The 451,966-nt window shown below is 63.3% G+C and carries 413 protein-coding genes and 6 pseudogenes (2 of these 419 running past the window's edge); 223 read left to right on the top strand and 196 right to left on the bottom strand.

Annotated elements, in window-relative coordinates:
- The 5 genes from PMI20_RS19795 to nudK form a co-directional block, all read left to right on the top strand.
- Positions 1 to 357: the 3' portion of an EAL domain-containing protein gene (locus PMI20_RS19795; protein WP_502945110.1), read on the top strand. Its footprint begins 2,235 nt before the window's first position; only the last 357 of its 2,592 coding nucleotides appear in the window; its start codon lies beyond the left edge, outside the window; its stop codon occupies positions 355 to 357.
- Between the two features lie 436 nt (positions 358 to 793).
- On the top strand, positions 794 to 2,383 hold the full coding sequence (locus PMI20_RS19790; RefSeq protein ID WP_007921006.1) for an amino acid permease: 1,590 nt from the start codon (positions 794 to 796) through the stop codon (positions 2,381 to 2,383).
- Positions 2,383 to 3,672, top strand: a complete 1,290-nt coding sequence (locus PMI20_RS19785) for an NAD(P)/FAD-dependent oxidoreductase (protein WP_007921005.1) — start codon at positions 2,383 to 2,385, stop codon at positions 3,670 to 3,672. Before PMI20_RS19790 ends, PMI20_RS19785 begins: the two co-directional genes overlap by 1 nt.
- 209 nt (positions 3,673 to 3,881) lie before the next feature.
- Positions 3,882 to 5,078 carry an enoyl-ACP reductase FabV gene (fabV, locus tag PMI20_RS19780; RefSeq protein WP_007921004.1) on the top strand — a complete coding sequence of 399 codons (1,197 nt, stop codon included), beginning with the start codon at positions 3,882 to 3,884 and terminating at the stop codon, positions 5,076 to 5,078.
- A gap of 170 nt (positions 5,079 to 5,248) precedes the next feature.
- Positions 5,249 to 6,154, top strand: coding sequence for a GDP-mannose pyrophosphatase NudK (gene nudK / locus PMI20_RS19775; protein ID WP_007921002.1), 906 nt, complete (start codon positions 5,249 to 5,251; stop codon positions 6,152 to 6,154).
- Positions 6,155 to 6,170: 16 nt separating this feature from the next.
- On the opposite strand, the gene PMI20_RS19770 is transcribed toward nudK, so the two are convergent.
- Both PMI20_RS19770 and PMI20_RS19765 read right to left on the bottom strand, forming a co-directional pair.
- A complete protein-coding gene (locus PMI20_RS19770) occupies positions 6,171 to 6,482 on the bottom strand; it encodes an AzlD domain-containing protein (protein WP_009043562.1) in 312 nt (103 codons plus the stop codon).
- The gene (locus PMI20_RS19765; protein WP_007920998.1) at positions 6,482 to 7,180 is read right to left on the bottom strand and encodes an AzlC family ABC transporter permease; all 699 of its coding nucleotides are present in this window, start codon (positions 7,178 to 7,180) and stop codon (positions 6,482 to 6,484) included. The genes PMI20_RS19770 and PMI20_RS19765 overlap by 1 nt, the downstream gene beginning before the upstream one ends.
- 423 nt (positions 7,181 to 7,603) lie before the next feature.
- On the opposite strand from PMI20_RS19765, the gene PMI20_RS19760 reads away from it, so the two are divergent.
- The 3 genes from PMI20_RS19760 (at position 7,604) to PMI20_RS19750 (ending at position 9,954) form a co-directional block, all read left to right on the top strand.
- Positions 7,604 to 8,260, top strand: coding sequence for a ribonuclease T2 family protein (locus PMI20_RS19760; RefSeq protein ID WP_007920996.1), 657 nt, complete (start codon positions 7,604 to 7,606; stop codon positions 8,258 to 8,260).
- Positions 8,261 to 8,346: 86 nt separating this feature from the next.
- Positions 8,347 to 9,267, top strand: a complete 921-nt coding sequence (locus tag PMI20_RS19755; RefSeq protein WP_007920994.1) for a pyridoxal-phosphate dependent enzyme — start codon at positions 8,347 to 8,349, stop codon at positions 9,265 to 9,267.
- Positions 9,268 to 9,324: 57 nt separating this feature from the next.
- On the top strand, positions 9,325 to 9,954 hold the full coding sequence (locus tag PMI20_RS19750) for a LysE family translocator (protein WP_007920992.1): 630 nt from the start codon (positions 9,325 to 9,327) through the stop codon (positions 9,952 to 9,954).
- A 179-nt stretch (positions 9,955 to 10,133) separates the two neighbouring features.
- Here the strand turns inward: PMI20_RS19750 and PMI20_RS19745 are convergent, their stop codons facing one another.
- From PMI20_RS19745 to PMI20_RS19670, 16 genes are all read right to left on the bottom strand, one after another.
- Positions 10,134 to 10,919 (bottom strand): PA4824 family protein, encoded by a 786-nt coding sequence (locus PMI20_RS19745; RefSeq protein ID WP_007920990.1) that lies wholly within the window; start codon positions 10,917 to 10,919, stop codon positions 10,134 to 10,136.
- A gap of 86 nt (positions 10,920 to 11,005) precedes the next feature.
- Complete coding sequence (locus PMI20_RS19740; RefSeq protein ID WP_007920988.1) at positions 11,006 to 11,359, bottom strand: DUF2493 domain-containing protein; 354 nt, start codon at positions 11,357 to 11,359, stop codon at positions 11,006 to 11,008.
- Entirely contained in the window at positions 11,347 to 13,056 is a 1,710-nt protein-coding gene (locus tag PMI20_RS19735) for a Na/Pi cotransporter family protein (RefSeq protein ID WP_007920986.1), read from the bottom strand. Before PMI20_RS19735 ends, PMI20_RS19740 begins: the two co-directional genes overlap by 13 nt.
- A gap of 21 nt (positions 13,057 to 13,077) precedes the next feature.
- Complete coding sequence (locus PMI20_RS19730) at positions 13,078 to 13,293, bottom strand: hypothetical protein (RefSeq protein ID WP_007920984.1); 216 nt, start codon at positions 13,291 to 13,293, stop codon at positions 13,078 to 13,080.
- A 166-nt stretch (positions 13,294 to 13,459) separates the two neighbouring features.
- Positions 13,460 to 16,177, bottom strand: a complete 2,718-nt coding sequence (gene mgtA, locus PMI20_RS19725; RefSeq protein ID WP_007920983.1) for a magnesium-translocating P-type ATPase — start codon at positions 16,175 to 16,177, stop codon at positions 13,460 to 13,462.
- A 289-nt stretch (positions 16,178 to 16,466) separates the two neighbouring features.
- A complete protein-coding gene (locus PMI20_RS19720; protein ID WP_007920982.1) occupies positions 16,467 to 16,751 on the bottom strand; it encodes a hypothetical protein in 285 nt (94 codons plus the stop codon).
- A gap of 429 nt (positions 16,752 to 17,180) precedes the next feature.
- Positions 17,181 to 18,338, bottom strand: coding sequence for a glutathionylspermidine synthase family protein (locus PMI20_RS19715; protein WP_007920980.1), 1,158 nt, complete (start codon positions 18,336 to 18,338; stop codon positions 17,181 to 17,183).
- A gap of 11 nt (positions 18,339 to 18,349) precedes the next feature.
- Positions 18,350 to 19,066: a DUF1190 domain-containing protein gene (locus PMI20_RS19710; RefSeq protein WP_007920978.1), complete on the bottom strand. Its 717-nt coding sequence runs from the start codon at positions 19,064 to 19,066 to the stop codon at positions 18,350 to 18,352.
- Between the two features lie 20 nt (positions 19,067 to 19,086).
- A complete protein-coding gene (locus PMI20_RS19705; RefSeq protein WP_007920977.1) occupies positions 19,087 to 19,515 on the bottom strand; it encodes a DUF350 domain-containing protein in 429 nt (142 codons plus the stop codon).
- Positions 19,516 to 19,530: 15 nt separating this feature from the next.
- Complete coding sequence (locus PMI20_RS19700) at positions 19,531 to 20,181, bottom strand: DUF2491 family protein (protein WP_007920976.1); 651 nt, start codon at positions 20,179 to 20,181, stop codon at positions 19,531 to 19,533.
- A complete protein-coding gene (locus PMI20_RS19695) occupies positions 20,168 to 21,202 on the bottom strand; it encodes a potassium channel family protein (protein ID WP_007920975.1) in 1,035 nt (344 codons plus the stop codon). Before PMI20_RS19695 ends, PMI20_RS19700 begins: the two co-directional genes overlap by 14 nt.
- A gap of 69 nt (positions 21,203 to 21,271) precedes the next feature.
- A complete protein-coding gene (locus PMI20_RS19690) occupies positions 21,272 to 21,838 on the bottom strand; it encodes a rhomboid family intramembrane serine protease (protein WP_037033661.1) in 567 nt (188 codons plus the stop codon).
- Between the two features lie 167 nt (positions 21,839 to 22,005).
- Positions 22,006 to 22,707 (bottom strand): PspA/IM30 family protein, encoded by a 702-nt coding sequence (locus PMI20_RS19685; protein WP_007920973.1) that lies wholly within the window; start codon positions 22,705 to 22,707, stop codon positions 22,006 to 22,008.
- Between the two features lie 26 nt (positions 22,708 to 22,733).
- Positions 22,734 to 23,465, bottom strand: coding sequence for a YjfI family protein (locus PMI20_RS19680; protein WP_007920971.1), 732 nt, complete (start codon positions 23,463 to 23,465; stop codon positions 22,734 to 22,736).
- A gap of 206 nt (positions 23,466 to 23,671) precedes the next feature.
- Positions 23,672 to 24,178 (bottom strand): GNAT family N-acetyltransferase, encoded by a 507-nt coding sequence (locus PMI20_RS19675; RefSeq protein WP_284168849.1) that lies wholly within the window; start codon positions 24,176 to 24,178, stop codon positions 23,672 to 23,674.
- Positions 24,175 to 24,765, bottom strand: a complete 591-nt coding sequence (locus tag PMI20_RS19670; protein ID WP_007927363.1) for a GNAT family N-acetyltransferase — start codon at positions 24,763 to 24,765, stop codon at positions 24,175 to 24,177. Before PMI20_RS19670 ends, PMI20_RS19675 begins: the two co-directional genes overlap by 4 nt.
- A gap of 104 nt (positions 24,766 to 24,869) precedes the next feature.
- Between PMI20_RS19670 and PMI20_RS19665 the strand changes: the two genes are divergently transcribed.
- From PMI20_RS19665 to PMI20_RS19655, 3 genes are all read left to right on the top strand, one after another.
- Positions 24,870 to 25,457, top strand: coding sequence for a LysE family translocator (locus PMI20_RS19665; protein ID WP_007927362.1), 588 nt, complete (start codon positions 24,870 to 24,872; stop codon positions 25,455 to 25,457).
- A 132-nt stretch (positions 25,458 to 25,589) separates the two neighbouring features.
- On the top strand, positions 25,590 to 25,895 hold the full coding sequence (locus PMI20_RS19660) for an IS3 family transposase (protein ID WP_007927361.1): 306 nt from the start codon (positions 25,590 to 25,592) through the stop codon (positions 25,893 to 25,895).
- The gene (locus PMI20_RS19655) at positions 25,892 to 26,728 is read left to right on the top strand and encodes an IS3 family transposase (protein WP_007927360.1); all 837 of its coding nucleotides are present in this window, start codon (positions 25,892 to 25,894) and stop codon (positions 26,726 to 26,728) included. The genes PMI20_RS19660 and PMI20_RS19655 overlap by 4 nt, the downstream gene beginning before the upstream one ends.
- A gap of 71 nt (positions 26,729 to 26,799) precedes the next feature.
- On the opposite strand, the pseudogene PMI20_RS19650 reads toward PMI20_RS19655, so the two are convergent.
- Together PMI20_RS19650 and PMI20_RS19645 are read right to left on the bottom strand one after the other, a co-directional pair.
- Positions 26,800 to 27,631, bottom strand: a pseudogene (locus PMI20_RS19650) (AraC family ligand binding domain-containing protein).
- 39 nt (positions 27,632 to 27,670) lie between these two features.
- Complete coding sequence (locus PMI20_RS19645; protein ID WP_007923662.1) at positions 27,671 to 28,174, bottom strand: VOC family protein; 504 nt, start codon at positions 28,172 to 28,174, stop codon at positions 27,671 to 27,673.
- 259 nt (positions 28,175 to 28,433) lie between these two features.
- On the opposite strand from PMI20_RS19645, the gene PMI20_RS19640 reads away from it, so the two are divergent.
- From PMI20_RS19640 to PMI20_RS19625, 4 genes are all read left to right on the top strand, one after another.
- On the top strand, positions 28,434 to 28,889 hold the full coding sequence (locus tag PMI20_RS19640) for a (2Fe-2S)-binding protein (protein WP_007923661.1): 456 nt from the start codon (positions 28,434 to 28,436) through the stop codon (positions 28,887 to 28,889).
- Positions 28,890 to 28,912: 23 nt separating this feature from the next.
- The gene (locus tag PMI20_RS19635) at positions 28,913 to 31,060 is read left to right on the top strand and encodes a xanthine dehydrogenase family protein molybdopterin-binding subunit (RefSeq protein WP_007923660.1); all 2,148 of its coding nucleotides are present in this window, start codon (positions 28,913 to 28,915) and stop codon (positions 31,058 to 31,060) included.
- Position 31,061: 1 nt separating this feature from the next.
- A complete protein-coding gene (locus PMI20_RS19630) occupies positions 31,062 to 31,640 on the top strand; it encodes a hypothetical protein (protein WP_007923658.1) in 579 nt (192 codons plus the stop codon).
- A gap of 91 nt (positions 31,641 to 31,731) precedes the next feature.
- On the top strand, positions 31,732 to 32,340 hold the full coding sequence (locus tag PMI20_RS19625) for a GGDEF domain-containing protein (protein ID WP_007923657.1): 609 nt from the start codon (positions 31,732 to 31,734) through the stop codon (positions 32,338 to 32,340).
- A 28-nt stretch (positions 32,341 to 32,368) separates the two neighbouring features.
- Here PMI20_RS19625 and PMI20_RS19620 read toward each other — a convergent pair whose 3' ends face one another.
- The gene (locus PMI20_RS19620) at positions 32,369 to 32,839 is read right to left on the bottom strand and encodes a MarR family winged helix-turn-helix transcriptional regulator (RefSeq protein WP_087092849.1); all 471 of its coding nucleotides are present in this window, start codon (positions 32,837 to 32,839) and stop codon (positions 32,369 to 32,371) included.
- A gap of 101 nt (positions 32,840 to 32,940) precedes the next feature.
- Between PMI20_RS19620 and PMI20_RS19615 the strand changes: the two genes are divergently transcribed.
- Complete coding sequence (locus PMI20_RS19615) at positions 32,941 to 33,309, top strand: antibiotic biosynthesis monooxygenase family protein (protein WP_007920961.1); 369 nt, start codon at positions 32,941 to 32,943, stop codon at positions 33,307 to 33,309.
- Between the two features lie 97 nt (positions 33,310 to 33,406).
- Here PMI20_RS19615 and PMI20_RS19610 read toward each other — a convergent pair whose 3' ends face one another.
- The 7 genes from PMI20_RS19610 to gloB all read right to left on the bottom strand — a co-directional run bounded on the left by PMI20_RS19610 (position 33,407) and on the right by gloB (position 43,362).
- Positions 33,407 to 35,017 carry an ABC transporter ATP-binding protein gene (locus PMI20_RS19610; RefSeq protein ID WP_007920959.1) on the bottom strand — a complete coding sequence of 537 codons (1,611 nt, stop codon included), beginning with the start codon at positions 35,015 to 35,017 and terminating at the stop codon, positions 33,407 to 33,409.
- A gap of 1 nt (position 35,018) precedes the next feature.
- Positions 35,019 to 36,038 (bottom strand): ABC transporter permease, encoded by a 1,020-nt coding sequence (locus PMI20_RS19605; protein WP_007920958.1) that lies wholly within the window; start codon positions 36,036 to 36,038, stop codon positions 35,019 to 35,021.
- A gap of 1 nt (position 36,039) precedes the next feature.
- Entirely contained in the window at positions 36,040 to 37,113 is a 1,074-nt protein-coding gene (locus PMI20_RS19600; RefSeq protein ID WP_007920957.1) for a microcin C ABC transporter permease YejB, read from the bottom strand.
- A gap of 1 nt (position 37,114) precedes the next feature.
- Positions 37,115 to 38,968: an extracellular solute-binding protein gene (locus tag PMI20_RS19595; RefSeq protein WP_007920956.1), complete on the bottom strand. Its 1,854-nt coding sequence runs from the start codon at positions 38,966 to 38,968 to the stop codon at positions 37,115 to 37,117.
- On the bottom strand, positions 38,965 to 40,794 hold the full coding sequence (locus PMI20_RS19590; protein ID WP_007920949.1) for an extracellular solute-binding protein: 1,830 nt from the start codon (positions 40,792 to 40,794) through the stop codon (positions 38,965 to 38,967). The genes PMI20_RS19595 and PMI20_RS19590 overlap by 4 nt, the downstream gene beginning before the upstream one ends.
- A 246-nt stretch (positions 40,795 to 41,040) precedes the next feature.
- Positions 41,041 to 42,495 (bottom strand): transglycosylase SLT domain-containing protein, encoded by a 1,455-nt coding sequence (locus PMI20_RS19585; RefSeq protein ID WP_007920948.1) that lies wholly within the window; start codon positions 42,493 to 42,495, stop codon positions 41,041 to 41,043.
- A gap of 99 nt (positions 42,496 to 42,594) precedes the next feature.
- A complete protein-coding gene (gloB, locus tag PMI20_RS19580; protein ID WP_007920947.1) occupies positions 42,595 to 43,362 on the bottom strand; it encodes a hydroxyacylglutathione hydrolase in 768 nt (255 codons plus the stop codon).
- 65 nt (positions 43,363 to 43,427) lie between these two features.
- Between gloB and PMI20_RS19575 the strand changes: the two genes are divergently transcribed.
- Positions 43,428 to 44,192 carry a class I SAM-dependent methyltransferase gene (locus tag PMI20_RS19575; protein ID WP_007920945.1) on the top strand — a complete coding sequence of 255 codons (765 nt, stop codon included), beginning with the start codon at positions 43,428 to 43,430 and terminating at the stop codon, positions 44,190 to 44,192.
- A gap of 83 nt (positions 44,193 to 44,275) precedes the next feature.
- The gene (rnhA, locus tag PMI20_RS19570; protein WP_007920943.1) at positions 44,276 to 44,728 is read left to right on the top strand and encodes a ribonuclease HI; all 453 of its coding nucleotides are present in this window, start codon (positions 44,276 to 44,278) and stop codon (positions 44,726 to 44,728) included.
- A 16-nt stretch (positions 44,729 to 44,744) separates the two neighbouring features.
- Here rnhA and PMI20_RS19565 read toward each other — a convergent pair whose 3' ends face one another.
- Positions 44,745 to 45,695 (bottom strand): glycerophosphodiester phosphodiesterase family protein, encoded by a 951-nt coding sequence (locus tag PMI20_RS19565; RefSeq protein WP_007920940.1) that lies wholly within the window; start codon positions 45,693 to 45,695, stop codon positions 44,745 to 44,747.
- Between the two features lie 144 nt (positions 45,696 to 45,839).
- A complete protein-coding gene (locus PMI20_RS19560; RefSeq protein ID WP_007920935.1) occupies positions 45,840 to 46,163 on the bottom strand; it encodes a DUF2388 domain-containing protein in 324 nt (107 codons plus the stop codon).
- Positions 46,164 to 46,358: 195 nt separating this feature from the next.
- Here PMI20_RS19560 and dnaQ point away from each other — a divergent pair, with 195 nt between their 5' ends.
- The 3 genes from dnaQ (at position 46,359) to PMI20_RS19545 (ending at position 50,097) form a co-directional block, all read left to right on the top strand.
- Entirely contained in the window at positions 46,359 to 47,117 is a 759-nt protein-coding gene (gene dnaQ / locus PMI20_RS19555) for a DNA polymerase III subunit epsilon (RefSeq protein ID WP_007920934.1), read from the top strand.
- A 119-nt stretch (positions 47,118 to 47,236) separates the two neighbouring features.
- Entirely contained in the window at positions 47,237 to 49,492 is a 2,256-nt protein-coding gene (locus tag PMI20_RS19550) for an Orn/Lys/Arg family decarboxylase (RefSeq protein WP_007920932.1), read from the top strand.
- Positions 49,493 to 49,506: 14 nt separating this feature from the next.
- Entirely contained in the window at positions 49,507 to 50,097 is a 591-nt protein-coding gene (locus PMI20_RS19545) for a GNAT family N-acetyltransferase (protein WP_007920929.1), read from the top strand.
- On the opposite strand, the gene PMI20_RS19540 is transcribed toward PMI20_RS19545, so the two are convergent.
- Positions 50,094 to 50,987 carry a LysR substrate-binding domain-containing protein gene (locus PMI20_RS19540; RefSeq protein ID WP_007920927.1) on the bottom strand — a complete coding sequence of 298 codons (894 nt, stop codon included), beginning with the start codon at positions 50,985 to 50,987 and terminating at the stop codon, positions 50,094 to 50,096. The two genes, PMI20_RS19545 and PMI20_RS19540, sit on opposite strands and share 4 nt — an antisense overlap.
- Before the next feature lie 86 nt (positions 50,988 to 51,073).
- A complete protein-coding gene (locus PMI20_RS19535; RefSeq protein WP_007920925.1) occupies positions 51,074 to 51,310 on the bottom strand; it encodes a hypothetical protein in 237 nt (78 codons plus the stop codon).
- A 226-nt stretch (positions 51,311 to 51,536) separates the two neighbouring features.
- On the opposite strand from PMI20_RS19535, the gene PMI20_RS19530 reads away from it, so the two are divergent.
- The 3 genes from PMI20_RS19530 (at position 51,537) to PMI20_RS19520 (ending at position 53,900) form a co-directional block, all read left to right on the top strand.
- Positions 51,537 to 52,094 carry an NADPH-dependent FMN reductase gene (locus PMI20_RS19530; RefSeq protein ID WP_007920924.1) on the top strand — a complete coding sequence of 186 codons (558 nt, stop codon included), beginning with the start codon at positions 51,537 to 51,539 and terminating at the stop codon, positions 52,092 to 52,094.
- A 130-nt stretch (positions 52,095 to 52,224) separates the two neighbouring features.
- Positions 52,225 to 52,572 carry a metalloregulator ArsR/SmtB family transcription factor gene (locus PMI20_RS19525; RefSeq protein WP_037033643.1) on the top strand — a complete coding sequence of 116 codons (348 nt, stop codon included), beginning with the start codon at positions 52,225 to 52,227 and terminating at the stop codon, positions 52,570 to 52,572.
- A gap of 41 nt (positions 52,573 to 52,613) precedes the next feature.
- A complete protein-coding gene (locus tag PMI20_RS19520; protein WP_007920917.1) occupies positions 52,614 to 53,900 on the top strand; it encodes an arsenic transporter in 1,287 nt (428 codons plus the stop codon).
- A gap of 24 nt (positions 53,901 to 53,924) precedes the next feature.
- On the opposite strand, the gene PMI20_RS19515 is transcribed toward PMI20_RS19520, so the two are convergent.
- Positions 53,925 to 54,875, bottom strand: a complete 951-nt coding sequence (locus tag PMI20_RS19515) for a DUF1853 family protein (RefSeq protein WP_007920915.1) — start codon at positions 54,873 to 54,875, stop codon at positions 53,925 to 53,927.
- Between the two features lie 105 nt (positions 54,876 to 54,980).
- On the opposite strand from PMI20_RS19515, the gene PMI20_RS19510 reads away from it, so the two are divergent.
- The 6 genes from PMI20_RS19510 to pepN are packed head-to-tail and all read left to right on the top strand — an operon-like array spanning position 54,981 to position 61,488.
- Entirely contained in the window at positions 54,981 to 55,871 is an 891-nt protein-coding gene (locus PMI20_RS19510; RefSeq protein ID WP_007920913.1) for an NAD(+) kinase, read from the top strand.
- Positions 55,868 to 56,845 (top strand): metallophosphoesterase, encoded by a 978-nt coding sequence (locus PMI20_RS19505; protein WP_493185314.1) that lies wholly within the window; start codon positions 55,868 to 55,870, stop codon positions 56,843 to 56,845. The genes PMI20_RS19510 and PMI20_RS19505 overlap by 4 nt, the downstream gene beginning before the upstream one ends.
- Entirely contained in the window at positions 56,842 to 57,714 is an 873-nt protein-coding gene (locus tag PMI20_RS19500; RefSeq protein ID WP_007920906.1) for a rhomboid family intramembrane serine protease, read from the top strand. Before PMI20_RS19505 ends, PMI20_RS19500 begins: the two co-directional genes overlap by 4 nt.
- Before the next feature lie 15 nt (positions 57,715 to 57,729).
- Positions 57,730 to 57,990 carry a YeaC family protein gene (locus PMI20_RS19495; RefSeq protein ID WP_007920905.1) on the top strand — a complete coding sequence of 87 codons (261 nt, stop codon included), beginning with the start codon at positions 57,730 to 57,732 and terminating at the stop codon, positions 57,988 to 57,990.
- On the top strand, positions 57,987 to 58,817 hold the full coding sequence (locus PMI20_RS19490) for a DUF2797 domain-containing protein (protein ID WP_007920904.1): 831 nt from the start codon (positions 57,987 to 57,989) through the stop codon (positions 58,815 to 58,817). The genes PMI20_RS19495 and PMI20_RS19490 overlap by 4 nt, the downstream gene beginning before the upstream one ends.
- Positions 58,818 to 58,830: 13 nt before the next feature.
- Positions 58,831 to 61,488, top strand: a complete 2,658-nt coding sequence (gene pepN, locus PMI20_RS19485; RefSeq protein WP_007920902.1) for an aminopeptidase N — start codon at positions 58,831 to 58,833, stop codon at positions 61,486 to 61,488.
- Positions 61,489 to 61,623: 135 nt separating this feature from the next.
- Here the strand turns inward: pepN and PMI20_RS19480 are convergent, their stop codons facing one another.
- Positions 61,624 to 63,258: a SulP family inorganic anion transporter gene (locus PMI20_RS19480; protein WP_007923214.1), complete on the bottom strand. Its 1,635-nt coding sequence runs from the start codon at positions 63,256 to 63,258 to the stop codon at positions 61,624 to 61,626.
- Between the two features lie 393 nt (positions 63,259 to 63,651).
- Here PMI20_RS19480 and PMI20_RS19475 point away from each other — a divergent pair, with 393 nt between their 5' ends.
- The 8 genes from PMI20_RS19475 (at position 63,652) to PMI20_RS19440 (ending at position 70,109) form a co-directional block, all read left to right on the top strand.
- Positions 63,652 to 64,701 (top strand): WD40/YVTN/BNR-like repeat-containing protein, encoded by a 1,050-nt coding sequence (locus tag PMI20_RS19475; protein WP_007923215.1) that lies wholly within the window; start codon positions 63,652 to 63,654, stop codon positions 64,699 to 64,701.
- A 47-nt stretch (positions 64,702 to 64,748) separates the two neighbouring features.
- Positions 64,749 to 67,124, top strand: a complete 2,376-nt coding sequence (locus PMI20_RS19470; protein ID WP_007923216.1) for an efflux RND transporter permease subunit — start codon at positions 64,749 to 64,751, stop codon at positions 67,122 to 67,124.
- 271 nt (positions 67,125 to 67,395) lie between these two features.
- Positions 67,396 to 67,689, top strand: a complete 294-nt coding sequence (locus tag PMI20_RS19465) for a DUF5629 family protein (protein ID WP_007923217.1) — start codon at positions 67,396 to 67,398, stop codon at positions 67,687 to 67,689.
- Positions 67,676 to 68,848 carry a lactonase family protein gene (locus PMI20_RS19460; protein ID WP_007923218.1) on the top strand — a complete coding sequence of 391 codons (1,173 nt, stop codon included), beginning with the start codon at positions 67,676 to 67,678 and terminating at the stop codon, positions 68,846 to 68,848. Before PMI20_RS19465 ends, PMI20_RS19460 begins: the two co-directional genes overlap by 14 nt.
- 167 nt (positions 68,849 to 69,015) lie before the next feature.
- Positions 69,016 to 69,195 carry a hypothetical protein gene (locus tag PMI20_RS19455; RefSeq protein WP_007923220.1) on the top strand — a complete coding sequence of 60 codons (180 nt, stop codon included), beginning with the start codon at positions 69,016 to 69,018 and terminating at the stop codon, positions 69,193 to 69,195.
- A 212-nt stretch (positions 69,196 to 69,407) separates the two neighbouring features.
- Positions 69,408 to 69,533 carry a hypothetical protein gene (locus tag PMI20_RS19450; protein ID WP_007923222.1) on the top strand — a complete coding sequence of 42 codons (126 nt, stop codon included), beginning with the start codon at positions 69,408 to 69,410 and terminating at the stop codon, positions 69,531 to 69,533.
- Between the two features lie 115 nt (positions 69,534 to 69,648).
- On the top strand, positions 69,649 to 69,855 hold the full coding sequence (locus PMI20_RS19445; protein WP_007923224.1) for a hypothetical protein: 207 nt from the start codon (positions 69,649 to 69,651) through the stop codon (positions 69,853 to 69,855).
- Positions 69,852 to 70,109 carry a hypothetical protein gene (locus PMI20_RS19440; protein ID WP_007923226.1) on the top strand — a complete coding sequence of 86 codons (258 nt, stop codon included), beginning with the start codon at positions 69,852 to 69,854 and terminating at the stop codon, positions 70,107 to 70,109. Before PMI20_RS19445 ends, PMI20_RS19440 begins: the two co-directional genes overlap by 4 nt.
- Before the next feature lie 145 nt (positions 70,110 to 70,254).
- Here the strand turns inward: PMI20_RS19440 and PMI20_RS19435 are convergent, their stop codons facing one another.
- The 3 genes from PMI20_RS19435 to PMI20_RS19425 are packed head-to-tail and all read right to left on the bottom strand — an operon-like array spanning position 70,255 to position 75,733.
- Positions 70,255 to 70,854: a glutathione S-transferase gene (locus PMI20_RS19435; RefSeq protein WP_007923228.1), complete on the bottom strand. Its 600-nt coding sequence runs from the start codon at positions 70,852 to 70,854 to the stop codon at positions 70,255 to 70,257.
- Positions 70,851 to 74,492, bottom strand: a complete 3,642-nt coding sequence (locus PMI20_RS19430) for an AAA family ATPase (protein ID WP_007923233.1) — start codon at positions 74,490 to 74,492, stop codon at positions 70,851 to 70,853. The genes PMI20_RS19435 and PMI20_RS19430 overlap by 4 nt, the downstream gene beginning before the upstream one ends.
- A complete protein-coding gene (locus PMI20_RS19425; protein ID WP_007923235.1) occupies positions 74,489 to 75,733 on the bottom strand; it encodes an exonuclease SbcCD subunit D C-terminal domain-containing protein in 1,245 nt (414 codons plus the stop codon). The genes PMI20_RS19430 and PMI20_RS19425 overlap by 4 nt, the downstream gene beginning before the upstream one ends.
- Before the next feature lie 363 nt (positions 75,734 to 76,096).
- Here PMI20_RS19425 and PMI20_RS19420 point away from each other — a divergent pair, with 363 nt between their 5' ends.
- The 5 genes from PMI20_RS19420 to PMI20_RS19400 all read left to right on the top strand — a co-directional run bounded on the left by PMI20_RS19420 (position 76,097) and on the right by PMI20_RS19400 (position 83,011).
- On the top strand, positions 76,097 to 77,551 hold the full coding sequence (locus PMI20_RS19420; protein ID WP_007923237.1) for a DUF1254 domain-containing protein: 1,455 nt from the start codon (positions 76,097 to 76,099) through the stop codon (positions 77,549 to 77,551).
- 34 nt (positions 77,552 to 77,585) lie between these two features.
- Positions 77,586 to 79,079, top strand: a complete 1,494-nt coding sequence (locus PMI20_RS19415) for a DUF1254 domain-containing protein (protein WP_007923239.1) — start codon at positions 77,586 to 77,588, stop codon at positions 79,077 to 79,079.
- Positions 79,080 to 79,304: 225 nt separating this feature from the next.
- Positions 79,305 to 80,096: a hypothetical protein gene (locus PMI20_RS19410; protein WP_007923242.1), complete on the top strand. Its 792-nt coding sequence runs from the start codon at positions 79,305 to 79,307 to the stop codon at positions 80,094 to 80,096.
- Positions 80,097 to 80,248: 152 nt separating this feature from the next.
- Positions 80,249 to 81,154, top strand: coding sequence for a transporter (locus PMI20_RS19405; RefSeq protein WP_007923244.1), 906 nt, complete (start codon positions 80,249 to 80,251; stop codon positions 81,152 to 81,154).
- Between the two features lie 426 nt (positions 81,155 to 81,580).
- Positions 81,581 to 83,011: an IS1182 family transposase gene (locus tag PMI20_RS19400; protein ID WP_007930624.1), complete on the top strand. Its 1,431-nt coding sequence runs from the start codon at positions 81,581 to 81,583 to the stop codon at positions 83,009 to 83,011.
- A 212-nt stretch (positions 83,012 to 83,223) separates the two neighbouring features.
- Here the strand turns inward: PMI20_RS19400 and PMI20_RS19395 are convergent, their stop codons facing one another.
- From PMI20_RS19395 to PMI20_RS19365, 7 genes are all read right to left on the bottom strand, one after another.
- A complete protein-coding gene (locus PMI20_RS19395) occupies positions 83,224 to 84,615 on the bottom strand; it encodes a His-Xaa-Ser system-associated MauG-like protein (RefSeq protein ID WP_238543410.1) in 1,392 nt (463 codons plus the stop codon).
- Positions 84,590 to 84,985: a TIGR03982 family His-Xaa-Ser system protein gene (locus PMI20_RS19390; protein WP_157173141.1), complete on the bottom strand. Its 396-nt coding sequence runs from the start codon at positions 84,983 to 84,985 to the stop codon at positions 84,590 to 84,592. Before PMI20_RS19390 ends, PMI20_RS19395 begins: the two co-directional genes overlap by 26 nt.
- Positions 84,982 to 85,611: a His-Xaa-Ser repeat protein HxsA gene (gene hxsA, locus PMI20_RS19385; protein ID WP_007923508.1), complete on the bottom strand. Its 630-nt coding sequence runs from the start codon at positions 85,609 to 85,611 to the stop codon at positions 84,982 to 84,984. The genes PMI20_RS19390 and hxsA overlap by 4 nt, the downstream gene beginning before the upstream one ends.
- Positions 85,604 to 86,785 carry a His-Xaa-Ser system radical SAM maturase HxsC gene (gene hxsC / locus PMI20_RS19380; protein ID WP_007923510.1) on the bottom strand — a complete coding sequence of 394 codons (1,182 nt, stop codon included), beginning with the start codon at positions 86,783 to 86,785 and terminating at the stop codon, positions 85,604 to 85,606. The genes hxsA and hxsC overlap by 8 nt, the downstream gene beginning before the upstream one ends.
- Positions 86,778 to 88,223 (bottom strand): His-Xaa-Ser system radical SAM maturase HxsB, encoded by a 1,446-nt coding sequence (gene hxsB / locus PMI20_RS19375; protein ID WP_081502425.1) that lies wholly within the window; start codon positions 88,221 to 88,223, stop codon positions 86,778 to 86,780. Before hxsB ends, hxsC begins: the two co-directional genes overlap by 8 nt.
- Positions 88,220 to 88,498 carry a hypothetical protein gene (locus tag PMI20_RS19370; protein WP_157173142.1) on the bottom strand — a complete coding sequence of 93 codons (279 nt, stop codon included), beginning with the start codon at positions 88,496 to 88,498 and terminating at the stop codon, positions 88,220 to 88,222. Before PMI20_RS19370 ends, hxsB begins: the two co-directional genes overlap by 4 nt.
- A gap of 422 nt (positions 88,499 to 88,920) precedes the next feature.
- Positions 88,921 to 89,469, bottom strand: coding sequence for a YniB family protein (locus PMI20_RS19365; protein ID WP_007923514.1), 549 nt, complete (start codon positions 89,467 to 89,469; stop codon positions 88,921 to 88,923).
- 147 nt (positions 89,470 to 89,616) lie between these two features.
- Between PMI20_RS19365 and PMI20_RS19360 the strand changes: the two genes are divergently transcribed.
- The 6 genes from PMI20_RS19360 (at position 89,617) to PMI20_RS19335 (ending at position 95,801) form a co-directional block, all read left to right on the top strand.
- Positions 89,617 to 89,766, top strand: coding sequence for a hypothetical protein (locus PMI20_RS19360; protein WP_349775296.1), 150 nt, complete (start codon positions 89,617 to 89,619; stop codon positions 89,764 to 89,766).
- 184 nt (positions 89,767 to 89,950) lie between these two features.
- Positions 89,951 to 90,604, top strand: coding sequence for a peroxiredoxin (locus tag PMI20_RS19355; protein ID WP_007923518.1), 654 nt, complete (start codon positions 89,951 to 89,953; stop codon positions 90,602 to 90,604).
- Positions 90,605 to 90,873: 269 nt separating this feature from the next.
- Positions 90,874 to 91,542 (top strand): ABC transporter ATP-binding protein, encoded by a 669-nt coding sequence (locus tag PMI20_RS19350; protein WP_007923520.1) that lies wholly within the window; start codon positions 90,874 to 90,876, stop codon positions 91,540 to 91,542.
- The gene (locus PMI20_RS19345; RefSeq protein ID WP_007923522.1) at positions 91,508 to 94,024 is read left to right on the top strand and encodes an FtsX-like permease family protein; all 2,517 of its coding nucleotides are present in this window, start codon (positions 91,508 to 91,510) and stop codon (positions 94,022 to 94,024) included. Before PMI20_RS19350 ends, PMI20_RS19345 begins: the two co-directional genes overlap by 35 nt.
- Positions 94,014 to 95,090, top strand: coding sequence for a lipocalin-like domain-containing protein (locus PMI20_RS19340; protein ID WP_007923529.1), 1,077 nt, complete (start codon positions 94,014 to 94,016; stop codon positions 95,088 to 95,090). Before PMI20_RS19345 ends, PMI20_RS19340 begins: the two co-directional genes overlap by 11 nt.
- Positions 95,091 to 95,213: 123 nt before the next feature.
- Entirely contained in the window at positions 95,214 to 95,801 is a 588-nt protein-coding gene (locus tag PMI20_RS19335) for a hypothetical protein (protein WP_007923530.1), read from the top strand.
- Between the two features lie 396 nt (positions 95,802 to 96,197).
- Here PMI20_RS19335 and PMI20_RS19330 read toward each other — a convergent pair whose 3' ends face one another.
- The 3 genes from PMI20_RS19330 to hglS all read right to left on the bottom strand — a co-directional run bounded on the left by PMI20_RS19330 (position 96,198) and on the right by hglS (position 98,413).
- Positions 96,198 to 96,488 carry an addiction module antidote protein gene (locus tag PMI20_RS19330; protein ID WP_007923531.1) on the bottom strand — a complete coding sequence of 97 codons (291 nt, stop codon included), beginning with the start codon at positions 96,486 to 96,488 and terminating at the stop codon, positions 96,198 to 96,200.
- A 1-nt stretch (position 96,489) separates the two neighbouring features.
- Positions 96,490 to 96,783, bottom strand: coding sequence for a type II toxin-antitoxin system RelE/ParE family toxin (locus PMI20_RS19325; RefSeq protein WP_007923532.1), 294 nt, complete (start codon positions 96,781 to 96,783; stop codon positions 96,490 to 96,492).
- A gap of 235 nt (positions 96,784 to 97,018) precedes the next feature.
- Positions 97,019 to 98,413 carry a 2-oxoadipate dioxygenase/decarboxylase HglS gene (gene hglS / locus PMI20_RS19320; protein ID WP_007923533.1) on the bottom strand — a complete coding sequence of 465 codons (1,395 nt, stop codon included), beginning with the start codon at positions 98,411 to 98,413 and terminating at the stop codon, positions 97,019 to 97,021.
- Positions 98,414 to 98,677: 264 nt separating this feature from the next.
- Between hglS and PMI20_RS19315 the strand changes: the two genes are divergently transcribed.
- The 3 genes from PMI20_RS19315 (at position 98,678) to PMI20_RS19305 (ending at position 101,767) form a co-directional block, all read left to right on the top strand.
- On the top strand, positions 98,678 to 99,802 hold the full coding sequence (locus PMI20_RS19315) for a diguanylate cyclase (RefSeq protein WP_052034467.1): 1,125 nt from the start codon (positions 98,678 to 98,680) through the stop codon (positions 99,800 to 99,802).
- A gap of 93 nt (positions 99,803 to 99,895) precedes the next feature.
- Entirely contained in the window at positions 99,896 to 101,140 is a 1,245-nt protein-coding gene (locus tag PMI20_RS19310; RefSeq protein WP_007923535.1) for a M20/M25/M40 family metallo-hydrolase, read from the top strand.
- 231 nt (positions 101,141 to 101,371) lie between these two features.
- Positions 101,372 to 101,767, top strand: coding sequence for a carboxymuconolactone decarboxylase family protein (locus PMI20_RS19305; RefSeq protein ID WP_007932579.1), 396 nt, complete (start codon positions 101,372 to 101,374; stop codon positions 101,765 to 101,767).
- A 24-nt stretch (positions 101,768 to 101,791) separates the two neighbouring features.
- On the opposite strand, the gene astA is transcribed toward PMI20_RS19305, so the two are convergent.
- From astA to PMI20_RS19265, 8 genes are all read right to left on the bottom strand, one after another.
- Positions 101,792 to 102,856, bottom strand: a complete 1,065-nt coding sequence (gene astA / locus PMI20_RS19300) for an arginine N-succinyltransferase (RefSeq protein WP_007932580.1) — start codon at positions 102,854 to 102,856, stop codon at positions 101,792 to 101,794.
- Between the two features lie 58 nt (positions 102,857 to 102,914).
- Positions 102,915 to 103,931 (bottom strand): arginine N-succinyltransferase, encoded by a 1,017-nt coding sequence (locus PMI20_RS19295; RefSeq protein WP_007932581.1) that lies wholly within the window; start codon positions 103,929 to 103,931, stop codon positions 102,915 to 102,917.
- 192 nt (positions 103,932 to 104,123) lie between these two features.
- The gene (locus PMI20_RS19290) at positions 104,124 to 105,467 is read right to left on the bottom strand and encodes an APC family permease (RefSeq protein WP_007932582.1); all 1,344 of its coding nucleotides are present in this window, start codon (positions 105,465 to 105,467) and stop codon (positions 104,124 to 104,126) included.
- Positions 105,468 to 105,661: 194 nt separating this feature from the next.
- On the bottom strand, positions 105,662 to 106,414 hold the full coding sequence (locus PMI20_RS19285; protein WP_007932583.1) for an N-formylglutamate amidohydrolase: 753 nt from the start codon (positions 106,412 to 106,414) through the stop codon (positions 105,662 to 105,664).
- Positions 106,398 to 107,744: a type I glutamate--ammonia ligase gene (locus tag PMI20_RS19280; protein ID WP_007932584.1), complete on the bottom strand. Its 1,347-nt coding sequence runs from the start codon at positions 107,742 to 107,744 to the stop codon at positions 106,398 to 106,400. Before PMI20_RS19280 ends, PMI20_RS19285 begins: the two co-directional genes overlap by 17 nt.
- A complete protein-coding gene (locus PMI20_RS19275) occupies positions 107,741 to 108,385 on the bottom strand; it encodes a cysteine hydrolase family protein (protein WP_007932585.1) in 645 nt (214 codons plus the stop codon). Before PMI20_RS19275 ends, PMI20_RS19280 begins: the two co-directional genes overlap by 4 nt.
- 2 nt (positions 108,386 to 108,387) lie before the next feature.
- A complete protein-coding gene (locus PMI20_RS19270; protein WP_007932586.1) occupies positions 108,388 to 109,242 on the bottom strand; it encodes a MurR/RpiR family transcriptional regulator in 855 nt (284 codons plus the stop codon).
- Between the two features lie 168 nt (positions 109,243 to 109,410).
- Entirely contained in the window at positions 109,411 to 110,277 is an 867-nt protein-coding gene (locus tag PMI20_RS19265; protein WP_007932587.1) for a LysR family transcriptional regulator, read from the bottom strand.
- Between the two features lie 94 nt (positions 110,278 to 110,371).
- Here PMI20_RS19265 and PMI20_RS19260 point away from each other — a divergent pair, with 94 nt between their 5' ends.
- From PMI20_RS19260 to PMI20_RS19235, 6 genes are all read left to right on the top strand, one after another.
- Positions 110,372 to 110,935 (top strand): DUF4865 family protein, encoded by a 564-nt coding sequence (locus PMI20_RS19260; RefSeq protein WP_007932589.1) that lies wholly within the window; start codon positions 110,372 to 110,374, stop codon positions 110,933 to 110,935.
- Positions 110,936 to 111,029: 94 nt separating this feature from the next.
- A complete protein-coding gene (locus PMI20_RS19255; RefSeq protein WP_007932590.1) occupies positions 111,030 to 111,593 on the top strand; it encodes a histidine phosphatase family protein in 564 nt (187 codons plus the stop codon).
- A 179-nt stretch (positions 111,594 to 111,772) separates the two neighbouring features.
- Positions 111,773 to 112,537 carry a precorrin-6A synthase (deacetylating) gene (gene cobF, locus PMI20_RS19250; RefSeq protein ID WP_007932591.1) on the top strand — a complete coding sequence of 255 codons (765 nt, stop codon included), beginning with the start codon at positions 111,773 to 111,775 and terminating at the stop codon, positions 112,535 to 112,537.
- Positions 112,538 to 112,902: 365 nt separating this feature from the next.
- Positions 112,903 to 113,682: an L-arginine-binding protein AotJ gene (gene aotJ, locus PMI20_RS19245; RefSeq protein ID WP_007932592.1), complete on the top strand. Its 780-nt coding sequence runs from the start codon at positions 112,903 to 112,905 to the stop codon at positions 113,680 to 113,682.
- 295 nt (positions 113,683 to 113,977) lie between these two features.
- Positions 113,978 to 115,090 carry a succinylglutamate desuccinylase/aspartoacylase family protein gene (locus PMI20_RS19240; protein WP_284168751.1) on the top strand — a complete coding sequence of 371 codons (1,113 nt, stop codon included), beginning with the start codon at positions 113,978 to 113,980 and terminating at the stop codon, positions 115,088 to 115,090.
- 89 nt (positions 115,091 to 115,179) lie between these two features.
- Positions 115,180 to 115,896, top strand: a complete 717-nt coding sequence (locus PMI20_RS19235) for an alpha/beta hydrolase (protein WP_007921084.1) — start codon at positions 115,180 to 115,182, stop codon at positions 115,894 to 115,896.
- 36 nt (positions 115,897 to 115,932) lie between these two features.
- Here the strand turns inward: PMI20_RS19235 and PMI20_RS19230 are convergent, their stop codons facing one another.
- The 3 genes from PMI20_RS19230 to PMI20_RS19220 all read right to left on the bottom strand — a co-directional run bounded on the left by PMI20_RS19230 (position 115,933) and on the right by PMI20_RS19220 (position 118,400).
- Positions 115,933 to 116,508 carry a DcrB/PsbP domain-containing protein gene (locus PMI20_RS19230; RefSeq protein WP_007921083.1) on the bottom strand — a complete coding sequence of 192 codons (576 nt, stop codon included), beginning with the start codon at positions 116,506 to 116,508 and terminating at the stop codon, positions 115,933 to 115,935.
- Between the two features lie 125 nt (positions 116,509 to 116,633).
- Positions 116,634 to 117,563 carry an aromatic amino acid exporter YddG gene (yddG, locus tag PMI20_RS19225; RefSeq protein WP_007921082.1) on the bottom strand — a complete coding sequence of 310 codons (930 nt, stop codon included), beginning with the start codon at positions 117,561 to 117,563 and terminating at the stop codon, positions 116,634 to 116,636.
- A 60-nt stretch (positions 117,564 to 117,623) separates the two neighbouring features.
- The gene (locus PMI20_RS19220; protein WP_007921081.1) at positions 117,624 to 118,400 is read right to left on the bottom strand and encodes a helix-turn-helix domain-containing protein; all 777 of its coding nucleotides are present in this window, start codon (positions 118,398 to 118,400) and stop codon (positions 117,624 to 117,626) included.
- A 254-nt stretch (positions 118,401 to 118,654) separates the two neighbouring features.
- Between PMI20_RS19220 and PMI20_RS19215 the strand changes: the two genes are divergently transcribed.
- Complete coding sequence (locus tag PMI20_RS19215) at positions 118,655 to 119,974, top strand: Nramp family divalent metal transporter (protein WP_007921078.1); 1,320 nt, start codon at positions 118,655 to 118,657, stop codon at positions 119,972 to 119,974.
- Between the two features lie 121 nt (positions 119,975 to 120,095).
- Here PMI20_RS19215 and PMI20_RS19210 read toward each other — a convergent pair whose 3' ends face one another.
- From PMI20_RS19210 to glcD, 4 genes are read right to left on the bottom strand one after another with little or no spacing between them, the layout of a single operon-like run.
- The gene (locus PMI20_RS19210) at positions 120,096 to 120,497 is read right to left on the bottom strand and encodes a heme-binding protein (protein WP_007921076.1); all 402 of its coding nucleotides are present in this window, start codon (positions 120,495 to 120,497) and stop codon (positions 120,096 to 120,098) included.
- A 12-nt stretch (positions 120,498 to 120,509) separates the two neighbouring features.
- Positions 120,510 to 121,760 carry a glycolate oxidase subunit GlcF gene (gene glcF / locus PMI20_RS19205; RefSeq protein WP_284168745.1) on the bottom strand — a complete coding sequence of 417 codons (1,251 nt, stop codon included), beginning with the start codon at positions 121,758 to 121,760 and terminating at the stop codon, positions 120,510 to 120,512.
- Between the two features lie 15 nt (positions 121,761 to 121,775).
- A complete protein-coding gene (glcE, locus tag PMI20_RS19200) occupies positions 121,776 to 122,840 on the bottom strand; it encodes a glycolate oxidase subunit GlcE (RefSeq protein ID WP_007930731.1) in 1,065 nt (354 codons plus the stop codon).
- Positions 122,840 to 124,339 (bottom strand): glycolate oxidase subunit GlcD, encoded by a 1,500-nt coding sequence (gene glcD / locus PMI20_RS19195; RefSeq protein WP_007930737.1) that lies wholly within the window; start codon positions 124,337 to 124,339, stop codon positions 122,840 to 122,842. The genes glcE and glcD overlap by 1 nt, the downstream gene beginning before the upstream one ends.
- A gap of 260 nt (positions 124,340 to 124,599) precedes the next feature.
- Between glcD and glcC the strand changes: the two genes are divergently transcribed.
- On the top strand, positions 124,600 to 125,364 hold the full coding sequence (gene glcC, locus PMI20_RS19190) for a transcriptional regulator GlcC (RefSeq protein WP_007930739.1): 765 nt from the start codon (positions 124,600 to 124,602) through the stop codon (positions 125,362 to 125,364).
- 103 nt (positions 125,365 to 125,467) lie between these two features.
- Positions 125,468 to 125,638 (top strand): metallothionein, encoded by a 171-nt coding sequence (locus PMI20_RS19185; RefSeq protein WP_007930741.1) that lies wholly within the window; start codon positions 125,468 to 125,470, stop codon positions 125,636 to 125,638.
- 151 nt (positions 125,639 to 125,789) lie between these two features.
- Here the strand turns inward: PMI20_RS19185 and PMI20_RS19180 are convergent, their stop codons facing one another.
- Positions 125,790 to 126,017 carry a DUF6555 family protein gene (locus PMI20_RS19180; RefSeq protein ID WP_007930743.1) on the bottom strand — a complete coding sequence of 76 codons (228 nt, stop codon included), beginning with the start codon at positions 126,015 to 126,017 and terminating at the stop codon, positions 125,790 to 125,792.
- Between the two features lie 223 nt (positions 126,018 to 126,240).
- Here PMI20_RS19180 and PMI20_RS19175 point away from each other — a divergent pair, with 223 nt between their 5' ends.
- The 3 genes from PMI20_RS19175 (at position 126,241) to PMI20_RS19165 (ending at position 128,582) form a co-directional block, all read left to right on the top strand.
- Positions 126,241 to 127,020: an AraC family transcriptional regulator gene (locus PMI20_RS19175; RefSeq protein ID WP_007930747.1), complete on the top strand. Its 780-nt coding sequence runs from the start codon at positions 126,241 to 126,243 to the stop codon at positions 127,018 to 127,020.
- A gap of 388 nt (positions 127,021 to 127,408) precedes the next feature.
- Positions 127,409 to 127,582, top strand: a complete 174-nt coding sequence (locus tag PMI20_RS19170) for a DUF1427 family protein (protein WP_007930748.1) — start codon at positions 127,409 to 127,411, stop codon at positions 127,580 to 127,582.
- A 43-nt stretch (positions 127,583 to 127,625) separates the two neighbouring features.
- Positions 127,626 to 128,582, top strand: coding sequence for a quinone oxidoreductase family protein (locus PMI20_RS19165; RefSeq protein ID WP_007930749.1), 957 nt, complete (start codon positions 127,626 to 127,628; stop codon positions 128,580 to 128,582).
- A 149-nt stretch (positions 128,583 to 128,731) separates the two neighbouring features.
- Here the strand turns inward: PMI20_RS19165 and PMI20_RS19160 are convergent, their stop codons facing one another.
- Positions 128,732 to 129,775 carry a purine-nucleoside phosphorylase gene (locus PMI20_RS19160; protein ID WP_007932605.1) on the bottom strand — a complete coding sequence of 348 codons (1,044 nt, stop codon included), beginning with the start codon at positions 129,773 to 129,775 and terminating at the stop codon, positions 128,732 to 128,734.
- Positions 129,776 to 129,798: 23 nt separating this feature from the next.
- Entirely contained in the window at positions 129,799 to 130,755 is a 957-nt protein-coding gene (locus PMI20_RS19155; protein WP_007932606.1) for a nucleoside-specific channel-forming protein Tsx, read from the bottom strand.
- A 423-nt stretch (positions 130,756 to 131,178) separates the two neighbouring features.
- On the opposite strand from PMI20_RS19155, the gene selD reads away from it, so the two are divergent.
- Together selD and mnmH are read left to right on the top strand one after the other, a co-directional pair.
- On the top strand, positions 131,179 to 132,213 hold the full coding sequence (selD, locus tag PMI20_RS19150; RefSeq protein WP_007932607.1) for a selenide, water dikinase SelD: 1,035 nt from the start codon (positions 131,179 to 131,181) through the stop codon (positions 132,211 to 132,213).
- Positions 132,213 to 133,316: a tRNA 2-selenouridine(34) synthase MnmH gene (gene mnmH, locus PMI20_RS19145; RefSeq protein WP_007932608.1), complete on the top strand. Its 1,104-nt coding sequence runs from the start codon at positions 132,213 to 132,215 to the stop codon at positions 133,314 to 133,316. The genes selD and mnmH overlap by 1 nt, the downstream gene beginning before the upstream one ends.
- A gap of 123 nt (positions 133,317 to 133,439) precedes the next feature.
- On the opposite strand, the gene PMI20_RS19140 is transcribed toward mnmH, so the two are convergent.
- Both PMI20_RS19140 and PMI20_RS19135 read right to left on the bottom strand, forming a co-directional pair.
- Positions 133,440 to 134,495, bottom strand: coding sequence for a permease (locus PMI20_RS19140; protein WP_007932609.1), 1,056 nt, complete (start codon positions 134,493 to 134,495; stop codon positions 133,440 to 133,442).
- 182 nt (positions 134,496 to 134,677) lie between these two features.
- Positions 134,678 to 135,352 carry a hypothetical protein gene (locus PMI20_RS19135; protein ID WP_007932610.1) on the bottom strand — a complete coding sequence of 225 codons (675 nt, stop codon included), beginning with the start codon at positions 135,350 to 135,352 and terminating at the stop codon, positions 134,678 to 134,680.
- 328 nt (positions 135,353 to 135,680) lie between these two features.
- Here PMI20_RS19135 and PMI20_RS19130 point away from each other — a divergent pair, with 328 nt between their 5' ends.
- Both PMI20_RS19130 and PMI20_RS19125 read left to right on the top strand, forming a co-directional pair.
- Positions 135,681 to 136,385 (top strand): glutathione S-transferase family protein, encoded by a 705-nt coding sequence (locus PMI20_RS19130; protein ID WP_007932611.1) that lies wholly within the window; start codon positions 135,681 to 135,683, stop codon positions 136,383 to 136,385.
- 210 nt (positions 136,386 to 136,595) lie between these two features.
- Positions 136,596 to 137,438: a PhzF family phenazine biosynthesis protein gene (locus PMI20_RS19125; RefSeq protein ID WP_007932612.1), complete on the top strand. Its 843-nt coding sequence runs from the start codon at positions 136,596 to 136,598 to the stop codon at positions 137,436 to 137,438.
- Between the two features lie 39 nt (positions 137,439 to 137,477).
- Here PMI20_RS19125 and PMI20_RS19120 read toward each other — a convergent pair whose 3' ends face one another.
- Positions 137,478 to 138,509: an AraC family transcriptional regulator gene (locus PMI20_RS19120; protein ID WP_037036263.1), complete on the bottom strand. Its 1,032-nt coding sequence runs from the start codon at positions 138,507 to 138,509 to the stop codon at positions 137,478 to 137,480.
- 195 nt (positions 138,510 to 138,704) lie between these two features.
- On the opposite strand from PMI20_RS19120, the gene PMI20_RS19115 reads away from it, so the two are divergent.
- From PMI20_RS19115 to PMI20_RS19075, 9 genes are all read left to right on the top strand, one after another.
- Positions 138,705 to 141,206 carry a flavin-containing monooxygenase gene (locus PMI20_RS19115; RefSeq protein ID WP_007932614.1) on the top strand — a complete coding sequence of 834 codons (2,502 nt, stop codon included), beginning with the start codon at positions 138,705 to 138,707 and terminating at the stop codon, positions 141,204 to 141,206.
- Between the two features lie 293 nt (positions 141,207 to 141,499).
- On the top strand, positions 141,500 to 142,438 hold the full coding sequence (locus PMI20_RS19110; RefSeq protein WP_007932616.1) for a Ppx/GppA family phosphatase: 939 nt from the start codon (positions 141,500 to 141,502) through the stop codon (positions 142,436 to 142,438).
- A gap of 251 nt (positions 142,439 to 142,689) precedes the next feature.
- A complete protein-coding gene (locus tag PMI20_RS19105) occupies positions 142,690 to 143,661 on the top strand; it encodes a Bug family tripartite tricarboxylate transporter substrate binding protein (RefSeq protein WP_007932617.1) in 972 nt (323 codons plus the stop codon).
- A gap of 1 nt (position 143,662) precedes the next feature.
- Positions 143,663 to 144,157, top strand: a complete 495-nt coding sequence (locus tag PMI20_RS19100; protein WP_007932618.1) for a tripartite tricarboxylate transporter TctB family protein — start codon at positions 143,663 to 143,665, stop codon at positions 144,155 to 144,157.
- A gap of 24 nt (positions 144,158 to 144,181) precedes the next feature.
- Entirely contained in the window at positions 144,182 to 145,690 is a 1,509-nt protein-coding gene (locus PMI20_RS19095; RefSeq protein ID WP_007932619.1) for a tripartite tricarboxylate transporter permease, read from the top strand.
- A 286-nt stretch (positions 145,691 to 145,976) separates the two neighbouring features.
- Positions 145,977 to 147,392, top strand: a complete 1,416-nt coding sequence (locus tag PMI20_RS19090; protein WP_007932620.1) for a sensor domain-containing diguanylate cyclase — start codon at positions 145,977 to 145,979, stop codon at positions 147,390 to 147,392.
- Positions 147,393 to 147,641: 249 nt separating this feature from the next.
- The gene (gene nspC / locus PMI20_RS19085; RefSeq protein ID WP_007932629.1) at positions 147,642 to 148,739 is read left to right on the top strand and encodes a carboxynorspermidine decarboxylase; all 1,098 of its coding nucleotides are present in this window, start codon (positions 147,642 to 147,644) and stop codon (positions 148,737 to 148,739) included.
- 26 nt (positions 148,740 to 148,765) lie between these two features.
- Entirely contained in the window at positions 148,766 to 150,001 is a 1,236-nt protein-coding gene (locus PMI20_RS19080; RefSeq protein WP_037036272.1) for a saccharopine dehydrogenase family protein, read from the top strand.
- Positions 150,002 to 150,301: 300 nt separating this feature from the next.
- Positions 150,302 to 150,706 (top strand): DUF1801 domain-containing protein, encoded by a 405-nt coding sequence (locus tag PMI20_RS19075; protein ID WP_007932634.1) that lies wholly within the window; start codon positions 150,302 to 150,304, stop codon positions 150,704 to 150,706.
- 66 nt (positions 150,707 to 150,772) lie between these two features.
- Here PMI20_RS19075 and PMI20_RS19070 read toward each other — a convergent pair whose 3' ends face one another.
- Positions 150,773 to 151,315 carry an Hsp20/alpha crystallin family protein gene (locus PMI20_RS19070; RefSeq protein ID WP_007932635.1) on the bottom strand — a complete coding sequence of 181 codons (543 nt, stop codon included), beginning with the start codon at positions 151,313 to 151,315 and terminating at the stop codon, positions 150,773 to 150,775.
- 499 nt (positions 151,316 to 151,814) lie between these two features.
- On the opposite strand from PMI20_RS19070, the gene hemB reads away from it, so the two are divergent.
- Positions 151,815 to 152,789 carry a porphobilinogen synthase gene (gene hemB / locus PMI20_RS19065; protein WP_007932636.1) on the top strand — a complete coding sequence of 325 codons (975 nt, stop codon included), beginning with the start codon at positions 151,815 to 151,817 and terminating at the stop codon, positions 152,787 to 152,789.
- A 155-nt stretch (positions 152,790 to 152,944) separates the two neighbouring features.
- On the opposite strand, the gene PMI20_RS19060 is transcribed toward hemB, so the two are convergent.
- Genes PMI20_RS19060 through PMI20_RS19050 form a run of 3 tightly spaced genes read right to left on the bottom strand, consistent with a single transcriptional unit; the run spans position 152,945 to position 155,534 of the window.
- Positions 152,945 to 154,465: an FAD-dependent oxidoreductase gene (locus PMI20_RS19060; RefSeq protein ID WP_007932637.1), complete on the bottom strand. Its 1,521-nt coding sequence runs from the start codon at positions 154,463 to 154,465 to the stop codon at positions 152,945 to 152,947.
- A 52-nt stretch (positions 154,466 to 154,517) separates the two neighbouring features.
- Complete coding sequence (locus tag PMI20_RS19055; protein ID WP_007932638.1) at positions 154,518 to 155,132, bottom strand: LysE family translocator; 615 nt, start codon at positions 155,130 to 155,132, stop codon at positions 154,518 to 154,520.
- 33 nt (positions 155,133 to 155,165) lie between these two features.
- Complete coding sequence (locus PMI20_RS19050) at positions 155,166 to 155,534, bottom strand: VOC family protein (RefSeq protein WP_007932639.1); 369 nt, start codon at positions 155,532 to 155,534, stop codon at positions 155,166 to 155,168.
- Positions 155,535 to 155,720: 186 nt separating this feature from the next.
- On the opposite strand from PMI20_RS19050, the gene PMI20_RS19045 reads away from it, so the two are divergent.
- The gene (locus PMI20_RS19045) at positions 155,721 to 156,818 is read left to right on the top strand and encodes a DUF1615 domain-containing protein (RefSeq protein ID WP_007932640.1); all 1,098 of its coding nucleotides are present in this window, start codon (positions 155,721 to 155,723) and stop codon (positions 156,816 to 156,818) included.
- A gap of 100 nt (positions 156,819 to 156,918) precedes the next feature.
- Here the strand turns inward: PMI20_RS19045 and PMI20_RS19040 are convergent, their stop codons facing one another.
- Positions 156,919 to 157,359 carry a hypothetical protein gene (locus tag PMI20_RS19040; protein ID WP_007932641.1) on the bottom strand — a complete coding sequence of 147 codons (441 nt, stop codon included), beginning with the start codon at positions 157,357 to 157,359 and terminating at the stop codon, positions 156,919 to 156,921.
- Between the two features lie 354 nt (positions 157,360 to 157,713).
- A complete protein-coding gene (locus PMI20_RS19035; protein ID WP_007932642.1) occupies positions 157,714 to 158,502 on the bottom strand; it encodes a DUF4349 domain-containing protein in 789 nt (262 codons plus the stop codon).
- A gap of 216 nt (positions 158,503 to 158,718) precedes the next feature.
- On the opposite strand from PMI20_RS19035, the gene PMI20_RS19030 reads away from it, so the two are divergent.
- Entirely contained in the window at positions 158,719 to 159,132 is a 414-nt protein-coding gene (locus PMI20_RS19030) for a PaaI family thioesterase (RefSeq protein ID WP_007932643.1), read from the top strand.
- Between the two features lie 56 nt (positions 159,133 to 159,188).
- Here the strand turns inward: PMI20_RS19030 and rtcR are convergent, their stop codons facing one another.
- Positions 159,189 to 160,796, bottom strand: coding sequence for an RNA repair transcriptional activator RtcR (gene rtcR / locus PMI20_RS19025; RefSeq protein WP_007932644.1), 1,608 nt, complete (start codon positions 160,794 to 160,796; stop codon positions 159,189 to 159,191).
- 204 nt (positions 160,797 to 161,000) lie between these two features.
- Between rtcR and PMI20_RS19020 the strand changes: the two genes are divergently transcribed.
- The 9 genes from PMI20_RS19020 (at position 161,001) to PMI20_RS18980 (ending at position 170,539) form a co-directional block, all read left to right on the top strand.
- Complete coding sequence (locus tag PMI20_RS19020; protein WP_007932645.1) at positions 161,001 to 162,551, top strand: hypothetical protein; 1,551 nt, start codon at positions 161,001 to 161,003, stop codon at positions 162,549 to 162,551.
- Between the two features lie 694 nt (positions 162,552 to 163,245).
- Entirely contained in the window at positions 163,246 to 164,472 is a 1,227-nt protein-coding gene (locus tag PMI20_RS19015) for an RtcB family protein (RefSeq protein WP_007932646.1), read from the top strand.
- Between the two features lie 4 nt (positions 164,473 to 164,476).
- Positions 164,477 to 165,820, top strand: a complete 1,344-nt coding sequence (locus PMI20_RS19010) for a hypothetical protein (RefSeq protein ID WP_007932647.1) — start codon at positions 164,477 to 164,479, stop codon at positions 165,818 to 165,820.
- Between the two features lie 72 nt (positions 165,821 to 165,892).
- The gene (locus tag PMI20_RS19005; RefSeq protein WP_007932649.1) at positions 165,893 to 166,681 is read left to right on the top strand and encodes a nucleotidyltransferase domain-containing protein; all 789 of its coding nucleotides are present in this window, start codon (positions 165,893 to 165,895) and stop codon (positions 166,679 to 166,681) included.
- 8 nt (positions 166,682 to 166,689) lie between these two features.
- Positions 166,690 to 167,766 carry an RNA 3'-terminal phosphate cyclase gene (gene rtcA, locus PMI20_RS19000; protein ID WP_007932652.1) on the top strand — a complete coding sequence of 359 codons (1,077 nt, stop codon included), beginning with the start codon at positions 166,690 to 166,692 and terminating at the stop codon, positions 167,764 to 167,766.
- Complete coding sequence (locus PMI20_RS18995) at positions 167,766 to 168,680, top strand: hypothetical protein (RefSeq protein ID WP_007932654.1); 915 nt, start codon at positions 167,766 to 167,768, stop codon at positions 168,678 to 168,680. Before rtcA ends, PMI20_RS18995 begins: the two co-directional genes overlap by 1 nt.
- A 43-nt stretch (positions 168,681 to 168,723) precedes the next feature.
- Positions 168,724 to 169,353, top strand: a complete 630-nt coding sequence (locus PMI20_RS18990; RefSeq protein ID WP_007932656.1) for a glutathione S-transferase family protein — start codon at positions 168,724 to 168,726, stop codon at positions 169,351 to 169,353.
- A 128-nt stretch (positions 169,354 to 169,481) separates the two neighbouring features.
- Positions 169,482 to 169,775 carry a DUF3144 domain-containing protein gene (locus PMI20_RS18985; RefSeq protein WP_007932658.1) on the top strand — a complete coding sequence of 98 codons (294 nt, stop codon included), beginning with the start codon at positions 169,482 to 169,484 and terminating at the stop codon, positions 169,773 to 169,775.
- Between the two features lie 347 nt (positions 169,776 to 170,122).
- Positions 170,123 to 170,539, top strand: coding sequence for a fascin domain-containing protein (locus tag PMI20_RS18980; protein ID WP_007932660.1), 417 nt, complete (start codon positions 170,123 to 170,125; stop codon positions 170,537 to 170,539).
- Between the two features lie 159 nt (positions 170,540 to 170,698).
- Here PMI20_RS18980 and lysA read toward each other — a convergent pair whose 3' ends face one another.
- Positions 170,699 to 171,937 (bottom strand): diaminopimelate decarboxylase, encoded by a 1,239-nt coding sequence (gene lysA / locus PMI20_RS18975; RefSeq protein ID WP_007932666.1) that lies wholly within the window; start codon positions 171,935 to 171,937, stop codon positions 170,699 to 170,701.
- 136 nt (positions 171,938 to 172,073) lie between these two features.
- On the opposite strand from lysA, the gene PMI20_RS18970 reads away from it, so the two are divergent.
- A complete protein-coding gene (locus tag PMI20_RS18970; protein ID WP_007932667.1) occupies positions 172,074 to 172,997 on the top strand; it encodes a LysR family transcriptional regulator in 924 nt (307 codons plus the stop codon).
- Between the two features lie 90 nt (positions 172,998 to 173,087).
- A complete protein-coding gene (locus PMI20_RS18965) occupies positions 173,088 to 174,278 on the top strand; it encodes an MFS transporter (RefSeq protein WP_037036276.1) in 1,191 nt (396 codons plus the stop codon).
- Between the two features lie 21 nt (positions 174,279 to 174,299).
- Here the strand turns inward: PMI20_RS18965 and PMI20_RS18960 are convergent, their stop codons facing one another.
- The 4 genes from PMI20_RS18960 to PMI20_RS18945 form a co-directional block, all read right to left on the bottom strand.
- On the bottom strand, positions 174,300 to 174,890 hold the full coding sequence (locus tag PMI20_RS18960) for a hypothetical protein (RefSeq protein WP_007932669.1): 591 nt from the start codon (positions 174,888 to 174,890) through the stop codon (positions 174,300 to 174,302).
- A 347-nt stretch (positions 174,891 to 175,237) separates the two neighbouring features.
- A complete protein-coding gene (locus tag PMI20_RS18955) occupies positions 175,238 to 176,416 on the bottom strand; it encodes an acetyl-CoA C-acetyltransferase (protein WP_284168706.1) in 1,179 nt (392 codons plus the stop codon).
- Between the two features lie 14 nt (positions 176,417 to 176,430).
- Positions 176,431 to 177,090 (bottom strand): CoA transferase subunit B, encoded by a 660-nt coding sequence (locus PMI20_RS18950; RefSeq protein ID WP_007920581.1) that lies wholly within the window; start codon positions 177,088 to 177,090, stop codon positions 176,431 to 176,433.
- Positions 177,091 to 177,122: 32 nt separating this feature from the next.
- The gene (locus PMI20_RS18945) at positions 177,123 to 177,821 is read right to left on the bottom strand and encodes a CoA transferase subunit A (protein WP_007920583.1); all 699 of its coding nucleotides are present in this window, start codon (positions 177,819 to 177,821) and stop codon (positions 177,123 to 177,125) included.
- Positions 177,822 to 177,983: 162 nt separating this feature from the next.
- Here PMI20_RS18945 and PMI20_RS18940 point away from each other — a divergent pair, with 162 nt between their 5' ends.
- Complete coding sequence (locus PMI20_RS18940; protein WP_007920584.1) at positions 177,984 to 178,889, top strand: LysR family transcriptional regulator; 906 nt, start codon at positions 177,984 to 177,986, stop codon at positions 178,887 to 178,889.
- Here the strand turns inward: PMI20_RS18940 and PMI20_RS18935 are convergent.
- From PMI20_RS18935 to PMI20_RS18925, 3 genes are all read right to left on the bottom strand, one after another.
- A complete protein-coding gene (locus tag PMI20_RS18935; protein ID WP_007920585.1) occupies positions 178,886 to 179,725 on the bottom strand; it encodes an NAD-dependent protein deacetylase in 840 nt (279 codons plus the stop codon). The two genes, PMI20_RS18940 and PMI20_RS18935, sit on opposite strands and share 4 nt — an antisense overlap.
- Before the next feature lie 130 nt (positions 179,726 to 179,855).
- Entirely contained in the window at positions 179,856 to 182,063 is a 2,208-nt protein-coding gene (locus tag PMI20_RS18930) for an LTA synthase family protein (protein WP_502945109.1), read from the bottom strand.
- A 239-nt stretch (positions 182,064 to 182,302) separates the two neighbouring features.
- Positions 182,303 to 183,379 (bottom strand): AbrB family transcriptional regulator, encoded by a 1,077-nt coding sequence (locus PMI20_RS18925; protein ID WP_037035781.1) that lies wholly within the window; start codon positions 183,377 to 183,379, stop codon positions 182,303 to 182,305.
- 128 nt (positions 183,380 to 183,507) lie between these two features.
- On the opposite strand from PMI20_RS18925, the gene PMI20_RS18920 reads away from it, so the two are divergent.
- Positions 183,508 to 184,410: a LysR family transcriptional regulator gene (locus PMI20_RS18920; RefSeq protein ID WP_007930891.1), complete on the top strand. Its 903-nt coding sequence runs from the start codon at positions 183,508 to 183,510 to the stop codon at positions 184,408 to 184,410.
- 111 nt (positions 184,411 to 184,521) lie between these two features.
- On the opposite strand, the gene PMI20_RS18915 is transcribed toward PMI20_RS18920, so the two are convergent.
- The 8 genes from PMI20_RS18915 to PMI20_RS18880 form a co-directional block, all read right to left on the bottom strand.
- Positions 184,522 to 184,851: a type II toxin-antitoxin system RelE/ParE family toxin gene (locus PMI20_RS18915; protein ID WP_007930893.1), complete on the bottom strand. Its 330-nt coding sequence runs from the start codon at positions 184,849 to 184,851 to the stop codon at positions 184,522 to 184,524.
- A complete protein-coding gene (locus tag PMI20_RS18910; RefSeq protein WP_007930895.1) occupies positions 184,848 to 185,078 on the bottom strand; it encodes a type II toxin-antitoxin system ParD family antitoxin in 231 nt (76 codons plus the stop codon). Before PMI20_RS18910 ends, PMI20_RS18915 begins: the two co-directional genes overlap by 4 nt.
- Before the next feature lie 209 nt (positions 185,079 to 185,287).
- On the bottom strand, positions 185,288 to 185,728 hold the full coding sequence (locus PMI20_RS18905) for a CBS domain-containing protein (RefSeq protein ID WP_007930897.1): 441 nt from the start codon (positions 185,726 to 185,728) through the stop codon (positions 185,288 to 185,290).
- A 958-nt stretch (positions 185,729 to 186,686) separates the two neighbouring features.
- The gene (locus tag PMI20_RS18900) at positions 186,687 to 187,793 is read right to left on the bottom strand and encodes a polyamine ABC transporter substrate-binding protein (RefSeq protein ID WP_394325641.1); all 1,107 of its coding nucleotides are present in this window, start codon (positions 187,791 to 187,793) and stop codon (positions 186,687 to 186,689) included.
- A gap of 170 nt (positions 187,794 to 187,963) precedes the next feature.
- Positions 187,964 to 188,860, bottom strand: coding sequence for an ABC transporter permease subunit (locus tag PMI20_RS18895; protein WP_284168689.1), 897 nt, complete (start codon positions 188,858 to 188,860; stop codon positions 187,964 to 187,966).
- Positions 188,857 to 189,738 carry an ABC transporter permease subunit gene (locus PMI20_RS18890; RefSeq protein ID WP_162136166.1) on the bottom strand — a complete coding sequence of 294 codons (882 nt, stop codon included), beginning with the start codon at positions 189,736 to 189,738 and terminating at the stop codon, positions 188,857 to 188,859. Before PMI20_RS18890 ends, PMI20_RS18895 begins: the two co-directional genes overlap by 4 nt.
- A 41-nt stretch (positions 189,739 to 189,779) precedes the next feature.
- Entirely contained in the window at positions 189,780 to 190,922 is a 1,143-nt protein-coding gene (locus PMI20_RS18885) for an ABC transporter ATP-binding protein (RefSeq protein WP_007922906.1), read from the bottom strand.
- A 249-nt stretch (positions 190,923 to 191,171) separates the two neighbouring features.
- Positions 191,172 to 191,933 carry a gamma-glutamyl-gamma-aminobutyrate hydrolase family protein gene (locus tag PMI20_RS18880; protein ID WP_007922907.1) on the bottom strand — a complete coding sequence of 254 codons (762 nt, stop codon included), beginning with the start codon at positions 191,931 to 191,933 and terminating at the stop codon, positions 191,172 to 191,174.
- A 265-nt stretch (positions 191,934 to 192,198) separates the two neighbouring features.
- Here PMI20_RS18880 and PMI20_RS18875 point away from each other — a divergent pair, with 265 nt between their 5' ends.
- The 10 genes and pseudogenes from PMI20_RS18875 (at position 192,199) to PMI20_RS18835 (ending at position 202,951) form a co-directional block, all read left to right on the top strand.
- Positions 192,199 to 193,575: a glutamine synthetase family protein gene (locus tag PMI20_RS18875; protein ID WP_007922908.1), complete on the top strand. Its 1,377-nt coding sequence runs from the start codon at positions 192,199 to 192,201 to the stop codon at positions 193,573 to 193,575.
- 33 nt (positions 193,576 to 193,608) lie between these two features.
- Positions 193,609 to 195,099 (top strand): aldehyde dehydrogenase, encoded by a 1,491-nt coding sequence (locus PMI20_RS18870; protein WP_007922911.1) that lies wholly within the window; start codon positions 193,609 to 193,611, stop codon positions 195,097 to 195,099.
- A gap of 207 nt (positions 195,100 to 195,306) precedes the next feature.
- Complete coding sequence (locus PMI20_RS18865) at positions 195,307 to 196,590, top strand: NAD(P)/FAD-dependent oxidoreductase (RefSeq protein ID WP_007922918.1); 1,284 nt, start codon at positions 195,307 to 195,309, stop codon at positions 196,588 to 196,590.
- Positions 196,591 to 197,039: 449 nt separating this feature from the next.
- A complete protein-coding gene (locus PMI20_RS18860) occupies positions 197,040 to 197,588 on the top strand; it encodes a cupin domain-containing protein (protein WP_007922919.1) in 549 nt (182 codons plus the stop codon).
- A gap of 243 nt (positions 197,589 to 197,831) precedes the next feature.
- Positions 197,832 to 199,241, top strand: a complete 1,410-nt coding sequence (locus PMI20_RS18855; protein WP_007922920.1) for a UvrD-helicase domain-containing protein — start codon at positions 197,832 to 197,834, stop codon at positions 199,239 to 199,241.
- Positions 199,238 to 199,879: a DarT ssDNA thymidine ADP-ribosyltransferase family protein gene (locus PMI20_RS18850; RefSeq protein WP_007922921.1), complete on the top strand. Its 642-nt coding sequence runs from the start codon at positions 199,238 to 199,240 to the stop codon at positions 199,877 to 199,879. The genes PMI20_RS18855 and PMI20_RS18850 overlap by 4 nt, the downstream gene beginning before the upstream one ends.
- Before the next feature lie 7 nt (positions 199,880 to 199,886).
- On the top strand, positions 199,887 to 201,665 hold the full coding sequence (locus tag PMI20_RS18845) for an ADP-ribosylglycohydrolase family protein (RefSeq protein ID WP_007922922.1): 1,779 nt from the start codon (positions 199,887 to 199,889) through the stop codon (positions 201,663 to 201,665).
- A gap of 465 nt (positions 201,666 to 202,130) precedes the next feature.
- Positions 202,131 to 202,403 carry a hypothetical protein gene (locus PMI20_RS18840; protein WP_007922923.1) on the top strand — a complete coding sequence of 91 codons (273 nt, stop codon included), beginning with the start codon at positions 202,131 to 202,133 and terminating at the stop codon, positions 202,401 to 202,403.
- Between the two features lie 43 nt (positions 202,404 to 202,446).
- A pseudogene (locus tag PMI20_RS31020) lies at positions 202,447 to 202,551 on the top strand (polymorphic toxin type 44 domain-containing protein); the annotation flags it as partial.
- A complete protein-coding gene (locus PMI20_RS18835) occupies positions 202,529 to 202,951 on the top strand; it encodes a hypothetical protein (RefSeq protein WP_238543406.1) in 423 nt (140 codons plus the stop codon). The pseudogene PMI20_RS31020 and the gene PMI20_RS18835, both read left to right, overlap by 23 nt.
- 123 nt (positions 202,952 to 203,074) lie before the next feature.
- Here the strand turns inward: PMI20_RS18835 and PMI20_RS18830 are convergent, their stop codons facing one another.
- The 4 genes from PMI20_RS18830 to PMI20_RS18815 all read right to left on the bottom strand — a co-directional run bounded on the left by PMI20_RS18830 (position 203,075) and on the right by PMI20_RS18815 (position 205,659).
- Positions 203,075 to 203,827, bottom strand: a complete 753-nt coding sequence (locus PMI20_RS18830; protein ID WP_007922924.1) for a carbonic anhydrase — start codon at positions 203,825 to 203,827, stop codon at positions 203,075 to 203,077.
- 224 nt (positions 203,828 to 204,051) lie between these two features.
- Positions 204,052 to 204,816, bottom strand: a complete 765-nt coding sequence (locus PMI20_RS18825) for a Fic/DOC family protein (RefSeq protein ID WP_007922926.1) — start codon at positions 204,814 to 204,816, stop codon at positions 204,052 to 204,054.
- Positions 204,813 to 205,076, bottom strand: coding sequence for a hypothetical protein (locus tag PMI20_RS18820; RefSeq protein WP_007922928.1), 264 nt, complete (start codon positions 205,074 to 205,076; stop codon positions 204,813 to 204,815). Before PMI20_RS18820 ends, PMI20_RS18825 begins: the two co-directional genes overlap by 4 nt.
- A 280-nt stretch (positions 205,077 to 205,356) precedes the next feature.
- Complete coding sequence (locus PMI20_RS18815) at positions 205,357 to 205,659, bottom strand: hypothetical protein (protein ID WP_007922930.1); 303 nt, start codon at positions 205,657 to 205,659, stop codon at positions 205,357 to 205,359.
- Positions 205,660 to 205,941: 282 nt separating this feature from the next.
- Between PMI20_RS18815 and PMI20_RS18810 the strand changes: the two genes are divergently transcribed.
- The 3 genes from PMI20_RS18810 (at position 205,942) to PMI20_RS18800 (ending at position 210,344) form a co-directional block, all read left to right on the top strand.
- Complete coding sequence (locus PMI20_RS18810; protein WP_007922932.1) at positions 205,942 to 206,448, top strand: sigma-70 family RNA polymerase sigma factor; 507 nt, start codon at positions 205,942 to 205,944, stop codon at positions 206,446 to 206,448.
- Positions 206,445 to 207,410: a FecR domain-containing protein gene (locus PMI20_RS18805; RefSeq protein WP_007922939.1), complete on the top strand. Its 966-nt coding sequence runs from the start codon at positions 206,445 to 206,447 to the stop codon at positions 207,408 to 207,410. Before PMI20_RS18810 ends, PMI20_RS18805 begins: the two co-directional genes overlap by 4 nt.
- 96 nt (positions 207,411 to 207,506) lie before the next feature.
- Positions 207,507 to 210,344 carry a TonB-dependent receptor gene (locus PMI20_RS18800; RefSeq protein WP_284168675.1) on the top strand — a complete coding sequence of 946 codons (2,838 nt, stop codon included), beginning with the start codon at positions 207,507 to 207,509 and terminating at the stop codon, positions 210,342 to 210,344.
- 52 nt (positions 210,345 to 210,396) lie between these two features.
- Here PMI20_RS18800 and PMI20_RS18795 read toward each other — a convergent pair whose 3' ends face one another.
- Positions 210,397 to 211,338 (bottom strand): LysR family transcriptional regulator, encoded by a 942-nt coding sequence (locus PMI20_RS18795; protein WP_007924864.1) that lies wholly within the window; start codon positions 211,336 to 211,338, stop codon positions 210,397 to 210,399.
- A 155-nt stretch (positions 211,339 to 211,493) separates the two neighbouring features.
- On the opposite strand from PMI20_RS18795, the gene PMI20_RS18790 reads away from it, so the two are divergent.
- On the top strand, positions 211,494 to 212,711 hold the full coding sequence (locus tag PMI20_RS18790) for an MFS transporter (RefSeq protein WP_007924865.1): 1,218 nt from the start codon (positions 211,494 to 211,496) through the stop codon (positions 212,709 to 212,711).
- A gap of 157 nt (positions 212,712 to 212,868) precedes the next feature.
- Here PMI20_RS18790 and PMI20_RS18785 read toward each other — a convergent pair whose 3' ends face one another.
- From PMI20_RS18785 to PMI20_RS18760, 6 genes are all read right to left on the bottom strand, one after another.
- Entirely contained in the window at positions 212,869 to 215,070 is a 2,202-nt protein-coding gene (locus tag PMI20_RS18785; protein WP_007924867.1) for an OsmC domain/YcaO domain-containing protein, read from the bottom strand.
- A gap of 132 nt (positions 215,071 to 215,202) precedes the next feature.
- Entirely contained in the window at positions 215,203 to 215,823 is a 621-nt protein-coding gene (locus PMI20_RS18780) for a hypothetical protein (protein ID WP_007924869.1), read from the bottom strand.
- A 57-nt stretch (positions 215,824 to 215,880) separates the two neighbouring features.
- A complete protein-coding gene (locus PMI20_RS18775; RefSeq protein ID WP_007924870.1) occupies positions 215,881 to 216,141 on the bottom strand; it encodes a bacteriocin immunity protein in 261 nt (86 codons plus the stop codon).
- Positions 216,138 to 217,457, bottom strand: a complete 1,320-nt coding sequence (locus tag PMI20_RS18770) for a pyocin-S2/colicin E7-DNase domain-containing protein (RefSeq protein ID WP_007924871.1) — start codon at positions 217,455 to 217,457, stop codon at positions 216,138 to 216,140. Before PMI20_RS18770 ends, PMI20_RS18775 begins: the two co-directional genes overlap by 4 nt.
- A 368-nt stretch (positions 217,458 to 217,825) precedes the next feature.
- Positions 217,826 to 218,320 carry a PaaI family thioesterase gene (locus PMI20_RS18765; protein WP_007924872.1) on the bottom strand — a complete coding sequence of 165 codons (495 nt, stop codon included), beginning with the start codon at positions 218,318 to 218,320 and terminating at the stop codon, positions 217,826 to 217,828.
- A gap of 36 nt (positions 218,321 to 218,356) precedes the next feature.
- Positions 218,357 to 218,785, bottom strand: coding sequence for a hypothetical protein (locus tag PMI20_RS18760; RefSeq protein ID WP_007924873.1), 429 nt, complete (start codon positions 218,783 to 218,785; stop codon positions 218,357 to 218,359).
- 272 nt (positions 218,786 to 219,057) lie between these two features.
- On the opposite strand from PMI20_RS18760, the gene PMI20_RS18755 reads away from it, so the two are divergent.
- Positions 219,058 to 219,387, top strand: coding sequence for a hypothetical protein (locus PMI20_RS18755; protein WP_007924875.1), 330 nt, complete (start codon positions 219,058 to 219,060; stop codon positions 219,385 to 219,387).
- 417 nt (positions 219,388 to 219,804) lie between these two features.
- Here the strand turns inward: PMI20_RS18755 and PMI20_RS18750 are convergent, their stop codons facing one another.
- A complete protein-coding gene (locus tag PMI20_RS18750; RefSeq protein WP_007924877.1) occupies positions 219,805 to 220,701 on the bottom strand; it encodes a DMT family transporter in 897 nt (298 codons plus the stop codon).
- A 127-nt stretch (positions 220,702 to 220,828) separates the two neighbouring features.
- Between PMI20_RS18750 and PMI20_RS18745 the strand changes: the two genes are divergently transcribed.
- The gene (locus PMI20_RS18745; protein WP_007924879.1) at positions 220,829 to 222,163 is read left to right on the top strand and encodes an aminotransferase-like domain-containing protein; all 1,335 of its coding nucleotides are present in this window, start codon (positions 220,829 to 220,831) and stop codon (positions 222,161 to 222,163) included.
- Between the two features lie 37 nt (positions 222,164 to 222,200).
- Here the strand turns inward: PMI20_RS18745 and PMI20_RS31015 are convergent, their stop codons facing one another.
- The 4 genes and pseudogenes from PMI20_RS31015 to PMI20_RS18730 form a co-directional block, all read right to left on the bottom strand.
- Positions 222,201 to 223,064: a methyl-accepting chemotaxis protein gene (locus PMI20_RS31015; RefSeq protein ID WP_370686802.1), complete on the bottom strand. Its 864-nt coding sequence runs from the start codon at positions 223,062 to 223,064 to the stop codon at positions 222,201 to 222,203.
- Positions 223,059 to 223,814 (bottom strand): annotated as a pseudogene (locus tag PMI20_RS31010) (MCP four helix bundle domain-containing protein); the annotation flags it as partial. The pseudogene PMI20_RS31010 and the gene PMI20_RS31015, both read right to left, overlap by 6 nt.
- Positions 223,815 to 224,149: 335 nt before the next feature.
- The gene (locus PMI20_RS18735; RefSeq protein WP_007924883.1) at positions 224,150 to 224,857 is read right to left on the bottom strand and encodes a DUF6602 domain-containing protein; all 708 of its coding nucleotides are present in this window, start codon (positions 224,855 to 224,857) and stop codon (positions 224,150 to 224,152) included.
- A 145-nt stretch (positions 224,858 to 225,002) separates the two neighbouring features.
- On the bottom strand, positions 225,003 to 226,448 hold the full coding sequence (locus PMI20_RS18730; RefSeq protein ID WP_007924885.1) for a SulP family inorganic anion transporter: 1,446 nt from the start codon (positions 226,446 to 226,448) through the stop codon (positions 225,003 to 225,005).
- Between the two features lie 172 nt (positions 226,449 to 226,620).
- On the opposite strand from PMI20_RS18730, the gene PMI20_RS18725 reads away from it, so the two are divergent.
- The 4 genes from PMI20_RS18725 (at position 226,621) to PMI20_RS18710 (ending at position 228,481) form a co-directional block, all read left to right on the top strand.
- The gene (locus PMI20_RS18725) at positions 226,621 to 226,980 is read left to right on the top strand and encodes a hypothetical protein (protein ID WP_007924887.1); all 360 of its coding nucleotides are present in this window, start codon (positions 226,621 to 226,623) and stop codon (positions 226,978 to 226,980) included.
- 168 nt (positions 226,981 to 227,148) lie between these two features.
- Positions 227,149 to 227,754: an SCO family protein gene (locus PMI20_RS18720; protein ID WP_007924889.1), complete on the top strand. Its 606-nt coding sequence runs from the start codon at positions 227,149 to 227,151 to the stop codon at positions 227,752 to 227,754.
- Entirely contained in the window at positions 227,754 to 228,245 is a 492-nt protein-coding gene (locus PMI20_RS18715; RefSeq protein WP_007924890.1) for a copper chaperone PCu(A)C, read from the top strand. The genes PMI20_RS18720 and PMI20_RS18715 overlap by 1 nt, the downstream gene beginning before the upstream one ends.
- Before the next feature lie 41 nt (positions 228,246 to 228,286).
- Positions 228,287 to 228,481 (top strand): DUF1289 domain-containing protein, encoded by a 195-nt coding sequence (locus PMI20_RS18710; RefSeq protein ID WP_007924891.1) that lies wholly within the window; start codon positions 228,287 to 228,289, stop codon positions 228,479 to 228,481.
- Positions 228,482 to 228,512: 31 nt separating this feature from the next.
- On the opposite strand, the gene dsdC is transcribed toward PMI20_RS18710, so the two are convergent.
- The 3 genes from dsdC to PMI20_RS18695 are packed head-to-tail and all read right to left on the bottom strand — an operon-like array spanning position 228,513 to position 232,202.
- Complete coding sequence (gene dsdC, locus PMI20_RS18705) at positions 228,513 to 229,460, bottom strand: DNA-binding transcriptional regulator DsdC (protein ID WP_007924892.1); 948 nt, start codon at positions 229,458 to 229,460, stop codon at positions 228,513 to 228,515.
- A 24-nt stretch (positions 229,461 to 229,484) separates the two neighbouring features.
- Positions 229,485 to 230,837, bottom strand: a complete 1,353-nt coding sequence (gene dsdA, locus PMI20_RS18700) for a D-serine ammonia-lyase (protein ID WP_007924893.1) — start codon at positions 230,835 to 230,837, stop codon at positions 229,485 to 229,487.
- Positions 230,838 to 230,861: 24 nt separating this feature from the next.
- The gene (locus PMI20_RS18695) at positions 230,862 to 232,202 is read right to left on the bottom strand and encodes a GntT/GntP/DsdX family permease (protein WP_007924894.1); all 1,341 of its coding nucleotides are present in this window, start codon (positions 232,200 to 232,202) and stop codon (positions 230,862 to 230,864) included.
- 282 nt (positions 232,203 to 232,484) lie between these two features.
- Between PMI20_RS18695 and PMI20_RS18690 the strand changes: the two genes are divergently transcribed.
- Positions 232,485 to 233,120, top strand: coding sequence for a hypothetical protein (locus tag PMI20_RS18690; RefSeq protein ID WP_007924896.1), 636 nt, complete (start codon positions 232,485 to 232,487; stop codon positions 233,118 to 233,120).
- A gap of 42 nt (positions 233,121 to 233,162) precedes the next feature.
- On the opposite strand, the gene PMI20_RS18685 is transcribed toward PMI20_RS18690, so the two are convergent.
- Positions 233,163 to 233,708, bottom strand: coding sequence for a hypothetical protein (locus tag PMI20_RS18685; protein ID WP_007924898.1), 546 nt, complete (start codon positions 233,706 to 233,708; stop codon positions 233,163 to 233,165).
- A 380-nt stretch (positions 233,709 to 234,088) separates the two neighbouring features.
- Here PMI20_RS18685 and PMI20_RS18680 point away from each other — a divergent pair, with 380 nt between their 5' ends.
- On the top strand, positions 234,089 to 235,510 hold the full coding sequence (locus PMI20_RS18680; RefSeq protein WP_007924899.1) for a phosphatidylserine decarboxylase family protein: 1,422 nt from the start codon (positions 234,089 to 234,091) through the stop codon (positions 235,508 to 235,510).
- 51 nt (positions 235,511 to 235,561) lie between these two features.
- Here PMI20_RS18680 and yghX read toward each other — a convergent pair whose 3' ends face one another.
- Positions 235,562 to 236,461, bottom strand: a complete 900-nt coding sequence (gene yghX / locus PMI20_RS18675; protein ID WP_007924901.1) for a YghX family hydrolase — start codon at positions 236,459 to 236,461, stop codon at positions 235,562 to 235,564.
- A gap of 180 nt (positions 236,462 to 236,641) precedes the next feature.
- Here yghX and PMI20_RS18670 point away from each other — a divergent pair, with 180 nt between their 5' ends.
- From PMI20_RS18670 to PMI20_RS18660, 3 genes are all read left to right on the top strand, one after another.
- Entirely contained in the window at positions 236,642 to 237,430 is a 789-nt protein-coding gene (locus PMI20_RS18670; RefSeq protein ID WP_007924902.1) for a DeoR/GlpR family DNA-binding transcription regulator, read from the top strand.
- A gap of 64 nt (positions 237,431 to 237,494) precedes the next feature.
- Positions 237,495 to 238,361, top strand: a complete 867-nt coding sequence (locus PMI20_RS18665; protein ID WP_007924904.1) for a helix-turn-helix domain-containing protein — start codon at positions 237,495 to 237,497, stop codon at positions 238,359 to 238,361.
- A gap of 153 nt (positions 238,362 to 238,514) precedes the next feature.
- A complete protein-coding gene (locus PMI20_RS18660; RefSeq protein ID WP_007924906.1) occupies positions 238,515 to 239,774 on the top strand; it encodes a DUF1479 domain-containing protein in 1,260 nt (419 codons plus the stop codon).
- A 74-nt stretch (positions 239,775 to 239,848) separates the two neighbouring features.
- Here the strand turns inward: PMI20_RS18660 and PMI20_RS18655 are convergent, their stop codons facing one another.
- Entirely contained in the window at positions 239,849 to 240,790 is a 942-nt protein-coding gene (locus tag PMI20_RS18655; RefSeq protein WP_007924908.1) for a class I SAM-dependent methyltransferase, read from the bottom strand.
- A gap of 141 nt (positions 240,791 to 240,931) precedes the next feature.
- On the opposite strand from PMI20_RS18655, the gene PMI20_RS18650 reads away from it, so the two are divergent.
- From PMI20_RS18650 to PMI20_RS18600, 11 genes are all read left to right on the top strand, one after another.
- Complete coding sequence (locus PMI20_RS18650) at positions 240,932 to 241,063, top strand: hypothetical protein (RefSeq protein WP_256583235.1); 132 nt, start codon at positions 240,932 to 240,934, stop codon at positions 241,061 to 241,063.
- A 293-nt stretch (positions 241,064 to 241,356) separates the two neighbouring features.
- Positions 241,357 to 243,033: an MFS transporter gene (locus PMI20_RS18645; RefSeq protein ID WP_007924909.1), complete on the top strand. Its 1,677-nt coding sequence runs from the start codon at positions 241,357 to 241,359 to the stop codon at positions 243,031 to 243,033.
- Positions 243,034 to 243,411: 378 nt separating this feature from the next.
- Positions 243,412 to 244,860 (top strand): NAD-dependent succinate-semialdehyde dehydrogenase, encoded by a 1,449-nt coding sequence (locus PMI20_RS18640; protein ID WP_007924910.1) that lies wholly within the window; start codon positions 243,412 to 243,414, stop codon positions 244,858 to 244,860.
- A gap of 31 nt (positions 244,861 to 244,891) precedes the next feature.
- On the top strand, positions 244,892 to 246,484 hold the full coding sequence (locus PMI20_RS18635; RefSeq protein WP_007924916.1) for a gamma-glutamyltransferase family protein: 1,593 nt from the start codon (positions 244,892 to 244,894) through the stop codon (positions 246,482 to 246,484).
- A gap of 26 nt (positions 246,485 to 246,510) precedes the next feature.
- Positions 246,511 to 247,890, top strand: a complete 1,380-nt coding sequence (locus PMI20_RS18630) for an aminotransferase (protein WP_007924918.1) — start codon at positions 246,511 to 246,513, stop codon at positions 247,888 to 247,890.
- A gap of 24 nt (positions 247,891 to 247,914) precedes the next feature.
- A complete protein-coding gene (locus tag PMI20_RS18625; RefSeq protein ID WP_007924927.1) occupies positions 247,915 to 248,403 on the top strand; it encodes a RidA family protein in 489 nt (162 codons plus the stop codon).
- 18 nt (positions 248,404 to 248,421) lie between these two features.
- Positions 248,422 to 249,078, top strand: coding sequence for a GntR family transcriptional regulator (locus tag PMI20_RS18620; protein WP_007924929.1), 657 nt, complete (start codon positions 248,422 to 248,424; stop codon positions 249,076 to 249,078).
- Positions 249,079 to 249,205: 127 nt separating this feature from the next.
- Complete coding sequence (locus PMI20_RS18615) at positions 249,206 to 250,324, top strand: ABC transporter substrate-binding protein (protein ID WP_007924935.1); 1,119 nt, start codon at positions 249,206 to 249,208, stop codon at positions 250,322 to 250,324.
- Between the two features lie 57 nt (positions 250,325 to 250,381).
- Entirely contained in the window at positions 250,382 to 252,376 is a 1,995-nt protein-coding gene (locus PMI20_RS18610; protein WP_007924936.1) for an ABC transporter permease, read from the top strand.
- Positions 252,377 to 252,380: 4 nt separating this feature from the next.
- Entirely contained in the window at positions 252,381 to 253,244 is an 864-nt protein-coding gene (locus PMI20_RS18605; protein ID WP_202949037.1) for an ABC transporter ATP-binding protein, read from the top strand.
- Entirely contained in the window at positions 253,241 to 253,948 is a 708-nt protein-coding gene (locus PMI20_RS18600) for an ABC transporter ATP-binding protein (protein WP_007924941.1), read from the top strand. The genes PMI20_RS18605 and PMI20_RS18600 overlap by 4 nt, the downstream gene beginning before the upstream one ends.
- An 88-nt stretch (positions 253,949 to 254,036) precedes the next feature.
- On the opposite strand, the gene PMI20_RS18595 is transcribed toward PMI20_RS18600, so the two are convergent.
- A complete protein-coding gene (locus PMI20_RS18595) occupies positions 254,037 to 254,423 on the bottom strand; it encodes a VOC family protein (protein ID WP_007924943.1) in 387 nt (128 codons plus the stop codon).
- 224 nt (positions 254,424 to 254,647) lie between these two features.
- On the opposite strand from PMI20_RS18595, the gene PMI20_RS18590 reads away from it, so the two are divergent.
- Positions 254,648 to 255,028: a RidA family protein gene (locus PMI20_RS18590; RefSeq protein WP_007924945.1), complete on the top strand. Its 381-nt coding sequence runs from the start codon at positions 254,648 to 254,650 to the stop codon at positions 255,026 to 255,028.
- Positions 255,029 to 255,146: 118 nt separating this feature from the next.
- The gene (locus tag PMI20_RS18585) at positions 255,147 to 257,135 is read left to right on the top strand and encodes a peptidase U32 family protein (RefSeq protein ID WP_007924947.1); all 1,989 of its coding nucleotides are present in this window, start codon (positions 255,147 to 255,149) and stop codon (positions 257,133 to 257,135) included.
- Positions 257,136 to 257,246: 111 nt separating this feature from the next.
- Here PMI20_RS18585 and PMI20_RS18580 read toward each other — a convergent pair whose 3' ends face one another.
- Entirely contained in the window at positions 257,247 to 257,792 is a 546-nt protein-coding gene (locus PMI20_RS18580; RefSeq protein WP_007924949.1) for a thioesterase family protein, read from the bottom strand.
- Between the two features lie 106 nt (positions 257,793 to 257,898).
- Here PMI20_RS18580 and PMI20_RS18575 point away from each other — a divergent pair, with 106 nt between their 5' ends.
- Positions 257,899 to 258,864, top strand: a complete 966-nt coding sequence (locus PMI20_RS18575; RefSeq protein WP_007924951.1) for a GlxA family transcriptional regulator — start codon at positions 257,899 to 257,901, stop codon at positions 258,862 to 258,864.
- Between the two features lie 139 nt (positions 258,865 to 259,003).
- Here the strand turns inward: PMI20_RS18575 and PMI20_RS18570 are convergent, their stop codons facing one another.
- Complete coding sequence (locus PMI20_RS18570) at positions 259,004 to 259,933, bottom strand: LysR family transcriptional regulator (RefSeq protein ID WP_007924953.1); 930 nt, start codon at positions 259,931 to 259,933, stop codon at positions 259,004 to 259,006.
- A gap of 137 nt (positions 259,934 to 260,070) precedes the next feature.
- On the opposite strand from PMI20_RS18570, the gene PMI20_RS18565 reads away from it, so the two are divergent.
- Both PMI20_RS18565 and PMI20_RS18560 read left to right on the top strand, forming a co-directional pair.
- Positions 260,071 to 261,126, top strand: coding sequence for a tartrate dehydrogenase (locus PMI20_RS18565; RefSeq protein WP_007924955.1), 1,056 nt, complete (start codon positions 260,071 to 260,073; stop codon positions 261,124 to 261,126).
- A gap of 91 nt (positions 261,127 to 261,217) precedes the next feature.
- Positions 261,218 to 262,558 (top strand): dicarboxylate/amino acid:cation symporter, encoded by a 1,341-nt coding sequence (locus PMI20_RS18560; protein ID WP_007924958.1) that lies wholly within the window; start codon positions 261,218 to 261,220, stop codon positions 262,556 to 262,558.
- A 14-nt stretch (positions 262,559 to 262,572) separates the two neighbouring features.
- On the opposite strand, the gene PMI20_RS18555 is transcribed toward PMI20_RS18560, so the two are convergent.
- The 6 genes from PMI20_RS18555 to PMI20_RS18530 form a co-directional block, all read right to left on the bottom strand.
- Positions 262,573 to 263,013, bottom strand: a complete 441-nt coding sequence (locus PMI20_RS18555; protein WP_007924959.1) for a GNAT family N-acetyltransferase — start codon at positions 263,011 to 263,013, stop codon at positions 262,573 to 262,575.
- A gap of 16 nt (positions 263,014 to 263,029) precedes the next feature.
- The gene (locus PMI20_RS18550) at positions 263,030 to 263,428 is read right to left on the bottom strand and encodes a hypothetical protein (RefSeq protein WP_007924960.1); all 399 of its coding nucleotides are present in this window, start codon (positions 263,426 to 263,428) and stop codon (positions 263,030 to 263,032) included.
- A 115-nt stretch (positions 263,429 to 263,543) separates the two neighbouring features.
- Positions 263,544 to 263,909, bottom strand: coding sequence for a DUF2784 domain-containing protein (locus PMI20_RS18545; protein WP_007924961.1), 366 nt, complete (start codon positions 263,907 to 263,909; stop codon positions 263,544 to 263,546).
- Positions 263,910 to 263,945: 36 nt separating this feature from the next.
- The gene (pcsA, locus tag PMI20_RS18540; protein ID WP_007924962.1) at positions 263,946 to 264,665 is read right to left on the bottom strand and encodes a phosphatidylcholine synthase; all 720 of its coding nucleotides are present in this window, start codon (positions 264,663 to 264,665) and stop codon (positions 263,946 to 263,948) included.
- Positions 264,666 to 264,911: 246 nt separating this feature from the next.
- The gene (locus tag PMI20_RS18535; protein WP_007924963.1) at positions 264,912 to 265,508 is read right to left on the bottom strand and encodes an NADPH-dependent FMN reductase; all 597 of its coding nucleotides are present in this window, start codon (positions 265,506 to 265,508) and stop codon (positions 264,912 to 264,914) included.
- Complete coding sequence (locus tag PMI20_RS18530; protein WP_007924964.1) at positions 265,505 to 266,359, bottom strand: sterol desaturase family protein; 855 nt, start codon at positions 266,357 to 266,359, stop codon at positions 265,505 to 265,507. Before PMI20_RS18530 ends, PMI20_RS18535 begins: the two co-directional genes overlap by 4 nt.
- Before the next feature lie 69 nt (positions 266,360 to 266,428).
- On the opposite strand from PMI20_RS18530, the gene PMI20_RS18525 reads away from it, so the two are divergent.
- Together PMI20_RS18525 and PMI20_RS18520 are read left to right on the top strand one after the other, a co-directional pair.
- A complete protein-coding gene (locus tag PMI20_RS18525) occupies positions 266,429 to 267,388 on the top strand; it encodes an AraC family transcriptional regulator ligand-binding domain-containing protein (protein ID WP_007924965.1) in 960 nt (319 codons plus the stop codon).
- Positions 267,389 to 267,523: 135 nt separating this feature from the next.
- Positions 267,524 to 268,765, top strand: a complete 1,242-nt coding sequence (locus PMI20_RS18520; RefSeq protein WP_007924966.1) for an MFS transporter — start codon at positions 267,524 to 267,526, stop codon at positions 268,763 to 268,765.
- On the opposite strand, the gene PMI20_RS18515 is transcribed toward PMI20_RS18520, so the two are convergent.
- Positions 268,762 to 269,388 (bottom strand): TetR/AcrR family transcriptional regulator, encoded by a 627-nt coding sequence (locus PMI20_RS18515; RefSeq protein WP_007924972.1) that lies wholly within the window; start codon positions 269,386 to 269,388, stop codon positions 268,762 to 268,764. The genes PMI20_RS18520 and PMI20_RS18515 overlap by 4 nt on opposite strands.
- 104 nt (positions 269,389 to 269,492) lie before the next feature.
- Here PMI20_RS18515 and PMI20_RS18510 point away from each other — a divergent pair, with 104 nt between their 5' ends.
- The gene (locus PMI20_RS18510) at positions 269,493 to 270,107 is read left to right on the top strand and encodes an NAD(P)H-dependent oxidoreductase (RefSeq protein ID WP_007924974.1); all 615 of its coding nucleotides are present in this window, start codon (positions 269,493 to 269,495) and stop codon (positions 270,105 to 270,107) included.
- 53 nt (positions 270,108 to 270,160) lie between these two features.
- Here the strand turns inward: PMI20_RS18510 and PMI20_RS18505 are convergent, their stop codons facing one another.
- Positions 270,161 to 270,478: a DUF2388 domain-containing protein gene (locus PMI20_RS18505; protein ID WP_007924983.1), complete on the bottom strand. Its 318-nt coding sequence runs from the start codon at positions 270,476 to 270,478 to the stop codon at positions 270,161 to 270,163.
- A 169-nt stretch (positions 270,479 to 270,647) separates the two neighbouring features.
- Positions 270,648 to 272,021 (bottom strand): nucleotide 5'-monophosphate nucleosidase PpnN, encoded by a 1,374-nt coding sequence (gene ppnN / locus PMI20_RS18500; protein WP_007924984.1) that lies wholly within the window; start codon positions 272,019 to 272,021, stop codon positions 270,648 to 270,650.
- A gap of 276 nt (positions 272,022 to 272,297) precedes the next feature.
- Here ppnN and PMI20_RS18495 point away from each other — a divergent pair, with 276 nt between their 5' ends.
- Together PMI20_RS18495 and PMI20_RS18490 are read left to right on the top strand one after the other, a co-directional pair.
- On the top strand, positions 272,298 to 272,708 hold the full coding sequence (locus PMI20_RS18495) for a hypothetical protein (RefSeq protein ID WP_007924985.1): 411 nt from the start codon (positions 272,298 to 272,300) through the stop codon (positions 272,706 to 272,708).
- A gap of 204 nt (positions 272,709 to 272,912) precedes the next feature.
- On the top strand, positions 272,913 to 273,320 hold the full coding sequence (locus PMI20_RS18490) for a response regulator (protein ID WP_007924986.1): 408 nt from the start codon (positions 272,913 to 272,915) through the stop codon (positions 273,318 to 273,320).
- Between the two features lie 95 nt (positions 273,321 to 273,415).
- Here the strand turns inward: PMI20_RS18490 and PMI20_RS18485 are convergent, their stop codons facing one another.
- Positions 273,416 to 274,285 carry an oxaloacetate decarboxylase gene (locus PMI20_RS18485; RefSeq protein WP_007924987.1) on the bottom strand — a complete coding sequence of 290 codons (870 nt, stop codon included), beginning with the start codon at positions 274,283 to 274,285 and terminating at the stop codon, positions 273,416 to 273,418.
- Positions 274,286 to 274,789: 504 nt separating this feature from the next.
- Here PMI20_RS18485 and PMI20_RS18480 point away from each other — a divergent pair.
- Positions 274,790 to 275,329: a DUF4174 domain-containing protein gene (locus PMI20_RS18480; protein WP_007924989.1), complete on the top strand. Its 540-nt coding sequence runs from the start codon at positions 274,790 to 274,792 to the stop codon at positions 275,327 to 275,329.
- A gap of 140 nt (positions 275,330 to 275,469) precedes the next feature.
- On the opposite strand, the gene PMI20_RS18475 is transcribed toward PMI20_RS18480, so the two are convergent.
- Complete coding sequence (locus PMI20_RS18475; protein ID WP_007924991.1) at positions 275,470 to 276,693, bottom strand: aspartate aminotransferase family protein; 1,224 nt, start codon at positions 276,691 to 276,693, stop codon at positions 275,470 to 275,472.
- Between the two features lie 101 nt (positions 276,694 to 276,794).
- Between PMI20_RS18475 and PMI20_RS18470 the strand changes: the two genes are divergently transcribed.
- Positions 276,795 to 277,697, top strand: coding sequence for a LysR family transcriptional regulator (locus PMI20_RS18470; protein ID WP_007924992.1), 903 nt, complete (start codon positions 276,795 to 276,797; stop codon positions 277,695 to 277,697).
- 75 nt (positions 277,698 to 277,772) lie between these two features.
- Here PMI20_RS18470 and PMI20_RS18465 read toward each other — a convergent pair whose 3' ends face one another.
- From PMI20_RS18465 to PMI20_RS18450, 4 genes are all read right to left on the bottom strand, one after another.
- Complete coding sequence (locus PMI20_RS18465; RefSeq protein WP_007924994.1) at positions 277,773 to 279,611, bottom strand: flavin monoamine oxidase family protein; 1,839 nt, start codon at positions 279,609 to 279,611, stop codon at positions 277,773 to 277,775.
- A gap of 213 nt (positions 279,612 to 279,824) precedes the next feature.
- The gene (locus tag PMI20_RS18460; RefSeq protein ID WP_007924995.1) at positions 279,825 to 280,331 is read right to left on the bottom strand and encodes an NUDIX hydrolase; all 507 of its coding nucleotides are present in this window, start codon (positions 280,329 to 280,331) and stop codon (positions 279,825 to 279,827) included.
- 9 nt (positions 280,332 to 280,340) lie between these two features.
- On the bottom strand, positions 280,341 to 281,048 hold the full coding sequence (locus PMI20_RS18455) for an NUDIX hydrolase (protein WP_007924996.1): 708 nt from the start codon (positions 281,046 to 281,048) through the stop codon (positions 280,341 to 280,343).
- A gap of 1 nt (position 281,049) precedes the next feature.
- Positions 281,050 to 281,595, bottom strand: coding sequence for an adenylyltransferase/cytidyltransferase family protein (locus tag PMI20_RS18450; protein WP_007924997.1), 546 nt, complete (start codon positions 281,593 to 281,595; stop codon positions 281,050 to 281,052).
- A gap of 183 nt (positions 281,596 to 281,778) precedes the next feature.
- On the opposite strand from PMI20_RS18450, the gene PMI20_RS18445 reads away from it, so the two are divergent.
- The 3 genes from PMI20_RS18445 to nadE are packed head-to-tail and all read left to right on the top strand — an operon-like array spanning position 281,779 to position 284,494.
- On the top strand, positions 281,779 to 282,426 hold the full coding sequence (locus PMI20_RS18445; RefSeq protein WP_007924998.1) for a nicotinamidase: 648 nt from the start codon (positions 281,779 to 281,781) through the stop codon (positions 282,424 to 282,426).
- A gap of 9 nt (positions 282,427 to 282,435) precedes the next feature.
- Positions 282,436 to 283,665 carry a nicotinate phosphoribosyltransferase gene (gene pncB / locus PMI20_RS18440; protein WP_007924999.1) on the top strand — a complete coding sequence of 410 codons (1,230 nt, stop codon included), beginning with the start codon at positions 282,436 to 282,438 and terminating at the stop codon, positions 283,663 to 283,665.
- 1 nt (position 283,666) lies between these two features.
- Complete coding sequence (gene nadE / locus PMI20_RS18435) at positions 283,667 to 284,494, top strand: NAD(+) synthase (RefSeq protein WP_007925000.1); 828 nt, start codon at positions 283,667 to 283,669, stop codon at positions 284,492 to 284,494.
- Between the two features lie 75 nt (positions 284,495 to 284,569).
- Here the strand turns inward: nadE and PMI20_RS18430 are convergent, their stop codons facing one another.
- The 5 genes from PMI20_RS18430 to PMI20_RS18410 all read right to left on the bottom strand — a co-directional run bounded on the left by PMI20_RS18430 (position 284,570) and on the right by PMI20_RS18410 (position 290,100).
- Complete coding sequence (locus PMI20_RS18430; RefSeq protein WP_007925002.1) at positions 284,570 to 285,037, bottom strand: hypothetical protein; 468 nt, start codon at positions 285,035 to 285,037, stop codon at positions 284,570 to 284,572.
- A gap of 110 nt (positions 285,038 to 285,147) precedes the next feature.
- Positions 285,148 to 286,461 carry an NAD(P)/FAD-dependent oxidoreductase gene (locus tag PMI20_RS18425; RefSeq protein WP_007925004.1) on the bottom strand — a complete coding sequence of 438 codons (1,314 nt, stop codon included), beginning with the start codon at positions 286,459 to 286,461 and terminating at the stop codon, positions 285,148 to 285,150.
- Positions 286,462 to 286,518: 57 nt separating this feature from the next.
- Positions 286,519 to 287,883 (bottom strand): glutamine synthetase family protein, encoded by a 1,365-nt coding sequence (locus tag PMI20_RS18420; RefSeq protein ID WP_007925006.1) that lies wholly within the window; start codon positions 287,881 to 287,883, stop codon positions 286,519 to 286,521.
- A gap of 479 nt (positions 287,884 to 288,362) precedes the next feature.
- A complete protein-coding gene (locus PMI20_RS18415) occupies positions 288,363 to 289,022 on the bottom strand; it encodes a methyltransferase family protein (protein ID WP_007925009.1) in 660 nt (219 codons plus the stop codon).
- Between the two features lie 175 nt (positions 289,023 to 289,197).
- Positions 289,198 to 290,100: a LysR family transcriptional regulator gene (locus tag PMI20_RS18410; protein WP_007925011.1), complete on the bottom strand. Its 903-nt coding sequence runs from the start codon at positions 290,098 to 290,100 to the stop codon at positions 289,198 to 289,200.
- Positions 290,101 to 290,275: 175 nt separating this feature from the next.
- Between PMI20_RS18410 and PMI20_RS18405 the strand changes: the two genes are divergently transcribed.
- Entirely contained in the window at positions 290,276 to 290,920 is a 645-nt protein-coding gene (locus PMI20_RS18405; protein WP_007925013.1) for a hydrolase, read from the top strand.
- A gap of 143 nt (positions 290,921 to 291,063) precedes the next feature.
- Here PMI20_RS18405 and PMI20_RS18400 read toward each other — a convergent pair whose 3' ends face one another.
- Positions 291,064 to 291,393 (bottom strand): hypothetical protein, encoded by a 330-nt coding sequence (locus tag PMI20_RS18400; RefSeq protein WP_007925015.1) that lies wholly within the window; start codon positions 291,391 to 291,393, stop codon positions 291,064 to 291,066.
- Positions 291,394 to 291,962: 569 nt separating this feature from the next.
- Here PMI20_RS18400 and PMI20_RS18395 point away from each other — a divergent pair.
- Positions 291,963 to 294,323: a DNA polymerase II gene (locus PMI20_RS18395; RefSeq protein WP_162136170.1), complete on the top strand. Its 2,361-nt coding sequence runs from the start codon at positions 291,963 to 291,965 to the stop codon at positions 294,321 to 294,323.
- A 181-nt stretch (positions 294,324 to 294,504) separates the two neighbouring features.
- On the opposite strand, the gene PMI20_RS18390 is transcribed toward PMI20_RS18395, so the two are convergent.
- Positions 294,505 to 294,801 carry a hypothetical protein gene (locus PMI20_RS18390; protein ID WP_007925020.1) on the bottom strand — a complete coding sequence of 99 codons (297 nt, stop codon included), beginning with the start codon at positions 294,799 to 294,801 and terminating at the stop codon, positions 294,505 to 294,507.
- A gap of 278 nt (positions 294,802 to 295,079) precedes the next feature.
- Between PMI20_RS18390 and PMI20_RS18385 the strand changes: the two genes are divergently transcribed.
- A complete protein-coding gene (locus PMI20_RS18385) occupies positions 295,080 to 296,513 on the top strand; it encodes a serralysin family metalloprotease (protein ID WP_007925022.1) in 1,434 nt (477 codons plus the stop codon).
- Positions 296,514 to 296,633: 120 nt separating this feature from the next.
- Here PMI20_RS18385 and PMI20_RS18380 read toward each other — a convergent pair whose 3' ends face one another.
- Both PMI20_RS18380 and PMI20_RS18375 read right to left on the bottom strand, forming a co-directional pair.
- Complete coding sequence (locus tag PMI20_RS18380) at positions 296,634 to 298,256, bottom strand: MFS transporter (RefSeq protein ID WP_007925025.1); 1,623 nt, start codon at positions 298,254 to 298,256, stop codon at positions 296,634 to 296,636.
- A gap of 181 nt (positions 298,257 to 298,437) precedes the next feature.
- Complete coding sequence (locus tag PMI20_RS18375) at positions 298,438 to 300,084, bottom strand: GMC family oxidoreductase (RefSeq protein ID WP_007925027.1); 1,647 nt, start codon at positions 300,082 to 300,084, stop codon at positions 298,438 to 298,440.
- 134 nt (positions 300,085 to 300,218) lie between these two features.
- On the opposite strand from PMI20_RS18375, the gene PMI20_RS18370 reads away from it, so the two are divergent.
- The gene (locus PMI20_RS18370) at positions 300,219 to 301,112 is read left to right on the top strand and encodes a LysR family transcriptional regulator (protein ID WP_007925029.1); all 894 of its coding nucleotides are present in this window, start codon (positions 300,219 to 300,221) and stop codon (positions 301,110 to 301,112) included.
- Positions 301,113 to 301,295: 183 nt separating this feature from the next.
- Here PMI20_RS18370 and PMI20_RS18365 read toward each other — a convergent pair whose 3' ends face one another.
- The 5 genes from PMI20_RS18365 to PMI20_RS18345 form a co-directional block, all read right to left on the bottom strand.
- Positions 301,296 to 303,173: a DUF3857 domain-containing transglutaminase family protein gene (locus tag PMI20_RS18365; RefSeq protein ID WP_007925031.1), complete on the bottom strand. Its 1,878-nt coding sequence runs from the start codon at positions 303,171 to 303,173 to the stop codon at positions 301,296 to 301,298.
- 515 nt (positions 303,174 to 303,688) lie between these two features.
- Complete coding sequence (locus PMI20_RS18360) at positions 303,689 to 304,798, bottom strand: DNA alkylation repair protein (RefSeq protein ID WP_007925034.1); 1,110 nt, start codon at positions 304,796 to 304,798, stop codon at positions 303,689 to 303,691.
- Between the two features lie 137 nt (positions 304,799 to 304,935).
- Positions 304,936 to 306,759: a monovalent cation:proton antiporter-2 (CPA2) family protein gene (locus tag PMI20_RS18355; protein WP_007925035.1), complete on the bottom strand. Its 1,824-nt coding sequence runs from the start codon at positions 306,757 to 306,759 to the stop codon at positions 304,936 to 304,938.
- Positions 306,760 to 306,909: 150 nt separating this feature from the next.
- A complete protein-coding gene (locus tag PMI20_RS18350; RefSeq protein ID WP_007925036.1) occupies positions 306,910 to 308,862 on the bottom strand; it encodes a M48 family metallopeptidase in 1,953 nt (650 codons plus the stop codon).
- 24 nt (positions 308,863 to 308,886) lie between these two features.
- Positions 308,887 to 309,483 carry a LemA family protein gene (locus PMI20_RS18345; RefSeq protein ID WP_007925037.1) on the bottom strand — a complete coding sequence of 199 codons (597 nt, stop codon included), beginning with the start codon at positions 309,481 to 309,483 and terminating at the stop codon, positions 308,887 to 308,889.
- Positions 309,484 to 309,759: 276 nt separating this feature from the next.
- Here PMI20_RS18345 and PMI20_RS18340 point away from each other — a divergent pair, with 276 nt between their 5' ends.
- Complete coding sequence (locus PMI20_RS18340) at positions 309,760 to 311,403, top strand: ABC1 kinase family protein (protein ID WP_007925038.1); 1,644 nt, start codon at positions 309,760 to 309,762, stop codon at positions 311,401 to 311,403.
- Between the two features lie 98 nt (positions 311,404 to 311,501).
- Here the strand turns inward: PMI20_RS18340 and PMI20_RS18335 are convergent, their stop codons facing one another.
- Together PMI20_RS18335 and PMI20_RS18330 are read right to left on the bottom strand one after the other, a co-directional pair.
- Complete coding sequence (locus tag PMI20_RS18335) at positions 311,502 to 311,858, bottom strand: DUF6572 domain-containing protein (protein WP_007925040.1); 357 nt, start codon at positions 311,856 to 311,858, stop codon at positions 311,502 to 311,504.
- A 10-nt stretch (positions 311,859 to 311,868) separates the two neighbouring features.
- Positions 311,869 to 312,465, bottom strand: coding sequence for a hypothetical protein (locus PMI20_RS18330; RefSeq protein WP_007925042.1), 597 nt, complete (start codon positions 312,463 to 312,465; stop codon positions 311,869 to 311,871).
- Positions 312,466 to 312,735: 270 nt separating this feature from the next.
- On the opposite strand from PMI20_RS18330, the gene PMI20_RS18325 reads away from it, so the two are divergent.
- The 3 genes from PMI20_RS18325 (at position 312,736) to dmeF (ending at position 314,525) form a co-directional block, all read left to right on the top strand.
- The gene (locus PMI20_RS18325; RefSeq protein ID WP_037034481.1) at positions 312,736 to 313,074 is read left to right on the top strand and encodes an FKBP-type peptidyl-prolyl cis-trans isomerase; all 339 of its coding nucleotides are present in this window, start codon (positions 312,736 to 312,738) and stop codon (positions 313,072 to 313,074) included.
- Between the two features lie 213 nt (positions 313,075 to 313,287).
- The gene (locus tag PMI20_RS18320; RefSeq protein WP_037034484.1) at positions 313,288 to 313,560 is read left to right on the top strand and encodes a metal/formaldehyde-sensitive transcriptional repressor; all 273 of its coding nucleotides are present in this window, start codon (positions 313,288 to 313,290) and stop codon (positions 313,558 to 313,560) included.
- 14 nt (positions 313,561 to 313,574) lie between these two features.
- Positions 313,575 to 314,525, top strand: a complete 951-nt coding sequence (gene dmeF, locus PMI20_RS18315) for a CDF family Co(II)/Ni(II) efflux transporter DmeF (protein ID WP_007925048.1) — start codon at positions 313,575 to 313,577, stop codon at positions 314,523 to 314,525.
- Positions 314,526 to 314,527: 2 nt separating this feature from the next.
- Here the strand turns inward: dmeF and PMI20_RS18310 are convergent, their stop codons facing one another.
- From PMI20_RS18310 to PMI20_RS18300, 3 genes are all read right to left on the bottom strand, one after another.
- Positions 314,528 to 315,502, bottom strand: coding sequence for an alpha/beta fold hydrolase (locus PMI20_RS18310; RefSeq protein ID WP_007925050.1), 975 nt, complete (start codon positions 315,500 to 315,502; stop codon positions 314,528 to 314,530).
- A 90-nt stretch (positions 315,503 to 315,592) separates the two neighbouring features.
- Entirely contained in the window at positions 315,593 to 315,940 is a 348-nt protein-coding gene (locus PMI20_RS18305) for an antibiotic biosynthesis monooxygenase family protein (protein WP_007925052.1), read from the bottom strand.
- Entirely contained in the window at positions 315,940 to 317,082 is a 1,143-nt protein-coding gene (locus tag PMI20_RS18300; RefSeq protein ID WP_007925054.1) for a cytochrome P450, read from the bottom strand. The genes PMI20_RS18305 and PMI20_RS18300 overlap by 1 nt, the downstream gene beginning before the upstream one ends.
- 81 nt (positions 317,083 to 317,163) lie before the next feature.
- On the opposite strand from PMI20_RS18300, the gene PMI20_RS18295 reads away from it, so the two are divergent.
- The 6 genes from PMI20_RS18295 to PMI20_RS18270 all read left to right on the top strand — a co-directional run bounded on the left by PMI20_RS18295 (position 317,164) and on the right by PMI20_RS18270 (position 323,840).
- The gene (locus PMI20_RS18295) at positions 317,164 to 317,934 is read left to right on the top strand and encodes an ArsR/SmtB family transcription factor (RefSeq protein WP_007925057.1); all 771 of its coding nucleotides are present in this window, start codon (positions 317,164 to 317,166) and stop codon (positions 317,932 to 317,934) included.
- 70 nt (positions 317,935 to 318,004) lie between these two features.
- Positions 318,005 to 318,502 (top strand): P-loop nucleotide/nucleoside kinase family protein, encoded by a 498-nt coding sequence (locus tag PMI20_RS18290; protein ID WP_007925058.1) that lies wholly within the window; start codon positions 318,005 to 318,007, stop codon positions 318,500 to 318,502.
- A 1,064-nt stretch (positions 318,503 to 319,566) separates the two neighbouring features.
- Positions 319,567 to 320,976, top strand: coding sequence for a circularly permuted type 2 ATP-grasp protein (locus tag PMI20_RS18285; protein ID WP_007925060.1), 1,410 nt, complete (start codon positions 319,567 to 319,569; stop codon positions 320,974 to 320,976).
- Between the two features lie 3 nt (positions 320,977 to 320,979).
- Positions 320,980 to 321,930, top strand: coding sequence for an alpha-E domain-containing protein (locus PMI20_RS18280; RefSeq protein ID WP_007925069.1), 951 nt, complete (start codon positions 320,980 to 320,982; stop codon positions 321,928 to 321,930).
- The gene (locus PMI20_RS18275) at positions 321,927 to 322,724 is read left to right on the top strand and encodes a transglutaminase family protein (protein ID WP_007925070.1); all 798 of its coding nucleotides are present in this window, start codon (positions 321,927 to 321,929) and stop codon (positions 322,722 to 322,724) included. The genes PMI20_RS18280 and PMI20_RS18275 overlap by 4 nt, the downstream gene beginning before the upstream one ends.
- Positions 322,725 to 322,955: 231 nt before the next feature.
- Positions 322,956 to 323,840 (top strand): N-acetylmuramoyl-L-alanine amidase, encoded by an 885-nt coding sequence (locus PMI20_RS18270; protein ID WP_007925071.1) that lies wholly within the window; start codon positions 322,956 to 322,958, stop codon positions 323,838 to 323,840.
- Between the two features lie 93 nt (positions 323,841 to 323,933).
- On the opposite strand, the gene PMI20_RS18265 is transcribed toward PMI20_RS18270, so the two are convergent.
- The 5 genes from PMI20_RS18265 to PMI20_RS18245 all read right to left on the bottom strand — a co-directional run bounded on the left by PMI20_RS18265 (position 323,934) and on the right by PMI20_RS18245 (position 330,228).
- A complete protein-coding gene (locus tag PMI20_RS18265; RefSeq protein ID WP_007925072.1) occupies positions 323,934 to 324,953 on the bottom strand; it encodes a branched-chain amino acid aminotransferase in 1,020 nt (339 codons plus the stop codon).
- A 294-nt stretch (positions 324,954 to 325,247) separates the two neighbouring features.
- Positions 325,248 to 326,639, bottom strand: a complete 1,392-nt coding sequence (gene lpdA, locus PMI20_RS18260) for a dihydrolipoyl dehydrogenase (protein ID WP_007923103.1) — start codon at positions 326,637 to 326,639, stop codon at positions 325,248 to 325,250.
- A gap of 3 nt (positions 326,640 to 326,642) precedes the next feature.
- A complete protein-coding gene (locus tag PMI20_RS18255; protein ID WP_007923102.1) occupies positions 326,643 to 327,932 on the bottom strand; it encodes a dihydrolipoamide acetyltransferase family protein in 1,290 nt (429 codons plus the stop codon).
- Positions 327,933 to 328,991: an alpha-ketoacid dehydrogenase subunit beta gene (locus PMI20_RS18250; RefSeq protein WP_007923101.1), complete on the bottom strand. Its 1,059-nt coding sequence runs from the start codon at positions 328,989 to 328,991 to the stop codon at positions 327,933 to 327,935.
- 1 nt (position 328,992) lies between these two features.
- The gene (locus PMI20_RS18245) at positions 328,993 to 330,228 is read right to left on the bottom strand and encodes a 3-methyl-2-oxobutanoate dehydrogenase (2-methylpropanoyl-transferring) subunit alpha (RefSeq protein ID WP_007923100.1); all 1,236 of its coding nucleotides are present in this window, start codon (positions 330,226 to 330,228) and stop codon (positions 328,993 to 328,995) included.
- 197 nt (positions 330,229 to 330,425) lie between these two features.
- Here PMI20_RS18245 and bkdR point away from each other — a divergent pair, with 197 nt between their 5' ends.
- Positions 330,426 to 330,914 (top strand): Bkd operon transcriptional regulator BkdR, encoded by a 489-nt coding sequence (gene bkdR / locus PMI20_RS18240; RefSeq protein WP_007923098.1) that lies wholly within the window; start codon positions 330,426 to 330,428, stop codon positions 330,912 to 330,914.
- 3 nt (positions 330,915 to 330,917) lie between these two features.
- Here bkdR and PMI20_RS18235 read toward each other — a convergent pair whose 3' ends face one another.
- Complete coding sequence (locus tag PMI20_RS18235) at positions 330,918 to 332,114, bottom strand: cyclic di-GMP phosphodiesterase (RefSeq protein ID WP_037034049.1); 1,197 nt, start codon at positions 332,112 to 332,114, stop codon at positions 330,918 to 330,920.
- 123 nt (positions 332,115 to 332,237) lie between these two features.
- Entirely contained in the window at positions 332,238 to 333,845 is a 1,608-nt protein-coding gene (locus PMI20_RS18230; protein ID WP_493185320.1) for a methyl-accepting chemotaxis protein, read from the bottom strand.
- A 285-nt stretch (positions 333,846 to 334,130) separates the two neighbouring features.
- Between PMI20_RS18230 and PMI20_RS18225 the strand changes: the two genes are divergently transcribed.
- On the top strand, positions 334,131 to 335,615 hold the full coding sequence (locus PMI20_RS18225) for a DASS family sodium-coupled anion symporter (RefSeq protein ID WP_284168583.1): 1,485 nt from the start codon (positions 334,131 to 334,133) through the stop codon (positions 335,613 to 335,615).
- A gap of 29 nt (positions 335,616 to 335,644) precedes the next feature.
- On the opposite strand, the gene dapF is transcribed toward PMI20_RS18225, so the two are convergent.
- Positions 335,645 to 336,439, bottom strand: coding sequence for a diaminopimelate epimerase (gene dapF, locus PMI20_RS18220; RefSeq protein ID WP_007922217.1), 795 nt, complete (start codon positions 336,437 to 336,439; stop codon positions 335,645 to 335,647).
- 273 nt (positions 336,440 to 336,712) lie between these two features.
- Between dapF and PMI20_RS18215 the strand changes: the two are divergent.
- Together PMI20_RS18215 and PMI20_RS18210 are read left to right on the top strand one after the other, a co-directional pair.
- Positions 336,713 to 338,379 (top strand): annotated as a pseudogene (locus PMI20_RS18215) (MFS transporter).
- Positions 338,376 to 339,521, top strand: coding sequence for an HlyD family secretion protein (locus tag PMI20_RS18210; protein WP_007922215.1), 1,146 nt, complete (start codon positions 338,376 to 338,378; stop codon positions 339,519 to 339,521). The pseudogene PMI20_RS18215 and the gene PMI20_RS18210 overlap by 4 nt, the downstream one beginning before the upstream one ends.
- Positions 339,522 to 339,650: 129 nt before the next feature.
- Here the strand turns inward: PMI20_RS18210 and copD are convergent, their stop codons facing one another.
- From copD to PMI20_RS18195, 3 genes are all read right to left on the bottom strand, one after another.
- Positions 339,651 to 340,511: a copper homeostasis membrane protein CopD gene (copD, locus tag PMI20_RS18205; RefSeq protein WP_007922209.1), complete on the bottom strand. Its 861-nt coding sequence runs from the start codon at positions 340,509 to 340,511 to the stop codon at positions 339,651 to 339,653.
- Positions 340,512 to 340,514: 3 nt separating this feature from the next.
- Positions 340,515 to 340,877 carry a copper homeostasis periplasmic binding protein CopC gene (gene copC, locus PMI20_RS18200; RefSeq protein ID WP_007922200.1) on the bottom strand — a complete coding sequence of 121 codons (363 nt, stop codon included), beginning with the start codon at positions 340,875 to 340,877 and terminating at the stop codon, positions 340,515 to 340,517.
- Positions 340,878 to 340,970: 93 nt separating this feature from the next.
- A complete protein-coding gene (locus PMI20_RS18195; protein ID WP_007922199.1) occupies positions 340,971 to 341,411 on the bottom strand; it encodes an acetyltransferase in 441 nt (146 codons plus the stop codon).
- Between the two features lie 239 nt (positions 341,412 to 341,650).
- Here PMI20_RS18195 and PMI20_RS18190 point away from each other — a divergent pair, with 239 nt between their 5' ends.
- Positions 341,651 to 342,271, top strand: coding sequence for a TetR/AcrR family transcriptional regulator (locus PMI20_RS18190; RefSeq protein ID WP_007922198.1), 621 nt, complete (start codon positions 341,651 to 341,653; stop codon positions 342,269 to 342,271).
- Positions 342,272 to 342,543: 272 nt separating this feature from the next.
- On the opposite strand, the gene preA is transcribed toward PMI20_RS18190, so the two are convergent.
- The 3 genes from preA to hydA form a co-directional block, all read right to left on the bottom strand.
- On the bottom strand, positions 342,544 to 343,818 hold the full coding sequence (gene preA, locus PMI20_RS18185) for an NAD-dependent dihydropyrimidine dehydrogenase subunit PreA (protein ID WP_284168572.1): 1,275 nt from the start codon (positions 343,816 to 343,818) through the stop codon (positions 342,544 to 342,546).
- Positions 343,819 to 345,198, bottom strand: a complete 1,380-nt coding sequence (locus PMI20_RS18180) for an NAD(P)-dependent oxidoreductase (RefSeq protein WP_007930848.1) — start codon at positions 345,196 to 345,198, stop codon at positions 343,819 to 343,821.
- A gap of 262 nt (positions 345,199 to 345,460) precedes the next feature.
- Complete coding sequence (gene hydA / locus PMI20_RS18175; protein ID WP_007930849.1) at positions 345,461 to 346,900, bottom strand: dihydropyrimidinase; 1,440 nt, start codon at positions 346,898 to 346,900, stop codon at positions 345,461 to 345,463.
- 623 nt (positions 346,901 to 347,523) lie between these two features.
- Here hydA and PMI20_RS18170 point away from each other — a divergent pair.
- From PMI20_RS18170 to msrA, 6 genes are all read left to right on the top strand, one after another.
- On the top strand, positions 347,524 to 349,011 hold the full coding sequence (locus PMI20_RS18170) for an NCS1 family nucleobase:cation symporter-1 (protein ID WP_007930851.1): 1,488 nt from the start codon (positions 347,524 to 347,526) through the stop codon (positions 349,009 to 349,011).
- Positions 349,012 to 349,182: 171 nt separating this feature from the next.
- Positions 349,183 to 350,472, top strand: coding sequence for a Zn-dependent hydrolase (locus tag PMI20_RS18165; protein ID WP_007930852.1), 1,290 nt, complete (start codon positions 349,183 to 349,185; stop codon positions 350,470 to 350,472).
- Between the two features lie 387 nt (positions 350,473 to 350,859).
- The gene (locus PMI20_RS18160; protein WP_007930854.1) at positions 350,860 to 351,828 is read left to right on the top strand and encodes an aliphatic sulfonate ABC transporter substrate-binding protein; all 969 of its coding nucleotides are present in this window, start codon (positions 350,860 to 350,862) and stop codon (positions 351,826 to 351,828) included.
- A 124-nt stretch (positions 351,829 to 351,952) separates the two neighbouring features.
- A complete protein-coding gene (locus PMI20_RS18155; RefSeq protein ID WP_007930856.1) occupies positions 351,953 to 354,019 on the top strand; it encodes an ATP-binding cassette domain-containing protein in 2,067 nt (688 codons plus the stop codon).
- Positions 354,016 to 355,071, top strand: coding sequence for an ABC transporter substrate-binding protein (locus tag PMI20_RS18150; RefSeq protein ID WP_007930857.1), 1,056 nt, complete (start codon positions 354,016 to 354,018; stop codon positions 355,069 to 355,071). Before PMI20_RS18155 ends, PMI20_RS18150 begins: the two co-directional genes overlap by 4 nt.
- A gap of 17 nt (positions 355,072 to 355,088) precedes the next feature.
- Positions 355,089 to 355,538, top strand: a complete 450-nt coding sequence (gene msrA / locus PMI20_RS18145; protein WP_007930858.1) for a peptide-methionine (S)-S-oxide reductase MsrA — start codon at positions 355,089 to 355,091, stop codon at positions 355,536 to 355,538.
- 977 nt (positions 355,539 to 356,515) lie between these two features.
- On the opposite strand, the gene PMI20_RS18140 is transcribed toward msrA, so the two are convergent.
- Genes PMI20_RS18140 through PMI20_RS18130 form a run of 3 tightly spaced genes read right to left on the bottom strand, consistent with a single transcriptional unit; the run spans position 356,516 to position 362,295 of the window.
- Positions 356,516 to 357,934 carry an efflux transporter outer membrane subunit gene (locus PMI20_RS18140; protein WP_007920774.1) on the bottom strand — a complete coding sequence of 473 codons (1,419 nt, stop codon included), beginning with the start codon at positions 357,932 to 357,934 and terminating at the stop codon, positions 356,516 to 356,518.
- Complete coding sequence (locus tag PMI20_RS18135) at positions 357,918 to 359,084, bottom strand: efflux RND transporter periplasmic adaptor subunit (RefSeq protein ID WP_007920772.1); 1,167 nt, start codon at positions 359,082 to 359,084, stop codon at positions 357,918 to 357,920. Before PMI20_RS18135 ends, PMI20_RS18140 begins: the two co-directional genes overlap by 17 nt.
- Complete coding sequence (locus tag PMI20_RS18130; RefSeq protein WP_007920769.1) at positions 359,074 to 362,295, bottom strand: efflux RND transporter permease subunit; 3,222 nt, start codon at positions 362,293 to 362,295, stop codon at positions 359,074 to 359,076. Before PMI20_RS18130 ends, PMI20_RS18135 begins: the two co-directional genes overlap by 11 nt.
- A 221-nt stretch (positions 362,296 to 362,516) precedes the next feature.
- Between PMI20_RS18130 and PMI20_RS18125 the strand changes: the two genes are divergently transcribed.
- The 16 genes and pseudogenes from PMI20_RS18125 (at position 362,517) to zorD (ending at position 382,019) form a co-directional block, all read left to right on the top strand.
- Positions 362,517 to 362,927: a PA0061/PA0062 family lipoprotein gene (locus PMI20_RS18125; protein ID WP_007920766.1), complete on the top strand. Its 411-nt coding sequence runs from the start codon at positions 362,517 to 362,519 to the stop codon at positions 362,925 to 362,927.
- 287 nt (positions 362,928 to 363,214) lie between these two features.
- Complete coding sequence (leuS, locus tag PMI20_RS18120; RefSeq protein ID WP_007920764.1) at positions 363,215 to 365,815, top strand: leucine--tRNA ligase; 2,601 nt, start codon at positions 363,215 to 363,217, stop codon at positions 365,813 to 365,815.
- A gap of 538 nt (positions 365,816 to 366,353) precedes the next feature.
- Positions 366,354 to 366,515, top strand: a complete 162-nt coding sequence (locus tag PMI20_RS18115; RefSeq protein ID WP_007920763.1) for a hypothetical protein — start codon at positions 366,354 to 366,356, stop codon at positions 366,513 to 366,515.
- An 81-nt stretch (positions 366,516 to 366,596) separates the two neighbouring features.
- The gene (locus PMI20_RS18110) at positions 366,597 to 367,616 is read left to right on the top strand and encodes a nitroreductase family protein (RefSeq protein ID WP_007920756.1); all 1,020 of its coding nucleotides are present in this window, start codon (positions 366,597 to 366,599) and stop codon (positions 367,614 to 367,616) included.
- Positions 367,606 to 368,646 (top strand): SagB/ThcOx family dehydrogenase, encoded by a 1,041-nt coding sequence (locus PMI20_RS18105; protein ID WP_007920754.1) that lies wholly within the window; start codon positions 367,606 to 367,608, stop codon positions 368,644 to 368,646. Before PMI20_RS18110 ends, PMI20_RS18105 begins: the two co-directional genes overlap by 11 nt.
- A complete protein-coding gene (locus PMI20_RS18100; RefSeq protein ID WP_007920752.1) occupies positions 368,636 to 369,862 on the top strand; it encodes a hypothetical protein in 1,227 nt (408 codons plus the stop codon). Before PMI20_RS18105 ends, PMI20_RS18100 begins: the two co-directional genes overlap by 11 nt.
- Positions 369,840 to 370,589: a nitroreductase family protein gene (locus PMI20_RS18095; RefSeq protein WP_007920750.1), complete on the top strand. Its 750-nt coding sequence runs from the start codon at positions 369,840 to 369,842 to the stop codon at positions 370,587 to 370,589. The genes PMI20_RS18100 and PMI20_RS18095 overlap by 23 nt, the downstream gene beginning before the upstream one ends.
- Positions 370,590 to 370,598: 9 nt before the next feature.
- Positions 370,599 to 371,165: a hypothetical protein gene (locus tag PMI20_RS18090; RefSeq protein ID WP_007920749.1), complete on the top strand. Its 567-nt coding sequence runs from the start codon at positions 370,599 to 370,601 to the stop codon at positions 371,163 to 371,165.
- Between the two features lie 9 nt (positions 371,166 to 371,174).
- Complete coding sequence (locus tag PMI20_RS18085; protein WP_007920747.1) at positions 371,175 to 371,744, top strand: 2OG-Fe(II) oxygenase; 570 nt, start codon at positions 371,175 to 371,177, stop codon at positions 371,742 to 371,744.
- A 354-nt stretch (positions 371,745 to 372,098) separates the two neighbouring features.
- Positions 372,099 to 372,248 (top strand): annotated as a pseudogene (locus tag PMI20_RS30840) (PDDEXK nuclease domain-containing protein); the annotation flags it as partial.
- Between the two features lie 77 nt (positions 372,249 to 372,325).
- Positions 372,326 to 372,766 carry a carboxymuconolactone decarboxylase family protein gene (locus tag PMI20_RS18070; protein WP_007920746.1) on the top strand — a complete coding sequence of 147 codons (441 nt, stop codon included), beginning with the start codon at positions 372,326 to 372,328 and terminating at the stop codon, positions 372,764 to 372,766.
- 2 nt (positions 372,767 to 372,768) lie between these two features.
- The gene (gene sigJ, locus PMI20_RS18065) at positions 372,769 to 373,662 is read left to right on the top strand and encodes an RNA polymerase sigma factor SigJ (RefSeq protein ID WP_007920745.1); all 894 of its coding nucleotides are present in this window, start codon (positions 372,769 to 372,771) and stop codon (positions 373,660 to 373,662) included.
- Positions 373,663 to 374,199: 537 nt separating this feature from the next.
- A complete protein-coding gene (zorA1, locus tag PMI20_RS18060; RefSeq protein ID WP_007920744.1) occupies positions 374,200 to 376,392 on the top strand; it encodes a type I Zorya anti-phage system protein ZorA1 in 2,193 nt (730 codons plus the stop codon).
- Between the two features lie 13 nt (positions 376,393 to 376,405).
- Entirely contained in the window at positions 376,406 to 377,149 is a 744-nt protein-coding gene (gene zorB1 / locus PMI20_RS18055; RefSeq protein WP_007920741.1) for a type I Zorya anti-phage system protein ZorB1, read from the top strand.
- A complete protein-coding gene (gene zorC, locus PMI20_RS18050; RefSeq protein ID WP_007920739.1) occupies positions 377,146 to 378,771 on the top strand; it encodes a type I Zorya anti-phage system protein ZorC in 1,626 nt (541 codons plus the stop codon). Before zorB1 ends, zorC begins: the two co-directional genes overlap by 4 nt.
- A complete protein-coding gene (gene zorD, locus PMI20_RS18045; RefSeq protein ID WP_007920737.1) occupies positions 378,771 to 382,019 on the top strand; it encodes a type I Zorya anti-phage system protein ZorD in 3,249 nt (1,082 codons plus the stop codon). Before zorC ends, zorD begins: the two co-directional genes overlap by 1 nt.
- A 185-nt stretch (positions 382,020 to 382,204) precedes the next feature.
- Here zorD and PMI20_RS18040 read toward each other — a convergent pair whose 3' ends face one another.
- From PMI20_RS18040 to PMI20_RS18020, 5 genes are all read right to left on the bottom strand, one after another.
- Entirely contained in the window at positions 382,205 to 383,116 is a 912-nt protein-coding gene (locus PMI20_RS18040) for a restriction endonuclease (RefSeq protein WP_007920736.1), read from the bottom strand.
- Positions 383,117 to 383,125: 9 nt separating this feature from the next.
- Positions 383,126 to 386,323: a type I restriction endonuclease subunit R gene (locus PMI20_RS18035; RefSeq protein ID WP_007920734.1), complete on the bottom strand. Its 3,198-nt coding sequence runs from the start codon at positions 386,321 to 386,323 to the stop codon at positions 383,126 to 383,128.
- Complete coding sequence (locus PMI20_RS18030; protein WP_007920732.1) at positions 386,323 to 387,714, bottom strand: restriction endonuclease subunit S; 1,392 nt, start codon at positions 387,712 to 387,714, stop codon at positions 386,323 to 386,325. Before PMI20_RS18030 ends, PMI20_RS18035 begins: the two co-directional genes overlap by 1 nt.
- Positions 387,711 to 389,696, bottom strand: a complete 1,986-nt coding sequence (locus PMI20_RS18025; RefSeq protein WP_007920730.1) for a type I restriction-modification system subunit M — start codon at positions 389,694 to 389,696, stop codon at positions 387,711 to 387,713. The genes PMI20_RS18030 and PMI20_RS18025 overlap by 4 nt, the downstream gene beginning before the upstream one ends.
- Positions 389,697 to 390,013: 317 nt before the next feature.
- Complete coding sequence (locus PMI20_RS18020) at positions 390,014 to 390,295, bottom strand: hypothetical protein (RefSeq protein ID WP_007920728.1); 282 nt, start codon at positions 390,293 to 390,295, stop codon at positions 390,014 to 390,016.
- Positions 390,296 to 390,845: 550 nt separating this feature from the next.
- Here PMI20_RS18020 and PMI20_RS18015 point away from each other — a divergent pair.
- Positions 390,846 to 391,823 carry a hypothetical protein gene (locus tag PMI20_RS18015; RefSeq protein ID WP_007920727.1) on the top strand — a complete coding sequence of 326 codons (978 nt, stop codon included), beginning with the start codon at positions 390,846 to 390,848 and terminating at the stop codon, positions 391,821 to 391,823.
- Complete coding sequence (locus PMI20_RS18010; protein WP_007920725.1) at positions 391,823 to 392,509, top strand: hypothetical protein; 687 nt, start codon at positions 391,823 to 391,825, stop codon at positions 392,507 to 392,509. The genes PMI20_RS18015 and PMI20_RS18010 overlap by 1 nt, the downstream gene beginning before the upstream one ends.
- 108 nt (positions 392,510 to 392,617) lie before the next feature.
- Here PMI20_RS18010 and PMI20_RS18005 read toward each other — a convergent pair whose 3' ends face one another.
- The 7 genes from PMI20_RS18005 to PMI20_RS17975 form a co-directional block, all read right to left on the bottom strand.
- Positions 392,618 to 393,088 carry a GNAT family N-acetyltransferase gene (locus PMI20_RS18005; RefSeq protein ID WP_007920723.1) on the bottom strand — a complete coding sequence of 157 codons (471 nt, stop codon included), beginning with the start codon at positions 393,086 to 393,088 and terminating at the stop codon, positions 392,618 to 392,620.
- Positions 393,089 to 393,152: 64 nt separating this feature from the next.
- Positions 393,153 to 393,806 carry a DUF2931 family protein gene (locus PMI20_RS18000; protein ID WP_007920721.1) on the bottom strand — a complete coding sequence of 218 codons (654 nt, stop codon included), beginning with the start codon at positions 393,804 to 393,806 and terminating at the stop codon, positions 393,153 to 393,155.
- A 75-nt stretch (positions 393,807 to 393,881) separates the two neighbouring features.
- Positions 393,882 to 394,538, bottom strand: coding sequence for a DUF2931 family protein (locus PMI20_RS17995; protein WP_007920719.1), 657 nt, complete (start codon positions 394,536 to 394,538; stop codon positions 393,882 to 393,884).
- Complete coding sequence (locus PMI20_RS17990) at positions 394,538 to 396,112, bottom strand: phospholipase effector Tle1 domain-containing protein (RefSeq protein ID WP_007920717.1); 1,575 nt, start codon at positions 396,110 to 396,112, stop codon at positions 394,538 to 394,540. The genes PMI20_RS17995 and PMI20_RS17990 overlap by 1 nt, the downstream gene beginning before the upstream one ends.
- 206 nt (positions 396,113 to 396,318) lie before the next feature.
- Complete coding sequence (locus PMI20_RS17985) at positions 396,319 to 397,143, bottom strand: sulfite exporter TauE/SafE family protein (protein WP_007920714.1); 825 nt, start codon at positions 397,141 to 397,143, stop codon at positions 396,319 to 396,321.
- A complete protein-coding gene (locus PMI20_RS17980) occupies positions 397,140 to 398,417 on the bottom strand; it encodes an NAD(P)/FAD-dependent oxidoreductase (RefSeq protein ID WP_007920713.1) in 1,278 nt (425 codons plus the stop codon). Before PMI20_RS17980 ends, PMI20_RS17985 begins: the two co-directional genes overlap by 4 nt.
- A gap of 34 nt (positions 398,418 to 398,451) precedes the next feature.
- Positions 398,452 to 399,336, bottom strand: coding sequence for an MBL fold metallo-hydrolase (locus PMI20_RS17975; protein WP_007920711.1), 885 nt, complete (start codon positions 399,334 to 399,336; stop codon positions 398,452 to 398,454).
- Between the two features lie 240 nt (positions 399,337 to 399,576).
- Between PMI20_RS17975 and PMI20_RS17970 the strand changes: the two genes are divergently transcribed.
- The 4 genes from PMI20_RS17970 (at position 399,577) to PMI20_RS17955 (ending at position 403,622) form a co-directional block, all read left to right on the top strand.
- Positions 399,577 to 400,899 (top strand): sigma-54 interaction domain-containing protein, encoded by a 1,323-nt coding sequence (locus PMI20_RS17970; RefSeq protein ID WP_007920704.1) that lies wholly within the window; start codon positions 399,577 to 399,579, stop codon positions 400,897 to 400,899.
- A 562-nt stretch (positions 400,900 to 401,461) separates the two neighbouring features.
- Positions 401,462 to 402,961, top strand: coding sequence for a helix-turn-helix transcriptional regulator (locus tag PMI20_RS17965; protein ID WP_007930713.1), 1,500 nt, complete (start codon positions 401,462 to 401,464; stop codon positions 402,959 to 402,961).
- Between the two features lie 149 nt (positions 402,962 to 403,110).
- Positions 403,111 to 403,362, top strand: a complete 252-nt coding sequence (locus PMI20_RS17960) for a CsbD family protein (RefSeq protein WP_007930714.1) — start codon at positions 403,111 to 403,113, stop codon at positions 403,360 to 403,362.
- On the top strand, positions 403,347 to 403,622 hold the full coding sequence (locus tag PMI20_RS17955; RefSeq protein ID WP_052034499.1) for a DUF1652 domain-containing protein: 276 nt from the start codon (positions 403,347 to 403,349) through the stop codon (positions 403,620 to 403,622). The genes PMI20_RS17960 and PMI20_RS17955 overlap by 16 nt, the downstream gene beginning before the upstream one ends.
- 48 nt (positions 403,623 to 403,670) lie before the next feature.
- Here the strand turns inward: PMI20_RS17955 and PMI20_RS17950 are convergent, their stop codons facing one another.
- Positions 403,671 to 405,065: a sensor histidine kinase gene (locus PMI20_RS17950; RefSeq protein WP_007930716.1), complete on the bottom strand. Its 1,395-nt coding sequence runs from the start codon at positions 405,063 to 405,065 to the stop codon at positions 403,671 to 403,673.
- A complete protein-coding gene (locus PMI20_RS17945) occupies positions 405,043 to 405,726 on the bottom strand; it encodes a response regulator transcription factor (RefSeq protein ID WP_007930717.1) in 684 nt (227 codons plus the stop codon). The genes PMI20_RS17950 and PMI20_RS17945 overlap by 23 nt, the downstream gene beginning before the upstream one ends.
- 183 nt (positions 405,727 to 405,909) lie before the next feature.
- Between PMI20_RS17945 and PMI20_RS17940 the strand changes: the two genes are divergently transcribed.
- From PMI20_RS17940 to hcnC, 5 genes are all read left to right on the top strand, one after another.
- Complete coding sequence (locus PMI20_RS17940) at positions 405,910 to 406,248, top strand: YdcA family protein (RefSeq protein ID WP_007930718.1); 339 nt, start codon at positions 405,910 to 405,912, stop codon at positions 406,246 to 406,248.
- A 90-nt stretch (positions 406,249 to 406,338) separates the two neighbouring features.
- Positions 406,339 to 406,878, top strand: a complete 540-nt coding sequence (locus tag PMI20_RS17935) for a hypothetical protein (RefSeq protein ID WP_007930719.1) — start codon at positions 406,339 to 406,341, stop codon at positions 406,876 to 406,878.
- 205 nt (positions 406,879 to 407,083) lie between these two features.
- Positions 407,084 to 407,401, top strand: coding sequence for a cyanide-forming glycine dehydrogenase subunit HcnA (gene hcnA, locus PMI20_RS17930; RefSeq protein ID WP_007930720.1), 318 nt, complete (start codon positions 407,084 to 407,086; stop codon positions 407,399 to 407,401).
- On the top strand, positions 407,398 to 408,807 hold the full coding sequence (gene hcnB, locus PMI20_RS17925) for a cyanide-forming glycine dehydrogenase subunit HcnB (protein ID WP_007930722.1): 1,410 nt from the start codon (positions 407,398 to 407,400) through the stop codon (positions 408,805 to 408,807). The genes hcnA and hcnB overlap by 4 nt, the downstream gene beginning before the upstream one ends.
- A complete protein-coding gene (hcnC, locus tag PMI20_RS17920) occupies positions 408,800 to 410,056 on the top strand; it encodes a cyanide-forming glycine dehydrogenase subunit HcnC (RefSeq protein WP_007930723.1) in 1,257 nt (418 codons plus the stop codon). Before hcnB ends, hcnC begins: the two co-directional genes overlap by 8 nt.
- Positions 410,057 to 410,219: 163 nt before the next feature.
- On the opposite strand, the gene PMI20_RS17915 is transcribed toward hcnC, so the two are convergent.
- Both PMI20_RS17915 and PMI20_RS17910 read right to left on the bottom strand, forming a co-directional pair.
- Positions 410,220 to 410,825 carry a glutathione S-transferase gene (locus tag PMI20_RS17915; RefSeq protein WP_007930724.1) on the bottom strand — a complete coding sequence of 202 codons (606 nt, stop codon included), beginning with the start codon at positions 410,823 to 410,825 and terminating at the stop codon, positions 410,220 to 410,222.
- Between the two features lie 385 nt (positions 410,826 to 411,210).
- On the bottom strand, positions 411,211 to 411,678 hold the full coding sequence (locus PMI20_RS17910) for an NUDIX hydrolase (protein WP_007930725.1): 468 nt from the start codon (positions 411,676 to 411,678) through the stop codon (positions 411,211 to 411,213).
- 270 nt (positions 411,679 to 411,948) lie between these two features.
- Here PMI20_RS17910 and PMI20_RS17905 point away from each other — a divergent pair, with 270 nt between their 5' ends.
- Positions 411,949 to 412,815: a patatin-like phospholipase family protein gene (locus tag PMI20_RS17905; RefSeq protein WP_007930726.1), complete on the top strand. Its 867-nt coding sequence runs from the start codon at positions 411,949 to 411,951 to the stop codon at positions 412,813 to 412,815.
- Positions 412,816 to 412,818: 3 nt separating this feature from the next.
- Here PMI20_RS17905 and PMI20_RS17900 read toward each other — a convergent pair whose 3' ends face one another.
- Together PMI20_RS17900 and PMI20_RS17895 are read right to left on the bottom strand one after the other, a co-directional pair.
- Complete coding sequence (locus tag PMI20_RS17900; RefSeq protein ID WP_007930727.1) at positions 412,819 to 413,739, bottom strand: MurR/RpiR family transcriptional regulator; 921 nt, start codon at positions 413,737 to 413,739, stop codon at positions 412,819 to 412,821.
- Positions 413,740 to 413,826: 87 nt separating this feature from the next.
- Positions 413,827 to 414,063: a hypothetical protein gene (locus tag PMI20_RS17895; RefSeq protein ID WP_157173178.1), complete on the bottom strand. Its 237-nt coding sequence runs from the start codon at positions 414,061 to 414,063 to the stop codon at positions 413,827 to 413,829.
- On the opposite strand from PMI20_RS17895, the gene PMI20_RS17890 reads away from it, so the two are divergent.
- The 16 genes from PMI20_RS17890 (at position 414,062) to PMI20_RS17820 (ending at position 433,044) form a co-directional block, all read left to right on the top strand.
- Complete coding sequence (locus PMI20_RS17890; RefSeq protein ID WP_007930729.1) at positions 414,062 to 416,017, top strand: bifunctional 5-dehydro-2-deoxygluconokinase/5-dehydro-2-deoxyphosphogluconate aldolase; 1,956 nt, start codon at positions 414,062 to 414,064, stop codon at positions 416,015 to 416,017. The genes PMI20_RS17895 and PMI20_RS17890 overlap by 2 nt on opposite strands.
- A gap of 215 nt (positions 416,018 to 416,232) precedes the next feature.
- Positions 416,233 to 417,126 carry a myo-inosose-2 dehydratase gene (gene iolE, locus PMI20_RS17885; protein ID WP_007930709.1) on the top strand — a complete coding sequence of 298 codons (894 nt, stop codon included), beginning with the start codon at positions 416,233 to 416,235 and terminating at the stop codon, positions 417,124 to 417,126.
- On the top strand, positions 417,123 to 417,941 hold the full coding sequence (gene iolB, locus PMI20_RS17880) for a 5-deoxy-glucuronate isomerase (protein ID WP_007930710.1): 819 nt from the start codon (positions 417,123 to 417,125) through the stop codon (positions 417,939 to 417,941). The genes iolE and iolB overlap by 4 nt, the downstream gene beginning before the upstream one ends.
- A 44-nt stretch (positions 417,942 to 417,985) precedes the next feature.
- Positions 417,986 to 419,485: a CoA-acylating methylmalonate-semialdehyde dehydrogenase gene (locus PMI20_RS17875; protein ID WP_007930711.1), complete on the top strand. Its 1,500-nt coding sequence runs from the start codon at positions 417,986 to 417,988 to the stop codon at positions 419,483 to 419,485.
- 35 nt (positions 419,486 to 419,520) lie between these two features.
- Positions 419,521 to 420,342: a TIM barrel protein gene (locus tag PMI20_RS17870; protein WP_007930712.1), complete on the top strand. Its 822-nt coding sequence runs from the start codon at positions 419,521 to 419,523 to the stop codon at positions 420,340 to 420,342.
- Positions 420,343 to 420,543: 201 nt separating this feature from the next.
- Positions 420,544 to 422,478 carry a 3D-(3,5/4)-trihydroxycyclohexane-1,2-dione acylhydrolase (decyclizing) gene (iolD, locus tag PMI20_RS17865; protein ID WP_007931019.1) on the top strand — a complete coding sequence of 645 codons (1,935 nt, stop codon included), beginning with the start codon at positions 420,544 to 420,546 and terminating at the stop codon, positions 422,476 to 422,478.
- 61 nt (positions 422,479 to 422,539) lie between these two features.
- Positions 422,540 to 423,550: a bifunctional inositol 2-dehydrogenase/D-chiro-inositol 1-dehydrogenase gene (gene iolG, locus PMI20_RS17860; protein ID WP_007931018.1), complete on the top strand. Its 1,011-nt coding sequence runs from the start codon at positions 422,540 to 422,542 to the stop codon at positions 423,548 to 423,550.
- A 265-nt stretch (positions 423,551 to 423,815) separates the two neighbouring features.
- Positions 423,816 to 424,676 (top strand): sugar phosphate isomerase/epimerase family protein, encoded by an 861-nt coding sequence (locus PMI20_RS17855; RefSeq protein WP_007920489.1) that lies wholly within the window; start codon positions 423,816 to 423,818, stop codon positions 424,674 to 424,676.
- A 186-nt stretch (positions 424,677 to 424,862) separates the two neighbouring features.
- On the top strand, positions 424,863 to 425,921 hold the full coding sequence (locus tag PMI20_RS17850) for a Gfo/Idh/MocA family protein (protein ID WP_007923639.1): 1,059 nt from the start codon (positions 424,863 to 424,865) through the stop codon (positions 425,919 to 425,921).
- A 142-nt stretch (positions 425,922 to 426,063) separates the two neighbouring features.
- Entirely contained in the window at positions 426,064 to 426,261 is a 198-nt protein-coding gene (locus PMI20_RS31005) for a hypothetical protein (RefSeq protein ID WP_009043385.1), read from the top strand.
- 54 nt (positions 426,262 to 426,315) lie between these two features.
- Complete coding sequence (locus PMI20_RS17845; RefSeq protein WP_007923640.1) at positions 426,316 to 427,242, top strand: sugar ABC transporter substrate-binding protein; 927 nt, start codon at positions 426,316 to 426,318, stop codon at positions 427,240 to 427,242.
- 85 nt (positions 427,243 to 427,327) lie between these two features.
- Positions 427,328 to 428,908, top strand: coding sequence for a sugar ABC transporter ATP-binding protein (locus tag PMI20_RS17840; RefSeq protein WP_007923641.1), 1,581 nt, complete (start codon positions 427,328 to 427,330; stop codon positions 428,906 to 428,908).
- 70 nt (positions 428,909 to 428,978) lie between these two features.
- On the top strand, positions 428,979 to 430,001 hold the full coding sequence (locus PMI20_RS17835; RefSeq protein ID WP_007923642.1) for an ABC transporter permease: 1,023 nt from the start codon (positions 428,979 to 428,981) through the stop codon (positions 429,999 to 430,001).
- Positions 430,002 to 430,448: 447 nt separating this feature from the next.
- Entirely contained in the window at positions 430,449 to 430,853 is a 405-nt protein-coding gene (locus tag PMI20_RS17830) for a TraR/DksA family transcriptional regulator (RefSeq protein WP_007923643.1), read from the top strand.
- Positions 430,854 to 431,068: 215 nt separating this feature from the next.
- Complete coding sequence (locus tag PMI20_RS17825) at positions 431,069 to 432,694, top strand: methyl-accepting chemotaxis protein (protein ID WP_037034168.1); 1,626 nt, start codon at positions 431,069 to 431,071, stop codon at positions 432,692 to 432,694.
- Positions 432,695 to 432,825: 131 nt separating this feature from the next.
- Entirely contained in the window at positions 432,826 to 433,044 is a 219-nt protein-coding gene (locus PMI20_RS17820) for a hypothetical protein (protein ID WP_007923645.1), read from the top strand.
- A gap of 20 nt (positions 433,045 to 433,064) precedes the next feature.
- On the opposite strand, the gene PMI20_RS17815 is transcribed toward PMI20_RS17820, so the two are convergent.
- Positions 433,065 to 433,484, bottom strand: a complete 420-nt coding sequence (locus PMI20_RS17815; protein WP_177323783.1) for a hypothetical protein — start codon at positions 433,482 to 433,484, stop codon at positions 433,065 to 433,067.
- A 45-nt stretch (positions 433,485 to 433,529) separates the two neighbouring features.
- On the bottom strand, positions 433,530 to 433,760 hold the full coding sequence (locus tag PMI20_RS17810) for a hypothetical protein (protein ID WP_007923647.1): 231 nt from the start codon (positions 433,758 to 433,760) through the stop codon (positions 433,530 to 433,532).
- 545 nt (positions 433,761 to 434,305) lie between these two features.
- On the opposite strand from PMI20_RS17810, the gene PMI20_RS17805 reads away from it, so the two are divergent.
- The 4 genes from PMI20_RS17805 (at position 434,306) to PMI20_RS17790 (ending at position 437,348) form a co-directional block, all read left to right on the top strand.
- A complete protein-coding gene (locus tag PMI20_RS17805) occupies positions 434,306 to 434,755 on the top strand; it encodes a hypothetical protein (RefSeq protein WP_007923648.1) in 450 nt (149 codons plus the stop codon).
- Entirely contained in the window at positions 434,752 to 434,949 is a 198-nt protein-coding gene (locus PMI20_RS17800) for a hypothetical protein (protein WP_007923649.1), read from the top strand. Before PMI20_RS17805 ends, PMI20_RS17800 begins: the two co-directional genes overlap by 4 nt.
- A gap of 118 nt (positions 434,950 to 435,067) precedes the next feature.
- Positions 435,068 to 436,102: an ABC transporter substrate-binding protein gene (locus PMI20_RS17795; RefSeq protein WP_007923651.1), complete on the top strand. Its 1,035-nt coding sequence runs from the start codon at positions 435,068 to 435,070 to the stop codon at positions 436,100 to 436,102.
- Positions 436,103 to 436,212: 110 nt separating this feature from the next.
- A protein-coding gene (locus PMI20_RS17790) for an IS3 family transposase (protein WP_238543459.1) occupies positions 436,213 to 437,348 on the top strand; the annotation gives its coding sequence in 2 pieces (ribosomal slippage) (positions 436,213 to 436,462 and positions 436,462 to 437,348; 1,137 coding nt in all).
- Positions 437,349 to 437,439: 91 nt separating this feature from the next.
- On the opposite strand, the gene PMI20_RS17785 is transcribed toward PMI20_RS17790, so the two are convergent.
- Positions 437,440 to 439,575, bottom strand: coding sequence for a TonB-dependent receptor (locus PMI20_RS17785; protein ID WP_007932788.1), 2,136 nt, complete (start codon positions 439,573 to 439,575; stop codon positions 437,440 to 437,442).
- A gap of 90 nt (positions 439,576 to 439,665) precedes the next feature.
- A complete protein-coding gene (locus tag PMI20_RS17780) occupies positions 439,666 to 440,055 on the bottom strand; it encodes a DUF2946 domain-containing protein (RefSeq protein ID WP_007932792.1) in 390 nt (129 codons plus the stop codon).
- A gap of 98 nt (positions 440,056 to 440,153) precedes the next feature.
- Here PMI20_RS17780 and PMI20_RS17775 point away from each other — a divergent pair, with 98 nt between their 5' ends.
- The gene (locus PMI20_RS17775; protein WP_007932795.1) at positions 440,154 to 440,591 is read left to right on the top strand and encodes a DUF3995 domain-containing protein; all 438 of its coding nucleotides are present in this window, start codon (positions 440,154 to 440,156) and stop codon (positions 440,589 to 440,591) included.
- A gap of 10 nt (positions 440,592 to 440,601) precedes the next feature.
- On the opposite strand, the gene PMI20_RS17770 is transcribed toward PMI20_RS17775, so the two are convergent.
- From PMI20_RS17770 to PMI20_RS17745, 6 genes are read right to left on the bottom strand one after another with little or no spacing between them, the layout of a single operon-like run.
- Positions 440,602 to 440,970 (bottom strand): Na+/H+ antiporter subunit G, encoded by a 369-nt coding sequence (locus PMI20_RS17770; protein ID WP_007932797.1) that lies wholly within the window; start codon positions 440,968 to 440,970, stop codon positions 440,602 to 440,604.
- Positions 440,967 to 441,245: a K+/H+ antiporter subunit F gene (locus PMI20_RS17765; protein ID WP_007932799.1), complete on the bottom strand. Its 279-nt coding sequence runs from the start codon at positions 441,243 to 441,245 to the stop codon at positions 440,967 to 440,969. The genes PMI20_RS17770 and PMI20_RS17765 overlap by 4 nt, the downstream gene beginning before the upstream one ends.
- On the bottom strand, positions 441,242 to 441,730 hold the full coding sequence (locus PMI20_RS17760) for a Na+/H+ antiporter subunit E (protein WP_007932801.1): 489 nt from the start codon (positions 441,728 to 441,730) through the stop codon (positions 441,242 to 441,244). Before PMI20_RS17760 ends, PMI20_RS17765 begins: the two co-directional genes overlap by 4 nt.
- Complete coding sequence (locus tag PMI20_RS17755) at positions 441,727 to 443,412, bottom strand: monovalent cation/H+ antiporter subunit D (protein ID WP_007932803.1); 1,686 nt, start codon at positions 443,410 to 443,412, stop codon at positions 441,727 to 441,729. Before PMI20_RS17755 ends, PMI20_RS17760 begins: the two co-directional genes overlap by 4 nt.
- Positions 443,409 to 443,753 carry a Na+/H+ antiporter subunit C gene (locus tag PMI20_RS17750; protein WP_003202835.1) on the bottom strand — a complete coding sequence of 115 codons (345 nt, stop codon included), beginning with the start codon at positions 443,751 to 443,753 and terminating at the stop codon, positions 443,409 to 443,411. The genes PMI20_RS17755 and PMI20_RS17750 overlap by 4 nt, the downstream gene beginning before the upstream one ends.
- Positions 443,753 to 446,656, bottom strand: coding sequence for a monovalent cation/H+ antiporter subunit A (locus PMI20_RS17745; protein ID WP_007932811.1), 2,904 nt, complete (start codon positions 446,654 to 446,656; stop codon positions 443,753 to 443,755). Before PMI20_RS17745 ends, PMI20_RS17750 begins: the two co-directional genes overlap by 1 nt.
- A 245-nt stretch (positions 446,657 to 446,901) precedes the next feature.
- Here PMI20_RS17745 and PMI20_RS17740 point away from each other — a divergent pair, with 245 nt between their 5' ends.
- On the top strand, positions 446,902 to 447,345 hold the full coding sequence (locus PMI20_RS17740; protein WP_007932813.1) for a hypothetical protein: 444 nt from the start codon (positions 446,902 to 446,904) through the stop codon (positions 447,343 to 447,345).
- Position 447,346: 1 nt separating this feature from the next.
- On the opposite strand, the pseudogene PMI20_RS17735 reads toward PMI20_RS17740, so the two are convergent.
- A pseudogene (locus PMI20_RS17735) lies at positions 447,347 to 448,364 on the bottom strand (DMT family transporter).
- A gap of 15 nt (positions 448,365 to 448,379) precedes the next feature.
- Between PMI20_RS17735 and PMI20_RS17730 the strand changes: the two are divergent.
- The 4 genes from PMI20_RS17730 to PMI20_RS17715 all read left to right on the top strand — a co-directional run.
- A complete protein-coding gene (locus tag PMI20_RS17730) occupies positions 448,380 to 448,943 on the top strand; it encodes a helix-turn-helix domain-containing protein (RefSeq protein WP_009043403.1) in 564 nt (187 codons plus the stop codon).
- 172 nt (positions 448,944 to 449,115) lie between these two features.
- Positions 449,116 to 450,318, top strand: a complete 1,203-nt coding sequence (locus PMI20_RS17725; protein ID WP_007932819.1) for an SfnB family sulfur acquisition oxidoreductase — start codon at positions 449,116 to 449,118, stop codon at positions 450,316 to 450,318.
- A 10-nt stretch (positions 450,319 to 450,328) separates the two neighbouring features.
- On the top strand, positions 450,329 to 450,805 hold the full coding sequence (locus PMI20_RS17720) for an acyl-CoA dehydrogenase (RefSeq protein ID WP_007932821.1): 477 nt from the start codon (positions 450,329 to 450,331) through the stop codon (positions 450,803 to 450,805).
- Positions 450,805 to 451,966, top strand: the 5' portion of a protein-coding gene (locus PMI20_RS17715; RefSeq protein WP_007932823.1) for an LLM class flavin-dependent oxidoreductase. It continues 257 nt past the right edge of the window; 1,162 of the gene's 1,419 nt are visible here — the first part of the coding sequence; the start codon lies at positions 450,805 to 450,807; the stop codon falls past the right edge of the window. The genes PMI20_RS17720 and PMI20_RS17715 overlap by 1 nt, the downstream gene beginning before the upstream one ends.

The raw sequence follows: 451,966 nt of genomic DNA, 5'->3' as shown, positions 1-451,966 counted from the left end.
ACCACCGAGCAGACCCTCCAGGACCTGCATACCTTGGGCGTGCGCCTGGCCATCGATCACTTTGGCGCGGGCTATTCCAGCCTGGGCTATCTGCGGCGCTTGCCGATCAACGAGCTGAAGCTGGACCAGAGCTTCGTCGAGGAGCTGGAGCACGACGCCTCCTGCCGCGCCTTGAGCGAGGCGGTCATCGGCATCGGCAAGGGCCTGTCCCTGCGGGTGGTCGCCGAGGGCATCGAACACCCCGCGCAGCGCGACATTCTTCAAGCGCGGGGCTATGACGTGGGGCAGGGCCAGCTGTTTTCCTCGCCATTGCCGGCCCGGGCGTTCGGGCAGTGGTTTGTGGGGTGGCAGAGTTAGCCGGCCGGTCGATGGGGGGCCAGCGCCGCGCTCCAGGCGGACGCGAAGTAGACCGCGACGGGCCTGTGCACGACTCTCTCTTTTCCTTCTTTCCAAGGCCGCTGCGGGCATTGCCCGGTGCCAGGCATGGGCGTGGTAATTCAAACACTCTGTTCTTTAAGTCAAGTTGTTAGTGTGTAGGGATTTTCTGTTTTATGCCGTCGAAAACCAATTAAACCTGACGGTTTGTTAGATGTTTAGTTGTGGGTGTTTAGTGTTTCTGATTATTAGGTTTTGTAACTGTTGGCGTATTCCGTATGGGACTGATGTGATTCGGGAAAATCATTTGTCAGCGGTATTTTTGTGGGCTTTAGTGGGGAGGAAAAACACTCCAGGGACACTGCCATACCGCGTGAGTTGAATCATCGGTGGCTTAAATATAATAAAAAGGTGATCCATGACAGACTCCACAAAAGTGCCGGGTGCGTGCGACCTGACCGGCGATTTTCACAGCGAGAAAACCGCCGGCGGACTGAAAAGAACCCTGACGCCCCGGCACCTGAGCATGATCGCCATTGGCGGCAGCATCGGTACCGGGCTGTTCGTCGCCTCGGGCTCGACCATTGCCCAGTCCGGGCCGGGCGGCGCGCTGCTGGCCTTTGTGGTCATTGGCGCCATGGTGTTCTTCCTGATGACCAGCCTCGGCGAACTGGCGTCCTGCATGCCGGTCACTGGTTCGTTCTCGACTTATGCCTCCAAGTATGTCGATGAAAGTTTCGGCTTCGCCCTGGGCTGGAACTACTGGTATGCCTGGGCGGTGACCATTGCGGTCGATCTGGTGGCCGCGCAGATCATCATGGCTTATTGGTTTCCGAATGTGCCGGGGTATATCTGGAGTGCGGGTTTTCTATTGATCATCACCGCACTTAATATGGCCTCGGTGCGTTTGTTCGGTGAGTCCGAATATTGGTTCGCCCTGATTAAAGTCATCACTATCCTGCTGTTTATCACGGTGGGCATTCTGATGTTGTTCGGCATTCTCAGCGGCGGCGAAAATGCCGGCCCCAGGCTCTGGTTGATTGGCGATGCGCCGATTGTCGGCGGCCTGGGGGCCCTGGTCGGGGTGGCGATGATCGTGGGGTTTTCGTTCCAGGGCACCGAGTTCGTCGGCATCGCCGCCGGCGAGACCCGGGACCCCGGGAAAAACGTGCCGCGCGCGGTGCGGCAGATCTTCTGGCGGATCCTGCTGTTCTACGTGCTGACCATCCTGATCATCGGCCTGTTGATTCCTTACAACGACCCGAGCCTGTTGAGGAATGGGGTGTCCGATATCCGTGTCAGCCCCTTCACCCTGATCTTCGAACGGGCCGACATGCTCGGCGCGGCCGCGGTGATGAACGCGGTGATCCTGACCTCGGTGCTGTCCGCCGGGAACTCCGGCATGTACGCTTCCTCGCGGATGCTCTACAGCCTGGCCCTGGAGGGCAAGGCGCCGGCGATCTTCGCCCGTTTGAGCGCATCCGGCACCCCGCGGTGGGCGTTGCTGGCCACGGCCACGGTGGCGGCCTTGTGCTTCCTGACCTTCATCTTCAGCCCGGGGCAGATCTATAACTGGCTGCTCAACACCTCGGGCATGCTCGGTTTTATCGCCTGGCTGGGCATTGCGGTCAGCCACTATCGGTTTCGTTGCGGTTATGTGCGCCAGGGCAACGACCTGGGCAATCTGCCTTATGTGTCGCGGTTCTTTCCGTTCGGGCCGATTTTCGCCTTTGTCCTGTGCCTGTTCGTCACCCTGGGGCAGAACTATCAAGCCCTGCTCGGCGACTCGATCGATTGGGCCGGGCTGACCGCCACCTATATTGGCCTGGTGCTGTTCCTGGCGATCTGGCTGGCGCACAAAGTCATCAGTGGCTCCAGGTTCGTCCGGTTCGATGACATGAGCTTTTCAATGATTCGCAGCAAGTCCGAACGTTACCTGCCAGCGGAATCGGCTATGAATGAGAATGCGGGTCTTCCTGTGCGAATGACCCAGGTCGGAGCCAAGTGATGAGTCAGGATTTTCTCGAAAGTTATTACGAAGCCACGGTTGAAAAGACCGCTTATCCGGCGCTCGGCGGCCGGGTGGAGACCCGGGTGTGCATTCTGGGCGGCGGGCTGGCCGGGCTTTCCACGGCGCTGGGTTTGGCCGAACGCGGGGTGACCGACGTGGTGGTGCTGGAGTCCCACACCGTGGGGTACGGCGCCTCGGGGCGCAACGGCGGTTTTGTATTCGGCGGCTACTGCCTGGGCAATGCCGAGCTGCTCAAAACCCTGGGCCGGGAGGAAGCGCGGCGGCTCTACCGGCTGACCATCGACGCGGTCGACCTGATTCGCCAGCGCGTCCGGCAATACGGTATCCAGTGCGACCTGACCGACAGGGGCGTGCTGCTGGCCAACTGGTTCAACGACCCGGCGCGCCTGGAAAAGCCTCGGCAGCTGATGAAGGAGGTCTACGGCGTCGACTGGCAGTATGTGGCGCCGGGCGAGTTGCGCGAAAAGCTCAAGACCGAGCGCTATTTCGGCGCCTTGTTCGAGAGCAATGCCTTTCACTTCCACCCGCTCAAGTATGTCTATGGCGTGGCGGCGGCTGTGGCGGGGCATGGCATCGATATCCATGAGCACTCGGCGGCCCTGGCGATCGAGCAGCAGGGCGGCAAGTACCTGGTCAAGACCGCGGGCGGCGAAGTCCTGGCCGAACAGGTGGTGTTCGCCGCGGGTGGTTACGCCCGTGGGCTGTACCGGCCGGTGGAGCGGGCGACGCTGCCGATTGCCACCTATGTGGTGGCGACCGAGCCCCTGGGCGAGCGTTTGCGGGAGGCGATCAACTGCGAGTCGGCCATTTACGACACCCGCTTTGCCTTCGACTATTACCGCCCACTGGCGGACAGCCGGATTCTCTGGGGTGGGCGTATTTCCATCCTCAATCGTGGCCCGCAGGCGATCGCAGGCTTGCTCAAAGCCGACCTGATCACGGTCTACCCGCAACTGGCCGACGTCGAGATCGAGTATTCCTGGGGTGGGCTGATGAGCTACGGCCGCCAGCAGATGGCGCAGATCGGCCAGGATGACAACGGCGTGTGGCATGCCGTGGGGTTTGGCGGTCACGGCATGGCGCCGACCACGGTGGCGGGGGAGGTGCTGGCGGATGCCATCGCCAAGGCCATTCCGATTCCCCAGGGCTTTGGCCAGTTCGGCCTGGTGCCCACCTTCGGCCTGGCCGGTCTGGTCGCGGCGCAGGCGACCTATACCGCCTATCAGGCCCTGGATGCCTACGATGCCCACCGCTTGAACAAATGACCGCCGCTTTTCCCTGGCCGTACAGGCCATGGAGCAATCTCAGCGTTTTCTGGCCCAAACCCCGGAATGAACTTATGCTGGCGGGCAAATCTGCACTCATTGAAAACCCAAGGCGTGACGCGAGGACGTTCCGAGCGTCTACGACTTGAACAAGTGACGCTGCTGCAGCCCGTATTGGCTCTTGGCATATTGAAATTGGGAGATTGTGTATGGTCATCAAACCCCGCGTTCGCGGCTTTATCTGTGTGACGACCCACCCGGTCGGTTGCGAAGCCAACGTCAAGCAACAGATCGACTACGTCACCGAACAAGGCACCATCGACGCTGGGCCAAAGAACGTACTGGTGCTCGGTGCTTCCACCGGCTACGGCCTGGCCGCACGTATCACCGCCGCCTTCGGTTGCGGCGCCAACACCCTGGGTGTGTTCTTCGAGCGCGGCAGCGTTGACGGCAAGCTCGGCACCGCCGGCTGGTACAACACCGCGGCCTTCCACAAGTTCGCCGAAGAAAAAGGCCTGTACGCCAAGAGCATCAACGGCGACGCCTTCTCCGACGAAGTCAAGCGCCAGACCATCGAAACCATCAAGCGCGACCTGGGCAAGATCGACCTGGTGGTCTACAGCCTGGCCGCTCCGCGCCGTACCCACCCGAAAACCGGCGAAGTCCTGAGCTCGACCCTCAAGCCGCTGGGCAAATCGGTGACCCTGCGCGGTGTCGACACCGACAAGGAAATCGTTAAGGAAACCACCCTGCAGCCAGCCACCCAGGAAGAAATCGACGGCACCGTGGCCGTGATGGGCGGCGAAGACTGGCAGATGTGGATCGACGCGCTGCACGAAGCCGGCGTGCTGGCCGAAGGCGCTAAAACCACCGCCTTCACCTACCTGGGCGAGAAGCTGACCCACGACATCTACTGGAACGGTTCCATCGGCGAAGCCAAGAAGGACCTGGACCAGAAAGTCATCGGCATCCGCAAGGAACTGTCGGACCTGGGCGGCGACGCGCGGGTATCGGTGCTCAAGGCCGTGGTGACCCAGGCCAGCTCGGCGATCCCGATCATGCCGCTGTACCTGTCGCTGCTGTTCAAAGTCATGAAAGAGCAGGGCAGTCACGAAGGTTGCATCGAACAGGTCTACGGTCTGTACAAGGACAGCCTGTACAACCCGAACCCGATCATCGACCAGGAAGGCCGCCTGCGTGCCGACTACAAGGAACTGGAACCTGCCGTCCAGGACCGCGTGAAGCAGCTGTGGGATGAAGTCACCAGCGAAAACCTCTACCAGCTGACCGACTTCACCGGCTACAAGCAGGAATTCCTGCGCCTGTTCGGCTTCGAGATCGACGGCGTCGACTATGAAGCCGATGTCGATCCGGACGTGAAGATCGCCAACCTGATCCAGGTGTAAGCGAACTTAACGCGTCATCGCCAACGCCCCTCCCATGAGGGGCGTTGTCGTTTCTGCCCGGGCTGTGCGCTGGTTCAGGCCGGTGCCTGTCAACGTTCGACCTGGGTTGGGATCGACATCTGGCGCATCACTCGTGTTGAATGTCGGCCCATTGCCAAGGGGGGAAGACCATGCAAGCCGCACCCGTGCGCATCACCGCCGAGGAGATGCTCTCCGACAACTGGTACCTGTTGAAGAAATACAGCTTCGACCTGCAGCGCCGCGACGGCAGCTGGCAGGCGCAGACCCGCGAGGTCTACGACCGCGGCAATGGCGCCACCATCCTGCTGTACAACCGCGAGCGGCGCACGGTGCTGCTGATCCGCCAGTTCCGCATGCCGACCTACGTCAACGAGCACAGCGGCTACCTGATCGAGACCGCCGCCGGCCTGCTGGACAATGCCAGCCCGGAAGAACGCATCCGCCTGGAAGCCGAAGAGGAAACCGGCTACCGCGTCGGCGCGGTGGAGAAGGTCTATGAAGCCTTCATGAGCCCCGGCTCGGTCACCGAGCGCATCCACTTTTTCATTGGCGAATACTCTCCCGACGACCGCATCGGCGACGGTGGCGGCCTGGAGGAAGAGGGCGAGGACATCGAGGTGCTGGAGCTGGGTTACCAGCAGGCGCTGGACATGGTGCGCAGCGGCGAGATCGTCGACGGCAAGACCATCATGCTCCTGCAATACCTGGAACTGCGCCTGATGCCGCCGCGTCGGCTGACGATCCTGGTGGCCGCGCCCCGGTACTCGGCAACCGACGATGCGACGGCGCTGGCGCAGCAGGTCGCCAGCCTGGATGACTGGGCCGCGCAGTTGTTCGAGGCCGGGCACAGCCCCGTGTTCGGCCAGTGGCTGGGGTTGGCGGCGGGCGGTTCGAGCGCTCTCGATGAGTTCCAGGCGCGTGCGCGACATCAGTTGCAGCGTTGCGACGCGCTGCTGCGCGTCGGCGGGGCCTGCGCCCGTGCCGATGCCCTGGTCGCCATGGGCGAGCAATTGGGCTTGCCGGTCTACCGTTCTCTGCAGGACATCCCGCGTTAGCCATTTTTTCCAGCCCCTACAACCACCAGCGCAGCAGGAAAAAGAACGCCATGCTCAGCAGCATGCTGACCAGGGTGTTGCGGGTGTAGATCACCAGCACGATGGCCACCAGCGAGCTGATCAGGTACGGGTTGTCGTAGGCCAGGTTCAGCTGGTGCTCGGGCATGAACACGATCGGCCCGCAGATCGCGGTGAGCATGCCCGGTACGGCGAAACCGAGGAACTGCCGGGCGTTGCTGCTCAGGCGTACCGGCAGGCGCGGTTCGAGAAATACATAGCGGTTGAGAAATACCAGCAAGCCCATGCCGAAAATCACTGCCCAGACCATCATGTGCGCTCCCGGTAGAACTTGTTGCAGAGAAAACCTGCGGTCATGCCCAGCAGGCCCGACAGCACCAGGGCCGAGCCCCATTGCCAGTAACTGAACAGCACCGAGCAGAACAGCGACACGGCCACGCAGACCACGGTCGGCACGTTGCGCACCAGTGGCGTGATCAGGGCGATAAAGGTTGCGGCGATGGAGAAGTCCAGGCCCAGGTGTTCGAGCCCGGGAATGGCGCGCCCGAGGACGATGCCGGCCAGGGTGAACAGGTTCCAGGCGATGTAGAAGGTCAGGCCCACGCCGAGGGCGTACCAGCGGTCGAACTGCTGCTTGTCGTGCTGGCTGGTCAGGGCGAACAGCTCATCGGTGAGCAGGAACCCCAGGCCGACCCGCCAGCGCCCCGGCAGCGGCGCAATCACCGAACGCATGCTCATGCCGTACAGCAGGTGCTGGGAGGTCAGCAGCAGGGTGGTGAGCAGGATCGAGAAAATCCCCGCGCCGCCCTTGAGCATGCCGATCGCCACCAGCTGCGCGGCGCCGGCGAAGACGATGCTCGACAAACCCTGGCCTTGCAGGGGCGTGAGGTTGGCCTCGATGGCCATGGAACCCGCCAGCAGGCCCCAGGGCGCGGTGGCCAGGGACAGCGGCAGGATGGCAACGGCACCACGCAGGAACGCGGTGCGGGGAAGAAGAACGCTGGACATGACAGCCTGCAATCAAGGAACGGGAACCGACTGTGCCAGCCCGCGACGGAAATGGCTTGAACGATCTTGCGCACTTGGCGCCGATGGTCGTTATTTCGTTCACCCCGCAGATGCTTCTGTAGGAGCGGCCGGTCGACGCTCGATTGCCGGCGATTGGGGTAACGCGGTGTGCCTGATACGACGCTTCGCTCCTACAGAGGCTAGTATTCACCGCGAGTCCATGACCGGTTCGTAATCTGTCGGCCATGGCGCCAACCCGATCTGTCTGCTACAACGCTTCGCTAGTATCGACTGGCTTCTTCCCTGGAGAAGCCGGCCTGTCATCTTCCTGCAACAGCCCCGTGCCAAGAAGAGTGTCTGGCCGCTACCGGCCAGGTCACTACGGGGCCGTTCATTCACTGCCCCATCCCAAGGAGAGGGTCTATGAGAAAACTGTTCGCAACCGCGGTACTGGCCGCGCTGATGATCTGCACCGTCGGGGTCAGCCAGGCACGAGAGGCGCGACAGCAGCGCGACTCGGTCGCCGGGGTGTTCGACTACTACCTGCTGTCGCTGTCCTGGTCGCCGACCTTTTGCCTGACCCATCCGGAAAACGAGCAGTGCTCCGGCAAGGGCTACGGTTTTGTCCTGCATGGCCTGTGGCCGCAATACGCCAAGGGCGGCTGGCCGCAGTCCTGCCCGCCCTTGACGCAGCTGAACGCCGAAGAGCGGGCCAAGGGCCTGACCCTGTTCCCCACTGCCAAGCTGATGGAGCACGAATGGAGCAAGCACGGCACCTGCAGCGGACTGGGCGCCATGGGCTACCTGGAGACCTCCGACCAGGCCCTGGGCAAGGTGAAGATTCCTCAGGTGCTGGAACCTTCGACCACCGTGCATTACTTCGAGGCCCGGGAGATCGAGCAGTTGTTCCGCCAAGCCAACCCGGGCATTCCGGAGAAGGGCGTAGCAGTGTTGTGCAGCGGCCCGGAACTCTCCGAAGTGCGGGTCTGCCTGGACAAGAACCTGGGGTTCGGCGCCTGTGGCAAGGGCGTGCGCACCCAGTGCCGCCAAGGCGATATCCGCATACCGCCGATTCGCTGACCGGCGAGCGGCCAGGGGGGAGGCGGCATAGGCTAGCCTGAGCATCTATGGTTGCAAGACGCCCGTCTTCGTCCAAGGAGCCCATGATGCTGCATATCCGCACCCCCCTGATCCTGCATCCCGGGTTGTCCACGGCCACCCGGCGCATCTGGCTCAAACTGGAAAACCTGCAGCCCGGCGGCTCGTTCAAGATGCGCGGCCTGGGCCTGCTCTGTACCCAGGCGGCGCGGCAGGGCAAGCGCCGCGTGGTCTGTCCGTCCGGCGGCAATGCCGGGCTGGCCACGGCGATGGCGGCGGCCAGCCTTGGCCTGCAAGCCTGCATCGTGGTGCCGCAGACCACCGCGCAAACCACCCGCGAACGCATCGCCCGGACCGGCGCCGAGGTGCTGGTGCATGGCCAGGTCTGGGATGAAGCCAACGAGCGCGCGCTGCAACTGAGCAGCGCTGCCGACAGCGAATACGTGCCGGCCTTCGACCACCCGGTGCTGTGGCAAGGGCACAGCAGCATGGTCGATGAAATCCTCGAAGACTGTCCGCAGGTCGACACGATAGTGGCGTCGGTGGGTGGCGGAGGCTTGTTGGCCGGCATCCTCACCGGCCTGCTGCACCACCAGCGCCAGGACTGCCGGATCATCACCTGCGAAACCACCGGCAGCGCTTCCTTTGCTGCGGGGCTGGCGGCCGGGCATCCGGTCAAACTGGCGAAGATCGACACCGTCGCCAGTTCCCTCGGCGCGGCCCAGGTGGCGGCCTGGCCGTTGCAGCAGATCCAGGGTTTTCCCTATCAGTCGCTGGTGTTGTCGGATGCCGAGGCGATCCTCGGCGTGGTGCGTTATGCCGACGATCTGCGGCAATTGGTGGAGCCGGCCTGCGGCGTCTCGCTGGCGGTGGCCTACCTCGATCACCCGGCCATCGCCGCGGCGCGGGACGTGGTGATCGTGGTGTGCGGCGGCGTCAGCATCAGCGCCCGCCAGGTGGCGGACTGGGGCGCTTCGCTGCCGGGCTGAAAGCGCCTGGTGTATGCTGGCCGACCTGTTGTACCTGTGGTTTTACGGAGGGTTCGGATGGACGCCACCACATTGTTTTTGTACGTCGTCACCGTCAGCGCGGTGATGATGACCCCGGGGCCGTCGATGCTGCTGGCTCTCAATAACGGTGCCACCCATGGCATGCGCATCGCCGGTTGCGGCATGGCTGGCGCGATGCTGTCCGACCTGCTGCTGATCGGTGCGGTGGGCTGCGGCCTGGGGGCGTTGCTGCAAGCTTCCGAGCAGCTGTTTTCCATCGTCAAGTGGGGCGGCGCGGCGTACCTGTTGTACCTGGCGTGGGTGCTGTGGAAGGCGCCGACAACGGCGCTGGCTGCGCAGAGCAGCGGCGCTGCCAGCAGCGGGCGCGGGGCGTTCATGCGCTCATTGCTGGTGGGGTTGTCGAACCCCAAGGGGTTGCTGTTTTTCTCGGCCTTCCTGCCGCAGTTCGTGCGCCCCGACCAGCCGGTGGCGCAGCAGTACCTGATCCTGGCGCTGGTCAGCACGGCGATCAATTGCGTGATGATGGCGACCTACGCCTTTGGCGGGCGCTATGCCATGCGCACCTTCTCCGCGCGGGCGATGCTGTGGATCAACCGCAGCTGCGCCGGCATGCTCGCGGTGCTGGCGCTGGGCCTGAGCCTGTATCGGCGCAGCGATATCCGCTGAGTCTGCATTAGTCTGACCTGCCGGCGCGCTGCGCCTATCGCCAGCAAGCTGGCTCCTACAGGCGTTGCGGCGAGCGCGGACTCGCGGCAGGCGCCGATCCTGTAGGAGCGCAGCTTGCTCGCGAGGCGGTGTGTCAGGCACACCGCGTTGTCCCTGGCGTGACCTTTCTGAAACAGCCTCTAGAACCTCAAGGTCGCGCCGCTGGTCAGCCAGTGGTCGCGGCCTTCGTTCAACTGGCCACCGAGCACCAGGTCGAGGTCCAGGTTCGCCCCCAGGTGCAGCCGTGGCCCGGCTTGCCAGGCCTGCTCGCCGCCGCGCTGGCCGTAACGCTCGGCGACCAGGGTCAGGCGTTCGCCCAGGTCGTATTCGAAGCCGCCGCCCCAGGTCCAGTGGTGGTTCTGCTGGCCGTCGTCATAGGCGTGGGCCCAGCCGGCGTTGAGGTTCAGGCGCAGGCTGTCCAGGGGCTGATAAGTCAGGGGCAGACTGATGTCGCCACCGTCGAACGAGTGGTTGCGGTTGAGGGCGAAATGCGCGGACGTCGCCAGCGCCAGTTGCAGGCCCAGGTCTTCGCGGTTCCACAGTTGCGCCTTGAGTTGCGGGCTCAGTTGGGTTTCGCCGTGGCCGTCCTCACGGTTGCGCTCAATGGCGGCACCCACCTGCAACCAGGGCAGGCCGGCGAAGGTGCAGGCCGGGGAGATCACCGCGCCATGGTTGGAACCCTGGTGACGCAGGCTCTGGTACCAGATATCCAGGTTGCACTCTCCCGGGGCGTTGATCGCGCCGTCGTCCACCACATAGGCGCCGCCCGCGGCGTTGGCCTTGGCGACCAGGGTCAGCAGGCCGATCAGGCTCAGGGTGATGGTGACGAACATCAGGTTGCGTCGCAGCATGCGCCGTTTCGCTGGGGGCAGGTCGCGGGTGAGGCTGGCGAAGCGGTTGTGGCGCGAAGGGCTGTATTTGGACATGTCGGTTCTCGCTAAGGCGTGGGCAGCGGCCGCGCTGTGTGGGCCGCTGCGTAGTCGAGTGGGGAAGTAGTCGAGTGGGAAAAGGGTTATTGCCAGTCGCTCACTGACAGGGTCTGGATGCCCGCGGCCCTGGCCAGGGCCACCAGCTCTTCGGTGTCGTCGCCGCCGGGCAGGGCGATCACCATGTCGGGCCGGCTGTCGCGCAACATGAAGGCGTTGCGCAGGCGTTCGGCGAGCTTGCCGTGCAGTTGCCAGTTGGCCGGGTAACGCACGATGTCGGCGCCGATTTCCCGGCCCCAGTCTTCTATTTCTGCGCCGAGGAACTGGCTGCCGCCGTGGATCAGCACCTGCACTTCATGCAGGCGCTGAAAGGCGTCGAGCACCCGCCGGCACAGCTGGACGTCGGCGCAGTGGCGCCCGGCGCAGATCAGGACACGCATCGTGCGGTCTCCTGCGCCGTCGGCTGGATGCTCAACGGGTTGTCCAGGAGCATTTCGCCCAGTTCGGTGTTATCCAGGTCGCGCTCGCCGGCCCGCTCCAGCGCCGGATAAGCCAGGGCCGCGATGTGGTGGTGCACGCGCCGGTAGTCGCGCAGCACCCGCTGGAAAATGTCGCCGGACTCAGCCCAGGCCGTGCGGTCTTCGCGCAGGCTGCGAAAGTGCTCGCGGCTGGCGTCGGCTTCCAGCCGCCTGACCAGTTCCTTGCGGTTCACCAGTTGGTGGGCGTTGGCCAGGTCTTCGCGCAGGAACACGGTGATCGCCAGGCTCAGGCTGTCGACCACGGCCTGGTGCAAGGGCTCGATGCAGTCCAGCTCGAACACCGAGAACTGCTCGCCGCGCCGCAGCCGGCGCGCCGCCAGTTGGGTCAGGCTGCTGGAGAGGATGTCGCCGGCGTGTTCCAGGTTGATCACGAACAGCAGGATTTCCTGGGCACGGTCGGCGTCCTGGTCGCTGATGCCGTCCTGGCCGATGTCCGCCAGGTAGGCGCGGATCGCGGCGCTGAGCAGGTCCAGCGACTGGTCAATGCGGCGCACCTCATCGGCACCGGCCGGGGTCGAGGCCTGGAACAGGCGCAGCACCCGGTCGAGCATCAGCGACAGCATGTCGGCCAGGCGCAGGGCCTCGCGGGCGGCGTTGGACAGGCCGATATTGGCCACCGCCAGGCCGGCTTCGTCCAGGTAGTGCGGCATGCCTGGGTCGACGTCGCGCGGCGGCTCCGGCAGCAGGCGGCTGAGCAGCGTCGCCATGGGCCCGGTCAGGCCGATGAACAGCAGGGCCAGCACCAGGTTGAACAGGCTGTGCAGGTACACCACTTGCAGGCTGGCATCGAGGGCGGCGACCGGCGCGCTCTGGGCGATCCAGGGCAGGCACGGCAGCAGCACGGCGACACCGCACAGGCGCACCAGCAGATTGCCCAGGGGCAGGCGCCGGGCGACGCTGGAGTCGGCGTTGAGCAGCGACGGCAGGGCGCCGCCGATATTGATCCCCAGCACCAGGGCCATGGCGGTCACCGACGACAGCAGCCCGGTGGCGGCCAGGGACGCCACCAGCAGCACCACGGCGACGCTGGAATGGCACAGCCAGGTCAGCAGCGCCGCCGCCAGCAGGGCGATCAGCAGGTCGCCGTCGAGGCCACGCATCAGCGCGGCGAACACCGGCGTGCCTTCCACTTCGCCCAGGGTGCCGCCGAGCATGCGCAGGGCCAGCAGCATCAGCCCCAGGCCGATCAGCGCGCAGCCGAGGCTTTCAAAACGCGAGTCGTCGCGCAGGCGGAACACGATAAAGCCCGCCAGCAGCACCAGCGGCGTGAGGATCGAGATATCGACGCTGAGCAGTTGCACCACCAGGGTCGAGCCGATATTGGCCCCGAGCATCACCGCCAGCGCGGGGGCCAGGCCCAGGGTGCCGGTGGCGGTAAAGGAGCTGGCCATCAGGCTCACCGCGGTGCTGCTTTGCAGGACCCCGGTGATGGCGATGCCGGACAGCAGGGCCATCCAGCGGTTGTTCAGGTGCTGCCCCAGCCACTGGCGCAGCTGGGTGCCGAAGCCGCGCAGCAGCGCCGAGGAAATCATCTGGGTGCCCCACAGCAGCAGGGCGATGGAGCCAGCGAGGTTGATCAGCAGAGTAGTTCCCGACATGAGGACTCTCCCTTGTGTGTTTCATGGCTTGGCGGATCGCAGCAGGCGGATGCAGCGGCGATGAAGGGCGCTGGCAAAGCCCAGCAGCAGGCGGATCTCGACCCCGCTCAGCAGGCCCCGGGCATATAGCCGCACGCTGGCCTTGGTCAGTAGGGTGGCGATCCGCTCCAGGACGATCACCAGCAGCGCGCGCAAGGCGCGTTCGGCCGATGACAGCAGCTCGATGATCGGTTTCATTCTGGGTGCTCCACTTGGGCGGGGCCCGGTGTTTGCGATACCTGGATGGGCGGTGCCTGGGGTAGCGCCGCCTTGCGGCTATCGCGAGCAAGCTCGCTCCTACAAGGGGGGGTGTTCTGTAGGAGCGAGCTTGCTCGCGATGGCAGCAAAGCGGACCGTCAGGCCCTCAGAACCATTGCTTGAAGCGACGGATATAGAGGGTCTTCATGGTCTGGGCGACGACGCAGTAGCACAGCAGGGTGCCGACCAGCCAAGGGAAGTATTCCCACGGCAGCGGTACCAGGCCGACCATTGCACCCAGTGGCGAGAACGGCACGTAGATACCCAGGGCCATCACCAGGCCGGTCATCAGCATCACCGGCAGCGCCGCGGTGCTCTGGATGAACGGGATCTTCTGGGTCCGCAGCATGTGCACCACCAGGGTCTGCGAGAGCAGGCCTTCGATGAACCAGCCGGACTGGAACAGGGCGGCCATTTCCACGCTGTTGGCGGCGAACACGAACCACATCAGGGCGTAGGTGGTGATGTCGAAGATCGACGAGGTCGGCCCGATCCACAGCATGAAGCGCCCGATGTTCTTGGCGTCCCACTTGCGCGGCTTGCGCAGGAATTCCTTGTCCATCTTGTCCCACGGCAGCGACAGCTGGGAGATGTCGTACATCAGGTTCTGCAGCAGCAGGTGGATCGCCAGCATCGGCAGGAACGGAATGAACGCACTGGCCACCAGCACCGAGAACACGTTGCCGAAGTTGGAACTGGCGGTCATGTTCAGGTACTTCATGATGTTGCCGAAGGTCTCGCGGCCCTTGATCACCCCTTCTTCGAGCACCATCAGGCTCTTTTCCAGGAGGATGATGTCCGCCGATTCCTTGGCGATGTCGGTGCCGCTGTCCACCGAGATACCGACGTCGGCGTCGCGCAGCGCCGGGGCGTCGTTGATACCGTCGCCGAGGAAGCCCACGGTATGCCCGTTGGCCTGCAGGGCCTTGAGCACCCGGGATTTCTGCAGCGGGGTGAGCTTGGCGAATACCGTGCGTTCTTCCACCAGGCGCGCGAGCACCGCGTCGTCCATGTGCTCGATATCCCGTCCGAGCAGCGGCTGGCCGACTTCCAGGCCGACCTCGCGGCAGATCTTCGCGGTGACGATCGGGTTGTCGCCGGTCAGCACCTTCACCGTCACGCCGTTCTCGCGCAGCGCGGCGATGGCCGGGCCGGCGGTTTCCTTGGGCGGATCGAGGAAGGTCAGGAAGCCTTCGATGATCAGCTCGCGCTCGTCGCTGGCGCTGTATTGCTGGCGGGTCTGCCCCGGCGCCAGGTCTCGGGTGCCGACCAGCAGCACGCGGAAACCGTCGCGGTTGTATTCCTCGGCCAGCTCCAGCAGCGTCGCCCGGCGCCCGGCGTCGAGGGCCACGGTGACGCCGTCCTGGCGCACCCGGGTGGCGGTGTCGAGCATTTCCTCGACCGCGCCCTTACACACCAGCAGGTGATGGCCGCTGTCGTCGGCGAGGATCACCGAGAGGCGCCGGCGGACGAAATCGAACGGCAGTTCATCGACCTTGCTCCAGGCGTCGGGCGCGCTGAACTTCGGGTTGTTTTCGGCGTAGCTCACCACCGCGCGGTCCATCAGGTTCTTCATGCCGCTCTGGTGATAGCTGTTGAGCCAGGCCAGTTGCAGCACCTGGTCGCAGCGGCTGCCGCTGATATCGACGTGGTGCTCGAGGATGATCCGGTCCTGGGTCAGGGTGCCGGTCTTGTCGGTGCACAGCACGTCCATGGCGCCGAAGTTCTGGATCGCGTTGAGGCGCTTGACCACCACCTTGCGCTTGGCCATGGCTGCGGCGCCCTTGGCCAGGTTGGCGCTGACGATCATCGGCAGCATTTCCGGGGTCAGGCCGACGGCCACCGCCAGGGCGAACATGAAGGCTTCGGCCCAGTCACCCTTGGTGAAGCCGTTGATCAGCAGCACTACCGGCACCATCACCAGCATGAAGCGGATCAGCAGCCAGCTGACGCTGTTCACCCCGCGGTCGAAGGCGGTCTGGGTCCGCGAGCCGACGATGGAGCGCGCCAGGGAGCCGAAGTAGGTGCGCGCGCCGGTGGCCACTACCACCGCGGTGGCGGTACCGCTGACCACGTTGGTGCCCATGAAGCAGATGTTCGGCAGATCGAGCAGGTCCTGCTGGTCAGCCGCCGCTGTGCGATGGGCGGATTTCTCCTGCACCGCGCCCAGGGTGTCGTACTTCTCCACCGGCAGCGCCTCGCCGGTCAGCACCGCCTGGCTGATGAACAGGTCGCGGGATTCGATCAGGCGGATATCGGCGGGGATCATGTCGCCGGCCGACAGCTGCACGATGTCGCCGACCACCAGGTCGCGCATCGGCACTTCGCGCAGCGCGGCTTTCATGCCCATCTGCTCGCGCCGCAGCACGGTGGCGGTGGTCCGCACCATGGCCTTGAGCGCCTCGGCGGCCTTGGCCGAACGGTATTCCTGCCAGAAACGCATCAGGCCGCTGGCCAGGACCATGACCAGGACGATGATCACCCCGGTCAGGTCGGTTTCCTCGCCGGCTTGCAGGGGCAGCCAGAAGTCGGTGAAGAAGCTGATGGCGGTCAGCGTCATCAGCACATAGATGAACGGGTTGTTGAAGGCTTGCAGCAATTGCACCAGGGCATGAGGCGGCCGGTCGTGGGCCACTTCGTTGAAGCCGTCGCGCTGCAGGCGGCCTTCGGCGTCGAGCTCGGTCAGGCCGTTGGCGTTCGACTTGACGTTGTCCAGGGTCACGCCAAGGCTGTTCTGCGCTTCGCGGGCGGCGCGCATCGACAGCCGGGTGTCGTCGCGGGTGGAGTTTTGCGAGGAGGAGGTGCGGGTTTTTACCGTAGTCATTACGTGTGCTCCTGCCGCAGGCTTGCGGCACGACACACAGACCACTCACCTATTCAAAGACGAGCGAACGTATGTCGAGCCGCAAGTAAGCGATCGATTCAGGTAGTTGCGTTTTATTGGTTTTAACGTTCGCCGCCTATTCAATGAACATGAACAGGCGACGAACCTACTACTGGCTTCGTCCATAACAATTACCACCAACTTTTAGTTGTAAGCAGGCAATAGAAAGTTGCCGAATTCCTTATTAGGGAAAACGTTAAGGAAGGACTTGAAAGTGCCTTCGGTTGAACTAGAAGTGCGAGTCCCGGGACAGGCTCAGCAGCAGGCCGGCCTGCATGAGGAGGCCGGCCAGGCTCCGACTCTGAGGGTCCTGGCTGTCGTCGAAACTCCAGCGTTGCTGGAGCCGGCAGGTGACCGGGCAGACGCGCCAGTTGGCCCGCGGCCGGGTTTGCGAGGAGGGGGTGGAATACAGGGTACCGACCCGGGAAACGGCCGCGCGCTCAGCGCAGGGCTTGACCCGCATGGTCGATGCAAAGGCGCGTACGCCGGGCATTACAGTGGATTTGAAGTTCATAACAGTTGCCTCGCGACCGGACTGGCTCCGGTGAAGGCAAGTTACGAAGGAGCGTCAAGCTCTAGCGCAGCTCACCCGACCGAAAAGTCGAGTCCCGTCATGTTCTGGGTTAAGTGCCCAGCCCTGCGCAAGCGCATCGACCAGACAGCGTCTAGATACTGTGTCCATTGGCTTCTTTTGTGAGTTGAAAAAAGGCCGGTTTGGCCGGCCCGCGCAATTTACTCAGGGCCACCTGTCAAGTCAAGATTAAATTGCCACGAATCATATGTTCGTTCAGCTTTAAGTAAGGTCTGTAGCGGAACTCAGATAAATGATGGGCAAGTTATATAAGGCAGTTCTGAATGACGGCCATAACAATGCTGGAGATAGTTGTTGTGCTGTAGCCGTTGAGAAACAGGCCGAGGCGCATTGCGCGCCCCGGCGGATATATCAGTCGAGGATCAGGTGCGGCAGGAAGCGGCTGGAGTCCTTGGTGATCAGGCTGTCGTCTTCACGCACGCCGATGCCGGCGGCCTGGTCGCCGATGACCCAGGAGCCGATCAGGGTGTAGCTGTCGCCAAAGCGCGGCAGCGGGGCGAAGGACTGCAGGATGTAGGGCGCGTCGGTGTAGGGGCCGTCTTCCTTGACCACCTCGTCCTGCGGGGTGCGCAACTCGATGTTGGCGCCTTCGCGGGAAAAGAACGGCTTGCGTACCCAGCCCTTGGGCACCTCGCGTTGCGGGTGCGGGTCAAGGTGGGTTTCCAGCAGGTTCGGGTGGCCCGGGTGGGCTTCCCAGAGCAGCGGCAGGATGCCCTTGTTGGAGAGGATGGATTTCCACGCCGGCTCGAAGAACTGCGTGTCGCTGGCGGCGATCGCCGCGCCGAAGGGTTCGTGGAAGATGAACTCCCAGGCGTGCAGCTTGAACAGGTGCGGGATCCAGCGGTCCTGCAGATCGACGAAGCGGCCTTTGGCGGTGAGGCCGATGTCTTCCACATCAATGTGCCGCGACTCGATGCCGGCCTTTTCCGCGATCAGGCGCAGGTAGTCGGTGGTGGCGCGGTCCTCCACCGAATCCTTCATCGAGGCGAAATAGAACGGGCGCTTGATCCCCAGCTGGGCGAAAGCCTGGTGCAGCCGGGTGTCGATGCTGTTGAACTGGTCGGCATGCCGCGGCAGCAGGCCGCGCTCGATGTTCTGCTCCAGCCAGCCCCATTGGAATGCCGCGGTTTCATAGAGGCTGGTGGGGGTGTCGTAGTTGAGCTCCAGCAGCTTGGCCGGGCCCTGGCCGCCGTAGGAAAAGTCCAGGCGGCCGTAGAGGTGCGGGTGACCGTCGAGCCATGAAGTGCGGATCATGTCGTAGAAGGCCGGCGGGATGCTCAGGCGATCGAGCAGGGCCTCGCTGCGCACCACCCGGTCCACCAGGTCCATGCACATCTCATGGATCTCGGTGGTCGGGTCTTCCAGGTCGTCCTCGATCTGCTTGAGGCTGAACTGGTAGTAGGCGCTTTCGTCCCAGTAGGCTTCGCCGTCGATGGTGTGGAACAGGAAGCCGAGTTTTTCCGCGGTCTGTCGCCAGTCCGGGCGTTCGTTGCAGAGGATCTTCTTCATGGCGCGGTTCCTTAGCTGCTCGAGCGTCCCGAACTCCAGCTCGAGGAGCTGGAGCCGCCCCAGCCGCTGCGGGCGCTGGCCTGGCTGCCGAAGCCGCCGCGGGAGGTAGAGGAGGACACGGACATCGGCCGGGTGGTGGTCCGGAAACCGCTGCCCGACTGCGCCTGGCGTGACTTGGAGAAGGTCGAGCCGCTGGCGATGCGCTGGTTGAGCGTCGAGTTGGCATAGCTGCCGCGGTCGTCGCGATAGCGGTAGACCGGCTCGGAGTAATAGTTGCGGTTGCCGCCGCTGAGCAGGTTGCCGATCAGCAGGCCGGTGAGCAGGCCGCTGTCATTGCTGCTGAACGACGAGCTGCGGCCAGCCTCGGGGCTGACCCCGGCCGCTGCCAGCTGTTCGCGGGTGAAGGCGCCCTGGGCGTTGATTTCAAAGCCGCCGAGCTTGGGCACGAACTTGCCGCTGGAATCCACCTGGCACCAGTTTTCGACGAAGTCGGCATCGCAATCGGCCTGGTTGTCGTAGACCGGCGCCTGGGCGCGGTGCTCCGCCATGGCCTTGATATAGGCATCGGAGCAGACGTCCACGGCGATCTTGCCGTCCACGCATTCCTGCACCGACTGGAAGTTGAATTTCTGCTGGACCGCGAGGGTCTCCGGCTCCGAGTTGCAGCCCGAGATCGCCAGGGCCACCGAGGCGGCCAGGGAGAGCTGAACGTATTGGCTTCGTTTCATCGAGGGCTCCGTGCGGTCGATCAGTTCTGCGAAGGGGTCATGCAGGCGGCGTTGAGCAGGCCGACGCTGATGGCCACGGCGGCGACATAGATGCCGGCGGCGATTTCGCCGTTGCGGATGCGCTGCGAAGTGCCCTTGAGCACCAGGCTGGTCATCAGGAACGCCAGCAGTTGCACCACGGCGGCGATCAGCGCCCAGACGGCGAAGTCCAGCAGGCTGATGGAGTAGGCGATGACGTTGCTCGCCGGGATGGCGAAACCGATGATGGCGCCGCCCAGGGCGATGGCGGCGGAGACGTTGCCATCGCGGATCAGCTGGAACTCCTTGTGCGGCGTCAGGCGGGTGTAGACGAACTGGAACAGGGCGAACAGCACGGCCGCGCCGAGGATGTAGGTCAGGAAACCGACCACGGCGAATTTGTTCAGGGAGATGGAAAGGGCTTCAAGCATGGGTTCTGGTCCTTGTCAGAGGGTTTGCAGGTCGGTCATGTACAGGGAAATGCCCAGTGAGGTCACCAGGCTGACGCTGCCGTCGGCGTATTGCTCCACGGAAAACAGCAGGAACTCGCGGCGATTGGTCAGGCCGGTGTCGCGGGCATAGAGCATCGAGTGGCTTTCGAAGGCGAAGGTCTCGTCCGGCTTGGACACTTGCTCGCGCAGCGGCACCAGCTCGGTCTGTCCGGCTTCGGTGCCCCATTCGCGCAGGTACTCGACGCCGTCGAGGCTGTAGGTGGGCTGGCCGATCAGGCTGTTCGGGCCGGCCAGGCGCCGCAGCTCGGCTTCGCTGTTGACGGCCTGGTTGCTCAGGTAGTTGAACAGGATGATCGATTTGACCTGGCCGTCGATGCCCCCGCTGGTGTGCACCTGCAGCCAGTAGTCCTCGTCGTCCAGGTAGTAGCGCGACAGCCATTCGGACTGGCCCAGGTCTACCTGGCCTTCGCTGTAGACCGCCTGGTCGCCGGGAATCGCTACGCGGCTGTTGTCGGCGAGCAGCAGCTTGAGGCTGGCATCGAAGCGGATGCCCGCGCCCATGCTCAGGCCCAGTGGGCCGGTGGCGAAGCTCGAGCTTGTGGTGGCCGGGGCCTGGAGCCCCAGAAAGCGTTTAAACCATCCCATTGTCGATGTCCTTGAGGCGGCTGGAAGCGATGTAGAAGAGTTCGCCGCCCTGGATCCGCGTATCGCTGTGCGGGTTGATCTGCGGGTGTTGTGCGCCGCGGGCGCGGTAGCCGATCAGGGTGGCGTTGTAGCGTTCCTTGAGGTGTACGTAGAGCTCGGCGAAACGGCCTTCGTAAGTCTCGGGCAGGCGCATGACGTATTGGGTGGCGCCCTGGCCGACGCACAGCAGTTCGTTGATCACCACCGAGGAGCCCGGGTCCTGGGAGGAGCGCACCAGCATCTCGATGGCCATGCTCGAGGTGCACTCCAGCTTCGGTGCGTAGGAGGCGGCCAGGGTGGCGATTTCGCTGTCGTTGAAGTGGGCGACCACGTGGCCGCTGGGGCGCAGCTGGTTGATCGCCAGCACGCTGGCCAGGGTCAGGTCGTCGGAGCTGGTGCGCACCAGCACCCGTTCGGCGCCGGGCACCCCGGCACGCAACAGCAGGGCCGCGGACGACAGGCTTTCGCCCTTGACGAAGGCGGCCTTGCCCTGCATCGGGTTCTCGTCGAGGCTGGCGTCGCAGATGACGATCAGGTTGTCGTTGGAGGTTTCGTCCTGCAGCAGCAATTCGATCACCCGCTCGCTGGACGCGCCTTCCCAGCCGACCAGCACGGTATGCCCGGTCTGGCCGGTGAAGTCGCCTTTGCCTTTCATGCCTTTTCTCCATAGGTCCATAACGCTGCTGGTGGTCTTGCCGATGGCCGCGGTCAGCAGCGCGATGCCGCCGAGCATCACCCACACGGCGACGAACACCCGGCCGGCGGCGGATTGCGGCGACAGGTCGCCATAACCCACGGTCAGGGTGGTGGTGAAATAGAAATAGATGAAGGTCGCGGGCGCGGTGAGGTGCTGCTCGCCCAAGGCCACCAGGCCGAGATAGGAGGTCGCGGCATGCACGCCGAGCGCGATGGCCAGGCCCATCCAGCCGAAGCGCTGGAAGAAGGTGGCCGCGTATACCCGAAGCAAGATGAAAATCGACATCGAATCCCTGATTTCCTGATGAGCAGATCTATCCGTGATGCAGCGTGCCGTGCCCGGGCAAGGCATGGCTCATTGCCGCGCGGCATTAGACATCGGCTTGGCGCCGGATAAAAGCACTTTTGCTGCGATAAACCCCGCGAAGGCGCCAAAGATGTGCCCTTCGAAGGACACCCCGGCCCGTGGCAGGAACCCCAGGACCAGGCCGGAATACAGAAACATCGTCACCGCGGCGGCCAGCAGGCTGCTCCAGCTGCGCAACAGCCAGGCGCGGGTGAGGATGTAGGCCCACAGGCCGAAGACCCAGGCGCTGGCGCCGACGTGGATGCCCCTGAAGCCGAACAGCCAGACCAGCGCGCCGCCGAGCAGGATGATGATCAGGCTGACCACCACGAAGCGCCGCTGGCCTTCGGCGATCACCATGGCGCCGAGGATCAGGAAGGGCACCAGGTTGGCGGTCAGGTGGGTAAAGGAGCCGTGGAGAAAGGGCGAGGCGAGTATCCCCGGCAAACCCTGCAAGGTGCGCGGGATCAGGCCGAAGAGATTCAGGCTGTAGCCGCTCAGGCTGTTGAGCACCTGTACGGCGATCATTACCAGGGCCAGGCCCGCTAGGGTCTTGAAACCATTTGCAACGGCCATCGAGGCCCTCCAGGAGGCCGAAAAAAACACAGGCGATTCACTGTAGGCGCGCAGCTTGCTCGCGATGGACTGGAGGGCGCCGCGCTCATCCAGGCAGTACGCGACATCGTTAACGACCATCGCGAGCAAGCTGCGCTCCTACAGATTGAGTGGTGCAACAGCGCTGTTTACTCGACCGACTTCTGCTTTTTCAGGCGCTCGAGGATGGCATTGGCGCTGCCCTGGTCCGGCACGATGTTGGCTTCGCGCAGGCGGCGTTCCAGGTCGTTGCCGTTGCTCGCATCGGCCAGTTGCTCCTGGGCTTCCATTTCCGCCGCGCGCTGGTCTTGCTTGGCTTGCAGGCGGTTCAGGGTGTTGACTGCGGTTTCCAGCTTGCCGTTGGCGCCGCCGCTGGCGATCGAGGCACTGACCTGGGCTTTCTGCACGCTCTCCCGGGCCTTGGCCATGTCCACTTGTTGGCGCAGGCTGCGGATGCGCGCTTCGGCCTTGCCGATGTCCTTGCGCATATTCTCGGCGTAGGCGCCGAATTCGCTGGCTTGCTTCTGCTCCGCTTCCAGGCCGGTGGTCAGGGTCGAGATGGCTTCGGCGACTTCCAGGGCCAGGTCTTCGCGGTTGGCCTGCAGCGAGGCGAGGGCCTTGGATTCCAGGTCGGCGATCTTCGCGGTGAATTCGCTGACCCGCTCAGTGGACAGCTTGTGCTTGGCCATGATGGTGACCAGCTCGCGCTTGGCGTTGGACAGGGCGTTGTCGGCGTCGCGGATTTCCTGGTCGAGGATGCGCAGGGCCTGCTGGTCGGCGATGCTTTCGCCGACTTCGTTGGCGCCGCCGCGCAGGGCAGTGAACAGTTTGTTCCAGATGGACTGAGTCATGTAGGTGTACTCCGGATTCTCGGCAATCAGTTGAAGAAGCTTTCGAAGGCTTCGGTGGCGCGTTGGACGTTGTCCACCAGGGTCTTGACCTCGGTCACCACGTTGGTCAGGTTCGAACTGGCGCTCAGGGCGCCGAACATGTTGTAGACAGTCTGGCCGTTGGGCATGGACTCGATGCCGATCGAGGAGAGGGGGAACATCTCCCGGCTGCGCAGCACCGCGTCATTGAAGCGGGCAACGTCGTTGATCGACTCCAGGTCCACCAGCACGGTGTCGACGATGATCTGCTCGCCGACCACCGCGATGTAGATCGGCAGGCCGCCGAAGTCGTGCATTTCCAGCTTGATGCTTGGCTCGGCGCCTTGAATCAGGCTCAGGCCGATTTCGTTCGAGGTCACTTCGTCCAGGGCCTGCAAGGCGCCGAAGAGGCGGTCGATGGTCCAGTTCTCACCTGCGATCATGTCATTCTCCAATACCGGTGCGCCGCCGATCAGGGGTTGGCGCAGCTTCTTCTCAATGTGCTTGAGCACGCTCCGGTTTTCCGGAAGTACCCAGGTTTCGTGTTTCACATAACCAGCGGCACTCAGGCCCGCGCGCATCTGCTTCATGTAGAAGCTCGACGGCTTCTTGGCGGAAGCCTTGCTGGGGGCCTTGTTGCTGGAGGCCTTACTGCTGGAAGCTTTCGAGCGCTCTCCTTGTCGACTCTCTGAGGAAGCCGGTAGGTCAGCAGGCTGCCTGGCCGGGAGGGTCTTTTTCATGGGGTGACTCCGTTGTGCACGTATCACGCGTGAGAACATTACAGGGGATTTTGTTACGGCTCAATGACTCACGCGTGATATTTTTTTAGCTCGGCGAAACAACGGTCGCAAGGCTCTGGAGTGGCATTTTGCGTTAATCAGCCGACTGCCGTGGCTCAGGGGGCATGCCGGTGCCTGGGCGCTGGGCGAGGCTTTCCGGGCCTCGATCATTGCCCGGGCGATGTCGGGGTGTGGAATTTATACAGGGTGCAGGGGTAGCCGTCTGCCGTGATTGGATGACAGCTGTAGGCGTCGCCGACGAGCGTGGGAATGACCCGGGCCCAGAAATCCCGGGCCGGCCGGTTGTCGTCGATATGGAAGATCTGCCAGTGCCCGGGCAGCAGTTCCAGCAGTTGCCTCACCACCTGTCGGCCGATGCCGCGACCGCGAAAGCGCCGGGCCACGAAGAAGTAGGCGAGGTTGTACTGCACCTCGGCAAAGTGCACCTGCTCGTCGACGATGGCAAAGCCCGCCAGTTCGCCGTCGACCCGCAGCAGCCAGGGACGGGTGCCGGGCTGGCGCCAGTATTCGGTCTTCGGCTGGATCTGGAACAGACCGTGGCGGCCGAGCTTGAGCGGCAGCCACTCGCTGAATTCGTACATGAAGAACTGCATCAGGTTTTCGATGCATTCCAGCTCGTCGCGCTGGGCCGGGTGCAGTTCGATCAGGCTCATGGTTCCAGGCTCCGCACAGTGTCGGTGGGCGATGTGGCCTGGGCCGCGAAGTAGCGTCCGGCGCTGAGGCTGTACAGCAGGCTGGAGGGCAGGCCGGGGAAGTCGTCCAGTTCGCCGTCCAGGGTCAGGCCCAGGCGTTCCAGGGCGCGACGCGACGGCAGATTGTCGGGGCGCACCAGGCCGATCACCTGTTCCTTGCCCAGCACGCGGAACGCCAGGTGCAGCGCGGCGTCGGCCATTTCGCTGGCGTACCCCTGGCCCCAGGCATCGACGGCGAAGCGAAAGTACAGGTTCAGCCCGCTGCGCTCGCCGAAGCGGCTGTGCATGACGCCGCCGAATCCCAGCACCCGCTCGGGTTGGGCGCGGTCGCAGACCACCCAATAGCCGAAACCCTGTTCCCGCCAATGTTCTATCCAGCCCTGCAGCCGTTGCCGGCAGCTGTCGCGACTGTCGGGGCCGGCCGGGTTGTAGCGCTGGGTCCGCGGATCGCCGTGGATCAGTTGGGCGACGTCCAGGTCAGCGGCGGTCGGCGCCCGCAACAGCAGGCGGACGGTGAAGGTGGTCGTGGAGGAGGGAGCATCGGGCATGGGATTCGTCCGTGAGCGAGGGGGGTGTTTTTCTTCAATACAGGGGCGGCCTGCGCACTTACCTTGGTCACCGGACTCTCCGATTGATCCTTTGAAGGTGTGTGATGAGCGTAGTGTTTTCCATGGCGGCCTTCGCGCTAGCCTCTTCGATTACCCCCGGCCCGGTCAATATCGTGGCCCTGAGTTCCGGCGCGCAGTTCGGCTTTCGCGCCAGCCTGCGGCATGTCGGTGGCGCGACCCTGGGCTTTGTCCTGTTGCTGGTGCTGATCGGCCTGGGTTTGCATGAGCTGTTGCGGCTATGGCCGTTCCTCACCCGGGGCATCCAGCTGTTCGGGGTGGCTTTCCTGCTGTTCATGGCCTGGAAGCTGGCGGTGGACGACGGCCGGCTGAACAGCGATGGCCAGGCCAAGGCGCCGTCGGCCTGGTACGGCGCGATCATGCAATGGCTCAACCCCAAGGCCTGGCTGGCCTGCGTCGCCGGCATGGGCGCGTTCGCCGCCAATGGCGAGGCGCTGCTGGTGTGGCAGTTCGCCCTGGTGTACTTCGTGATCTGCTACCTGTCGATTGCCTGCTGGGCCTACGCCGGGACGTTTTTGCGCCAGTACCTGAGCAACCCGAAGGGCATGCGCCTGTTCAACCGCAGCATGGCGGCGCTGCTGGCGGCGAGCGCGGTGTATCTGTTGTTGCCTTGAATCGGCGTTGGCTTTATCGCGAGCAAGCTCGCTCCTACAGAGATCGCGTCCTCTGTAGGAGCGAGCTTGAACTGGCCTAATAATTCCGGACACCTCTTAAGGGCGATATGATTTCGCCAACTTGGAGGTTCCATGAACGAAAGAAAGGTCTATACCCGCGAGTTCAAGCTACAGGCTGCCAGCATGGTGCTTGATGATAACTGCCCGGTTGCAGACGTTTGTGCATCGCTGGACATTGGGCCCACCGCGTTACGTCGCTGGGTCGATCAGGTTCGCAAGGAACGCGAGGGGCAGCCAGTCAAAGGCACCAAGGCAATTACCGAAGATCAGCGCCAGATCCAGGAGCTAAAAGCCAAGATCAAGCGCATGGAGATGGAGGCTGAGATCTTAAAAAAGGCTACCGCTCTCTTGATGTCGGATCCCGATCGTTTTCGATGATCGCAGAACTAAGAGAGTCATTTCCGACTGCCGTGGTGTGTCATGTTTTCGGTGTGAAGCGCAGCAGCTTTTATGAGTGGATTCAGCGGCGAGCCAAGCCGCGGATCAGACGCGAAGAGCTCAAGCTGAAAGTGGTTGAGCTGCACAGTGAAAGCCGCGAAGCCATGGGTTCCAGAATGATCAGCAAAAGCCTGAAATCCCAAAACATTGCAGCTGGAAGGGGTCTTGTCAGAGCGCTGATGAGGGAGGCCAACATTGTCAGTAAACAACGCCAACCTCATCCATTCAGATCCAAAGGAGTGGAAGCATTTGTCGCACCCAATCGGCTCAAGCGCAATTTCAACGCGACTGCAGTCGATCAGGTTTGGTGTGGTGATGTGACCAGCCTGATGGTGGGCAAACGCTGGTTTCATCTGGCCATCGTGATCGATTTGTATGCTCGCCGGGTCATTGGCTGGGCGTTTTCCCTGGTCAATGACGCCCACTTGGTTAGCAAAGCGCTATGCATGGCAACAGAGGTACGGACATGTCCTCCTGGGCTGATATTTCACTCAGATCAGGGATGTCAGTACACCAGCCGCAAGTTTCAAGAAGAGCTGATGCACCACGGCATTTTGCAAAGCATGAGTCATCGCGGGCAGTGCTGGGACAATGCGCCGACAGAGCGTTTTTTCGGCACGCTGAAGTCAGAGTGGGTACCCCGTGGCGGCTACAGTATGGTCGAGGAAGCAAAAACCGACATCGTGCGCTTCTTCATGTACTACAACCGCACCAGGCTCCATAGCTACAACAACTACTTGTCGCCAATAGCTATGGAGCAAAAAGCGGCATAAGCACCGTAAACGGTGTCCAGGATTACTTGACCAGTTCAGCTTGCTCGCGATGAGGGCGTCAGGTCTGCCAATCACCCGCGATATTGCCCCGGCGTCGCCGCCAGGTGCTGCTTGAAGGCTCGCTGGAAGTGCGCCTGGTCGGCGAAGCCGGCTTCCAGGGCCACGTCAGCGATCGGCTCGCCGTCACGCAACCGGGACTGGGCGAACTGCACCCGCTGGTTGACCACGAAGGCGTGGGGCGTCATGCCGTAGTGCTGCTTGAAGGCGCGGATCAGGTAGGACGGCGACAGCTCGGCGGCCTGGCAGATTTCCTCGAGCTTCAGCGAACGGGTGCAGTTGGCGAATGTAGTCGGCGGCCCGTTGCAGTTTCTGGTTGCTCGCGCGCGGCGGTCGGCTGGCCGGGTTCAGGCGCTGCTGCAGGTCGCTGAAAAACGCCACCACGGCGCTGTGCTTGTGCAGTGTCTCGGCCTGTTCGTCCACCAGCACCTCATACAAACGGTTGAGCCCGGCATAGAGCTCGGGGTCGTCGCTGTGGGGCGTGGAAAAGGCGCGAAAGCCCAGGTCCTGGCTGAACCCCAGTTGATGCTGCAGATCGGTCAGCCAGGGGGTGTCGACATAGAGCATGAGATACGACCAGGGCTGGTCGTCGATAGGGTTGCAGGCGTGCACTTCGCCGGGGTTCATCAGCACCACGGTGCCGGCGCCGATGCGAAATTGCGCCTGCTCGTGCAGGTAGGTGCTGTGCCCGGCGGTGATGGCGCCGATAGAGAAATGCTCGTGGGCATGCCGGGCGTAACAGACCTTGCGCCCGTCGGCGATCGAGCGGGCCTCGATAAAGGGCAGCGCCGTATCGCGCCAGAACTGCGGGGCGGTATCGGGGTTGTGGCTCAAGCTCGGCTTCATCAAAGGTGTCCCATCGGCAAGCGTCGGCCACCGAGTGTATTAGCTCTCGCCGGCGAAGGCTCGTTCCAGCGCGGCGATATCGAGTTTTTTCATCTGCAGCAGGGCCTGCATCACCCGCTGCGACTTGGCCGTGTCGGGGTCGGTCATCCAGTGGTTGAGCGCGCAAGGCACGATCTGCCAGGACAGCCCGAACTTGTCCTTGAGCCAGCCGCACTGCTGGGCCTCGGGCGCGCCGCCGTAGGACAGGGCGCTCCAGAAATGATCGATTTCGCCCTGGTTCTGGCAGTTGACCTGCAGCGAGACCGCTTCGTTGAACTGGAACACCGGGCCGCCGTTGAGGCCGGTGAAGGTCTGCCCGTCGAGCTCGAAGGACACGGTCATCACCGAGCCTTCGGGGCGGCCGTGGAACTCGAAGCCGGCCTTGCCGTAGTGGGTGAGGGCGGTGATGCGCGAGTGCTCGAAGATCGAGCAGTAGAACTGGGCGGCGGCTTCGGCCTGGTGGTCGAACCACAGGCAGGGCGTGATGCGATGAATGTGCGACATGACGGTTCTCCTCGGCAGGTGATCCACGCTTGAGCAAGCGTAGTCAGCCGATAGTCGTCCGGGGTTGCCGTAGATCGACAACTCACCGCCCTTCATCCGGGGGCGACGGGTGCATGACCGGTGGTCGCAGAATCCGGCCTGTTCGGCAAACTGCGCTTAGCTGTATGGAAAACCTCGCGGCGCGCGTAGGCCTTCGGCCACAGCGACGCCGCTCCAGGATCCCGTGAATCCTGTCCCCCCTCGGCCTGAGGAGTTGCGCATGCTGACACTCAATATCAATGGCAAGGACCAGCAACTCGAGGTGCCCGCGGACATGCCGCTGCTCTGGGTACTGCGCGATGTGGCGCACCTGACCGGCACCAAGTTCGGCTGCGGCATGGCGCAATGCGGCGCCTGCACCGTGCATGTCGACGGCGCGCCGCTGCGTTCCTGCGTGATCCCGGCCGCGACAGTGGCCAACGGGCAGAAAATCCTCACCATCGAAGGCCTGTCGGCGGACGGCTCGCACCCGGTGCAGCGCGCCTGGGCCGAGCTGGACGTGGTGCAGTGCGGTTACTGCCAGTCGGGGCAGATCATGTCGGCCGCGGCCTTGCTGGCGAAGATCCCGTCGCCCACCGACAGCGATATCGACCAGGCGTTGTCCGGCAATATCTGCCGCTGCGGCACCTACCCCAGGATCCGCGCGGCGGTCAAACGCGCCGCTGAAATCGGCTGAGTCGGCATTAAGAGGGGCAAGGCATGATCACTGCGTCGCGTCGTGGGTTTCTCAAAGGGGGTGCGCTGCTCGGCGGCGGGCTGGTGGTGGCGTTCGTCATCCCGGGAGCCAATCGTTTTGCCCGGGCGGCGAGTGAAGCGTTCGTGCCCAATGCGTTCTTGCGTATTGCCCCGGATGGAGTGGTCACCGTGGTGCTCGGCCATTCGGAAATGGGCCAGGGCATCTGGACCGGGCTGTCGATGCTGATCGCCGAGGAGCTGGATGCCGACTGGTCGAAGATTCGCGTCGAGCACGCGCCGGCCGCCGCGGTGTATGGCTTGCCGGCGTTCGGCGGGATGCAGATCACCGGCGGCTCGACCTCGACCTGGATGGAGTTCGACCGCTATCGCCAGGCCGGCGCCGCGGCCCGGCAGATGCTGATCGAGGCGGCGGCCAAGCGCCTGCAGGTGGCGCCCTCGACCCTGCACACCGAGCAGGGCTGGGTGGTGGCCGGCGACCAGCGCCTGAGCTACGGCGACCTGGCCAACGACGCCGGGCAGCTGCCGGTGCCGGACCCGGCCTCGTTGCGCTTGAAGGAGGCCAAGGACTGGCGGCTGATCGGCAAGCCGACCCAGCGCCTGGACACCCCGGAGAAAATCACCGGCCGCGCGCAATTCGGCATGGACATGTATTTCGACGGCCTGCTGACCGCCGTGGTCCTGCGTTCGCCGGTGTTCGGCGGCACGCTCAAGTCGTTCGATCCCCAGGCGGCGCTGGCGGTGCCCGGGGTGCTCAAGGTGCTCCAGGTGCCCACGGGCGTGGCGGTGGTCGCCGAGCATTACTGGGCGGCCAAGCAGGGGCGCGATGCGCTCAAGGCCGAATGGGACCTGGGGCCGAACGCCAACATGAGCAGCGAAAGCCTGATGCAGAGCTTTCGCAAACTGGCGCTGACCCCCGGGACCAAGGCCGCCGAGGCCGGCGATGCGGCCGGGACCATGGCCAAGGCGACGCAGGTGATCAAGGCCGAATACAGCGTGCCGTACCTGGCCCATGCGCCGATGGAGCCGCTCAACTGCACGGTGCGCATCGGCGCCGACAAGTGCGAGATCTGGACCGGCACCCAGTTCCAGACCCTGGACCAGATGGTCGCGGCGAAGATCACCGGGCTCAAGCCGGAACAGGTGCAGATCCACACGCAATTTCTGGGCGGCGGTTTCGGCCGCCGGGCCAATCCCACCTCGGACTTCGTCAGCGAGGCGGTGGCGGTGGCCAAGGCCGCCGCGGCCCCGGTGAAAACCGTCTGGTCGCGGGAGGACGACGTGCGCGGCGGCTACTTCCGTTCGGCGTTCCTGCATCAGGCGCAGGTCGGCCTGGATGCCCAGGGCCTGCCGCTGGCCTGGCAGCATGTGCTGGTGGGGCAGTCGATCATGGCCGGTACCTCGTTCGAGGCCAGCTTCGTCAAGAACGGCATCGACAACACCTCGGTCGAGGGCCTGGCGGACGGGCCTTACCTGAAGGGCACACCGAACCACAGGGTCGACCTGCATTCGCCGATGACCGGCATCACCGTGCTGTGGATGCGTTCCGTGGGCCATACCCACACCGCGTTCGTCGTCGAATCGTTGATCGACGAGATGGCCGCCGCGGTGGGCAAGGACCCGGTGGAATACCGCCGCACCCTGCTCAAGGATCACCCACGGCACCTGGGCGTGCTCAACCTGGCGGTGGAGAAGGCCGGCTGGGGCAAGCCCGTGCCCAATGGCCATGCCCTGGGCGTGGCGGTGCACGAGTCCTTCGGCAGCTACGTGGCACAAGTGGCCGAGGTGTCCCAGGAGGCCGAGCGGATTCGCGTGCACCGGGTGGTCTGTGCGGTGGATTGCGGTATCGCGGTGAACCCGCAAAGCATCGCCGCGCAGATGGAGTCGGGGATCACCTTCGGCCTGGGCATGGCCCTGCACAGCCGCATTTCCTTCAAGGGCGGCCGGGTGGTGCAGTCCAACTATCACGACTTCCAGGTGTTGCGCCTGAACGAGATGCCCGAGGTCGAGGTGCACATAGTTGCCAGCAGCGAGAAACCCGGCGGTATCGGCGAGGCGGGTGTGCCGCCCACGACGCCGGCGGTGGCCAACGCGGTGTTCGCCCTGACCGGCCAGCGCCTGCGCGAGTTGCCGCTGCAACTGGCGGGGGTGTGAGATGAAACGCCACCTGTTCCTCGGTTCGCTGATCCTGGTCGGCCTGGGCGGTTATGCCTCGGACCTGTTCGCCGCCGATGAACCGGCGCTGGCGGCGTTCGCGACGGTGCAGAAGGTATTCCAGAGCCCGCGCTGCCAGAATTGCCATATTCCCGGGGATGCGCCCTTACAGTTCGACGCCGGCACGCCCCATACCATGGCCGTGGTCCGTGGCCTGGACGGCAAGGGCGCGGCGGGGATGCCGTGCGCCACCTGCCATGGCGCAAGCAACCCGCCGGCCAGCTACGGCCCGCACATGCCACCGGGGGCGCCGCACTGGAGCCTGCCGCCGGCGGCGCACAAGATGGCCTGGATTGGCCTGCCGGCCGACCGCCTGTGCCAGATGATCAAGGACAAGGCCAGCAACGGCGACCGCGACTTTGCCGCGCTGATCAAGCATGTCAGCGAAGACAAGCTGGTGCTCTGGGGCTGGAACCCCGGTGGCAACCGCGCGCCGGTACCGGTGCCCCACGACATGTTCGTCAGCCAGTTCAAGCTCTGGGCCGAGGCGGGCGGACCCTGCCCGGCGGTCGGAAGTTGACGCCTGGGGCCCCCAGCGAGGGCTGGTTGCGGGGCAGTCGCAGGCCTCGGCAACTAAGCTCTATAGGTGATACCCGCCAATGGAGTGTGCGATGTTTTCCCCAGACAAGCCTGTCCAGGCACCGAACCCGGTGCCAGCCCCGGAGGCGGACGACCCGTCCCGGCAACTGTTGCGCGATCAGAACCGCCGGGCCGAGCAGGAGCTGGCCGCGGTGCAGGTAGCCAACCTCGATAAACTGACCCTGCTGCCCAACTCGCACGGCTTTGCGGTGCTGGCCGGCGATGCGCTGCAGGCCTGCAAGGACCTGAACTGCCCGGCGACCTTGCTGCTGTTCGATCTTGACGATATCTACCGTATCGCCCGCGCTTACGGGTCGGAAGAAGGCGAGGCGGCGCTCAAGACCTTCGCCGACGGCCTGCGCATCGCCTTTCGCGAAAGCGACGTGGTTGGGCATCTGGAGTACCAGCGTTTCGCGGTGCTGCTGACCGGCTCGGAACGGATGGAAAAGCTGGCGATCATCACCCGCCTGCAGGCCATCCTCGACGAGCGCACCGCCACCCAGCAGTGCATTTACGACATCTGCTTCAGCATCGGCCAGATCGAGTTCGATCCGGCCCGGCCGGCCGATGTGGAAACCTTGCTGGCGGACGCCGACCAGACCATGAGCAGACCGGGCCGCGGGCCGCTGTTCAAGGCGTGAATGTTGGGCCGAGACGCAATACGGCGGGTTATTGCTCGGTGCCAGCCTGCCCTTGGAGCCTGTTTCGCAACTCGGTGATCACGCGCAGGGCCGTTTGAATGTCTTCAACTTCAAGTCCGGCCGACAAATCGTTGACCAGCGGGGTGTACAGGCGGATGGCCTCATTGAAGGCTGCCGTACCCTTGTCTGTCAGCGTCACGAGCTGCGCGCGCCGGTGATGCGGGTTGGGCTGGAAGGTCACCAGTCCTTCCTTCTCCAGATCGTTGACGATGCGCTGGACATTCTGTCGGTTGGCCTCCAGGTCCCGAGCGAGCCAGGCGACCGGCTGCGGGCGCTCTGCCGCCACGATCGCGCCCAGAATCTGCCAGCGGGCGCTGGTCAGCCCGAGGGGGGCGACTATCCGGTCGCCCCAGGCCAGCGTCAGGTTGCTGGCCCGGAACATACTCAGAATGAAGTCGGTCAGGGCAGCCCCGGCGGGGGTGGGTTCAGGTTCGTGCATAACGTCGTTATCCAGACAAAATGATTCTTCAGGGATATTGACATCATGATGTCAATATAGCAATTTGATTGCGAATTCAGCCCTCACACCTGGAGCCTGCCATGTCTCTCATTCGCCCTATGGACCCCGCCTTTCCGATCGATCGCCAGATTACGCTCGAAGCCGCGCCGGTCATCCTGATCAACGTCTTCACCCTGGACCAGGCCGACGAGCCGACCTTCCTGCAGGCCTGGCAAGACGATGCCAGTTTTATGAAGCAACAGCCGGGGTTCATTTCCACCCAGCTGCATCGCGCCATCGGCGAAAGCCCGACCTATCTCAATTACGCGGTCTGGGAGTCCAACGCGCATTTCCGGGCGGCCTTCGTGCATCCGGAGTTCAGGGCCAAGCTTTCGCACTATCCGTCCTCGGCGGTCGCTTCCCCGCATCTGTTCCAGAAGGTCGCGGTACCGGGCATCTGCGTCGCCTAGGCAGCCGATACCTGGCCCAGGTGGTTGCGGCCGTGAGGTGCCTGCCGGTCACTGCTGCATCCGCGCTCGCCGGCCGGTACAGCAGGCCAGCGAGCGCTCATGCCTCGCTGGCCGGCACCAGGAACGCGGCTTCCAGCAACTGCCGGGTGTAGGGATGCTGCGGCGCGGCGAAGATATCTTGCGCGTCGCCCTGTTCCACCACCTGGCCATGCTTGACCACCATCAACTGGTGGCTCAGGGCCTTGACCACCGCCAGGTCGTGACTGATGAACAGGTAGGTCAGGTTGTACTTGGCCTGCAGCTTGCGCAGCAGCTCCACCACCTGGCGCTGCACGGTGCGGTCGAGGGCCGAGGTCGGCTCGTCCAGCAGGATCAGCGCCGGCTTGAGCACCAGGGCGCGGGCGATGGCGATGCGCTGGCGCTGGCCGCCGGAGAACTCGTGGGGGTAGCGGTGCCGGGTTTCCGGGTCCAGCCCCACTTCCTTGAGTGCTTCGATGATCGCCTGTTCCTGTTCGGCGGCGCTGCCGATCTTGTGGATGCGCAGGCCTTCGCCGACGATCTGGCTCACGCACATGCGCGGGCTGAGGCTGCCGAAGGGGTCCTGGAACACCACCTGCATCTCCCGGCGCAACGGCCGCACCTGCTGCTGTGACAGGCCGTCCAGTTGCTGGCCTTCGAAGCGGATGGCGCCCTTGCTGCCGATCAGGCGCAGGATTGCCAGGCCCAGGGTGGATTTGCCCGAGCCGCTTTCGCCGACGATGCCCAGGGTCTGGCCCTGGGGCAGGCTGAAGTTGATGCCGTCCACCGCCTTCACATGGTCGACGGTGTGGCGCAGCAGGCCTTTTTTGATCGGGAACCAGACCTTCAGGTCCTCGACCTGCAACAGCGGCGGGCCGACCACGTTGCTCGCCGGCTTGCCGCTGGGCTCGGCCGCCAGCAGTTCGCGGGTATAGGGATGCTGTGGCGCACGGAACAGTTCTTCGCAGGACGCCTGTTCGACGATGCAGCCGCGCTGCATCACGCAGACGCGGTGAGCGATGCGCCGGACCAGGTTGAGGTCGTGGCTGATCAGCAGCAAGGCCATGCCCAGGCGCGCTTGCAGCTCCTTGAGCAGTTCGAGGATTTTCAGTTGCACGGTGACGTCGAGGGCGGTGGTCGGCTCGTCGGCGATCAGCAGTTCCGGTTCGTTGGCCAGGGCCATGGCGATCATCACCCGTTGCCGCTGGCCGCCGGACAGCTCGTGGGGCAGGGCCTTGAGGCGCTTGTGCGGCTCGGGGATGCCCACCAGCTCCAGCAGCTCCAGGGTGCGCCGGGTGGCGACCTTGCCGATCAGGCCCTTGTGCAGGCCCAGCACCTCGTTGATTTGCTTCTCGATGCTGTGCAGCGGGTTGAGCGAGGTCATCGGCTCCTGGAAGATCATGGCGATGCGGTTGCCGCGAATATGCCGGATGGTTTTTTCTTTCTGGGTCAGCAAATCCTGGCCGGCGTACTGGATGGTCCCGGACGGATGGCGGGCCAGCGGATAGGGCAAGAGGCGCAGGATCGAGTGTGCGGTCACCGACTTGCCGGAACCGCTTTCTCCCACCAGGGCCAGGGTTTCGCCGCGCTTGATGTCGAAGCTGATGCCCTCGACCACCCGTTGCGTGTGGGCGCCAACGCCAAATTCGACGGCGAGGTCGCGGACTTCGATCAGATTGTCCTGATTCATCTCATTTCCTCGGGTCGAAGGCATCGCGAGCGGACTCGCCGATAAATACCAGCAGGCTCAACATGATCGCCAGCACGGCAAAGGCGCTGATGCCCAGCCACGGCGCCTGCAGGTTGGATTTGCCCTGGGCCACCAGTTCGCCCAGGGACGGCGCGCCGGGGGGCAGGCCGAAGCCGAGGAAGTCGAGGGCGGTCAGGGTGCCGATGGCGCCGGTGAGAATGAACGGCATGAAGGTCATGGTCGAGACCATGGCGTTGGGCAGGATATGGCGGAACATGATCGCGCCGTTCTGCATGCCCAGGGCGCGGGCGGCGCGCACGTATTCCAGGTTGCGCCCGCGCAGGAACTCGGCGCGCACCACGTCCACCAGGCTCATCCAGGAGAACAGCAGCATGATCCCCAGCAGCCACCAGAAGTTCGGCTGCACGAAGCTGGCGAGGATGATCAACAGGTAGAGCACCGGCAGCCCGGACCAGATCTCCAGGAAACGCTGCCCGGCCAGGTCGACCCAGCCGCCATAGAAGCCCTGCAGCGCCCCGGCGATGACGCCGATGATCGAACTGAGCACGGTCAGGGTCAGGGCGAACAGCACCGAGACCCGGAAGCCGTAGATCACCCGGGCCAGCACGTCGCGGCCCTGGTCGTCGGTGCCTAGCAGGTTGTCCGCCGAGGGCGGCGCGGGGGCCGGGACTTTCAGGTCGTAGTTGATGCTCTGGTAGCTGAACGGGATCGGTGCCCACAGCACCCAGGCGTCCTTGGCCGCCAGCAGTTCGCGGATGTACGGGCTCTTGTAGTTGGCCTCCAGGGGGAACTCGCCGCCGAAGGTGGTTTCCGGGTAGCGCTTGAGCGCCGGGAAGTACCAACCGTCGTCGTAGTGCACCACCAGCGGCTTGTCGTTGGCGATCAGCTCGGCGCCCAGGCTGGCGCCAAACAGGATCAGGAACAGCCACAGCGACCACCAGCCGCGCTTGTTGGCCTTGAACAGTTCGAAACGCCGGCGATTGAGGGGGGACAGGTTCATCTCAATGCTCCCGGCTTTCGAAGTCGATGCGTGGGTCGACCAGGGTGTAGGTCAGGTCGCCGATCAGTTTCACCACCAGCCCCAGCAGGGTGAAGATGAAGAGGGTGCCGAACACCACCGGGTAATCGCGGTTGATCGCCGCCTCGAAGCTCATCAGGCCCAGGCCGTCGAGGGAGAAGATCACCTCCACCAGCAAGGATCCGGTAAAGAAGATGCCGATGAAGGCCGAGGGGAAACCGGCGATCACCAGCAGCATGGCGTTGCGGAACACATGGCCGTAGAGCACGCGGCGCCTGGTCAGGCCCTTGGCCCGGGCAGTGACCACGTACTGCTTGTTGATCTCGTCGAGGAAGCTGTTCTTGGTCAGCAGGGTCATGGTGGCGAAGTTGCCGATCACCAGGGCGGTCACCGGCAGCGCCAGGTGCCAGAAGTAGTCGAGGATCTTGCCGCCCCAGCTCAGCTGGTCGAAGTTGTTCGAGGTCAGGCCGCGCAGCGGGAACCAGTCGAAATAACTGCCGCCGGCGAACATCACGATCAGCAGGATGGCGAACAGGAACGCCGGGATCGCGTAGCCGACGATGATCGCCGAGCTGGTCCAGACGTCGAAGTGGCTACCGTGGCGGGTGGCCTTGGCGATCCCCAGGGGGATCGACACCAGGTACATGATCAGGGTGCTCCACAGCCCCAGGGAGATCGACACCGGGAGCTTTTCGCGGATCAGGTCGACCACCTTGGCGTCGCGAAAGAAGCTGTCGCCGAAATCCAGGGTCGCGTAGTTCTTGATCATGATCCACAGGCGTTCCGGCGCCGACTTGTCGAAGCCGTACATCTTCTCGATTTCCTTGACCAGGGCCGGGTCCAGGCCCTGGGCCCCGCGGTAGCTGGACCCGGCCACCGAGACTTCGGCGCCGCCGCCGGCGATCCGGCTGGTGGCGCCTTCGAAACCCTCGAGCTTGGCGATCATCTGTTCCACCGGGCCGCCGGGCGCGGCCTGGATGATCACGAAGTTGATCAGCAGGATGCCGAACAGGGTAGGGATGATCAGCAGCAGGCGTCGCAGAATGTAGGCCAGCATCTTATTGCTCCACGCCGTCGGGGGCGGCCTGCGAGTGGGTGTCCGGGGTCACGGCCGGCTTGGCGTCGGGCTTGATCCACCAGGTCTGGATGCCGACGTCGTACTTGGGCGAGACGCTCGGGTGGCCTATGTGATCCCAATAGGCCACGCGCCAGGTCTTGATGTGCCAGTTGGGAATCACGTAGTAGCCCCATTGCAGTACCCGGTCGAGGGCGCGGGCATGGGCCACCAGGCTCTTGCGCGAGTCGGCGTTGATCAGGTCTTCCACCAGGGCATCGATGGTCGGGTCCTTGAGGCCGATGAAGTTGCGGCTGCCGGGGTTGTCGGCGCTGGAGGACTTCCAGTATTCGCGCTGCTCGTTGCCCGGCGAACTCGATTGCGGGAAGCCGCCGACCACCATGTCGAAGTCCCGCGAGCGCAGGCGGTTGATGTACTGGGAAACGTCGACCCGGCGGATCACCAGGTCGATCCCCAGGTCCGCGAGGTTGCGCTTGAACGGCAGCAGCACGCGCTCGAACTCGGTCTGGGCCAGCAGGAACTCGATCACCACCGGCTTGTCCTGGGCGTCGACCATCTTGTCGTCGACGATGCGCCAGCCGGCTTCCTGCAGCAGCTGGTAGGCATGGCGCTGCTGGGCGCGGATCATGCCGCTGCCATCGCACACCGAGGGCTGGAAGGCTTCAGTGAAGACCTGGTCGGGGATCTTGCCGCGCAGCGGTTCGAGAATCTGCAGTTCGTCGGCGTCGGGCAAGCCGGTGGCGGCCATTTCCGAGTTCTCGAAGTAGCTGCGGGTGCGGGTGTAGGCGCCGTTGAACAGTTGCTTGTTGGTCCATTCGAAGTCCAGCAGCAGGCTCAGGGCCTTGCGCACTCGCACATCCTGGAACAGCGGGCGGCGGATGTTGTAGACGAAGCCCTGCATGCCGGTGGGGTTGCCGTTGGGGATCTGTTCCTTGATCAGCCGCCCTTCGCTCACGGCCGGGATGTTGTAGGCGTTGGCCCAGTTTTTCGCGCTGGTCTCCAGCCAGTAGTCGAACTGGCCGGCCTTGAGGGCTTCCAGGGCCACGGTGTTGTCGCGGTAATAGTCGGTGGCCATGACGTCGAAGTTGAACTGGCCGCGGTTGATCGGCAGGTCCTTGCCCCAGTAATCCTTGACCCGCTCATAACGCACCGAGCGTCCGGCCTTGACCTCGACCACCTTGTACGGGCCGCTGCCGAGGGGGATTTCCAGGTTGCCCTTGGAAAAGTCGCGGTGTTCCCACCAGTGCTTGGGCAGTATCGACAGCTGCCCGAGAATCAGCGGCAGCTCGCGATTGTTGGTGTGCTTGAACTTGAACAGCACCTTGAGCGGGTCTTCGGCGATCACGTCCTCGACGTCGGCGTAGTAGCCGCGGTACATCGGCGCGCCGGCCTGCATCAGGGTCTGGAAGCTGAACACCACGTCTTCGGCGCGGATCGGATGGCCGTCGTGGAAGCGCGCCTCGGGGCGCAGGTAGAAACGCACCCAGCTGTTGTCCGGGGCTTTCTCGATCTGTCCGGCAATCAGGCCGTATTCGGTGAAGGGTTCGTCCAGGCTCTGGCGCATCAGGGTGTCGTAGATCAGGCCGATATTGTCCGCCGGCACGCCTTTGTTGATGAACGGGTTGAGGCTGTCGAAGCCGCCGAAGCCGGACTCGCGGAAGGTGCCGCCCTTGGGCGCGTCCGGGTTGACGTAGGCGAAGTGCTTGAAGTTCGCCGGGTACTTCGGCGGTTCGTTGTACAGGGTCAGGGCGTGTTGCGGGGCGGCCTGGGCGAGGCAGGCGATCCCCGTCAGCAGCACGCCGCCGGCCCACGGGAGCAGGGCACGCAGGGGCATCATTGGGCTTTCTCCAGAGACTTCAGCCACCAGGCGCTCAGGCCCAGTTGGTAGGGCGGCGTGGTGACGAAGGCGAACCGGTTGCGGTACGCCAGGCGATGATAGTTGAGGTACCAGTTGGGGATGATGTAGTGCTGCCACAGCAGCACCCGATCCAGGGCCCGACCGGCGGCCAGTTGCTCGTCGCCGCTCTGCGCGGCGAGCAGGCGTTCCAGCAGGTGATCGACGATGGGATTGTTGATGCCCGCATAGTTCTTGCTGCCCTTGACCCCGACCTGGCTGGAGTGGAAGTACTGCCATTGCTCCAGGCCCGGGCTCAGGGTCTGGTTCAGGGTCATGAGGATCATGTCGAAATCGAACTGGTCCAGGCGCTGCTTGTACTGCGCCCGGTCCACGGTGCGCAGGCGCGCGTCGATGCCGATGCTGGCCAGGTTCTCGACGTAGGGCTGGAGGATCCGTTCCAGGTTCGGGTTGACCAACAGCAGCTCGAAGCGCAGCGGCTGCCCGTTGCTGTCGAGCAGGCGCTGGCCGTTGAGCTTCCAGCCGGCTTCGGCGAGCAGGCCCAGGGCCCGGCGCAGGGTCGCCCGCGGGATGCCGCGGCCGTCGGTCTGCGGCAGGCTGAAGGGCTGGGTGAACAGGCTGGCGGGCAACTGCTCGCGGTAGGGCGAGAGCAGCAGCCATTCATGGCCGACCGGCAGGCCCGTGGCGGAGAACTCGCTGTTGGGGTAGTAGCTGGTCGCGCGCTTGTAGGCGCCGCTGAACAGGGTGCGGTTGGTCCACTCGAAATCGAACATCAGGCCCAGGGCTTCGCGCACCTTGCGCTCGGCGAAGATCGCCCGGCGGCTGTTCATGAACAGGCCCTGGGTCTGGGTCGGGATTTGGTGCGCCACCTGGGCCTTGATGATGTCGCCGCGATTGACCGCGGGGAAGTTGTAGCCGTTGGCCCAGTTCTTCGCCTGGTGTTCGATGTAGATGTCGAACTCGCCGGCCTTGAAGGCTTCGAAGGCGACGTCGCTGTCGCGGTAGAACTCCACCGCGACCTTGTTGAAATTGTTGAAGCCGCGATTGACCGGCAGGTCCTTGCCCCAGTAGTCCTTGACCCGCTCGAACAGCAGCGAGCGCCCCGGTTGCACCCGGGTGATGCGGTAGGGGCCGCTGCCCAGAGGCGGCTCGAAGGTGGTGGCCTTGAAGTCGCGATCTTTCCAATAGTGCTGCGGCAGCACCGGCAGTTCGCCCAGGCGCAGGATCAGCAGCGGGTTGCCGGAGCGCTTGAAGACAAAACGAATGCGTTGCGGGCCGAGGATGTCCACCCGCTGCACTTCCTGCAGGTTGGTGCGGTATTGCGGGTGGCCTTCCTTGAGCAGCAGCCGATAGGAAAACGCCACATCGTAGGCGGTGATCGGCTGGCCATCGTGGAAGCGCGCCTCGGGGCGCAGGTTGAACACCACCCAGCTGCGGTCTTCGCTGTATTCGACGGAGCGGGCGATCAGGCCGTAGCTGGAAGTCGGCTCGTCGCCGGACGGCGCGTACTGGCCGGTGCCGACCATCAGCGGCTCGTTCAGCTCGTTGACCCCGTATTGCAGGAAGTTGGGCGTGGAAACCGGGCTGCTGCCCTTGAAGGTGTAGGGGTTGAGGGTGTCGAAGGTGCCAAACGCCATGACCCGCAAGGTCCCGCCTTTGGGCGCGGCGGGATTGACCCAGTCGAAATGGGTGAATTTGGCGGGGTACTTGAGCGTGCCGAACTGCGCGTAACCATGACTTTCAGTGATCGTTGCGCTTGCGGGAAAGCTCAAGGCCAGACTGATTAGGGACAGGAGGAGGGGACGCATCAAGTCAGAGATCCGATCCAGGCGGCTTGGGCTTTGTGCTCCGTACAGTAACAGCTTGTATCGACAGGAAAAAGGCCGCCCCGGGCTGGTCACGACATTTGCTTGTCGCCGCTGGATACAGCGCAATCCGTAGCCGCTGCCGAAGGCTGCGATCGACCGGTACGGTCGCGGCGATCGTCCTGTCGCAGGAGGGCCTGCGGCCCTATCGCAGCCTGCGGCAGCGGCTACAGATAGGGCTCTGGGGGATCAGTGAGGCAGGTAGACGGTCAGCATCTGGCCTGGCTTGAGGGCCTGGCCGGCGCGGGGATTCCAGCGCTTGAGGTGTTGCATCTCGACGTTGAAGCGCTTGGCCACCATGTACAACGAATCGCCTTGCTTGACCTTGTACTGGGTCGACTTCTTGTCGGCGCTGGCGACCAGGGTCTTCTTGCCGGAAGCCTTGGCGCTGGTCTTGCTGCTGGCCTTGGCCCGAGTGTCCTGCATGACCAGGGTCTGGCCGACCTTGAGTTGCTTGCCGCTGAGCTTGTTCCAGCGTTGCAGGTCCTTGACGTCGACCTTGTTGGCCTTGGCGATCTGCGACAGGTTATCGCCACGCTTGACCCGGTAGTTGCGCTTGGCCTGGGCCATTTCGCGACTGTCGGCACCCTCGAACACCGGCTTGAACGAACGCTGGCTGATCAGCTCTTCGGGTTTCATGGTCGACAGGCTGGCGCTCAGCAGTTGCGCCTTGGACGTCGGCACCAGCAGATGCTGGGGACCGTCGATGGTGGTGCGCTGCTTGAAGGCCGGGTTGAGCTGGAACAGCTCGTCTTCGTCGATATTGGCCACCGCGGCGACCTTGGACAGGTCCATGCGCTGGTTGATCTCGACGACCTGGAAGTAGGGTTCGTTGGCGATCGGGTTCAGGTTCACGCCATAGGCTTCCGGCGCCAGCACCACCTGGGACAGGGCCAGCAGCTTGGGCACGTAGGCCTGGGTTTCCGACGGCAGCGGCAGGTTCCAGTAGTCGGTGGGCAGGCCGAGCTTCTCGTTGCGCTCGATGGCCCGGCTGACCGTGCCTTCGCCGGCGTTGTAGGCCGCCAGGGCCAGCAGCCAGTCGCCGTTGAACATGTCGTGCAGGCGGGTCAGGTAATCCATGGCCGCGGTGGTCGAGGCGGTGATGTCGCGACGGCCATCGTAGAAACGGGTCTGGCGCAGGTTGAAGGAACGCCCGGTGGACGGGATGAACTGCCAGAGGCCTACCGCGTCGGCCCGGGAATAGGCCATCGGGTTGTAGGCGCTCTCGATCACTGGCAGCAGGGCCAGCTCCAGCGGCATGTTGCGTTCTTCAAGGCGTTCGACGATGTAGTGGATATAGAGGCTGCCGCGTTCGCTGGCGTTCTCGAGAAACGAGGGATTGCTGGCGAACCACAGGCGCTGCTGTTCGATGCGCGGGTTGACGCCGATGCCTTCCTGCAACTGGAAACCTTCGCGCATGCGCGCCCAGACGTCCTGGGGCAATTGCGGGCTGGGTTTTTCATTCAGCCAGATGGGTTTCTGCTTGATGCGGGCGTTGAAATTCTGGGTGTGCGAAGCGTCGGTTTGCGGGACGTGGCTCGTGCTTTGGCAGCCCGCCAGGGTGGCGGACACAGCCACCGCGATGGCTTGAGCCAACCGCGTCAATGCGTCTGAATTGATGGATTTACGGATAGATGACGACATTGGCTGGAAGTAAGTTCCGGGCAAAAATGTCGGGCGATTCTAGAAAGCGCACCCGGTGCGGTCAACCATTCAGAATTTTCGTACCAACCCGCAACCTGCTTAGAACTTATCTTTCCAAGCCCGCAAGGCAGCAAAAACCGCACTCTGGGCCCGGTTATCGAGGCCATTCCGTTCGTCCGCTTTTTGTTTAACGGATGTTTCACCGGTACGCAGGAAAGGATTGGTGAGCTTTTCCAGGGCCAGGGTGGAGGGCAGGGTCATGCGGCCGTTTTCCCGCAGTTCGCTGACTTTGCGCAGGCGCTCGGCGATGTCCGGGTTATCCGGTTCCACCGCCTGGGCAAAACGCAGGTTGCTCAAGGTGTATTCGTGAGTGCAGTACACCAGGGTGTCCGCGGGCAACGCGGCCAGGCGGCTCAGCGAATGGTGCATTTGCTCCGGCGTGCCCTCGAACAGGCGCCCGCAACCGGCGGCGAACAGGGTGTCGCCGCAAAACAGCAGGCCGTGATGGTAGTAGGCAATATGCCCCAGGGTGTGCCCGGGCACCGCGTAGACGTCGAAGTCCCAGCCAAGGATGCTGGCCCGATCGTTGTCGTTCAGGGCCACGTCGCGCCCCGGGATATTTTCGTTGGCCGGGCCCCAGACCTTGGCGCCGCTGGTTTTTTTCAGCTGTTCGACACCGCCGACATGGTCGTGGTGGTGATGGGTCACCAGGATATCGCTCAGCACCCAGCCCGGATGCTCGGCGAGCCAGGCCTGCACCGGTGCGGCGTCACCCGGGTCGACCACTGCGCAACGCTGATGGCTGTGGTCCTGTAACAACCAGATGTAGTTATCGGTGAACGCGGGCAGGGCACTGATCTGTATCATCGTTGGAGTCGCCAAGCGGAAAACATTGGCGCATCTTAGAACTTCTTGGCGGGTTGGAGAATGCAATGACCGATAAAGCGTTCGCTCAGGCCGATCCTGACTGGCTGGCCCTGATCAGTGCCGCCCGTGAGTGGCTGTCCGGGCCACTGGGGCAATTTCTGCTGGATGAAGAACGGCGCATGCTCGACGACGAGCTGGGGCGCTTCTTCGGCGGCTACCTGGTGCATTACGGCCCATCGGCGCAAACCCCGCCGGCGGCGCCCCAGGTGCAGCGCAATGTCCGCCTGGGCGCGCCGCTGCCCGGCGTCGAGATCGTCTGCGAGGAGCAGGCCTGGCCGCTCAGCGAGCATGCTGCCGATGTGGTGGTGCTGCAGCACGGCCTGGATTTCTGCCTGTCGCCCCACGGCCTGCTGCGCGAAGCCGCCAGCGCCGTGCGACCGGGCGGGCATCTGTTGATCGTCGGTATCAATCCCTGGAGCAGCTGGGGCCTGCGGCATGCGTTCGCCCATGACGCCTTGCGCAAGGCGCGCTGCATTTCCCCGTCGCGGGTCGCCGACTGGTTGAACCTGCTGGGCTTCGCGCTGGAGAAACGCCGCTTCGGGTGCTATCGTCCGCCGCTTGCCTCGGCGGCCTGGCAGGCTCGGTTGGCCGGCTGGGAGCGCAAGGCCGGGGACTGGCAACTGTCCGGCGGCGGCTTCTACCTGCTGGTGGCGCGCAAGATAGTGGTCGGCCTGCGCCCGGTGCGCCAGGTACGCCGCGAGCCGATGGGCAAGCTGGTGCCGCTGCCGATGGCCAAGGTCAACCGCCGGCACAGCGAACCCCCTCTTTAATTCAGCCGGGCCGAACCTGCCCGGCTTGGGCGTTGTCGATCGACGATCGGCAAGCCACAGGTATTTTCGATTGGAAGTCTGGCATGAGCGATAGCGTAGAAATCTTCACCGACGGCGCCTGCAAGGGCAATCCTGGCCCGGGAGGCTGGGGCGCACTGCTGGTGTTCAAGGGCGTGGAGAAGGAACTCTGGGGCGGCGAGGCCAACACCACCAACAACCGCATGGAGCTGATGGCGGCGATCCGCGGTCTGGAAGAGCTCAAGCGCGAGTGCCAGGTGGTGCTGGTCACCGACTCGCAGTACGTGATGAAGGGCATCAACGAGTGGATGGCCAACTGGAAAAAGCGCGGTTGGAAAACCGCGGCCAAGGAGCCGGTGAAAAACGCCGACCTGTGGCAGCAGCTCGATGAGCAGGTCAACCGTCACCAGGTCACCTGGAAATGGGTGCGCGGCCATACCGGCCACCACGGCAACGAACGGGCCGACCAACTGGCCAACCGCGGCGTCGACGAGGTGCGCGGTTACAAGCAGGCCTGATGCGTTGAGCTTGTAGTCAGTTGCAGCGCAGCGGCCGTTCGAGCCGCTGCTTCACTTCCCGCATCGCGCGGGGCGAATCCACCAGCACCGCGTCCATCTTCAGGCAGGCGGCCGCCTGGTAATCCTCGGCCGTATTGATCCCGATCGCCAGCATCCGCACCTTGCCCCGGGACTGGAAGCAATCCACCGCGGCGGGCGTCCACAGCCGGGCATCGACCTTGGAGCGGGCCTCGCCCAGGGTGAAGGCCTCGACCAGTTGCACCGGGCGCCGGTACTCGAAGGCCACCCAACTGTCTGGCGCCGGCGGCGCCGTGCAGCTGTGGGCCAGGGCGACGCTGGCCAGTCGATCCCGGGTGTTGTCCCGGGACTCGAACAGCCGCGCCTGCGGATAGTGCGCGAACGCCTGCTGGTAGCTGGCATCGGTGGAGTAGATCAGCACCCGGTTCCAGGCATGCAGCTGCTCCAGCACCTGGGCGACCGCCTTGGCCTGGGGCGCGGCGGGCAGGGCCTTCATATCGAGAATGACCGGCACCGAGCCGGGGATCGCCGCCAGCGCCTGTTGCAATGAGGGGATGGTCACCGCCTGGGAGCGATAGGGAAAGGTCACCTGGCCATCGGCCGCAGTCTGTTTGAAGTTCCAGCCGGCATTCAGTGTTTGCAACTGCGCCAGGGTTTTCTCGCTGACCGCGCCGGAGGCCGGGGTATTGGCGCTCAGGTCCGCCGGTCGATACAGCACCGGTACGCCGTCGCGGCTCAGTTGCACCGTCAGCCAGAGCATGTCGACGCCGTTGCGCAGGGCGTTGTCGATGGCCAGCAGGGTGTTCTCGGGAAAGTCCGCGGCGCCGGCGCGATGGGCGACGATCAACGGTCGTGGCCCGGCGTCGCTGTCGGTTGCCGGAAGGGAAGAACAGCCACTGATGAAGGCCGCGGCCAGCAGCAGTGGGAGCATCTGTCGAGTCTCGAGCATGGGAGGGCGGTTTCCTGGAAATGAGCGCAAGGCCGGGGGCCAGCCCCCGCCCGCCTGAGTGGGCCGTACGGTAGCGCAATGACCTCGCTCAGTTAAAGAAACGCGTAATGCGCGGGGTGAATTAGTGATCCTGTTCCGGGACGGTCAAAGGGTGAGGATGGCGCTGGCCAGTTGCAGGTCGGAGTATCGTGGGTTGCCGAGTGTCTGGCGAATGTGCCGCATGGCCGCTTCCAGCTGGGCGCCGCGGATCTCGCCGGCGCTGGCGACAAAGGCCGCGGCATCGGTCCTGGCGGCGAGCACGAGTTTGTCGTCCTTGAAGGAGCTGGTGGCTTTCGAACTGCCTTCGGTTGTGCTCAAGGCCAGGCTCATGGTGATGTCGGTGCTGATCACCAGGCTGGTGGCCTGGCCGATGTCGGCGAACAGGCAGGCGCAGAGCAGCAAGGTCAGGCGGGTTTTGCAGGGGGTCATAACAGGGCGAGGTCCGTTGAAAATATCGTCGGGCACCCTAACAAGCCGCCACGCTGCGAACTGCATGAGCTTTGCGAATGATTGTTAAAAACTGCGCACGCCGGGGCCAGGAGAATCCGCCATGCGTGCCATGCCGCGAGAGCGTGCTAAAATCCCGCGCCTTGAAAGACTTCCACCGTTGAGAATTGACCCCTGATGGCCAACAGATCTGTTGTACTCGATACCGAAACCACCGGCATGCCGGTGACCGACGGCCACCGGATCATTGAAATCGGTTGCGTCGAGTTGATGGGACGGCGCCTGACCGGTCGGCATTTCCACGTCTACCTGCAGCCGGATCGCGAGAGCGACGAGGGCGCGATCGGCGTTCACGGCATCACCAACGAGTTCCTGGTGGGCAAGCCGCGCTTCGCCGAAGTCGCCGACGAGTTCTTCGAGTTCATCCAGGGCGCGCAGCTGATCATCCACAACGCGGCGTTCGACGTTGGCTTCATCAACAACGAATTCGTCCTGATGGGCCGCCACGACCGCGCCGACATCACCCAGCACTGCACCATCCTCGACACCCTGTTGATGGCCCGGGAACGCCACCCCGGCCAGCGCAACAGCCTCGATGCCTTGTGCAAGCGCTATGACGTCGACAACTCCGGCCGCGAACTGCACGGCGCCTTGCTCGACTCGGAGATTCTCGCCGACGTCTACCTGACCATGACCGGCGGCCAGACCAGCCTGTCCCTGGCCGGCAACGCCTCGGACGGCAACGGCAGCGAAGGTTCGGGCAACAGTGCCAGCGAAATCCGGCGTCTGTCGGCGGATCGCCAGCGCGGGCGGGTCATTCGTGCCAGCGAAGCCGAACTGGTCGAGCACCAGGTGCGTCTCGAGATCATCGCCAAATCCGCCGGTGCCCCGGCGCTCTGGACCCAGCTGGCCGAAGCCAAGGCCCAGCAGCAGTAGTTGTTCGTGGGCGACCTTTTGTTACAGGAGGTCGTTGACGGGGTTCCGCGCCGGCCCCCGAGCTTCTACCCTGAGGTGATTGGCGGACCCTTGTCCGCCGCCTCAGGATGCCTGGTGCCATGTACAAAGACCTGAAATTCCCCGTCCTTATCGTGCATCGCGACATCAAGGCCGACACCGTCGCCGGCGACCGGGTGCGGGGGATCGCCAGGGAGCTGGAGCAGGAAGGCTTCAGCATCTTTTCCGCGGTGGACTACGCCGAAGGGCGCCTGGTGGCCTCGACCCATCACGGCCTGGCCTGCATGCTGATCGCCGCCGAAGGCGCCGGGGAAAACACCCACTTGCTGCAGAACATGGTGGAGCTGATCCGTCTGGCCCGGGTGCGCGCGCCGAACCTGCCGATCTTCGCCCTGGGCGAGCAGGTGACCCTGGAAAATGCCCCGGCCGACGCCATGAGCGAACTCAATCAGCTGCGCGGCATTCTTTACCTGTTCGAAGACACGGTGCCGTTCCTGGCGCGCCAGGTGGCGCGGGCGGCGCGCAATTACCTCGATGGCCTGTTGCCGCCATTCTTCAAGGCGCTGGTGCAGCACACGGCGGACTCCAACTATTCCTGGCACACCCCGGGGCACGGCGGTGGTGTGGCCTATCGCAAAAGCCCGGTGGGCCAGGCGTTCCACCAGTTCTTCGGCGAAAACACCCTGCGTTCGGACCTGTCGGTGTCGGTCCCGGAGCTGGGTTCGCTGCTCGATCACACCGGGCCCCTGGCGGAAGCCGAGGCGCGGGCGGCGCGCAATTTCGGCGCCGACCACACCTTCTTCGTGATCAACGGCACCTCGACCGCCAACAAGATCGTCTGGCACTCCATGGTCGGTCGCGATGACCTGGTGCTGGTGGATCGCAACTGCCACAAGTCGGTGCTGCACTCGATCATCATGACCGGCGCCATCCCGCTGTTCCTCTGTCCGGAGCGCAACGAGCTGGGGATCATCGGCCCGATCCCCCTGAGCGAATTCAGCCGCGAGTCGATCCAGGCCAAGATCGACGCCAACCCGCTGACCCAGGGCCGGCCGCCCAAGGTCAAGCTGGCGGTGGTCACCAACTCGACCTACGACGGCCTTTGCTACAACGCCGAGCTGATCAAGCAGAGCCTGGGCAACAGCGTCGAAGTGCTGCATTTCGACGAGGCCTGGTACGCCTACGCGGCCTTCCATGAGTTCTTCGAGGGGCGTTACGGCATGGGCACCTCGCGCAGCGCCGACAGCCCGCTGGTGTTCACCACCCATTCCACCCACAAGCTGCTGGCGGCCTTCAGCCAGGCCTCGATGATCCATGTGCAGGACGGCGGCGCCCGGCAGCTGGACCGCGACCGCTTCAACGAAGCCTTCATGATGCACATCTCCACCTCGCCGCAGTACAGCATCATCGCCTCGCTGGACGTGGCCTCGGCGATGATGGAGGGGCCGGCGGGGCGCTCGCTGCTGCAGGAAATGTTCGACGAGGCCCTGAGCTTTCGCCGGGCCCTGGCCAACCTGCGCCAGCACATTGCCGCGGACGACTGGTGGTTTTCCATCTGGCAGCCGGAGCGGGTGGAAGGCATCGACCGGGTCAGCACCGCGGACTGGCTGCTGGAGCCGGAAGGCGAGTGGCACGGGTTCGCCGGGGTGACCGACGACTATGTGCTGCTGGACCCGATCAAGGTCACCCTGGTGATGCCCGGGCTTACCGCCGGCGGTGCCCTGAGCGAGCGCGGGATCCCGGCGGCGGTGGTCAGCAAGTTTCTCTGGGAGCGCGGCCTGGTGGTGGAAAAGACCGGCCTGTATTCGTTCCTGGTGCTGTTTTCCATGGGCATCACCAAAGGCAAGTGGAGCACCCTGCTGACCGAGTTGCTGGAGTTCAAGCGCAACTACGACGCCAACGTCAGCCTCGCCGCCTGCCTGCCGAGCATCGCCCAGCAGGACATGGCGCGCTACCAGGGCATGGGCCTGCACGATCTGTGCGATCAGTTGCATGCCTGCTACCGCAGCAATGCCACGGCCAAGCACCTCAAGCGCATGTACACCGTGCTGCCGGAGGTGGCGATGAAGCCCGCCGACGCCTACGATCAGTTGGTGCGGGGCGAGGTCGAGGCCGTGTCCATCGATGCCCTCGCCGGGCGGGTGGCGGCGGTGATGCTGGTGCCGTACCCGCCGGGTATTCCCCTGATCATGCCGGGCGAGCGCTTCACCGAGTCGACCCGCTCGATCATCGATTACCTGGCTTTCGCCCGTACGTTCGATAGCAGCTTTCCCGGCTTTGTCGCGGATGTGCATGGATTGCAGCATGAAGACGAAGGCAATGGGCGGCAGTACACCGTCGATTGCATCAAGGTTTGAGGACGTTTCCCGCTATGCAGCCAATGATCAATCCCAAGTACCCCGGCCTGTCGGTGCGCGTTGCCGACGACGGTTTCGCCGCGTATGTCTGGGGCAGCGATTTCAGCTTCGAAGTCAGCGCCTATGCCCAGGCACAGAGCGAGCAGGTGGTGGCCAAGTGGCCGTTGCACCCCATTACCCCGTACCGCAAGTGCTACGGCATCGACCCCGAAGAGTTCAGCAGCTATCGCGATGCCGCCGACAGCGCGGTGTTCATGGCCTACCTGGACGACGAGCCGGTCGGCCATGTGGTGGTCAGCACCAACTGGAACGGCTACGCCCATATCGACGAGCTGGCGGTGCACGCGCCGGCGCGGCGCCACGGGGTGGCCAAGGCCTTGCTGGATGTGGCGCAGTTCTGGAGCCGCAAGAAAAAACTGCCGGGCATCATGCTCGAGACCCAGAACAATAACCTGGGGGCCTGCCGCTTGTACGAGCGCTGCGGTTATGTGGTCGGCGGCATCGATCACCTGCGTTACCGCGGGATCGATCCGACCACGGCCGAGGTGGCGATTTTCTGGTATCGGCTGTTCAACGACGAGCTGGCGCGGCAAGCCGGGGCCTAGCCGGCCAGCATCCCTTCAGCCTTTTCCGTGAGGGTTTCCAGCAGCGCTTCCAGGGTTGGCGAGGATGGACTGCCGCCGCGGGTCAGCGCATAGAGGGTGACCGGGATCGGTGGCGACAGCGGGCAGACGTCCAACCCGCCTTCGCGCGCCCCGAGGGCGGTGAAGGGGTCGACAATCGCCAGGCCTTCGCCGGCCTCGACCATGCTGCGCATCATCTGGTGGGTTTGCACCCGGGTGTGGATGGTCGGGCTCGGGCGCAGGTTCTGCAGCTTGCTGTCCAGGGCCACGCTCAGCGGGTCCTGGCCTTCCAGGCCGACCATGGCCTGGCCCGCCAGGTCCTGCAGGGAAATGTACTTCTGCTTCGGTTGCAGCCAGCCGTGGGGCGCCAGCAATTGCAGCTTGCCCTGGGCCAGGGCCACGCACTGGATATCGGGGTGATCGGGGTTGTGCAGGCTCAGGCCCAGGTCGCCTTCGCGCAGCAGCAGGCTCTTGACCATGTCGCGGGTGGCCTGGCTGGCGAGGTGGCACGGGGTGTCGGGAAAACGCCGGCGCAGGGCGGCGATGCTCTGCGGCAACAGCTGCTGGGCCAGGGGCGGGGTGCCGATGATGCGCAAGGGCGGCGCCTGGTATTGCTTCAGGCTGTCGGCCAGGCGTTGCACCGGTTCGAAGGCGTCATACAGGGTGGCGATCGCCGGCTGTAGCTCGCGGGCCTCGCGGGTGGCTTGCAGGCGTCCGCGAACACTGGCGAAGAGCATGAAGCCCGATTGGCTTTCGGCGTCGCGCAGGATCGTTTCCACCTCGGCCACCGGCAATTGCAGCAGCTCGGCGGCCGTGCCCAGGTGTCCGGTTTGCAGGAGCGCCTGAATCACTTCGATATGACGTAAACGCATGCTTGAAGTCCATGTCCAGCCGGTGGGGGATTCACACTGAATCCTAACCCATGTCCGCGCCTATGACTTCTGCTCATAACGGTACGTTATGAAGGAAGGAGGGTCTCGGGTTCGCGAATGAGGGTGATGCCCGATTGCACGAGGAGGAACTGGTTGTCGTCCATTTTGTTGACGCGATCGCCAATGGCCAGGCGATAGGTGGTGACAGGCTCCGAGCCGGCGATGCCCTCTGGCGAGGGGGTGGATTCCTGGAACTCATGCACCGAATAGACACGGCCTTCCGCGTCCCTTGCATGAAATTGTCCGACGAGTACTGCTGCCATCTTTAGAGCCTCTGGAGATAAAACACTCAATTTGCGGTCCTGTAGACCGTGCCTGGGCGAACTAAGTTTAGCGGCGGAAAAAAAATAGTCCGCGGCCCTGATTGCAGCTGGCGTACAGCAGCGTGAAGCCTGGAAAAGCTCACGGAACTTCCTTCGGTGGGTGGCTGTGGGCGGGGTGGATCATCTATAACTACCAGCCTCCTCAACCAGAAGTCGGGAATTCGCTATGAGCAACGTCTACACGATTGCAGTGCTGGTGGGCAGCCTGAGAAAGGCCTCGATCAACCGGAAAGTGGCGCTGGCCCTGGCGGAACTGGCGCCGGCCAACCTGCGGCTGAAGATTGTCGAGATCGGTGATCTGCCGCTTTACAACGAAGACATCGATGTGGATCCACCGGCAGCCTACAGGACTTTCCGTGAACAGGTGAGTGCAGCCGACGCCGTACTGTTCGTCACTCCGGAATACAACCGCTCGGTTCCCGCGCCGATGAAAAACGCCATCGACGTGGGGTCGCGCCCCTACGGCAAGAGCGCCTGGAGCGGCAAGCCGGGGGCAGTGATCAGCGCATCCCCGGGCGCCATCGGCGGTTTTGGCGCCAACCATCATCTGCGCCAGTCCCTGGTGTTCCTCAATGTGCCATGCATGCAGCAGCCGGAAGCCTACCTGAGCGGCGCCGGTTCGGCCTTCGACGAGGCGGGCAAGCTGTCCGAGTCGGTCAAGCCGTTCCTGCAGAACTTCATCAATGCCTACGCCCAGTGGGTCGAGCAGCATAAAAAGCTCTGATCCTGCTACCGCGGGAGCCGGCCGACCGGCTCCCGTGGGTGATGGATATTCCGCTTGCCATGGTAAAAGCGCTTTACCGCATATCTGAATATTCATATATTCGCCGCTCCCAATGCCTGGAGTGGCCCTGGTGTCCGACTCTCTCAATCCCGCCGAGCTGTTCAAGGCGCTTGCCGACGAAACCCGCAGCCGCATCGCCTTGCTCGTGACCCGCGAAGGCGAGTTGTGTGTCTGCGAGCTGACCGCCGCCCTGGGCCAGAGCCAGCCGAAGATCTCCCGGCACCTGGCGCTGTTGCGCAGTTGCGGCCTGCTGGCCGACCGCCGCCAGGGGCAATGGATCTATTACCGGCTGCACCCGCAGTTGGCCCCCTGGGTGACCACCCTGCTGCAGGACACGCTGCAGGCCAACAGCCCCTGGCTGCAGGCTGACCTGCAACGCCTGCAGACCATGATCGATCGCCCCGTGCGCTGCTGCTGAATTCTCATCACCTTCACTTTTCCTGCTCAAGGCTGCCCGGCATGCTGACTGCTTCATTGATTTTCCTGCTGACCATTACCCTGGTGATCTGGCAGCCCAAGGGCCTCGGCGTGGGCTGGAGCGCGGTGTTCGGCGCGGTGCTGGCGTTGCTGTTCGGGGTGGTGCAGCTGACGGATATCCCGGTGGTCTGGCAGATCATCTGGAACGCCACCGGCACCTTCGTCGCCTTGATCATCATCAGCCTGCTGCTCGACGAGGCCGGGTTTTTCGCCTGGGCCGCCTTGCATGTCGCGCGCTGGGGGCAGGGCAGCGGACGCAGGCTGTTTGCCTTCATGGTGTTGCTGGGGGCGCTGGTGTCGGCGCTGTTCGCCAACGATGGGGCGGCGCTGATTCTCACGCCGATCGTGATTTCCATGCTGCTGGCGTTGCGCTTCTCCCGGGCGGCGACCCTGGCGTTCGTCATGGGCGCCGGGTTTATCGCCGATACCGCGAGCCTGCCGCTGGTGGTGTCGAACCTGGTGAACATCGTTTCCGCGGACTTCTTCAACATCGGCTTCAACCAGTACGCCGCGGTGATGCTGCCGGTGAACCTGGTCAGCGTGGCGGCGACCCTGGCGGTGTTGCTGTGGTTCTTCCGCCGCGACATTCCGCAGGCCTACGACCCCGAAGAGCTGGCACAGCCGGCCAGCGCGATCCACGACAAGGCCACCTTTATCGCCGGCTGGTGGGTGCTGGTCATCCTGCTGCTGGGGTGTTTTGCCCTGGAGCCGCTGGGCATTCCCATCAGCGCGATTTCGGCGGTGTGCGCGGCCCTGCTGCTGGGCATCGCGGCCAGGGGCCACAAGATTTCCACGCGCAAGGTGCTCAAGGAAGCGCCGTGGCAGATCGTGATCTTCTCCCTCGGCATGTACCTGGTGGTGTATGGCCTGCGCAATGCCGGGCTGACCACGCACCTGGCCGGCTGGCTCGACCGCTTCGCCGACTACGGCATCTGGGGCGCGGCCATGGGCACGGGGCTGCTGACCGCGGTCTTGTCATCGATCATGAACAACCTGCCGACGGTGTTGATCGGCGCGCTGTCCATCGACGCCAGCCAGGCCAGCGGCCTGGTCAAGGACGCGATGATCTACGCCAACGTGATCGGCAGCGACCTGGGGCCGAAGATCACCCCGATCGGCAGCCTGGCCACCTTGCTCTGGCTGCATGTGCTGGAGCGCAAGAACATTCATATCGGCTGGGGCCGCTACTTCAAGGTCGGCATCGTGCTGACCCTGCCGGTGCTGCTGGTGACCCTGGCGGCGCTGGCCGTGCGTTTGTCGGTGATGTGAGGGGACTGACGTTCTGAGGGCGGCTCAACCCGTCCCCGGCACATTCGGCCAGAGGTCCGCCACCAGGAACAGGCGTTCGGCTTCTTCCCAATCGCCGGCGCGGTTTTCCGTCAGGCGCACCAGCAATTGCGCCGGAGCGTGCGGGTCGAGTTCCTCCAGCCAGGCTTGCAGCCGTGGGGCGCTCCAGGTTTGTTCCGCCGGGTAGGACGCTGGCGCCAGCCAGGCCTGGCGCGGCAAGGGTTGCCAGCGCCCGGGCGGGCTTTGATTGATAAAGGCCGGCCAGTCGCGCTGATGCAGCCAACGCCCGCGCAGGTGCTGCGGGTGGGCGCCGCGGGGCGGTTGCGTGGTGCCGGGCCAGGGGTAGAGCAGGTAGCCGCCGAGCCACAGGTGGGCGCTGAAGTCCTGGATATCCATGGCCGCCAGCACCTCCAGGCTGTCGGCCCGGGCGGAGATCGGCAACTGGTGTTCGTTCAGGTGCGCCAGCTTGCGGTCCAGGCGGTCGTGGCAGCCGGGGCCCAGCCATAACGCGGTGTCCGCGCCGTTGCCCGATTGCGGGCCGAGATAGAGCTTGATCGCCAGTTCCAGGTGGTGAGTGCCGTCGCGGTCGCGCAGCAGCATGTCCAGTTCGCCCAGGGTGTGGCCGGCGCGGCGGATCGGCAGGTTGGCTGCCAGCAGCTCGACACCGGGCGCGTGCTGTACGGCAAATTGCCACAGGCGTTCGTAGTAGAGCCCCAGGCGCTTGGTCGGCCCGAGGGCCAGCCAGCGGCGCAGGGCACGGCCGTCCTGGTCCAGCTGGCGCAGCCAGTGCGCCAGCAGCTGCGGCGCCTGCACCCAGTCGCTGCCGGCCAGTGGATGGCGCTGCGGCCAGGGCGTCTCGTCGAGCATCGGTGGCGCGAGGATGACCCAGGCCAGGTCGCGCACTTCGGGGTGGCGCAACTGGCGGGGGAGGTCGAGCAAACCGGGAAACAGGATCATTCTGCGAGCATAGCGCCTAACGTCGAGGCTGAAAGGATTTTGTCTATGGCCGGCTTTCGCCCATAATCTCTGCTTTGCCCGTCCCAGAACCCCTGCAGGAGCCCCATGGAGCAATTTCGCAATATCGGCATTATCGGTCGCCTGGGCAGTTCGCAGGTGCTGGACACAGTTCGCCGACTGAAAAAGTTTCTGCTCGCCCGCCACCTGCATGTGATCCTCGAAGACACCATCGCCGAAGTCCTGCCCGGCCACGGCCTGCAGACCTCTTCGCGCAAGCTGCTGGGCGAAGTCTGCGACATGGTGATCGTGGTCGGCGGCGACGGCAGCCTGCTGGGCGCGGCCCGTGCCCTGGCGCGCCACAACATCCCGGTGCTGGGGATCAACCGCGGCAGCCTGGGCTTCCTCACCGACATTCGTCCGGACGAGCTGGAGGTCAAGGTCGCCGAAGTCCTCGACGGCCATTACCTGGTGGAAAACCGCTTCCTGCTGCAGGCCGAAGTACGGCGCCACGCCGAAGCCATCGGCCAGGGCGATGCGCTCAACGATGTGGTGCTGCACCCGGGCAAGTCGACGCGGATGATCGAGTTCGAGATCTACATCGACGGTCAGTTCGTCTGCAGCCAGAAGGCCGACGGCCTGATCGTCGCCACGCCGACCGGCTCCACCGCCTACGCCTTGTCCGCCGGCGGGCCGATCATGCATCCCAAGCTCGACGCCATTGTGATTGTGCCGATGTACCCCCATACCTTGTCGGGAAGGCCGATCGTGGTCGATGGCAACAGCGAGCTGAAAATCGTCGTGTCCAAGGATATGCAGATCTACCCGCAGGTTTCCTGCGACGGGCAGAACCATTTCACCTGTGCCCCCGGTGACACCATCACCGTCAGCAAGAAGGCCCAGAAACTGCGCCTGATCCACCCGCTGGACCACAACTATTACGAGGTCTGCCGGACCAAGCTCGGCTGGGGCAGTCGACTGGGTGGTGGAGGCGACTGATGCTCGATCCCGCGCGTAGCTACGACCTGATCGGTGACGTGCACGGTTGCGCCCTGACCCTTGAGCACTTGCTGGACAAGCTCGGTTATCGCAAGCAGGGCGGCGTCTGGCGGCACTCGTCGCGCATGGCGGTGTTCCTCGGCGACATCATCGACCGCGGCCCACGGATCCGCGAAGCCTTGCACATCGTCCACGACATGGTCGAGGCCGGCCAGGCGCTGTGCGTCATGGGTAACCATGAGTTCAACGCCCTGGGCTGGGTCACCCCGGCAGCGCCCGGCGGCGGCAAGCACTTCGTGCGCGAACACACGCCGCGCCATGCCCGCCTGATCAACGAGACCCTGGCGCAATTCGAGCAGTACCCCAACGACTGGCACGATTTCCTCGCCTGGTTCTACAAGATGCCGCTGTTCGTCGACGCCGGGCGTTTTCGCGTGGTGCATGCCTGTTGGGACGCCGGCCTGATCGAGCCGCTGCGGGCGCAATACCCCGATGGCTGCATCGACGAGCACTTCCTTCAGGCCTCGGCGATCCCCGGCAGTTTCGCCAATAACGTGTTCGACCGCCTGCTGCGCGGCACCGACATGCGCCTGCCCCATGGCTTGACCATGACCAGCGGCGATGGCCTGACCCGTTCGTTCTTCCGCACCAAGTTCTGGGAAGACGACCCGCAGACCTACGGCGACATCGTGTTCCAGCCCGATGCGCTGCCCGAGCCGGTGGCCCGCACGCCGCTGTCCTCGGCGGAGAAAAACAACCTGCTGCGCTACGGCGTCGATGAGCCGCTGCTGTTCGTCGGCCATTACTGGCGCAGCGGCAAACCGGCGCCGATTCGCTCGAACCTGGCCTGCCTGGATTACAGCGCGGTGCTCTACGGCAAGCTGGTGGCTTACCGCCTGGACCAGGAAACCCGCCTGGACCCGGATAAATTCGTCTGGGTCTATGTCGAGCGGCCGGAGGAGTCCTTGCCATGAGTGCTGTTGCAGTATTGCGTCTGCCGTTGAATGTGGACCTGAGTGGCTTCGTCAAACTGCTGCAGCGCATGCAGGTGCCGCACCGGGTCAGCGAGGAAGCGGGGGAGCAGGTGCTCTGGGTGCCGGACGCCATCAGCGAGGATGTGCGTTCGTTGTACGAGCGGTTTCCGGCGGGCGACCCCGAGCAGCAACTGGACATCCCCGAGGCCGGCGCCGCCATGCGCCGTCCGGGGTTCGTCGAGCAATTGCGCCGTAGCCCGGCCACCGCGCTGATCCTGCTGCTGAGCCTGATTGTCGGAGCCCTGACCCTGCTCGGCGAAAACCTCGGCACCCTGCGCTGGCTGACCTTCCTGGAATTTCGCGTGGTCGGCGACTACATCCAGTTCACGCCCCTGGCCGACAGCCTGGCGGCGGGGCAGTGGTGGCGCCTGGTCACGCCGATGCTGATCCACTTCGGCTTCCTGCACATCGCCATGAACGGCATGTGGTACTGGGAGCTGGGGCGGCGCATCGAACAGCGCCAGGGCAGCATCAACCTGCTGGGCCTGACGTTGCTGTTCAGCCTGGTGTCGAACTACGCGCAATACCTGTTCAGCGGGCCGAGCCTGTTCGGCGGCTTGTCCGGCGTGCTGTACGGCCTGCTCGGGCATTGCTGGATCTATCAGTTGCTGTCGCCCAACCCGGCCTATCGCCTGCCTCGCGGAGTCCTGGCGATGATGCTGGTGTGGTTGCTGATCTGTCTGTCGGGGCTGATCTCGGTGATCGGCTTCGGTGAAATCGCCAACGCCGCCCACGTCGGCGGGTTGCTCGTCGGATGCCTCACAGGTTTGTTGGGCGGCTTGTACAGTCGCCGTAAACTGGCCCTCTAATGCTGGAGACCGCTTATGTCGTCGTTTGTTGAAATGATTGAAAACATCACCCCGGACATCTACCAGAGCCTGAAACTGGCGGTAGAGATCGGCAAATGGTCCGATGGCCGCAAGCTCACCGCCGAGCAGCGCGAGCTGTCCCTGCAGGCGATGATCGCCTGGGAAATGCAGAACCTGCCCGAAGAGCAGCGCACCGGCTACATGGGCCCGCAAGAGTGTGCGTCGAAGTCGATCGAAGTGCCGAACATCCTGTTCAAGTCGGATGCCATCCATTGATCGAGATCGGCCGTGGCTCCATCAGTAAAATGTCGGCGCGCCTGGACGGGGCGGACGTGCAGTATGCCTTTCGCCTTGGCGACACCGAGGTGCCGGTCAACCCATTGATCGGCAGCACCGTGCGCCTGGAATACCTGGGGGCGATCCACTGCACCCATTGCGGGCGCAAGACCAAGACCAGCTTCAGCCAGGGTTACTGTTACCCGTGCATGACCAAGCTGGCCCAGTGCGATATCTGCATCATGAGCCCGGAACGCTGCCACTACGACGCCGGTACCTGCCGCGAGCCGTCCTGGGGCGAGCGGTTCTGCATGACCGACCACGTGGTGTACCTGGCCAACTCGTCGGGGATCAAGGTCGGCATCACCCGCGCCACCCAGCTGCCGACCCGCTGGCTCGACCAGGGCGCAAGTCAGGCGCTGCCGATCATGCGCGTGGCGACCCGCCAGCAGTCCGGTTTCGTCGAGGACCTGTTCCGCACCCAGGTGGCCGACAAGACCAACTGGCGCGCCTTGCTCAAGGGGGACGCCGAGGCGGTGGACCTGGCGCAAGTGCGCGACCAGCTGTTCGCTTCTTGCGCCGAGGGCCTGCGCGGCTTGCAGGAACGCTTCGGCCTGCAGGCGATCCAACCGGTCAGCGATGTCGAGCCGATCGAGATCCGCTACCCGGTCAAGCAGTACCCGGCCAAGATCGTCAGCTTCAACCTGGACAAGAACCCGATTGCCGAAGGCACGCTGCTGGGGATCAAGGGCCAATACCTGATCTTCGATACCGGCGTGATCAACATTCGTAAATACACGGCCTACCAGCTCGCCGTGCATCAGTAGAAGGATTCGCCGCATGCGCACCGAACAACCGAAGATGATTTACCTGAAGGACTATCAGGCGCCCGAGTACCTGATCGACGAAACGCACCTGACCTTCGAGTTGTTCGAGGACCACAGCCTGGTCCATGCGCAACTGGTGATGCGCCGTAACCCGGCGCATGGCGCCGGCCTGCCGCCGCTGGTGCTCGACGGCCAGCAGCTGGAGCTGCTGTCGGTGTCCCTGGGCGATCGCGAGCTGACAGCCGCGGATTACCAGCTGAGCGCCAACCACCTGACCCTGCAGCCGACCAGTGAATCCTTCACCGTCGACACCAGCGTCAAGATCCACCCGGAAAGCAACACCGCCCTGGAAGGCCTGTACAAGTCCGGCGGCATGTTCTGCACCCAGTGCGAGGCCGAGGGCTTTCGCAAGATCACCTACTACCTCGACCGCCCGGATGTGATGAGCAAGTTCACCACCACCGTGGTGGCCGAGCAGCACAGCTATCCGGTGCTGTTGTCCAACGGCAACCCGATCGCCAGCGGGCCGGGCGAAGACGGCCGGCACTGGGCGACCTGGGAAGACCCGTTCATGAAACCGGCCTACCTGTTCGCCCTGGTGGCGGGCGATTTGTGGTGCGTCGAGGACAGCTTCACCACCATGAACCAGCGCGAAGTCGCGCTGCGCATCTACGTCGAGCCGGAAAACATCGACAAGTGCCAGCACGCCATGACCAGCCTGAAGAAGTCCATGCGCTGGGACGAACAGACCTACGGCCGTGAGTACGACCTGGACATCTTCATGATCGTCGCGGTCAACGACTTCAACATGGGCGCCATGGAGAACAAGGGCCTCAACATCTTCAACTCCAGCGCCGTGCTGGCCCGCGCCGAAACCGCCACCGACGCCGCGCACCAGCGGGTCGAGGCGATCGTCGCCCACGAATACTTCCACAACTGGTCGGGCAACCGCGTGACCTGCCGCGACTGGTTCCAGCTGTCGCTCAAGGAAGGCTTCACGGTATTTCGCGATGCCGGCTTCTCCTCGGACATGAACTCGCGCACGGTCAAGCGCATCCAGGACGTGGCCTACCTGCGCACCCACCAGTTCGCCGAAGACGCCGGCCCCATGGCCCACGCCGTGCGCCCGGAAAGCTTTATCGAGATATCCAACTTCTACACCCTGACCGTGTACGAGAAGGGTTCGGAAGTGGTCGGCATGATCCGCACCCTGGTGGGCGCCGAAGGCTTCCGCAAGGGCAGCGACCTGTACTTCGAACGCCACGACGGCCAGGCCGTGACCTGCGACGATTTCGTCAAGGCCATGGAAGACGCCAACGGCATCGACTTGGGCCAGTTCAAGCGCTGGTACAGCCAGGCCGGCACCCCACGCCTGGCGGTCAGCGAGGCCTATGCCGCGGCGGCGAAGACCTACAGCCTGACCTTCCGCCAGAGCTGCCCGCAAACCCCGGACAAGGTGGAAAAACTGCCGTTCGTGATTCCGGTCGAGCTGGGCCTGCTGGACTCCCAGGGTGCGGCGATTGCCCTGCGCCTGGCTGGCGAAGCCGCCGCGCAAGGCACTTCGCGGGTGATCTCGGTGACCGAAGCCGAGCAGACCTTCACCTTCGTCGACATCGCCGAACAGCCACTGCCGTCCTTGCTCCGCGGCTTCTCGGCGCCGGTGAAGCTGAGCTTCCCGTACAACCGCGACCAGCTGATGTTCCTCATGCAGCACGACAGCGACGGTTTCAACCGTTGGGACGCCGGCCAGCAACTGGCGGTGCAGGTGCTGCAAGACCTGATTGCCCAGCATCAGCAGGGCCAGGCGCTGGTGCTGGACCAGCGTCTGGTCACCGCGCTGGGCACGCTGCTGGCCGATGACAGCCTGGACCAGGCCATGGTCGCGGAAATGCTTTCGCTGCCGGGCGAGGCCTACCTGACCGAGATCAGCGAAGTGGCGGATGTCGAGGCCATTCACGTGGCGCGCGAGTTCGCCCGCCAGCAACTGGCCGACCGCCTGTTCGATGCATTGTGGAAGCGTTACCAGGCCAATCGCGAGGTCTCCAAGGCCACCGCCTATGTGGCCGAGTCCGAGCACTTCGCTCGCCGCGCCCTGCAAAACATCGCGCTGTCGTACCTGATGCTCACCGAGAAGCCGCAAGTGCTGGCGGCCGCCATCGAACAGTTCGACGCCGCCGACAACATGACCGAGCGCCTGACCGCGCTGGCGGTGCTGGTCAACTCGCCGTTCGAGGCCGAGAAGGCCAAGGCCCTGGCGGTGTTCGCCGAGCACTTCAAGGACAACGCCCTGGTCATGGACCAGTGGTTCAGCGTCCAGGCCGGCAGCACGCTGCCGGGCGGGCTGGAGCGGGTCAAGGCCCTGATGCAGCACCCGGCGTTCAACATCAAGAACCCGAACAAGGTGCGCGCGCTGATCGGCGCCTTCGCCGGCCAGAACCTGATCAACTTCCACGCCGCGGACGGCTCCGGCTACCGCTTCCTGGCCGACCTGGTGATCCAGCTCAACGGCTTCAACCCGCAGATCGCTTCGCGACAACTGGCGCCGCTGACCCGCTGGCGCAAATACGACAGCGCCCGCCAGGCGCTGATGAAAGGCGAGCTGGAGCGCATTCGTGCTTCCGGCGAGCTGTCCAGCGATGTCTTTGAGGTCGTGAGCAAAAGCCTCGCCTGACCCCGGGCTTGGGCCTATGTAGGCTCGACAGCTGTAGCCGCTGCCGAGCCTGCGAAAAGCCCCGCAGGGGCTTGCCTGACATCTCCCGTCCAGCCTCTTGCGTCCCTGCGGGCCGTTCGCAGCCTGCGGCAGCGGCTACAGGGTGGTGGTCAGGGCGCTGCTCAGGTCAGGGTGATAGTTCTGCGCGCCGATGGCGTGCAGGATGCCGACCCGCTCAAGCTTGGTGTGGACCTTGAGGTTGGCTTCGCACAACTTCACCACAATCGCGCGCTTGTGCAGTTGGCCTATCACTTCCTCCAGCATCTGCAAGCCCGTGATGTCCATGAAAGGCACGTGTCTTAGGCGAATGATCAGCACCCGCGGGTCGCTGTGGGTCTGCGCCAGCGCCCGCTCGAAAGTCTCCGCGGCACCAAAGAACAGCGGCCCCTCGATGGTGTAGATCAGCACGCCCGGTGGCAGATGCAGCTGGCCGTTGCCGTGCAGCTCGTGCTGCAGGTCCTGTTCCACCACCTGTTGCACCTCCACCGAGGAGGCCATGCGCCGCAGGAAATGCAGCATCGCCAGAATCACCCCGATATTCACCGCGATCACCAGGTCGCTGAATACCGTGAGGGTAAAGGTGGCCAGCAGAATCGCCACGTCCGCCCGGGGCGCCCGTTGCACCATGCGCTTGAAGTGGTGCAGCTCGCTCATGTTGTAGGCCACCACGAACAGGATCGCGGCCAGGGCGCACAGCGGGATATTGGCCGCCAGCGGCGCGAGAAACAGGATGATCAGCACCAGGACCAGCGCGTGGACGATGCCCGCCAGCGGGCTGCTGCCGCCGTTGCGGATATTGGTCGCGGTGCGGGCAATCGCGCCGGTGGCGGCGAATCCGCCGAACAGCGGCGTGGCCAGGTTGGCGATGCCCTGGCCGATCAGTTCCTGGTTGGAGTCGTGGCGGGTGCCGGCCATGCCGTCGGCCACCACCGCCGAGAGCAGCGATTCGATGGCGCCGAGCATGGCGATGGCGAAGGCCGGGCCGATCAGATCCAGCACCCGGGGCAGGCTGATCTCGGGCAGCTGCAGCGCCGGCAAGCCCTGGGGAATGCCGCCGAAGGCACTGCCGATGGTGGCTACGCCGTCGAACTGGAACAGTGACTGCAGGGCCGTGGCCAGGGTCATGGCGACCAGGGGCGCGGGCAGGCGTTTGAGCTGCGCGACCCTGGGCACGCCCCACAACAACGCCAGGCTGAGCAGGGCCAGCAGGGTGGTGGCCAGGTGCAGGTCGGGCAGGGCCTGCAACAGGTGCCAGAGCTTCTGGTGAAAGTGCTCGCCGCCGACGGCGGGCAGGCCGAAGAAATCCTTCCACTGGCTGACCCAGATGATCACCCCGATCCCGGCGGTAAAGCCGAGTATCACCGGGTCCGGGATGAACTTGATCAGGGCCCCCAGGCGACTGATGCCCAGCAGGAACAGGATGATCCCGGCCATCATGGTCGCCAGTTGCAGGCCGTCGACCCCGTACTTGGCGGTGACCCCGGCCAGAATCACGATAAAGGCTCCGGTGGGCCCGGCGATCTGCAAGCGGCTGCCGCCGAACAGCGACACCAGCAGGCCACCGACGATGGCGGTGTAGATCCCCTGTTCAGGCTTGACCCCGGAGGCGATGGCGAAGGCCATGGCCAACGGCAGCGCCACCACGCCGACAATCACCCCGGACACCAGGTTGCGGGCCCAGTGCGCGCGTCCCAGCAATCTGGCTTTCCACGCCTCGCGTATGGCAATCATGGCTCACTCCTGAAGTCCGGCTTGCAGACCACGCAGCTCAATCATAGCCAAGCCAGGGGCGCAGCCCATGGCCTGAATCAGTCTTTGCGCGGCTATCGGCTGCAGATGCTTGGGGATTGAGGGGCGCAGTCCGCGGCGTTGGTGTTCCAGCCTCAGCTACGCTTCGTACGTTGCCTCAGTATCGACTGAGCAGTCAGGTTCCAGGCAGGGTACGGTGGTTAACAAAAGATAACGTGGCGTCGATTGTCAGACGTTTCTAAAGCCCGATAGGATAGGTCAGCTTCCGAAGGGGCTCTAGATTGCAGGTTTCAGGACGGTGTCCTGGATCCCATGCCCCGAACGGCGCCCTGTAAAGGTTGAACGACCTAACAATAATAAATGGGGGAAAGGTCTATGAGTGAGCCTGTCATGGGTGTGAGTTCCTGCCGCCCGCCGGCCTTGCGCAGATTTGCGTTGCTGGCTACAGCGCTCTCGCTGTTGGGGGTCGCCCTGTTGCCGGCCCCGGTCCAGGCCGCTGCGTCCGCGGCGGACACTGTCTACTCCACCGAATCGGCCAAGGCCAGCAAGGGCCTGATGCTCGATGTCGTGCATGCCGGTTCGCGCCTGGTCGCCGTTGGCGATCGCGGGCACATTCTCTATTCCGACGACCAGGGCCAGACCTGGACCCAGGCCAAGGTACCGACCCGGCAGCTGCTGACCGCGGTGTATTTCGTCGACGCCCAGCACGGCTGGGCCGTCGGCCACGATGCCCAGGTGCTCGCCAGCGAAGACGGTGGCCTGACCTGGACCAAGCAATTCGAAGACCTCAAGCGCGAAGCGCCGCTGCTGGACCTGTGGTTCCAGGACACCAGCAACGGTTTTGCCGTGGGTGCCTACGGCGCGTTGCTGGCCACCACCGACGGCGGCAAGCACTGGGAAGACGCCAGCGACCGCCTGGACAACGAAGACCAATACCACCTCAACGCCATCGCCGCGGTGAAGGATTCCGGCCTGTTTATCGTCGGCGAGCAGGGCAGCATGTTCCGCTCCGCCGATTGGGGGCAGACCTGGGAACGCCTCGAAGGCCCTTATGAAGGTTCGTTCTTCGGCGTGATCGGCACCGCCCAGCCCGCCACGCTGCTGGCTTACGGCCTGCGCGGCAACCTCTATCGCTCCACCGATTTCGGCAGCACCTGGGAGCAGGTCGAGCTCAAGGCGGCCCGCGGCAGCCTGGAGTTCGGCCTGTCCGGCGCCACGCTGCTGGACGACGGCTCGTTGGTGATCGTCGGCAACGGCGGCAGCGTGGTGCGCAGCACCGACAACGGCTTGACCTTCAGCGTCTACAACCGTCCGGACCGGATCTCCCTGGCAGCGGTGACCGCAGCCGGCAATGGCAACCTGATTCTGGCGGGGCAGGGCGGTGTGCGCTCGACCTCGGCGAATGGCGCCGATCTCGGAAAATAATCAGGGCAAGCAAGCCGGGCCAATAATAAGAAGGCGGGAACACTTCCATGAGCAGTCATCAAAGCGACAAGGCGACGTTTCTCGAGCGTCTGATTTTCAACAACCGCCCGGCAGTGATCGTCATCTGCCTGCTGGTCAGCGTTTTCCTGTTCTGGCAGGCCACGCTGATCAAACCGTCCACCAGCTTCGAAAAAATGATCCCGCTCGAGCATCCCTTCATCGAGAAGATGATGGAGCATCGCAACGACCTGGCGAACCTGGGCAATACCGTGCGCATCTCGGTGGAAGCCAAGGACGGTGACATCTTCACCAAGGAGTACATGGAGACGCTGCGGCAGATCCACGACGAGGTGTTCTACATCTCCGGCGTCGACCGCTCGGGCCTGAAATCGCTGTGGAGCCCCAGCGTGCGCTGGACCGAAGTGACGGAGGAAGGCTTCGCCGGCGGCGAAGTGATCCCGCAGAGCTACAACGGCTCGGCCGACAGCCTCGACCTGCTGCGCAACAACGTACTCAAGTCGGGCCAGGTCGGGCGCCTGGTGGCCAACGATTTCAAGTCGAGCATCGTCGACATCCCGCTGCTGGAGTCCTACCCGGACCCGGAGGACCAGGGCAAGCTGCTGGCCCTGGACTACCAGAAGTTCTCCCACGAGCTTGAGGAAAAGATCCGCGACAAGTTCGAGGCGCAGAACCCCAATGTGAAGATTCATATCGTCGGTTTCGCCAAGAAGGTCGGCGACCTGATCGACGGGCTGATCATGGTGGTGATGTTCTTTGGCGTCGCCTTCCTGATCACCCTGGTGCTGCTGTACTGGTTCACCTGGTGCATCCGCAGCACCATCGCCGTGCTCATCACCACCCTGGTGGCGGTGGTCTGGCAGCTGGGCCTGATGCACGCCGTGGGCTTTGGCCTCGACCCTTATTCGATGCTGGTGCCGTTCCTGATCTTCGCCATCGGCATTTCCCACGGCGTGCAGAAAATCAACGGTATCGCCCTGCAATCCAGCGGTGCCGACAACGCCCTGACCGCCGCCCGGCGCACCTTTCGCCAGCTGTTCCTGCCGGGGATGATCGCGATCCTCGCCGACGCCGTGGGCTTCATCACCCTGTTGATCATCGACATCGGGGTGATTCGCGAACTGGCCATCGGCGCGTCCATCGGCGTGGCGGTGATCGTGTTCACCAACCTGATCCTGCTGCCGGTGGCGATTTCCTATGTCGGCATCAGCAAGCGCGCGATCGAGCGCAGCAAGAAGGACGCCACCCGCGAGCATCCGTTCTGGCGCCTGCTGTCGAATTTCGCCAGCCCGAAAGTCGCCCCGGTGTCGATCTTCCTGGCCCTGCTGGCCTTCGGTGGCGGCCTCTGGTACAGCCAGAACCTGAAGATCGGCGACCTCGACCAGGGCGCGCCGGAACTGCGTCCGGACTCGCGCTACAACAAGGACAACAACTTCATCATCAACAACTACTCCACCAGTTCCGACGTGCTGGTGGTGATGGTCAAGACCGCCTCCGAAGGCTGCTCGCGCTACGAAGCCATGGCGCCGATCGACGAGCTGATGTGGAAGATGCAGAACACCGAGGGCGTGCAGTCGGCGATTTCCCTGGTGACCGTGTCCAAGCAGATGATCAAGGGCATGAACGAGGGCAACCTGAAATGGGAAACCCTGTCGCGCAACCCGGATGTGCTGAACAACTCCATCGCCCGGGCCGACGGCCTGTACAACAACAACTGCTCGCTGGCGCCGGTGCTGATCTTCCTCAACGACCACAAGGCCGAGACCCTCGACCGCGCGGTGCATGCGGTGCAGGAGTTCGCCAAGGAGCACAACAAGGAGGGTCTGGAGTTCCTGCTGGCGGCGGGTAACGCCGGGATCGAGGCGGCCACCAACGAAGTGATCAAGCGCTCGGAACTGACCATCCTGGTGCTGGTGTACATCTGCGTGGCGGTGATGTGCATGATCACCTTCCGCTCCTGGGCGGCGACCCTGTGCATCGTCTTGCCGCTGGTGCTGACTTCGGTGCTGGGTAACGCGCTGATGGCGTTCATGGGTATTGGCGTGAAGGTCGCGACCTTGCCGGTGGTGGCGCTCGGGGTGGGGATCGGCGTGGACTACGGGATCTACATCTACAGCCGCCTGGAAAGCTTCCTGCGTGCCGGCCTGCCGTTGCAGGAGGCCTACTACCAGACCCTGAAATCCACCGGCAAGGCGGTGCTGTTCACCGGCCTGTGCCTGGCCATCGGCGTGGCTACCTGGATCTTCTCGGCCATCAAGTTCCAGGCCGACATGGGCCTGATGCTGACCTTCATGCTCCTGTGGAACATGTTCGGCGCGCTGTGGCTGCTGCCGGCGCTGGCGCGGTTCCTGATCAAGCCGGAGAAACTGGCGGGGCAGAAGGGCAACTCGCTGTTCGCCCACTAAGCTTCGAGGCATCAACCAAAACCGCGACCCAGGTCGCGGTTTTTTATTGCCCGCCTCCATGGCCTGTAGCCGCTGCCGAGCCCGCGAGGCTGCGATCGACCGGCACGGTCGCAGCGGTCTTCCGGGCCCAGGAGGGCCTTCGGCCCTGGCGCAGGCTTCGCCAGCGGCTACAGGGTTTGTAGCAATGGGGCGCGCGAACTTTGCAATGCCACTACAGCCGCGCCGCGCCGGACCCGCTATCATGGCCGCTTTCCATTGCTGACTGACGACCATGACTGCCGCTACAGACACTTTGCTGACTGCCCTCCAAGCCTGCGACATGCTGGAAATCGATGGGCTGCATGCCTTCGACTTCACCCTTGACGACCAACAGCTGCTGATCGAATGCATGGACGGCCGCGTGGCCAAGCGCTGGAGTTTCAGCCTGGCCCAGGTCAACGCCGCGACCTTCGACGATACCCTGCAGAGCTGGACCATCGTCGGCGATTCCGGTGAGCACCGCCTGGTGTGCATGAGTGCTTTCAGTGCCCGTAACGATGAGGAGGATGAACATGAGGATGCGTAACTTCTGGCCACTGCTGATGGCTGGCAGTGTCGGCGCCATGGCCGTGCAGGCCGCGCCGGTCGAGACCCAGGAACTGCTGGTCGGTTCCTACACCCAGGGCCAGAGCGAAGGCATCTACCGCCTCAAGTTCGATGGCCGCACCGGCAAGATCGACGCCAAGCCGCTGCAGGTGGTCAAGAGCGCCAACCCGTCCTGGCTGACCCTGTCCAAGGACCAGAAGCAGCTGTTCGTGGTCAACGAGAACGGGCCGGGGCAAGCCGACCCGATCGGCCGGGTCAGCAGCTTCGGCATCGAAGCCAAGGGCCACAAGCTGAGCCCGATCAACCAGGTGCAGAGCCTGGGCAACGAGCCGACGCATTCCAGCCTGAGCGGCGATGGCCGCTACCTGTTCGTCAGCAACTATTCGGTGGTCGAAGATCCGGGCGGCAGCCTCGCGGTTGTGCCGGTCAGCGCCGATGGCAAGCTGTCGCCGGTGGTCCAGCTCAGCAGCCACCCAGGCAGCCGGGTCAACCCCGAGCGCCAGGTGGCGGCCCACGTGCATTCGGTGGTGTCGTCGCCGGACGGCCAGTTCGTGTTCGCCAGCGACCTGGGCGCGGACAAGATCTTCGTCTACCGCTACGACCCCAAGGCCAACGCCGAGCGCCCCCTGACCGCGGCCGAGCCGGCGTTCGTCGAGCTGCCGCCGGGCAGCGGCCCACGGCACCTGCTGTTCAGCGCCGATGGCAAGCACGCCTACCTGACCCTGGAAATGAGCGCCCAGGTGGTGATGTTCGATTACCAGGACGGCAAGCTGAGCCAGAAACAGATCCTCGACTTGACCAGTGGTGGCAAGGACAAGAAGGCGGCGGGCGCGTTGCATGCCTCGAAAGACGGCAAGTACCTGTACGTGAGCAACCGCGGCACGGCCAATCAGTTGCTGGTGTTCGCCATCGACGAAGCCACCGGCCAGCTCAAGGAGATCCAGCGCCGTTCGGTGGAGGGCGATCACCCTCGTGAGTTCAGCCTCGATCCGAGCAACAAGTACGTGCTGATCGGCAACCAGAAGAGCAACGAAATCGTGGTGATCGAGCGCGACGCCAAGACCGGTTTCCTCGGCAAGACCGTGCAGAAACTGCCGTTCGATTCACCCAGCGATATCAAGTTCCTGGTGCGTCAATAAGCCACAGGCCCCGGTTGACGGGGCCTGAGCCTTTCTATTAATGACGCTGATATCTGCTACTGCTGGAAAAGATTTCAACCCGCCAACCCTCGGGCGTAGTTTTGCTTCACGGCCCGGCGCATCAAGGCTTCCGGGCAAACAAGCCGACTGCATACGAGGGTTACCCAATGAACTTCAATCTCTTCTCCGTGATCGCCGCTTCCGCCATCTCCGCTACCGTGGCCCTGCCAGCCAGCGCCAACGTGGAAATCAGCGAGAAAAAATCCGCGACCAACACCTACACCCAGAAATACCTGCAACAGAGCGCCAACTTCTACGCCGCGCTGGATCACAAGATCCAACACTGAAATTCCCCGCACCGCCCAGGTATGCAGGAGCGAAGTCACTGGCTTCCCTGGATGGACTCGTTCATCCAGCGGACCGGCATTGATGTCGCTCCTGCATCACCTGTATGCGACATTTTCCCTCATGCCAGGCAAATTAGCTTGGTAATGTCATATCGCCATATGTTTAAATTTGACGCTAATTAATTGACTCCTCCTTCCCAAGGATCGACAGCATGGCGATGCGTCTGGCAGTGGTTCTTCTGTTTCTCTATTCCACCCCGATTCTCTCGGCTGCCCAGCCCGTCGAAGGCGAGCCGGAAACCTCCCGCGAGCGCATGCTGACCCTGCTTGAAGATTGATTGGCCGCGGATTCACGATCAATCCAACTGATGGTGACTATGCATCGAGGTGGTTTCTGCGGCGGGCGCTTTTAACGGATTCTGTGGGCACGCAAATATGCCCACGGAGACCACCATGGCCCACTCGATCCTCACCTCTGCCAAGCGCGGCGCCTATGTCGCCATTGGCCTGTACCTGGCCATGGTCCTCCTGGTCAGCCTCTCGGCCCAGACCCCGTCGGCAGTGCAACCGCCGATCCAGGTCGCTTACCCGGCCATCCAGTTCGAGCACCGCGCGCAAGCCGCCGAACACCCTGCGGATGCGGGAGTGGCGCTGCTATGAAAGGACGCAGGTTCTGGGTCATTGCCGTCCTGGCGTTCATGACCAATGGCGCGTCCTTGCTGGGGATAGGGCAGGGCTCGGCGGGCTCGCTTGCCCGGGCCATCGAATGCAATCACAACATCGCCCACAACATCGAAACCGCCAAGGCCCTGGGCCTGCTGGCCGGCAACCCGCCAGCCAAACCCAAGGCCGCGTTCTTCGGCCCGTTCAGCGTCGATTGCTCGGCGTTGCGGATGTGCAGTGTGCTGGCCTGAATGCAACTCTCGAAACAACACAATCTTCTGTAGGAGCGAAGCTTGCTCGCGATAGCCGCGCAGCGGCGATGTATCCGTTACACCGCGTTATCGTTGTGTTTTTTCGCGAGCAAGCTTCGCTCCTACAAAAGAAGGGAGGGCAAGTTCAGGCCTTGGCCATGACCGCGACAAACAGCTCCGACTCCAGGAACCGCTGCAACCAGCGCTGCAAATGCGGGTAAGGCGTCTGCGCAAACCACTCGCGATCGACATGGGCGAATTGCCGCACGAATGGCGCCAGGGCCATGTCCGCCAGGCTTGGGTGGTCCGCCAGCAGGTAATCGTGCTGGCTCAACAGTCCATCCAACTGCTGTAGAAATACTTCTCCCTGGCCGCGGTAATGCTCCATCGGCTGCTCGGGATAACGCTCGGCGTATTTGTAGCGATTGAGGTGCAGCTTGAACATCTGGTCGTTTTCCGCGATCAGCGCGTCGATCCGGTGCTGCGCCGGCCCATCGTCCTTCAGTAACCAATCCTGCGGATCGTGCTGGGCCAGGGCCCAGCGCATGATGTCCAGGCTTTCGTCGATCACCCGGCCGTCAACGCTGAGCACCGGCACCGTGCCCTTGGGCGACAGCGCCAGCATCGCCGCCGGCTTGGCCTTGAGGCTGACTTCGACGATCTCCAGCGGCACCCCGCTGTAGCGCAGCGCGAGGCGCGCACGCATGGCGTAGGGGCAGCGGCGGAACGAATACAACGTATTCATTTCACCTCCAGGGTGCTCAGGCCGTTGCCCTGGCGCCGTACCTGGATCTGCACCGGAATCCGCTCGTGCATTTCCTGCACGTGGGAAATCACCGCCACCTTGCGCCCCTGGGCCTGCAAGCCGTCGAGGGCGTCCATCGCCAGTTGCAGGGATTCCGGATCGAGGCTGCCGAAGCCTTCGTCGATAAACAGCGACTCGATCTTCAGCGTGCTGGACGCCATGGATGCCAGGCCCAGGGCCAGCGCCAGGGACACCAGAAAGGTCTCGCCGCCGGACAGCGAATGCACCGAGCGCAGTTCATCGCCCATTTCCGTGTCCATCACCAACAGGCCGAGCATGCTGCCGCCGCGCTTGAGGCGATAGCGCCGTACCAGCTGGCGCAGTTGCGCGTTGGCGTGATGCACCAGCAGATCGAGGTTGTAGGCCTGGGCGATCTTGCGGAAGGTGTCGCCGCTGGCCGAACCGATCAAGGCATTGAGCCGAGCCCAGCGCTGCCATTCGCTGTAGGCCTGGGCGATCTGTTCGCCCAGCGCCTGGTTGGCGTCTTGCCGACGCTGGTCCTCGGTCTGCTGGGCGCGCAGTTCGGCGCTCAGCTGTTCGCTGGCGGCCAGCTGGTTGTGCAGCTCGCCCAGGGCGCCGGCCAGCTGTTCGGCGTCGAGCTGGCCGTCGTGTTGGGCCTGATGGCTGTGCAGGCGCTGCTCGCGTTCGGTGACCAGGACCTTGGCCTGTTCCACCGCCTTTTCGCGCTCTTGCAACTGCTGGCGCAGCGCGGCGACCTGCTGGTCGTCGAGGCTGAGCAATTGCTCCAGCGCGCCGTCGTCCAGCTCCGGGTGCTGCTGGCGCCAGTCGGCGATCTTGCTGCCCAGTTCCTGCTGCTCGGCTTCCAGGGCCAGCAGGCGCTCCTCCTTGCCTTGCAGTTCCGCGCCTAGCTGCACCAGCAGGCGGCGGACTTCCTGCAACTGCTGGTTGGCCAGCACCTCGGCGGCGCGCGCCTGTTCCACGGCCTGTTCCAGATGCTGCTGCCACTGCTCGGCACTGGCGTGTTCGCCCAGCAGTTGCACGAGCTTGTTGCGGGCCGCCTGCTGCTGTTCGGCCAGGGCATTGAATTGCTCCTGGGTGGCTTGCAGTTGCTGCACGCGGGTCTGCTGACGGTCCTGTTCCTTGTCCAGGGCCAGCTGGCGCTGTTGCTGCTCTTGCGCTTCTTCCTTCTGCTGGTCGAGCTGCTCCAGGCGCTGCATGACCTGCTGGTCGATCTGCATAAAGGTCGCGGCCGGGTCGTTGCGCAGGGCTTCGAGGGTGTCGGCCGGCAGCAGGGTGGCGAAGGCCGACAGCTCTTCTTCCAGGCGCTGGCGGTCCGCGCCCAGCTGCTGTTGCTGTTGGGTCAGGTGGTGCGTGGCCTCGTGGCTGGCTTCGATCGCTGCTTGCAGTTGCTGTTGCAGGCGCCCGGCGTCCTTTTGCAGTTTCAGCAGGGCGCCTTGGCGCTGTTCGTCCTGCTGGATGCTCTGGTTCAACTGGCTCAGTTGCTGGTTCAGCCAGGCATCGCGCTTGCCGGCGTCCTGGTCGAGCAGCGCTGCCGACAACGGATGGGCTTCGATGCTTGGCGCCAGGGCCTGCTGCTGGCTTGCCAACTGCTCCTGTTGCTGGAGGAATTCCTTCTGCTGGGCGATCAGGCCGCCGACCTGGCTGCGCAGCTCGGCGAGTTTCTCCTTGAGTTCATCCACCGCCTTGCGCGCGTTGGCTTCTTCGCTTTCGTCGTGGCGTCCCAGGCTCTGCAACAGCGCCTCGGGCTGATGGTAGGGATGCTCGTGGCTGCCGCAGACCGGGCAGGGCTGATCGTCCTGCAACTGTTCGCGCAGCTCTTCGACACTGGCACTGCGCGCCAGGCGCTGGCGCTCCAGTAGCTGCTGGGTCACCGTCAGGGTCTGTTCGGCGACTGTCAGTTCCGCCTTGCTCTGCAGGCCGATCCGGTTCAGCTCTTCGCGCTCGCGCGCCGCGGCCTGCAGTTTGTCCGCCAGTTCCGCGCCGCGTTTGTCCAGTTCCTGTTGGCTGGCCCACAGCCGCGCCAGTTCTTCGAAGGCGCGCTGTTGCTTGCGGTTGTCTTGCAGCAGGTCACTGAGGATCTGCAACTGTTCGGCCACCGCGTGGGGCTCGGCGCCGGCTTCGCTGTACAGCACTTGCAGTTCATCACGTTGCGCGGCCAGTTGCTGCGCGGCGCTGGCGGCCCGTTGTTGCAGGCCGGGCAGTTCTTCCTGGCCCTTGTTCAGCCGGTTGCCGGCCAGCATCAGCTGTTGCAGGCGATCGCGGTAGGCGTTCCAGGCATCGCTCAGCGGCGCCAGATGAGTACTGTGTTCCAGCTGCTCGGCAATCCGCTGCAAGCGTTCGCCCACTAGGCGCTGCTGTTCGAGCATGGCCTGGATCGCCTGCTGGCCTTGTTCGCTGGCCTGTTGCAGCTTGTCCTTGAGTTCGCCGGCTTCACCGCCGGTCTTGCCCAGGTGGGCGAGGGTGCTTTGCTCGGCAAAGGCCTCGCGCAGCAGCGGCGCGCTGGTGTTTTGCTGTTCCTGGGCGGCGAGCAGCGCGGCCTGGGCGCTGGCCAGTTGCTGCTCCAGTTCGCTTTGGCGTTGTTGCTCTGCGCCTTGTTGCTGGCGTTGTTGCTGGATCTGTTCGCGCAGCGGCGTCAGTTGCTGGTTCAGTTCCACCTGCCGGGCGAACTGATGGCGTTGCGGCGCCAGCTGCTCCAGGCGGGTCAGCCGGGTCCGTTCGCTGGCCAGGCCTTCCCAGGCTGTTTGTGCCTGTTGCAGTTGCTCGGCGGCGCTCTGTTGCTGGTCTTGCAACTGCTGCAATTCCTTGAGCCAGGCGTGTTGCAGCTCCAACTGCTTGAGCTGCGCCTGCTGGGCCTTGAGCTGCTGCTGGGCGGCGTCGAAGTGCTGGTCCAGTTCGGCCCGCGCCTCGGGCTCCAGCGGGGTGATGCCGCTGGCCTGGGCCTTGAGGGTCTTGTGCTGTTCCTCGGCGTCCTTGCTCTTGCTGTAGGCGCGCCGCCCGAGCTGGCTGTAGATCGAGGTGTTGGTGAGCTTTTCCAGCAGCTCGCTGCGTTCCTTGTCGTCGGCCTTGAGAAAGGCGCTGAACTCGCTCTGGGCCAGCATCACCGCGCGGGTGAACTGCTCGAAGTTGAGCCCCAGCTTGGCTTCGATCAGTTGTTCGTAGTCGCGCTTCTGGCTGGCCAGCAGTTGGTTGCTGTCCAGGTCGTGCAGGCTCTGCTTGCTGGCCTGCAGCTTGCCGTTGGCCTTGTCCCGGGCGCGGTTGGTTTCCCAGCGGGCGCGGTAGCGATGGCCGTCGATGCCGACGAAGTCGACCTCGGCGTAACCGCTGCCGGTGCCACGGCGCAGCAGGGTGCGCGGGTCGCTGGTGAGCATTTCGCTGTCGACCTCCGGCACCTTGGTTTCGCGGCCGATATTGTTCAGCCGCGGCACCGCGCCGAACAGCGCCAGGCACAGGGCGTCGAGCAGGGTGCTCTTGCCGGCGCCGGTGGGTCCGGTAATGGCGAACAGCCCGGCGCTGGCCAGGGGCTCGGCGGTGAAGTCGATTTCAAAGGGGCCGGCCAGGGAGGCCAGGTTCTTCAGGCGGATGGCAAGAATCTTCATGGCTGCTCCTCCTCGTGCTGTACTTCCTGGAGCAGTTGCGCGAAGTCCTTGAGGGTCTGTTCGTCCACCTCGCTGCCGTAGCTGTCCAGCCAGGCGCGGCTGAACAGGTCCTGTGGGCTGAGCTGGTCCAGCTCCACCAGTTGCGCGGCGCCGTCGTCGCCCTCGCGGCCGCCATTGCCGGCGTATTCGGCGGCAATCCGCACCAGGCGCACGGCCTTGCCCTGCAGGGCGCTTTCCACTTGCTGGCGCAGGTCCGGCTGCGGCTCGTCCAGGCGCACCCGCACTTCCAGCCAGGGCTGGCGCTGTTCTTCGGCCAGCAGGTCGATGTCCGGCAACTCGGCCAGTTGCAGCAGGATCTCCGCCAGCGGCGCCGGGCCCAGGCGTTGCAGGTTGACCGCCCGCGGGATCAGCCGTGGTTCGACGCTGACCAGGGTCTCGCCGTCGAGCTGGATATCGAGGATCTGGTGCTGGTAGCCGATCTCGGAGAACGACAGTGGGATCGGCGAGCCGCTGTAGCGGATGCGCTCCTCGCCATTGACCTTCTGCGGCTTGTGCAGATGCCCCAGGGCCACGTAGCTGATGCTCGGGCCGAACAGGCTGGCGGGGAGGGCCTCGGCGTTGCCGATGATCAGGCTGCGCTCGGAGTCTTCCGAGACCGAACCGCCGGCCATGTGCGCGTGGCTGATGGCGACCAGCGCCTGGCCCGGCTGACGCTTGGCGTTGGCCGCGGCGATCAGCCACTCATGCACCTGGCCGATGCCCCGCAGGTAATCGTCGCCCAGGTGCGGCCCGGTGACTTCCGCCGGCCGCAGGAACGGCAGCGCCAGGCACCAGCCGGCAATCGCGCCGCTGGCATCCGGCAACGGCAGCAACAGACGCTCGCTGTCCAACTGCCCATCGTCCAGCCACAGCACCCGGCCCAGGGCATGGGTACGCAGACGCCGCATCAAAGGCGCCGGCAACTCGATGCGCGAACCCGAGTCATGGTTGCCGGCAATCATCACAATGGTCAGGCCGGGCTGCTGTTCATGGGCGCTGACAATAAAGTCGTACAGCCGCTCCTGGGCTTTGACCGGCGGGTTGACCGTGTCGAAGATATCGCCAGCGATCAGCAGCACATCAGGGCTGTGCAGCGCCAGCTGGCGCAACAGCCATTCAAGAAAGCAGGCATGCTCGAAATCGCGTTCCTGGCCATGGAGGTTCTGCCCCAGGTGCCAGTCGGAGGTGTGAAACAGACGCAAGGCAAACTCCGCAAACAATCAGGTGAGCCGCAGGGAAGAGGAGAGCGGCGTGAGGGGGGAGAGTTTAATGGTAAATCGGGTGTGGGGTTTGGTTGGATGCGTGGATGAGTCTGTAGAAGAGGGTGCTTTTGACTTGAGGTAGTCATTCGTCAAGGGCAACTATCGGCTGCCATTCAGAAGGCAAGAGAGCAGCCTTTAATAGATAAGTCCCGCTCAGAAGCGGTTATCAGAAATGGAAATATAATTGTAATGTCTCATGCCTTTTTCTGGCTGATCCCGGTTCCTCTGCTAGTTTTTCTAACGGTCAATCTTTAGTCAGAAGATTCGCTCTCCGAGAAACCGCCCAAGCAAGGAAGCTTCCGTATGAACAAAGCGCCTTTATTCGTCAGCGGCCTGCTCGCCACTGCAGTATTGCTCGGCGCAGTGGCCGTACAGGCACAGACCTCTTCGGTGGCGCAAGTTTCTAGGCCCGAAGCCGATGTGAAGGTGACCGAAACTTACGTACGGATGATGGCGCGGGAGGCGTATTTCTGGGGTTGGCCGATGGCCAATATCTTCAACCGGCGGCAGAAGTTCAAAGATCTGCCGGAGCCGGGCCTGATGGGTGGCATAGTGCCCGTAGCGCCGATCAATCATCTGTCGATGCTCACCGATTACATTTCCCCCGGTGAGCGGCTGGTAGCCTGTCCGAACCAGGACGTGGTCTATGGTGCGGGCAGCATTGCGCTGGATATCGAACCGGTGGTGATTCAGGTGCCGGACTTCGGCGAGCGTTTCTGGGTGTATCAATTGGTGGACTTGCGTTCCGACAGTTTCGCCGAGCTGGGCAAGATGTACGGCACCAAACCTGGCTTCTATCTGTTGGTGGGGCCGGACTGGAACGGCAAAGTGCCGGAAGGCATCACCCAGGTGTTTCGCGCAAAGAGCAATACCGGCTTCGTGATTCCGCGAGTGTTTCAGGACGATACTGCCGAAGATCGCAAGGCCATTCAGCACTATCTGTCGGGCATCGATATGTACCCGCTGTCCAAGTACGACGGCAAACTCAAGCAGCGTGACTGGAGCCAGTCGCCGAAATTCCCTGCCGAGGCGTCGGGTGACGAGGAGACCCGCTGGGTGCTTCCGGAAAAGTTCTTCGATGAACTGCCGGCGATTCTCAAGGACGCCAAACCGCTTCCGGGAGAGGAGGCGCTCTATGCACAATTGTCGGTGCTGGCACAAATTGCCCAACGTGATCCCAAGCTGAAAAAAGCCATGATCGACGAAGCGCAGAAGGCTGACAGTGAGGTGGTCAAACCGCTGCTGCAGTTCCGCAACTACGGCCAACAGTTGCCGCACCACTGGAGCACCATCAGCAACGGCGCGGCGTTTGGCACCGATTACTTCCTACGTACGGCGGTCGCCCGATCGAACATCTTCGTCAACAAACAGATCGAGACCAAGTATTTCTACCAGGATCTGGACGAGTCTGGCATCCGGCTCAACGGCGCCCAGCGCTACAGCGTGACCTTCCTCAAAGGCGCGCTGCCGCCGGTCAAGGGCTTCTGGTCGCTGACGCTATACAACCAACAGCATTTCTTCGCCGAAAACCCGTTGGGGCGCTATTCGCTCGGCACCAAGAACAAGTCGCTCAAGACCAACGCCGATGGCTCGCTGACGCTTTACGTGCAGAGTGATTCGCCGGGCGCTGACAAGGAAAACAACTGGCTTCCCGCGCCTAAAGGCGCTGACTTCTCGCTCTACGTTCGCGCCTACTGGCCGGAAGCGGCCGCGATGAATGGCCAGTGGACGCCACCGGCGGTAGTCAAGGTCAACTGAACCGATCTTCCAACTGCGTTCATAAGGACAGCCGATGAACCGTTTGCGCACCACACTGACGGCCTTGGCCGTAGCCATTTCCCTGAACGGCCTGGCCGATGCCGCGACACGCTATGAGGAACTGGCGAACCAGCCTTTCGAAAAGGGCTTCCCGACCGAAGCGGCTGCACGCAGCCTGATCGATGAGCTGGTGTTCCAGCGCGCCGTGCAGTCGTATCTGTGGGCTTTGCCGGCGATCAACATCTGGTCGATGAAGGAAGCCTCGGAGAAGCAATTCGGCGCTGGCTACAACATCCTGCCGACCTGGAAAAAGCGCATCAATGCCAAGACGCTGGTGACGACGCCGAACTCCGACCTTGTCTATGCCATGAGTTATCTGGATTTGCAGAAGTACGGCCCACTGGTGGTTGAAGCTCCGCCCGGTGTGCAAGGCATGTTCGATGACTTCTTTCAGCGCCCGATCGTTGGCCCGACCATCGACGGCAAAACCTGGCGCGGTGACGTTGGCCTGGCCGGCCCTGACAAGGGCAAGGGCGGTACCTATGTGCTGTTGCCCCCAGATTACAAAGGGCCGGAACCCACCGAGGGGTATGTCTATCGATCGCGCAGCAACAACGTGTTTCTATTCTGGCGCACCTTTTTCAAGGACCCGAAAGACCTCAGCGTGCCGGTGGCCGAAGTCGAGCGTACGAAGATCTATCCGTTGGGCAAGAAGGACTCGGCCCTGCCGATGCAATTCCCCGACGCCACTGGCGCACCGATCAACATGCTGTTCCCCGAGGACGGTCGCTACTTCGATATGCTGTCGCGCTTCATCGACGCCGAAGCAGTAGACCCGGCGGACATGGACATGCGCGGTTTCCTGCACACCCTGGGCATCGAGAAGGGCAAACCCTTCGCCCCGGATGCCGAGCGGCGCAAGTTGCTGGATGAAGCAGCGCGCACCGCGTTCAAGATGAGCAAGGTGGTGACCAGTCATTTACTGCTGAAAGAGCCGGGCGGCCTGTACTACAAGGATCGTCAGTACGTGAACACGTTCGCCGGGGAGAACACCGAGTTTCAGTCCAGTGGCAGCTTCACCAATCTTGAGCAGCGTGTGGCGTTCTTCACTTCGGCCTACTCGGACAGCCCGGGCATGGTCATGAACATGGTCGGCGCCGGCGCCAAGTATCCCGCCACCACCCGCGACGCCGAGGGCAGGTTCCTCGACGGCGCCCAGACCTACAAGCTCAACCTCCCGGCAAATGTACCGGCGGCATTGTTCTGGTCGGTCACCGCCTACGACAACCTGACCGCGTCAGGTCTGGACAACGGCCAGCCGTTTCCGTCCCTCAATCAGATGGATAAACCGGCGCAGAACAGCGACGGCTCCACCGATATTTACTTCGGCCCGAACTCTCCGGGCAAGGGCAAGAACTGGATCAAGACCGTACCGGAAAAAGGCTTTTTGGTGATCGTGCGGCTGTATGGGCCGAAGCAGGCGTTCTTTGACCAGAGCTGGAAGCCAAGTGACCTGGTTAAACAATAGGAACACATTCGCGTTGCCCTGCGAGCAAGGAGGGTAACGCGAACAGCCTGTTGGTCTGAGACTAGACCTTTGATCATTGCTTTCAACTGAGAGTGAGCATCAGCCTCCAACCTCACAGGTCTTCCCAATTTATCGGTGCAGAGGTATCGGGGTGAAATCAATCAGAGGCCTGTAATCGTCAGCGCATAGTTGATTGTTATCAGCTGTATTTACTGGGAAAAGCTCATGATCAGACGTCTTCTTGCGCAAGCGACATTGATATCAACGTTGGCTCCGCTTGCGGTAAGCGTACAGGCGGACAACGCGGATACAGCCAATAAAAGCAACAACCCATTGAATTTGGCACCTGGCCTTAACTTTCAGGATTACTACACGCCCAAGCTCTTCGATACCAACGTTCACACTAATGATGCGTTGCTGCGAGGTGCGCTGCCTATGGCTCCAAATGATTTCATAGGCGTTCCACAACTCTTGCGCTTCACGCTTCCCGTTAGCACGCGTCCAGACCCACATGATGGCTACAGCACCGGCATTGGCGACCTTAACGTGTTCGATATTTTCCTGCTCAAGACTGAAGGAGTGCAGTTGGGCGTAGGACCCCAAATCACTGCGCCTACCGCCGAACAGGACGAATTAGGTACAGGCAAATGGCAGGCCGGCCTATCTGCCATTGCGATCGACTCCTCGCCTCGCGGGTTGCTTGGAGCGCTCGTTCAATACCAGAGTTCGTTCGCCGGTGATCATGACCGTCCACACGTGGAGTCAGCCACTTTCCAGCCTTTCATCATTCACAACCTGGAAAAGGGCTGGTATCTGCGCTCGACCGGAACCTGGACCTTCGATTTGAAGAACGACTCCCATTACATTCCAGTGGGGTTGGGCTTGGGTAAGGCGTGGAAGTCAGGGAGTAATATTCTCAACGCTTTCATTGAGCCGCAGTGGACTGTTGAGCGTAAAGGCGATGGTCTCCCGCAGTTCACACTGTTCGCTGGTATCAACGTCACTTTTGGAAAATAACAATACTTGCTGGAACTGAAAGGCCCGTTTATGGCCTGTTGCGGTCGCTAACCGCCATAGCAAGAAATCACCAATGTCGAATGAAAATTTCGGTGCTGTCCGCCTGAACATCTTTAACTCAAGGCCGGCTCACCTTCATACGGAGCTACACAATGGGTTCACTTTCAAGACTAGGCCGTTTCACCGCCGTCATCCTGACGCTGACACCCATGCTCGGTTTCGCAGACAATGCGCGAGACTGGCAAAACCTGCCAACTGACCTGAACATGGTGTTCGGATATTACAGCCGGATCGACACCAACACCCCAATAGATACCTCGTTGCCCATTGATGGCTTGTCGCTGAATGCCGATCTGTATATCGCTCGTTATGCTCGCTCGTTTGCCGTCGACGGGCGCAATAGTGCGATCCAGATTCTGCAACCCTATGCCGACATCTCCGCGTCGTTCGATAACGCGCAGTTCTTCGACGGCACCAAGCACAACGGTGGCATGGCTGACACCCAGTTCGTTCTGGTGCACAACCTGTTCGGTGGCCCGGCGCTGACCAAGGAAGAGTTCGCCAACTGGACTCCAGAGACCTTCCTCACCGGCGCCTTGTGGATCACCGTACCCACCGGGGACTACGATAAGGACCGGATCATCAACATCGGTTCCAACCGTTGGGCGTTCAAACCGGAAATCGCCTTCGGCACGCCCATCGGCCCGACCTGGCTTGAGTTCAACACCTACGTGTCGATGTACGGCGACAACAACGACTACCACGGCGATGGCAAGCTTGAGCAAAAACCGCTTTATGGCATCGAAACCCACTACAGCTACACCATCAACCGCGCGCTGTGGGCCTCTTTGGACGCCACATACAACCGCGGCGGCGAAACCAAAATCAATGGCGACTGGCAGGACAACAAACAGGAAAACGGTCTGTTCGGCGCCAGTGTTGGCTTCATGCTGTCGCCGCAGTTTGGTGGCTTGATCGCCTACTCGGATACCGTTTCAGAACGTACTGGCTCTCCGGACGTGAACACTTGGACCCTGCGCCTTCAGTACGCTTGGTGAAGCGGAGTGCATAGATGCAATCAACAAGGATTCGATCAAGCTTGACACTTTGCGGTGCGGTGCTCAGTGGTTTAGTCTGTGCCGCCAGCCCTCTACCGCAATTGGATACCACTTCCGCTGGCGGGGCTAAGGCCAATCCGGAAAAGTGCCTTCAGCTACAAGAGGACTTCGACATTGACCTTCCGGATGATCTAATCAGCCGCCGCTGGAGTTTCCGACTGTCGCTCATTCCAGTCATACCTACGTTCATGTTTTAAGTATTTTTTCCCAAAGCGCCGGCGTTCTTGGATGATTTTTGCTTGGTTCCACCGTCAGCTTTTGTGGGAGATGGTCGCTTGTGAGCGGCTGTTTTTGGCCCAGGCTGTGTAAAAACGCTGGCATCGACCTTGCTGTGATTTGATGGATTCAAATCAGTGGGGAATGCCGATGAAGCGTTTTATCCAGGGAGAGCATCGAGGCCAAAGTGTGTTGCTTCCCGAGAGCCTGGATGACTACGTGGCGGACACCAACCCGGTGCGTGTGGTCGATGTCTTCGTCGATGAACTCGATCTTGGTCAACTCGGTTTCGAGGGCGTTGTCCCCGCAGAAACTGGTAGGCCTGCTTACCATCCTGCCGTCCTGCTGAAGATCTACATCTACGGCTACCTCAATCGCATCCAGTCCAGTCGCCGCCTTGAGCGAGAGACCCAGCGCAACGTCGAGCTGATGTGGTTGACCGGGCGCCTGATGCCGGACTTCAAGACCATTGCCAACTTCCGCAAGGACAACGGTAAGGCGATCCGCGGCGTTTGTCGGCAGTTTGTCGTGCTGTGCCAGCAGCTCGGTCTGTTCGCCGAAGCGCTGGTGGCTATCGACGGCAGCAAGTTCAAGGCGGTCAACAATCGTGATCGCAACTTCACCAGTGCCAAGTTGCAACGGCGGATGGAGGAAATCGAATCCAGCATCAACCGCTACCTCACCGCCCTGGACACTGCCGATCGGCAGGAGCCTGCCGTGGCACAAGCCAAGGTCGAGCGACTGCACAGCAAGATCGCGGCGTTAAAAGTGAAGATGCAGGAACTCCAGGCCATCGAGATCCAGCTTCAGAGCGCCCCGGACAAGCAGATCTCCCTGACCGATCCAGATGCACGCTCGATGATGACGCGCGGCACCGGGATGGTTGGTTACAACGTCCAAGCTGCGGTCGATACGAAGCATCACCTGATCGTGACGCACGAAGTCACCAACGACGGCGTCGACCGTGACCAACTGAGTAGCATGGCCATGCAGTCGCGGGAAGCGATGGGCGTGGAAGCGCTCTCGGTGGTCGCTGACCGAGGCTATTTCAAGAGCGAGGAAATCCTCGCCTGCCACGAAGCTGGCATCACGGCTTTCGTGCCCAAGACGCTGACTTCGGGGGCGACAGCGGCTGGCCGCTTTGGCAAAGGTGACTTCGTCTATGACGCAGCAAGGAACGAGTACCGTTGCCCGGCAGGGCAAAGCCTGATCTGGCGCTTCTCACACGTCGAGAAAGGACTAAAGCTGCACCGTTACTGGAGCTCGAACTGCCAAAGGTGTGCGTTGAAAGATCAGTGCACACCGAGCGCACAGCGCCGGGTGAGTCGCTGGGAGCATGAGTCGGTGCTCGATGCGATGCAGACTCGTCTGGATCAGGCACCGGAGATGATGCGCATCCGCCGTCAGACGGTGGAGCATCCATTCGGCACGTTGAAGGCCTGGATGGGCGCTACTCATTTCCTCACCCGAACGCTCGACCGGGTGAGCACGGAAATGAGCCTGCATGTGCTCGCCTACAACTTCAAACGGGTGCTGAATCTGCTGGGTAATGGTGCGCTGATGGCTGCGATGAGGGTCTGAAACCCCATTGGCAGATCGTTGAACTCATCGCCAAGCATCGCAGATCCACACTTGCCCGAATTGGCTGAATACATCGGATCGACACACCAGGAGCCTGTAGGGCCTCTGGGCGCCGCTAAAACAATCCAATATCCAGCTATCCATCGCCCGCTGCGTTTTTACACGGCCTGGGCCAAAAGCAGTCATTCTATGTGTTCACGATATTGCGCGACTCACTCAACAATGAACTGATTCATCCCAGAGGGTACTGATTTAGGCAGTGCTTCATCCGTTGACAATATAGGGTCTGATTGCAGTGCCTCTAGAAACGCAACGACTGCCTGCACGTCGTTTGGCGCCATCGGGTAGATCTCGGCAAGGATGGGGGAGCGGTACCTCAGCAGCCGCCCCGCGAGTTCCGCTTCGCGAGGTCGACCTTTCTGTGCGGCAAACATTAATGGAATGGGGTTGAAGTGATGACTAATGACTTCTTCCAAGGATGCGAATACCCCGTTGTGCCCCCATGGCCCAGTTCGCGTGACATTACGTAGCGGTGGAGTGCGAAATTGAAAGCGATCTATGGCCAACCCCGTCGCTTTTGCCCTTCCATAATCTAAATAACCTCCGTGCTTGCCAACATCGAGTTGCGGCACGGCAAGTCCGTGATATTTAAAGTCCGAGAACTCCTCACCTGTATGACAAACCGCGCAGCGCCCTTTGCCGAAGAAAATCATCGCTCCTTTTTTTTGCTGCTGGGATAAAGCTGCGATTTCTCCTCCTACATACATATCCCAAGCTGCTGGTTTAAGCTGAAACGCTAAGGAAATGTATGCTGCCAAGGCATTGCCAACATGAGTAATATTAAACTCGCTTGTATCCGGATAAGCTGACTGGAAGAGTTTTCTATATTCTGATTGCATAGTGGTCGAGGCGACCGAAGTGCCTAGTAAGCGTTTAACCAAATTACTATATACATTCAGAGTCCGCTCTTGAAAATTGTCAGGGTCGACTGTTATGTCGACTAGATCCGCATGGTAGGTGGTTTCACTCTCACCCCCGCGGCGTCCAGATCGGCCCAGCATTTCATCAGGTTCCACTTGGGGAAAGCTTGCTGCGACGGCAAGTAGATTTTCAAATCCCTTAGGCAATTTATTACCCATAGGCGATTCAAAACTCCCATTTTCGCCCATCTGTACTCGTCCGTCCCAAAATAAAGCGGTAAATTCGCTCTTTCCACGATTAAAAAAAGGGAGCACATTTCTCGGTACGACGAAGGCTTCTGGAGATTTAAGCCTTTGTTCTCCCACTCCGCTTGAGCCGATACCCACGGCCATAGGCAACCCGTCAACACTGCCTTTGCTTCGGACGTGACAAGTCGCACAAGTCGTGTTGTTTGGCCCGCCCATAATGGGGTCAAAAAACAGCATCTGCCCTAACTTTTCCTTCGGCCCCATGGACAACGTCCTGGTGGTCATGGGCTCAACCCGGTATGCAGCGAGCACCTTCCTCAGAAGTTGATCTTCATGACTAAGTTGTGACGCCTGCAGATGGCTAATCGAAGAAAGGAAAATAAAATACGTAAGAACCAACTTTCTCATATTAAAATCTATCCATGCGATGAGCATCGACCATCTGCTGTACCGTGATTTGTTCTACTTCAAGTACCTCCAGGCCTAACATCGCCAGTCGGTCTTCTGATAATCCATTAATTAATAGCTTTTTACGGAGTAAGTCGTATTCGTGACAGACAATCATCCCAACGTCTGCACTTAACCTGAGACGTTCTGTGTATGGATCATTTCCGATCAAGTCCCGTAGGGCAGCTTCCTCATGCATAGCCAAGTCGCACTCTAAAGCGAGTCGCTTGTACTCATCACCATGACTATATTCGGCGATAAGCGGTCGAACATAATCATGGAAGACAATGAAGCACAGTCCGATCACACATATCACGGGAGCCCAAAGTCGAATATTTCTATAGACCTTGCGATTCATTTGGGAACAATCACGCCTAAGGCGTTCAGTGTTTGCGTACCCATCATACCATCTACAGGCAAGTGGTTATGAGACTGGAATAATTTCAGTGCCACACGAGTTTGCTCGCCCATCACGCCGTCTATGGTGCCAGGCTCATAACCTTTGATAATCAAACCCATCTGTACGCGCCGAATTAACTCCATGAGTTTTTTATTATTAGGGTCAAAATCTGAGCCGATGGGGCTGACTGTCGAAGGTCTTCCTGCGTCTACAGGATTTCGGCTACCGGTGGAACCACCAAGACTGTTCGAGCCGTTCGTTCCAAAGTTGCTCGAGTAAGGCGTTTTTGGTGCTGAATAGGCAGGACTAGGGGGGGAATAAGTCTTACTTGGAGCAGTGTAAGTCCGGCTTGGAGCAGAGTAAGAACCGCTTCCTGAACTGTGAGATGAATGCGAGGAATGTGACGAGTGGGATCGATGAGCGGCGTATAGGTTGTCGCCTGGCATGTTAAGCGGACGTAAGCTGACCGGATCGAGTCTGCTGGCGAAAGGGTCCTTCAGTCCCTGCTCCAGGGCTTGCACATCAGTGTTCACCATAGAAGTCCCGGCGACGAATGCTGAAAGCGAAGTGATGAATTTAGACATTGATAATCCCTTCAATTTTTTGGATTTTCATCGAATGTTTATCTGGGTGATGCCATGAAAAAAGCCCTGCACAATCTGTTTTCACTCTGCAAGTAGCACAGTCCTCAGCAAACGTACGTTTCCAATCGGAGATGCTTTTGTGTGCATACGGCCATAGAGTTTGTGGCAGAGCGCAGAGTGGAGCATTCATCAAAATGGCAGGTACCTTCGCTCGCTTCAGTGTCCTAAAACCGTGACTGAGTTCCGCGCTCCAGTCTCGAAGGTCAATGTCGGTCAGTTCGGGGTTAGCCAAAGCAAAGCCAACGGGTTCACATGCCATTAATGCGACCTCACGGACGAAAGGCAAATTACGACCAATGAATTCGCAAAGCGCTGCAAGGTTTTCCAAAACAGGGCGAATCAGCACGATTCTCAGCTGAACGGCTTGCCCAAATCGACGAAGATTCAGTAGACCCGCCAGTGTCTCCTCAAATGCCCCCGGACTCTGAACGACAAAGTCATGTAGAAAGTCAGCATGTCCATAGAGCGGTACCATCCATGTCACGCGCTCACCCAGCCCCTTTAACATGCGCTCAGCATAGATCGGATCAGCTAACAGCCTTCCGTTGCTCAACACGTCGTACCGAGTGCTAGGATGTTGATGAGCAAAGGTATCAAGCACTAGACGCAGATGCTCGCCCAACAACAAAGGCTCTCCTCCGGAAAATCCCAATGTATACGGAGAGCTAGCTATATGATTGGCGACTTCTACTGCCTCGCTTACCAGCCAGCTATCATCATGTTTTGTCGGGGGCTGCGAGCACATGAGGCAATAGCTATTGCACCGATTGGTGAGGAAAACAGTGTGGTGCTGGTCCGTATACCGAAATAAGACATGCGCGTGATTCATGTGGTCGGCAACGGCTACTACGTCTTCGTCCATCAGAATGCCATCGGTTTCAACTACGGTTTCCGACTGCCATTGGCCTGCAGCATAGAGATTAGGTGTCAGTAAAATCAGGTTGGTTAGCCCAGCACTACGCAGTTGCGCAACTTTGGTGATCCCCTCCACATCTGCGGCCCTCACTAAAAATCTCAATTCGGGTCGCCACTGCGCGCTCAAATTATCGAGGGAAATGACTCTAGCTACTGTTCGATATTCAACGCCATGCGTTTGTACACGGACCTTACGCATTAGAATGTCCAGCGGGGTGAGCCCAGCGGTAGGCAATATCGAGAAAATCGTCGTCGGCACCTCGTAACTTATGAAAAAAGTATTCGAAAAGCCATTTATGTCGTTTGCAGTGTTCAGTAAGCAAAGCAACAGCCCTCATGTCGCCAAATTCGGCTTGCGCCCCCACTGGATCAGGCCCGCAAAAACTATTGAATGCGCAAGTTTCACAGCCCACCGCTTTAGTAGAAATACTTGTTTCTATCAGCTGCCTCATGACAGGAGAAGTCATTAACTGTGCAAGAGAGTCACCAATAGAACCTAAACGTAAAGAGCAATCTCCCGTTTCGGCAAGCATCCGGGCCTCGTCGCTGGGATAGACATAACCGTCGTAGTTGTAGACCAGAACAGCAAGACCCGACCCTGTCGGGCTTTGCAAGTCGACATAACCCGCATCGAAAGGTGATAAAAGCTTGTTAAAAATTAGTGCGGCGGTACCTTCGCGTAACTCAGTACCTCTGGCGTTCCATTCTAAGACACGATGCAAAGCTTTCTGATAAAAGTTTGTAAACTCTGGAAGGGTGTATCCCAAATGCTTGATGTTGCGCTTGGCAAATCCATACAAGCTTAAAGGTCGCATGAAAATTTCGGTGAATCCATTTTTTACATACTCGTCCACAATGGCCTCAGGGTACGCAAGAGAGGCTTTAGTTGTAGTCATCAATGCTGCAACCGCTTGTGGGCCCATGATACTCCGTGCCAGTTCGACTCCTGCTAAAGTCCGGGCATGCGAATCACGCGATGGTAATGGGCGGTTTTTATTGTGCAACGTTGCCGGGCCGTCAAGGCTCGTTGAGAGGTAGACCTGATTACTTCTAAAATACTCACACATCCCAACGGTTAACTGGTGCAATGTTGATGTGACCACGAAACGAATACGGCGCTTGTGTTGCAGATTCATTTTTTGAATAAGATCAACTGCTCGTTGAATAAGATCGAAACGGAGCAACGGGTCGCCACCTTGAAACTCAATTGTCAGAGCATCGGCCTGACTTTGAAAAATAGTCGCGCAAGCATCATCAATCTGAGTTGGGGTCATTGAGTGCCCTACATCTTCAAGGCGTCTGCTGACTTGGCAGTATTGACAAGAATGTTCGCACTGAAGGGTAGGCACAATTATATGCAGTGACTGACCTGCCAATACAGTTTCTTTTCGGGCTGCTATTCGTGATCGTAATAGTTCTTGAGTTCCGAAAGAGTTTTTCCCGGTTAGAAAATACTTAGATTGTAGTTCGGCGCGCTTTTTGAGCTCTAGTTTTTCAGGTGCTTGAACTAGATTCAACAATTCCTGTTGCGTCAAAAAGGCATGATCACCTGCAGCACTAACAGCTATAACGGACTGATCGTCGAATCGATGAAAACCGAATGGCAGCAGGTCTCCCACAATGATGTTAGCGTTCATTCAGAGACCCCAACAAACATATCCAACCGCACTAAGTTGTTGGGTGGAATTTTCCTACGAGTAACTTCGTCATCCAATAATTGCGTCAAAAGCTCGTTAAACTTGTGAGTGTTCGATTTTTTTGAACAGAGCGCCTGAAAGCCCGCGTCCACCTGCCGCAACTCGTACCCTCGATGAATCAATTCAGCTTGAATAGAAAGTGATAAAGGTCGATTGATATCGATCCAAAGCTCGGCCGGAGATGACTCAGGAAAGATGAGATTGATATTCGTCACGGGCAACATTCCATTGGTTTGCTTTATACATTGGCTCCATCCCAAAGAGCTTATTGCATGCAGACGTGGCCTGCCGAGGAGACCAATTCCAATATTACATTTTTACTCTGAGCTCAAATCTTGAAGAAAGATAGCAATATGATGTCGCTCCGTCCAATTTTTTGCCTGACACAAATCCGCACAGTCTCAAAGCAGTTTGCCTGCCAAAAAATAGGTGGGCTATAACCCGAGTCTTGCACCTCTGACTGACAGCTTTTGGCCGTTTGCTGCCGATTATGATCATCACCGAATGTGGACTACTTTGTGGTTTTGCTTCTCTGGCAATTTCATACATTAGAAGCGCTCTGAAAAGATCTCCTTGATTTAGCGAACCCACGGATATCTACCATCAAGCCCGAAAACTTAACCCACCATCACCGGCCTCACAAAATCCGCAACACCCACAACACCCCCAAATAAACCACCCCAATCCCCACCGGCAGCACACAAAGCACCCGAACCTGCGAAAAGAACGAAGGCACGGCCTCCACCGGAGTCGAGTCTTCCAGTTGCTGCAACGTCATGACCGCGACACCTTCCTCCGCTGGGGCATTGAGCCGGGCCTGGATCAGGGGTTCGACTTCCTCGACTTTGCGCATCAGGGTCCGGCCCCAGGTGAACAGGGCGGCGCCGATGAAGATCAGCAGGTAGATCACCAGGAATTTCCAGTGGGGCGGGTTGCTCAGGCGGATGAAGTCGGGGGTTGGGCTGTTGTCCCAGAACCAGTCCAGGGGGCGGGTGTTTTCGTAGACGGTGAACATGAAGTTCTTGATCGGGCGGTTGATGGTCGCCGCGGCGGTGGTGTAGCTGTCCAGGCGCCAGTGGAGCATTTTCAGGGTGGAAAACACGGTGGAGATCAAGGCGCCGGTAAACAGCAATGCGCCTGCGGCGATGGCCAGCCGGTATTTCAATTGGGCCTGGGTGTAGTTCATCTGTGCGTCCTGCGATGAAGAAAAGGGCCGCAATACTAATAGTTCGTCGCCCCTGGCCGATAGGGGCGGCGCTGGCTTATGGGCTGCCTTTGGGCCTCGAGGGTTTCAGCCGGCAGGGCTACGACGAACGCTATCGGCGGCTCGGCCTTGCTGTACAACCTGCCGAAATGGGACATGACCCTGCGCCTGCGTAACGTCTTCGACAAGGACTATTACGCCTCGGCGCATGGCTCGGTGGACCTGATCACGCCGGGCGCGCCACGGACCCTGGAGCTGAGCGCCAACTACCGGTTTTGAAGGCCTACCCTGAGACCAAAGCCCGGCAGTGCGACACTGCCGGGCTTTTTTGTCTGCGCTCGCCTTGCCTGATGTGTCTCCTATACTCATTCGCGCCGACAGGTTCAGCCGTACCCGAACGCCGCCGCAACAGCCGTCAGTTCCCTGACAACTACCCCTCCCAGTCACTGCAAGGAGACCAACCATGGCAATCCGCATTGGCGACGAAGCACCCGATTTCACTGCCGACACGACCGAAGGTCCGCTGCACTTCCACGAGTGGATCGGCGATAAGTGGGCAATCCTGTTCTCCCACCCGAAGGACTTCACCCCGGTGTGCACCACCGAGCTCGGTTATATGGCCAGGCTCAAGCCGGAGTTCGACAAACGCAATACCCGGATTGTCGGGCTCAGCATCGACCCGGTCAGCGACCATAAGGCCTGGGTCGGCGACATCCAGGAGACCCAGGGGCATGCGGTCAACTACCCGATGATCGGTGACGAAAACCTGGTGGTGGCCAAGCTCTACGACATGATCCACCCCAATGCCAGTGGTGGCGCGCGCACCGCTGTGGACAACGCCACCGTGCGTTCGGTGTTCATCATCGGCCCGGACAAGAAGGTCAAGGCCATGCTGGTCTACCCGATGAGCGCCGGGCGCAATTTCGATGAAGTGCTGCGCCTGCTCGATGCCCTGCAACTGAATGCCAAGCACACCGTCGCCACCCCGGTGAACTGGCGCCCAGGCGAGGACGTGATCATTCCTACCTCGGTATCCGACGAGGACGCCCGGAAGAAATACCCGCAAGGCTTCAAGACGTTGAAGCCCTATCTGCGCACCGTGGAGCAACCGAAGTAACGACCACCGACAAAGGCTTGCTCACGGAGCAGGCCTGCGGGAACGACGCTGCGCCGGACAGGGTTCACCCAGCAGGCCGCCGCGGCGTCGCAGTCACTTCCATGGGTCGCTTTTAGCCAGGATGGGCAGCCACTGCCCATCCGCGGTTCGAACAGTCCGTTTTAATACCGCTGAGCGCAGGTCGAACCCTGGGCGGAGTTGCGCGCGCAAACCCTCGTGCTCTGACAAGCGCTATCCTTGAGCCTTCCTTCCGTTGCCAGAGCCCACCCATGCTCGATGTACACGCCGTCCGCAAAAGCTACGCCACGCCCCAGGGCCCGTTGATGGTGTTGCAGGGGGTCGACCTGCATCTGGAGCAGGGCGGCAGCCTGGCGCTGATGGGCGAGTCGGGCAGTGGCAAGAGCACCTTGCTGCATCTGATCGCCGGCCTGGACAAGGTCGATGGCGGCAGCATCCGCATCGGCGGGCAGCAGCTGGAGCGGATGAACGAAAATCAGCTGGCCAACTGGCGGCGCACCGAAGTCGGGTTGGTGTTCCAGCAGTTCAACCTGATCGGCAGCCTGCGGGTGGAGGACAACCTGGGGTTCCAGGCGCGGCTGGCCGGGCGTTTCGATGGGCGTTGGCAGGCGCAGTTGGTGGAGCGCCTGGGCCTGGGCGATCTGCTGCGGCGTTACCCGGAGCAACTGTCCGGCGGTCAGCAACAGCGGGTGGCCCTGGGTCGCGCCCTGGCCGGCAAACCGCGGCTGCTGTTGGCCGATGAACCCACCGGCAGCCTCGACGAAGCCACCAGCGACGACGTGCTGCAGCTGTTGCTGGAGCTATTGGCCGAGACCCCCACCAGCCTGTTGATGGTCACCCACAGCCAGCGTGTAGCCAGTCGCCTGGGGCGAATCGCGCTGCTGCATGGCGGGCGTCTGGCCGGCGCGGGCGAGCACTGAGGTGCGGGTGTTCTGGCACAGCCTGCGGGCGCTGCTCAGCCATTGGCGGCGGCACCCGGTGCAGTTCTTCAGTGTGCTGACCGGGCTGTGGCTGGCCACCAGCCTGTTGACCGGGGTGCAGGCGCTCAACAGCCAGGCGCGGGACAGTTACGCCAAGGCCAGCCAGTTGATCGGCGGCGCGCCCCAGGCCAGCCTGGCCACGGCCAATGGTGCGCCGTTTTCCCAGGACCTGTTCGTCGGCCTGCGCCGGGCCGGCTGGCCGGTGTCGCCGGTGGTGCAAGGCCGGCTGACGCTCAAGGGCCATGCACAGCAGCGCCTGCAATTGCTCGGGATCGAGCCGCTGTCGTTGCCGGCCGGTGCGGCGGTCGCCGGCCAGGTGCTGGACTCCGCGCGCATGGTCGAACTCGTCAGCCCACCGGGCAGCACCTGGATTGCCCCGCAAACCCTGGAAGCCCTCGGCTACCGCGAAGGCGATCGGCCGGTGACCGCGAGCGGCCAGTCACTGCCACCGCTGCACAGCCAGGCGGACATGGCGCCGGGGCTGCTGCTGGTGGATATCGGGTTTGCCCAGCCGCTGCTGGGCTTGCCGCAGCAGATCTCACGGCTGCTGTTGCCGGCGGATTTCGCCGCCAGCGCGCCGACCTTGCCCGATGCGTTCAAGAGCCTGCTGGTGCTCAAGCGCGGCAGTGAGGAAAACGATCTGGCGCGCCTGACCGAGAGCTTTCACCTGAACCTCGATGCCCTGGGTTTCCTGTCGTTCCTGGTCGGCCTGTTTATCGTGCACGCCGCCATCGGCCTGGCCCTGGAGCAGCGGCGTGGCCTGCTGCGGACCCTGCGCGCCTGCGGGGTCAGCGCGCGGATGCTGATCGCCTGCCTGTGTGTCGAACTCGGTGGCCTGGCCTTGCTCGGTGGGCTGGCCGGGGTGCTTAGCGGCTACCTGCTGGCCAGCGTGCTGCTGCCGGATGTCGCCGCCAGCCTGCGCGGCCTGTATGGCGCCGAGGTGGCGGGGCAGTTGAGCCTGAGCCCCGGGTGGTGGTTGGGCGGCATCGGTCTGAGCCTGCTCGGCGCCTTGCTAGCGGGCGCCAACAGTTTGCTGCGGGCGGCGCGTTTGCCATTGCTGGCGTTGGCCGATCCCCAGGCCTGGCATCAGGCGCATGCACGCTGGCTGCGGCGTCAGGCCTGGGTCGCCACGGCCCTGATCGTACTGGCGGGCGCGGCCTGGGCCTGGGGCGACAGCCTGGGCAGCGGTTTCGTGCTGATGGCCGGCTTGCTGCTGGGCGCGGCCCTGGGCCTGCCGGTATTGCTCAATGGGTTGCTCAGCGCGCTGCTCGGGCGCAGCCGCTCGGTGCTCGGGCAGTGGTTTCTCGCCGATTGCCGGCAGCAGTTGCCGGCCCTGAGCCTGGCGTTGATGGCGCTGCTGCTGGCGCTCGCCGCCAATATCGGCGCCGGCAGCATGACCGCCGGTTTTCGCCAGACCTTCGCCGACTGGCTCGAGCAACGCCTGAGCGCCGAGCTGTACATCAACCCGCAGACCCCGGCGCAGGCGCGGGAGCTGCAACGCTGGCTGCCCGAGCAGCCTGCCGTTGCCGCGGTGCTGCCGGTCTGGCAGGTGGCGCTGCAACTGCAAGGCTGGCCGGCGGACCTGTACGGGGTGATCGAGCATGCCAGCTACCGCCAGCACTGGCCCTTGCTCGAAGCCCTGGGCGAGCAGCCCTGGACCCAGCTGGCCAGCGCCGACACCTTGATGCTCAGCGAGCAGACGGCGCGCCGGCTCAAGGTGCGGCTGGGCGATCGGCTGGATATCCCTGTGCCCGGGGGGCATTGGGCGCCGCAAGTGGTGGCGATCTATGCCGACTACGGCAACCCCAGGGGCCATCTGCTGGTGAATGCCGAGCACTTGCTGGCGCACTGGCCGCAGTTGACGCCCAACCGCTTTAATCTGCGCATCGAGCCGTCCGTCGTGGCGCCGCTGGTCAGTGCCTTGCAGCAGCGCTTTGGCCTCGACGACAGCCGCATGGTCGAGCAGGCGCAGCTCAAGGGCTGGTCGAGCCAGGTATTCGAACGCACCTTCGCCGCCACCGCCGCGCTCAACAGCCTGACCCTGGGGGTGGCCGGGGTGGCGCTGTTTATCAGCCTGCTGACCCAGAGCCAGAGTCGCCTCGGCCAGCTCGCACCGCTGTGGGCGCTGGGGGTGAGCCGGCGCCAGCTGATGCTGCTCAACCTCGGGCAGACCTGGCTGCTGGCGCTGCTGACCTTGCTCCTGGCGCTGCCCCTGGGCATCGCCCTGGCCTGGTGCCTGGACACGGTGATCAATGTCCAGGCCTTCGGCTGGCGCCTGCCGTTGCGGGTGTTTCCGTTGCAACTGGTGCAGCTGCTGGCCCTGGCGGTATTGGCCACCTTGCTTGCCTCGGCCTGGCCGTTGCTGCGGTTGTATCGCAGCCAACCGGCGGATCTGCTCAGGACTTTCGCCCATGAAGATTGAACGGCTGCCTGGCCTGTTGCTGGTGTTGGCCCTGTGCGGTTGCGATAAAGGCGACGAGCCGGCGCAAGGTTTCGCCGGCCTGGGCGAGGACGCCGCGGCGTTCACCCAGGTGGTGCCGGGGCGGGTGTTCAGCTTCCCGGCGGACCATGGCGTGCATGACGGTTTTCGCATCGAATGGTGGTACCTCACCGCCGACCTCAGGGCCAGCGACGGCCAGCGCTTCGGCGTGCAGTGGACGCTGTTTCGCAGCGCCTTGCGCGCCGAACCCGACCAGCCCGGCTGGCAGGCGCCGAATGTCTGGCTGGGCCACGCCGCGGCGACTTCGGCCACTGCCCATCACGCCGCCGAACGTTACGCCCGCGGCGGGGTGGGGCAGGCCGGGGTGACCGCGCAGCCGTTCAAGGCCTGGATCGACGACTGGAGTTTCAGCAGCCAGTCCGCCGACGCCGACCCGCTGGCGCACATGCAACTGCAAGCCAGCGGCGCGGGTTTCGCCTACCGCTTGCAACTGCGCAGCGACCGGCCCCTGGTACTCCAGGGCGAGGCGGGCTACAGCCGCAAGTCCGAGCAGGGCCAGGCGTCCTATTACTACAGCCAGCCGTTTTTCCAGGCCGAGGGCAGCCTGCAGATCGACGGCCAGACCTATCAGGTCAGCGGCCCGGCCTGGCTCGACCGCGAATGGAGCAGCCAGCCCCTGGCGGCCGGGCAGAGCGGGTGGGACTGGTTCTCCCTGCACCTGGACAGCGGCGAACGGCTGATGCTGTTCCGCGTGCGGGAAAACCACAAACCGCCCTACATCACCGGCACCTGGATCGAGCCCGACGGCCGCACCCAGATCCTGCACAAGGACGATATCCAGCTCACCCCGCTGGAGGACTCCAAGGTGGCGGGGCGCACATTGCCCACCCGCTGGCGTTTGCGCATTCCCGGTCGCGGCTTGGATATCAATGCCGAGGCGCTCAACCCCAAGGCCTGGATGAACCTGCGCATTCCTTATTGGGAAGGGCCGGTGCAATTGAGCGGCAGCCATGCGGGCAGCGGTTATCTGGAGATGACCGGTTACTGAGACTGGCTGCGTGCAACAAATCGATTGAAGTTACCAACGTCGTTCCGGACCGCGTCTATGCTCAAGCGGCACCGCGCGCCTGAACGGCGCGGGTCTTGTCTTCAATTACAGGGATGAACTTCTATGAAGCCGCTTCACTCTCTGGCCAAAGCCGTTGCCTTGGCCACTCTGTTGTCTGCTGCCAGCCTGCATGCCTACGCCGCCGACATTCCGTTGGCCGGTACCGTGGAGGCCGATGAACTGGTGACCAAAGTGCTCTCCGTGGATGCCGCCAAGCATCGCGTGGTGCTGGAAGGCGCGCAGGGCCAACCGGTGCATGTGCAACTCAGCGATCAGGCCAAGGACCTGGGGCATTTGAAGGTGGGCGACCAGGTCAATGTGCGGGTCACTCACGCGGTGGTGGCGGTGCTGGACACCAATGTGGAAAAAGGCCTGCCGGATTCCGCTGAGCGCACCGGGGTGATTCGCGCCACCAAGGACAACCCCAACCCGGGCGGCGAAGCCTATCGCCAGGTGCAGGTGCAACTGAAGATCACCGACATCGACCTGAAGAACAATCAGCTGACCTTCCAGGGGCCGGCGGGTAACAAGAAGGTCCTGGCCGTGGAAAAACCGGAAGTCCAGGCCCGGCTGAAAGACCTCAAGGTCGGCCAGAGCGTGGTGGTGACCTACACCGATGTGTTGCAAGTTACGACGCAGCACGAAGGTTGATTGAGACCGGGCGCTGGTCGTTGTGGCGGCCGGCGCGCGGATCTCGGGAGGTCCGTGCGGGGAGTTGAACGAAGGTGAGCGAAATAAAAAAAATTCCGCCAGCTTTGTGTTCAGAATTCTTCAGAATATGTGCACGGACTTTCTTTTGTCGTTCGATTAAAATAGTTCTCGTTCGCCCGGTGCAAGGGCTCTTTACCGGTGCATGGATTGCCAGGCCAGAGCACTGGGCGAACACCCTCTTCGGGGTTTCCGCCCCACCATTTCCGCCATTGCGTTCATGCGACTCGCGCAGGTTCGACGCCTGTTGCCAGCGGTTGCCAAGCACTCTCGGCTCTCTCCAGCAAGACTCTTTACCGACACAGCCTGTTGTTTCATTACCTGCCGCCCGGGTCGGCTTTAGCCTCGGGACACGGTGGTGCACAGCTGCAGGCCCAGCGCGCGCATGACCTTGACCACGGTATCGAAGCGCGGCTTGGCACCCGGGGCAAAAGCCTTGTAGAGGCTGGCCCGGCCCTGGCCGGTGGCCTTGGCAATCTGCGTCATGCCCCGGGCCCTGGCGACATGGCCCAGGGCGCGGATCAGTTCATCGGTATCGCCATCGGCCAGGACCTGGGACAGGTATTCGCTGATCGCCTGATCGCTGTCGAGCAGGGTGGCGATGTCGAAGGCAAGCAGTGTGTCGGACATATCAGAACTCCTTGGCCAGGGAACGGGCCTGGCAGATATCGGCAGGCTGGGTGGACTTGTCGCCGCCCAGCAGCAGGACGATCAGCGTATTGCCGCGAAGCGTGAAAGAGATGCGGTAGCCGGCGCCCATATTCACGCGCATTTTCGAGAGACCGCCGCCGAGGTTTTTCACATCGCCCAGGTTGCCCGCCGAAGCCCGCTCGATACGCCGAGCGATGGCTATCCTGGCGCGCAGGTCCCGTAGCGTGGTGTGCCATCGGGCAAAGGCGGTCGTCTGCAGGATCTCGTAATCCATGAGTGACTGTATCCATATAGAGACAATATTGAAAGGAGTGATGACCCTCAGGCGACTGACGGTGCGCTTGAAGGGGTCATGGAAAGGTAAGCAGGAGGGGAGTGGGCGAGGCGGGCTGTTTCGTATCGGCATGTTGTCGATCAGGGCTGCCGAAACACCCTGTAGCCATTGCCCGGCGGCGGGGGCGGGAAAGGGCCAGCATCAGCCGTTCTGGCTGATGCTGTGGGACGGAGAATCAGAGCGCCGGCAGGCCCAGCGCCGCGGCGCATGCCTGGAGCGAGCGCTGTTGGGTATCGGCGTACAGCTGCAGTTCATCGATGGTCGGACGCCCCAGGGCCCGCTCGAAAGCCTGCCGGTTGGAGTGGCCGGCGTAATGGCTTTGCGCATCGTCGCCCAGGTTGGACTGGAAGATCCCGGCGGCGCTGACCGGCAGGAAGTCCTCGTACACCAGCGGCTCGGCCCGCACATGTCCGGCGTGGATCAGCGCCTCCAGGTTCGTCGGTCGATCCGCCTGTTGGCGCGCGGCCAGGCCTTGTTCGCTGGCGAAGTAGCGGAAGTACGCCAGGCCCTGTTCGCGCATGGCCTCGTGGTCATCGGGAAAGGCGCGGAAGTGTTCGGCCATCAGGGTGTTGTAGCGCTGGGCATTGGCTTCGTTGGGAAAGTCCCCCAGGGCGTCGCGGGCGGCGTTCAACAGCTGGTCGTACAGCGCCCGGCCCTTGGGGGTGAGGGCGGCGCCGCGCTGTTCGATCTCGCCGAAGCGCGCGCTGTGGCTGCCGCAGCTGTCGGGCTGGTCGGTGAAGGCCACGGCTTCCTCCAGCGCCTTGAAGCTGGTCTGGCGCAAGAGGATCGGGCATTCCCGGCGCGGCGGGCCTTCGATCACCGCCTTGGGCGTGATGCCGCGGGCCGGCATCAGCGCTTGCACCTGGTCGATGTCCAGGGTACGCGGCGTCAGGTGGTTGATGTGCGGCCCCTTGAACGCCACCACGTCGGCGATCAGCCGGTGCTGGGCGCTCAGTTGCTGGTACTGCCCGGCCGTGACCGTGGCGCTGTGGTGCCAGCGGAAGGTTTCCAGGGCCTGCTCGACGAATTCCCCGGCGGCGCGGTCGTCGAGGCCGCCCTGGGTTTCGGCCTGTTCGATCAGGGCCAGGGCGCGCGGGGTGAAAATGCTCCGGCGGGCCAGCACCGATTCGGCGAAGCTACGCAACTGCGGGTTGTCGATCAGTTCCAGGCGCAACAGCGAGGTGAAGACCCGGAACGGGCTGACCTGCAGGGCGCTTTCGTGCACCGCGCGAAAGGCCGTGGAATGCACCGGCACCCCGGCCGGGGTGAGGTCGTAATAACCCACCGGCTGCATGCCCATTACTGCGAACAGGCGGCCCAGGGTCGCCAGTTCGGTGGCGGTGCCGACGCGGATGGCGCCGTGGCGCTCCAGGTCCAGGCGCTGGATTTCGCCGGTGCTGCGCAGCTGGCGGGCGATCCTCTCGTCGCTGCCCAGGACCCCGGCGTTGACCTGGGTCACCAGCTCCATCAGGGCACCGTACAGCGGCACTTCCTCGCGGTACATGTCCGACATCGCCCGTGAAAAACGTTGGCGGATCAGGTCTGGGCTGACGAAGCTCTGCAGGCTCATAAACAAGGATTCCCGGCGTAGTGAGACAAAGAGGGTAGCGGTGTTGGCTGGGCCTGATTCTGGTTGGCGCGGGGTGTGCTGACAAACGAAGTTTCTTCCGGACTTCATTCTGCAAATGAATGCAGGCGGGCAGGGTGGCTACGTGCAGCTGGACCGATGGCATCCGCTGGTTTTCACTCAGGCAACCCGCAGCGCTTTCCGGGGGCTGAGCGGTGATGGCGATTTGCCGTTGCGCTGATAGACTTCTGAACACGACCGCATTCCATGGCTTGCGTACCGTTCAACGGAGGCGACTTGGCCTTGACGCCGCACAACGGAGGAAAGGGACTTTCACTGGCCAGGAGGCTGTACAAAACGCGAATTCTGGGGTTGGCCCTGGGGTTCTTCTGCGTGGCCGCGGGCATATACCCGCTGCATCCATCGCCCTGGGTCTGGGCGTTCATGTCGTTCAACGCTTTCATCTGGCCGCACCTGGCGTACCAGTGGGCGCGCTGCTCGCCAGTGCCGTTTCGCGGCGAGCATCACAACCTGCTGGTGGATGCCTTCCTCGGTGGGTTCTGGGTGGCGGCCATGCACTTCAACCCGCTGCCGACCACCACCACCCTGTCGTTGATGGCGATGAACAATATCGCCCTGGGTGGCGTGCCCTTTTTCCTGGCCGGTTGTCTGGCGCAGATGCTGGGGGTCGCGCTCGGGCTGCTGCTGTTCGGCATCGGGTTCGAGGCCCAGACCAGTGCGCTGCAACTTTATGCCTGCTTGCCGATGCTGACCCTGTATCCGCTGGCCCTGGGGTTTATCTGCTACCAGCAGGCCAATGTCCTGTCCCGGCACAAGCGCGAATTGCTGGCCCTGAGCCGTACCGACAGCCTGTCGGGCCTGCTCAACCACGGGGCCTGGAAGGACCAGCTGGAAATCGAGTTCCAGCGTTGCCGGCGCCAGGGGACGAACCCGAACCAGGGCGGCGCCATCGCGCTGATCGACATCGATCATTTCAAGGCCATCAACGACACCTACGGCCATGTCGCCGGCGACATCGTGTTGCGCCAGCTGAGCAAGCTGCTCAAGCAGAACCTGCGGATCAGCGACCTGGCCGGGCGTTATGGCGGCGACGAGTTCTGCGTGATCCTGCCGGACGTGCCGCTGGAGCATGCCGCCGAACTGATGGAGGCTTTGCGTTGCCGTTTCGGCGGATTGGGCTATGAGCAGAGCCCGGCCCTGGAGGTCAGCCTGAGCATCGGCCTGGCCGCCTATTCCCCGGACCATAGCGATGCCCTGGACTGGTTGAACGATGCCGACCAGGCCTTGTACGAGGCCAAGACCACCGGTCGCAACAAGGTCAGCTGCCGCCGCGGAGGCTGCTCGTCGAAGGTCCTGCTGAACTCCTTGTAAGGCCGTTCGCAGAGCATTGCGCCAGCATGGAGGGGGGCGAATTTGTCAGGTAGGGTGGGCGGGCACCTTCCGACACGAAACAAGGACCGATTCATGACGCAGACTCCCCCTCGCTCATTGCTGGCCGCCCGTATCGGCCTGACCCTCGCCCTTGGCCTGCTGGCCACCCACGCCAGCGCCGCCCCCCACCCACAAGTGCAGAACGATGCGCAGCAATACCAGGGCGACGCCCTGAAACTGTTGGAGCGCCTGGTGAATATCGACTCGGGCTCCGGCTACGAGGCGGGGCTGGACCAGGTGAGCGACATCGCCATCGCCGAACTGAAGAAGCTTGGCGCCAGCATCGAAAAAGTCCCCAACGGCACGGCCGGCGGCAGCCATGTGCTGGCCACGCTCAAGGGCACCGGCAAGGCCAGGATCCTGCTGATGGCGCACATGGACACGGTGTTCAAGGAAGGCACCGCGGCCGAGCGCCCGTTCCGTATCCAGGACGGTCGCGCCTACGGCCCGGGAGTGATGGACGACAAGGGCGGCATCGTCGCCGGGATCTACGCGCTGAAGGTCCTGGATAACCTCAAGTTCAAGGACTATGCACAGATCACCTTCCTGCTCGATGCCAGCGAGGAAACCGGTTCCGAGATCGCCACCGAGCTGATCAAGAAAACCGCCAAGGCCCACGACGTGACCTTGAACCTGGAACCGGGGCGCCCGGCCGATGGCCTGGTGGTGTGGCGCAAGGGCAGCGCCACGGCGCTGGTGGAGGTCAAGGGCAAGGCCGCTCACGCAGGCGTCGCGCCGGAGCTGGGGCGCAACGCGGCGATGGAGGCGGCGCACCAGATCCTGCAACTGGGCAAGCTGGGGGATGAAGAGAAGAAAACCACCATCAACTTCACCGTGCTCAAGGCCGGCGACCGGACCAATGTGATTCCCGACCAGGCCACCGCCAAGGCAGATGTGCGGGCGGCGGTGCCGGAGGAGTTCGACCGCATCGAGAAAGATCTGGCGCGGGTCTCGGCCAACAAGCTGATCGCCGACACCGAAGTCAAGACCACCTTGCAGCGCGGTTTGCCGCCGATGCCGCAGACCGAGAAGTCCGATGCGCTAGTGGCCATGGCCCAGGGCATCTACGGCGAACTGGGGCGCAAGCTGACCATCGAGGGCAGCGGCGGGGCGGCGGACTCCAGCCTCTCGGCCGGCGTCGGCACGCCGACCCTGGATGGCTTCGGCATCGTCGGCGGCAATATCCACACCCCCGAGGAATACGCCGAAGTCGAGAGCGTGGCACCACGGATCTATCTGCTGGCGCGGATGATCATGGAGCTGTCGGCCAAGCGCTGATTGCAGGAATAGACGCACTGCATTGTCTGCATGGCCGGACCTGTAGCCGCTGCCGAGCCCGCGAGGCTGCGATCGACTGCGCAGCAGGCGCAAGGATCTCGAGACCGCTGGAGGACCTGCGGTCCTATCGCAGCCTCGCAGGCTCGGCAGCGGCTACAAGGGAATGGCTGCAGGCGCCTGCGATCCCTCTGCCTATACTCGAAAGCCTCGTCCCCCACAGCGGAGCCTTCAATGAGCAGCCACCTCACCGAATACGTCGACGCCAGCCCGGAAGTGCGGGCGGTGTTCGACGACATCATGCGCACCCGCCGGGTCGACCAGGTGAACAACTTCTGGAAATGCCTGGCGGCCCATCCGCCGACCTTGCGTCGTACCTGGGACAGCCTCAAGGAGATCATGGCGCCGGGGGCGCTGGATCCGCTGACCAAGGAGCTGATCTACGTCGCGGTGAGCGTCACCAACAACTGTCCGTATTGCATCGCTTCGCACACCGCCGCGGCGCGCAAGGCAGGGATGACGGAGGCGATGTTCGGTGAATTGCAGGCGGTGGTCGGCATGGCCAACGAAACCAATCGCCTGGCCAACGGCTACCGGGTGCCGCTGGATGACGGGTTCAAGCTCGAATGAGTCCGATGCGGCCCTTGGCGCCGCTCAGGCATCGGCCAGCGCCGTCCTTGGGCTTTCGGCCGCGACCGCCTTGGCCTGGGTGGCCAGCAGCGGCACGGCGCGCACCAGATCGCCGGGCTGCACTTGCAGGCGCTTGGCGCTGAGGCGATCCACCAGCAGGCAGCCGGACACCAGGCGAGCGCGGGCGCGGGTGACGCGGCAGCTTTCCAGCCGGCGGTTGTGGATCAGCCAGGTCGGCGCGTCGTCGTCCGGGGTGCCGACCAGCAGCGGCAGCACCTGGCTTTCGCGCACCGCGCGGACTTTGCTCCGCTCGGCCTCGATCACTGGCCCGCCGTCGAAGATGTCGATATGGCCCTGATGGGCAAAACCTTCGTGGCGCAGGATGGCCAGCGCCGCCTCGGCGTTTTTGTGGGCCTGGCCGATCGCGGCCTGGGCCGGTTCGCTGAGCAGGCAGGTGTACAACGGCTGGCGCGGCAGCAGTTCGGCGATAAAGGGTTTGTGGCCAAGGCTGGACAGGTGGTCGGCCTGGACGAAATCCATCTGCAGAAAGTGCCGGCCCAGGCTGTTCCAGAACGGCGAGCAGCCGTTCTCGTCGCCCTTGCCGCGCAGCTCGGCGATCAGCTTGTCGCCGAACAGGTGCGGAAACTCGGCGACGAACAGCAGGCGCGCCAGGGACAGCAGGCGGCCGTTGGTGTCACGGCGCTGGTCGGGGCGCAGGAACAGCGAGCAGAGTTCCGATTGGCCGGTCATCTCGTTGTTCAGGAACAGGGTCGGGATCTGCCGCCGGATGCCCAGGTGCGGCGCCGAATTGACGGTCATGCCGACCCGGTAGCTGTACCAGGGTTCGCGCAGGCCCACGGCGCCGGTCAGGGCGCTGATGCCGATCACTTGCTGGTCGTCGTCCTCGAGCACGAACAGGTAGTCGGCGTCGGCCCGTTCCACCTGTTCGGCAAAGGTCCGCTGGGCCCAGCGAATCCGGTGGGTCAGGCGCTCCTGGTTGGCCGGCAGGCTGGTCAGCCCCAGGCCTGCGCGCCGGGCCAGGGCCATCAACGCGGGCAGGTCGGTCACGCGTACCGGGCGAACGATCATGATGCAGCTCCTTCTGCGCGCCTGTTCAGGCGGCGAATGCAAACGTGTCCGGGGTTCTTCATAGGGCGACCAGCCGTACCGGGTCGCCGGTTTGCAGGTGCAGGGCCTGGAAGGTTTGCGGGTCAAGGTTGACCAGGTCCCCCGGTGCTTCGTCCAGGTGCACCAGGGCGGCCCGGTATTGCCCCAGCCGTTCGTTGCTCGCCAGCCAGGCCCGGCCGCTGCCGCTCTGTTGGCCCGGGCAGGCGTTGGCGATAAGGCTCTGGCGGATGGAGCGGACGCCGTTGTGGCGGGCGTACAGCGTCGGGCCGCCGTCGAACAGGTCGACATAGTGGTTGGCTTCAAACCCCTCGCGCAGCAGGATCTCGTAGGCCTCGCGACCCTGCGGGTGGACCTGGCCGATACAGTCCTGGGCCGCCTTGGGCAGCATCGGGATGTAGATCGGGTACTGCGGCATCAGGTCGGCGAGGAAGCTGCGGCTGCGCAGGGCGCACAGGCGTTCGGCCTCGACATAGGGCAGGTCGAAGAAGTGTTTGCCCAGGGCATCCCAGAACGGCGAATGGCCGTCGTCGCTGCTGTAGCCGACGATCTCGGTGATGCTGGTGTCGGCGAAACGCGAGCCATGGGCGGCGATGAACAGCAGGCGGGCCCTGGAAAGCAGCTCCGCCATCGGTGTGCCCACCAGGTCCGGGTCGATATGAAAGCCGCGCAGCAGGCTGTGGTTGCTCAGGTCCTGGCACAGCGACAGGGTCGGCACGCCGTGCTGCACGTTCAGCTCCCGCGAGTTGCTGACGAAGGGTCGGTTGCGCAGGCTGTAGAAGGGCGCGGAGAACCCGGCCATGGCGAGGATTTCCGAGCAGCCGCGCAGCTGGCCGCTGGCCGGGTCGTGCAGGACAAAAAAATAGTTCTCCGGCCCCGGCGCCTGCACGTTGGCGGCGAAGGAGGCGCAGGAGTCGAGAATCTTGTCCAGCAGGTGTTGTCGATCGTCCGGCAGGGACGTCACCCCCGCCAGGCTTTCACGGGCCAGCCGTTGCAACTCCGGCAAATCGTCTGGCGCAACTGGGCGTAAGACCAGCATGGATGCACTCCTGTATCAAAATGATCGACGCCTGGTCGCAAAACCCGGGGCGCCGAACCTGACAATCACTGTCGGTTTCCACGCATTACTGCCACTGCCCGCGACGGCGGGTGGTGGCACGCAGGCACCTGTCGGCGCCCACTCGGATTCGCCGGAGCACCTTCATGGTGCCGCGGCGTCCGGGGGTGTTGATTAAAGTGGATCGGCCAGCGCCGTATTGGCGCCCAGCTTGTTGAGGAAAAACAGATAGACCAGGCCGATGGCGATCCAGATGCAACCGAGTTTCTGCGCATCGACCCCCATGTTGTACATGATCGCGCAGACAATTAGAAAGCCGATCACCGGACAAATCAGGTGACGCAGCACCTGGGCCGACTGGTTGCGGCGCCAGTAGTGATTGATCACGGTCAGGTGCAACAGCATGAAGCCGCTCAAGGCGCCGAAATTCACCAGGGAGGTGAGGGTGTCCACCGAGTTGATGAACAGGTAGCAGATCAGCAGCGACAGCACGGCCACCAGGTAGATGCTGACGTGCGGCGTGTTGTGCTTGGGGTGGACCTTGGCCAGGATCTTCGGCAGCTTGCCGTCGCGGGCCATGCCGAACAGCAGGCGCGACACGGCCGCTTGCGAGGTGATGGCCACCGCCACGCCCCAGGCCAGCGCGGTGGCCACCGCGGTCAGGGTCGCCAGCCAGCTGCCGCCGGCGATTTCGGCGATCTCGTAGAAGGCGGTGTCCGCCGACTTGAAGCCCATGCCGGCGGCCAGGTCGGTGGCGATCCAGGTCTGCACCACAAAGATCGCGCCCATCACTAGCAGGGTGATCAGCGCGGCGCGGCCGACGCTCTTGCCCGGCTCGCTCTTGATCTCTTCGGCCAGGGTGGAAATGGCATCGAAACCGAGGAACGACAGCACGGCGATCGACACGCCCTGCATCAGCATGCCGAAGTGGAAATTCTCCGGGTGGTACAGCGGCGCCAGGGTCAGCTGGCCGTTACCGGCGCCACCGTGCAGGGCGTTCCAGGCGTAGAACAGGAAGATCCCCAGCACCACCAGTTGCGCCAGGAGGAACACGATGTTCATCCGTGCGGTGAAGGTGATGCCGCGCAGGTTGACGAAGGTGGCGCTGACCAGGAACGCGAGGATGAAGCCGACCTTGGGAATGTCCGGGTACAGGTGGTTCAGCGCCATGGCCGCGTAGACGTACAGCAACGGCGGAATCAGCAGGTAGTCGAGCAGCATCAGCCAGCCGGCGATGAAGCCGACATGGGGGTTGAGCCCGCGCTGGGCGTAGGAATAGACCGAGCCGGCGATGGGAAAGGCGCGGGCCATGCTGCCGTAGCTGAGGGCGGTGAAGAGCATCGCCAGCATGCCGATGATGTAGGCCAGCGGCACCATGCCCGGTGCTTCCTGGTTTACATAGCCGTAGACCCCGAACGGGGCGATGGGGATCATGAAAATCATCCCGTAGACCACCAGGTCGCGCAGCGTCAGGCCGCGCTTGAGTTCCTGTTTGTAGCCGAATTCTTCAATCTCCATGAAGAGGTTCTCCTTGTCAGCCAAAGGGGGGGCGGGAGCCTGTCGCTGAGGTCGAAGGACGACCTGCAGAGGCAAGCAATGTATTTGAACCTGGCAGGTTTAAAGACACGCCACGGCGGTTTTTTATAGTTGTTGTACCGGTACAGCAAACAGCTTTTTTACAACGACAGCTCCATCCTGATGTACAGCTTTTTCTACAACAGCGGTGCCAGATAATCCGTCCAGCACTGTATGGCCTGCGGGGTGCGCAGCAGGTCGTTGCGCACCTCGATCAATACCGAATCCAGCCCGCGGGCATCGCCGTGGGCCGGCACGGTCATGTCGCCCAGGGCGTCGATCTTGTACGGCTCGTTGCCGGCGATCTTCACGTCGTGGACCGACATGCCTTCCAGCAGGCGCCGGGCGTAACCCTCGGCGCGATCGAACAGCACGCCCATCTCCAGCGTGCGGCGCTGGCCGTAGTACAGCGGGGTAAAACTGTGGATGCCCACCACCCGCACCGGCCGGCCCGCGGCCAGGCGTGCGTCGATCAGCCCGCTCAGGCGCGCATGAAAGGGCCTGAACAGCTGCTTGCGGCGGTACTCGCGGGTGGCTTCGTCGAGGTGCTGGTTGCCCGGGATCTGGTAGATCTCGCTCTGCAACGGAATGCTGTCGTGGGCCTGGCACGGGCGGTTGAGGTCGATCAGCAGCCGCGAATAATTGGCCGTCAGCAGGGTGGCGCCGAGGGTCTGCGACAGGCTTTGCGCCAGCTCCAGGGCGCCGGGGTCCCAGGCGATGTGTTCACGCGCCGCTTCCGGGTCCAGGCCGAGGTCGTTGAGCGCCGCCGGGATATAACGGCTGGCGTGTTCGCAGACGAGGATCAGCGGGTGCGCGGAATCTTCCCGCAGCAGCCGGTAGGCCGGTTGGGTGTACAGCCCCAGTTCAGCGGTTTCAGTACAGGTGTGCATAGTGCTCACAGAGTTGGGCAGGGGTCAGGTGCTCGGTCAGTTCTACTTCCTTGTGTTTGACGGCGAAATAGGTGTCCAGCAGCGGGGCTGGCAGTGCTTGCAGCAGTTCCGGGCAGTTGCGCAGGCAGTCCAGCGCCTGGGGCAACGAAGCCGGAAGGGCGACGATGCCGCGGTCCTGGCGCTGCTGCGCGCTCAGTTCGTCCGGCACTTCGTCGGTCACGGCGCGCAGCGGCAACTTCTGTTCGATGCCCAGGCGCCCGGCGATCAGCACCGCGGCCATGGCCAGGTGCGGCGAGGCGGTGGCGTCCAGCGCGCGAAATTCCAGGTTGTACTGCGGCGCCACCGGCTTGCCGCCGAGGCTCACGGTGGGGCAGATGCGCAGCGAGGCTTCGCGGTTGCGCTGGCCCAGGCAGGCGTAGGAGGCGCTCCAGTGATGGGGTTGCAAGCGCGCGTAGGAAATCGGTGTCGGCGCGGTAAAGGCGCAGAGCGCCGGCAGGTACTTGAGCACCCCGGCGGCCCAGAATTGGCCGAGGGACGACAGGTTGTTGGCCCGTCCTTCCTCATACAGCACCGGCGCGCCGTCCAGGTCCTGCAGGCTCAGGTGCAGGTGCACGCCATTGCACACCGCGTGCTCCGCGGTCTTGGGCGCGAAGCTCAGGCCATGGCCGAGTTGCCGGGCGATCTCGCGGGTGATCTCGCGCACGTTCACCGCGCGGTCGGCAGCGGCCACGCCCTGGGTCGGGCGGCAGGTGATTTCGTATTGGTGCTTGCCGTATTCGGGCAGGAACATTTCCGGCTCGACGCCCGCGGCGCGCAAGGCGCTGAGCAGCCAGCCGCCGAAGTCCGCGCCCTGGCGCTGGGCCTGCAGGGAGAAGGCCAGGCGCTCCGGTTGCGCGGTGGCACCGCGCAGGTTGAATTCGTGCTCGAAGGCGGCGGTGACCTGCAGCCCCAGCTCGCTGGCGTAGCGCTGCACCTCGTTGCGCAGCAGGGTGCGCGGGCAGGCGGCCCAGGGCTGGCCGTCGGTCTCGCAGATGTCGGCGTGGATGAAGTCCAGCGGCGAGGCGCTGGCGTCCGGGCCGTTGCCGACCTGGACTCGGCTGGCCAGGTCGGGGATCAGCCGCAGGTCGCCACGGGCGCCCCAGGGGTTGGGCTCGGCAATGATGTCCTGCGGGGTCAGCGCGCTGTTGGCCGGCACCCAGCCGCAGCCGGCGCTGGTGTAGCTGTCCAGTTCGTCGCTGGGGAACGAGCGGCCACGGCTGACGCCGATCAGGTCGGTGGTGAGCAGGGTGGTCATGGCCACCGGCCGCAACGGCTCGCTGTTGCGGCTCATGCCTGCATCTCCCGCAGGCGGCCGAGCACGGTCTGGGTGTCGGTGATCCAGCAGTAGCCCTTGATCGCGTTCAGGCAGGCCTGGTGCCGGGCGTCGGTGTAGGTGGCGCAGGCGTCTTCCACCAGGGTCACCAGGTAACCGCGGTCGGCGGCGTCGCGTACCGCCATGTCGACGCACTGGTCGGTGACGATGCCGGCGACGATCAAGTGACGGGTCTGCAGGTTGCGCAGCACGTAGTCGATGTTGGTCGAGTTGAAGACCCCGGAGGAGGTCTTGGGCAGGACGATTTCGTTCTCCCGCGCCGCGAGCGGATCGATGATCGCCGCCTGCGGGCTGCCCTTGGGCAGGTGCATGTCCGACAGCTTGTGGTCCAGCGAGCGGTCGCGGCCATCGGCGGTCAGGCTTTCGATAATGGTGTGCAGCACGTTCTGCCGGGCGCCGCGCATGGCCGCCAGGAGCTTCTGCTGGTTGGGAATCACCTGCTCGCGGGTGCGCTTGAGGAAGTACTCGGCGTCCGGCACCTGCAAATGCGGATCCAGCTGCGGCTCGAGCCAGGCCCGTTGCATGTCCACCAGCAGCAGGGCGGTGCGATCGAGGGTGAATGGCAGGTCGCGGGGTGATTGGTGGGGAAGGCAGACCATCCTTATTTGTCCTCCAGCAGGTGAGTGGCGAATTCGTTGCGCAGGGCGTCGATGCCCTCCAGGCGTCGGTCCAGGTCGGTGCTGCGCAGGGTCAGGCTGGCGACCAGCGCCTCGACCTGGGCCAGCGCCGGCACCAGGGTGTCGAAGGCCGAGGCCGACTCCACCGGGGCACTGATGATCAGGTCCGCCAGCTCCCGCAGGGGCGAGGCATAGATGTCGGTGAACAGCACCACCCGCGCGTGCCGCGCCTTGGCCGCGCTGGCCACGCGCAGGGCCTGGCTCTGGTAGCGGCGGTAGTCGAACAGCAAGACGATGTCCTGGCGCTGCACGTCATACAGGCGGTCGGGCAGTTGCGCGTTGTCGTCCAGGGCCACGCAGCCGGGGCGCATCAGGCGCAGGTGATTGAGCAGGTAGCTGGCGAGAAAGTTGCTGAAGCGCCCGCCGTAGCAGTACAGCGCGTGCCGGCTGTCCAGCAGCCAGTCGACCAGGATGCGCACGTCTTCGGGCTGGGTCAGGGCCTGGGTCTGTTCCAGGCTGCGCAGGCTGCCTTGCAGGTAATGGCTCCAGGCATCGTCCCGGGGCACCTGGGCCCGCGGTTGCAACAGGGTGCTGGGCGAGCGCAGGCGAGCGTCCATGTCGCTGAGCAGCGCTTCCTGGAACTGCGCATAACCGCCGAAACCGAGTTTTTTCACCAGCCGTACGATGGTCGGGTCGCTGACGCCGGCGTGTTCGGCCAGCCGCGACATGGGCCCCAGGCCGTTGCGCGGGTAATGGTCGAGCAGGGCACGGATGACCTTGCGCTCCGAAGGCGTGAGGTCGAGGGCCGGGTCGGTGATCTGGTCTCTGAGAGACGGCATGAAAACGCCTTCGCAAGTGGATGTCGTTTTTGTTTCACTGAAATTGAAAACAGTATTTATGTAATTTACGCTACATGTCCAGTGAAAAATAAAGGCCCCTGAAATGCGCCAAAAGGGGGCGTGAAAGCCCGGGTTTATTGGGGGGGCGAGGTTTTTTGGGGCGCGCCGTCAGCGCGGCAGGGTGCCGCGAAAAGCGGCGCTGAGGGCGCGCAGGGTTTCCTCGGAGCGGGCGTCGGTGGGCCGCGCAAGCAAGATGATTTCACTGACCGGCAGCACCGGCAGCCCGAGGCGTTCACCGACTTCCACCGCGCCGGCCGGCGCCACCCGATGGGCCAGCGCCGCGACCCCGAGCCCGGCGCTGACCGCGGCGCACACGGCCATCACGCCGCCGCCGATAAAAACTTCGGTCCAGGCAATGCCGGCGTCGTCCAGCACCCGCACGGCGACATGCCGCACGCCACAGGGCGCGGCCATAGTCGCCAGCCGCAGCGGGGTGCCCGGAGCCTGCTGCCAGGCCGGCGCGGCGAACCAGCCGAAGCGCTCGGCCACCAGCACTTCGCCGTCCTGGCGCGCGCCTTCGTTGCGCACGATGACCGCGTCCAGTTCCTCGCGGTCGAAGGCCGCCGTCAGGTCCCGGGAGGAGGCGATGCGCACCTCGATGATCAGCAGCGGATCGTAGGCGGCGATGCGGCTCAGCAGGTGCGGCAGTTCCGCGCCGGCCACGTGGTCGCTGATGCCGATGATCAGCCGTCGCGCCGGCGCCGCCTGCATGTCGCCCAGGGCCCGCTCATGGGCGCGCAGCAGGTCGCGGGCGGCCTGCATGAACTGCTCGCCGACCGGCGTCAGGCGCACATGCCGGGGCGTGCGCTCCAGCAGGCGATAGCCGAGGCGTTCCTCCAGGCGCTTGAGCTTGAGGCTGATGGCGGCCTGGGAGGTGTCCAGCGCCTGGGCGGCGCGGGTGAAACTGCCGAAGTCGGCGATCAGCACGAAGGCGTGCACGGTGTCGATGTCCAGCGGCTTGACGGGTTCGCTCATATCGAATGCTTATCGCAGATATATGTGTCGATATCTTGTTGTAATGGCTGGCCCTGCGCAAGCTGGCCGCACCCTCAAGCACAGGAGCACCGCCATGTTGGCCAAACAGTATTCACACCGCTTGCCCGCCGATTACGACATGGGCGTGATCCGCCACCGCGCCGCGGATCGCGGGCCCTTGTGGGACGAGGTCGAGGGGTTGCTGTTCAAGGTCTTCGCCGGGCAGGAGCGGGGCGTGCACGGCACGCGGCATAACCTGTACGCCTCGATCTACCTCTGGGCCGATCCGGCGGGCGCCGCACGGTTTCTCATGGGCAGCGGTTTCGACAGCGTGATCGACTCCTTCGGCCGGCCGCACATCGAGTCCTGGTTGCCCCTGGACTGGCGTCGCGGACGCGCCAACCAGGCACGGACGCTCTATCGCGAGGCGCTGGCGATCGATCCGCTGGCGGACCGGGCCAGGTTGCTGGCCGAGCAGGTCGAACACAACCAGCGGCTGGCCGATGACCCGGACACCTTCGCCGTGTTCGTCGCCCTCGACCTGCAGGCCTGGGAGCTGGTGCGCTTCACCCTGTCGGCCAGCGCGCCCGACAGCGCACGCGGCGCCGAACGCTACGAGGTGCTGTACCTGGCCCGGCCGGGGATCGCCAGCGCCTAGGTTCGGCTGCGACAAGTTGGGAATCCCTCGGCGGCCCATGATACAAACGCAGCCACATTGCCCACTGCGTCCATTCAACGTCGAGAGATTCCCCGTGCCGGCCACCCGCTTGACCCTGATCTGCCATGCCCGGACCGTCGCCCAGAAGCTGGCGCGTTTCCCGCTGGACGAACCGCTGGAGATGGACTGGCAGGCGCTGGCGGGCTCGCGGGCCGGCGCGTTCAAGGGGGCGCCGCGGCTGCTCAGCGGGCCGGAGCAACGGACGCGGCAGACCGCCGCCCTGTATGGCGCCAGCGTGGAGGCGGTGCCGGCGTTGCGCGACTGTGACATGGGCCGCTGGCAGGGCCTGTCCATTGACGATCTGCACCGCAAGCAGCCCGAGGCCGTGCAAGCCTGGCTGGCAGACAGCCACTTGGCGCCCCATGGCGGCGAGTCGGTGGCGCAGCTGTGCGAGCGGGTCGCGGCGTGGCTGGCATCGTTGTGCGAGCAGCCCGGGCATGTGCTGGCGGTGACCCATCCGCTGGTCATCCGCGCGGCGTTGGTGCACGTCATGCAATGCCCGCTGGCCAGTTTCAATGCCATCGATGTCGAGCCGCTGGCCCAGGTCGAACTGCGCTTCAACGGGCGCTGGCGCTTGCGTCTGGACCAGCGCGATTAGCGGGCTTGGCTCGGCGTGGCCTGGGGATTTTTTCGCGAGCAAGCTCGCTCCTGCAGAGGTGGCGCAAATCATTGTAGGAGCGAGCTTGCTCGCGATAGGCCGCCCGGCGGCCGCTTTGTGACGCGCCGCGACAACCCGGCCATACTCCATTTCCGATTCGCCATCGAGACCTGCCCCACGTGAAAACCCTCCTGATCATCGGCATCGGCGCCGGCAACCCCGACTACATCACCCTGCAGGCGGTCAAGGCGCTCAATCGCACCGACGTGTTCTTCCTGATGGACAAGGGCCAGAGCAAGGACGCGCTGATCGACCTGCGCCGGGAAATCTGCGAGCGCTACATCGAGCAGCCCGGCTACCGTTTTGTCGAAGCGCAAAGCCCGGAGCGACTGCGCGGCGCCGAGGTGGATTACCAGGCCAGCGTCGCCGAGCTGAACCGCGACAAGCAGCGCACCTTCGAGCGGCTGATCGACGAAGAACTGGCGGACGGCGAAACCGGGGCTTTCCTGGCCTGGGGCGATCCGGCGCTGTACGACAGCACCATTCGCATCTTGCAGGCGATCCTGGCCAGCGGTCGCTGTGCGTTCGAGTTCGAGGTGATCCCCGGCATCACCAGCGTCCAGGCCCTGGCGGCGCAGCACAAGGTGCCGTTGAACTGCATTGGCCGCTCAGTGGAGATCACCACCGGCCGGCGCCTGGCGGCGGGGCAGGTGAGCGATGCCGACAGCCTGGTGGTGATGCTCGACGCCGAGGACTCCTATCGCCAGGTGGCGGACCAGGACCTGGAGATCTACTGGGGCGCCTACCTCGGCACGCCGGAGGAAATCCTGATCGCCGGCCGGCTCAAGGAGGTCGCGGGGCAGATCCAGCAAGTGCGCAAGGCGGCGCGGCAGGCCAATGGCTGGATCATGGACACCTACCTGTTGCGCAAGCCCGAGGATTGAGGAGGGCTGAGCTGGCCCTTTCGCGGGCAAGTCGGATCGCCGCCCGCTCGTTCCTACGGGAGCAGCCCTTCAGTCACGCCAACGAAACAGGCTTCTGTAGGCGCGAGGCTGGCCCGCGATGACGTTCTCCCGCTCGGCCCATCACTCGGCGACCACCTTCTCCCCACGCCCGAACCGTTCGCGGTACGCCGACGACGGCAGCAGGGCGGCTTGCCCGACGCCTGAATGCGGAGGTGGATTTTATATAAGTATTTGTCGCATAAACACAATTTGCCTCCCGGGCGCCGCTCTAGACTGCTGGCCACTTCGATTTCCCCCAATCGAACCTTTCTGCCAATAAAAGCCTCCGTCTACAGGAGTTATAAATGAAGAAGCTTGTACTGTTCGGTGCCCTGGCACTGTCCATGCTGTCCCTGACCGCCGTGGCTGACGATGCCAAGCCGATCCGCATCGGTATCGAAGCCGGCTATCCGCCATTCTCGATGAAAACCCCCGACGGCAAGCTCACCGGTTTCGACGTGGATATCGGCGACGCGCTGTGCGAGCAGATGAACGTCAAATGCACCTGGGTCGAGCAGGAATTCGACGGCCTGATCCCGGCGCTGAAAGTGCGCAAGATCGACGCCATCCTGTCGTCCATGACCATCACCGACGACCGCAAGAAGAACGTCGATTTCACCATCAAGTACTACCACACCCCAGCGCGCTTCGTGATGAAGGAAGGCACCGAGGTCAAGGACCCGCTGACCGAGCTCAAGGGCAAGAAAGTCGGGGTGCTGCGCGCCAGTACCCATGACCGTTTCGCCACCGAGGTGCTGGTGCCGGCCGGGATCAACCTGGTGCGTTACGGCTCCCAGCAGGAAGCCAACCTGGACATGGTGTCCGGTCGCATCGACGCGCTGCTGGCCGACTCGGTCAACCTCGATGACGGCTTCCTGAAAACCGACGCCGGCAAGGGCTTCGCCTTCGTCGGTCCCGAGTACAACGATCCGAAGTACTTCGGTGGCGGCGCCGGCATCGCCGTGCGCAAGGGCGATACTGCCCTGGCCGAGAAATTCAACACTGCCATTACTGAGATCCGCGCCAACGGCAAGTACAAGGCCGTGCAGGACAAGTACTTCAAGTTCGACGTCTACGGCGAGTAATTCGCCGGGCTGAAAAAGGCGGCTACCGTTTACCGGGGCCGCCTTTTTCATGAGTGCTATTTACCCCGCGCGATGGGGCGCTCCTGTAGCCGCTGCCGAGCCCGCTAGGCTGCTATCGACCCCGCAGGGGGCGCAGGGACCTTGAGATCGCTGAAGGCCTTCGGCCTTATCGCAGCCTGCGGCAGCGGCTACAGAAGCCCGCGCCACCCGGCAGCGGACGACGACCTTTTCATGGCTGCGCAAATGCCTCAGGCTACGGCCCCCGCCGAACTCCATTTTTCTTCCGGAGCCCTTCATGCAACGCATCGACCATTCCTTGCCCTGGAGCCATCTGGGCACCCAGCGCCAGCTCAGCGTGTTCCGTTTTGGCGGCGGCAGCCGCAAGGTCTATATCCAGGCCAGCCTGCACGCCGACGAATTGCCGGGCATGCGCACCGCCTGGGAACTGAAAAAACGCCTGAGCGAACTGGAAGCCCAGGGGCAACTCAAGGGCGTGATCGAGCTGGTGCCGGTGGCCAACCCCATCGGCCTTGACCAGCACCTGCAAAGCAGCCACCTGGGACGTTTCGAAAGCGGCAGCGGGAAGAACTTCAACCGCGCCTTCGTCGAACTCAGTGGCCCGGTGGGCGACCTGATCGGTGACCGCCTGGGCAGCGATGCGGCGGCCAACGTCGCCTTGATCCGCCAGACCATGGGCGACGTCCTCGACGCTCTGCCGGCCCCGACCTCGCAACTCCAGGCCCTGCAACGCCTGCTGCTGCGCCACGCCTGCGACGCCGACATCACCCTCGACCTGCACTGCGATTTCGAAGCGGCGATCCATCTGTACGCGTTGCCCCAGCACTGGCCGCAGTGGCAGCCCCTGGCCGCGCGGCTGAAGGCCGGCGTGGCGCTGCTCTGCGAAGACTCCGGCGGCAGCTCGTTCGATGAGTCCTGCTCCACGCCCTGGCTGCGCCTGGCCCGCGACTTCCCGCGGGCGGCGATTCCCCCGGCCAACCTCGCCACCACCCTGGAGCTGGGCAGCATGGGCGACACCCGGGTCGAACAGGCCCAGGCCAACTGCGAAGCGATCCTCGGTTTTCTTGCCGAGCAGGGGTTTATCGACGGCCAATGGCCGGCGACCCCGGATGCCTGCTGCGAGGGCATGCCGTTCGAAGGCACCCAATACCTGTTCGCCCCGCACCATGGGGTGGTCAGCTTCCTGCGCGAGGCTGGCGAATGGGTGGAGCGGGGCGATGCGATCTTCGAGGTGGTCGACCCGTTGAACGACATTGTCAGCGTGGTACGCGCCGCCACCAGTGGCGTACTGTTTGCCCTGGACCGCAGCCGCTACACCGAGCCGGGCATCTGGCAGGCCAAGGTCGCCGGCCGCGAACCGATCCGTAGCGGCAAGCTGACCAACGATTGAGACGTGCGCCGGCCTGATGATGGCCGAGCGTTTCCCCTGCTTGCAGGCCAGGCCACACCGCCAGGCCTGCCCACCCGGAAGGACGTCCCATGTTCAAGTTCCTGGCCCTGTTGCTGCTAAGTGTTTGCGCCACTGCCCAGGCGCAGACGGTGCTGCACGACGACCTGCCGCTGCGCTATCTGGAACAGGCCCCGGCCGATTCCCGCGACCGGCCTTTGGTGATTTTTCTCCATGGCTACGGCAGCAATGAAGAGGACCTGTTCGGCCTCAAGGATGGGTTGCCGGCGGATTACACCTACCTCTCGGTACGGGCGCCGCAGACCGTTGAAGAGGGCAGTTACCAGTGGTTTCACAAGCAGGGCGAAGGCGCTTACGACGGGGTGACCGCCGAGCTGGTCGACAGTGCGAAGCTGATCGACGAATTCGTGCGGCAGGCGCTCGCCAAGTACCACACCCGCGCCGACCGGGTGTTCCTGGTGGGCTTCAGCCAGGGCGCGATCATGGCCTACGAGCTGGGCCTGCGCCATCCCCAGGCGGTCCGCGGGATTGCCGCCCTGAGCGGGAAGATCCTGCCGGTGCTGCGCTCGCAGCTCAAGAGCGGCACGGGCCTGGAGCGGCTGGCGATCTTCATCGCCCATGGCACCGCGGACATGCGCCTGCCTTACAGCGACGGCTCCGAGGCCGACAGCCTGTTGCGCGGCCTGGGCCTGGCTCCGCAATTCCATGCCTACCCGGGCATCGGTCATACCATCAGCGACACCGAGCTCCAGGACCTGAACCGCTGGTTGCTCCGCCTCAACCCTTGAAGCCGTGAACCCGCCGCGGCCGCTGTGCTGCTGCGCTTACTTGCCGACGATCTGGCTGACCAGCTTGTCGTGATTGGCCTTGTCGCCGATCCGCGAAATTACCTGCACCACCGCCATGCGGTTGCCCGAGCCGGCCAGCAGGGTGGAACTCTGGGTCATGCCGCCGCCCTGGGTCGCGGTGCTGTCGATCTGGCGCAGGCCGAGGCCGCCGCGGGTCATGCTTTTTTCGCTCTGCTTGCTGAAATCCGGCAGGGCTGCCGCCTGTTGCGAGAGGAAGCCCGACACCGCGCTGTCGAGGAACTGTGCGTCGTTGTCCTTGGCCTGCACCGCATCGGGGATCAGGTTTTCTGCGGCGATGACCACGGTCTTGGTGCTGGCGTTGGTGTACATAGTGCCGGTGGCGCCGGCGGTGCCGCTGGCTTCGTCGCCGGCCGGCAGCGGGTTGGCGATGAAACCCTTGGGCAGGCTGAACTTGAACTTGCCGCCAAGCATCGAGACGGTCTCGACCTTGGCCTTGTTGTTCGTCGGCTGGGCCGCGGACACCTCCAGGGTGCTGAAACCGGCCAGCGCCGCGAGGACCAGGACCGCGGCGTGTTTACCGAACAGGGACATGCAGATTCTCCAGAGTGAGCGCGTTGGGGCGCGCATCTTCCCATGGCTGTCGCGGGGCACTCCAGCGGGATATGCGGTGACGCGAAATTTCGGATAAAAGGGCGCGGGAGCGGCCTTCGCGGCGCTTATCGGTGTGACAGTTTTTGCTCATCGCCCTGGGCAGAACGGGCCCCCGAAGTCGCCAGCACCGCCCCGGCGATAATCAGCAGCGCCGGCACCAGCAGCCACACACTGGCCGGGCTTTGCCCGATGACGATCAGCAGCAGGGTGGAGATCAACGGCGCCAGGTAGGACAGCGCGCCGAGCGTGGCCAGGTTGCCGTGTTTGGTGGCGTGGTCCCAGGCGAAGAAGGCCAGGCCGACCGGGCCCAGCCCCAGGCCGAGGATCGCCAGCCATTGCTTGAGGTCCGGTTGCACCGGGTTTTCGAACATCAGGTGGCAGAGCAGCCCGGCCAGCGCCACCAGCCCGCAGATGCCACCGATCAGGCTGCTGGGCACGCTGCTGAAACGGCGGTTGAGCACCGAGTAGCCGGACCACACCAGGGCGCAGCCGAACGCCGCCAGGTAACCCGCCACCGGCATCGCGCCGACCTGGCTGGAAGCGCGCTGCTGCATGATGAACGCGGTGCCGGCCAGCCCCAGCAAGGCACCGGTCAGTTGCCGGCCGCGCAGCGGTTCGCCGCCGGCCCTGGCCGCCAGTAACACGATCAGCAACGGCCAGAGGTAGGCGATCAGGCTGGCCTCGGCGGCCGGCGCGGCTTTCAGGGCGAAGAAATACAGCGCGTGGTAGGCAAAGATCCCGCCGAACCCCAGGGCCCAGACCGGCCAAGGCTGGCGCCAGCCACGAAAACCGGCGCGCCCCCGCAAGCCGAGCAATACCAGGCTGGCGCCGCAGGCCACGGCAAAGCTTAGGGCTAGCAACTGGAAGGGGGGAATGCCGGCGGTGAGGGTGGTCAGCAGCGCCAGGCATGACCAGAGGAACACCGCGATCACGCCGATGGCGGTGGCGGCGCCGCTGCGGGAGGGGGCGAGGCGGGTTGAGTGGATTGCGGTCATAGACACACCGAGGCAAGGGCGGTGTGGCCAGCATAGAAGCCGCCGCGACGGCGGTATTGATCAGGCCTGCCGAACTCTTGTCGCAGCCTGCGCCTGGGCGTCGCGAGCGGCCTTGCGCAGGGCGGCCGGGGTCTGGTTGCGCGCCTTCTTCAAGGCGTGGGTCAGGGCACTCTGATCGGCGTAGCCGACCCGCTGGGCGATCTCGCTGATGGGCAGCAGGGTGCGGCCGAGCAGGTCGATGGCGCGGTCCAGGCGCAGGGTCGAAATGTAGGCGAAAGGCGTGCTGTGCATGTCCCGCTCGAACAGCAGGTACAGGCTGCGCTCGCTGACCCTCGCGGCCTGGGCGATGGCGCGGGCGCTCAGCGGGCTGCCCAGGTGTTGCTCGATGTAGGTCAGGGCCCGCACCAGCGTCTGGCGCTGCGGCGCGCTCGGCGTCGGGCGGGCCAGGCAGGCCAGCAGCAGGGCGCTCCAGGCGCTGGCGACCGGGCTGGAGGAGCTGAGCAACGCGCCGCTGTGGCTGGCATAGCCGAGCAGGTGGCGGATCTGCGGGTCGATGGCGAAGAAGCGGCTATCGGCCAGAGGCGCCTCGTTGCCGGGGCTATCCAGGTCGAGCACCAGAAAGGTGTTACGGCGCTCGGCCAGGAAGCTATGCCGGGCTCCCGGCGCAATCACCACGCCCTGGCTGGCATCGACCTTGCCGCCACGGCCGTCCACCTCGATTTCCATCGCCCCTGACTGCGGCAGCACGATCTGCGGAAAATCGTGATGGTGCAGCTCGACCTGCCCGGAATACGAACGCATCGCCAGGGCGACAGTGGGTTGGGCTGGAGTGTTCATGGCGCGGCTCCGCGGATGGCTGCCCCGCATCATGCCTGAAAACACGGGGGCTGTAGGAGCGTCCGGTCGGTGCAGGGTGGTTTGGGAAAAGGGGCCGGCTCATCGGTGGTGGTGACTGATATGCCGCTATCGCGAGCCAGCTTCGCTCCTACAGAGGCAGGCTGCAAAAGGCCGGAGCAGGGCGCTATCAAGGCTTGGGCCGGTTCGCTGAAACGTCTAAGCTGGGCCACCGTTCCAGCCTTCCGGATGCCCGCGTGAAATTCACTCTCCCCAAAGTCGGTACCGCACCCTTTTGCCCGCCGGAAGTCGCCGGCACCATCGTTGTCGATCCCAAGGCACCACTGTTCAAGCGCATCCTGCGCTTCGCCGGCCCCGGCCTGCTGATTTCCATCGGCTACATGGACCCCGGCAACTGGGCCACCGCCATCGAGGCCGGTTCGCGCTATGGCTACAACCTGCTGTTCGTGGTGCTGCTGGCGAGCCTTGCGGGCATGGCCGTGCAGTGCCTGTGCTCGCGCCTGGGCATCGCCACCGGGCGCGACTTGGCGCAGCTTTGCCGGCAGCGCTACAGCACCCGCACGGCGCGCACCCAGTGGCTGCTGGCGGAGGTGTCGATTATCGCCACCGACCTGGCCGAGGTCCTGGGTTGCGCCCTGGCGTTCCATCTGTTGCTCGGCGTTTCGCTGACCACCGGGATTGTCATCACCGCCTTCGACACCCTGTTGATTCTCGCCCTGCAGAACCGCGGCTTCCGGCGCCTGGAGGCGATCATGCTGGTGCTGGTGGGCACCATCGGCCTGTGCTTTTTCGTCGAGCTGCTGTTGATCAAACCCTACTGGCCGGACGTGGCGCGGGGCTTCACGCCATCGCTGGCGGCGATCGGCGAAGCCGCGCCGCTGTACCTGGCGATCGGCATCCTCGGCGCCACCGTGATGCCGCATAACCTGTACCTGCACACCTCCATCGTGCAGACCCGCCTGGTGGGCCGGGACGAGGCCAGCCGGCGGGATGCGATCAAGCTGGCGCGCATCGACACCATCGGCTCCCTGACCCTGGCGCTGCTGGTCAACGCAGCGATCCTGATCCTCGCCGCCGCGGCCTTCCACGGCACCGGGCACACCGAGGTGGTGGAGTTGCAGGACGCCTATCACCTGCTCGACCCGCTGGTGGGCGGGGCGCTGGCCAGCGTGCTGTTCGGCGTGGCCTTGCTGGCCTCGGGGCAGAGCTCGACCTTCACCGGCACCATCGCCGGCCAGGTGATCATGGAGGGCTACCTGAACCTGCGCCTGCCGTGCTGGCAGCGGCGCCTGATCACCCGCGGCCTGGCGCTGGTGCCGGCGTTCGTCGGCGTGTGGCTGATGGGCGACGGCGCGGTCGGCCAGTTGCTGGTGCTGAGCCAGGTGGTGCTCAGCCTGCAACTGCCGTTCGCCCTGTACCCGTTGATCCGCATGACCAGCGACCCGCAATTGATGGGCGTGTTCGTCAACCGCTGGCCGACCCGCGTCCTCGCCTGGAGCCTGTTCGCGATTATCAGCGGCGCCAATGCCTGGTTGATCGCGCAGTTGGTGATGTGAGGCAGGCGTCGGGGCGGCGGATTTTCCGGCCCTATCGCGAGCAAGCTCGCTCCTACATGGACGGCGCAGAACGCTGTAGGAGCGAGCTTGCTCGCGATGGACCGCGCAGCGGTCCAGATTTTCAATCCAGTGCCCGAGCGGCGAACCGCGCCACCTGGGCATCCTCCCCGGACTTGACCCCGGACACCCCGACCGCGCCGATCACCTGGCCGTCGAACACCACGGGCACGCCGCCCTCCAGCGAGGTCAGCAAGGGCGCGGAGAGAAACGCCGTGCGCCCGCCGTTGACCATCTCTTCATAACCCTTGGACTCGCGTCGGCCGAGGGCCGCGGTGCGGGCTTTTTCCATGGCGATGTAGGCGCTGACCGGCGCGCAGCCGTCCAGGCGTTCGAGGGCCAGCGGATGGCCGCCGTCGTCGACGATGGCGATGCTCACCGCCCATTGGTTGCGCTCGGCCTCGTCCCGCGCGGCGATCAGGATGCGCTGGACTTCGCGCTGACCCAGTACGGCTTTGCTGTGCATGGCGTGCTCCTTTCAGGGCGTAGCTGATTGATGGGAAACATTCAGGGGTGGCAGGGCGGCCTCGACCAGCTCGATCCAATGCCGCACCGGGGTGCGCCCGGCACCGTCGAGGTGGGTCTGGCAGCCGATATTGGCGGTGGCTATGACTTCGGGCCGGCCGCTTTCCAGGGCATTGAGCTTGTTGTCGCGCAATTGCCGCGCCAGCTCGGGCTGGGTCAGCGAATAGGTGCCCGCCGAACCGCAGCACAGGTGGCTGTCGGGCACCTCGGTGAGCTCGAAGCCCAGGCGCTTGAGCACGGCCTCCACCGCGCCGCCGAGTTTCTGCGCGTGTTGCAGGCTGCACGGGCAGTGGAAGGCCAGGCGCTGGTCGCTGTGGGCGTGCAACTGTTCCAGCGGTTCGTCGCGCAGCACTTCCACCAGGTCCCGGGCCAGGGCGCTGACCCGCTCGGCGCGGGCGGCATAACGCGGGTCGTGGGCCAGCAGGTGGCCGTAATCCTTGATAAAGGCGCCGCAGCCGCTGGCGGTCTGTACCAGGGCTTCGGCGCCGTTTTCCAGGTGCGGCCACCAGGCGTCGATATTGCGCCGCGCCCGCTCCAGGCCAGCCTCCTGGGCGTCCAGGTGGTAATCCACGGCGCCACAGCAGCCGGCCTCGCTCACGGCTTGCACGGCGATGCCCAGGCGGTCGAGGACTCGCGCCGTCGCGGCGTTGGTGTTGGGTGACAGGCTCGCCTGCACGCAGCCTTCCAGCAGCAAGACACGCCGCGCGTGGGCCGTGGCCGGGCGTGTCTTGGCCGGCTGCACCTGGCGCGGCAGCTTGCCTTGCACGGCCTCGGGCAGCCACGGACGCAAGGTGGCGCCGGTGCCGAGCAGCGCCTTGAACAGCGCCGGGTTCGGCGCCAGGGCGCGCAGGCCCTGGCGCAGCAGGCGTTGGCCGAGGGGCCGGGGCACGGCGGCATCGACCACGGCGCGGCCGATGTCCAGCAGGTTGTGGTAATCCACCCCGGACGGGCAGGTGGTTTCGCAGTTGCGGCACGACAGGCAGCGGTCCAGGTGCAGCTGGGTCTTGGCCGTGGCCTCGTGGCCTTCCAGCACCTGCTTGATCAGGTAAATGCGCCCCCGCGGTCCGTCCAGCTCATCGCCCAGCAACTGATAGGTGGGGCAGGTGGCGTTGCAGAAACCGCAGTGCACACAGGTGCGCAAGATGCTCTCGGCCTCCGCGGCGCGGGGCAGCTGGCGCGCCTGTTCGCTCAAGGTGGTTTGCATGCTCGGGGTCTGCGATCAGAGCTCGGCGTAGAGCCGGCCGGGGTTGAAGATCCCTTGCGGGTCCAGTTGCGCCTTGAGCTGGCGGTGGTAGCGCAGCAGCACTGCCGGCAGCGGCTGGAACGGGCTGTCCACCAGGCCGTGGCTGTAGCAGGTGGCATGGCCGCCGACGCGCTCGACCAGGCTGCGGATGCGCTCCGCGGGCGCCGCGGATTTCAGCCAGCGCTGGGCGCCGGCCCAATCTATTAACTGCTGGCCGGGCAGCTCCAGGGGCCCCGTATTGTTGGGCAGCGACAGGCGCCATAACGGCAGGCCTTCGTCGAAGAATGCCAGCCGTTGTTCGTTGAGGTTGGCCCAGTAATCGGCCGCCAACGGCTCGCCACCCAGGCGGTCGCGGGCCGCGGCCACCGAGCCTTCGCCGCCCTCCAGGCGCAGGTGCAGGCGCTGGCCGTCATGGCTGGCGGCGCTGATGGGCAACGGTTGCTGGCCCCAGTCGGCGAGCCGGGCCAGGGCCTTGGCGCTGTCTATTTCCAGGCTCAGGCTGAGGCACTGGCGCGGTTTGGGCAGGACCTTGAGCGACACCTCGGTGAGCACCCCCAGGCAACCGTAGCTGCCCACCAGCAAGCGCGAGAAGTCGTAGCCGGCGACGTTTTTCATCACTTCGCCGCCAAAGCGCAGGAGCTTGCCGGTGCCGGTGATCACCCGGCTGCCGAGGACGAAGTCGCGCACCGAGCCAGCCCAGGGTCGCCGCGGGCCGGACAAGCCGGTGGCGACCATGCCGCCGACCGTGGCGCCGTCGCCGAAGGCCGGCGGTTCGCAGGCCAGCATTTGCCCGGCGGCGTCCAGCGTGGCCAGCAGTTCCGCAAGCGGCGTGCCGGCGCGAACGGTCACCACCAGCTCGGTCGGGTCGTAGCTGACGATGCCGCGATGGCCGCGGGTGTCGAGCACTTCTCCAGCGCTCATCCGCCCGAGAAAGGCCTTGCTGTTGCCGCCCTGGATCAGCAGCGGGGTATTGCCGGCCAGCGCCTGCCCGACCTGTTCCAGCAGTTCGCCGCTGGCGTCGTTATCCGCGTGTGCCGTCATCAGAAACGCTCCAGCTCGGGGAAGGGCAGTTGCCCGGCGTGCACATGCATGGCGCCGAATTCGGCGCAGCGGTGCAGGGTCGGGATGTTCTTGCCGGGGTTGAGCAGGCCACCGGGGTCGAAGGCCGCCTTGACCGCGTGGAACAGGGTCAGCTCGTCGCTGTTGAACTGGGCGCACATCTGGTTGATTTTCTCCCGGCCGACCCCGTGTTCGCCGGTGATGCTGCCGCCGACCGCGACGCACAGCTCGAGGATCTTGCCGCCCAGGGCTTCGGCGCGGTCCAGTTCGCCGGGTTGGTTGGCGTCGAACAGGATCAACGGGTGCATGTTGCCGTCGCCGGCATGGAACACATTGGCCACCCGCAGCTGGTATTCGGCGGCCAGCGCGGCGATGGCCTTGAGCACCCCCGGCAGTGCGCGGCGCGGGATGGTGCCGTCCATGCAGTAATAGTCCGGCGACAGCCGGCCCACTGCCGGGAAAGCATTCTTGCGCCCGGCCCAGAAACGCACCCGTTCGGCTTCGTCGCAGGCCTGGCGGACCTCAGTGGCGCCGGCCCGTTCGAGCACCGCGCGGACCCGCTCGCAGTCGTCGTGGACATCGGCTTCGACACCGTCCAGCTCGCACAGCAGGATGGCCTCGGCGTCCACCGGGTAACCGGCGTGAATGAAGTCTTCGGCGGCGCGGAGCGCCAGGTTGTCCATCATTTCCAGGCCGCCGGGGATGATGCCGGCGGCGATGATATCGGCCACCGCGCGGCCGGCTTTCTCCACCGAGTCGAAGGCTGCCAGCAGCACCTTGGCCAGTTGCGGCTTGGGCAGCAGCTTGACCGTGACTTCGGTGATGATCCCGAGCAGGCCTTCGGAGCCGGTGAACAACGCCAGCAGGTCGAAGCCCGGCGCGTCCAGGGCGTCGCTGCCCAGGGTCAGGCGTTCGCCTTCGACGCTGAGGATCTCCACCTTGAGCAGGTTGTGCACGGTCAGGCCGTATTTCAGGCAGTGCACGCCGCCGGCGTTTTCCGCGACGTTGCCGCCGATCGAGCAGGCGATCTGCGAGGACGGGTCGGGGGCGTAGTACAGGCCGAACGGCGCGGCGGCCTGGGAGATCGCCAGGTTGCGCACCCCGGGCTGGACCCGCGCGGTGCGGGCGGCGGGGTCGATATGCAGGATCTGGTTGAAGCGCGCCATCACCAGCAGCACGCCTTGTTCCAGGGGCAGGGCGCCGCCGGAGAGGCCGGTGCCAGCCCCCCGTGCGACCACCGGCACGCGCCGTTCATGGCAGATCCGCAGCAGTTCCTGCACCTGCTCGATATGCCGCGGCAGGGCCACCAGCATCGGCGTGGTGCGATAGGCCGAGAGGCCGTCGCATTCGTAGGGCTTGAGGTCTTCCGTCTGGTGCAGCAGGTCGAGGTCGGGCAGGCGCTGGCGCAGCGCTTGGAGCAATGCCGCTTTATCGACGCTGGGCAGCGCGCCGTCGACGCGTTCGTCGTAGAGGATATTCATGGGTGGCTGACGACCCTGAGTTGTTTTTATGGGCGCTCGGCTGGCCAGGGTCTGTCACCACGGGAACAGACCCTGGGCCGCTTGGTTGCATCATTGGCCCGGCTGGCCTTACTGTCCACGGGGCCGAGCGCTGGTCGAACCAGTTTGTTTTGCCGTCGATGCCGGGTTTTTTATAAAAAGCCAGGTATATCAGCAGGATGGCCTGGCAGTCCGCTTGATCGGGTTTTTTCTTCACAGCTGGTCATACCAGTGGAGGGCGCATGCACAGGAGCGATTCGGGCCGGCACCAGGTGGCGGATGTGGTGTGTGAACGCATCGAGCGCCTGATCGTCGACGGCGTACTCAAGACCGGCCAACTGCTGCCCTCGGAGCGGCGCCTGACGGAAAAACTCGGCGTATCGCGCACGGCGTTGCGCGAGGGCCTGAAGCTGCTGCGGGCGCGGGGCATCATCGAAACCAAACAGGGCAAGGGCTCGTTTGTCGCCCAACTGTCGGGGCAGGGCGCGACCTCGGCGCTGATGCATCTGTTCAGCTCTCAGCCGCGCACCCTCTACGACCTGTTCGAAGTGCGCAGCCTGCTGGAAGGCGAGTCGGCGCGGCTGGCGGCGTTGCGCGGCACCGAGGCCGATTTCGTGCTGATCGGCCGTGCTTACCAGGCGTTGCTGGACGCCCACGACCAGGCCCTTGATGCCTCGGCCCATGCGCGCCTGGATCACGCTTTCCACCTGGCGATCTGCGAGGCCTCGCACAACCCGGTGCTGGTGCAGACCCTGCGCTCGCTGACCGACCTGCTGCTCAATTCGGTGTTCGCCTCGGTCAACAACCTCTACCACCGCCAGGCGCAGAAGCGCCAGATCGACCGCCAGCACGCGCGGCTCTACAACGCCGTCACCGGACGCCTGCCGGAGCAGGCGCGCAAGGCCGCCATCGCGCATATCCAGGGCCTCTGCGACAACCTGCGGGAGATCGAAAACGAAGAGCAGCGCCTGGTGCGCGCGACCTTGCGCCTGGAAGGCTGGAACTGAAGCCGCCGCGACCAGGGGCCAATGGCGGCGATGGGCAGTTACTACACTGCTAGAGACGCGGCAACATCCGCGTCGTCGACGACCACCACAAAGGAGTCACCTTATGTCCAACGAGACTTGTGCCTGTCCGGGCTGCACCTGCAAGGTCGGCGCCCATGCCATCGTGCGTCACGGCAAGCACTACTGCTGCCAGGCCTGCGCCAGCCACCACGCCAACGGCGAACCCTGCGCTTCTACCGAAGGCTGCGATTGCGCCAAGGGCGCGCATCACTGACGTGCTGCAACAGTGGCGGGGCGAAAAAAACAGTGGAGCCTGTCGTGGCTCCACTTTCAATTGCGCGGGTGCAGGTACCGTTTTCGCTGGCAAGGCGGCTGGCCGGCGGCTTTGGCAGCGCACGCCGCACAAGGCATCGACCTCGCTTGGCTCAGGTCGACGGTCGCCAGGTGACGTTTTCGATACCGAATTTTTCCGCCAGGGGCTTGCTGGTCTTTTTCACCCGTTCCAGGCCAAAGCGGCCGATGCGGCCGACACCGGCGTCGCAGCTTGCCCAGTGCCACGCCTCGGCGTTGTCCATCTTCTCCGAGCGGATGATGAAGGACTTGGGGGTGCCGTGCAGGGTGTATTCGATGACGAAAAGTTTTGCGTTGTTCATAAAGCTATCAATCCTCCCTGTGATGGTTTAGTGACCCGCGCGGGCAGGGAAAAATTCACTCGGATTGTCGAGCAAGGGTATCAGCGGTCGGGCGGTGGCCGGGCAAGCATTCGAACGGGTTATTGCCTGTCGCTGTGGCGCCCGTTCGGATGTTTTCTCGCGGTTTTCCAGGCGGATCGGCGGGGTTACCATGGGCCCCCCTGCTTGACGACGATGCCCGGCCATGGCCCTTGCCGCACCTCCCGACCTCAGCGACACCGACGTACCGGTGCAACCCCTGGCACGCACCTATCCGCGTGGCCTGTTCATCGAGCCCCACGAACACGCCTGGGGGCAGTTGCTGTACGCCATGAGCGGGGTGATGTGGGTCGAGACGCCGAACGAGGCGCTGGTGGTGCCGCCGCAACGGGCGGTGTGGCTGCCACCGGGCGTGCCCCACGGGATCCGCGTGGTCACCGACCTGCAGATGCGCAATATCTATCTGCGCCCGTGCCTGGCGGCGACCCTCGACAGCCAGGTGCAGGTGTTGCAGGTGGACAACCTGCTGCGCGAGCTGATCGTGCGCCTGGTGGAGCATGACGGCGCGCCGCAGCCGGAGTACTACGACGCGCTGGTGGGTCTGGCCCTGCTGGAGCTCAAGCGCGCCCGGCGCTCGCAGCTGAAGATCGTCCTGCCGGACAGTTCCGACCGGCGCCTGATCAGCCTCTGCCAGGCGGTGATGGCCGCGCCTTCCCTGGACATTCCCTTCGAACGCCACGCCGAGGCGGCGGGCGCCAGCGTGCGCACCCTGGCGCGGCTGTTCAAGGACAGTTTGGGCATGGGCTTCGCCGAGTGGCGCCGCCAGGTGCAGCTGGCTACGGCCGCCGCCGAGCTGATCCAGGGTGTGCCGGTGAGCACTATCGCCCGTGAGCTGGGGTATTCCCCCGGCAGCTTCAGCGACATGTTCCGCCGCGAGCTGGGGCTGGCCCCGTCGCAATACGCGGCCGGGGAAGCCCGCGCCTGAGTGCCTGTCATCCCTGTAGCCGCTGCCGAGCTCTGCGAGGCTGCGACCGGGCCACCGCGTTTACCCAGACCCACTGCATTCTCAGGTTTTGCGCCTGCTGCGCAGTCGATCGCAGCCTCGCGCGGCTCGGCAGCGGCTACGGGGCTTTGCGGACAGGCATCCATTGTGTGTGCGCTGCAATCCCGTAGGAGCGAAGCTTGCTCGCGATAGCGTCCTGTCTGGCACACCACAGTATCGGCATCGCCAACCAACCAGGCCGCCACGGCGCCCACCCACAGATTGGCCGAAATCCTGAAGTGCTTGGCCGGTTGCCCGGTTCGGCGTTCCCTAGACTCCCGGCATGCCCAATCGTCGCCGCTCTGGCGCGGCGCACTGCCTGGAGTTCGTCATGCATTACCTCATCTCCCTGGCCATCGGCCTCGGCGTCGGCCTGCTTTATGGCGCGCTGAATTTTCGCTCGCCGGCGCCGCCGGCCATCGCCCTGGTCGGGCTGCTCGGCATGCTTGCCGGCGAACAGCTGTGGCCCATGGGCCGGCAACTGGTGAGCAACTGGTTGTCCTGAGGCCTTTCGATTCTTTTATGTATTCCTGTTTATGGAGGTGCTTATGCACGCCCTGCAATTTTCCAAGACCGGCGATCTCTCGTCGCTGCACTACGTCGAGGTGCCGACCCCGGTGCCGGCCGCTGATCAGGTATTAGTGCGGATCAAGGCCGCCGGCCTCAACCCCAGCGACGTGAAAAACGTGCTCGGGCGTTTTCCCTACACCACCGTGCCGCGCATTCCCGGGCGAGACTTTGCCGGGGTGGTGGTGGAGGGGCCGCAGGAGTGGGTGGGGCAGGAGGTCTGGGGCACCGGCAAGGAGCTGGGGTTCTATGCGGACGGCTCCCATGCCCAGTACGTGGCGCTGTCGGCCAAGGGCGTGGCGCACAAGCCGGCGCAGCTGAGCTTCGCCCAGGCCGCCAGCCTGGGCGTGCCTTACACCACTGCCTGGGATGCCCTGGAACGCAGTGGGGTAAGCGCCGGCACCACTTTGCTGGTGATTGGCGGTGGGGCGGTAGGCAGCGCCGCCCTGGCCCTGGCGAAGGTTCGCGGAGCCCGGGTGCTGGCCGCCGCTCGGCGCCCGGAGCAGGTCAAGGCCTTGCAGGCGCAGGGGTTCCAGGCCTTGCAGCTGGACCAGCCGGAAGACCTCGGGGCGCAGGTCAACGAGGTGTTCGCCGGCGGCGCCGAGGTGATCTTCGACACCACCGGTTTCTGGCTGCCGGCCTCGGTCGCGGCCCTGGCGCCGTTCGGCCGGATCGCCATCATCGCCGCGCCGGTGGACGGTCATGTGCAACTGCCGGCCCTGGGCCTGTATCGCAAGGGCGGTTCGGTGGTCGGGATCAACTCGTTGCTGTACGGCGTGCAGGCCTGCGCGGCCATGCTCGAGCAGTTCGGCCGGTTCTTCGATGAGGGGCTGTTGCCGTTGCCGCAGGGGCTGTTCGAATCGCCGCTGGAGCAGGGCGTCGAGCGTTATCACGAGGTGAACAAGGGCAGCGGCGAGAAGGTGATTCTGCTGCCGTAAGGGTGGCCAACCTGCCTGAATCGGCAGGCTGGCACGGCTTTGTGTAGCCGCTGCCGCAGGCTGCGATAGGTCCGCAGGACCTCGGCAATCGCAAGATCGCCACGCCCCTTCGGGTCGATCGCAGCCTGCGGCAGCGGCTACAGGTTGGTTTACGCCTCCGGCACGCCTCTCTCCCACGCCGACCAGTTCTTCAGGATGTCCTGCACCAGCGGGTTGCCGGTGCGATAGAGGTTTTCCAGGGCCGGGACGAAACCGCCCTGGTCGGCGTACTTGAGCAGGTTGTCGACCTCGCTGCCGCCTGGCTCGGGGCGGTCGAAGTCGGAGCCGGCGCGGACCACCGCCAGCCGCTGCACGTCCACCCGGCCTTCGCGGCTGGCGCGCAGCAGGGCCTCGTAGGTCGAGTTGTCTTCCTGCTGGGTGGTGCAGTACTCGCCCTTGTTGTCGGTCAGCAGGCGGGTCCAGATCTCGGCCCGCTCGCTCAGGCGCGTGCCGGAGAACCAGGTGTTGCCCGCCAGGGTGTCGCACTGGGTCACCACCGGCGGCTGGTTGGCCGGGGCCGCCGGGTACTTGAGGCGCCAGGCTGCCGATTCCTTGCTTTCGCTCAGGCTTACCCGACGCGACAGGGCGAAGGCCTTGGCCTGGAGTTTCGGGTTGAGTTCGAAGACTTCGGTCTTGTAGTCCAGCGGCGGTTTCTCGTTCGGGCCTTTGGTATTGATGCCCAGGTAGCCGGTCGGCCAGTCCTTGGGCGCGTCCCGCGAATCCAGTTCCCACTGGGTACCGAATTCCACCAGGTAATGGGCCCAGGCAGTGGTGCCGATGGTCCCGTGTTTAGGGCTGATGCCGGCGATCCCGGCGACCAGGAAATAGCTTTTGCGCAGGTCGAATTTCGGCGACAGCGCCAGTGCCAGGGTCGAGGCCGCGGCGTTGGTCTGGCCCATGCCGGTGACCAGCAGGCAGACGTCCCTGGTGTTGCAACGAATCGCCGGGTACTCCGCCGACAGGCCGGGTACGCGCACTTCCTGCTTCAGCTCCAGGCGCTCGATCCAGTGCTGGGCCTCGGGGGCGAACATGGTGATCAGCATCACCTTGGGTTTGATCGGGGTCGCCGGGGCCTCGGCGGCCCAGGCCGTCGAAGCGAGCAGGACGCCGCAGGCCAGGCCCACGGAAAGGGAAAGACGGGTCATCGCGTGCATGAAAGCCTCCATTGCTTGAGTGATCAGAACTGGTAACCGATGCCGGCGTAGTAACCCCAGCCATTGGACCGGGCGCGGAAATCGCCATCGCCGAAATTCAACTCGCTGCCGTCCTGCCAGTTGCCGCCATTGTGGAAGTAACGGCCGACCAGGGTGAACCGCAGGTGGGTGAAGGAATACAGCAATACGTTGGTGGCCACCGTGGCGTTGGCCGTGCGGGCCGGGTTGTCCTTGTGCAGGTCCGAGCCGAAATCGAAGTTGGTGAAGCCGATATAGGTCAGCGACGCGCCGTTGCTGAACTTGTCGATGGGCACGATGTACTTGAGCTGGGCGCGGTAGCCGTCCCAGGAATATTCATTGCTGGCGCCGTAATTTTCCCACTGGTAGCGCCCGTAGAAGTTGGCCGACAGGTTGACCCGCGAATGGGTGTCGATGTCGGTGCCCAGGCCGCTGTACAGGGTATTGGCGCGGTTGGCGCTGTTGCTGCCGTGGTCGTAGATCCAGTCGAAGGCCACGTACCACTCCTTGAACGGGCCGATGGCCAGGCTGCGTCCGGCCAGGTAGTCGATGGAGATCCGCGGCTCGTGCTCCATGAACACCGGCGAGCCGTGGTCCCACACGCCTTTGTCGTGGCTGTTGCCGATGTTGAAGATCTTCGGGATGTCGATGTAGCCGTACAGCTCGAACGGCCCCTTGCGACCGAAGTACTCGTACTCCAGGTAGATATCGTCGGCCGGCTGCGGGCCGAAACTGATGTCCTTGCTGCCGATCAGAGTCAGGTCCTGGTTGTACCAGTCCGACAGGTAGGGGCCTGGTTTCGCCGGTGCGGCGGCGGGGCTCAGGCTCTCGCCCTGGGCCGAGTCGTCGAGGGTTTTTTCCTCGGCCTGGGCGGTAGCGCTGAGTAGTCCTGTAACGGCGCTTAGTAGCAAGGAAACAACCAAGGTGTGGCGGGACGCGGAGGGGGTGAAAGGTACGTGCATTGAAAATCCCTGTTCGTGCGGTTCTGAAGCCCGAGTGGCCCGGCCTGGCCGAACTGGCGGCGAAAGCTCTCGAAGGCTGACCTCGCAAACGTTTGCATATGCTGTACCAACTTGAAGTATCTGATTGAAATAAAGGTGAAACCTACCCATAAGCTGTCTTTTCGGTCAGGACGTTGCACTACGCCTGGGCGTTGTGCGCGAAGAAAGGGCGAAGGCGCTGGCGCCTGGCACAGGGCCGATGCGCCCTCGTTCAATCATCGAGATGATGGCAATCAACGACCTTCGCGGCCTCGGGTCGAGTATTCGCTGACTATCTGGCTGCGTTCGTTCGATGCTGGTTCTGCAGTGCAGGGAAAGGGTGCTTGACGTTCTGCTCGGGTCGCTCTGCTAGAATCGCCGCTCCACGACTTCCAGAGGTGCCCCATGAGCGAGCCGATTCGCCTGACCCAGTACAGCCACGGCGCGGGTTGCGGTTGCAAGATTTCTCCCCAGGTCCTGGAGGTGATTCTGGCCGGCAGCGGCGCGCAGAACCTCGACCCGAAACTCTGGGTCGGCAACGCTTCGCGCGACGATGCGGCGGTGTACGCCATCGACGAAGAGCGCGGCGTGGTCTCGACCACCGACTTTTTCATGCCGATCGTCGACGACCCGTTCGACTTCGGGCGCATCGCCGCGACCAACGCCATCAGCGACATCTACGCCATGGGCGGCGACCCGTTGATGGCCATCGCCATCCTTGGCTGGCCAGTGAGCGTGCTGGCGCCGGAAATCGCCCGCGAGGTGATTCGCGGCGGCCGCGCGGTGTGCGACGCGGCCGGCATCCCCCTGGCCGGTGGCCACTCGATCGACGCCCCGGAACCGATCTTCGGCCTGGCCGTGACCGGCCTGGTGGAAAAGCGCCATATGAAGCGCAACGACACCGCCACCGCCGGTTGCCTGCTGTACCTGACCAAGCCCCTGGGCATCGGCGTGCTGACCACGGCCGAGAAGAAGGGCAAGTTGCGCAGCGCCGACGTCGGTCTGGCCCGCGACTGGATGTGCACCCTGAACAAGCCCGGCAGCCGCTTCGGCAAGCTCGACGGCGTGACCGCGATGACCGACGTCACCGGTTTCGGCCTGCTCGGGCACCTGGTGGAAATGGCCGACGGCAGCAACCTGACCGCGCGCATTCACTACGATCGCGTGCCGCGCCTGCCCGGGGTCGAGTACTACCTGGACCAGGGCTGCATACCGGGCGGCACCCAGCGCAATTTCGACAGCTACGCCGACAAGCTCGGGCGTATCCAGGCCCTGCACAAGCTGGTGCTGTGCGACCCGCAGACCAGTGGCGGGCTGTTGATCGCTGTCACCCCGGAAGGCAATGCGGCCTTCCTCGCGCTGGCCGCCGAACTGGGCCTGGAACTGGCGCCGATCGGTGAGCTGGTGGAACGACAGAGCAACGCGGTCGAGGTGATCTGATGCCCATCGATATCACCGACTACCGCGAAATCTTCCTCAACGACCGGCCGATGATGGATACCCGTGCGCCGGTCGAATTCAGCAAGGGCGCCTTTCCCGGGGTGGTCAACCTGCCGCTGATGACCGACCACGAGCGGCAGCGGGTCGGCACCTGCTACAAGCAGCAGGGCCAGCAGGCGGCGATCGTCCTCGGGCACCAGCTGGTGTCCGGGGCGATCAAGGCCGAGCGCATCCAGGCCTGGGCCGACTTCGCCCGGGCCCACCCCGATGGCTACCTGTACTGCTTCCGTGGCGGCCTGCGTTCGCAGATCGTCCAGCAGTGGCTCAAGGACGAGGCCGGCATCGACTACCCGCGGGTCGGCGGCGGCTACAAGGCCATGCGTACCTTCCTGCTCGACACCCTCGAAGGAGCGGTGGCCGAGTGTGATTTTGTCCTGCTCGGCGGCATGACCGGCATCGGCAAGACCGAGGTGCTCAACCAACTGGCCAACGGCCTGGACCTGGAAGGCCACGCCAACCATCGCGGCTCCAGTTTCGGCAAGCGCGCCAGCGGCCAGCCGTCGAACATCGACTTCGAGAACCGCCTGGCGGTGGACATCCTGAAAAAGCGCGAGCGCGGCATCGGCGGGTTCGTGCTGGAAGACGAGAACCGCATGATCGGCAGCTGCGCCTTGCCGTTGCCGCTGTACCAGGGCATGCAGCGTTTCCCGATGGTCTGGCTGGAGGATGGCCTGGAGGGGCGAGTCGAGCGGATCCTGCGCGACTACGTGATCGACCTGTGCGCGGAGTTCGTCGCGGTGCATGGCGAGGACGGTTTCGCGCGGTTTTCCGAGCGCCTGCTGGAAAGCCTGAACAACATCCGCAAACGCCTGGGGGGCGAGCGTCACCAGCGCCTGTACCAGCTGCTGGAGGCCGCCCTGGCCGAGCAGGCCCGCAGCGGCAGCGTGGACCTGCACCGGGCCTGGATCGAAGGCTTGCTCAAGGAATATTACGACCCGATGTATGCCTTCCAGCGCGAAAGCAAGGGCGCGCGCATCGAGTTCGTCGGCGAGCAGGCGGCGGTGCTGGAGTATTTGCGCGAACGGGCTCGTCAGCGCGGTTGAGTCGGTAGAAGGGCGGGGCCTTTGGCCCCATCGCGGGCAATCGACCGGCCGCTCCTGCAGATGCTTCTGTAGGAGCGAAGCTTGCTCGCGATGGCGTCCGGGCGGACGCCATCGAACTTCTGGTTACAACAGCGCCGCGCCAATCAACCCGCACACCACGCCAATCAGCATGGTCAGGCCGGCGACGGTCATCAGCACCCGCGCGTCGAAATCCTTGCGCAGCATCAAAAGCGACGGCAGGCTGATGCTCGGCAGGGTCATCAGCAAGGCCACCGCCGGGCCGGTGCCCATGCCCAGGGTCATCATGGTCTGCACGATGGGGATTTCCGCGGCGGTGGGAATCACGAACAGCGTGCCGACAATCGCCAGCGGCACCAGCCACAGCAGGCTGTCGCCAATCGCGCCCTCGACATGGGGGAACAGCCAGACCCGCGCCGCGCCCAGCACCAGCACCGCCAGCACATAGATCGGAATGGTGCTCCAGAACAGTTGCCACAGGCTGCGTGCCCAGCGGCTGAAGAACGCACCTTCATTGCCCGTGCTGGCCTCGACCACGGCCTCCACCGCCGCTTCCGGCAGTTGCTCGGGACGGGCGATGCGCTGGGCCACCAGCGACACTCCCAGCACTAGCACGATGCCCGCCACCAGCCGCAGCGCGGTGAAACCCCAGCCCAGGACAAAGCCCATGAACACCAGCGTCGCCGGGTTGAGCACCGGGTTGGCGATCCAGAAGGCCAGTGCCGCGCCCACCGAGACATTCTGCCGGCGCATGCTCGCCGCCACGGGCGCGGCGCAGCAGGAACACATCATGCCCGGCAGGGCGAACAGCCCGCCGCGCAGAGTCGAGCCGAAACCGGCGCGGCCGAACAGGCGCAGCAGCCAGTCCCGCGGAATCAGCACTTGCAGCAGCGAACCGAGGATCACCGCCAGCACCGCGGCCTTCCAGATCGCCAGGAAATACACCTGGGCGTAGGCCAGGGCGGCGTTCAGAGGCGAGGAGGGCTGGTCGTTGATGATCGAGGCGCCGATGCTGTGGCTGTCGGCGGCGATAAAGGCCTTGGCGTAGTAGGGCGACCACTTGACGAAGTAGAGGCCGACGCACGCCACCAGGACGAACAGGGCGGGTTTCCACCAGAACGACCAGCCCCGGACGGGGCTGGCAGGGGCAAGGCTGGACATGAACAGTGATTCCGGGCAATGACGTTAGGTCGCGAATCTTAGCGCAGCGGCCCGGTCGGTGCTGAACTTGCTGTAGCCGCTGCCGCAGGCTGCGATCGAGCGGCACGCTCGTGGGGGACTGGAGACCCTGCGGGTCTGTCGCAGCCTCGCGGGCTCGGCAGCGGCTACAGGAGCCGGGCGCATCAGGTCGGGCAGTTTTCCTCGCCGTTATCCAGGCCCTGCTTGTAGCTGCGGCTGTCGAGGGTGGCCTTGCCGTTGTGCCAGGTCAGGGTCAGCACGTAGAGCGAGTCGAAGTCGTTGGAGGCCCAGTCGTCGGTGATGGTGCGTTTTTCGCCGACGGCTTCGCGCGCCACCTTGTTGATCAGCTCCGGCAGGTAGCCGTGGGACCAGGCGGTGTAGATGATCGAGTTGTGATAGCGGTCATGCAGCAGCTCGTCGGCCAGCTCGCTGGTGTCGTTGGCCGAGAACTCGATGTTCACCGGCAGGCCGAGCTTGATGGCACTGGGGCTGATGGTCATCAGCGGGCGGATGTAGCTGTAGGAGTTGTCGAGCTCGCCTTCCTCGACATTGCGCGTCGGGTTGGCGGCGAACACGTAATTGGCCTTGCCGAATTTTTCCGGCAGCAAAGACGCCAGGTCGATGGCGCGGTTCAGGCCCTGGCAGTTGAGCTGGCCGAGGCCGCCGGCGGGTTTTTCCGCGTGGCGCAAAAAGACCAGGGTCTGGGTGCCGTCCACCGGCTGGGCGCGACTTTCGCTGGACTCCAGCGACAGCAGCAGCGCACTGGTCAGCAGCAGCGCCGGGAAGAACACGTAGGACCGGCGTTGCAGGCGTTGGGTGAAACTCAGCAGATTCTTCATGGATTGTCGGTACTTCAGCGCAATCGGTTAAGGCTGACAAACCTTTCCACAGCCAGCTCCCGCTTCGCGTGGTTTTCCCTGTCGTTGAACGTGTGTTCTACCCGTAGGTAGTGCTCAGAGTCCCAGAACGCCTTTTGGTTCGATCCGGGCGTGGGGCTGCGAGCGTGGCCCGTTACTTTATCCGCACCGCTGTCTGGCTGCCGGGAAGCTTAACCACCGGATATTTCGAATTTAAGAATGCGCGCCGCGGACCGATGCCTGTAATCTAGCGCCGTCGCGCCCGGCCCCGGGCCACGGCCTTTCATCTGACTGTCATTGGAAGCCTGTCATGACTGATCTCTGTGCATTCCCCATCACCCAGAAATGGCCGGCGCAGTACGCCGACTGGATTCAGCTGTATTCCTTGCCGACCCCCAACGGCGTCAAGGTATCGATCATGCTCGAAGAGATCGGGCTGCCCTACGAGCCCCATCGCGTCAGTTTCGAAACCAACGACCAGATGTCCCCCGAGTTCCTCTCGCTGAACCCGAACAACAAGATCCCGGCGATCCTCGACCCCCACGGCCCGGGCGACCAGCCGCTGGCGCTGTTCGAGTCGGGGGCGATCCTGATCTACCTGGCGGACAAGAGCGGGCAACTGCTGGCCCAGGAGTCCGCGGCGCGTTACGAGACCATTCAGTGGCTGATGTTCCAGATGGGCGGCATCGGCCCGATGTTCGGCCAGCTGGGCTTCTTCAATAAATTCGCCGGCAAGGACTACGAGGACAAGCGTCCGCGCGAGCGCTACGTCGCCGAATCCCGCCGCCTGCTGAGCGTGCTCGAGGGCCGCCTGCAAGGCCGCGACTGGATCATGGGCGAGCGCTACACCATCGCCGATATCGCCACCTTCCCCTGGGTGCGCAACCTGATCGGCTTCTATGAAGCGGGCGATCTGGTGGGCTTCAAGGACTTCCCCAACGTGCAGCGTGTGCTGGAGCGTTTCCTCGCGCGCCCGGCGGTGATCCGCGGCCTGGAAATCCCCAAGCCCGTCTGACATCCCGTAACCCTGTAGCCGCTGCCGCAGGCTGCGATCGATGACGCAGTCGTCGTAGAACCTGGCAACGCGTCCTTCCTGGCACAACGTGTAGCGCCTTGGCGATGACTGCGTCATCGATCGCAGGCTTCGCCAGCGGCTACAGGTATGCTTTTTTGCAGGTCAGGCCGGTTCCAGGCCTGGCCGTGTTCATTCAGACAAGGACCCGCAATGAGCCGATTCGATTTCAAGCAGGTGGATGTCTTCAGCAGCCAGCCACTCAAGGGCAACCCGCTGGCGGTGGTGTTCGGCGCCGATGAGTTGAGCGACGCGCGCATGGCGGCATTCGCCAACTGGACCAACCTCAGCGAAACCACCTTTATTCTCGAGCCCCGGGACCCGCGGGCCGACTATCGCCTGCGGATCTTCACCACCCTGCAGGAGCTGCCGTTCGCCGGCCATCCGACCCTCGGCAGCTGCCATGCCTGGCTGGAAGCCGGCGGCGTGCCCAAGGGCGAGGAGATCGTCCAGGAGTGCGCGGTCGGCCTGGTGCGCATTCGCCGCAACGGCGCCGAGCTGGCGTTTCTCGCGCCGCCTTTGCTCAAGTCCGGCCCGGTCGATGACGGATTGCTGGAGCAGGTGCGCCAGGGCCTGAGGCTGGCGCCCGACGCCATCGTCGACGCGCAATGGGTGGACAACGGCGCCGGATGGCTGGCGGTGCTGCTGGCCGAGCGCGGCCAGGTGCTCGAGCTGCAACCTGACTATGCGCAGCTCAAGGGCCTTGCGGTCGGAGTGATCGCCCCCTGGAACCCCGAGCACGATGGCGACGCGGCGCAGTTCGAAGTGCGGGCCTTTATCGCCGGCGACGGCATGCCGGAAGACCCGGCCACCGGCAGCCTCAACGCCGGCATCGCCCAATGGCTGCTGGGCGCGGGGTTGGCGCCGGCGTCCTATGTGGTCAGCCAGGGTTTGAGCATGGGCCGGGCCGGGCGCATCCAGGTCGAGCAGGTCGGCGATGAAATCTGGATCGGCGGCTCGGTGGTGACCTGTATCGAGGGCAGCCTGACGTTGTAGGCGAGGGCGTTCTCCAGTCAGGTCCGACCTGTCTGTTGCCTAAGTGGCCTTGGACGCGTGGCGATAGCTTCTGGGGGATACGCCGTACCAGCGTTTGAAGGTCTGGGAGAAACTCGACAGGTCGCTGTAGCCCAGCTTTTCGGCGATGTCTGTCAGTTTCAGCGTCGGGTCGCCGAGCAACTCCAGAGCCGCGGCGCTGCGTGACTGCTCCAGCAGGTGCCGGTAACAGGTGCCTTCCTCGTGCAGGCGTCGTTTCAAGGTCCGCTCGCTGAGATTGATCAGGCTGGCCATGCCCGGCAGGTCTGGCGGTACGCCCAGGGGGGCGATGTTCAGGTACTGGCGGACCAGCTCGGCGGTGCCCGTGCGGGGGCTACGGCGCTCCATCAATTGCGCGCACATCTGCTCGCACATCGCGACGGTGACGGTGTTTGCCTGGGGGAGCGGGCGGCTCAGCAGCGAACGATCGAAGGCCAGGCTGTTGTGGTCGGCGAGGTAGGCGGGGCGCACGCCAAGAATATTGCCGGCACTGGCCGCCGCCTGATCGGCCGGGCGTTTCTTCTTCAGGGTAAAACCCGCCAGCGAGAACTCGCGGCCAGCTATTTCCTTGAGCAGCACCGCGGCGGCGGCCATGTCGCGTTCGATCACAAAGTCTCTGAGCGACTCGTCCGTCAGCGCCGGTTCGGTGAACGTCAGGATGCCGAGCGGGGGTTGCTCATGGTAGGCGATCCGGGTGAACGCGTAGGTCAGCGGCAAGAAGCGCAGGGCCAGCTTCAAGGCGTCACCCGCGGTCGCACTGCTGATCAGGCCATAACCGAACAGCCCGTAGGTTGAGAAGTGATAGCGCTCGCCCACTTGATAGCCCAGCCCCTGCGGGTGTCCCGACAGGTTGAGCAGGTTATTGATCAGGCGCAGTTCCTGGGCGCATGACAGCTCGAAGTTGGGATCTGCCAGCCGGGCCAGCGACAGGCCCGAACCGGCCAGTAATTGCGCAGGCGAGAAGCCTCTTTCGCGACCGAAATCCACCATCAGCAGGGCACTGGCCGGTCCCCGCGACAACTCCAGCATGTTCATGCTCGCTACCCGGGTCAGGGAAAGGAATTGGCCTGAATACTAAAGTATCTGTCCCGTTACGTCATGGGACTGGCGAGGGCGGGCAAGCATGATGGGCGCGCAGGCTACGCTGATCGGGATTAGCGGGAAGCCCTGGGACCTGATCATGCGAAGACCTGTGCCTGCCCATGAAAAAAACAACAAAAGAGGTGCTGCATGCCCCAACTCGAACCTGACCTGCAATCGACGGCGCCACTCACCGCCGTGATCATCGGCAGCGGTTTTGCCGGCATCGGCATGGCCATCGCGCTGCGCAAGGCCGGCGTCACGGACTTCATCATTCTGGAAAAACAGCAGGATGTCGGCGGCGTCTGGCGGGACAACAATTACCCGGGCGCTGCCTGCGATGTGCCGTCGCACCTGTATTCGTTTTCATTCGAACCCAACCCTGGCTGGACGCGGATGTTTGCCCCGCAAGCCGAAATACAGGGGTATCTGCAGCATTGCGTACGCAAGTATGAGGTGCAGCGGCACATCCGCTTCGGCGCTGAAGTGCGGGCAGCGCGATTCGACGAGGCCAGCGCGCAGTGGTGCATCACCGAAGTCGGTGGGCGGGTGCATCGCGCTGCCTTGCTGATTAGCGCCACTGGCCAGCTCAGCCGGCCGGCGCTGCCGACATTCGAAGGCATGCAGGCGTTCAAGGGGCATGTGTTCCATTCCTCAAGTTGGGATCACGGCTACTCGTTGGCGGGGAAACGGGTGGCGGTGATAGGGACGGGCGCTTCGGCGATTCAGTTCGTGCCGGCCATCGCCGACCCGGTGGCGCAGCTCAAGGTATTCCAGCGTTCGCCGGCCTACATCTTGCCCCGGCCCGATCGCGCCTACAGCGACGAAGAAAAGCAGCTGTTCGCCAAGAGGCCCTGGCGCATGGCGCTGCATCGTGCCGCCATTTATCTGCGCTACGAATCCAGGGCCCTGGGTTTTACCCGCTTCAAGGGGTTGATGAAATGGGCGGTTGGCCTGCCGTTTCGCCGCTTGTTGAACCAGTCGGTCAGTGACCCGCAGCTGCGCCGGCAACTGATCCCGGATTACCCCATCGGCTGCAAGCGCATCCTGCTGTCCAGCGATTACCTCAAGACCCTGGCCCGGCCCAATGTGCAGTTGATCACCGAGGGTATCGGGCGCATCACCGAGCAGGGCATCGAGACGCTGGACGGCAAGCACCACCAGGTCGATGCGATTATCTACGGCACGGGGTTCGCGGCGACGCAGTTCCTTGCACCGATGACGATTGTCGGGCGCGGCGGGGTGGAGCTGCAGCATGCCTGGGAGCAGGGCGCACGCGCGTATCTGGGGCTGGCGGTGCCGGGCTTTCCCAACTTCTTCATGTTGTATGGCCCCAATACCAACCTGGGGCACAACTCGATCGTCTACATGCTGGAAAGCCAGATATCCCATGTCATGCGCTGCTGGCGCGCGATGCAGAAGGCTGCGGCCACCACCGTCGAGGTCGATGACCGGGCTGAGCAGCGTTTTCATCAACGGATACAGCGTCGCCTGGCCGGTTCCGTGTGGAGCGCTTGCAAGAGCTGGTATGTCGATGCAGCGGGCAACAACAGCACCAACTGGCCGGGCTTCACCTTGTCCTATCGCTGGCTGACCCGTTATTCGGCATTGCGCGCCTATGGTTTTTCCAGGGCGTTGGCCAGCGAGTCGGGGCAGGTCTACGGGCGGGTGATTGCCGAGCCCCGCGATGGCCTCGAAATCCTCAGTGCCGGCGTGTTGCGCCAACTCTTGCGGGTGAGCTTCCGGGCGCTGATCGGTCCGCCGCGAAGCATTGCCACCCAGCGGCGTATCGTCAACGGCCTGTCCTGGCTGATGCCGGGCTGCGCTGGCGTGACCCAGGCACGGGCGCAGGTCTCGGGCGTACCGCTGCGAATCCTGACCCCGGGCCATGCGGAGGCGGGTGGGGTGGTGCTTTATCTGCATGGCGGTGCCTTCTGCCTGGGCGGTCCTGCCACTCACCGCAGCGTTACCAGCCGCCTGGCCCGGGACGCGGGGATGGCCGTCTGGGTAGCGGACTATCGGCTGGCGCCGGAACAGCCGTTTCCCGCGGCCCTGGAAGATGCGTTGGCCTGTTACCAGGCGATCCGGGCGCAAGGCTATCCGGCGCGACAGATCCTGCTGGCCGGCGACTCCGCGGGTGGCTCTCTCGTCCTGGCCCTGGCGCTGACGCTGCAACAGCGGGGCGAGCCCTTTGCCGCGGGCCTGCTGTTGTTGTCCCCGGTGACGGATACGACGTTGAGCGGGCCAACCCTCATTACCCGCCAGTACGCCGATCCCATGCTGCGGCGCGATTGGCTCGAGCAAGGGCTGCGGGCCTACGCAGCGCCTGCCCAGAGCCCGTTGCACAGTCCATTGAGCGCCGACTTGCGCGGGCTGCCGCCGATGCTGATCCAGGTGGGCGACCAGGAACTGCTGCTGGCGGACGCCACACGCCTGGCCGAGCACGCGCTGCACTGCGGCGTGGCCTGTCGCCTGGAAGTGCATGCCGCGAGGTGGCATGTGTTTCAGTTGCAGGCGTTCTACTTGCGTTCGGCCAGGCAAGCCCTGCGTTCAGCGGCCCTGTTCGCTCGCCACCGCCTGGACGATCGCGGCGAGCCTTGTGCCGACGCGGTTGCAGCAGCGGCGGTGGATGTCGCAGCCCTTGATGGGTAGGCAGGCTGTCTCGATCCGGCAAGGTTGTCGCGAGGATTTTCGGGCAAAAAAAAGCCGCCCAAGATGGCAGCGTTAAAGGAGAGCACGCGTTGCTGATAACGCGAGTATCGCCACGGGAAATGACCAAATGATGACAGTCCCCTTGCCGCCGAAAAGCCTTTCGTTACCGGGCGGATCAAGGCAGGCGGCTGTCATCTTGGCGTCATCGACGTCATGGCAAGATCGCCGCAAACCGTCTTGAGTGCTCGACAGGCCGCGGCCTGCCGGTCGATGAACCTGCCAGGAATCTCCCCATGAAAGGCGACGCCTCTCTGTTCGCAGCCATTGATCTTGGGTCCAATGCGTTTCGCCTGATGATTGGCCAGCCGGTCCGGCGCAGCCAGGGGTTCATGATCCAGGAAGTGAAGACCCTGCGTGAGCCGGTGCGCTTGGCTGAGGGGTTTCAGGAGGGCACCCTGGACGAGCTGGCGCTGGACCGGGGCTGGCAGGCACTGGCGCGCTTTGGCAAGAAGCTGCGCGGTTTCGAGGCCGGTCGGGTGCGGGCGGTGGCCACCAGCGCGGTGCGCGAAGCCGACAATGCGCCGCTGTTCCTGGCCAGCGCGGAGCGCCACCTGGGGTTTCGCATCGATGTCATTTCCGGGCATGAGGAGGCGCGGCTGGTGTATGCCGGCGTCGCCCATACCGTGCCGGGCAGCGAAAGCATGCTTCTGGTGGTGGACATCGGCGGCGGCTCCACCGAGTTGATCCTCGGGCAGGGCACCCAGCCCTTGCTGACCGAGAGCATCGCCATTGGCAGCGGGAGCTTCGGCGCGCGCTACTTTCCGGGCGGCGCGGTCTCGGCTCATGCCCTGCAGGAAGCCGAACACCTGGCCAGCCTGAAGTTCGAGAAAGTCGCCCGGCGTTATCGCCAGCTCGGTTGGCAGCAGGCCATAGGCTCCTCGGGCACCGCCCGGTTCCTGGCCAAGGTGCTCAAGGCCAACGGCCTGAACGACTATGGCCAGGACGGCATCACCTACGGCGGGCTGTTGCGCCTGTCGTTGCGCCTGCTGGAGGCCGGGCACGTCAAGCGCCTGCGGCTGGCCGGGCTGCAATCCCATCGCCTGGGCATCCTGCCCGGTGGCCTGGCGGTGATGCTGGCCGCGTTCAAGGTGTTTGGCGTCACCCATATGACGCCTTCCGAACCGGGGCTGCGCTTCGGCGTGCTGCATGGCCTGATATGTAATAACGGATGACCGAGCTTTATCCGCACAAGCGGCTGGCCTTCCTCCAGCCGGCCGGGCTTCATGCCGGCCAACCCCTCCCAATCAAGCCTCCCCAGGCGGCCCCTTGGCGGCGGCACCCGGCCCTGGGGGCTTTGTTCAGCTAGGCTGCTCTGGCGGCCACGAAGCGCCGGCCGTCTACACTTATCCGCAGGCCCCGCAGGGTTACGCCCTGGGCGCATTCAACCGGTATCAACAAAAACAATAGTCTCGGGAGAAACCTGATGTTTACAGCACTGCGTCGATTCAGCCGCGGCATGGCCCTTGCCGCCAGCCTCGCCACGCTCACCCTCGCAACCCCGGCGTTTGCCCTGGATACGGTCAAGTTCATGGCCCCGGGTTCCGTGGGCGGCGGTTATGACCAGACCGCGCGGGTTTTGGGCAAGGCCTTGCTCGAGGCCGGCACGGCCAAGTCCGTGACCTTCGAGAACAAGGGCGGAGCCGGGGGCACCCTGGGGCTGGCGCAGTTCGCCAACAGCACCAAGGGCGACCCGAATGCGCTGCTGGTGGTGGGGGCGATCATGGTCACGGCGGTGGAGCAGAACAAGCCGCAGATCAGCCTCAAGGACGTGACGCCGATCGCCCGGCTGTTCACCGAATACAACGTGCTGGCGGTGCGCGAGGATTCGCCCTACAAGACCCTCGACGACCTGCTCAAGGACTTCAAGGCCAACCCGGCCAGCATCAAGTGGGGCGGCGGCTCCAAGGGGTCCATCGACCATATCGGCATCGCCGAGCTGGCGAGCAAGATGGACGTGCCGGTGAACAAGGTGAACTACGTCGCCTACGCCGGCGGCGGCGAAGTGGTGGCCGCGACCCTGGGCGGCCACATCACGGTGATCACCGGCGGTTATGCCGAGCTGGCCAAGTACGTGCAGTCCAAGCAGTTCCGCCTGCTCGCCATCGGCGCTCCGGAGCGCGTTCCCGGCATCGATGCGCCGACCCTCAAGGAGAAGGGCTACGACGTGATCATCGGCAACTGGCGCGGTGTCTATGGCGCGGCCAACCTCAGCGCCGAGCAGCGCAAGCAAGTCACCGACGCGGTGCTGGCCGCCACCAACAGCAAGGTCTGGCAGGACAATGTGAAAGCCAACGCCTGGTCGCCGAGCGTCCTCACCGGTGACGAGTTCGGCCAGTTCGTCGACGAGGAACACCTGCGTCTGCGAGCGATGCTGGTCAAGGTCGGGCTGCTTTGAGATGGCCGGGCGCAGCAGGGTCGTACTGTCGCAGTTGGCGATTGGCCTGGGGCTGATCGCCATCAGCCTGGTGCTGGTCATCGGCGCCTTGCGCTTTCCGCCCGAGATGGGCTTCGTCATCCTCGGTGCCCATGTCTATCCCAGCGCGGTCGCCGCCTTCCTCGGCGCCGTGGGCCTGTTGCTGAGCTATCAGGCCTGTACCGGAGGTTTCCGCGAACTGGCCGCCCATGACGACGAAACCGCCCAGGCCCTGCCCGGTGGCAGGCTGGGCGTGGCCTGGATCACCGCCGGCCTGGTGGCGCTTGCCGTGCTGATCGACCTGATCGGTTTCGTCCTGGCTGCCGGCTTGCTGTTTGCCTGCTCGGCACGGGGTTTCGGCAGCCGGCGTCCGCTGCGTGACCTGGCTATCGGCATCGCACTGACCCTGCCGATCTACTGGCTGTTCAATGCCGGGCTGGGCGTGGCCCTGCCACCCCTGGTCAACGCCTGGATCTGAACCGGGCCCGAAGGAGGTCACACGGTGGACATTCTCTTGAGCCTGGCGACAGGTTTCTCCGCGGCGCTGGCGCCGATCAATCTGCTCTGGGGGTTTATCGGCTGCCTGCTGGGCACGGCGATCGGCGTGTTGCCGGGGATCGGCCCGGCGCTGACCGTGGCCCTGCTGTTGCCGATCACCGCCAAGGTCGATCCCACCGGCGCGCTGATCATGTTCGCCGGCATCTATTACGGCGCGCAGTTCGGTGGTTCGACCACCTCGATCCTGCTCAATACCCCGGGCGAGTCGTCCTCGATGGTCACCGCCCTGGAGGGCAATCTCATGGCCCGCAACGGCCGCGCCGGGCCGGCCCTGGCCACCGCGGCGATCGGCTCGTTTTTCGCCGGGACCATCGCCACGGTGCTGCTGACCCTGTTTGCTCCCATCGTCGCCATGCTGGCGCTGAAGTTCGGCCCCGCGGAGTATTTCGCGATCCTGGTGCTGTCCTTCACCACGGTGTCGGCGGTGCTCGGCGCGTCCATGCTGCGCGGATTCGCTTCCCTGGGGCTGGGCTTGGGCATTGGCCTGATCGGCCTCGACTCGACCTCGGGCATTGCCCGCTACACCCTGGGCGTTCCCGAGCTGGTCGATGGCATCGAAGTGGTGCTGGTGGCGGTCGGCCTGTTTGCCGTGGGGGAGGCCTTGTACAGCCTGCTGTATCAGAAGGAGGAAGCGTCCGGCCGGCATCGCCTGACGTCCTTGTGGATGACCCGCGAGGACTGGAAACGCTCGATTCCCGCCTGGCTGCGCGGCACCCTGATCGGCTTTCCGTTCGGTTCGATCCCGGCCGGTGGCGCGGAAATCCCGACCTTCCTGTCCTATTCCACCGAACGCAAGCTGAGCAAGCACCCGCAAGACTTTGCCGCCAGCAAAGGGCCGGGCGCCATCGAAGGGGTGGCCGGCCCGGAAGCCGCCAACAACGCCAGCGCCACCGGTTCCCTGGTGCCGTTGCTGACCCTGGGCATTCCGACCTCCGCCACCGCGGCGATTCTCTTGGCGGCGTTCCAGAACTACAACCTGCAGCCGGGGCCGCTGCTGTTCCAGACCTCGGGCGAGCTGGTCTGGACCCTGGTGGCCTCGTTGTATATCGGTAACGTTATCCTGCTGGTATTGAACCTGCCGTTGGTCGGGCTCTGGGTGAAACTGCTGCAGATCCCGCGGCCGTACCTCAATGCCGGGATCCTGGTGTTCGCCTCCATCGGCGTATACGGCATGCGCCATTCGTCCTTCGACCTGTTGCTGATGCTGGCGATCGGTTGGGGCGGGGTGCTGATGCGGCGTTTCGACTTCCCCGTCGCGCCAGTGATCGTCGGCATGCTGCTGGGGCCGATGGCGGAAAAACAACTGCGCAACGCCTTGTCCATCAGCCAGGGCGACTGGTCGATCTTCGTCACCCAACCCATCGCCGCGGCCTTCCTCGGCTTGACCCTGCTGGTGCTGGTGGTGCCTCACCTGCTGCACGCCCGGGGCATCAAATTGCAGGAGGATGATTGAGTGGTGCGGGCCCTGCGATAGGCTTCTGGAGCCGGGTAAGGTCGTGCCGCATCGTGCGGTGCGCCTGGCGCCCGGCAATGAGCTGGAATAGGTAAATGGAGCATGGAACCTAGGGACTTTACCAGGGGCAACGGCTGCACTTCCCGGTAATGTCCCAGCCCTGGCCAGGGTTCTTCAAGGACGAAGTAAAGGATGAGGAATGATTTCCTGTGTCTGACGGGGCGGCAAGCGCCTTTGCCCCAGTCGAGATCCCTACGACCAATAGCAATAAAACAGGGTGCCGGTGATGCAAGAAGTGGTAACCAAGGTTTTCTCTGGCTTCGACAAGATAAAAGTCTCGGTGTCGATGTTTGTCCTGTGTTTGTTGGCGGGGGCTTTTGTTGTCGTCAAATTGAATTCGGCCGCGCGCGAGGCTGACTCGGCCCATACCATTCAAGTAGCCAGCAGTTACGCCAGTTCGATCGAAAAAGTCATACAGCACGCTTTGTCATCGACCCATACCCTGGCGGTCATGGTTCATCAGGGCGAGGGCAGGGTCCCGCACTTTGAACGGCTGGTGCGCTACATGCTGCCTATGTACAAAGGCGCCTTTGCGCTGTCGCTGGCGCCGGAGGGCGTGATCCGGCAAATAGAGCCGGCCGCTCCCAATATCCTGATCAAGAACCATGATCTTTTCGAGGGCAAGGATCGGGTCGAAGTCATCAAGAACGTTCGCGAAGGCGAGTTGCGGTTCCGCGGGCCGTTCACCTTGATCCAGGGGCCGCAGGGTGCGATAGGAACGTTGCCGGTATTTCTGCAAGAACCGAATGGCAGGAAGTACTTCTGGGGGTACACGGTCGTGACCTTGAAGTTTCCGGATGCCTTTGCCGACTCCGATTTACCGTTCCTGGAGAAGCTGGGTTATGCCTACAGGTTTTCCGGGGTGAACCCGGAAACCGGGCAGGAAGAGGTGATCCAGGCATCCGCCGCGCCCTTGGGCGCGGCGGCCGCGCGCATTCCGGTAACCCTGTACGAGGCGCAGTGGGAGCTTCGGGTTTCCAGGATCGCCGACTGGCGAAATACCGGTCTGCTGCTGTTCCAGGCTTTTCTGGTGCTGCTGGGGGCCACGCTGATGGCCTGGCTCGCTTACTCCCTGGCGACCTTGGACCAGCAGCGAAAAAGACTGCATGAAATCGCCATGTATGACCCCTTGACCCACCTTCCCAATAGACGGCTGCTGGGCATGAAGCTCGATGCGATTCTCGAAAGAGTGCAAGGGCGCAACGCCAAGGTGGTGGTCTGCTATCTGGACCTGGATGGCTTCAAGTTGGTCAACGATAACCTGGGGCATGCGGCGGGTGACCAGTTGCTGATCATCATCGCCGATCGCCTGCAGTCCTGTCTGAGGGAATGTGACCTTCTGGCACGCGTGGGCGGCGATGAGTTCGTTGTGGTCCTGGATGACCTTGGATCGATCGACGAAGTGGCCCCGATTCTCGACCGGATTATTCATGTGGTCGGCCAGCCGCTGATGATCTCGGGAGTGAAGGCCGATGTTTCCGCAAGCCTCGGCGCGGCGTTCTACCAGACCCATGGGGTGGAAGCGGATCAGCTGTTACGGGCCGCGGACCAGGCCATGTACCTGGCCAAGAAACTGGGGAAAAACAGATACGTGTTCGCGCAAAGCGAGGGGCCGGGCAGGGTTGCCCAAGTCGGCAAATGACCGCCAATCATCGGGCTGTCTGCGTAGCTGGGCCACAAAGCGGTTCGACCGGTCGGACCTGCCACCGGGGCATTTGTCATCAGTCCTCGGAGGGTACCCGGCGATGCCCGGAACGGACCTGCGGGCGGCTTGCTCCGAGCATGAGACGAAGCCCTGACTCAGCGAACTGACCGTCCGCCCTTTCGATATGCCTTCAGTGAAGGCACAATGCGCATCCTTTTTTTGGCTGGCCTGGCCGGAGGCCTCGAAATGATCAAAACGCCGTACTACCTCATCGACAAACAGAAACTGCTCGGCAACATGCAGAAGATCGCCTACGTGCGCGAACAGTCCGGCGCCAAGGCCCTGCTGGCGCTCAAGTGCTTCGCCACCTGGTCGGTGTTCGACCTGATGCAGCAGTACATGGACGGCACCACCTCGTCGTCGCTGTACGAGCTCAAGCTCGGCCGGCAGAAGTTCGCCGGCGAGACCCACGCCTACAGCGTGGCCTGGGCCGACGACGAAATCGAAGAGATGCTCGACAACTGCGACAAGATCATCTTCAACTCCATCGGCCAGCTGCAGCGCTTCGCCGAGGCGTCCGCGGGCAAGGTTCGCGGTCTGCGGGTCAACCCCCAGGTGAGCAGTTCCGATTACCTGCTGGCCGACCCGGCGCGTCCGTTCAGCCGCCTGGGCGAATGGGACCCGGTGAAGGTCGAGGCGGTCATCGAGCAGATATCCGGCTTCATGTTCCACAACAACTGCGAGAACGCCGACTTCGGCCTGTTCGACCAGATGCTGGGCACCATCGAGGAACGCTTCGGCCACCTGCTGCACAAGGTCGAATGGGTCAGCCTCGGCGGCGGCATCCACTTCACCGGCGAAGGCTACGACCTGGACGCCTTCTGCGCGCGCCTCAAGGCGTTCTCCGAGCAGTACGGCGTGCAGGTCTACCTGGAGCCGGGCGAAGCGGCGATCACCCAGAGCGCGTCGCTGGAAGTCACCGTGCTCGACACCCTCTACAACGGCAAGCACCTGGCGGTGGTCGACAGCTCCATCGAGGCGCACATGCTCGATCTGCTGATCTATCGCCTGAACGCCAAGCTGGCCCCCAGCGCAGGCGAACACACCTACATGGTGTGCGGCAAGTCTTGCCTGGCCGGAGACATCTTCGGCGAGTATCAATTCGATCGTCCGCTGACCATCGGCGATCGGCTGTCGTTCGTTGACGCGGCGGGTTACACCATGGTCAAGAAAAACTGGTTCAACGGCCTGAAAATGCCGTCCATCGTAGTGAAACAACTCGACGGTAGTGTCGAGGTGGTTCGTGAATTTGGGTTCGAAGACTACCTGTCCAGCCTCTCGTAAGCTGGCGGAAAGGAGAGATAAAGAAATTGAAGAAGAACGTTCTTATCATTGGTGCAGGAGGTGTCGCCAAGGTGGTGGCCCACAAGTGCGCGCAGCACAACGACGAACTCGGTCGTATTGCTATCGCGTCGCGCAACATCTCCAAATGCCAGGCCATCATCGACAGCGTCAAGGCCAAGGGCAGCCTCAAACAGCCCGCGCAAATCAAGGCCTATGCGCTCAACGCGCTGGATATCGAGGCGACCAAGGCGCTGATCCGCGAGACCGAATCGCAGATCGTCATCAACGTCGGCTCCGCCTTCCTCAACATGTCGGTGCTGCGTGCCTGCATCGATACCGGCGTGGCCTACCTGGACACCGCCATTCACGAAGAACCGGGCAAGATCTGCGAGACGCCGCCCTGGTATGGCAACTACGAGTGGAAACACCTCGAGGAGTGCCAGCAGAAAAACGTCACCGCCATTCTTGGCGTGGGCTTCGATCCGGGCGTGGTCAACGCCTATGCGGCCCTGGCCAAGCAACAGTATTTCGACCGCATTGATTCGATCGACATTCTCGACGTCAATGCCGGTTCCCATGGCAAATATTTCGCCACCAATTTCGATCCGGAAATCAATTTCCGCGAATTCACCGGGCAGGTATGGAGCTGGCAGGACAGCCAGTGGACCAGCAACACCATGTTCGAAGTCAAGCGTACCGACGACCTGCCGGTGGTCGGTTCGCAGAACCTGTACCTGACCGGCCACGATGAAGTGCACTCGCTGTCGAAGAACCTCGACGTGCCCAACGTGCGCTTCTGGATGAGCTTCGGCGAGCACTACATCAACGTGTTCACCGTGCTCAAGAATCTCGGCCTGCTCTCCGAGCAACCGGTCAAGACCGCCGAAGGCCTGGAAGTGGTGCCGCTGAAAGTGGTCAAGGCCGTGCTGCCCGATCCTGCGTCGCTGGCGCCGGGCTACACCGGCAAGACCTGCATCGGCGACCTGGTCAAGGGCACGAAGGATGGCCAGCCGCGCGAAGTGTTCATCTATAACGTGGCCTGCCACGAAGAAGCCTTTGCCGAAACCGACAGCCAGGGCATTTCCTACACCGCAGGCGTACCGCCGGTGGCCGCGGCCCTGCTGGTGGCCCGTGGCGAGTGGGACGTGCAGCGCATGGTCAACGTCGAGGAGCTGCCGGCCGAGCCGTTCCTCAAGGCGCTGGACCTGATGGGCCTGCCGACCCGGGTCAAGGACGAGCACGGCGACCGTCCGTGGAACTGATTCACCTCTCGCTGTAAAGAAACCAGGTGCGCATGGATGGCGTGCCTGGCTCTCGATTCCCGCTACTCCCTCCTGTCAAGACAACTGCCTCCTGCCTTCAATCTCAGGGGCGCCAGCGTATCCGAGCGACGCCAGAAGCAAGCCCGCATCGAGGGCGTGCGGCGCCTGAAGACGGAAATCCCCATGCCAAAAAACAAACCGGGCACCGCGCTGCCGGTGTGACGCTCGTCGGTTACCTGGAGGGAAATGCCCCGTCAGCGATACTCAAATGTCGGGCGACCCCTCCAGAGGATGACCAGGATGAAGAAACAGAGCAGCGACGCCACGCCGGCAGAGCAGAGCGGTTGCGCTTCACAGCTGATAGACGGGCGCATCGAAGAGCTGGGCGACTGGCGCGGCGAGAGGCTGGCCCGGGTCCGGGGGCTGATCCGCCAGGCCGACCCGCAGGTGGTCGAGGAGTGGAAGTGGCGCGGGGTGCCGGTGTGGTCCCACGGCGGCATCCTCTGCACCGGCGAGACCTACAAGAACGTGGTGAAACTGACCTTCGCCAAGGGCGCCGCGCTGGACGATCCGGCAGGCCTGTTCAACGCCAGCCTCGAGGGCAATACCCGGCGGGCGATCGATCTGCATGAGGGTGACAAGCTTGACGAGGCCGCCTTGAAGGCGCTGATCCTGGCGGCCGTGGCACTCAATACGATGCGCTGAGCGGATGTGCCGGCCGGCACAAAAAGCCCCTTGCCGTTTTCCCGGCAAGGGGCTGGCTGGCCTGGGTCATTCGCCTTTGATCTGCACGACCTTGTCCGCCGTCATGGCGGCGGGTTTTTTCGGCAGCGAGATACTCAGCACGCCTTTGCTGAAGCTCGCCTCGATCTTCTCGGCATCGACCCCCTTGGGCAGGTTGAACACCCGCTCGAAGGAACCGTAATGACGTTCGCTCAGGTGATAGCCTTTTCTGTTTTCTTGGGTTTCTTCGCGCTTTTCACCCTTGATGATCAGGCTGCCGTCAGAGAGTTTGATCTCGATATTCTTCTGATCCATGCCGGGTAATTCGGCAGTGATTTCGAAGCTCTCGTCTTTCTCGGTGATGTCGACGGCGGGCATGCCGCGGCCGATCAGTTCGCGCCGCCAGAACGGATCCACATCGAACAGCCCGCGGCTGAAGGGTGACAGGCCGGGGCCGCGATTGAAGTCATCGAACAGGTGATCGACCTGTTGCCGCAGTTTTTCCAGGGGTTGCCACAGGTCGCTCATGCTCGAGCGCCGGGTGGCCTTGTCTTCAGTCTGGATCGGCATTTTTTTCACGGAGTTGGTCATTTTCGCTTCTCCTCCCGGGTCAAGGGGCGGGCCGCGAACGTCCCTGTGGCGACCCGCCACGACAGAACGACAACCGGGCTCACAGCCTGCAAGCCCGGTTCTTGTGCCCGCGACAGCCATCGCGCGAATGTGCTGCCAGGGAGCTCGACTGGAATCCTCGATGTCGTCCCCGGCAGATGATTCGCCCGGGCCTGCTTCTATCGGGCGCAAGGTCCTGCACACGCGGCGAGCACGTGCCGCAGGCACTGGTCTTCAAGGCTGGCCTGCGCAGCTCTGCGTGTCTTATTTAGATCGAAAATCGACGCGACAGTTTCGCCGTTGAGCATTTGCCTGACAGGCGTAACCCCCTGCTTTCACGGCATTGTTACCAAAGCGCAAACACAGTTTTGGCGACGCGGCGTTTGTGCCGGTCGGGGCTTGGGGCATAAGCTTCGCTCTTTTTGGCTGCGGTCTTTTCGCACCCAGCCTCGTCTTACTTGGCCTGCCCTGAGGAAATCCCATGTCCAGCCAGTTCCCCCAAGCCCGTCCCCGTCGCCTGCGCCGCTGCGAACAGATGCGCAGCCTGTTCCAGGAAACCGAGTTCACCCTCAACGACCTGGTGCTGCCGATTTTCGTCGAGGAAGAGATCGACGATTTCGTGCCGATCAAGAGCATGCCGGGGGTGATGCGCATTCCGGAATCGAAGCTGGCCGGGGAGATCGAGCGTTACGCCCGCGCCGGGATCAAGTCGGTGATGACCTTCGGCGTGTCGCACCACCTGGACAGCAACGGCAGCGACACCTGGAACGACAACGGCCTGGTGTCGCGCATGTCGCGGATCGCCAAGGACGCGGTGCCGGAAATGATCGTGATGTCCGACACCTGCTTTTGCGAGTACACCGACCACGGCCACTGCGGCGTGCTGCACGGCCATGAAGTGGACAACGACCAGACCCTGGTCAACCTCGGCAAGCAGGCGGTGGCCGCGGCCCGCGCCGGCGCCGATGTGATCGCGCCGTCGGCGGCCATGGACGGGCAGGTCCAGGCCATCCGCCGCGCCCTGGATGAGGCCGGCTTCAGCCAGACCGCGATCATGGCCTATTCCACCAAGTTCGCCTCGGCGCTCTACGGTCCGTTCCGCGAGGCCGGCGGCAGCGCGTTGAAGGGCGACCGCAAGAGCTACCAGATGAACCCGATGAACCGCCGCGAAGCGGTGCGCGAGTCCTTGCTGGACGAGCAGGAAGGCGCGGACTCGCTGATGGTCAAGCCGGCCGGCGCTTACCTGGACATCATCCGCGACATCCGCGAAGCCTCGCGCCTGCCGGTGACGGCGTACCAGGTCAGCGGCGAGTACGCGATGATCAAGTTCGGCGCCCAGGCCGGGGCCATCGACGAAGCGCGGGTGGTGCGCGAAAGCCTGGGCTCGATCAAGCGTGCCGGCGCCGACCTGATCTTCACCTACTTCGCCATGGACCTGGCGCTCGCCGGGATCTGACGCGCTCCAGCGGTGTTCCAGATGTAAATGTATCGCCCTCAAGGGCCCTATCGCGGGCAAGCCTCGCTCCTACCGATTTTGTAGGAGCGAGGCTTGCCCGCGATGACGTCAATCCAGGCGCTGCATAATCCCGTCGACGAATTTATCTGCCCCCCTCACAGCGTAATCTTGCGCTCCTCGAAATACCGTTCCAGCACCTTCGGGTCCGCCGATTTCTCCGCCAGCGCCACGTAAGTGTCCGGCCGCAGCAGGTAGAAGCCGTTGCGCGCGAGGCCAGCGGCCTGGTGCGCCGGTTCCCAGTCGAACACCGTCAGCGGCATCTGCCGCTCGGCGCACCAGGCGCGCAGGGCGTCGCTGGTGACGCCGTACACATGCACCTGCCACCCCAGGTAGTCGAGGCTGGCGAAATTGTCGGTGACCGAGCCGTGGGCCCAGGGCAGGCGATCGCCGCCGTGGACATGGCCGGCGCTGCCGCAGCTCAGGGGCATGTCGCGGTAGTTGAGGGTGATCTGCGACACCGTGCGAAACAGGAACTCGCGCGCCGCTTCCACCGCAGTCACCTTGGGGATCAGCAGCGGCGCCAGGCGGGTGCGCAGCAGGTTGGCGATCGGCCCGTCGGCGGTGACGAAGCTGAACACCCGGTCGGTGGTGGCCACCAGGCGCCGGGCGAATTCGATGCGTTCGAACTCATAGGTCGCCAGCAGGTGCTCCTCGGCCTTGCCGTTGAGCACCGCGGCGAGCTTCCAGGCCAGGTTGATGGCGTCTCCGATCCCGGTGTTCATGCCCTGGCCGCCGGCCGGGCTGTGCACGTGGGCGGCATCGCCAAGCAGAAAGGCGCGGCCGCTGAAGAAGCGCTCGGCCACCCGATGATGCACGCGGTAGGTGGAGAACCAGTTGACCTTGTCGACCTGGACCTTGAGGTTGTCCATGGCGCGCCGGCTGACGTCCTCGAACTTCAGGGTTTGCGCCTGTTCGGCACGTTCGTCGCGCACCGTGCCGATCAGCCGTGCCCGGCCTTCGCCAGCCAGCGGAAAGACCGCGAGGAAGTCCGCCTCGTCGAGGTCCGCGTGCAACTCGCCATTGAGCGCCGGCCCGCGGGCGTCGACATCGGCCACATAAAACACCTGCTGATAGGTGCCGCCGGGAAAGTCGATGCCCAGGGTCTTGCGCACTGTCGAATGGGCGCCGTCGCAGCCGGCCAGGTAGAAGGCCTGGCAGGTTTCCTCCTGGCCGTCGGGGCCGCGCAGCTGGGCGCTGACCAGGTGGCCGTGGTCGATGAAGCCCAGCAGTTCGGTCTGGCGCTCGACCGTCACGCCGAAACGTTGCAGACGCTCGATCAGCAGTTGCTCGTGCTGGTCTTGCGGGTAGATTTCCAGGAAGGGGTAGGGCGTCAGGTCGGCGCCGATGCTGCTCAGGGGCAGGTTGGCGGCCTGTTCGCCCTTGACCCAGAGGTTGGCGGCCGGCACTCGGTGACCCTGGTCGAGGATCGCCTGGGTCAGGTCCAGCTGGCGGTACAGCTCAAGGGTCCGGGCCTGCACCGCCAGGGCCCGGGAGGTGGTGCCGGGGCCGGCGGTCTGGTCGAGGATGCGCACCTTGACCCCTTGCCGGCTCAGCCACAGCGCCAGAACCAGGCCGGTGGGGCCGGCGCCAATGATCAGTACGTCGCTGCGGTTCATGTCCTTGCCCTCGTCGAGAGATCAATGTCATGCCGGTTTCGTGTACCAGGTTTCAGCGCTGGGCGAACGCCAGGTTCAGGCCCAGGGCGGCGAAGCTCGCGGCAAAGCTGCGGCGCAGCCAGTTCTGCACCTGGGGCGACTCGATCACCGCCTTGCGGAACAGGTTGGCCAGCAGGCCGTAGATCACGAATACGGCGAAGGTCATCGCCATGAACACACCGCTCAGGCCGAGCATCTGCATGGCCGGCGAGGGGCCGTCGTGGCTGATGAACTGCGGCAGGAAGGCCAGGAAGAAAATCGTCAGCTTGGGGTTGAGGATGTTCAGCAGGCAGGCCTTGAGCACCAGGCCGCCGGCGCTGGTGGCGGGCAAGCGGGTGTCCACGGCGAAGGCCGAGCGGTCGCGCCAGGTGGCGTAGGCCAGGTACAACAGGTAGGCGACCCCGGCGAACTTCAAGCCCTGGAAGGCCAGCGCGCTGGTGTGCAGGATGGCCGACAGGCCCAGCACCGAGGCCAGCAAGTGCGGGACTATCCCGGCGGTGCAGCCGATGGCGGTGAACAGGCTGGCGCGCTTGCCGGCCACCAGCGCCGTGGAAATGGTCAGGATCACGCCGCTGCCGGGGATCAGCACGACGATCAGCGAGGTGATGAGAAAATCCAGTGAGAGCATGGCGCAGGGAACTCCAGGACAGGTAAAGGACGCTCAGGTCTGGCTGAACACTTCCAGCAGGTGGCCGTCGGGGTCATCAAAATACACCCGGCGTCCGCCTTCGTGGCGGTTGATTTCATTGGGGCGCTGCTTGCCCGGGTCGGCCCAGAACGCCAGGCCGCGCTGGCGAATGCGTTGCAGTATCGGTTCGAAGTCGTCGGCGGCGACCAGAAAGGCGTAGTGCTGGGAAGCGATGGGCGGGTCGTTGTCGTAGTAATCCAGGGACACGCCGTTATCCAGCTGCACCACCAGCATCGGGCCGAAGGGCACAGGTGGCGGCAGGCCGAGCAGTTGCACGAGAAAATCCGCCGACCGTTGCTTGTCGCGGCACCAGACGATGGTGTGGTTGAGTTGCACGCTCACGATGGGCCCCCTGTGTTGTTTTTCTGTGGGCGATGAGGTTTCAGATTAGGTGAAATTCGCCGTCGGTCACGGGGAATGCTCAAATGGCCTGTCGCTGGCACGGAACAGCGCGGCGCCTTGAGGGTCGATATCCGCGGCGACGCATGCACCTCAAGCGCGGGCCACCTTCGGAATTACTGGGAAGCCATGTCTATAAAACCTCTGCATTCAATTCGCTGGGCCGCTGTCGCGGCCTCGCTGGCCCTGGCCGGCTGTGCCGGTCAGTTCGGTTCAAAGGCGCCGGCGCCCAGCCCGGCCCAGGTCCAGGCCCAGGTGGCGCGCCTGCTGCCGGCCAAGGTCGCCGATCGCCAGGGCTGGGCCCGGGATATCCAGGTGGCCTTTACCGCCCAGGGCATCGAGCCGAGCAAGAGCAACCTCTGCGCGGTGCTGGCGGTGGCTGAGCAGGAGTCCACCTATCAGGTTGACCCGCCGGTGCCGGGGCTGGGCAAGATCGCCCGCGGCGAAATCGACCGCCGCGCGGCCAAGGTGCATGTGCCGTCGATGCTGGTGAGCGCGGCGTTACAGGTGCGTTCGCCGAACGGCAAGTCCTACAGCGAGCGCCTGGCCGGGGCGCGCACGGAGAAGGAACTGAGCACGATCTTCGACGACTTCATCGGCAGCGTGCCCATGGGCAAGACCCTGTTCGGCGGTTTCAACCCGGTGCACACCGGCGGGCCGATGCAGGTCAGCATCGACTTCGCCGAGCAGCAGGCGCGCAATTACCCCTACAGCGTGGACGGCTCGATCCGCCGCGAGGTGTTCAGCCGGCGTGGCGGCATGTATTTCGGCATCGCCCACTTGCTCGGTTACCCGGTGAATTACCCGCAGCCGCTGTACCGCTTCGCCGATTTCAACGCTGGCTGGTACGCCAGCCGCAATGCCGCGTTCCAGAACGCCCTGAGCGTGGCCTCGGGGATTTCCCTGGCGCTGGACGGCGACCTGATCCGCTACGACTCGATCATGCCCGGCAGCACCGAGCTGGCGGTGCGCGCCCTGGGCAAATCCCTGGATATGCGCAACCCGACCATTCGCAACCAGCTGGAGAAGGGCAACAGCCTCGAGTTCGAGGACACCAAGCTGTACAAGCGGGTATTCGCCTTGGCCGATCAGGCCCAGGGCAAGGCTTTGCCGCGGCAGATCCTGCCGGGTATCCAGCTGAAGAGCCCGAAGATCACCCGCAAACTGACCACCGCCTGGTTCGCCAAACGGGTGGACGAGCGGTATCAGCGGTGCATGGCGAGGTGAGCAGGGTGATAGCGATCGATCGGGGAATCCCGACGCCCTGAAATGAAAAAAGCCCGGCTGATAAGGCCGGGCTTTTTTTCGAGTACTGCGGACCGCACAATCATACGGCGCGACGCTCGATCAGACGGTCGGAGCCACCTTCGGCAACGCGACGTTCGATCAGACGATCGGAACCACCTTCGGCAACGCGACGCTCGATCAGACGATCAGCACCACCTTCAGCGACACGGCGCTCGATCAGACGATCGGAGCCACCTTCGGCAACGCGGCGCTCGATCAGACGGTCGGAACCACCTTCGGCAACACGACGTTCCAGCAGACGATCGGAGCCACCTTCGGCAACGCGACGTTCGATCAGACGATCGGAACCACCTTCGGCAACGCGGCGTTCGATCAAGCGATCGGCGCCACCTTCGGCGACACGTTTTTCAATCAGGCGATCCGAGCCGCCTTCGGCGACCACCGGGTAGGCCGAGGACGCGGCAAAAGCGTTTGCTGCAAGAACCGAGAAAGCGATGCTGAGAAGAATTTGGCGTTTCATGGTGGTGTGCTCCGGGGTGTTGTTTGGTTGGTATGGAGCAGATGTTACGTGGCGGATTTTTTTTGAGAATTTCATTGGGTCGATGGTGACCATCGACGCCAATGATAGCTGCGGGAAGGCCTGGAATAGAGCCTCGCATCAAGTTCGGGGGGCAGGCCGCGGTGCGGATCGCGAGCAAGCTCGCTCCCACAGAGAGGGCGGCATCCTCCAGCACCCATGTCTCATGCCTTGCGCGTTACCTGTAGGAGCGAGCTTGCTCGCGATAAAAATCCCAGGCCCCGCCGTTGCCAAACGCCAACATAAAAAAGCCCGGCACATCAGGCCGGGCTTTTTATCGGGTTGCGCTTCATCGACTCAACGACGGCGCACGAACCGGCGCCACAGCCAGACCCAGATCATCACCAGCGGGAAGGCCAGGATCAGGAACGGCAGCACATAGCTGCCTTTCTCCAGGGCTTCGGCGGTGCCGTAGGCGAGGTTGTCCAGCAGGTTGTCGAAGGCCTGTTGCAGTTTCGAGCCGCGCTGGCTGCTGTCGGTGGGCACGAAGTTCAGGGTCAGGCGGTTGGTGTCGAGCCGGCGCTGGTGCCCGGCGGCGACCTGGGCCAGGGCCTGCAGGTCGTTCTCGATGCTCGCCTGTTCCTTGCTCAGGGCGATCAGGTCGCTGACGGTGATGTCCTTGCGCGCTGCCAACTGGTCGAGGCGTTGCTGCTGGGCCTTGAGCCGTTCCTGCTGGCGCTGCACGTCGGCCACGGCGTCGGCCAGGTCTTCGGCGCTGGTGATGCGTTCACCGATCTCGGCGCCCTGGGCGGCCAGCGCGACTATCGGTTCGACGCCGTCGGGCACGATACGCAGGATCACCTGGGCGCGGTACTGGCCTTGTTGCAGACGCAGGATATTGCAGGCGCCGAACTGGGCGTTTTCGCAGGCTTCGCGGGTGGCGGCCAGGCGCGGCGCGATCTGCGCCGAGGGCAGCGACAGGCTCAGTTCATGTTCATAGGCCAGTTGCGCGCCGGCCTTGCCCTGGGCGCCGCCGACCGCCACCGAGGACGAACGATCGCTGGGGGAACAGGCGGCCAGCAGGGTGCTGAGCAGCACCACGGCGAGGCTGCGCAGCGGGGTGGGGGTGTCGTCCTGAGGGTGCATGGTCGCTCCTTGAAATAAATGATCGTGCCCGGGGCAGGCGGGACGGCTGCGTATCTTATCGTCGATTGCCCGGGGAGGGGCGGATGTCGTGTCGCCGCGACTTATCGCCAGGGATTTGCCGGATGGATACGGCTGGGCGCGGGCACCGCTTCGGGGTACACCTCAGGGACCGATGACCCGTGCCTCGGTCATCGCCATCGGCAACGGAGACCCGTCATGAGCTCGCTCGAGTTACCCGAAGGTTATGCCCCCTTGTCCCGCAGCAGCCCGCTGCTGGAGCTGATCGGCCCGGTGTATTGCCGTGGCAGCGGCCTGCAACTGGAGATCGGCCTGCGCGCCGACCGCCGTCACGCCAACGGTCGTGGCACCGTGCACGGCGGCATCCTCGCCACCCTGGCCGATATCGGCATGGGCTACGCCATGGCCTTCGCCAGCGACCCACCGCTGCCGCTGATCACCGCCAGCATGCACCTGGACTACCTCGGCGCGGTGCAGGTCGGCGAGTGGATCGACGTGCGCCTGGAACATTCCAAGCGCGGCCGGCAGATGGCCTTTGCCACCGTCACCCTGCAGGTCGGCGAGCGGGTGGTGGCCAGGGCCAACGCGGTGTTCGCGGTGCCCGGCGGTTGAGAGTGGACGTATCGCCAGCGACAGCTTTGTGTAGCCGCTGCCGCAGGCAGTTCTCCTTAATCCGCGTGCGCCACTATCTGCTTCCACTCCAGGCCGAAGCGCGCCAGGTACTTGCGCAGGCGGTCGGCGTCATTGGGCTGGGCCTTGGTCTGGCGGGACACGCCAAACAGCTTGCGCCCGGCATCGGACAGGCTGTCGGCCTGGCGGCAGACCTCGATCACCGCCTGCAGTTGCAGGCGGTCGAACAGGTCGAGTTCGACCCTGTCGCCCAGTAAAGTGGCCAGCGGATCCTGCTCCTGGCTCAAGCCCCAGGCATACCGTAGCCGCTCGATTTCTTCCTCGGCCTGGGCTTCGTCGATGCGCCCGCTGTCGGCCAGGGTGGCCATGCGGGTAATGGACGCCGACAGCTCGCGGAAGTTGCCCAGCCACGCCGCCTCGCTGGAACTGGCAAACGCCAGGTAACGCCGCCGCGCCTCGAGGTTGAAGCGCACCAGGCGCCCTTGCTCGCGGGCGTGGCGTTCCAGTTCGAAATCGATGTTCGGCTCGATGTCCTCGCGCCGCCCGGCCAGCCCCGGCAGGTTGAAGGTCCAGAGGTTGATCCGCGCATACAGGTCCTCGCGGAACAGGCCCTGGGCGACTCGGCCGCGCAGGTCGCGGTGGGTGCCGGCGATGATCAGGAAGTCGCTGTCCACTTCCTTGTCCGAGCCCATGGGGAAGAAGCGTTTCTCCTCGATGGCCTTGAGCAGCATCGCCTGTTCATCGAGCCCCAGCTCGCCAATCTCGTCGAGAAACAGCATGCCGCCGTCCGCCGCCCGCAACAGGCCGTCGCGGGCGTTCTGGGCGCCGGTGAAGGCGCCCTTGATATGCCCGAACAACGCCGACATGGCGCCGTCGCCGCGCAGGGTGGCGCAGTTGACCTCGACAAAACGCCCCTGGACCTGATGCCGGCCGCGCTTGAGTTCATAGATGCGCCGGGCCAGGAACGACTTGCCGGCCCCGGTGGGGCCGATCAGCAGCATCGGTGCCCTGGAGCGCAGGGCCACCTGCTCGATCTGCTCGATGGAACGGTTGAACGCGGCGTTGCGGGTGGCGATCCCGGACTTGAGGAAGGCCAGGCCCTCCAGGCGTTTGCCGGCGAAGCGCGAGGCGATGCGGTCGTAGCGCGACAGGTCGAGGTCGATCAGGGCGTGGGTGCCGGTGGCGTGCTGCTCCGGGTCGCGGCGCCGCGCCGGTGAGGTCTGGATCAGCCGCGCCGGCAGGTAGCGCGCCTCGGTCAGCAGGAACCAGCAGATCTGTGCCACGTGGGTCCCGGTGGTGATGTGCACCAGGTAGTCCTCGCGCTCGGTGTCGAAGGGGTAGGCGCTGGTGAAGTCGTGCAGGGCGCCGTACACCTCTTCGAAATCCCAGGGGTTCTTCAGGCCCATGGGGTGCAGGCGCACCTCGGTCTGCGGCGATACCTGGCGAATGTCGTTGGCCACCCGCTCGGCCAGGCTGACGTCCCGGGCGTCAATGCCGTGGATCAGCTCCAGGCGGTGGATCAGCACGTCCTGCTGCTGGCACAGGCCGACACTGGGGCGCCAATGGTTCCAGCGGTTGGCGCCCTTGCCGACGCGGTCGAGGGTGGAACCGACAAAACCTATGGCGACCGTGGGCTTGCCCGACATGTTTATACCTGAAGATAAAAAACGATAAACAAAGATATAAAATTATCAGCAGCTTTGTCTCGCAGACTCGCCAAGGAAAAAACATCTAAAAATAAAATCGTTATAAATCAATCATTTAAAAAATAATTTGCGGAGAAAAATAAAACTGGCACAGCGGCTGCAATCTCTCTGGCAACGAACAAGACAACAGAGCGAGACGCCAAGATGGCCAACTTCCAGCTGTTCAACACCCAACAGGCCAAAGCGCCAGCGAGCAACACCCTGAACGCCGCCCAGGCCCCGGCCTATGCCTACAACGCCAAGCATCGCCTGGCCCAACTGGCGGTGACCGGTTGCTTGAACTCGACCTTCTACACCTCGCCTGAAGGTCAGCTGGAAGTGGTGCTGCAACTGGTGAACGAGGTCGACAGCCGTTTCGTCGCCCAGGCCGCGCGTTACGCTCGGCAACAGGGTCATATGAAAGACATGCCGGCCTTGCTGCTGGCGGCGCTGACCGCGCAACGCTCGGCCCTGGTGCCGGAGCTGTTTGCCCAGGTGGTGGACAACGGCAAGATGCTGCGCAACTTCGTGCAGATCCTGCGCAGCGGGGCGACCGGGCGTAAATCCCTGGGGTCGCAGCCCAAGCGCCTGGTGCAGAACTGGTTGAACAGCGCCACCGAGCGTCAGCTGTTGCAGGCTGCGGTGGGCAACCAGCCGTCGCTGGCGGACGTGGTCAAGATGGTTCACCCCAAGCCAGGCGAGGCCTGGCGCGCAGCCTTCTTCGCCTGGTTGATCGGCAAGCCGGTGGATGCGCAGGCGTTGCCTGAGCTGACCCGCGCCTTGCTGGCCTTTCGCAGCGGTGCGACCACGGCGGTGCCGCAGGTGCCGTTCCAGTTGCTCGGCAATGAAACCCTGAGCCGCGAGCAATGGGCCGAACAGGCGCACAATATGGGCTGGCAGGGGCTGCGCATGAACCTCAATACCCTGGCCCGCCACGGTGCGTTCCAGGTGCCGGGTTGCACCGAGTATGTGGCGGCGCGGCTGGCGGATGCCGCCGAGGTGGCCAAGGCCCGGGTCTACCCGTACCAGTTGCTGGCGGCCTACCGTATGGCCGGAGACGAGGTGCCGCAGCCGGTGCGCGAGGCGTTGCAGGATGCCCTGGAACTGTCGCTGGCCAACGTGCCGGCGCTGCAAGGCGCGGTGGTGGTGTGCCCGGATGTCTCGGGGTCGATGCACAGCCCGGTCACCGGTTATCGCCAGGGCGCCACCACGGCGGTGCGTTGCATCGATGTGGCGGCCCTGGTGGCGGCAGCGGTGTTGCGCAAGCAGCCGGCGGCGCGGGTCATGCCGTTCGAGGTCGGGGTGGTGGATATCCGCCTCAACCCGCGGGACAGCGTGATGAGCAATGCGCAGAAACTGGCGGCCATCGGCGGTGGCGGGACCAACTGCTCGGCGCCCCTGGCACAACTGGCCAACGCCAAGTGCAAGGTGGACACCCTGATCCTGGTCTCGGACAACGAGTCGTGGATCGATGCGCGGCGCCATGGGGCGACCGAGACCCTGCGCCAGTGGGAGCGGATCAAGGCCATCAACCCGCAGGCGCGGCTGGTGTGCATCGATATGCAACCCGGGGCCACCACCCAGGCGCCGGACCGCGAGGACATCCTCAACGTCGGCGGTTTCAGTGACGCGGTGTTCGATGTGATCCAGCAGTTCACCGCAGGCAACTACGGTGCGCAGCACTGGGTCGAGGCGATCGAGGCGATGGCGCCCTGATCGGCAAGGCATGAGATAAACCGTGCGCCGCTCACCCGGCGCACGCCGAAGAATTTTTGTTCATAGGCCCCGAATACCGCTGTGACTACATCCAAAGACGTCTCAGCAAATCTTGTCAGGGCCTGTGAAGGCACGAATGCCAGTGGCTGTACATCATGGTTATGCCGGTTCGATTCCGGCGATCAGTCACTCCTTTTGTCGTGCCACCTTTTTTGCGGTTTCAGCGACGAATGCTGATGGAACTACATCCCAGATTCGTGATGCGGGTTCGAGTCCCGCCGGTGCCTGAAAAGGCGCCGTAGTTCAAAGGTCAGAACACGAGTGCACTGTTTCATCGACCCTTGTCGTCGCAGGTTTTTCTCCCGCCCGAGCGGGATGGCAGCGAATGCCACAGGTACTACATCGTGTCGCGGGTTCGAATCCCGCCAGCCGCAAGGCTGTAGCTCAGACGGTAGAGCGCATGTGCCTGTTCTCTTGTCGCTGCCCGCAGGCCTGGCCTGCACCGATTGACCCGGCGAATGCCGGTGGAACTACAGGACAGCGTGGTCGCGGGTTCGATTCCCGCCAACCGCAAGGGAGTAGCTCAGTGGCAGAGCGCGCTGCATGTTCCGCCTTCACTGGTCGCCGTTTTATGCCGGACCACCGGCCACCGAACAAGGCTGGATTTTCAGCCACAGAAAAAAGAGTCAGGAACATGGAACACAAGACCTACCAACTGCTGGAAGTCGCCAACGGCAAGCCGATCAAGATGTGGACCGAGGGCGTGCCCGTGGAAAACGAAGCCCGCCAGCAATTGATGAACACCGCGAAGATGCCGTTCATCTTCAAGCACCTGGCGGTGATGCCGGATGTGCACCTGGGCAAGGGCTCGACCATCGGCAGCGTGATCCCCACCCTGGGCGCGATCATCCCGGCGGCGGTCGGGGTGGATATCGGCTGCGGCATGATCGCCGCCCGCACCTCGCTGACCGCAGCCGACCTGCCGGATAACCTGCACGGTTTGCGCAGCGCCATCGAACAGGCGGTGCCCCATGGCCGCACCTCGCCGCGCAGCGGCCGCGACAAGGGCGCCTGGGGCGACGTGCCGCGCCAGGCCGACCACGCCTGGGCGGCCTTGCAGCCACGCTTCAAGGCGATCACCGACAAGTACCCGGCGCTGGCCAACAGCAACAACCGCCAGCACCTGGGCACCCTCGGCGGCGGCAACCACTTCATCGAGGTCTGCCTGGATGAGGCCAACCGGGTCTGGTTCATGCTCCACAGCGGTTCCCGTGGCGTGGGCAACGCCATCGGCAACCTGTTCATTCACCTGGCCCAGGCGGACATGCGCCAGCACATCGCCAACCTGCCGGACCGCGACCTGGCCTACTTCGAGGAAGGCAGCCGGCACTTCGACGATTACGTCGAGGCCGTGGCCTGGGCCCAGGATTTTGCCCGGCACAACCGTGAACTGATGATGCAGCTGGTGATCCAGGCCACCCGCCAGGTGATCCGCAAGCCCTTCGAGGTGGCGCTGGAGGCCGTGAACTGCCACCACAACTACGTGCAGAAGGAACGCCACTTCGGTGAAGAGGTGCTGGTGACCCGCAAGGGCGCGGTGTCGGCGAAGAAGGGCGAGCTGGGGATCATCCCGGGATCGATGGGCGCCAAGAGCTTCATCGTTCGCGGGCTGGGCAACGAGGAGGCGTTCTGCTCCTGCAGCCACGGTGCCGGGCGCACCATGAGCCGCACCAAGGCCAAGAACACCTTCACCCTGGCCGACCAGATCCGCGCCACCGCCCATGTGGAATGCCGCAAGGACACCGCGGTGATCGATGAAATCCCGATGGCCTACAAGGACATCGACCACGTCATGCACGCCCAGCGCGAGCTGGTGGAAGTGCTGCACACCCTGCGTCAGGTGGTGTGCGTCAAGGGGTAGAACAATGCACGACATGGACGCAGTAATAGAGGCCCCGCCCAGCTGGCATTACCAGCTGAGCGACTACGAAGCCCGCCGCGTGCGGGAAGTGATGGATACCCTGGACAGGCACAGCGCCTGGCTGGAACTGAGCCGCTTCGGCAACGGTTTCGTGCGGCAGGCGGCGGTGCGTGGGTTGTCCGCGCAGCCATCGGCCGAGGCTTTGGCCGCATTGCTGGAGCGCCTCAACGATTGGGTGCCCCAGGTTCGCCAGGAGGCGGCCGCGGCCGTCGAGGCGTATTGGGCGCCGGAGCACGCCGGGCTGCTGTTGCAGACCCTGGCACCGTTGCTGGCCCTTACCAGCAAGCAGCGGGCCGACCACGGCGCGACTCTGGAGCGGGCCACCGCGGTGTTGCAACTGGCCCAGGTGCGCGACGAAGTGCAAGGGGCCTTTGGCGATTGCCGGGGCAAGGCTGCGCGCTTTGTCTTCGCGCTGTTGCTCGAGGGCGTTGAGGACCGGCCGGCGCTGCTGGCCATGGCGTTGCACCACCCCGAGGTCAGCGTGCGGCAGATGGCAGTGGATGCCTGCGCCGAACTGCCCGACGAGCAGGCGGTGCCTTTGCTGGAAGCGGTGATGCGCAGCTGTGGCGCCAGTGTGCGGGTCAAGGCCTTGCGGCTGCTGTTGTCACGCTTGGCCGATTGTCGCGGGTACCTGGCGCAGGCCCTGCTCGACCCTTCGGGGGCCTTGCGTTGCCTGGCCCATTGGGCCGCGCCACACCATGGGCTGGACCCACGGCAAGTGCTGCTGGCCCGGTTGCAGCAGCCGGCTCCGGGCAACAAGCGCCAGTGGCTGGGCCTGCTGGGGCTGGTCAAGGAACTGCGGGAGCCACAGGCCGACGCCATGCTGCAACAGGCCCTGGCCTCGAAGGCGCTGAACGTGCGCCTGCTGGCCCTGCAGACCCTCGGCGAACGTGGCCTGGCCCAGCAGCTGGCGGCCCTGGACGATCCGTCGGACAAGGTCTTCAACTGCGCCCTCGACCTGCTGCGCGAGCAGCCCTGGGCGGCGTTCGAAGAGGCCCTGGAACAGCGGCTGGACCAGCATTGGCATGCGCTGCCGAAGGCGCGTCGCTGGGCCTTGCTGGGGCTCAAGCCGGGCTGGCGCCAGTTGCAATACCTGCTGTGTCGCCTGGATCGGGCGGGCAGCGAAGCCGCTTATTGGCGCGAGGCCCTGGCCCGTTGGTGCGATGCCCGCTACGCGATGTTCGACCCGGTGACCCCCAAGCCACTGCGAGAAGCACTGGCGCAGCGGTTGCAAGCGATGGAGGAGGTCGGCGAAGTGCCTCGCGGATCGCTCAAGCGCCTGTTGTGAATTACCGATGTACAAGGCGATCAGGCCAGCGCTGAGGTGCTGGCGATCGTCGATTGAACAGGACAAGGAATCATGCAATTCAATGAACGCTACCCGCTGAGCAGCGCCATGCGCGAGCGGGTACTGGATGAGCTGGCGCGGATCGAGCGCGAGCGTAACGTGCAGGTGTTGTATGCCTGCGAATCGGGCAGCCGGGCCTGGGGCTTTGCCTCCACCGACAGCGATTACGATGTGCGGTTCGTCTATGTGGAGAAGCCCGAGTGGTTCATCCAGGTGGATACCGGGCGGGACGTGATCGAGCGGCCGCTGGACGACGAGCTGGACATCAGCGGCTGGGAATTGCGCAAGACCCTCGGGCTGCTGCGCAAGTCCAACCCGACCCTGCTGGAGTGGCTGGATTCGCCCCTGGTGTATCGCAGCGAGCCGGCGGCAACCGCGCGTCTGCGAGAGTTGGCGGAGGCCTTCTACAGTCCGCCGGCGGCCCGTAATCATTACCTGTCGATGGCCAGGAAGAACTTCCGTGGCTACCTGCAAGGCGACAGCGTGCGGTTCAAGAAGTACTTCTACGTGCTCCGGCCGTTGCTGGCGGTGCGCTGGATCGATCAGGGGCGCGGCCGACCGCCGATGACCTTCGCCGAGCTGCTGGGCACCGTCGACCATCGGCCACTGCTGGACGAGGTGGATGAGTTGCTGGCCTTGAAGCGCAGCGCCGACGAGGCCGCTTACGGGCCGCGGCGCCCGGCGCTGCACGCCTTTATCGCCGCTGAACTGGAGCGCCCGGTGCCCAAGCTGGCGCGCACCCATCAAGACAACGCTGTGCTGGACGCCTACTTGCGAGACAGCGTCCGGCACTACGCCTGAGGAATGTGATGAAACAGGAAGTCATCGAACTGGACGGCGCCATTGGCGGCGGCCAGGTCCTGCGCAGTGCCCTGAGCCTGTCGATGCTCACCGGCAAGACCCTGCGCATCCACAACATACGGGCCCGGCGCAGTCGCCCGGGGCTGTTGCGCCAGCACCTGACCGCGGTGCTGGCGGCGGTGCAGGTCTGCGCGGCCAGGGTCTTGGGCGCCGAGCTGGGTTCCCGGGCGCTGACCTTCGAGCCGGGACCGATTCGCGGCGGCGACTACCGTTTCGCCATCGGCACCGCCGGCAGCTGCACCCTGGTGTTGCAGACCCTGCTGCCGGCCCTGATGCAAGCCCCGGAGCCCAGCCGCGTGAGCATCAGCGGCGGCACCCACAACCCGCTGGCACCGCCGGTGGATTTCCTCCAGCAGGCCTGGCTGCCGCAACTGCGGCGCATGGGCGGGCAGGTGGAGTTGCAGCTGCTGCGCCATGGCTTCGTTCCCGCCGGCGGTGGCGAGCTACAAGCCTTTATCCAGCCCTCGACCCTGCAACCCCTGCGCCTGGAACAGCGTGGCGAGCTGCTCGGGCGTCGGGCCTGGGCCTTGAGCGCCGGCCTGCCGGAGCATGTGGCGGAGCGCGAATTGCGCCGGGTCGGCACTCGCCTGGAGCTGCCTCGGGAGCACCTGAGCCCGGTGCGCCTGGATGAGCAATGCGGCCCGGGCAACGTGCTGTTGCTGGAGTTCGTCTTCGAGCACCTGACCGAGCTGTTCAGCGGTTTTGGCCAGAGCAGCCTGCGGGCCGAAAGCGTGGCCGATCGCGCCATCGACCAGGCCCGGGACTGGCTGGATTCCGGCGCGGCGGTGGCCGAGCACCTGGCCGATCAACTGTTGCTGCCCATGGCCCTGGCCGGCGGCGGAAGCTTCACCACCCCGCGCATGAGCGAGCACCTGCAGAGCAATATCCGGGTGATCGAGGCATTTTTACCGGTGCGTATCGACTGTTCGACGGGCGCTCACGGGGTGCTGCGCATCGAGGTTCTACCCCGCGCCATTGAGCGCAATGTCTGCGTTGCCGGACCTACTGAACACGAGAGTATTTGATGACTATCACGGAAGTCTTTTTGCAGAAGAAACTGCGCCTTACCGAACAGCTGTTGCAGGGGTTCGATATTGCCAATGATCTGGCGGTCTACGGTCAGAAAACCACGATCAAGGACGGGGTGTCGCATAGCTATATCGATGCAAAAACCTATCACCCCTCATTGGTCCGCAAGTCTCTGGACAGCCATGAGCATCTCTCGATGTTCCCCGTGGTCTTTGACTATCTGGACCTGATAGTCGACCAGCACTACGGGACGAGCGACAAATTGTTCCGGGACAAGCTGAGTATTTTCCGGCGCCAGAATCGGCAGCCCGATCCGTTGCTCAGGCATATCGAGATCATGGTTTTCGATTACGCGATCACGGTGCGCAACAAGCTTGTCCATCACAAGACCCGATTTTCCGCGTGCGGCAAGTTTTTAGAAGTAAAAGGCGGCATGAGGCTGGAGATCGCGTGTTTCGGGATGCTCAACCGATTGATCCACTCCCTGGTGCGGCGTATGCAGGCTCCCAAACCGATGAGCCTTTATCGGCGGGCGCTGCTGGTGAGTGCTTATCGCGCGGTGTTCGGGCATCTGGATCGCAGGCTTGATGGGTTGCTTGCCAAGGGGCCACGGTTACCTTCGATGAATATCACCTATTCTCGTTATCTGGTTGATATGGCCGAGGAGGAGGTGGCCGAGGACGTGGTGCTGTTCGATAAGCTGGCACGGTTTCCGGACCCTACCGGTTATCCCGATCGCCAAGCCTTCCTCAAGGTGCATCCGGACCCCGACCGCAAGATCATGTATGGCGGTTTCACCTATCGCCTGAGCTACCGTGGGACCGTTCTGCGCGTGCCGGCCGAGGCTGTTCACCAGCATCCGACCTATCGCCTCGCGGACTTCCGGCACTGGAGTGAACAACCCACGTAAGCCACCCGTCAGATGTAAGGCCCAGTCAAGCGAGGGGATGGTCATGTATCAACTTTATGGGACACAAGGCTCAGGCTCGGCCATCGTCGAGATCGCCCTGGAGTGTTGCCAGGTGCCGTACCGCATCGTCGAAGCCTCGTCCTGGGCGCCGTCGCCCGGGGCCGACGAGCTGGCGCGGCTCAATCCGCTGAAACAGGTCCCGACCCTGCAACTGCCGGACGGCAGTGTCCTCACCGAGAGCGCGGCGATCCTGATCGAACTGGGTTTGCGTTATCCGCGCTCGGCGCTGCTGCCCGAGGATGAGGGCGCCCGGGCGCAGGCCATTCGCGGCCTGGTGTTTATCGCTGCCAATTGCTACTCGGCGATCAGCGTGATCGATTACCCGGAGCGCTGGCTGCAGGGCGCCGATGAAGCGCTGAAGGCGCGGGTGCGGGACGCGGCCCATGAGCGCCTGCACCGCAACTGGGAGGTGTTCGCCGATCAGTTCGCCACGCAGCTGTACGCCAGTGGTTCACCCCTGGCGGCCCTGGATTTCCAGGCGGCGGTGGTGTCGCGCTGGTGCGGCACGCGCGAGCATCTGCGGCGCGAACGCCCCGAGTGTTGTGATCTGCTGGAGCGCATCGACCGCCACCCGCAGGTGGCGCAGGTGCTGGCGCGGCATTGGCCTGGCTGAATACGGCAGGGCGCGAGGCAGCAAAAGCCGTCGATGGTTGGGCGCGAGGCTCTTATACTCGCCGGCTGTCTTCAGGCTCATGTTTCATTGCCTATTGCTCAACTGCCCACTTTCAAGAGGAATGCCCCTTGGCCAACGAAACGGATCAGGATTTCTACAACCGCGCCGATGCCATCATCGAACTGGCAAACACCCATATCGGCGACAGCAGCCGCGGCAAGGCCAGTGCCTCGCTGATGTACGCCAACTCGCGTTTCGCCGCCTGGGTCAGCGCCTGCGGTTGCCGCAACGCCGAAGAACTGGCGGCGGCCAAGCAGCAGGCGGTGGATTATTTCGTCGAGGAATTCCGCCTGATGATGGAAGAGAACCTCACCGACTACATCGAGAATTTCTCGCGGTACATGAACCCCCAGCAAGACTGAATCCTTCCCCCCGACAGGCTTCACAGCCCAGCTGTGAAGCTGTCCCGACACTCGACTCCTGGCTCTTCGGAGCATGGGCACTCCGCGGTTTTTTATAGCCTTGTGGCGTCTGCGTTTGGCCGTGCATAGCGCTTTGATCTGAGGGCGGCGGGGCCGCGGCAACCGCTGGTCCAGTTGTCTCCCGGGCGCCCCGGGAGCCGGCAAAGGCTCGACTACACTGCGCCTGCGGCAGGCAATCCAGAGGCGTTGAATATCCCTCCGGGATGAGCACGGTCATGAGTTGCCAAGGCATTGCTGCGCCTGTGGTTACACCAGGGAACCTACCCAATCAGCAAGGAGTGCCAAACATGATCGTTCTTCCTCAACGTGTGATTGAAAACGGTACTGTCATCTCGCTACGCGGCGACTCGGGCAACTACATGTCGCGGATGGGCGCGACAGGGCTTGAACTGTCCAAGGGCGCCATCGACCAGTACTGCAAGTTCAGGGTCACCCTGATCCAGATCGGCAACGACAAGAAGCTGGCATTGCAGGGCGACACCAACAAGTTCATGTCGCGGATGGGGGCGACGGGGCTTGAACTGTCCAAGGACAGCATCGATCAGTACTGCCAGTTCTCCTATGCCATCGATACCGCCAGCGGGCAGATTTCCCTGCGTGGCGACAACGGCAAGTGGATGTCGCGCATGGGCGAGACCGGGCTTGAACTGTCCAAGGACGGCATCGATCGCTACAGCCAGTTCCTGGTGGTGGTCGAGGGCTAGCGCCAGGCGATACCCGGCGTCGGGGCAGGCTTTTTGATTGGCGTGGCCAGCACTCCAGCGGCTGGCCACGAAGTCCCGGCGTCGATCAAGGGGCGATGTCTGGAAGGGGGGACAGGCAGATCGTCCCCCCGCTTACCTGGGATGTTGCGTCTCAGGCCCTTACAACCCCATCTCCAGTTCCAGCAGGTCCGCCAGCGGCTGGCGCCGGCGGATCAGTCTCACCTGGCCATCCTCGAACAGCACCTCCGGCAGCAGCGGCCGGCTGTTGTAGTTGGAGGACATGCTGGCGCCATAGGCACCGGTGTCGTGGATTACCAGCAGGTCGCCGACCCGGGCCTGGGGCAGCAACTGCGGGGTCAGGCTTTCGTCGTCCTGGGTGAAGATATCGCCGGACTCGCACAGCGGGCCGCCGACCACGGTGGGCCGCAGTGGACGCTGCACCGCCTGGCCGTTGGCGTCGATCAGGCTCATGGCGTGATAGGCGCCGTACATGGCCGGGCGCATCAAGTCGTTGAAGCCGGTGTCGGCCAGCACGAAGTGATGGTTACCGGCGTCTTTCACCACCCGCACTTCGCTGACCAGGCAGCCGGCCTCGGCCACCAGGAAACGCCCGGGTTCGATTTCCATGCGCACGCCGTGGCCGAGCCAGGCTTCGATTTCTTCGCGGGCCTGGCGCCAGGCATTGGCGTAGCGCCGCACGTCCACCGGCTCATCGCCCGCGCGGTACGGGGTGGACAGGCCGCCGCCGATGGAGAAGGCCTCGATGTCGTGGTCCAGGGACTTGACCGCGGCCACCATGGCCGCGCCGACCTGTTCCAGGTGCCCGTAGTCCACGCCGGAGCCGATGTGCATGTGCAGGCCCACCAGCTTCAGGCCGTACTGGCGGATCACCGCGAGGGCTTCGCCGACCTGCTCGTGCCAGATGCCGTGCTTGCTGTTTTCACCGCCGGTGTTGGTCTTGCGGCTATGGCCGTGGCCGAAGCCCGGGTTGATCCGCAGCCACACGCGGTGGCCCGGGGATTTCTCGCCGAGTTGGCGCAGCATGTCGATGGAACCGGCGTTGACCTCGATGTTCAGCTCCACCACCCGTTGCAGGGTGGCGGTGTCGAACAGGTCGCAGGTGAAGACGATGCCGGCCGGATCGCCTTGCGGGCTGAACCCAGCCAGCAACGCCCGCTCGATTTCCCCCAGGGACACCGCGTCCACCCGCACCCCGGCCTCGCGGATCAGGCGCAGCACCTGCAGGTTGGAGCAGGCTTTCTGCGCGTAACGCACCACGTCGAAGGCCTTCAGTTGCTGGATGCGCACCTTGATGGTCCGCGCGTCGTAGCACCACAACGGGGTGCCGTACTGGCGGGCGGCGGCGGTCAGTTGCTCGGGAGAAAAGGGAATGGCCATGGCAATCGTCTGTGGCGAGGAAAGAGGCCTGCATGATGCCGAGGGCGATGTATTCAATAAAATATCTATTCTTTGTATCTCGATTCAGTTTTGATATGGGTTATGTAAATCAACGTCTCAAACCAAGGAGCGAGCGGTGGACATTTCCCTGCGCCATATCGAGGTGTTCCGCGCCATCATGCAGGCCGGCAGCGTCACCGGCGCCGCGCGCCTGCTGTTCACCTCGCAACCCACGGTCAGCCGCGAGCTGGCGCGGCTGGAGAGCCTGTCCGGGCTGAGCCTGTTCGATCGCGAGGGCGGCCGTCTGCTGCCGACCGCCCAGGCGATGCTGTTGCTGGAAGAAGTGGAGCGGGCCTATGTCGGCCTGGAGCGGATCAACAGCGTGGCGCAATCGATCCGCCGCTTCGAGCACGGCCAGTTGAGCCTGACCTGCCTGCCGCTGTTCTCCCAGACCTTGCTGCCGCGGGTGTGCAAGCACTTCCAGGAGCAACACGCCGGCATCGGCCTGAGCATCACCGCCCAGGAATCGCCCTTGCTGGAAGAGTCCCTCAGCGCCCAGCGCCACGACCTGGGCCTGACCGAAAGCGAACACCTGCCACGGGGCACCCAGGGCGAACTGCTGTTCTGCGCCGACATGGTGTGCATCCTGCCGGAAGGGCACCCGTTGCTGGCCAAGCCGCTGCTGCACAGCGAAGACTTTCGCGGGGTGGATTTCATCAACCTGTCAGGCCTGGACATTTATCGTCAGACCCTCGACGAGCATTTTCGCCAGGCCGGCGTCGACCGCCGGGTGGTGATCGAGACCACCAATGCCGCCTCGGTCTGCGCCATGGTGCGCCAGCAGCTGGGGGTGGCGATCATCAACCCGCTGAGTGCCATGGAGGAGGCGGGCAGGGGCCTGGCGATCCGCCCGCTGCAGTTGTCGGTGCCGTACCGGGTCATGCTGATCCGCCCGGATTTCCGGCCGTCGTCGATTTTCGTCGAGGCCTTCTGCGCCTCCTTGAAACAGGAAGCCTCGGTGTTGGCCGCCGCTCTCGAGCGCCGGCTGCGACGGGAGTGACGGCAGCAGGGCCGCCGTTGTGCGCCTAGGCTTGAAGCGACCGGTAGCGTTTGTACCCCTTGAGGACTGTCTGTCATGTCGGAACCTGCAATGAGCGACACCGGAAAGCCCCTGAGCCGCGGCATTCCGCGCACGGTCTGGGCGCTGGGATTCGTCAGCCTGTTCATGGACGTGTCGTCCGAGCTGGTGCACAGCTTGTTGCCGCTGTACATGGTCGGCACCCTGGGCATCAGCATGCTGGCGGTCGGCATCATCGAAGGCGTGGCAGAAGCCACGGCGCTGATCGTGAAAGTCTTTTCCGGCGCCCTCAGCGACTTCATCGGCCGGCGCAAGGAACTGCTGCTCTTGGGTTACGGCCTGGCGGCGCTGACCAAGCCGCTGTTCCCCCTGGCGAGTTCGGCGGAACTGGTGTTCAGTGCGCGCCTGCTGGACCGCATCGGCAAGGGCATTCGCGGCGCGCCACGGGATGCCCTGGTGGCGGACGTGGCCCCGGCACAAATTCGCGGCGCCTGTTTTGGCCTGCGCCAGTCGCTGGACACCGTGGGGGCGTTCCTCGGCCCGATCCTGGCCATCGGCCTGATGCTGTGGCTGGCCAACGATATCGCCCAGGTTTTGTGGCTGGCGGTGATTCCCGCGGCGCTGGCCGTGGCCCTGTTGGTCTTCGCCATCCGCGAACCCGAGCACGCCCCCGGCAGCCGGCATTTCCAGTCGCCATTGCGGCTGGCCTCGCTGCGACGGTTTTCCCGGCATTACTGGTGGGTGGTGGCCATCGGCGCGGCCTTCACCCTGGCCCGTTTCAGTGAGGCGTTCCTGGTGTTGCGGGCCCAGCAACTGGGCTTCTCCGCCGCCTGGGTGCCGCTGGTGATGGTGGTCATGGCCGGGTTCTACATGGTCTCGGCCTATCCGGTCGGCAAATGGTCGGACCGCATCAACCGCAGCGCCTTGCTCAGCGTCGGCCTGCTGTTGCTGATCCTCGCCGACCTGGTGCTGGCCTATGCCGAATCGGTGCCGCTGGTGCTGCTCGGCGTCGCCCTGTGGGGCCTGCACATGGGCTTCAGCCAGGGCATCCTCGCCACCCTGGTGGCCGACACCACGCCCGCCGACCTCAAGGGCACGGCCTTTGGCGTGTTCAACCTGTTGAGCGGGATCGCCCTGCTGCTGGCCAGCGTGATCGCCGGCTGGCTGTGGCAGGCCCATGGCGCGGCGCTGACGTTCTACGCCGGAGCGGGGTTTGCCGGCTTGTCGCTGCTGTTGCTGATGGGCAAGCCGAAGTCGCAGTGACAGCCTCAGGGGGGCAAGGCGCTAATGGCTCCCGCCGGGCTGATCGACCGACAGGCCCCAGACAATCGAGCTGAGGATGCCCAGGTCGAGCAACAGGGCCTGTGAGCGCAGGACCTTGCGCAAGGATGGGTAGTCGGCCTTGGTCGCCTTGAAGCTGGACCTTTCCAGCACATGGATATGCCTGGTCACCACGGTGACGGCCAGGTTGGCCAGCTGTTTCTCAGTGTCGGGCACCGCGATATCCAACTCTTGCAAGCGGTTCTGGAAGGCGCTGATGGCGTCTTTTTCACTGTCATCCCGGGGCTGGTAGAGGATCTTCTGCTCGGGGGCGCTTGCAGTGACTTTCTTGTACAGGGCGACCGACTCGTTGAAGTGCTCCAGGGCCGCTGCCTTGGCCTCGGTGGCATGCAGGGTGTCCCGCAGTTCGAGGTACATCAGCATTTCGTGGAATTTCTGCAAGCCTCGGTGCAGCTCGGCGCCGGCGTTGCTCGAGAGTTTCTCGAGTCCTTTTCTGTCCGCATCGAAGGAGGGGCCGGCACTGGCCTGGAGGCTGACCAGCCCCGCCAGCACTATGCAAAAGCCGGTGTAGAGCAGGCATCTGATCGGGCGCATGTTCCGCTCCTCGTTATCGGGTCGATGAAGCAGGCGAAGGGCTGGGTGGCATACCGGGCTCTGCCCATGTGGGCTTGAGCGCTGTGATCCGGCTTCGACGGATAAGGCTCCACGCACCGGGCTGGACTGTTTCAGCCGTGAGTCAGTGGGCAGGAAGGAGCGGAAAACGAGTCTCGCCAGCCGCATGAGTTGAATGTAGCTGACGGATGGGTGGCTGCCAGCGGCCTCTGTCCGGCGTCTGCCGGGCCGCAAAATGAACCCGGCGCACCCTGGGGTGCGCCGGGCGTATTGCCGGCCAGCCGCCGGATGTCGTGGGTCCGAGGGCGGGCCGTGGTGCGCGGTAAGCGTTAGCGTTCGATGGCCAATGCCACGCCCTGGCCGCCACCGATGCACAAGGTGGCCAGGCCTTTCTTGGCATCGCGTTTGAGCATCTCGTGCAGCAGGGTCACCAGCACCCGGCAGCCCGAGGCGCCGATCGGGTGGCCGAGGGCGATGGCGCCGCCGTTGACATTGACCTTGCTCGCATCCCAACCCAGTTCCTTGCCCACCGACAGCGCCTGGGCGGCGAAGGCTTCGTTGGCTTCGATCAGGTCCAGCTGCTCCAGGGACCAGCCGGCCTTGTCCAGGCAGCGGCGGGTGGCCGACACCGGGCCGATGCCCATGATCGCCGGGTCGACGCCGGCGTTGGCGTAGGCGGCGATCTTCGCCAGCACCGGCAGGCCCTGGGCCCGGGCTTTGGCGGCGCTCATCAGGATCACCGCGGCGGCGCCGTCGTTCAGCGACGAGGCGTTGCCGGCGGTGACCGTGCCGTCTTTCTTGAAGGCCGGCTTGAGCTTGCCCAGGGATTCGGCGGTGGTGCCGGCGCGCGGCTGCTCGTCGGTGGCGAAGGCCACGGGCTCGCCCTTGCGCTGGGGAATCAGGATCGGGGTGATTTCATCGACGAAGCGCCCGCCCTCGATGGCGGCCACGGCCTTCTGCTGCGAGGCGGCGGCAAAGGCATCCTGGGCTTCGCGGCTGATGGCGTATTTGTCCACCAGGTTCTCGGCGGTGATGCCCATGTGGTAGTCGTTGAAGGCGTCCCACAGGCCGTCGCTGATCATGCTATCGATGACCTGGCTGTGGCCCATGCGCAGACCGGTGCGGGCACCGGGCAGCACGTAGTTGGCCAGGCTCATGTTCTCCTGGCCGCCGGCGATGATCACCTCGGCGTCGCCGCAGCGGATCGCCTGGGCGCCCAGGTGCAGGGCCTTGAGGCCGGAGCCGCAGACCTTGTTCAGGGTCAGCGCCGGCACGGCGTGGGGCAGGCCGGCCTTGATCGCGGCCTGGCGCGCGGGGTTCTGACCGGCGCCGGCGGTGAGCACCTGGCCCATGATCACTTCATCGACCTGGGCGCCGTCCAGGCCGGTCTGGGCCAACAGCTGGCGGATCACCGCGGCCCCCAGATCGACCGCGGGAATGTTCGCCAGCGAACCCTGGAAACTGCCGACCGCGGTGCGGGTGGCGGCAACGATTACGACGTCTTGCATGGTCTGGTTGCTCCTCAGGCGAACTGCATTTCAGGCACGTGGGCCGGCACGATCAGCTTGCCGGCGGTCTTGCTGACGATTTCCTCGACACTCACGCCCGGGGCGCGCTCCTTGAGGATGAACGCGCCGTTCTCGATCTCCAGGTAAGCCAGGTCGGTCAGCACGCGCTTGATGCAGTTGGCGCCGGTCAGCGGCAGGCTGCAGCGCGACAGCAGTTTCGACTCGCCGTCTTTCGAGGCGTGGGTCATGGTGACGATGATGTTGTCCGCGCCGGCCACCAGGTCCATGGCGCCACCCATGCCCTTGACCAGCTTGCCGGGGATCATCCACGAGGCGATGTTGCCCTGCACATCGACCTCGAAGGCGCCGAGCACGGTGAGGTCGATATGGCCGCCACGGATCATCGCGAAGGATTCGGCGGAAGAGAAAATCGACGCGCCGATGCGCGCGGTGACGGTCTGTTTGCCGGCGTTGATCATGTCCGCATCGACTTCGTCGTCGGTGGGGAAGGCGCCCATGCCGAGCAGGCCGTTTTCCGATTGCAGCATCACTTCCATGCCGTCGGGGATGTAGTTGGCCACCAGGGTCGGGATGCCGATGCCGAGGTTCACGTAGAAGCCGTCCTGCAGTTCGCGGGCGACGCGTTGAGCCATTTGTTCGCGGGTAAGAGCCATTTTTTATTCTCCGTCAGTCGTTGGGCGGGCGATTACTTGCGCACGGTGCGCTGTTCGATGCGTTTTTCGAACGTGCCGCAAATGATCCGGTCGACGTAGATGCCGGGGGTGTGGATCTGCGTCGGGTCCAGCTCGCCCGGTTCGACGATCTCTTCGACCTCGACCACGGTGATCTTGCCGGCGGTGGCGGCCAGCGGGTTGAAGTTCTGCGCGGTGTGGCGGTAGACCACGTTGCCGAAGTGGTCGGCTTTCCAGCCTTTGACGATGGCGAAGTCGCCGGTGATGGACTCTTCCATCAGGTAGGCGCGGCCGTTGAATTCACGGGTTTCCTTGCCGTCGGCGACCGGGGTGCCGACGCCGGTGGCGGTGAAGAAGGCCGGGATGCCGGCGCCGCCCGCGCGCATTTTCTCGGCCAGGGTGCCTTGCGGGGTCAGCACCACTTCGATTTCGCCGCTCAGCAGCTGCTTCTCGAACAGGGCGTTTTCACCGACGTAGGAGGCCACCACCTTGCTGATCTGCCGGTCTTCCAGGAGCACGCCGAGGCCGAAGCCGTCGACGCCGCAGTTGTTGGAGACCACGGTCAGGTCGCGGGTGCCGCGACGCTTGATCTCGGCGATCAGGTTTTCCGGAATGCCGCACAGGCCGAAGCCGCCGGAGATCACGGTCATGCCGTCCTTGAGACCTTCGAGGGCTTCCTCATAGGACGCTACGCGCTTGTCGAAACCTGCCATCTGCACATCCTCTTGTTATTGGTATTTGCGTTGCCAGCCGGCTGGCTGGCTGGCTGTATGAAGAGAGTGAGCCGCAGTGTTGCGCCAGGGGATTGATTTGTTAAGTTGATTTTTAAGGTTGATTGATAGATAAAACTCAACAGTCGATCCCGAGGGTAGAGCATGACTGTCAAACAGATCCGCGCCTTCCTGGCGGTGGCCCAGAGCCTGAGTTTTGCCGTGGCCTGCGAACGCCTGCACCTGTCGCAGTCGGCCCTGAGCCTGACCATCAAGGCCCTGGAGGACGGCCTCGGCGGGCGCCTGTTCAGCCGCAATACGCGCAATGTCGCCCTGACCCCGGAAGGCGAGGCGCTGGTGCCCCTGGCGCGGCGCCTGATCGCCGACTGGGACAACGCCGAGGACGAACTGCGCCAGCGCTTCACCCTGCAGCGCGGGCGGGTGACCCTGGCGGCCATGCCGTCCTTTGCCGGCAACCTGCTGCCGCCGATTCTCAAGACCTTTCGCGCGCGTTACCCGCAGGTCAATGTCACGGTCAACGACGTGATCAACGAACAGGTGCTGGAGATGGTCCGCGACCGCCAGGTGGAATTGGGGGTGGCCTTCGAGCCGCAGCAAAGCGCGTCACTGCAATTCACCCCGCTGTACATCGACCGTTTCGTCGCCGTGGTGCCCAGCGATTCGCCCCTGGCCGACCTGAAGGACATCGACTGGCAATCGCTGCTGGAACACCCCTTCATTACCCTGCAACGGCCGTCCACGGTGCGGGTGATGCTTGAAGAGCACTTGCTGGCGCGGGAGATGAAACTGCCGGTGGAATTCGAAAGTCATCAACTGGCGACGGTGGGGCGCATGGTCGCCAGCGGCCTCGGTGTGAGCGCGGTACCGGCCCTGTGCGCCGGACAGATGCGCGAGCTGGGCGCGCGCTGCATCACCCTGCGCGACCCGGTGGTGGAACGCGCCATCGGCGTGCTGACCAACCCCGGGCATGAACTGTCCAGCGCGGCCCAGGCGCTGTTCGACATTCTGCGCGGGGCCGGTCTGGCCGAGCGCCTGTCGGGGGTTGCCTAGGAGGTCAGGCGCTCGGCCAGCAGCGGCAACAGTTGCTCGCAGGAGGCGGCGATCTTCAGGTCCAGCAGCTCGTCGGCGCGGGTCTTGCCGAAGTTGATGGCGATCAACGGCTTGCCCTGGTCGGCCATGACCTTGCACAGGCGAAAGGCCGAATAGGCCATCAGCGACGAACCGACCACCAGCAGGCCGGCGGCCTGCTCGATGCTGTGCAGGGCCTTGGCCGCGGTGGCCTGGGCCATGTTTTCGCCGAAGAACACCACATCCGGTTTCAGCCGCTCGCCATCGCAATGAGGGCAGCGGGGCACCTGGAAACGTTCCTCGAACACCGGGTCGAGCAGGGTGTCGCCGTCGGGCGCCTGCACCGCGTCGACGCCGGCCAGGTAGGGATTGTGCAGTTCCAGCAATTGCTGGATCGCCTGCCGATCGCTGCGTTGGTTGCAATCCAGGCAGACCACCCGGTGCAGGTTGCCGTGCAGCTCGATCACGTCGCGGCTGCCGGCCTGGTCGTGCAGGGTGTCGACGTTCTGGGTGATCAAGCCGGCGATTTTCTGCCGCGCCTGTAAATGCGCCAGGGCCTCATGGGCCGCGTTCGGCCGGGCCTGGCGGATCCGCGGCCAGCCGAGCATGGCCCGCGCCCAGTAGCGGCGCCGGGCCTTGGGTTCGGCCAGGAACTCCTGGTACATCATCGGTTGCTGGCCGCGCCGCACGCCGTCGTTGTCGCGGTAGTCGGGAATCCCCGAAGGGGTGCTGATGCCGGCGCCAGTGAGGACCATGAAGGGGCGCTCGGCCATCAGTCGCTGCAGCTGCTCCAGAGGGGTGTCCAGGGTGTCGGTCATGTGCGTCCTCGTACTCCGGCGGTGGCGCTGCGGACCGCAGCGAGGCCATACCTTGTGCCTGACGAGGAGTTTAGACAAGGGCGCGGGAACTGGACGGTCGTGCTGCCGTCCAGCGTCCCGGGGAGGTGATTCAGGAGGCGTGCGGGTTGTCGTCCTGGGGTTCTTCGCTGTCTTGCTCTTGCCCCGACAGTTCGGTGATCACGCTGAAGTCACTGACTTCCACCGCGCCCAGGCCGTAGCCCAGCAGGTGGAAGGAGAAGGCCTTGCGCGATTCCGGGTTGGCGAAGCTGAAGTCCATTTCCAGCGGCTGGTCGGGGGTGACCAGCATCTCTTCCGGCAGGCCCAGGGCCACGTCCTGCTCGCGCTCCTTGCCCTTGAGCAGGATGTAGGCGTTCTGCTGCGGGTCGGCCGAGCGCACGGTGAAACGTACGCGGGTCAGCGAGCCCTTGGGCATTTCCAGGTACTGCGCGCCGATCAGGTTGTCGGCCCAGTCATCCTTGATCTGCGCCTGCAGCGGGATGATCGCCGGGCTGCCGAACTGGTAGCGCAGGTTCAGCGGCGATTGCAGCAGAGTGCGGTCCAGGCCTTCGGCCCGGGCGCTGATCTGGCGCGCCCGCAGGCCGCCGTACTGGCCCTTGAAGGTGGCGCTGTCGGCGATGAAGCCGGTGCTTGAGTAGTAGCGGCAACGCTGCTGGAAATCGCATTCGGTCAGGGTGCCCTGGCCATCGTGATAACGCAGCTTGCCGTTGGTGTAGGACATGATCTCCCGGCCCAGGGCGTAGTCGCGAAATAGCGAGCGACCGCTGAGGCTGTCCGGCACCTGGAAGCCGAAGTAGTCGAGCACCGAGGCGCTCAGGTCGACATGGCCGTAGGTCCCGGACTTGAGCCTGGGCAACTGCGCCTGCTCCGGGGCGAGCATCAGGTTGAAACCCCAGGACGAGGCCAGGCGCACGCCATCGATGCCGTGGGACTCGTCCGAGGTGATTACCACCAGGGTGTCCTTGAGCACGCCCTGGCGCTCCAGTTGGTCCATGAACTCACCGATGGCATCGTCCAGGTAGGCCACCGCGGCCTGCTTGGGTGTGTCGAAGCGGTTGAGGTAGTTCTCCGGCGCGGAGTAGGGCTGGTGGGTGCCTACGGTCAGCAGGGTGAGCATCCACGGCTGCTTCTGCTTTTTCAGCTGGCCGACATAGTCCAGCGCGCCTTCGAAGAAAGCCTTGTCGTCCTTGCCCCAGGGGAAGTCCAGGTAGTTGGCGTTGCTGAACCACTCCAGGCCGTGGGTTGAGTCGAAGCCGATGTGCGGCATGATCTTGTCTTTGGCCATGAAGCGCAGGCCGGCGCCTTGCAGGTAATGGGTGTTGAACCCCTGCTTGCGCAACTGCGCGGGCAGGCAGGCCTGGTTGCGCTGGCTTTGGGTCAGCAGCTCGATGCCCTTGGGCGTACCGTTGTCGAGCTTGTCGTAGTCGCCGCAGAGCATGGCGTACAGGCCGCGGATGGTCTGGTGGCTGTGCAGTACGTAGTCCGGGGTGTTCATGCCGCGTTCGGCCCAGGCGCTGAGCTTGGGCATCAGGTCGTCCTGGTAGCGGCTGTGCAGGGCCTCGCGGTTGGTCTTGATATAGGCCCCGGGAATGCCTTCCAGGGCGATCACCAGCACGTTGCGCGCCTGGCCCGGGGTGGCCAGCAACGGCTCGCCGTCGAGGTCGAGCTGGGTCAGGCCGGCCATCTGCACCGGCAGCTCGGGCACATCGCCTTCCAGCCATTGCTCCAGCTGTACCTGGCCCTGGCCGGCGGCGGCCGCGAGCAACTGGTGCGGTAGGTTGAACAGGCGCCATTGATCGGCTTCGCTGGGGTTCAGGTATTGCACGCCGCCATGGGCCAGCCACAGCAGCGCCGGGGCGGTCCAGGCATGGCGCGGCAAGCGCGGGGCGCGGGTGCCGCGGGCCGCCCATTGCACGCCCAGCCACAACGCCAGCCCGGACAGCAACGCCGCCGCCAGCCAGGGATGAGCCAGGCCGCCACCGGTGGAGTTGCCGACGAACTGCGGATCGAACAGGTAATGCAGGTCGGAGGCATTGGGCAGGCGGCCCACGGCGCTGACCAGCTCGGCGCTGGCGATGCTCAGCAGGCTCCACACCAGCAGCACCGGCAGGGCCAGCCACCAGGGCCGGCGGTACAGCAGCAGGGTCAACAGGCCCGCGGTGCCCAGGTCGGAGAGATAGCCCAGGGGATCGGACCAGCCGAGCAGCGCGCGCGCCACCAGGGGCACGAGCAGCACCAGGCTCAGCAGTGCGCCGAGGGGGGCCAGGGGATGATGGAAAACACGCCGGATGAAATTCACGAAAAACCTGCCAGTCATTAAATCTTCACGCAAATGTGCGCCATGGTAACAACAGCCGGCGGCAAGACGTTTCTTATTCGAGAAGGAAATAAGCTCCCGGGTCGCTGGCGAAACGGCCCGGGGTGCTGCAGGACGGTGGCTTGAAGCCCGTATTCAGGCGCCTGGCGGTAGGGCCGGGGAAGGGGGGATGGCGCTGGGATTTACTATTTCAGAGTATTTAAAGACGCCGGGCTCCAGGTTCAGCGCGACCACTTGATGATCAGCCGGGCGAAAAAAGCGCCGCTGACGATCACCGCGAACAGCCGCAGGGTCTGCATGGCCAGCACCAGGCCGACGTCGGAGTGGGTGTCCACCGCGATGATCGTCATGGCGTCCAGGCCACCGGGGCTGGTGGCGAGGTAGACCGAGAGGAAATCCTTGTCCAGCCAGTGCGCCAGCAGCCAGGCCGACAGCGCGCAGAGGGCGATCAGCAGCACCGCGCCGAAGATCATCGCCGGCAGGCGGGCCCGGACGTAGCGCACGGTCGGCCGGTTGAAGCGCAGGCCGATGTAGCAGCCGATGGCGCCATAGGCCAGGGCCAGCAGCCAGCCGGGCAGGGTGATGTGCAGCAGCCCGGAGATCTGCAAGGCGCCGCCGATCAGCAGCGGTACCAGCAGGGCCCCGGCCGGCACCCGTGAGCCGAGCAGCACGCCGAGCACGATGGTGCCCAGGGTCAGGCCGAGGTTGAGCAGGGTGAAGGTCTGCAGGACCACCTCGGTGCTGTGGGCCTGGCTGCCGCCGGCCGGGACGCCGATCCAGTGGCCGGCCAGGGCGCCGATCATCACCACGCAGACCACTCGCACGTACTGCATGGTGGCCACCACCCGCGAGTCGGCGCCGAAGTCGTCGGCCATCGCGACCATGGCCGAGGCCGCCCCCGGCGCGGTGCCCCAGGCCGCAGTGCTGGGTGGCAGGCCGCCGAGGCGCACCAGCGCCAGGCCGACCAGGGCACTGAGGCAGACGGTGAGCAAGGTGGCGAACAGCATCACGTGCCAGGACTGAGCCATCGAGGCCAGCACGGCCATGGTCATGGAATGGGCGGCCAGGACCCCGACCGAACCCTGGCCGAGGCGGAAGGCCTGGCGCGGCACGCGGATGCTGGCACCGCTGACGCCGAAACCGATGGCCACCAGCATCGGCCCGAGAAACTGCCCGGCGGGCACCTCGAAGTGGTTCAGCAACTGCCCGGCGCTGCCGGCGAGGATCAGCAGCGCCAGCCATTGCAGGGCAAGGGGCCAGGCGGACAGGGACAAAGGCGAGGGACGAGGCAAGGGCATTCTCCAGCGCGCTGGCCGTTCCTGTTGCGGGACCGTTGCTACCAGCGCTTCGGAGCAAATTATTGATAGCGCAATTGATCAAGTCCAGTTTCTAATTGTGATCAACCAATAACTCTGGTTTATCGATTATGGACCTGCGCGACCTGACCTATTTCGAAACCATCGCCGAGCTCGGCCACCTCGGGCGCGCGGCGCAGAAGCTCAATCGCAGCCAGCCGGCGCTGACCAAGAGCATCCAGCGCCTGGAGGAGTCCTTCGGCACCAAGCTGTTCGAGCGTGACGGGCGGCGGATCAAGCTGACGGCGGTGGGCCAGTTGCTGCAACAGCGCGCGCGGCAGTTGCAGCAGAACATCGCCGAGACCCATCGCGAGGTGCGCGATTTTGCCAGCGGCGTGCTCGGCAATATTCGCCTGGGCTGTGCCGCCAGCATGGCCGAGCACTTGCTGCCGCAGATGACCGCGACGCTGCTGGAACGCGCCCCGGACATCACCCTGAACCTGGTGATCGGCCAGGACGACGTGCTCCGCGAGTCCCTGCGTTCGGGGCGCCTGGACATGGTGATCTGCCCGCTGTCCGAGGGTGACCCGCACCTGAGCCATCACACCCTGTTCGAAGACCAGGCCGTGGTGGTGGCCAGCCGCGACCATCCGGTGTTCGACACGCCGATGCGCCTGCAAGACCTGTGCGACTACCGTTGGGTACTGCCGGGAACCGGGGTCTCGGCCCGCCGCTGGATCGACAACGTGTTCCAGAGCCACCAGTTGCCATTGCCGTCGGTGCAGATCGAGACCAACACCATCTCCCTGCTGCCGCGGCTGATCGCCAAGACCGGGCTGCTGAGCTTCCTGGCCCGGGAAACCCTGGACGACTTCAAGGGCATCGCCCACCTGCGGGAAGTGCCGCTGGCGCAAACCCGCATGCATCGCAGCATCGTGGTACTGGTACGGACCGAAGGTTACCTGTCGCCGGCAGCCCAGTTGCTTTTGGATTTGCTCAAGCGTGATGGGCGGCAGTTCTTCACCGCGGGTTAAACGGCGCCTGGTAGCGGGCTACGCATGACGTGCCTCTGTAGGAGCAGCCGGTCGACGCTCGATTGCTCGCGATAGTCGGCCAAGCCAGCGCAATTAAACGCTGCTGGTCGGTCAGTGTGCGGGGCTTTGCGTCAGCGAGGCGGGAATGTCCCGCATGGTGTGCAGGACGCGCCACACGTCAATGTGGTCGTCGTGCCGGGTGTAGAACACCAGATAGGGATAGCGACTCAATGGCCAGTAGAGAAGCCCTGGCAAATCGAGCTCATGGGTGTAGCGGGAAAGGCCTGAGGCCGGATGCCGGGCGATATGCGCATAGGCGGCTTGCAGGTCGTCGATGAAGCCCAGGGCCGCCTGCTCGGCCTGTTGAGCCAGGTAGTAAGCGATAGCGTCTTCTACATCCTGATTGGCCAGGGCCCTTGGAATGACCCGCTGTGCCTTCATTCCTTACGGACCCTGTCGCGAAGGGCGTCGAAGTAACGATCATCCACAGGAGCGCCAGGCGCCGATTCAGCACCCGCCAGCAGCAGACCGCGCAGGTGCTGTCGATCCTGATCCTTGCGGATCAGCTCCCGTACATACTCGCTGCTGGTGCTGTAGCCCCGCTGGCTGACCTGATCGTCGACGAAGGCCTTGAGGGCTTCTGGCAGGGAAATGTTCATGGTGCTCATGGTTTTGTCCACTGTTGACAAAATTTGCCAAAGTATACGCCGCTAACCTGGCCTTGCCACAGTCGATGAGGGGTGATCCTAGGGTGTCCGATTGCGCCGAGCCGCGTCGGCGGGATGCTGCAATGGTTTGGCTGTGCAGGAGCCGGCCGGTGGGCCTCTTCGCCGGCAAGCCGGCTCCTGCGGGGGGATGGTAGTGGTGAGGGGAGGGCTTACTCGCCGCGAATGTACTGTTCCAGCTGGCGGATCAGGTCGGCCTGTTCGGCGATGGCTTCCTTGACCAGGTCGCCGATCGACAGCAGGCCCAGCAACTGGCCGTCTTCCACCACCGGCAGGTGCCGCAGGTGGCTGTCGGTCATGATGCCCATGCAGGTCTCCACGCTCTGGTGCGAGTCCACGGTGATCACCGGCGAGCTCATGATCGCGCTGACCGGCGTGCCCACCGAGGAGCGGCCGTGCAGCACTAGTTTGCGCGCGTAGTCGCGTTCGCTGATCACCCCGACCACTTCGCCGTTCTGCATCACGGGCAGGGCGCCGACGTTCTTCTCGGCCATCAGCATCAGTGCTTCGAGCACCATCTGGTGGGGCGCGATGGTGTGCACTTGCTGGTTGTGCTTGGCCTTCAACTTCAGTACTTCAGCGACGCTCTTCATGGGGCGCTCCTGTTGTTTTGCCCAAGGCGGCCTGGCGCCGCCCCGAGGGGGTCTCTACAGAATCGTAGAGAGTGAACGAAGGGGCAAGGTTGAAAGCGGCACCCACAGAAGGAAAAACGCCACTGAATCGTTTCTTCCCGGAAAACGCCCCATTACCGGGCGCGCCCTGTAGCCGCTGCCGAGCCTGCGAGGCTGCGACAAGGCCCGCAGGGCCTTCATGGGGTCTTGAGATCGTTGCGTCCCTTCGGGCCGATCGCAGCCTGCGGCAGCGGCTACATGAAACCTGGCAGCGCCCTTGTAGCCGCTGCCGAGCCTGCGAGGCTGCGACAAGGCCCGCAGGGCCTTCATGGGTCTTGAGATCGTTGCGTCCCTTCGGGCCGATCGCAGCCTGCGGCAGCGGCTACATGAAACCTGGCAGCGGCCCTGTAGCCGCTGCCGAGCCTGCGAGGCTGCGACAAGGCCCGCAGGGCCTTCATAGGTCTTGAGATCGTTGCGTCCCTTCGGGCCGATCGCAGCCTGCGGCAGCGGCTACATGAAACCTGGCAGCGGCCCTGTAGCCGCTGCCGAGCCTGCGAGGCTGCGACAAGGCCCGCAGGGTCTTCATGGGTCTTGAGATCGCCGCGTCCCTTCGGGCCGATCGCAGCCTGCGGCAGCGGCTACATGAAACCTGGCAGCGGCCCTGTAGCCGCTGCCGAGCCTGCGAGGCTGCGACAAGGCCCGCAGGGCCTTCATGGGGTCTTGAGATCGTTGCGTCCCTTCGGGCCGATCGCAGCCTGCGGCAGCGGCTACAGGGTTTTGTGTGGGGGCTAAAAGCAAAAAAGGCGCCCGAGGAGGGCGCCAAGGAGTCACCTGAACCGAGGGAGCCAGGCGAGCCCGTTCGCAGGGGTGTCGCGGTGGTAAGGCGCGACTGAACGGAAGAGGGCAGCGGCGCCCGCCGCGATGGCGGGCGCGCGGGGTGTCATTTGCCGAGCTTGATCCGCGTCCAGCCGCGGTTCATCACGCGCTGGATGGCGATCGGCTGGTCGGGCACCGCGTACAGGGTGGCGAGCACGGCCTGCGGCGGGTACGAGGCCGGGTCGTTGCGGATGGCTTCGTCCACCAGCGGCGTGGCGGCGGCGTTGGCGTTGCTGTAGCCGAGGCTGTTGGTGACCTCGGCGATGATGTCCGGGCGCATCAGGAAGTTCATGAACAGGTAGGCGTTGTCGACGTTGGCCGCGTCCTTGGGCATGGCCATCATGTCGTAGAAGCTGCCGGCGCCTTCCTTGGGAATGCTGAAGGCGACCTTTTCCTTGTTGCCGGCCTCTTCGGCGCGCGAGCGGGCCTGCAGCACGTCGCCGGAGTAACCCACGGCCACGCAGATATTGCCGTTGGCCAGGTCGGAGATGTACTTGGAGGAATGGAAGTAGGTCACCGAAGGACGGATCTTCATGAACAGCGCCTCGGCCTCGAGGATCTGCGCCTTGTCCTTGCTGGTCACCGGGTAGCCCAGGTAGTGCAGGGCGGCGGGGAGCATTTCCGTCGGCGAGTCGAGGAAGCTGATGCCGCAAGCCTTGAGCTTCTCAGCGTTCTCCGGCTTGAACAGCAGGTCCCAGGAGTTGGTCGGCGCGTCGCTGCCGAGCACCGCCTTGACCTTGTCCGGGTTGTAGCCGATGCCGATCGAGCCCCACATGTACGGGAAGGCGTGGGCGTTGTCCGGGTCGCTGGCGGCGACGTTCTGCAGCAGCACCGGGTTGAGGTTCTTCCAGTTCGGCAGCCGCGACTTGTCCAGTTCCTGGTAGACCCCGGCCTTGATCTGCTTGGCCATAAAGCTGTTGGACGGAACCACGATGTCATAGCCGGACTTGCCGGTGAGCAGGCGCGCTTCCAGGGTTTCGTTGCTGTCGAAGACATCGTAGATGACGTGGATGCCGGTCTCGGCCTCGAACTTCTTCAGGGTGTCCGGGGCGATATAGTCCGACCAGTTGTAGACACGCAGCTCCTTGTCGCTGGCTTGAGCGCCGGTCACCATCGTGCCCATCAAGGACAGGGTCAGCATGGTTTTGGCGAACAGTGTCCTGCCAAGCATTTTCATCACTACAACTCCATTTCTTATTGTGCAGAATTGCTGCATTCGCAATGCGGTGTGTCAGGGTGGGCGCCATCGCCAGCAAGCTGGCTCCTACAGGGACGGTGCATGTCTTTAGGAGCGAGCGTGCTGGCGATCCAGGCGCCGGCGTGTGTCGTGAACGCGATGGCCTAGGCCGTCGCAGGCGCTGGTGCAGCAGGTTTGCTGGCGGCCGCTGGCTGCCAGGATTCGTTGGCGGTGTAGTCCATGGCTTCCTGGATCGCCCGCTTGCGGGCCGCTTCGGCGCGTCGGCCGAAGTACCAGACCAGGAAGGTCACCAGCGACACCGCCAGCAGGATCAGGCTGGCCACGGCGTTGATCTCCGGTTTCACCCCGAGGCGCACCGCCGAGAACACTTCCATCGGCAAGGTGGTGGAACCCGGGCCGGAGACGAAGCTCGCCAGCACCAGGTCGTCCAGGGACAAGGCAAAGGACATCATGCCGCCGGCCGCCAGCGACGGGGCGATCATCGGGATGGTGATCAGGAAAAACACCTTCCACGGCCGCGCACCCAGGTCCATGGCCGCCTCTTCGATGGACAGGTCCAGCTCACGCAAGCGCGCGGAGACTACCACGGCCACATAGGCGGCGCAGAATGTGGTGTGGGCGATCCAGATGGTGACGATGCCACGCTCCTGCGGCCAGCCGATCATCTGCGCCATGGCCACGAACAGCAGCAACAGCGACAGGCCGGTGATCACCTCCGGCATCACCAGCGGCGCGGTGACCAGGCCGCCGAACAGGGTGCGGCCCTTGAAGCGGGTGACCCGGGTCAGCACGAAGGCCGCCAGGGTGCCCAGGGCCACCGCGGCGATCGCGGTGTAGCAGGCGATCTCCAGGGAGCGCACCACCGAGCCCATCAACTGCTGGTTATCCAGCAGGCCGACGTACCACTTCACCGACCAGCCGCCCCAGACCGTCACCAGCTTGGAGGCGTTGAACGAGTAGATCACCAGGATCAGCATCGGCAGGTAAATGAACACCAGGCCGAGCACCAGCATCAGGCTGGAAAATCCGAAACGTTTCATGCCCGTCCCTCCATCTCTTTGGCCTGGCTGCGGTTGAACAGCAAGATCGGAATAATCAGGATCGCCAGCATCACCACCGCCAGGGCGGAGGCCACCGGCCAGTCGCGGTTGTTGAAGAACTCCTGCCACAGCACGCGGCCGATCATCAGGGTTTCCGGGCCGCCCAGCAGCTCGGGAATCACGAACTCGCCGACCACCGGGATGAACACCAGCATTGCGCCTGCAATGATGCCGTTCTTGGCCAGAGGCACGGTGATTTTCCAGAAGTTGTTGAAGTTGCTCGAACCCAGGTCCGACGCGGCTTCCAGCAGGCTCTGGTCGTGCTTGACCAGGTTGGCGTACAGCGGCAGCACCATGAACGGCAAATACGCGTACACCACCCCGATATAGACCGCGGTGTTGGTGTTGAGGATCTCGATCGGTTCCGAGGTCAGGCCGCTCCACATCAGGAAACCGTTGAGCAAACCGTTGTTGCTGAGGATGCCCATCCAGGCATAGACGCGGATCAGGATCGCGGTCCAGGTCGGCATCATGATCAGCAGCAGCAAGACGTTCTGGGTTTCCTTGCTGGCCTTGGTGATCGCGTAGGCCATGGGGAAGCCGATACCTAAGCACATCAGGGTGCTGAGCAGGGCGACCTTCAGCGAGCCGAGGTAGGCCGAGATGTACAGCTCGTCACCCACCAGCAACGCGTAGTTGCCGACGTTGAGCAGCAGCTGGAATTTCTGTTCGGCGAAGCTGTAGATCTCCGAGTAGGGCGGAATGGCCAGGGCCGCTTCCGAGAAGCTGATCTTCATCACCAGGAAAAACGGCAGCATGAAGAACAGGAACAGCCAGAGGAATGGAATACCGATCACCAGCTTGCGACCGCTGGGCAGCACACGGGACAAACGCTGATTGAGAGTCATGCTGGAGGTATTCATGCGCGCAGTACCACGCCGCTGTCGTCTTCCCACCAGACGTACACCTGGTCGTCCCAGGTCGGCCGCGCGCCGCGGCGTTCGGCGTTGGCCATGAACGACTGGACGATCTTGCCGCCGGGCAGTTCGACGTAGAACACCGAATGGCCGCCGAGGTAGGCGATGTCATGCACCTTGCCCCGGGACCAGTTGTAGCGGTGCTCGGGTTGGCGGGTGCTGACCAGCATCTTTTCCGGGCGGATGGCGTAGGTCACCGACTTGTCCTGCACCGAGGTGCTGACGCCGTGGCCCACGTAGATCTGCTGTTCCAGCTCCGGGCAGTGGATCACTGCGTGGCCTTCCAGGTCTTCGATGACGGTGCCGTCGAAGGCGTTCACGTTGCCGATGAACTCGCAGACCATGCGGCTGACCGGGGCTTCGTAGATGTCGATCGGGCTGCCGATCTGGGCGATCCAGCCCAGGTGCATGATGGCGATGCGCTGGGCCATGGTCATGGCTTCTTCCTGGTCGTGGGTCACCATCACGCAGGTCACGCCGACGCGCTCGATGATCTCCACCAGTTCCAGCTGCATCTGCGAGCGCAGCTTTTTATCCAGGGCGCCCATGGGTTCGTCGAGCAGCAGCAGCTTCGGCCGCTTGGCCAGGGAGCGGGCCAGGGCCACGCGCTGGCGCTGGCCGCCGGACAGCTGGTGCGGCTTGCGCCTGGCGTACTGGGTCATGTGCACCAGGCGCAGCATCTCTTCCACCCGTGCGTCGATCTCGCTGGCCGGCAGGCGGTCCTGCTTGAGGCCGAAGGCGATGTTCTGGGCCACGGTCATGTGCGGGAACAGCGCGTAGGACTGGAACATCATGTTGATCGGCCGCTCATAGGGCGGCATGTCGGTGATGTCCACGCCGTCCAGGTAGATACGCCCCTCCGTCGGCCGCTCGAAGCCCGCCAGCATGCGCAGCAGGGTGGACTTGCCGGAACCCGAGCCACCGAGCAGGGCGAAGATCTCGCCCTGGTGAATGTCCAGGGACACATCGTCCACGGCCACGGTTTCATCGAACTTCTTGGTCACGCGGTCGACTCTCACCAGCACCTTCTGCGGTTGCGGGTGACCTTCCAGAGCCTTTCTGTACGTGCTGGAGGCGTTTGCCATGTGGAACTCCCAACAGATGTCAGTCGTCGAGCCAAAGCGGCCCGGCTTAATAGATGGATGACAAACCCGCGGGGGCGGGTTTATTCGGCGCTGCCGTCCTGGCGGCCTGACGCTGGTTCTTGTTGTTAAAAGCAGGTTCTCGTAGTGCTGGGTGTGGCTTGAACCGCCCCACGAGCCAAGGCGGGCGCACAAAGGCGCGCCGCCGCCGGCCGGGGGCGTGGCAGTCAATTTCGTGGGTGAAGCTGTTAATCAGTGGCCGTTGCGCTGCGCCGCCCGTTGCCGGCAGGCATCGCCGAAGGCCTGGAAGATCCGCAGGTAGACCGGGTTCGACAGCACCTGCCATTCCGGATGCCACTGCACGCCCAGGGCAAAGGCCGTGCTGTGTTGCACCGACACGGCTTCGATCAGCCCGTCCGGTGCCAGCGCCTCGGCGCGCAGGCCGGGGGCCAGGCGGTCGATGCCCTGGCTGTGGATCGAGTTGACCTGGAATTCCTGGGGCAGGTCCAGGGCCTGGAACACGCCGCCCGCTTGCACCCTGACGGCATGGGCGGGGGCGTACTGCACGGCCAGGTCCGGGTGGTCGGCTTCGCGGTGATCGAGGTAGCCCGGCAACTCATGCACCTTCTGGTGCAGGCTGCCGCCGAAGGCCACGTTCATTTCCTGGAAGCCGCGGCAGATGCCCAGCACCGGCACGCCGGCGGCAATCGCCGCGCGCAGCAGGGGCAGGGTGGTGGCATCGCGCTGGGGATCGTGGGCGGTGCCCGGTTCGCTGGCCGGGCCCTGATAGTGGAAGGGCTCCACATTCGACGGCGAGCCGGTGAACAGCAGGCCGTCCAGGTTCTGCAGCAGAGCCTCGGTATCGATGAGGTCCGCCAGGGAAGGAATGATCAGGGGCAGGCCCTCGGCCGCGCTGCTGACAGCACGCAAGTACTTGTCGCCGCTGACGTGGTAGGGGTGCAGCCCGATCTCTTTGACGCACGCAGTAACGCCGATCAATGGCTTGAATGCCATTTTTATCACCTCGAAATTCACGCTGGAACGAGTTTTTCCAGAGCTTATCCTCGTTGATTTTAATTAACAACTTCCGTGTAAAAAATTCTAAACGCAGCTCGTCGGATATTCGGTATCTGTGGGTCTATTGCCTGCTTGCGCGGCCATATAGGGCAAAATATTTAACGCTGTGGGCCCTGTGTTCGCTATTGACTTCACTTTTCCTTTCGGATTGACTGCTGCCACGAAACCGCTTTGAACATAATAATTAACACATAGGTGCATCATGTCGGTCCCACTGCGTGCCGTTCAGCTCAACGAAGCCAACGCCTTCCTGAAGAACCATCCCGAGATCCTCTACGTCGACCTGCTGATTGCAGACATGAACGGCGTGGTGCGCGGCAAGCGCATCGAACGTACCGCCCTGCACAAGGTGTACGAAAAAGGCATCAACCTGCCGGCCTCGCTGTTCGCCCTGGACATCAACGGCTCCACCGTGGAAAGCACCGGCCTGGGCCTGGACATCGGCGACGCCGACCGCATCTGCTACCCGATCCCCGGCACCCTCAGCGTCGAGCCCTGGCAGAAGCGCCCGACCGCGCAACTGCTGATGACCATGCACGAGATCGAAGGCCAGCCGTTCTTCGCCGACCCGCGCGAAGTGCTGCGCCAGGTCGTTGCCAAGTTCGACGAATTGGGCCTGACCATCTGCGCGGCCTTCGAGCTGGAGTTCTACCTGATCGACCAGGACAACGTGAACGGTCGTCCGCAATCGCCGCGTTCGCCGATTTCCGGCAAGCGTCCGCAGTCGACCCAGGTCTACCTGATCGACGACCTAGACGAATACGTCGACTGCCTGCAAGACATCCTCGAAGGCGCGAAAGAGCAGGGCATCCCCGCCGACGCCATCGTCAAGGAAAGCGCCCCGGCGCAGTTCGAAGTCAACCTGCACCACGTCTCCGATCCGATCAAAGCCTGCGACTACGCGGTGCTGCTCAAGCGCCTGGTGAAAAACATCGCCTACGACCATGAGATGGACACCACCTTCATGGCCAAGCCGTACCCGGGCCAGGCCGGCAACGGCCTGCACGTGCACATCTCGATTCTCGACAAGCAAGGCAACAACATCTTCGCCAGCGACGACCCGGAAACCAACGACGCCCTGCGCCACGCCATCGGCGGCGTGCTGGAAACCCTGCCGGCGCAGATGGCGTTCCTCTGCCCGAACGTCAACTCCTACCGCCGTTTCGGCGCGCAGTTCTACGTGCCGAACTCGCCGAGCTGGGGCATCGACAACCGTACAGTGGCCGTGCGCGTGCCGACCGGTTCTTCCGACGCCGTACGCATCGAACACCGGGTGGCCGGCGCCGACGCCAACCCCTATCTGCTGATGGCTTCGGTACTGGCCGGTATTCACCACGGCCTGACCAACCAGATCGAGCCCGGCGCGCCGGTGGAAGGCAACTCCTACGAGCAGAACGAGCAGAGCCTGCCGAGCAACCTGCGCGACGCCCTGCGCGTGCTGGACGACAGCGAGGTGATGGCCAAGTACATCGACCCGATGTACATCGACGTGTTCGTCGCCTGTAAGGAGAGCGAGCTGGCCGAGTTCGAAAACTCGATCTCCGACCTCGAATACAACTGGTACCTGCACACGGTCTGATGGCCGTTCCTTTTCCTGCGTTGAGTATTTGCCATGACTAAATCCCGCAGCGACTGGGAGCAGCGCTTCCAGTCCTTGACCCTCGAAGGGCGCGCCTTTATCGACGGCCAGTATTGCCACGCCGCCAGCGCGGCCACCTTCGAGTGCATCAGCCCGGTGGACGGGCGCTTTTTGGCCAACGTCGCCAGCACCGACGAGGCCGACGCCAACCGGGCGGTGCAGGTGGCACGCCAGGCATTCGAGTCCGGCGTGTGGTCGCGCAAGGCCCCGGCCGAGCGCAAGCGCGTGCTGATCCGCTTCGCCGATTTGATCCTCGAGCACCAGGAAGAACTGGCGCTCCTGGAAACCCTGGACATGGGCAAGCCCATCGGCGATGCCCTGAGCATCGACGTGCCGGCCACCGCCAACGCGATCCGCTGGAACGCCGAGGCCATCGACAAAATCTACGACGAAGTCGCGGCCACGCCCCACGATCAACTGGGCCTGGTGACTCGCGAAGCCTCCGGCGTGGTGGCGGCCATCGTGCCGTGGAACTTCCCGCTGATCATGGCCAGCTGGAAATTCGCCCCGGCCCTGGCGGCGGGCAACTCGTTCATCCTCAAGCCTTCGGAAAAGTCGCCGCTGACCGCGATCCGCATCGCCCAGCTGGCGCTGGATGCCGGCATCCCCAAGGGCGTGTTCAACGTGCTGCCGGGCTACGGCCACACTGTGGGCAAGGCCCTGGCCCTGCATATGGACGTGGACGTGCTGGCCTTTACCGGTTCCACCGCGGTGGGCAAGCAACTGCTGGTGTATTCCGGCCAGAGCAACATGAAGCGCGTCTGGCTGGAGGCGGGCGGCAAGAGCCCCAACGTGGTGTTCGCCGACGCGCCGGACCTGCGCGCTGCGGCAGAAGCGGCGGCCAGCGCCATCGCCTTCAACCAGGGCGAAGTCTGCACCGCCGGTTCGCGCCTGTTGGTGGAGCGCTCGATCCGCGAGCAATTCATTCCGCTGCTGGTGGAGGCCCTCAAGGCCTGGAAACCCGGGCATGCCCTGGACCCTGCGACCCGCGTCGGCGCGCTGGTGGATCAGCGTCAACTGGAGAACGTGCTGCGCTATATCGGCATCGGCAAGGAGCAGGGCGGCCAACTGCTGGCCGGCGGCGCGCGGACCTTGGAAAGCACCGGCGGCCTGTATGTCGAGCCGACGATTTTTGACGGCGTGACCAACGCCATGACCATCGCCCGCGAAGAGATCTTCGGCCCGGTGCTGTCGGTGATCAGCTTCGACACCGAGGAAGAGGCGCTGACGATCGCCAACGACAGCATTTTCGGCCTCGCCGCCGGGGTCTGGACCAGCAACCTCAGCCGCGCCCACCGCTTCGCCCGTGGCCTGCGCGCCGGCAGCGTGTGGGTCAACCAGTACGACGGCGGCGACATGACCGCGCCGTTCGGCGGTTTCAAACAGTCGGGCAATGGTCGCGACAAATCGCTGCATGCCTTCGACAAGTACACCGAGCTGAAAGCGACCTGGATCAAGCTCTAGGCGCTTTACGAAAACTCGTCGAGCGGCGATCAGGCAAGGCAAAAACAGGCGAGGAACGGCCGGGGTCGCGTTCGACTGTAGGGGCCTACATGAGCATTCCGAGCCTGTTTTTAACGCAGCCTGATCGACGCGCAGACAGTTGTCGTTAAGACGACTACCTATAACAACGGCGGGGCGGGCTACGACCCGCACCTGCTGGGGAACTTCATGATGCAAACCTACGTAAACAGCTACTACGCCGCGACCCGCAACCAGACCGCCGACTTTCCTGTATTGGAAGAAATGGTCGACTGCGACGTCTGCGTGATCGGCGCCGGCTACACCGGCCTGTCCTCGGCGCTGTTCCTCGCCGAGGCGGGCTACAGCGTCACCGTGCTCGAAGCGGCCAAGGTCGGCTTCGGCGCCAGCGGGCGCAACGGCGGGCAACTGGTCAACTCCTACAGCCGCGACGTCGACGTGATCGAGTCGCGCTACGGCGAAAAAAGCGCCGAAGTGCTGGGCAGCATGATCTTCGAAGGCGCCGACATCATTCGCCAGCGCATCCAGCACTACGACATCCAGTGCGACTACCGCCCGGGCGGGATCTTCGCCGCCATGAACAAGAAGCAGCTCAAGGGCCTGGCCGAACAGAAGGCCAGCTGGGAGCGCTACGGCAACAACAACCTGAAGCTGCTGGACCAGGCGCAGATCGCCCGGGAAGTCGGTTCCGACGCCTACGTCGGCGGCCTGCTGGACATGCAGGGCGGGCACATTCACCCGCTGAACCTGGCCCTGGGCGAAGCCAGCGCCATCATCGGCCTGGGCGGCAAGATCTTCGAGCAGTCGGCGGCGCTGGAAATCACCTACGGCGAGCCGAACATCGTGCGCACCGCCAAGGGCGTGGTGCGCGCCAAGTACCTGCTGATCGCCGGCAACGCCTACCTGCAGCAGGACCTCGACCCGCGGGTGACTCGCAAGAGCATGTCGTGCGGCTCGCAGATCGTGGTCACCGAACCGCTGTCGGAGAAAGTGGCCCGCAGCCTGATCCGCAACAACTACTGCGTCGAAGACTGCAACTACCTGCTGGACTACTACCGCCTCACCGCCGATAACCGCCTGCTGTACGGCGGCGGTGTGGTCTACGGCGCCCGCGAGCCGAACGACATCGAGCAACTGATCCGGCCGAAGATCCTCAAGACCTTCCCCCAGCTCAAGGACGTGAAGATCGACTACCGCTGGACCGGCAACTTCCTGCTGACCATGTCGCGCATGCCGCAATTCGGCCGCATCGAAAAGAACGCCTACTACATGCAGGGCTACAGCGGCCACGGCGTCACCTGCTCGCACCTGGCCGGCAAACTGATCGCGGAAATGATCCGTGGCGACGCCGAACGCTTCGACGCCTTCGCCTCGCTGCCGCACATGCCGATGATCGGCGGCCGCACCTTCCAGGCCCCGCTGACTGCCATGGGCGCGGCGTACTACGCGCTGCGCGACCGCTTCGGCATCTAAGCGACAGGGCACATGGGCATGGCACCCCGCGTTCCTGCTCTTGTAGGAGCGCAGCTTGCTCGCGATGAACGATAACGCGGAGCGCCAGACACTCCGCGTCGCCAGGTTTGGCGCCCGCTGCGTCGGAATGCCGCCCAGGTCGTACGCAGCCTCGCTAACGCTCGACAGCGGCTACAGACCCCAGACGGCCCCAGCACCCGGGCCAACCCCGGCTCAACGCCGACCTGTAGCCGCTGCCGAGCCCCAACGCGGCTGCGCCGAGGTCCGCAGGACCTCCCAAGGCCCGCAAACCCACCGTAAAATCCCCGTAAACCCCTCATCGCCAGCCCTTACAGCAGCGCCGTCAAACATGTTTAAATAGCCGCCTTTCAGGCTCCAGAGGCACCCAAATCGCGACAATCGCGACCCAAGCGCCGAATACCCTTAAGTTCCTCTCGCATAAGGCTGTTATGGACACGGGCACCCGACTCAAACTCGTTCGCGAAAGCTACAAACTGTCCCAGCGCGAGCTGGCCCGGCGCAGCGGCGTGACCAACGCCACCATCTCCCTGATCGAACAGAACCGCGTCAGCCCCTCCGTCAGCTCCCTGAAAAAGCTGCTCGAAGGCATCCCCATGTCCCTGGCCGACTTCTTCACCTTCGACCAGCCCCCGCGCGAACACCAATACGTCTTCCGCGCCAACGAACAACCCGACCTCGGCCGCGACGGCGCCCGCCTGCTGCTGATCGGCGCCGCCCTGCCAACCCGCCAGATGCGCTTTCTGCGCGAACAATACGCCCCCGGCGCCAGCTCCGGCGACGAACCGATCGTGCATGCGGAAGGGGAGGAGTGCGGCCTCGTCACCCGTGGCACCGTGGAACTGACGGTGGACGGGCAGGTGAGCGTGTTGAACCCGGGGGATGGGTATTATTTTCCGACTACCTTGCCGCATAAGTTTCGGAATATTGGGCAGGATGAGGCGGAGATTATTAGTGCGAATACGCCGGCGAATTTTTGATTGGAGAGCGACCTGATTGCTTCCAAAATTTCGTCGTCTTTTTAATCAGTTACCCTATTTGTGGTGACGCTTAGTAAAGCTTCTGGCTTGTTTTTTCTTCTAGATTTATCGCCAAGGTTGTCGCCTGGACCAAGTAGGTTTCGATGTGTGTTTGCCCTCTGGTTCGCAAAAGCACTTTCAGATAGCGGCCTAACGCCATTATTGCGTGCTAGGATCAAGTGACAATCAACCAAGGAAGGCGATATGAAAGCTCTAATTGATGTCACGCCCACTGCAGAACAGTTGGCACTGTTCTCGCGCAATGGTCCTGGAGTCGAAGTTATTCGGGGAGCAGCGGGGAGCGGCAAAACAACAACTGCACTGCTTAAATTGCGCTCGTTAGCTGGGTTTTATCTCAGCCGTGCCAAACGGCTGGACAAGCCAGAGCCAGTCAATGTGTTGGTGCTGACTTTCAATCGCACGCTACGCGGATACATCAATGAGCTGACGCAACAACAGTTGCACGAAGAGCCTCTCATTCACCTACACGTCTCGACTTTCAATGCTTGGGCTAGAAGTCTAGCTGTTCCCGGGTTCACGATCATGAGCATCGACGACTCAATGCTTGTGCTAAGGAAGTTATCCGGTGAAATGAAAATGGATCCGCAGTTTGTGGCGGAAGAAGCGGCGTATGTCATGGGCCGTTTTTTACCCACGAACACCAACGACTACTTGACTGCTCGACGAGAGGGGCGAGGAATCGCCCCTCGAATGGAGCGGCCTGCAAGGCAACTCCTGCTTGATACCGTTATTGGTCGCTATAACGAATACAAGCGGCTCAATCGGCTTGTTGATTGGAATGATCTCGCTGTTCAGCTCTCGGCTGAAAAGGTCCGCAAGTACTCCGTTATCGTTGTGGATGAAACTCAAGACTTCTCAGCCAATGAAGTTCGCGCTGTGTTGAACCAGCGTGCAGAGCACGCCACCACTACATTCGTCCTTGACAGTGCCCAGCGAATCTACAGTCGTAATTTCAGCTGGCAAGAAGTGGACGTAACGGTGACCTCTGGGAAGAGCAGCACCCTTCAGACAAACTACCGAAACACCAAGCAGATTGCGCATTTCGCGAGCACGTTGCTGGATGGGCTGGCAATGGATGACAACGGAACAATGCCTAATTATGACAGCGCGATTTCGGAGGGAGAAAAGCCAATTGTGCTGACCGGTAGTTATGCTAATCAGGTTCGCTATGCTCGGGAGTATATTCAGGAAAATGTGGATCTCACGCGTGAATCCGTTGCGTTCCTACATACCAAAGGATGGTTTAGAGACCTTATCCCAGAGCTCGATCGTTATAAATTGCCCTGGGTATCATTAACCGGTTCATCTGAGTGGCCGCAGGGCACCGAAAACATCGCACTGTGTACCCTCCACTCCTGCAAGGGACTAGAGTTTGACCACATCATTATGATTGGGCTAGACGGCAGTGTGGTTGATGTTCGCGCGCCGGATGAGGGGGGGGAAGATTACGAGCCGTCCGCACGATTGCGACGTTTGATTGCGATGGGGGTTGGCCGCGCTCGGAAGAGCGTCATTCTCGGCTTCAAAAAGGATGATGCCCCCGATATCATCCGCTTCTTTGGAGATGATCTGTACCAGGGAGTGGACGTATGAGCGTGGAGAACATTGTCGCGGATCGCGCGATAGAGTCGGTTGTCCATTTTACGACCAACCGTGGTTCCTTAGGGGTATTTGCATCAGGTGCGCTCAAATCGCGGCAGCGCCTCAACACAGATGCGCAGTTGCAGCATATTTTTCAGCCAAATGCCGCTTACCGTGGGAAAGACGCTGCTTGGCTTGACTACGCCAACCTTTCGATCACTCATATCAACTCCAATTTTTTTGGCACCTCATCAGGCAATTGGCACAGAGAGAAAGATTTTTTCTGGTGCATCCTGGATTTTTCGCCTCAAATTCTAAGTCACGAAGGTGTTTGGTTTACGACCACCAACAATATCTATACCGGTGTTCAGCGCGCCCAAGGATGCAAAGGTTTGAGCGCAGCTTTTGAAGACCCAGTCATCCAGTGGGTGGGAAAAGAAATACATCGCCCTGTAGGCCTTCCACTTAACCGGACGACCTGTACTCAGGCAGAGGTTCTTTATCCAGAAGGGGTCTCGACAGAGTATCTGCAGCGGATCTATGTCAGAACAGATTCCGAAAGTGATGAGTTAGCAGCACAGATGGCCGCTGTAGGTCATAGGCGTGTGGTGGTCGAGGTTAACCCTGACCTGTTCGTAGAAATTAAGTGAGAACCCAATGTCAGACCTTAGGCTGAAACGCACTATCTCCTCCGCGCTCTGGTCGGCCTACGCGGACGCGCTGGGTTTTCCTACTGAGCTGGCTTCCGACAAGATTGTGCAGCAGCGCTTAGGGCACTCCACGATCACTCGGACAGAACCCTGGAAACGACTCGTTGGTGGACGGTTTGGGGCGACCGTTTCTCTGCCAGCCGGTGCATATTCAGATGACACTCAACTGCGTCTCGCCACCAGTAGGGCGATACGAGGTAATGGCTATTTCGATGTAGAAGCCTTCGCGAAGATCGAACTGACTGTCTGGCAGGCATATGCATTAGGTGCTGGGCGCGGCAGTAAGGCGGCCGCTGCAGCGCTATGCAACAGAAGCAATACGTGGTTTAGCAACTTCTTTGCAAACTATGAAAACGGCGGTGGTAACGGCGCAGCTATGCGTGTTCAGCCACATGTTTGGGCTGCTACCAACCTGAAAGACAAGGCCTCATACGTTCCTGATGTCATTCGTAATGCGCTTTGCACGCACGGGCATATGCGAGGAATAGCAGGGGCTGTCGTTCACGCTGTCAGCCTTGCACATACATTTGAAACTGGGAAGCCTCCTTCCCCTGAGCAGTGGCCTGATTTGGCTGACGACATACGAACTATTCCAAAGATGATAGCCGGTGACAATGAGCTCATGACTTTCTGGGTGCCGACTTGGGCGCAGAGAAGTAATCAGTCCTTGGAGGATGCAGTCGCCACTGTTGCAAGGGAGTGGGAAGATTCTGCTCGGAATGTCGCTTCGATTCTCATGTCACGATCTTTACAAAACTCCACAGCTGTCTACGAAGAGGTTGTGAAAGCTGAGAGCGGTTTGAGCGCAGCGGAACGAGGTTCAGGGCTCAAGTGCGCACTTTTCGCTAATGTCGCAGCTTGGATATCTCCACAGGCTGGAGCTCAGGAAAGCATCCAAATCGTCGCTAACCTTCTGGATAGTGATACAGATACGATTGGAACAATGGCAGGAGCGCTTATCGGTGCAGCTTATCCTGATGCTAGTTACTTGGGGCCTGTTCAAGATGATATTTATATTCGTGATGAAGCGGAGCGACTGTATGGTATAAGCCAGGGGAAGAATACCTACAGCTTCTCTTATCCAGACATGTTGTACTGGCAGCCTCCCCGCACGATGATTGATATTCTCGGCATCAAGAACAATCACTTTCATATTGATGGTCTAGGTGATGTTAATCCGATTGGGTCCCCTTTCTTGGGGCAGAAAGGAACTAGCTGGCAATGGTTCCTACTTTCAACCGGACAGACGGTTTTGAGTCGGTTTCGAACAGACTTAATAGCAAAGACGCCATTGCGGAAAGAGCCAGCTCTGGAAGAGATGGATACTCCTGATCTTTTTGATCAGGCGATGGAAAATAAAAGTCGCAAGCTTGCTGAACCCTTTAGTGCTTCGACAAGAGCGCAAGTTGAAACAGAGACGATAGCTTCTGATATTCCTATCAGAAAAATGAGTAGTGAAATATTGCCAGAGCTAGTCGAATCGCGCGCGACAGATATTTCGCCTAATCATTCTCGGTATAGCCAAGAAGGACAGGAAAGCCGGGAACCACTCAACCTGGATGATCTGACTAATGAGGCAATTAGGGGGTTCGATCCGCAGACTATTGGCCGTCATATCTTGATGCTGGCGGAGCAGCCAAATGCCATAGAGCTCTCTATCGCCTACAGCGCTGTTGTAGTGAAAGCTAGATCGGCGAGGTTGAAATATAAAAACCGCAATGGTTGATGTGTAAAATTTGTACTGCAGAAGCTTTAAAACCTCCGATGCTTAAATGTCGGAGCAATCCCATTTATGACAGTATAAATGATCCAGTGCGCGCCGCTTTAAAGGCGGCGTGACATCTTCGGTCAAAAACTCACAAACATCAGCTTGTGTACCAAAGCTTTGAAATAATCGGTGTGAATATAATGTGCTTCTTTTCTTGCAGGGCCTAACTCATTACTCCTATAGTTTGCCCCGTCGCCGCACATCGGCGACCGGACGTCGCGGTCTGGAAAAACTAAGCGCACAAAGCGCCCATCACATGTAGGCGCTTTTTGCTGCCTGGCATTGTGCTATGGCGGCTGTGTGTGGGACACCTTCGGGTGTGCCGGTCCTTAGTTTCCGGTCCGCGAACCCGCGCACAGCTGCCACCCTTATTCGTTTCGCGGCGAACGTGGCAGTCAATCAAACTAAGGAAGGTATGACTCAATGACTAGCTCGCACGTCTGCAATCCCGTTCCCCTCACCCGCAACGACACCGACCACCCCGTCCTCTACCTGGACGCCAACGCCTCGCTCTCCGATCTCTATACCTGCGCCCAGCAACGCATCGGCGCTGCCCGCAATCTGCTGGAAATCCTCGACTGCGCTTCCGGCGCTCAAGATGTTGCCCAGATCCGCTTTGCTATCGGCCTGCTGCTCAGCGACGGCTGCGATCTACTGCGTACCCTGGGCGATAAGTCTCAGGCGCTGAACGCTTAATCCCGATAACCAACGACCGGGCAGTGCAGGCCCGGTCGCCAACCAACACCCCAACGGAGGGATAACAGCGAAGATGGTCATGGACGAAGTACTAGCAGTACCGCCAGAAAACTGGGGAGAAGGGATTGACGACCATAAGTGTGAGTAAGGGGCGATCTGGATGTGCTTGGCTGCTATTCATTCCGTTACTACCGGTATTGTTTTTTGTAGGGCAGACCATTCTTGAGCCGACAGTAACCGTTCACTACGCCGAAAACGGCAAGGAAGAGCTGAAGTACATCTGGAACGTGCAGCACCGGATATATAAAGGACGGATGCAACCCGGAGGCGGAACATCAGATAACGGCTTTATATTTCCAGACGAAGACTTTTTCATGCAGTTGGATTGGTGGAGCGAAAAGGGCCGCCATCATTGCGTCAGCATCACCCCAAAATGGCCAAACACCCATATCTATCTCGACCTGAATGGGAACATCGACACAGAGAAAGGGGTTGGGACTGATGAGGACCGATTGGATCAGTGCAAAGGAGGCTGGGCAAAGCCATAAAACGAGACTCCCAACCTTGCAGTGCAAGCCCGGTCGTTTATCCAGGCGGCGAAAACCAGCAGAGCCCAGCCGGTGTGCGGGGCTCTTTCTCGGCTTATCGGTAGGCGATGCGCACTGTCCGGTTCAGGCAATCAACTCGACTTTACCGGTGGCAAGGCGGTAGATGCCGCCTACGATTTTCAACCTGCCTTTGTTGAGCGCATCGGTGAGCAGTGGCGTGGCCTGTTTAAGGCTGCCGACCGAGTCCTTGACGTTTTGCACCGTGGCATTTTCCATCAGAGCCCCGGGTTGCTTGAGCACTTTCTCGATAGAGGACTTGAGTGCATCGGTCAGTTTCTGGATATGCCCAGGAAAAACGGTGTGATCTTTTACGGCTTTTATGCCGGCCTCGATGGCGCCGCAGCTCTCATGCCCCAGTACGAGGATCAGCGGGGCGCCGAGTACCGCAACGGCGTATTCGAGGCTGGCCAGGCCTTCGCCGGTTACGAAGTTGCCCGCAACGCGTATGGCGAAAAGATCGCCTCGGGCTGTGTCGAAAGCGTATTCGGGAGCGATCCGCGAGTCGGAGCAACTGAGCACCGCCACGAACGGGTTCTGCCCGGAAACCAGGGCTTCGCGCTCGTCCTTGAAATCGTGGGTCTTTGAGTTTCCGCTGACATAACGCTCATTACCTTCGATCAGCCTTTGCAGTGCCTGGTCGGGGCTGATGGCGTTTTGTGGTTTGGGCGGCGCGGCGGTTTTTTCGGCGGCATGGACCAGCCTGCCTGGCAGTACGCCGGCTATCAGCAGGGCGCCTGCCCCCAGTCCGGCGAAGCGAAGAAAACGACGACGATCGTGGATGTTTGCGGCGGAGTTTGAATCACATGATTCACACATGATTTTGTGTTCTCGGGTCGACTCGGTGGGAATGACTGCCGTTGGGGGCCAGGAACCTTCGGCCCTGGAATACTGGAGTCTAGACGGTCTGTAACACGATGTTTTCCGCGGCCTCGAAGGGTTGCAAAGAGTGACCTTCGGACGCTGCGTGACTCACTGAACGCTTTTGCAAGCACCCATGAGGCGGAGGAGAGAAGAGCGGAATTGTTTTGAGGGCAACGGGTTCAGTCATCAGCCCCCGGCACCGCCGGGGCATCTTGAAGCTGGGCCCGATAGGTTTTGTAGAGCTGCTGGACTTCCGGGTTATCCAGGCTCTCGTAGGTAATGTCTTCTTTGTCGAGTCCATCCAGGCTGTGAATGCCACCGATTATCTGTGGCCACTCGTCACGGCTTGTTATGGCAGTTACGAAAGGTTTCAGGTAGTTGTCGAGGTGCCCTTGGAAAGGCGCCCGAATTTCGTCGCTCAGTGCTCGCAGGTAGTCATCTTTGTTCGTTCTGGACCAATTGATCGCAAATCTGGCCCGGTAGCAGAGTTCCATGAAAACCAGTAGGAGGGTGCGTCCGTTGCCGTCCAGGAAGGGGTGGGCGAATGCCAACTGGCCCATGACTTCTCCTGGTCTTTCTTGGAACTTTTTCTTGTCTGCCGCCAGCTTGAGCGCATAGTCGACGGACCTCTTGATGAAGTCAGGGCGCTCGAAAATGGTGCTGTGCGGGTCGTTGTATGCGCCTTTGAATATGGCGAGATGCGGGACTAGCTCATTTCGATCTTTGCCCGCCCAAGGATAAAACCCGCCAAACACGATCTTGTGAACCTTAAGGATGGCTTTGTAGTCAGGTCGCCTCTTTCGAGCCAAGTGTGAAAGCGCCTCCTCGATACTCAGTTCGAAGACAAAGTGCTCAGACTCTTTGACTTCGACAGGGTCTTTGAGGCGTTGATGATTTCGAAGATAGCCGGCCGTTTCGAAATCACCGAAAGGATCGAAACTCATGCGCTAAGTTTCTTTTTGGCCTGCCTTTTTTCCTGGAGATAGCGCTCCTGAAATGCAAGGGTTTGGCTCTTGCTCAGCACGCCTTTCTTTTTGAGATTGACCAGTAATCGCTCAATGCTATCCAGCTCGACCGAGTCACCGGCAAGGCGGGTGATGGTGGCAGCCATGCGACTCATGCTGTCAGGCTCAGTGGTGACCTTGTGAGCCTTGGCAAGCTTGCGAACTTCACTGGCAACGCCAGAAACGGCGGTTTTGCTCATCGAATAACCCTCCATTAGCCGTCAAATCATAGCATCAACGCCTGCTTGTTTATGTCGGTGCCAAGCTTCTGATCGCCTCGATTTGTTACGTACTAAGAGACGCTATAGAGGGGGAGCCGAGCGGGCTTATATGGAGGCCCTGGCGGCGCGGCTGGCGGGGTTGTCGCCGCGCAATGGGTTCCGAGATCAGGCTACGTGAAACCCTGGCAATCTACTGCTCGCTCAAAACAAAAAGGCCCCGACAAGTCGGGGCCTTTTGTTTCAAGCCACTGCCACCCGCTCAGTTCGTACAAGTAAGCCGCGAATACTTCGGCGGATCGAGCAGGATCCCCGGGGTCATGAAGGTCGAGCAGTTGAAGACGCGGCCCTTGGCGGTGGTGGCTTTGAAGGTCAGTTCCGAGCCGCCGAGGAAGTCTTCCTTGCCTTTGGTGACGGGGCCCATGGTGAGTTCATCGGTGGAGGCCAGGCCAATGGTTTCCGCGGTGACTTTATGTATTTGCAAGACATTGGGATTGGTCGAGCAACCGGCCAAGGTACCCGCCAGAAGCAGTAACGCGGGGGCAAAGAGGTGGTTTTTGTTCATGGCATATCTTCCTTAATAGTGTTTCGCCCTGGTTATCAGCGATCCTCAACGGGGCACGTCAGAAACGTGGAGTCAGGGAATCTGGCACGGCCGGCCCCTGTTAAATCTGACTCAATAGAGGGATTTATTTCAGCATGGCGTTGGAGGGGGGCATATAGGGCAAATGTGCTATGCCGAGGGCATTTCAGGGCCCTGCTAAAAACCGTGCCACTTCCTCTGCGCTGTACAACGCCTGTCGTCAAACTCTAAAATGAGAAGCATTATCATTAATGCGGATCTGACATGCACGACGACAGCTTTGCCTCGCCCGTCGCCCGGTTGTATGCGAACCATCACGGCTGGCTTCGCGGCTGGTTGCATCGGCGGCTGGGGCACAGCGCCGATGCCGAGGACCTGGCTCACGACACCTTTGTCCGCGTGATGCGCTCGCAGGAGGATGTGCGCGAGCTGCGCCAGCCCATGGCGTTTCTCGCGACCATTGCCAATGGCCTGCTGATCAATCGCTGGCGGCGCCAGGCGATCGAGCGGGCTTACCTGGAAGCGCTGGCGGCGCGGCCAGTGGCCGAGGAGCCTTCGCCGGAAGAGCGGCACTTGATGATCGAAACCCTGTTGCAGCTGGATTCGCTGTTGGTGGGGCTGTCGTCGCGGGTGCGGCAGATTTTCTTCTTGTCCCAGCTCGACGGCTTGACCTACCCGCAGATCGCCGCGCGGTTGAACCTGAGCGTGGCCCAGGTGCAGCGGGCCATGGGCAAGGCGTTCAGTGTCTGTTACGCGAGCCGTTTTGAATGAGTGGCGCCGTGGTTGATCCGCGGGTGCGGGACAGCGCCATCGACTGGATGGTCCGGGCGCAGTCCGGGCTGATGAGCGATGTCGAGCATCAGGCCTTGCAGCAGTGGCGGCAGGTGAGCGCCGAGCATGAATACGCCTGGCAGCGGGTCAGCAGCTTGCCGCTGATGCTGCAGCCTGGGGCCAATCTGTTGGCCGATGCCACGGCGCGGCGGGCACTGGAGTCGGCCGGTGCCGATCCGCAGCGGCGTCGGCAGGTGCTCAAGTGTCTGCTCGCCCTGGGACTGTTCGGCGGGGTTGCCTGGCAAGGCACGGATTCCACCCTGGTGCGTTCGGCCCTGGCGACTTACCGCACCAGTATCGGCGAGCGTCGGCGCTGGGCCCTGGCGGACGGTGGCTCGCTGTGGCTGAACACCGCCAGCGCGGTGAACCTGGAGCTGACCGCGCAGCGGCGCAGTGTGCAGTTGGTCGAGGGCGAGCTGGCGCTGGATGCGCCGGCGGAATCGGCATCGCTGCAACTGCTGACCCCGGACGCGGTGCTGTACAGCCGCGGCGCCAATCTGCTGGTGCGCCACGATCGCCAGGGCACCCAGGTGACGGTGCTGCGCGGCCTGGTGCAGGTCAGTGCGCGGCGCCATTGGCTACCAGTGCCGCTGCAGACCGGTTGGCAAACCCGGATCGACCGCCAGGGCGTCGCGGCACCGAGCCGCGTTGATCCGTTTATGGCCCACGCCTGGCTGCGCGGCATCTTGCCGGCCGAACGCATGCGCTTGGATACCCTGCTGGCTGAACTCTCGCGTTACCGCCCGGGCTTTTTGCGTTGCAGCGCAGCGGTCGCGGCCTTGCGCGTGACCGGCAGTTTCCAGCTGGACGACACCGATGCCGCACTGGCGCTGGTGGCCAATACGCTGCCGGTGCGCATCGAGCGACGAACCCGTTATTGGGTGACTGTGGTGCCGGCCTGAAAATATTTTTTCCCCGGGGCGCAGTTTTTTCGATCTGGCTTGGCCTTCAGGTATGACCCACCGGGACAGGTGGGTGCCAACCCCTAGGAGCCTTGCATGATTTTCCCCGCCCGAGCCTTGTGTGCCCGCACCTTTGGCCTGCTTTTCCTCAGCCTGCAGCCGCTGTGCGGCGCGGCCGTGTTCGCGGCTGGCGAGCGCCAGCACTACAGCATCGACGCCGGCCCCCTGGACCAGGCGCTGTCGCGTTTCGGCGTGCAGGCGGGGATCAATATGGCGGGCAGCGCCACGCTGACAGAAGGCAAGCGCAGCCAGGGCCTGCAAGGCGATTTCAGCACCGAGGCGGGCCTGGCGCGGTTGCTGGCGGGAACCGGCCTGGGCTATCAGCGCCAGGTTGACGGCAGCTTCGAGTTGTATCGGGCGGGCGGGGATATGGTGCTGCCGTCGCAGAAAGTCGTCGGCGAAGATCTGGAGCAGAAGGAGGTGTACTCGGCGCCGCGCTCCTCGCTGTATATCTCCGGCGAGGACATGCAGCGCTTTGGCGTGATCTCGGTCGGCGACGTGCTCAAGGGCCAGCCTGGGGTGCAGGTCGGCGACAGCCGCAACGGCGGCGGCCTGGATGTGAACATCCGCGGCATCCAGGGCCAGAGTCGGGTGGCGGTCACGGTGGATGGCTCGCAACAGGCGCTGGATGTCTATCGCGGGTATGCCGGCACCCAGCAACGTAGCTACATCGACCCGGACCTGATCAGTGACATCGCCATCGACAAGGGCCCGAGCCTGACCTCCAGCGCCATCGGCGGCACGGTGAAGATGCGCACCCTCGGCGTCGACGACATCCTGCAGGACGGCAAGAACTTCGGCCTGCGCTTGAAGGGCGACCTGTGGAACAACGGCGTCGCTCCCGCCTCCCGCGACGGCCACTCCTCGACCGAGGACCTGTACTCGGAACCGCACCGCAGCCGTGGCGGACTGTTCGGTTCGAAGGCCGAGTCCGGCAGTGCCGCGTTCGCCTATAGCCATGAGTTCTTTGACCTGGTGGCGGCCTATGCCCACCGCAACCAGGGCAACTATTTCGCCGGCAAGAAGGGCCAGGACCGCTACCGCACCTATGACCGCTACGGCGCTGAAGACATGACGGTGGCCACCACCTATAACGCCGGCGAGGAGGTGCTGAACTCCTCTTCGGAGACCGAGTCCTTCTTACTCAAGACCGCCCTGCGCCCGGCGGACGGCCACACTTTCGACCTGGGCTACCGCCGCTACGACGGGCGCATCGGTGAGATCATGCCGTCGGACATTTTCCGTTTCGGCACCGGCGGCATCTACCAGTACCCCCTGGGCCATACCAAGATCGACACCTACACCGCGCGCTACCACTACCTGCCGGACGGCAATCCGCTGGTGGACCTGACGGCCAGCCTATGGATGACTGACGCGCAGACCAGCCAACTGACCTCGGTAGCGGCGCCGGCTTCGCAAGCCTATCGCTCGGACCGCAAATGGAGCCGGCAGGCCGACCGCCGCATCGGCGGCGACCTGGCCAACACCTCGCACTTGCAGAGCGACTATGGCGATTTCAAGCTGGACCTGGGCGGCTCGTTCCAGGTCGAGGACTTGCGCCCGCAAAAGGGCGTGGTCACCACCCAGCACGACATCAACGCCAACCGCATGCTGCGCGAAGGAGAACGGCAGGAGTTCAGCCTGAACGGCAAGCTGGAATACCAGCCGGTCGACAGCCTGACCCTGTGGGGCGGCGGTCGTTATACCTATTACCGCAGCAAGGACCACGTCGCCCAAGCGACGGCGCGCTGGGAGGAGCGTGACTTGAGGTACCTGCGGGTCTCGAACACGGACACCTCCGGCAACATGCTGTGGTTCCCGGACTCGAACGGGCAGTACACCGACGCCACGGACCCGCGGCGGAACAATGGCATTGTCTTCAACAACACCAACTTTCCGTTCGAGGGCATCCGCTACAACGACTTCGGCGCGACCGACTCGACGGTCTATCCGTCGCAGGTGGGCGAGGTGGTCAGCGGTTATGACTATTCCGGCAAGCAGAGCAACAGCGGCGGCGCCTTTGCACCGGCCTTCGGCATCAATGTCGAGGTGCTGCCAGACACCTTCGTCTATGCGTCCTACACCCAGGGGCTGCGCATGCCCTCGCTGTTCGAAACCAGCCAGGGCGTGTTGCAGACCACACCGGGCAAAGGCCTGAAACCCGAACGTTCCAGCAGCTGGGAAATCGGCGCCAGCACGCTGCACAAGGGCCTGCTGCTGGACAACGACTCGGCGGCGCTCAAGATTGCCTACTTCAACAACAGCATCAAGCACTACATCACCCGCTACTACGACCCGAGCCCGGGCCTGATGGGCCAGATGCGCTTCAGCAACACTGACAGCTTCAAGACCAGCGGCCTGGAGCTGCAGTCGCACTACGACGCGGGCCGGGTGTTCGCGGACTTTTCCTCCACCTACTACCTGAAGACCGAAACCTGCGACTCGGCCTTCGCCGCGCGGCTGCGGGCCAGCAGCAATCGCTATCGGGACTTGAGCAACACGCCGGACTGCACGCCGGGCAGCTTCATGGGCTCGTACTCCAACACCCAGAACCCGCCACGGTTCTCGGCGAACCTGACCTCGGGCCTGCGCTTTTTTGACCAGTCCCTGACCGTCGGCGGGCGCGCCACCTACAGCTCCGGGCCGACGGTCAAGGCCGACGAGAACTGGCAGACCGGCGCGACCACGCCGCAGCTGGTCTACCGCGAGGTGGCGCTGTTCGACCTGTTCCTCAACTACAAGTTGAAGGAGCACACCAATCTCAACGTTTCGCTGCAGAACCTGACCGATCGCTACTACCTGGACCCGCTGGCGCAGAGCTTCATGCCGGCGCCGGGGCGGACGCTGCGGGTGGGGGTGTTGACGAAGTTCTGAGGGCTGGGCGGGGGCTATCGGCCGGCGGCAGGTACTGGCCGATCCTTGTCTGTCAGCGGGCAGGGCTGGCGGTCAGGTCGCCGTCATCTATCGGCGTCAGCCCTGTGACCAGGGCCTCCAGCAGGACCCTGACCTTGGGCAGCGTTTCACGACTTTTGACCCAGGCCAGGTTGATCGGCATCCCCTCGCTTGCCCGATGGGCAAGCACCTCCACCAAGGTCCCTTCGTCCAGCTGCCGCTGGATGAGCCAGGACGGCAACTGCGCGATACCGCAACCGGCCATGGCCGCCATCACGATGCCTTCGCCATTGCCCACCACAAGCTGGGCGGCGACCTGTCGGCGCGTCGTTACGCCCTGGTCGTCGGCGAAATTCCAGGGATTGATCCGGCCATCCACCCAGCCATAGGCGATGCACTGATGCTGCTGCAGATCGCTTTCGGTCAATGGGATGCCCTGCCTGGCCAGATAGGCGGGGGATGCACAGAAGAGGTGTCGTTCGCGGGCCAGGCAACGCTGCCCCAGCGTATCGGGCCCGGCATCCGCGCCGCCAATACGCACAACGATGTCCACGCCTTCCTTGAACGGGTCGACGAAACCGTCGGAGAAGGAAACATGCGGCACCAGGGCCGGATGATCCTGGGCAAGGCGCAGCAGGATCGGCAGCACCTGGGCGCGGCCAAAAGCCCCTGGCAGGTCGATGCGAACACTGCCGCGGACCTCGTTGGCTTCGGCCTTGAGTGCAAACTCGGCGTCTTCCAGGTCGGCCAGCACGCCGGTGCAGGTGCGATAGAAGGTCATTCCCGCGTCGGTCAGCGCCACGCGTCGCGTGGTCCGATGCAGCAGGCGAGTGCCCAGCCGGCCCTCCAGGCGCGCGATGCTTTTACTGACGGCGGAGCCTGTCAGGTGCATTTTCTCGGCGGCGGCCGTGAAGCTGCCAGACTCGGCCACGCAGACAAATACATCGATGCCCTTCAAGCGTTCGGAGGAAAACATAGACATTCCTTATTCGTGAATCTGGCTCCACGCACCCGGTAAAAACCATCAGCAATGAGAACTGGGTTCAGCAGTATGCTTGATCCGCGCCGGCTTTCCTGCGATTGCCACAGCGCGAACCCGACAAAAATAATGGCAATAACGATGAGGCAAGGATGCTGGCCACGCTAAGAAACTATCCGACCACGGTAAACCTGCTGCTTTCAGCGTCCCTGATCCTGACCCTCGCTCGCGCGATCACCCTGCCTTACCTGGTCATTTACTTATCGGGCCACTTCCACTTGAGCATCGCCGATGTCGGCCTGGTCATCGGCAGCACGCTGATCATTGGCTCGCTGTTGAGCCTGTATGGCGGGTTCCTGGTGGACCAGATGTCCAGCTACAGGCTGATCCTGGTCTGCAGTGGCGTGTTCACCGCGGGTTTCCTCGGCACCTTTGTCGCGCGCGATCTCTGGCTGTTCTACCTGTGCCTGGTGTCGATCAACCTGGCTTACGCGGTCATCGATATTGCCGTGAAATCGGGTTTTGGCAGCCTGCTCCCCGTCGCTGGCCGGGGCGAGGTGTTTTCGATCAAATACACGCTGACCAATATCGGTTATGCCGTCGGCCCCTTTCTCGGCGCGGGGCTGGCCGGGCTGGATATCAGCCTGCCTTTTCTGTTGTCCGCGGGGCTGGGCGCAGGGTTCTTTTTTGTCTACTTCGTGTGGGGCGACAGGGGCTTGGCGGGCGTTGAACCAAGCCAGCCCCGCGCGCCATTCCTGGCCGTGGGCAAGCTGTTGCTGAGCGATCGCCGGCTGGTGTGCTTTACCCTGGGCGGGCTGCTCAGCGCCGTGGTCTTCGGCCAGTTCAGTGCCTACCTCTCGCAGTACCTGGTGGTGACCACCACAGCCGAAACTGCCTACCGGATTATCAGCAGCATCGTGGCGACCAATGCCCTGACGGTGATCAGCCTGCAATACCTCATCGGCAGGAAAATCTCCCAGCAACACTTGAGCCTGTGGCTCGCCGGCGGGCTGGTTATGTTTGTCCTGGGGCTGGCGGGCTTCGCCCTGTCGACCACCCTGGTGTTCTGGGTCGGCGCCATGGTCATTTTCACGCTCGGCGAGATTATCGTGTTTCCCGCCGAATACATGTTCATCGACAACATCGCCCCCAGCCATTTGCGGGGCATGTATTACGGGGCGCAGAACCTGAACAACCTGGGCGCGGCATTGGGGCCGGTATTGTGCGGTGTGGTCTTGGCGGTGCAGCCGCCCCAATACATCTTCTACATGCTGATGCTGTTTATCGTCGCGGGCGGGATGCTGTACTTCCTCGGGGCTGCCATTGCCGGCAATACGGCGCCGGGGGAGGAAGGTGTCGCCGGGGGCTAGCAGGGAAGGGGTTGGAAGGTCGCTGAGAAGTAGCTGGTTCGAGCCGGCAGCGGGGTGGGTCCGGCGGGTTGGCCCGCTGATCGCCCGGGCCATTTCCTATGCCTGTGGGGCCAGCGCCTGTCGATTCAACGGCGGGCGCTGTTCCCCGGCCTGGCCATCAGCTGGACAGCGCCGTCACCCTGGCCCGCGCCGCGTGCAGCTTCTTGTAGCTGTCGATCAGGCGCAGGTGGCGGTCGATCCCTTCCAGCTTCATGCTGGTCGGCGTCAGGCCATAGAAGCGCACATCGCCATTCACCGAGCCAATCACCGCATCCATCCGCTCGTTGCCGAACATGCGACGGAAATTGGCTTCGTAATCCGCCAGGTCCAGATCGTCGTCGAGCTCCATCTCCAGCACCGCATTCATCGCCTGGTAAAACAGGCCACGCTCGGCGGTGTTGTCGTTGTACTGCAGGAACATCTCCACGCACTCCTTGGCTTCTTCATATTGCTGCAAGGCCAGGAAGATCAGCAGCTTCAACTCCAGGATGGTCAGTTGACCCCAGGCGGTGTTGTCGTCGAACTCGATGCCGATCAGGGTGGTGATATCGGTGTAGTCGTCCAGTTCGCTTTCTATCAGGCGCTCGAGCAACGCCTGCAACTCTTCCTCGTCGAGGCTGTGCAGGTTGAGGATGTCGGAGCGGAAGAACAGTGCCTTGTTGGTGTTGTCCCAGATCAGGTCTTCCACCGGGTAGATTTCCGAGTAGTCCGGCACCAGGATGCGGCAGGCGGTGGCGCCCAGGTGCTCGTACACGGCCATGTAGGACTCCTTGCCCATGCCTTCGAGAATGCCGAACAAGGTCGCGGCTTCCTGGGTATTAGAGTCTTCACCCTGGCCGGAGAAGTCCCACTCGACGAATTGGTAATCCGACTGGGCGCTGAAGAAGCGCCACGACACCACGCCGCTGGAGTCGATGAAGTGCTCGACGAAGTTGTTCGGCTCGGTGACCGCCTGACCTTCGAACGTCGGCGGCGGCAGATCGTTCAAACCCTCGAAACTGCGGCCTTGCAGCAGCTCGGTGAGGCTGCGCTCCAGCGCCACTTCCAGGCTTGGGTGCGCGCCGAACGAGGCAAATACGCCACCGGTACGCGGGTTCATCAAGGTCACGCACATCACCGGAAACTCACCGCCCAGGGACGCATCCTTGACCAGCACCGGAAAGCCCTGGGCTTCCAGGCCCTGGATGCCGGCGAGAATCCCCGGGTATTTGGCCAAGACTTCTGCCGGTACATCCGGCAGGGCGAATTCGCCTTCGATGATTTCGCGTTTGACGGCGCGCTCGAAGATCTCCGACAGGCACTGCACCTGGGCTTCAGCCAGGGTGTTGCCGGCGCTCATGCCGTTGCTCAGGTAGAGGTTTTCGATCAGGTTCGACGGGAAATACACCACTTCGCCGTCCGACTGGCGCACGAACGGCAGCGAAACAATGCCGCGCTCTTCATTGCCGGAGTTGGTGTCGAACAGGTGCGAACCGCGCAGCTCGCCTTCGCGGTTGTAGATTTTCAGGCCGTACGCATCGAGGATTTCGCTCGGCAGCTCGTCGTTGGGGCCTGGCTTGAACCAGCGCTCGTCCGGGTAATGCACGAATGGCGCGTTGGCGATCTCCTCGCCCCAGAACTGATCGTTGTAGAAGAAGTTGCAGTTCAGGCGCTCGATGAACTCGCCCAGGGCCGAGGCCAGGGCGCCTTCCTTGGTCGCGCCCTTGCCGTTGGTGAAGCACATCGGCGACTGCGCGTCGCGGATATGCAGCGACCAGACGTTGGGCACGATATTGCGCCACGAAGCGATCTCGATCTTCATGCCCAGGCCCGCCAGGATGCCGGACATGTTGGCGATGGTCTGTTCCAGCGGCAGGTCCTTGCCGGCGATGTAGGTGGTGTGCGCCTCGGCGCTCGGCATCAACAGGGCCTGGGCATCGGCGTCGAGGTTTTCCACCTCCTCGATCACAAACTCAGGCCCGGCCTGTACCACTTTCTTGACGGTGCAACGGTCGATGGAGCGCAGGATGCCCTGGCGGTCCTTGTCGGAGATATCCGCCGGCAACTCGACCTGGATCTTGAAGATCTGGTTGTAGCGGTTTTCCGGATCGACAATGTTGTTCTGCGACAGGCGAATGTTATCGGTGGGGATATTGCGGGTGTCGCAGTACAACTTCACGAAGTACGCCGCGCACAACGCCGATGACGCCAGGAAATAGTCGAACGGACCCGGTGCCGAGCCATCGCCCTTGTAGCGGATGGGTTGATCGGCCACCACCGTGAAGTCATCGAACTTGGCTTCAAGTCGGAGGTTGTCGAGAAAGTTGACCTTGATTTCCATGGGGCACACCGAATAACGAGCAAAACGAAATGGCGGCCATTATCCGGTTTTTCAGCGCGAAGTCTTGCGCTTTTCGGCAAGCGGGCCAGGTGGTTGGGGGGAGGAGGTCGCGGCCTGCGGCATCAGCTGCTCTCACTCATCACCGATTGACATCAGGCTGGCAGCCCACGCTTGGCTGGCAGCGTAGCGGGCGTAATAAGCCAGCTTCTCTGCCTTACTCAAGCCGGTAAAAAACGGCAGGAAGTACTGGTCGTTGTAGTAACCCTGGGCACCTTGCAACTGCGTTCCCCACCAGGCAGGGTCGTAACCCTCGAAGGCTACCCAGGGCGGCGGAACGGCGAAACGCTGGCGCTGAATGGCTTCGAGAAAGTCAGTGCTGTTGGTTACCAGGCGCACCGTGACGGCGTTGAATTCCCGGGTGGATGTAAAACAGATCAGGTGCTGGTGGTGTTGGAGGTTTTCATACTGCCTGACGGGAAGGTCGTTGAAGCTGCGCTCGTGGCTCAAGGTGAAACTGGATTCGATAAGTGCCTGGAAAGAATCCCTGTCGCTCCCGTCGATCAGCAAGGTCCAGTAATAAGCCGGCACGCCTGTGTCTTCCAAAGAAACCGCGCGTAGTGGAAGGGGCAGGGCGGGAGTGGTGTGTTTAAGGGGGTCGTCGAAAACCGCTCGGAGTTCTGACAGGGAATAGCCCGCAATTTGCTCCTTGGGGGTTCGGTCAAAAAGACCTGCGATGCGGCTGAAAAAATTCATATCGTCCTTGATTCAGCTTTGATGTGTCCATTGAAAGGGCTCCTCGAGGCCATTGATTTAGGGTTCCTTGAAACCCGGCAAGCCATTGGCCTTACGCCAGTCTTGGACTGTTTTCAAAATTCCCTTTGGCGAATCGTCTTCACCATCCTCGGGATAGTAAATCCAGTCAGATGCGGCGGGATTGCCAGTTATTTTAATAAAGTGCTCTAACAGCTCATCCTGATATTTCTCTGTACCCACCGCATTGCATATTTCTTCGAGTAGCTCAAGAAAATCACTTTCGGTGTATTCGGACAAAGAGCTTGCAAGCTTGATCATCGTTTGTTGTTCCTGTGCAAGTCGATGTGGTGTCTTGGCGTGACGACACCAAGGTTATCTAAATCGTAAACCTCACCGCTTTCTGAAATAGGTATCTTGTGGTGCAGTTCAAAGGAGCGTCGCCCGCCAACGGTATCAGAGGCTCTTGCGCGTGGAGCCATGCCGTCTCGCACTCGTGCCTTGTTGCTGTTGTTAAACTGCGCAGCTAATTCTGGATTATCACTTACAGCCCTCCACAACTCCTCCCGAAAAGCATCAAAGCTTCTGAACTCCCTCCCGCACAACTGATCAGCAATCTCCGTGGGTATCGGAGAACCTAACCCGGAGTCGGCCCCCGCGAGCCAGAGACCTTCTACGTTCTGCCCCCGACCCGTAACCGTACCGGGCGTCTTGCGCACGCTCAGCACGATATAGAGCGGCCGAACCCCAGACCCCGGCGGGAACACCAGGATGAAGTCCTTGTACTCCGGCGGGTAGATTGGGTTGACGATGAGGGTGTCCGCCTGTTCGGTGGGCGGAAAGATCCAGATGTGCGGCGCTTGGGGCGCGGCCTCCAGCGGGGGGATGCCGGAGGTGCTGGACGGGTCCACCGCGGGTGTCCAGATCAGGGTGACGCCGTCGCCGAAGTCGGCCACCTGTTGCTGGCCTTCGGCAGCAAAGCGCACCACCGGGACCATTTCCCAGCCACGCTGCTTTTGCGTGTTGTAGCCATAGCCCTTGAGCGTGCCGTCGGGTCGTTGTTCGAGATGCAGGCGCACGCGGGTGCGGCCTTCTTTCAGCGCGTCGAGTTGCTCGGGCGTGTACAAGGCGCTGTCGCCCAGGCTCGACGGCCAGAGCATGGCCACCAGGCCTGCCAAGGCACCGGTGACGACCCCGCCGGTGGCCACGCTAGCCCCGGCGGACGCCACGGCCTCGCCGCCCAGCGCCAGGTTGCCCAGGGCGGCGGGAAGGGCGCCGCTGATTTTCTTGAGCGGGATATTCCCCGTCGCGTCGGTTCCACGACCACCCAGCAAGACAAGCTCGCCATAGTCCTTGATGGCGTCGGTGGGAATCGCCCCGGATGGGCTGAGGTAGTCCATGACCCCGTCGGGCAGATTGCAGGATTTGGTGAATGTGCAGCCGGCCATCGCCTGTTGGTTGCGGGGTGGGCTGGCGAGGCTGTCTGCGTAGGCTTGTTGGCGAACCAGCATCCGTTCATAGGCGTTTTGCCTGGCCTCTTGTTCCGCCCGTTCGCTGGGGGTCATGTCTCGGTAGCTGACATGGTGCCCGTCGCCGGAAGGGGGATTCTTGATCGGGGGGAGTCTGTTGCGCGCCATCGAGCGTTCTGCCTGTCCATCCGTTGCGGTTTTCCAGCCGGAGGCGGGATGGCATCAACCCTATTGGCTATAGCGAGGCATTACTGCGGGAGGAATCTGAAAGGTTTGAAGGGCAAGTCTTTACTTTTACGGACTGACAAGCAGGACGATTCTGGCTAATGCCGATCAGTTAAGGACGAGAGTGGGGGCTGGTGTAGGAGCGAGCTTGCTCGCGATGGACTTGAGAGCGCCGCGTTCATCCACTCGACACGCGTTATCGTTAACCGCCGTCGCGAGCAAGAACTAGGCGTCCCCCTTGTAAGCTGGTTTTACCTGCTTCGGATCGTGGTTCGCAAAGGTTTCAAGATCGTGAGCGAGCCTGATCCGGCTCAGGCTTCCCGGCCGTGGGCCGCCGCGGCCAGTTGCTCGGTATCGACCCGCACGAAGATCGAGTCGCCAATCGCCGTCAGCACATCGCCGGCGTAGACCTCGCAGATCACCCGGCTCTTGCGCCCGACTTCGCCTTCGACCCTGGCGCGCAAGGTCAGAGGCACGCCCATCGGTGTGGGCTTGATGAATTTGATGCCGAGGTTGCCGGTCACGCAGTTGATTCGTGGCTGGCTGTCCAGGGCGCGTTTTTCGGCGCGGTAGTGGTAGGCCATGGCGGTCCAGTTCGAGTGGCAGTCCACCAGCATGGCGATCAGGCCGCCATACACCAGCTCGGGCCAGCCGCAGTATTGGCTGTCCGGCAGGTGCTCGGCCATCACATGCACTCCATCCTCATGCCAGTGGCTCTTGATGTGCAGGCCATGGGGGTTGCGGCTGCCGCAACCAAAACAAACGCCGTCCGGCGCGGTGCTGTCTTGCAGGGAGAGTGGGTGCATGTGTCTTACCTTTCTTGTTGTTGGAGAAGGAAAACCTCAGGCCGCCTGTGCCTGTATCTGCAGGTCGCCATCGATGTCCTTGACCAGCCCGCTGGTCAGCAGCAGGGGCAGCAGGCGCTGGTGCAATTGCGGCTCGACGAATTCCTTGACGGTGTCCAGCGCCAGGTTGCCGCTGGTTTCCAGCTCGGCCTTGGTGTAGGACAGCCAGGCCTTCTTCAGTACCAGCAGTACATCGCTGCCTGCGGTGGTGGCGAAGCGGCGGTGGGTGACTTTACCGCCGAAGTCGAAGCTGTGCTGGTAGGCATAACCGCTCTCGACGCCCGCGCTGGCGACACAACGACCGCAGGTGCATTTGCCGTCGCCGAAGGCCGTGCGCAGATAGGTGTTGAAGTCCACCACGGGCTTGAGCCCCAGGCGCTTGTCGACTTCGAACAGATCCCCGGTCAGTTTTTCTTCAGTGCTCAACGTCCATTTCCTCAAGTCATGCGGCGTGTTTTCACAGGGCCGCACGATACCAGCCAGACGCTTGCAGGGGTAATTTTCTGCCCGGAGGGGGCGAGAAACCCTGCGCCAGGAACCTGGACCGGCGGTTGTTGCCGAGCCTGGCGCCCGTAGTGAACAAGTGGCCAGTAAAAGAGAGGCATATTGCCTTCTCCGATAAGGCCCGATGCTGGCCCCGTGGTCGCTCAATCACCGCCAAAATCACTTTAATTTCAGGTGGTTAGGTAGATCGAAAAATGCGCAATGTGTGGATGACGCTGACCTCGTTCGCCTTGGTCAGCGTGGCTGTCGCGGCCGAGGGCAAGGAGTTGCCGGCCAATGACCGGTATGTGTGCAGTTGGGGCGCGGGGACGGCGGCGCGGGCGCAGGAGCTGAAACTGTCGGGCGTTTCGCTGTATGCCGCGCGGCAGAAGCTGCAGACCTACAAGTTCAGCAAGGGCTGGATGCGCATGCTGGCCCTGGGCATTACCGAACAGACCTACGACAGCCCCTCGCGGGCCAAGCCGGCGACGGTGCGGCAGAGTTTTTACGACGATTGCGTGCGCTACAAGCTGGCGCGCAAATAACCGGGGAAGGCACGCGCAATTGCCGGTTGCCCGGGCTGCCATGCTGGCGTGGGCGCCGGCGATCCTGGGTCGAGGCATGTCGGCTTTGCCTCATGTACCCGGACCTTTGGTCCATGGGCCGACAGAGTTCGCCGCCATCTGATCCGTATTTTTCTTCGTCACCTGCGTCTGTATCGGGATCAGATCTGGCCTGACAATAACGCACCCCTCAGGCGCACCGGCCCGCCGGCTGGAGCCTGAGGCTGCGTTCTGCTTTTCGCGCTGGCGAAAACCTATTGTTCAGGAGGCCTTTATGGCGAAGATGGCGATTTTCTTGTTTGGATTCTTGGCACTGACCATCGCGATCGGTCTGCTGGCGACCATCTCCCCGGTCTGAGGGGAAACCTCAGCCCAGTCTCTCTGGGGCGGGCCGAACTGCTATTTGGAAAACTTCCTCGCCCCGGCCACGCACAGAATCACCGCCACGGTCACTCCCAGCATGCCCAGGCTGACCTGTTCATGCAGCAGGCTGGCCGCCAGGGCCAGGCCAAAGAACGGTTGCAGCAACTGCAGCTGGCCGACGGCGGCGATCCCTCCCTGGGCCAGCCCGCGATACCAGAAGACAAAGCCGATCAGCATGCTGAACAACGCGACGTACCCCAGGCTCAGCCAGGCGGGCAGGGTGATGCCGCTAAATGAAGGCGGGGCACGCAACAGGCTCAGCACGGCCATCACCGGCAGCGCCAGCACCAAAGCCCAGGAAATCACCTGCCAGCCGCCCAGGGTGCGGGAGAGCTTGGCGCCTTCCGCGTAACCCAGGCCGCAGACCAGGATCGCCAATAGCATGAGGATGTCTCCGGCCGGCGCGGCGCTCAGCCCCTGGGACAGCGCAAATCCCACCACCAGCAGGCTGCCCAGCACCGAGAACAGCCAGAACACCGGCCGCGGCCGCTCGCCGCCGCGCAGCACGCCGAACACCGCGGTGGCCAGTGGCAGCAAGCCCAGGAAGACGATGGAGTGAGCCGAGGTCACGTACTGCAGCGCCAGCGCGGTCAGCAGGGGAAAGCCCACCACCACGCCCAGGGCGACTATCGCCAAGGGCCACAGCTGGTTTCTGTTCGGGCGTTTTTCCTTGAACAGCAGCAACAGGCACAAGGCCAGGACCCCGGCGATGCTGGCGCGGGCCACGGTCAGGAACAGCGGGTCGAATTCCAGCACGGCGACCCGGGTGGCCGGCAGCGAGCCGCTGAAAATCAGCACGCCGATAAAACCGTTGAGCCAGCCGCTCGCGGCCTTTTGCGTGGTGGAGTGTGGCAGGGGGGATGTCCGTTCCATTCAGGGGCTCAGCTCTGTTCAAGGGTAAGCGCCGCGCTGCAGGGCGAGATTGCGCCTGGGCTGCTCAGGCCCCATCCTAGGAGCGCTAAGCAATACAATCAAAATATTGTCATGGATACATTTCGCTATGGCCCGTGCCCGCTACAAACAACTGGTCGATGCTTTTGCCGCCGATATCCGTGGCGGCGCCCTGCCGCCCGGCGCCCGCCTGCCGACTCACCGCGAGCTGGCCGCCAGGGAAGGGCTGGCCCTGGTGACCGCTTCGCGGGTGTATGCCGAGCTGGAGGCCATGGGCCTGATCAGTGGCGAAACCGGGCGCGGCACCTTTGTCCGCGAGACCGCATTGCCGCCGGGCCAGGGCGTCGACCAGCAGGCCACTGCGGCGGGTACTCTGGACCTGAATTTCAACTATCCGGCGTTGCCCGGGCAGGCCGAAGTGTTGCGCGGCGGCCTGCGCCAACTGGCGGCCGCCGGTGACCTGGAGGCGCTGCTGCGCTACCAGCCCCACAGTGGTCGCAGCCACGAGCGGGCCGCGGTGGCGCGGTATCTGGTCTCTTGCGGGTTGCGGGTAGAGGCCGAGCAGGTGTCGATCGTCAGCGGCGCCCAGCATGGCCTGGCGACCACGGTGATGGCGCTGCTCAAGCCCGGCGATGTGGTCGCCACCGATGCCTTGACCTACCCGGGGTTCAAGGTGGTGGCCGACGCGCATGGCGTGGAGCTGGTGTCGATTGCCCTGACCGAGCACGGCCCCGACCTGGCAGCCTTCGAGCAGCTGTGTCGCAGCCGACGGGTGCGGGCGGTGTACGCCATGCCGACCCTGCACAACCCCATGGGTTGGGTGCTGGATCTGGCGTGGCGCGAGCGTCTGGTGCACATAGCCCGGCAGCATCGCCTGCTGATTATCGAAGACGCCGCCTATGCCTTTCTCGCCGAGGATCCGCCCGCGCCGCTGGCGGCCCTGGCGCCGGAACTGACGGTGTATGTGTCGGGCTTTTCCAAGAATGTCGCCACCGGACTGCGGGTCGGTTTTGTCGTCGCGCCGCCGGCCTGGGTGCCGCTGATCGAACGGGTGATCCGCGCGACCACCTGGAACACCCCCGGGGTGATGACGGCGCTGGTCTGCAACTGGATCGACGACGGCACCGTGGCGCGCCTGGAAACCGAGAAGCGCCAGGATGCGCAAGCCCGGCAGGCGCTGGCCAGGGAGGTGCTGGCCGGCCTGGCGTACATCGGGCATCCGGCGTCCTATTTTCTCTGGCTGCCGCTGCCCGAGGAGGTGCGTGCCGATCAGGTGGCCATGGCCTTGCTGCGGGAGAATGTCTCGGTGTCCATCGCCGAGCCCTTTGTCAGCGCCGCGCCGGTGCCCCACGCGATTCGCCTGGCCCTGGGCTCGGTCGATATGGATCAGCTGCGGGTGGCGCTGGAAAGGGTGCGCAAGGTGATTGCTCAATACGCCTACTGAAGGTCCCGCGCGGCAAGGCGCGGGAGCCCGTTGGCCGTCAGACCTTGAACTGGGTTACCAGGCCGTTGAGTTCCACCGCCAGGCGCGACAGGTCCTGGCTGGCGGCGTTGCTCTGGTTGGCTCCGGCCGAGGTCTGGGTCGCCAGGTCGCGGATGTTCACCAGGTTGCGGTCCACCTCGCGGGCGACCTGGGCCTGCTCTTCGCTGGCGCTGGCGATCACCATGTTGCGTTCGTTGATCGAGGTGATGGCCTGGGTGATCTGGTCCAGGGCCAGGCCCGAAGCGCGGGCGGCTTCCAGGGTCAGGTGGGCGCGTTCGTTGCTGTGGCGCATGGCGCTGACCGCGCCTTCGGTGCCTTCTTCGATGGTGTTGATCATGCTTTCGATTTCCTGGGTCGACTGCTGGGTGCGATGGGCGAGGGCCCGCACCTCATCGGCGACCACGGCGAAACCGCGTCCGGCGTCGCCGGCCCGGGCGGCCTCGATGGCCGCGTTGAGGGCCAGCAAGTTGGTCTGCTCGGCGATCGAGCGGATCACCTCCAGGACCTGGCCGATATTGCGCACATCCACCGCCAGGTGCTCGACCTGCTCGCAGGTGCGGGTCACCTCGTCGGCCAGATCGCCGATGGAGTCGACGGTGTGCTGCACCTGTTGCCGGCCGTGGTGGGCGGTGGCGTCGGTTTCCCGGGATGCTTCGGAGGTGCTGACGGCGTTGCGCGCCACTTCTTCCACCGCAGCGGTCATTTCGTTGACCGCGGTGGCGGCCTGTTCCAGCTCGTTGCTCTGCTGGTGCAGGGTCTTGCTGGAATCCTCGGTCACCGCATGCAGTTCCTCGGCGGCCGACGCCAGCTGGCTGGAGGAATCGGCGATCTTCTGCAGGGTGCTGCGCAGGCTGTTCTGCATGCGTTGCAGGGCGTGCAGCAGGCGCGCCGGTTCGTCGTTGCCGGTCACGCTGATGGCATGGCACAGGTCGCCGCTGGCGATGGTTTCGGCGACTGCCACGGCCTGGCTCAGCGGCCGCACGATGCTGCGGGTGAGCACGATGGCCAGGCCGACGGTCAGCACCAGCACGATGGCCAGGATCGCCAACACCAGCCCGACCGCGCTCTGGAACACTTCGTTGCTGCGTGTGGCGGCCACTTCGCCGCCGTGGGTATTCACCTCGACCACGCTCAGCAGTTCCTTGAGCATGGCGTCGGCATTGGTCAGGAACGGCCCGCCGTCGACGATGGCGATCGCCTCGTCCTTGCGCCCCTGGCGCGCCAGGTCGAGGACGCGCTGCTGGTCCTTGAGGTACAGCGCCCTGACCCCCAGGTAGCGCGCGTATGCAGCCTTTTCCTCGGGGGCGATACTGAGTTTTTCGTAGGCCAGTTGCTGGGCCGACAGTTGCTCGTCGAGTTGCTTGACCCGGTCCAGCAGGGCCTCGACTTCGGTTCTGTCGCGTACGACCAGCAGGCGCAGGGTCAGGGTACGGATCTGGGTACTGGTCAGGGCCACGGCGTTGGCCGCGACGATCGAGGGCAGCCAGTTCCTGTCGACCTCGAGCGACTGCTCGTTCATGCGCCGCATTTCCAGCAGGGAGAACGCCCCGAGCGCAACCGCGAGCAACGCGATCAGGGCAAAACTGAGGCCTGCACGGCGGGAAATGTTCATCGATCGTAAAAGCATGACTGTGTTCCTTGTGGCGGCAAAAGGCACAACCTGCGCGGCATCCGGCAGGTTCGCAGCAAAGCGGCGCGCGCTCGGAAAGGCTCCGGGGCGTCGTCGGTTCTTGCAGGCAAGACAGGCGGGAGGCGCATCGTGGCGCCTTCTTTTATGGGGTCTTCCGGGGTGGATGGGATCGCGCGGACCCTGGCCGGAGAGGGGGCAATGATATCACAGTGATGTCGCTTTTTTTGGCCGGAGCAACCTGTGTTTGGCTGATGAAAAAGGCGAGCTGCGGCTCGCCTTTTGTTTTTCACAGTGCTTGCGGGGACTGTCGGAGCTCGTCAGTCACTCTCGGCTTCATCCAGGAGCGAGACGTAGCTCTTGATGTCGAACCGGCTGTCTCTATTGAAGGAAAGCCAATTGGAGAGGCTGCAAAGAAAGGCGAAAACCGCGCTGTCCCCGGATGCTTCGAAGTTTCCAGAGGGTTCGAAGCTGAAAAAGTAAGCGGGATCGAGGCAGAGGATTCCGGTGGGGTAATGCTGGCCTTTCTCTCTGCATTCTTCGAACAGCCATTTGGCAATGGTGTCTTCGTTCGGTCCTTTGAAAGCAATGATGTAGGAAGGAACAAGGTATTCATTTCTGAAAATGAATTTTTCTTGCGACTTTTTCCGTTGCAGCCGCTGGACGGCGTGGCTCTGTTCGAACGCCTGGACCTTCTGGGTCCTCAGATCGGACTTCACCTCAATGGCGGCTGCCACGGTATCGGCAAAGTACAGCCGTTGCTTGCCGGAGGTAATCGGCAGGCTGAAGCTTTGCTCGCACTCAAGGACGATATCCACCTGGCCGGTGGTTTGGCCGTAGCAGTCCATGATGACGCCAGAGCCATAGCGAATGTTCTGCGGCAGGACCCGCGCCAGCAGGCTTTCGATAATGAGCTCCCGTTCATTTCCAATAACCGTCGAAGGGTACTTCTGCGATTGCTTGTGCCCCAGCATCAAGCTTTCTTTCAGCGTCTCGATGCTGTTAAGCAACAGGTCTTTCCCTGGCATGACTCACTCCGTGTATGACATTTATGGATCAAGCAGCCCCGTTTGAATCCGGGGCTGCTCGACAGTAAGAAAGCCGGGAAGGGGTGTAAAGGCATTTGTCGAGAACAGACGTGCCGCTGAAGGCGGCCGTTCCGTGAGCCTGGGTTCAACCGTGCTGGATGCCCGCGCGTTTGAGCAACTGCTTGCAGCGCTCGGACAGGTGGGTCACCCGCAGGTGCTTGCCGGCCTTGCCGTAGCGTTCGCGCAGGGTTTTCAGGGCGGCGATGGCCGAGTAGTCGACGAAGCTCAGGTGGCGGCAGTCGAGGGTCACCTGGGCCGGGTCGCCCGCCGGGTCGAAGTGGTTGAGGAAGGAGGTGGTCGAGGCGAAGAACAGGGTGCCGTGGACCCGGTACAGCTTGCTGCCGTCGGCTTCCTCGTGGCTGTCGGCGTACAGCTCGCGCGAATGCTGCCAGGCGAAGTTGAGGGCGGCGATGACGATGCCGCACAGTACCGCGATGGCGAGGTCGGTGAACACGGTGATGATGGTCACCGCGACGATCACCAGCATGTCGTTCAACGGCACTTTGTGCAGCACCCGCAGCGAGCCCCAGGCGAAGGTCTGCTGGGCCACCACGAACATCACCCCCACCAGCGCCGCCAGCGGAATGCGCTCGATCAGGGGCGAGAGAAACAGCACGAACAGCAGGATCATCGTCCCGGCGACCACCCCGGACAGCCGGCCGCGGCCGCCGGAGCTGAGGTTGATCACGGTCTGGCCGATCATTGCGCAACCGCCCATGCCGCCGAACAGGCCGGAGGCGATATTGGCCGCGCCCAGGGCCACGCATTCGCGGTCGGGGAAGCTGCGGCTCTCGGTGATTTCGTCGGTGAGGTTGAGGGTCAGCAGGGTTTCCAGCAGGCCGACCATGGCCATCAGGAACGCGTAGGGGGCAATGATGCCCAGGGTCTCCAGGTTCCACTGGATATCCGGCAACACCAGGCGCGGCAGGCCGCCGGCGATATGGGCCATGTCGCCCAGGGTGCGGGTCGGCAGGCCCAGCAGGTAGACCAGCAGGCCGACCCCGAGGATCGCCACCAGCGCCGGCGGCACCGCGCGGCTCAAGCGTGGCAGCAGATGGACGATGGCCATGGTCAGCGCCACCAGCCCGAGCATCAGCCACAGGGGCGTGCCGCCGAGCCAGCGTTCATCGGCCTTGAAGTGCTCCAGCTGGGCCAGGGCAATGATGATCGCCAGACCGTTGACGAAGCCGAGCATCACCGGATACGGCACGATCCGCACCAGCTTGCCCAGGCGCAGCAGGCCGAAGGCGATCATGACCAGGCCACCGAGCAGCACCGTGGCCAGCAGGTACTGCACGCCGTGCTGCACCACCAGCGCGACGATCACCACCGCCATCGACCCGGCGGCGCCGGAAATCATCCCCGGGCGGCCGCCGAACAGCGCGGTCAGGGTACAGATGATAAAGGCCCCGTACAGGCCCATCAGCGGGTTGAGGTGGGCGACCAGGGCGAAGGCGATGCACTCGGGCACCAGGGCGAAAGAGGTGGTGAGTCCGGCCAGGACGTCGGCGCGAAGGCGAGCGGGTTTCATGGTTTACCTGAGAGGGTGGCCAGGGGCGGCCGGGGTTGCGGGGGATTATCGAAAGGCGGCGAATGTTACGGAATTACAGCCGCGCCAGCCAGCCATGGGGCTTGTATTGATGGGTGCTCGCGGCAAGACTGCACGGCTCCGGCGCTTAATACCGGGCAGCCAAGGAGCCACCATGCCATCAAGCAAACGCGAGCAGGCGCGTCTCGAACGCCGCCTGGTCGCCAGCCTCACCGACGCCTGCGAAACCGCCAAGGCACAAATCGTCGGTTTCTCCTGGCTGACCCATGTGGTCGATTACGCGGCGTTTCCCGCCAGCCTGAGAGTGGTATGGGTATTCGACACCCAGGCCAGCAAGGCCCTGGCCCTGGCCTGCGGGCAGGGCGAGCGCATGCTCGAACTGACAGCCATGGCCCTGCATGACGCCGGCGTGGAGTTGCAGGCGCTGGCGGCCCATGTGCGGTACGACAGCGAAGAACAATGCCAGCGCATCAACGGCGGCAACTGGCAACAACGCCTGGCGCGGCTGGGCTGAGCGCCGCTGGCAAGCGCGGCTAAACGCCGCACCCGACCAAGGTCGCACACAACCTGTCATCCATTTGGCAGGAAGCGGGGCGCCTCGTTTTGCTACCATGCGTGGCTTTTACGGATGAGCCGCCTGGCGGCTCGTCTGGACTTTCGGCTCCTCAAAGGGCGGTAACGAATGAGTGTTTTGTTGAGTCGCCGCGAGGTGATTGCAGGTATGGGGGTGTTGGGTCTCGGTCTTCTGGCCGGCTGCGATACCCGGGGCCAGCTGTCGTACAAATATGGCAAGGATCTGAGCGACAAGATCATGGGCCGTACCTTCAAGCTGAAGGACACCGAGGGCAACGTCAGGACGCTCTCAAGCTATAGCGGCCTGATGCCGATGGTGTTCTTCGGTTTCACCCAGTGCCCGGCCATCTGCCCCACGACGCTGGCGCGCGCGGCCCAGGCCAAGAAACTGATGGGCCGCGACGGCGACCGCCTGCAGGTGATCTTCATCACCCTGGACCCCGAGCGGGATACCCCGGAGGTCCTCGACGCCTACGTCAAGGCCTTCGACCCGTCGTTCGTCGCGCTGTACGGCACGCTGGAGCAGACCGCGGCCACGGCCAAGGAATTCGACGTGTTCTACGAGAAGATCCCCAGCGGTTCGACCTACACCCTGTCCCACACCGCCACCAGTTTTGTCTACGACTCCCGGGGCACGTTGCGCCTGGGCTTGTCCCAATCGCTTACCGCGCAAGAGTGCGCGGAAGATCTACTGACCGTCATGGAGGTCTGCTGATGTACCCGGCCCTGAATAAAACCGCTATCGCCCAACGCGCCAAACGCATCCTGATCGGCCTGTCCCTGCTGGGCCTGGCGGGCCAGGCCGCGGCCCAGACCCAGGTCGACGACGCCTGGGTACGCGCCACCGTCGCCGGGCAACAGGCGACCGGGGCCTTCATGACCCTGACCGCCAGCGACGACAGCAAGCTGCTCAGCGTCGAGTCGCCAGTGGCCAAGATCGTGCAGATTCACCAGTCGAGCATGCACAACGATGTGATGAGCATGCGCCCGGCGGACTTCGTCGCGTTGCCGGCCGGCAAGGCCGTGGCCCTGGACCCCCACGGTTATCACGTGATGCTGATCGACCTGGTCGCCCAGGTGAAGGAAGGCGACAAGGTGCCGCTGACCCTGGTGGTGGAAAATGCCAAGGGCGAGAAAGAGTCGATCAAGGTCGAGGCCCAGGCCCGCGCCCTGAATATGCCTGACCACAGCAAGATGCAGCATTGATGGTTAGCGGCACCTGCGACGACCGGCAGCCAGGCTGAAGCATGGCCAAGGAAATCGACAACCCCTGCATCGCCGTTTGCCAGTTGAGCGGCGACCTGTGCCTGAGTTGCGGGCGCAGCAAGGACGACATCCGCCAATGGAAGCGCATGAAGCGCCCGGAAAAGATGGCGGCGGTGCAGCGGGCGAGCCAGCGCTTGAAGGCGCTGCGCAAGAAGGGCGGCGGCGCCAGCCGCTGATCTCCCCCCAGCCGGCCTCCAGCGCCGGCCTTCAGATTCCCGGCGTCTGCGCCGCACACTCCCGTAACCAGGCGATACAGGCCGAGACCCGTCGCGGCAGGGCCTCCAGGGTCGGGTGGACGATGTAGTAATCGTATTCGCCGCTGCGGGTAAACCCGGTGAAGGGCAGCACCAGCCGGCCTTGCCCGATCGCCTCGCTGACCAGATGCTCGCGCCCGATCGCCACGCCGGCATGGTGGATGGCGGCGGTGACGCAAAGGTCCGAGCGATCGAAAGTCACCCCGCGCTTCGGCATGGCCACATCATCGCCGTGCTGGCGAATCCACAGCGCCCATTCGGAATCGAAGGTGGCGTGGTCCCAGGCCAGCGAGTCATGCAGCAGGGTGCAGTGCTGCAGTTGCTCGACCACGCCGGTCAATCCATGGCGTTCGGCGTATTGCGGGCTGCACACCGGTGCGACCCGCTCCTGCATCAGCTTGTGCGCCACCAGCCCATGGAACTCGCCATTGCCGTAGTACAGCGCCAGGTCGATCTGCCGGGTGCGGAAGTCGATGCGGTCGTTGCCTACGCGCAGGTCGAGCCTGACCCCGGGAAAGCGCTGGCCGAACTCGGCCAGGCGCGGCACCAGCCAGGAATGGGCGATGGACGGGTGGGCGTACAGGGTCAGCGGCCCGGCCAGGTCGGCGTCGACCGGCTGGGCCAGGACTTCGGACAGCTCGCCCAGGGTCTGCTGGAGGATCGCAAAAATCCGTTCGCCGGCCTCGGTCAGCTCGACCCGCCGGGTCAGCCGGCGGAACAGCTGGATCGACAGCTCCGCCTCCAGCCGGGCGATGCGATGGCTGACCGCGCTGGCGGTCAGGCACAACTCATCGGCGGCCTTGCTGAAACTCAGGTGGCGGGCCGCGGCCTGGAAGGTGAACAGGTTCGAGAACTGGCTGCTGTTGAGCTTGGCATCCAGTCGGGGCGGTAGGTTGTACAAGCCGGCGCTTCTCCTGTCGGTCGGTTATGAGCCTTGCAGCACCCGGGCGCCTTGCGCCAGATAGGCCTGCATCTCGGTGTCCGGGACCATGCTGCCGCCCGTGGCCCAGACCAGGTGGGTGGCCCGGGCGTAAGCCGCGGCGCTCAGGCCGCTGCGCTGCAGGTATTGGTCACGCTGTGCCTGCACCCGGGCGATGCCTGGGACACCGGCCACCGCCGAGGGCTCCAGGTGCAGCTGTTGGTGCTTGGCCATCAACCAGACCAGGGCATGCAGTTCGTCATCGCTGACGGTGTAGTAACCCTCGATCAGCCGCTGCATGGCGCGGCCGACAAAACCCGAGGCGCGGCCGACGGCCAGGCCGTCGGCGGCGGTGAGGTTGTCGATGCCGAAGTCCTGCACCGACACCTCGTCATGCAGCCCGGTGTGTACCCCAAGCAGCATGCACGGCGAATGGGTGGGCTCGGCAAATATACAGTGAACGGCGTCGCCGAACGCCAGCTTCAAACCGAACGCCACGCCGCCAGGGCCGCCGCCGACACCGCAGGGCAGGTAGACGAACAGCGGGTGCTCGGCATCGACCCGGACCCCGGCCTGCGCCAGTTGCCGGCTCAGGCGTTCGGCGGCCACGGCGTAGCCGAGGAACAGGTCGGTGGAGTTTTCGTCATCGACGAAGTGGCAGGCCGGATCGGCGCTGGCCTGCTGGCGCCCCTGGGCCACGGCGATGCTGTAGTCGCTCTGGTATTCCATAACGTTCACGCCATGGGCGCGCAGCTTGTCCTTCTTCCATTGGCGGGCGTCGGCGGACATGTGCACCGTGACCTGGAAGCCCAGCCGGGCGCCCATCAGGCCGATGGACAGGCCCAGGTTGCCGGTGGAGCCGACGGCGATCCGGTAGTGGCTGAAGAACGCCCGGGCCTGGGGCGAGTCGAGCACGCTGTAGTCCTGGTCCGGGCGCAGCAGGCCGGCCTCCAGGGCCAGGCGTTCGGCGTGCTTGAGCACCTCGTAGATACCGCCGCGGGCCTTGATCGACCCCGAGATCGGCAGGTGGCTGTCCTGCTTGATCCACAGCGCGCCGGGCAGGGCTTGCCCGTAGCGGCTGGCCAGCACCGCCTGCAAGGCCGGCAGCGGCTGGATCGGCGATTCGAGAATGCCGTTGTTGGCCAAGGTCTCGGGAAAAGCCACGCGAAAATACGCGGCGAAACGCGCAAGGCGGGCGCTGGCGTCGGCCACGTCGGCGGCGCTCAGTGGCACGTCGCCCAGGCCATCGGCCAGGGGCGCTCGAATGGGGGTGAACCAGGTGGTTTCGCGCAACGCCATCAGCTCTTCGAGCAGCGGGAAGCGACGGGTCCAGGTAGCGAGTGGCTGGCCTGCGATCATGGGGAAGTCTCCTGTGGCAAAGGTTTAAACGAAATGAGAGAGGGCCAGGGTCAGCAGCAGGGCGACCACCGAGGCCAGGACCGTGGCGCTGGTGAAGGTCTTGAGGGCATCGGCCAGCGACACCCCGAGGTATTCCTTGACCACCCAGAAGGCCGAGTCGGTGACGTGGGTCCAGCCGATGGCCCCGGCGCCGATGGCGACCACGATGATCTCCTTGCTGTAGCCGGAGTCGACGCCCAGGGTCGGCAGCACGATGGCGGCGGCGCTCATCATGGCCACGGTCGCCGAGCCCACCGCGAAGTGCATCAGGCCCGCCACCAGCCAAGCCAGTACTACGGGGTTGATGTCCAGCCGGGTCAGGGAATCGGCCAGCACCTTGCCCACGCCGCTGTCGATCAGGATGCCGTTGAAGGCGCCGCCGGCACCGATGATCAGCAGGATGCTGGCCAGCGGCGGCAGGCTTTTCTGGGTGTGCCCCAGCAGGTCCTGCATGCCCAGGCCACGGCGCAGGCCCAGGGACCAGTAGGCGAAGACCACGGCGATCAGCAGCGCCACCAGCGGGTTGCCGAAGAACGACAGCAGCCCGGACAGCGTCGAGCCGGCGGGCAGGGCGCTGGCGAAGGTCTTGCCGATCATCAGCAGCAGCGGCAGCAAGATGGTCAGCAACGTCAGCCAGAAGCCCGGCAGCACTCGTTCGCCACGTGCCTCGCAGCGCTCCTCGAGGAAGGCCGCCTGCCAGGGTTCGGCCTGGCTGCGCGCCACCAGGCGGATCCACAGCGGCCCGGCGACGATGGCGGTGGGCAGGCCGACGATCAGGCCGTAGAGGATCACCTTGCCGACGTCGGCCCCCAGCAAGTGGGTGATGGCCATGGCCGCGGGGTGCGGCGGCAGCATGCAGTGCACGCACATCAGCGACACCGCCAGCGGCACGCCGAGGTGCAGCAGGTTGAGGCGGGTGGCCTTGGCCACCACGTACACCAGCGGAATCAGCAGGATGTAGCCGACCTCGAAGAACACCGGGATGCCGGCGATGAACCCCACCAGCATCATCACCCAGGAGGCGCGCCGCTCGCCCAGGGTGTCGAGCAAGGTCCGGGCGATGCGTTCGGCACCTCCGGACTCTTCGAGCATCTTGCCGAGGATGCTGCCCAGCCCGATGATCGCGGCGAGAAACCCCAGGGTATCGCCCAGGCCCTTCTGGAACGATTCGAGCATGGCATTCAAGGGCATCCCCGAGCCCATCCCCACCAGGCCGCAGGCGGCGATCAGCGCCAGAAAGGCATGCACCCTGAACCTGACAATCAACACCACGATCATCACGATCGCGGCCAATAACACCCACAGCAACGCGCCATTGCTTTGCATCGGCCAACCCTCTTATTGATTTTGTGACGGGGTCCGTCAAAGGACTTCGCGGGGCGAGAGTTAACGCTCGGCCGCGCGGGGCTGACAAAAGATCATTGCTCAGCAGATGGGTGATGCTGGGTCAGCTGTGGGCGCCGGTGGCGGGTGCGGTACAGCAAGGGATTGCGGCTGGCGGGAAGAATTTTTCACTGATGGCCTTTTGATGTTGCTCGCCACTCTCTAGAATCGCCGCGGCCACTCCAGCCATGGAGGCGCTTCGCTACCCAACCTAAGGAAACCGCAATGAAGATTGGAAAGATTCTGGGCCTGTCCCTGATGCTCGCGCTGACCGGTTGCGCCAGCTTCACCAAGGACGAAGTGGCTACGGTGGATCTGCCATCCATGTCCAGCTACGCTAACAAGCCGAATGTCTATGTGAGCTTCAACTTCTATCAGGGCGAGCCTCAAAGTGCTTCGGCCGTCGAAGTGCCGCAGGCGCGCGACATGCTCAAACCCCAGCTGCAAAAAATCTTGAGCGACTCCGGCCTTTTCGGTCGCGTGACCCTGGATGAGTTCCAGAAGCAACCGGGTGACTACAATCTGCGGCTGAAGGTCTACAACCATCCACCTGGTGGCGGGCAGATGGTCATGGCCTTTATCAGCGGCTTCACCTTCACCATCATCCCGACGATGGCAACCGATCAATACACTATGAGCCTCGAGGCGCTGGACCCGCAGGGCCAGGCTGTCAGCAGTTCCAGCAACCATGATGGGATCAATACCTGGATGGGCATCTGGTTCGTGCCGCTGATGGGCAATACCCCGAAGGCAGCGGTGAGCGATACCTTCACTCGGCAGGTCAATGCGCTGCTCAAGCAGATGGTCGAGCGCAACAGCCTGAAATATTCGGCGCTCGATTCCCGCGTGCCCCGGGTCTGAACCGAATAAAAAAGAGCCGCTTGAGCGGCTCTTTTTTTGTCCTTATTTCAGCGCCTGGATGAACTGCGGGTCGCTGTACAGGGCTTTCAGCAAATCACGCACCAGCGGGTTGTAGGCATTGGCGGCGTTGGGGATAGCGATGGGCCCGAAGAAGCTGCTACTCCATTGGCTGCTCACGGTCTGGGTCGACTCATATGCCACCTCGCTGCCCTTGAGCAGGGTGAAGCGCGCCGCAAGCTCGCCATGACCGCTGGCCACTCCGGCGCTCAGTTCGTTCTTCAGCACCAGCACCTGCAGGTGCCGTTGCGCTTGCGGGTCCAGCAGGCCGGCGCGGCGCAGCTCTTCGTTGATGGCGTCCTGAATATGCAAGGGGATGCTGCCGCTGGGCGAACGGATCGGATTGGCGCGGACCGACAGCGAACCCTGGCCGGCCGCCGCCGTTACCTGTGTATCGCTGATCGTGTGCAGAGGCGGGCTCTGCTTGAGTCGTTGGACGTTGTCGTAACTCGGTTCATAGCGCGTCATGGTCATGCCACAGCCTTGCAGCAACAGCGCGAGCAGAGGAACGAACAGCAGGGATTTTTTCACGGCATTTCCTTGCGTGAGGGGATTGGTGGGGCGGGATTATCGAATGATGTCAATTTGATATCAATGTTGTAAGGAATGATCCTGGAAAACCCTTTGTCGCCTGCGCCCTGAATTTTCCCGGCGCCCCCCAGAAACCCGCCAGAGCAGCTTTACTTGTCCAGGCAAGTCGCGCCTGTAGATGGCCGTTCGGCCGCTGCATTCTGCCCGGGACCGGCATTGCGAGAAGGACACGGAGTGTCGTTCAACCCCGTACCAGACCCTTGTCGCCCCCTGACATGAACGCCTGTTGGAGCAGTCGTTTGCTGGCCAGTACCTCATCGCGGTCTGGTCGCGCCCGTGCCATCGCAGCCCGGGCGCCGCCTCTTTAAAGGAGTAAAGACATGACTCTGTACGACAAACAGCTCAACAACCCCAAACAGCCGTCGCGCCAGGCACGCCTGGAAAGCACCGGCGCCGAACGCCTGACGCTGGCCAACGCCGGGCCGATCCAGATGGGCTTCTGGGTGCCCAACCGGGTATGGGCCACGGCCAAATTCCTGGTGCCGCTGCGCAACCTGATCGCCGAGAAGAAAAAGGCCGGCACCCTGACCCCGATGCGCACGCAAATCATCGAGTTCAAGACCTGGGTCACCCACAACAGCGTGTACCGCATGTGGGTCAACTCGATGATCGAACAGTCGAACGCCTACGTGGCGACCCTGGACGAGGCGACCAAGGAGCAGATCAAGGACACGGACGGCGATGCGCTGTGGATCGCCGGCTACGACAGCTTCTTCGAGATCCTCAACGAGATCATCAGCACCTCCTCGTCGTTCAACACCACGGCCCAGGTCGGTACGCCGATGAACGCTTTCCTGGCGGTGTCGATGGGCACCGAGGCGGGTGTCGCGCTGTTCCATGACACGACCTTCAACCAGCAGTTCAAGAAGGTCCTCAATGCCTGGAACGCCTTCCTCAAGAGCAGCGCTTCCCTCGACAAGCTGGACATCAACGACCCGGAAAAAGAGGGCTCGTGGATCTCCGCGGCGGCCCATGAGGCCGGGGTCTGGACGCAGATGGAGCATGACCCGAACCTGCCCGGCTACGGCTTCGATTCCTGGAACGCGTTTTTCATCCGCAGGTTCGTGCCCGGCGCGCGGCCGTTCCAGGGCAACCCGCTGACCCAGGTCGATATCGGCTGCGAGACCACGCCCTGGCAGTACGAAAACGATGTGGCGTTCGAGACCGAGTTCTGGATCAAGGACGTCAATTACTCGCTGCTCGATCTGTTCGGCGGCCAGGAGCAGTGGGCCGCGCCGTTCCAGGGTGGGCAGGCTTACCAGGGCTTCCTGTCGGCGACCCACTATCACCGCTGGAACGCCCCGCTCGATGGCAAGCTGGTGCGCTCCTGGGTGCAGCCGGGCACCTATTTCGCCCAGCGTCCGGCCCAGGGCGAAGACGAGGGCACCTGGGAGGGCACCGAGTCGCAGCCGTACCTGGGGCATGTCGCCGCCCGGGCGATCTTTGTCTTCGAGCACCCGACCTGCGGTTATGTCGCGCTGATCTGCATCGGCATGGTCGAGGTCTCGACCTGCGTGATCGAGCCGCCGTTCATCGTCGACCAAGGCGCGGCACCGGTGAACATCACCCGTGGCACCGAGATCGGGCATTTCGAGTTCGGCGGTTCGACCCACATGATGATCTTCCAGAAGGGCCGGGTGCAGTTGGAGGACTGGGCGGTGAACGCGGTCGCGCACCAGAACGACCCGCAACCGACGCCCATGGGCACGGTGATCGCCACCGCGTTGCTGAACAAGGGCTGAGCCGCCGAGCACAAGCGACGGCGCGCTCGCGCCGTCACCTGCAAACCGCTGTCAGCCGCTGGCCTGGACCAGGTACTTGTGGAACCACGCCAGCGTCCGGTCCCAGGCCAGGGTGGCCGCCGCCTCGTCGTAGCGCGGGGTCGAGTCGTTGTGAAAACCGTGGTTCACCCCGGGGTAGATGTAGGCTTCGTAGGTCTTGCCCGCGGCTTTCAGCGCCTGCTCGTAGGCCGGCCAGCCTTCGTTGATGCGGGTGTCCAGTTCGGCGTAGTGCAGCAGCAGTGGCGCCTGGATCCGTTCGACTTCCGCGCTGTCCGGCTGGCGCCCGTAGAAGGGCACCGCCGCCGCCAGTTCCGGGTAGGCCACGGCCGCGGCATTGGCCACGCCACCGCCATAACAGAAGCCGGTGATACCGACCTTGCCGGTGCTGGCGTCGTGCTCGAGCAGCCATTGTACGGCGGCGAAAAAGTCGTTCATCAGCTTTTCCGGATTGACCTTCTGTTGCAGTTCACGGCCTTTGTCGTCGTTGCCCGGGTAGCCGCCGACCGATGTCAGGCCGTCGGGGGCCAGGGCGATGAAGCCGGCCTTGGCCAGGCGCCGCGCAACGTCTTCGATGTACGGGTTGAGCCCGCGGTTTTCATGGGCCACCACCACCGCCGGCAACTTGCCTTCGGTTTTCGCCGGGCGCACCAGGTAACCCCTGACCTGTTCGTGGCCCTTGGGCGAGGGGTAGGTGATGTATTCGGCGACGATCGCCGGGTCGGTGAACGACACCTGTTCGGCCAGGGCGTAGTTCGGCGTCAGGGCGGCGAGGGTGGCGCTGGCGGTCAGCCCGACCAGGGTGAAGGCCGCCGCCCGGTCGAGAAACTCGCGGCGGCTGATCTTGCCGTGGGCGTAGTAGTCGTAGAGCTCGAGCAGCTCGGGGGCGAAGTCTTTGGCACTGAGACGTTGCATCGCGCGTTATCTCCTCACTCATGGGCGTCCGGGTGCCCCATGACTTGTGGGCGGGACGAATTCGCCCCGGTTGCCTCAGTAAAGCAAGCCTGGGCCCGGGCGGCCAATGCGCAGGGCCGGCGTTGTGTTTGGGCAAAGCCTTGGCTAATCTCGCATAAACACGCAAAAACAGGCATAACCATGCAAAACCAGCATTCCATCGCCGAACTGCCCCATGTGCGTCGGCAGAAGATCCTGTTGCTGCTCGAACGCGACGGCAAGGTCATGGCGTCCGAGCTGGGCCAGCATTTCGCGGTTTCCGAGGACACCATCCGCCGCGACCTGGCGGAGCTGGCCGATGCCGGGTTGCTGCAACGGGTGCACGGCGGCGCGCTGCCACGGCCCAAGGACACTGGCAAGGATGTGTTCACCCGCCTGGGCGAAAGCAGCGAGGTCAAGCGCCACCTGGCCAGGCTCGGCGCGCAGCGGGTGCAGGAAGGGCAGATCGTGATGTTCGACTCGGGCTCGACCACGCTGCTGATCGCCCAGTCGCTACCTGCCGATATCGGCATCACCGCGGTCACCGCCTCGCCGCTGATCGCTGTCGCCCTGGCCGAATACCCGCGCAGCCAGGTGATTCTCGCCGGCGGCCGGCTCAACCCGGCGACCCTGTCTTCCGGCGGCCACGAGGCGGTACGCCTGATCCAGGGCATCCGTGCCGACCTGCTGTTCACCGGGGTGTGCGCGATTCACCCGGAGGTCGGCATCACCTCGCTGCACTTCGACGAGGTGCCGGTGAAACAGGCCTTGCTCGACAGCGCTTCCCAGGTCATCGCGGTGACCACCGCCGACAAGCTCGGCGCGGTGGAACCCTTCGCCGTGGCGCCGTGCAATCGCCTGCATACGCTGATCACCGAGCAGCACCTGGCCTCGGGCAGCATCGAGGACTACCGGCGTCTGGGCATCGAGGTGGTGCAGGCGCCGGTGTGACGGCGGGGCCGCTTCAGGGTACTTTCTCTGCCCATGAGCCTCGCCAACAGGACAGCGTGTCGCCATGAAACCGAGCTTCGAGCAGATCCCCACCACGGCCACCGCCTCCTGGTCGATGCTCGATCGGCGCCTGCCCGAGGAAATTCCCTTCGAATGGCACCACCACCCCGAATACGAACTGACCCTGACCCTCAACAGTCGCGGGCAGCGCTATATCAGCGGCGATGTGCGTGCCTATGACGATTGCGACCTGGTGCTGGTGGGACCGAACGTGCCCCACAGCTGGAGTTCGCAGCAGCGGATCGACCCGCGCCAGCCCCATGTCGCCCTGGTGATCTGGTTTTCCGAAGCCTGGGCGACTGCCCTGGTCGAGCTGTTTGCGGAAATGGCCGGCCTGCGCGCCCTGCTGGCCGCGGCCCGGGGGGCCGTGCAGTTCAGCGGCGAGGCCGCGCGGGAGTCTCGCCCGCTGATCGAGGCGATGGTCGCCCAGGATGAACCGACGCGCCTGGTGTCGTTGCTGGCCTTGTTGACCCGCCTGAGTCGCGACCGTGGCGCCGAGAAGATCCTGCCGGCCGCCGCCGGGCCGGCGGTGATCGAGGACGGGCGTCTGCAGCGGGTGCTGGAGCATATTCACGCGCATTACTGTCAAGCGCTGAGCATCGCCGAGCTGGCGCGGATGGCCTGTGTCAGCGTCTCGGCGTTTCACCGGATGTTCCGCCGCCATACCCGGGCGACGCCCCTGGAGTACATCGCCCGCCTGCGCATCGGCCGTGCCTGCGCGCTGCTGGTGCAAGGGCCGCAGACCCCGGTGACCCAGGTTGCCGAGGCCGTGGGCTATGGCTCGCTGGCCCTGTTCAATCGCCAGTTCAAGGCCCGGCAGGGCATGACCCCTTCGGCTTTCCGCCAGCGCCACCGCGCGCATTTCCAGTGACAGCATCCTGCTGCCAGCGGTGCTGGAAACGCCATAATCATATCGGTCGACGCGCCAAACCCCACTGCCTGCGGCCAGGGCCCTGGGGTTTCATGGCAACAGCGCGGCGCCATGCTCGCGCTTCTCCCGACCCGAACGACACAGGCCATGACCATGAATCCTTACGCTGCCTTCCACTGCCAGACCCTACCCGACAACTACCGTGAGCACATAGTGCGGATGAAGCGCGCCCTGCGTGCGCGGATCGGCGACGTGCAGTCGCTGTTCGCCGAGGTCAGCGCCTTTATCGAGCAGGAGATCGCCTCGATCGATGCCCAGGGCGGCCAGGCCTGGCCGCAGCTGGACTATGCGCAGATCGCCGCCGGCCGGGTCAGCGCCGAACAGCGCGCGGCGATCCACCGGCGCGGCTGCGTGGTGGTGCGCGGGCATTTCGCCCGGGACACCGTCAGCGCCTGGGACCAGGATCTGCTGGGCTATCTGGCGCGCAATGATTTCAAGCGGATCTACCGCGGCCCGGTCGACCGTTTCTTCGGCAACCTGGAGGCCTCGCGGCCGCAGATCTTGCCGATCTACTGGTCACGGGCGCAGATGCAGTTGCGCCAGCACGAGCGCATGGCCCGGGTGCAGGTCTTTCTCAATCGGCTGTGGAAGAGCGAGTCCCAGGGCCGGCAATGGTTCGACCCGCAGGTGAATGCGCTGTACCCCGACCGGGTCCGGCGCCGGCCGCCGGGCACCCGTTCCGGAGGGCTGGGCCCGCACACCGATTCCGGCGCCCTGGAGCGCTGGCTGCACCCGGCCTACCTGAAGGTCTTCGACAGCCTCTACCGCAATGACTTCGCGGCCTACGACCCCTGGGACGCGGCGCATCGCACCGAGGTCGACGAGTACGCTTACCGCGACACGGTGACGTGCTCGGTGTTCAGGACCTTCCAGGGCTGGACCGCGCTGTCGGACATGCGCGCCGACCAGGGCGTGCTGCACTGCGTGCCGATTCCCAAGGCCATGGCCTACCTGCTGTTGCGCCCGTTGCTCGACGACGTGCCGGAAGATGAATTGTGCGGCGTGGCGCCGGGCCAGGTGTTACCGGTTTCCCGGCAATGGCACCCGCTGTTGATGCAGGCCTTGCGGCCGATCCCCGAGGTGCGCGCCGGCGATTCGGTGTGGTGGCATTGCGACCTGATCCACAGCGTGGCCGCTGTGGAAAACCAGCAGGGCTGGGGCAATGTGATGTACGTGCCGGCGGCGCCCATGTGCGCGAAAAACCAGGCTTACGCCAAGGCGGTGTATGGCGCCTTCGAGCGGGGCGTATCGCCGCCGGACTTTCCCCGGGAAGACTATGAAAGCACCTGGCAGGGCCGGTTCGGCCCCGAGGAGCTGAACGCCATCGGCCGGCGCGGCCTGGGGCTGGAGTGACCCCCCGGGCTGCCGGTGCTCAGGCCGAGGGCGGTGGTGTTTGTTGCTGGGGGGCCGGGCGAGGGATGCCGGGCTTATTCGCCCCGGCGGAATACCAGCGCCTTCAAGCCGCTCTCGATATCGCTATCGGGAAACTCCGGCGGGTTGTCCAGGCGTTGCTCGAAGCGCAGGCCCGGGGCTTCGCGGGTGACGCCGTCGATCAGGAAGTCCGAGCCAACGGCCGGGTCGTTCATGCAGGCCAGCACGCAGCCGTCGGCCGTGAGCAATTCCGGCAGGCGTCGCAGTACCCGGGCGTAGTCCTTGGTCAGCAGGAAGCTGCCTTTCTGGAACGAAGGCGGATCGATGATCACCAGGTCGTAGGGGCCGCCGCTTTTCACCTTGCTCCAGGACTTGAACAGGTCGTGGCCGAGAAAGCTCACCCGGCTCAGGTCGTGGCCGTTGAGCCGGTGGTTGTCGCGGCCACGGCTCAGGGCCGCGCGCGACATGTCGAGGTTGACCACATGGGTCGCGCCACCTTCGATGGCCGCCACCGAGAAGCCGCAGGTGTAGGCGAACAGGTTCAGCACGCGCTTGCCCCGGGCATTGGCGCGCACCCAGTTGCGACCGTAGCGCATGTCGAGAAACAGGCCGTTGTTCTGCTTCTGGCCCAGGTCCACCCGATAGCGCAGGCCTTCCTCGACCAGGGTCCATTCATCGATAGGTTCGCCCACCAGCCAGTCCACCGGGCTTTGCAGCTGATAACGGTGTTGCAGCAGCAGGGTATGGGCGCCACAGGCCTGCCACTGCGGCGAGGTGCTGAGTGCCAGCAGCAACTGCTTGAGCGCTCCCAACTGCTGCGGCTCCGGCTCCTTGAACAGCGCCACCAGCACCACGCCCTGCAGCCAGTCCACGGTCACTTGCTCCAGCCCCGGCCAGCAACGCCCGCGGCCATGGAACAGGCGCCGGGTTTCCGCGGGAGCGCAGGCCAGGGCTGTCAGCAGGTGATGGTGCAGGATGGAGAGGGCGTCGGGGTTCATCGCAGGAGGGCCGGAAATAAAAGGGCGGGCATTTTAAACACAAATGCCGCGTGGGGAACGCGGCAAGTCAGTGGCCGGCACCCGTGCCGATGGCCGGGGGCTATGTCGAGCGGGGCTGCCGATCAGGTGTGGAACAGGGCGATGGCAAAGGAAACCACGATCATGCAGGCGACCGCAAAATTGATATTCATGACGTACTTGTCCGACGGTATTGAAGGTGGCGCCATTCTGAAGGCATCGGTGGAAAATGAAAAATCCGCTTTCATGATTTGAATGATCGACGGCAGTGATGGTTGACGGCGGCGTGGCAGGGGCCGTCAGGCAGCGGGCGAGTGGATATCTGCGTGAAGCTGATTATGCTTCAGGGAACCTTGCAGCGATGCGAGGCCGTCAGTCTGTTTCCATGCTTTGTGCAATCCGTAGTTCGATGAGCTTCAGTTCGGTGACATCAGTTCGGTGAACATCTGTTCAATGAGCTTCAGTTCGATGACATCAGCCCAGGGCCTGGGTGCGGCAAGGGTAGTAAGGCACTCCGGCCTATAACAAGAACAAGACGGAGAACCCTCATGCCGGCAATCGACAGTACAACCACGGGCAGCACGCCCAACCGCGGGATCACCCGGGAGGAGCGCAAGGTCATTTTCGCCTCCTCCCTGGGCACCGTATTCGAGTGGTACGACTTCTACCTCTACGGCTCTCTCGCCGCGATCATCGCCAAGCACTTCTTTGCTGGCGTCAACGAAACCACCTCCTTCATCTTCGCCCTCCTGGCATTCGCCGCGGGCTTTGCCGTACGGCCGTTCGGCGCGATCGTGTTCGGCCGCCTGGGCGACATGATCGGGCGCAAGCACACCTTCCTCATCACCATCGTGATCATGGGGGTCTCCACCGCCGTGGTCGGCCTGCTGCCCAGCTATACGACCATCGGCGTGGCAGCGCCGATCATCCTGATCAGCCTGCGCCTGCTGCAAGGCCTGGCGCTGGGCGGCGAGTATGGCGGCGCGGCGACCTATGTGGCCGAGCATGCCCCCAAGGGCAAGCGCGGCTACTTCACGTCGTGGATCCAGACCACGGCGACCCTGGGCCTGTTCCTGTCGCTGCTGGTGATCCTCGCCTGCCGCACGATCCTCGGCACCGAAGCCTTCGAGGCCTGGGGCTGGCGGATTCCCTTCCTGCTGTCGATCCTGCTGCTGATCGTCTCGGTGTACATCCGCCTGCAACTGAGCGAGTCGCCGGTGTTCCAGAAGATGAAGGCCGAAGGCAAGTCATCCAAGGCGCCGCTGACCGAGTCCTTCGCCCGCTGGGACAACCTCAAGATCGTGATCATGGCGCTGCTCGGCGGCACCGCCGGCCAGGCGGTGGTCTGGTACACCGGGCAGTTCTACGCGCTGTTCTTCCTGCTGCAGACGCTCAAGATCGACCCGCAGACCGCCAACCTGCTGATCGCCGGCTCGCTGCTGATCGGCACGCCGTTCTTCATCCTGTTCGGCAGCCTGTCGGACCGCATCGGGCGCAAGGGCATCATCATGGCCGGCTGCGTCCTCGCGGCGCTGACCTACTTTCCGATCTTCCATGCGCTGACCCAATACGGTAACCCCGACGTCTTCAGCGCCCAGGCGCGCAACCCGGTCACGGTGATCGCCGATCCCGCCCAGTGCTCGTTCCAGTTCGACCCAGTGGGCAAGGCCAAATTCACCAGTTCCTGCGACCTGGCCAAGAGCGTGCTGGCGAAGAAAGCCATCCCTTACGCGAACGAGAAGGCCGAGCCGGGCGCCGTGGCGCAGATCCGGATCGGCGACAAGGTGCTGGCGAGCTTCGAAGGCACCGGCATGCCGGCCGCCGACTTCAAGGCGCAGAACGATGCCTTCGTCGCCACCCTGGGCAGCGCCCTCAAGGACGCCGGCTACCCCGAGAAGGCCGATCCGGCCAAGACCAACTATCCGGCGGTGCTGGCATTGCTGACCCTGCTGGTGATCTACGTGACCATGGTCTACGGCCCGATCGCCGCCTGGCTGGTGGAGCTGTTCCCGGCGCGCATCCGCTACACCTCGATGTCGCTGCCGTATCACATCGGCAACGGCTGGTTCGGCGGCTTCCTGCCGACGGTGGCGTTTGCCATGGTGGCGGCCACCGGGGACATCTACTACGGGCTCTGGTACCCGATCGTCATCGCGGTGATGACGGCGATCCTGGGCACCTTGTTCCTGCCGGAAACCAAGGATCGGGACATTCATCACGCTTGAGGTGCGCACGTCCTCTCCCGCCTGGGAGAGGGCGTGCCTCGTGTGATGGGCAATTCTTACCGATGGCGCAGGCGCTACAGCCGTTGCATCGCTGTGCCTGTGATTGCGCGCGACGCAACGCCAAGTCCCATCCTTATCGAGTTCATCGAGGGCGCTCCTTGAGCGGCCGAGCCGAACATCCGCTTTAGCCCGTCGCAGTGGTTCAACGCTCCAGGCAGTGGGCGCCACGGCTTTCCCCCATTCAGATCAATTGCAACGCCTCGCCACGTTCATCAAAACGTGTCGCTCAGGGGTATGTCCTGTCGTTTTTTGGAATTGCCGGATTTGAATAAAGGTGCTTATATGGATTCATGTATCCAATTATCCAGGTAGCCAAAAATGCAATCTCTACCCTGTGAGCTCATCAAGGATCAGTGTTTCGTCGCGGGTCACTGGATCGAGGCGCCAGACAAGCGAACTTTCAGCGTGACCAATCCGGCTACCGGCCAGGCGATTGGCTCGGTGCCCCGTGTGGGCGCTGCGCAGACCCTGGATGCCATTGAGCGAGCCAGGCTGGCCCAGCAGAGCTGGAAGATGCAGCCCGCCAAGGAGCGGGCCAGGCTGTTGTTCCAATGGGCCGAGCTGGTTGAGTCGCACACTGAAGAGCTGGCCCGCATCCTGACGGCGGAGCAGGGCAAGCCGCTGGCCGAGGCGCGTGGTGAAGTGGGCTCCACGGTGGCCTATCTGCGCTGGTTCGCCGAGGAGGCGCGTCGTATCGAGGGGCAGGTGCTGCCGTCGCCTTCGGAGGACCAGCACTACCTGGTTTTTCGCGAACCGGTGGGCGTGTGTGCGGCGATCACCCCGTGGAATTTCCCTTCATCGATGATCGCTCGCAAAGTCGCCCCCGCGCTGGCGGCGGGCTGCACCCTGATTCTCAAGCCCGCGGAGCAGACACCGTTGTCGGCATTGGCCTTGGCTGCCCTGGCAGAAGAGGCTGGCTTGCCGGCAGGGGTCTTCTCGGTGATTACCGGGGATCCGCAGGAGATTGGCGACGTGCTGTGCGCGAGCGACACGGTAAGAAAGATCAGCTTCACCGGGTCTACCCAGGTGGGGCGCATGCTGATCGCGCAATGTGCCCCGTCCATCAAGAAGCTGTCGCTGGAACTGGGAGGCAACGCACCTTTTATCGTCTTCGAGGATGCGGACCTGGACGCCGCCGTGAAATCCCTGGTCGCGGTCAAGTTTCGCAACGCCGGGCAGATGTGTACCAGTGCCAACCGCGTTCTGGTGCATGCGGGCATTTACGATGAATTCCTCGAGCGTTTGATTGACGCGGTGAAAGCGCTGAAGGTGGGCGATGGCCTGGACCCAGGCACGCAGGTCGGCCCTCTGATCGACGGACGTGCCGTGCATAAGCTCGACGCCTTGATCGGCGATGCCGTGGCCGGGAATGCGCGCCTGTTGCTGGGCGGCAGCCGGCACTCGCTGGGCGGCACGTTCTTTGAACCGACGGTCCTGGCAGAAGTGGATGCCTCAATGCGCATGGCCCGTGAGGAAATCTTCGGGCCGGTTGCCGCCTTGTATCGCTTCTCTTCAGAGGAAGAGGCCATCGCCATGGCCAACGCCACCGAATACGGTCTGGCTGCCTATTTCTTCAGCCGGGACATGGCGCGGGTGTTCCGTGTGCTGCGCCAGTTGGAGTACGGCATGGTCGGCGTCAACAGCCATTTGATCGCCAATGAAGTCGCGCCTTTTGGCGGAGTCAAACAATCCGGACTGGGCCGCGAAGGGGCCCGGGAAGGAATCAATGAGTATCTGGAAACCAAGTTCGCTTGTATTCAGGTCTGAGTTAAGCCCTTTCCATGCTGAGTGAAAAATAATGCACAAGACATTCAACTGGGATCTTCCCTACCCATCGCAAAAGATGCCGCTGCTGGCGAAGAACGTTGTCACCACTTCGCAGCCGCTGGCGGCGCAAGCCGGCGTGCGAATGCTGCTGGCTGGCGGTAATGCGGTGGATGCGGCGTTGGCCACGGCAATCGCCCTGACCGTGGTCGAGCCGGTCATGAACGGTATCGGCGGCGACCTGTTCGCCCTGGTGTGGGACAACGGCCAGCTGCACGGTCTCGATGCCTGCGGACGGGCCCCCGCGGCTTGGGAGCTGGAACATTTTGCCGGCCAGCGCCAGATGCCGACCAAAGGTTGGGACAGCGTGACGGTGCCGGGGCAGGTAGCGGGTTGGGCGGCTCTGTCGCGACGTTTTGGCAAGTTGCCGTTCCCGCAGTTGTTCGGGCCGGCGCTCGAGTATGCGCAGGAGGGGTTCGCTGTCAGTCCGCAGATCGCCCGACAGTGGCAGGCCCAGGCCCCCGACCTGATGGAGCAGCCAGGTTTTCGCGAGGCCTTCACGCGAGACGGTAAATTGCCCGCGGCAGGTGACTGGTGGCGTTTTCCCGAGCAGGCGGCGTCGCTTCAGAGCATCGCGCAAAGCCATGGCGAAAGTTTCTATCGTGGCGAGCTCGCCGAACGGATCCTGGCCTTTGCCAGGCAGTGCGGAGCCGCCTTGTGCGCTGACGACCTGGCGGCCATGGAAGTGGAATGGGTCAAACCGATCAGCCAGGACTTTCGCGGCTACACCCTGTATGAGATCCCGCCCAGCGGCCAGGGCATCGCCGCCCTCATGGCGCTGGGCATGCTCGAGTCGTTCGATATTGAATCCATGGGCCTCGACAGCCCTGATGCCTATCACGTGATGATCGAAGCCATGAAGCTCGCCTTTGCGGATCTGCATGCGCATGTCGGTGATCGCACGCACATGAAGCATTCGGCCGAGGCGCTGCTGGACAAGAACTATCTGCGCCAGCGTGCACAGCTCATTCAGCCCCAGGCTTCATCGGTGGTCGCCGGTACTCCAGCGCTTGGCGGTACGGTCTATCTCGCCGCGGCGGACGCCGACGGGATGATGGTTTCGTTTATCCAGTCCAACTACAAAGGTTTCGGCTCCGGGGTCGTCGTGCCCGGCACCGGCATCAGCCTGCACAACCGTGGCATGGGGTTTGTCCTGGAGCCTGGGCATGTGAACCAGGTCAGCCCGGGGAAAAAGCCCTTGCACAGCATCATCCCGGGTTTCATCAGCCGGGGAGGCGAGCCGGTCATGGCCATGGGGGTGATGGGCGGCAGCATGCAGGCACAAGGTCACCTGCAAATGATGACGCGCCTGGCCTGCTTCGATCAGAACCCGCAGGCCATGAGCGATGCCCCGCGTTTTCGCGTCGAGGCGGGGCCCGTCGTTCACCTGGAGGCGCATACCCCGGCCCATGTCATTGAATCGCTGAAAAACCGCGGTCACCACCTGCAGATCCATGAGCCCGGGAGCATGGAGTTTGGCAGCGCCCAGCTGATCCAGTGCGGCGCAAACGGCAGCTACGTTGCCGCCTCCGATTCCCGTCGTGACGGCCAGGCTGTCGGTTACTGATCCACCCCTTACAAGAGAATAAAAACATGCACGCACCTACCGAACAGAACCTTTCCCGCCTCGATGCACAGCATCACTTGCACGGGTTCAGCAATGCAGTGAAGAACCGCGAGGAAGGCTCGCTGATCATGGACCGCGGGGAGGGCATCTACGTTTTTGACGAGCAGGGTGAGAAGTACATCGAAGCACTGTCCGGCCTCTGGAGCGTGGCGGTCGGCTTCAGCGAGGAGCGCTTGGTCGAAGCGGCTGCGCGGCAGATGAAGAAGCTGCCGTTCTACCACACCTTCACCCAGCGCTCGAACCAGCCCTTGGTTGAACTGGCGCAAAAGCTGATCGCCCTGGCGCCTGTTCCCATGAGCAAGGCCTTCTTCACCAACTCCGGTTCCGAGGCCAACGACACGGCGATCAAGCTGGTGTGGTACCGCGCCAATGCCTTGGGCCAGCCACAGAAGACCAAGATCATCTCGCGCAATCGTGCCTATCACGGTGTAACGCTGGGTGCCTCCAGCCTGACCGGCCTGCCCCATGTCCAGGGTGGTTTCAACGCGCCGTTGCCGGGTTTCTTTCATCTGACCGCGCCGCACTATTACCGCGAAGGCCGGCCGGGTGAGTCCGAAGCGGATTTTTCCCAGCGCCTGGCACAGGAACTGGAAGCACTGATTATGCGCGAGGGGCCGCAGACCATTGGCGCCATGTTCGCTGAACCCTTGATGGGCGCGGGAGGGGTAATACTGCCACCGGCCGGTTACTGGACCTTGATCCAGGCGGTCCTTGAAAAGCACGACATTCTGCTGGTCGCCGATGAGGTGATCTGCGGCTTCGGGCGGACCGGCAAGATGTTCGGCAGCGAGCACTTCGGCATCACCCCGGACATGATGGTGCTCTCCAAGCAGCTTTCATCTTCCTATCTGCCGATTTCCGCTTTGCTGATCAACGAAAAGGTCTACTCGGCCGTCGCTGCGCAAAGTGCAAGTCGCGGCACCTTTGGCCATGGCCTGACGGCAGGGGGGCATCCGGTGGCTGCCGCGGTGGCGCTGGAGAACATCAAGATCATCCAAGAGCGTGAATTGGTGGCGAAGGCCTGTGCCCTGGGCGAATACCTGGCCACTCGCCTGGCCAGGCTTGCCGCGCATCCGCTGGTAGGCGAGGTGCGGTCCCTGGGTTTGATCGGGGCGATCGAACTCGTTGGCAACAAGGATGACAAGACGCCATACCTGGCCGCCGGAAATCTGGGGACGATGATGTCCGCTGCGTTGTTCCGTCGTAAGGTCATTACGCGCAATATCGGTGATGCCATTGCGTTGTGCCCGCCGTTGATCATTACTCAAGAGCAACTTGCAGACCTGTTGGACCGTTACGAAGAGGCGCTGGCCGAAGTGACTGCCGAGGTCCAGGGCAGTCGTTGAAACACGAGACAGGAGCACGGCGGCATGAAAGTTGAACAGCGTTTAAAAGAGATGGGCATTGAATTACCGCTTGCCGAAGTGGGCGAACATTACTACGGCACCAAATATGGAAAAATGAAACCCCACTATATCAGCGGCAACTTGTTGTTTCTGTCCGGGCAAACCGCCGGGTTGAATGCCCAAGGCGAGGCGAGATATCCCGGCCGCGTAGGGCGTTCCATTGATGTCGATCAGGCGCGTGAAGCGGCAAAGTTGACGGGTATTAATTGCATTGCCGCGATCAAGAATGCCATTGGTGATCTGGATCGTGTAGTGGGTATTGCCAGGGTTCTTAACTTTGTAGCCTGCGATATTGATTTTACCGAGCCGCATCTGGTGTCGAGCGCCATGAGCGATTTACTGGTGGATGCCTTTGGGGAGACAATAGGGATTGCCCCAAGGGCAACCATCGGAGTCACGTCGCTAGCGGACGATTACTGTTTCGAAACTTGGGTGACTGTCGAGTTTTCCTGAGCATATACAGAGGGTGTCATGGCTGAGCAAATCGAATTTAACGGACTCGCACTTTCGGCTGAAGGTGAGGCATATCGCTTCATCGAAAGCGGAATCCGGCAGGGCCGTTATCGCGCGGGAGAGCGGCTCGTCGCCGAGGATATTGCCGCTGAAATCGGCATGAGCCGAATGCCGGTACGCGAAGCCTTCCGCAGGCTTTCCGCCGAAGGACTGCTGCATATCAGGCCGAACCGCGGGGCAATCGTGCGCGGCTTGAATGCGCAGGAAATGCGCGAAGTATTCGAAATTCGCGCCAGCCTTGAAGCCCTGGCGGCCGGTCTCGCCATGCCCAGGCTGACGCCGCAATCCATTGCAACTCTGGAACATTTGCTTGACCAGATGGAACTGTGCAACTCGGATTATTCCGAATGGGTCACTAAACATCGTGAGTTCCATGAGTACCTGTCGGGATTGGCCGGCATGCCACGCCTCAATGCTCAGCTCGTCGGCTTGCATTCCTCACTGGAGCCTTACATGCGCATATGGCTTGAACATGCGGATAAGCCGATGACTTCGCGGGATGATCATGCGGGCATTATTCGAGCCCTCAAAAGTGGCGATCAGGCGTTGGTAGAGTCGGTGGTGCGGGAACATGTAAGGGCTACGATTCCTGCACTGGTAACTTTAGTAAGTTAATAACCAGGCGAGAGCCGCCAGTTAAATTTACTACTTGTTTCAGCGTGACCTCCTTAGTTGTCAAGGAGGTCGCGACAGGGATGTTTCGCCTTGAATTCAACAATAACAATATTTAAAGAGGTGCAGCATGTTCAAACGAATAGTATCAACTGCGGCGTGCAGTGCAGTGCTGTTATGTTCCGTTGTCTCGCGTGCGTCGGAACCTGTCCAGGTCGGCTTTACCGCCACCTTGACCGGCGATTTCGCTTCCTACGGCCTGGATGTGCGCAAAGGCTTTGAGTTGGGTGTCGAGAAGGTCAGGTCGGAGGACGACGTGAACCTCCAGGTCAAGGTGTCCGACGATCATGGCCAGCCCAACGATGGCGTGTTGGCGGCGGGGCGTTTCTGCGAGGACCAGGACACCCTGGCGGTGGCCGGCTACACCTTCAGTTCGGTCGCCCTGGCTGCCGCACCAATCCTGAAAAAGTGCCAGATGCCAATCGTGGCCTCGGCGATCACCAGCCCGCAGCTGACGGGCATCAACCCGTACTTCCGGCGCCTGATCATGACCGACGCGGCCCAGGGCGCGATGATGGGCGAGTACGTCGCTCGGACGATGGGAGTCAAATCGCTCTACATCCTGTACCAGCAGGACGATTACGGCATCGGGATCAACAAGGCTTTCGCCGATGCCTTCGTGGCGGCGGGCGGCACCCTGGCCGGGCAGAACAGCTACAACCTGGGGACCAAGGATTTCCGGACCATCCTCGCCGGCGTCAAGCAGCGCAAACCCGATGCGATTTTTATCGGCGGCTTCTACACCGAGGCAGCGATGATCGCCAAGCAGACCCAATCGCTGGGCATCAACGCCCGCCTGATCGGCACCGATGGCGCGCTGTCGTCGCAGCTTGTGCAGTTGGGCGGCAGCGCCACCGAGGGCATGACGCTGTATGGCATGTTCGATAGCCACTCGCAGACGTCAGCGCAAACTGCAGCGTTCGTCCAGCAATACGTTGCCAAATACCAGCAAGAGCCCAATGGCTGGGCGGCCTTGGGCTATGACACGGCGTTGACCCTGGGCGCGGCGGCGAAGGCTGCGCGCGCCAGCGGCCCGCTCAATCGAGCCTCCATGAACGATGCGCTCAGCCGCATCGAGCGCCTGCCAGGCGCGACCGGCGACATCTCCTTCCAGGCCGACGGAGACCGATCGGGTTCACTGCATTACTTCACTGTGAAAAGTGGCAAGTTCGTTCTCGCCGACCAGTAATGACATCGCGGTGTGCGGGGGCGGTTTGCCGCCCCTGCAAAACCGCTGGAGATCCTCATGCTTTACTTTGAGCAGCTTCTGATAAATGGCCTGATGCTCGGGGCCATTTATGCCCTGGCGGCGGTGGCTTACACGCTGGTTTACGGTGTAGTCAAAATGGTGAATTTCGCATTTGGCGAGCTGTTCATGCTGGGCGCCTTTATCACCTTGTCACTGATGTTGCCCGAGCTTTCACTGTTCGGATATCAGGTGGCGATGCCGAACCTGAACTTCTTCCTGGCGGCCCTGGTCGCGATGGTGGCGGTGGCGGCGCTGGGAGCCCTGATCGACCGCATCGCCTATCGGCCGCTACGCAATGCACCGCGCATGGCTTCGCTGATTACCTCGATTGCGGTCTCGGTACTCTTGCAGAGTCTGGCCCAGACCGTCTGGGGGCCCAGCTCGCTGAGTTTTCCAGAGACGCCCCTGACGCGTCTGCCGGCGCTCCAGCTCGGTGAAATCACGGTCACCGGCGTTGAATGGCTGGTCATGGCTTCCGCGCTGGTGGCCATGATCGCCCTGCAGCTGTTCGTCCACTACACCTCGCTGGGACGGGCGATGCGCGCTTCGGCTCAGGACCCGACGGCCGCTTACCTGGTGGGTATTCCAGTGAACCGGATCATCGGCCTGGCCTTTGTGCTCGGTTCGGCGTTCGCCGCGTTTGCCGGCATTCTCTATGCGCAATCCTTCGCGTTCGCCAGCCCGACCATGGGCTTCGCGCCCGGCTTGAAGGCGTTGACGGCGGCGGTGCTCGGCGGGATCGGCAATATTCCCGGGGCCGCGGTCGGTGGGTTGTTGCTCGGCCTGGTCGAATCGCTGTGTTCCGGCTATATCCCCGGCGGCGCGATCTATCAGGACGCCCTGAGTTTTGTCCTGCTGGTGCTGCTACTGCTGGTCCGTCCGCAGGGGCTGCTGGGCAGGAAGGAAATGAATAGCCATGCCCGTGGAAGCCTGACCAGTGACAGAACCGACAAAGGCTCATGGGTCACCGCGCCATTGCGCCTGCTCGATGGTGTGTTCGCTTCACGCCTGATGGCGAGCAACCTGGTCAAGTTCGTCGCCATCGCCGCAGCCGTGGGTATCGGTTTTGGTATCCAGTCCGACTACTGGCTCGGCATTCTGGTGATGGTCCTGCTCTACGGCATGCTCGCCAGCGGGCTGAACATCGTGGTCGGCTTCGCGGGCTTGCTGGACCTGGGGTTCGTCGCGTTCTGGGCCGTCGGGGCGTACTACACCTCGATCGTATTCGTCAGTGTGCTTCAGGGCGTCTATGGCCTGGACATCGCCGCCACCTGGTGGGTGCTGTATGCCAACCTGATCGTTGGCGGGCTGATTGCCGCCCTGTTCGGGGTATTCCTGGGCTATCCGACGCTGCGGGTCCGCGGCGACTACCTGGCGATCATGACCCTGGGTTTCGGTGAAATCGTGCGCGTTGTCGTGACCAACTGGGTCCCGGTGACCAATGGCCCGATGGGGATTCGCGGGATTCCGTTGCCCATGCTGTTTGGCTACGAGATTGGCTCGACCCGGGCGCTTTACTTCTTCGCCCTGGCACTGAGCGTCGTGCTGCTGTTCTGCATTGGCCGGGTCGTGCGTTCCTTCGTCGGCAGGGCCTGGGTGGCGCTGCGCGAGGATGACGACGCGGCGGAGGCGATGGGCATCCACGGCACGCGCTACAAACTGCTGGCTTATGCGTGCAGCGGATTTGTCGGTGGTCTGGTCGGGGTGTTCTACGCGCACTTCCAGCAGTACATCAGCCCCATCAGCTTCACGCTGTTCGAGAACATCGTGATCCTGATGCTGGTGGTGCTCGGCGGTATGGGAACCATGATCGGGCCCTTCGTCGGTGCCGCGGTATGGATCGTGTTCCTGCAAGCCTCCCTCAATATTCCCTTTGTCGAGAGCTTCCCCGAGTCTCGATACATCCTGCTGGGCGCCATGCTGATCGCATTGATGCTGTTTCGTCCCAGTGGTTTAGCCGCCAAGGCCCGTCAGCGTCTTGTAATGGGGTAATCCGATGATGCCTGTAGTCAACAATCATGAGCTTTTCACACCCCTGCTGGTCGAGCCGATGACCGCGCAAAAACCTGTCAGTCGAGCCGATATGAGAGCCAGCGTTGTTCTGCGAGCCAGCGAATTGACCGTGCGCTTTGGTGGCCTGAGCGCGGTCAGCCATTTGAACCTCGAGGTGCGCAGCCATTCGGTGCATGCGCTCATAGGCCCGAACGGCGCCGGCAAGAGCACGGCGGTCAATGCCTTATCGGGATTCGCCGTTCTCGATGCAGGAAATGTCACCATCGGCGACAAGACCTCGGGTCACTGGAGCGCCCACGCCATCGCCCAGGCAGGCTTGGCGCGGACCTTCCAGAATATCCGTCTGTTCGGCGAGATGACGGTTCTGGAAACCGTCCTGGTGGGGCGTCATGCGGGGTTCCAGGGCGGGTTGTTCGCGGCCCTGTTCAGGACAAGGTCCGCGGTCGAGTTCGAGCGCAACACAGTGGAAGAGGCCAGGGCGTTGATCCGGTTTGTCGGGTTGCCGCCCAATGTCGAAGGGGTGCCAGCCAATTCATTGCCCTATGGCCATCAACGTCGAGTGGAAATCGCCCGCGCGTTGATCTCCAAGCCCAAGGTGTTGCTCCTGGACGAACCGCTGGCGGGCATGAACGTGTCGGAGAAGGCGGCTCTGAGCGAGTTGATCGACCAGGTTCGGGAAAGCGGGGTGGCGATCCTGCTGATCGAGCACGACATGGACGTCATCCGAAGCCTTGCCAACTTCACGACCGTGCTTTACCAGGGGAAAAAATTGATCAGCGGGACCACCCATGACGTGCTGAGTCATGCAGAAGTCCAGGCTGCCTATCTGGGGAGGGCCAAAGCATGAATCAGCTTCTTGAGGTCAGCAGCCTCTGCGTGGCGTATGGCGGTATCGAAGCGGTGAAGGGCATATCCCTGTTGATAGACAAGGATGAAATCGTGAGTCTGATCGGCAGCAACGGTGCCGGCAAGACCACGACGCTGCGAGCCATTTCCGGCCTCTTGCCGTGCAAGAGTGGCAAGGTGAGCTTCCAGGGCAAGGACATCACCACGCTTTCACCTGATGCGCGAGTGCGCATGAGGCTGGCTCATGTGCCTGAGGGGCGTCACGTATTCCCGGGATTGACGATCGAGGAAAATATAAAGCTGGGCAGCTACACCCGCCATGATCGCAAAGCCATTGCCGACGACATCGAGGACATGTACCAGCTGTTCCCGATCCTGAAGGAGCGACGCAAGCAGCAGGCGGGCACCATGTCCGGCGGCGAGCAGCAAATGCTGGCCATTGCCCGGGCGATGATGTCCCGCCCGGAGCTACTGATATTGGATGAGCCGACCATGGGGCTTTCACCGAAAATGATTGAGGTGGTACTCGATACCCTTCGAAAGATTCGCTCGCGGAAAACACCGATCCTGCTCGTCGAACAGAACACAGTGGAAGCCATCCAGATGGCGACTCGCGTGTATGCCCTGCGTGTCGGAGAGATCGTTTCCGTGCTGGCGGGGGAAAGCGTGACCGAGGAAGCCTTGAAAGACTTCTACCTGAGCTAGCGCAGGAGCAGGTCTTTGCGTGCAGCAGCGCACGTTGGGTTTTCCAGCTCAGGTAGAAGCGGGCCGCTGACAGAGGGCCCGTTACCCCTCAATTGTGCTGCACGATCTGGATCAAGTTGCCGCACGTATCGTCGAAGACCGCGAGGGTCACCGGGCCGGCAACTGTCGGCGCTCGGGTGAACTGCACGCCCAAGGTGCTCAGCCGGGCATATTCGGCGTGTACATCCTCGACCCCGAAGAAAGTGAAGGGGATGCCATCGCGTTTCAGTGCCGAGGTGAATGGCTTGGCGGCCGGGTGGGCGTCGGGCTCCAGCAGCAATTCGACGCCGTCAGGGTCGCCGGGGGAGGTCAGCGTCAGCCAGCGATGCTCGCCCATGGCGATGTCGTGCTTGAGCTGAAAACCCAGCACGTCCCGGTAGAAAGCCAGGGCCTTGGCCTGGTCGTCGACGACCACGCTGGTGATGACGATCTTCATGGGGTTCTTCCTCCGTATTTGAGGTACAGGTGGCAATAAATACCTGGCAGGAATAATAGCCGGGCAGCCGCGGTGTCCACGCCCTGGAGGGCGACCGGCTGTCCAGTGGGCAGGGCGGGGTACTGGCAGCCCGGCAGGCTGCCGGGTTTTCCCGCCGATTCCCGCACGACCCGGCGCCGGGGCTGTAAACTGGCGCCTTTTATCCCCTCGAACAAGAGAGCCCCATGGCCAACCACGATATCGATTTCATTCCCGATCCCGACGCGGATTCCATCTCCTCCGACGTTGCCGGTTTCGCCGGCATCCTGGTCTCCACCCAGATCCCCACCCGCGCCGACGGCAGCCTGGAGCTGGGCGACATCACTGTGCAGAGCGAGTGCACCCTGCAGGCGCTCAAGGTGGCCCTGGAAAAGGCCGGCAGCTCCATGGACCGGGTCCTGCACCTGACCATCTACCTCACCGACATGGCCGAGCGCGCCGCGTTCAACGAGGTCTACCAGCGCTTCTTCGCCAAGCCCTGGCCGGTGCGCGCCGCCGTTGGCGTGGCGTCCCTGGCGGTCGAAGGCATGCGCGTGGAAGTCACCGCGATGGCGGCCAAGGGCTGAGTTTGCGGCGTTATCCGGTGGTGCCGCTCGGCGAGTGGGCGCCATCGGGCAGTACACGGGTGCCGGTCAGGCGTTTCGCCGCTACAATGCGCGCCTCGACGAGCCTGACTAAAAAAATATGTCCTTGCCCAAGCATCACCTGGAATTGCTCAGCCCTGCCCGCGATGTCGCCATCGCCCGCGAGGCCATCCTGCATGGCGCCGACGCCGTGTACATCGGCGGCCCGAGCTTCGGCGCGCGCCACAACGCCTGCAACGAAGTGAGCGAAATCGCCGGGCTGGTGGAGTTCGCCCGCCGTTACCACGCGCGGATCTTCACCACCATCAACACCATCCTCCACGACAACGAGCTGGAGCCGGCGCGCAAGCTGATCCACCAGCTGTACGACGCGGGCGTCGATGCGTTGATCGTCCAGGACCTGGGCGTGATGGAGCTGGACATTCCGCCGATCGAGCTGCACGCCAGCACCCAGACCGATATCCGCACCCTGGCCCGGGCCAAGTTCCTCGACCAGGCCGGCTTCTCGCAACTGGTCCTGGCCCGCGAGCTGAACCTGCAGGAAATCCGCGCCATCGCCGACGAGACCGACGCGGCGATCGAGTTCTTCATCCACGGCGCGTTGTGCGTGGCCTTCTCCGGGCAGTGCAACATCTCCCACGCGCAGACCGGCCGCAGCGCCAACCGTGGCGACTGTTCCCAGGCCTGCCGCCTGCCGTACACCCTCAAGGACGAAAAGGGCGGCGTGATCGCCTACGAGAAGCACCTGCTGTCGATGAAGGACAACAACCAGAGCGCCAACATCCGCGCCCTGGTGGAAGCCGGCGTGCGTTCGTTCAAGATCGAAGGGCGCTACAAGGACATGGGTTATGTGAAGAACATCACTGCCTATTACCGCCAGCGCCTGGACGACGTGCTCGAAGACCGGATCGACCTGGCCCGCGCTTCCAGCGGCCGCACCGCGCACTTCTTCCTGCCCGACCCGGAAAAGACTTTCCACCGCGGCAGCACCGATTATTTCGTCACCGATCGCAAGATCGACATCGGCGCCTTCGACTCGCCGACCTTTACCGGCCTGCCGGTGGGCGTGGTCGAGAAAGTCGCCAAGCGCGACCTGCACGTGGTGACCCATGAGCCGTTGTCCAACGGTGACGGCCTCAATGTGCTGGTCAAGCGCGAAGTGGTGGGTTTCCGCGCCAACATCGCCGAGCCCAAGGGCGAGTTCGAAGAGGACGGCGAGAAGCGCTATCGCTATCGCGTCGAGCCCAACGAGATGCCAGAAGGCCTGTACAAGCTGCGGCCGAACCACCCGCTGAACCGCAACCTCGATCACAACTGGCAGCAGGCCCTGCAGAAGACTTCGTCCGAGCGTCGCGTGGCCCTGAGCTGGGTCGCGCGCCTGCGCGAAGAACAGCTGGAAGTGACCGCGACCAGCGAAGAAGGCATCAGCGCCAGCGTGACCCTGGACGGCCCGTTCGGCGTCGCCAACAAGCCGGAGCAGGCGCTGGAACAACTGCGCGACCTGCTCGGCCAGCTCGGCACTACGCAGTACCACGCCATCGACATCAAGCTCGATGCGCCGCAGGCTTACTTCATCCCCAACTCGCAGCTCAAGGCCTTGCGCCGCGAAGTGATCGAAGCCTTGACCGCTGCGCGGGTTGCCGCTCACCCGCGTGGCAGCCGCAAGGCCGAGACCACGCCGCCACCGGTGTATCCGGAGTCGCACCTGTCGTTCCTGGCCAACGTGTACAACCAGAAGGCCCGCGACTTCTACCATCGCCATGGGGTGAAGCTGATCGATGCGGCCTACGAGGCCCACGAAGAGGCCGGCGAAGTGCCGGTGATGATCACCAAGCACTGCCTGCGTTTCTCCTTCAACCTGTGCCCGAAACAGGCCAAGGGCGTCACCGGCGTGCGCACCAAGGTGGCGCCGATGCAGCTGATTCACGGTGACGAAGTGCTGACCCTGAAGTTCGACTGCAAGCCGTGCGAGATGCACATCATTGGCAAGATGAAAGGCCACATCCTCAACATGCCGCAACCGGGCAGCGTGGTCGGCCACATCAGCCCCGAAGACCTGCTCAAGACCATCCCTCGCGCTCCGCACTGAGTGGCGGGCGCGGCGCCATCACGGCGTCGCGCTCGTTCAAGCGCTGGCTGTCGCGCATCAACGCCATTGTCGACTGGGTCGGCAATGGCGTTGTTGTTTCTGCGAACTGCCTTAACGCGCTGGATCTTCCTCGGCGCGCAACTGAACACTCATGTCGTCGCAGCTTTGCGACCAGTCTTGCAGCCACTGTGGCAACTCGGGAGAGGTGTCCACGCCCAGCTCGTGGACGAACTCGCCGGGGGCGATGGTGCCTTTGGCCGAGCGGAACAGCCCGCGCATCACCACCACGCCGATCACCCGGCCTTTGCTCACGAAGCGGTGTTCCATAAAGCTCCATTTCTCGTCCCAGCCGAGGATCCGGCTATGGACCTCGAAGGCTTCGAACAACTTCAGTTCACGGCGGAATTTGCCCCACACATCGCCAACGATCGGCACCGCCCTGTGGCGCAGGGCCACGCGGTAGGCGCCGCTGCGCAGGACGAAATCCATGCGCCCGAGATCGGCCAGGGTGAAGTAGCGGCCATTGGTGACGTGGCGGTTGAGGTCGAGGTCGAGCGGCCAGACGCGCATGCGCACGACGGTGGTGGCCAGGCCTGCGACCGGCTTGCGCCACGGACGACGAAACAGCATGAGCAGCATGCGGAACCAGAGATTCATGAGTACACCGATGATTGAAAGGATGGCCGCACTTTAGGCAAGGGGGATCGGCTAAGCTAGGTGCGCAAATGACATTTTTCATGCGAAAAGCGCAACGGAATCCACTATGCACGTCACCTTGCTCCTGACCGATCACTGTTCCGCCGCCAGCGCCACCCTGGCCCTGGAAGTGCTGAGCGCCGCCAACCTGTTCGCCGACAGCGCCAGCGCGCCGTTCGAGGTGGTGGTCGCCTCGCTGGATGGCGCCGATGTCAGCGCCTGGGGCGAGCAGGTGCTGCGGGTGCAGCGCTCGGTGGCCGAGATCGCCCAGACCGATCTGGTGCTGATCCCCGGTTTTCTCTTCACCTTGAAGGAAGCCTTGCCGGCATTTGCCAGGCATGGGCCCTGGTTGCGGCAACAGCATGCCCGGGGCGCGGTGCTGGCCTCGATGTGCACCGCCACCTTCCTGCTGGCCGAAGCCGGCCTATTGAAGGGCGCTCGCGCCACCACCCACTGGGCCTTCGCCGAGCTGTTCCGGCGGCGTTATGCCGGGGTCGAGCTGGACGAGGGGCAGCTCCTCTGCGAGGACGATCGCCTGATCACCAGCGGCGGCGCGAGCGCGGCCATGGACCTGCTGCTGCATTTGGTGCGGCGTTTCGCCTCCCTGGAGCTGGCGCAGAAGTGCGGCAAATACTTGCTGATCGACAAGGTGCGCAGCGAGCAGTCGGTCTATGTCATGTGGTCGCTGCCCAAGAGCCACGGCGATGGCGAGATCCTGCGGGTGCAGGACTGGCTGGAGGAACACTTCGACCAGCCGCTGCTGATCGACGACACGGCCCGCCGTTTTGGCTTTGGCGTGAGGAACTTCAAGCGCCGCTTCAAGGAGGCCACCGGCTACACGCCCCTGGTCTATCTGCAGACCCTGCGCCTGGAGAAAGCCAAGGAGCTTCTGGAGTCCACGCGCATGACCCTGGACAGCATCACCTACAAGGTGGGCTACGAAGACAGCAACTCGTTTCGCCGGCTGTTCCAGCAACGGGTCGGCTTGTTGCCGGCGGCGTATCGCAAGAAGTTCCAGGCCGGTGCGAGTTGATTCGCAGGCGAGTGCCGAAGCTTGCGCAAGCTTCCGCTTCTGTAGGAGCGCAGCTTGCGCGCGAAGAACGCTAACACGGTGGGGCAGGCTTTCGGCGTCGCGGCCATCGCGGGTACGTCGGAGCGCCACCCGCTCGCTCCTACGACAGGGGGGGCGGCGACCCCGGCTCGTCGAGGTTGTCGATGTGCTTGAAACGTTCCACCAGGAAGTCGATCAGGCTGCGCACCCGCGCCGACAAATGCAGCTGTTGCGGGTAGACCGCGTAGACGTCGGCGCGGGTCGGCGTCTGGTCTTCCAGCACCAGGCGCAGGCGGCCGCTGCGCACGTAACGGGCGATGTCCCATTCGGCCCGCAGCAGGATGCCATAACCTTCCAGGGCCCAGTTCAGGGCCACCTCGCCGTCGTTGCAGCCCAGGGCGCCGCGGACCTTGACGTTCTGCGTGCGCCCGCCGTTGGTGAAGCTCCACACCCCGTAGGGCGTCTCGTTCTGGCGCAGGAAGATGCAGTTGTGCTGCTGCAGGTCTGCCAGGCGTTGCGGCACGCCATGCTTTTGCAGGTACAGCGGCGAGGCGCATAACAGGCGGCGGTTGGAGGCGATCTTGCGCGCATGGAAGGCCGCGTCCGGCAGGCTGCCGAAACGGATGCCCAGGTCGAAGCCGTGGGTCGCCAGGTCCAGCGGGTGGTCGCTGATTTCCAGCTGGATTTCCACCTCGGGGTAGCGCGCGAAGAACGCGGCCAGGGCCGGGCCGATGTAACGCCGGCCGAACCCCAGGGAGGCATTGACCCGGATCAGGCCCTTGGGTGTCGCCCGGCTGCTGCCGAGCAACTGCTCGACCTCGTCGATCTGGGTCAGGATGCGCGCCGCGTGGGAGAAATACAGCTCACCTTCAGTGGTCAGGCTCATGGAGCGGGTGGTGCGGTTGACCAGGCGGATACCCAGCCGTGCTTCCAGCGCGGACAGGCGCTTGCTCACCGCCGGTGGGGTGACGCCCAGCTCCCGGGCAGTGGCGGCGAGGCTGCCCTTGTTCGCCAGCAGGTAGAAAAACGACAGGTCGAGGCTCGGGTTCATTGGTAACTCAAAGTTATGTATGTAGTGATTTTGAGTAACTCATGGGGCTTTTCTCACTACATATACTCCGCCCACACCCTGTCTGGACAGCCTTGTCCGACAGGCACAACAAGAAGGCAACGAGAAAGGGGTGGACCATGAGTGCATACACAATTGCCGCGATCCCGGGTGATGGCATCGGTGTGGAAGTGATCGCCGCGGGCGTCGAGGTGTTGCAGGCGCTGGCGAAGAAGTCGGCCTTCCAGCTGGACTTCAAACACTTCGACTGGAACTCCGACAACTACCTGAAAAACGGCTACTACATTCCTGAAGGCGGCCTGGCGGAACTGAAGACCTTCGACGCCATCTTCTTCGGCGCGGTCGGCGCCCTCAACGTGCCGGACCATATCTCCCTGTGGGGCCTGCGCCTGCCGATCTGCCAGGGCTTCGACCAGTACGCCAATGTGCGTCCGGCGCGGGTGCTGCCTGGGGTGAAAAGCCCGTTGCACAACGGCGAGCAGATCGATTGGGTGGTGGTGCGGGAAAACTCCGAGGGCGAGTACTCCGGCAACGGCGGCCGGGTGCACCGCGGCTTGCCCGAAGAGGTGGCGACCGAGGTTTCGGTGTTCACCCGGGCCGGGGTCGAGCGCATTCACCGTTTTGCCTTCGAGCTGGCGCAAAGCCGTCCGCGCAAGCACCTGACCCTGGTCACCAAGTCCAACGCCCAGCGCCATGGCATGGTGCTGTGGGATGAAATCTTCTATGAGGTCGCCCGGGACTTCCCGGACGTCAGGGTCGACAAGGAACTGGTGGACGCGGTGACCACACGCATGGTGCTGAAACCGGCGACCCTGGACGTGATAGTCGCCACCAACCTGCACGCCGACATCCTATCCGACCTGGCGGCGGCGCTGTCCGGCAGCCTGGGCATCGCCCCGACCGCCAACCTCAACCCTGCGCGGCGTTTTCCCTCGATGTTCGAGCCGATCCACGGCTCGGCCTTCGACATCACCGGCAAGGGCGTGGCCAACCCGATCGCGACCTTCTGGACGGCGGCGATGATGCTCGAACACCTGGGCGAAGCGGCCGCGGCCAAGCAACTGATGTCGGCCATCGAGGCGGTGACCGAGAGCGGCCTGCATACGCCTGACCTGGGCGGCACGGCCAGCACCCGGCAGGTCACCGACGCGGTGCTCGCCCTGATCAATCGCTGATTCACAGTCGTACTGCGGCACAACGCCAGGGGGCGGGTCGCGATCCGCGCCCCTGGCATTTCCTGACAACAATAAGAATCAGGGCCCTGTGATGAAAAGAATACTTGGCAAACTCTATGTGCAAGTCCTTATCGCCGTGATGCTCGGCGCCCTGGTCGGGGTGCTGCTACCGGAAACCGGCGCCGCGCTGAAACCCTTGGGCGACGCCTTTATCAAGTTGATTAAGATGCTCCTGGCGCCGGTGATCTTCCTCACCGTGGTCACCGGCATCGCCCGCATGGAAAGCATGAAGGAGCTGGGCCGGGTCGGCTTTCGCGCGCTGATCTATTTCGAGGTGGTCTCTACCCTGGCGCTGGTGGTGGGGCTGGTGGTGGTGGATGTGTTCAAGCCCGGCGCCGGCATGAACATCGATGTCGCCAGCCTCGATACGTCCAGCCTGGGCACCTACACCAGCGCCGCCAGGCACGCCTCGTTCATGGACTTCGTGCTCAACATCATTCCCGACACCATCGTCGATGCGTTCGCCAAGGGCAACGTCCTGCAGATCCTGCTGTTTTCCATCCTGCTGGGCATCGCCCTGGCCCAGGTCGGGCCGCGGGGCAAGTTCTTCGTCGACGCCCTGGATAGCCTGATGCAGGGCATGTTCCGCATCGTCAACATGGTCATGCGCCTGGCCCCCATCGGCGCGTTCGGCGCCATTGCCTTCACCATCGGCAAATACGGTTTCGGCTCGCTGTTTTCCCTCGGCAAGCTGATGGCCTGCGTCTACCTGACCTGCGTGCTGTTCGTGATCTTCGTGCTGGGGCCGATCTGCCGCTACAGCGGTTTCAGCCTGTGGAAGTTCCTGCGTTTCATCAAGGAGGAGCTGTTCACCGTGCTCGGCACCAGCTCCTCGGAGTCGGTGCTGCCGCAGATGATTTCCAAGATGGAAAAGGCCGGCGTATCCAAGCCGGTGGCTGGGATGATCATTCCCTCGGGCCTGACCTTCAACCCGGACGGGCAGGCGATCTACTACACCATCGCCGCCATCTTCATCGCCCAGGCGACCAACACGCCGCTGACCCTCACCGATCAGTTGATCGTGCTGGCGGTGCTGATGTTCACCTCCAAGGGCTCGGCGGGGGTCACAGGTTCGGGGTTCATCATTCTGGCGGCGACCCTGGCGTCGCTGGGCACCATTCCGGTGGCGGGCATGGTCCTGCTGTTGGGCGTCGACCGCTTCATGTCGGAAGCACGGGCGATCACTAACACCATCGGCAACGGGGTCGGCACCCTGGCCATCGCCAAATGGGTGGGGGCACTGGACACGGCGAAGATGCACAAGGCGTTCAATGGCGAAGTGCAAGAGGCGCCGCCGGCGCCTGACAGCACGCCGCCGGCGAAAGGGGCTGGCACCTTGCTGCCCGGCCTGGAGAAGGCCTCTCGGGCCTAGGCAGCCCTGGTCGCCTACAAGGCCTTGCTCATAAAGACCCGGCTGCTGCCCGCGGGCTCACAAGGGATCTCGCCGAAGCGTTGCCAGCCGTGTTTTTCGTAGAACGACGGCGCCTGGAAGCTCAGGGTGTAGAGCACGGCCGAGCGGCAGCCGCGGCGCCGGCCTTCGTCTTCGCAGGCTTGCAGCAGCCGGGCGCCGAGGCCCGAGCCGCGCAGGCTGTCGGGCAGGTAGAACAGGTCGATGAACAACAGGCCCAGGGAGGTGCGGCCGCTGATGCCGCCCAGGACCTGGCCGGTTTGCGGGTCCTTGAGTTCCACGGCCAGGGGCTGGCGATCGTTGTAGCCGGTCATCTGCTCGTTGAAGGCGGCGAGGCCCTGGCCGAGCAGGGTTTCGAAGGTGCTGTCGATGGTGTTGCTGATGACGATCAAGGGGCTGGCCGTGACGACGGTTTTCATAGAGGAGATTTCCAGTTCAGGCGTCGCGCAACAGGTCGTGGGCGTCGAGCAGACGGTAGGCGATTTCCGGGTTCTTCTCCAGGCCGCGGCGGATGGCGGCGGGAATCGACTGGCGGGTCTTGCGGCACAGGCCCGGTAGCTCGTCGAGCTGGATGGCGATGCCGCGCATGCTGCGCACTTCGTTGAAGCTGGGGGCGATCTGTACGCGGATGCCCAGCAGTTCGTACATCCGCCGCTGCATGTGTTCGAGGTCGCTCAGGCTTTGCAGGTTTTCCAGCCGCTCGAGCAGGCGCTTTTCCTCCTGGCGGGTCAGGCCGAGGATGCGCAGGTCGGTGCCAGGGGTTTGCAGCAGGCGCTCGCGCTCGCAATCGCAGGCGCCGGGTGGGCAAGGCTGGCGGATCTGGAAATCGGGCATCTATGGACTCCACTCGAAGCGATTGCGGATCGCCGTTGCCCACGGGGTTGCCTGGAAATATACACAGACGGGACAGGCTGTGGCGCGGGATTCGCCAGCCACGCCGCGGATTTTTTCAAGGCTGCCGGCGCCGCCACAACAGCCGCCCGTAGACCAGGGCGTTGATCAGCAGCACCAGCGCGCCCAGGCCCAGCTGGATCTGCGGCGTCAGCCCGGCCGGGTAGATCAGCGGGATCAGGTAGTGTTCGATGAAACCGTCGCCATACCCCTGCTGGCCGGCACCGTGGCGCAGGCGGTTTTCCCATTCGGTCAGCGGGCAGGGCAGGTGGAAGACTTCGACCGCCACCCCCCAGGTCGCGGCGGGCAGGTGCAGCCAGGCCAGGCGCGGCCACTTGAGCACCAGCAGGCCGCCGAAGAGTACGAACAGGATAAAGGTCAGGTGCAGCGATACCAGGGCGTCAGCGGCGAAGCGGTAGAGCATGTCGAGTCTCGTTGCGGTCAGGGGTACAGCAGGGGTTCAGGTCCGCGCGCGGTCGAACCAGCCCAGCGCGGTGCGCCAGATGCAGATGCCCAGGAAGTACGCCGACATGGCCAGCCACAAGCCCATCACCCAGGGGCCATTGTAGGGATGGTTGATCACCAGCGATAGGCTGCACAGCAGCCAGATGGCGGTCACCGCGATATTCACCGGCATGAAGCGGCGCACGCGGAAGGGGTGGAGGAATTTCATCCGGGTCAGGGTCAGCAGCGCCAGGACCACGATGCTCGACAGGCTCAGCCAGGGTGTCGGGGCAAGGATGTACAGCGCCAGCGCCACCACATTCCAGGCCGCGGGGAAACCGACGAAATAGTTGTCCTTGCTCTTCATGTTGACGTTGCAGAAGCAGAACAGCGACGACACCAGGATCACCGAGGTCGCCAGCAGCGCGCTGTAGTCCGGCAGCGGGATGTAGCGATAGATGAACAGCGCCGGGATGAACACATAGGTCAGGTAGTCGATCACCAGGTCCAGCACCGAGCCGTCGAAATGCGGCAGCACCGACTGCACATTGACCTTGCGCGCCAGCGAGCCGTCGACCCCATCGACGATCAGCGCCACGCCCAGCCACAGCAGGCAGGCCTTGGGCTGGTTGTCGAACAGTGCCAGGGTGGCGAGAAAGGCCGTGACCACGCCGGTCGCGGTGAAACCATGGGCGCCCCAGGCTTTGAGACTGGCGATGTGTCGGGTCGTTATCACGGGCGTTCTCCAGGAAATGAAACCAGCCATACGACGCCCCATTGGAAGAAACGGGGGCTTATCGCCAAACCTGGCCAGATTGCATCTATCGACCGGGCAGGCGGCGATAAGGTTCACCCTTGCCCGTGGCGACTTATAAGACTGTAGCCACAGTTGGCCGGGACGAGCCTTGGCGAAAGCGAATTCCTTCACGGCGCCGGGGAGGCAGGGTGCCTCCCCGGAGCGTTCACTTCCTGTATTGCGTGGCTACATTCCGTTGGCGAAGGGCACGGCGCGGATATCGATGCGCGAGCGCAGGTGCTTCAGCACGCCGGCGTATTCGGCCAGGACTTCCAGGCTCCAGTCGGCGCGGGCACGTAGGTGGTGTTCTTCAGGCGTGGGCTCGGAATGCGCATTGAATACGCCTTCCACCTGGCGAACGATCAGCTGTTCCGGCAGGTAGCAGATCCGGCAGTTCTTGTAGCTGGAGGCCCGCAGCTCGGCGAGCGGGTAGGCGCCACCGAGGCCGGCCGAGACCCCGACCAGCAACGCCGGCTTGTGCCCCAGCTCGGTGTGGCCGGCATACACGAAGAAATTCTTGATGGCCGCGCAGGCCATGCCGTTCCACTCCGGCGTCACCACCACCAGCGCGTCGACCTGCAGCAAGCTGGCCGAGTACTGGCTCCAGGCTCTGTTCGAGTCGGGGCTTGGCCAGAGCGGCAAGGGCGAGCGCCCGAGGTCGAGCAGCGTGACCTGCTCGCAGAGTTTCAGCTGTTGCAGGCGTTGGCCCAGGTAATGGGTGACCTTGGCCGACTGGCTGCCGACTTGGCTGGAGCCGGCGAGCAGTGCGATATGCAGGCTCATTGCGCCACCTCCTGCTTGGCTTCGGGACGCGCTGCGGGGTTGGGCGAACGCACCAGCGGCCAGAACAGTTCCTGCTGCCAACTGATGGGGCGCAGGTCTTCGATGCCATAGGCGGTGGGCCGGCGGCGAGTGATTTTCGCGGTGCCGAACAGCACGTCCCAGAAGAACAGCAGATTGCCGAAATTGCCTTTGTAGTGGGTCACCCCGTCATGGGCGTTGAGGCCGTGGTGGGCGGAGTGGGTGGAAGGGGTCGAGATGGTCCGCTCCAGCAGCCACATCAGCGGGCGCAGGGCGGGGATGCGATAGAGCCTGTCGTCCCAGGCGACGCTGCTGTGGGCGGCGAAGATCACCGTCATCTTGACGATCAGGTAGCCGTAGTAGACCGGCGCCAGGCCCAGGTAGATGAGCAGGCCGGAGAGCCAGATGCCCGGCATCAGCAGGTAATAGAAGCTGTTGTTGCGGTAGACGATGCGGATGCTCATGTACGGCGCCGAATGGTGCGCGCGGTGCAGCGCGTAGAGGAACGGCAGGCGGTGGGTCAGGCGATGCCACCAGTACTGGGTCATGTCATCGAGCAACAGGAACAGGGCCGCGCCCGCCACCCAGTGCAGGTCGCCCAGGCTGTTCTTCAGGGACGGCGCGAAGGTGTCGAGCAGCAGGGTGCTGAGGAACATCACCAGGGGGAAGGTGAGGCCCAGCAACAGCGAGGAACCGATGATCTCGATCAGCACATCGCGGCGCTGGCCCTTGGGCTGGCGAAAGCAGGTACAGGCGATTTCCAGGAGGATGAAACCGAGGAAAATCCCGGCCACGACCAGGATTGGATTGTTGGCGAGCATTGTTGTATTCATGGCAATCTCGAGTCAGGCCCGACATGGGCATTGCCCGAACAATAAGAAACCAAGAGCCGCCCGGACCCTATGCGCGAACTGGACAAAAACACTGGCGAAGAGGCCAATCAACCGGTCCGCCGTTTTCACCGGGGCCAGCTCGGCCGGGTGCTGGAACGGGTCCTGCAGCGCCAGACCCGCGGCGACCGCCAGGATTACAACCTGCTGGAACTGGAACAGTTGTGGCGCCTGGCGGCGGAGCGCGACCCGGCCATCGGCCTGCACCTGTTCGGCGAATTCACCCCCCAGGACCTGCACGTACTGGCCTACATCTGCCTGTACTGCCCGGACGTGCGCGGCGCCATGCAATGCTGGGCCGACTACGCCGCGCTGGCCTCGGACATGGACAGCCTGAAGCTGGTCAGCGACGGCGATCTGCTCGGCGTCGAACTGTGCATCGACGCGCCTGCCGGGCTGACCCGCTACGTGGTCGAGCATTACTGCGTCATGGCCCTGACCCAGATGCGGCAAAGCACCGGGCAACCCGTGCAACCGGTACGCGCCTGCTTCAGCCATCCGCGCCCGGCGTACCACGCGCAATACCGCCAGTGGTTCGGCGACAACCTCGAATTCGACTGCCTGCACAACTGCCTGTACTACGACCAGGCCACCCTGCGCCTGCCGCTGCTGACGCGTCACGCCGGCATGCAGGAGTTGTTGCGCAGCGAGCTGGACCGCCGCCTGGCCCAGCGCCTGCAACTGGGCGGCTGGACCGGCAAGGTCGCGGCCTGCATGCGCGACAGCCTGGCCCGTGGCGTGGTGCCGAGCCTGGAGAACCAGGCCGAGGCGCTGTACCAGAGCCCGCGCACCTTGCGTCGGCGCCTGGAGGAGCAGGGCATGACCTTTCGCCAGTTGCTCGATCAAGTCCGCGCCGAGCTGGAGCAACAGCTGGAGTTTCTCGGCGAGAGCCGCGTCCAGGTGGCGGCCCAGCTGGGTTACGGTGACCTCGCGGCGTACCTGCATGCGCGCAAGCGCTGGAAGCGCGACTGAATCCATCAGGCTCGCGGCATCACCGCAGGCGTTGCGCGGATTCCTTAAAGGAATCCACTCTATAAAAAACATGAATTTTATTTATCGAAATCGAGCCTGTAGCGTGGCCCCGTCCCTGACCGATGGAGCGCCCCGATGTCCACCCCGCAGCCGCTGTCTCCCGCCGAACGCTACTGGCAGCGCAACCTCGCGGTGTGCGCCCTGGGGGCGTTCACCACCATTGTCGCGATGACCCTGCTGCTGCCGTTCCTGCCGTTGTACGTCGAGCAACTGGGGGTCAGCGACCCGGCGGCCATCGTCCAGTGGTCCGGCGTGGCGTTTGGCGCGACCTTCCTGTCGGCGGCGATCACCGCGCCCTTGTGGGGCCGCCTGGGTGACCGCTATGGGCGCAAGCTGATGCTGATCCGCGCCAGCCTCGGCATGGCCGTGGCCATGTCGCTGATCGGCCTGGCGGAGAACGTCTGGCAGTTGGTGCTGTTGCGCCTGCTGGCGGGCTTGCTGGGTGGTTATGCCTCGGGAGCGACCATCCTGGTCGCCACGCAAACCCCCAAGGCGCGCTCCGGCTGGGCCTTGGGCGTGCTGTCTTCGGGGATCATGGCCGGCAGCCTGGCCGGGCCGCTGGTGGGTGGCCTGCTGCCGCCGCTGATCGGCATCCGCAACACCTTCTTCATCGCCGGGGCGGTGATCTTCGTGACCTTCCTGGCCACCACCTTCCTGTTGCAGGAGGCGCCGCGCGAGCCGCGCCCGGCCACGCAAAAGGGCCAGGCGCCGGACAACTCCTGGGCGTCGGTGAAGGACAAGAGGCCGGTGCTGAGCATGTTCGCGGTGGCCTGTTTGCTGATGTTCGCGACCCTGTCCATCGAGCCGATCATCACCGTGTACCTGCAGGAACTGCGGGCGGAAAACGTCACCCTGATGGCGGGGCTGGTGATGTCCGCCGCGGCCCTGGGCAGCATTATTTCCGCGTCACAGTTGGGCAAGCTGGCCGACCGTATCGGCCACTGGCGGGTGCTGACTGTGTGCCTGGCCGCCGCGGCCCTGCTGCTGATTCCCCAGGCGCTGGTCAGCGCGCCCTGGCAACTGGTGCTGCTGCGCTTTCTTATGGGGCTGGCCCTGGGCGGCCTGTTGCCCTGCATCTCCAGCATCATTCGCCATTCGGTGCCGGAAAACATCGCCGGGCGGATGCTCGGCTACTCGACCTCCAGCCAGTACGTCGGTCAGGTGCTCGGCCCCCTGGCCGGGGGCTTTCTCGGCGGGCACTTCGGCATGCGCACGGTGTTTGTCGGCACCTGCGGCGTCATGGCCCTGTGCGCTCTTGTCACCTGGTGGTTCGGCTCGATGAAACCTGCCGTGGCGGTGGCAGGCGAAGCCGGTTAAGCCGGGCCGGTACCACGCTGCGCGCTGCGTTCGACCATGGCGACAATGGTGTCGAACAGCTCATCGCGGGCTTGCTCGCGGCTGATTTCTCCGGTGGCCGCGGCATGGGACAGCGCCTCGGCCGCCCCGAGCATCGCCCGCAGGCCAGCCGTGGCTATGGTCCCGGGCGCCGCGAAGGGGGCGAGGGCGGCGCGGCATTTTTCCAGGAAGATCAGCTCGTACTCCTCCTTGATCCGCGCCAGTTCCGGCGAACTGGCCAGCGCGGCGATCACCCCGGGGATCTCGCGGCCTTGGGTCAGCACACAATCGACGTAAGAGCCGGCGATGACCGCCGCGCGGCTGGCCAGGGTCGCTTCGCTGCGGTCCAGGGCGGCGTCCATCAGCAATGTCTGGCGTGCATCGAAGTCCTGGTACAGCGCCGCCAGCAGCCCGGCGCGGGTGACGAAATGGTCATAGACCACCGGCTTGGTCACCCCGGCCTGTTCGGCGAGGCGGCCCAGGGTCAGGGCTTCGGTGCCTTCCGCGCCGATCAATTGCCAGGCCACTTCCAGCAACTGTTGCAGGCGCTCTTCGCGGGACAGGCGGCGACGGGGGGGTGAAGCCTCGGAGGGGGTGCTTGACATGCTTATATACCAAAAGTAACTTACTGTTCGTAACTTACTAAAAGTATATAGGGCCTGGTTGCCGCCCTCAATCCAATTTGCCTCCATCGGCAGGAGTCTTCGCCATGCATGCGCTTATCGTCGTCGCCCACCATGATCCCCGCTCCCTCAGCCACAGCCTGGCGGCCCAGGTCGCCGAGGGGCTTGGGCCGTCCCACTCGTTCGAGATCGCCGACCTGTTCGCCGAGGCGTTCGATCCACGCTTCAACGTCGCCGACCACGCGGTCCATCGCCGGCAGGAGCAGCCACCGGCCGACGTGCTGGCCGAGCAGGCGCGCATCGACCGCGCCGATGCGCTGGTGCTGGTCTATCCGGTGTATTGGTGGTCGATGCCGGCGCTGCTCAAGGGCTGGATCGACCGGGTGTTCGCCAACGGCTGGGCATTCGATTTCAATCTCGAAGCCAATCGCTTTGAGAAGAAACTCGGGCATCTGCGGGTGCATCTGCTCGGCGTCGGTGGGGCCGATGCCGGCACCTACGGGCGCCATGGCTACGAGGCGGCGATGAAGACCCAGATCGACCATGGGATCTTCGACTACTGCGGGGCGCGGGTGCTGACCTCGGAGTTGCTGCTGGAATCGGAAAGCCAGGATCCGGCGCTGCATCTGCGCACGGCCCGAGCCATCGGTCACGATCTGTTCAGTCGCGCCAGCGCCGCCGCGGCGGTTCAGGCGGGATGAGGGGATAAGGCTCCGCGACGTCCCGGTCGCGGAGCGCAGGACGGCTTCGGCCGTCAGTGCCCGGCGGGCTGCGCCTGTTGAGTGAGGATCGCCCTGGCCAGTTCTTCATCGCTGGCATTGAGGCCTGGGTTTTCCTGGCGGATTTTCTGCAGCACCGACTCCAGGTAGACGCCACGGATGGCGCCACCGCTGGCGACGAAGCTGGAGGCGTCGTCTCGGGCGGGAATCACCATCTTGTCGTCCTTGAAGGTCGAGTACAGCGAGGCGGAAACCCCTGCGGAGGTGGCGACATCACCCGCATCGACACGGGCCATGGCTGAACCTGCGGGCAGACAGAGCAACAACGAAGAAACGAGTAATAGGCGGCGCATGAGGGCGTCCTCCGACAGCGTGAAGCGAAAAGGAAGTACTACCACAATCTAGGATGCGCGACGCAGCCCAGGAGTTCCCCGGGCGCTCGCTGTGCCCGCTGGCCGGGCGTTTTCTGTGGGGCAGCCAGCAGCCCCCGGCATTGCACCGGGGGCTGCTATCACTGGGCTGTCAGCTCACGACCCGGTAGCACGGCACATAGGCCGCGCCGCCCGGCAGTTTCATCCGGTGCTGCTGGACGAAGGATTTGAGCAGGTGATCCAGCGGCTGCATGATCGCCGTGTCGCCGTGGATTTCGTACGGGCCGTGCTTCTCGATCAGGCGGATGCCCTTGTCCTTGACGTTGCCGGCGACGATGCCGGAGAACGCGCGACGCAGGTTGGCCGCCAGCTCGTGGGACGGCAGTGCGCGGTCCAGTTGCAGGCTGGCCATGTTAGCGTGGGTCGGGTCGAACGGACGCTGGAAGCCTTCGTCGATTTTCAGCAGCCAGTTGAAGTGGAAGGCGTCGTTGCGTTCGCGGCGGAACTGCTTGACCTCCTTGAGCCCCTCGGTCATCTGCCGGGCGACCTCGGCCGGGTCGTCGATGATGATCTGGTACAGGCTGTGGGCCGCATCGCCCAGGGTCGCGCCGACGAAGGCGTGCAGTTGCTCCAGGTAGGGCGCGGCGCTTTTCGGCCCGGTGAGGATCACCGGGAACGGCAGCTCGCGGTTGTCCGGGTGCATGAGGATACCCAGCAGGTACAGGAACTCCTCGGCGGTGCCGGCGCCGCCCGGGAAGATGATGATGCCGTGACCGACGCGGACGAAGGCTTCCAGGCGCTTCTCGATGTCCGGCAGGATTACCAGTTCGTTGACGATCGGGTTCGGCGCCTCGGCGGCGATGATGCCCGGCTCGGTGAGGCCCAGGTAACGGCTGCCGCTCATGCGCTGCTTGGCATGGGCGATGGTCGCGCCCTTCATCGGGCCCTTCATTACGCCCGGGCCGCAGCCGGTGCAGACGTCCAGTTTGCGCAGGCCCAGCTCATGGCCGACCTTCTTGGTGTACTGGTATTCCTCGGTGCTGATCGAGTGGCCGCCCCAGCACACCACCATCTTCGGTTCCACGCCCGGACGCAGGGTGCGGGCGTTGCGCAGCAGGTGGAAGACGTAGTCGGTGATGCCCTGAGAGCTTTCCAGGTCGATGCGCTGGCTGGCCAGTTCGCTTTCGGTGTAGACGATGTCGCGCAGGGCGCTGAACAGCATTTCCCGGGTGCTGGCGATCATCTCGCCATCGACGAAGGCATCGGCCGGGGCGTTCAGCAGTTCCAGGCGCACGCCGCGGTCCTGCTGGTGGATGCGGACTTCGAAATCCTTGTAGGCGTCGAGGATGGTCTTGGCGTTATCGACATGGGCGCCGGTGTTGAGGATGGCCAGGGCGCACTGGCGGAACAGGGCATAGATGCTGCCGGAACCGGCTTCGCTGAGTTGTTGCACTTCACGTTGGGACAAAGTCTCCAGGCTGCCTTTGGGGCTGACCGAAGCGTTGATGACGTGTCTTGAATGCATTCTGGATTCCTTGAAAGCGAGACCACCGGCCCATGCGGGCCCATGGCTTAAGAATAGTGAGCGGCGGGCGGGACGCCGGGAAAAACATTCTCCCGGGCTTCACCACGCGAAGGCAAACGGGGCCACCGGAACGTGCGGCGCGTCCGCCACGCTACTGTCTCACAGCTGGTGGTCCGAAGCGAAAGCGGCGTGCATCGCCCTTGGCTATGCTCAGCCCAGTCACCCATAGGGCTGGGGAGCGCAACCCCAGGCCAACAGCATCGGACGGCGGCAATCATGAGCATTCCTTCGCAGATCCGCCCCATCGAGGTACCGGCCAACCAGTCCTGTATCACCAGTGAGTTCGAAATCGAAGCCGGGCATCGCTACCGCTTCCTGGTGGAAGGCCTGTGGGCCGATGCCTCGGACCCGCCGACCAAGCCCGAGGGCGTGGCGCACCCGGGCGGCATCCGCGAGGGCTTCGGCTGGGCCAAGCGCTTGCCCGAAGCGGCCTGGATGGCGCTGCTGGTACGGACCAGGGGTCCGGCGGGCCAGTCGCCCTGGCGCCTGCTCGGGCGCGGCGACGGCGTCTGGTCGGACCTGCCGCCGGGGCGCCTGCAGTTCTGTGCCAACGACGTGCCCGGCTTCTACCGGAACAACTCAGGGAAGATGGACGTCAGGGTGATCGATGTCACCGAGGGTGGCTAGCGGGGCTCTTGGCGGGTGCGCAGAGCGGCTTTGGGGCAGGTGTGGGAGCAAGGCGCCTGGCGGTCATCCCGCTGCCGCCGGCGCGTGGGCTGTCTTGCCCAGCACCTCGGCAGGCCGAGTGAATTTATCGGCCAGGCGCTGCTCATAACTCTAAATGGCGTAATCGCGCCAGGATTGTGTACGTAGTCAGGGAGCGGCATCCACATGAGCCCAGTTTCATCTGTCAATCCAGGCCAGCCTTGTCGCCTGCTGTTAGTGGTCGAGGACGAGCCGATGATCCTGGAGTTCCTCTGCGAGATCCTGCAGGACGAGGGCTTCGCCACCCAGGCCATGCTCCGCGCGGATGAGGCGCTGCAGTTCCTGGAAAGCCACCCGGACCAGGTGCGTCTGCTGCTGACCGATATCAATATGCCGGGCACCTTGAACGGCGCGGGCCTGGCCAATCGGGTGCGCGAGTGCTGGCCGGAAATGCCGGTGCTGGTGATGTCCGGTTATGAGACGCCGCAGAGTTCCGGCATCCGTTATCCGGTGTCGTTCATCCGCAAACCCTGGACCATCGGGCAGATCCTCGACAGTGTCGACGAGGCGTTGAACAAGGCGGGGAATAGGTAGTTGGGCGGGGCGCTGGCGAGATGAGGAGTGAAGCGGCTTTCGACCACCCAGGACCTTGGGTCCTCGGTGATCGCAAGGGAGGGTGAGCTAGCGGCTCACTCTTTGACGCTCATGAACTCTTTGGCCCAGACGATGTACTCCTCGGGCTGGGTGTAGGTGTGGGCCAGCTCGGTGGCGCTGAGGTCCGAGGCCTGGGTGAAGATCTGCCGCTGTTCGCGCAGGCAGTCGTAGGTGGCCTTGATCGCCGCGAAGTACGCCGCGTGGCCGTCGACGATGATCTTCGCGCCCAGTTGCGCCAGGCGCGCATCGTCGCGCAGCGCCGGGTTGCCGTAGGTCACCAGCATCAAGGGGACCGACAGGTGCTCGGAAATCTGCTCCAGTTGCTCGAAATTCTTGATCCCGACCATGCAGATGCCGTCGGCGCCGGCGCGCTCGTATTGCTGGGTGCGGCTGATGATTTCCTGGATCGGCAGGATGGCCGCGTTGGTCCGGGCGATGATCGCCAGTTCCGGGTCGACCCGCGCTTCCAGGGCCGCGCGGATCTTGCCCACGCCTTCGGCGACCGAGATCAGGTCGGTGGATTTGCGCCCGAACTGGGCCGGCAGCAGGGTGTCTTCGATGGTCAGGGCGGCGACGCCGGCGCGCTCCAGTTCGACCACGGTGCGCATCACGTTGAGGGCGTTGCCGTAGCCGTGGTCGGCGTCGGCGATCACTGGCAGCTGGGCGACGCGGCCGATGCGGGTGGCCTGCTCGGCGAATTCGCTCAGGGTGATCAGGGCGAAGTCAGGCGCGGCCAGCACCTGCAGCGAGGCGACGGAGCCGCCGAGAATGCCCACTTCGAACCCCAGGTCGGCGGCGATCCGTGCCGACATCGGGTCGAATACGGAGGCGGTGTGAAAGCAGGAGTCTGAAGCGATCAACTCGCGAAAACTACGGCGTAAATCTTGATGAGACAGCCTGGACATACGAACTCCCGGAAGGAGGTAAAAGAGATGCCGACGATAGCGTCGAGTCAAAAATGCAATCGGTCGTCCAGCGCGCCTGTGTAGAAGGGGCGCTGCGAAAACCTGGGCAGATGAAGACGAAGCAAGCAGGTGTGAAACGGCGGGTGACGCCGCACCGGATGGAAAAAGCCAGGCGGGCGCTCTTGTTATGGCCGGGATGAAGGCTATCACGCCGCCGCGGCGAAAATGATGACGAATTCGTATGGGCCCATGCCAGAACGGCATAGGCCATGCCGGTTGTCATGGGCGCCAAGGCGGGTCGATCATGCCGAACAAGAAGGTTCGGTTATCACTGGCATTTATGGGAGCGTCGATCTGTAGCGGCGAGGACGAGAGTACGCAGCGCTTGTCGCAACGCCTCGAGCCAGGGGAAAGGCTCAATAAAATGTCAGAATTTGAGTCCGGGTCTGGACCTTTTCCCCTGATGCGCAATCATTAGGACGTGGATACCCAAAGGAGAGACGCATGTTCATTCGGTCATTGACCCTCGCAACGCTGCTCGCTGTCGTCGGCCCCGCAATGGCGGCCGACAACGAAGGCCCTCTGGCCCAGGATCAGGGCAAGGCGCGCCCACTGATCGTCATCGCTCCCAGCACCGTGGACCCGACCCTGGTGGCGCTGAAGAAGTCCCTCGACGAGCCGGCCAACCGCCAGGCCTTCAGCGAACGCAACATGGTGCTCTACACGGTGATCAACACCATCGGCCAGCGCGACGGCAAGGACCTGGACCCGCAATCGACCATGGCGTTGATCCGCAGCCTGAAGCTCGGCGCCGGGGCGCAGACCAAGGTGATCCTGGTGGGCAAGGACGGTGAGAAGAAGCTCGAGCATTCCGGGGCCATCGAACTCAAGGAAGTCTTCAGCACCATCGACCAACTGCCGGCCGCGGAAAAGGAAGCCACCGCGCCGGCATTGGCGCCGGTCTCGGAAGTCAAGGCAGCCCACGCCGGCAAGGCCGCCAAATCGGGCAAGCCTGCGGCACCACCCAAGCCGCTGGACGACTGAGTCTGGCCATCACCGTTTCCTGATAGCGCATCGCGAGCAAGCTCGCTCCTGCAGAAACATACAGGCTTCTGTAGGAGCGAGCTTGCTCGCGATAGCGTTCTAACTCACCTCGCCTGACCTCGCTGACCATCAGGCATCGGTCACGACACTGCCAGCATTTCTGCCTCTTTTGCTGCACCGCCATCACCTTCAGCGCTTTGCAGCGTCCGGCTGACCCCGCGCACGATCATCTCGACTTCCCGTTCATCGATGATCAGCGCTGGCAGCAGGCGGATGGTGGTGCCCCGGGTCACGTTGATCAGCAGTCCGTGATCCTGCGCCGCCCGTAGCGCCAGCTCGCGCTGCGGGGCTTTGAGCTCGATGCCGATCATCAAGCCCAGGCCGCGCACCTGCAGGACCTGCGGATGATCCGCCAACTCCACCCGCAAGCGTTGCAACAGATGCTCGCCCTGGCGCCTGGCGTTGGCCAGCAGGCCTTGTTCCTCGATGATCTCCAGCACGGTGCAGGCCACCCGGCAGGCCAGCGGGTTGCCGCCGAAGGTGCTGCCGTGGCTGCCGGGGGTGAACAGCTGCGCGGCCTTGCCCCGGGCCAGGCAGGCGCCGATGGGGATGCCGTTGCCCAGGCCCTTGGCCAGGGTCATCACATCCGGGACCACACCCTCGTGCTGGCAGGCGAACCACTGGCCGGTGCGGCCGATGCCGGTCTGGATCTCGTCGAGCATCAGCAGCCAGTTGCGCCGGCTGCACAGTTCGCGCACGGCTTTCAGGTAGCCGGGCGGGGCCAGGCGGATACCGCTTTCGCCCTGGATCGGCTCCATCAGCACCGCGGCGATACGCGGGCCGTGGGCCTGCGCGGCTTGCTCCAGGGCGGCCAGGTCGCCGAAGGGCAGCTTGAGGAAATCCCCGGGCAGTGTGTTCAGGCCCAGGCGCACCGCCGGCCCGTCGCTGGCCGCCAGGGTGCCCAGGGTACGGCCGTGGAAGGCGTGTTCCATGACAACCACCAGCGGCCGCTCGATGCCTTTGTGCCAGCCGTGCAGCCGTGCCAGCTTCAGCGCGGTCTCGTTGGCTTCGGCGCCAGAGTTGTTGAAGAACGCCCGGTCCATGTCGGCCAGGCGGGTCAGCCGCTGCGCCAGCCGCTGTTGCCAGTCGATGCTGTACAGGTTGGAGGTGTGCAGCAGCAGGCCGGCCTGTTCGCGGATGACGCTGACCAGTTTGGGATGGGAGTGGCCGATGCCGGTCACCGCCACACCGGCCACCGCGTCCAGGTATTCGCGGCCGGCCTGGTCCCAGAGGCGGGTGCCCAGGCCGTGGGTGAAGCTCAGGGGCAGCGGTTGATAGGTGCTCATCAGGCAGGTGGCGGTCATGACGGGTCGCTCCATCGAGTGGGGTGTGCTGGCAGTATCGTTAGCCACCCTGGCTAGATAAACTCGTCAATTCTTTAATCATCTTGAAGTCAGGGTTGATAATGGATCTGTTCCAGGCGATGACGGTGTATGTGAAGGTGGTGGAGGCGGGGAACATGACCGCCGCCGCCCGTGAGTGCGGCCTGTCCACCACCATGGTTGGCAATCACTTGCGGGCCCTGGAGCAGCGCCTCGGGGTCAGCCTGCTCAGCCGCACCACAAGGCGCCAGCGCCTGACCGAGTTCGGCGCCGAGTATTACCAGCGTTGCCTGGCGGTGCTGGGGCTGGTGGCGGACTCCGAGCGCATGGCGGAACAGGTCCAGGGCGAGCCGTCCGGCACTCTGCGCATCACCGCGCCGCTGACCTTCGGCACCGAGCGCCTGGCACCGGCGCTGAGCGAATTCCAGCAGCGCTGCCCGCAGGTCAAGGTGGAACTGACCCTGGCCAACCAGCGCTTCGATTTGATCGATGGCGCCTTCGACGTGGCTTTTCGCCTGGGCAACCTGGACACCACGTCGCTGATCGCCCGGCCCCTGGAGGACTACACCCTGACCATCTGCGCCGCTCCGGACTACCTGGAACGCTGCGGCACGCCGCAAGTCCCGGAGGACCTGCAACACCACAACTGCCTGGCGTTCGCCTATCCGGCCGGTGACGAGTGGAGCTCCACCGCCACTCAATGGCCGTTAAGTGGGCCCGAGGGGGACGTACTGATCCCGGTGTCCGGTTCGCTGCTGACCAACACTTCGTCCGGCCTGCACCGCGCGGCGCGGGGTGGCCTGGGGGTGGTGATGATGCCCGATGCCCTGGTGGAGGAGGACCTGCAACAGGGGCGGCTGGTGCCTGTGTTGCAGGACTATCAATTGCCCTTGCGAGCGATGCACCTGCTGTACGCCCAGGACCGTTACCGCCTGCCCAAGCTGCGCAGCTTCGTTGAGTTCGCCTTGGAGAAATGGGGGCGCTAAGCAGCGCCAGGTCATGAAACAAAGACCCCGCCGTGCCGGTCTGGCAGCGACGGGGTCGGGTTCATGCAGGTTCGGTCAAGCCAGTTCGACAGGCTTCAGGCTGTCCCAGGACTCCACCGGCCCCGGATTGTTTGGTTGGCTGCCGCCGCCAAAGCAGACCGCCAGTTTGTTCAGCGCATTGATCGCGGTGGTGACCGCGCCTTCGGCCCAGCCGGCGGTCCAGGACACATCATCGCCGGCCAGGATGAAGCGATCGGGATTGTCCGTGCCGATGCCGCTCATGAATTGGGAAAAGATCCTGCGCTGATATTCGTACTGCCCTGGCAGGTTCATTTTGAAGGCGCCCAGGTACAGCGGCTGGTCTTCCCAGTTGTGTTCCACGACCGCATTGACCGTGCTGTATTGCTCGTTGAGCTTGATATCCGGGTAGAGGTTGGCCAGCAGGTTGGTGCACAGATCGACATGCTGCGGCAGCGGCGCGGGGCGGTCGCCGAGGAACTTCAGGGCGTCGTCGTTCCAGGTGTAGGACAGGAAGATCCCGCTGCCCCTGTATTTGCCCTTGCTGGCCGAGTAGTCCACCAGGTAGGTGCCGCGGGTCAGGCGGTCGGAGAGGGTGATGCTCATCTTGCGTTGCTCGCCCTCTGCCACCGGGTCATTCCAGAACGGGCGCCGGGTGGCGGCGAAAATCTTCGCCGACTGCATGTAGTGGGTGTACATGATGGCTTCCCAGGTATCGATGGGCAGCAGGCTGTCCATGGCGGGAAGGCTTTGCGGGTTTCCCGAGTAGCGCAGTTTGTCGAGGATCCGCACATGCGGGGTGTAGATGACGCTGGGGAAGTCGCACTGCTGGGTCTGCCGGGTGCGGGTATCGGTGATGGAGACGCGGAAGGAGCCATCCGGCTGGCGTTCGATGTGTCGCACCTCCTGGTGGAACGGGTCGGCGAATACCTCGCGCGACAGCGCTTCGACCGTGGTGTCCGCGCCCCAGTGCAGCATCGCGTCCCCCAGCTCTTTCGGGGTCTTCGACCAAAGCCGTTGCGGCAGGCTGGAGGAGCCGTCGAACATCAGTTGGTGGTCGGCATCCAGGCCGGTGTACAGCACGCGCAGCAGTTCGAGGATGCTGTTGGGGTAGTCGGTGTTCCAGCCGCCGGTGCCGAAGCCGATCTGGCCGAACAGGTCGATATCGGCCTTGCTCCAGCCGGAGTTTTCCAGGAGCGCGGCGTAGAAGCTGACATCGTCGCCGCTGGTTCCCGACTGGGGTTTGATGATGGCGTTCCACAGCTTCTTGATCGTCTGTTGACTGATGGAGCCTTCGGTCATTGCCCTTTCCATGGCGGTGAAATCGTAGGTTTCCAGGAAGTTATCGAAGAACTGGTTTTCCAGTTCGGTGTATTCCGGTGGTTTTGGAAAGTCGGGGTTGCCGTCCACTTCGTAATAGGTTTTTTTTCCGCGGTAATCGACCACGGTGCTGATCGCCGCGGCAGTCCCCGGGTTGGGAAAGTCCGCCGAGTTGTCGGTCATGCCGACTTTGCGGAAGTAGTGGAACAGCGCCTTGCCGGACACTGGAAAACGCATCGCGCCCAGTTCACAGAGCACCTGGTTGCCCGGGTTTTCGGGGTCGCCCTGGAGCTTGGAGTAGAGCCGTCCGCCGATGCGCTCGGAGGCTTCGACCACCACCGGGTGCAGGCCCATGCGCATGGCCTCATAGGCGGCGACCAGACCGGCGACGCCAGCCCCGACGATCAGCACTTTCTGTCCATAGTTCGCCGGATCCACCTGGCAGGGAGGCAGCTTTCGATTAGCCGCGCTCTGCAGATATTTGGCGTAGTGAAAGGGAAAGTCCGGAATCAGCGCGGTGACGTCCTTGTTCATGCGCAGGGGAGAGCGGTTGGTTCTGGAAGGAATCGCAGACATGGGGTTTCTCCTTGAAAGTCATTTCCATGTGTTTCCACTTGCTCGATGGCTCTAAATCAATAGTCGCCAGAGGTTCAAGCCTAGAACAGATTCCGGGGTGCATAGGGGCGGGCGGGGTTTGTGCCCGTGCGGGGCAGCAGCGCAAGAGCGTGAGAGGAAGGTTTGATGCCCGATGCCCTGGTGCCGGAGGGCCGGCAGCAGGGCTGGCTGGCGTCAGGCCGACTCGCTGGCCAGCAGCATCATCGCCGCCGACAAAGTGTGGCCGTCGGTGATCCGGCCGGTGGCGATCATCGTCATCAATTCCTGGCGACTGACCCACAGCAGATGGTCCACTTCACCATCGGTGGCGGCGGCCTGTTGCTCGGCAATCTGCACCTGACACACCGCCACCGCGCTGGCGATCAGCGACGTATTGCTGTGCAGCAGGCCCAGTTCGCGAACGTGCGACGCCTGCCAGCCGGTTTCCTCCAGCAATTCGCGGGCCGCGGCGTCAACGGCACTTTCCCCGGCATCAATGGCGCCGCGGGGAAACTCGATGGACTGGCCGCCGATGGCCCGCCGCTTGAGGTTGACCAGCATCAGCCGGCCATCGGCCAGGGTCGGCACGGCCACCACGCCGTTCACCGCCCGGGGTTCCTTGATGATGAAGTAGCCCTGCTCACGGACCACCTTGAAATACGGGGTTTCCAGCAGGCACTGGTTGTCGGCGATGGAACTCATGGGGGGGTATCACTCCAGAAAACAGCGATCGAATAGGTACAGCTCGGCGGGCTTGAGATTTTCCACTGTGGCTTGCGGCCGGCCGCCGTCGCCGCTTTTCTTGCGTCCGGTTTCGCGCAGGTAACCGGCTTCGCTCATCTTCAACAGGCGCTGGCGGATGCTGGTCTTGAGCACTGGCCGTTGCAGCACCAGGGAGAAGATGCTCACCGCTTCGGGGGCGCTGAACTCGCTGCCGAGAAACATCAACGGCAGGCTGCTGTACAGGGATTTGGAAAACAGCCGCTCGTGCACCTGGGCCACCAGGCTGTTGTGGTCGAAGGGCAGCTTGAAGCTGCCGCTGGCCACGTCGCCGAGGGTAAAGAAACCTTGCTGCGGGCCGGGCTCCACCGGCTCGCTGACGATCCCCAGGTAGAAGGTCGAGGACGACCAGCAGCGCGGGTCGCGAAAGGCGTCGCCGACCGTGCCCACCTGCTCCAGCCAGGCCAGGGGCATGTCCACCTTGCTGGAGCGCCGCAGCCGCTGCACCGCATCATTCAGGCTGCGGTCCTCGACATCGCCGTTGACCACGATGCCCGGCAGGGCCCAGTGCCCGGCGAAGGGCTCGCTGTCGCGTTGATGGAGGAGGATTTCCAGCTCGGAGCGTTCGCGGTTATAGCGCAGCAGGCACAGGTCGATGGTGTGCAGGTAGGCGCTGGGGGAGAGGGGGCGATCGGGCATATCAACTTCCGTGGACGGCGTAGAGGCCGTAGTTTAGCGGATTCATGCCCGGTGCCAGCCATTGGCTTGGCGGGGTTTCGCCGCGGGCCAGGCATTGGCGCAACACGCTGCTGCGCACCCCCGGTTGTTCTTCGATCCGCAGGATGGAAAAGCGCTGCAGCAACTCCTCGCCGCGATGGAACCCGGGCAACTGGCGCGCCACGTCTTCACCCACCACCAAGGCAATGCGCTTGCCGTCCAGAGCCAGGTCGTCCGCCAGCCGTTGCAGCAGGGTGTAGCTGTAGACCGGGGCGGGATCGGCCAGGCCCAGTTGCTGCTCCAGGCGGCTCACTGCCAGTTCGGCGGGGCACTCGGGTTGCAGGTGCCGGGTGATGGCCTGCAACCAGTTCACCCGTTGCTCGAAGTCGGCCATGCGCTTGCCGTCCGGATGGCGAAAGCTGGGGACTACCAGCACGCGCCGGGCGTGGCGGGCGGCTTCAAGCATGACCCGGGCGTGACCGGCGTGGGGCGGGTTGAAGGCACCGCCATAGAGGGCCAGTTCAAACATCTGCATCTCCTGCCTTGGTACATGACGTGTACCTTATCATTGCTTGTGCGTGCAGGGAATTGGCATGTCATGCACTATTTATATTATTTGCTCCGGACCGCTGAAATAAAAACAGAGTCAAAGGGGGTTGTCATGAAAGTACATGACATGTACTTTATGTTCCATGCAAAGGAGAAAACCAGCATGAACAGCCAAACGATGAAGACCGCTTCCTTCGATGTCGATGCACAAAAGAGCTTTACCCCGCTGTGCCCGGACGAGCTGCCCGTGGCCGAGGGCGACCGCATCGGTGGCGAGCTGAACTTCATGGCGACCCTGGCCAGCCTGCGCATCGGCAGCAAGGACGCCCACAGCCCCCAGGCCCCCTGGGTGGTGAACGAGCCCGGGCAGATGCTCCAGCCCACCGGCCTGGAGCATGCCGACCTGACCTGGGTCAGCCACTGCGTGCCGGGCACCGAAGGGTTCGCCCTGCTGGACGAATTGCCGACGCCCTATGACTACGACTACTTCGTGTGGAAGGGCGTGGAGCCGGACCTGCACCCCTACGGCGCCTGCTACCACGACCTGCACGGCAAGCTGTCCACCGGGGTCATCGAATACCTCGACAGCCAGGGTGTGCAACGGGTCATCGTCGGCGGCCTGGCCCTGGATTTCTGCGTCAAGACCACCGCTCTGCAACTGGCCGCCGCCGGCTTCAAGGTGATTGTCCATCTGCCGGCATGCCGCGCCATCAGCGCAGAGGGCGCCGCCCAGGCGATCGACGAGATGCAACAAGCGGGTATCGCGGTGGCCGCGACCTGCGAAGAAACCGCCAGATTGGCCAGTGCCTGAGGAGTCACCATGGAAAGTGCATTTGACCGTAACAATGGCGTGATCCAGGGCCTGCTGGACACCGACTACTACACCTTCACCATGATGCAGGCGGTGCTGCACCAACACCCCAATGTTGATGTGGAATACCAGTTCATCGTCCGCTCCAGAGAGTCCCTGGTGCATCTGATCCCGGAGATCCGCCAGGAACTGGAAAAGCTCGCCAGCCTGCAGATGCGCGAAGGCGAACAGCGCTTTCTGTTCAACAAGCGTTTTCGCGAGTACCTGACCCCGGACCTCGAGCAGTTTCTCGGCCTGTTCCGTTTCAACCTGCGCTACATCCACGTGGCGGCGGTCGATGGCCAACTGAGCATTCGCGTCCGCGGCCCGATGTTGCACTGCATTATGTTCGAACAGCCGGTGCTGGCCATGGTCAGTGAGTTGCGCAACCGCGACAGGTATCCGGAGGTGGAGCTTGCTGACGTCACCCGCCGGCTCTATCGGAAATTCGAATGGCTGGAGAAAAACGCCAGCCGCGAAGAACTCGCCGAGCTGCGGGTCTCGGACTTCTCTACGCGTCGGCGCCTGTCGTTCAAGGCCCAGCGCGAGGTGGTGAAGATCATGCGCAGCGACTTCCCCGGGGTCTTCGTCGGCACCAGCAACGCCCACCTGGCCTACGAGTTCGACCTGCCGCTGATCGGCACCATGGCCCACCAGTGGCTGATGGTGCACCAGCAATTGGGACGGCTGCGGGAGAGCCAGAACACGGCCCTGGAAAACTGGGTGCGCGAATACCGCGGCCGCCTGGGCATTGCCCTGACCGACTGCATCAGCACGGACTTCTTCCTCAAGGATTTCGACCTGTACTTCGCCAAGCTCTACGACGGCCTGCGCCAGGATTCCGGGGACCCGATTGCCTGGGCCGACAAGGTCCTGGCGCGCTACCGGGAACTGGGCATCGATCCACGGACCAAGGACCTGATGTTCTCCGACGGCCTGAACTTCGAGAAATGCCTGCCGATCCTGCGTCACGTGCGTGGCCAGGCCCGGTTCGGTTTCGGCATGGGCACCAGCCTGGCCTGCGACGTCGAAGGCGTCGAGCCGCTGAGCATCGTGATGAAGCTGGTGCGAGTGCATGGCGAACCGGTGGTGAAGTTTTCCGATGACCCGATCAAGAACGTCTGCGAAGACCCGTCGTTCCTCAGGTACGCGGCGCAGGTGTTCAACGTCAACCTCAGTAACTCGCCCCTGGAGGCCTGATATGAGCAGCCAAACCCAAGAACGAATTGCCCGGGAGCTGGGTATCGATCGGCAACTGGCGCGCGGAGACGAAGCCGCGGAAATCGTCCGGCGCGTGGATTTCATCCAGCAGGTGTTGCGCGAGTCCGGCGGCCAGGCCCTGGTGCTGGGCATCAGCGGCGGCGTCGATTCCCTGACCGCTGGCCGCCTGTGCCAGCTGGCGGTGGAGCAGATGCGCGGGGCAGGGCACGACACTCGGTTTATCGCCATGCGCCTGCCCTATAAAAGCCAGGCTGACGAAAGCGATGCCCAGGCCTCCCTGGACTTTATCCGCCCGGACTCGGTCAGCACCTGCAACATTGCCGAGAGTGTCGACGGTCTGATGAGTCAGGTGCGGATCGATGGCTTGCAGCCGTCGGCCGAACTGACCGACTTCGCCAAGAGCAACGTCAAGGCGCGGGCGCGGATGCTGGCGCAGTATGCGGTCGCCAACTTCAGCAACGGCCTGGTGGTGGGGACCGACCACGGTGCCGAGGCCCTGATGGGGTTTTTCACCAAGTACGGCGACGGTGCCTGCGACCTGGCTCCGCTGTCGGGCCTGACCAAGACCCAGGTGCGCGCGCTGGCCGAGGCGCTTGGCGCTCCCGGGCACCTGGTGCACAAGGCTCCCACGGCGGACCTTGAAGAACTGGCGCCGGGCAAACTGGACGAAACGGCTTATGGCTGCAGCTACGCCGAGATCGACGCCTACCTGATGGGCGAGCCGGTGTCCGATGCCGTGCGCCAGCTGATCGAAACCGCCTACCACCGCACCGCCCACAAACGCGCCTTGCCGCGCACCCCTGCCTGACCCTCTATGGCTGTAGGGGACGGCTCGCCAGCGAAGAGGCCCGCAAGGCCGTCTTCGCCAGCAAGGGCAAGGCCGTCAGTCCGGCCACTTCTTCAGTGCCGCCCGGCACTCTTCGGTCAGCTCGGGCATATGTTCCTGCACTTCTGGCCAGCCCAGCAGCTCCAGGGCCTCTTGGGCGCCCAGGCGCAGCGGCGCCCACTGTGGGTGTTCGAAGCCATTGTCTTCGAGGGTCATTCCATAGGCTTGCGGGCTCAGGGCTTCACAGGCACTCAACAGGGTTTGCAACCGCTGGTGCAAATGCGGCGCCAGGCGCGCAGGGAAACGCTGCACAAAGTGCACGAGATAATCGAGATGGTCGGACCACAGATTGCACTCCGCGCAGCAGCCGATCTCCGTTCGCTGCCGACCTGCATCCAGGGCCAGGAACTCCAGGGCTGGCCCCAGTTCGCCGACCAGGATGATTTTCCGGTACTCGTCCTGGCCATACCAGGTCCAGATTCTCGAGCCGATGGTTTGTGTATCGTCGATGCCCGCTTGCACCATTTGCCTTCTCCTTGCTGTCACCCGTGTGGCCATGCGCTCATTGATTCGCACTGCTGATGGCATAGGCTACAGCAGCGTGTCGGCCCCGTCCGGCGATGCTCGCATTCATCTCAGCGCAACCGTTCGAGCATCTGGTAGTACCACATGCCCGCCGCCAGCATCGGGTTGCCCAGCTGGTCGCCGAAGGGCACGCGGATGTGCTGGCAGGCGGCGAAGGTGTCGTAGTGCTCGAGGTGCCCGGTGATGGCCTGGGCCATGATCTCGCCCATGATGTGGCTGGTGGCGATGCCGTGGCCGGAGTAGCCCTGGCAATACCAGACGTTGTCCGAGAGCTTGCCCAGCTGCGGGATGCGGTTGATCACGATGCCCATGGCGCAGCTCCACTGGAAGTCGATGGCCACGCCCTTGAGCGCCGGGAAGGTGCGTTCGATGCAGGGGCGCAGTTCGCCGGCGATGTCCCGCGAATCCTTGCCGCTGTAGTTGGCGCCGCCGCCGAACAGCAGGCGGCCGTCGGCGGTCATGCGGTAATAGTCGAGCACGAAGCGGCAGTCGTAGACCGCCAGGTCCTGGGGGTTGAGGCGCTTGGCCAGGTCGCCCAGGGGCGCGGTGGTGACGATGCCGCCCATGGCCGGGAAGATCTTGCCCTTGAGCTGTTTGGGCTCCAGCTTGTGGTACACGTCGCCGGCCAGCAGCACCTGCTTGGCGTCGATGCGGCCCTGGGCGGTGATCACCGCCGGGCGCTCGCCGTGGACAATCTGCAGCACTTCGCTGTGTTCGAAGATCAGCGCGCCGAGGCTCTCGGCGGCGCGGGCTTCGCCGATGCACAGGTTCAGCGGATGCAGGTGCAGGTTGCGGGTGTTCTTGATCGCGCCGTGGTACAGCTGGCTTTCCAGCACCTCGCGCACCTGTTGCCGGTCCAGCAGGCTGACCTCGTCGCCCATGCCGCGGCGCACCGCTTCTTCGTAGTCGGCGCGCAGGCCGGCGAGGTGGCTGGGCTTGTAGGCGGCGTGCAGGTGGCCGTGCTTGAGGTCGCAGGCGATGGCGTATTTGTCCACGCGCTGGCGAATGATTTGATGCCCGTGCCAGCGCAACTGCCAGATGAAATCGTCGACTTCGTCGCCCAGGGTGCGGCGCATCTGCTTGCGCATGGCCTCGTCGCCGGACAGGCTGCCGGTGACCTGGCCGCCGTTGCGCCCGGTGGCGCCCCAGCCGATCTTGTGGCTCTCGACGATGGCCACTTTCAGGCCTTTTTCCGCCAGTTCCACGGCGCTGGCGACGCCGGTGAAACCGCCGCCGATGATCACCACGTCGACGCTCACTTGGCCTTGCAGGGGCGGGTAGGCGGTTTCGCTGTTGAGGGTGGCGCTGTAATACGAAGGGCAGCGTTCGGCTGCCGGTGTGACCGGGTTGAATGCGACTGTCATGGGCTGTTCTCGAATTTTTGTTGGGGCCGGGCCGGCGCCGTGACGCCGGCCAGCGCGTCACGCCTGGGTCAGGTACCAGCGCCAGTCCTGCTCGCCGACTTCGGCCATGAACTGGCGGTATTCGGCGCGCTTGACCGCCAGGTAGACCCCGAGGAATTCGCTGCCCAGGGCGTCGCGGGCCCAGGTGGAATTCTCCAGGGCGGTCAGCGAGGTCAGCCAGTCGGTGGGCAGCAGTTCGCTGGCCTGGGCATAGCCGTTGCCTTGCACCGGATCGCCCGGATCGAGCTGTTCGCGCAGGCCGCGATGGACCCCGGCGAGAATCGCCGCGGCGGCCAGGTAGGGGTTGGCGTCGGCGCCGCAGATGCGGTGCTCGATATGCCGGCTGTTGGCCGGACCGCCCGGTACCCGCAGGCTCACGGTGCGGTTGTCGACGCCCCAGGTCGGCGCCAGCGGCGCGTAGCTGTTGGCCTGGAAGCGGCGGTAGGAGTTGGCGTTGGGGCAGAACAGCAGCAGCGAGTCGAGCAGCGACGCGAGCATGCCGCCCACCGCCTGGCGCAGCAGCGGGGTGCCGGCGGGGTCTTCGGCGGCGAACAGGTTGTGGCCCTCGGCGTCGGCGATGCTCACGTGCATGTGCATACCGGTGCCCGCCAGGTCATCGAAGGGCTTGGCCATGAAGGTCGCCTGCATTCCGTGCCGGTGGGCCACCGCCTTGACCAGGCGCTTGTAGCGTACGGCCTGGTCCATGGCCTCCAGGGCGTCGCCGTGTTCCAGGGTGATTTCCACCTGGCCCGGTGCGTATTCGGAGATCGCCGTGCGCGCCGGGATGCCTTGCAGTTTGCAGGCGGCGTAGAGGTCGGCGAGGAAGGGTTCGATCTGCTCCAGCTCGCGCAGGCCATAGACCTGGGTGTGCCGTGGCCGGCCGCCGTCGGCGTCCAGCGCCGGTTGTGGGCGGCCGTTGCCGTCGCGCTTGGCGTCCAGCAGGTAGAACTCCAGCTCGCAGGCCATCACCGGGTGATAACCCTCGGCCTTGAGTTGGTCGACGACCTTGATCAGCAGGTGGCGCGGGTCGGCGATGCTGGCCGGCAGGCCTTCCTGCGGGTGCATGCTGACCTGCACCGCGGCGGTGGGGATCTGCCGCCACGGCAGGCGCACCAGGCTGCCGGCCAGGGGATAGGCGCGGCAGTCGATATCGCCGACGTCCCAGACCAGCCCGGAGTTTTCCACGTCGTCGCCCTGCAGCGTCAGGCCGAGGATGGTGCTGGGCAGCGGCCGGCCGCTTTCATAGACCGCCAGCAGTTCCTCGCGGTGCAACAGCTTGCCGCGCGGCACGCCGTTGGCGTCGAGGATGAACAGCTCGATCATGTCGATATCGGGGTTGGCGGCCAGGAAGCTACGGGCCTCGTCAAGGGCTGCAAATTTCATGGTTCTCTCGCTTGCGCCATGGCGGCGCGCAGGTTCGGTTCATGCAGCGGCGCCGGCAGGGCCCGGTTGCAATGGCAGATAGCAAGGCGGCAAGGCTCGACGCGCAGAGGGGCGCGTTCAGAGCGAAAGCGAGAGGTCCGGAGGGCGCGAGGAATGACGCAGGCGGGAGCGGCACAGGGCCATGGGCAGGTTGACCAGCAGTTTCATCGCCGGGCCCCGGGGTTGCCGTGGAGATCGCCGTGGGGGCGTTGCGTTGTTGCCGTTCCAATGCCGATGCCGAGGCGGCTGCACGGGGCAGCAGCGCGGGGCTGGCAGGGCGGGCGGCAACACAAGGCGTTCATCGGCCGGCGGATCTCGTCAAGAATTCACGGACATTTCGTGCAAGTGAGGTTCACCGTTTTACCGGGACTGCTCCTCGCTGCCAAGGGGCGCGTCACAAAATATTTAACACCGCCCCCGGCCGCACGGCGGAAAAGTCCTCAGTAAACCCACGGCACCAGGCGCCAGGTGTAGGCGCAGTAAGTGTCGTATTGCTTGCCGAATTCTTTGTGCAGCAAGGCTTCTTCGGCGTGGATGCGGGCAATCAGCGGGATCAGCATCAAGGCGGTCAGCAGCAGGCCGACCCCGGAGCGGAAGGCCAGGGCCCAGCCCACGCAATTGATCAACAGCCCCAGGTAACTCGGGTTGCGCAGGGTGCCGTAGATACCGGTGGTCACCAACTGGTGGCCGGGCTGGATCGCCACCAGGCCACTGAAGCGCTTACCCAGCACGAACACCGGCCACAGCCGCAATATGCCGCCGCCGATAAAGAACACCACGCCGAACCAGCGCACGTCGGCGCTACCAAAGGTCCAGAAGTGCAGGCGGTCGGTGTAGGCGGGGAGAAAGGCCAGCAACAGCCCGAGGATGCCGAAGGCGACGAGGACCCAGCGGTTTTCCCGGTCTTCCTGTTTGCCGGGGCTCAGGTTGCCTTCGCTGAACTGGGCAACAAAGGCCATGGCCAGCAGGGACAGGGTGATGACCCACAGCGCCGGGTGGGAGAAGAACGCCACCGGTCCGCCCATGCCGAGGATGGCCAGGCCGAGGTAGGCGAGGGTAGCGATCAGGCTGAGCGCCGCGAGTTGGGGAGAGTTACGCATGATGGCCCCTCACGAATGCCGAGGTGTATGCCTTCAGTGTAGGTCCATCGCCGCCACATCCCGCGACACCCGGCCTCTGTAGGAGCGAGGCTTACCCGCGAGGCGGTGTGCCTGCCGCACCGCGTTGCCTGGATCGCCGGCAAGCCTGGCTCCTACAGAAGCAGAGGCGAGCTGGTCATTGGCGTGAGGGGGCTTTGTCGGCCAGTTGGGCGACCAGGAACTCGATAAAGGCCCGGGTCTTCTGCGGCACACGCCGGGCGGACGGGTACACCGCGTGGATGCTGATCGGCGGCGCCTGCCATTCGCACAGCACCGGCACCAGGCGGCCGGCGGCCAGGGCGTCGGCGACGATGAAGTCGGGCAGCAGGGCGATGCCCATGCCGGCCTCGGCGGCCTGGGCCAGCAGGTCGCCGTTGTTGGCGTGCAGCGGGCCGGTGACGTGGACGCGCTGGGTGTCCTTGCCGTTGCTCAACTGCAGGCTGACCCCGCTTTGCAGGTAGCCGTAGTTCAGGCATTGGTGGGCGGTCAGGTCGCGGGGCGTCTGCGGCGTGCCGGCGCGCTTCAGGTAATCCGGCGAGGCCACCATGATCCGCGGGGCCGGGGCCAGCAGCTTGGCGACCATCGACGAGTCGGCCAGGCTGGCGATGCGGATGGTCACATCGAAACCGCCGCGCACCGGGTCCACTTGCTGGTCGCTGAGCACCAGCTGCAATTCGATGTTCGGGTGCTGCTCATGAAACAGCGGCACCAGCGGTCCGAGGCGACGCAGGCCGAAGGACATCGGCGCATTGACCCGCAGCACCCCGCGCAATTCGCCGATGCCGTCCCGCGCCCGTTGTTCGGCTTCGTCCACCGCGGCCAGGACTTCCCGCGCCGACTCGTAGTACTCGGCGCCGGCTTCGGTCAGGTGCAGGCTGCGGGTGGTGCGGTGCAGCAACTGCACGCCAATGGCTTCCTCCAGCGCCTGGATCTGTTTGCTGACTTTCGAGCGCGGCACGTCCATGGCCCGGGCCGCGGCGGCGAAGCCGTTGGCATCGACCGTGACGACAAACGCGCGCATGCATTCGATGCGATCCATGACTGTCTCTTTTTTGGAATCAATGATTCTCGATTTTAGGGAATTGTTGCTTTTTATATCAACCCCTAAATTAGCCACCAAGCCGGCAGCAAAGCCTCCCCAGCGGAACCCGCGCCGAGCTCCCGAATTGTGCAACTCAACGCTTTAACCCACTCGACAGCAAAAGGACCGCGCCATGTCTATCCGTGAACTGCTCAACCCAAGCAACTCTGCCCTGATCCTGATCGACCACCAGCCGCAGATGTCCTTCGGCGTGCAGTCGATCGACCGCCAGACCCTGAAGAACAACACCGTGGGCCTGGCCAAGGCGGCGAAGATCTTCAACGTGCCGACCATCTTCACTTCGGTGGAAACCGAGAGCTTCAGCGGCTACATCTGGCCGGAACTGCTCAGCGTGTTCCCGGATCACCAGCCGATCGAGCGCACCTCGATGAACTCCTGGGAAGACAAGAAACTGGTGGAAGCAGTCAAGGCTACCGGGCGCAAGAAACTGATCATGGCCGCGCTGTGGACCGAGGTCTGCCTGAACTTCCCGGCCCTGGAAGCCCTGGCCGAAGGCTACGAGGTGTACATCGTCACCGACGCTTCCGGCGGCACCACCCAGGAAGCCCATGACATGTCGGTGCAGCGCATGATCCAGGCCGGCGCGGTGCCGGTGACCTGGCAGCAAGTGCTGCTCGAGTTCCAGCGCGACTGGGCGCACAAGGACACCTACGACGCGGTGATGGACCTGGTGCGCGAGCACAGCGGCGCCTACGGCATGGGCGTGGACTACGCCTACACCATGGTGCACAAGGCGCCGCAGCGGCAGGTCAAGTAAGTCTGCCGCCAAGGATCACGCGGTTTAGCAGAAACACCGCGTCATCCAACTAACTGGCAAGTTGCAATAAAAAAGGGACGCTCTTATTGGAGCGTCCCTTTTTATTTAATGGATCAACGGTTAGCGAAAACGACAAGTTGCACTTAGCAGAACCGGTCAATCACCCGAACTTCCGACTTGTTCTGCAGCGATTGCCATTCATTCTTCAGGGTATCGAGTACCCGTCCGATGAAGTCCCTGTCGGCGGCGGCCTTCTTGCCGACGTAGCCCTGGCCACGGCGGTACATTTTCAGGCGGGCCAGCAGGTCCTGGTTGTTCTTGTCGAACTCTTCTTCATGGGCGTGGGGCGACAGGCAGTCGATATGGACCTGGCCAGACTTGGCAATCCACAGGATATGGCTGTCATGGCTGTCTTTCTGTGCCGCGAACAGATGAGACAGTTCATCAATAGTAGGTTGATTGTTCAGATTCATTTGTAAGCCCCTTGACCATTTCGATCTATCTAGTTGAGTCGCTAATTGATATCGCTACATCGGTAAGTTGAACCCTGATACCGGAAACAGGGCGACAGAGGGTGTCTGTCGGATACAGATAAGGCCCAGAGCCTGATGCGTGTAGTCGTCTTGATTAACTGCTACGCAATAGCGTCACAACGAAGAGAAGCAGCGTAAACCTGGATCAAGCTGCCGAAGTTTTCAGTTTCGGCCACAAGCATCTTGAGGAGTTTTCGCCAGCTTCCCGCCCTTTGTACTGGACGTTCATGCCAGGTCAGTTTCATCAATCTGCCTTGTGGGCAGTACACATCCGGGTTAACAGCTCGGCGGTCAGACGAGCTTGCTCATAACACCTTTGCCACGTCTCCCGATCGGGGAGACGCCTGCATCATGCAAGGGCAAATTCGCCTCGTCAACGGTTTTGTAGTGAAAATTTTCAAGCACTACATTTTGTCCGGCAAAACCTTTCGGCACATGAGCGGAACGGGCTATCGCGACCGAGGACAGGTAGAATCGAGGCCTTGAAACAGGTGCTTGAGGTTGCAGTGGTGGATTTACAGCAGGGCTTCGTCCTGACCCGGCATTGGCGTGACACGCCGGCAGGCACGGAAGTCGAGTTCTGGTTGGCGACCGATGCCGGGCCGCGCCAGATCCGCTTGCCGGTGCAGACCTCCGTGGCTTTCATTCCCGCCGAACAGCAGGAACAGGCCCGGCGCCTGCTGGCCGACGATCGCGATGTGCAATTGCGGCCCCTGGGCCTGTGCGACTTCCAGCACCGCCCGGTGCTCGGCCTGTACTGCCCGCAGCACAATCAATTGATCCGCCTCGACAAGACCCTGCGCCGCGCCGGGGTCGAGGTGCTCGAGGCCGATGTGCGGCCGCCCGAGCGCTACCTGATGGAGCGTTTCATCACCGCGCCGGTGTGGTTCGGCGGCACCCCGGGCGAGGGCGGGATACTGCTGGAGGCGCAGATGAAACCGGCGCCGGACTACCGGCCGGCGTTGAAGCTGGTGTCGCTGGATATCGAGACCAGCGAGACCGGCGAGCTGTATTCCATCGCCCTGGAAGGCTGCGGCCAGCGCCAAGTGTACATGCTTGGTCGCGCTCGCGAGGACGACAGCGCAGTGGATTTCGACCTGGAGTTCTGCGCCAGCCGCGAGCAGTTGCTCGAGCGGCTCAACCAGTGGCTGGCGCGGCACGATCCGGATGCGATCATCGGCTGGAACCTGGTGCAGTTCGATCTGCGGGTGCTGCACGAACACGCGCGGCGCCTGGCGGTGCCCTTGCGCCTGGGGCGCGGCGGCGAAGAGATGCAGTGGCGCGAACACGGCAGCCGTACCCATTACTTCGCTGCGGCCGCCGGGCGCCTGATCATCGACGGCATCGAGGCCCTGCGCTCGGCGACCTGGAGCTTCCCGTCGTTCAGCCTGGAAAACGTCGCCCAGACCCTGCTCGGCGAAGGCAAGTCGATCGACAACCCTTACCAGCGCATGGACGAAATCAACCGCATGTTCGCCGAGGACAAGCCCGCCCTGGCGCGCTACAACCTCAAGGACTGCGAGCTGGTGACGCGGATTTTCGCCAAGACCGAGCTGCTCACCTTTCTCCTCGAACGGGCCACCGTCACCGGCCTGCCGGTCGACCGCAACGGCGGCTCGGTGGCGGCCTTCACCCACCTGTACATGCCGCTGATGCACCGCCAGGGTTTCGTCGCGCCGAACCTGGGCGAGAAGCCGCCGCAAGCCAGCCCCGGCGGCTTTGTCATGGACTCGCGGCCCGGTCTGTACGAGTCGGTGCTGGTGCTGGACTACAAGAGCCTGTACCCGTCGATCATCCGCAGCTTCCTGATCGATCCTGTGGGGCTGGTGGAAGGCTTGCGCCACCCAACGGACGAGCAATCGGTGCCGGGCTTTCGCGGCGCGCGGTTTTCCCGCACCCGGCATTGCCTGCCCTCGATCGTCGCCCGGGTCGCCGAGAGCCGCGAAGTGGCGAAACGCGAACACAACGCGCCGCTGTCCCAGGCGCTGAAGATCATCATGAACGCCTTCTACGGTGTGCTCGGTTCCAGCGGCTGCCGCTTCTTCGATCCGCGCCTGGCGTCGTCGATCACTATGCGCGGCCACGAAATCATGCGCCGCACCCGCCAACTGATCGAGGCGCAGGGCCACAAGGTGATCTACGGCGACACCGACTCGACCTTCGTCTGGCTCGGCAGCGCCCACGCCGAGGCGGACGCCACGCGCATCGGCCGCGCGCTGGTGGCGCACGTCAACCAGTGGTGGCGCGATCACCTGCGCGATGAGTACGGCCTGGAAAGCGCCCTGGAGCTGCAATTCGAAACCCACTTCTGCCGTTTCCTGATGCCGACCATTCGTGGCGCGGAGGAGGGCAGCAAGAAGCGCTACGCCGGCCTGGTGACTCGCGCCGACGGCACCCAGGAGATGGTCTACAAGGGCCTGGAAGCGGTGCGCACCGACTGGTCGCCGCTGGCCCAGCAGTTCCAGCAGGAGCTGTACCAGCGGATCTTCCACCGCCAGCCGTACCAGGACTATGTGCGCGACTACGTGCGGCGCACCCTGGCCGGCGAACTGGACGAGCAACTGGTGTACCGCAAGCGCTTGCGTCGCCAACTGGACGATTACGAACGCAACGTGCCGCCCCATGTTCGCGCCGCGCGCCTGGCCGACGAATACAACCAGCGGCAGGGCCGGCCCCAGCGTTATCAGAACGGTGGCTGGATCAGCTACGTGATCACCCTGGCCGGTCCCGAACCCCTGGAAAACCGCACCGCGGCCATCGATTACGATCACTACGTGACCCGCCAATTGCAGCCGGTGGCGGATGCCATCCTGCCGTTCGTGCAGGACGACTTCAGCACCCTGGTGGGTGGGCAGATGGGGTTGTTCTAGGAGGCGTCTCGTCGTAGCCGCTGCCGAGTCTGCGAGGCTGCGATCGGCAGCGCAGCGGCCGCAGCAGGGGCATCGCGGTTACCCTGACTCAATGCATTCTCAGGTTTTGCGCCTGCTGCGTCGGAATGCCGCCCAAGTCGTTCGCAGCCTCGCGTGCTCGGCAGCGGCTACAGGGAAGGGCTCAGTCGTCGACCGAGGTGCAAATGCCGCTGGCACCCTGTTTGCCGCTGTAGGTCACGACCACCGAGTCGTCGTCCTCCACGCTGATGTCCACCGTGATGCCCGAGCCCTTGGCCTCGAAATAACGCTCGTTGACGGTCTTGGTCTGGGCCTCTTTGCCGTTGATGAACACCGGTCCCCCTTCCTCCGCGCTGACCGGAATATTGCCCGGGCAGTCGACGTTGAACAGCGGGATGCCTTCGGCGTGGGCGGCACTGGCAACGATCGACAGGGCGCAGCTCAGGAGGATTTTTTTCATTGTGGACTCCTTCGGGAAACAGGCAGAAGCACGAGTGTGGCAGTGGTTCCATTAGCGCTGAAGCTTAGCGTATGGCACGCCGGGGCAGGGGGTGGGTAGCGATTTTAATGAGGTGCAAAGTTGCCTGGGCATATTGTCGGACAATAAAAATCGTGGACGCCACGCCAGGGTCTGTGTCAGTTTTTCCCCGCCTTGAATAGGGCGAGTGATAGGACGATCTCGCTAACAGGTCGCCGTGGTCTATCGGAAATTTTCAGCGTTGAACAAGGATGTAAATGATGTCAAAAGCCAAAGAAAATGCCGGTTTTTCGGCAGCTCCGGGCAGCGATGCCTACCAACTGATCACTGCCTTCAGCCATGCCTATGACCGTGGTGGCGCGGAGCTGGTGAATGGCAAGCCGTCGTACACCGCGGACCAGGCCGCCGAGCAGATCCTGCGCAAGGGCCTGTCCTGGCACGACCAGAACGGCGACGGTAAGGTCGAGCTCAGCTACAGCTTCCTCACCAGCAAGCCGGCCAACTACAACCCGAACCTGGGCAGCTTCAGCGAGTTCAGCGCCTTGCAGAAAGCCCAGGCGTTCCTGGCCCTGCAATCCTGGTCGGACGTGGCCAATGTGCGCTTCAACGAAGCCGCGAGCGGCGGCGACGGGCACCTGAGTTTCGGCAACTACAGCGTCAGCACCGGTGGCGCGGCCTTCGCCTACCTGCCTTCGGGCGGCAGCTATGACGGCCAGTCCTGGTACCTGATCAACGATCAGTACCGGGTCAACGAAACCCCGGGCAACGGCAACTACGGTCGCCAGACCCTGACCCACGAAATCGGCCACAGCCTGGGCCTGTCCCATCCGGGCACCTACAACGCCGGCAACGGCAACCCGACCTACAACGATGCCACCTACGCCCAGGACACGCGCGGCTACAGCCTGATGAGCTACTGGAGCGAGAGCAACACCGGGCAGGACTTCAGCAAGGACGGTGGTGGCGCCTACGCCTCGGCGCCGCTGATGGACGATATCGTCGCGGTGCAGAAACTCTACGGCGCCAACCACGAGACCCGCGCCGACGACACCGTGTACGGCTTCAACTCCAACACCGGGCGCGACTTCTACAGCGCCAGCTCATCTGCCTCCAAGCTGGTGTTCTCGGTGTGGGACGGCGGCGGCAACGACACCCTGGACTTCTCCGGCTTCACCCAGAACCAGAAGATCAACCTCAACGAGGGCTCGTTCTCCGACGTCGGCGGCTTGGTGGGCAACGTGTCCGTGGCCCATGGCGTGACCCTGGAAAACGCCATCGGCGGTGCGGGCAACGACCTGCTGATCGGCAACGCCGCGGCCAACATCCTCGAAGGCGGTGCCGGCAACGACATCCTCTACGGTGGCGGCGGTCGCGACACGCTGTGGGGCGGGGCGGGAGCGGACACCTTCGTGTTCGGCGCGGCATCCGATTCGACCTTCGACGAGCCCGACTGGATCATGGATTTCACCAGCGGCCAGGACAAGATCGACCTCAGCGGCCTGGCGCCGTTCGCCTCGGGGCAGGCGACCCTGAACTTCGTCAGCGGCTTCACCGGCCATGCTGGCGACGCGATCCTGACCTACTACGCCGAGACCGACCAGACCAGCCTGCTGGTCGACCTCACCGGTCTGGGCGCGGTGGACTTCGCCGTGGGCACCGTTGGCCAGGCGGCGACCACCGATATCGTGGCCTGATCGACAGCAACGGAAGCGGCGCGCCATGGCGCGCCGTTTTTTTTGCCAGGTGCCCTTGGCTGACGCTGAGGGCCCCAAGGCCTGCAAGCATGCTTGGGGCGCTACCGTCAGCCGGGCTTTTCAGTTCTTGTCGATATCGACGTTGCGGGTCTCGCGCAGGCAGATCAGGCCGACGAGCAGGCTGACCCCGGTGATCACCACCGGGTACCACAGGCCGTAGAAGATATCGCCGGTGTACACCACCAGGGCGAAGGACACGGTGGGCAGGAAGCCGCCGAACCAGCCGTTGCCGATGTGGTAGGGCAGGGACATGGAGGTGTAGCGGATGCGGGTCGGGAACAGCTCGACCATCAGCGCCGCCAGCGGGCCGTAGCACATGGCGGCGATCAGGATCAGCGCGACGATCAGCACCACCACCATGGTTTTGTTGACGTTCTGGGTATCGGCCTGTTGCGGGTAGCCGGCCAGGGTCACGGCGCCGCGCAGGGCCGCCTCGTCGAAACCGTCGATCTGCACGTCCCCGACGTTGACCTGCACCGGGCTGCCGGCGGGCGCGGCGACGCTTGCGTAGGGCAGACCCTGCTTGACCAGGAAGGTCTTGACCTTGTCGCACGGGCTGTCGAAACGCGCCTTGCCCACCGGGTCGAACTGGAAGGTGCAGGTGGCGGGGTCGGCCAGCACGCTGATCGGCGCCTGGCGGCTGGCCTGGTCGATGGCCGGGTTGGCGTAGTGGGCCAGGGACTTGAAGATCGGGAAGTACAACGCGGTGGCCAGCAGCAGGCCGACCATCAGCACCGGCTTGCGGCCGATCTTGTCCGACAGCCAGCCGAAGAAGATGAAGAACGGCGCGCCGATCACCACGCTGATGATCAGCAGCATATTGGCCAGGGCCGGGTCCATCTTGAGGAACTGGGTGAGGAAAAACAGCACGTAGAACTGCGCGGCGTAGAAGGTCACCGCCTGCCCGGCGTTGATGCTGAACAGGGCGATCAGCACCACCTTGAGGTTTTCCCATTTGCCGAAGGACTCGCGGATCGGCGCCTTGCTGGCGCGGCCTTCTTCTTTCATCTTCAGGAAGGCCGGCGACTCATGCAGGCTCAGGCGAATCCAGGTGGAAATGCCCAGCAGCACGATCGACAGCAGGAACGGCAGGCGCCAGCCCCAGACTTCGAATTGATCGCCGGTGAAGTAGCGGCAGCCCAGCACCACCAGCAGCGACAGCAGCAGGCCGAGGGTCGCGGTGGACTGGATCCAGCTGGTGTGGAAGCCGCGCTTGCCCTGGGGCGCGTGCTCGGCGACGTAGGTCGCGGCGCCGCCGTATTCACCGCCCAGGGCCAGGCCCTGGAGCATGCGCAGGGCGACCAGGATGATCGGCGCGGCGATGCCGATGCTCGAGTAGGTCGGCAGCAGGCCCACGGCGAAGGTCGCCAGGCCCATGAGAATGATGGTGGCGAGGAAGGTGTACTTGCGCCCGATCATGTCCCCCAGGCGGCCGAACACCAGCGCGCCGAAGGGCCGCACCACGAAGCCGGCGGCGAATGCCATCAGGGCGAAGATAAAGGCGGTGGTGTCGTTGACCCCGGCGAAGAACTGCTTGCTGATGACCGCCGCGAGGGCGCCGTAGAGGAAAAAGTCATACCACTCGAACACCGTCCCCAGGGACGAGGCGAAGATGACTTTCTGGCTTTCCTGGCTGGTGGGCACGGCGACCGCCGCGTCCATCGATTGAGCATGTTCCGACATATCGATATCCCTCACAGTGATTGTTTTTGTTGTTCCACTGTCGGCGCCACCTTCGACTTCGGTGCCGCGTCTTGTCGTACATCTTCTGTTTCTGTAGGAGCGAAGCTTGCTCGCGATGGCGGCCTGAAGAACGAGGCAATGTCCGAGGGCCTATCGCGAGCAAGCTTCGCTCCTACACGGGTCAGGCGGGGGTGACGCTTGGTTTTTCGGCGGCAGGGCTCCTGGTCGAGGTGGCGAGAATCAGCTCGGCGGCTTTCTCGGCAATCATCAGCGTCGGCGAACAGGTATTGCCGGAGGTGATGTACGGCATGATCGAGGCATCGGCGATGCGCAGGCCGGGGATGCCATGCACCCGCAGCTCGGCATCGACCACCGCCTCCGGCCCCTGGCCCATGCGGCAGGTGCCCACCGGGTGGAAGATGGTGGTGCCGATGCGCGCGGCGGCTTGGTGCAGCTGTTCTTCGCTGCGCAACTCGGCCCCCGGCAGGTATTCGGTCGGCTTGTAGGCTTGCAGGGCTGGCGCGGCGACGATGCGCCGGGTCAGGCGAATGGCGTCGGCGGCGACCCGCAGGTCCTCCGGGTGGCTCAGGTAGTTGGGCTGGATCAGCGGCGCCGCCTGCGGGTCGGCGGAGCGGATTTGCACCCGGCCACGGCTTTGTGGGCGCAGGTCGCAGACCGACGCGGTAAAGGCCGGGAAGGCGTGCAGCGGTTCGCCGAAACGTTCCAGCGACAGCGGCTGGACGTGATATTCGAGGTTGGCCGAAGTCTGTTCCGGTCCGGAGCGGGCAAACGCCCCCAGTTGGCTCGGCGCCATGGACAGCGGGCCGCTGCGGTCGTACAGGTAGCGCAGGCCCATGCCCAGCTTGCCCCACAGACTGCCGGCGATCTGGTTCAGGGTGCGGGCGTTTTCCAGTTTGTAGATCAGCCGCAGTTGCAGGTGGTCCTGCAGGTTGCCGCCGACCCCCGGCAGTTCGTGGGCGACGCCTATGCCCAAGCGTTGCAGCAGGGCGGCGGGGCCGATTCCCGAACGCTGCAGGATGCTCGGCGAGCCGATGGAGCCGGCGCTGAGGATGATTTCGCGACGCGCCTTGAAGGTCTGCGGCTGGCCCTGGTAACGGGCGCTGAGCGCCGCCGCGCGGCCGTTTTCCAGGAGCACCCGATCGACCTCGACCCCGGTCAGCACCGTGAGATTGGGCCGCTGGCGGATCGGTTTGAGGAAGGCCTTGGCGGCATTCCAGCGCACCCCGGCTTTCTGGTTGACCTGGAAGTAGCCGCAGCCTTCGTTGTCGCCGCCGTTGAAGTCGTCGACGCTGGCGATGCCGCTCTGTTCGGCGGCGTTGCGGAAGGCATCGAGGATCGGCCACGACAGGCGCTGGCGCTCGACCCGCCATTCGCCGGCGGCGCCATGGAATTGCGAGTCGCCGGCAAAGTGGTTTTCGCTTTTGCGAAACAGCGGCAGCACATCCTGCCAGTTCCAGCCGGGGTTGCCGTCGGCGGCCCAGCGCTGATAGTCGCCGGCCTGGCCGCGCATGTAGATCATGCCGTTGATCGACGAGCAGCCGCCCAGCACCTTGCCGCGCGGGTAGCTCAGGCTGCGGCCTTGCAGGCCGGGTTCGGCTTCGGTCTTGAAGCACCAGTCGGTGCGCGGGTTGCCGATGCAGAACAGGTAGCCGACGGGGATGTGGATCCAGGGGTAGTTGTCGCGGCCACCGGCTTCCAGCAGCAGGACGCGGTGGGCCGGGTTGGCGGACAGCCGATTGGCCAGCAGGCACCCGGCGGGACCGGCGCCGACCACTATGTAGTCGTAGGGATCAAAGGCAGGCAGCATCCATGACCTCGTTTTATCGTTCTTGTTGCGGCTCATCCTAGTTGTTAGCTTTCGTTAAAAGAATGTTAGTTTTTGCTCAGCCGCTGTGCGTTTTTAAACAGTGGCTTCCCCCCCGGCATCTGCAAGGAAGAGTCATGTTCGACTGGAACGACCTGCGGTTTTTTCTCGAGCTGCAGCGCAGCGGCCGCCTGCTGACCGCGGCCCAGCGGCTGAAGACCACCCATGCCACGGTGGCCCGGCATATCGAGGCGATCGAGAAAAGCCTCGGCACCGCGCTGTTCGTCCAGCATGCCCAGGGCTATGAACTGACGCCGGCCGGGGAGGCCTTGCTCAAGCACGCCGAAGCCATGGAGAACGTGGCCTTGCTGGCCCAGGAGGAAATCACCCAGTCCACGGCGCCCCTGGGCAAGATCCGCGTGGGCGTCACCGAGGGCCTGGGCATCATGTTTCTCGCCAGCCGCATGCGTGGCCTGTTCGAGCGTTATCCGGGGCTGGAGGTGGAGCTGGTGGCGGTGCCGCGTTTTGTCAGCATCCTCAACCGCGAGGCGGAAATCAGCATCCACCTGGAGCGGCCCAACGCCGACATGCTGGTGACCCGCAAGCTCACCGACTACCGCCTGGCCCTGTACGCCAGCCAGGATTACCTGGACCGCGCACCGCCCTTGCGCAGCCGCGAGGACCTGGGGCGGCATGCCTGGATCGGCTATGTCGACGACCTGCTGTTCAGCCAGGAGCTGATCTTCCTCACCAGCTTCTGCCGCAACCCCCAGGTGGTGTTCCACAGCACCAGCGTGATCGCCCAGCAACAGGCCGCGCGCTCCGGCCTGGGGATCGCCGTGCTGCCGTGCTACATGGCCGCCGGCGATCCGCAACTGGTGCCCTTGCTGCCCAGCGAGAGCATCCAGCGCGCCTACTGGATCAGCACCCGGCGCGAGCTGCACAAATCCGTGCGCTTGCGGGTGGTGTGGGATTACGTGGTCGAGCTGTGCGCGGCCGAGCAGGGCTTGCTGCTCGCCGAACCGGCCTGATCGCAGCAAACACTGGCGTGCCTTTGTAGGAGCGAGCTTGCTCGCGATGGCCGCGAGAACGACGCGTTCATCCAGGCGATAGGCGTCATCGTTGACGTTTATCGCGAGCAAGCTGCGCTCCTACATGGACGGCGCCGAACTTGCAGGAGCCCAGCTTGCTGGCGGTGCAGGCGCCGCTGTGGCTCAGGCTTTCTTTGTGCCCTTGAGCTGGACCAGTTGCCGCGTTTGCTCGGCGCACGCCTTGGCCTGGCTGACCATGGCGTCGAACGGCGCGCTGACGATTTCGTCATGGCTCAGCCAGCGTTTTTTCTGGCTCAGGCGGTAGTGATAGCGGTACTCGCCCTTGACCCGTTCGCTGCTCAGGTCCATGTCGAACCAGGGCGAGCGCACGTTGCAGGCCTTGATGTCCTTGTCCAGCCGGGCACCGGAGAGGGTGAAGGTGTAGCGCAGGGTGTTGGCGTCGCCGATGTACAGGTCCGCCAACTGGCCGTTGCGGCGGTAGTTGACCAGGAAGTCCCAGTCGCCCTCCAGGGCCGGAGCCTTGTAGAAGTAGTTGCCGGAGATGTTTTCCAGGGGCTTGAGGTCCGTCAGGGAGGCCTTGATCCGGTAGGTCGCGGGCGCGACGAAGGCGGTCGGCTCGCGGCTGATCTGGCAGTCGCGCAGTTCCCGGGTGAAACGCTCGCACAGGCCCTGGTCGTTGCTGGCGATACCGTTCTGGTTGTCGGAGACCATCAGCCGCATCAGCTCCATATGGCTGAACTCGATACGTGCGTTGACCCGGGCCTGGCCGTTGCTGTCGAAGTGCTCCTGCTTGTCCAGCACGAGGCTGGTGTCCGGGGTTTCCAGGGGGATGTAGTCCTCGCGCACCTGGCCCTTGGCGTCGCTGACAAAGGCCCAGCGCTCCTGGATGTCGGGCATGCTGCGGCCCGGGTCGAACACCGGGTTGGTGGGGTCCAGCCACCACACTTTGCCATCGACCTCGGCCCGCACGATGGCATGGTTCGGCGCGTGGGTGCCGGGGATCAACAGCGGCGCGACGACGTTCTCGCGGCTGACCCAGGCCGTCTCGGCCTTGATCCCGCTGGCCTTGAGCATGGCGGCCAGGAGCACTGCCAGGTCCTTGCAGTCGCCATAGCCGCGCTGCTCGATCTGCTTCAGCTCGAAGGGCAGGTAACCGCGCTCGGTGGCGCGCCAGTCGCCCAGGTAGCGGTAGTTGTCGTTGATGTGCTGCATCAGCCCGGCCACTTTCCGGGCTGGCGGCAGGTCGCGCAGGCCGGCCACGGCCTTGGCGCTGGCTGGCGGCAGGGGCGCGGCGAGGATCTGCTGGTAGCGCTGGGCCAGGGTGCCGAAATAGTCCTGCACCTCGGTGCTGCTGCCCAGTTCGACCCGCGGCACCCGCTGGATAAAGCCGATCGAGGGTTCATTGATGTAGTTGAGGAAGACCGGCGCCTTCTGCTCGATGGTCAGCTTTTTGCGGTCGCTGCTGGCGGTAAAACGGTAGTCGTCCATCTGCTCGCTGCGCCAGACGATCGGGCGCGTGGCGCGGTAGGTGATCTTGAAGCTGTCCTGGCGCACTGGCTTGGGACCGAACTGCAGCACCGAGTGGAACTGCCCCAGCAGCGGTTTGGCCGCGTAGTGCTGCTGCACGGTGTAGCTGAGCCGGGTGCCGACCCGCAGGTTGGGGAAGGCCAGGGACGTCTGTTTCTCGCGCAGGAAACCCTGTTCCGGATTCGGTGCGGTGCGCGTATCGATCTGCGCCGGCGCCAGCGCCACGGGCTTGCCGCCCGGCTGGGTGAATTCGGCCTTGCGCAGTTCGAAGCCATCGGTTTCGGCATAGCTGAAGTCGATGCGCGAAAGCATGTCCCGGCCCGCCGGGGTGAGGATGGTGTAGTGCTGGGTGGTGGTGCAGTCGCTGCTGTGGTCGGCGTTGAACTGGCATTCCATCTCGGAGTCGGCGGCCAGGGCGGCTTCCGATTGCGGTTGATAGGCAGCCAGAGCTTGCCAGGAGAGCAGTCCGAGACCGGCGCAGATCAGGGGACGGTAAAGCGGAAAACGGTACATGAGCGCCTCGGGTGAATCATTGAAATCAGCCACGTCGCACCGGTCGAATCACCTGTGCCAGAGGCGTGGCTGGCGGGGGAGGCGCCAAATGATAATTTATCGCAATACGGATTTACAGCATTGTCTGACAATTGATCCCGCTGAAAGGCTTGAGATAGAGCGGTTTATTTAGAATTTTTCCAGGCTTGGGAGACGCGGGATAAAGCCAGCCACGGCGTTTTGAACGCGTCGTGGAGCACGGGGTTTCTCCCCGCAGGGTATGGCTTAAGGCCATATCTGCGGCCCGTTCGAGTTCTGGTGATTGCCGGGAAGATCCAGGTATTTTTGCTGTCTGTTTTTTGCCGGGCATTCTGAAATATTTCGTTACGAGATAGGCGCCTCCCTGTAGCTGCTGCCGAAGGCTGCGCAAGGTCCGCAGGACCTCTGGCGGCAATGAGAACGCTGCGCCCCTTCGGGTCGATCGCAGCCTGCGGCAGCGGCTACAGGGGGTATGTCTGTAAGGGAGGTGGCGGTGGCTATGGGGCGGGAGGTTGGATATCGAACGCCGTGCTGCCCAGGCGTTCGCCGTTGACCAGGATATGCAGCTCATGGCGCCCGGGATAGTGACGGCGGGTGCTCAGTTCGCGGATGTGCTGGGCGCGGCCAAGTTGCTCCCGGGCCTTGGCCGGCAGGGTGAAAGCCTTGAGCTTGAACACCTTGGCGCGGGTGCCGCCCGAGGCCTTGACGTAGTCGATGGCGTAATCCACCACCAGGCGCTGGCTGGCGTCGGCGGTGGACTCCAGGGCAAAGGACAGGTTGATCCGTTCGCCCAGGCGAATCACCGCCGGCTCGACCCGCAGGCCATGCAGCGTCACCTGCGGCGCATGCCCGGCGCCGACAATCGCCAGCGCCCGGCGATGGCCCTGCTTGATCAGGCTGCGCAGGGCGTGGCGGGCGATCCAGGCGGTGTGCGGGTGGTCCAGCGGCCAGCCTTCGAGCAACCCCAGCAGCCAGTCGGGATGATCCTTGCTGATGTCGTTGAGGTGGTTGGCCACCGACTTGCGCACGTACAGGCTGGGGTCGGCCTTGAGGCATTCGAGGATCGGCGCCGCCAGGGTCGGGTCGGCCTGGATCCGCTCCAGGCGGAACGACCAGGGCAGGCGCGGGCGGCTGCCTTCGCTGGCCAGGCGGCGCACATGCTCGTTGTCGTCCCGGGCCCAGCCCTGCAGCACCGCCAGGGTGCGCGACAGGTCGCTGGCGAGAAACGGGCGGATGGCGAATTCCGAGGAGCCGAAGGCGGTGAAATACTTGAGCGCCGCCATCGAGCGCTCGAAGGCATGGCCGCCGTAACTGGCCACGTAGTGCGGCAGGAACATGCAGACGAAGCGGCTGTCCAGGCGCGGCGCGAGATCGTACAGCCGTGCGAGGTTGGCATCGTAGTCCGTCGGCAGCACCGCGTGCAGGCTCTCGCTGACCCGCGCCAGGCGCTGCATCACCGACAACTCGGCGAGGCCCTTGTTCGCGTGGGCAAGAAAGCCGCGATGGTCGAACGCCGGGTACACCGCGAGCATTTCTTCGGCGATGTGTTCCAGGCGTTCGGCGTTGAAGATTTCCTTGAGGGCAGGGGTGTTGCTGGTGGCGGTCATCGGCGTATCCATTCGGGACGGGGCGCCGGGCACTGTAGCGCAGCGAGCTGACAGATTGTGTCAGGAGCGCCCCGGCAAGCCCCGCTTCTGTAGGAGCGAGGCTTGCCCGCGAAAGGCCGCAGCGCGCGGCCCGAGGTTCAGCGCGGCGCCGGCAGCACGCCTTCGGCCTGCTCGTCCTCGGCGTCGGCCTCGAACAGCCGCGCCAGCTCGGCCCGGGCTTCCTGGGCCGATTGCAGGATCTTCGCGTGGTCGTCGTAGATCGCGTGCTGGGCTTCGAGCACCTGTTCGTCGTGGGCGGTGAAGCGCTTGATCCGCGAGTCGGCCTGGGCGTGGGTCAGGCCCAGGCCGATCAGCGCCTTGCGGCTCATTTCCAGGCTGGAGTAGTAGGTTTCCCGCACCGCCTCGGCCCCCAGGTCCACCAGCTTGTGCACGTGCTGGCGGTTACGGGCGCGGGCGATGATCTTGATGTGCGGGTAGAGCTTGCGCACCACCGCCGCGGTGTTGATGTTGGTCTGCGGGTCGTCGGTGGCGATCACGAAGTACTCCGCCTCGCCGACCTTGGCCGCCTTGAGGATTTCCGCGCGCATCGGGTCGCCGTAGAACACTGGCATGCCACCGAAGCTGCGGGTCAGCTCGATGGTGTCGACCGAGGTGTCGAGGGCCACGAAGGGGATGTTCTGCGCCCGCAGGATCCGCGCGACGATCTGGCCCATCCGGCCCATGCCGGCAATCACCACCCGCGGCGCGTCGGTTTCGATCTCGCGGTATTCGGCGGGCATCTCCAGCGGCTTGGCCTTGGGCTGCAAGAAGCGCGCGCAGGCCAGGAGCAGCAGCGGGGTCACGGCCATGGACAGGGTGATGGTCAGCACCAGCAGGTCATACAGGCGCGCCTCGAACAGGCCCTGGTCGCGGCCGATCTTGAACACCACGAAGGCGAATTCACCGCCGGCCGCCAGCACCACGCCCAGGCGCACCGCGTTCAAGCGCCCCAGGCCACCGGCCAGGCGCCCGACCACGAACAGCAGCGGCAGCTTGATGGCGATCAGCAGCAGGGTCAGGCCCAGTACCGCGATCGGCGCGCTGAACAGCAGGCCGATATTGGCGCCCATGCCGACGCTGATGAAAAACAGCCCCAGCAGCAGGCCCTTGAAGGGTTCGATCTGCGCTTCCAGTTCGTGGCGATATTCCGAGTCCGCCAGCAGCAGGCCGGCGAGGAAGGCGCCGAGGGCCATGGACACGCCAACCATGTCCATCAGCCAGGCGGTGCCGATCACCACCAGCAAGGCAGTGGCGGTGGACACTTCCGGCAGGCCGGTGCGCGCCACCACCCGGAACACCGGGCGCAACAGGTAGCGGCCGCCGATCACCACCACGGCGATGCTGCCCAGCACTTGCAGGCCATGACGCAGGTCTTCGGCGCTGCTGGTGTTGTGGTCGGCCCCGGCCAGCACCGGGACCATGGCGATCAACGGAATCGCCGCGATGTCCTGGAACAGCAGGATGGCGAACGCCAGGCGCCCGTGGGGGCTGGTCAGCTCCTTGCGTTCGGCCAGGCTTTGCAGGCCGAAGGCGGTGGACGACAACGCCAGGCCCAGGCCCAGCACGATCGCGCTGTTGAGCGGCTGGCCAAACAGGAACAGGGCCACGCAGCCGATCACCACCCCGGTCAGCAGCACCTGGGCCAGGCCGACGCCGAACACCGCTTTGCGCATCACCCACAAGCGCCGGGGCGACAGCTCCAGGCCGATGATGAACAGCAGCAACACCACGCCCAGCTCCGAGACATGGCTGATGCTCTGCGGGTTGCCCACCAGCCCCAGTACCGCCGGGCCGATGATCACCCCGGCCAGCAGATAACCGAGCACGGCCCCCAGTTGCAGGCGCTTGGCCAGGGGGACGGTCAGCACCGCCGCGAACAGGAACACGACAGCGGCTTGCAACAGGTTGCCTTCATGGGGCATGGGCTTACTCCTGGGAAAACGGGTATTGATTGACGCGTAAAAAACGATGGTTGCGCCTCAGGCAACGGCGGCAGCCATCGGTTCCCCGGGGGGAGAATAAAGCCTGCCCGGGCTGGCGTCAGCCGCCGGGCAGGGATAGCTGGCCGGCGCTCAGAGCGTGGCGGTCTGGGGGGATGTTACAGACGTCTGGGCAGATGCCGGCGGTGGGGCAGCGGGGGACAGCAGCGGCGGCATCGGGCAATCCAGCACATCGGCCACGGCGCGCATCAGCTCGGCTTCGGCCACGGTGACCTGGCCGTCGTAGCAGACGCAGCGGGCCATGGCCTGCAGCAGCGTCGGCCGTTCCTCGGGCATCAACTGGCGCAGGCGCACCAGGGCGGCATCCAGGTGTTCGAGGTCGACCTCCGCCGGTTGTGGCTGGGCGAAGGGCAGGCCGCTCCAGGCATGGGCCAGGGCCAGTTGGGCCTGCTGCGCGGTCTTTTGCCCGGCACTGGCCAGGGCGCCGAGCAGGACCGCCAGTTCTTCGCTGCGCTGGAACAGCCCCCATTTGTACTCGGGCGCCGGCAGGCCCTCGACATTGCGTTGCACGATGCGCAGCAGCGTCCACTCCAGCAGCTCGACCTGATCGTCGGCGTCGATCAGTTGCCGCAGGTTGTCCATGAATGACTTGCAGGCTTGCTTGTCCAGCTGCTGCAGGGCCGGTATCGACAGGTCCAGCAGCGGCAGGCGCAGGTTCGGGTCGAGGGCCGCCAGTTGTTTTTGCAGGGCTTGCAGGCAACCGAAGACCTCGGCGGGGCTGTTGGCGTCCAGCTGCGCGAGTTGGCGGCGGCGCATCGAATCGTTGGCGGACAGCAGCAGGCCATAGACCAGCGCCTGGGCACCGGTGGTGCTGTGGGCGCTGCGCTGGAGCGCCGGGTCGAGGCTGACCAGCGTTGCCTGGGCCGCCAGCAGATGTTGCGCGTTCGGGCTGCCGATGCTGGCAATCGACTGCTTGATCGCATTCAGGTCGAACACCAGGGCGCTGGTCGCTTGCGACTGGCGGCTGAACACCCCGGAGCTGTCCAGGCCGGAGCGAGCGGGTTCGGCCGGCAGTTCGATGGCTTCGATGGTGGGCAAGCGGCCGTCCCAGCCCGGTTCCAGGCGCCGGATCCGCGCCGAGAGGGGCGGATGGGTCGCAGACTGGCCGTAGACGGAGAGGGTGGCCCCTTCACTGAAATACAGGTGGCTGTATTCAGCGCTGAAGGCGCTGTCGAGTTTCGAGCTGGCGGCGTAACCGCCGATCTTTTTCAGCGCGCCGACCAGGCCGGCCGGGTTGCGGGTGAACTGCACCGCCGAGGCATCGGCGAGGAACTCGCGCTCGCGGCTGATGGCGCCCTTGATCAGGTTGCCGAAAAAAGTCCCGACCGAGCCCAGCAGGATCAGCGCCAGGCCACTCCACATCGCCAGCCCGCCGACCCGGTTTTGCGCCAGCCGGCCAGCCTGGTTGACCCCTTCGGCCATCGCCTCGCCGGTCAGGCCGATGACCAGGATGCCGTGGACAATCGCCACCAGCCGGGTGTTGAGGCGCATGTCGCCGTTGTAGATGTGGCTGAACTCATGGGCGATCACCGCCTGCAGTTCCTCGCGGTTGAGCACCATGATGGCGCCGCGGGTGACTCCGATCACCGCCTCCTGTGGCGTGAAGCCGGCGGCGAACGCATTGATCCCGGCATCGGGCAGCACGTACACCTGTGGCACCGGCGTGCCTGAGGCCAGGGCCATTTCCTCGACCACATTGAGCAGCCGTTGTTCTTCCAGGCCGTCCGGGTGCAGGTTGATCAGCCGGCCACCCAGGCGCTTGGCGACCACCTTGCCGCCGGCCTTGAGTTCGGCGTGCTTGCCCATGCTGCTGCCGATCACCACCAGGAACACCACCGCGGCGATCATCGCGCTCAGGTGCCAGTCGAAGCTCGGCGACTGCTTCATCTCCTTGAGAAATTGCAGCCAGAGCAGGTTCAGCGCCAGGCTGGTGACGGCCACCAGACACAGCACGGCCAGGATCATCAGCAGCACCAGGGTGCCGGTACGCCGTTTGGCCCGGGCCTGGTGTTCAAAAAAGTTCATCGGACCATCCAGGGTGACAGAAGGTTAGAACGCGACCTTGGGGGCTTCCTGGATCAGGGCGCTGTCGGCGAATTGCAGCAGGCTGGCATCGGCGCCATGGCCGAACAGGCCGGCCAGGATCACCGGCGGGAAACTCTGTTTGTAGCTGTTGTAATCCATCACCGTGTCGTTGAAGGCCTGGCGGGCAAAGGACACTTTGTTTTCGGTGCTGGTCAGCTCTTCGCTCAACTGTTGCATGTTCTGCGACGCCTTGAGGTCCGGGTAGGCCTCCATGCTCAGGTTCAGCCGGCCCATGGCGCTGGACAGTACGCCTTCGGCCTGGCCCAGTTGCGCCATGTGCTGCGGGTTGCCGGGCTCGGCCGCGACGGCCTTGAGACCCGCCAGCGCGGCATTGCGCGCCGCGGTCACGGCTTCGAGGGTGTCGCGCTCGTGCTTGAGGTAGGCCTTGGCGGTTTCCACCAGGTTGGGGATCAGGTCGTAACGGCGCTTGAGCTGGACTTCGATCTGCGCGAAGGCGTTCTTGAAGCGGTTCCGGCGGGCCACCAGGCCGTTGTAGACGGTGATGACGTAGATCACCAGCAGGGCCAGAACGAGCAGAATCACAATAGTTGAAACAGCCATACGGATGTCCTTATCGGCGTGCGGATTTCAGGGGGGCGCCATGGTAACCGAATTCATGGCGGGCGCAGCCATGGGGAACTGTCGGCCTGCGCTCTTCGGCAGCGCCTCGCACGCGCAGGCGCAATCGGCGCCAGCGCGTTGTGAATGATTGCCGGCTGCTGTGGTCGGACCTTGCATGGCGTGTCGTCGATCCCGGAGTCTGCGGCAGGCGCGCCACCCAACCCTGGGCCCGCCAGCCACGCCGCGGGCGTCACCTTGTGAAGGATCATCCCGACCATGCTCGAACCCACCTGGACGGCACTCAAACACCATAAGCGGGTGCACCAGATTGTCGCCGTGCTGGCGGCCTTCGGTGCCCAGGACGTTTTGCTGCGCCTGGGCCTGGGGCGCCTGCTGGGCGAGTCGCCAGCCGCTGGTGAAGCGCTGCCGCAGGACTCGACGCCGCAACGGGTGCGCCTGGCCCTGGAGAAACTCGGGCCGACCTTTATCAAGCTCGGGCAGATCCTCGCCAGCCGCAGCGACATCCTGCCGCCGCACTGGATCAGCGAGCTGGAGGCGTTGCACAGCAGTGCCGCGACCTTGCCCTGGAGCGAGCTGGAAGATCAGGTGCGCGACGACCTGGGCTGCGAGCTGGACCAGGTGTTCGCCGAGTTCGACAGCGAGCCCCTGGCTGCGGCCTCCATCGCCCAGGTTTATCGCGCGCGCCTGCTCAGTGGCGAGGCGGTGGTGGTCAAGGTCCAGCGCCCCGGCCTGCGGCGCAAGATGAGCGCCGACCTGCAATTGCTGGAAGGCGTGGCGATGCTGGTGGAAGAGAACGCCACCCTGGCCCATTACCAGCCACGGCAGATGGTCCGGCAACTGGCCCGGGCGATGCTCGAAGAACTGGACTTCACCCAGGAGGGGCAGCACTGCGACGCAGTGGCGGCGAATTTCGCCGAGCATCCGCAGATCGCCATTGCGCGTATCCACTGGCTGCACAGCAGCGAGCGCCTGCTGGTCCAGGAATTTTTGCCCAGTCACACGCCGCTGGAACGCCAGGCCCTGATCGAGCAGGGCCTGGACCCGAGCCTGCTGGCGCAGCGCGGGGCCCAGGCGTTCATCAAGATGCTGCTGGAGGACGGCCTGTTCCACGGCGACCCGCACCCCGGCAACCTGCGGGCCATGGACGACAATCGGGTCGGCTTTATCGACTTCGGCATGGTCGGGCGCCTCGACGAACGCCGGCGCCTGGAGGTCATGAGCTTCATGCGGGCCATGACCGAAGGCAGTACCGAAGCGCTGGTGGCGGTGCTGATCGACTGGAGCGGCGAGCAGGTGCGCGACCTGTCCGCCATCGAACAGGCCGCCCGGGAGTTCATGGGCCGACACGGCGGCAAGGCGCTGAACATGAGTGCGATGATCGAGGACTTCCTCGGCCTGATGCGCGAATACCAACTGTTGTTGCCGGCCGACCTGCTGGTGCTGTTCAAGGCGCTGATCACTGCCGATGGCGTACTCACCCGGCTCGACCCGCAACTGGACCTGATAGCCACCGCGCGCCCGGCCATCAGCAAGATGCTCAAGCAGCAGTTCAGCTGGAAACTCGCCCGCCGCCTGGGCCTCGACGGCCTGGAACTGGGTCGTGGCGTCGCCGTCGAACTGCCGCAACTGACCCGCCTGCTGATCAACCGCCTGAAACACGGCGTGGTCGACCTGCGCCTCGACATGCCGGGCATCGAGCGCCTGGAAAAATCCCTGCGCCTGGCCTCCACCCGCTTGTCCCTGGCCCTGCTGATCAGCGCGCTGCTGATCGCCTTCGGCCCGCAGATCGCCGCGGCCGGCCCGGCCTGGCAGGGGTTGTCGGTGGTGGGCTGGCTGGCGGTAGTGGCGACTGTGGGTGGGGTGGTGGCGTTTGTCTGGAGTTTGTTCAAGCGGTCTTGAGGGGGGAGTGGGGGATCAGGGCTTTGCCAGATCCCATTGGCACTCTTTCAACCGATCGACATTGGTGCCGCTGTCTTTCATTTGGGCGTGGCCCTTGTTCACATGTTGCGTATTGTCTCGTTTTCATCAAGCACGAACTCTAGTCCAATACCAACCTCTTTCAGCACCTCAGTAGCACGATCAATGAAGAACTCACCTTGCTCTGGTAGTTCATGCAGTCCATTGATGCGAATGATGGGGGACTTACCAAGTGCACCCGGAATCTCAGTGTAGATTTCCCCGCTCTCAATGAAAGCAACATATGTGTTGATCTTGTCTTGTAGTAGTTGCAGATGTTCGCCTTGTTGGACTTTATCGCCCCATTCAAGGTGGTCAGAGATAATCAGCACAATGTTATTGGGCTCCCAGGTGGGGATGACCCAGATATCGATTACCTGCGGATTCGTAATAGACATGCCTGTTCCCTCAGGGCTTTGGTCGAATAATTTCGACTTTGGTTGGTGGGATTTCAGTACCACCGGGGAACCCCGGCTTCCCTTTGCCTACAACTATTGCACCACTTTCTTCGATTTCAGGGAAAGCAACTTTCTGATTCTTGGTCAGTGGTGCTGTGTCTGATAATTTGCACTCGATACAGGAAAGTTTGCCATCAGCATCACGTCCCAGCATGTCGAGCCTTGTACGGGCTCCGTTTTTGGTCTTGATCGTCACTTCTCGGCCAAGCTCGGGTTGGGTCTGGCTGAGCTCATCATATTTGGCATCTTCAAAACCACTGATTTGCTGGAGAGGGATTTTCCCCGTTGCATCCGCTTCGCGTCCGCCCAGTAAAACGAGCTGCCCGTATTCGCTGATGGCATCGGTGGGAATGGCGGAGCTGGCGTAGTTGATGACCCCATCAGGGAGCTTGCAGGGTTTGGTAAAGGTGCACCCAGCTGTCTGGGGCTTGGCTTCTGCCTTCGGTGGCAGGTCCGGGTATTGCGCCCAGCGTTGGGCGCCCAGATCGACGGACTCTACCCCCTTGTTGCGATAGCCCTTCGGGGCGTTCGGTGCGTAGCCACCCATCCGCGTTTGCGTCCACATTGTCCATAAAGAAGCCCCCGTCAGAGGGGGGAGCGAAGAGCATTTGCAGTTGGCTTAGGGACGCTATTGGATTTGGCTATGGAGGGTCTGTAGGGACAATCTGAAAGATGGTGGCTGGGCCAGGAGGCATCGATAATGTGCTCTGCCTCAGCCCCCTCCAGGAGCATGCCTTACAGGTCGCGAGGGCGAAAATTTGCTATTTTCCGCACCTTCGGTGGCCACTGGCGGCTGCCGTCAATAGAGAGTGAGTGGATGAGCGATTCGTTGCAGGTGATCGATATCGAAGTGGGCGAGGGCAAGGCGGTGGTCAAGGGCGCTTTGATCACCACCCAGTACCGCGGTTTCCTGGAAGACGGCACGCCCTTCGATTCGTCCTGGGAGCGCGGCAAGCCGTTCCAGTGCGTGATTGGCACCGGACGGGTAATTAAAGGCTGGGACCAGGGCCTGATGGGCATGCAGGTCGGCGGCAAGCGCAAGCTCTTGGTGCCGGCGCACCTGGGTTATGGCGAGCGGTCGATGGGCAAGATCCCGCCGAACTCCAATCTGGTGTTCGAGATCGAGTTGCTGGAAGTCCTGACCCGCGACGATTGATTTCGCCCATCGCCCAGGTCAGGAGATCTGCCTGATCTGGGCGCGACCTTCCTCGGTAAATCCCTCTTTGAAATCGTGTCTCCGTGCTTCGCCTGGCGGGGCTGGGCCGTGGGTGATCGACATGCAGTGGCGGACGACCGGTGTCATCAAGCCGTTGCGTGGGCCCGTGGCATCGGCCAGGATAAGCGTCATATAGGCATAGGGGGTATGGGTATGTCGCACACGCACGCACAGAAAGACGATCTGCTCAAACGGGTCCGGCGCATCCAGGGCCAGATGCAGGCCGTGGAGCGGGCCCTGGAGTCCGGCGCGGAGTGCGCCAAGACCCTGCACCTGGTGGCGGCCACCCGTGGCGCGATCAACGGCCTGATGGGGGAAATCATCGAGGCCCATGCCCTGGAGCATGTGGCCCATCCTGAACTCAGCGATGCCGAACGGGCCAAGGGCGTGAACGAACTGCTCGCAGCCATTCGCCGTTATTCCTGACTGGAGGCCACACCATGCGCCCGACCTTGCCCGCGGCAGGCTTGACCCACGACCACCACTTCCTCGGTGCCGCCCACGATGAAAACGCCCGGCGCACGCTGTGGGTGGTGGTGCTGACCTTCGTCATGATGATTGGCGAAATCGCCGCCGGTTATCTCACCGGTTCCATGGCCTTGCTCGCCGATGGTTTCCATATGGCAACCCACGCCGGGGCCCTGGGCATCGCGGCGGCGGCCTACGGTTTCGCCCGGCGCAATGCCGACAATGCACGCTTCAGTTTCGGCACCGGCAAGGTCGGCGACCTGGCGGGGTTCGCCTCGGCGCTGATCCTCGGCCTGGTGGCCATCGGCATTGCCGGTGAGTCGTTGCTGCGGCTGTTGCAGCCGACCCAGGTGGCCTTCACCGAGGCGACCGTGATCGCCGTGGCCGGGCTGCTGGTGAACATCGTCAGTGCCTTGCTGCTTTCCGGCGGTCACGCCCATCACGGCCACGTTCATCAGCAGGCTCATGAGCATCCGCACGAGCATTCACACGGGCATGGCCATCACCACGACAACAACCTGCGCTCGGCCTACGTCCATGTGCTGGCTGATGCCCTGACCTCGGTCCTGGCCATCGCCGCGTTGCTGGCGGGGCGTTACCTGGGATGGGTCTGGCTCGACCCGGTGATGGGCATCGTTGGCGCGGTGGTGATCGCCCGTTGGGCGTATAGCCTGATGAAGTCCAGCGCGGCGGTACTGCTCGACACCACGGACGAACAACTGGCCGGCGAGATTCGCCAGTCGGTGGAAGCCGCCGGCGATGCGCGTATCACCGACCTGCATGTGTGGCAGGTCGGCCCGCAGGCGCGGGCGGCGATTGTCAGTGTGGTGGCGGCCGCTGGTGTCAGCGCCGAAACCATCCGCCAGCGCCTGGCGCCGGTCCACGAACTGTCGCACCTCACCCTCGAATATCGCAGCCTATAACGCTAGGCCCCTGTCTGCACCGCAGGCGGGCAGGGGTAGTTTCTCCCAAGAAAGTCCAGTAACCGCAGATTGACTTCCTCGGCCTTTTCACTCTGGATCCAGTGCCCGCAATCCGCCAGTCGATGCTGTTCCAGGTGCGGCACCTTGCCGGGCATGCGCTCCATCGTGCGGGCTTCCAACTGGCCCACCGGGTCGCGGTCGCCGATCATGAACAGGGTGGGTTGGCTCACCTGGCATTCGCCCAGGTGTTCGGTCCGTTGCCAGTTGCGCTCGAAGTTGCGGTACCAGTTCAAGGCGCCGCGAAAACCTCGCCCTGTAAAGGTGCGCCGGTACACCGCGAAATCCTCCGGCGTGCACCAGGCGGGCGGTGCGTGGCGCGTAGGCATGCCCTCGAACAGCAGGGCCGACGGGCTTTTTTCATCCAGCAGGTGTTCGCAGTCGTGCATGAAATGCAGCAGGCTGCGGTCGATGTCGGCGTCCAGTTCCCGCTCGGCGACGCCGGGTTCCTGGAAGTACAGGATGTAGTTGAAACGCTCGGCGAACAGCTCGCGCATGATCTCCACGGCCGGGCGTTTCGGGCGGCCGGCGAAAGGCACCGACAGGGCCACCAGGGCCTTGACCCGCTGCGGCTCCAGCAGCGCCAGGTGCCAGGCCACCACCGCGCCCCAGTCGTGACCGACGATGCAGGCCTGCTCCTGGCCCAGGGCATCCATCGCTTGTTGGATATCGGCGCACAGGGTCAGCACGTCATAGGCCGCCACCTCCTCGGGGGCGCTGCTGTCGCCGTAGCCGCGCATCTGCGGGATCAGCACCCGGTAGCCGGCGGCCGTCAGCGGCGCGACCTGCCGGCGCCACGAATACCAGCACTCGGGAAACCCATGCAGCAGCCACACCGGCGGGCCGTCCAGCGGGCCGTCGGCATGCAGGTGCAATTCGATGCCATTGAGCTTCAGGGCATGTTGGGTGATCTGGCTCATGAGCGTGTCTCCCGGGTCCAGGCATGACCCTAGCAGAAGCCCGCTGACCCTCTGACCACCATTCATTGGTCGAATAGGCGCCCAGCAGTGTTACCCGGCATGGGCCCGGCGGCTGTCCGCGGGCGCCTGCTCGCGCCGGGTCAGTCCGTAGTCGCGCGCCACCTCGGCGACCCGCAGCCGGTAGTCGGCGAACACCTCGGTCCGCCCCAGGGCCTGGGCCGTGCGATGGCGTTCCAGGGTGCGCCAGGCTTCCACCGCTTGCTCGTCGCGCCAGAACGACAGGGACAGCAGCTTGTCCGGCTCGCTCAGGCTCTGGAAACGTTCGATGGAAATGAAGCCGTCGATCTCCAGCAGCAGCGGTTTCAGCGCGGCGGCGATGTCCAGGTAACGCTGGCGATGTTCCGGGCGGGGCAGGGCTTCGAATATCACGGCGATCATCAGTGCGACTCCGGCAGGCTAGTGAACAAGGGGATGCGCCCGTTGAGCGAGGGTTTGTAAGTCCAGGTTATGGGCTGGTCGAGGGTCGATTGCCGCAGCAGTGCACCGACCACCGCGCTGGCTATGGCCAGGGCCAACTCTTGGCCGGGGCATTGGTGGCGACCGCTGCCAAAGCTGAAACTGCGCCGCGCCTCGCGTTCGAGCAGCAGGCGATCCGGCTGCGGGTTCAACTGCGGGTCGCGATTGGCCGAGGCCAGCAGCACCAGCACCACTGCGCCGGGCTCCAGCGTCACCCCGGCGATGCTGCAAGGGGCGGCGACGAAGCGCCGGGTGTTCTGCACCGGCGGATCGTGGCGCTGGACTTCGGCCAGCAGGTCGGCGACCCGCTCAGGGGCCGCCCGCAGGTCCGCGAGCAACCGGCGATTGTCCAGCAGGGCGCAGAGGGTATTGCCGATCAGCCCGGCGCTGGCCTCGAAGGTCTGGGACAACAGGCCGATCAGGTTGGCGATCAGGCTGTCACGGTCCTGAGCGCCGAAGCCGTTGACGATCCGTTGCAACAGGGGGCTGGCGGGTGGCTGATCGAGCAGAACCTCTAAGCGTCGAGTCAGCTGTCCGGCTGCCCGGTGGGCGGCATCCCGTTGTGCCCGGTCGCTGGCTGGCGACAGGCAGGCGACAAAGTCCCGGGTCAGCTCGGCAACTGCTGGCAACTGATGCGCGGCAAAGCCCAGCAGCCCGGCGACCACCGCCACCGGCAAGTGGAACTGGCAGTCATGCAGCCTGGCCGCGGTATCGCTTGGCAGGCCCAGCAGCAGGGCGGCGACCCGCTGGCTGGCTTCCTCGGCATGCACCTGTTGCAGGCCCGGCTCGATGGCGGCCCGGGGGCAACGCTGGCGCTCACCGTCGTTCATCCGCATCAGGCGGCCGAATACTTGACCGGCAGCGCCGTCGACTATCGTCCTCGGCACTGGCTCGTGCGCAGGACGTACCCGACACTCGGGATGGGCCAGCACCGCGGCCACCGCTGCGGCGCTGCTGGCCAGCCACATCCCCAGTCCGGGGTCGAAGGCCAGCCCGCCCCGGGCCCGCAGGCTGGCGTAGTAAGGGTAGGGATCGACGTGGGTGACGGCGGTGATCGGGTCCATGATGGGCGGCCTTATTCGCGGGGGAGAAGTGTTGCTACTATCGGCAACCTGCGAGGGGCACGATTCGTTCGGGAGCGAAATATGAATGCACAGCACGACAACGCCGTATCCCAGGTCGCCGCGGCCATTGCCGAGCCGGCGCGGACGAAAATGCTCTGCGCGCTGATGGACGGCCACGCGCGCACCAGCACCGAGCTGGCGGCGATCGCCGATGTCAGCGCCTCCACCGCCAGCGCGCACCTGGGCAAGCTCAAGGAACTGGCCCTGGTGCGCCTGCATGTGCAGGGCCGCCATCGTTACTACAGCCTCGCCGACAAGCGCGTGGCCCAGGCCCTGGAAGCGCTGATGGTGATCGGCCGCAACGCCACGCCCGTGTTCAGCCCACGCACCCCGGACCGCCTGCAGTTCGCCCGCACCTGCTACGACCATATGGCCGGCACCCTGGCGGTGCAGCTGCATGACCGCCTGCTCGAGGCCGGCTGGTTGCAGGAGCCGCAGGAGGGCGCCCAGGAGTACGTTCTGAGCCCGGCCGGCGAAGGGTTTTTTGTTGGGCTGGGCATCGATGTGCAAGCTCTGGCCAGCCTGCGCCGGCGCTTTGCCTGCCCGTGCCTGGACTGGAGCATGCGCCGCCCGCACCTGGGCGGGGCGCTGGGGGCGGCGTTGTTGCAGGAGGCGATCCGGCGCAAATGGCTGACCCAGGACCTGGACAGCCGGGCGCTGGGCTTGACCGCCCTGGGGCGCAAGGAGATCGCCAGTCGGTTCGACGTCCAGCTCGAAGAGCCGGACAGCTCGGCCCCGCGTGCCAGGAGCGTTGCCAAACCGGGTCGCCCGGCCGTTACCCAGGCTTCGTAGGCCGGTCCACAAACCCATGGCTGACATTGTCGTCAGCCTCCGAATGCAGTCCTGGCTTGGAGTCTTCAGCATGCTTATCGTCTTCAGTGGCCTGCCCGGCAGCGGCAAGACCACCATCGCCCGGGCCCTGGCCAGCCATCTGCGGGCCACCTATCTGCGCATCGACAACATCGAGCAGGCACTGCGCAACGGCGGGCTGGCGGAAGTCGGCAAGGCCGGGTACGACATCGCCAATGCCTTGGCCCGCAGCAACCTGGCCCTGGGCAACCGGGTGGTGGCCGATTGCGTCAATCCGGTCGCCGAGAGCCGCCAGGCCTGGCAGGGCATCGCCGAGGCCGAGCAGAGCCCGCTGCTCAATATCGAGGTGGTCTGCACCGATATCGCCGAGCACCGGCGGCGGGTGGAAAACCGTGAGACGGATGTACCCGGGTTGCGCCCACCCAGCTGGCAGTCGGTGCTCGATCACGATTACCAGGCCTGGAGCGGCGAGCGCTTGATGCTGGACAGTTCGCTGTCGTCGCCGGCGGAGGCGGTGCGGATCATCGTCGAACACCTGGAAACCTTGTAGTACCTGACCCACCGCGGCGCCTGGATCGCCAGCAAGCTGGCTCCTACACATTTTACGCTGTGTGCGAGTAGCTATTTATCCGCGAATCCCTGTAGGAGCGAGCTTGCTCGCGATGGCGGCGTGCCTGATTCACCGTGGTGCCTGCATCGCGAGCAAGCTGCGCTCCTACAGGTTCGATGGTGGGGGTAGGGCGGCGATAAATCCTGGCTGATTGCACTGAATCAATAAAAAGTGGAATGAAGACTTTGGCGGATAACGTCGGCGAACGTTATTCCTTCGGGCGCGAACCGTGCACAGTCGGAAATGCCCGGTTCAATCATGTCCGACACTTTTACAAACTAGCGCTGGCGAAAAGCTGAAATTGCGCCAATAGTTGGCGCTATTGGGTGTTTCGTTCGCCGTTGGTGCGTTTTCCGGACCGCTAATGGTGCGCTGTTCTTTCTCTCGGCAGGCCGCGTCAACTCTTGCTTTGTGCAAAGCGATAACAGCTGCTTTGCCAAAAATCCCCGTGTCAGGGCAAAAAAACCTTCCTCGACAGTTTCTGCACTTTTTTCGTTCGCGCCAGTGTTGTGCAAAGCCGTTCAGGCGGCTTTCCGGATAAAACGTTTCAGCGTCAACCAGGGGTGGGGCCCCGTGGTTGAGTGAAAAATGCCGTCAAGCGGGCGTTTTTTCACCCTTGGGGACTTTATTCGCAAGGAGGCGGGGTTTGGGCACAGCGATTGCTACAGCAGATAAACAGCCTTCGGATTCCAGTGAAGGGTGCTGTCGAAGTTTCGGAAAACTTTCAGATTGAAAGTTCACATTAAAACGAAAAAGGAGGTGACGAGTTCCACAACCAATGGACGTCATCGCGGGCGCTCCATTGCCGAAAATCCATACGGGAAGTTTCGCCAGACAACTGGCGTCAATAAGTGGGGGTATTTCCGCCAGCATCGAGCGGAATATTCAAGCCGCACAATGAGGTGCTCAACAGAACAGTTTCTATCGCACAGCGTAAGGCCCGATTTATTGAAACAGAGAGTTTAAATAAAAAAGCCGTTTAAACCACGGCGAGGAGTTGGGGTATGTCCCGTGCTTTTTTTAACGAAATGTATGATGCGAGTGGTGGCTGCCGCCCACATTACCAGGAGTTCGCCCGCTGGCTGGCGGACACTCCCGTGGAGCTGCTGGACCAGCGTCGGCGCGAAGCCGACCTGCTGTTCCACCGCGCTGGCATCACCTTCACGTTGTACGGTGACGAGCAAGGCACTGAACGGCTGATTCCCTTCGACATCATCCCGCGCAGCATCAAGGCCAGCGAATGGCGGAACGTCGAGCGCGGCTGCATCCAGCGAGTCCAGGCCCTGAACCTGTTCCTGGCCGATATCTACCACGGGCAACGCATTCTCAAGGAGGGCATCATCCCGGCCGAGCAGGTGCTGGCCAACGAGGGTTACCAGGTGGCGATGCGCGGCCTGGATTTGCACCGCAATATCTATTCGCACATCTCCGGCGTCGACCTGGTGCGTGACGGCGACGGCAGCTACTACGTGCTGGAAGACAACCTGCGCACCCCCAGCGGCGTGAGCTACATGCTCGAAGACCGCAAGATGATGATGCGCCTGTTCCCCGAACTCTTTGCCGCGCAACGGGTGGCGCCCATCGACCACTACCCGAACCTGCTGCTCGATACCCTGAAAAGCTCCAGCCCGCTGGACAACCCGACGGTGGTGGTACTGACCCCGGGACGGTTCAACAGCGCCTATTTCGAGCATGCGTTCCTGGCCCGGGAGATGGGCGTGGAACTGGTGGAAGGCGCCGACCTGTTCGTGCGCGACGACCGCGTATTCATGCGCACCACCTCCGGCGCCCAGGCGGTGGACGTGATCTACCGCCGCCTTGACGACGCCTTCCTCGACCCCTTGTCGTTCAACCCCGATTCCATGCTCGGCGTGCCCGGGCTGATCGCCGCCTACCGTTCCGGCAACGTGGTGCTGGCCAACGCGGTGGGCACCGGGGTGGCGGACGACAAGTCGATCTACCCCTATGTCGACGAGATGATCCGCTTCTACCTGAGCGAGGAACCGATCCTGAAGAACGTGCCGACCTGGCAATGTCGCAAACCCGAGGAACTGTCCCACGTATTGGCCAACCTGCCGGACCTGGTGGTCAAGGAAACCCAGGGCTCCGGCGGCTACGGCATGCTGGTGGGGCCGGCGGCCACCGCGGCGGAGATCGAAGACTTCCGCGCCCGGCTCAAGGCCCGCCCCGAGGCCTATATCGCCCAACCCACCCTGTGCCTGTCGACGTGCCCGACCTTTGTCGAGAACGGCATCGCCCCGCGGCATATCGACCTGCGTCCGTTCGTCCTGTCGGGCAGCGAAACCCGCCTGGTGCCGGGCGGCCTGACCCGCGTGGCCTTGCGCGAAGGCTCGCTGGTGGTGAACTCGTCGCAGGGCGGCGGCACCAAAGACACCTGGGTCGTGGAGGATTGACCGATGCTTTCAAGAACCGCTGCAGACCTCTACTGGATGTCCCGTTACCTGGAGCGCGCCGAGAACCTGGCGCGCATGCTCGAAGTCAGTTACTCGCTGTCGCTGATGCCCCAGGCGGGGCGTAGCGACGGCCATGCCGAGCTGGCGATGTCGCTGCTGGCCGCCGGTACCCTGGACGACTACAACCAGCGTTACGGCGAACTGAACACCGAACGCATGCTGCATTTCTTCGCCCTCGACGAGACCAACCCCGGCAGTATCTATTGCTGCCTGCGGGCGGCGCGGACCAACGCCCACGCGGTGCGCGGGCGCATCACCGCCGACATGTGGGAAAACATCAACGCCACCTGGCTGGAGATGCGCAACATCGCCAAGAGCGGCCTGGGACGCTACGGCATCAGCCATTTCTGCGAGTGGGTCAAGGAGCGTTCGCACCTGTTCCGTGGCGCGACCTCGGGCACCATCATGCGCAACGACGCCTATTGCTTCATTCGCCTGGGCACCTTTATCGAGCGGGCCGACAACACCCTGCGCCTGCTGGACGCGCGCTACGAAATGTTCGGCGAGGAGTCGGAGGAGGTCAGCGACAACTCGGCCCGCGGCTACTACCAGTGGAGCGCCTTGCTCCGCGCCCTGTCCTCGTTCGAGGCGTTCAACGAGATCTACCGCAATGCGCCGGGGGCCGAGCAGGTGTCCGAGATGCTGCTGTTGCGCGCCGACGTACCACGCTCGCTGCATGCCTGCGTCGAGGAGCTGGACCAGATCCTCGCCAGCCTGCCGGGCAACAACGGCCGTCCGGCCCAGCGCCTGGCCGCCGAGCTGAACGCGCGCCTGCGCTACACCGGGATCGACGAGATCCTCGCGTCGGGCTTGCACCTGTGGCTGAGTGACTTCATCGCGCAGATCCGTCACCTGGGGCAGACCGTCCACGAATCCTATCTGGAGGTTGTATGAAACTTTCCATACGCCACGACACCACCTACAGCTACGCCGACGAAGTCTGCACCAGCATCCAGTTCCTGCGCCTGACCCCGCAGAACAGCGAGCGCCAGCACATCCTCGAGTGGCACCTGGAACTGCCGCGCCTGGTGCGCAGCCAGCTCGATCCCTACGGCAATATCCTGCATGTGCTGACCATGGACGAACCCCATGGCGCCCTGGTCCTGAGCGCCTATGGCCAGGTGGAAATCGACCAGGCCCGGGAGGTGGAACACGACAGCCAGTCGCCGCTGCCGTTCCTGCGCAGCAGCCCGCTGACCAAGGCCGACGCCGCCCTCGGCGCCTTTGCCGCGCAGCACTGCGGCACCCGGCGCGACCGCGCGGCGCTGATCGAGCTGATGCATGCCCTGGCCGCGCACATGGTCTACAGCCCGGGCGCGACCACGGTGGACACCACCGCGGCCGAGGCTTTCGCCGGCCGGGTCGGGGTCTGCCAGGACCACACCCATGCATTCCTGGCCTGCGCCCGCGGCCTGGGGATTCCCGCGCGTTATGTCTCCGGCTACCTGTGCACCGAAGACGAAAACCACCTGGCCAGCCATGCCTGGGCGGAGGCCTGGATCGACGGCGGCTGGTACAGCTTCGACGTGACCAACCGCCTGGCGCGGCCCGAGCGGCACCTGAAGCTGGCGGTCGGCCTCGACTACCTCGACGCCTGCCCGGTGCGTGGCATGCGTCGCGGCGGTGGCGCCGAACACATGCTGGCGCGGGTCCAGGTGAACTCGATGTTCCAGGTCCAGCACCAGTAGCCGCGACCTTTCCCGCACTATCGGGCATGCCGGCCCCGGCATGCCCACCCCTTGGGGCGCAGTAGCCCTGCGTGGCCCATCATCTGTGCTCTCTGTCGTCGGACTTTCTCAGCGACTTTCGGACTTTTCCTAAAGACAGTCTTTCCTCCCGGTCCCTAGCATGCGCCGCTCCGCAGGCCTGCAACGCAGCAAGCCAGGCGGGGAAAGGAAAGCAACGTTCAAGGGCAAGTCATGAAGAAATACACCACGGTCTTAAGCCTCTTGCTGGCGATGACCGGTTGTACCAGCAGCAACCAAGACACCTCCGAGGCAAGGCTCACGGAGAAAGAGGGCTACGTCCTTTCGAAAGGCGAAAGGGCGGTGGCGAAGAACCATCGGATCCGTTTCCTGGTCCTGCACTACACCGCGCTCGATCAGGCGCAGTCCTTCGAAACGCTGACGCGATCGGAACACGTCAGCGCCAACTACCTGATTCCCGACCGGCCGAAGACCTACAAGGGCCTGCCGGTGGCCGACCAGTTGGTCGATGACCACGACCGCTCCTGGCATGCGGGAGTGAGCCAGTGGAAGAACCGCAGCAACCTGAATGACACCTCGCTCGGGATCGAGATTGTCAACGCTGGCTGGGACAAGGACACCGGCCAGTTGCTGGGCGAGCCCTACAACGAGCAGCAGATAGAACTGTTGATCAGCCTGACCCGGGACCTGGTCAGGAAGTACGACATACAGCCGACGGACATCGTCGGGCACTCGGATATCGCCCCCGGGCGCAAGATCGATCCGGGGCCGTTCTTTCCCTGGAAACGGCTTGCCGAAGCCGGCATTGGCGCCTGGCCCGACGAGCGCACCATTGACGACTACCTGACTCGCTTCAGCGTGTCGCCGCCGAGCATGGTCCAGGTCACGAAGGCGCTGCAAACCTATGGTTATGGCTATCTGGAGCAACAACCGGAAAGGGTGGTGGAAGCCTTCCAGATGCGCTTTAACCAGGAGAATGTCAGCGGGATCGTGGATATCCGCACAGCGGCCATCCTGTTTTCCCTGATCGACAAATATCACGGCAAGGACAAGGCGAGCGCCATTCTGCTGCCGCCGGAAGTGGCGGCTCTCGGCTAGGGGCACAGGTTTTCAGAGCCGTGTGACCACCATGAAAAAGCCCGCCGATCACGCAAGTGAAAGGCGGGCTTTTTACTGCCGGGGGGCGTCAGGTCAGACCTTGACGATCCAGCCGGCTGGCGCTTCGACGTCGCCGGTCTGTACCCCGGTCAGCTCTTTGTAGAGCTTCTGGGTGATCGGGCCGACTTCTTTTTCGCTGTAGAACACGTGCAGCTTGTCCTGGTACTCGATGCCGCCGATCGGCGTGATCACCGCGGCGGTACCGCAGGCGCCGGCTTCCTTGAAGTCCGACAGCTTGTCGATCAGCACGTCGCCTTCGATCACTTCCAGGCCCAGGCGGGTCTTGGCCAGTTCGATCAGCGACAGGCGAGTGATGCCCGGCAGTACCGACGGCGACTTCGGCGTGACGAATTTGTTATCAAAGGTGATGCCGAAGAAGTTGGCCGAACCGACTTCCTCGATCTTCGAGTGCGTCAGCGGGTCCAGGTAGATGCAGTCGGCGAAGTGCTTCTTCTTGGCTTCCGAACCTGGCATCAGGCTGGCGGCGTAGTTGCCACCGACCTTGGCCGCGCCGGTGCCCTGTGGCGCCGCGCGATCGTAGCTGGAGATCAGGAAGTTGTGCGGGGTCAGGCCGCCCTTGAAGTAGGCGCCGACCGGAATGGCGAAGATCGAGAAGATGAACTCGGGGGCGGTGCGCACGCCGATGTTGTCACCCACGCCGATCACGAACGGGCGCAGGTACAGCGCGCCGCCGGTGCCGTAAGGCGGGATGAAGCGTTCGTTGGCGCGTACCACTTGCTTGCACGCTTCGACAAACTGCTCGGTGGACACCTGTGGCATCAGCAGGCGCGCGCAACTGCGCTGCATGCGGGCGGCGTTCTGGTCCGGGCGGAACAGGTTGATCGAACCGTCCTTGCAGCGGTAGGCCTTCAGGCCTTCGAAGCACTGCTGGCCATAGTGAAGGGCGGTGGAGCCTTCGCTGATGTGCAGCACGTTATCTTCGGTCAGGGTGCCTTTGTCCCACTCGCCGTTCCGCCAGTGCGACAGATAGCGCTTGTCTGTCTTGATGTAGTCAAAACCCAGCTTGTCCCAATTGATGCTTTCGTTACCCATGACACCCTCTATCGCTTAACAACCGTCGCAACGGCTCAAGGCTTCTGACGTTTTTTGGATGGGCACAACAATACTGCATTCCGGGGGGGCACCGCATCCCGGGCGATGGGAGGGGCAGCAAAAAAACCAGTTGCCCATGAACCCTCCTGTCGTCCTGTGGAGCGAACCCTGTAGCCGCTGCCGCAGGCTGCGATCGGCCTCGAAGAGGACGTGCTCTTGAGATCCTGGAAGGCCCTGCGGGCCTTATCGCAGCCTGCGGCAGCGGCTACAGGGTGTTGCCTCCCGGTGTGGCGTTTACAGATGCAAGGCGTGGCCCAGGGCCCGCAATGCCGCTTCCTGTACCGCCTCGCCCAGGGTCGGATGGGCGTGGATGGTGCCGGCGATATCTTCCAGGCGCGCGCCCATTTCCAGGGACTGGCCGAAGGCCGTGGACAGCTCGGACACGCCGACGCCCACCGCCTGCCAGCCGACAATCAGGTGATTGTCACGGCGTGCCACCACCCGCACGAAACCGCTTTTCGATTCCAGGGTCATGGCGCGGCCGTTGGCGGCGAACGGGAAGCTCGACACGATGCAGTCCAGGCCGGCGGCCTTGGCCTCGTCCGGGGTCTTGCCGACCACCACCAGTTCCGGGTCGGTGAAGCACACCGCGGCAATGGCCGTCGGGTTGAATTCCCGATGCTGGCCGGCGATTAGCTCGGCGACCATCTCGCCCTGGGCCATGGCCCGGTGCGCGAGCATCGGTTCGCCGGCGAGGTCGCCGATCGCCCAGACATTGCGCATGCTGGTCTGGCAGCGTTGGTCGATGCGCAGGGCCGAGCCGTTCATCTCCAGGTTCAGCGCTTCGAGGTTCCAGCCCTGGGTGTTCGGCTTGCGCCCGACCGCCACCAGCACCTGGTCGGTTTCCAGCTGCAGGCTGTCACCGTTGGGGTCACGCACCTGCAGGCTGTGGGTGCCGGCATCGAAGCCTTCGACGCTGTGCTTGAGGTAGAGCTTGATCCCCAGTTGCTTCACCGATTCGAGCACCGGCTGGGTCAGTTCGGCGTCGTAGGCCGGCAGGATGCGTTCCTGGGCCTCGACCACGCTGACCTCGGCGCCGAGCTTGCGGTAGGCGATGCCCAGCTCCAGGCCGATATAGCCGCCGCCGACCACGATCAAGCGCTTGGGCAGGGCCTTGGGCGCCAGGGCTTCGGTGGAGGAGATGATCGGCCCGCCAAGCGGCAGCATCGGCAGGTTGACGCTTTTCGAACCGGTGGCCAGCAGCAGGTGCTCGCACTGGATGCGGGTGTCGGCGCCTTCGATGTCCACGGTCTTGCCATCGACGACCTTGGCCCAGCCATGGATCACCTGGACCTTGTGCTTTTTCAGCAGGGCGGCGACGCCGGTGGTCAGGCGGTCGACGATGCCGTCCTTCCATTCCACGCTCTTGCCGATGTCCAGGGTCGGCGCCGAGACGTTGATGCCCAGGGCCGAGCCCTGGCTGTGATGGCGGGTCTGCTGGAACTGCTCGGCGACATGGATCAGCGCCTTGGACGGGATGCAGCCGATGTTCAGGCAGGTGCCACCCAGCGCCTGGCCTTCCACCAGGATGGTCGAGATGCCCAGCTGGCCGGCGCGGATCGCCGCCACATAGCCGCCAGGGCCACCGCCGATGATCAGCAATGTAGTGTTCAGAGTCTGTTGCATGGGTTACTCCAGAAACAGGCTGGCGGGTTGTTCGAGCAGGCCGCGAATGGCCTGGATGAAGAGCGCCGCGTCCATGCCGTCGACCACCCGGTGATCGAAGGAACTGGAGAGGTTCATCATCTTGCGGACCACGATCTGGCCTTTGATCACCATTGGCCGTTCGACGATCTTGTTCACTCCGACGATCGCCACTTCCGGCAGGTTCAGCACCGGCGTGCTGACGATGCCGCCCAGGGCGCCGAGGCTGGTCAGGGTGATGGTCGAGCCGGACAGTTCGTCGCGGGCCGCCTTGCCCGTGCGCGCGGCTGTGGCCAGGCGCGCGATTTCCGTGGCGCTGTCCCACAGGCTGCGGGCTTCGGCATGACGCACCACCGGCACCATCAGGCCGACGTCGCTTTGCGTGGCCACCCCGACATGCACCGCGCCGTGGCGGGTGATGACCTGGGCTTCGTCGTCGTAACGCGCGTTGATCTGCGGGAAGTCACGCAGGGCCACGACCAGGGCCCGCACCAGGAATGGCAGCAGGGTCAGCTTGCCGCGGGTGGCGCCGTGTTTTTCATTGAGGTGCGCGCGCAGTTCTTCCACGGCGGTGACGTCGATTTCCTCGACATAACTGAAGTGGGCGGCGCGCTGGGTGGCTTCCTGCATGCGCTGGGCGATCTTGCGGCGCATGCCGATCACCGGGATCTGTTCCTCGTCATGACGCTGGGCATAGCCGGATGGCGCCGAGCCGCTCTGGGCGCGCTGATTGCCCTGGGCCAGGTAGGCGTCCAGGTCTTCGTGGAGGATGCGGCCGGCCGGGCCGCTGCCCTGCACCAGGCGCAGCTGGATGCCCAGGTCCAGCGCATGCTTGCGCACGGCCGGGGAGGCCAGCGGGCGCTCGTCGGCGTCGCGGGCTACCGGCGCCTGTGGCGCGGGGCGGCAAGCGGCGGCGGGTTTGCTTTCGACCACTGGCGCGGCCTCGACCTTGGGCGCTGCTACTGCGGGTGCTGCTTGTTTAATAACCGCGGGTTCCTTGACCAGCTGATCGGACGCCTTGAGGTTGCCGGCGCCTTCGACCTCGATGCTGATCAATATGCTGCCCACTGCCATGACTTCGCCGGGCTGGCCGCCCAGGGATAGGACCTTGCCGTGCACCGGGGAGGGGATATCGACCATGGCCTTGTCGGTCATGACGTCGGCCAGCACCTGGTCCTCGACCACCAGGTCGCCGACCTTGACGTGCCACTGCGCCAGTTCTACTTCTGCGATGCCTTCGCCGATGTCCGGCATCTTGATTACGTGCGTGCCCATTCAGACCTCCATGACCCGTTGCAAAGCCGCGCCCACTCGGGACGGGCCAGGGAAATACGCCCACTCCTGCGCGTGCGGGTAGGGGGTGTCCCAACCGGTCACGCGCTCGATAGGCGCTTCCAGGTGGTGGAAGCAGTGTTCTTGCACCAGCGACACCAGCTCGGCGCCGAACCCGCAGGTGCGGGTGGCTTCGTGGACCACCACGCAGCGGCCGGTCTTTTTCACCGACTTGACGATGGTTTCCAGGTCCAGCGGCCACAGGCTGCGCAAGTCGATGACTTCGGCGTCGATCCCGGTTTCCTCGGCGGCCACTTGCGAGACATACACCGTGGTGCCGTAGGTCAGCACGGTGACGTCCTTGCCCGGGCGGGCAATGGCGGCGACGTCCAGCGGCACCTTGTAGTAGCCGTCCGGCACCTGGGCCGAGGGGTGTTTCGACCAGGGGGTTACCGGGCGGTCGTGGTGGCCGTCGAACGGGCCGTTGTACAGGCGCTTGGGCTCGAGGAAGATCACCGGGTCATCGTTTTCGATGGAGGCGATCAGCAGGCCCTTGGCGTCGTAGGGGTTGGACGGCATCACGGTGCGCAGGCCACAGACCTGGGTGAACATCGCCTCGATACTCTGGCTGTGGGTCTGGCCGCCGTAGATGCCGCCACCGCAGGGCATGCGCAGGGTCATGGGGGCGGTGAACTGGCCGGCGGAGCGATAACGCAGGCGCGCCGCTTCGGAGATGATCTGGTCCGAGGCCGGGTAGACGTAGTCGGCGAACTGGATTTCCGCCACCGGGCGCAGGCCGTAGGCGCCCATGCCAACAGCGACGCCGACGATGCCGCTTTCCGAGATCGGTGCGTCGAACACCCGCGAGGTGCCGTACTTGGTCTGCAGGCCCTCGGTGCAACGGAACACGCCGCCGAAATAACCGACGTCCTGGCCGAACACCACCACGTTGTCGTCACGCTCTAGCATCACATCCATGGCCGAGCGCAGGGCCTGGATCATGGTCATGGTGGTCGTGGTCATGGCGGTTTCCAACTGGATATTGTTGTTGTGGTCGTTCATGTCAGATTCCCAGTTGCTGGCGTTGGCGCTTGAGGTGCTCGGGCATTTCCTTGTACACGTCCTCGAACATGGTCGCGGCGCTGGGGATCTGCCCGCCGGCGAGGGTGCCGTACTGCTCGGCCTGCTTCTGCGCGGCGATGACTTCGGCTTCCAGTTCGGCACTGACCGCGGCGTGTTCCTCTTCGGACCATTGGCCGATCTTGATCAGGTGTTGCTTGAGGCGGGCGATCGGGTCGCCGAGGGGGAAGTGGCTCCAGTCGTCGGCCGGGCGGTACTTGGACGGGTCGTCGGAGGTGGAGTGCGGGCCGGCGCGATAGGTGACCCATTCGATCAGGGTCGGGCCGAGGTTGCGCCGGGCGCGTTCGGCAGCCCAGCGGGACGCGGCGTAGACCGCGATGAAATCGTTGCCGTCCACCCGCAGCGAGGCGATGCCGCAACCGACGCCGCGTCCGGCGAAGGTGGTGGCTTCACCGCCGGCGATGGCCTGGAAGGTGGAGATCGCCCACTGGTTGTTGACCACGTTGAGGATCACCGGCGCGCGGTACACGTGGGCGAAGGTCAGGGCGGTGTGGAAGTCCGACTCGGCGGTGGCGCCGTCGCCGATCCAGGCCGAGGCGATCTTGGTATCGCCCTTGATCGCCGAGGCCATGCCCCAGCCCACGCCTTGCACGAACTGGGTGGCCAGGTTGCCGGAGATGGTGAAGAAACCGGCCTCTTTCACCGAATACATGATCGGCAGCTGGCGGCCCTTGAGCGGATCGCGCTCGTTGGACAACAGCTGGCAGATCATGTCCACCAGCGGCACGTCGCGGGCCATCAGGATGCTTTGCTGGCGGTAGGTGGGGAAGCACATGTCGTCGATGTTCAGTGCCAGGGCCTGGGCGCTGCCGATGGCTTCCTCGCCGAGGCTCTGCATGTAGAACGACATCTTCTTCTGGCGCTGGGCGACCACCATGCGGTTGTCGAAGGTCCGGGTCTTGAGCATGGCGCGCATGCCCTGGCGCAGGACCTCGGCCGGCACGCCTTCGGCCCATTCGCCCAAGGCATTGCCCTGGTCGTCGAGCACGCGAATCAGGCCACGGGCCAGGTCGGCGGTGTCGGCGGGTTCTACATCGATTGGGGGTTTGCGCACCGTGCCGGCGTCGGTCAGACGCAGGTAGGAGAAGTCGGTTTTGCAACCGGGACGGCCTGAGGGTTCAGGCACGTGCAGGCGCAGCGGTTCGTACGCTTGGGTCATGGCTTGTCTACGCTCGATCTTGTGAATTTCTTGTAGTGGGCGCGCTTAGCTGACAGTCATTCCCTGGGTAAGGGAAATCTTGTCCTACAACAATCATAGGCCGGGCCAAGGAGAATATTTATCTCTGTTTCGTTGCGCTCAGGATGATTTGCAGATAAAAAATCTGCATAAACATAAAAAACAGGTTGATTTGTCTCATGCGCAAACTGGACCGTACCGACATCGGCATTCTCAACAGCCTTCAGGAGAACGCCCGCATCACCAACGCCGACCTCGCCCGTTCGGTGAACCTTTCGCCCACCCCGTGCTTCAACCGCGTGCGCGCCATGGAGGAGCTGGGGCTGATCCGCGAGCAGGTGACCCTGCTGGATGCCGACCTGCTGGGGCTGCACGTCAACGTGTTCATTCACGTCAGCCTGGAGAAGCAGGTGGAAGAGGCGCTGCAGCATTTCGAAGAGGCCATCGCCGACCGCCCGGAAGTCATGGAGTGCTACCTGATGGCCGGCGATCCGGACTACCTGATCCGCGTGCTGGTGCCGACCATCCAGGCCCTGGAGCGCTTCATGATGGACTTCCTGACCAAGGTGCCCGGCGTGGCCAACATCCGCTCCAGCTTCGCCCTCAAGCAGGTGCGCTACAAGACCGCGCTGCCGCTGCCGGCCAATGGCTTGACCCTGGGCAGTTGAGGTTCAGGCGGACATGTCGCTCCACAGTTGTTGGAGTTGTTTGAAGTCCCAGTCTTCCAGGGCTTCGCGACCGACGATGCGTTCTTCGTCCCGGCCCCGTGAGAGGTCGAGGACCCGTTGCGGCAGGGGCATTTTCGAGCGGCTGGAGAAGAACACCTTGACCTTGGGCATCAACAGCGAATCGGGGTTTTGCTCCAGCACCACCGCCAGCTGCCCGCTGTGCAGGCGCACCAGGGAACCCACCGGGTAGATGCCGACGCTTTTCACCAGGGCCTGGAGTACTCGGGGGGAGAAATGCCCGGTCCAGCCGGACATGCGCTGCAGCGTTTCGGCGGGGTCCCAGCCACGGTTGTAGGGGCGGGTCGAGGTCACCGCGTCGTACACATCGCAGACCGCACCCATTTGTGCGAACAGGCTGATCTGCTCGCCCACCAGGTTGTGCGGATAGCCGCTGCCGTCGATCTTTTCGTGATGGTGCAGGCACACGTCCAGCACCAGCGCGTCCACCTGCGGGTTCTGCCGCAGGATCGCGCTGCCAGCGACCGGGTGCTGCTTGATCTGTTCGAACTCGGCGGCGGAGAGTTTTTCCGGTTTGTTGAGGATGCTGTCGGGGATGGTCAGTTTGCCGATGTCGTGCAGCAGCCCGGCGACCCCGGCTTGGTGCACCTGGGCTTCCGGCAGCTCCAACTGCCGGGCCACCGCCACCATCAGCGCGCACACCGCCACCGAGTGCATGTAGGTGTAGTCGTTGACAGTCTTCAGCCGGGCCAGGCTGATCAGCATGTCGGGGTGGCGCAGCAGCGAGTTGGAAAGCTCGTACACCAGATCGTCGACCTGGGCCAGCTCGATGGCCTTGCCCATGCGCACTTCCTGGAACATCGCCATGACCGCGTGTTTCGAGCGGGTGCAGAGTTTCATCGCGCGCTGGATTTCCTCGGCGCGCTCCACCCGCGGCTGCGCATCGCGGGCGCGCGGCGGCTCCGGGGCGGGGGCAGGCGCCTGGCCGTCTTGCGGCAGGTCCAGGCCTTTGGCCGAGTCGATCCACAGCTCGCTGACCTTGGACTGGCGCAGGCGCTGGTAATCGGTCTGGCTCTTGAGCACGAAACCGGCTTTCCAGAACGAGTGGTCAAGCCACGAGCCGCAGAACTGGTGGATGTACATCCCGATGCGCAACTGATCGATGGAAATACGTTTGAGCACGCTGAAATCCTCCAGCCGATCCGCTGCCGGCGGGTCGAGGGACCCGCCGACACCGGACAATAAGGCTCCTTGCCGTGACTGTCCTGAACTGCACAACCGGGCGCGAGGCGGCCGCGCCGGCGGTCAAAGGGAGAAGCGTGCCACCAGTTTGTTCAGACTCACCGCCAGGGTCGACAGTTCACTGCTGGCGATAGACGTCTGGCTGGCGGCCGAAGAGCTTTGCAGCGACAGGTCGCGGATGCTCATCAGGTTCTGGTCCACCGAGCGCGCTACCTGGGCCTGTTCCTCCGAGGCGGTGGCGATCATCAGGTTACGTTCGTTGATGTCGCTGATGGCCTGGGTGATGTGAGCGATGGCGTTGCCGGCCTCATGGGCGATGCTCAGGGTTTGGCTGGCGTCCTCGCTGCTTTGCTGCATGGACAGCATAGCCTTGCTTGAGCCGGACTGGATGCCCTGGATCATCTGCTCGATTTCCTGGGTCGAGAGCTGGGTGCGGTGGGCGAGGGCGCGTACCTCGTCGGCGACCACGGCGAAGCCGCGACCCTGTTCGCCAGCCCGAGCCGCCTCGATGGCGGCGTTGAGGGCCAGCAGGTTGGTTTGTTCGGCAATCGCCCGGATGACGTCCAGGACCTTGGTGATGTCCTGGGCCTGCTGGGCCAGGCCGGCCATTTCCACCCGGGTGTTTTCCACGGTGCTGGTGAGTTTCTCGATGGAGTGGATGGTCTGCTCGACCCGCTCCTTGCCCATGCTCGCCGAGCGCTCCGAGGCCTGGGTCGACTGCGAGGCGGAGACCGCGTTGCGCGCCACTTCCTCGACCGCGGCGGTCATTTCGTTGACCGCTGTGGCAGCCTGGTCGGTCTCCATGCTCTGTTGCTGGATGCCCGCGTTGGACTCGCGGGTGATGGCGCTCATTTCCTCGGCGGCGGAGGCCAGCTGGGTCGATGAGTCGGCGATGTGGCGGATGGTGGATTTCAGGCTGTCGAGCATGGCCTGGGTGGATTTCTGCAGGTCGGTGAGTTCGTCCCGACCGCTGACTTCCACCTGCGTGCGCAGGTCGCCCTCGGCGATTTTCTGCGTGGTGGCCAGCAGCGACAGCACCGGACGGATGATGCTGCGGGTGAACAGGGTGGCAATCAGGATGGTCAGGATAATGGCCAGGACGATGATCGCCGAGGTCAGGGTCAGGCCGCTATTGAACTGGGCATCGGCCGTCAAGGCCGACTGCTCGGCACCGGCCTCATTGATGCGGATCAGCGCCTCGATGGCGCTTTGCAGGGTGTTGGCCAGCGGCACCGTGACCTGGTTGATGTAGGTATTGGTCTGTTCGGCGGTGTTGGTCTTGCTGGTGTCGATCATCACCATCAGCTTGTCCAGGTAGTCCTGGGCGCCGCGTCGGACCTGTTCGTAGATGGCCTTTTCCTCGTTGCTGGAAATCAGCGGCTCGTAGTCCTTGATGGCCAGGGCCAGGGTGTTTTTTAAACCGGCTAGCTTGTCCAGGGAGGCGCCTTTCAGGCTCTCGTCCTCAGTGGCGTAATGCAGGGCCTCCAGGCGCACGCGCAAGGTGGCGGATTCGATTTTCGCGGCTTGCCTGACGCTCGGCATCCAGTTGCTTTGCAGGTCCACGGCCGCTTCGTGAATCTGCTCCATTTTCCACAGTACCAAGCCTCCCAGAGCGATCAACAACACACAGATGGCGCCAAAACTCAGGAGCGCCCTGAAGGTCAGTTTCATATTTCTTGTTGTCATACAGGCACCTTGCAGGTTGGAGTGATACAACCAGTCATATTTCGACTCCCTGTCGCCTTGTTATCACTCTGGCCTCAAAGAGATGAAAAATCTGTAGCGATGTAAAAAATATTTCGACGAAGTTCTTTCGTTCCGACAACGGGTGCCGGGTCGGCCGCCGTCACAGTTGCGCCGTGAGGGCAGGCAAACCAGCGGGCTTGACCCTTATCAACGTGCCTCGAAGGCTTGTGGGGCATGCTGCGACCCCCTCCAGTAAAAGGAACAAGGCCCATGACCCAGCCTGTGACAACGGCGCCCGCGGCCAAGGCCGCCTTACCGATCGGCTTGCTGGTCGCCGTGCTGGCGATGGTGGGCGTGCTGCTGTTGCCGCTGCCCGCCGACCTGCCGGTGGCGGGGCATCGGATGCTGGCGATCCTGGCGTTCGCGGTGGTGGTGTGGGTCAGCGAGGCGGTGTCCTACGAGGCCAGCGCCATCATGATCACCGCCCTGATGGCCTTCCTGGTCGGCACCGCGCCGACCTTGCAGGACCCGACGCAGCTCTACGGCAGCTCGGCGGCCATCAGCCTGGCCCTGACCGGTTTCTCCAATTCGGCCCTGGCCCTGGTGGCCGGCGCCTTGTTCATCGCCGCCGCCATGACCCACACCGGCCTCGACCGGCGCATCGCCCTGGTGACCCTGACCCGGGTCGGCACCAGCACCCGGCGGATCCTGGTCGGCGCCATCGCCGTGACCATCCTCCTCAGCCTGCTGGTGCCCAGCGCCACCGCCCGCAGCGCCTGCGTGGTGCCGATCATGATGGGGGTGATTGCCGCGTTCGGCGTCGACAAGCGCTCGAACATCGCCGCCGGGCTGATGATCGTCGTGGCCCAGGGCACCAGCATCTGGAACGTCGGCATCCAGACCGCCGCGGCGCAGAACCTGCTGACTGTGGGCTTCATGGACAAGATGCTCGGCCAGCGTGTGGCCTGGCTCGACTGGCTGATCGCCGGGGCGCCCTGGGCGGTGATCATGTCCCTGGTGCTGCTGTGGCTGGTGCTGAAACTGCTGCCCCCGGAAACCGACAGCATTCCCGGCGGCAAGGAGGCGGTGGCCCGGTCCCTGGCGGACATCGGGCCCATGACCGGGCCGCAGAAGCGCCTGCTGGCGGTGTCGTTGCTGCTGCTCCTGGCCTGGTCCACCGAGGGCAAGCTGCACCCGTTCGACACCACGACCACCACCTACGCCGGGCTGGTGATCCTGCTGCTGCCGCGGATCGGCATCATGACCTGGAAGGACGTGCAGGCCCGGATTCCCTGGGGCACGGTGATTGTCTTCGGGGTCGGCATCAGCCTCGGTTCGGCGCTGCTCAGCACCCAGGCCGGGCAATGGCTGGGGAGCCAGGTGGTGGCCCACACCGGGCTGGACCAGGTGGGGCCGTTGGCGGTGTTCGCGATCCTCGCGGCCTTCCTGATCCTCATCCACCTGGGGTTCGCCAGCGCCACGGCCCTGACCTCGGCCTTGCTGCCGATCCTGATCGCCGTGTTGCAGACCCTGCCGGGCGAGTTCAGCCGCCTGGGCATGACCATGCTGCTGGGGTTCGTCGTCAGCTACGGGTTTATCCTGCCGATCAATGCGCCACAGAACATGGTCTGCCTGGGCACCGAGACCTTCACCGCTCGCCAGTTCGCCAAGGTCGGGCTGCTGGTGACGCTGCTGGGCTACCTGTTGATGCTGGTGTTCGCCATGACCTGGTGGAAATGGCTGGGCTGGCTCTAGCCCGCTCTCCTGGGTGCGGCGCCCAGGATTCACAGCCAGCCGCTGAAGACCTTGGTCACGCTGCCGGCCAGCCGCACCTGGCCCTGGCCGTCCCAGCTGACGGTCACCGGACCGCCGTCGCACAGCACCCGCACCGGGCTGTCCAGCAGGCCGCGGCGGATGCCGTTGACCGCCGCGCCGCAAGAGCATGAGCCGGAACCCAGAGGGATGGCGCCGTTGCGTTCCCAGATGCGCAGGCGAATGGTCTGCCGGTCGATGACCTGGACGACATGCACATTGGTCTTGCGCGGGAACAGCGGGTGCGCCTCGATCCGCGGGCCGAATGTCGCCACATCGATGCGCTCCAGGTCGTCGACGAAAAACGTGCAGTGCGGATTGCCCATGCTGCACGCCGCCGGCTCGCCGGGCAGGGGCAGGGCCAGGCTGTCGAGGGCCGTCGCCAGCGGAATGTCCTGCCAGGCAAATTGCGCCACGCCCATCTCCACCGCCACCGACTGATCGTCCAGGCGCGTGCAGTGCTGGATGCCGCGCACGGTTTTCACCCATACCGAGTCTGCGCCGCTTTCGCGCATCAGCAGGTCGGCCGCGCCGCGGGTGGCGCTGCCGCAGGTGCTCAGGCTGGAACCATCGGCATTCCAGAAAGTCAGTTGCGCCGCCGTCTCGGGGCAATCGCTGAGCACCACCAGTTGATTGAAACCCACGCCGCGATGGCGGTCGCCCAAGGCCCTGGCCAGCTCGGCGGTGATCGGGTTGTCGCGCCCGCGGGCATCGACCAACATGAAGTCGTCGCCATTGGCATGCAGCTTCTGAAAAGGCAGGGGCATGGAGGTCTCCGCGGCTGGAGCGCAAGGGGAGGTTGATTCTAGAGGGGCAGGGGCGGCAATGGTAAATGCGACGTCGCAAGAAATGGTCCGTAGGAGCCAGCTTGCTGGCGATACGGGTACCGCGGCCAGCCAGGCACACCGCTATCGCGAGCAAGCTCGCTCCTACAAAGACGCCTCAGGTTCCGGCAAACTGCCGGGCAATCCGGAACAACTCTGGATCGTCCGCCACTTGGGCGGACATGGAACAAGCTCACGCAATGGCAAGGTCAATAAATGGATAGTTACGCCCCGCGCAACTGGCAACCCCACGAAAAGCCCAGCTTGCCCGGTTCCCCCTCGACGCCGCTGCACCCCACCCACAAGCGCCTGGCCTATGCCCTGGTCGGTTTGCTGGTGGCGATCACCGGCGGCCTCGGCAACTCGTTGGTGATCGCCAACCTGCCGTATCTGCAAGGCGCCCTGGGCGCGACCACCGCGGAAATGGCCTGGCTGCCGGCCGCCTACGTGATGACCAACGTGTCGATGAACCTGCTGCTGGTGAAGTTTCGCCAGCAGTTCGGCCTGCGCGCCTTTACCGAGGTGTTCCTGGTGCTCTATGCGCTGGTGACCTTCGGCCACCTGTTCGTCAACGACCTGAGTTCGGCCATCGCCGTGCGCGCGGCCCACGGCATGGTCGGCGCGGCCCTGAGCTCCCTGGGCCTGTACTACATGGTCCAGGCGTTCCCGGCCAAGTGGCGGATGAAAGCCCTGGTGCTCGGGCTGGGCGCCTCGCAACTGGCTTTGCCCTGGCGCGGCTGTTTTCCGAAGACCTGCTGCAGATCGCCGAATGGCGCGGCCTGTACCTGTTCGAACTGGGGCTGGCGCTGGCGTCCCTGGGCTGCGTGTTCCTGCTCAAGCTGCCGCCCGGCGACCGTTTCCGCACCTTCGAGAAACTCGATTTCCTGACCTTCGCCATCCTCGCCAGCGGCGTTGCGCTGCTCTGCGCCGTGCTGTCCCTGGGGCGCATCGACTGGTGGCTGGAGGCGCCGTGGATCGGCTACGCGAGCGCCGGTTCGATCGTGCTGATCCTCGCCGGCCTGGCCATCGAACATAACCGCCGCAACCCGATGCTGATGACCCGCTGGCTGGGCAGCGGGGCGGCGATCCGCCTGGCCCTGGCAGTGATCCTGATTCGCATGGTGCTGTCCGAGCAGTCCACCGGCGCCGTGGGGTTTCTCCAGGCGCTGAACATGAGCAGCCAGCAGATGCGCCTGCTGTATGGGGTGATGCTGCTGGGCAGCATCGCGGGCCTGGCCACCAGTGCCCTGACCATCAACCCGGCGCACCTGTTGATGCCGCTGATCATCTCCCTGGCGCTGATGGCCGTGGGCTCGGTGATGGACAGCTTCTCCAATAACCTCACGCGCCCGGCCAACATGTATTTCAGCCAGTTCCTGCTGGCCTTCGGCGGCACCTTCTTTCTTGGCCCGACCATGGTCCTGGGCACGCGCAACGTGCTGACCAACCCGCGCAACCTGGTGAGCTTCTCGGTGCTGTTCGGCATCTGCCAGAACCTCGGCGGGCTGATCGGCTCGGCGCTGCTGGGGACCTTCCAGATCGTCCGCGAGAAATACCATTCCAGCCATATCGTCGAGCAACTGGTGCTGATGGACCCACGGGTGCTGGGCCGGGTGCAGAGCGGCGGGGCGGCCGTCGGCCGGGTCATCGCCGACCCGCAGGCGCGCGAGCTGCAAGGCATCCGCAGCCTGGCCAGCGCCGTCACCCGCGAAGCCAACGTGCTGGCCTACAACGATGTGTTCATGCTGATCGCGGTGATCGCCGTGCTGACCATGATCTGGATCTTCATTCGCAGCCTGTGGCTGATGAGCACGACCAAGGCGGTTGCGCCAGCAACCCCAGCCCCGACTCCCGTCCAACCCAGCGGTGCCATTTCTTCATGACCGAACCGACCATCACCACCACCAACGCCATTGCCTCGACCCCGGAAGGCAGCGCGCCGCCGTCGATGCCGATCACCGAGCCGCGTTCGCTACGGGTGCGGATCATCTCGTCCCTGGGGTTCGCCGCGATCGCCATCACCGGAGTATTGATCGTGCTCTATGCCTGGCAGCTGCCGCCGTTCAGCAGCCCCATCGAAAGCACCGAGAACGCCCTGGTGCGCGGCCAGGTGACGATCATCGGGCCGCAGCTCAGCGGCTATGTGTTCGAGGTGCCGGTGCAGGACTTCCAGTTCGTCAAGGCCGGCGATCTGCTGGTGCGCCTCGACGACCGCATCTACAAGCAGCGCCTGGAGCAGTCCCTGGCCCAGCTGGCGGCGCAGAAGGCGGCGCTGGCCAATGTGGTGCAGCAACGCAACAGCGCCGAAGCCACCATCAAGCTGCGCCAGGCGGCGCTGGCCGACAGCCAGGCCCAGGCACGCAAGAGCGCCGCCGACCTGCGGCGTAACCAGGAGCTGATCGCCGACGGTTCGGTGTCCCAGCGGGACCTCGACGTGACCCGCGCCGCCAACGCCCAGACCCTCGCCGCGGTGGCCCAGGCCCAGGCGCAGCTGGACATCGCCCGCCAGGACCTGCAGACGGTGATCGTCAATCGCGGTTCGCTGGAGGCCGCGGTGGCCAATGCCGAGGCGGCGGTGCAACTGGCGCGGATCGACCTGTCCAACACCCGGGTCACCGCGCCGCGCGACGGCCAGCTGGGGCAGATCGGCGTGCGCCTGGGGGCCTACGTCAATTCCGGGGCGCAGCTGATGGCGCTGGTGCCGAACCAGCTCTGGGTGATCGCCAACATGAAGGAAACCCAGATGGACAACATCCGTGTCGGCCAGCCCGCAAGCTTCACCGTCGATGCGCTCGACCACCGTAAATTCCACGGCCATGTGCAGCGCATTTCGCCGGCCACCGGTTCGGAGTTCGCCTTGTTGCAGGCCGACAACGCCACCGGCAACTTCGTCAAGATTGCCCAGCGGATACCGGTGCGCATCACCGTCGACCCCGACCAGGCAGAAAGCGAACGCTTGCGTCCGGGGATGTCGGTGGTGGTGAGTATCGATACGGCCGCGCAAGGGGATACCCGGGTCGAATGATCCGACGCTTGTGTAGGAGCGAGGCTTGCCCGCGAAGGCGCCAGCCCGGTCGATACAGGTCCGGAGTGGGTGTCGGACTCAAGATCCTATCGCGGGCAAGCCTCGCTCCTACAGAAGACGGGCGGGGTGTCAGACGGTGAGAGGCGGCAAGGTGCCGAGCAGCGACACGGCCGCCACCGCGGCGATGCCCAGCAGCCATTCCAGTAGCACGCTGCGGCGCAGGGTGCCCAGGCGTTGCTGGCAGTCCTCGATGCGCAGGCGGTTGAACAGGGCCAGGGCGAACATGCCGCACACCAGCAGCACCTTGATCAGCAGGATCAGGGCAAAGCCGGACAGCAGCGGTGTCGGCCACAGCTGGCCGGTCAGCACTCGTACATTGATCAGACCCGTGACCAGCAACCCACCTACGAGCCCGTAACCCACGCCGCTGAAACGCAGTAGGACCCGCTCCAGAGGCTGCTCGCCGGGTTGCCGCAGAATCATCAGCAGCACCAGCAAACCGCCGAGCCACAGGCTGACGCAGCCCAGGTGGACGATCTGGTTGAGGATCAGCAACTGGCCGCTGAGGCCGTCGAGCATGGCGCCGTGGCCCACGGGGGCGAGGGTGGCCAGCAACAGGGCGGCGAGGATCAGCCGCAGCGCCAGCCGCTCACCCAGGCGGGTCAGCAGCAGAACCACCAGCGCGCCATTGAGCAGCAGATGCCAGCTCCACACCTGGCCGAAAAAGGTCTTGCCCAATACCAGTCGCAAGGTCGCCGGGTCCAGGGCCGCGGCGCCGCTGCCGGCCATGCTGGCGGTGATCAGCAGCAACCAGCAGATGCCGGTGGCCAGGGCCGTCCAGGCCAGCCCGCGGCCGAGTCGCGTCAGGCGGCGATCCAAGGCGGCAACGGGCTCGCGCCCCAACAGCAGGGGCCTGAACACCCAGGCCCCGAACAGCAGCAGGACGGCCGCGAAATGCACGAAGCGGCAGAGCACCAACAGGGTCGACATCGGTTACTGGCCGACCTTGAAGCTGTAGCTGCCTTCGCTCGTGTGGGTATCCACCGACACCGCGTGCCACTCGACCTTGTAGGCGCCCGCCGCCAGCGGTGCCGCCGGGGTCACGACCAGGGTCTTCTTGTCCGCGCCTTCGGTGGCCAGGGCCTTGACGGCGACCGCCGCGCCATCCTTGCTCAGGCTGACTTTAGTGAAGGCCGCCTCGACGCCTTCGGAAAACACCAGGCGCAACTCGCTTGGCGCGCTCACCGTGCTGTCGGCGGCCGGGACCTGGCTTTGCAGGTGGGCATGGGCGAAGGCCGAAGAGGCGGCGACGAGAGAGGCCAGCAGGGCGCTGGTGGTCAGCAGTTTTTTCAGCATGGGAAATACCTGTTCAATGAGTGTCGGGTGGTCGCTGCGTCGATGAGTATAAGGACCGTGGTCGGGTCGCTGGATGAAACATCGGCGCGCTGTTCAAGCGCTTTTCAGGCGCATGTGGATGATCGGGAACGGCCGGCCCTGGCCGTCGGTTGCCGAGCGGCCGATGTCTTCGAAACCGTAGTGCCGATAAAAACCATGGGCCTGGGGGTTCTGTTCGTTGACGTCGACGCTGAGCCGCGGATGCCGGCTGCGCACATGGTCGAGCAGTTGCCGGCCGACGCCCTGGCCACGGCGGGCCGGTTCGACAAACAGCATTTCCACCTTGTCGCCGGCGGTGGCGATAAAGCCGGCCGGGGTGCCGTCGGCATCCTCCAGCAACCAGGCTTCGAGGGCTGGCAGGTAGGTGTCGCGCACCAGAGGGTAGAGCAGCTGGATGTCGTCTTCGGCGATAAAGTCGTGGGTGGCCCGTACCGAGCGTTCCCACAGGGCGGCGAGCCGCGGATCGTCTGCGGCCCGGCGTTTGCGAATGTTCATGGATAAGCTCCATAGCGGCGTTGCAGGATGGCCGAAACGCTCTGGGTTCGGCGGCGAAAGTCCTGCCTGCATGTCCGTGTCGCGAATCAACGCCTGGACGGAACACTTCAGGTGCCCGGGAATAAGGCGGGAGGGATCCTAACCAATCGGTTTTGCCGGGGAAAGCCGGGCGCAGGAAGTTTCGTTTTTGTACGAAGGCCGATGGTAGTCTTGCAGCAGACTGTTTTCAGGGAGCCCTTATGGGCAATCACAAGATCGAGATCCGTCGCAGCAACGTCGAAAAAATCCTCCTGGCGGCGGAAAAGGTGTTCGCCGAAAAAGGCTTCAGCGGCACGGCCATGGCCGATATCGCCGCCGAGGTGCAATTGCCGCGCTCCAACCTGCATTACTACTTCAGCACCAAGAGCGAGCTGTACAGCGCGGTGCTGTTGGAGCTGCTGGAGCTGTGGAAGCAGGACGCGCTGTGCTTCGAGATGTTCGACGACCCGCGGGTGGTGCTCAGCAGTTATATCCGCGCCAAGATGAACCATTCGCGCAGCCGGCCCTATGGCTCGAAAGTCTGGGCCAACGAAATCATCCACGGCGCGCCGACCCTGGGCGAGGCGCTGGACGCCAGCCTGTACGACTGGGCGAAGATGAAGGAAGCGAAGATCCGCCAGTGGGTCGAAGACCAACGCATCCTGCCGGTGGAACCGTCGAGCCTGCTGTACATGATCTGGGCCTCGACCCAGCACTACGCCGACTTCGACCACCAGATCATGATCATCAACGAACACCAGCCGCTGTCGGACATGCAGTTCGAAAAGGCCGTGCAGACGGTGACCAGCGTGATCCTGCGCGGGATCGGGCTGGAGCCCTGATACGGCAGCCCCCCTGAGCGCCGGGCGTATAGCCGCTGCCGAGCGCAGCGAGGCTGCGAACGGTCGCGAAGCGGCCGCAACCCGGATAGCGCACAAGACCTGACACTCCGCGGATTCAGGTTTTGCGGCAACTGTGTTGCCGATCGCAGCCTCGCGGGCTCGGCAGCGGCTACGGGGACAGGCGTTCATCGCGGGCAAGCCTCGCTCCTACAAGGTGCATGCCGTAGGAGCGAGGCTTGCCCGCGAAAGCGTCGGTGCGGTCCGCGCCGGGCCTAAACCGCCTCGCGATACGGATTGCGCGGGTCGTGCTGCCAGTCGAGGAACGGTTTGCCGTTGTCCTGGGGCACCATCTCGATGCAGTCCTGCACCGGGCAGGTGATCTGGCACAGGTTGCAGCCCACGCATTCGGCGTCGATCACCTCATATTTATGCGTACCGTCGGCCTGCTTGAGGCTGGCGATGGCCTGGTGCGAGGTGTCTTCGCAGGCGATATGGCAGCGGCCGCAGCCGATGCAGGCGTCCTGGTCGATCTTGGCGATCACCTGGTAGTTGATATCCAGGTACTTCCAGTCGGTGGTGTTGCCCACCGCGCGCCCGGAGAAGTCCTGCAGGCTGTGATAACCCTGGCTGTCCATCCACCGCGACAGGCCGTCCTTCATCTCCTCGACAATGCGGAAACCATGCAGCATCGCGGCCGTGCACACCTGCACCGCGCCGCAACCCAGGGCGACGAATTCCGCGGCATCGCGCCAGGTGCCGATGCCGCCGATACCGCAGATCGGCAGGCCGTGGGTCTGCGGGTCACGGGCGATCTCGGCGACCATGTTCAGGGCAATCGGCTTGACCGCCGAACCGCAGTAGCCACCGTGGGTGCTCTGGCTGCCGACCATCGGGTTGGCGACCATGCGCTCAAGATCCACGCTGGTGATCGAGTTGATGGTGTTGATCAGCGACACCGCGTCGGCGCCGCCGCGATGGGCCGCGCGGGCGGCCATGCGGATATCGGTGATGTTCGGCGTCAGCTTGACGATCACCGGCAGCGAGCAATAGGTCTTGCACCAGCGGGTGACCTGTTCCACGTACTCCGGCACCTGGCCGACCGCCGCGCCCATGCCGCGCTCCGGCATGCCGTGGGGGCAGCCGAAGTTCAGCTCGATGCCGTCGGCGCCGGTGGCTTCCACCAAGGGCAGGATGTTTTTCCATGACTCTTCGACGCAGGGCACCATCAGCGACACGATCAGCGCACGGTCCGGCCAGTCCTTCTTGACCTGGGTGATTTCCCTGAGGTTGATCTCCAGGGAGCGGTCGGTGATCAGTTCGATATTGTTGATGCCCAGCACTTCGCGGTTGGCGCCGAAGTGCGCCGAGTAGCGTGACGACACGTTGACCGCCGCCGGGTCCTCGCCCAGGGTTTTCCAGACCACGCCGCCCCAGCCGGCCTCGAAGGCGCGGACCACGTTGTAGGCCTTGTCGGTCGGCGGCGCGGAGGCCAGCCAGAACGGGTTGGGGGCTTTGATACCGGCGAACACAATCGACAGATCGGCCATTTACGCAGCCTCCACGTTGAGCATGAGTTGGGCATGCATGGCCTCGGCGGCCCGCTTGCCGTGTTGCACCGCCTGGACCGTGAGGTCCTGGCCGAGGCTGACGCAGTCGCCGCCGGCATACACCCCGGGGATGCTGGTACGCAGCTGTTCGTCGACTTCGATGCGCTCGCCGGCGCGCTTGAGTTCCTGAGCCAGTGGGTCGCCCAGCGGGTCGCTCAGCGCGGCGCCGTCGAACGCCTGGCCGATGGCCTTGAAGATCGCGTCGGCGGCCAGTTCGAAGGTCTCTCCAGTGGTTTGCAGGCGGCCCTCTACCAGCCGGGTGCGGGCGAAGCGCATGCCGCGCACCTGGCCCTGGGCGTCGAGCAGCACTTCCTCGGGCGCAGCCCAGGTCAGCAGGCGCACCTGATTGGCCTTGGCGATGTCCTGTTCATGGCGAGTCGCGCCCATGTCCTCGATGCCGCGGCGGTACACCAGGTTGACATCGTGGGCGCCAAGGCGGGCCATCTGCACCGCCATGTCGATCGCGGTGTTGCCGGCGCCGAGGACGATGCAGCGCTCGGCCAGGGGCAGTTGCGTGAGGTCGTCGGCCTGGCGCAGTTCGCGGATGTAGTCGGTGGCGGCCAGCAGGCCGGGGGCGTCCTCATGGGGCAGGCCCAGCTGTTTGCTGGCGGCCAGGCCGAGGCCGAGGAACACCGCGTCGAATTGCTGGTGCAGCTCGGTGAGGCTCAGGTTGTCGCCGAGTTTGTGCCCGTGGCGGATCTCGATGCCGCCGATCTGCAGCAGGAAGTCCAGCTCCTTCTGGGCGAAGTCGTCCACCAGCTTGTACTTGGCGATCCCGTATTCGTTGAGGCCGCCGGCTTTTTCCCGGGCCTCGAAAATCACCACCTCATGGCCGTGCATGGCGCAGCGGTGGGCGCACGACAGCCCCGCCGGCCCGGCGCCGACCACGGCGATGCGCTTGCCGCTGGCGGCCTCGCGCTGGAACGGGTGCTGGCTGAAGTGCGCGTTGTCCACCGCGTAGCGTTGCAACAGGCCGATCAGCACCGGCGCGCACTCCTGGGCGTTGTTACGCACGCAGGCCTGCTGGCACAGGATCTCCGTCGGGCACACCCGGGCGCAGCTGCCGCCGAGGATATTGGCCGAGAGAATCTTTTGCGCCGCGCCCTGGACGTTGTCGGTGTGGATATGGCGGATGAACGAGGGAATGTCGATCTCGCTGGGACAGGCGTTGACGCACGGCGCGTCGTAGCAATACAGGCAGCGCGAGGCTTCCAGGTGCGCCTGGCGGTCGTTGAGCGGCGGCGCCAGGTCGCTGAAGTGGCCGGCGAGGGTGGCGCCATCCTCCTGGGGATGGGGCAAGTGGTTCAGGGTCTTGATCACGGTTCAGGCCTCACGGTTTTTTGTCGATTGCCTCTGACGGGCATTGTTCTTCACCAACGGGACGGACCCCCGCTGGATTCGCTGCAACGCTTCTTGTAGCCGCTGCCGAGCGCAGCGAGGCTGCGATCGGCAACGCAGTTGCCGCAAAACCTGAATTCGCGGTGCGTCAGGTTATGCGTGTTATCCGGGTTGCGGCCGCTTCGCGACCGATCGCAGCCTCGCTGCGCTCGGCAGCGGCTACGGGGATCGCGGGTCATCGGGTTCAGCGTTTGACGGCGGTCGGCTTATGCAACTCGGCGCGCTTGCTCAGCAGGTCGAACACCGCCGGGTAGGCCGGGCGCTCGATGTAGCGGCCGGCACCGCGTTCGGCGCGCAGGTCGCCGTCGGCCCAGACCAGCTTGCCCTGGCTGATGGTGTGGCTGGGCACGCCGCGCACGGTCTTGCCTTCGAAGATGTTGAAGTCCACCTGCTGGTGGTGGGTCGCGGCGGAGATGGTGCGGCTGCCTTGCGGGTCCCAGAGCACCAGGTCGGCATCGGCGCCGACGCGGATCGCGCCCTTGCGCGGGTAGAGGTTGAAGATCTTCGCCGCGTTGGTGGAGGTCAGGGCGACGAAGTCCTGCATCGACAGGCGCCCGCTGTTCACCCCTTCGTCCCAGAGCACGGCCATGCGGTCTTCGATGCCGGCGGTGCCGTTGGGGATCTTGCTGAAATCGTCGCGGCCGGCGGCTTTCTGCTCCGCGCAGAAGCAGCAGTGGTCGGTGGCGGTGGTGTGCAGGTTGCCCGATTGCAGGCCGTGCCACAGCGCGTCCTGATGGCCGCGAGGGCGGAAGGGCGGGCTCATCACGTAGCCGGCGGCGGTCTGCCAGTCCGGGTGGCGGTACACGCTGTCGTCCAGCAGCAGGTGCCCGGCCAGCACTTCGCCGTACACCGGCTGGCCCTTGCCGCGGGCGTAGGTGATTTCGTCCAGCGCCTCCTGGGTCGAGACATGCACCAGGTACAGCGGCGTGCCCAGGGTTTCGGCGATGCGGATCGCCCGGCTGGCGGCTTCGCCTTCGACCTGGGAAGGGCGCGACAGCGGGTGCGCTTCCGGCCCGGTGATGCCCTGGGCCAGCAGCTTGCGTTGCAGGTGGTAGACCAGTTCGCCGTTCTCCGCGTGCACCGTCGGCACCGCGCCGAGTTCCAGGCAGCGCTCGAAGCTCGCCACCAGGGTGTCGTCGGCGGCCATGATCGCGTTCTTGTAGGCCATGAAATGCTTGAAGCTGTTGACCCCGTGCTGGTTCACCAGCTCGGCCATTTCCTCGCGCACCTGCTCGCTCCACCAGGTGATGGCCACGTGAAAGCCGTAGTCCGATGCCGACTTCTCGGCCCAGCCGCGCCACTGATGAAAGGCTTCCAGCAGCGATTGCTGCGGGTTGGGAATCACGAAGTCGATGATCGAGGTGGTGCCACCGGCCAGGCCCGCCGCGGTGCCGCTGAAGAAGTCTTCGCTGGCCACGGTGCCCATGAAGGGCAGTTGCATATGGGTGTGGGGATCGATGCCGCCGGGCATCAGGTATTGGCCGCTGCCGTCGAGCACTTCGCAGCCTGCGGGATTGTCCAGATTCTGGCCGATGGCCTTGATCACGCCGTCGGCGCACAGCACATCGGCTTTATAACTTTCATCATGGGTAATAACGGTGGCGCCACGGATCAACAGAGACATTCCGAGTTCCTCGCAGGCATGACCGGCTTATGCCGGTTCTAGTGTTTTTGTAATACGCAGGCTGCGGAATGTTTATTCCTGTCAGCGGTGTCAGGAATAAAAACTAGCTGGTGTTCAATCAATCGGCAAGATTATTTTTTATAAGCATATATCGATATTAAGTTATTGAAATATAAGATTTTAATTTGTAAATCCGCAAAATGGTGCAGCCTTTCACCATTTTGACGCACTTGACAGGATCGAAATATGAGCAAGATTTCCTATGTGAAATCAGCCGCTTGAAGGAGGCCTGTGGCCCATACAAAAGTTTGAAAAAAGTTTGCGTGCACCAGATTGAGTCCTGACCCAATGGACAACTTGCCCGGCATTCGGCCTGAGTGAATCGGCAAGTTATCTCGGACAGGAAGTTGTTCAGAATAAAACTGAAGAAACATCAGTTGTTTACATGGATTTTACCGACTGTGGAGCACCGTCGACGGGCAAGCCGGCACGCTTATTGAGTGCCGCCGTCGACAGGATGGCCGGTCGGTAAAAGTCGTCAGTTCTCCGGCCATCGCCGGGCTGGCAGCACGTCTGCCAGCCCGTTTGATGAGCAAAAATAATCAGAAAAAAGTGGAGCGGCCATGCAACAGAACAGATCTCAAGTGACCGAGCGTGCCGGCCTGTACGAGCTGGACGCCGGCAGTGACGTGCTCGACAGCCCCCGTTACAACCACGATATCGCGCCGACCAAGGTCCATGAGCGCACCTGGAACAAATGGCACATCACCGCGCTGTGGGTCGGCATGTCGATCTGCGTGCCGACCTACACCCTGGGCGGTGTGCTCACCGCCTATTTCGGGCTGACGGTGGGCGAGGCGCTGCTGGCGATCCTGCTGGCCAATATCGTGGTGCTGATCCCCCTGACCCTCAACGCCTTCGCCGGCACCAAATACGGCATTCCATTCCCGGTGCTGCTGCGTTCGTCCTTCGGCGTCATCGGCTCCAACGTGCCGTGCCTGATCCGCGCCCTGGTGGCCTGCGGCTGGTTCGGCATCCAGACCATGTTCGGCGGCCTGGCGATCCACCTGTTCCTCGGCTCGATCTTCGAGGGCTGGAAGGCCCTGGGCGGCACCGGCGAGGTGATCGGTTTCATGATCTTCTGGACCCTCAACCTGTGGGTGGTGCTGCGCGGCGCCGAGTCGATCAAGTGGCTGGAAACCCTGTCGGCGCTGCTGCTGGTGGCGGTGGGTGTTGGGCTGCTGGTGTGGGCCTTGCCCAATGTGTCCCTGAGCGAGTTGCTGGCGATCCCGCCCAAGCGTCCGGAAGGCGCCAGCGTCTACAGCTACTTCTTCGCCGGGCTCACGGCGATGGTCGGGTTCTGGGCCACCCTGTCGCTGAATATCCCGGACTTCAGCCGCTACGCGAAAAGCCAGAAGGATCAGATCCTCGGGCAGATTTTCGGCCTGCCGCTGACCATGTTCCTGTTCGCCGCCCTGGGGGTGGTGATGACCGCCGCCTCGGTGAAACTGGTGGGCGTCACCGTCTCCGACCCGGTGAGCCTGATCGGCCATATCCAGAGCCCCGGCTGGGTGGCCCTGGCCATGGCGCTGATCATCATCGCCACGCTCTCGACCAACACCGCGGCGAACATCGTCTCGCCGACCAACGACTTCCAGAACATCGCACCGAAGCTGATCGGCCGCACCAAGGCGGTGATCCTCACCGGGCTCGTCGGCCTGGCGCTGATGGCCCATGAGCTGCTGAAAAAACTCGGCCTGCTGGTCTCGGACGTCAGCCTGGAGACCGTGTATTCCAACTGGCTGCTGGGTTACTCCAGCCTGCTGGGGCCCATCGCCGGGATCATGGTGGTGGATTATTTCATCATCAAGAAACAGCGCCTGGACCTGGCCGGGCTGTACCGCGATGACGTGTACCCGGCGTGGAACTTTAACGGTTTCATCGCCTTTGGCGTGCCGGTGGCGCTGACGGTGCTGTCTCTGGGCAGCGATGTATTCAGCTGGTTCTACAGCTACGGCTGGTTCACCGGCTCGGCGCTGGGCGGCTTGCTCTATTACGGCCTGTGCAGCATGGGCCGCCCGCAGAGCGTGAGCGTCAAAACGCCGGTATGACCTTTGAATGGCGTTATGGCGGCCGGCCAATCGCGAGCAAGCTCGCTCCTACAGGGACCGTGTGGCTTTTTGTAGGAGCGAGCTTGCTCGCGAAAAAGTCCATCGCCCATCGCCAGATTCCAGACGAGCGCCCCTCGTCAACGACAACCAGAAAAGCCTGAGGAGATCACCATGAACGCTGCCGTCGACGTTCTGCAATCCAGCCACCGGCACATTAACCGCGACCGCCTGTGGCAGTCGCTCATGGAGCTGGCGAAGCTCGGGGCCACGGTCAAGGGCGGGGTCTGTCGCCTGGCCCTGACCGACCTCGACCGCCAGGCCCGCGACCTGTTCGTGCAGTGGTGCGAGGCGGCTGGCTGTACGGTCACGGTGGATGGCATCGGCAATATTTTCGCCCGCCGTCCCGGGCGTAACCCGCAGCTGCCGCCGGTGATGACCGGCAGCCATATCGACACCCAGCCCACCGGCGGTAAGTTCGACGGCTGCTTCGGCGTGCTGGCCGGGCTCGAAGTGCTGCGTACCCTCAACGACCTCGGGGTGGAAACCGAGGCGCCACTGGAAGTGGTGGTCTGGACCAACGAAGAAGGCTCGCGCTTCCCGCCGTGCATGATGGGCTCCGGGGTGTTTGCCGAGAAATTCACCCTCGAGGAAACCCTGGCCAAGACCGATGCCGAAGGCGTGAGCGTCGGCGATGCGCTGAACGCCATCGGCTATGCCGGCAGCCGCCAGGTCAGCGGGCACGCGGTGGGGGCCTACTTCGAAGCCCATATCGAGCAGGGGCCGATCCTCGAGGACGAGAAGAAAACCATAGGCGTGGTGCTCGGCGCCCTCGGCCAGAAATGGTTCGACCTGAAATTGCGCGGCGTCGAAGCCCACGCCGGCCCGACCCCGATGCACCTGCGCAAGGACGCCCTGGTCGGCGCGGCGGCGGTGGTGGCCGCGGTCAACCGCGCCGCCCTCGGCCATCAGCCTCATGCCTGTGGCACCGTGGGTTGCCTGCAGGCCTATCCCGGTTCGCGCAACGTGATCCCCGGTGAGGTGCGCATGACCCTGGACTTCCGGCACCTGGAACCGGCGCGCCTGGACTCGATGATCGCCGAGGTGCGCCAGGTGATCGACAGCACCTGCGACGAACATGGCCTGACCTTCGACATGGTGCCGACCGCAGACTTTCCACCGCTGTATTTCGACAAGATCTGCGTCGACGCGGTGCGCGATGCAGCGCAGGGGCTGGGCCTGTCCCATATGGACATCGTCAGCGGCGCCGGGCACGACGCGATCTTCGTCGCCGAGCTGGGCCCGGCGGGGATGATCTTCGTGCCTTGCGAAGGCGGCATCAGCCACAACGAAATCGAAAACGCCGACCCCGACGACCTCGCCGCCGGCTGCGCGGTGTTGTTGCGGGCGATGCTGGCGGCATCCCAGGCCGTCGCCAAAGGACAGCGGGTGGCCTGGGCCTGATAGTCGGGTTGTTTGCACGGACGCCATCGCGGGCAAGCCTCGCTCCTACAGAAAAAAGATTGCGTGCTTCTGTAGGAGCGAGGCTTGCCCGCGATAATTGTGAGAACAGCACTGAAATCGCTGACATACACCTGTAGCCGCTGCCGAGCCTGCGAGGCAGCGGTCGACCCCGCAGGGGGCGCGGGGATCTCAAGACCGCTGAAGGCCTTCGGCCTTATCGCAGCCTCGCGGGCTCGGCAGCGGCTACAGGGGGATGGGTGATCGGCCAGCACATGCACCTCGGGCCAGCCAGCCGAACCTAAGCTAATGCCTAAAAAGTATTTATATTTGAATTCTTAGATCGATTAGCTTTTAGCGACTTTCCTGTCTCCCAGAAGGTCCGCCCCCATGCGCCTGCCCGTTGCTTTGCGTCGTAGCTTGTCGATCACCGCCCTGGCCGGTCTGGCGCTGGGCATGGCCCTCGATGCCCAGGCCGATACCGACCTGCGTATCGGCTACCAGAAATCCTCGACCCTGCTGGCGGTACTCAAGGCCCAGGGCACCCTGGAGAAACAACTGGCGGGGCAGGGCGTGAAGATCTCCTGGCATGAATTCACCAGCGGCCTGCCCCTGGCGGAATCGCTGAACGTGGGCAACGTCGACATCAGCGCCGACGTCGCCGACACCGTGCCGGTCTTCGCCCAGGCCGCCGGCGCCAAACTGACCTACTTCGCCACGGAAACCCCATCGCCCGCCGCCCAGTCCATCGTCATTCCCAAGGACTCCACGCTCAAGTCCCTGGCCGACCTCAAGGGCAAGCGCGTCGCCGTGACCAAGGCCGCCGGCAGCCATTACCTGCTGATTGCCGCGCTGCGCGAAGCCGGCCTGGGTTTCGCCGACATCCAGCCGGTCTACCTGACCCCGGCCGACGGCCGCGCCGCCCTGGAAACCACCAAGGTCGATGCCTGGGTCACCTGGGAACCCTTCGTCGCCAGCGCCCAGCGCCAGCAGGGCGCGCGGGTGCTGCACGACGGCCAGGGCCTGGCCAGCTACCGGCGTTATTACCTGGCCTCCAACGATTACGCCAAGGCTCATCCAGAAGTGCTGAAGCAGGTGTTCGCCGAGCTGCAGAAGACCGGCACCTGGGTCAAGGCGCACCCGACGGAGGCGGCAAAACTGCTCGGCCCGCTGTGGGGCAACCTGGACGTGAGCACGGTGGAGTTGGCCAACAGTCGTCGCACCTACAAGGTGGAAGCGGTGCAGCCGGACGCCCTGGGCGAGCAACAGAAAATCGCCGATGCCTTCTACCAGGAAAAACTCCTGCCCAAGCCGGTGGACGCCCGCGCGGTGCAGCTGTGGAGCCCCAAGCATTTGTAACTGAGCCTTGGCTCGCCTGTGTCGGCGAGCCCCTTCCCACGGGGTAGCCGCCTGGCTGGCCCCAGCCATTTTTTTCTTCATCACCGCCGGTGACGCGGCTGCGCGTCCGGTATCAGGAGTGCCCGTGTCTGCCGTTTACCCCCAAGAGGCCTTTGCCGTCCCAGCCGCGTCCGCCCCGCAACCGGTCAGCGCCGAGGTGGTGCTCCAGCTGCGCAACCTGACCAAGCGCTACGGCCGCGGCTCGTCCGCGCTGGCGGTGGAGCAGGTCAGCCTCAGCGTGCGCCGTGGCGAAGTGCTGTGCCTGATGGGCACCTCCGGCAGCGGCAAGTCCACCTTGCTGCGGCATATCAACCGGCTGATCGAGCCCAGCAGCGGCGAGGTGCTGATCGATGGCGCGGCCATCAGCCAGCTTTCGGCCAAGGACCTGCGCACCTTGCGTTCGCGGCGCATCGGCATGGTCTTCCAGCACTTCGGCCTGCTGCCCCATCGCAGCGTGCGCGACAACGTCGCCTTGCCCCTGGAACTGCGCGGCGAACCCGAGGCCCTGCGCCAGGCCGCGGCCGATGTGCAACTGCGGGCCATGGGCCTGGAAGGCTGGGGCGACCATTATCCCCATGAGCTGTCCGGTGGCATGCAGCAGCGGGTCGGCCTGGCCCGGGCGCTGGTCAGCGAGCCGGACATCCTGCTGATGGACGAACCCTTCAGCGCGCTGGACCCGACCATCCGCCGCGACCTGCAACGCCACTTCCTGCGCCTGGTGCGCGAGCGCGGCATCACCACCTTGCTGGTGACCCACGACCCGGCGGAAGCCCTGCGCCTGGCCGACCGCATCGCGGTGCTGCGCCAGGGCCAGCTGATCCAGCTCGGCAGCCCCGGCGAGTTGCTGGAGCACCCGGCGGACGCCGAGGTGGCGGACTTCTTTCAGGAGCACGGCGCGCGCAGCGACACGCTGGCCGTGGCGCCCGTCGCTTCGGCTAAGACAACAGCGGCTCCGGCGCCCGTGGCCCCGGGGGGTTCCTTCTGGCAGGCGCTGTTGCTGGGGCCGGCGGCCTTGGCCGCCAGCGGCCGTGGCGCGCTGTATTGGCTGGGGTTCGCCCTGGAGTTGGCGGCGGCCAGTGCCCTGGGGCAGTGGTTGGCCAGCGCCAGCCTCGGTTGGGCTGGGTTGGCGGTGCTCGGCCTGTCGCTCAGCCGCCTGCTCAGCGTGACCCTGGCCCGCCGTCCGAGCCGCCAGGGCCGTTCCGACTGGCGCCTGCCGTGGCTGGTCCTGCTGCTGTGCCAGGGCCTGGTGTTGTGGCGGGTGCTGGCGGTGGATGCCAGCGGCCCCTGGCTGCAATTTCCCGCCGACCGCCAGGCGCTGCTGGGCACCGCGGCGGCCATCGACCAGTTGATCGGTTGGTCCCAGGTCACCTTCGAAAGCACCTTTGTCGGGGTGATTGTCGCCGTGCGCACGGTGATCGAAAGCATCGAAAGCCTGTTGGGCTGGCTGCCCTGGCCGGTGCCGGCGCTGGCCCTGGTGCTGCTGGCCTGGCGCAGTGCCGGCGCGGCCCTGGCCCTGACCAGCGCGGCGGCCTTGCTCTATATCGGCCTGTTCGGTTTCTGGGAGCGAACCATCGCCACCCTGGCGCTGGTGGGTTCCTCGGTGCTGCTGTCGCTGCTGATCGGCGTGCCCGCCGGCATCCTCCTGGCCAAGCGCGCCCTGGCGCGGCGCCTGATCACGCCCTTGCTGGACGTGATGCAGACCCTGCCGACCTTTGTGTACCTGATCCCGGCGGTGGCCTTCTTCTCGGTGGGCAAGACCCCGGCGGTGATCGCCACGGTGATCTTCGCCCTGGCACCGATGATCCGCCTCACAGCCCTGGGGATCCGGGAAGTACCCAAGACCGCCGTCGAAGCGGCCCTGGCCCATGGCGCCACGCCGTGGCAGATCCTGACCAAGGTCGAGCTGCCCCTGGCCGCCGGCTCGCTGCTGCTGGGGATCAACCAGACCCTGGTGATGAGCCTGTCGATGGTGGTGGTCGCGGCGCTGATCGGCGCCGGCGGCCTGGGCTACGACGTGATGACCGCGCTGCGCAATATCAAGGGCGGCGAGGGCATGTTGGCCGGCGCGGCGATCGTGTTCTGCGCGTTGATTCCCGACCGCATCATTCAAGCGACCCTGCGTCAGCGGGATCGCGCTTTCCATCAGCAATGAGGTGTCTCTTGAACAAGTCGTTTTCCCGCACCCTGGGCGCTGCCGCGCTGCTCCTGGGGCTCGCTCTGCCAGCCCTGGCCAAGGACAAGATCGTCATCGGCGAACAGAACTGGACCGGCGCCATCGCCATCCAGAACATCCTCGGCGAGGTGATCAAAAGCCGCCTCGACGGCGACGTGTCTTACCTGGCCGGTGACATACCGGTGCTGTTCGCCGCCGCGGCCAAGGGCGACGGCTCGGTGGATGTGCTGACCGATATCTGGCTGCCTAATCAATCCGCCGCCTGGGCCAAGTACGTCACCGGCGGCACCCGCTCCCTGGTGCCGAACAAGCAGCCCTACCTGGGGGTGCAGGGCTTCTATATCCCCGGTTACCTGCAAGACCAATACGGCGTGAAGTCGGTCTACGACCTGCAAAAGCCTGAAGTGGCCAAGCTCTTCGAACCCCTGGGCGGCGGCAAGGCGCAATTGCTGGTGGGCCCGGCGGGTTGGGAGTCGACCTATATCGGCCAGATCAAGGCCAAGGATTTCGGTTTTGCCGACAAATTCGAGTCGGTGTCCACCGAAGCCTCGGTGACCTACGCCAAGCTGGCCGCGGCCTACAAGGCCCAGCGCGGCGTGGTGTTCTACGCCTACACCCCGGACTGGATCTTCTCCGCCTTCGACCTGCGCCGCCTGGACGAACCGGCGTTCGACGGCTACGCCCAGGACAACAAGAAGGGTGACCCGCTGTACAAGGCCGACGGCTGCTGGAAATTCGTCAGCCCGACGGTGGACGCCGACTGGCTGAACAAGAGCACGATCACCTGCGCCTACCCGGACGCCCGGGTCTATGTCCTGGCCTCCAGCGCCTTGCAGAAACGCGCGCCACGGATCGCCGCCTTCCTGGAAAACTTCAGCATCGACCCGCAGGTGTTGAACGACCTGATCCTCAGGATCGAGAAGGAACAGCAACCGGCGGCGGAAGCGGCCAAAGCCTGGGTCCAGGCCAACCCGGCGATCGTCGATCAATGGCTGGGCGCCAGCGGCGAGAAAGTCGGAGCGGTGCAGTGAGCGAGGAGCATCGGAACATGAGCGGGATCAAACAGGCGACCTTCGGCGCGGGCTGTTTCTGGGGCGCGGAAGCCGCGTTCCGGGCACTGCCGGGGGTGGTGGAGACACGGGTGGGCTACGCGGTGGAGGCGGGCGACGAGTCGTTGCGGATCGAGGTGGTGCAGGTGGATTTCGATCCGCAGGTATTGGCTTATCTGAGTCTGATCGAGCACTTCTGGGGGCTGCATGATCCGACTTCGGTGGATCGGCAGGGGGAGCATGGTGGGGTGAAATATCGCTCGGCGATCTTCCACACCAACGCCCTACAGGCCGAACAGGCACGGCAGGCCAAGACGGCCCTGCAAGACTCCGGCCGCCTCAACAAACCCGTGGCCACGGTGATCGTGCCCCTGGGTCGCTTCGACCTGGCGGATGAAGCGCACCAGCGCTACCTGGAAAAGAATGGCTTGAGCAGTTGCCATATCTGAGGGTACTGGTCGCGCCGGCCTGCTTCTGTAGGAGCAGCCGGTCGACGCTCGATTGCTCGCGATGGCGTCGGTTCTGGCGCTGCATTTTTTTGGATGTGTACATATCCGTTTCTGCGGTCACGGCGGCTTAGGGTTCCGCCCTTACGGCGGGTCACTTTTGGCAAACGCCCGGAATGCCGGCCCAGCCAAAAGTAACCAAAAGGTCTTGCCCCACCATTCGGTGCCTCGCTTAGGCTCGGCATGCCCTCACTCCGGTCCTGCTCCGGGGGCCGCCGCAATGGGCCATCCCTGGCCCAGTGCGGCTACCTCGGCATCCCTGCCGAGGTGCCCCCTGCGCAAGACCTGCGTTCGGCCTCTGGGAAAGGGGCGGGTAGATCAAGAGCAAGATCAAAAGCCAAAACAAAGCCAAGCCAAGCCAAGCCAAAGCTTGCTGCCTTCGCCACGCTGCAACTCTTCTGTCTGACACGCTTTGTGTAGCCGCTGCCGAGCGCAGCGAGGCTGCGATCGGCCCACAGGGCCGCTAAACCTGACGCCTCGCAGGATCTGGGGCAACGCGGTGCCCGCCTGGCGAGTCCTTCGGCCTCGATCGCAGCCTCGCTGCGCTCGGCAGCGGCTACAGGGAATGCGTTCTCAGGCCGGCCGGCAGGCCGCCGTCTTGCTCTTGCTTTGGCTTTTGATCTGAACGCCCCGTTAACCACGATGGCCGAACGCAGGCATTGAGCCGTGGGTAACCCGGCAGGGATGCCGGGTTAGCCGCCCCAGGCCATGGATGGCCTGTGGCGGCGGCCCACGGATCAATGCCTTCGTTCGGGCATGCCGAGCCTCAGCGAGGCACCAAGTGGTGGGGCAAGAGCGTTTTGCTTACTTTTGCGCTCTTCAAAAGTGAGCCGCCGTAAGGGCGGAACCCTAAGCCGCCGTTACCGCAGAAACGGATATGTACACAGCAGGATCGAGTTTTTATAGCCCTGCCTCTGGCATCAGCCCCCGGCTTTCCACCCCCCACCCAACGCCCCCACCAACCCCACACTCGCCTGCAACCGCCGCGTCTGCACCGCCTGCAACCCCCGTTGCGCCTGCAACGCCGCAGTCTGCGCCGTCACCACCTCCAGATAACTGACCGCCCCCGCCTGATAACTGTTCATCGCCAGGGCCTGCGTATGCTCGGCGGCATTCACCGCCGCCTGCTGGTCCAGGGCCTCCTGCTGTAAATCCCGCAACTGCCCCAGGTTGTCCTCCACCTCACGTACCGCCCGCAGCACCTGGCCGCGGTAATGGGCGGCGGCTTCCTCGAATTCGGCGTGGGCCTGGCGTTCGTTGGCGCTCAGGCGGCCGCCGTCGAAGATCGGCAGGTTGACCAGAGGCCCCAGTGCCCAGTAGCGATTGCCCGCTGCCAGCAGGTTGCCGCTGCCCTGGGTCTGCCCGCCGAGCAGGCCGGTGAGGCTGAAGTCCGGGTACCAGGCGGCCCGGGCCACGCCGATATTGGCGTTGGCGGCGAACACCCGGCGTTCGGCGGCGGCGATGTCCGGGCGGCGTTGCAGCAGGGCGCTGGGCAGTTGTTGCGGCACGCTGGGCACGGCCAGGGTTTGCTGGGTGGCGGGCAGCTGGAACTGGCTGGCCGGTTCGCCCACCAGTTCGCCGATCGCGTGTTCGGTGAGGTTGCGTTGCCCGCGCACTTCGTCCAGCTCGGCCTCGGCGCTGGCCAGCTGGCTTTGCGCGCGGGTCAGGTCCAGCTCCGAGGCGATCTGCCCCTGGTAGCGGCTGCGGGTCAGTTGCAGGGCTTGGGCGTAGTCGTCCAGGGACTGGCTGAGGATCGCGCGCTGCGCATCCAGGCCATTGAGCTGCACATACAGCGTCGCCAGCTGCTGTTGCAGGTTCAGGCGCGCCACCGCCAGGTCGTCGGCCGAGGCTTCGGCCTGGGCATCGCCGGCGGCCACCTGATTGCGAATTCGCCCCCACAGGTCCGGGTCGAAGCTCAGCGAGAAACCGGCGCTGTTGCTGTTGTACAGCGAAGGCTGGCTGCCGCCGCGCAACGGCCGGTGGTCCGACTGGCGCTGGCGCAGCGACTGGCCGCTGGCGCTGATCTGCGGGAACAGCCCGGCATGCAGCTGGCTGGCATAGGCCTGGGCCGCGTCGAAGTGCGCCAGCGCCGCCGCCAGGTCCGGGTTGGCCTTGAGCAGGCGTTGTTGCAGGTCATCCAGGCGTGGGTCCTGGTACAGCAGCCACCACTGGCTGGCCAGCCGATCCGCCGGTCGGGCCGGATGCCAGGGTCCGTCGCTGGTCTGTTCGCGGTAGTGGGCCGGCAGTTCCACGGTTGGCACCTGGTAGCCGGGCGCCAGGGAGCAGCCTTGCAGAGCCAGCACCAGCAACACCGCAAGCGGCTCAAGCCTTGGGCGCATGTTCACCTCCGGCGTCGGCCAGTTGCACCAGGTCGCCTTCGCGCAGGGCATCGGGCGGGTTGTCGATCACCCGGTCGGTGGCTTGCAGGCCCTGGTCGATCACCAGCCGCGCGCCGAGGTCGAGGCCGATATGGATGTCCCGCAGGTGCACGTGGTTGTGCTCGTCCAGCAGCGCCACCTGGGTGCCCTGGGCGCGGAAGATCAAGGCGCTGGCCGGGATGCTCACGCCCCGGGTGTCGGCGGGCAGGGCCAGGGCGGCTTCGGCATAGTCGCCGGGCAGCAGCGCGCCGTCGGGGTTGTCGGCGACGAACTGGGCGAGCAGGGTGCCGGAGCGCTGATCGATGGCGGTGGAGTCGCCGATCAGCCGCGCGCTGAAGTGCTGGCCGGGGTGCTCCGGCACCGTCAGCTCGGCGCTGAGGCCGGGGCGGATCACGCTGGCGTAGTTCTGCGGCACCGGCACGTAGAGCCGCAGCTTGCGGGTGTCGGCCAGATCGAACAGCTGCGGGTCGCTGTCGTTGTCGGCCTTGATCAACTGGCCGATATCGGTGTGGCGCGCGGTGATAGTGCCGGCGAAGGGCGCGCGGATGGTCTTGTAGTCCTCCAGGGCCGAGAGCCGCGCATAGTCGGCGGCGGCCGCTTCGGCATTGGCCTTGGCGGCCGCGGCGTTGGAGGTTTTTTCATCGGCCTCCTGGCGCGACACCGAGTGGCTGGCCAGCAGGTTCTGCCAGCGCACGGCGGTGGTCTGCGCCAGCCGCGCATTGGCCTGTTCCTGCACCAGCCGGGCATGGGCCTGGGCCAGTTGCTGGTCGAGGTCGGGGCTGTCGATTTCGGCGAGGACTTGCCCGGCCTGAACCTTGGCGCCGATGTCGCTGTTCCAGCTTTTCAGGTAGCCGCTGACCCGGGCGTGGATCGGCGCCTTGCTCCAGGCTTCCAGGTGCGCCGGCAGGCGCAGGGTGTCGCCCTGGCGGTTTTGCTGCGGCTGCAACACCAGCACCTGGGGCACGGCGGCGGTTTCGGTCCAGGCGGCCACCGCGCGTTCATGGCGGGTGCGCGCGGCCAGGCCGTTGGCCACCAGCAGGGCGGCCAGGGTCAGGCCGCCGATGCCCAGCCACAGCAGGCGTTTGCGCGAGGGGGTGTGTTCAGGCGACATGGGTACTTTCTCCAGCGACAGCGCGAGTGGGGTGACGCCCGTGGACCAGGCTGAACACCACGGGAACGAACAACAGGGTGGCGGTGGTGGCGAGGATCAGGCCGCCGATCACGGCGCGGCCCAGGGGCGCGTTCTGCTCCTCCGACAGGGCCAGGGGCAGCATGCCGATGATCATCGCCAGGGCGGTCATGCACACCGGGCGAAAACGCGTGTAGCCGGCCTCCAGCGCGGCCTTCAGGGCATCGCCGTGTTCCGCCAGGCGTTCGCGGCAGAAGCTCACCACCAGGATCGAGTTGGCCGTGGCCACCCCCATGCAGAGGATGGCCCCGGTCAGCGCCGGCACCGACAGCGAGGTGCCACTCAAGAACAGCATCCAGACGATGCCGGCCAGGGCCGCCGGTAGCGCGGTGATGATCACGAACGGGTCGAGCCAGGACTGGAAGTTGACCACGATCAGCAGGTAGATCAGCACCACCGCGCCCAGCAGGCCCAGGCTCAGGCCGCTGAAGGCTTCGTGCAGGGCGTCGATCTGCCCGTGCAGGCTGATGGTCGCGCCCTTGGGCCGCAGCGTCTGGCTGTCGTCGAGGACGTGCTGGATATCCCGGGCCACGCCGCCCAGGTCGCGGCCCTGGACGTTGGCGTAGAGGTCCAGGGTCGGCTGGATGTTGTAGTGGGTGACCACCGCCGGGCTGTCGACCCGCGAGATGCTGGCCAGGCCGCCGAGGATCTGCGACTGGCCGTTGCTGCCGGTCACCGGCAGGGCCTCCAGGGACGGCAGGCTGTCCAGGCGGTACTGCGGGGTGGCCGCGACGATGGAATAGGACACGCCGTTCTGCGGGTTGAGCCAGAAGGTCGGCGCCACCTGGGAGCTACCGGCCAAGGAGGCCACCATGCTGTTGGTCACGTCGCGCTCGGTAATCCCCAGGCCATTGGCCCGCAGGCGGTCGACCTTGACCGCCAGCGACGGGTAGCCGGTGGACTGCTGGATACGCAGGTCGGCGATGCCCGGCACATGCTGCAGGCGCCGTTGCAGTTCCAGGGCATAGGCGCGGTTGGCGGCGCTGTCGGGCCCGGAGATTTTCACGTCCAGCGGCGCCGGCGCGCCGAAGTTGAGGATCTGGCTGCTGATGTCCGCCGGCAGGAAGGCGAACTGGCTGCCGGGAAAACTTTCCGGCAGGGCCTCGCGCAATCGCTTCACGTAGTCGGCGGTCGGCGCATGGCCGGGCTTGAGGGTCACCTGGATGTCGCCATCCTGCGGGCCGATGGTGCCGCTGCTGCTGTAGGCCATGTCGATGCCGCTCAGGGGGATGCCGATATTGTCGATCACGCTGTCCAGCTGCTCCGGCGCAATCACCTCGCGAATCCGCGCCTCGATGCGGTCGAAGGCCGCCGCGCTTTCCTCGATCCGCGTGCCCAGGGGCAGGCGCACATGCAGGGCCAGGGCGCCTGCGTCGGTGGCCGGGAAGAAGTCCTGGCCGAGGTTCGGCAGCAGGGCGAAGGAGGCCAGCACGCAGGCGAGGAAGCCCAGCAGGAAGCGCTTGCGGTGGGCCAGGGCCAGGGTCAGCAGGCCGTGGTAGGTGTCGCGCACGTTGGAGAAGCGTCGTTCGAACCCCTGCTGGAAGCCCAGCAGCCCGCGCACCAGGGCATGCCGTGGCCGGGCGTGCTGTTCGCCTTCGTGGTGGTTGATGAATGCGTCTTCCGGGTGATGCCCCGGGCCCGGCTCCGGCACATGGGGCTTGAGCAGGTACATGGCCAGTGTGGGCACCAGGGTGCGCGAGAGGATGAACGAGCTGGCCATGGCGAAGATCACCGCCAGCGCCATGGGGCGGAACAGGTAACCGGCGATGCCCTGCAACAGGAACATCGGCACGAAGACGATGCAGATGCACAGCAGCGAGACGAACGCCGGGCCGACGATCTGCCGGGCGCCGTCGAGGATTGCGGCCTTCACCGCCTTGCCCTGTTCCAGGTGCCAGTTGATGTTCTCGATGGTCACCGTGGCGTCGTCCACCAGGATCCCCACCGCCAGCGCCAGCCCGCCGAGGGTCATGACATTCAGGGTCTGGCCGCTGGCGGCGAGCAGGGCGATGGCCGCGAGCACCGCCAGGGGGATCGAGGCGGCGATGATCAGGGTCGAGCGCCAGCTGCCGAGGAACAGCAGGATCATCGCGCTGGTCAGCAGCGCGGCGATGATGCCTTCCCGGGCCACGCTGCCCACCGACTGCTTGACGAACACCGAGGCGTCGCCCAGCAGCGAAGTCTTCAGCGCCGGCGGCAGGGTTTCGTCGATGCGCGGCAGCATCTGGCGGATGCCATCGACGATCGACAGGGTGGAAATATTGCCGTTCTTCAGCGCCGGCATCAGCACCGCGCGGTGGCCGTCGACCCGCACGATATTGCTCTGCGGCGGCGAACCGTCGCGCACATGGGCCACCTGGCCGATGGTGATCAGCGCGCCGTCGACGGTCTTGATCGGCAGGTCGTTGAGTTCGTCGATGGCCGTCGGGCTGTTGTTCAGCAGCACCGTGTATTCGCTGGCGCCGAGCTTGGCGGTGCCCACCGGGATGATCTGGTTCTGCGCCGCCAGGGCATTGCCCACGTCCTGCGCCGACAGGCCCTTGGCGGCCAGGGCCTGCGGGTCCAGATCCAGGGTGATCTGCCGCTGCTTGCCGCCCATGGGCGTCGGCATCGCCAGCCCCGGTACCGAGCTCAGGGGCAGGCGGATATTGTTCTGCACCAGGTCGCGGATTCTGGCTTCCGACAGGGTCGGGCTGGAAAAGGCCATCTGCAGGATCGGCACCGTCGAGGCGCTGTAGTTGAGGATCAGCGGCGGGGTGATGCCCGGCGGCATCTGCTTGAGCACGGTTTGCGACACCGCCGTGACCTGGGCGTTGGCGGTGCGGATATCCACCCCCGGCTGGAAGAAGATCTTGACGATGCCCATGCCCGGCAAGGATTGCGACTCGATGTGCTCGATGTCGTTGACCGTGGTGCTCAGGGAGCGCTCGTAGGTGTAGATCACCCGCCCGGCCATGGCGTCCGGCGACAGGCCGGTGTACTGCCAGACCACCGCCACCACCGGAATGCCGATATCGGGGAACACATCGGTGGGCGTACGCAGGGCCGCCAGCGGCCCGATGATGCAGATAAAAATCGCCAGCACGATAAACGTGTAGGGCTTGAGCAGAGCGGTCTTGACCAGCCCGAGCATGCGGTGGACCTCCGAGGGGAAACGAACCTCGGCAGCCTGCCGCGACCCACCTAACACGCGGCTTTCAGCCAGGTGAAGGAAGTTTTAGGTTGGGCCTGAATTTCCTTTCACGGGGATTCATTTGTCCTGTGGCGGGTGCCTCGACACTCTGGATGGCAATCGGCGCGAGCGCTTTTTTCGCTCCGCCCTGTGTCATTTTTTTTACTGCCGAGGTACCTGCCATGAACGCCAAACCGCTGCTGCTGATTCCCGCCCTGAGCCTGGTGCTGCTGCTCTCCGCCTGCGCCGGCCCGATGCCCAAGGCCGATCCCAACGAAGCCTGGATCAGCCTCGAAGAAGAGGGCCCCAGCGACCTGATGGCCGAACGCGTCGACGGCAAGAACGTCGACGACGGCCGCTACTTCGAAGTCCAACCCGGCGCCCACCGCCTGGACGTGACCCTGTTCGAGGAGGTCGGCGGCGACTCCAACCAGGTCGATTGCCGCGGGCAGGTGAGCTACCCGAGCTTCAAGGCGGGGGAGCATTACAAGCTGGTGGAGTCGACCTTGGGGACTGAGGTGCGGGCGAGGTTGTATGACGGGGAGGGCAAGCAGGTGGCGAGGGTGCGGGATTTTGAGTGTATGCCGGGGTGATGTTGACGCGGCTGGGGATCTATCGCGGGGGAAGAAAGTGTCGGTCGCGCAACGACTGGGCGTGCCGGCGGACTTCGCTCAGAGCAGACTGAACGCCGACCAGGTGCCGACGTGTGACGTCATCCGCACCGCACATGCCCACGTCTATATAGATGCATAGCGTAGGAGCGCGACTAGAAAGCCTTTGGATTTGTATTGTATGGTAAGGCGTTAACGAAATACGGGTTGGTTGACTAATGGAAGGTCATGAGATCTTTCTACTTATCGATAAGTAAAGAGAGAAATTTATGCAGGAACACTACAATCCGGCCGACGTCGAGGCAAGCGCTCAGGCTGATTGGGCTGCCAGAAAGACATTTGAAGTTTTCGAGGATCCTTCGCGCCCCAAATATTATGCATGTTCCATGTTGCCGTACCCGTCGGGTAAGTTGCATATGGGGCATGTACGTAACTACACCATCAATGATGTACTGGCACGGCAGAAGCGCATGAAAGGCTTCAACGTTCTGATGCCAATGGGCTGGGACGCCTTCGGATTGCCCGCAGAGAACGCCGCATTGGCTTCTAATCAGTCACCTTCCGCCTGGACACGTCAAAACATACAAGACATGAAGGCGCAGTTGAGTCCCCTTGGGCTGAGTATTGACTGGAGCCGTGAAGTTGCAACATGTGATCCTGATTACTACAAGTGGAACCAATGGTTCTTTCTGAAAATGCTTGAAAAGGGTATTGCTTACAAACATACCCAGATTGTTAATTGGGACCCTCTCGATAAGACCGTGCTGGCGAATGAACAGGTTATTAATGGTCGGGGCTGGAGGTCTGGCGCGCTGGTCGAAAAGAAAGAAGTTCCTGGTTATTACTTTGCTATCACTCAATATGCTGAAGAATTGTTGAGGGATATCGATAGCCTGGATGGGTGGCCGGAAATGGTCAAGACCATGCAGCGCAACTGGATTGGTAAAAGTGAAGGGGTGAGTTTCGGGTTCCCTCACCAGATAAAAGACAAGAATGGAACACTTATCGAGGACGGATGGCTGTCGGTGTTCACCACTCGCGCCGAAACCGTGATGGGCGTGACGTTCTGCGCGATTCCCCCGGAACATCCGATCGCCCTGCGGGCGGTAGAGCTCAATGCTGAATTGGCTCAGGTGATCGAACAATTCAAAGGTGGCGGCACCAGCGAAGCACAATTGTCTGGCATTGATCAGGATGGCGTATTCACCGGCTTCACGGTGGAGCATCCAATCAGCGGCGTTTCTATCCCGGTTTGGGTGGTGAATTACCTGGTCGCGGGGTACGGCACGGGTGCGGTCATGGGGGTGGCGGCACACGATGAGCGTGATTTTTCGTTGGCCCGCAAAAAAGGCCTGCCGATCCGGCAGGTCATTCATATTGATGGGGTGGAGTACGACGACCGTTCATGGGATGCGTCATACGCCGCGAAGGATAAAGGCGTGCTGATCAATTCTGGCGAATTTGACGGCCTGGGACTCAAAGAGGCGAGCGAAGCTATTAGTGCCCGACTTGCCAGCCACGGTGGTGAGAAAAAAATAAATTGGCGACTCCGGGACTGGGGTATATCCCGCCAGCGTTACTGGGGCACGCCGATCCCGATGATTTATTGCGACAAGTGTGGCGATGTACCCGTGCCGCTCAAGGACCTGCCTGTCATTTTGCCTTTGGACTGCATACCAGACGGTTCCGGCAATCCTTTGCTCCAACAAGCGGATTTCCTGCATGTCGATTGTCCGACCTGCGGTAGCCCCGCCCGGCGCGAAACCGACACCATGGACACGTTTGTCGATTCCAGCTGGTATTTCATGCGCTACTGCGATCCGGGTAACCAGGACGCGATGGTCGCTGGGCCAGCGAAATACTGGATGCCGATGGATCACTATATCGGTGGCGTCGAACATGCCGTCCTGCATTTGCTGTACGCACGTTTCTGGACCAAGGCGATGCGCGACGAAGGCCTGATCGATCTCGATGAGCCCTTCAAGAACCTGTTCACTCAGGGCATGTTGCTGCGTGAGTGCTTCTACAGAGAAGCGCAGGACGGCGCCAAACGCTGGTTCTACCCGGCGGAAGTAGACGTCAGGCTCGGCGATGGTGGTCAGGCGGTGGATGCGGTTGCCAAGGAAGATGGTTTGCCCGTGATCATGGGCGGCATCGAAAAAATGTCCAAGTCTAAAAATAACGTTGTCGAGCCACGGGAAATCATCGAGAGATTCGGTGCCGACACAGCTCGCCTGTTTACTATTTTCGCAGGGCCACCCACTCAAAGCATTGTCTGGAGCGACAGCGGCGTGGAGGGCGCCTATCGCTATCTGCGACGGTTATGGAGTTTCGCCTTCAAGCACCAAGACACCCTCCTCACGGCAGCCGCGCAGCGAAGCACTCTGGACGAGCGTTCGGCACAACTTCAGTTCGAGATTCACAGCGTGCTGGAGAGCATCAACAGGGACTATGAAAAGCTGCACTACAACACGATCGTCTCCGGCGCGATGAAAATCCTCAACCTGCTTGAAAACGAGAAGGCCGCCTCAGGCAGCGTCATTCGAGAAGGGGTCGAGATCCTGTTGAAAGTCCTCTACCCGATCACGCCGCACATCGCGCATGTGCTCTGGACCGAGCTGGGGTTTGACAAGGACATTCTCGAATCGCAGTGGCCTGTGGCGTCGCCTGAGGTTCTGACTCGCTCAGAGTTGAAGCTGGTGGTGCAGGTCAACGGCAAGTTGCGCGGGGAAATTGTGGTATCTGCGACGGCTGACCGAGCGGAAATAGAGGCCTGTGCACTTGGGGATGAAGCGGTAGCGCGCTTTATAGAGGGCACTCCGAAAAAAATCGTGATTGTGCCGGGTCGTCTGGTCAATATCGTGCTGTAACCATCTGAAGTAGGGCCGCTCGCTCCTTGCTCCGTTACACCAGCGTCAGCCTTCAGGGAAGGCGCTGGTGGCTAACGTCTTCCAACCCCATCCTTCGCGGCGCCGCTTGAGCAGCGTCGGTCTCTTGGCCTCTCTGCGTCTGAAACAGCTTGCGTAGAGGCCTCAGCGCTTCAAAAAATTAGAAATCGTCGTGGATTGCTGACTTTTTAGATACTTAAACGAAATAACATAATGTCATTTGATTTCCTTTCGGACTTAAAAGTCAGGCGCGTGTCTGTGCTTCTATTCTTTTAATGCGGATAATTATTAATTAGGTGGCCGGTTTTTTACAGAGTTACACCTAATGTATAGGGTGATTAGATCATCGGATTTTGGTCGGTAGTCGTCGTACGCTGATTCGTCAAATTTAAAAAAACAAGTTGACTCGGTTGGTGTTTCTAGGACGGAGGCTTGTATGTTGACACTATTTTTTAGTTTGCCTAGATTCAACCCGTTCGTTATCCGCGGACGAAAAATAATCAACAGAGGAATGTGAACAATGTCTATTGAAAAAGCTTGCGTAGCATCTAACGAAACCTCGATCAAAGCGGCTGTAGATAACTCCCAGAAAATCAACGAGCAGTATGATGTTGCCGATTTTGTGGAAATTGAGCGTAACGAAGCTTGCCTGCAACATGGCGATGGCGGCGTTAACCACTAAGTTAGCCCTGTTTTCGTCATAAGTTGTCTCGGAGCAGGGCAAGTAAAATTGCCCTGTTTCATTGTTCAGGAGCAAGCAGGCATGGTTGCCAGTCTGTCGGTTAACCCCGATCTTAGAATTATTACGTTTGAACACTCTGCGCTGGCTTATCTGGTCGGTTCAAGCAAGAAAATTCAAATTTCCTTTTCTGTGGTTGAATACCTTCTTGGATTTTCCGCCCGTCCGGCCGCGTCTCAAACAGACTCGACGGGAGAGGACGGTTTACTCGGGAAACTGATCAGCAGCGGATTTGTAAAACTAAGCGCTGGCGCCTCACCATGCGACCGAAGGACCGCTGACCTGGAGCGCTACAACTGGAAGAGTGCTTCAGACTATTTGAACGTTACGCACAACTATCCGTTCTTTGAATACGACAAGGATGGTCGTAGCAAAGACAATAACCGGATGCAAGAATATCTGGCTGTTGAGCAAGAAATCGAGCGTTCCAAAGTTTACGTTGATGCCCCGGTCGCGGCGCAGGGGGTCAATCCGCAGTGCAGTGCGGCACTCATTAGTGATGGCGGCACGCAGGGCGACCTGGAGAATATCCTCAGCGCATTGAGCCTGAGCCTGGGCGTACAAAGGGAAGCGCAACTCAATACGGGCGGTCGGATATTAAAGAAGACAGTGCCCAGCGGCGGCGGGCGACATCCGGTTGAAGCCTATCTGGTGGACTTCGCCAACCAGACTGTCCATCACTTTAATGCTGTGACGTATAGCCTTGATACCGTCAAACGTGTCGAGTCCCCAGACCTGTACACCACGATATTTGGCGTTCGGGATTCGTATATAGATTTTGCTGTTAATTTTGCGGTGGTCTTTACCTGCATCTGGGAGCGCAATATGTTCCGCTATCGCGAGCCGAGAACCTTCAGGTCCGTGCATTTGGATGCCGGGCACGCCTCGATGCAAGTTGAAACGGCACTGCTGAAGATGAAGTATAGAAATCAGGCTCAATATAATCTTCAGGTTATAAACTTCGAACGTCTGTTGGGGCTCGATCCGCTTGTGGAAGGGGTGATGAGTGCCGTCATGATCGGGGAACAGTCGAATGCAGCATGAAATCCTGAAAAACGCTTATATATCCTTCGCGAATAATCGTGACAATACTTTAGAATTCAGCGAGCTCAGCAGTGGTAGAAGTTTCAATATCGCACCGTCTTTTTTTATTCGCCCCGACTATGCTGAGCGGATGGCTGCGATACGCAATGAACGTCCCCCGGCAACCCACACCCTAATTAATCCGGCCAGTACAACCCATTGGGCCGAGAGAGGTTGGGAAGCCTGTATTCCTTTTTACTTGTTGTCCAGGACCATCAAGTACGTTGATGATGACAAGGATCGAGCGAAGATTCTTGATAATAAATACTGTGAATATGAGATGGCTTCAACGTGCCCGACGCCAAAGGTTCCAGTCTTTATCGAAAACGCTCAACCTGCTTTTGCACTACGAAAAATTGCTTCGGCCAGTAATGACTGGATACCGGGCTTTCCGGAAAAAGCACTTAAACGCAGGAGCCATCGAGAATTCAAAAGGCTCCCTCTTGAGGTAGCTGAGTTTCAGGAAATACTGTCGCACTCGGCATCCCGATTGCTGGAAACTCTGGACGTGTGCCAACGACTGGATGGCAGCCGCTTAAGATACACCAAGAATTTCGGTGCGGCATTTTCCTCGTATATCGTGGTGTATGACATCGTTGGCCTGACGCCGGGTGTTTACTTTCTCAATTTGGAAGAACTGAGCTTCGGGCTGATAAAAGAGGGAGATTTCAGAGAGCCGATGTCTCGTATCATCTGGGGCATGGTGGCTCCCAAGACAGCCAACTATACCTTGGTGTTAACCGCCACACCCAGCTGTTATGCCTGGCGCTACCGGCACGATAAAGCCTTGAGAAACCTGTTTATCGAGGCCGGAAGAATCATGCACATGCACGTCAACGCCTGTAGCGAATTCAATGTGCAGGGCGTTACAACGCCTGCGACAAGGGATGATGAACTTCGAGCCCTTCTGCATATCGATTTGGCGAGCGACGAGATTCCCATGTACACGGCAACGATGGGGAAAGTGGGGAACAGAAATCTTGAAGAGTAACGACGCCCTCAGCGACATCTTTTTTGTCATCACCGGCGGCGTGGATGTTATCAAGGGTATCAGCATACTGATGTTGATCAGCGTCGCTTTTCCTCATCAATTCAGTGTGTTGAGCGTGAACATCGACGTGATGTCCGCGTTGATTCCGTTCGCATCGCCCTGGGTGATTGCCTTTCTACAGCTTTCAAAGGTGTCAAGGTACCGCGCCTACAGTAAGTGCGCGGCAGCGCTGATCGTCGTTGGGGCAGTGATTTCAATTCTGTACATAGTTGTTTCGCTTAACATGATTGAGGAAAGTCACCATAACACCGGCCTGTTGGTGTTTTTGTTACTTAGAATGGTGTCTGTCTGCGTTCTGGTGTTTGCTTCACTCAATCAAGCCTATTTGATGTTGTTGGGTTATGGTCGGACGGTGTTCTGGGTGCAGATGGCAGTGTGGTTGTGTAATGTCGCACTTTATTTGACACTCTGGCTGAGCGGTATAGAGTTTTCCTACGTCTTGGCGGGATTGGGGATGGTAGCGATCGACCTGGCGCTGTTTGTGGTGGTTGTATCGATACTCAAGGCGTCGGGGAGTATTCGCCTCAGATCAATAAAGCCCTCGTTTAAGTTCAGTTTGAAAATCAGCAAAATTGTCTTGCCTGAGCTGTCCACGGTGGCCAGCATTTCATTGTCAGGTTTGCTACTGAGCGTTGCCGCATTCAAGATATCCCAGGAAAGTTTTTCTGATTTTCGCATTCCCTTTGCGTTTCAAATGGCCTGCTGGATGATTTGTACGCGCGCCGCTGTATTGATCATCCGCCGCTATTCAGCGCAGGATTCTTCACTGTTTTATAGAGCGATTATTTATACATTCAAGGTCACCTGGTTTGTTCCGGTCGGGCTTGCATTGGTTGTCGCTATTCTGGCCAATCAACTGTCGCCAGGGCAATTCATTCATTCGCTCCTGGCAATGGCTTACTATCCCGCCATGGCCATTGTTATCTCGCTGAATGGGGTGTTTCGACTGACGACGATGAACAGCATTATCTCCAGCGCTAACAAGTGGCTGTTGGTTGTGTATTTTGTGCCTTTGAGTGTGTTGATCTATTTGGGGTATGTCGGGCCGGCGTCTATTATCCATTTTGTGGGCATCAGTTACATGGTCAGACTGTTGCTGATGTATCACTTGCACAGGAAAAGGATTTTTCTGAATGATAATAGATGCCTTGTATAAGTCAAAAAAGTCACTGTTCAGGTATAACACCGACACCGGACAGTTACTGTTTTCACAGAGTGAGCGTTTGTGGGACAGGCTGTCTGCTGAAGGATTCGATTGCACGGTACAGGATGCGAAGTGGGTGGCCGACGCGATTTATGAAAGTGAACGCTCCAGAACCCGCTATACAGGTGGTGGAAAAGCAGTCATCAATCAACGAATGCGAACCCAGGCTGTATTGTTCGGCAAGCCCCGCCCCCGATATGCACCATCCCTGATAGAGGCCAGAGGCCAAGCCGTTGAGGGCAGTGTGTTCGAGGCCATTAGGTTTGCTTTCAAAAACACGGCGCTCACGCCTTGGGCAATCAATGGTCTGGGACCAGGTGTTCGGCGTGTTTATCCTTCTAATGGCGCGGTGCACTCGTTGGAGTGTTGTTATACAGACCGACACGGCAATGGTTTTCTATACGACTCGTATTGTGATCGGTTCTTTGTAATACACGACGACGCGGAGCCCGGTGAACGTCCAGGCACGTTAGTGGTGCAATGCGATTTTGAACGACTGGCGGAGCGCTATCGAGACGTGCGAAGTCTCAGTGCACTTTACATTGAGTCGGGTCATGCGATAGCCGTATTGTTTCATGCGCTGCAGCTCAGAAACATAATCCCGCTATCGCTGACATTAACCGGTTTTAACCGAGGCGTGAGTGACTACTGCTCATCCATAGCGACCATTACGCTATAAGGTCTCCTTATGTACACGCTGATAAAGCTGGACGAAGCGACGCTTGGCTTTGTTGAGTTTGATATGCCGCTGTATTCGATTATTTACAGTTGCTGGCGAAATGAGCACGCGTTGAATGTGCAGGAGTTTGTACAGTTGACTCAACGGATGCGGGGCGTTTCTGACGATGCCTGGTTGCAACGTAAAACCTCGCGTAGTGGGCTGGGGCGTGAAGCGAATGGTTGGCGTTTGGATGAAGTGAAGCGTCGTTGCATGACACTCATAGAGAATTACTCAAGTCCCGAACTGGACATTGTTCAGGTGTCGTCAGACGACGAAGTGTTTCAGCTGCTACAGCAATCTCTAGTAGAAGAAGTTGATATTGGTCGGTATTCGTTATTGTTTTTGTTTTTGTCTAAACCGTCAGCCAACGCCGACAGGCGTATCGACTGGTTAAGCGCAGGGTTCGTGGCCCAGCAACTGAGTGTTATTGCCGCTGATGCGGGGCTTGGTAGTTTTTCTAGTCATGGTTACGAGCGCCCATGTACTCAAACGCATGGCGCGCTTGATATTGAATATATCGTGTGGATTGGATAGGGGGTAAAAATGAGTCTCGGTGCCGAAGATATAAAAATTTACGACGGAGCCATATCGACCGAATTAGGCGCTCAGTTGAGCTCACTGGCCAAAAAGCCGATCTGGCAATACGGTTGGCGTTCTAATGTTCAAAACGATAATTATTTTTTCTGGCACTCACATTTTGCCGGTGGTGATACCAGTAGCGAGACAGACAGTGCCGCTGTTTTATCCGACAGGCAGGGTTTGCAATCGGTCAGTTCACTATGGCTAGAGATCGAGGCGATGATTGGTTCGCCGCAAAAGTTGCTCAGGGCCTACGCCAATGGACATACCTACGGCACGGAAGGGTATTCGCATACGGACAGTAATCGAGAGGACAATCTGTCTTCAATCTACTTCGCCCACGACGACTGGCAACAAGACTGGGGCGCCGAGCTACTGTTTTACGGTGAGGGCAGGGAGATCATAAAGTCCGTGGCGCCTCTGCCAGGCCGTATCGTCATCTTTCCAGGGTGTATTCTCCACCGCGCGAGTTCCCCCAGCAGGATTTGCCCCACGTTGCGGGTCAGTTTTGTTTTCAAGTCAGCCCCCAAGTAACCTGGCGACTGTGACGTTGCGTTGGCGCGGGGCTGGCATCCATCAGCCCCAAGCCAACGCTGACTTCGTTTGAAGGCTCATGGGGTGTCGAAGATTGGGCCCGCCCTGCCAGCCAACCTATCCAAACCGCCCCGTAATATAGTCCCCGGTCTGCTTCATCTTCGGTTTGGCGGAGATCTCGTCCGTATCGCCATACTCAATCAACTCCCCATGAGCATGAGCGCGATGTTGTCCGATATGGCACCGCCGCCTGGCCGTGTGCCCACGCTGATGGACGACCTGCTCAACGGGTTGTCCAGCCCTGATCTGCAGCCACTGCTTGCCAGCTGTGTATTTCACTACGAACTCGAATTCATCCATCCATTGAAAGACTTTCTGATCGAAATGGGCCGCGACTTCTGTTTTGTCGCTTCGCGCTACCCGTTGCAGGTCGGCGGGCGCGATTTTGTGCTGGATCTACTGCTGTTTCATCGCGGGTTGAATTGCCTTATCGGAGCCCGAATTATTTTTCCGCTACCCCGTCACAAACCACCCACCTGGCCCGTCATGTCGGTGTATCCCTCAATTAACGGAGCCACCCCATGTCATCCAGCCACCCGACCCAAGCCGTCAACCTGCTGCAAACCATCCCCGAAATCTTCGAAAGCCTGGGCCAGGTCCACGGCCTGATCGACGCCCATGGCCTTGCGCGCAAGCTGCACCACCTGGTGGTATTGCGCGCCTCGCAGATCAACCAGTGCGGCTTCTGCGTGAAGATGCACACTCGCGAAGCCCGTGAAGACGGCGAAAGCAACGAGCGCCTGGACCGTCTGGTGGCCTGGCGCCATGTCAGCGATTTCAACGCCGCCGAACGCGCCGCCCTGGCCTGGACCGAAGCCCTCACCGTACTGCGCGAAGACACCGACTTCGGCCCGTTGCGCGCGGCCCTGCGCGAACATTTCAGCGACGCGCAGATCGCCGCCTTGACGGCCGATATCGGCATGATCAACCTGTGGAATCGCTTGCAGGTGTCGAGGCACTGAGGATGGATCGAATCGATGACACGACGGTGTTCGAAAGCCGTCGCAGCTTCCTGCTGGGCCTGGCCTACCGCCTCCTTGGCTCGCGCGCCGAGGCCGAGGACGTGGTGCAGGACCTGTTCATCAAATGGCTGGAGGCCGACAAGGCCTCCATCGCCACCCCGGCCGCCTGGCTGACCACCGTCTGCACCCGGCACTGCATCGACCTGCTGCGCTCGGCCCAGCGCTCGCGCCTGCAATACGTCGGCACCTGGCTGCCGGAACCGATCCACAGCCTGCATCACGATTCCCCGGAACACAGCCATGAACTGGCCTCGTCGCTGTCCACCGCCTTCCTGCTCCTGCTCGAACGCCTGACCCCCAAGGAACGCGCCGCCTACCTGCTGTACGACATCTTCGACCTGGACTACCCCCAAGTCGCACAAACCCTCGGCGTCCAGGAAGCCACCTGCCGCAAACTGGTGTCCCGCGCCAAAGCCAGCCTGGGCAACACCCAAGCGCGCTACCAGCCAGACCCCTCACGCCAGCAACAACTGCTGAGCGCCTTCCACAGCGCCATCACCAGCGGCTCGACCCAAAGCCTGGCCGCCATGCTCTCCGAAGACGTCGAGCTCTGCGCCGACGGCGGCGGCAAAGCCAGCGCCATTCGCGAGACGCTGTATGGGCTGGAAGCGGTGTTGGCGTTTGTGGGGGAGTCGTTGAGCCGGTACTGGCGGGCGTATCAGTGGCAGGAGGTGGAGATCAATGGTGGGCGTGGGGTGGTGTTAAGAGGAGAGGGGGAGGTGGTGGCGGTGGTGAGTTTTGGGTATGACGAGAGCGGGCGGGTGAATCGTGTCTTTATCATGCGCAATCCGGAGAAGTTGGTGAGGTTGAGGGAGTTTGGGGCTGATTTGCTGTGAAGAGTCCCTCCTAAAGGTTGAATACTGCATCGAGCGCCTCTCCCTGAGGCGCTTACCGGCGAAGGGGAATCACTGATGGAGCGCCGTCCGAACACGTATACAGGTTCATGGTGGTCCATCTGTCGTTTCCATACTCTGAACTCCGCATGTGAACAGTGTTGGCTCAAGTACTAAAGGTACGGAGTAGACACTCCTGCCTTTTTAGTGAGCCATAGCTGCATCACCTTTCAGAGCGCCATCACAGGGCTTTGTAGCTTCTCTTCGGCTTAAGATCCTTTGATCGTGTCCAGCTTTACGACAGTTATGGCTCAGGATAAGGTGCTGGCATAAGGACATGATTTTCTAGCCGTTGTCCAAGGAAGGTTCCCCACGGGATAGAGCGTACTTATCGCTTTCCCACAGTTCCTTCGTTTTTTCCGTGAAAAATTGCCAAGCAAAGTGCTGTCATCGATTGCCAACGAGTATGGCGATGGGTGCTCCAGTGAGTTGAGCTGGGCACCCTGAACGTCAAGATATTGCTAATCGAAGGCTTGAAACATGGATTTTTCGACATTGGTGCATTTGTGGAGCGCTGCGCGCTTTGAACAGCTTATCGCTCCAACGATGGTCGTTGGGTTTGTCATCGTTTTATGTACTTGGTACTTAGTTCGTTATTTCTATCGGTCATTTCGCTTGAGTGGCAGGCTAAAGAAACTGACCGCACATTTGCTAAAAGCGCATTCTCTCGCCGCTCCTCAGCGTCGCACTGAGTTGGAGAACCTGTTTAAAGGTACCAACCTTGAGCACTCCTGGCGGGAATACGCTGAAACATTGCATGACCAGTTCGAGCTTTCGGGAGGTGAGCAAGCACTCGTCCGCTCGCGTGCTACCGCCGGCGCAGCACACTTTTTTTCACCTCAAAGCGTCATTGATACCCCACTCGGAACAGAGTTTTATAAACATCTGCCAGGCATTTTGACGGGCATTGGTATTGTCGGGACTTTTTTTGGTCTGATGCTAGGACTGCAGCATTTTGACCCCAGTACACCTGAGCTGGTCAACAGTAGCGTCGACAAGCTTTTAAAGGACGTATTGTTTGCTTTCATAGGCTCTTTCATTTCGATCATGGCTTCTATCGTTGTGACGATCACTGAAAAGTGGCGCCTCGGCCGTTGTTACAAGCACCTTGAGACATTCAACGAAACCATCGATGGTCTGTTCGACAGTGGCGTTGGCGAGGAGTACCTAGCAGAGCTTGTACGTTCGAGTGCAGAAAGCTCGGTGCAGACGCGTCAGCTTAAGGACAGTCTGGTTACTGACTTGCGTGAAATGCTGCAGAACCTGGTTGATACCCAAGTTCGGGAAAGTCTCAAATTAGCCGATACCTTGTCGGCCACCTACCGTGACTCTGGTCAGCTGTTGGCCGATCAGGTGAGCGGTGCAATTGAAAACAGTCTCAAATCCCCCCTTGAAGCCATCGCGGGCGCGGTTCAGGCCGCTAGTGGCGAACAGTCAGGGCAAGTGCAGAATCTTCTTCAGGATGTTCTGGTTGCCTTCATGAACAAGTTGGAAGGTACGTTTGGTCAGCAATTCAACGGGTTGCACGAGTTGATGGGGCAGTCTGTCGCTGCAATGCAATCTATGCAGCAAGGCTTTTCCACGCTTATTCAAGATATGCGTTCGGCGAGCGAGTCCTCTACCCAAAACAGCTCAACCATGATTGCAAAGTTGCTCTCTGATATGCAGGCCGGACAAAGCGCTATGCAGGCGGGGATGAACGAGATGCTTGTCAATCTCCAGACTTCGATTGCCCGTATCGGAAATGAAGGCGAGGACGCAGGGGCTCGAATGGCACAACAGTTAGAAAAACTGTTCGCTGAAAGTGAGGCTCGTCAACAGGCGATGGCTGAGAACCTTCAGGCCTTTGTTGAGTCGATCAAGCAGAACATTGGCCAAGGGCAACAGGAAACCATGGCGAAAATTGCCGGCTCCGTTGAGGTGCTGGGTGAGCAACTTTCGGCGGTGTTCAAGCAACTGGAACATGGTCAGCAGCAGATGGATCAGTCGACCCGTGCTGCACAGGCTGATCTGCATCAAGGTACTCGCGATTTGGTGGGTGGATTAGATGAACAAGTAAAGGCATTGCTGCAAACAGTTACAGAGCAACAAAAATCTGCGCAGGACACCGTTAAAGCATTGAGTGCTCAAACAGAACAGCACTTACAGAGCATGCAGCAAGGTGCTGACAAGATGCGGATGGCGGCAGAGCGGTTCGAAACGGCTGGACAGAGCGTTGCTCGCGCCAGTGAGTCGACCGCAGGTTTGATGGGGACGGTCCAGGGTGCAGGAACTGAACTCGCTCAAGCATCCCGTGAGTTAAACACTGTGGTTGCAGACTACCGGAACAATCGTGAAGCACTGGCGAAAACCTTGGCAGTGATCGAAGGCGTTGTTGCAAGCGCACAAGGGGAAGCTAGTGGCCGTAGCCAATATCTTCAGGACCTGAAGGTTCAAAGTGAGCGGATGCAGGCACTTAATCGTGAAGTGTATGAGTACCTGGAAAATATCAGTGGTGTGCTGGGTAACGGCTTCAAAGAGTTTGGTGAAGGCATGGATCGGACCTTGAGACAAACACTCGGTAGTCTGGATGCCGAGCTTGATAAAGCGGTCAAAAGCTTGGCCGGCGGGGTAGAGGGGGTCAAGGAAAGTCTCGAAGATTTCGGCGACATCATGGAACGCATCAGGCAGTAACGGAGGCTGGTCGATGTTTGGTAAGCAAATGCCTTCGGCAGCCCGTTCAAGAGACGAAGGAGAAAAGCCTTTCTGGATCTCCTTCGCTGATTTGATGACGGCGATGATGATTCTTTTTTTGGTGGTAATGGTTGCAGCCTTGAGCTCCGTAACTCAGCGTATTAACCAAGCAGAGCAGGGTGAGAAACAACGTAGTCAAGACATTAGCCAGATCTGCGAACATCTCAGTCTCAAGGCTAAAGCTGCTAATAGAACAATCGTTGTGGATTGCAAAGACAACAGAATCAGCTTCGGCGATGCCGGCCGCTTTGGGCATAACCAATATGCGCTGAGCAGCGAGGGGCAAACAGCGCTACAGGATGTTGTTCCTATGATTCTGGATGCGGCAAACAGTGACGAAGGGCGGAAGTGGTTTAAGCAGGTTGTGATTGAGGGATCGACTGATACCGACGGTTCTTACTTATATAACCTGCATCTTTCTTTGCAGCGTTCAGAGTGGGTGATGTGCAGCTTGTTGGATAGTCGCAGCCCACTTCAAGTTGGGTTGTCGCCTGAGCACCAACAACAAATTCGGTCGATATTCCTTGCGGGTGGTGTCTCGTTCAACAATGCAAAGGACACCAAGGAAGAAAGTCGACGAGTAGAACTGCGCATGCAGTTCTTTGGCCTCAAGGAAAAGGAAGAAAACCTCAAACCTGAGGTGCCGGTGTTCAATAATACCGATATGGAAAAATGTCAGTTGGCGATGAACCGATGACTAGCCCAATTGCAAGGCTTTCCGCCGCTATCGATTTGGGGCTGTCTGTATATCGCACAGGGCATGCATCTGAGCCACTGGCGCGATTCCCCCGCCTGGGAGCCGCGAGAGCTGATCTTTACGAGAGATTCGAGCGTGCTGAAAAGGCCCTACCTCCGCCCCAGGAAAAACGCCGTGAGGCAATAAACAAATTCCGAAATGTTCTCCCGCTCAGTGCTTCAGAGTGGCGGTTGGTTTTCGCCGGTCTTTCAGATAAGACCGAGCGTGTGGGGCCGATCTTGGAGGATGAACAGCTTTTTGTTCGTGTTCATAAAGAGGTTCATGACCGTATCGAAAAGAGAAAGCTAAGTCGTCGAGATTGGTTGGCACTGTGCTTCAGCTACTTTGGGTATGAGGCTTCCACTCCTGATCAGAATGCTAATTGGTGCCTGTTAAGGGCGGACATCCAGCTTGGCTTTGACTGTGTTAGAGCTCAGCAAAGGCGCGAGAAGGAATGGATTCAGATTGTCCAACAGCATCAGGAACTCTTTTCTGAGCAGGCGGGTGCGCGATTGGGTGACCAGATGTTCAATGGTGAGATCAGCGATCTTTCTGCACTGCAGACGATTGCGCAGATCCCAGTTAGCAGTTGGCTGTGGCGTCGAATTTTTAATGTCCTCATATCCCGCATTTTCATGTTGGATGATACCGAGTTTGCCCAGCGTCTACCGGATCTGGTGGATATAGGCCGCGAGCACCCGCGTTACATGAACGATGTTCTCAGTGCCTGTCTTTCCCGCTATCACTTGGCTGATTATCGGGAAAAACCGTCGTCACTCTTGAAACAGGTCGCCCTCGATAATTGGGGAAGTCCGCAGATTCGCTCCAAGCAAAACAGCTGGTTGCAGTACGTTGACGAAAATGTCTGCGCAATGGTGGTTGCATGGTTCGCTAAGGAAGACCTTGAGCACTTTTTCAATTTGCTGAAGGGGGAGGCAGAAGTCGATCAGTCGCGTCTGCATTATTGGCTGCGGTTTGCCAATCAGATGAGCTATACCCGAATCGTTATGGGGGCGGATGCTTGGAACGCTGGCGGACGGGACTTTGTTCATTTCCGTGAGAAAAACAAAGGGCGGCTTAGCCGGCTGATAGGGGCTCCAGGTCACAACAATGCTGTTGTCATGCAGATCGGGAACTATTTCTTTGTCGAGTTTTCCGGAACGGGCAATGCCTGCTACGTGTACCAAGCAGATAAGTCGCCGTTCAATCCAGACAAGACACAACTCGATTTGACTGATCTAAAACAGCCTTATCGTGCCCTGGATCGTATGCGGCATTCACCTGCACCAAGTCGTCCAAATCGCATAGAAGGTTGGCTCAGCAAGTTCGATGACTCGTTAGGGAAATGGGGGATTCGCGTGCAAAGTCAGATCAGTTCATCTGGTTCCCCCAAACCTGTGGCGCTTGAGGATCAGATTCGTGATGCCCTGAAGTCGGTCCAACACAAAGTCTACGACCAACGTGAACGAGGTGGCGCCTTTCAAGTTCAACTGAGTGTTGCAGACCAAACGGCAATCGCAGCACTTCTACGATTAGGCTTTAAGCCCGTCAATCACCAGCCCCTCAGGTTCTGGAGGCAATAATGCTCAAGCGTTTCCTTAAAGGCATAGGCCTGCAACAGGACGCCTCATTGGTAACTACTGCACCAGTTTTCTCCATTGAGGAACAGGGTCTTTGCTACCCCTTGAGTTTGGCTGAGGATGCTGAGTCCTGGCCATTGGCAAGCTATCTGGACCAGTTGGAAGAGGAGGAGTTTGTCTCCCAACTCAGTGATCGTTGGTTGCTGACCTGGGATGAGCTTTATCGGCTTATTGATGATCCGGACCATGCGACGAGTGTGCCGTTGTTGGGCCTGCCTGCGCAGACGAAGCTCGTTCCTCAACTTAGCAGTCAAGGCAGCCTTGCCTCTAACGACTTTAAGGTCACTATCAGTGGTTGGCGCGACCCTCAGTCAAACGCCAGCATTCAGATACAGCGTATTGGCGGCACTATCCAATACAACGGAGCGATTGAGGTTTTGCCTGAGTCATCTTGGAGGTTGACTGGTGCTGTACGACAACTTTATTTGGCTCAACAGAGTGAGCCAGGTGAAGTGACTAACCAGATTGGTTGGGCCAGCATCAGAAAGTTGGCACGCAAGGCGAGTGCGGGTATGGACGGCTTCTTGGATAAAACTGTCGTCATCAAACCTGAAAGCCTGCGGCTCAATCCACGAAAATCGACGGTGGGTAATACTCCGGTGATTGAGCTGGAGCCCAGCTTCGAAGGCCAACCGGCGAACTGGCTCGAGAGTTTCGATGGCGCCAAGCAGGTTCAGGATCGATATCGAGTTACGGGTGATGACGGGGCGTTGACCCACGTCCTGATAGAGCCTGAGGTTAAATCAGTACTGGATTACGTTCGCTCGTTGCCCGGTCGACGAGTTGCTGGTGATGATGCGCTTTCATTTGTTCGTAATCCCTACAGCGCGCTAGGGGATAGTGCTGCACAGGTGTTGGACGCAGACACTTATGAAGAGGATTTGATTGAGGCTGGGATCTTCTTTCATCGCTTTCACCTGGAGCCGAAGTTGGATGATGCTGGTCATCGAATTGAGAGGGTAAACCTGACTCTCGAACCGATTTCGCCAGTACCGCAAGCCTCCATCGAAATTACGTTCAATGCGGCGCATGAGCTCGCACCTTTCGTGCATGAATTGCATCTGAAACTGGCTGCCGGTATGCCTGCAGGCTTCTGGCAAGGATACGAGCTTGAACTCAGCGATTTTGATTTACGCCAGCTCGCAGGAATTGGAGAGCTGCTTAAGCGTTGGCAAAATGAAGCAGCTGGTATTGAGTTTGACTCAGTACTGGACCTTTCACTCTATGGGGACCGAGTAACGGGTATCGGTGAAGCCGAGCGCATCACATCACCATTCCTGGTCAAAGAGGCAACTGAAAACTGGTTGCCACCGGATGTTGCGATGCTTGGCATTGATGCGGAGATTTTGGGGCGTTGGGATCCCTCCGACCGTGCTCAATTCGAGGCTTTTGAGCAGCGACTGGACGAGGCTCGTGCCGCGGGTGACGAGTCGGTTTATTTACCTGAGTCTGAGACACCTCTTTCTATTGCTGCGGCAGAGCAGCTTTTTGAGGCATGGTCGAAAAAGATTGCTCCTGTCGAGACTGCGTTGGCCAAGCCAGTCGATAAGGTCGGTCGTGCTGTTCTGCAGATTGGTCACAATATCGACGAACCCACCTACGTACAGGTTCGTCAGGCGGCCTTGCGAAGCGCTTTGGATGCAACGTCAGAGCTGCCTAATCTTCTAAAGCCTGAAGTCGTGCTGCGGGACCATCAATTGCAAGGTGTCGCTTGGTTGCAGCATCTTTTCCGTCTGTCCCCCACGGATGTATCGGGTTGCTTGCTTGCCGATGATATGGGACTTGGAAAAACAATCCAGCTACTTACCTTTCTGGTCTGGTATCTCGAAAAGTATCCCGAAGATAAGCCAACACTAATCGTCGCCCCGGTCTCGTTATTGGATAACTGGGAGCGTGAGCTTCGAAAATTCTTCTTTGCTGACGCTCTACCAGTACTGAAGTTGTATGGTTCAGCCTTGAGTGCTGTGAAGTTCAAAAAGGAGGAAATTCCTGCCGATTTGAAAGGTAAAGGCATCAAAAATCTTCTTCGTCCAGGGTGGATGGGCGGTGCCAAAATTGTCCTGACGACTTACGAAACGCTTCGCGACCAAGAGTTTTCTCTGGCACGCCAGCAGTGGTCGATCGTTGTCTGTGACGAAGCGCAAAAGCTAAAGAATCCGGCTGCATTGGTGACCCAGGCAGTCAAAGCTATTCCTGCGAGATTTCGAGTGGCCTGCACCGGGACACCTGTCGAGAACACGCTTATCGATCTATGGTGCCTTTTCGACTTCATCCAGCCGGGCTTTCTGGGTGGCTTGAACCAGTTTGGTCGCGAGTATCAGCGCCCAATCGAAGCTGGCTTGGAGCGCGATACTGTTGCCTTGGAGCGACTTCGCGAGCTTATCGAGCCACAGACACTACGTCGTACCAAACAGGATATTGCCAAGGACCTACCTGCAAAAATTGAAGACTCGGCATGCCGTGCACTGGTCATGCATACCTTACAAAGGAATTTGTACCTGTCTGAGATATCCGCCTACAGCCAGAAGCAACAGATCAACGAGCAGCTCGATCAAAAGGCCTCCCATATGCTTGGCTTGCTGCACAAGCTCAAGCTTATTTGCGCCCATCCTTACAGCGTCCAGCCTGATAAAAGGCTGCGCGATAACTCACCGAAGCTGCAATGGTTGATGCAAACCCTTGAGTCCATCAAAAGGGCCGGCAAGGGGGATAAAGTGATTGTCTTCACTGAGTTGCGGGATATTCAGCGGGAATTACAGTACGCGATTCAGGAGCACTTTGGCTTTCGCGCCACTGTCATTAACGGAGATACCAGCACCAGCAGCCAGAGTGCCAATAGTCGACAGAAGCTTATTGATCAGTTCCAGGATCTTCCGGGGTTTGGGGTAATCATTCTGTCGACCATTGCTGTTGGTTTTGGGGTGAATGTGCAGGCGGCTAACCATGTAATTCACTTCACCCGTTGCTGGAACCCGGCCAAGGAAGACCAAGCGACGGATCGGGCTTATCGGATTGGGCAGGAGAAGGATGTATATGTGTACTACCCGACTATTCGAGATGAGGCGATGCCAACGTTTGAGGCTACGTTGGATGAGTTGTTGAGCAAGAGGCGGGCGTTGGCGCGGGATATGTTGAGTGGGGCTTCGGAGATTCAGACATCGGAATTTGAAGCATTATTGGGGACTCGTTGAAAGTCGAGCCCTTAGCCTTAGTGGTTATAGTGGGTAAGGAGGGCATAGGGGCTATCCGTAGGTTTTCCGTTTCTTTGTAGGAAGAAACGTAATATTCAATAAGAATATTTTCACCGGATAGCGTTTGGAAATCATGCCATGTACGAATAATGTTCTCTGGAGGAGGACGGTTTTGAGGACTCTCATTACTCCTCAGCAAAGTAATCGCTGTCGAGCTGCTTGACCTCGTACACCTGCTTCACACTCACCCCCAGGTTGTGTTCGACCATCAGCTGAGCCAGCTCGACACCATCGATCAGTACCACCTTGATATCCAGACCAAGCGCCGCGTCCCTTGCGCCTATGGAAAAATCCGAGGTGGTGATGAACACCCCCTTGCGTGCCCGCTGACGGGTCAGTGCGCCGATGAATTTGTCGATCTCAGGGCGATGTACCGTGTTGCTCCAACGCTTGGCCTGTAGGTAGATCACGTCCAGGCCGAGCTTGTCTTCCTTGATGATGCCGTCGATACCACCGTCATTGGTGAGTTGAGTGGCTTTGCCGGCTTCCTTACGTGAGCCGCCGTAACCCATGGCTAGCATCAGGTCGACCACCACTTGTTCGAAGAAGCTCGGCGTTGCGGCCCGTACTTGAGCAAGCAGTTCATCAGCCAGTGATTGCACAAGTGCCTGATGAGCCTCGGCCAGTTGTTCGTCTGGAGTGGTTTCCGATATGGCGATATCCAACACAGCAGGTATGTCTGCCGCTTGTGGCTTGGCGGTATGGAAGTCGGCGAACTCAGGGAATTGTTTCAGCCAGCTCACGGTGATGCGTTCTGGCCCATTGGACAAGGCATCGAGGCCACGCGGGGTGATCTGCACCATGCCTTTGGCGGGAATGGTTAGAAGTCCTGCCTTGTTGAGATAAGTTCGGGCCCAGCCTACGCGGTTATTGATCACCGTCTGATGCCCAGAAGGCAGGTGCTCTTTGCGCTCCTCCTCGGTCAGCTGGAACTGATCAGCAATGCGTTCGCGCAGTTCACTGAGTGGCAACGGTGCGCCGTTCTGCACAGTGGTCAGCACCGGCCGCATCACACTTTGAAAATCTGGAATTGGCATGGTTACTCCTTAACCCAGTTGATCGCTCTCAGCGAGGCCGGCCGCTGCCTTGAGCATTTTCAAAATTACCAGAGCAAAGGCTCGGCTCTTGGTTTCGTTGTCCAGCACCTCCAACGACAATTTCTCGTTGTCAGTTATGGCGTCGAGTACGGTATCCACCACGCGTTTGGGGAGCAGGCCGTGCATCACCTGGTCCACCGAGTGGCTGTTGACTTGAGCCATCAAGTCATCTTGGCGCAACAGGCGTTGGGTGATGCCAGTCGCAAAATGCAGTTGGTCGTCATCTTGCGTTTCGGCACCAAAGATATCGTTCAGTGCGTCGATGATTTCCGACAGGCGTTTTTTCTCCGGGTCATGGGGTTTACCGCTGCCCACATCACTGCCGGGTTTGAGGGTGTATTCGCCTTTTTCTTCGTTCAGACGCAGTTGATGCTCCGCGCGTTTGCTCAGGCGGTAGTGGCTCAGTTGCAGCTCGCCCACGTCTACGTCGTCTTGTTGCAGGCGATCCACACGCAGCAGCGGGTGGAGGTGCTTGGCGTACACGCAGAGCTGTTCCAGTTCGTGATCTTCATAAGGGATGATCTGCGAGAGGAACTCATACAGGCGCACAAAGCTCTGCAGGTTCTTGCGGAACAAGTCGAGCTGATCGATCTGTTCACCAGCTTCTTTCAATGCATGCTCGGCTTTTTTCAAGCCAGCGCTGTCGCCGTTAGCTTCGGCGGTGTGTTTGTAATCAAGTGCCTGCTGGTGCGACTCCAGCGAAAAAGCGTAGCGCTTGGCAAAGCGCTCCTTGGCTGGCGTGCAGTAATAGCTGAGCTTGCTGGCAGCCGCTTTGGGGTCGAAGAAGGCCATGGCGAACGCCTCGACCTCTTGCCAGTGATAGATCCCCTCGGCATCCAGCTTCTTCTGCAGGTCATAGATGATCTGCGGGTCGGTTACATCGGTCAGCTCGGCCTTGGTGTAGTACGGCAAGAAGGCATCGAGAATGTCCTGAGGCTCATTGAAGAAGTCGAGGATGAAGGTTTCCTTGCTGTCACCGAAAGTGCGGTTCAGCCGCGACAGGGTCTGCACGCAGTCCACGCCTTGCAGCTTCTTGTCCACGTACATGGCGCACAGCTTGGGTTGATCGAAACCCGTCTGGTACTTGTTGGCCGCAATCATCACGTTGAAGTCTTGGGTGTCGAAGGCCATCGCCAGGTCACGGCCATACAGGCCGGGGTTAAGCAGGTTGCTGCTTTCCGTCACCTCTTCGGGGATCACCTCGTCCGCTAGCACGCTGCCGGAGAACGCTACCAACGGGTGCACATCCTTGTAGCCCATCTGCTGTACGTAAGCCCGCACCGCCAACTGGTAGCGCACCGCTTCCTGACGGCTGCTGGTCACCACCATGGCTTTGGCCTGGCCGTTGAGCAATTTGCAGATATTGGCGCGGAAGTGCTCGACGATCACTTCTACCTTTTGGCTGATGTTGTACGGGTGCAAACGCACCCAGCGCGCCAGCTTGATGCGCGCCTTCTTACTGTCCACCTCGTCGTCTTCGCCATCCGGGTGGGCGATCTTCCAGGCGGTGCTGTAGGTGGTGTAGTTGCGCAGCACGTCGAGGATAAAACCCTCTTCGATGGCTTGGCGCATGGAGTACAGGTGAAACGCCTCCGGCTTGTTACTGGAACTGGCCGGCAGCGTTGAATCGGCCGGGCGCCCGAACAGCTCCAAGGTCTTGGCCTTGGGCGTAGCGGTGAAGGCGTAGTAGCTGATGCGCTCATTGGGTTGGCGCGCCTGCACGGCGGCGTCCAGCAGCTCTTCGGCGCTGATTTCCTCACCATCCGGTACATCGCTGCCGAGAATCTGTTTCAGCTTGCTGGCCGACGAGCCGGTCTGCGAGGAGTGCGCCTCATCGGCAATCACCGCATAGCGCCCGCTGGCGAGTTTGGGGTACTTGTCTAGGGCATCGAACAGGGCAGGGAAGGTCTGGATGGTGACGATGATGATGCGCGTTTGCTCAGCCAACGCCTCGGCCAGTTGTTCGGATTTACTCTGATTGCCGATGTCACGGCTGATGGGTTTGACCACGCCCTGGGCGTGTTCGAATTGGTAGATGGTGTTTTGCAGTTGGCTGTCCAGCACCGTGCGGTCGGTGACCACAATCACCGAGTTGAACAACCGCTGGCCGGCATCATCGTACAGCGAGGCCAGTTGATGGGCCGTCCAGGCGATGGAGTTGGACTTGCCCGAGCCGGCGCTGTGCTGGATTAAATAGCGCTTGCCTGGCCCTTCGGTGCGGGTGGTGTTGACCAGCTTGTTGACCACTTCCCATTGGTGGTAACGCGGGAAGATCATCGTTTCTTTGGTGACCAGCGTGCCGTCGAAGCCTTCGCTGGTTTTTTTGTCCAGGTGCAGAAAACGCCCCAGCACCTTGAGCCAAGCATCGGGCTGCAACAGGCGTTGCCAGAGGTAGCTGGTGGCGTATTGGCTGTCGTCGGCGGGCATTGGGTTGCCGGCGCCGCCTTCCTCAGTACCGAGGTTAAAGGGCAGGAAGAAGGTGTCCTTGCCCGCCAACTTTGTGGTCATCGCCACTTCATTCTGGCCCACGGCAAAGTGCACCAGCGCGCCACGCTTGAAGGTCAGCAGTGGCTCGGGCTTGCGCGTTAACGGGTCTTTTACCGGGCGGTCGTAGCGGTATTGGCGCTTGGCGTTCTCTACCGACTGCTTGAACTCGCTTTTCAGCTCCAGTGTGGCGGTGGGGATGCCGTTGACGAACAGCACCAAGTCCAGCCGTGGGTTGTAGCTCTGCCCACTGCCACCTGCTTCGCGGGCGTGTGGCGAGTAAGACACCTCTGGCACCACCCGCAAGCGGTTGCGCTGGTAGCGCTTCAAGGTGTCCGGGTTCATGTCGTGGTCGGGCTGAAAGCTGCACAGCTCAACCTTCACAGCTGGCAGCTTGAAGCCATGGCGCAGCACATCCAAGGTGCTGCTCTGCTCTAACTCGCGCACCAGTTTCTGGATCAGTACATCTTCAGGTGCATTGGGGTTGGCCTTGGCGAACTTGTCCCAACGCTCCGGCCAGGCGTCCTTGAAGTAGCCCAGCACATCTTCGGTGTACAGCGCCGTGCGCCGGTCGTAGCCGCTGGCCGTGCCGACTAGCCAGCCTTGTGCGGCTAGGACGTCGATAATGTCCTGCTGAAACTGAGCTTCCTTGCTGTCCGCCATTACACGGCCTCTTGTGCTAATTCGGGGGATGTTGCGCTGGCTGGTGGCTGCCAGCCGCGTACGTCGATTTTTCCGGTGACGGCGGCGGAGATTAGGGCGGAGCGGCGTTCTTGGAGGAGATCCATTGTTGCGCCGGCCTCGATAATTAGCTTTTCCGCTTGCTCAGAAAACGTCTTAACAAAATCTGATATTTCTTCCTGTTCCCTTAATGGTGGGACTGGAATTTTTACAAACTTAACCTCACCACAGTTCAAGTGCGGATGCATGCCACCAGTTCTGATCGAATACAGAACTGACTGCCCAAAGCGCGACTGCAGTACTTGGCCAAGAAATACGCCAGAAAGAATATTTTTCTCAGTCTGCAAAATTATCAGCGCATGGCAGTTGTAGCCGACTTCTCTTGAAGATACGACACCAACATCCCCTGTGCCTGCACCTGTCTGGACAATCAGAACATCGCCTTCTTGCAAGATGGATTTGCTCATCCTCACACTCCACTCAGGAGTCACAAAATAAGCATCATCAAAGTTAACAATACCTCTTTTTATATGAGTGGCTTGAACGTAAGGAACGCCGCTCTCAACCAAAATATCTCGTGTCGGGCCAACATAACCATTGGTAATCTTTACTGTGAGTTTATTCAGCGCATTTGTCCCCCAATGCGCCGGCACCTCGCCTAGCCACTCCACGCCGGAGTCTTTCATCGGCACCGTAGGGTCGAGGCCTTTTGTGACTGCATGTGAGATGACCGCCTGACGCTTTTCCTTGAGCAGTTCGATCAGGCGCTGCTGCTCTTCGATCAGCGCGTCGATGCGAGCGGTTTCGTGGTCGAGGAAGCGGGCGATTTGGGTTTGTTCTGCTCGCGCAGGAAAGCAAAACCGTTCCTGCAAGTAGGATTCAGCGTCAAGATTCTGGATACCAGTAACCTGCTTTACCGAAGGATAGTTAACCCGACCGTGGTAAAGATTGCCGAAGGCATAGCAAAGAAACTGGCTATCGAACTCCGCGAGCGGTCGCATTCTCGCCACAAAGTTTGAAGTAATAGCGTCAAACTCATGCGTGAACAAAACGACACAGCCAACCAGCGTTTTTTCTCCGCCCCCAGACTTCTCGATCAGCAAATCACCTGACTTGATCCGTCGCGACTGTCTTTCTTTAGGCGCGATGCTTCTGTAGGTCAGCTTATCGAGTCCAACAGTCGAAAAGGATCGCTCGAAGTCGGCAACCCGGATGACTGCAATATCATTTTCGCCATCAGGCTCATCGCCCCATAAGCCGTTGACGCACCCATCCACCGTACGTTTCAGTGAGTAAACCGGCCAGTGCTGAGGCACCTCGCCCAACCATTCAACGCCAGAGTCCTTGTAAGCCGGATACGCTGGAAATGTCATGCCGACATCCCCTCGATCATGTACTTAATTCGGTCAGTGCAGGCTTTCAGGTCGCGATCAATATCGGCCAGTGGGCGCGGCGGCTGGAAGACATAGAAGTGACGGTTAAAGGGAATCTCGAAGCCAACGATGCCGACCTCGCCGTCCAGCGCATCGGTTTTGCTTTCGTCGATCCAGGCATCCGGCACATGGGGGATGACTTCGCGCTGGAAGTAGTCGTACACCGACTCGCCCAGCGGCACGTTCTCGTTATCGCGCAGGCTTGCGTCGGCTTCGGGCTGGCCTTTGGTGGTGCAGATATCCGCCTCGGGGTCGCGTTCGCTCAGGGCGCTAAGCAGGGCTTTTAGCTCTGGCGTACTGAGGCTGATGCTGTGCGCGGTGAGGGCTTTTTTCAGCAGCTTATTGAACTGCTCGCGGTTGCGGTGCAGTTGGCTGGCGTCCATGGATTGCAGGGCGGCGATTAGTTGCTGTTGGGCGGCGCTGTCGAGTTTCTGCAGGGCTTTTTCTTCCAGCACCTTAGCGATGCGCTCGGCGCTGGTCTGGAAGTTCAGGCGCAGCGGGCGTTCGACGGTGATGCGGCGGTAGCCGAAGGCGTCGATGGGGAAGATCTTGCTCTGCGCGGTTTGCTCGAAGCTGCCATACAGGCGCACCAGTTCACTGATTTGATTCTCGGTAATGTACTGGCGCTTGCTGCCCAGCGACTTGCGCATTTTGGTGTAGTGCTGGTTGCCGTCGATCAACTGCACTTTGCCTTGGCGCGCTGTGGCTTTGTGGTTGCTGAGTATCCACACATAAGTGGCGATGCCGGTGTTGTAGAACATGTCCGTTGGCAGCGCGACGATGGCTTCGACCAGATCGTTTTGCAGCAGGTAGCGGCGAATCTCCGACTCGCCCGAACCCGCGCCACCCGTAAACAGCGGTGAACCGTTGAGGATGATGCCAATGCGCGAGCCGCCGTCGCGCGGGTCACGCATCTTGCTGACCAAATGCAGAAGGAATAGCAGCGAGCCGTCAGACACTCGTGGCAGGCCAGGGCCAAAGCGGCCGTCGAAGCCCTTGTGGTTGTGCTCGTCGGTGATCTGTTTTTGCACCTTCTTCCATTCCACACCGAACGGCGGGTTGCTCAACATAAAGTCGAAGTGATGCTCGGGGCCGACCAACTGGTCATTGGACAGGGTATTGCCGAGTTTGATGTTCTCTACCTTCTGGCCCTTGATCAGCATGTCTGCCTTGCAGATTGCATAGGACTCGGGGTTCAGCTCTTGGCCGTGTAGAGAGACGCTGACCTTTTCACTGATGGACTGAATATATTCATCGCCCTCAGACAGAAAGCCGCCCGTACCTGCGGTTGGGTCATAGATGGTAACAATGTTGTTGGGCGCGAGTTTGTGGTCTTGATCGGTGATCACCAGCGAGGTGGTGAGGTGCACGATATCCCGCGGGGTAAAGTGTTCCCCCGCTGTTTCGTTTGAGCTCTCGGCAAATTTACGGATCAACTCTTCGAAGATGATGCCCATGCCGAAGTTGCTGATGCGTTCGGGGCTCAGGTCGGTAGCCGCGAACCGTTGCACTACCTGATAGAGCAGGTTCGCGCTGGCCAGTTGTTGAACGAAGTCCTCGAAGTGGAAATGTTCGAAGATCTCGTATGCATCTTTGCTGAAGGCTTGTACATAGCTCATCAAGTCGGCTGAGGTTTGAGTATCGGACAGCGTCTCGAGGGTCAGCGTGGAGGAGTTGAAGAATTGCAGGCCACCTGCTGCACGCTGCATATACATGTCACGTACGGTGTCTGGGCGGCCTTCCTGGGCGTAGAACTCGCGAACCACGGCATCTCTGGTCGGTGCCAGCACGCACTCCATACGCCGCAACAGGGTGAATGGCAGGATGATGCGGCCGTACTGGGATTGCTTGAAATCACCACGCAGCAGGTCGGCAATCGACCAGAGAAAGGCGGCCGTCTGGGAATGATTTTCCGTGTTCACGCAATAATTCCTTGGGGATAGACAAAAAAGGGCAAGTCTAACCCGTCGAGCGGCCTACCTGTAACAGCCAATGCAGAAATGCAGACCATGGGTAGAAAGGCGCGAATGGCTGCTTTGCGCGCCATTCCCAAGACTCAAAGAAAGTGCAGGCTACACACGAGCGCGTCGCCAGCAACGACCTTCCTGCTGCAAGGTGCTGATCTAAACGCTGATAGTTTGGGTATGGGCTGGAACTATGTTTTGCAGTAAAGACGTTATTTTACAAAGTCATGAGGCATAAAAAAGCCGGCTCATGGCCGGCTTCCTCAGCGGTTAAATCATTCACTAAACGCTCTTGTCTCAATTACCGACAACACATCCCGCACATCTTGCAGCAACAACCGGGCGGTATTGGTCACTGTGCCAATGTCCTTGTCGCTTGAATCTCGCAACGTAGTACAGGCCATCAAGTTCAGGTAATCGAGAGTGGTGAGCAAACGCTCGCTGGCACATGCATGTAGATCCGCTAAAGGCGCGCGGCTATCGATAAACAGTACAGGCGTGTCGCTGGCGATTGGGGTCAGCGGGATGAAGCGTTGGGGCTCATCTTGAGTCTTCATGGCATTGCTCCTCGTATCGGAAAATACGGCTGCCATTCGCTGCGAATCGAATTGGGTGGCAGCTATGCGCGGGTTCGCAGACCGAAGATACGAGAACTCGGCAGATCCGAAGATCTCCCGCACACAGCCGCCATAAAGAAAGCAAACTCAGGACGCGGTGGGCGACCAGTGTTTTTATGGGGGGCTTAGGTTAATCGTATCTGTTGGGCTGCGAAACCCTGTCGCTGACCGGAATCAGCAGACGTGAAAACTATAGGTCTGGGCTGCTTTAGGAACAACGGCAGGGCTGTAGGAAAGGTCTCGATTGTGGGTAGGGCGAGGCTGAGTCGTTGATCCTTGTCGCAAGCGGGATGGTTGCTAACACTCCGTAGCAGTTACCGCAGGTCCAGGCCGTGGCGCCATTCAGCCGTTGAGGTGTAGCTGGATAATCGGGGTGTGCCGGTTTGGGGGCGCTGCGCGCCCCATCGCAGCCTCGCGGGCTCGGCAGCGGCTACAGGGCGTAAGACTTTGCTATCCTGCGCGCCTTTTACCCATTGCAAGGAGCGCAGGCATGACCCAGTCCGTTGGTGGCGGGAGGCGAGTAGAGGCAGGGAAGCGGGGTGGTGTGTCTCGTCTGGGGCATTTTCTCTTCCGGTTGGCGCCGGCGCTTTTGGTGGGTATGGCGCTGAGTGTGCCCACGGCCAGCGCCAACCCGGTCACCACTTATCGCGGCACGCTCGGCGATACGCCGGTGGAGCTGGCGCTGGTGTATGACTCGCAATACGGCGGCGGGATGTCCGGCTATTGGTTTAGCGGGGCCGAGCGCTTGCCGATGCCTTTGGAGCTCACGCCGTTTCGCCCGGACAGGGGGCTGTTGATCAATATCATGGATAACCCGACCTTGCCGGCGGCGGCTGTGTCGTTGCAGCCCTTTGCCGAGGGGGCCGAGGCGTTGCAGGGGGCCTTGGTCGATTTGCGCACGGGGGTGCAGCAGCCGTTGCGGTTGCAGCGGGTGATGCGTTTTGGCGGGAGTCAGCGCGAGGCCTTTGACGGTGAGTTGTTGCAGCCGGCGGCCGACCAGCAGTTCTATTTCAGTGTGCATGCCGTGCGCAATGCCGGGGAGGACACGGGGCGGGTGGACAACATCCGGGTGCTGAGCCGGGCCACCGGCGAGGTGGTGCAGGAGGTGGGCGGGCAGTGGTGCCTGGCTCCCACCGGGACCCGCACCCTGACCTTCGAGCATTTCGATGCCGATTCCACCCTTGATTTCCAGGTGCAGGGCTACAGTTTGAACGGCCCGTACGGCAGTGTGCTGTGCGCGCCGACCCAGTATTACCTGTACCACCCACAGACCCAGGCGTATCTGCGCCATCCGCAGCTGGAGCAGTTGGCCGCTGAGGGCACGGTGCGCTTTGCCGCGGGCGGGCAGGTGGAGTTCAGCAAGCAGGACTTTATCAACTTCAGTGCGGGCACCCAGCGTAGGGACTATTACCGCGTGATCAGCCCTGACCGGCTGGAATTCATTCAGTCTCTCGAGGGGCGTTTCTGATGCGGCGGGTTAATGTTTTTCGCGGGCTGGCGGCGTTGTTGCTGGTGTCGTGGCTAGTGCCGGCGCAGGCGGCTCATGGGGTGTACCAGGGCACCTTGGGCAAGCAGGCCATTGTGCTGACGCTGGGCAGCCAGAATGCGCTGTACCAGGGGACCTATGCCTACCAGCGCTATCGCACGCCGATCCGCCTCAAGCCGACCTTCAGCTTCAGCAACAAGGTGCTGGCCATGGACGAGCTGGACGAGCAGGGCCTGCCGGTGGCGCGCTTGCAGTTCAACGACCTGATGGTCAGCCGCCAGAGCGAGCAGGTGCGCGGCAGTTGGACCAGCTATCGCACCGGCAAGACCTTGCCCATCGCCTTGAAGCTGGTGGCGCTGGTGGACTCGGACCGTTCGTGGCCGCAGCCGAACACCACGCTGTTGCAGAGCGCGTCGACCAAGCGCTGGTATTTCCAGGTGCCGATGCAGGGCAATGACCAGCGGATAACGGCGATCGAGGTGGTGGACAAGGCCAGCGGCAAACCGCTGCAGACCCTGACGCTGGCGGCGCCGGGTTGTCTGTATCAAGGGGTGGATATGTTGCAGGTGCAGGCCGAGGGGCAGAGCCTGCGGCTCAGTTTGAGCGACTGCAGGTTGCCGGGGTTTCAGTGGAATGAGGGGAGTGGGCGGTTTGAGGCTTTGCCTTGAGTCGGGCTCGGTTTTGTAGGTTGGCCTGGGTGTTTATTCAGATAGGCCGTGCTTGCAGGTTTTGCGACTGCTGCGCAGTCGATCGCAGCCTCGCGGGCTCGGCAGCGGCTACGGGGTGTGCGTCGCTGGGCTCAGTTCGCGTTGCATGATCAGGGTGCGTTCTTCGCCGTGGTGTTGCTCGCGCAGGGTGCGAAAGCCCAGGTTGGCATAGAAGCCTTCGGCGGTGATCGAGGCGGGCACCGTCAGCTGGGTGAGGCCGGCGCCCAGGGCCTGGCGTTCGAGTTCGGCCATCAGTTGGCGGCCCACGCCCTGGCCTTGTCTTTGGGGGGCGACGAAGACCGAGCGCACTACAGGGCCGTCGAGGCTGGCGGTGCCGACGATTTCGCCGGCCGCCTGTGCCACCCAGACCTGGCGTTTGCTCAATAGCTGGCGCACGGCGTGCGGGCTGAAGTTTTCCTGCACCTGGGCGATTACCGCGGCGGGGTAATCCTGGGCGTTGCTGGTCTGCAGGGCGGCGATGATCAGGCGGCTGATGGCGTCGACATCCTGCGCGTGGGCGGGGCGGATTTCACAGTCCATATGGAGGAGTCCTTTGAGGGGAAGATCTGAACACTAGCTTTGGTGGGGCTTGTTCGCCAAGGGTTCACCAACTGCCATAGGGAATGCCGTACTTCTCTATGTAGCGTTTGGACTCCTCACTGATCTGGTAGGCGTAACGGCCATTTGTTTTGCCTTGGCTCGGCCCTAAAGGCTCAACTTCGGCTTGGACGCGGGTGACTTTGATCGGGTGATGACATTCATCTCTTACCCAGACCTGAACAATGCCCCCTGGCGCCAATCCCAGATTGACTGAGGCCATATAGCTGGCGGTTTGCTGTGGCGTTTCTGGGCACCGACGGGCGGTGGTCTTGCGCATGATCTGTCGGGCCTCTTCCGGGATGTCGATCCATACCCGATAGGTTTGCGGTTCAACCACCGATTGCCAGCGCACGAAAATGCGTTTGGGCAGGTCGGCACCGACCACGGACTTGCCATCAATACCAACTCCGTCCCAACCTCTGGCCCATTCCTTTTTGTAACCAGGGCGGCCACCCGCAGCAGTCCCACCAGTGCGGTGAAACTGTTTTCCGTTGATGTCCTCTACCGCGCTGTCCTCGACCCAGACTTTCATGTAATAGGGTTCGGTAAATCCAAGTTCCCACCAAGGGTTTTTTGGGTCGTTTTTACCTGAAAGTGGATCGCTGGCCAGGCAGCCAGTCAACAGCAGTGTGCCCAGCAGGGCGATGAATACTCTCATTACCAAAGCGTTCAGTCTGGTACGTGAGGGGACGTGATTATTGAACGGCGCGCTTCGATATCAGAAGGGACCTGCCTACCAACTGCCATAGGGAATGCCATATTTCTCTATATAGCGTTTGGACTTCTCGCTGACCTTATAGGCGTAACGCCCATTGTTTTTTCCTTGGTCCGGTCCCAATGGCTCAACTTCTGCTTGGGCCCGGGCTACTTTGACAGGGTGACGGCATTCATCCCTTACCCACACCTGAACGATGCCGCCAGGGGCCAGGCCTAAATAGACTGATGCCATATAGCGGGCAGTCTGATGCGGAGTCTCCGGGCAGCGTCGGTTAGTCGAGGTCCACATAACTTTTCGCGCTTCTTCCGGGATATCGACCCAGGCGCGATAAGTCTGTGGCTCTACGATGGATTGCCAGCGGACATAAATTCGCTTGGGAAGGTCTGCGCCAACTACCGATTTACCGTTGCCTCCAACTCCACCACTCCATCCTCTGGCCCACTCTTTGTCATAACCCATGTCGCCACCCGCAGCGGAGCCGCCACCGGTACGAGTGAATAGTTTGCCGTTGATGTCCTCAACGGCGCTGTCCTCGACCCAGACCTTCATGTAGTACGGCTCGATGAAGCCAAGCTCCCACCAGGGATCTTTGGGGTCGTTTTTTCCGGATAGTGGGTCGGTCTGACAGCCAGCCAACAGCAGTGCGCCCAGCAGGGCGATGAACATTCTCATTACCAAAGCGTCCAGTCAGGTACGTGAGGGTGTTGCACTCGCACGGCATCTGCCGTGGGGGCGTTGATGTAGACGACTTTAAGGCTGCCGCCATCCTGTTTGCCTAGTGGGTGGTTCCAGTGAGCCGAGAGATGGATATAGCGCAGCTTGAGCATGGTCTCCTCGGCAGGAGTCGTACTGTAGTCACCAGCGACAAACCTGTCACAAAGCTTTTGAAGCTCCAATGGAATCGCATACTCGGTTGTTTCTGGGATGTCCTCGAACTGCACACCGTTCTCCTTGGCCAGTTCATACATGACGCGCAGATACACCTTCGCCAGCTTGTTGCTCATGGGCCTCTTGAGCTGTACACCGACATACACCCGCTTTTGTCGTACGCCGAGGCGGTCCTGTGGATCTTGCGGTAATAGCAATGGCTCCGGTGTGACGATCTCCAGCCATTGTGCGGGCCAACCCTTGGCCAGCCAGCGCTTTCTCGTCTGGACCTCCTCCCGATAAATCGAGGTTTGGGTCACGTCAGTATTGAATGGCACCTCCAGCGCCTGCATCGGACTGACCAGCACACACTCCTGCATCCCATCCAGATAACCGCCGCCGATATCCGAATGCGCGCCGGGCAGGGTGATCTCCATATGGTCGGGTTTGACTCGGTTCAGGGCAAAGTTGGCGCGGTACTCGTCGCGGGCGACCAACTGGACTACTGAGCGAAAGTATCGACGGTCGAGGTGCAGTTTGATTCCTGGGGTAATGGCGCTGCGCACGTTACCCAGATTACTCACGCCGGCAACCGACGGTACCGTGTCGAACAGGCCGATAAAACCCATGTCGACATCGTGGCCGTACTGTCGATTGAAGTTAGGGCTGAAGGCCTTGGAGTGGTCGTGCAGAACTAGTTCAAGCGGGCCAAGCCAGCGCACGACTTCATTGGCGAAATGTCGGGCTGCTGCGGCGCCTCGGCTAAAGCCGAAGGCATCGAAGGTCAGCGAAGTGATTTCGCTTTCGGGATTACCTTCGTGGACTTCACGGATACGTTCCTCGATCGCACGAAATGCTTTGCGCACACATCCTGAGATTCCTGTGTCGCCACGTCCTGTACCCGAGGTGATCAGACTGTCTTTTTCACCTGCCTGTGTGCCGATCCCATCGATATAGATTGAGCGATAGGCTAGCTTTTGCTCTTCTCCACCCTCGACTTTCTGGTTGGAAAAGTACAAATCACTCAACCGCTTAACATTGCTCACATCATTCCCATAACTACTCTCCGGATCCCTCATATACGGCTTGCAGCTGCCATCGATATCCCTGGCTTCAATGGCATGCTGCGCGCCGCAAAGCTGGCCCATGGCCGAGTTGCTGGCGTTGTTGCCGGTACCGTCGAAGAACACGCCAATGCGCAGCGCCACCTGAATCTTTTCAGGCGGTGGTGCAGGCTCTTTGGCGTACTTCTCGTACTGCGCCCAGAGCTGTTCGCCGTAGCTGGGCTCTTCGGTTTCAGCGGCGCGTTCGGCGGGGCTCTGGTTGGGATTGGCGGGCCGTAGAAGATTGGGCATCGGCCCGGGTCCGTTGCTGGCCATGGCAGGTCCTGGTTCAGGCGAAAGGGGCGCTGGAAACCGTACCGGGAATGGCGGGGCAGGGATTTAGGAGGAATCTGCAAGCGGCGACGCAGTGGCTGATTTGGTTGTAGGAACGATTGATTGCCGGGATGTTTTTGTTGCCTGGGCGGGCGCTATCGCGAGCAAGCTTCGCTCCTACAGAAGAGCGTTTGCTCGCGATTGCGGGTTCAGTGCCAGGCGCCGAGTGCTCCGAGGCTGAGCATCACCGCCGCCAGCATCCCCACCAAGGCAAACAACTGCTGCAACCGCGGCCCGGCCAGGTAGCGGGCGACCTGCCGGCCGGCGATCAACCCCAGCACTGCGCCAATGGCGAAGGGCGCGCCCACCGCCCAGTGCATCACGCCGCTGAGGCTGGCGGTGATGACGCTGCCGGCGGACACCAAGGCGATCACCGCCAGGGAGGTGGCGACGATGCTTTTGCTGTCCAGGTTGGTGTAGCGGGTCAGCGCCGGGATGATCACGAAGCCGCCGCCGACCCCGAGCAAGCCGGAGAGCAGCCCCGAGAGCAGGCCGGTGACGGTCAGCGCGCGGGCGCAGGGCAGGGTCCAGCGCAGCCGGCCCTGCAAGGGGTTGAGCACGCAGGGCTGGAAGGCCGCGCGGGGTGCCGGCTGGCCGTGGCGCAGTTCGCGGGTGGCCTTGAGCAGGATGCGCCCGCAGGCGTACAGCAGCACCGCGGAAAACAGCAGGGCCAGCGGCAGGTTCGGCAGGCGGTGGGCCAGCCACAGGCCCACGGGCGCCATGAGGATGCCGATGGCGGCGACAAAGCCGGCGGCGCGGTAACGAACGATGCCTTCGCGCAACCCCAGCACCGCGCCCACGGCGGCCGCCAGGCCCACCGCGAGCAGGCTGATGGGCGCGGCCTCGACCATGCTCAGGCCGAGGCCGAACACCAGCAGCGGCACCGCGAGAATCCCGCCGCCGGCCCCGGTCAATGCCAGGATCGCGCCAATCAGTGCGCCGAGGCCGGCGCCCAGCAAGCTGTACTCACTCATGATTCCGGCAGGTCCGTCACCAGGCTCGGCCGCGCCAGCCACTCATGGCCCTTGAGCATGCCGCGCCAGTACAGCGGCGGCAGGATGCGTTCCTTCAGCCACCAGGCGCGGCGGGTCGGCTGGCGACCGTCCAGCAGCCAGGCCGGAAAGCTCGGCGCGACTTTGCCGCCGTAGGTGAATTCGGCGAGGACGATCTTGCCGCGCTCCACGGTCAGCGGGCAGGAGCCGTAGCCGTCGTACTGCGCCCGGGTCGGCAGGCGCTTGAGGTTCACCAGCACGTTGGTGGCCACCACCGGCGCCTGCTTGCGCGCCGCCGCGGCGGTTTTCGCGTTGCTGGTATTGGTCCCGTCGCCCAGGCCGTGGATGTTGCTGTAGCGCTTGTGCCGCAGGCTGTGCGGGTCGACGTCGATCCAGCCGGCGGCGTCGGCCAGCGGGCTGTTGCGGATAAAGTCCGGGGCGGTCTGCGGCGGCACCACGTGCAGCATGTCGAAGGGCAGCTCGACGCGCTCCTGCTGGCCGTCGGCACCGTTGCGCACGAACGTCGCCCGCTTACCGGGGCCGTCCACCGCCACCAGGTTGTGGCCGAAATCCAGGGCGATGGCGTATTTCTTCACGTACTCCATCAGCGCCGGCACATAGTCCGGCACGCCGAACAGCACGCCGCCGGCATTCAAGAAACGCGTGTTGATCTGCCCCAGCCGGCCGTTGCGCAGCCAGTGATCGCAGGACAGGTACATGGCTTTCTGCGGCGCGCCGGCGCATTTGATCGGCATCGGCGGCTGGCTGAACAGCGCCTGGCCCTGCTTGAGGTTCTGCGCCAGTTGCCAGGTGTAGGGCGCCAGGTCGTAGCGGTAGTTGGAGGTCACGCCGTGCTTGCCCAGGGTTTCGCTCAGGCCGTCGATGGCGTCCCAGTCGAGCTTGAGGCCCGGGCAGACCACCAACTGGTCATAACCCAGCACACGACCGTCGTTGAGTACCAGGGCGTTGTGCTCCGGCTCGAAGCTGCTCACCGCGGCCTGAATCCACTTCACCCCCTTGGGGATCAGCGAGGCCATGCTGCGGGCGGTATCTTCGGCGCGGAACACCCCGGCGCCGACCAGGGTCCAGCCGGGCTGGTAATAGTGGGTGTCGGCCGGGTCGATGATGGCGACGTCCAGGTGCGGTTCGCGGCTGATCAGGCTGGACGCGGTGGCAATGCCGGCCGCGCCGCCGCCGACGATCAGCACCTGGTGGCTGCCGTTGACGGCTCGTGGGATGGGGGAAATCGGGCGCATGGCAGCGTCTCCTGGTGGAGTGGCGTTATAGGATTTAAAGGGCGTTCAGCGGGATCTTCAGGTAGCTCACGCCGTTGTCGTCGGGCTCGGGGAACTGGCCGCTGCGCATGTTGACCTGCACCGACGGCAGGATCAGCACCGGCATTTCCAGGGTGGCGTCGCGGGCTTCGCGCATGCGCACAAAGGCGTCTTCGTCGATCCCTTCATGAATATGGATATTGTGGGCGCGCTGTTCGGCGACCGTGGTCATGTATTGCAGTTCGCGGCCGTTGGGCAGGTAGTCGTGGCACATGAACAGCCGGGTCTGCGCTGGCAGGGCGAGGATCTTGCCGATGGAGCGGTACAGGGTGCGCGCGTCGGCGCCGGGGAAGTCGCAGCGGGCGGTGCCGTAGTCGGGCATGAACAGGGTGTCGCCGACAAAGGCCACGGACTCTTCAGCGACCTGTACCAGGTAGGTCATGCACGCCGGGGTATGGCCGGGGGTGTGCAGGGCGCGGGCCTGGAGGTTGCCGATGGCGAAGCGGCTGTCGTCTTCGAGCAACACGTCGAACTGGCTGCCGTCGCGGGCAAAGCCCTGGCCTTCGTTGAACAGCCGGCCAAACACTTGCTGCACCACGGTGATCTGGTTGCCGATCGCCACCCGGGCGCCGAGCTGGGCCTTGAGGTAGGCCGCGGCGGACAGGTGATCGGCGTGCACGTGGGTCTCGAGGATCCAGTCGACCTGGGCGTCCAGTTCCCGTACCCGGGCAATCAGTTTGTCGGCGGACTCGGTGCGGGTGCGGCCGGACTTGGGGTCGTAGTCCAGCACGCTGTCGATCAGCGCGCAGCGCCGGGTGTCGAGGTCCATCACCAGGTAGCTGATGGTCCACGTCTGGCTGTCAAAAAAGGCTTCTACGCACAGCGATGCGCCGATGATCATGGGGTTCTCCGAACAATAGGGTGACGCCGGCCAAGGCGGGCAGTCGTCCCTTGGACTGTCAATAAGCGTGCCAACCGGCGCGCGCTGCTTTTATCGCCCATTCATTGAATTCAAAGGCCTGGGGTGGGCGTTCTGGCTGTCACTGTCAATTGTAGGTGGCAGTCGATTGGCAGTTTCTGGCAGGAAATGGCAGAACCCGGGCCCATGGTTTAAGCTGCCGCGCAACGCCCAGGAGTTGCCATGCCCCAGTCCCCGAATGCCCTCGCCAATCCTGAAATGTTAGCCCTGATGTCCTATCTGGAGCATGACGCGCAGCCGACGATCCTGTTAGACACCGACTACAACATCCTCGCCGCCAACACCGCCTACCAGCGTCAGTTCGGTGTCGAGGGCAAACCCCATGTCGGCGCCAAGTGCTATCGGGTGTCCCACCAGTTCGCGGTGCCGTGCGACCAGGCCGGCGAGCATTGCCCGATGCGCAAGGCCTTCGAGACCCGCCTGCCGGAGCGCCTGCTGCATATCCATCACACCCCGCGCGGGCCGGAGCATGTGGATGTGGAGTTGCGGCCGATCCTCGGCGACACGGGGCAGGTGGTGGCTTACGTCGAGCGCCTGAGTTCGGTGGCGGTGGCCTCGGTTCAACCGCAGCAGAAGGGGCTGGTGGGGCGTTCACCGGCCTTCAATGCGGCCTTGAGTGCCCTGCAGCGGGCGGCGCCGTCGCAGATCCCGGTGCTGTTGCAGGGCGAATCCGGCACCGGCAAGGAGCTGTTCGCTCGCGCGCTGCATGACGGCAGCCCACGTGCCGGCGGGCCGCTGGTGGTGGTCGATTGCACCGGCCTGACCGAGTCGCTGCTGGAGAGCGAACTGTTCGGTTACGAGAAGGGCGCCTTCACCGGCGCCCTGCAACGCAAGATCGGCCTGGCCGAGGCGGCCCATGGCGGCACCCTGTTTCTCGACGAGATCGGTGAAGTGCCGCTGGCGATGCAGGTCAAGCTGCTGCGGTTGATCGAGTCCGGCAGCTTTCGCCCGGTGGGCAGCCTGCGCACCGTGCATTCGGACTTTCGCCTGGTCTCGGCGACCCACAAGCCGCTCAAGGAAATGGTCGCCGCCGGCACCTTCCGCCAGGACCTGTACTACCGCATCAGCGCCTTCCCGATCCGCCTGCCGGCCCTGCGCGAGCGCAGCGACGACCTGCCGCTGCTGATCGACAGCCTGCTGCAACGCCTGGCGCCGGGCGCGGTGCCGCGGGTCGCGCCGCAAGCCCTGGAGCGTCTGGGCCTGTATGCCTACCCGGGCAATATCCGCGAGCTGCGCAATATTCTCGAACGGGCGCGTTTGTTCAGCGACGACGGGGTGATCCGCGTCGAGGACCTGCCCGAGGAATTGCGCGAGGGCAGCGCCGCCGCCACAACGCCGCCGAGCCGGCGCCGCGCGGGCAAGGACCTGGAACAACTGGCCCATGCCCTGGAAGTGTTCGAAGGCTCGCGCAGCGAACTGGCCAAGGCCCTGGGCCTGAGCGAACGCACCCTGTACCGACGCCTGAAGGCCCTGGGCATTTCCTGAGCCACGCCTATCGCCCTCCTCGATATTCCGGCCCCGCGCAATGCCTGTGTAGCCGCTGCCGCAGGTTGCGATCGAGCGGAACGCTCGCGGCGATCTCGCTGGCGTAGGAGACCCTGCGGGTCTATCGCAGGCTGCGCCAGCGGCTACAAGGGCAATGCCGGGCACGATAATGGAGCCGTGCTCATGCTTTGTGTAGCCGCTGCCGAAGGCTGCGATCGAGCGGCACGCTCGCGGCGATCTTGCTGGCGCCAGAGACCCTTCGGGTCTATCGCAGGCTGCGCCAGCGGCTACAGGGAGGCGGCGATCCCCTCGATATTCCAGCCCTGCTCAATGCTTGTGTAGCCGCTGCCGAAGGCTGCGATCGAGCGGCACGCTCGTGGCGATCTTGCTGGCGCTGGAGACCCTGCGGGTCTATCGCAGGCTGCGCCAGCGGCTACAGGGATGCGCTTCGGCGGTAAGGGGGTATTAGCCCAGGGCACGATGGCGATGCGCCGTGGTCGTAGTTTCTGCCCGCCTTTCTTTCGACGTCACGCCAGTGGCGCCGGGCCTTTGAGGAGTCGCCATGAGCCAGGATCTACTCGCCACCGAAACCAATCGCCGGCAGTTGCAGCAGATCATTTCCGGACTGTCCGACGGGGTCATCCTGCTCGAGGCGGACCGGCGCATCGTCTGGGCCAACGAGGCGGCGCTGGCCATGCACGGGGTCGAGGAGATCGCCGAGCTGGGCGCCGACGACCAGCAATACGCCGAGCGTTTCGCCCTGCGTTATCGCAACAACCACCCGCTGGCGCTGGACAGCTACCCGATCAACCGGGTCGCCGCTGGGGAGACTTTCAGCGACGTGGTGGTGGAGGTGCGCAGCGGCGAGGGCGAGGAAGAACGCACCTGGGTGCATCGGGTGCGCAGCATGATCCTCACCGACCGCGCCGGCGAGGTGGAATCCCTGGTGCTGATCCTCAGCGACGCCACCGAGTGGGCCAGCGCCGAACAGCGCTTCGAGAAGACCTTCAATTCCAACCCGGCGCCGGCGGTGATCTGCCGCCTCAGCGACCTGCGCTACATCAAGGTCAACCAGGGCTTCCTGGAAATGACCGGTTATGCCCGCGACCAGGTGATCGGCCGCTCGGTGTACGAAGTGGATGTGCTGGAGGGCGCCGAGCGCAAGGACCTGGCCATCGAACGCCTGAACCAGGGCGCAACCATCCCGCAGATGCAGGCCGAACTGCGCCTGCCCGAAGGCGGCAGCAAGCTGGTGATAGTCGCTGGCCAGCCGCTGGATATCAACGAAGAAGACTGCATGCTGTTTTCCTTCATGGACCTGGAGCCGCGGCGCAAGGCCGAGACCGCCCTGCGCCAGAGCGAGGAGCGCTTTGCCAAGGCGTTTCGCCTGACGCCGGTGCCGACCCTGGTCTGCGGCGCCGACAGCCAGCAGATCGTCGACGTCAACGAGGCCTTTCTCGACAGCACCGGTTATGTCGCCGAGGAGCTGCTGGGCAAGACCGTGGAAGAAGTCGGTTTTATCGCCAGCCCTCAGGCCTGCGCCAGCCTGTTCGGCGCCCTGGAGAAAAGCGCCGATGTGCGCAACGTCGACCTTCGGGTGGCGAAGAAGGGCGGCGAACTGCTCGACTGCGTGGTCTCGGCCGACACTGTGGATATCCAGGGCAAGCCCAGCTACCTGCTGGTGCTGATGGACATCACCGAGCGCAAGCGCTCCGAGCTGGAGCTGGTGTCGGCGATCGAGGAGGTGATGCGCGATGCCTCGTGGTTCAGCCAGACCCTGATCGAAAAGCTGGCCAATGTGCGCAGCGCCAACCAGGCCGAGCAGCCCAGTGCGTCCTTTACCGACCTGACCGCCCGCGAGCGCGATGTGCTGGGGCTGATCTGCGAGGGCCTGGCCGACAAGGAGATCGCCGCGCGCCTGCAACTGGCGCCTAGCACGGTGCGCAATCACGTGGCCACGGTGTATTCCAAGCTGGCGGTGCACAGCCGCGCCGAGGCCATCGTCTGGGCTCGCGAACGCGGGCTGTTCAGCGGCGACCGTCGCGGCAAGGCTCAGCGCTGAAAGGTGCAGCGCTGACCGGTGCAAATGCACCAGTGCCACCAGTACAAATGGCGCTTCTGCGGCGTCACAGGGTTTCTTAGGCTGGGTGAGGTGCGGTGCCGTGGCGGACACGGGCCGTGCACCGAACATCATCAGCTGAAGGAATGCACATGCGTAGCGAACAGATCAAAGGTGCGGTGGGCACGGCGGCCGGCAAGGCCCAGGGTGCAGTAGGCGAGCTGCTGGACGATCAGCAGATGCGCCTGGAGGGGGCGGCCCGCCAGGCCGCCGGGCAATTGCAGGAAACCTATGGCGATGCCCTGGACCGCGTCTCCCGCTTTGTCCGTGACAAACCCATGGCCAGTGTCGCCATCCTCGCCGGGATCGGCCTGCTGGCCGGCCTGTTATGGCGTCGCCGCTGAGGAAGGCCTGGGTGATTTCCCGGGCGCAGTTGCGCCGCTACATCGAACAGGGCTTCGCGCCCCTGGCCTGTGCCTTCAGCACCGGCTCCGACTCCACCTTCACCCTGCGGATCTACGAACCGCAGAGCGGCCGGGTCGACCTGGTGGTCACCGGCATCGACCCGCGGCTGCTTGAGACTGAGGCGGACGTGCTGGCGATGATCGAGGAGCTGCGGTACGAGTTGCGCAGCAACTCCATCAGCCTGGTGCATTTGTCCTGACCCCCGCCGACATGCTCTTCGTAGGGGAGTGGCGTGGGTAGCTGCGCTTCAGCCCTTGGCGATCAGGCTCGGCCGGCAATCGAGGCTCAGGCGCGCGCCGCCACTGTCGCTGCTGCCGACGTCGAGCTTGAAGCCGTGCAGGCTGACGATGGCCGCGACGATGGACAGGCCCAGGCCGAAGCCGCCGTGGGAGTTGCTGTCGTCGACCCGGTAGAAGCGCTGGAACACCGCCTTGCGCTCGGCCTCGGGAATGCCGGGGCCGGAGTCGAGGACTTCCAGGCGCGTACAGCCGCCGTCCTCGACACCGCGCAGAATCACCTCGCCACCCGGCGGGGTGAACTTGATCGAGTTGCTCAACAGATTGGCCAGGGCCTCGAACAGCAGGGCGCGGTCGCCGGTCAGGCTCGGCAGCGTGGCGGGCACATCCAGGGTCAGGGTCAGCTGGCCTTCCTCGGCCAGCGGCAAATAAAAGTCATACAGCTCGCGCAGCAGCGGCAGCGGGTCGAGCTCGACAAACCCCGAGCGGCGCTGGTGATCCTCGATCTCGGAAATCCGCAGCAAGCCGCGAAAACGCGCCATCAGCCGGTCGGCCTCGGCCAGCACCTGGTCCAGCTGCAAGGCTTCCGGCGTGCCCTCGACCGCCTGTTGCTGCATGCGGTACAGCTGGGCGCGCAGGCGGGTCAGCGGGGTGCGCAGGTCGTGGGCGATGTTGTCGCACACGCCCTTGACCTCGTTCATCAGCCGCTCGATGCGGTCGAGCATGGCGTTGACGATGGCCGCCAGCATGTCCAGCTCGTCGCGGCGGTTGGACAGCGGCAGGCGGTGGGTCATGTCGCCGGCGACTATCGCCTCGGCGCTGGCCTGCAGGGCGCGAATGCGCCGCAGCGGTCGGCGCCGGAGCAGGTGCCAGCCGGCGGCCCCGGGAATGATGGTCAGCGACACGCCCCACAGCAGCGCGTGGAGGATGATCCGCGTCACCGCGAACAGCGAGCCGTTGTCGCGCACCAGGATCAGCCAGCGGCCATCGCGGGTGTAGGTGGCCACCGCATCGCAACTGGCGCGGGGCAGGTTGGGGTCGTCGGAGTCGATGCAGCTCTTGAGCTCGTGGATCTGCCCGTCCAGCGGCAGGTCGTCGGGGATCTCGCGGATCGGCCCGCTGAGGTAGCGCCGCCGCTCGTCGAACAGGCCGTAGGCGTCGATGGCGCGCATGTCGAAGGTCATGCTGGTGGTCAGGGCCTCTTCCAGCTGCTCGCCCTGGAAGCGCGCGAACAGGTGCTGGCGCTGCATCAGCGAGTGCTTGGCCAGGCTTTCCAGATAGCCGGACACCTCGTAGTACATGACGCCCATGAGGATGCAGCTCCAGGCCACGAACAGCGAACTGTAGAGCGCCAGCAGGCGGCTGCTGGAGGAGCGCCAGCCCTTAGAGGGGTTCAGCAATGACATAACCCGAGCCTCGCACGGTGCGGATCAGCGGGGTCATGCCGGGCGGATCGATCTTCTTGCGCAGGCGGCCGATATGCACGTCGATCAGGTTGGTGCCCGGGTCGAAGTGATAGCCCCAGACCTCCTCGAAAATCATCATCCGCGAGAGGATCTGGCCGGTGTTGCGCATGAGGAATTCCAGGAGCTTGTATTCGGTGGGCAACAGGCTCAGCAACTGGTCGGCGCGGGTCGCTTCGCGGCTGATCAGGTTCAGCTCCAGGTCGGCGACCCGCAGGCTGGTCTCGAACTCCTGCACCGTGCTCTTGCGCCGCAGCAGCACCTCGACCCGGGCCGCCATTTCGTCGGAGGCGAAGGGTTTGGTCAGGTAGTCGTCGCCGCCGGCGCGCAGGCCGCGCACGCGTTCGTCGACGTCGGACAGGGCGCTGATCATCAGGATCGGCGTCGACACGCCGATGGTGCGCAGGGTGGTGACGATGGCCAGGCCGTCCAGCTCCGGCAGCATGCGGTCGAGGGTGATCAGGTCGTAGTCGCCGCTGACGGCGCGCACCAGGCCTTCGCGACCGTTGTCGACCCAATCCACGTCCAGCCCGTGGCTGCTCAGTTCGGCCACGATTTCGCGGGCTGTTACGGCATCGTCTTCGATGGTCAGAATGCGGGTCATAGGGGCTTACCTGATTGGGATTTCATGACACAGGCCGGCATTTTGCCAAGAAATGGCCGCGGGCTTTCTAAAAAATCTTTCATCTTCGCGCCAGTGCCCTGGCCAACGCAGGGTAGCAGGCGGGCCGGGTCGGCCGATCGTTGATATCATCCAGCTATTATTGGCTGGCAGGGACGCTACGCAATGCACCGACCTCATGACCTCGACTGGAAAACCCTGGGCGTCTGCCTGTTACTGCTGGCGGCGGCCCCGGCGTTCGCCGCCAATCAACCCTGCTCCGGCAAGAAGGGCGGGATCGCCGGTTGCGACGGCGAGCTGTTTTTGTGCAACGACGGCTCCATCAGCGGCTCCAAGCAAAACTGCGCCGCGCGCTACGGCGACCCGGGCCAGGCCGCGCGTCCACAAAGCCTGTTGCGCAGCAGCGACGGCTGCTCCTGTGGCAGTGGCAGTTTCTGCACTGGGCCACGGGGCGGGGTCTATTGCCTGACCCCGAGCGGCAGCAAAAGCTACAAGCGCAAATAACCCGCGCAGACACCGATTGGACAGCCCCGGGTGCCTCTACTAGCGTTGCCGGCACGGCGCCACCGGGGGCCACTATCGGGGACAACACGGATGGACAAACAGCAAGCCAAGCGCCAAGTCATCGCCAGCCTCGAGGCCGGGCGCTCCAGGGGCGAAACCTTTGCCGCGTTCGCCGGCAGCGGGATCAAGGAGCGGCTGCTGGCGTTCTGGATCGCGGCCTATTCCGACCCCGCGCTCTATGCCCGGCACCGGCGCAAGATCCAGCTCCTGCTGGCGGTGATGTTGCTGCAGGCGGTGGTCGGTGCGGTGGCCGGGTTCTTCCTCGGCTCGGTCATCGGCCCCAAGGCTGCCTGGGTATTCGCGCTCTTGGGGGGCCTGGTGCCGCTGCTGTTTGCCTGGGGCTTCCATAAACCTTCGGCGAACGCCTACACCTTCTATGCCCTTCTGACCCTGTCACAATTCCCGCGGTTGTTCGAAGGTTATGCCGAGGACCCGTTGGGGACCCTGATCGGCGCGGCCATGACCTTGGGGGTGGTGTTTTTTGCGATGTACGTGCGTAGCCTGATCTTTCCGGATTTCGCTTTCATCGGGCCGCGCAAGGTCAAGGGCCGCTACGTGTTTTCCAGTTAGGGCAGGGCGGCGCAAGGCGCATTCCAGAGCCTTGCGCTTTGCTTGGCCCAGATCAATGTTGTTGTTCGACAAACCTACTAGATTGGCCCGGTGTTCAGCCCCGAGGAGCTGGCGTCGCGCAACCGTGATCAGGGTCGATGACCAGGTTCACGGCGATGCACAGCAGGACGCTGGCATTCCTCTTCACTCAAGGACGAATTTCCTGATGCGCCATACCGAACGAACCTTCGATATCCAGCCGCTGCAACAGGCGGATATGACCATCAGCCTCAATGGCCAGCCGGTGACGGCGGCGATTGGTGAAACCGTACTCAGCGTCATCCAGTCCCTCGGACTGCGTCAGGTGGCGCGCAACGACCACGGCCAGCTGGCCGGCGCCTATTGCGGCATGGGCGTGTGCCATTGCTGCCTGGTGCAGATCGACGGCCGGCACAAGCGCCGGGCCTGCCAGACCCAGGTGCGGCCGGGCATGCAGGTGCAGACCGAAGTCAACCGCATCATTGCTGCGCAGGAGGTGCTATGAGCCTCAACCCACTGATCGTCGGCGGCGGCCCCGCGGGCATGGCCGCGGCCATCGAACTGGCCGAGCACGGGGTGCGCAGTATCCTGATCGACGAGGCCTCGCGCCTGGGCGGCGTGGTCTATCGCGGACCGCTGCGCGACGGCGTGCAGCTGGACTATCTGGGGCCGCGTTATTGCGAGGCCCTGGCGAAACTGCACGGGGCCTTTTCCGACTGCGAACAGATGATCGATGTGCGCCTCAACCACCGGGTGGTGGGGGCCGAAGGCAAGGGCAGCCTGGTCCTGCTGGATGCCGACGAGCAGTTGCAGGAAGTGGCCTATCCGCAGTTGCTGCTGGCCGCCGGTTGCCATGAACGCAGCGTGCCGTTTCCCGGCTGGACCTTGCCCGGGGTGATGCTGCTGGGCGGCTTGCAGTTGCAGATCAAGAGCGGCGTGGTCAAGCCGCGCGGGCCGGTGGTGATCGCCGGCAGCGGGCCGTTGCTGCCGCTGGTGGCCTGCCAGCTGCACGCCAGCGGCGCGGACGTGGCGGCGGTCTACGAGGCCTGCACCTTTGGCCGGATCGCCAAGGAAAGCCTGGCGCTGCTGAACAAGCCGCAGCTGTTCCTCGACGGCCTGAGCATGCTGGCCTACCTCAAGTTGCACCGCATTCCTGTGCATTACGGCTGGGGCGTGGTCGAGGCCCTGGGCGCGGACGGCCTGGAAAGCGTCAGCGTGGCGCCATACTCGGCGCGCTGGGAGCCGGACCTGAGCCGCCTGCAACCGGTCGCCGCGCAGACCCTGGCGGTAGGCTACGGCTTTATCCCGCGCACCCAGCTCAGCCAGCAGATGGGCCTCAACCACGGCTTCAGCCATGACGGCTACCTGCGGGCCACGGCCAACGTCTGGCAGCAAAGCAGCGAGCCGCACATTCACCTGGCCGGCGACATGGGCGGGATTCGCGGCGGCGAGGCAGCGATGCTCACCGGACGCATCGCCGCGCTGTCGATCCTGATGCAGCGCGATGTGCTGAGCAACGAGGAGGCCCTGGCGCGGCGCCAGAAGTACCAGAACAAACTGGCCTCCATCACCCGTTTCCGCGCCGCGGTGGACCGCTACACCGAACGCGGCACCGGGCAGATCGAACTGCCGGCCGCCGACACCCTGATCTGCCGTTGCGAACACGCCACCCGTGGCGATATCGACCGCGCCCTGGAGCAGGGCGTGCAGGACATGGCCAGCCTGAAGATGCGCACCCGGGTGAGCATGGGCGACTGCCAGGGCCGTATGTGCGTGGGCTATTGCAGCGACCGCCTGCGCCAGGCCACCGGGCGCCAGGACGTGGGCTGGCTGCGCCCGCGTTTCCCCCTGGACCCGATTCCTTTTTCCGCCTTCCCTCAACCGAGCAAGGATGCTGTGAATCATGAGTAAGTTCTACGACGTGGTCATCGCCGGCGGCGGTGTGATCGGCGCTTCCTGCGCGTACCAGTTGTCCAAGCGCAAGAACCTGCGGGTGGCGTTGATCGACGCCAAGCGTCCGGGCAATGCCACCCGCGCCTCGGCCGGCGGCCTGTGGGCCATCGGCGAGTCGGTGGGGCTGGGCTGCGGGGTGATCTTCTTTCGCATGATGTCGGCGCGCAACAAGCGCCAGGCCCAGGGTTCGGCGGTGCTGGTGGACTCCAGCACGCCGCATATCCTGCCGCAGTCGTTCTTCGACTTCGCCCTGCAATCCAACGGCTTGTACCCGCAGTTGCATGAAGAGCTGCGCGAGCGCCACGGCATGGACTTCAAGTTCGAGCGCACCGGGCTGAAGTTCGTGATCTACGACGACGAGGACCGGCTCTACGCCGAGCACATCGTGGCCTGCATCCCGCACCTGTCCCATCAGGTGCGCTGGCTCGACCAGGCGGCGCTGCGCCAGGCGGAGCCGAACGTCAGCCATCACGCCCAGGGTGCCCTGGAATTTCTCTGCGACCACCAGGTCAACCCGTTCCGCCTGGCCGACGCCTACACCGAAGGCGCGCGGCAGAACGGCGTGGACATGTACTTCAACACCAACGTCACCGGGGTGCTGCACCAGGGCAGCCGGATCAGCGGCGTGCAGACGGCGGAGGCGGGGCTGTTCCATTGCGACACCCTGATCAACGCCGCCGGCGCCTGGGCCGCCGAGCTGAGCCTGCAAGCCACCGGCGCGAGCATTCCGGTGAAACCGGTCAAGGGCCAGATCCTGCTCACCGAGCGCATGCCGCAACTGCTCAACGGTTGCCTGACCACCAGCGACTGCTACATGGCGCAGAAGGACAACGGCGAGATCCTGATCGGCAGCACCACCGAGGACAAGGGCTTCGACATCAGCACCACCTACCGGGAAATCCAGGGTCTGGTGCAGGGCGCGGTGCGCTGCGTGCCGCAGCTCGAACAGGTCAACCTCAAGCGCTGCTGGGCCGGCCTGCGCCCGGGCTCGCCGGATGAACTGCCGATCCTCGGGCCGATGTGCGGGGTAGAGGGTTACCTCAATGCCTGTGGGCACTTCCGCACCGGCATCCTGACCTCGGCGATCACCGGCGTGTTGCTGGATCGGTTGGTGAATGAGGAGGCGTTGCCGCTGGACATCACGCCGTTCCTTGCCGAGCGTTTCGGCTTGCAGGCGGTGGCGCCGTTGCAGGTGGCGCTGGCCTGAGGCATCGCGTCTCCCTGAAGTTTTTCGCGAGCAAGCTCGCTCCTACAAAAGTTGCGTTGTACATGAAGTCGAGAACGACGCAGTCCTCTGTAGGAGCGAGCTTGCTCGCGATGAACCTGAACGCTGACGCGGTGCTGCGGTAACACCGCGCCGCCTGGTGGCCTCAAACCATCGGCGTACTGACAAACAACGCCAACCCCTCGGCGTATTCCGCAAACGCCTTGACCCTTGGAAACCGTGCGGCATCCAGGTGCTCGGCCACCAGCAGTTGGGTAAAGCTCCAGGCCACGGCCAGGCTGATACCGGCCTGATCGATATCGCCATCGGTGGCCAGCGGGCGTTTCTCCAGTTCTTTTTCCAGCTCGCCATAAGCCGCCGCCAACTGCCCGCGAACCCGCTCCAGCCACGGCTCGTGCCGCTTCTCGGCGGGGCGCAGTTGGTACTCGTAGTAGATCTGCACCGACTTCTCGCACGCCGCCAGCGCCAGGCCGATCAGCCGCAGGTCATGGGCCCGCGCCTGGGGCGCCGCCGGCAACAGGCTACGGCCGGCCAGGGCTTCCAGGTAGTCGATGATCAGGCACGAATCCATCAGCACCGTGCCGTCGTCGCAGATCAGGGTCGGCGCCTTGACCACCGGGTTGATGCGCTGGAACTGCTCGAAAGTGCGAAACACCGACAACGCCTCATGCTCGAACGGGATCTCCAGGCGCTTGAGGGTGAGGGCGACACGGCGAACATAGGGGGAATCGAGCATACCGATGAGTTTCATTGAGCATTTCCTTGTGCGGAACAACGAGACAGGGGGAGGGCCGCGGCTAATTTAGCGGCAAATGTCCGGGGTTGGCTATCGGGGGCTGGTGATTGCTGTCAATCATCGATGACGGCTATTCCAGGTGCAATAAGACGAGGGTGAAAGTTTTCGGATGGCGGTCGGCGCAACGTTCGCGAGCGATCTGAAAACATGAGGCTGGTTATAAGCGTCGGATGTTGTACAAGGCCCGCCAAGTACTTCTATCTATATACCGTTGATAATGGTTGAAAACCCGCAGCCTGATATTGCGCTGCGGGTTTAAGTGTCCGAAACAGTATTGAGCCAGTTCGACTGTTTCGGTTTGGCCGGCTCAATAAACTGCCGTGCATTTCAAACCGCTTGTTTATTGTTCACTCCAGGCGATTGCCCGATTGAACGCCTCATAGGTTTCCGACTCGATAAACTCCGCAGTCGGAACGATCTTGAGTGATTTCAGCAGGTCCTCGACATCGTCTTCCTGCCCGATTTGAACGAAGAACTGCTGGATACTGCTCATCTCGCTGTTGGTCAGGCTGCCCAGGAAGTTCTTTCCCTGGTAGTTCTCGGCTACATAAAAGCTGTAGTTGTTGTTGCCGACCCTGGACTTGTATATCGACGTCAGGCCACCGGCGCCCAAGGTGATTTTACCGTCGCTTTCCTCTTTCATCTCCCGGGCGATAGTGTCGTGATCCGTTTCTCCCGCATTCTTGGTGCCGCCGAAAAACTGCGGCATGCCGCCATACACGAGATTGGCGCGTTTAATGGGGAAGTAGAGGTAGCCATTATCCTCGTCTTCGGAATACAGAAGAATTGCGTATGCTTTGTCGGTCATGATGCGCTCCTTGCGTGAGTTTGAACCTCAAACTTCCCTGGCACTGCGAGGGACTTGTCCTGATGCCCATGACCAGCACTTGATTGAACGGCGCAAGCACGATTGTGCTGTGGAGCATCCGTTACCCAGCGTAGGTGAGCGATGTAGCCGGTGCCGGTCTTTCGGATGAACAGCAGGCCAGGGCGAGGGAGCCGCCAGACGGCTTCGTAGCGGGGTGCGGCAGCGCTATTGTTTAGGGAGCAATGGCTGAACATCGGCAGGAGAAGCGCTATGCATCCCACCCGAACTGCCCTTGTCCTTGCCGGTGGCGGCAGCCTCGGGGCTGTCCAGGTGGGGATGCTGCGGGCGCTGCTCGAAAAGCATGTGGTGTTCGACCTGGTGGTCGGCGCGTCGGTCGGTGCCCTCAACGGCGCCTACTTTGCCGCCAGGCCCAATGCCCGCGGGGTCGCCGAACTGGCCGATTTCTGGCGTGGCTTGCGCAAGGCCGATGTGTTTCCGTTTTCCTTGATTGACGCGCTGTCGTCCCTGCTCAAGCGCCGCGGCTGCCTGTTGCCTTCGTCGGCGCTGGCGAGCCTGGTGCGCCGGGTGCTGCCGGTGACCCGCATCGAAGACACCGAATTGCCCCTGCATATCGTCACCACCAACCTGCTCACGGGCGCCGAGGAGCTGTTGTCCAGCGGCAGCGTCGAGCAGGCCCTGCTGGCCAGTGCCGCGATTCCGCTGGTGTTTCCGTGGGTGCAGATCGGCGACAAGCTGCTGGTCGACGGTGGTGTCGCCAGCAACACCCCGATCGCCGCGGCGGTGTCGCTGGGCGCGACCCGGGTCATCGTGGTGCCGACCGGATTCGGTTGCGCCTGCCCACAACCGCCGAGCGGCTTGATCGCCCTGGCCTTGCACACCCTGAACCTGATGAGCATGCGCCAGTTGGTGCGGGACATTGAGCTGTATTCGCCACAGGCGGCGATCCATGTGGTCGCGCCCTTGTGCCCGCTGGGCATTTCGGTGTTCGACTTCAGCCAGACCGAGCAACTGCTGCAACGGGCCCACCAGCAGACCCTGACCTGGGTCGAGGAGGGCGGCCTGCTGCGTACCGGCGTGCCGGGGGCGTTGCGGGCGCATACGCACGCGGCGGGGTGAGGGTCAGTCCTCGAACCCCGCCTGCTCGTGAATCTCGTCGACCTTCAGTTCCAGGCGGTAGGCCACAGCGATGAACAGCGCCTGGCACAGGCACAAGGTGGCGCTCAGGGAGCGGAAGGCGAAGGAGCTGCCTTCGTTGACCAGCAGCACGGTGTTGGCGCGCTTGGCCAGGGGCGACAGGTTGCTGTCGGTGATGATCAGGGTCTTGGCCTGGTGGTGCTGGGCGATCCGCAGGCAGTGCTGGGTTTCCTTGGCATACGGGGTGAAGCTGATGGCGATCACCAGGTCGTTGGGGCGGATGCTGCGCATCTGCTCGCGGTAGCTGCCGCCCAGGCCCGACACCAGGTGGATGCGCTTGTTGGTGTGCTGCAGGTTGTACACCAGGTAGTCGGCCACGGCGAAGGAGCGGCGCACCCCGACCACGTAGATGTTGTCGGCGTTGACCACCAGGTCCACGGCCTTGTCGAAGGCCGCGTCGTCCAGCTCCAGGCCCAGGCGCTCGATGCCCGACAGGGTGGCGTTGATGCACTCGCGCGCCAGGTCGCCGCCGCTGGCCTTCTGCGACTTGTTGGCGATCATGCTGCGGATGCGCTGCTGGTAGTTCTGTACCGGGGTGGTCTTGTGGGTGTAGGCCTCGCGAAACAGCGCCTGCATTTCGCTGAAGCCGCTGAAGCCGAAGCGCTGGGAGAAACGCACGATGGCCGAGGGGTGCACCTCGCATTCACCGGCGATGTCGCTGATGCGGTCGACCATGATCCGGTCGCTCTGCTGGCTCATGTAGCTGGCGATGCGCTTGAGCTGGCGCGGCAGGCTTTCGTATTCCTGGGTGATCAGCTGCAGCAGGCGCTCGGCATTGATCGGGGGGCTGGCGAGGTCGCTGTCTTGCGGGCTCTCGGTCGTGGCCGGCTGATCGGTGCGGGACATAGGCAATCCTTCTGTGCTTACTGGCTTGTACTTAATGGGAGCGGGCTGGTTGATCCACTCCCTGACAATAGGTGGGCTGTGCGCAGTCTACAGGGTCGGCGCGGGGAAAATCTTGAGCCACGCGGCCACGGGGCGCTTGCTGAAACGATGCAGGCTGCCTGGAGCGGCCTTGAAAAAGTTTATTGGAAAAAATATTCCACGTAAAAAATTTATAGAAAAAATATTGATTGGTGCCGGTGAACGTTTTAGTCTGCATCCACCAAGAGCGTTCGGCGCCTTCCTCGGTGCCACGCGCAGGCTGATAAAAATAACAGGAGCCAGCATGGGCCAGACTCGTTTTGCCAGTGGGCGTCAATTGGATCTGATTTGCCTCGGACGCCTGGGCGTCGACCTTTACGCACAGCAGGTCGGGGCCCGGCTGGAAGATGTCGTAAGCTTCGCCAAATACCTCGGCGGCTCGTCCGCCAACATCGCCTTCGGCACCGCGCGCCTGGGCTTGCGCTCGGCGATGCTGAGCCGGGTCGGCGACGATCACATGGGGCGTTTCCTGGTGGAGTCCCTGGCCCGCGAAGGCTGCGACGTCAGCGCGATCAAGGTCGACCCGCAGCGCCTGACCGCCCTGGTCCTGCTCGGGCTCAAGGACCGCGAAACCTTCCCCCTGGTGTTCTACCGCGAGAACTGCGCCGACATGGCCCTGCGCGCTGAAGACATCAGCGAAGCCTTTATCGCCTCCAGCAAGGCCTTGCTGATCACCGGCACCCATTTCTCCACCGACGGCGTGTACCAGGCCAGCCTCCAGGCTCTGGAGTACGCCGAGCGGCACGACGTCAAGCGCGTGCTCGACATCGACTACCGCCCGGTGCTCTGGGGCCTGGCGGGCAAGGCCGACGGCGAGACCCGGTTTGTCGCCGACCAGAACGTCAGCGCCCATGTGCAGAAGATCCTGCCGCGCTTCGACCTGATCGTCGGCACCGAAGAAGAATTCCTCATCGCCGGCGGCAGCGACGATCTACTCAGCGCCTTGCGCACCGTGCGTTCGCTGACCGCCGCGACCCTGGTGGTCAAGCTTGGCCCCCAGGGCTGCACGGTGATCCACGGGGCGATCCCGGCGCGCCTGGAAGACGGCGCGATCTATCCCGGGGTGCGGGTCGAAGTGCTCAATGTGCTGGGGGCGGGCGATGCCTTTATGTCCGGTTTCCTCAGTGGCTGGCTGGAGGACGCCAGCGACGAGCGCTGCTGCCAGCTGGCCAATGCCTGCGGCGGCCTGGTGGTGTCGCGCCATGCCTGCGCGCCGGCGATGCCGACCCGCGCCGAGCTGGATTACCTGTTCAACAGCCCGGTGCCCATTACCCGGCCGGACCAGGACAGCACCCTGCAGCGCCTGCATCAGGTCAGCGTGCCGCGCAAGGCCTGGAAGCAGCTGTTCATCTTCGCCTTCGACCATCGCGGGCAGTTGGTGGAACTGGCGCAGAAGGGCGGGCGCGAGCTCAGGGCCATCGGCCAGCTCAAGCAGCTGTTTATCCAGGCGGTGGAGCGGGTCGAGGCTGATTTGCGCGCGCAGGGCATCGAAGCCGATGTCGGCCTGCTGGCGGACCAGCGTTTCGGCCAGGATTCGCTGAACGCCGCCACCGGCCGAGGCTGGTGGGTGGCGCGGCCGGTGGAAGTCCAGGGCTCGCGGCCGCTGGCTTTCGAACATGGGCGTTCGATCGGCAGCAACCTGATCGCCTGGCCCCAGGAGCAGATCATCAAGTGCCTGGTGCAATACCACCCGGACGACGAGCCGTTGCTGCGCCTGGAGCAGGAAGCGCAGATCAAGGGCCTGTACCAGGCGTCCCAGGTCAGCGGCCATGAGCTGCTGCTGGAAATCATTCCGCCCAAGGACCACCCCTCGACTCACCCGGACGTGCTCTACCGCGCCCTCAAGCGCCTGTACAACCTGGGCATTTTCCCGGCCTGGTGGAAGATCGAGGCGCAGAGCGCCGAGCAGTGGCAGCGGCTCGACGAGCTGATCGAGGAGCGCGATCCCTATTGCCGTGGCGTGGTGCTGCTGGGCCTCAACGCCCCGGCGGCGACCCTGGCCGAAGGTTTCCGCCAGGCTGGCAACAGCCGCACCTGCCGCGGCTTCGCCGTGGGCCGGACGATTTTCCATGAACCGAGCCGGGCCTGGCTGGCCAGCGAGATCGACGACGAAACCCTGATCCGCCGGGTGCAGGCGACCTTCGTCGAACTGATCGACGCCTGGCGCACGGCCCGACCCCAAACGCAAACCCGAACGTAAACCTGGCACAAATCCCTGTAGCCGCTGCCGAGCGTAGCGAGGCTGCGATCGAGCGCGTAGCGCTCGCAAAACCTGACAACGCGTAGTGTCAGGTACAACGCTTGCGGTGGCTGCGCCACCGATCGCAGCCTCGCAGGCTCGGCAGCGGCTACAGCAGTAGGTACGAGGCCGGGAGTTTTTCAGAACTGCTTTAGAAAACAATAAAAGGTGCAGCCATGCCCGCAATCCGAATTGGCATCAACCCGATTTCCTGGAGCAACGACGACCTGCCGTCCCTTGGCGGCGAAACGCCGTTGAGCACCGCGCTGAGCGAAGGCAAGGAGATCGGCTACGAAGGTTTCGAGCTCAACGGCAAGTTCCCCAAGGATGCCAAGGGCGTCGGCGATGTGCTGCGGCCTTATGACCTGGCGCTGGTCTCGGGCTGGTATTCCAGCCGCCTGGCCCGACGTTCGGTGGCCGAGGAGATCGACGCCATCGCCAGCCATGTGCAGTTGCTGGCGCAGAACGGCGCCACGGTGCTGGTCTACGGCGAGGTCGCCGACTCGATCCAGGGCCAGCGCATTCCCCTGGTGGAGCGTCCGCGTTTTCACAGCGAGCAGGCCTGGCAGGAATACGCCGACAAGCTCACCGAGCTTGCGCGTTTCACCCTGTCCCAGGGCGTGCGCCTGGCGTACCACCACCATATGGGCGCCTACGTCGAATCGCCGGCGGACATCGACCAGTTGATGAGCCTGACCGGCAGCGAAGTCGGCCTGCTGTTCGACTCGGGCCACTGCTACATGGGCGGCGGCGAACCACTGCAAGTGCTGCGCAAGCACATCGGACGCATCTGCCACGTGCACTTCAAGGATGTGCGCAAGCCGGTGGTGCAGCTGGCGCGCAACCACCTGTGGAGTTTTCCCGACTGCATCATCAACGGCACCTTCACCGTGCCGGGGGATGGCGACATCGATTTCGCCGCGCTGCTGGACGAGCTGCTGGCCGCCGATTACCAGGGCTGGCTGGTGGTGGAGGCCGAGCAGGACCCGGCGGTGGCACCGAGTTATGTCTACGCGAAGAAGGGTTATGACACCTTGCGCGCGCTGCTTAACGAGAGGACGGGACAATGAGCCTGCTGGTAAAAAGCGCGGCCAAGGGCCGGACCATGGTCCAGTTGGCCGAGGGCCGGTTGCAGTACGTCGGTTTCGCCGCCTACCGCCTGAGCCTCGGCGAAAGCCTGCCGGTCAATGCCGGCGACCGGGAGTTGTGCCTGGTGCTGCTCAGCGGGCGTATCGGCGTCCAGGGCGAGGCGCCGGGGCAGGGCGCGTTCGGCTGGGACAACCTCGGCGACCGGCAATCGGTGTTCGAGGACAAGTCGCCCTTCGCCGTCTACCTGCCGCCCGGCAGCCAGGCCCAGGTCACGGCCCTGAGCGATGTGCAGATCGCCGTCTGCGCCGCGCCTGGCGCTACTGCAAAAAGCTCCAACGGCCTCGGCCCCCGGCTGATCCTTCCCGAGAGCATGAAGCGCAGCGTGCGTGGCAAGGGCGCCAACACCCGCTATGTCTGCGACATCCTGCCGGACAGCGAGCCGGCCCATTCGCTGCTGGTGGTGGAGGTGCGCACGCCGTCCGGGCATTCCTCCAGCTACCCGCCGCACAAGCACGACACCGACGACCTGCCGCACCAGAGCTTTCTCGAAGAAACCTATTACCACCAGGTCAACCCGCCCCAGGGCTTTGTGTTCCAGCGGGTCTACACCGACGACCGCAGCCTCGACGAGGCCATGGCCGTGGAGCACGGCGACCTGGTGGTGGTGCCCAAGGGTTACCACCCGGTCAGCGTGCCCTATGGCTACGAGTCCTATTACCTGAACGTCATGGCCGGGCCCAAGCGGGTCTGGCAGTTCCATAACGATCCGCGGCACAGCTGGCTGCTGGATCTGTGATTTCCAGCCTCTGAATTCCAACATTCGAACGGAGAACAAGAACAATGAGTGACGCCCCGGTAATCGGCCATTACATCGACGGTCAGGTGCAGGACAGCGGCGAGCGCTTCGCCAACGTGTTCAACCCGGCCACCGGCCGCGTGCAGGCCCAGGTCGCCCTGGCCAGCCAGAAGACCGTGGACGAGGCCGTCGCTTCGGCGATGAAGGCCTTCCCGGCCTGGTCCGAGCAGTCGGCGCTGCGCCGTTCGCGGGTGATGTTCAAGTTCAAGGAACTGCTGGATCAACACCACAACGAGCTGGCCGAGATCATCACCCGCGAGCACGGCAAGGTGCTGTCCGACGCCCATGGCGAAGTGACCCGCGGCATCGAGATCGTCGAGTTCGCCTGTGGCGCGCCGAGCCTGCTGAAAACCGACTTCAGCGACAACATCGGCGGCGGCATCGACAACTGGAACCTGCGCCAGCCCCTGGGCGTGTGCGCCGGGGTCACCCCGTTCAATTTCCCGGTGATGGTGCCGCTGTGGATGATCCCGCTGGCCCTGGTCAGCGGTAACTGCTTCATCCTCAAGCCGTCGGAGCGCGACCCGTCCGCCAGCCTGCTGATGGCGCGCCTGCTGAGCGAGGCCGGGCTGCCCGATGGCGTGTTCAATGTGGTCCAGGGCGACAGGGCGGCGGTGGACGGGCTGTTGCAGCACCCGGACATCGAAGCGATTTCCTTTGTCGGCTCGACGCCGATCGCCGAGTACATCCACCGCCAGGCGACGTCCCGCGGCAAGCGCGTGCAGGCCCTGGGCGGGGCGAAGAACCATATGATCGTGATGCCCGATGCCGACCTGGACCAGGCCGCCGATGCGCTGATCGGCGCGGCCTACGGCTCGGCCGGCGAGCGCTGCATGGCGATCTCCATCGCCGTGGCGGTGGGCGAGGTGGGCGACCGGTTGATCGAGAAACTGCGGCCGCGCATCGACCAGCTGAAGATCGGCAACGGCATGCAGGGCGACAGCGACATGGGGCCGCTGGTGACCGCCGAGCACAAGGCCAAGGTCGAAGGTTTCATCGACCAGGGCGTGGCCCAGGGCGCGCAACTGCTGGTGGACGGCCGCGGCTTCAAGGTGCCGGGGGCGGAGCAGGGCTTTTTTGTCGGTGCCACCCTGTTCGACGGCGTGACCACAGAGATGAGCATCTATCAGGAGGAAATTTTCGGCCCGGTGCTGGGCATCGTCCGGGTGGCGGATTTCGCCAGCGCGGTGGCGCTGATCAACGCCCATGAGTTCGGCAACGGCGTGTCCTGCTTCACCCGCGACGGCGGCGTGGCCCGGGCCTTCGCCCGCAGCATCAAGGTCGGCATGGTCGGCATCAACGTGCCGATTCCGGTACCCATGGCCTGGCATTCCTTCGGCGGCTGGAAGCGTTCGCTGTTCGGCGACCACCATGCCTACGGTGAGGAAGGCCTGCGCTTCTACAGCCGCTACAAGAGCGTGATGCAGCGCTGGCCGGACAGCATCGCCAAGGGCCCCGAGTTCAGCATGCCGACTGCCAAGTAACCCCATTCAACCCGTTGCTCTGGAGAACAAGAATAATGAGCCAGCCCCTGCGTTTCGCCCTGAATCGTATGGTTGCCCCACGTTTGAGCCTGCCGGCGTTCATCGAGCTGGCGGTGACCCTGAAAGCCGATGCCATCGAGATCCGCAATGACCTTGCGGGCGTGGAAATCGAAGATGGCACGCCGCCGCAGCAGGTGCGCCAGTTGTGCGCGGCCCACGGCATCCAGGTGCTGTCGATCAATGCGCTGTACCCCTTCGATGTCTGGAACGACGAGCGTCGCGCCCAGGCCCTGAAGCTTGCCGCCTATGCCCGCGATTGCGGCGCCCGCGGCCTGGTGATGTGCCCGCTGAACGACCGCGCCGATGCGCGCAGCGAAGCCTCGCGCGGCGCCGGTTTGCGCACCGCCTTGACGGAGTTGGCGCCGATCCTGCGCGAGCATGGGATTCTCGGTTTTATCGAGCCCCTGGGTTTCGAGGAGTGCTCCCTGCGGCGCAAGCGCACGGCGGTGGAGGCGATCCGCGCCATCGGTGGGCTGGATGTGTTCCGCCTGGTGCACGACACCTTTCACCACCACCTGGCCGGCGAGCAGGAGTTCTTCCCCGAGCTGACCGGGCTGGTGCATATCTCCGGGGTCGAGGACCGCGAGGCGCCCCTGGCGAGCATCCGCGACGGCCACCGGGTGCTGGTGGGTGAGGGCGATATCCTCGGCAACGCGGCGCAGATCGAGGCCCTGCTCGAGCGCGGCTACAGCGGTCACCTGTCGTTCGAGCCGTTCGCCGACAGCGTGCATGGGCTGGCGGATATCCAGCGGGCGATCGGCGCGAGCATCGACCACCTCAAGCACGCCCTAGCTTGATCCTGTAGCCGCTGCCGCAGGCTGCGATCGACCGCGTAGCGGGCGCGCTCTTCAAGATCGCCGAAGGTCCTGCGGACCTTATCGCAGCCTGCGGCAGCGGCTACAAAAGCAGGAAGGGCGCAAAGCAGTAAAAGCGGCAAGGGCAATAGCAGCAAGGGCGGTAAGCGCATCAACCTTCACCGTATTGATCAAGGTGCAAGCATGACTACGACACGACTGACCATGGCCCAGGCCCTGGTGAAATTCCTCGACAACCAGTACGTCGAGATCGATGGGGTGCAGAGCAAGTTCGTCGCCGGGATCTTCACCATTTTCGGCCACGGCAACGTGCTCGGCCTGGGCCAGGCCCTGGAGCAGGACAGCGGCGAGCTGCTGGTGCATCAGGGCCGCAACGAGCAGGGCATGGCCCACGCCGCCATCGGTTTCGCCAAGCAGCACCTGCGGCGCAAGATCTACGCCTGCACCTCGTCGGTGGGCCCGGGGGCGGCGAACATGCTGACCGCCGCGGCGACCGCCACCGCCAACCGCATTCCCTTGTTGCTGCTGCCCGGCGATGTCTACGCCAGCCGCCAGCCCGACCCGGTGCTGCAACAGATCGAGCAGTTCCACGACCTGAGCATCAGCACCAACGATGCCTTCAAGGCGGTGAGCAAATACTGGGACCGCATCAACCGTCCCGAGCAGTTGATGACTGCGGCGATCCACGCCATGCGTGTGCTCACCGACCCGGCGGAAACCGGCGCGGTGACCCTGGCCTTGCCTCAGGATGTGCAGGCCGAGGCCTACGATTACCCGGATTACTTCCTGCAGAAACGCGTGCACCGCATCGAACGCCGGCCGGCCACCGCGGCCATGCTCGAGGACGCCGTGGCGGCCTTTGCCGGCAAGCGCAAGCCGCTGATTATCTGTGGCGGCGGGGTCAAGTACTCGGGGGCCAACGAGGCGCTGCTGGCGTTTGCCGAAGGCTTCGGCATTCCCTTCGCCGAGACCCAGGCCGGCAAGAGCGCGGTGGTCTCCAGCCACCCGCTGAATGTCGGCGGCATCGGCGAGACCGGTTGCCTGGCGGCCAACCTGCTGGCGAAAGAGGCGGACTTGATCATCGGCATCGGCACCCGCTACAGCGATTTCACCACCGCCTCGAAGTCACTGTTCCGCGCCGATGCGCAGTTTCTCAACCTCAATATCAGCCCCTGCGATGCGCTGAAGCTCGACGGCGTGCAGTTGCTGGCGGATGCCCGGGAAGGCCTGAACGGGTTGGCCGAAGCCCTGGCGCGCAGCGACTACCAGGCCGCCTGGGGCGAACAGATCGGCCAGGCGCGGGCGCAGCTGGACGCGGAGGTGGACCGGGTCTATCAGGTCGAATACCACGCCGACGACTTTGTCCCGGAGATTAACGACCATATGGACCCGGCGGTGCTGCGCGAATTCATCGAGCTGACCGGTTCCTGCCTGACCCAGAGCCGGGTGCTGGGGGTGCTCAACCAGACCCTGGCCGACGACGCGGTGATCGTCGCCGCCGCCGGCAGCCTGCCCGGCGACCTGCAACGCAGCTGGCGCAGCAAGGGGGTCAACACCTACCACGTCGAGTACGGCTATTCCTGCATGGGCTACGAGGTCAACGCGGCCCTGGGGGTCAAGCTCGCCGAACCCCAGCGCGAGGTCTACGCCCTGGTGGGAGACGGCTCCTACCTGATGCTGCATTCGGAGCTGGCCACCTCGATCCAGGAGCGGCGCAAGATCAACGTGGTGCTGCTGGACAACATGACCTTCGGCTGCATCAACAACCTGCAGATGGAACACGGCATGGACAGCTTCGGCACCGAGTTCCGTTTCCGCAACCCCGAGACCGGCAAGCTCGACGGCGGCTTCGTGCCGGTGGATTTCGCCATGAGCGCGGCGGCCTATGGCTGCAAGACCTACAAGGTCAAGACCGTGGCAGAGCTGCAGGCGGCCCTGGCCGATGCGCGGACCCAGACGGTGTCGACCCTGATCGATATCAAGGTCCTGCCCAAGACCATGATCCACAAGTACCTGTCCTGGTGGCGGGTCGGGGTGGCGCAGGTGTCCACCAGCGCCCGTACCGACGCGGTGGCCAAACAACTCAACGAACGCCTGGCCAAGGCCCGGCAGTACTGATCGCTCGAATAACAACAGGCTCGAACAACCTATTGCTCGAACAAAAAACAGGAGTGCATTCATGTCTTTGAAACTGGGCGTCATCGGTACCGGGGCCATCGGCCAGGACCATATCCGTCGTTGCAGCCAGACCCTGCTGGGCAGCCAGGTGGTGGCGGTCACCGATATCAACCTTGCGCAGGCGGCGAAGGTGGTGGCCGAGCTGAAGATCGCCGCCGAGGTGTATCCCGACGGGCATGCGCTGATCAAGGCGCCGGAAGTCGAGGCGGTGCTGGTTACCTCCTGGGGGCCGAGCCATGAAGAGTTCGTGCTGGCCGCCATCGCCGCCGGCAAGCCAGTGTTCTGCGAGAAGCCGCTGGCGGTGACCGCCGCCGGCTGCCGCAAGATCGTCGAGGCCGAGATGGCCCACGGCAAGCGCCTGGTCCAGGTGGGCTTCATGCGCCCCTACGATGCCGGCTACCGCGCCCTGAAGGCGGTGATCGACAGCGGCCGGATCGGCGAGCCACTGATGCTGCACTGCGCCCACCGCAACCCGCGGGTCGGCGAGAACTACAAGACCGACATGGCGATCACCGACACGCTGATCCATGAGCTGGACGTGCTGCGCTGGCTGCTGGCCGACGACTATGTGTCGGTGCAGGTGGTGTTCCCGCGCAAGTCGAGCAAGGCGTTGGCGCACCTGCGCGACCCGCAGGTGGTGCTGCTGGAAACCGCCAAGGGCACGCGCATCGACGTCGAGGTGTTCGTCAACTGCCAGTACGGCTACGACATCCAGTGCGAAGTGGTGGGCGAGACCGGCATCGCCAGGTTGCCGGAGCCGTCCCAGGTGCAGCTGCGCAGCGAGGCCAAGTTGTCCAACACGATCCTGATGGACTGGAAGGACCGCTTTATCGCCGCCTATGACGTCGAGCTGCAGGCCTTTATCGACGGAGTGCGGGCCGGGCAGGTCGGTGGCCCTTCGGCCTGGGACGGCTATGCCGCGGCGGTGGCCGCCGATGCCTGCATCGAGGCGCAGAACAGCGGGCAGATCGTCAAGGTCGAGCAACCGCCGCGCCCGGCGTTCTATGGCTGAACCCTCTTCTGCATCTTCTGTAGGAGCGAAGCTTGCTCGCGATGAACCTGAGAGCGCCGCGTTTATCCAGAAAGTACGCGGCATCGTTAACGTCCATCGCGGGCAAGCCTCGCTCCTACAGACAGCAACTTTGTAGCCGCTGCCGAAGGCTGCGATCGCGACCGAAGGGCGCGCAAGGCCTCAAGATCGCTGAAGGCCTTCGGCCTTATCGCAGCCTGCGGCAGCGGCTACAGGTCACCACTTCAGATTCGGGGAGAACACTAAAATGCGCATCGCACTGGACCCCTACATGTACCGCCACCTGCCGCTGGGCCAGATGACCGACAAGGCCGCCGAACTGGGTTATCAGTACATCGAGCTGTCGCCGCGCGAGGATTTCCTGCCGTTCTACAAGGCGCCACGGGTCGACCGGGCGCGGATCAAGGAATTTCGCAAGGCCCTCGGCGACAGCGGGGTGCAGCTCTCTTCGCTGTTGCCGATGTACCACTGGGCCGCCGCCGACGAAGGCTTGCGCGTGGCGGCGGTGCGCAACTGGAAGCGGGCGATCCAGATTGCCGTGGAAATGGACTGCGAGCTGGTCAACAGCGAGTTCACCGGCCAGTCGGACAACCCGCTGGTGTGCGAGAACCAGTTCATGCGCTCCATGGACGAGTTGATCCCGGAGTTCGAGCGCGAGGGCATCAAGCTCGATATCCAGGCCCACCCCTATGATTTCTGCGAGCGCAACAACGAGTCGGTGGACATCATCCGCGGCTTCGACCGGGACTGGATCAACTACCTGTACGCGGCGCCGCACACCTTCTTCTACGACGACGGCAAGGGCGACATCGCCTCGATGCTCAAGTATGCGGGCAGCAAGCTCAGCCACCTGATCATCGCCGACACCTACAACCACAAGGCGTCTTCGAGCCTGCGCTATATCGTCAACCCGCCGGGCGTCACCGCCACCGTGCACCAGCACCTGGACATTGGCCAGGGCGAGGTGGACTGGACGGCGTTCTTCGATACCCTGCGCGAGATCCAGTTCGATGGCATCGCCACGGTCTCGGTGTTCGCCTGGGAAGACCGCCCGGACGAATCCAACCGGATGATGCTGGAGCGGGTCAGCAGCGAGCTGTGCCGTTGACACAAACGCAGCCGTCTGTAGCCGCTGGCGCAGCCTGCGATCGACCACGCAGTGGTCGCAATTACGGCGCATACGGTCTTTCAGTTCGATTCGCGCCGGCCAGTTTTGCGAGGACGTTGTCCTCGATCGCAGGCTGCGCCAGCGGCTACAGGGCTACATCGAGTTCTATATAAGGAGGGCTTTGCGATGCGCATTGGTTTGGTGGGTTACGGCCATGGTGGCCGACATTTTCACGCGCCGCTGATTGCCAGTTTGCCCGGCGCGACCTTCGTCGGCGTGGTCACCCTGTCGGCCGAGCGCCGGCAGTTGCTGGCGGCGGAGCACCCCGGGGTGCGGGCCTTCGACAGCATCGAGCAACTGGTCGCGGCCGGGATCGACGGGCTGGTGATTTCCACCCCGCTGGAGGGCCGTGCGGCGCTGGTACTGGAAGCCATCGAGCGCGGTGTCCCGGTGGTCAGCGACAAACCCTTCGCCAGCGACCTCGAACAGGGCAAGGCGCTGATCGAGGCCGCGCAAACCCGTCGGGTGCCGCTGAGTGTGTACATGAACCGGCGCTGGGACTCGGACTTCCTCACCCTGCGCAAGCTGATCGCCAGCGGCGCCCTGGGCAGCGTCAGCCGCTTCGAGTCGCGGGTCGAGCGTTATGTGCCGCAGGCCGTGGGCAATACCAGCGGCGGCGGTTTCCTGCGCGACCTCGGCAGCCATCTGGTGGACCAGGCCTTGCAGCTGTTCGGCCCGGTGACCCGGGTCTACGCCGAATTGCAGTACGCCCCCCAGGCGCCGACCTGCGACCACGGGTTTTTCCTCGCCCTGAGCCACGCCAATGGCGTGGTTTCACATGTGTCCGGTAGTTGTCTGCAGAATTGCCAGGGGCCACGGTTCCGGGTCAGCGGTTCGGCCGGCAGTTATACGGTCGAGGGCCTGGACGGCCAGGAGCAGGCGCTGGTCGCCGGCCTGTCGCCGCAGACCGAGGGCGAGCGCTGGGGCGTCGAGGAACACCGGCGCTGGGGCTGGTTCGAGCAGGGCGAGATCCGTGAGCGGGTGGCTTCCGAGCGGGGCGACTGGTTGCAGTTCTATAAACAGTGGCAGGCGGCGCTGCAAGGGCAGGGGCCGCTGCCGGTGACCGCGGCCGAGGCCCTGGCCACCACCCGCGTGCTGGACGCCGCGCGCCTGAGCTGGCGCCAGCGCCAGGTGGTGGAAATGGCCGATTTCCGGCTGCAGAATGAATTTGGAATAAAATTCTAAAATGAGTTGATATAGAAATTATTTTCCAATAAAGTCATTTCCAGGTTGCCGACTAGCAGGGTTTCGCCAGCGTCACAGGCCGATTTCAGATCCGCCTTGAACCGAGTGAAACCCGCCAACAAAAACAAAACAGGTACCGTCGATGAAAACCTTCAGTTCCGTTGTGCACCTGCTTCGCCGCGCATTGCCGCGCCGCCATCCATTGTCCAGTCGAACACCTCGCCAAACACCCCGGCATGCCTTTGTCGTCCAGTCCCTGGTCCGCCTGCTTTGCGTCGAACGCAAGGGCGCGCTGGTGTGCTGCATGCCCGGCGCGCCGATCGTGCGTCTGCCTCACTGAGTGGTTTCTGCGCCTTATCCATAAAACCTACAAGAATGTGGAGAAAGACCTTTCATGAAGACCAAGACCCGTTTCGCCACGCTTGCCCTGTCCCTGCTGCTGGGCAGCGGCACGGCGTTCGCCGACCTGAAGATCGGCGTGAGCATGTCGCAGTTCGACGACACCTGGCTGACCTACCTGCGTGAATCCATGGACCACAAAGCCAAGTCGCTGCCGGACGGCGTCACGCTGCAGTTCGAGGACGCCCGGGCCGATGTGGTCAAGCAGCTGAGCCAGGTGGAAAGCTTTATCAGCCAGAAGGTCGACGCCATCGTGGTCAACCCGGTGGACACCGCGGCGACCCGCAAGATCACCGAGGCGGCGGTCAAGGCCGGGATTCCGCTGGTCTACGTCAACCGCCGGCCGGACGACCTGAACCTGCCCAAGGGCGTGGTCACCGTGGCCTCCAACGACCTGGAAGCCGGGCAGATGCAGATGCAGTACCTGGCCGACAAGATGGGCGGCAAGGGCGAGGTGGTGATCCTGCTGGGTGACCTGGCGAACAACTCCACCACCAACCGCACCAAGGGCGTCAAGGAAGTGCTGGCCAAGTACCCGGGGATCAAGGTCGAGCAGGAACAGACCGGGATCTGGCTGCGGGACAAGGCCATGACCCTGGTCAACGACTGGTTGACCCAGGGCCGCCAGTTCGATGCGGTGGTGGCCAACAACGATGAGATGGCCATCGGCGCCGCCATGGCGCTGAAACAGGCCGGGGTGGAGAAGGGCAGCGTGCTGATCGCCGGGGTCGACGGCACGCCCGATGGCCTGCGCGCGGTGCAGAAGGGCGACCTGGCGGTCTCGGTGTTCCAGGATGCCAAGGGCCAGGCCGACGGCTCGATCGACACCGCGGTGAAGATGGCCAAGCACGAGCCGGTGGAGCAGGCAGTGTGGGTGCCGTATCGCCTGATCACCCCGGAAAACGTCGCCCAGTTCAAATAAGCCCGGTTCAAACAGCCCGTCCGTTCCATCAACAACCATAAGCCGGCGGGGTGGCCCAGCTGCCCCGCGGATGGAGTACCTGATCATGTTCGCTTCAGCGACTGCTTCGAGCATCCCGACGGCGGCTATGCAGCCCGCCGCTCAGTCTGCCCAGTCTGTGTCCGAGCAGCAGCCTTACCTGCTGGAAGTCATCAACGTCAGCAAGGGTTTTCCCGGGGTTGTTGCCCTGTCCGATGTGCAGCTGCGGGTGCGTCCCGGCACGGTGCTGGCGCTGATGGGGGAGAACGGCGCGGGCAAGTCGACCCTGATGAAAATCATCGCCGGGATCTACCAGCCGGACGCCGGCGAGCTACGCCTCAAGGGCCAGCGGGTGAATTTCGAGACGCCGTTGGCGGCCTTGCAGGCGGGGATCGCGATGATCCATCAGGAACTCAACCTGATGCCGCACATGAGCATCGCCGAGAACATCTGGATCGGCCGCGAGCAGCTCAACGGCCTGCACATGGTCGATCACCACGAGATGCACCGCTGCACCGCGCTGCTGCTGGAACGCCTGCGGATCAACCTCGACCCCGAGGAGCAGGTGGGCAACCTGAGCATCGCCGAGCGGCAGATGGTGGAGATCGCCAAGGCGGTGTCCTACGACTCCGACATCCTGATCATGGACGAGCCGACCTCGGCCATTACCGAGAAAGAGGTGGCGCACCTGTTCTCGATCATCGCCGACCTCAAGGCCCAGGGTAAGGGCATCATCTATATCACCCACAAGATGAACGAAGTGTTCGCCATCGCCGATGAAGTGGCGGTGTTCCGCGACGGCGCCTACATCGGCCTGCAACGGGCCGACAGCATGGACGGCGACAGCCTGATCTCGATGATGGTCGGCCGCGAACTGAGCCAATTGTTCCCGGTGCGCGAGAAACCCATAGGCAATCTGCTGATGTCGGTGCGCGACCTGCGCCTGGACGGGGTGTTCGAGGGCGTGTCCTTCGACCTGCACGCCGGGGAGATCCTTGGCATCGCCGGGCTGATGGGCTCGGGCCGCACCAATGTGGCCGAGACGATTTTCGGCATCACCCCCAGCGACGGCGGCGAGATCCGCCTCGACGGCCAGCCGGTGCGCATCAGCGATCCGCACATGGCCATCGAGAAGGGGTTTGCCCTGTTGACCGAGGACCGCAAGCTCAGCGGCCTGTTTCCCTGCCTGTCGGTCCTGGAAAACATGGAGATGGCGGTGCTGCCGCACTATGCCGGCAACGGTTTCATCCAGCAGAAGGCCCTGCGCGCCCTGTGCGAGGACATGTGCAAGAAGCTGCGGGTCAAGACCCCGTCCCTGGAGCAGTGCATCGACACCCTGTCCGGCGGCAACCAGCAGAAGGCCTTGCTCGCGCGCTGGCTGATGACCAACCCGCGGGTGCTGATTCTCGACGAACCGACCCGCGGCATCGACGTCGGCGCCAAGGCCGAGATCTACCGGCTGATCGCCTACCTCGCCGGCGAAGGCATGGCGGTGATCATGATTTCTTCGGAACTGCCGGAAGTGCTGGGCATGAGCGACCGGGTGATGGTCATGCACGAGGGCGAGCTGATGGGCACCCTCGACCGCGGCGAAGCGACCCAGGAGAAGGTCATGCAACTGGCTTCGGGGATGTCCCTGGTCCACTAGCCGGTAAACGTATCAAGGCCATCGGCGAGGTGTGTTCGCCGCCGGCCATACAAGAAGAAGGTGAAGGCTTATGAACGCGATACTGGAAAACAAACCCGCGGCGGCGCCAGCCAGAACGCGCCGGCGCCTGCCCACCGAACTGAGCATCTTCCTGGTGCTGATCGGCATCGGCCTGGTGTTCGAGCTGTTCGGCTGGATTGTGCGCGACCAGAGCTTCCTGATGAATTCCCAGCGCCTGGTGCTGATGATCCTGCAGGTGTCGATCATCGGCCTGTTGGCCATCGGCGTGACCCAGGTGATCATCACCACTGGCATCGACCTGTCGTCCGGCTCGGTGCTGGCGCTGTCGGCGATGATCGCCGCCAGCCTGGCGCAGACCTCGGACTTCACCCGCGCGGTGTTCCCGTCGCTGACCGACCTGCCGGTGTGGATCCCGGTGGTGGCCGGGTTGGGGGTAGGGCTGCTGGCGGGGGCGATCAACGGCAGCATTATCGCCATCACCGGCATCCCGCCCTTTATCGCCACCCTCGGCATGATGGTCTCGGCGCGCGGCCTGGCACGCTATTACACCGAGGGCCAGCCGATCAGCATGCTCTCGGATTCCTACACGGCCATCGGCCACGGCGCCATGCCGGTGATCATCTTCCTGGTGGTGGCGGTGATCTTCCATATCGCCCTGCGCTACACCAAGTACGGCAAGTACACCTACGCCATCGGCGGCAACATGCAGGCGGCGCGGACCTCGGGGATCAACGTCAAGCGCCACCTGGTGATCGTCTACAGCATCGCCGGGCTGCTGGCGGGGCTGGCCGGGGTGGTGGCCTCGGCGCGGGCGGCGACCGGGCAGGCGGGCATGGGCATGTCCTATGAACTGGACGCCATCGCCGCGGCGGTGATCGGCGGCACCAGCCTGGCCGGCGGCGTGGGGCGTATCACCGGCACTGTGATCGGCGCGCTGATCCTCGGGGTGATGGCCAGCGGGTTCACCTTCGTCGGCGTCGATGCCTACATCCAGGACATCATCAAGGGCCTGATCATCGTGGTGGCGGTGGTCATCGACCAGTACCGCAACAAGCGCAAGCTCAAGCGCTGATCTCTCTGCTTTTTTGTAGGAGCGAGCTTGCTCGCGATGGCGGTCAACGATAACGCGTAGGGTCTGATGGAAACGCGGTGCATTGACGCCCATCGCGAGCAAGCTCGCTCCTACAGGGAAGCGTGCAGAATCCCGGCAGCGGCAGGCCTTTTTCGGGCCTGCCGCTGCCGTTTGTCTTCTAAAAGACCCCGGGCGATGGAATTTCTTGTTATAAACGCACTCCGATAACCGCCGCCAAAGCCAGCCCTGGCGGGCTTTCAGGGCTTATCAGACAAATCTGATGTCATTTCAGTTGCTGACGCCTCGAACCGGCCTTAGACTGCCGCCCCTCGTAAATTGAGTGCCGGGTGGCGCTTGGAATGTATGGCGCCTTTCCGATGCCCCGAAAGGGGGCACGGAAAACAGCTTTAATTCGCCTTAATGCACGTATTTTTTATAGAGAAATCAATGACAAAGGAAAAGTTGCTGGCCATGCCGGCGGATGACTACATGAACGCCGAGCAGCTGGCTTTTTTCACTGAGCTGTTGCAGGCCATGAAGGTCGAAACCCACGAGCGCATCGAACAGAACCGAATCGCCATTGAGAGCCTGGACACCCCGGCCGACCCTGCCGACGCGGCTTCCGTAGAGGAAGAGCGGACCTGGCTGGTCAACGCTATCGACCGCGACCAGCGCATGCTGCCGCAGCTGGAGCAGGCCCTGGGCCGTATCGGCGACGACAGCTTCGGCTGGTGCGACGACAGCGGCGAGCCGATCGGCCTGAAACGCCTGCTGATCAGCCCGACCACCAAGTACTGCATCGAAGCTCAGGAACGTCACGAGCAGATCGACAAGCACCAGCGTCAGGCCTGATCGCCAAGACTTCTCCCCCTCGCGGGCAAGCCCCATCCCAAGGTCGTCGAGACGCCTGGGATCGGAGGCTTGCCCGCGAGTCGTTTGTGGGCGTCTTTAAAGCCCGCGCATTTCTATTGATCTGCTGCAAAGCTGCGACTAATGGACCATGGATAATGGCTTTTTAGTGGCGTTCAATGCAGGCCAAATAATTAGAAAAGCGTGGGGTAATCCAGATGACGCAAGACGGATCTTCGCCGGCTGCCATGGCGCAACCGCTGCCAACAGGCCAAAACACCCGGCGCTGGCAGGTTCCAACCCTGCAAAGCAGCGCCTTGCTGCTAGTGCTGTATGTCCTGTCCCAGGGGCTGCTTTCTTTCTACCTCGCCGTGCCGCTGATGCTGCTGATCGTCTGGCTGCCCCTCTTGCGCAGGTCCAAGGCCGCAGCGCCGGCGGGCAACGTCGATAACCGCGAGATCGCCGCGCTGACGCGCGACCTGTCCTGCAGCACCAGCCATAACGCGCTGTCGGCCGCCGGCGTGGCCTATTCGGTCCGGCAACTGGCCGGGCGGGTGCAGTCGCAGCTGGACTCGGCGGCGCGCATCGTCAGCAGCGCCGAAGCGATGATCCACACCGAGCAACTGGCCGCGCAGCTCAGCCAGCAGGCCCTGAGCGCCGCCAGCGAAGCCCACCGCAGCAGCGCCGAAGGCAGCACAGTGCTGGGCGAGTCGATCACCCGCATGCACCGCCTCAGCCAAAGCGCCAACGACAGCCGGCAACTGATCGAAGCCCTGAGCCAGCGCAGCGAAGACATCCAGCGGGTGGCGCTGGTGATCCAGTCGATCGCCAGCCAGACCAACCTGCTGGCGCTGAATGCCGCCATCGAGGCGGCGCGGGCCGGTGAACATGGCCGTGGGTTCGCCGTGGTGGCCGATGAAGTGCGCGGCCTGGCCGGGCGCACGGCCACCGCCACCGACGAGGTCGGGGTGATGGTCGGTGATATCCAGCAGCGCACGGCCCAGGTGGTGGAGCAGATCCGCCAGCTGTCCAGCGACCTGAACACCGGGGTCGAGCAGGTCGAGTCCACCGGCCAGCACCTGCAGAACATCGCCCGGCTGGCAGCCGGGGTGGAAAGCCAGGTCGGCGAGATCGCTCGCGGCGCCGAGACCAACCGCCAGCAACTGGACAGCCTGTTCCATGCCGTGGAGCAGGTGCGCGGCGACCTGGCGGTGAGCGACCAGCAGACCCGCCGCCTGGCCGAGGCGGCGGTGCAGATGGAAGGGCAGGCGGAGATCATCAGCGAACGCCTGGCCGAGGTCGGCCTGGATGACTACCACCAGCGCATCTACGACCTGGCCCAGGAAGGCGCCCGGCGCATCGCTGAGCAGTTCGAGGCGGATCTTGCGGCCAACCGCATCAGCCTCGACGACCTGTTCGACCGCAGCTACCAGCCGATCGCCAATACCCAGCCGGTGAAATACCAGACCCGCTTCGACCGTTACGCCGATCAGGTGCTGCCGGCGATCCAGGAGCCGTTGCTGGCGCGTCACGAAGGCCTGGTGTTCGCCATCGCCTGCACGCCCCAGGGCTACGTGCCGACCCACAACCAGGCGTTCTCGCAGCCGCTGACCGGCGACCCGCAGGTGGATACCCTGCACAACCGCACCAAACGCAAGTTCGAGGACCGCACGGGCCTGCGTTGTGGCAGCCACCAGCAGCCGCTGTTGCTGCAAACCTACACCCGCGATACCGGCGAGCTGATGCACGATTTGTCGGTGCCGATCAGGGTCAAGGGCCGGCATTGGGGCGGCCTGCGCCTGGGCTACAAACCGGAGCAGGCTGTCGAGGCCGCGCGCGGCTGAGCCCGAATGGGCTGGCCATTGTTACCGGCTCCGCAACGGAGCTGTACCAGGGATGGCTTTTTCCCAGCATGGGAACTCATTAGTATGAGTGGTATTGTTAGCTAGCTAACTAGTTATCAGGAGAAGTTCTCATGCAAAGCAAAGTCGATGTCGCAGTGATGATTGGTAGCGGTGTACCGGCCACCTTTCGCTCGGTCGGGCTGAATGTGTGCTGGGTCGTGCTGGTCAATGGCGAGCGCCGCGGCGCGCCGTTCGCCAGCCGCGACGAAGCCCTGGAGTGCCAGGCGTCGTGGCTGGCCCAACTGGCGCGGGACAGGGTCGGGCACCCGCTGTTCAGTCGTTCGGCCTGACGGCGCAGGCCCTCGCGCCTTCAGACCTCGCTGCCGATCACCGCGCTTTCGGCCTGGAACAGTGCCACCTGGGCCATCGACAAGGCGCTGCTGGCGGCCTGCGCCTGGGCCCGGGCGGCGGACAATGCCTGCATGTGCGCGTCGGTTGTGCGATGCCGGGCGGCGCTTTGCACCATCGCCAGGCGCTCGTTGGCCTTGCGCAGCCGTTGCTGCAGTTGTTCGATCTGTTTGCGCAGCAGCTTGATGCGTTTCCTTTTCGCTTCGAGCACGCCGTCGGGAGCGGCATTGGTCGCCCAAGTGATCGCGGTGCGCAAGTCAAACGGATCGCTCGCCGGGCTTTCGCTGGCCGCCGCGCCGGGCAGGGCGAACTCGCCCAGGGAAGGCAGGCGGGCAGGTGGGTTGAGGTCGATCATCATGGCGCTCTTGAAATGAAGGCTCACCAAGGTATCGGTCGTGCGGGGCGTTCCTTTACCGCGCCCGCAGCGTCAGAGGTTCAGGGCACCCTGGTCGACGGCCTGCTTGAGGGCGCGGGCGGCGTCCTTGGCGGCGGCTTCGGCCAGTTCCGCGGTCTTGAACCAGCGGTCCTTTTCCACCTGGTGGCAGCGCACGGTGCGCAGCGGTGGCTTGGCGCGCATCACGATCACGGCCTGGAACTCGCCCTCGACATCCCGGGCCTCGCCATGGATGAAAAACTCGCCTATATCGAATTCCGTCACGTCCGACTTTCCCCTGGAAATTATGCTGGTGAAGCCTGGCCGGTGGCCGGCTTCAAGGTCGCGGCAGTATGGCAGTTGTTGCCGGTCGATGGCTGAGTTAAGTCACGCAAGTGGCTGACCGGCAGGGTGAAAGAGGTTTTTTCAGCGATTTGCTAACGCATGGGTTGCTCTGAATACATAAAGTTGCTCTAGAATTGCCCCGGCAGTCAGAGATTGATGTTTACCTGCAGCACTCCCGTCCCATTAAGGGTGACGAAAGGATCGTGAGGTTTTCCGATCGACAGTGAGTGCGCAGCTTTCTCGGCGGGCTGGAACCACTTCTTCTGCGCTTGATGCGGGCCAAACGGTCCGGTAGTCCTTCCGGTTTTTCTGGGGAGGGGCGCTCCGGTGTTTGCGCCTACGCGTTGGCGGGTGGTGCTTTTTCGGATTGTTTTCATGTGGAGTCACGGTGCCGGTTCGGCCGCCTTTTTCTGCTGTCCGTCGTTTACGCGGGCAGAGTCATTTTCAGTTTCGGGGATCTTTCCTTGGCAGTAAGTAATCTTGATATGCACGCGTTGTTCGTCCTGGGCGACTTGCGCGCAAAGTTGGTCAAACAGTTCCAGTCGCGTTTCGTCTACATCACCGAACAGACGCCGGAAGGCATTTACGTCGCCGAAATCGACACCGAGACGGCGCTGGTCGTGGACGACAAGCCGCGCCTGGAACTCAAGGTCGGCGACCATTTCCGCGCTGCGGTCCTGCCCAGCCGTGAGGGCGGCAAGTTCGAAATCCGGTTTCGCGAGATCAAGCTGGCCGTCTACGGCCTGGGCGAATACGCCTTTGTCAGCACCGCCGACGGCCACGCCATCCTGTTCAAGGAAGGCCACAGCGTGGTGACGGTATTCGCCGCCAACCAGCAGTTGCAGGAAGGCCTGACCAAGACCCTGAAAGCCGTGACCGGCAAGGCCGCCAAATGGCGCAAGGGTGAACTGGTGAGCTTCAAGGCCAGCGAGTGAGCCGCGCCGAATTCCACCAGCAGCATCTTGCGCGCGCCCGCGCCGAGGCCCAGCGCCTGTTCGAACGCAAGGCCGTGCTGCAAGGCGCCTGGCTGGCCTGGGTGGCCTCGCAGCTGTATGTCCTGCAGCCGGCGGCATACGCCAGCATGGTGCGCCGTGAGTTGCAGCGCCTGCAGGAGCAGGGCGAAAACTGAAGCCCCCGTCGAAAGCAGGAACCTCTACTACAGTCAGATGACTCAATTAGTCAGAGGCTTGCGGTCCCAAACCGCGAGACCATCCTGCAACGCTGTGAACAGCCAAAGGGGCACAGGCATGAAAGGACTGCGGACACTGCTGGGCGGCGCGCTGCTTGGCTTGGGTATTTTGCTGGCGCCCGCCGGCGCCTCGGCGGCACCGTCGGTACAGCCGGCACAGGCGCCGATCCACTTCGCCGACCTGAACTGGGAAAGTGGCAGCCTGATCACCGATATCCTGCGCACCATCGTCGAGAAGGGTTACGGCCTGCCGACCGACACCTTGCCGGGCACCACCATCACCCTGGAAACCGCGCTGGCCAATAACGATATCCAGGTCATCGGTGAAGAGTGGGCCGGACGCAGCCCGGTGTGGGTCAAGGCCGAGGCCGAGGGCAAGGTGGCGGCTCTGGGCGACACGGTGAAGGGCGCGACCGAAGGCTGGTGGGTGCCGGAATACGTGGTCAAGGGCGACCCGGCCAAGGGCATCAAGCCGCTGGCGCCGGGCCTGCGCAGCGTCACGGACCTCAAACGCTACAAGGACGTGTTCAAGGACCCGGAAAGCCCGGGCAAGGGGCGTTTTCTCAACAGCCCCATCGGCTGGACCTCGGAAGTGGTGAACAAGCAGAAGCTCAAGGCTTATGGTCTGACCGACAGCTATGTGAATTTCCGCAGCGGTTCCGGCGCGGCGTTGGACGCCGAGATCACTTCATCGATCCGTCGCGGCCAGCCGGTCCTGTTCTACTACTGGTCGCCGACCCCGCTGCTCGGCCGCTTCAAGCTGATCCAGCTGGAAGAGCCGCCGTTCGATGCCGAGGCCTGGAAAACCCTGACCGACGCCGAGCACCCCAACCCACGCCCCACGCGCTCGCTGGCCTCGAAGCTGTCGATTGGCGTGTCCACGCCGTTCCAGCAGCAGTACCCGCAGATCGCCGAGTTCTTCGGCAAGGTCGATTTGCCGATCGAAGCGCTGAACAAGGCCCTGGCCGAGATGAGCGAGAAGCACACGCCACCCCGGGAGGCGGCGCGGGCATTCCTCAAGGCGCATCCGGACGTGTGGCGGGCTTGGTTGCCCGGGGATGTGGCGGACAAGGTGAGTGCCAGCCTGGATTGAGAGATTGAGGTGAGAGTGAGATCGCTATCGCGAGCAAGCTGAACTGGCCTAATAATTCTGGACACCTCAATCGGGCGCTATGATGGCGCCCAAATCTGAGGTGTTTGGACATGCGCAACTCTTATTCAAATGAGTTCAAGCTCAAAGCAGCCAGCATGGTGCTGGACGAAGGACAGTCGGTTCCCGAGGTCTGCGCCAGCATAAATATTGGTCCTACGGCCTTGCGGCGCTGGGTCGATCAACTGCGCAAGGAAAGAGAAGGTTTAACTCCGATAGGGGCCAAAGCCATCACTGCTGATCAGCGGGAAATTCAGCGGCTCCAGGCCCTGCTCAAGCAGAAAGACCGGGATATCGAAATCCTAAAAAAGGCCAGTGCTCTCCTGCTTTTGGACGCCAAAGATCACTCGCGCTGATCGATGAGTTGGGCGAGCAGTACGGCGTAAATGAGTGCTGTCGTGTGCTTGAGATCAGCCGCAGCAGCTTCTACAGCTGGCGTCAGCGCCAAGGCCAGCAATGCCCTGAGCGAGAAAGGCTCAAGGCGGAGCTGGTCAAGCATCACAAGGCGTCGAGGGCCTCAGCAGGCTCTCGTACCCTGGCCAAAATGCTGCAGGCCGCTGGGCACCAGATAGGTCGATTCAAGGCTCAAAGCCTGATGCGAGAGGCCGGGATAACCTGCCGGCAGCGCAGGCGTCACAAATACCGGTCATCGGGTGTGGAGGCTTTGACGGCACCGCATGAACTCAAGCGTCAGTTTGATGTGAAGGCACCCAACGAGGTGTGGTGTGGGGACGTTACTTACATCAAGGCTGGCAAGCGCTGGTTGTATTTGGCGGCTGTTTTGGATCTGTTTGCCCGCCGTATCGTGGGCTGGTCGTTCTCGTCGATTTCTGATGCGACGCTGACCTGTGAGGCACTGCGGATGGCGACTGAACTGAGAGGACACCCAAAGGGCGTGCTGTTTCACTCTGACCAGGGCTGCCAGTACACCAGTCACAAATTCAGGCATGAATTGAATGAACAAGGCTATCGCCAGAGCATGAGCCGTAAAGGCGAATGTTGGGACAACGCCCCGATGGAGCGTTTTTTTGGAAGCCTGAAGTCGGAGTGGGTGCCTAAGGGCGGCTACGGCTCGGAACATGAGGCCCGAATGGACGTGCAGCGCTACATCACACGCTACAACACCACTCGGCCTCACAGTTACAACGAATATCGATCACCCGTCGCAGCAGAAAGACTGGCTGCGTAAACCTTAAATGGTGTCCAGGATTACTTGACCAGTTCAAGCTCGCTCCTACAGGGTTACGCGAACTGTAGGAGCAAGCTGGCTCGCGATGCCTTTAGAAGCGGCTCTGCACCGCCAGCTCGAAGGTCCGCGGCGTACCCAGGTAGTAAGCCGGCGACACATGGGCGAACTCGGCGTAGACCTCGTTGGTCAGGTTGCGCACCCGCCCGGTGATCGAGGTGTGGCTGTCGAGCTGGTAGGTCAGGAAGGTGCCGTACAGGGTGTAGGAGGGCACGGTCATGGTGTTGGCCGTGTCGGCGTACACCGAGGCCACATAACGCGCATCCACCCCGGTCTGCCACTGCGGCGCCAGGTCATAGGTCAGCCACAGGTTGCCGACCCGTTCCGGCACGTTGGTCGGGGTATTGCCCTTGCGTGACACCACCACCCCTGCGGCGTTCTTCTCGGTGAACTCATCGTACTGCGCATCGACCCAGGCGAAGTTGCCCTCGAGCAGCAGCTTCGGGGTGACCCGCAGCGAACTGGCCACCTCGATGCCCCTGGAGGTCTGCTGGCCCACCGGGATGCTCAGGGTCGGGTCCAGCGGGTCGGTCACCGCGAAGTCCTTGCGCTCGATGCGGTAGGCCGCCAGGGTCGCCGAGCCGCGGCCGTCCAGGTAATCGAACTTGCTGCCCACTTCCCATTGCTTGCCCGTGGAGACATCGAAGTCCTGGGTGGCGCTGTTGGGCTGTTCGGCGGCAGTGCTGTATTGCACGTAGACGTTGGCACTGGGCAGGAACTGGTAAGTCAGGCCGACCCGGCCGGTGACCGGCTCCCAGCTGCGCTTGAGGTGCCGCGGGTTGCTCGCCGTCACCTGGCGATGGTTGGTCACGTCCAGGTCGATGTGGTCGTAGCGCAGGCCGCTGAGCAGGGTCAGCCGGTCGGTCAGGGCCAGGCGATTCTCGACGAACAGCGCCTGGGTGGTGACCTCGTTGGTCTTGTCGGCGACAAAGCCCTGGCGGGTGCCCGGCAGGTCGTAGAAATGCCCCGGCTGGTAGTTGTTCGGGTCGACGCTGTTGGCCGCCTTGACGTTCAGCGGCGAGTTGGTGGTGCGGTTGACCTTGTACTCGAAGCCGCCGGACCAGGTTGTGTCGAGGCCGAAGAGCGAGCTGTCGTGGCGCAGCTCGAACTGGTTGCCGTTCTGCTCGCCCTGGTGCCGCACCTGATAGGCCGTGGAGCGGTTCACCGCGCTGTTGTCGGCGTTGTACTGGTAGGTTTCCAGGTTGCGGTAATCGCGCTGGCTGTCCAGGTGATAGAGGGTGTTGCGCAGGTTGGTGCTGTCGTTGATCCGGTAGTCGACGATCGAGCGCACCCAGATCGTGCGCTGCTCGTAGCGGCCGTCCTCGACGTTGTAGTTGTTGAAGCGGTTGTGCTTGTCGATCTTCAACTCGCCGGCCTTGGGGTTGAGCACCGGGGTGCCCCAGTACGGGCTGTCCTCGTGTTCGTCCTGGTATTCCACGGCCAGGGTGTGGGACAGGTTCGGCGTCAGGTCGCTGAGCAGGGAAAACGCCAGGCTCCAGGCATCCCGCTGCTGGCGGTCGATGTAGCCGTTGCTGGTGTTATGGCTGACGTCGAGGCGGGCGTAGTGCTGCACCTCGTCGTCGGCCTCGCTGAGGGCGTGGTTGAGGCCGAAGGCGGTTTGCGTGGTGTCGTAGCTGCCGTAGCTGACCCGGCCCTCGATGGCCCGCTCCTGGCGATCGGCCAGCTTGGTCACGTAGTTCAGCGAACCACCCACGGAGCCTGCACCGTTGACCAGCGAGGAGGGGCCGCCGAGCAGTTCGACCCGGTCATAGATCCAGGCGTCCACCGGTCGCGCCAGACCGCTGGACACGTTGATGCCGTTGAACATCTGGGTGATCTGGCTATTGCTGAAACCACGGTAGGAGACAAAACCGCCGAATCCCGGCGGGGCGCTGGCATTGACCCCGGGCAGGGTGTTGGCGGCGTCCTGGAAGTTCTGCGCGCCGCGCCGCTCGATATCGTTGCGGTTGGCCACCGCCACCGAGGCCGGGGTTTCGCGCAGACTCAGGCCCAGGCGCGAGGCCATGCCGCTGGACTGGTCGAGGGCCAGGCCGGGTTCGGCGGGTTGCTCGCCGTCGATGGTGATCGGCGCCAGGTCGACGCTGGATTGCGCCCAGGCGCTGACGGACAGGCAGCCGCACAGGCTGGCCAGCAGGGGAATGTGTTTCATCGGTAGATCCTGAATGCTTGGCTAGGAAGCAGCCACGAACAAACACCGTGGGTTAAGGCACGGGGCGGGCTGATGACAAGGGCGAAAGACTCAGGCGAAGGCGGGCGGCGCGCGCGGGTGGGCCGCGGGCCAGGTGAAGCGGGTGGGGACGTCGGCGGTGGAGCGCGGCGCCAGCGGCGGGCTGTGGTGCTGCGGCAGGATCGCCAGGGTCAGGCTGGAGTTGAACGCCGGGCCCATGCCGCCGGTGGAGCACAGCGGGCAACCGAAAGCCTTGGACAGGGTCGGCAGCGATTCGTCGACCGGGTTGGAGGAGGCCGGCGCCTGGGTGCGCGGATCCACCGTACAGAACTGGCCGCCGATACCGTTGAGCTGCTGGCCGACCATTTGCCCATGGCCGATGCTGCAGGCGAACACGTTGAACAGGACGCAGCAATAGAGCATCCAGGCAACGAGCGAGCGATCGGTTCGGGCGAGTTTCATGGGGCGGCACTTTACCATTGCAGGCGACGAACGTACTTACAAAAACGTGCGGGTGGGTCCATTCTTCAGCGACATTTTTTTGCCATGGACGTTTGCATATGAATGTTTTGATCGCGCAAGGGATGGCCGGAGCCTTCCTGCTGATCAGCCTGATCCACCTGTACTGGGCCGCCGGCGGCAAGCGCGGCAGCGACGCGGTGATCCCCCAGGTGCCGGGCAGGACGCCGGGCAAGCTGGAGCCGGCGTTCAAGCCCTCGGGATTCGCCACCTTGCTGGTGGCGGTGGGCTTGCTGCTGATCGCGATGCTGGTGTGCCTGCGGGTGGGCCTGTACCTGCCGACGGTGAGCCACCCGGCGCTGCAATGGGTGATCAGCGCGATGGCCTTGCTGATGTTCGCCCGGGCCATCGGCGACTCGAACCTGGTGGGGTTCTTCAAGGAAGTCAGCGGGTCCAGGTTCGCCCGGCTGGACACGCTGTTCTATTCGCCGCTGTGCGTGGTGCTGGGGGCGGGGCTGCTGGTGGTGGCCTGGAACTGAGTGGCTGAACTCAGCTGCCGCTTTCACTGCGTCGGCTGCTGACCTCCGCCGGTACATCGTCGCCGGCCATGCGCTTGCGGAACAGCGCGGCCCGCGCCAGCAGCAGGGTGGTCACCGGCACGGTGATCGACAGCAGGATCGGGATCAGCCAGGCGTGCAGCACCGGCCCCGACTTCATCCCTGAGAAATACAGGATCGACGCCAGGGCCACGCACCAGGCGCCCAGGGTCGAGGCCAGGGCCGGCGGGTGCATGCGCTGGAAGTAATCCTTCATGCGCAGCATGCCCAGGGCGCCGATCAGCGCGAAGCTGCTGCTGAGCACCAGCAGGATCGCCACCGGTATCTCGATCCACCACGACAGTTCACTGACGGCATTCATTCGATCACCTCGCCACGCAGGAGGAATTTGGCCAGGGCGAAGGAGCCGACGAAGCCGAACAGGGCGATCAGCAGCGCCGCCTCGAAGTAGGTGTCGCTGGCGTAGCGGATGCCCAGCACCAGCATCATCAGCATCGCCAGGATGTACAGGTAGTCCAGGGCCAGGACCCGGTCCTGGGCCGAGGGGCCCTTGAACAGCCGGACCAGGGTCAGGACCATGGCCACGGAAAACAGGAACAGGCTGAACAGGATCGCATTCGTGAGCAAGGCACTCATTCGAAGATCTCCATCAACGGACGCTCGTAGGTCGTCTTGAAGTGCTGGATGAAAGCCGCTTCGTCGTCCAGGTCGAACACATGCAGCAGCAGGATGCTGCGGTCCAGGGACAGCTCGGACCACACCGTGCCCGGCACCACCGTGGTGATGGTCGAGAGCGCGGCCAGGCCGTTGGCGTCGCGCAGCTCCAGGGGGATCTTGACGAAGCGCGAGCGCGGCGGGCGGCGCCTGGCGTTGAGCACGCCCCAGGCCACGGCCAGGTTCGACAGCAGCACATCGCGGCCGACCACCAGGAGCAGGCGCAGGATGGTCGCGGGGCGGCGGATGCGGATCGGCAGCGGGCGCAACGGCCGCATCATCAAGGGCGCGCAGAACCCCAGCAGCGCGCCGAGCAGCAGGTTGCCGGGGCTGACGGACAGGTTCAGCACCAGCCACAGCAGCCACAGCGCCAGCGACAACCAGGGGGCGGGGAACAGGCGCTTCATGGCTGCACCTCCTGCAACGCCGCCTGGGCCTCGGGGCTGGGGACCGCCCGGGTGCCGAGCACGGCCATCACATACTGCTGCGGATCGTTGAGGCTGTCGGCGGCGGCCTGGGTAAAGCGCAGCAGCGGCTCGGCCTTGACGGTCAGCAGCATGCACAGCCCGAGCAGGGCGATGATCGGCACGCACTCGAAGCGTCGTAGCAGCGGCGAGGGCCGTTCTTCCGGGGCCCAGAAGCGCCGGATGCCCAGGCGCGAAAAGGCGATCAGCGACGCCAGGCCGGAGAGGATCAGCAAGGCCAGCAGGCCCCAGGCGGCGCCGGACAGCGGCGCATCCGTGGCCTGGCCCAGCCCCAGCGGGTTGAGCAGGGCGCCGATCAGGCTCAGCTTGCCGATGAAACCCGACAGCGGCGGCATGCCGATGATCAGCAGCGCGCAGGCGATGAAACTCAGGCCGAGGAAGGCCATGGTCCAGGGAATCACCTGGCCGACCACGGCTTTGCGCTCGTCGTCGAGGTTGGTGCCCGGTAGCGGTTGCAGCGACTCCTGGGGGCGGGGCAGGGTTTCGACTTCATCCTCCAGGGGGATCTCGTTGGCCGAACGCGAACGCTCGATCAGCTCGGCCAGCAAAAACAGCGCGCTCAGGGCCAGGGTCGAGCTGACCAGGTAGAACAGCGCGCCGGCAATCAGCCTGGGCTGGGCGAAGCCGATCGCCGCCAGGAGGATCCCGGCCGAGACCAGGATGCTCAGGCTGGCCATGCGTTCCAGGCGTTGCGCGGCGAGGATCGCCAGGGCCGCGCCGACGATGGTCGCCATGCCGCCGTAGATCAGCCAGTCGCCGCCGAAGTAGGCCGAGGCCCCGGCCTGGCCGGAGAACAGCAGGGTCCACAGGCGCAGCAGGGTGTAGACCCCGACCTTGGTCATGATCGCGAACATCGCCGCCACCGGCGCGCTGGCCGAGGAGTAGGCCGGCACCAGCCAGAAGTTCAGCGGCCACATGCCGGCCTTGGCCAGGAACGCAGTGGCGAGGATCGCCGCGCCGGCGTGCAGCAGGCCACGGTCGGCTTCCGGCACCAGCGGGATCTTCAGCGCCAGGTCGGCCATGTTCAGGGTCCCGGTGACGCCGTAGATCAGCGCCGCGCCGATCAGGAACAGCGACGATGCCAGCAGGTTGATCGCCACATAGTGCAGGCCGGCGGACACCCGCGCCCGGCCCGAGCCGTGCAGCATCAGGCCGTAGGAGGCGGCCAGCAGCACTTCGAAGAACACGAACAGGTTGAACAGGTCGGCGGTCAGGAAGGCACCGTACAGGCCCATCAGCTGGATCTGGAACAACGCGTGGAAACTGGCCCCGGCGCGGTCCCAGCGAGCCATGGCGAACAGCAGGGCGCTGACGCCGATGATCCCGGTGAGCACCAGCATCAGCGCCGACAGGCGATCGACCACCAGCACGATGCCGAACGGCACCTGCCAGTTGCCCGGCAGGTACACACCGACGGAACCGGGCACACCGGTCTGCTGGGTCCAGCACAGCAACAGCACGGAGATGCCCAGGCCGAGCATGCTGGAGAACAGGTTGATCCTGGCTTTGAGCGGGCGATGTTTCTCGCCGAGCATCAGCATCACCGCGGCGGTCAGCAGCGGCAGCAGGATGGGCGCGACGATCAGGTGCGGCATCAGGTTCATTCCTTGGGCTCCCGGCCATCCACATGGTCGGTGCCGGTCAGGCCCCTGGACGCCAGCAGGACCACCAGGAACAGCGCGGTCATGGCAAAGCTGATGACGATCGCCGTGAGCACCAGCGCCTGGGGCAGCGGGTCGGTGTAGTGCAGCAGGTCCTGGGGCACGCCGTCCTTGATGATCGGCTCCTTGCCGATGAACAGGCTGCCCATGCTGAAGATGAACAGGTTGACCCCGTAGGACAGCAGGCACAGGCCCATCACCACCTGGAAGGTCCGTGGCCGCAGCACCAGCCAGACGCCGGAGGCCGCCAGCACACCAATGGCGATTGCAATGACTTCTTCCATCAGGCGGCTCCTGGCTTGGCTTGGGGTTTGACTTGGGCACGCACCGACTGGTGCGCCAGCGCGGTGAGGATCAGCAGGGTCGAGCCGACCACCACGGCGTACACGCCGATGTCGAAGAACAGCGCGCTGGCGATATGGATATCGCCCAGCAGCGGCAGGTCCAGGTGCAGGGTATGGGTGGTCAGGAACGGGTAGCCGAACGCCAGGGCGCCGAGTCCGGTCAGGGTGGCGAACAGCAGGCCGGTGCCCATCCAGCGCAGCGGCCGCAGGCTCATCTGGGCCTCGACCCACTGGGTGCCGGCGACCATGTATTGCAGGATGAACGCCACCGACATCACCAGGCCGGCGACGAAACCGCCGCCCGGCAGGTTGTGGCCACGCATGAACAGGTAGAACGACACTACCAGGGCGATCGGCAGCAGCAGGCGCACCAGCACCGCCGGCACCATCATGAAGCCCAGGGCGGTGTCGCTGGCCTGGCGCGGGTTGACCAGGTCGGTGACCACGTCGGGCGCCAGCAGGCGCTGCTGGGCCGGCAGCTGCATGCTTTCCTTGGGCGGGCGGAAGCGTCGCAGCAGGGCGAACACGGTCAGGGCCACGGCCACCAGCACGGTGATCTCGCCCAGGGTGTCGAAGCCGCGGAAGTCCACCAGCATCACATTCACCACATTGCTGCCGCCGCCTTCCGGCAGGGCGCGGCTGAGGTAGAACGAGGAAATGTCGTTGGGGGTCTGGCGGGTCAGCATGGCGTAGGACAGCACGGCCATGCCCAGGCCGACGGCGATCGACAGCAGCAGGTCGCGCAGGCGGCGGGCACGGGCCTTGGGCAGGCTGCTGGGCAGCGGCGAAACATCCTCGATCCGCCGGGGCAGCCAGCGCAGGCCGAGCAGGATCAGTACCGTGGTCACCACTTCCACCACCAACTGGGTCAGGGCCAGGTCCGGCGCGGAGAACCAGACGAAGGTCACGCAGGTCATCAGCCCGCAGACGCTGACCATGGTCAGGGCTGCCAGACGGTGGTACTTGGCTTGCCAGGCGGCGCCCAGGGCGCAAGCGATGGCCAGCAGCCAGAGGGTGACGAAGACGATGGAGCCCGGGATCTTCGGCCGGTCGCCCCAGCTCAGGCTGCTGTAGAGCATCGGGATCAGGCCGGCCAGCACCGCCACCAGCACCAGCAGGAACAGCTGGGTCTGCAGGCGCTGGGTGCTGATGTAGCGCTCCAGGCGACGGGCCAGGCGCATCATCCTCACCAGGCTGCGCTCGAACAGGCGCTTGCCGTTGAAGCGGCCGATCAGCGGCGGATAGGCAAAATCACCGCGCACCAGCGGGGCACGCAACAGCAGGTAGAGCACGATGCCGCAGGACATGGCGATCAGGCTCATGATCATCGGCGCATTCAGGCCGTGCCAGATCGCCAGGCTGTACTCCGGCAGGGTGCCGCCGACCACCGGCTGGGCGGCCGCGGCCAGCAGCGGGCCGACCATCTGCGCCGGGAAGATCCCCACCAGCAGGCAGGTGAACACCAGCAGTTCCACCGGCGCGCGCATCCAGCGTGGCGGCTCGTGGGGCGTGTGCGGCAGGTCTTCGGCCGGTTTGCCGAAGAACACATCCACGGTGAAGCGCAGGGAGTAGGCGACGCTGAAGGTCCCGGCGATGGTGGCGATCACCGGCAGGGCGGCCTCGACCCAGGCGGTGGAATTGATGAACACGGTCTCGGCGAAGAACATCTCTTTCGACAGGAAGCCGTTGAGCAGCGGCACGCCGGCCATGGAGGCGCTGGCGACCATGGCCAGGGTCGCGGTGAACGGCATCAGCTTGATCAGGCCGTTGAGCTTGCGGATGTCGCGGGTGCCGCTTTCGTGGTCGATGATGCCGGCGGCCATGAACAGCGAGGCCTTGAAGGTGGCGTGGTTGAGGATGTGGAACACCGCGGCCACCGCGGCCAGCGGGCTGTTCAGGCCCAGCAGCAGGGTGATCAGGCCCAGGTGGCTGATGGTCGAGTAGGCCAGCAGGCCCTTGAGGTCGTTCTGGAACATCGCGCAGTAGGCGCCCAGTACCAGGGTCGCGGCCCCGGCGCCGCCGACGATCCAGAACCATTCTTCGCTGCCGGACAGCGACGGCCAGAGGCGGGCGAGGAGGAACACCCCGGCCTTGACCATGGTCGCCGAGTGCAGGTAGGCCGAGACCGGTGTCGGCGCGGCCATGGCGTGGGGCAGCCAGAAGTGGAAGGGGAATTGCGCGCTTTTGCTGAGGGCGCCGATCAGGATCAGCGGCAGGAGAATGGGGTAGAGGGCATGGGCTCGGATGAGATCTCCGGCAGCCAGGACCTGGTCCAGGTCGTAGCTGCCGACCACATGGCCGAGCAGCATGACCCCCGCCAGCAGGCACAAGCCCCCCGCACCGGTGACCATCAGCGCCATGTAGGCCCCGCGCCGGGCATCGGAGCGGTGGTGCCAGTAGCCGATCAACAGGAAGGAGAACAGGCTGGTCAGTTCCCAGAAGAACACGATCTGGATCAGGTTGCCGGAAATCACCAGGCCGAGCATGGCGCCCATGAAGGCCAGGAAAAACGCGAAGAAGCGCGGCACCGGGTCTTCCGGCGACATGTAGTAACGCGCGTACAGCGACACCAGGGTACCGATGGCCAGCACCAGCATGGAGAACAGCCAGGCGAAGCCGTCCATGCGCAGGACGAAGTTCAGGCCCAGGCTGGGCAACCAGTTGAACTCTTCACGGATCACGCCGCCATGGGCGATCTGCGGGTACATCGAGGCCACCGCCACGCTACCGGCCAAGGCGACCAGGCCTGCCAGCAGGGACTCGGTGTTACGTGCGTTGTGCGGCAGCAAGGCCGCCAGACAGCTGCCGATAAAAGGCAGAAGCAGTAGAACTATCAGGGACATAGGCTTCTAATCTGCGGGAAATTGTGATGCATCATACGTGCCGACTCTGTGATCACCAACCTTGAAGCTGTGGCAGGATCCTACAAAACCCCTTCGGCCAGCGTTCAAGGCAGGGGACAAAAAGCCGGCTGGTGCGAAAGTCCTGGCAGTTTGCCCGGGGTGAATGACAACAAAGCGCTGCGCGCGGTGTTATGGTCGCGCCCCTCGGCAACGGACCCGCTTGAAAGGAAGCAGACAGGCCCTTTATGACCCTCGGACCCTTTACCCGCAAAACCCTCGCCAGCCTGCTGCTGATGGCCCTCGGCGGCTGGATCGTCTGGCTGTGGCTGACCCTGGCCGGACCCACTGCCGGCATGAGCCGCTTCAAGACCCTGGAGCCCTTGTCGATCGAGGGGCAAGCGGCGGCGGCCTTGCCCGTCGGCACCGTGCTCTATTACGACACCGGCTTTGCCGAGGGCCATGGCCGTTACCTGGCGTACTTCTATCACAAGGGTGTCATCGCCCAGGAAGCCTTGCCCAAGGCCTTCTGGCCGGGGCAGGAGCAGATCAGCCCCTTGTGGTTGTGGAATATCGATCCCGGGCAGGTCCCGGATAAAACCATGACGCGAGAGGACATTGTCGCCGCCGTACAGGCCGGCCAGCTGTCCCGGCAGGAGCTGGCGGCCATTGTCGAGTCGTTGCCGCGTTAGCTCAGCGTTGCGAGTCCGCGGTCTCATCCAGCCGATCCGCCTCTATCACCTCGCCACCTTTACCCTTGGTCTTCAACTCGCTGACGATCACCGCCGCGACGATCAGCGCGCCGCCCAGCAGGGCCAGGGCCGGCAGGCGTTCGCCGGCGATGCGTCCGACCAGCCCGGCCCACACCGGTTCGCCGGCGTAGATCAGGGTGGCGCGGGTCGGTGAGACGCTTTTCTGCGCCCAGTTCATCGCCACCTGGATCGCCGCGCTGGCGGCGCCCAGGCCCAGGGCGCTGGCCAGCAGCAGCCAGGAAAAGTCCGGGATGGCTTCCTGGGTCGGCACCACCATCAGGAACGACAGCACCGAGGTCGCGGCCAGCTGTACTACTGTGACCCGGCGCACATCGACCTGGCCGGCGTAGGTGCTGATCAGGATGATTTCCGCGGCGATGGCCACAGTGCTGATCAAAGTGGCGATTTCTCCCGGGCTGAAGTCCAGCGCGGCGCCGCTGGGCCCGGAGAGCAGCATCAGGCCGGTGAAGGCCAGCATGATGCCGATGCTCGGCATCAGCCCCGGGCGCTTGCCCATGAACAGCCATTGCAGCAGCGGCACGAAGGGTACGTACAGCGCGGTGATAAAGGCCGACTGGCTGCTGGGAATGGTTTGCAGGCCCACGGTCTGCAGGCCGTAGCCGAGCATGATGGCGGTGCCGATGAAGACCCCGGCCTTGAGTTCGAACAAGGTCAGCCCGCGCAGGCTGCGCAGGGAGAACAGCCCGACGATGCAGGCCGCCGCGGCGAACCGCAGGCCGACGAAGAACATCGGGCCGCTGACGGTCATGGCGTGCTGCACCGTGAGAAAGGTGCCGCCCCAGACCATGGTGATCAGCACCAGCACGCACTCGGCTTTGCTCAGTTTGAGGAAGAAGGAAGAAGATTTGCAGGAGTTCACCGACGTCATGCCCTTGCGTGCTACCCGGGGCGGCCGCACAATGCGCCGCGAAGTTGGGCAGTATACTGCGCAAACCCATACAGTGAGCAATATAGTGCACAAAGATCCTGGGCAGCGCGCTTCCGTGCTGCAGCATGTCAGTCACAACGTCCGGCGCCTGCGCCACGCCGCCGAGCTGAGCCAGAGCGCCCTGGCGGAAAAGTCCGGGGTCAGCCGGCGCATGCTGGTAGCCATCGAGGCCGGTGAGAAGAATGTCAGCCTCAGCACCCTGGACCGGGTGGCCGAAGCCCTGGACGTGGCCTTCAGCGACCTGATCCAGGCCCCCGATGCCCGCGACCCGAGCCGGATCAACGAGCTGGCCTGGGCCGGGCTGATTCCCGGGAGCAAGGCGGTGCTGCTGGCCAAGGCCAACGCCTGCCGCGAAGTGGAGCTGTGGGAATGGCGCCTGGAGCCGGGCGAGCAATACCTGTCGGAACCGGACGCCGAAGGCTGGAGCGAGCAGCTGTATGTCTTCGAGGGTTGCCTGACCCTGGTCCTGGGCGAGCAGGAGCGGCGCCTGGACAGCGGTGAGTTCTTCATGTTCGCCAGCAACCTGCCGCATGCCTATCGCAACGATGGGGCGGTGGCGGTGCGTTTCGTGCGCAACGTGGTGATCTGAGCACTGTTGCCTGGGCAACAGTGCTTGAACATTTTGCCTGTTTTCAATTGATGCTGTTTCTTATAAATATCAATCAACTTACTGATTTGTAAGACTTATAGCCTTCGGCACGACTTCTGCAATCTCCAGGTCAGAACGGATCTTCCGCATTCGACAGGACCTGGAGTCGGCCATGACAGCCACTGCTCAACCCACCCGAACCGCCCACATCATCCACTCCGACGCCGAGGCCATCGCCGTCGCCCGGACCCTGGCCGAACGTTTCGCCGTCGAAGCCAGCGTGCGCGATCGCGAGCGGCGCCTGCCGTTCGCCGAGCTGGACGAGTTCTCCGCCAGCGGCTTGTGGGGCATCACCATTCCCAAGGCCTATGGGGGCGCCGGGGTGTCTTACGTGACGGTGGCGGAGGTGATCAAGATCATTTCCGCCGCCGACTCGTCCCTCGGCCAGCTGCCGCAGAACCACCTGGGCGTGCTCGACATCCTGCTGCAGACCGCCAGCGAGGAGCAGAAGCGCTATTACTTCGCCAAGGTGTTGCAGGGTTATCGCTTCGGCAACGCCTTCTCCGAAGCCGGCAGTAAGCATGCCGGTGCCTTCGAGACCCGCATTCGTTTCAACGCCGACGGCGCGCGGATCGACGGCGAGAAGTTCTACTGCACCGGCGCCTTGTTCGCCCATATCGTGCCGGCGGTGGCGGTCGACGAAGAGAACAAGGCGTTCATCGCCTTTATCGAGCGGGACAACCCCGGCCTGACGGTGATCGACAGTTGGGACGGTTTCGGCCAGCGCACCACCGCCAGCGGCGGGGTCACCCTCGACGCGGTGCAGGTGCCGCTGAGCGCGGTGATCCCGGCCCATCGCGCATTCGACGAGCCCACCGCCGACGGGCCGATCTCGCAGATCATCCAGGCGGCGGTGGACACCGGCCTGGCAGTCGGCGCCCTGGAAGAAGCCAAGCGCCACGCGCGCCAGTCGCGCCCCTGGATCGACAGTGGCCAGGATCATGGCTGGCAGGACCCGTTCACTATCGCCGCCATCGGCGACCTGGAATGGCGGGTGCACGGCACCGAGGCGATCCTGGAAAAAGCTGGCCTGGCCATCGACCGGGCACTGCGCGAACCCAACGAAGACAGCGTGGCCCAGGCCTCGGTGGTGGTGGCGCAAGCCAAGGTGCTGTCGGCACAAAGCGCCTTGCTCGCCAGCAGCAAGCTGTTCGAGCTGGCCGGCACCCGCTCGGTGCTGGGCAAGTACAACCTCGACCGCTACTGGCGCAACGCGCGGACCCACACCCTGCACGACCCGGTGCGCTGGAAATACCACCTGATCGGCAACTTCCTGCTCAACGGCGTCAAGCCGGCCCGCCACGCCTGGAACTGAGGAACCGCCCATGAACGCATTGAGCCAAGCCACCGCCCATGAAAAACGCGCCGATGAACAGGCCGAGCACAGCCACGACGACCTGCGCCGCGCCCGCGAGCTGCTGCAATCGACCCTCAAGTTTGTCCGTGAGCAGGCCAAACCCTGGCCCGGCAGCGGCCTGGCCCGGGCCAGCGACGACCCTTATGTGATCAGCCGCTTTGGCGACCTGCTGATCCGGATCGAAGTCGCCGCCGCCTTACAGGAACGGGCGCAATCGCTGCTCGCCAGGGAGTCCGACGTCGCCGAAATCGGCGTGGCCCAGGCCGAGGCGGCCATCGCCAGCCGCGAGGCCTTGCTCGCGGTGAGCAACGCCGAGTTCGAGCTGACCGGCCAGCGCAGCCCGCTGCCCGCCGCGCTGGGTGAGCCCTTGCGCTGGAAATACCCGTTGATCGGCAACTACCGTCTCAACGGCGTGGTGCCGCCCAGTTTCAGGAGTGCGGTTTGATGGCCCGGGAAATCCGTCTCAACGCGTTCGACATGAACTGTGTCGGCCACCAGTCGCCGGGCCTGTGGGCCCACCCCCGGGATCGCTCCTGGCAATACAAGGACCTCGAATACTGGACCGACCTGGCGCGGATCCTCGAACGCGGCAAGTTCGACGGCCTGTTTATCGCCGATGTGCTGGGCATCTACGACGTCTACCAGGGCAACGGCGAGGCGGCGATCCGCCAGGCGGCCCAGGTGCCGGTCAACGACCCGCTGCAACTGATCCCGCCCATGGCCCTGGTCACCGAGCACCTGGGCTTCGGCCTGACCGCGTCGCTGTCGTTCGAGCATCCCTATCCCTTCGCCCGGCGTCTTTCCACACTCGACCACCTGACCCGCGGCCGCGCCGGCTGGAACATCGTCACCTCCTACCTGGAAAGCGGGGCGAAGAACCTCGGGCAGAAAGCCCAGACCGAGCACGACGCCCGCTACGACTACGCCGAGGAATACTTGCAGGTTTGCTACAAGCTCTGGGAAGGCAGCTGGGAAGAGGGCGCGGTGCTGCGCGACCGGGAACGGCGGGTCTTCAGCGACCCGAGCAAGATCCATGAGATCCGCCACGTCGGCCCACACTTCCAGGTGCCGGGCATCCACCTCTGCGAGCCTTCGCCGCAACGCACCCCGGTGCTCTACCAGGCCGGGGCGTCGAGCCGTGGCAAGCAGTTCGCCGCCGAGCAGGCCGAGTGCGTGTTTGTCGCCGCGCCGTCCAAGGTGCTGCTGAAGAAGACCGTGGCCGATATCCGCCGCCGGGCCGCCGAGGCCGGGCGCGATCCGGCGCAGATCCTGATCTTCAACCTGCAGACGGTGATCCTCGGCGAGACCGACGCCAAGGCCAGGGCCAAGTTCGAGGAGTACAAGTCCTGGGTCAGCTACGAGGGCGCCATGGCGCTGATTTCCGGCTGGACCGGCATCGACTTCAGCCAGTTCAAGCCTGATGAGCCGCTCAAGCATGTGCACACCAACGCCATCCAGTCGGCGGTGGAGGCCTTCTCCACCGCCGACCCGAACAAGGTCTGGACGCCCCATGAGCTGGCGGACTGGGTCGGCATCGGCGGCTTCGGCCCGCTGTTCGTCGGCAGCCCGGAAACCGTGGCCGACCTGCTCCAGGAATGGGTCGAGG

It is taken from the genome of Pseudomonas sp. GM17 (assembly GCF_000282175.2).
GTDB classification, from domain to species: domain Bacteria; phylum Pseudomonadota; class Gammaproteobacteria; order Pseudomonadales; family Pseudomonadaceae; genus Aquipseudomonas; species Aquipseudomonas chlororaphis.
Note: the sequence above shows the minus strand (reverse complement) of the source record. Positions and strands in the feature narration are given on the sequence as shown.

Bases quoted from the DNA above. Each gene is read 5' to 3' on its own strand.
- PMI20_RS18420 (WP_007925006.1), bottom strand. From the start codon at position 287,883: ATGAAATTTGCAGCCCTTGACGAGGCCCGTAGCTTCCTGGCCGCCAAC.
- PMI20_RS19160 (WP_007932605.1), bottom strand. From the start codon at position 129,775: ATGCACGCGATGACCCGTCTTTCCCTTTCCGTGGGCCTGGCCTGCGGC.
- PMI20_RS18550 (WP_007924960.1), bottom strand. From the start codon at position 263,428: ATGCCCGATTTCCAGATCCGCCAGCCTTGCCCACCCGGCGCCTGCGAT.
- PMI20_RS19440 (WP_007923226.1), top strand. From the start codon at position 69,852: ATGAAAGGACGCAGGTTCTGGGTCATTGCCGTCCTGGCGTTCATGACC.
- PMI20_RS19750 (WP_007920992.1), top strand. From the start codon at position 9,325: ATGGACGCCACCACATTGTTTTTGTACGTCGTCACCGTCAGCGCGGTG.
- PMI20_RS19240 (WP_284168751.1), top strand. From the start codon at position 113,978: ATGCAACGCATCGACCATTCCTTGCCCTGGAGCCATCTGGGCACCCAG.
- PMI20_RS18800 (WP_284168675.1), top strand. From the start codon at position 207,507: ATGATTTTCCCCGCCCGAGCCTTGTGTGCCCGCACCTTTGGCCTGCTT.
- PMI20_RS17785 (WP_007932788.1), bottom strand. From the start codon at position 439,575: ATGAAACACATTCCCCTGCTGGCCAGCCTGTGCGGCTGCCTGTCCGTC.
- PMI20_RS18695 (WP_007924894.1), bottom strand. From the start codon at position 232,202: ATGCAAAGCAATGGCGCGTTGCTGTGGGTGTTATTGGCCGCGATCGTG.
- PMI20_RS19720 (WP_007920982.1), bottom strand. From the start codon at position 16,751: ATGAACTTCAAATCCACTGTAATGCCCGGCGTACGCGCCTTTGCATCG.
- PMI20_RS18275 (WP_007925070.1), top strand. From the start codon at position 321,927: ATGAAACTTTCCATACGCCACGACACCACCTACAGCTACGCCGACGAA.
- PMI20_RS19070 (WP_007932635.1), bottom strand. From the start codon at position 151,315: ATGACCAACTCCGTGAAAAAAATGCCGATCCAGACTGAAGACAAGGCC.
- PMI20_RS19540 (WP_007920927.1), bottom strand. From the start codon at position 50,987: ATGCGTTTACGTCATATCGAAGTGATTCAGGCGCTCCTGCAAACCGGA.
- PMI20_RS19335 (WP_007923530.1), top strand. From the start codon at position 95,214: ATGAAGCCGCTTCACTCTCTGGCCAAAGCCGTTGCCTTGGCCACTCTG.
- PMI20_RS18620 (WP_007924929.1), top strand. From the start codon at position 248,422: ATGGCTGAGCAAATCGAATTTAACGGACTCGCACTTTCGGCTGAAGGT.
- PMI20_RS19180 (WP_007930743.1), bottom strand. From the start codon at position 126,017: ATGAACAACGCAAAACTTTTCGTCATCGAATACACCCTGCACGGCACC.
- fabV (WP_007921004.1), top strand. From the start codon at position 3,882: ATGGTCATCAAACCCCGCGTTCGCGGCTTTATCTGTGTGACGACCCAC.
- PMI20_RS18815 (WP_007922930.1), bottom strand. From the start codon at position 205,659: ATGAACAAAAACCACCTCTTTGCCCCCGCGTTACTGCTTCTGGCGGGT.
- PMI20_RS18690 (WP_007924896.1), top strand. From the start codon at position 232,485: ATGAAGATTGGAAAGATTCTGGGCCTGTCCCTGATGCTCGCGCTGACC.
- PMI20_RS19685 (WP_007920973.1), bottom strand. From the start codon at position 22,707: ATGACTCAGTCCATCTGGAACAAACTGTTCACTGCCCTGCGCGGCGGC.
- PMI20_RS19090 (WP_007932620.1), top strand. From the start codon at position 145,977: ATGCAAGAAGTGGTAACCAAGGTTTTCTCTGGCTTCGACAAGATAAAA.
- PMI20_RS19055 (WP_007932638.1), bottom strand. From the start codon at position 155,132: ATGCTCTCACTGGATTTTCTCATCACCTCGCTGATCGTCGTGCTGATC.
- PMI20_RS18460 (WP_007924995.1), bottom strand. From the start codon at position 280,331: ATGAGTTCCATCGCCGACAACCAGTGCCTGCTGGAAACCCCGTATTTC.
- PMI20_RS19120 (WP_037036263.1), bottom strand. From the start codon at position 138,509: ATGAACATGCTGGAGTTGTCGCGGGGACCGGCCAGTGCCCTGCTGATG.
- PMI20_RS19230 (WP_007921083.1), bottom strand. From the start codon at position 116,508: ATGTCCCTGTTCGGTAAACACGCCGCGGTCCTGGTCCTCGCGGCGCTG.
- PMI20_RS19590 (WP_007920949.1), bottom strand. From the start codon at position 40,794: ATGCGTCCCCTCCTCCTGTCCCTAATCAGTCTGGCCTTGAGCTTTCCC.
- PMI20_RS18010 (WP_007920725.1), top strand. From the start codon at position 391,823: ATGCGGCGGGTTAATGTTTTTCGCGGGCTGGCGGCGTTGTTGCTGGTG.
- PMI20_RS18665 (WP_007924904.1), top strand. From the start codon at position 237,495: ATGAAACCGAGCTTCGAGCAGATCCCCACCACGGCCACCGCCTCCTGG.
- PMI20_RS18790 (WP_007924865.1), top strand. From the start codon at position 211,494: ATGCTGGCCACGCTAAGAAACTATCCGACCACGGTAAACCTGCTGCTT.
- dnaQ (WP_007920934.1), top strand. From the start codon at position 46,359: ATGGCCAACAGATCTGTTGTACTCGATACCGAAACCACCGGCATGCCG.
- PMI20_RS19235 (WP_007921084.1), top strand. From the start codon at position 115,180: ATGTTCAAGTTCCTGGCCCTGTTGCTGCTAAGTGTTTGCGCCACTGCC.
- PMI20_RS19450 (WP_007923222.1), top strand. From the start codon at position 69,408: ATGGCGATGCGTCTGGCAGTGGTTCTTCTGTTTCTCTATTCCACCCCG.
- PMI20_RS17855 (WP_007920489.1), top strand. From the start codon at position 423,816: ATGCGCATCGCACTGGACCCCTACATGTACCGCCACCTGCCGCTGGGC.
- rnhA (WP_007920943.1), top strand. From the start codon at position 44,276: ATGAGCGATAGCGTAGAAATCTTCACCGACGGCGCCTGCAAGGGCAAT.
- PMI20_RS18780 (WP_007924869.1), bottom strand. From the start codon at position 215,823: ATGAATTTTTTCAGCCGCATCGCAGGTCTTTTTGACCGAACCCCCAAG.
- PMI20_RS18645 (WP_007924909.1), top strand. From the start codon at position 241,357: ATGCCGGCAATCGACAGTACAACCACGGGCAGCACGCCCAACCGCGGG.
- PMI20_RS18450 (WP_007924997.1), bottom strand. From the start codon at position 281,595: ATGTTTGAACTGGCCCTCTATGGCGGTGCCTTCAACCCGCCCCACGCC.
- hxsB (WP_081502425.1), bottom strand. From the start codon at position 88,223: ATGAACGCTAACATCATTGTGGGAGACCTGCTGCCATTCGGTTTTCAT.
- PMI20_RS19770 (WP_009043562.1), bottom strand. From the start codon at position 6,482: ATGGTCTGGGCAGTGATTTTCGGCATGGGCTTGCTGGTATTTCTCAAC.
- PMI20_RS18250 (WP_007923101.1), bottom strand. From the start codon at position 328,991: ATGAACGACCACAACAACAATATCCAGTTGGAAACCGCCATGACCACG.
- PMI20_RS17845 (WP_007923640.1), top strand. From the start codon at position 426,316: ATGAAGACCAAGACCCGTTTCGCCACGCTTGCCCTGTCCCTGCTGCTG.
- PMI20_RS19155 (WP_007932606.1), bottom strand. From the start codon at position 130,755: ATGCACGTACCTTTCACCCCCTCCGCGTCCCGCCACACCTTGGTTGTT.
- PMI20_RS18555 (WP_007924959.1), bottom strand. From the start codon at position 263,013: ATGAAAACCGTCGTCACGGCCAGCCCCTTGATCGTCATCAGCAACACC.
- PMI20_RS18615 (WP_007924935.1), top strand. From the start codon at position 249,206: ATGTTCAAACGAATAGTATCAACTGCGGCGTGCAGTGCAGTGCTGTTA.
- PMI20_RS18245 (WP_007923100.1), bottom strand. From the start codon at position 330,228: ATGACCCAAGCGTACGAACCGCTGCGCCTGCACGTGCCTGAACCCTCA.
- PMI20_RS18140 (WP_007920774.1), bottom strand. From the start codon at position 357,934: ATGCGCCCAAGGCTTGAGCCGCTTGCGGTGTTGCTGGTGCTGGCTCTG.
- PMI20_RS18160 (WP_007930854.1), top strand. From the start codon at position 350,860: ATGCGCCTGCCCGTTGCTTTGCGTCGTAGCTTGTCGATCACCGCCCTG.
- PMI20_RS18330 (WP_007925042.1), bottom strand. From the start codon at position 312,465: ATGGGTGGCTACGCACCGAACGCCCCGAAGGGCTATCGCAACAAGGGG.
- PMI20_RS18190 (WP_007922198.1), top strand. From the start codon at position 341,651: ATGGGCAATCACAAGATCGAGATCCGTCGCAGCAACGTCGAAAAAATC.
- PMI20_RS19460 (WP_007923218.1), top strand. From the start codon at position 67,676: ATGAGGATGCGTAACTTCTGGCCACTGCTGATGGCTGGCAGTGTCGGC.
- PMI20_RS19455 (WP_007923220.1), top strand. From the start codon at position 69,016: ATGAACTTCAATCTCTTCTCCGTGATCGCCGCTTCCGCCATCTCCGCT.
- PMI20_RS18380 (WP_007925025.1), bottom strand. From the start codon at position 298,256: ATGTCGGAACATGCTCAATCGATGGACGCGGCGGTCGCCGTGCCCACC.
- PMI20_RS19040 (WP_007932641.1), bottom strand. From the start codon at position 157,359: ATGAAACGCCAAATTCTTCTCAGCATCGCTTTCTCGGTTCTTGCAGCA.
- PMI20_RS18255 (WP_007923102.1), bottom strand. From the start codon at position 327,932: ATGGGCACGCACGTAATCAAGATGCCGGACATCGGCGAAGGCATCGCA.
- PMI20_RS18305 (WP_007925052.1), bottom strand. From the start codon at position 315,940: ATGATCGCCGTGATATTCGAAGCCCTGCCCCGCCCGGAACATCGCCAG.
- PMI20_RS18095 (WP_007920750.1), top strand. From the start codon at position 369,840: ATGATAATAGATGCCTTGTATAAGTCAAAAAAGTCACTGTTCAGGTAT.
- PMI20_RS18965 (WP_037036276.1), top strand. From the start codon at position 173,088: ATGAGCGACACCGGAAAGCCCCTGAGCCGCGGCATTCCGCGCACGGTC.
- PMI20_RS18490 (WP_007924986.1), top strand. From the start codon at position 272,913: ATGAGCCCAGTTTCATCTGTCAATCCAGGCCAGCCTTGTCGCCTGCTG.
- PMI20_RS18310 (WP_007925050.1), bottom strand. From the start codon at position 315,502: ATGAGCCAGATCACCCAACATGCCCTGAAGCTCAATGGCATCGAATTG.
- iolG (WP_007931018.1), top strand. From the start codon at position 422,540: ATGTCTTTGAAACTGGGCGTCATCGGTACCGGGGCCATCGGCCAGGAC.
- ppnN (WP_007924984.1), bottom strand. From the start codon at position 272,021: ATGCATTCAAGACACGTCATCAACGCTTCGGTCAGCCCCAAAGGCAGC.
- PMI20_RS18885 (WP_007922906.1), bottom strand. From the start codon at position 190,922: ATGGCAAACGCCTCCAGCACGTACAGAAAGGCTCTGGAAGGTCACCCG.
- iolE (WP_007930709.1), top strand. From the start codon at position 416,233: ATGCCCGCAATCCGAATTGGCATCAACCCGATTTCCTGGAGCAACGAC.
- PMI20_RS18560 (WP_007924958.1), top strand. From the start codon at position 261,218: ATGAAAAGAATACTTGGCAAACTCTATGTGCAAGTCCTTATCGCCGTG.
- PMI20_RS19310 (WP_007923535.1), top strand. From the start codon at position 99,896: ATGACGCAGACTCCCCCTCGCTCATTGCTGGCCGCCCGTATCGGCCTG.
- PMI20_RS19575 (WP_007920945.1), top strand. From the start codon at position 43,428: ATGACCGATAAAGCGTTCGCTCAGGCCGATCCTGACTGGCTGGCCCTG.
- PMI20_RS18455 (WP_007924996.1), bottom strand. From the start codon at position 281,048: ATGCCCGATCGCCCCCTCTCCCCCAGCGCCTACCTGCACACCATCGAC.
- PMI20_RS19610 (WP_007920959.1), bottom strand. From the start codon at position 35,017: ATGAATCAGGACAATCTGATCGAAGTCCGCGACCTCGCCGTCGAATTT.
- hcnA (WP_007930720.1), top strand. From the start codon at position 407,084: ATGCGCCATACCGAACGAACCTTCGATATCCAGCCGCTGCAACAGGCG.
- PMI20_RS19405 (WP_007923244.1), top strand. From the start codon at position 80,249: ATGGGTTCACTTTCAAGACTAGGCCGTTTCACCGCCGTCATCCTGACG.
- dsdA (WP_007924893.1), bottom strand. From the start codon at position 230,837: ATGATCGCAGGCCAGCCACTCGCTACCTGGACCCGTCGCTTCCCGCTG.
- PMI20_RS19035 (WP_007932642.1), bottom strand. From the start codon at position 158,502: ATGCACCCTCAGGACGACACCCCCACCCCGCTGCGCAGCCTCGCCGTG.
- PMI20_RS19510 (WP_007920913.1), top strand. From the start codon at position 54,981: ATGGAGCAATTTCGCAATATCGGCATTATCGGTCGCCTGGGCAGTTCG.
- PMI20_RS19075 (WP_007932634.1), top strand. From the start codon at position 150,302: ATGAAGAAACAGAGCAGCGACGCCACGCCGGCAGAGCAGAGCGGTTGC.
- PMI20_RS19790 (WP_007921006.1), top strand. From the start codon at position 794: ATGACAGACTCCACAAAAGTGCCGGGTGCGTGCGACCTGACCGGCGAT.
- PMI20_RS19445 (WP_007923224.1), top strand. From the start codon at position 69,649: ATGGCCCACTCGATCCTCACCTCTGCCAAGCGCGGCGCCTATGTCGCC.
- PMI20_RS19355 (WP_007923518.1), top strand. From the start codon at position 89,951: ATGGCAATCCGCATTGGCGACGAAGCACCCGATTTCACTGCCGACACG.
- PMI20_RS19495 (WP_007920905.1), top strand. From the start codon at position 57,730: ATGTCGTCGTTTGTTGAAATGATTGAAAACATCACCCCGGACATCTAC.
- PMI20_RS18325 (WP_037034481.1), top strand. From the start codon at position 312,736: ATGAGCGATTCGTTGCAGGTGATCGATATCGAAGTGGGCGAGGGCAAG.
- PMI20_RS19270 (WP_007932586.1), bottom strand. From the start codon at position 109,242: ATGCCGTCTCTCAGAGACCAGATCACCGACCCGGCCCTCGACCTCACG.
- nudK (WP_007921002.1), top strand. From the start codon at position 5,249: ATGCAAGCCGCACCCGTGCGCATCACCGCCGAGGAGATGCTCTCCGAC.
- rtcR (WP_007932644.1), bottom strand. From the start codon at position 160,796: ATGTCGGGCAAGCCCACGGTCGCCATAGGTTTTGTCGGTTCCACCCTC.
- PMI20_RS18370 (WP_007925029.1), top strand. From the start codon at position 300,219: ATGTTCGACTGGAACGACCTGCGGTTTTTTCTCGAGCTGCAGCGCAGC.
- PMI20_RS19645 (WP_007923662.1), bottom strand. From the start codon at position 28,174: ATGTCGCACATTCATCGCATCACGCCCTGCCTGTGGTTCGACCACCAG.
- PMI20_RS18030 (WP_007920732.1), bottom strand. From the start codon at position 387,714: ATGACATTTCCAGCGTATCCGGCTTACAAGGACTCTGGCGTTGAATGG.
- PMI20_RS18640 (WP_007924910.1), top strand. From the start codon at position 243,412: ATGCAATCTCTACCCTGTGAGCTCATCAAGGATCAGTGTTTCGTCGCG.
- PMI20_RS18670 (WP_007924902.1), top strand. From the start codon at position 236,642: ATGCAAAACCAGCATTCCATCGCCGAACTGCCCCATGTGCGTCGGCAG.
- PMI20_RS19125 (WP_007932612.1), top strand. From the start codon at position 136,596: ATGAGCCGATTCGATTTCAAGCAGGTGGATGTCTTCAGCAGCCAGCCA.
- PMI20_RS17910 (WP_007930725.1), bottom strand. From the start codon at position 411,678: ATGACCGACAAAGCATACGCAATTCTTCTGTATTCCGAAGACGAGGAT.
- PMI20_RS19740 (WP_007920988.1), bottom strand. From the start codon at position 11,359: ATGCGTGTCCTGATCTGCGCCGGGCGCCACTGCGCCGACGTCCAGCTG.
- PMI20_RS18510 (WP_007924974.1), top strand. From the start codon at position 269,493: ATGCATGCGCTTATCGTCGTCGCCCACCATGATCCCCGCTCCCTCAGC.
- PMI20_RS19760 (WP_007920996.1), top strand. From the start codon at position 7,604: ATGAGAAAACTGTTCGCAACCGCGGTACTGGCCGCGCTGATGATCTGC.
- PMI20_RS18530 (WP_007924964.1), bottom strand. From the start codon at position 266,359: ATGAATACAACAATGCTCGCCAACAATCCAATCCTGGTCGTGGCCGGG.
- PMI20_RS19285 (WP_007932583.1), bottom strand. From the start codon at position 106,414: ATGCACACCTGTACTGAAACCGCTGAACTGGGGCTGTACACCCAACCG.
- PMI20_RS18945 (WP_007920583.1), bottom strand. From the start codon at position 177,821: ATGGCAGGTTTCGACAAGCGCGTAGCGTCCTATGAGGAAGCCCTCGAA.
- PMI20_RS18385 (WP_007925022.1), top strand. From the start codon at position 295,080: ATGTCAAAAGCCAAAGAAAATGCCGGTTTTTCGGCAGCTCCGGGCAGC.
- PMI20_RS19630 (WP_007923658.1), top strand. From the start codon at position 31,062: ATGAAACGCCACCTGTTCCTCGGTTCGCTGATCCTGGTCGGCCTGGGC.
- PMI20_RS19175 (WP_007930747.1), top strand. From the start codon at position 126,241: ATGGCCCTTGCCGCACCTCCCGACCTCAGCGACACCGACGTACCGGTG.
- PMI20_RS18110 (WP_007920756.1), top strand. From the start codon at position 366,597: ATGGTTGCCAGTCTGTCGGTTAACCCCGATCTTAGAATTATTACGTTT.
- PMI20_RS18070 (WP_007920746.1), top strand. From the start codon at position 372,326: ATGTCATCCAGCCACCCGACCCAAGCCGTCAACCTGCTGCAAACCATC.
- PMI20_RS19295 (WP_007932581.1), bottom strand. From the start codon at position 103,931: ATGCTGGTCTTACGCCCAGTTGCGCCAGACGATTTGCCGGAGTTGCAA.
- PMI20_RS19275 (WP_007932585.1), bottom strand. From the start codon at position 108,385: ATGGTCTGCCTTCCCCACCAATCACCCCGCGACCTGCCATTCACCCTC.
- PMI20_RS18170 (WP_007930851.1), top strand. From the start codon at position 347,524: ATGCAACAGAACAGATCTCAAGTGACCGAGCGTGCCGGCCTGTACGAG.
- PMI20_RS19395 (WP_238543410.1), bottom strand. From the start codon at position 84,615: ATGCTCATCGCATGGATAGATTTTAATATGAGAAAGTTGGTTCTTACG.
- PMI20_RS17970 (WP_007920704.1), top strand. From the start codon at position 399,577: ATGCCCCAGTCCCCGAATGCCCTCGCCAATCCTGAAATGTTAGCCCTG.
- nspC (WP_007932629.1), top strand. From the start codon at position 147,642: ATGATCAAAACGCCGTACTACCTCATCGACAAACAGAAACTGCTCGGC.
- PMI20_RS18405 (WP_007925013.1), top strand. From the start codon at position 290,276: ATGTCTATCCGTGAACTGCTCAACCCAAGCAACTCTGCCCTGATCCTG.
- glcD (WP_007930737.1), bottom strand. From the start codon at position 124,339: ATGAATATCCTCTACGACGAACGCGTCGACGGCGCGCTGCCCAGCGTC.
- PMI20_RS19670 (WP_007927363.1), bottom strand. From the start codon at position 24,765: ATGCCCGATGCTCCCTCCTCCACGACCACCTTCACCGTCCGCCTGCTG.
- PMI20_RS19030 (WP_007932643.1), top strand. From the start codon at position 158,719: ATGAGCTCGCTCGAGTTACCCGAAGGTTATGCCCCCTTGTCCCGCAGC.
- PMI20_RS18575 (WP_007924951.1), top strand. From the start codon at position 257,899: ATGCACGTCACCTTGCTCCTGACCGATCACTGTTCCGCCGCCAGCGCC.
- nadE (WP_007925000.1), top strand. From the start codon at position 283,667: ATGAGCAGCCAAACCCAAGAACGAATTGCCCGGGAGCTGGGTATCGAT.
- PMI20_RS18660 (WP_007924906.1), top strand. From the start codon at position 238,515: ATGAATCCTTACGCTGCCTTCCACTGCCAGACCCTACCCGACAACTAC.
- PMI20_RS18195 (WP_007922199.1), bottom strand. From the start codon at position 341,411: ATGAACATTCGCAAACGCCGGGCCGCAGACGATCCGCGGCTCGCCGCC.
- PMI20_RS17720 (WP_007932821.1), top strand. From the start codon at position 450,329: ATGAACGCATTGAGCCAAGCCACCGCCCATGAAAAACGCGCCGATGAA.
- mnmH (WP_007932608.1), top strand. From the start codon at position 132,213: ATGCCCATCGATATCACCGACTACCGCGAAATCTTCCTCAACGACCGG.
- PMI20_RS19595 (WP_007920956.1), bottom strand. From the start codon at position 38,968: ATGATGCCCCTGCGTGCCCTGCTCCCGTGGGCCGGCGGCGTGCTGCTG.
- zorD (WP_007920737.1), top strand. From the start codon at position 378,771: ATGCTCAAGCGTTTCCTTAAAGGCATAGGCCTGCAACAGGACGCCTCA.
- preA (WP_284168572.1), bottom strand. From the start codon at position 343,818: ATGGCCGATCTGTCGATTGTGTTCGCCGGTATCAAAGCCCCCAACCCG.
- PMI20_RS18115 (WP_007920763.1), top strand. From the start codon at position 366,354: ATGTCTATTGAAAAAGCTTGCGTAGCATCTAACGAAACCTCGATCAAA.
- PMI20_RS18295 (WP_007925057.1), top strand. From the start codon at position 317,164: ATGAATGCACAGCACGACAACGCCGTATCCCAGGTCGCCGCGGCCATT.
- PMI20_RS18625 (WP_007924927.1), top strand. From the start codon at position 247,915: ATGAAAGTTGAACAGCGTTTAAAAGAGATGGGCATTGAATTACCGCTT.
- PMI20_RS19545 (WP_007920929.1), top strand. From the start codon at position 49,507: ATGCAGCCAATGATCAATCCCAAGTACCCCGGCCTGTCGGTGCGCGTT.
- PMI20_RS19305 (WP_007932579.1), top strand. From the start codon at position 101,372: ATGAGCAGCCACCTCACCGAATACGTCGACGCCAGCCCGGAAGTGCGG.
- PMI20_RS18765 (WP_007924872.1), bottom strand. From the start codon at position 218,320: ATGCACCCACTCTCCCTGCAAGACAGCACCGCGCCGGACGGCGTTTGT.
- PMI20_RS17980 (WP_007920713.1), bottom strand. From the start codon at position 398,417: ATGCGCCCGATTTCCCCCATCCCACGAGCCGTCAACGGCAGCCACCAG.
- PMI20_RS18130 (WP_007920769.1), bottom strand. From the start codon at position 362,295: ATGCTCGGGCTGGTCAAGACCGCTCTGCTCAAGCCCTACACGTTTATC.
- PMI20_RS18570 (WP_007924953.1), bottom strand. From the start codon at position 259,933: ATGAACCCGAGCCTCGACCTGTCGTTTTTCTACCTGCTGGCGAACAAG.
- iolD (WP_007931019.1), top strand. From the start codon at position 420,544: ATGACTACGACACGACTGACCATGGCCCAGGCCCTGGTGAAATTCCTC.
- PMI20_RS17740 (WP_007932813.1), top strand. From the start codon at position 446,902: ATGACCCTCGGACCCTTTACCCGCAAAACCCTCGCCAGCCTGCTGCTG.
- PMI20_RS18910 (WP_007930895.1), bottom strand. From the start codon at position 185,078: ATGAGCACCATGAACATTTCCCTGCCAGAAGCCCTCAAGGCCTTCGTC.
- PMI20_RS19585 (WP_007920948.1), bottom strand. From the start codon at position 42,495: ATGTCGTCATCTATCCGTAAATCCATCAATTCAGACGCATTGACGCGG.
- PMI20_RS18810 (WP_007922932.1), top strand. From the start codon at position 205,942: ATGCACGACGACAGCTTTGCCTCGCCCGTCGCCCGGTTGTATGCGAAC.
- PMI20_RS18230 (WP_493185320.1), bottom strand. From the start codon at position 333,845: ATGAAACTGACCTTCAGGGCGCTCCTGAGTTTTGGCGCCATCTGTGTG.
- PMI20_RS18915 (WP_007930893.1), bottom strand. From the start codon at position 184,851: ATGAAGGCACAGCGGGTCATTCCAAGGGCCCTGGCCAATCAGGATGTA.
- PMI20_RS17835 (WP_007923642.1), top strand. From the start codon at position 428,979: ATGAACGCGATACTGGAAAACAAACCCGCGGCGGCGCCAGCCAGAACG.
- PMI20_RS18465 (WP_007924994.1), bottom strand. From the start codon at position 279,611: ATGTCTGCGATTCCTTCCAGAACCAACCGCTCTCCCCTGCGCATGAAC.
- PMI20_RS18545 (WP_007924961.1), bottom strand. From the start codon at position 263,909: ATGCTCTACCGCTTCGCCGCTGACGCCCTGGTATCGCTGCACCTGACC.
- PMI20_RS19615 (WP_007920961.1), top strand. From the start codon at position 32,941: ATGTCTCTCATTCGCCCTATGGACCCCGCCTTTCCGATCGATCGCCAG.
- PMI20_RS18280 (WP_007925069.1), top strand. From the start codon at position 320,980: ATGCTTTCAAGAACCGCTGCAGACCTCTACTGGATGTCCCGTTACCTG.
- PMI20_RS18750 (WP_007924877.1), bottom strand. From the start codon at position 220,701: ATGGAACGGACATCCCCCCTGCCACACTCCACCACGCAAAAGGCCGCG.
- PMI20_RS19290 (WP_007932582.1), bottom strand. From the start codon at position 105,467: ATGGAGATTGAAGAATTCGGCTACAAACAGGAACTCAAGCGCGGCCTG.
- PMI20_RS18990 (WP_007932656.1), top strand. From the start codon at position 168,724: ATGTATCAACTTTATGGGACACAAGGCTCAGGCTCGGCCATCGTCGAG.
- hcnB (WP_007930722.1), top strand. From the start codon at position 407,398: ATGAGCCTCAACCCACTGATCGTCGGCGGCGGCCCCGCGGGCATGGCC.
- PMI20_RS17750 (WP_003202835.1), bottom strand. From the start codon at position 443,753: ATGGAAGAAGTCATTGCAATCGCCATTGGTGTGCTGGCGGCCTCCGGC.
- copD (WP_007922209.1), bottom strand. From the start codon at position 340,511: ATGTCGACCCTGTTGGTGCTCTGCCGCTTCGTGCATTTCGCGGCCGTC.
- PMI20_RS18090 (WP_007920749.1), top strand. From the start codon at position 370,599: ATGTACACGCTGATAAAGCTGGACGAAGCGACGCTTGGCTTTGTTGAG.
- PMI20_RS17760 (WP_007932801.1), bottom strand. From the start codon at position 441,730: ATGAAGCGCCTGTTCCCCGCCCCCTGGTTGTCGCTGGCGCTGTGGCTG.
- PMI20_RS18850 (WP_007922921.1), top strand. From the start codon at position 199,238: ATGAGCGTGGAGAACATTGTCGCGGATCGCGCGATAGAGTCGGTTGTC.
- hcnC (WP_007930723.1), top strand. From the start codon at position 408,800: ATGAGTAAGTTCTACGACGTGGTCATCGCCGGCGGCGGTGTGATCGGC.
- PMI20_RS18480 (WP_007924989.1), top strand. From the start codon at position 274,790: ATGTTCATTCGGTCATTGACCCTCGCAACGCTGCTCGCTGTCGTCGGC.
- PMI20_RS18320 (WP_037034484.1), top strand. From the start codon at position 313,288: ATGTCGCACACGCACGCACAGAAAGACGATCTGCTCAAACGGGTCCGG.
- PMI20_RS18360 (WP_007925034.1), bottom strand. From the start codon at position 304,798: ATGACCGCCACCAGCAACACCCCTGCCCTCAAGGAAATCTTCAACGCC.
- PMI20_RS18210 (WP_007922215.1), top strand. From the start codon at position 338,376: ATGACCGAACCGACCATCACCACCACCAACGCCATTGCCTCGACCCCG.
- PMI20_RS18955 (WP_284168706.1), bottom strand. From the start codon at position 176,416: ATGCAAGACGTCGTAATCGTTGCCGCCACCCGCACCGCGGTCGGCAGT.
- glcF (WP_284168745.1), bottom strand. From the start codon at position 121,760: ATGCAAACCACCTTGAGCGAACAGGCGCGCCAGCTGCCCCGCGCCGCG.
- PMI20_RS18565 (WP_007924955.1), top strand. From the start codon at position 260,071: ATGAGTGCATACACAATTGCCGCGATCCCGGGTGATGGCATCGGTGTG.
- PMI20_RS17870 (WP_007930712.1), top strand. From the start codon at position 419,521: ATGAGCCAGCCCCTGCGTTTCGCCCTGAATCGTATGGTTGCCCCACGT.
- glcC (WP_007930739.1), top strand. From the start codon at position 124,600: ATGCACAGGAGCGATTCGGGCCGGCACCAGGTGGCGGATGTGGTGTGT.
- PMI20_RS19620 (WP_087092849.1), bottom strand. From the start codon at position 32,839: ATGCACGAACCTGAACCCACCCCCGCCGGGGCTGCCCTGACCGACTTC.
- PMI20_RS17770 (WP_007932797.1), bottom strand. From the start codon at position 440,970: ATGAATGCCGTCAGTGAACTGTCGTGGTGGATCGAGATACCGGTGGCG.
- PMI20_RS19655 (WP_007927360.1), top strand. From the start codon at position 25,892: ATGATCGCAGAACTAAGAGAGTCATTTCCGACTGCCGTGGTGTGTCAT.
- PMI20_RS19010 (WP_007932647.1), top strand. From the start codon at position 164,477: ATGCACGACATGGACGCAGTAATAGAGGCCCCGCCCAGCTGGCATTAC.
- PMI20_RS18715 (WP_007924890.1), top strand. From the start codon at position 227,754: ATGTACCCGGCCCTGAATAAAACCGCTATCGCCCAACGCGCCAAACGC.
- PMI20_RS19350 (WP_007923520.1), top strand. From the start codon at position 90,874: ATGCTCGATGTACACGCCGTCCGCAAAAGCTACGCCACGCCCCAGGGC.
- PMI20_RS18830 (WP_007922924.1), bottom strand. From the start codon at position 203,827: ATGTGTGAATCATGTGATTCAAACTCCGCCGCAAACATCCACGATCGT.
- PMI20_RS17990 (WP_007920717.1), bottom strand. From the start codon at position 396,112: ATGGCCAGCAACGGACCCGGGCCGATGCCCAATCTTCTACGGCCCGCC.
- PMI20_RS19345 (WP_007923522.1), top strand. From the start codon at position 91,508: ATGGCGGGCGTCTGGCCGGCGCGGGCGAGCACTGAGGTGCGGGTGTTC.
- iolB (WP_007930710.1), top strand. From the start codon at position 417,123: ATGAGCCTGCTGGTAAAAAGCGCGGCCAAGGGCCGGACCATGGTCCAG.
- PMI20_RS17985 (WP_007920714.1), bottom strand. From the start codon at position 397,143: ATGAGTGAGTACAGCTTGCTGGGCGCCGGCCTCGGCGCACTGATTGGC.
- PMI20_RS18345 (WP_007925037.1), bottom strand. From the start codon at position 309,483: ATGGCTGTTTCAACTATTGTGATTCTGCTCGTTCTGGCCCTGCTGGTG.
- PMI20_RS17940 (WP_007930718.1), top strand. From the start codon at position 405,910: ATGCACCGACCTCATGACCTCGACTGGAAAACCCTGGGCGTCTGCCTG.
- PMI20_RS19660 (WP_007927361.1), top strand. From the start codon at position 25,590: ATGAACGAAAGAAAGGTCTATACCCGCGAGTTCAAGCTACAGGCTGCC.
- PMI20_RS17890 (WP_007930729.1), top strand. From the start codon at position 414,062: ATGGGCCAGACTCGTTTTGCCAGTGGGCGTCAATTGGATCTGATTTGC.
- PMI20_RS19480 (WP_007923214.1), bottom strand. From the start codon at position 63,258: ATGATTGCCATACGCGAGGCGTGGAAAGCCAGATTGCTGGGACGCGCG.
- pepN (WP_007920902.1), top strand. From the start codon at position 58,831: ATGCGCACCGAACAACCGAAGATGATTTACCTGAAGGACTATCAGGCG.
- PMI20_RS18980 (WP_007932660.1), top strand. From the start codon at position 170,123: ATGATCGTTCTTCCTCAACGTGTGATTGAAAACGGTACTGTCATCTCG.
- PMI20_RS18515 (WP_007924972.1), bottom strand. From the start codon at position 269,388: ATGTCAAGCACCCCCTCCGAGGCTTCACCCCCCCGTCGCCGCCTGTCC.
- PMI20_RS18390 (WP_007925020.1), bottom strand. From the start codon at position 294,801: ATGAAAAAAATCCTCCTGAGCTGCGCCCTGTCGATCGTTGCCAGTGCC.
- PMI20_RS18880 (WP_007922907.1), bottom strand. From the start codon at position 191,933: ATGGCATTCAAGCCATTGATCGGCGTTACTGCGTGCGTCAAAGAGATC.
- PMI20_RS17805 (WP_007923648.1), top strand. From the start codon at position 434,306: ATGCACGCGTTGTTCGTCCTGGGCGACTTGCGCGCAAAGTTGGTCAAA.
- PMI20_RS18875 (WP_007922908.1), top strand. From the start codon at position 192,199: ATGTCGGTCCCACTGCGTGCCGTTCAGCTCAACGAAGCCAACGCCTTC.
- PMI20_RS19005 (WP_007932649.1), top strand. From the start codon at position 165,893: ATGCAATTCAATGAACGCTACCCGCTGAGCAGCGCCATGCGCGAGCGG.
- PMI20_RS19605 (WP_007920958.1), bottom strand. From the start codon at position 36,038: ATGAACCTGTCCCCCCTCAATCGCCGGCGTTTCGAACTGTTCAAGGCC.
- PMI20_RS18680 (WP_007924899.1), top strand. From the start codon at position 234,089: ATGACTCTGTACGACAAACAGCTCAACAACCCCAAACAGCCGTCGCGC.
- PMI20_RS17830 (WP_007923643.1), top strand. From the start codon at position 430,449: ATGACAAAGGAAAAGTTGCTGGCCATGCCGGCGGATGACTACATGAAC.
- zorA1 (WP_007920744.1), top strand. From the start codon at position 374,200: ATGGATTTTTCGACATTGGTGCATTTGTGGAGCGCTGCGCGCTTTGAA.
- dmeF (WP_007925048.1), top strand. From the start codon at position 313,575: ATGCGCCCGACCTTGCCCGCGGCAGGCTTGACCCACGACCACCACTTC.
- PMI20_RS17780 (WP_007932792.1), bottom strand. From the start codon at position 440,055: ATGAAACTCGCCCGAACCGATCGCTCGCTCGTTGCCTGGATGCTCTAT.
- PMI20_RS19515 (WP_007920915.1), bottom strand. From the start codon at position 54,875: ATGATCCTGTTTCCCGGTTTGCTCGACCTCCCCCGCCAGTTGCGCCAC.
- PMI20_RS18365 (WP_007925031.1), bottom strand. From the start codon at position 303,173: ATGTACCGTTTTCCGCTTTACCGTCCCCTGATCTGCGCCGGTCTCGGA.
- PMI20_RS18995 (WP_007932654.1), top strand. From the start codon at position 167,766: ATGACTATCACGGAAGTCTTTTTGCAGAAGAAACTGCGCCTTACCGAA.
- PMI20_RS17995 (WP_007920719.1), bottom strand. From the start codon at position 394,538: ATGAGAATGTTCATCGCCCTGCTGGGCGCACTGCTGTTGGCTGGCTGT.
- PMI20_RS17725 (WP_007932819.1), top strand. From the start codon at position 449,116: ATGACAGCCACTGCTCAACCCACCCGAACCGCCCACATCATCCACTCC.
- PMI20_RS18005 (WP_007920723.1), bottom strand. From the start codon at position 393,088: ATGGACTGTGAAATCCGCCCCGCCCACGCGCAGGATGTCGACGCCATC.
- PMI20_RS17850 (WP_007923639.1), top strand. From the start codon at position 424,863: ATGCGCATTGGTTTGGTGGGTTACGGCCATGGTGGCCGACATTTTCAC.
- PMI20_RS18655 (WP_007924908.1), bottom strand. From the start codon at position 240,790: ATGAACCCCGACGCCCTCTCCATCCTGCACCATCACCTGCTGACAGCC.
- selD (WP_007932607.1), top strand. From the start codon at position 131,179: ATGAGCGAGCCGATTCGCCTGACCCAGTACAGCCACGGCGCGGGTTGC.
- hxsA (WP_007923508.1), bottom strand. From the start codon at position 85,611: ATGTCTAAATTCATCACTTCGCTTTCAGCATTCGTCGCCGGGACTTCT.
- PMI20_RS18225 (WP_284168583.1), top strand. From the start codon at position 334,131: ATGACCCAGCCTGTGACAACGGCGCCCGCGGCCAAGGCCGCCTTACCG.
- PMI20_RS18505 (WP_007924983.1), bottom strand. From the start codon at position 270,478: ATGCGCCGCCTATTACTCGTTTCTTCGTTGTTGCTCTGTCTGCCCGCA.
- PMI20_RS18150 (WP_007930857.1), top strand. From the start codon at position 354,016: ATGAGGTGTCTCTTGAACAAGTCGTTTTCCCGCACCCTGGGCGCTGCC.
- dapF (WP_007922217.1), bottom strand. From the start codon at position 336,439: ATGCCCCTGCCTTTTCAGAAGCTGCATGCCAATGGCGACGACTTCATG.
- PMI20_RS18755 (WP_007924875.1), top strand. From the start codon at position 219,058: ATGCGCAATGTGTGGATGACGCTGACCTCGTTCGCCTTGGTCAGCGTG.
- leuS (WP_007920764.1), top strand. From the start codon at position 363,215: ATGCAGGAACACTACAATCCGGCCGACGTCGAGGCAAGCGCTCAGGCT.
- msrA (WP_007930858.1), top strand. From the start codon at position 355,089: ATGAGCGGGATCAAACAGGCGACCTTCGGCGCGGGCTGTTTCTGGGGC.
- PMI20_RS18035 (WP_007920734.1), bottom strand. From the start codon at position 386,323: ATGGCGGACAGCAAGGAAGCTCAGTTTCAGCAGGACATTATCGACGTC.
- PMI20_RS18485 (WP_007924987.1), bottom strand. From the start codon at position 274,285: ATGTCCAGGCTGTCTCATCAAGATTTACGCCGTAGTTTTCGCGAGTTG.
- PMI20_RS19715 (WP_007920980.1), bottom strand. From the start codon at position 18,338: ATGAAGAAGATCCTCTGCAACGAACGCCCGGACTGGCGACAGACCGCG.
- PMI20_RS18610 (WP_007924936.1), top strand. From the start codon at position 250,382: ATGCTTTACTTTGAGCAGCTTCTGATAAATGGCCTGATGCTCGGGGCC.
- PMI20_RS17895 (WP_157173178.1), bottom strand. From the start codon at position 414,063: ATGCTGGCTCCTGTTATTTTTATCAGCCTGCGCGTGGCACCGAGGAAG.
- PMI20_RS18905 (WP_007930897.1), bottom strand. From the start codon at position 185,728: ATGAAGAGCGTCGCTGAAGTACTGAAGTTGAAGGCCAAGCACAACCAG.
- PMI20_RS18300 (WP_007925054.1), bottom strand. From the start codon at position 317,082: ATGGACCCGATCACCGCCGTCACCCACGTCGATCCCTACCCTTACTAC.
- PMI20_RS18470 (WP_007924992.1), top strand. From the start codon at position 276,795: ATGGATCTGTTCCAGGCGATGACGGTGTATGTGAAGGTGGTGGAGGCG.
- PMI20_RS18735 (WP_007924883.1), bottom strand. From the start codon at position 224,857: ATGCCAGGGAAAGACCTGTTGCTTAACAGCATCGAGACGCTGAAAGAA.
- PMI20_RS19130 (WP_007932611.1), top strand. From the start codon at position 135,681: ATGACTGATCTCTGTGCATTCCCCATCACCCAGAAATGGCCGGCGCAG.
- PMI20_RS18290 (WP_007925058.1), top strand. From the start codon at position 318,005: ATGCTTATCGTCTTCAGTGGCCTGCCCGGCAGCGGCAAGACCACCATC.
- PMI20_RS18745 (WP_007924879.1), top strand. From the start codon at position 220,829: ATGGCCCGTGCCCGCTACAAACAACTGGTCGATGCTTTTGCCGCCGAT.
- PMI20_RS19700 (WP_007920976.1), bottom strand. From the start codon at position 20,181: ATGGGATGGTTTAAACGCTTTCTGGGGCTCCAGGCCCCGGCCACCACA.
- PMI20_RS18400 (WP_007925015.1), bottom strand. From the start codon at position 291,393: ATGAATCTGAACAATCAACCTACTATTGATGAACTGTCTCATCTGTTC.
- PMI20_RS18525 (WP_007924965.1), top strand. From the start codon at position 266,429: ATGCGCGAACTGGACAAAAACACTGGCGAAGAGGCCAATCAACCGGTC.
- PMI20_RS19465 (WP_007923217.1), top strand. From the start codon at position 67,396: ATGACTGCCGCTACAGACACTTTGCTGACTGCCCTCCAAGCCTGCGAC.
- PMI20_RS19690 (WP_037033661.1), bottom strand. From the start codon at position 21,838: ATGGCCGTTGCAAATGGTTTCAAGACCCTAGCGGGCCTGGCCCTGGTA.
- PMI20_RS17775 (WP_007932795.1), top strand. From the start codon at position 440,154: ATGAATGTTTTGATCGCGCAAGGGATGGCCGGAGCCTTCCTGCTGATC.
- PMI20_RS19210 (WP_007921076.1), bottom strand. From the start codon at position 120,497: ATGCACAGCAAAGCCGTACTGGGTCAGCGCGAAGTCCAGCGCATCCTG.
- PMI20_RS18775 (WP_007924870.1), bottom strand. From the start codon at position 216,141: ATGATCAAGCTTGCAAGCTCTTTGTCCGAATACACCGAAAGTGATTTT.
- PMI20_RS18585 (WP_007924947.1), top strand. From the start codon at position 255,147: ATGTCCTTGCCCAAGCATCACCTGGAATTGCTCAGCCCTGCCCGCGAT.
- PMI20_RS19110 (WP_007932616.1), top strand. From the start codon at position 141,500: ATGAAAGGCGACGCCTCTCTGTTCGCAGCCATTGATCTTGGGTCCAAT.
- PMI20_RS19785 (WP_007921005.1), top strand. From the start codon at position 2,383: ATGAGTCAGGATTTTCTCGAAAGTTATTACGAAGCCACGGTTGAAAAG.
- PMI20_RS18135 (WP_007920772.1), bottom strand. From the start codon at position 359,084: ATGTCGCCTGAACACACCCCCTCGCGCAAACGCCTGCTGTGGCTGGGC.
- PMI20_RS17755 (WP_007932803.1), bottom strand. From the start codon at position 443,412: ATGAACCTGATGCCGCACCTGATCGTCGCGCCCATCCTGCTGCCGCTG.
- PMI20_RS19020 (WP_007932645.1), top strand. From the start codon at position 161,001: ATGGCCAACTTCCAGCTGTTCAACACCCAACAGGCCAAAGCGCCAGCG.
- yddG (WP_007921082.1), bottom strand. From the start codon at position 117,563: ATGACCGCAATCCACTCAACCCGCCTCGCCCCCTCCCGCAGCGGCGCC.
- PMI20_RS18845 (WP_007922922.1), top strand. From the start codon at position 199,887: ATGTCAGACCTTAGGCTGAAACGCACTATCTCCTCCGCGCTCTGGTCG.
- astA (WP_007932580.1), bottom strand. From the start codon at position 102,856: ATGATCGTTCGCCCGGTACGCGTGACCGACCTGCCCGCGTTGATGGCC.
- PMI20_RS18125 (WP_007920766.1), top strand. From the start codon at position 362,517: ATGAACGCCAAACCGCTGCTGCTGATTCCCGCCCTGAGCCTGGTGCTG.
- PMI20_RS18040 (WP_007920736.1), bottom strand. From the start codon at position 383,116: ATGCCAATTCCAGATTTTCAAAGTGTGATGCGGCCGGTGCTGACCACT.
- PMI20_RS18475 (WP_007924991.1), bottom strand. From the start codon at position 276,693: ATGACCGCCACCTGCCTGATGAGCACCTATCAACCGCTGCCCCTGAGC.
- PMI20_RS18270 (WP_007925071.1), top strand. From the start codon at position 322,956: ATGAAGAAATACACCACGGTCTTAAGCCTCTTGCTGGCGATGACCGGT.
- PMI20_RS18595 (WP_007924943.1), bottom strand. From the start codon at position 254,423: ATGAAGATCGTCATCACCAGCGTGGTCGTCGACGACCAGGCCAAGGCC.
- PMI20_RS18635 (WP_007924916.1), top strand. From the start codon at position 244,892: ATGCACAAGACATTCAACTGGGATCTTCCCTACCCATCGCAAAAGATG.
- PMI20_RS18865 (WP_007922918.1), top strand. From the start codon at position 195,307: ATGATGCAAACCTACGTAAACAGCTACTACGCCGCGACCCGCAACCAG.
- PMI20_RS17795 (WP_007923651.1), top strand. From the start codon at position 435,068: ATGAAAGGACTGCGGACACTGCTGGGCGGCGCGCTGCTTGGCTTGGGT.
- PMI20_RS18265 (WP_007925072.1), bottom strand. From the start codon at position 324,953: ATGGGTAACGAAAGCATCAATTGGGACAAGCTGGGTTTTGACTACATC.
- PMI20_RS18925 (WP_037035781.1), bottom strand. From the start codon at position 183,379: ATGCCCTTGCCTCGTCCCTCGCCTTTGTCCCTGTCCGCCTGGCCCCTT.
- PMI20_RS18710 (WP_007924891.1), top strand. From the start codon at position 228,287: ATGGCCAAGGAAATCGACAACCCCTGCATCGCCGTTTGCCAGTTGAGC.
- PMI20_RS18335 (WP_007925040.1), bottom strand. From the start codon at position 311,858: ATGTCTATTACGAATCCGCAGGTAATCGATATCTGGGTCATCCCCACC.
- PMI20_RS18580 (WP_007924949.1), bottom strand. From the start codon at position 257,792: ATGAATCTCTGGTTCCGCATGCTGCTCATGCTGTTTCGTCGTCCGTGG.
- PMI20_RS19140 (WP_007932609.1), bottom strand. From the start codon at position 134,495: ATGTCCAGCCTTGCCCCTGCCAGCCCCGTCCGGGGCTGGTCGTTCTGG.
- PMI20_RS19325 (WP_007923532.1), bottom strand. From the start codon at position 96,783: ATGGATTACGAGATCCTGCAGACGACCGCCTTTGCCCGATGGCACACC.
- PMI20_RS18950 (WP_007920581.1), bottom strand. From the start codon at position 177,090: ATGGCTCTTACCCGCGAACAAATGGCTCAACGCGTCGCCCGCGAACTG.
- PMI20_RS19745 (WP_007920990.1), bottom strand. From the start codon at position 10,919: ATGTCCAAATACAGCCCTTCGCGCCACAACCGCTTCGCCAGCCTCACC.
- PMI20_RS19530 (WP_007920924.1), top strand. From the start codon at position 51,537: ATGAGCAACGTCTACACGATTGCAGTGCTGGTGGGCAGCCTGAGAAAG.
- PMI20_RS17975 (WP_007920711.1), bottom strand. From the start codon at position 399,336: ATGATCATCGGCGCATCGCTGTGCGTAGAAGCCTTTTTTGACAGCCAG.
- PMI20_RS17765 (WP_007932799.1), bottom strand. From the start codon at position 441,245: ATGAGTGCCTTGCTCACGAATGCGATCCTGTTCAGCCTGTTCCTGTTT.
- PMI20_RS19365 (WP_007923514.1), bottom strand. From the start codon at position 89,469: ATGAACTACACCCAGGCCCAATTGAAATACCGGCTGGCCATCGCCGCA.
- PMI20_RS19500 (WP_007920906.1), top strand. From the start codon at position 56,842: ATGAGTGCTGTTGCAGTATTGCGTCTGCCGTTGAATGTGGACCTGAGT.
- PMI20_RS17745 (WP_007932811.1), bottom strand. From the start codon at position 446,656: ATGTCCCTGATAGTTCTACTGCTTCTGCCTTTTATCGGCAGCTGTCTG.
- PMI20_RS19635 (WP_007923660.1), top strand. From the start codon at position 28,913: ATGATCACTGCGTCGCGTCGTGGGTTTCTCAAAGGGGGTGCGCTGCTC.
- PMI20_RS18020 (WP_007920728.1), bottom strand. From the start codon at position 390,295: ATGAAGACTCAAGATGAGCCCCAACGCTTCATCCCGCTGACCCCAATC.
- PMI20_RS19600 (WP_007920957.1), bottom strand. From the start codon at position 37,113: ATGCTGGCCTACATTCTGCGACGCCTGCTGCTGATCATCCCTACCCTG.
- PMI20_RS19430 (WP_007923233.1), bottom strand. From the start codon at position 74,492: ATGAAGATTCTTGCCATCCGCCTGAAGAACCTGGCCTCCCTGGCCGGC.
- PMI20_RS31015 (WP_370686802.1), bottom strand. From the start codon at position 223,064: ATGCAGAACAGCCTGCGCAGCACCCTGCAGAAGATCGCCGATTCCTCC.
- PMI20_RS18920 (WP_007930891.1), top strand. From the start codon at position 183,508: ATGGACCTGCGCGACCTGACCTATTTCGAAACCATCGCCGAGCTCGGC.
- zorC (WP_007920739.1), top strand. From the start codon at position 377,146: ATGACTAGCCCAATTGCAAGGCTTTCCGCCGCTATCGATTTGGGGCTG.
- PMI20_RS17945 (WP_007930717.1), bottom strand. From the start codon at position 405,726: ATGACCCGCATTCTGACCATCGAAGACGATGCCGTAACAGCCCGCGAA.
- PMI20_RS19170 (WP_007930748.1), top strand. From the start codon at position 127,409: ATGCATTACCTCATCTCCCTGGCCATCGGCCTCGGCGTCGGCCTGCTT.
- PMI20_RS19315 (WP_052034467.1), top strand. From the start codon at position 98,678: ATGGCTTGCGTACCGTTCAACGGAGGCGACTTGGCCTTGACGCCGCAC.
- PMI20_RS18520 (WP_007924966.1), top strand. From the start codon at position 267,524: ATGTCCACCCCGCAGCCGCTGTCTCCCGCCGAACGCTACTGGCAGCGC.
- PMI20_RS19420 (WP_007923237.1), top strand. From the start codon at position 76,097: ATGAACAAAGCGCCTTTATTCGTCAGCGGCCTGCTCGCCACTGCAGTA.
- PMI20_RS19400 (WP_007930624.1), top strand. From the start codon at position 81,581: ATGAAGCGTTTTATCCAGGGAGAGCATCGAGGCCAAAGTGTGTTGCTT.
- PMI20_RS19100 (WP_007932618.1), top strand. From the start codon at position 143,663: ATGGCCGGGCGCAGCAGGGTCGTACTGTCGCAGTTGGCGATTGGCCTG.
- PMI20_RS18355 (WP_007925035.1), bottom strand. From the start codon at position 306,759: ATGCCCCATGAAGGCAACCTGTTGCAAGCCGCTGTCGTGTTCCTGTTC.
- PMI20_RS31005 (WP_009043385.1), top strand. From the start codon at position 426,064: ATGAAAACCTTCAGTTCCGTTGTGCACCTGCTTCGCCGCGCATTGCCG.
- PMI20_RS19550 (WP_007920932.1), top strand. From the start codon at position 47,237: ATGTACAAAGACCTGAAATTCCCCGTCCTTATCGTGCATCGCGACATC.
- gloB (WP_007920947.1), bottom strand. From the start codon at position 43,362: ATGATACAGATCAGTGCCCTGCCCGCGTTCACCGATAACTACATCTGG.
- PMI20_RS19415 (WP_007923239.1), top strand. From the start codon at position 77,586: ATGAACCGTTTGCGCACCACACTGACGGCCTTGGCCGTAGCCATTTCC.
- lysA (WP_007932666.1), bottom strand. From the start codon at position 171,937: ATGGCCATTCCCTTTTCTCCCGAGCAACTGACCGCCGCCGCCCGCCAG.
- PMI20_RS19340 (WP_007923529.1), top strand. From the start codon at position 94,014: ATGAAGATTGAACGGCTGCCTGGCCTGTTGCTGGTGTTGGCCCTGTGC.
- PMI20_RS17820 (WP_007923645.1), top strand. From the start codon at position 432,826: ATGCAAAGCAAAGTCGATGTCGCAGTGATGATTGGTAGCGGTGTACCG.
- PMI20_RS19045 (WP_007932640.1), top strand. From the start codon at position 155,721: ATGTCTATAAAACCTCTGCATTCAATTCGCTGGGCCGCTGTCGCGGCC.
- PMI20_RS19640 (WP_007923661.1), top strand. From the start codon at position 28,434: ATGCTGACACTCAATATCAATGGCAAGGACCAGCAACTCGAGGTGCCC.
- PMI20_RS19260 (WP_007932589.1), top strand. From the start codon at position 110,372: ATGTTGGCCAAACAGTATTCACACCGCTTGCCCGCCGATTACGACATG.
- lpdA (WP_007923103.1), bottom strand. From the start codon at position 326,639: ATGCAACAGACTCTGAACACTACATTGCTGATCATCGGCGGTGGCCCT.
- PMI20_RS17840 (WP_007923641.1), top strand. From the start codon at position 427,328: ATGTTCGCTTCAGCGACTGCTTCGAGCATCCCGACGGCGGCTATGCAG.
- hglS (WP_007923533.1), bottom strand. From the start codon at position 98,413: ATGAGCCTGCAGAGCTTCGTCAGCCCAGACCTGATCCGCCAACGTTTT.
- pncB (WP_007924999.1), top strand. From the start codon at position 282,436: ATGGAAAGTGCATTTGACCGTAACAATGGCGTGATCCAGGGCCTGCTG.
- PMI20_RS19015 (WP_007932646.1), top strand. From the start codon at position 163,246: ATGGAACACAAGACCTACCAACTGCTGGAAGTCGCCAACGGCAAGCCG.
- PMI20_RS18770 (WP_007924871.1), bottom strand. From the start codon at position 217,457: ATGGCGCGCAACAGACTCCCCCCGATCAAGAATCCCCCTTCCGGCGAC.
- PMI20_RS18855 (WP_007922920.1), top strand. From the start codon at position 197,832: ATGAAAGCTCTAATTGATGTCACGCCCACTGCAGAACAGTTGGCACTG.
- PMI20_RS18840 (WP_007922923.1), top strand. From the start codon at position 202,131: ATGACTAGCTCGCACGTCTGCAATCCCGTTCCCCTCACCCGCAACGAC.
- PMI20_RS18600 (WP_007924941.1), top strand. From the start codon at position 253,241: ATGAATCAGCTTCTTGAGGTCAGCAGCCTCTGCGTGGCGTATGGCGGT.
- PMI20_RS18730 (WP_007924885.1), bottom strand. From the start codon at position 226,448: ATGAAACCCGCTCGCCTTCGCGCCGACGTCCTGGCCGGACTCACCACC.
- PMI20_RS17875 (WP_007930711.1), top strand. From the start codon at position 417,986: ATGAGTGACGCCCCGGTAATCGGCCATTACATCGACGGTCAGGTGCAG.
- PMI20_RS19135 (WP_007932610.1), bottom strand. From the start codon at position 135,352: ATGAAGAATCTGCTGAGTTTCACCCAACGCCTGCAACGCCGGTCCTAC.
- PMI20_RS17915 (WP_007930724.1), bottom strand. From the start codon at position 410,825: ATGAAACTCATCGGTATGCTCGATTCCCCCTATGTTCGCCGTGTCGCC.
- hydA (WP_007930849.1), bottom strand. From the start codon at position 346,900: ATGTCTCTGTTGATCCGTGGCGCCACCGTTATTACCCATGATGAAAGT.
- PMI20_RS18870 (WP_007922911.1), top strand. From the start codon at position 193,609: ATGACTAAATCCCGCAGCGACTGGGAGCAGCGCTTCCAGTCCTTGACC.
- PMI20_RS18085 (WP_007920747.1), top strand. From the start codon at position 371,175: ATGAGTCTCGGTGCCGAAGATATAAAAATTTACGACGGAGCCATATCG.
- PMI20_RS17950 (WP_007930716.1), bottom strand. From the start codon at position 405,065: ATGTCATTGCTGAACCCCTCTAAGGGCTGGCGCTCCTCCAGCAGCCGC.
- PMI20_RS18720 (WP_007924889.1), top strand. From the start codon at position 227,149: ATGAGTGTTTTGTTGAGTCGCCGCGAGGTGATTGCAGGTATGGGGGTG.
- PMI20_RS18375 (WP_007925027.1), bottom strand. From the start codon at position 300,084: ATGCTGCCTGCCTTTGATCCCTACGACTACATAGTGGTCGGCGCCGGT.
- PMI20_RS19060 (WP_007932637.1), bottom strand. From the start codon at position 154,465: ATGAACCGCAGCGACGTACTGATCATTGGCGCCGGCCCCACCGGCCTG.
- PMI20_RS18430 (WP_007925002.1), bottom strand. From the start codon at position 285,037: ATGGTGCAAGCGGGCATCGACGATACACAAACCATCGGCTCGAGAATC.
- PMI20_RS19735 (WP_007920986.1), bottom strand. From the start codon at position 13,056: ATGTCGGGAACTACTCTGCTGATCAACCTCGCTGGCTCCATCGCCCTG.
- hxsC (WP_007923510.1), bottom strand. From the start codon at position 86,785: ATGCGTAAGGTCCGTGTACAAACGCATGGCGTTGAATATCGAACAGTA.
- PMI20_RS19560 (WP_007920935.1), bottom strand. From the start codon at position 46,163: ATGACCCCCTGCAAAACCCGCCTGACCTTGCTGCTCTGCGCCTGCCTG.
- hemB (WP_007932636.1), top strand. From the start codon at position 151,815: ATGTCCAGCCAGTTCCCCCAAGCCCGTCCCCGTCGCCTGCGCCGCTGC.
- PMI20_RS19730 (WP_007920984.1), bottom strand. From the start codon at position 13,293: ATGAAACCGATCATCGAGCTGCTGTCATCGGCCGAACGCGCCTTGCGC.
- PMI20_RS19565 (WP_007920940.1), bottom strand. From the start codon at position 45,695: ATGCTCGAGACTCGACAGATGCTCCCACTGCTGCTGGCCGCGGCCTTC.
- PMI20_RS18605 (WP_202949037.1), top strand. From the start codon at position 252,381: ATGATGCCTGTAGTCAACAATCATGAGCTTTTCACACCCCTGCTGGTC.
- PMI20_RS19265 (WP_007932587.1), bottom strand. From the start codon at position 110,277: ATGAGCGAACCCGTCAAGCCGCTGGACATCGACACCGTGCACGCCTTC.
- PMI20_RS19765 (WP_007920998.1), bottom strand. From the start codon at position 7,180: ATGTCCAGCGTTCTTCTTCCCCGCACCGCGTTCCTGCGTGGTGCCGTT.
- zorB1 (WP_007920741.1), top strand. From the start codon at position 376,406: ATGTTTGGTAAGCAAATGCCTTCGGCAGCCCGTTCAAGAGACGAAGGA.
- PMI20_RS19665 (WP_007927362.1), top strand. From the start codon at position 24,870: ATGAGCGTAGTGTTTTCCATGGCGGCCTTCGCGCTAGCCTCTTCGATT.
- PMI20_RS18415 (WP_007925009.1), bottom strand. From the start codon at position 289,022: ATGCGTAACTCTCCCCAACTCGCGGCGCTCAGCCTGATCGCTACCCTC.
- PMI20_RS18630 (WP_007924918.1), top strand. From the start codon at position 246,511: ATGCACGCACCTACCGAACAGAACCTTTCCCGCCTCGATGCACAGCAT.
- PMI20_RS18425 (WP_007925004.1), bottom strand. From the start codon at position 286,461: ATGACAGTCGCATTCAACCCGGTCACACCGGCAGCCGAACGCTGCCCT.
- sigJ (WP_007920745.1), top strand. From the start codon at position 372,769: ATGGATCGAATCGATGACACGACGGTGTTCGAAAGCCGTCGCAGCTTC.
- PMI20_RS19470 (WP_007923216.1), top strand. From the start codon at position 64,749: ATGAGCAGTCATCAAAGCGACAAGGCGACGTTTCTCGAGCGTCTGATT.
- PMI20_RS19185 (WP_007930741.1), top strand. From the start codon at position 125,468: ATGTCCAACGAGACTTGTGCCTGTCCGGGCTGCACCTGCAAGGTCGGC.
- copC (WP_007922200.1), bottom strand. From the start codon at position 340,877: ATGCTGAAAAAACTGCTGACCACCAGCGCCCTGCTGGCCTCTCTCGTC.
- PMI20_RS17955 (WP_052034499.1), top strand. From the start codon at position 403,347: ATGGCGTCGCCGCTGAGGAAGGCCTGGGTGATTTCCCGGGCGCAGTTG.
- PMI20_RS17900 (WP_007930727.1), bottom strand. From the start codon at position 413,739: ATGTCCCGCACCGATCAGCCGGCCACGACCGAGAGCCCGCAAGACAGC.
- glcE (WP_007930731.1), bottom strand. From the start codon at position 122,840: ATGACGGCACACGCGGATAACGACGCCAGCGGCGAACTGCTGGAACAG.
- PMI20_RS18165 (WP_007930852.1), top strand. From the start codon at position 349,183: ATGAACGCTGCCGTCGACGTTCTGCAATCCAGCCACCGGCACATTAAC.
- PMI20_RS17935 (WP_007930719.1), top strand. From the start codon at position 406,339: ATGGACAAACAGCAAGCCAAGCGCCAAGTCATCGCCAGCCTCGAGGCC.
- PMI20_RS18935 (WP_007920585.1), bottom strand. From the start codon at position 179,725: ATGACCGACACCCTGGACACCCCTCTGGAGCAGCTGCAGCGACTGATG.
- PMI20_RS18495 (WP_007924985.1), top strand. From the start codon at position 272,298: ATGAGCATTCCTTCGCAGATCCGCCCCATCGAGGTACCGGCCAACCAG.
- PMI20_RS18825 (WP_007922926.1), bottom strand. From the start codon at position 204,816: ATGAGTTTCGATCCTTTCGGTGATTTCGAAACGGCCGGCTATCTTCGA.
- PMI20_RS19625 (WP_007923657.1), top strand. From the start codon at position 31,732: ATGTTTTCCCCAGACAAGCCTGTCCAGGCACCGAACCCGGTGCCAGCC.
- PMI20_RS18340 (WP_007925038.1), top strand. From the start codon at position 309,760: ATGCTCGAACCCACCTGGACGGCACTCAAACACCATAAGCGGGTGCAC.
- PMI20_RS18795 (WP_007924864.1), bottom strand. From the start codon at position 211,338: ATGTTTTCCTCCGAACGCTTGAAGGGCATCGATGTATTTGTCTGCGTG.
- PMI20_RS18725 (WP_007924887.1), top strand. From the start codon at position 226,621: ATGCCATCAAGCAAACGCGAGCAGGCGCGTCTCGAACGCCGCCTGGTC.
- PMI20_RS19410 (WP_007923242.1), top strand. From the start codon at position 79,305: ATGATCAGACGTCTTCTTGCGCAAGCGACATTGATATCAACGTTGGCT.
- PMI20_RS18410 (WP_007925011.1), bottom strand. From the start codon at position 290,100: ATGGATCGCATCGAATGCATGCGCGCGTTTGTCGTCACGGTCGATGCC.
- PMI20_RS19330 (WP_007923531.1), bottom strand. From the start codon at position 96,488: ATGTCCGACACACTGCTTGCCTTCGACATCGCCACCCTGCTCGACAGC.
- rtcA (WP_007932652.1), top strand. From the start codon at position 166,690: ATGAAACAGGAAGTCATCGAACTGGACGGCGCCATTGGCGGCGGCCAG.
- PMI20_RS18960 (WP_007932669.1), bottom strand. From the start codon at position 174,890: ATGCGCCCGATCAGATGCCTGCTCTACACCGGCTTTTGCATAGTGCTG.
- PMI20_RS18445 (WP_007924998.1), top strand. From the start codon at position 281,779: ATGAACAGCCAAACGATGAAGACCGCTTCCTTCGATGTCGATGCACAA.
- PMI20_RS19705 (WP_007920977.1), bottom strand. From the start codon at position 19,515: ATGCTTGAAGCCCTTTCCATCTCCCTGAACAAATTCGCCGTGGTCGGT.
- PMI20_RS18105 (WP_007920754.1), top strand. From the start codon at position 367,606: ATGCAGCATGAAATCCTGAAAAACGCTTATATATCCTTCGCGAATAAT.
- PMI20_RS18535 (WP_007924963.1), bottom strand. From the start codon at position 265,508: ATGAGCCTGCATATCGCACTGCTCGCCGGCTCCAGCCAAGTCGGCAGC.
- PMI20_RS19535 (WP_007920925.1), bottom strand. From the start codon at position 51,310: ATGGCAGCAGTACTCGTCGGACAATTTCATGCAAGGGACGCGGAAGGC.
- PMI20_RS18000 (WP_007920721.1), bottom strand. From the start codon at position 393,806: ATGAGAGTATTCATCGCCCTGCTGGGCACACTGCTGTTGACTGGCTGC.
- PMI20_RS18805 (WP_007922939.1), top strand. From the start codon at position 206,445: ATGAGTGGCGCCGTGGTTGATCCGCGGGTGCGGGACAGCGCCATCGAC.
- aotJ (WP_007932592.1), top strand. From the start codon at position 112,903: ATGAAGAAGCTTGTACTGTTCGGTGCCCTGGCACTGTCCATGCTGTCC.
- PMI20_RS19105 (WP_007932617.1), top strand. From the start codon at position 142,690: ATGTTTACAGCACTGCGTCGATTCAGCCGCGGCATGGCCCTTGCCGCC.
- PMI20_RS19280 (WP_007932584.1), bottom strand. From the start codon at position 107,744: ATGAGCCGCAACAGCGAGCCGTTGCGGCCGGTGGCCATGACCACCCTG.
- PMI20_RS18590 (WP_007924945.1), top strand. From the start codon at position 254,648: ATGGCCAACCACGATATCGATTTCATTCCCGATCCCGACGCGGATTCC.
- PMI20_RS18785 (WP_007924867.1), bottom strand. From the start codon at position 215,070: ATGGAAATCAAGGTCAACTTTCTCGACAACCTCCGACTTGAAGCCAAG.
- PMI20_RS18900 (WP_394325641.1), bottom strand. From the start codon at position 187,793: ATGCTTGGCAGGACACTGTTCGCCAAAACCATGCTGACCCTGTCCTTG.
- PMI20_RS18940 (WP_007920584.1), top strand. From the start codon at position 177,984: ATGACTGTCAAACAGATCCGCGCCTTCCTGGCGGTGGCCCAGAGCCTG.
- mgtA (WP_007920983.1), bottom strand. From the start codon at position 16,177: ATGACTACGGTAAAAACCCGCACCTCCTCCTCGCAAAACTCCACCCGC.
- PMI20_RS18860 (WP_007922919.1), top strand. From the start codon at position 197,040: ATGGACACGGGCACCCGACTCAAACTCGTTCGCGAAAGCTACAAACTG.
- PMI20_RS19115 (WP_007932614.1), top strand. From the start codon at position 138,705: ATGCCCCAACTCGAACCTGACCTGCAATCGACGGCGCCACTCACCGCC.
- PMI20_RS19435 (WP_007923228.1), bottom strand. From the start codon at position 70,854: ATGAATACGTTGTATTCGTTCCGCCGCTGCCCCTACGCCATGCGTGCG.
- PMI20_RS17965 (WP_007930713.1), top strand. From the start codon at position 401,462: ATGAGCCAGGATCTACTCGCCACCGAAACCAATCGCCGGCAGTTGCAG.
- PMI20_RS19220 (WP_007921081.1), bottom strand. From the start codon at position 118,400: ATGAACACTCCAGCCCAACCCACTGTCGCCCTGGCGATGCGTTCGTAT.
- PMI20_RS19165 (WP_007930749.1), top strand. From the start codon at position 127,626: ATGCACGCCCTGCAATTTTCCAAGACCGGCGATCTCTCGTCGCTGCAC.
- yghX (WP_007924901.1), bottom strand. From the start codon at position 236,461: ATGCAACGTCTCAGTGCCAAAGACTTCGCCCCCGAGCTGCTCGAGCTC.
- PMI20_RS18015 (WP_007920727.1), top strand. From the start codon at position 390,846: ATGACCCAGTCCGTTGGTGGCGGGAGGCGAGTAGAGGCAGGGAAGCGG.
- PMI20_RS18650 (WP_256583235.1), top strand. From the start codon at position 240,932: ATGGCAAAGGAAACCACGATCATGCAGGCGACCGCAAAATTGATATTC.
- PMI20_RS18285 (WP_007925060.1), top strand. From the start codon at position 319,567: ATGTCCCGTGCTTTTTTTAACGAAATGTATGATGCGAGTGGTGGCTGC.
- PMI20_RS19520 (WP_007920917.1), top strand. From the start codon at position 52,614: ATGCTGACTGCTTCATTGATTTTCCTGCTGACCATTACCCTGGTGATC.
- PMI20_RS19695 (WP_007920975.1), bottom strand. From the start codon at position 21,202: ATGTCGATTTTCATCTTGCTTCGGGTATACGCGGCCACCTTCTTCCAG.
- PMI20_RS18895 (WP_284168689.1), bottom strand. From the start codon at position 188,860: ATGAAACGTTTCGGATTTTCCAGCCTGATGCTGGTGCTCGGCCTGGTG.
- PMI20_RS17905 (WP_007930726.1), top strand. From the start codon at position 411,949: ATGCATCCCACCCGAACTGCCCTTGTCCTTGCCGGTGGCGGCAGCCTC.
- PMI20_RS19710 (WP_007920978.1), bottom strand. From the start codon at position 19,066: ATGAAACGAAGCCAATACGTTCAGCTCTCCCTGGCCGCCTCGGTGGCC.
- PMI20_RS19755 (WP_007920994.1), top strand. From the start codon at position 8,347: ATGCTGCATATCCGCACCCCCCTGATCCTGCATCCCGGGTTGTCCACG.
- PMI20_RS19680 (WP_007920971.1), bottom strand. From the start codon at position 23,465: ATGAAAAAGACCCTCCCGGCCAGGCAGCCTGCTGACCTACCGGCTTCC.
- PMI20_RS18820 (WP_007922928.1), bottom strand. From the start codon at position 205,076: ATGAGCAAAACCGCCGTTTCTGGCGTTGCCAGTGAAGTTCGCAAGCTT.
- PMI20_RS19475 (WP_007923215.1), top strand. From the start codon at position 63,652: ATGAGTGAGCCTGTCATGGGTGTGAGTTCCTGCCGCCCGCCGGCCTTG.
- PMI20_RS19390 (WP_157173141.1), bottom strand. From the start codon at position 84,985: ATGAATCGCAAGGTCTATAGAAATATTCGACTTTGGGCTCCCGTGATA.
- bkdR (WP_007923098.1), top strand. From the start codon at position 330,426: ATGCGCAAACTGGACCGTACCGACATCGGCATTCTCAACAGCCTTCAG.
- PMI20_RS19675 (WP_284168849.1), bottom strand. From the start codon at position 24,178: ATGAGCCTGATCGAACTGCACCCGGCCCAGCGCGACGAGCTGGAATGC.
- PMI20_RS17960 (WP_007930714.1), top strand. From the start codon at position 403,111: ATGCGTAGCGAACAGATCAAAGGTGCGGTGGGCACGGCGGCCGGCAAG.
- PMI20_RS18350 (WP_007925036.1), bottom strand. From the start codon at position 308,862: ATGAACTTTTTTGAACACCAGGCCCGGGCCAAACGGCGTACCGGCACC.
- PMI20_RS17825 (WP_037034168.1), top strand. From the start codon at position 431,069: ATGACGCAAGACGGATCTTCGCCGGCTGCCATGGCGCAACCGCTGCCA.